Consider the following 461,373-nt stretch of genomic DNA (forward strand, 5'->3'; position numbering starts at 1 on the left):
ACAGTGTGGAGCGCAGCATCCGCCCGCTGGCCCTCACGCGCAAGAATGCTCTGTTCGCTGGCAGCGACGGCGGCGGTGAGCACTGGGCCACCGTCGCGTCGCTGGTGGAAACCTGCAAGCTCAACGGTGTCGATCCGCAGACCTGGTTCGCCGATGTGCTGACCAAACTCGCCGGCGGGCATCCGATCACCAAGCTCGATGAACTGCTGCCCTGGAGCTATGCCCGGCAGGCGGAACCCGCCGTGGCCTGAGAACACCGCTTACTTCAGGGTGGCATTGTCGAGCATGGCTTCGGCCAGCAACTTCTTCAGCCGGGCGTTCTCATCCTCGAGCGCCTTCAGACGCCGGGCCTCAGAGACCTCCAACCCGCCGTACTTGGCCTTCCAGGTGTAGAACGTCGCCTCGCTGATCCCGTGTCGGCGGCACAAGTTCGCCGTCTTCTGTCCGGCCTCCTGCTCCTTCAGGATGCCGATGATCTGCTCCTCGCTGAACCGGCTGCGTCTCATCTGTCCGTCTCCCCTCGATGACGGACTCTACCCATTCCTGGAGGAATTTTCCGGTCTCAGGTCACCCGCTCGTCGAGCTGGCGTTTCAATCCACGCCCCCGCACGAGAGGCGAACACTACAGTGTAAACTATTGGATATGCATGTGAAACGGCGACCAATGTGCGAACGAGGGTATGTGATGGACGATCGTTCGTTTCGCATCACCGGAACGGCTGGCAACTTCTTCAGAAGACTCGATTTTTCTCGAGCGCGAACCCACCTGGAATATCCATGGGGGCTTCGGGTTCGCACAGAAGCCAACGATTACAGGATGAGAGGCTCATCGAGAGCGGTGGGTGTCCGGGCACCAACATGCTCCACCTTGTGTCGGGCCGATGAACCGAGAAGGTAGAATCGCAGGCTGTCGGTCCGCGGCTCGATCAAACCGAGCAGGGATGCGCGCAACGCGGTCCATTGTGCGGGATCGACCGTGCATTCAAACACTGAGTATTGAACCCGCACGCCGTGGTTCTGGCAAGCCCTTGCCACACGGCGCAAGCGACGACGGCCGGCCGGGGTTTCCGTGGAAACGTCATAGCAGACCAGGACCAGCATCGCGTCACCGCCAGAGGAAGGGAGGATAGGCGTCTAGGTCGCCGCGCAGATGCCGGGCCAGCAGGCGGGCCTGTGCGTGCCACATCAGGCCGAAGGGCAGCAGCGCGTTGACACGGCCCAGCGGCGGCCGGCGCGACCGGCCGGCGATCCGCCATTCCGGCTCGTCGCGCCGGATCATGGCGGCGAAGGCGCCGAAATAGCAGGCGGCCGCATCGCCCTCCACCCCGCGCAGGCGGTCGACGTCGAGCGGCCGGTCAAGCTGGGTCAGGGCGCGGCTGATCGCATCTTCGGTCGACGCCAGCGCGCCGGTCGGATCGGTGTGGTCGCGGCGGTGGCGGCGCAGCACCGTCCGCTGGTTGGCCAGCTTGCCGGCCAAAACGCCGTGGGTTATCGAGGCGGCCCGCAGCGGGTCGTCCGCCGCCCGGTACTGCGCGCGACGCAGCAGGACATTGCCCGACACCGGACCCTCCACCCGCATCAGGAACCGGCCGGTATCGGAGAGGAAACCAACACTGATCCCCTTCTCGGCACAATGGCCGAGCATATGCGGGCTGGCGCCGACGCTGCCGAAGGCGACGAGGCCCTCCAGCGCGATCATCGGCACCATCGTGCGTGCGCCGTCCTCGCGCCGCACCTCGATCGCCTCGCCCTCCCTGTACAGGTAGCTGCCGGGGGTGGTGACGTAGAGCGTGTTCAACAAACGCTTCATGGAGAATCCTCCTCGGCGGCGCCCGCTGCACCGCCCGCTGCACCGCCCTCTGCACCGCCCTCTGCGGCGTCGGCGCGGAGCGTGCGGTCCAGCCAGACGGCGGCGGAACGGGCGCCCGACAGGGTCAGCAGGCAAAACGGCTCCAGCGAGCAGGATCGGCATTTGGGTCCCGGTTCCGGCGGTGGCGTGATGCGGGAGGCCAACAGCGCGTGGAGTTCGCCGGCCAGCGCCTCGGTCCGCGCGCGCAAGGCGGCGTCGAAGGCCACCTCCTGCCGCCGGGTCTCCCCGTAGAGGAGCGCGCCGCCCGGCACGTCGAGCCCCAGCATTTCCTCCAGGCACAGGCCCTGGGCGCAGAGCTGGACGCGGTCGGCGTCATGCGGCTTGGCCTTGCCGCGCTTGTACTCCACGGGGCAGGGCAGCGGCGGCAGGCCGCGCCGGTTGTGGAATTCCACCACATCGGCCCGCCCGACCAGCCCAAGCCGCAGATTGCGCAAGGGCACGCCCCGCGCGATGCGGACCCCGCGCCCCGTTTCGCCGGGTGCGTTGTCCACCCGCTCGTGCAGCACCCGGCCCTCGGCGGTCAGCGCGTTCTCCGCCCAGGCGTCCTCCAGATGGATCAGCCCGCACTGACGCGCGCAGAAGGCGAGGTGCTGGAGGGCCGACAGCGGGGCGAGTGCGGAGTCTTCGGCCTCCATGGGCCTACAGCCACTCCTCGATCGCCACCCCTTCGGGCAGGCCGTCCCGGTCGATGATGACGGTGAAGTGCTCGTCGTAATCGCGCGGGGCGGTCACCCCGTCGTTCATTGTGACGGTGACGCGCTTGAACAGTTTCTGCGCCGGGGCCTCGCCGAGGGGGGATTTGTGGCGGAAGGCGATCAGCCGGCGCGCCGCCATCTCGCCGCGTGCGGCCGAGCGGTCCTGCTCGAACATGTTGACCAGCGCGCTGGGTAGGATGTCCAGGCCGGCGTCCGAGAAGCCGGTCTGCCGCGCCAGATGCGGCGAGAGGAAGCCGTGGGCGCGGTACAGCCCGTAGGGGACGATGTGCTTGTGGCCCATGGTGCGGTTGTCGCCGCTCTGCTTGTCGGCCTCGGCCTGGGTGGTCACGGCCATGCAGGTGACCGACAGTTCCGCCGGCACGATGGGATGCAGGCTTTCCGCGAAGGTGATCTGCACCGGTCCGCGCACCTGCCCGCAGTTGACGCCCGTCGTCATCACCGCCCCGAAGGTCCGCACATCGAAGAAGGTGTCGCACATCCATTGCGTCACCTTGCGGGCGTCGCCCTCGCCCTTGGCAGCTTGCCCTTTTCCGGAAGGGTGACGCCGCCGGCCTCGTAGGCGCGGGCATGCTGGTCGTTCAGGATCGCCTTCTCGCGGACGTAGATCTCGTAGCCCGGACGGCCTTCCTGGGTCAGTTGGACGTAGTTGCGGATCTTGCGCTTCAGCGAGACGTCGGTGACCAGGCCATGGCCCGTCTCCGGGTCCAACTGAGGCATGTTGCCGGCGTCCGGATCGCCGTCCGGATCGCCGTTGCGGACGTCGAACAGATAGACGAACTCGATGCGGGACTCGTGGATGCCCATGACTGTCACTCCGGAACGGTGTTCGGTTCGCCCGCCTGGGCGGTTTTCAGATTTTCGGTCTTGAGACGCTCGGCCTTTGGAAGCCGCAGCCAATGCCGCTCGTGGTAGTAGCCGATGAAGAAAAGGCCACGGTCGTCCACGCTCAGCGAGTCCCGATAGCCGACGATCTTCTGGGTGATGGAATCCAGGCGGTTTTCGAGGAAGCGGTAGGCCCCCTGATCGTCGCGGCGCATCTTCTTCAGGTGCTGTTGGGCGAGCCTGTTCAGGAAATGGAAGATCAGCTTCGGCGTGGAGGACGCGCTGCCGATGTACTTGTCGCGGATGATGGCGCTCAGCTCCCGTCCGTGGGCCACCTCTTGGATGCGCTCCAGAACGGCGAACAGACGGCCGAGAAGGTAACCCGGCTCCGTGCGGGATTCGTCGAGGCCCACGAGATTGCTCCCCTCTTCCTGAGTGGTTCCGGCCAGCCGGGCGCGGCGCGTCAGCACCGCCTTGATCAGCGCGACGCGCGGGTGGTTCACGACATGGTCGGCGCGGATGCGGTCGAGCAGCACCGCCAGCAGGCTGGCCGGGTAGGGGCCGCCCACCAGCACCGCGCGTAGCAGGTTTGGCCAGCCCCTTGTCGTTCGGATCGGGCTTGGCGTTGTCGCCGTCGCCCCGGTGCTTGGTCTTGGTTTCCATGGCGAGCGCCCAGAGCGAGGGGTAGCGCGGCTGCCACTCCCACTGCCGGGTCAAGTCGTGCCCGCCGGTGACGAGGCATTGGCCGGTGACCGGGCCCTCCTCCTCGGCCTCCATGGCGCGTTCCCAGGCGGCGCGGATTTCCGGCGCGTCGTGGACATAGTCACCCTTGTGCTGGATGCGGAACACCAGCCAGCCCGACAGGATGCCGGGATCGGAAACACCTTCCGGCGTGGTGCCTGCCGTCCAGTTTCGGAAGAAGGCCAGCACCGCGCGCGCCCAGGGATGATCGATTCCCACCAGGACGGTTTCGTGTTCTGCTCAAAGGTGCATCCTCAGCTCTTACACCACGTTCTCCACCTCCATACGGTCGCGCGGATCGCGGGTTACCAACCCAAGGGCCGTATCGTCGTAGTAGGACAGATCCGTCAGCAGCAGGAATTGCCCGTGCTCCCCGACGGCCTTGATGATCTCAGCGCCCATCAGGCGGGCGAGCGGGCCGCGCGGGATGGTGACGGTGAAGCGTTGCAGCTTGCGGGCGATGGCGCCGGGGCGCTCGGTGGCCCGCAAGGCGTCGGCCCAGCGTTGCGCCTCCTCGGTGTAGGGGACGATCACCGCCGGCTGGGTGGCGGTGCTCAGCAGGATCGTGCAGCCGTAATCCCGCGCCAGCGCGTCGAGCAGTCTGGCAGCCCGGCATGATGTCCGGCCACCGCATAGGCAAGCAGCCAGCCGGCGGGACTGTCCTTGCCGTAACGTTCCACGGCGAGGACGGCGCCGGCCGTGGAGTGGTCGACCCGGATGTTCTCGCCGTTCAGCAGCCTTTGAAAGGCTTCGGCATATTTCCCGGCATCGTGCAGCAGGCCGAGCGTCCGCGCCCAGACGCCCGCCCAGTCGCTTTCAGGAAGCAGGACCGCCGCGAATCCCTCCGCCCTCGCGGCGACACGAAGCAGATGCTCACGCAATGACTCCCAAGGGGCCCCCGGTTTACTGGAAGTATGGGCGTGCCAAGCCATCGCGTGCCTTCCGTTATTATGAATTTATTGTGGTTTCGATTTTCTTCATTAATCCAGAAAGACACTGTTTGATAAGTGGATTTTGCCCTGACAGGCGGTCACGGAAGCGGCTGTTGCTCAATCGGAACGGAGTTCACTCATCAATCGAGCGTCGGCGGAAGCCGAGTCGCGGCCATTGCGGTCGTCCGACGGCATCCATTCGCACTTCCGCAATCGGCAGGGGGCGGTTCGAAAGCCGGTTCGGTGTCCGATCAGAGCCTCGGATCGTGGCGGCCGTTCGACGGGCAAGCCACCGGGGCTGTTCGGCTTTGGTTCCATGCAGGAGCCTTCTTCTCCGCCGTTTTGCAAACGTTTGGTTTCAAGCTCAATCGAATGGCGACATCTTACCGTGCGGCCTATCCTAATCCGCCCTACGTATGCGTGCTCTCAATAAAAGCAAGAAACTGTTGTAAAAATAGGGATCTGTGCGAGCAGGGAGGAGTGTTTCAAACCAGTAACGCGTTTTGGAATCATCTTATATACCGATAATTAGGTCTGATGGTGCATTGATCCATCCAAGACCGGTGTTCATGCCGGCTGCGTGGCGTGAGGGCCGAAAGACCATGGCGAATCCAACCTTCACTATGATCGGCACCAACAGTTTCGGCCTCTCCGACATCGGAAGCGAGGCCGCTCCGGTTCTGGCGGACCTTGATGGTGACGGCGATCTCGATCTCCTGGTCGGCAACGCGGACGGAAACACGGTCTTCTTCCGCAACAATGGAACGACGCTGTCACCGTCCTTCACGCTGGACAGCACCAATCCTTTCGGCCTCCCCAACGTCAGCCAGGGCGGCGCGCTTCCCACCGTCGTGGACATCGACGGCGACGGTGATCTCGACCTGTTCATCGGCAACCACGCCGGCAGCACCCTTTTCTACCGCAACAACGGAACGTCACCGCAGGCACCGAGCTTCTCGCTGGAAGGCACCAACCTGTTCGGCATCCAGGGCGCGGGAAGCTACGGGGCGCCGAGCTTCGCCGATCTGGACGGCGACAACGACCTCGACCTTCTGATCGGCAACAGCGCCGGCGACTTCCTCTATTTCCGCAACGACGGGACGACGCTGTCGCCGACCTTCGTGCTCGCCGGCACCAACCCCTTCGGCCTGACCCGCGATGCCGACGGCTATTCGTCACCCGTGCTGGTGGACATCGACGGGGACGGCCTCGTCGATCTCATCAGCAAGAGTTCCATCCACATCAACACCGGGACGGCGGCGGCGCCGACCTTCGCGCTGCTCGCCGGCAACCCATACGGGAGCAGGGGGCCGGGGGCGTACCCGCGGCCGGCCCTGGGCGATCTCGACGGCGACGGCGACCGCGACATGGTGGTCGGCGTCGATGACGGCACACTGGAGTATTTGCGGAATCTCGCGCCGGTCGTCGTGACGCTGGGTGATGGCGGCAACACGATCACCCTGTCGCAGATCAACACGCTGACCGGCGGCACCGGAACCGACGTGGTGTCGCTGCTGACCGTCGGGGCGACCTACATCGTCACCGGGGTCGAAACGCTGACCGGCAGCACGGCGATCGACCTGGTGTTTCTAGGCAGCGGCGGCAATACGATCGAGGTGAGCCGGGTCGAACAACTGAACGGCGGCTCGGGCACCGACGTCGTCACGCTGGGCAGCCTTGGCAACACGCTGCAGGTGAGCGGTCTCGAAACGCTGACCGGCGGCATCGGCACCGATGTGGTGCTCCTGGGCAGCCTCGGCAGCACGCTGCTGGTCGAGGGCATCGAAACGCTGACCGGCGGCATCGGCGCCGACGTGGTGACGCTGGGCGGCGGCGCCAGCACGCTGACGGTTTCGAAGCTGGAAACGCTGACCGGCACCCTGGGCACCGATGTAGTGACCTTGGCCAGCGGCGGCAACAGCACGCTGGTGGAGGGCATTGAAACGATGATCGGCGGCACCGGCACCGACATGGTGACGCTGAGCAGCGGTGGCGGCACGCTGACGGCCCGGCTGGTGGAGACCGTGATCGGCGGTTCCGGCACCGATCTCGTGACGTTCGGCAGCGGCGGCGGCACCATGACGGTCCGGTTGGTGGAGACCGTGACCGGCGCCGCCGGCGTCGACACGCTGATTTTGGGCACCGGCGGCGGCACGGTTCTGGTGAACGCGATCGAGACGCTGACCGGCGGCACCGGCGCCGACATGGTGACGCTGGGCAGCGACGGCGGCACGCTGACGGTCCGGCTGGTGGAGACCTTGACCGGCGGCTCCGCCAACGACATGGTGACGATCGGTGCCGGGGGCAGTTCGACCACGGTGATCGGGTTCGAAACGATCATCGGCGGCAGCGGCACCGACACGGTGAGGCTGGGTGACGGCGGCAACACGCTGTTCGTGTGGCGGGTGGAGACGCTGATCGGCGGCACCGGCACCGACGTGGTGAGGTCCGGCACCGCCGGCAACACGATTAAGGTGTCCGGCATCGAGTCGCTGACCGGCAGCTCCGCCACCGACAACATCACGCTGGACTCCGGCGGGAACACCATCTGGGTGAGCGGCCTCGAAACGCTGCTGGGCGCCACCGGGTCCGACATCGACGTGGTGACGCTGGCCGATGAAGGCTCCACCATATTGGTTGGCCGTCTGGAAACGCTGATCGGCGGGTCCGGAAAGGAGGTGGTGACGATCTCCGCGACCGGCGCCACCATGGAGGTGAGCGGCCTGGAGACGCTGATCGGAAACTCCGGTGTGGATAACATCGCGCTCCGCGACAGGGCGGGCAACACGCTGGCCGTGTCGCGGTTGGAGGTGCTGACGGGCTCTGCCGGTACGGACGTGGTGACCCTGAGCGGCACCACCAACAACACCGTGACGGTGAGCGGCCTCGAGACGCTGTTCGGCAGCGACGTCAGCGACATCGTGACGCTGGGCAGCGGCGGCAACACCATCGAGGTGTCGCGGGTCGAGACGCTGTTCGGCGGTTCCGGCACCGACCTGGTGACGCTGGGCAGCGGCGGCAACACCATCCTGGTCCGTCTGCTGGAGACGCTGACCGGCGGTTCCGGCGCCGACGTGGTGACGCTGGGCACCGGCAGCAACATGATGACGGTGAGCGGCGTCGAAACGCTGACCGGTGGCTCCGGCCTCGACATCGTGACGCTGGGCGACAGCGCGGGCAACACGCTCACCGTGTGGCGGATCGAGACGCTGATCGGCACGTCCGGCACCGACGTGGTGACCCTGGGCAGCGCCGGCGCCACGCTGCTGGTGGACGGTGTCGAGACGGTGACCGGCGGCCTCGGCATCGACATGGTGGAACTGGGCAGCGCCGGCAACACGCTGCTGGTGAGCGGCGTCGAGACGCTGACCGGTGGTATCGGCACCGACGTGGTGTCGCTGGGCAGCGTCGGCAACACGCTGCTGGTGAGCGGCGTCGAAACGCTGACCGGCGGAACCGGTACGGACGCGGTGACGCTGGGCAGCGACGGCAACACTCTGGCGGCGACGCTGCTGGAGACGCTGATCGGTGGAACCGGTACGGACGTGGTGACCTTCTCCCCGGCCGGTAACCAGGGAACGCTCTTCGTTTCCAATGTTGAGACCGTCTACACGCCGTTCCAAACGCTGACGCTCAACGGTACCGACACGCTGATCGTGCTGTCGGCGAGCCCGTCCACCCCGGCGCTCAGCCCGGCATCGGACAGCGGCGTGTCCGGAGACGCAGTAACGAATGTCTCACAGCCCACGCTTGTAGGGACGGCCGACGCCGGCAACGTCGTGCATCTGTACGGAAACGGTCTCGAGATCGGGACGGGGACAGCCAACGGATCCGGCACTTGGTCGGTGGTCCCCGGCACGACGCTTGCGGAAGGGGTTTGGACGCTGACCGCCAAGGTGATCGCGTCCGGCGTCGAAAGCGGGACTTCGGGGCCTCTCCTCGTGACCGTCGATACCAGCGCTTCCGCCCCGACCGGGTTGGCTTTGGCGGCTTCGTCGAACAGCGGCTCGACCGTGGACACGGTGACCAGCGTGACGGCTCCGGTGATCACCGGGACGGTGAGCGAGGCCGGCGTGGTCGTGCTGTACGAGGGCGCGACGGCCTTGGGCACGGTGACCGCTTCGGCGGCCGGGGCCTGGACGGTAACGGCGGCTTCGCTGAGCGACGGTGCCCACACGCTGAGCGCCATGGTGACCGACGCGGCGGGCAACAGCTCCACGGCCTCGACCGCGCTGACCGTGACCATCGACACCGTGGCGTCCTCACCGACTGGCTTGGCGCTTGAAGCAGGCTCGAACAGCGGGTCGACCGTGGACACGGTGACCAGCGTGACGGCTCCGGTCATTACGGGCAGCGTTGCCGAGGCCGGCGTGGTCGTGCTGTACGAGGGCGCGACGGCCTTGGGCACGGTGACCGCTTCGGCGGCCGGGGCCTGGAGCATCACCTCGGCTTCGCTGAGCGACGGTGCCCACACGCTGAGCGCCATGGTGACCGACGCGGCGGGCAACAGCTCCACGGCCTCGACCGCGCTGACGGTGACCATCGACACCGGGGCGTCCTCGCCGACCGGGCTCGCTCTGGCGGCCTCGTCGAACAGCGGGTCCACGGCGGACACGCTGACCAGCGTGACGGCTCCGATGATCACCGGGACGGTGGGCGAGGCCGGCGTGGTCGTGCTGTACGAGGGCGCAACGGCCCTGGGCACGGTGACCGCTTCGGCGGCCGGGGCCTGGAGCATCACCTCGGCTTCGCTGAGCGACGGTGCCCACACGCTGAGCGCCACCGTGACCGACGCGGCGGGCAACAGCTCCACGGCCTCGACCGCGCTGACGGTGACCATCGACACCGGGGCGTCCTCGCCGACTGGCTTGGCGCTTGAAGCAGGCTCGAACAGCGGGTCGACCGTGGACACGGTGACCAGCGTGACGGCTCCGGTGGTCACCGGGACGGTGGGCGAGGCCGGTGTGGTCGTGCTGTACGAGGGCGCAACGGCCCTGGGCACGGTGACCGCTTCGGCGGCCGGGGCCTGGAGCATCACCTCGGCTTCGCTGAGCGACGGTGCCCACACGCTGAGCGCCACCGTGACCGACGCGGCGGGCAACAGCTCCACGGCCTCGACCGCGCTGACCGTGACCATCGACACCGGGGCGTCCTCGCCGACTGGCTTGGCGCTTGAAGCAGGCTCGAACAGCGGGTCGACCGTGGACACGGTGACCAGCGTGACGGCTCCGGTCATTACGGGCAGCGTTGCCGAGGCCGGCGTTGTCGTGCTGTACGAGGGCACGACGGCCTTGGGCACGGTGACCGCTTCGGCGGCCGGGGCCTGGAGCATCACCTCGGCTTCGCTGAGCGACGGTGCCCACACGCTGAGCGCCACCGTGACCGACGCGGCGGGCAACAGCTCCGCCGCTTCGGCCGCGCTGACGGTGACCATAGACACCGGTGTTTCCTCACCGACTGGCTTGGCGCTTGAAGCAGGCTCGAACAGCGGATCGACAGCGGACACGCTGACCAGCGTGACGGCTCCGGTGATCACCGGGACGGTGGGCGAGGCCGGCGTGGTCGTGCTGTACGAGGGCGCGACGGCCTTGGGCACAGTGACCGCTTCGGCGGCCGGGGCCTGGAGCATCACCTCGGCTTCGCTGAGCGACGGTGCCCACACGCTGAGCGCCACCGTGACCGACACGGCGGGCAACAGCTCGGCCGCTTCGACCGCGCTGACGGTGACCATAGACACCGGTGTTTCCTCACCGACTGGCTTGGCGCTTGAAGCAGGCTCGAACAGCGGATCGACAGCGGACACGCTGACCAGCGTGACGGCTCCGGTCATTACGGGCAGCGTTGCCGAGGCCGGCGTGGTCGTGCTGTACGAGGGAACAACGGCCTTGGGCACGGTGACCGCTTCGGCGGCCGGGGCCTGGACGGTAACGGCGGCTTCGCTGAGCGACGGTGCCCACACGCTGAGCGCCACCGTGACCGACGCGGCGGGCAACAGCTCCACGGCCTCGACCGCGCTGACCGTGACCATCGACATCGGGGCGCCGTCTGTCGCCATCGCGCTGAGCAAGACGACCATTGGGGTGGGGGAGACGGCAACCGTCACCTTTACCTTCAGTGAGGAGCCGGTCGGCTTCTCCCTCTCGGCCGTTGCCGTACAGAACGGAACGCTGTCGGACCTATCGGTCCTACCCGGCAGCGATGGGCTGGTCTATACGGCCACCCTGACCCCAACCGCGGAAACGGTGGCTTCCGACAGCCGGATCACCATCGCCACGGGCTGGAGCGACGCCGCCGGCAACACTCCGACGGCAGTGGCGACGTCGGCCGGCTATGCCATCGACACTCGGAGTCCACCCAGCAATACGGCTCCTGTCATCGGTGGTGCCGTGGCCGGGCAAGCGGCCGACGACACCGCCAGCCGCCAGCCCTTCACCAGCTTGACCGTCTCCGATAACGAGGTCGCCCAAGCCCAGACGGTCGTGGTGACGGTCCGCGACTCTGGCGGCACGGCCGGCGACGCCACCGGCGTCTTCACCACCGGCAGTCTCACCGCCAGCGGGTTTGCCAAGTCCGCCGCCGGCATCTACACCCTGAACGCCAGCTCCGCGGCGGCGGCCCAGGCCGCCCTGCGGCTGCTCGACTTCCAGCCGGTGGCCAACCGGGCCGCTCCGGGCTCGCAGGAGATCACGGCCTTCACCGTGACGGTCACCGACGCGGACGGCGCATCGGCGACGAACACCACGACCAGCGTCAATATCCTATCGGTCAACGACGCCCCGGTGCTGGCCCAGGCACTCGGCGCCAGCAACATGGACCAGGGGCAGGCCTTTTCCTACACGGTACCGGCGGGAGCCTTCACCGACGCCGACACCGGCGACAGCCTGGCCTTCAGCGCGACCAGCGGCGACGGCTCGGCGCTGCCCGGGTGGCTCAGCTTCGATGCGGCCACCGGGCGCCTGTCCGGTACGCCGGGCAACGCCGACGTCGGCACCCGAACGGTGCGCGTCACCGCGACCGATTCCTCCGGCGCGACGGTTTCGGACCTGCTGACCATCACGGTCGCCAACGTCAACGATGCGCCCGTCGCGGCGAACGATGCGGGAAACACCGACCGGCTCACCCCGGTCGCGGTGGTTGCGGCAAGCGGCGTGCTCGCCAACGACACGGATCCCGACGTCGGCGATCGGCTGGCCGTCAGCGCGGTGAACGGCGACGTCGCCAACGTCGGCCGGGCGATCACGCTGGCCGGCGGCGGCCGGCTGACGCTGAACGCCGACGGCAGCTACAGCTTCGACCCGGCGGGCGCCTACGGCACGCTGCTGTTCGGCCAGGCCCGGCAGGAGACGGTCAGCTACACCGTCACCGACCAGGCTGGAGCGACCTCCACCGCGACGCTGACCATCACGGTCCGGGGAGTCAACACCGCTCCGGCGGTGCAGGAGGCGAAGCACGTCGCCATCGACCAGAACTCCAGCCGCGTCGGCCTGTCCATCGACAAGCCGGTCGATCCGGAAGGCGACCCGCTGACCATCACGGTCACCGGCCTGCCCACGGTCGGGACGCTCCAGCGCTACGACGGCACGGCGCTCGCCGTCGGCGACACGCTGACGCCGGACCAGCTCGCCGCGGTGATCTACACGCCGCCCTTCGGCGCCACCGGGGCTGCGGGGTCCTTCAGCTACGCCGTCTCCGACGGGACCAATCTGGTCGGCCGGGCGGTGACGATCAGCCTGACGCCGGTGCAATGGCTGAGCCTCGCCCCGTCCAGCCTGTCGATCGCCGAGGGCAACAGCGGCCTTGCCAACCTGACCTACACGATCACCCGGCGCGGCGACACCTCGGGCGCCACCACGGTCAAATGGCAGGTGGACACGACCGGCTTGACCGGCAGCCTCGCCGACGCGGCCGATTTCGGCGGTACGCTGCCCAGCGGCACCGTCGCCTTCGCCGCCGGCGAAACCAGCAAGACCATCACCGTGCCGGTCAGCGGCGACCGGCAGATCGAAGGCAACGAGCAGTTCCGGGTCCTGCTCTTCTCCCCATCGACCACGGTGGCCGATGCCAAGATCACGGTGGAGACCGCGACGGCGACCGGCACAATCCTCAACGACGACCGTGCCGCCACGATCACCGCGGTGACCGGCCCGACCGCCGGCCGCTATCTGGCGGCGCGCGGCGACACGCTGGACTTCGCCGTCGCCTTCAGCGACGCGGTCAGCGTCTCCGGCACCGGCGCGCCGCGGTTGGCGCTGACCGTCGGGACCCAGACCCGCTACGCCACCTTCCTGCGCGTGGAGTCCGGCAAGCTGGTGTTCCGCTACGCCGTCGGCGCGGACGATCTGGACAACGACGGCATCGTGGTCGCCGGGACCATCGACCTGAACGGCGGGCAGATCCTTGACAGCGCCGGCAACGCCGTCACCAACCTCGGCTTCGGAGCAGCGGCGCCGGTCACCGGCCATGTGCTGGTCAACGTCCGCGGCGGCCACGCCATCGACGGCTACATCGCCGGGGCGACGGTGTTCGCCGACGCCAACGCCAACGGCCAGCTCGACGCCGGAGAGGCGTTCGGGACCACCAACGCAGTGGGCAGTTGGTCGATCTCCGGCGGGTCCGGCCCCATCGTCATGATCGGCGGCACCGACATCTCGACCAATCTGCCCTTCACCGGCGTCTATGAGGCTCCTAGCTCGGCGTCCGTCATCACGCCGCTGACCACCATCATCATGGGCATGGCGGGGCTTGCCGGAACGGACAGCGAGATCGCCGCAGCGGCGACCGAGCTGAAGAGCAAGCTCGGCCTCGACGCCGGCCTCGATCTCCTCACCTACGACCCCATCGTCGCGGTGACCACGACCGGAGCGGGCGCCGTGGCCATCGCAACGGCGCTGAAGACGCAATCCGCCGCCGCCAGCGTCGCCAACATGATCGTCCAGGGCAGCGCCGTGCTCGCCGGGGTGGTGATCGGCACGCCGCGGGCCAGCGGCGTGATCGGGCGGGCGCTGGTGGGCGCCATCGCCGATGCGGTCAAGGCGGTGCCGGCGGGCGGCACGATCGACCTCGCCGATCCGGTGGTCATCGCCGCCATCCTGGCCGCCGCCGGGGCGCGCATCGGGGCCGTGGACAGCGTGAAGCTGACCGCGGTGACGAGCGGTGCCGCCAACGTCATCGCCGCGTCGAACGGCGCGGTGATCTCCGCCGGCAGGACCAACAGCGGCGGCGTCGACGGGCTGACCCAGATGGCCCAGGCCCAGGTGGTGGCGCAGGGCACGGCGGCGGACGAGTTGCGCAACGGCACCGCCGTGGGCGACGTGTCGGGGGCCGTCACCGCCTTCACCGGCACGAACCTCCAGCAGCAGATCAGCGCGGCCCAGGTCGCCGTGGTCATCCCGTCGCGCCTCGCCATCGCCGCGACCGACGCCGACAAGCGCGAGGGCGACGGCACCAACCCGGGGGGCACCACCGCCTTCACCTTCACGGTCACCCGCGCCGGCAGCACGAGCGGCGTTCTGACGGTGGCTTGGACGGTCGCGGCCGGCGACGGGGCGGGCGGCGCCACGCTCGACGCCGCCGATTTCGGCGGGACCCTGCCATCGGGCAGCGTCTCATTCGCCGACGGCGAGGCGACCAAGACCATCACCATCCTGGTGTCGGGCGACACGGACATCGAGCCGGACGAAACCTTCACCGTCGCTTTGTCCAACCCGTCCGTCTCGGCGACGGCGATCGAGACGGCGTCGGCGTCGGGGACCATCCGCAACGAGGACCCGGTCGACCCGGTGCTCACCCTGCCCGGCGCTCAAACGGCGGTGGCCGGAACGGCCGCGGCCATCGCCGGCCTGTCGGTGATGGACGGCGACAGCGCCACGGTGGCGGTGACCCTGACGCCCGGCAACGGCAGCCTCGGCCTCGCCGGCCCCGCCGCGGTCAGCACGGCCGGCGACGGCACCGTGACGGTCAGCGGCAGCGTGGCCGACGTCAACACGACGCTCGCCTCGCTGGTCTTCACCGGAGCCGGCGGACAGACGGCGGGCAGCATCGCGGTGATGGTGGCCGACGGCGATCCCTCGACGCCGGACGCCTCGGGCACGCTCGCAATCGCCATCCAATCGCCGCCGGCCAACGTGCTGCCGAGCAGCCCGACCCTGGTCGCCGGCCGCTCGACCGAGGTGCTGGGGCTGGAGATCACGGACGTCGACGGCGGCACGATGACCGTCGTGCTGACGCCGACCAACGGCGCCCTCACCCTGCCGCTCTACGGTTCGGCCACGACCAGCGACCTCGGCAACGGCAAGATCCGGCTCACCGGTTCGCTGGAGGACGTGAACCGCACGCTGCAGCAGCTTGAGTTCACCGCGTCGCGCAACGTCACCAGCGCGTCGATCCGCTTCGAATCCTCCGACGACCAGCCGCTGACGCCCGATGCCGACGGTCTTCTGGTCGTCGGTGTGCTGTCCTCGCCGGAGCACAGCGCGCCCGCCTCCCTGGCGGTTGTCTCCGGGGTGGCGACGGCGGTGACCGGCCTGTCGGTCAGCGATTACGACAGCCCGACTCTCCAGGTCACGCTGACCCCCACCAACGGCGCGCTGGCTCTGACGGCGCAGGGCGAGGTGACCCTGACCCAGCCCTCCGCCGGGGTCTGGCGCCTGCTCGGCACCCAGGCCGACATCACGGCCACGCTGGCCAGCCTGACCTTCACCGGAACGGCGGGCCAGACCACCGGCACGATCCGGGTGACGACCAGCGACCTCGGTACCCTGACGACCGACGCCGAGGCGACCATCGCGGTGACCATCGCCGACCCGGCGACCCTGGTCGCCCCGACGCTCACCCTGCCGCCGCCGATCACCCTCGACCAAGGCCTCGACACGGCGCTGACGGGCATCCAGGTCACCGATCCGGACAGCCCGTCGATCACGGTGACGCTGACGCCGTCCCAGGCGATCCTGGAGGCAACCGCGGCGGGGCAGGCGGGTGTGGCGACGGCGGGCGACGGAACGGTGACCATCAGCGGGTCGGTCGCCGACGTGAACGCGACCCTGGCCGCCCTGCGGATCACCGGCGGCACCGCCGCCACGGCGACGGTCGCGGTGACGGTCAGCGACGGCCTCACCACGCCGGCCACTGGCACGCTGACGTTGCCGATGGTGGACGTCACCCCGCCCGGCAGCCCGACCATCACCGCGGTGAGCACCGACTCCGCCGGCACGCTGCCGGTGACGGTCGCCAACACGAACCGCAACCGGCTGTTCGTGCACGGCACGGCGGAATCCGACAGCCGGGTCGTCCTGTCCGATGGTGGGACGGAGGTGGCGACGGTCACCGCCGATGCGCATGGCGCCTGGGTCGCCGATCTCAGCGCGACGCCGCTCTCGGACGGCAGCCACGCCTTCACCGCACGGGCGACCGACGCGGCGGGCAACACCGGTCCGGTGTCCGGCGCCCTGTCGGTCGTCATCGACACCGTCGCCCCGACGGCACCGTCGGTGGCCTTCAACGACGCGTCCATCGACCAGGCCAAGCAGAGCAGCGTCGGATTCGTCCTCTCCGGCGGGGAGAGCGGGGCGAATTACCGCTGGACGCTGTCCTCCTCGGGCGGCGGCGGTGCGCTGACGGGGACCGGAACGCTCACCGGGGCGGGCGGTACGGTCGGTGGGATCGACGTGTCCGGCCTGCTCGACGGCACCCTCTCCCTGGCGGTCACGTTGACCGACGCGGCGGGCAACGTCTCGGCGGCCGGAACCGCGATCGCGGCGAAGGCGGCTGGGGCGGTGGTGGACGGCACGCAGGTCCAGACGCTCGCGTCGCAGTCCAACGGACGGGCCGTCAGCACGGTGGTGGTCCAGGCGCCGGCCGCCAGCCGTGCGGAGGACCCCAGCAGCCCGAACGCCGGGCTGGCCGACGTGCCGCTGGTCCGGGAAACGGTGACCGACTCCACCACCGGGCAGCCGACGCTGGTGACCACGCTGCAGGTCGGCTTGCCGACCGGCGTGGGCGTGACGGCGAGCGGCCCGACGGCCCGTGAGGGGACGGCCCTGGCGCAGGCCGACCTCATCCAGGCGATCGAGGCGCGCACGACGGCGGGATCGGCGTCGCGCTCCGACCTCTCCAGCGGCGGGGTCCGCTTCCTGACCACGCTGGCGCAGCAGGCGTCCCTGCTGCTGCGCACCCTCGCCTTCAGCGCGTCCGGGACCCCGGGGGGAGCGGTCCGGGTCACTGGCGCCATGCCGGGCTCCACCATGCCGACGGCTCTGGTCATCGACACGACCGGGGCCGCGGGACCTTTGACCATCCAGCTCGACACCGTGGCCTTCGCCGCGGTCGTCGGTTCGGCGACGCTGAGCGGGGGCGAGGGCAACCAGGTGGTGTATGGCGACGCCAACAGCCAGTCGATCATCCTCGGCCCCGGCGACGATCTCCTGTCGGGCGGCGGCGGCAACGACACGGTGGCCAGCACGCTCGGCAACGACACGCTGTATGGCGACGACGGCGACGACCTGATGCACGGAGGCGACGGCGACGACCTGATGGATGGCGGGGCCGACAACGACACGATGGGGGGCGGGACGGGCAGCGACACGATGGGGGGCGGGGCCGGCAACGACATCCTGATCGGTGAAGGCGGCAACGACGCCCTGTTCGGCGGCATGGGCAACGACACCCTCTTCGGCGGCGACGGAGATGACGCGCTGTTCGGCGAGGATGGCAAGGACATCCTGTCGCTGGGAATGGGCAATGACATCGCCAGCGGTGGCGATGGGGACGACACGCTGTTCGGCGAGGATGGCAACGACACGCTGTTTGGCGGTGCCGGCGACGACATCCTGTCCCTGGGGTCGGGCAACGACCTGGCCGATGGCGGGACGGGCAACGACACTCTGTTCGGTGAAGACGGCAACGACACGCTGTTCGGCGGGGCCGGCGACGATGCGCTGGCCGGTGGGGCGGGGGATGATCTCCTGTTCCTCGACCAGGGGGCCGACACGGTGTGGGGTGGTGCCGGGGCGGACATCTTCGCCCTCGGTGGCGCGTCCGGCGGGTCGGTGGTGATGGATTTCACCGCGGGAACCGACCGGTTGGCGCTGTTTGATCCCTCGCTCGATCTCAAAAACGTGATCGCGTCGGCGAGGGTGGTGAACGGCAACACCGTGTTCGATCTGCGGCCGGGGGTGAGCGTCACCATCGTCGGGCAGACCGGCGATGCCGCCCGCTGGTTCACCTGACGGGGAGGGCGTCCGCGCCCCCCTCCTTCCGCGCCGTTGGCCACGCAAATGGCGGTGCTATCGTAGGGTATGGCTGCGCGCGTGCTGAGGCTTTATCCGGGACCGCCCGAAGAGGTGGTGCTGACCGGGCTCTGTCTGGCCGACGCGCTCCATACCCTGGGCAGCGCATCGGCGCCGTTCGTCTATGCGAGCTTCGTCGGCAGCCTCGACGGGCGCATCGCGCTGCAGGATGGCGAAGCGAGCCGCCTTCCGGTCGAGATCACCAGCGAGAACGATTTCCGCCTGTTCCTCGAATTGCAGGCCCAGGCCGATTGCCTCGTCACGCACGGCGGTTATCTGCGCGACCTCGCGGCGGGCCGGCTGGACGACGTGCTGCAGATCGGGACGCGCGCCGTGGACCGCGACCTTGCGCGGTGGCGGCAAGAGAACGGCTTGTCCGCCCAACCCGCCGTCGTGATCGCCAGCGCCAGCCTCGATTTTCCGATGCCGCAGTCGGTCATCCGGGAAAAGCAGCGCGTTCTGATCGCAACCGGTCGGCAGGCCCCGCGCGATCGGGTCGACGCGTTGCGCGCGCGTGGCTTCCCGGTGATCGTGGCTGGAGACGGTGCATCGGTGGAGGGGGGGCCTCTGGTCCGGCAACTCGGCAACCTCGGCTTCCGCAGCGTGTATCTGCTGACCGGCCCCCGCATGCTGTCCACCATGCTGCGGGACGGGATGCTGTCGCGGCTCTATCTCACCATCGCGCACCGCGTGGTGGGAGGGGAGAGCTTTCACACCATGGCGACGGGGCCACGGTTGGAGGGCGCCGGCCGTCTGCGTCTGTCCTCGCTGTACTACGACGTCACGACGCCGGATGGCGCGGGTCAATGGTTCGCCCGGTTCGAACCGCTGCGCCCGGCGTGATGCCGGTGCCCGAACTCAGCCGGTCCTTGATTGGTGGCCTTGTTGAAACGAGCGAGCGGGCAGCGGCGACATGTCTCGGCGCTGCCCGCAGGAAGGTCGGTGATGGGCATGATGAGGCACACGGCTTCGCCGTTACCACGCCATCAAAGCTGTGCGCAGGCGTAGGCGTTGATTTCGGTGCCGACGGCGATCACGCGGATTTTCGGTTTGCGCCAAGTCTTCATGATGCGCTCCCTCGGTTCCTGGTTGGATGGACAGGACCATCTGCGGTTCCAGTCCTCTTCAGAAAGCCTACCGGTCCAATCCTGGTGCGGCCATCCTACGAATGGATAGCGGAACGGAAAATACGTATGGAATTTTTGTGGTCAATGAATGCCGAATTTATTCGGCTCTGATTGGGATCGGCCGGTCATCCCCGCGGCGACCTCCGAATGCGTGCTTGAGACCGAATGCTTGATCGCCCCACCATGAGGATGCGCTTCTTCGGACAGACCAGCATGGACCCGACCCGATGACGAGGAATGGTGTTCCGGTTGCGTTGATCGCATTCTTGATCGGCTGCGGTACGGCACAGGCCGAGGATGGCTATCCCACCTACGCCCGCGTCGATTACGTTCTCGGCTGCATGCTGTCGAACGGCCAGGGGCCGGACGTCGTGCGCAAATGCTCCTGCAGCATCGACGAGATCGCCGCGCATTTCCCCTACGACAGCTACGTGGCGGTGGAGACCGCGCGGGGCATGCAGGAGGCACCCGGAGAGCGTGCCGCGCTCATGCGCGACGTCGGGTGGATCAAGGATCTGCTGAACGAGTTCCGGCAAGCCCAGGTCGCCGCCGACCTGAAATGCTTCTGACCGGCCCGGCGGCGGCGCAGGCAACCTTCACGAACCGGAATTGGCGCGGATCGGCCAGCTCTCCTGGAAAACCCGCCCGTTGGAATCCTCGGCGGTGACGTCCAGCGTTCCCTGTTCCTCCGGCACCAGGGAGAAGTGGATGCTGGGGTCCTCGCTCAACGAAATGTCCGACTGCACGTCGAGCACCGGCGCCCCGTTGTAGCGGATGGCGACGGTTTTCACATAGTGGGCCGGGATGAAGTAATAGTTGAGCTGGTCGTACTGCATGCCGGTGTAGTTGGGGTGGCTGATCAGCAGCTGCGCGGTCAGCGGCTTTCCGGCGGTGATGCTGTCGGGAAGGTTCAGCTTCATCTTGCCCATGCGGGCGACGGCGAGCTGGGCGTTCTTCAGGGCCGGGGCGGAGCACCCCCCGGACGCTTTGACGAATTGCGTGGTGCGGAGCAGCCGCCCGTCGCCGGTTTCCGCGACGGCGGTGATGTTGGTGTAGGCGTTCACCCGCAGACGGGTATCGATCGCCTGCGGGCTGTCGCCGTGGGGGAAGCGGAAGGTCGCGGCCATCGGCACGGGATTCTCATCGACGATGAGGTGGACCGCGGTCACCTGCACGCCGCTTCCCGGCGCCGTCACAATCCGGATGGGCACGACCGCCGCGTCGTTGGCCCGCTTCGGGGCCTCCAGGCTGAGGAGCGGCCCGGCATCCTCGACCGTGCGGCCCGCGAAATACATGTCGCGCAGCATGTCCCAGCGTTCCTCCTGTGGCGAGGCCGCCAGAGCGCCCACGCTGCTCAGGCACAGCCAAGCGGCGCCCGACAGCGTGGCGATGGTCCGGTGCGGTGTGGTCATGATGTCATTCCCATTCCAGTTCGGCGAAGACCGCCGTCACGTTGCGCGGGTTGTAGGACTCGAACAGGCGCCAGCGCGGCGCCTCCTCGGCGGCGACCGTTTCGACCGCCTGCTGAATCGTGCCGTGGGCGGCCTGGACCTTGCGGACACCCTCGACGACCCGGCTCAGGTAACGGCGCAGGTCCCCGGCCGCATCCGGCCAGGGGGCCGAGGGTGGGCCGTGTCCGGGAACGACGCGCGCCGCCGGTTCCGTGGCCAGAACGTCGAGGGTACGGAGCCAGCCGAGAACGGAACCGTCGATGGCCGGTGCCCGCTCCATGAACAGCAGGTCCCCGGCCCACAGCGTCTTCGTCTGCCGGTCGAGCACCGTCAGGTCGTTGTCCGTGTGGGCCACCGGCCACGCGGCGAGGTCGAGCACGCGCCCTCCCAGATCGAGTTCCAGGCGGTCGGCGACCACGAGGGTCGGCGGGATGATCCGGACCTCCGCGGCGGCGGCGGCACCGACCGCGGCGTCGAACGCCTGCCGGTAATGTTCCCCGCGCGCTGCCAGGGCCGCCTGGAGGTTGCCGTGGGCGACGAAATCGGGCCGGTCGGACAGGAAGGCTGCGTTTCCCAGAATGTGGTCCGGGTGCATGTGGGTGTTGACGACGTAGCGGATGGGCCGGTCGGTGTGGACGCGGATCGCCTCACGCAAACGATGTCCCATAACCGGCGAGCCGCCGCTGTCGATCACGGCGACGGCGTCATCCCCGACGACGAACCCGCAGTTGGCGATGTCCCCGGCGTTGGCCGCGTCGGTTTCCTCGTGGCGACCGGCGTGCACGAACACACCGGGGGCGACCTCGAACACGGGCAGGGGATCGGCCGTTGCCGGGGCCGCCGCCCCAAACAGCCAGACGGACAGCCAGACGCCGGCCAGCGCCGCGCGCGCGGACGGCCGGAGGAACGTGGCCGCAGCAGCCATCGTCCGGTCCTGCATTGTGTTCAATCGGGCAAGTATGAAACCGCGTCGACGGGGGCGGCAACCGGGCAAAGGTGTTTGTGCGGCGCACCGTCAAAGGCAAGCCGGCCGACGCTGACGGCGGGGGCGAACCATCCCGTGCGCTCCCGCAAGGCCGGCGCTACCGGCAAATGCGCTTCGAAGTCCCGGTAGGCCGACCTCCGGCGTTCGGCCAGACGCCGCACCAGAAAGCGGCCGACCCCGGCGCCGACGAGCGGCGGGGCGTCCGCCATCAGGCCCCGCGACAGCACCTGATCGAGCGCGTCCTCAATCTGGCGGAATTGGCGTTCCGTGAGATGGCCGGCGAGGCGGCGGGCCTTCGCCAGGCCGTTCGGCTCCAGGTCGTCGCCGACCATCCGCAACAGGCGCCGTGCGCTGGCTGTAATGCCGTGGTCGCGCCCGTCCGCCGTCGGGTGCTGATCGGCGCCCTCCGGCAGCGTCCCGGTCAGGCGATGGACGTCGGCCATGGTCGCGAACAACTCCGCCATCAGCGCGCGCCGGCTTCCGCCATAGGGAACGGTGCGGGCCATCGCCATGACCGGGGTGCGCACGACGCCCGTGTAGACCAACTCACCGCTGTCCAGCCGCTCGGCGTCGGAATAGCCGGCATGGAGTGGACCGCCGCCGACGAGCGGGACGATGTCGGTCGTCGTGCTTCCGACATCCAGCAGGACGCCGTCTCCGCCCGCCGCGGCCACCAATGCGGTGGCGTACCAGTTGGCGGAGGCGACCGCCTCCGCGCAGTCGGGCACGGCATCGACCGGCACCAGCCCGCGGGGGCCGGCGAAGACGCGGAGCGTCGCGGCGGGCAGGGCGGACCGCATCGTGGCGGCGATGCGGCGCACACCGTCCGCACGGTTGTCGAACAGGTCCGCCAACTCCCCGGTCATCGTCGCGGCGACCCGTTGCGGTTGGCCCCAACGGGCAACCATCGCCGCGACGGCCTGCTCCAGGCGGTCGAGCCCCAACCAGAGCGGGCAGGGCCACTGGTCGAGGTCGCGGAGCGTCCCCGTTTCGTCGAACAGCGCGGCTTTCAGATGCGCCCCACCGACGTCCAATCCAATCAACGCGCCGCCGTTCATGGCTCACCCCTCAAGCGTCAGAAGGACCGGTTCGATGCGCGTCACCGGCTGCGGCGGGACCGGCGGGTCACGCGCCAGATCCAGCACCGCGGCGGCGACGTTCAGCCCCGTCGCGCGCCACAACCCCACATAGGAGGTGGTGAGGCGCGGGTTGACCTCGATGATCGTCGGCCCGTCGGTACCGATGATGACATCGACGCCCACGCACCCGAACAGGCCGGGCAGCGCCGCCGCAACGCCCCGCGCGAGGTCCGAGAGGTCGGGGGACAGAGCCATCCCGCCGACAATCCCCCCGCTGTAGGAAAAGCGGTCGCCGGACAGCGAAACGGTCTGTCGGTTGGCAGCCAGCGGCCACGCCCGCCCGTCGCGGCAGAGCATCGACAGGCTAGCCGACGTGCCGGACTGGAAGGGCTGCACCACGAAACCGCTCCGGTCCGCCTCGGCCAGCCAGCCTCGCCAGTCGGCATGGTCGCGGATCAGCCGGGTGTCGATGCAGCCGGCCCCGTCGTCGGGCTTGACGACCCACGGACCGTTCCCCGGCGGCCCGTCCGCAGCGACGGCGCCGATCCGCCAGACCGGGGCGACGGGCAGTCCGGCCGCCGACAGAACGGCCGCCGTCGCAGCCTTGCTGGACGTGACGGCCACCACGTCGGTGCGGCTGTTGAGCAGGCGGCGTCCGCTGGCTTCGACCATGCGGCTGAAGCGCTCCAGCGCGCCGTCCGTCTCGGGAGCGATCGGCCAGACGCCGTCCGCCTGCCGGGCGAGGTTCTCCCAAAGCGACCAGGACTCGCGCGGGTCGGTGATGGTTATGCTGCGCACGGGGGATGTGAGCGGCGGAAGGCGGGCGTCGCGCGTCACCGTCACCTCTACACCCGGCACCTCCAGCAGGTTGGCCAGCAGGGCGTGGAGCATCAAGTCGCCCTCGCGGGCGAGGCTGGCGGGGATGGGGGCGTCCGGCGGCATGCCGCCGCCGGTCACGAACTCGACAACCAGGATGCGCATGCCGTCCGTCACCATGCAGCCGAGGGAGTGGGAAATGTTCCACGTCGTTCCGGTGATCGATCTGAGGGAGGGCGGCGTGGTGCACGCCCGTCGCGGCGACCGCGGCCGCTACCCGCCCCTGCGCTCGTCGCTGTGCGCCGGCAACGACCCGGTGGCGGTGGTCGGCGGCCTGCTCCGCCTGCATCCATTCCCGGTGGTCTACGCCGCCGACCTCGACGCGATCCAGGGCAGCGGCGACAACCGGCCGGCGCTGGCGCGGCTGAGGGCGGCCTTTCCGGACGTCGGATTCTGGGTCGATGCCGGGTTCCGCACCGCCGACGCGGTGCGCGGCTTCGTCGCGTCGGGGCTCGGCGACGCGGTGCTCGGCAGCGAAAGCCTGGACGGGCTGGCGCCGCTGGCCGCGCTGAAGGCCGATCCGGCTTGGGCGCGGGTGATCCTGTCGCTCGATTTCCGCGACCGCTTCGTCGGGCCGCCCGGCCTGCCGGAGCGTCCCGACCTGTGGCCGCAACGGATCATCGTCATGACCCTGGCCCGCGTCGGCTCGGGCGAGGGGCCGGACTGGAGCCGCCTCGCCGAGATCGGCCGGGCCAAGCCGCAGGCCAGACTGTTCGCCGCCGGCGGGGTGCGCGACGGCGAGGACCTCCGTGACCTTGCGGCGCGCGGCAGCGCCGGCGCCCTGGTGGCGACGGCGCTGCACGACGGCCGCATCGGCGGTGCGGAACTGGCTGCCCTGTCCCGATAAGCCAGTCACGCGGCGAAGGGGTGCTTCACCTTGTCCTTCTGGCTCATGAGATCCTGCGCGCTCGGGAAGCTGGCGACCGCGCGTTCGATGGCCTCCTTGGTGGCGCGGTAGTTGTAGTCCTGGATCTTGGCGTTGTCCTTGGCCTCCCAGTGGATGAAGACGCCGACGCAGATGAAGATGTTGTCGATCTCGTCCTGCGGGATGGTGCCTTCCGACACGCAGTCGGCGACCGCCTTGGCGACCGCGTGCTGGGCGGGACCGAACATCTGCACGGCCTGCTCCGCACCCTTGATGGTGACCTTGTTGAACAGGATGGTCGCCGGCTTGCACATCAGGTTGGGTGCGACGACGGCGAGGAGGGCGGTGAAGCCGTCCTTGTTGTTGGTCAGCGCGTTGCAGAAGGCCGTTTCCACGGCGCTGCCGCGCGGTCCCATGATCAGGTCGATGTGGGCGACCTCGTTCCCATCACCGACCAGCGATTCACCAACGAGCACGCGGTTGATCTTCGTGGACTGTCCTCCCCACATCGGCATGTCCTCTCTCCCTAGTGTTGCCGGCGTTCTTCGTGGAGCGCGTCTTTTCGAAGAACATCCGTTATGACGGGCGGCTGCGGGGATTGCATGAGCCAGAACGCAAGGAGGCAACCCACGACAATATCCGCGGTCGTTCCCGGGTTGACGCCATTGTATTTGAGGTCCCGGTCCAGTTCCGCCAAGCGCGATCGCGTTAGCGTGAATGCACGATCCGGGACTGCGTTTTCCCTCAATTCCGAAGCCCGTGCGCGTAACCATTCAGAACGCTCCCGCCCGTATTTTCGGATGACATGGCTGTCGGGCAGCGTGGCGAGGAATTCGACATAAATCATTTCCGTGGCCTGCTCGAAATCCGCCCCGGCCGCCAGCCATCGCCGCAGGTTCGGCACGCCGGTGTCGAAGACGTCCGCGAAGCCCGTCGCGTATTGCCGGGCAATGCTGTCGCGGTCCTGCGCCTCCCGCATGGCGTCGAGCAGAGTCACCCGCGCCGGGGCGTGCACGTCCGCCCCCTCCACACGGCCCAGACCGGCGGGCTCGGCCAGCGCGATGGCCTGGAAGGCCAACTCCGCGTCCTCTACGGTCAGAGTGGCGAGGACATGGCGCAACCGGTCGCGCAAGGGGGCGTCGCCGGTCGTCAGCACGGCTTGGGCCAGCGGTGCGGCCAGCAGCAGGATGCCGAGGTTGGTGTTGCAGCCGACGACCGCGCGTGTGGCGCGGACGGCGGCGTGCAGACGTTCGCCGACGCTCAACCCCGGCCGTGCGAGGATGGGCGCGGTCGCCTCGGCGCTGGCGAGAAACTGGGCGACGGTCATGCCGTGCCCTTCGGCGTGGATGTGGACGTTGCCGGGCTTCAGCGCGCGCAGTTCCAGATGGCAGGCGGCGCGGTAGGCGCCGGCCACGCCGGACGATGGATCGGGGGGGATCGGCGCCCAGTCGATCATGCGCCCACCGATCATGCGCCCACCCGCTCGACGAAGTCGGCGGCCAGGGCGTCGGCGATGTCCACCGCGCTGACCCGCTGCAAGCCCTGCCACGCCGGCATGCTGTTGACCTCCAGCACCAGCCAGCGCCCCGCGCGGTCCTGGATCAGATCGACGCCGGCATAGCTCGCGCCGACCGCCGCCGCGGCGCGGACGGCGAGCGCGGCGGGCTCGTCGTCGTTGGGCGCGGCCTCGCAGCTCGCCCCCTGATGGACGTTGGTGATCCAGCTCCGCCCATGTCGGGTCATCGCGGCGACCGCCCGACCGCCCACCACGAAGACGCGGCGGTCCCGCCACGCGCCTTCGCTCCGCGGCGGGATGAAAGGCTGGAGGTAGTAGACGCCGCCGACCGCTTCGGCGTCGGGCAGCGCGTCGGGCCCGTCCAACCGTTGCAGGCCGCGCCCCTGCGCGCCGAACAGCGGTTTCAGCACATGGTCGGGCGCATCGTCGAGGATGTACCGGGCCGGCTCGGCCTCCTGCACGGCAAGGGCCGGCGGGGTGGGCAGGCCGGCGCGGCCCAGCAGGAAGCTCGTCATGCTCTTGTCCACGCAGCGCTCGATGGCCCGCGCGTCGTTGCAGACCGGTACCCCGAGGTCGCGCAGCGCGTGGAGCACGCCGAGGCGCAGCGTCACCTGCTCGAAGCTGCCTTGGCCGACCGCGCGGACGAAGACGCCCGCCGGCAGCGTGTCCTCGAAGCCGGGGATCAGCAGTCCGGTCGCCGTGTGGCCGACGGCGATCCCGCAGCGCCGTGGCGAGACGCAGCGGCAGGATAGGCCGCGCGCCTCGATGGCCCGAACCAGCCGCGGCGTGTGCCAGTCGGGCCGTTCGGTGAGAATCAGGGCGGCGCGCTCACCGGACATCGCGGAACGAGCGCTCCACGAGGTCCGGCGCCAGGGTTCCGCCGTGGAAGCTGCGCCCGCTGTCCAGCGCGGTGACGGTCACGCGCGCCGGGCTGAACAGCATGGAATCGATGGCGTAGAAGTCGCCCTTCGCCGCCGCGAAGATCTCCGCGAAGGGGCGCCCATGGTCCCGCGAGGCGGCGGAGGGCAGGCGGCGTGCCAGATCCTCCGCCGCGTCGTCCGGGCCGGTGACGTGCAGATGGACCGTGCCGCCATAGAGGATCGCGTCGTTGGTCCGGCCCATCGCGGTGAGGAAGCCGCCGCCCGGCGGGGGTAGCGGCGCCATGCCGATGCCGTCGGCGACGCGGTCGAGCGGGAAGCCGAGGGCGTGCAGCTTGTGCAGGGCGACCTCCAGCACGCGGGCCACCACCTGGGTGGTGCCGGCGAGGCTCTGCGTCGGGGTGAGGACCAGGGTCAGCCGGTCCGCGGCGATGCCGCAGGTGGCGGCGATGTGGGCGACCAGTTCCGCGGGGGGCACCGCCGTCGCCTCCATGACGAAGACCGCCGCGTCGGCGGTGTCGCGGTAGTCCAACTCGTCGAACAGCGCCTCCTGCCGGGCCAGCGCGCGGCCGGGGCCGGAGCCCAGCGCGAAGAAGGCGCCCTTGCCGCTGCCGTGGCTGAGGCTCCAGCCGGCATACTGGCTGCCGAGGCAGGCGAGGACCGGCTGCGCGCTGTGGACGGTGACGCCGAACGGCCAGGACGGCGGGCCGGGAACCGTTCCCCAGGGCACCGGGCCGAACGCCACCCGGCCAAGGCCGCCCATGCACAGTTCGGCGATGCGCCGCCCGGCCTCCAGCCCGCCGGGATGGCTAATCCCAGCATCGACGACGCTGGCCCCGCCGACCTTCTGGACGCCGAGACGGAGCACCGGGGCATCGGCCATCAGCCGTTCGACCAACGGCGCCGACAGCGCAGCGAGGCTTGGGCGCGGATCGGACGGCGGTTTCGTGGTCATGGCTGCATCTCCATCGCGGCGGGGGTTGCCAGTTCGCGTTGCCGCCGTTCGGCATGACGCCGTGCCGCGGTGGCGCTGGGGCCTTCCCCAAACACCGTGCAGACCGGCTCGTCGGGCCCGATGGTGACCGGCCCCACTGGCCGGTCCGCGGTCCAGGCCGGCCAACGCCGGCCCGCCTCGATCCGGGTGGCGGCGTCGGCGTAGAGCACCGTCGCCGCCCGGCATCCCGACAACACCGGTAGGCGGTCGGGCAGGCGCCTGGCGCAGGCATCCAGATGGAGGCCAAGCAAGGGCGGCATCGGCGGGCGGTCGAAGACGTCCAACGTTGCACCCGGCCGCGGGTTGATCTCCAACAGATGAAGGTCCGGCCCAGTCACCAGGAAATCGGCGCTGTTCAATCCGAGCAGTTTGAACGCCGCCACGAGACGATCGATCATGGCGGGCAAGGTCCGGGTCCACCGCTCCGGACAGCGCCACGGCCCGGCGGCACCGCCGTAGCGGTAGGGGCTTGCCGCGGTCGGCGCGGTCCACTGCCGGCTCAGCCCGACGATGACCGCGCGGTCGCCGTCCGCGAGGAAGAGGACCGACAGGGCATGGCCGGCGACGCGGCGCTGGATGTACCACCCTGGCTTGGCCTCGGCTAACGATGCGGGAATAACATGTGCGCCTCCGCTGCCGCCGATCCGCTTCAGCAGATGGGAGTCGGGTGACCCATTCACGGTCAGCGCGACCGGGGGATGGGGAATGCCGAGCCGGTGCAGGGTTGCGGCGAAGCGGAACGGGTCCTTGACGCGCGCCACCACCTCGGGCCGGTTGCCCATCAGCGGCCGGTCCTCCGCGAGGTGCGCCAGCAGCGCCGGATCGTCTTCGAAACCGGCGCCGTAGACCAGCGGCAAGCCGCGCAGGTCCGCCCGCGCCAGGGCGTCCCGAAGGGTGGCGGATTCCAGGCGCAGACCTTTGGCGGGCAGGCGCAGGCAGGGCCCGGCAAGCTGTCCGGTGTCCAGATCGCCGAACAAATCGATGGCCGCCGGCCGCCGGCCGGCGCGGCGGGCAGCGGCGGCCAACGCCCGCGCCGACAGGGCCGCGACGACGATGTCCGGCCCTTCCGCCACCGATTCAGCCGGCGATCTGGCGGGCTGCGTCGTAGGCATCGCAGAAATCCAGATACACCGCCGTCTTCGCCGCGGCGAGGCGCGTCAGCAGGGCGTGCTGCACCCGGAACTTGACCGCGCCGATCGCCAGCGCGCCGACGCCGACGCCGCGCCCGCCGGGAAGCGGCGTGCCGTTGTCCTTGGGGCCGACCCCTTCGATGCCGGGCGGCGGAACCGCGTTGATGTCCGCCGCGACCAGCAGGCGGCCCGCTGCGGCGAGGTTGCGCGCCGACAGGATCTGCACGCCGGCCCGTCCGCAGCCGAACACCACCTCGGCATCGCCGAGCAGCGCCTCCCGCGCCGCGTCGTCGGGCGCGTCGGCGCAGGCGAGTTCCACCCCGAAGCGGCGGCGGAACTCGGCGGCCTTCGGCTCCACGCCGGACAGGCCGCGGTGGCTGACCAGGGTGACGCGCGCCCCGGCTAGCGCCGCGATCACGGCGGCGATTCCGCCGACCACGCCGGTTGCGCCGAACACCTTGAGATTTAGCCCCTTGATCCCGTCCGGATGGCTGCGGCGCAGGGCGCGCTCGACGACGGCGACCATGGCGCCGGCCGTCGTGAAGGCTCCCGACGGATCGACCATGACCGAGATGGTGAAGGGCGCGAACATGGCCTTGCGGGCGGCGTCCATCATGTCGAGCGCCAGGACCGCGTCGCGCCCGCCGATGAACAGCCCGGTGCGTGCCGCGTTCGCCGGGTCGCGGGAGAACATCGCGTCCTGGGTGATGCCGGTGATCTCCTCCAGCGCGACGCCGGTGTAGGGGAACAGCGGCCCCATGCCGGCGTCCGCCGCCATGTTGACATCGAAGGCGCTGACGTGCTTCAGCGGCGTCAGCATGTGCAGAACATAGGGTGCGGCCATCGCGCGCCTCCCGCTTGGCTCGGGTGTGAGGGGTCAGGAGGCCCGCAGCACCACCCGGTCGGTGGTGGATTCCAGCGTCGCGCCGTCGTTGCGGCCACGGGCCAGATGGAAGTCCAGCGCGGACCCCGCCCAGCGGCGCCGGGCTTCCGCCAGCAGGGCCTCGGCCCGCCGGGCGTCGCCGACGATGGCGAAGCCGGTCGGCCCCCAGGACGTCTGTCCGACGCCGGGAATGCCCTCGGCCTCCAGCCACGCCAGCGCGTCGGCTACCAAAGGGCTGGTGAAGCGCCCGCCTTGGACCGGGGCGAAATGGTCGCCCACCGTGCGTTGCAACTCGCCCACCGCCCGCCCGAAACGGTCGGCGTCGCCCTCGATCAGCGCCGGAAGGGCCGCCATGACGATCAGGCGGCACAAATGCCCAGCCCGCTCCGCGGGAAAGGGCGGCAGCGCCTTGAAGGCCTGCAACTCGGCGGTGCCGTGCAACCCCTGGCCGTCGCGGTGCAGGATCAGCAACACGCGCCAGGATTCTGGAAAGGGCAGGCGGGCGACGATGGGCGGCGGCGCATCGCCCGGCCCTCGGCCACCGTCCAGGATGACGCCGCCATTCTCGAAGGCGCCGATCCCGATGCCGGAACGGGCGCCACGCTCCAGCTCCGCGGCGAGGCGGCGCACCGTCGAAGGCCGGCCGTGCAAATGCGCGAGCGCGGTGCCGACCGCCAGACCGAGCTGGGTGCCGGACCCCAGCCCGACATGTTCGGGAATGGCCTCTTCCACCGTCAGTTCGGCACGGGCGGGCCAGCGGAAACGATCGCAGACCGCCTGCGCGGCCTTCAGCGCGCGCTCCGCCGACGGGCCGCTCGCGCAGAGGCGGTCGGACGGGCGTGCCCGCAGCGTCGTCGCCATCCCGTCGAGCGTCAGGCCCAGACTGCCGAAACGGCGGCCCAGACCGCCGTTCATGTCGAGAAACCCCAGATGCAACCGCGCGGGCGCCGTAACCCGCACCTCCCTGACTTCATCGACGCCGAGTGGCATGAGGACCTCACTCGCTTAAGGAAAGTTGCGTCGTTCTTTTGGTCATGATAGTCTTGCATCAAAAAAAGACCCCGATCCAATAGTATATACCTCTTCGGGGTGAGGACTGTTCGGTCGCTTCGGGGAGGAAGACATGACCGCGGTTCAGGAAACCACCTATTCCGATACAGAGATCGTTGAGCGGCTGCAGCAAATATTGCCGCGGTGGCGGTTCGAGGACGGCTGGATTCGGCGGAAGTACAAGACGAACAGTTGGAAGGGCACCCTGATGGTGATCAACGCGGTCGGCCATCTGGCCGAGGCCGCGTGGCATCACCCGGACCTCACCGCCTCCTACGCCTGGGTCGAGGTGCGGCTGAAGACCCACTCGGCCAAGGGCATCACCGACAAGGATTTCGACCTCGCCCGCAAGATCGAGGAGGTCGTCCAATGGCAGCCCGCCCGTGACGGCGGCGCGCTGGAGGGAACGCCCAAGGACGATCCGCGCTTCGCCTACATCAAGTACGACTGACGGCATGGCGAGCGACCGGCCAGTCCATCCCGCCGTCCGCCCCGTCGTCCATCGCGACGTCGTGTGCCCGTTCTGCGGCCTCGGCTGCGACGACCTGACCGTCGAGGAAGAACCGCCGTCGACGCTGACGGTGCGCTCCACCGATTGCCCGGTCGCGCGCGAGCGCTATTCCCGCATGCCGGCGGCCGAACCGCCGCGCGTCGCGGGCGTCCCGGTGCCGCTGGCGGAGGCGGTGGACGCCGCGGCGGCGGTGCTGGGCGCGGCGCAGGCGCCCCTGGTGGCCGGTCTCGGCACCGATGTCGATGGCGCGCGGGCCGCCCTGTCGCTTGCCGAACGGCTGGGGGCGGTGGTCGATCACGCGCTGTCCGACGGGTTGTACCGAAATCTGGCGGTGCTTCAGCGCACGGGCTGGATCGCGACGACCCTGGCCGAGCTGCGCAATCGCTGCGACCTGCTGCTGGTGACCGGACCGGACCCGGCGACTCTCCACCCGCGCCTCTTCGAGCGCTGGGTGACGCCCGCGCCGGCCTTCCAGGCGCCGCCGTCGCGGGAGGTGGTGTTCCTGTGCGGAGAGCCGCTGGACACCACGCGGGCTGTGCTCTCGGGTCTTCCCGTCGCGGTGCTGGCCGGTGACCCCGCGAAGATTGGGGACGCGGCGGCGGCGCTGGCGGCAGCCGTGGCCGATCCATTCCGTGCCTCGGGAGCCGCGGGCATTGCGGCCGGCGACATCGCCGCCCTGGCGGAGCGGGTGGTGACGGCGCGCTACGCGGTCGTGGCCTGGGCCGCCGCCGCCTTCGAGGGGCCGCACATCGACTTGACGGTGGAGCGGCTGGTCCACCTCGTGCGCGCGGTGAACCGGCACACCCGCTGCGCCGGCCTGCCGTTGGCCGGGCACGACAATGTGGTTGGGGTCAATCAGGTCTGCACGTGGCAATTCGGCGTGCCGCTGCGCATGTCGCTGGCCGGAGGGACACCGTTGCACGATCCCCACCGCTTCGCCTGGGCGCGCTATGCGGAGGTAGCGGACACCGTCGTCTGGGTGTCCGCCTTTCGGCCCGAGGTGCCCACCTTTCCCGCGGGGCAGACGGTCGTCGCGCTGGCCCCGCCAGGAACGGCCTTTGCCGACGAGCCGGCGGTGTTCATTCCCGTCGGCACGCCGGGCATCGACCACCCGGCCCATGTCTTCCGCAGCGACACGGTGGTCGCCCTGCGCGCGCGGGGCCTCATCGATCGTGGTTTGCCGGACGCCGCGACCGTGCTGAAGGCCATCGCCGCCGCCCTGCCTCAGGAGAGCCCGCCATGTTGATGAAGCTCGCCGGGGCGCGCCTTTACGACCCCGCCAACGGCCGTGACGGCGCGGTGGGCGACCTGTTCGTCCAGGACGGGCGGATCGTCGCCGATCCCGATCCCGGCGCCGCGCCGGACGAGGTCCATGACCTGTCCGGACGGGTCGTGATGGCCGGCGCCATCGACATCCACAGCCACATCGCCGGCGGAAAGGTCAACATCGCGCGCCTGCTGATGGCGGAGGAGCATCGCGCGGCGGAAGGGGCTTGCGGCTGCGGTGTTGGCCTCGCCACCCCGTCCACCCACGCCACCGGCTGCCGCTACGCCCAGATGGGCTACACGGCGGCCTTTGAGCCGGCGATGCTGCCGAGCAACGCCCGCCACGCCCATCTGGAGATGGCGGACATCCCCCTGATCGACACCGGCGGCTATCTGGTGCTGGGCAACGATGACCTGCTGCTGGAGCTTCTCGCCTCCGGCGCCGGGGAGCAGGCGGTGGCCGATTACGTCGGCTTCATGCTGAACGCCACGCGCAGCCTCGCCGTAAAGGCGGTGAATCCCGGCGGCATCAACGCCTTCAAATACAACCGACGGCGCCTTGACGTGGACGAGGCCGGACCCTTCCACGCCATCACGCCGCGCCGCATCCTCACCGCCCTGGCGGGGGCGGTGCAGCGGCTGGGCATCCCGCACCCGCTGCACCTGCACGGCTTCAACCTCGGTGTGCCGGGCAATGTCGAGGCGACGCTCGACAGCATCGCGGCGGTCGATGGTCTTCGGCTCCACCTCACCCACGTCCAGTTCCACGCCTATGGCGCGGAGGGCGACCGGAAATTCTCCTCCGCCGCCGTGCACGTGGCTGAGGCGGTCAACCGCCGGCCCAACATCTCGGTGGATGTCGGGCAGATCATGTTCGGCCAGACGGTGACGGCCTCGGCCGACACCATGGCCCAGATGAACAACGCCGGGCTCGCCCATCCGAAGAAATGGGTGATGATGGACATCGAATGCGACGCCGGCTGCGGCGTCGTGCCCTTCCGCTACCGCGACAAGGCCTTCGTCAACGCGCTGCAATGGGCGATCGGGCTGGAGTTGTTCCTGCTGATCGAGGACCCCTGGCGCGTCTTCCTCACCACCGACCACCCCAACGGCGCGCCCTTCACCAGCTATCCCGAGCTGATCCGCCTGCTGATGGACCGCGATTACCGCCTCGCCCGGATGGCGGAGCTGCACCCGGCGTTGCCGGAGCACACCATCCTGGGGTCGCTGACGCGCGAGTATTCGCTGGGCGAGATCGCCACCATGACCCGCGCCGCCCCGGCGCGCATCCTGGGCATGACCGACCGCGGCCATCTCGGTCCGGGGGCGGTCGCCGACATCACCGTCTACACCGACCGGCCGGACCGCCGCACCATGTTCGAAAAACCCGACCTCGTCTTCAAGGACGGCCGGCTGATCGTCCGCGACGGCGTGGTGGTGGCGTTCCTCCAGGGGCGCACGCATGTGGTCGAGCCGGCCTACGACCGGACGATCGAGTCCTGGATGGCGCGCCGCTTCGACGAGCGCATGGGCCAGCGGCTGACGCAGTTCCGCATTGCGGAGGAGGAGATCCGCGGCGGCACCGGCCTGGTCCGCCATGCGTGTCAGCCGGGGGCTTTCTGATGCGGCTCAACGGCGTCCACATCGAGGACACCTTCGCCGAGGCTTTTCCCATGCTCGGCACGCGGCTGGTGATCACCGCCGACACGCCGGACTGGGTGCAGGCGGCGGTGGTCAGCATGACGGGCTTCGCCACCTCGGTCATCGCCTGCGGCTGCGAGGCGGCGATGGAGCGCCTGTTGCCATCCGACGAGACGCCGGACTCCCGGCCCGGCACCGCGGTGCTGCTGTTCGCCATGTCCAGGGCGGAACTGGCGAAGCAGGTGGCGCGCCGCGTCGGACAATGCGTGATGACCTGCCCCGGGACGGCCTGCTACGCGGGACTGCGGGAGGGGGTGCCAATCCCGCTCGGCAACGCGCTGCGCTATTTCGGCGACGGCTGGCAGATCGCCAAGCGGGTCGGCGGCCGCCGCTATTGGCGCATCCCGGTCATGGACGGCGAATTCCTGTGCGAGGCGGCCACCGCGGCGGTCGACGGCGTCGGCGGCGGCAACTTCATCATCCTGGCGGCCGACCGCCGCGCCGGGCTGGCGGCGGCGCAGGCGGCGGTCCTGGCGATCCGCGACGTGCCGGGCGCCATCCTGCCCTTTCCCGGCGGGGTGGTCCGCTCCGGTTCCAAGATCGGCGGCAAATACAAGGGCGTGATCGCCTCCACCAACACCGCCTTCTGCCCGACGCTGCGGGCGGCGGTGCCGGCGTCGCTGGTGCCGGAGGGGGTGGAGTCCATCCTTGAACTGGTCATCGACGGGGTGAGCGAAGCGGCGGTCGCCGCCGCCATGCGCGCGGGCATCGCCGCCGTGGCGGACCTCGGCGCCGCGGGCGGCGTGGTGTCGGTCACCGCCGGCAATTACGGCGGCAAGCTCGGCCGCTACCAGTTCCGCCTGCACGAGGTGATGGCATGAGCGGCGTCGTCCTCACCACGCGCGATCCTTCCGGTCCGCCGATCGACATGACCGGCGTCCTGCCCGAACGGCTGACTGCGGGCGGGCGGGAGGCGCTGGCTGGGCTGATGCTGGTCCGTGGGCGGGGGCGTCACCGCTTGGACGCGCTGTTCACGCTGGAGGACGGCGGCCCTCCCAATACCCTGATCCTGCGGCCCGGCGGCGCGGTGCTCGACGGGGTGGGAACGGGCATGACCGCCGGGGAACTCACGGTCGAGGGGGAGTGCGGCGCCTATGCCGGCAGCGCCATGCGCGGTGGCACGCTGACCGTCGAGGGGAACTGCGGTGCCTTCGCCGCGGCCGAAATGTCCGGCGGGCGCCTGCGCGTCGCGGGCGATGCCGGCGATTTCCTTGGGGCGCCGCTGGCCGGCGGCACGCGCGGCATGAGCGGCGGCTCCGTCATCGTCATGGGCAACGCCGGGGACCGCGTCGGCGAGCGGATGCGACGGGGCCTGATCGCCGTCCACGGGCGTGTGGGGAGCCTGTGCGGCGCCCGGATGATCGCCGGGACGATCGTCGTCGGCGCTGGTTGCGGCTCCGATCCGGGGCAGGCCATGCGCCGCGGCTCCATCCTGCTGCCCCGGGCGCCGGAAGCCGTTCCGTCCGGTTTCGTCGATGGCGGCATGAACGACTGGCTGTTTCTGGACCTGATGCGGAAGGAGCTGATCGATGACGGGGCTTGGCCCAGTGGATTCCCAACCGCCGGAACCCGTGCCCGGCGCCTTATCGGCGACCGATCGGCGGGAGGGATCGGAGAGGTGCTTATCTTGTCAGAAGGGTAGCGGGCGCCCTCCTGTGATCCGTGCCGCCGCCCTTCTGACCGTTGCCGCCGCGCTCCTGTTCGGGGCACCGGCGTGGGGCGCCGATCCGCTGGTGGTCCGCATCGGCTATCTGACCCGCGCGGAGGAGCCGCGGATTCCCCAGACCTTCCTCGAACCGGTGTCGGAGGACGAGGGAGTCCAGGGCGCCCGCCTCGCCATCGCCGACAACAACACGACGGGGCGATTCCTCAACCAGCGCTTCGATCTGGTCGAGGTGACGGTGCCGGAGGACGGGCGCGTCGAGGAGGCCGTGCGCGACCTCGCCGGGCAGGGTGTGCACCTGCTCGTCGCCGACCTGAAGGAGGACGCCCTGCTCGCCGCGGTCGCGGCGCCCGAGGCGGGCGGCATGCTGATCTTCAACACCCGCGCCCCGGACGACGACCTGCGCAACGAGCGCTGCCGCGCCAACCTGCTGCATGTGACGCCCAGCCGGCGGATGCAGGCCGACGCGCTGGCGCAGTATCTCGCCGCGCGGAAATGGATGAACTGGCTGCTGGTGGTCGGGCGGACTCCGCAGGACGCCGCCTATGCCGACGCGATCCGCGCCGCCGCCAAGCGCTACCGCGCCAAGATCGTCGAGGAGAAGCGTTGGACCTTCGAGGACGCGAACCGCCGCGTCGACACCGGCCACGTCACCGTGCAATCGGAAATCCTCACCTTCACCCAGGGCACCGAGCACGACGTGCTGGTCGTCGCCGACGAGGCGGACGGGTTCGGCGAGTATCTGCTCTACCAGACGTGGCTGCCCCGCCCGGTCGTCGGCACCCATGGGCTCGTCCCGACGGCGTGGTCGCGCGTGCATGAGCAGTGGGGGGCGACGCAGATCCACAGCCGCTTCGAACGGCAGGCCGGGCGCTGGATGCGTCCGCGCGACTACACCGCCTGGATGGCCGTCCGCGCGGTGGGCGAGGCAGCGACGCGCACCAAGTCCGCCGACCCCGCGGCGCTCGCCGCCTTCGTGCGCGGCCCGGACTTCGCCCTGCCGGCCTTCAAGGGGCAGGGGCTGACCTTCCGCGACTGGGACGGGCAGCTTCGGCAACCGGTGCTGCTGGCAGGGCCGCGGGTGCTCGTCTCGGTGTCGCCGCAGCCGGGCTATCTGCACCAATTCTCGGAACTCGACACGCTCGGCGACGATCGCCCGGAAAGCCGGTGCCGCAACCGCTGAGAAGAGCCCCGGCAGGGGGCAACCATGGGAGGGAACGTGATGTCGTTAACCGGAGGAACCGCCCGGATCGGTGCGTTAGCGTTGCTGGGTTTCGCCGTCGCCCAGCCCGCGCAGGCGGACACGATCTTCGTGTCGAACGAGAAGAGCAACACCGTCTCGGTGGTGGACGGCGGCAAGCTGCAGGTGGTCGCCACGATCAAAGTCGGCCGCCGGCCGCGCGGCATCACCTTCAACGAGGACATGACGCAGATCTTCGTCTGCGTCGGCGACGACAACCGGATCGACGTCATCGACGTGGCGACCCAGAAGGTGGTCGACCGCTTGCCCTCCGGCCCCGATCCGGAGCTGTTCGTCCTGGACCCGCAGGGACACCGGCTCTACGTCGCCAACGAGGACGACAACATGGTCTCGGTGGTGGACATCGGAGCCAAGAAGATCATCGGCGAGATCCAGGTCGGGGTAGAGCCGGAGGGCATGGGCGTCAGCCCGGACGGCAAGATTCTGGTGAACACGTCCGAAACGACGAACATGGCCCATTTCATCGACACGGAGTCGCACAAGATCATCGACAACGTGCTGGTCGATGCGCGCCCGCGCGTCGCCCAATTCACCGGGGACGGGCGGTTCGTCTGGGTGTCGTCGGAGGTCGGCGGGACGGTCAGCGTCATCGACGCGGCTTCGCGCAAGCTCGTCCACAAGATCAGCTTCGCGGTCCAGGGCGTGCCGCGCGAATCCATCCAGCCGGTCGGCATCCAGCTGACCAGCGACGGGCAGCGCGCCTTCGTCGCTCTCGGCCCGGCCAACCGGGTCGCCGAGGTCGACGCCAAGACCTACGAGGTGAAGCGCTACCACCTCGTCGGTCAGCGCGTCTGGAATCTGGCGCTGTCGCCGGACGAGAAGCGCCTCTACACGACCAACGGCGTCAGCAACGACATGTCGGTGATGGACCTGGAGCGCGGCCGGGTCGTGAAGTCGATCGCGGTCGGCGGTGCGCCCTGGGGCGTAATCGTCAAGCCGTGATGGGCACGCTCCCCTCTCCCGTCCCGGGAGAGGGTGGCCGCGAAGCGGTCGGGTGAGGGTACTGGCAGGGATCAGGAACGCATTCTTGCTCGACCCTCACCCTTCCCACGCTCACGCGTGGGCCCCTTCCCTCTCCCGGGGCGGGAGAGGGGGGTGAACAGCGGTACCCCCGGCGATGGAGACGACATGGATTGTTTCGAAACGGCGCCTCCCGAGCCGCATGCCGTTCCCGGTGACGCTGCGGCGGCCCCGGTCCTGGCGGTCGAGGGGCTGAGCCACAGCTTCGGGGCGCGAACGGCGCTGGACGGCGTGTCGTTCGGCGTTCCCGCGGGGCGGTTCACCGTGCTGCTGGGGCTCAACGGCGCCGGGAAGACGACGCTCTTCTCCCTGATCACGCGAATCTACAACACCCGCCAGGGGAGCATCCGGATCTTCGGATTCGACATGCGCCGGCACCCGGCCCAGGCGCTGGCCCGCATCGGCGTGGTGTTCCAGCAGCCGACGCTCGACCCGGACCTGACCGTCATCCAGAACCTGCGCTACCACGGCGGGCTGCACGGCTTGGCGCCCGCCGACATCGAGGCGCGGGCGGGCGAGGAACTGGCCCGTATCGGCTTGGCCGAGCGCGCGGACGAGCGCGTGCGCACCCTGTCCGGCGGGCAACGGCGGCGGGTGGAGATCGCCCGCGCGCTGCTCCACCGCCCGAGCCTGCTGCTTCTGGACGAACCGACCGTCGGGCTCGACATCGAGCTGCGCCGACAGGTCCTCGACCATGTGCACGACCTCTGCCGCGAGCGGGGGCTGGCCGTGCTGTGGGCGACCCACCTGATCGACGAGGCGCGCGACGGCGACGGCGTCGTGGTCCTGCACCGCGGGCACGTTCTGGCCGCCGGGCTGGTCGAGGGGGTGTGCGCCGCCACCGGCACCGCGACCCTGGGCGACGCCTTCGCCCGGCTGACGGCGACGGGAGGGAGGGAATGAACGCGACGCTCCACTGGCGTTGCCTGCGCGCGGTCATCGTCCGCGAGGGGCTGCGCTTCGTGCACCAGCGCGAGCGGTTCTTCGCCGCCCTGGTGCGGCCGCTGGTCTGGCTGGCCATCTTCGCGGTGGGCTTCCGCGCCGTGCTCGGCCTGTCGATCATCCCGCCCTACGAGACCTACATCCTCTACGAGGATTACGTGACGCCGGGGCTGGTGGCCATGATCCAGCTGTTCAATGGAATGCAGAGTTCGCTGTCCATGGTCTACGACCGGGAGATGGGCAGCATGAAGACCCTGCTGGTCAGCCCGCTGCCGCGCTGGTACCTGCTGGTCTGCAAGCTGCTGGCCGGTGTTCTGGTATCGATCGCCCAGGTCTATGTCTTCCTCGCCATCGCTTGGTTCTGGGGCGTCCAGCCGCCGGAACTCGGCTATCTCACGGTGCTGCCGGCCCTGGTGCTGAGCGGGCTGATGCTGGGCGCGCTCGGCCTTCTGCTATCCTCCTTCATCCGGCAGCTGGAGAATTTCGCGGGCGTGATGAACTTCGTCATCTTCCCGATGTTCTTCGCCTCTTCGGCACTCTACCCGCTGTGGCGCATCCGCGAGGGCAGCCCGACGCTCGCCTGGATCGCCGGGGTCAACCCCTTCACGCAGGCTGTCGAGCTGATCCGCTTCGCTCTGTATCTGCAATTCAACGGCACGGCGTTCCTGGCCGTCGCCGCGTGCCTCGCGCTGTTCCTGGGGGCGGCGATCCTCGCCTACGATCCCGGGCGGGGCTTCTGGGCGCGCCGCGGCGGGCCGGCGGAACAGGGGTGACAAGACGGGCGGAACCGCCCCCGGCGACCTACGGTTGATGGAGCAGACGACCGTCCGGTCATCCCGCCGGGCGGGCTCAGGTGGAGGAAACGTCATGACGGGAAATTCGGACAAGACTCAGGACCAGCCGCGCGGCGAGAAGAGCGTTCTCGGCAGCGAGCAGGAATTCAAGAAGGACGAACCGCAGGACGCCGGGCGGGACGAACGGGCGAAGGAGGACATCGGCCGCATGGGCGAAGCGTCCCGCCAGAACCGCAGCACGAAAGACGCGGGTTAGCAGCGCCCGATCTTTCCCAGATTCGTCCAACATCATGCCGAAGGACAGGTCCATGAAACAACTGCACATCCTGGCCGGTGCGTCTCTGCTGGCCTTTGCGTCGGCCGCGGCGGCGGTTCCGGCGTCGGCCCAAACCACGGGCGGCGCGATGCCTCAAGGCTCCGGAAGCCAAAGCTCCAGCCCATCGACCGGCGCTCTGCCGGACAACTCCCTGGCCGGGCAGCGGCAGGGCACCGTCGGCGGCGGGGTCACTCAAGGCGGCGGACAAAGCGGCACCTCCGGCTCCACGACGCCCGATTCTTCGGCGTCCGGTGCGTCCGGCGGTTCCACGAGCGGCACCGGCGCACTGCCGGACAACTCCCTGGCCGGACAGCGGCAGGGCACCATCGGTGGCGGCTCGGTGTCGCAGGGCGGCAATACCACATCCGAACCGCCGAAGCAGGGCTCCGGACAGTAGAGCCCTGTAAGGTCAACCGTTGACGGGGTGACTCGGGACGGCGTCGCGGACCGCCGCCAGCGCGGTCGGGTCCATGGCGCCGCCCCGGTTTCCTTCAGCGCACAGGGCCGTGCGGAAACCCAGATAATCGGGCGCGAGCGGCAACAGTAACGGAACGTCCTCAAGGCTCAGCGAGCCGGCAAGACCGGTGAGCAGGCCGTAACCGCCCGCCTGTGCCAGGAAGCGCGCCAGTTCGTCCTTCGTCTTGTGACGCAGCAACCCGCCGGAGCCTTTTCCCGCGGTGTCGAGCATGGCTCCGGCGAAGCCGGCTTTTGCGATATCGGGAAGCAGAGTGCCGGGGTCGGTCCAAAGATCGGCGAACAGCACGGCGACGATGCGGGTGCCCCGCCGGGCCGCCGGCGCCAATGCCTCGACGCAGCCCGCGGGATCGCCGGACGGAAACAGGCCGATCTTCACGTAATCGACGCCGCAGGCCCAGGTTTCGGCCACGCGCCCTGCCATGGCGGCGTGGTCCATCGGCAGGTCGCCCACGGTGGCGCTCAGCGGCGCGCGGACGGGCCATTGGCGGGCCGTATCGACGGCGCGGACGATGTCGTCCAGCGGCCATGCCCCGAGTGCACCCGTTTTCGGGTCCTTCAAATCCAGAATGTCCGCACCACCCCGTGCGGCGAGCGTCAGTTCCTCCAGGGACGCGACGCTGGCGAGCAGCCGGGTCATGGTGCCTTCTCCCCGCTCGCCCGGTGTTCGGCGATGCGGTCGAGCAGCCAGCCCCACGCCTCCAGCTCCACGGGACCGGAGGTCTTGCCGATGGCGATGGACAGATAGTCGATTTCGCGGTCGATCTTCTCGGGCGGCAGGAGATGCAGGCGGCTGACCAGGATCGCCCCCTCCACCACGGCGGCCTGCGCCCGGTTGAAGCCGCGGAAGGGGCGGTGGGTGACGAGATGCAGCGGGCGACAGTCCAGGCGCGGGCGCACGCCGTCATCCTCCACCGCGGCCACCTCCACCTCCTCGTGCGCCAGCGCCCCGGCGAGCACCGCGCCGCGGATGCGCTCCGCCGGGACGGTCGGCCAGTCGCGCCGCCTCCCGGTGACGCAGCCGGCGAACACCCGGACGTCGTCGGTGAAGTTCACCACCGCGCAGCGCGTGGCGAGCAGGTTGTCGAGCGTGCGCGACGGGCGGAAGGGGGCCAGGACATAGCCGGTCTCGGTCACCGTGGCGCCCATGGGGGCGACGTGGACGTTGCCCGCCGCGTCGCAGCTGGTGATGATGGTTTCGCGGATGAAGGTCACGTCCCGCGCCCTCCGGTGCCGTCCGGCGCGTCCACCGCCACGCCCCAGCGCAATTCGTTGTCCTGGCTGTAGCGCTTGCCGAGCTGCCAAGCGATCTGAGCGCGCGCCAGTTCCGCCCCGAGATAGAAGGCGTGCCCCATGTCGGTGCGAGGGTCGATGTGCGGGAGCAGGGCGAAGGGATCGCCGGCCACATGGTGCCCATCGCGGTTGTAGAGATGGAGGCCCCGCTCCGTCACCTCGATCCGGTAGTTCGGGTCGCGGATACGGGCGGCGAGGTCGGCCACCTGCTCCGGCGTGCTGGTGAAGGGCTTGCGGTCGCGCAGGCAGAGCAGGGCGTCGCCGAAATTGCGGGGCAGGGCGCCGGCCTCCGCGGCGGCGAAGAACTGGCGACGCGCCGCGTCGAACTCGCGGATGGTCCGGCGGCAATGGGGGCTGACCTGCACCGTCAGGATGTGGTCGATGCGCAGCTCGGAGACGATCCCCATCAGCAGCGCGGTCATCCCCGGCGTGTCGGCGTCGGTCAGCTCGGTGACGTTGCCGACGCCCATCAGGATTTCCAGGTCGGGATGGCGCGCCCGGACCTCGCGGTAGCGGAGCAGGGAGTCGGTAAAGCCATGGTGGATCGGCTCCAGGATCGGGTCGGCGATGCAGCGCCGCCCTGCGCCGCGGATGGTGTCCAGCGCCCGGTCGAGCGACGGCAGATCGCCCGGCGTGGTGGGGATGACGACGGGCACCGCGTCGGTCTCGCGGGCGACCCAGGCGGTTTCCTCGGTCAGGCTGAGCAGGTAGGAGGCTCCGGCCGACGCCCCGCGCAGCAACTCCCTGGGGTCGAGGGAATCGACGCTGACCGTGTGACCGGCCGCGCGCAGCGCCGTCACCGCCTCTTCCAGATGGGGGAAGGGGTGGTCGGGCAGTCCGCCGAGGTCGATCACGTCGGCCCCGTCCGCCGCGAAGCGGGCGGCGCGCTCCAGGATGGCCGGCACGCCGAGCAGCGGCGCCTCGACGATCTCGGCGAAGATCCTGGTGCGGTAGCGGCTGAGATCGAGCGGGGCGGCCTGACGCCGGAAATGCTGGGGCAGATCATCCAACTCGTCGGGACCGCGCTCGAAGGGCACGCCGAAATGGGCGGACAGCCGGTCGAGGTCGCCGCGGAATCGCCCCGGCAGCAGGACGAGGTCGGCCCCCTCGGTCGAGGCGAGGCGGCGCAGCACGATCTCCGTCGTCGCCAGCGCCGCGACCTTGATGCCGAGATTGACCACGGTGGTCCGGAACTCCAGCGGCTCCAGCGCGGCGAGCACACGGCGCAGGCGCGGTTCGGCCAGTGCGCCGGTCAGGAACAGGATGTGCTTGGGGCGCTCAGCCATCGGCATCCTGTTGATCGACGGGCAGGGTAAGGTGGGTGCCGCACGGGTTGCCTTGGTCCAGCGCCTTGGCGAAGCGCCGGTGGTCGTCCCGCGACACGCACCAGACGGCCCCGCCGTAGCGCGCCATGCGGTCCGGCAAGGCCGGATCGACGATGCCCTCTGTTACGAACTGCGTCACGGGGGCGACGGCGTCCGGCAATGGAGCGGACTTGACGAGGACCGCGCAGGTGGCGCCGAGCGCACCGGCCAGCCAGACCGCCAGACTGTCGGACGTGACGTCCCAGCTCTCCGCCACGTCGGCGCTGTCCGCCAGGGGAAGCGGCATCCAAACGGTCGGGCTCGGCCGGCCGCGCAGGTCGGCGAGGCTGCGGGCGGGTGTCAGCCGCGGCTCCAGGTCGGCCAAGGCGGTTCCGTACTGTTCCATGGCGAGCAGGGCCATGCGGTGCGCGGCGCGGTCGCCGAAGCCGAGCGCCGACTGAGCGTCGCGGACGGCGTCGGCAAAGGGACCACCGCCGGGGACGATCACGACACGCAGGCGCCGCGCCGCGGCCAGGATCTCCAGCCAGCTTCGCAGTTCAGGGGCGCGCCACAGGCTGCCGCCCAGCTTCACGACCCACAGTGGCGCGCTGCTCATGATCCCGTTTGCGCTCCCTCGGGGCGGGTGCGCTCGATCACCACGCCGACGCCGCCGGATTCCGGAACGACGTCCAGCTTCTCCACCTGCACCCGCGCGCGGGTCACATCCGGGTTGGAGAAGCACAGGGCGAGAATCCGGTCACCGAGCGTCTCGACGAGGTTCACATGGGCGCCGTCGCGCAGAGCGCGGATGCCGTCGATCAGGAAGTCGTAGGACAGCACCTCGTCCAGGCTGTCGGTCATCGGCCGGTCGGGCCAGGGCAGCGTCAGCGAGACGTTGATCCGGACGCGCTGCGTGCGCTCCTTCTCCTGGTCCCAGACGCCGATCCGGAACTGGTCCACATAATCGCGCAGCGTGATGTCGTAGTACCGGACGCGGCTCGCCGCCGGGCGGTACGGCACATAGGAGAGCAAAGCGTCGTCGGCCAAGCGATCCTCCTCCCCGTGTCGGACGAAGGTTGGCTCCCCCGCCTCGGATGTCGTCAGGGTTCGTCACCGGTTGGACGGCGGTGCGGCCAGCAGGCGGTGACGCAGCAGCCAGTCGACGCCGCGCCGCCATGACCGCTCGTTGTCGCCGCGGATGTCCGCGTTCGCGACGGCGATGACCTCGCCGTCTCCGGTACCGTCTCCGGTACCGTCTCCGGTGCGGCGCATTATAATCTGCATGTTGAGGATCAGCGTGCTGATCTTATGGATGAAACCCGTCACCACGATGTCCGCGCCGGCCCGGCGCCCGAGGTCGCGTTCGCAGCCGTTGCACCGATAGAGCGACGCCGGCACCTCCGCGGCGACGGCGCTGTCACGAACGCCGGTCACCGCGTAACCGCCGTCCTTCAGCCCGTCGCGCAGCAGCGCCGTAACTCGCTCCAGCCGTCCGGCATGATCCGGATCAGGGGCCTCCCGGCTGGTATCGACCAGTTCCAGATCGAAGACCAGAACCTTGGCCGGAGCCTGCGCCGCCGCCGGGACCGCACCGTTCAGCAGCAGGAACAGGAGCGCCGTCGCGGCGAATTCCGTCGGCCTCATCCGAATGCGTGGATGGGCAAGGGTGCCCGATATCCGGCAGACTCTCGTCATGCGTCACCGCTCCGCTGTCCTTGCCGTCGCGTTGCTCACCCTGGCGTCTGTCCCGGCGGTGTCCGTCCCGGCGGGAGCGGCCGGGAGCGATCCGGACTGGCCCTGCGTTCAGATCCTCGTGCCGACCCTGTCGTCCGGCCAGATCTGGCCCGGCGATCCCATCGAGGGGAAGGAAGGCGACTGGCGCGACATTCCCGGCACCGAACCGGTCCTGAAGCAGCTTCTCGACCGCCGGCTCGCTCCGGAGCAGGAGCAGGCGGCGATCGACCGCTTCGCCGACCAGTTGGAGGCAAACGGCGCGGCGGCGGAGCGCAACGCCGCCCTCACCGCCCTGTTTGCCGGTGCCTTCGACGCGCTCAACCAGGAGCGCGGCCAAGCCATTTCGGCCATCAAGCGCTACGCCCACCAGCAGCGCGTCCTGCTCGACAGCATCGACGCGGCGCTCGCCCGTCTCCAGGCGCTTCCCGCCGACGCCCCCGAGGCGACGGCCCTGCGCGAGGAGATCGCGTGGCGGCGGCGCATCCTCGACGAGCGGCGGCGCAATCAGACGGCGCTGTGCGAGCAGCCGGTCCAGTTCGAACAGAAGGCCGGCCGCATCGCCCGGGACATCGCCGCCCGCCTGGACTGAGGCGAGCGGGTTCGATCAGTTCGACGCGCCGCCGGCGAAGGGTTCGATGGTCTCCAGCCCGTATCCCGCCTCCTGCCAGCGCATGGCGCCGTCGGAATACCAGTAGACGTTGCCGTACCCCCACTCCACCGCGCGCTTCGCGGCGTTCCAGGACATCCAGCAATCCGGCTCGCAGAAGAAAACCAGCCGGGCGGCCCGATCCCCGTGGCTCACGGTCGCCAGCCCGGTGCGGAAATAGCGCTCCTGCTCGACCGACAGGCTGCCGTAGCCGACGTTGGGCAGCCAGACCGCCCCCGGCAGGCTGCGGCGTGGCGGCGGCACCCACACGGCCGGCGCCGGGCGGTCCGCCGGGCGCGGCGGCGCCGGCATCACGTCGATCAGCCGCGTGTCGGGATAATGCTCGATCAGCCGCCGCAGCTCCGCCAGAGTCACGGTGGAAGCACCGGACAGGCCGGCGGGGGTCGGGGCGCGGTACTGGTCCATCCGGTAGCCCGGCGGCTCGATGGCGGCGGCGGTCTTCAGCGCGCCGTCGGGGCCGATGATCGGGACGTGGTAGCGCAGCAGAATGCGGTCGATGTCGTCCTGGCGGCGCTTGATGAAATCGTTGAGCCAGTGCTTCCATTCCGGCTCGTCGGAGCGGATGCCCATGGAGATGTTGAATTGCAGCCGGGCGACCGCCGGTTCCTTGACCAGCGGAACGACGGTCAGCGGCTCCGTCTGCTGGGCGGCGAAATAGCCGGCGATCGGTCCCCAGATCACCGCGGCGTCGGTCCGGCCGGCGGCCACGTCCTCGATGGCGTCGCGGGCCGGGTTGTTGGCGCGCGTGTCGGTGTTGAGCTGGTAGGGCTCCGTCCGGGTGATGCCGTAAAGGCGCAGCAGGTTGACCGCGGGCGTCTTTTCGACGACGCCGATGCGGGCGTCCTTCAGGGACGGGTCGCCCACGCTTTCCGCCCGGATGCCCGATCTGGTGCGGTAGACGAGGGAGTAGACGGTCCGGTAATAGGGGTTGGTGTTCTGCATCAGCTCTTCGCCGGACGCCGTTCCCATCACGAGGTCGCACTGCCGCGCGCGCAGCGTGTTGCGGACGAAGCCGATGGTCTGCGGCCACCAGTAATAGGTCACCGGCTTCTTCAGGTCCTCGCCGATGAGCCGGGCGATCTCGTTCTCGAAACCCTCCATCCTTTCGTTGGAATAGGGCAGAAGGTTGCCGTCGGCGCAGACGCGCACGGTCTCGCGCTCCGTCACCTCGACGGCGTGGGCCGGCAGGGTGACGGACAGCAGAGCCGCGGCGATGGCAACGACGGTGAGCACAAAAGGAAATGCCATGAAGGGTCTTCCTCCGCCGGATCAGCCGCCGATGCGTTGCGGACGTCCGCCGGGCAGCACGCCGTCGGCCCGCGCCTTCAGGTAGCGGTAGATGTCGTCCAGGTGATCCATGATGTTCGGGTCGAGGCCGAAGGAAGGCATCACCTTGTCGCCGGTGGCGCCCTGATTCTGGCGGCCGTTGACGACGACCTCCTTGAACTCGTCGTAGCTGAGGCGTTTGAGCGAGTCCGTGAGGCTGGGGGCGAAGGACGACCCCGACGCGTCGAAGCCGTGGCAGGTGTGGCAGGTCGCGTGGAAGCGGCGGTAGCCGTTGTAGGTTCCCTTGTCCACCTGACCGTCCTTGACGATGTAGGTCGGTGTCCCGTCGGGCGTTGTCGGCGCGTCCTGCGCCAGGGCGGCGAAACAAGCGACGGTGCCCACCGTCAGCGCACCGGTCAGCAAGCCAAGTCTGCGTTTCATGGATGTCGAGATCCTTGCCCGGAAGCCGGGTCCCAGTGAATGCCGAAGGCTCTAAAGCAAAACCCCCGGTGCGTTGCGGCACCGGGGGCAGGTCTGCCGATCACTTCTGGTCCGGGATGTGGAACACCGTCAGGACGCCGCCGAGCTGGGTGTATTCTCCCAGCGATTGGTGGGCGCCGACCGCGCCGAGGCCGGCGGTCGCCACGCCCGTCCCACCGGCGCGGTTGGGATGGACGGCCTGATGCCACTGGTTCGCCCCGGATTCCTGGGTCAGACCGGCGGCGAGACCGATGCCGGCCCAGCCGCCGACGCCGGATAGGACGGCCACATACTGCTTGCCGTTGTGGGTGTAGGTGTTGATGTTGCCGATGATGCCGGACGGGGTCTTGAACCGCCACAGCTCCTTGCCGTCCTTCATGTCGACGGCGACGATATAGCCTTCCAGCGTCCCGTAATAGGCCAGGCCGCCCTTGGTGGTCAGTGCGCCGCTCCACACCGCGAAGCGCTCCGGCCGCGACCAGACGATCTTGCCGGCCGCCGCGTCCCAGGCGATGAAGTTGCCCATGCCGCCGTGCGAGTTCGGCGTCGGGTACATGGACACGGTCGAGCCGACATAGGCCTGCCCCGCCGTGTAGGAGACGGAGAACGGCTCGTAGTCCATGCAGATGTGGTTGGTCGGGACGTAGAACAGGCCGGTGTCCGGCGAGAAGGAGGCCGGCTGCTGGTCCTTGGTGCCGAGTGCTGCCGGGCACACGGCGGCGGTGTTCTTGTCCTCGCCGTTGGCGAAGGTGCTGTATTTGTCGACGACGTTCGGCCGTCCGGTCTTCATGTCGACGTCGGTCGCCCAGTTGACCGTCGGGTCGTATTTCTGCGCGACGAGCAATTCGCCGGTCGCCCGGTCCAAAGTGTAGGCGAAGCCGTTGCGGTCGAAGTTGACCAGGACCTTGCGCTGCTGGCCGTTCATGGTGATGTCGGCCAGGATGTTCTCGTTCACGCCGTCGAAGTCCCATTCGTCGAACGGCGTCTTTTGATAGACCCACTTCGCCTCGCCGGTCTCCGGATCGCGCGCGAAGATGGTCATCGACCATTTGTTGTCGCTCTTGGCCCGGTCCTTGTCGACGGCCCGCTGCGTCGGATTCCAGGTGCCGGGGTTGCCGGTGCCGTAATAGATGAGGTTGAGCGCCGGATCGTAGGTGTACCAGCCCCAGGTGGTCCCGCCGCCGCGCTTCCATTCCTCGCCCGGCCAGGTTGAGACGCCGAGATCCTTCTGCCCGATCGGCTTGCCCATCATCATCGTCTTCGACGGGTCGATCTTCACGTCGGCGTCGGGGCCGGTCGAGAAGGCCCGCCACACCATCTTGCCGCTGTTCGTGTCGTAGGCCGTCAGATGCCCGCGCACGCCGAACTCGCCGCCGCTGATGCCGACGAAGACCTTGTCCTTGACCACCAGCGGGGCCGCCGTCAGGGTCTCGCCCTTGGTGTGGTCGCCGTTCTTGGCCTTCCAGACCTCCTTGCCGGTCTTGGCGTCGAGCGCGACCAGCGTGTTGTCCGCCTGCGCCAGGAAGACCTTTCCGTCCGCGACCGCAACGCCGCGGTTGACGGTGTCGCAGCACATCACCGGAATGACGGTCGGGTCCTGGACCGATTCATATTTCCAGATGACCCGCCCCGGATTGTTGAGGTCCAGCGCGAAGACCTTGTTGGGGAACGGTGTGTGAATGTACATCACGTCGCCGACGACGATCGGCCCGCCCTCATGGCCGCGCAAAACCCCGGTCGAGAACGACCACGCGACCTGAAGATTCTTGACGTTGTTCGTGGTGATCTGGTCGAGGGGGCTGTAACGCTGCCCGGCATAATTGCCGAGCTGGGACGCCCAGTTGTTGGGGTTCGCTTCATTCTTGAGAATACTGTCGTTCGCAGAAACCGAGCCGGCGGCGACGACAGCGACAGACGCGAGAAGCCAGCGAGACAATACCTTCATGACGATCCCTCCCGTGATGGCGCTTATTGTTTACCCAAAAACCAATGGGCTTCTTGCTTATGATTGCGGCGCTGAGCGCAAAAGGGCGTTGTCGCGCGAATGTTATCGCGCGGTGTGTTCGGTTCTGAATTCAATATTCAGAAAAGCTGACGCCAAATTGTGACTTAATGCTATATTGGGACCATCTTCTCGTCAAGGCTTGGCCGAATAGAAAACACCAAACAATCGCCTTATGCCGGATTTATCCAGGACTGACCGCAAATTGGGAGTAAGTGGATAATCCTCCAAAACATGATTTTGTAATTTATTTATTTGCAGTTTCCGAAGCGAATTTTGTGCGTAGCAGCATTTTTTGCCGCAAAGCAACGCAACTGATCGCAACCCGATCCGCTATGCCGCCTGTTGATGAAGGTGTTCCGGCCTTCGTCCGTCTTGGCGGAATTGCTGAAGGCGCCGGCCGATCGGTCTTGCGTACAGGAATGACACGTCATGTTTGAACTGGTTCTGGTGATCTGTCTGGCCATGCGGCCGGACCAATGCGCCATCGAACGTCCGCCCTCCATCGAACGGTACCCGACCGCGGTGGAATGCACGCGCAACAGCTATGTCCACGTCGTGCATTGGCTTATGGAGCATCCCAAGTGGAATGTCCGCCAGTGGCGGTGCGAGCAGCCCGGGGCCTGACGCCAGCGCAGGTTGCTTCAAAGACACAGAATGCTTCACTCAACGTTCCGTTGACCTGCGGCGCGCCGACTCCAGACTTGCGCGAAGGCTTCTTTGGACCTTACGGCCCGTTCCGCTTCATCCGCTGCACCAACGGCTTCGCAAACTCCTAACGTTTAGGCATTGGTTAACCTTCGATGCCTAATGATTCGGCGCCCTGTGGTTTGGCTCATTTCCGAGCAGCCGGAATCGCGCGATCCTGTCCTCGTCCTGGGCATGGCATGCGGCTTGCTCTCGCTGATCCACACGATGTTGGCACAGCCGTGCCGTTGCGTTTTGGAGCGCCCGATGTTTGTTACCCTGTCGATGATCTTCTGCCTGGCGTCCGACCCGACCCAGTGCCGGACCATCAATCCGATGGTTCCCGACACCGAACCCCTGACCATGTCGAGCTGCCCGATCGCCGGTCAGATCGAGAGCGCCAAGTGGATCAACGACCACCCGAAGTACGAGCTTCAGCGCATCCAATGCACGGTGGGCAAGCGGTTCAAGCAGCAGGGCGCGTGAGGGTTTGACGGGGGACGGCTCGGTGTCGTCTCACGCCAGCGCCGCGGCCCGGCGCAGGTCGGCCACGAACTCCGCCTGCGCCCGCCGCCGTTCCTCGTCTCCCGGAAGCCTCAGCAGGTAGGAGGGGTGGACGGTGACGAAGCCGCTCCACCCATCGAAGGCCATCCGACCGCGCTCGCGCAGCACCGAAACGGGCCGGCCGGTCAGCGCCAGGGCCGCGGTCGCCCCCAGCGCGACGACGAGGCGGGGGCGGACGAAGCCCAGCTCCGTCATCAGCCACCAGCGGTAATGCTTGACCTCGCCGGCGGTGGGCGACTGGTGGATGCGCCGCTTGCCGCGCTGGAGGAATTTGAAATGCTTGACGGCGTTGGTCAGGTAGAGGCCGCCGCGGTCGATGCCGGCTTCCTCCAGCGCGGCGGTCAGCAACTGGCCGGCGGGGCCGACGAAGGGGCGGCCCTCGCGATCCTCCTGGTCGCCCGGCTGCTCGCCGACGATGGCGATGGCCGCACCCTCCGGCCCTTCGCCCAGCACCGCCTGTGTCGCGCCCGGCACCAGCGGTTCGGAGCGTTGGATCAGGCGGTTCAGTTCGGCGAGGCTGTCCGGGGCCTGCCGGGCCATCGCCGCCACGGCCTTTTCGGGCATGCGGCGGCGTGGGATTGCGGCCTCCGCCTCCAGCATCGCCTGGACGCGGGCGGGGGCGGAGCGGACCATGGCCGGGATGGCCGCCGTCTCCGGCATGTTGGCCCAGTATTTCCGGGGCATCTCCGCCCGCATGGCCGTCGGGTTGACCCGCGCCGGGTTGAAGGTGCTCTCGTAATAGCGTTGCCAACCCTCGGCGAAACGGTCGTCGGCAAAGCGGTCATGGGCCAGCGCGTCCGGACGCTCGGCGGGCGGGCCGGTCATCAGGCGCTGGCGGTCCCAGTGCAGCGAGCCCTTCGGCGTCAGGATCGTCCACACCATGCTTTCGAAGCGCTCGACGAAGAAGGGGGCGACGGCCTCGACGATGTGGTGGTCGGGTTCGAACCACGCCGCGTAGCGTTCTCCGTCGTCCAGGCTGGGCAGAGGAGGGGGCAGCGCGCGGAAGCGCAGGAAGGCGTGCATCTTGTGGATGTCCCGCCGCACCGCCTTGTCGAGCCGCTCCAGCCGGTGCACCAGTGGGTCGGCGTGCTGGTCGAGCAGAGCCCGCTCCCCGTTCAGCACCCGCCAGACCAGCCGGTAGAGCAGGGCGTAGCGTTCCGGATCGCCGTGGCAGACAACGGTTTCGATCCGTTGCCCGACCGCCTGGGGCAGGAAGACCGGGGCGCCGTTCTTGGAAGCGGGCGCCGTCTCGTCGCCGAACAGCGACGGCGCGCCGACGCTCCACAGCACCGTGTCGGGCGCCGTCCGGGCGGCGGCGAGGCGGCGCACCGCCCGGCGGAATCCGTCGAGGTCCGCCCCCTCCCGCAAGGTGATCGTGTGCATCGTCAGAACAGGCTCAGCTGGCTGGACGGGTGACCAGCCGCTGGCGCAGATCCAGCCGGTCGGTCAGCCCACCCACGGGGTGGTAGTCGGCGGCGATCAGGAAGGGGCGCGCCCGCCGCAATCCGCTCGACAGCCGCCCCAGATCCTCCATGCGCAGGCGGGTGTGGCGGCGCGCCGACAGGATCTTGTCGACGGCGCGGGCGCCCAGCCCCGGCACCCGCAGCAGCATCTCGCGGTCGGCGCGGTTGACGTCGACCGGGAAGCGCTCGCGGTTCTTCAGCGCCCAGGCCAGCTTTGGGTCGATGCCGAGGTCGAGCATCCCGCCCTCGCCGCCGGAGGCGATCTCCTCCACCGTGAAGCCGTAGTAACGCAGCAGCCAGTCGGCCTGATACAGCCGGTTCTCCCGTTGCAGCGGCGGCGGCTTGACCGGCAGCACCGAACTGGCCTCCGGGATCGGGCTGAAGGCGGAGTAATAGACGCGGCGCAGCCCGTAGCGCTGGTAGAGCGTGCCGCTGGTCTCCAGGACCGAGCGGTCGGTGGCGTCGTCGGCGCCGACGATCAGCTGGGTGCTCTGGCCGGCGGGGGAGAAGCGGCGCCGTTCCTCCTTGGCCTCGACGATGCGCTCGTTGACCTGCCCCATCACCGCCTTGATGGTGCCGCCGTTCTTCTCCGGCGCGAAGGCCTTCAGGCTGTGGTCGGAGGGCAGTTCGAGGTTGATCGACAGGCGGTCCGCCCACAGCCCGGCCTGCTCGATCAGCCAGGGGCTGGCCTCGGGGATGGTCTTCAGGTGGATGTAGCCGGCGAAGCCGTGGTCGCGCCGCAGCGTCCGCGCCACCAGCATCATCTGCTCCATCGTGTGGTCCGGCGAGCGGATGATGCCGGAGGACAGGAACAGCCCCTCGATGCAGTTGCGCTTGTAGAAGCCCAGCGTCAGTTCCACCACCTCCGCCACCGTGAAGCGGGCACGGCGGACGTTGGAGGAGCGCCGGTTGATGCAATAGACGCAGTCGAACAGGCAGTGGTTGGTCAGCAGGATCTTCAGGAGCGAGACGCAGCGCCCGTCCGGCGTGTAGGCGTGGCAGATGCCGGCACCGGTGGTCGAGCCCAGCCCCTCCTTGCCGCCGCGGCGCGGCTTGGCGCCGGACGAGGCGCAGGAGGCGTCGTATTTCGCCGCATCGGCCAGAATGCCGAGCTTCTCGATCAAGGCGTCGTCCATCGTCCCATCCCACGCTGTGTGTGTTCTTAATATGTTCCCATGAGGTGACGAGGCAAGCGGCGGATGCGGTGGTGGGTGAGACAAAGTCTGACCGGCATCCCCGGGGCAATCTTGGATGGAAGCAAGGCAGGACCACATATCCTGGATGATCCCAATTCCACCGTTCTGGCTCGGCCGCCGCACTGTCCTCGCCGCCACCGTCGCGTCCTTCGGCTGTGCCCTGACGCGCCCGCTGCTTGCCACCCAACCCGCGGCCGGGGTCGCGTTCGATCCGGCCTTGCTGGACCGCGCAATCAAGCGGGCGGCTGGGCTCGATCAGATCCACGCGCTGGTCATCGGGCGGCATGGGGAAGTGGTGTCGGCGGAGGCCTTCCGAGGGCCGGCGGTGAACCGTGCCGTCAACGTCAAGTCGGTGTCCAAGACCATCGCCGCCTCGCTCGCCGGCATCGCCATCGATCGCGGCGTCCTGCGGGGCGTCGATGTGCCGTTGGCCGAGGCGGCTCCGGGGCTGGTCCCGGCGGGCGTCGATCCGCGGGTGCGCCGGATCACCATCGCCGACCTGCTGACCATGCAGGCCGGTCTGGAGCCGACTTCGGGGCCGGGCTACGGCCGCTGGATCAACAGCCGCAACTGGGTCGTCGACGCGCTGCGCCGTCCCTTCGTCACCGAGCCGGGCGCGCGGATGCTTTATTCGACCGGGAGCTACCATCTGCTGGGTGCGGCGCTGGCCAGCGCGTCGGGGCGCAGCCTGCTGGCCCTGGCGCGGGAGTGGCTGGGTGAGCCGCTGGGGATCGACGTGCCGTCCTGGACGCGCGACCCGCAGGGCTTCTATCTCGGCGGCAACAACATGGCGCTGTCGCCGCTCGACCTCTTCCGCTTCGGCGAGCTGTGGCGGCAAGGCGGGCGGTGGAACGGACAACAGGTCATCAGCGCCGCCTGGGTGCGGGATTCCTGGGTGCCGCGTACGCGCTCCCCGTTCTCCGGCGACGACTACGGGTACGGCTGGTTCCTCGCCGAGGCGAAGGGACACCGCATCGCCTACGCGCGCGGCTACGGCGGGCAGATGCTCTATCTGGTGCCCGGCCTGGGGCTGACCGTCGTCGTCACCTCCGACCCCGGCCGGCCGGCGCGGTCGGATGGCCATGTCGGCATGCTCAACGCCCTGCTGACCGACGCGATCATCCCGGCGGCGGAAATGGCCTGACCGGCTGGCGGGTCAGGCGGACAGCGTGTCACTGCGCAACCGCCGCATCACGTCCCGTCGCGGCAGCCAAGCCACCAGCACGGCCCCGACCGCCGCCATCGCGGCGACGGTCCCGAGGAAGGCGGCCAGGGGAACAGCGCCTCCGGGGAGGGGAGCGCCGTCGGCAAGGCTGGCGACCACCGCCGCCCCGCCGACCCAGCCGAGCGGCACCGCGACCGCGGCGACCGCGGCACCCAGGACGGCGAATTCCAGCACCACCGCCTGCATCATCGAACGCCGCCCGACCCCGAGGGCGTGCATGATCGCCATTTCCTGAAGGCGGCGCCGGGCGCTGCTGGCGATGGCGCCGAGAAGGACCAGGGCCGCCGCTCCGAGGGCGACGGCGGACAGGCCATCCAGCAACCCGCGCACGGTCTGGACGGTCGACCCAAGCGTGTTCAGAACCTCCGTAACGCGGACGGTGGGAGCCTGGGGGATCGCCTGCGCCACCGCCGCCTCCACCGCGGGAACCACTTCGGGCGGTGACCAGACGGCGGCGACGAGGCTGTGCGGCGGCGGTTCCGGGAAGGAGGAGAGGATAACCGGAAAATCCAGGTCGAGCCGCGTCCAGTCGATGCGCCGGAGGTTGGCGACCGTCGCGGTCACCGGGCCGCTCGCCAGGGCCAGCGTGACGCTGTCGCCCACCGCCAGCCCCAGCCGGCGGGCCACCTGCGCGTCCAGCGAGGCGAGCGGCGGACCGGCGTAGCCTTCGGGCCACCAATCCCCCGCCACGATCCGGTCGGTGGGGACGGGGCGGTCGCGCCAGGACAGGCCGCGGTCGCCGCGCACCGCCCAGCCGACGGAGCGCGGGGCATCCGCCTCGGTGACGGCAACGCCGTTGAGGCGGCTGATCCGGGCGTGAAGGAAGGGCGCCGTCTCGACCCGCCCGACGCCGGGCAGGGCGGAGAGCCGTTCGCTCAAGCGGTTGCCGTCCGGCGGTGGAACGTTCAGCACGACGACGGAGGGCGTCTGCGTCGGCAGCGTCGCCACGACATGGCCGGTCGCCGACCGTCCGACCACGCCGACCGCCACCAGCAGGGTCAGGCCGATGCCCAGCGCGACGGCCACTGGGACCGTCGGCGCGCCGGGGCGCCCGAGGTTGGCGACGGCCAGCCGGACCACCGGCCGCCGCCCGCGCGCCAGCCGGCGGGCCATCCCCGCGAGCCCGCAACCCAGCAGCGCAAACGCCGCCGCCACCAGCCCGGCGGCGAAGAGGAAGCCGGCGACCGCGAGCGGCATCCCCGTCCAGGCGGCGAGCAGACCAGCGAGCGCCAGCCCCAGAAGCGCGACGGCGCCACGGGTCCGCCACCCCAACGGCTGGGACAAGCCATCCACCGCCCCCCGCCAGATCGCGGCGGGGCTGGTTCCGGCGGCGCGGGCCAGCGGCGGCACGGCGCAGAGCAGCGCCGCCAGAAGCCCGACCGCTCCCGCCAGCAGCAAGGCCGCCGGATCGACGGCACCGCCCGTCTCCGGCATCCAGTCGAGCGGCAGCGCGTTCTCCGCCATCGCGGCCAGGGCGGCACCGGTCGTCACGCCGATCAGCAGCGCCACGCCGACCACGGCCAGCGTCTGCAGCAGGAAAGCGGTGAAGAGAAGGCGCGGCGAGCCGCCCAGCGCCTTCAGCGTCGCCAGGACCGGCAACCGCCGAGCGAGGTGCGCCGACAGCGCCCGGCCGACCCCGACTCCGCCGATCAGCAGGATGGACAGCGATCCCAGAAGGAACAGCGCGCGGGCGAGGTGCACGGTGCGGTCCACGCCCGGAATGCCGTGTGAGGCATCGACGATCCGCCATCCGGCGTCGGGGAAGCGCTCTTCCAGATCGCGCAGGACGGCGTCGGAGCGGACCGTCTCCGGCAAGACGACGCGATAGTACCAGTAGACGGGCATCCCCGGCTCCGCGAGGCCCGTCGCGTCCAGCGCCCGACGGTCGATGACGACGCGCGGGCCGAGGGAGAAGGCGCGGAACGCCCGGTCCGGCTCATGCTCCAGCACGGCGCGGACCGCGACCTCGGCGGCGCCGAGCCGCAGCCGGTCGCCGACGCCCAGCGCCAGCGCGTCGAGGAGGTCGGCGGACACCGCGGCGCCCCATTGTCCGTCCCGGTGGGCCACAGCCTCGGCCAGGGACAGGGCGCCGGACACCGTCGCCGCGCCGACCAGCGGGTAGGTTCCTTCGACCGCCTTCAGTTCGACCAGGGCGCGGGCGCCGCCGGTCACCGTTGAGGCGACGGGCCGCAATTCCGCCGTCTCGCCGACCTTGCCCATCGTGTCGAGGACGGCCCGCTGCTCCGGCGTGGCCGGGGCGTGGAACAGGCGCAGGGAGAGATCGCCGCCGACCGCCTCGCGCGCGGTGGCCCGCATCCCGTCGAGCACGCCGCCGCTGAGCGAGCCGACGGCGGCCATCATGGCGGTCCCCAGCGCCACCCCCAGGACGACGATCCAAAGTCCGGCGACGCCGCCCCGCAGGTCCCGCCAAGCCAGCCGCAACGCGATGCGCAGATGAGTCATGGCGGACATATCGTGAAGGTCCCGCCGGCCGGCAACCGGTTCCGTTGCCTACGACGTCCCTCTCCCGTCCCGGGAGAGGGAAGGGACCCGCGCGAAGCGTGGGAAGGGTGAGGGTAAAGCCGAGAATCAGCGCCCTGATCCTCGCACGACCCTCACCCGGCGCCTTCGGCGCCACCCTCTCCCGGGGCGGGAGAGGGATTGAGCGACAGATGCAGCCGCCGCCGGTGGCGGGGCGGCAGGGGATGGGCGGACTGGACCGCCGCCAGGGCGCGCAGACGCTCCGCCAGGGCGGGCGGGAAGGGTGTCACCTTGCGGGTCCGCAGATCGACGTGGATCGACAGCTGTTCCATGGTCGCGGCGACCGACCCGTCGTCGGCCCGGCGGATCTCCAGCAGGCTCAGCAGCCGCTTGTCGTCGGCGTCAAGCAGCCGCAAGGCCACCTGCAAGGGCGTTCCGACGCGCAGTTCCCGCCGGTAATGCACCGCCACATCGACGACAAACAGGCCGAACCCCTCGTCCCGCGTGTAGGTCTCGCCCAGCCCCCAATGCTCCATCAGGGTGTAGCCGACCTCGTCGAACAGGGCGACGTAGCGCACCATGTTCATGTGGCCGTAGAGGTCGATCCAGCTCTCTTCGACGGTGTGCACGTCGGACAGCAGGATGTCGGACGGCAAGATGTCCGGCGGCAGGGCGTGGTCCTGGGTCATGGGGTGCCTTGGAGGGGGGAGGTCTGGTCCGGCGGGAACACGCCGCGCAACCATTGCCGGATGGCGGAAATGACCGGGGTGTTCCAGCGGTGGACCGGAGCGATGAAGTAATAGCCGCCGATGGTGACGTTGCTGTCGACCATCTCGACCAGTTCGCCGTTGGCCAGCGGCTCGGTCACCAGCAGGTCGCTGACCAGGGCCACGCCGCGCCCCAGCCGCGCCGCCTCGATGGTCAGATGCGCTTGCCATAGACGGGGGCCGCGCAGCCGGGGGATGTCGGCGATGCCGGCCTCCTCCAGCCAGGCTTCCCACATGCCGGTGGACTGCTCGTGGATCAGCGGCAGGCCGACAAGGTCGGCGGGCGTGCGCACGTCGGGGTAGCGCGCCTTGAATTCCGGGCTGGCGATGGCGAGGATGCGCGGCCGCGCGAACATCTCCGAGCGCAGCCCGTCGGCGACGGAGCCGCCGTCCTCCAGATACATGATCTCCGCGTCGGCCTCTTCCCGGCTGAAGTCGGGGCGGGTCGAGGTCGGCTGCAGGATCACCTCCCGCCCGGTCAGCGCCTCCTCCAGCTCCGGCAGGCGGGCGAGCAGACAGCGCGACGCCAGCCCGGCGAGGCAGCAGATGTGCACCGCCTCCATCCCGCCGTTGCGCAGCTCGTTGCTGGCCTCGCCGATCAGGTCGAAGGCGCGGCGGAGCTGGGCGGCGTAGCGGATGCCCTCGCGGGTCAGGGACAGGCCGCGCCCCGACTTCGCCACCAGCTTCACCCCCACCGCCTGCTCCAGATTCTGGATGTGGCGCGACACCACCGTGTGGGAGACCGCCAGCTCGTCGGCGGCGGCCCGCACCGTGCCCTGACGGGCGAAGATGTCGAAGGCGCGAAGCGCGAGGAGGGGCGGAAGGCGGCGCGCCATGCGGACCTTTGGGCTGTGGACGGAAGCCGGGGCGAGGCTGGGAGCGATCCCGGCGGCAGTGATCTCGACAGCAGTATGAAACATTTCCGCCAGCACCGCACGCGCCCCTTCGCCGCCCGCCGCCCGCCGCTCTCCCCCCGCGCCGCCGGCCATCACACCACCGCGTCGCGACGGAAGGCGCCGATCTCGTCGGGGCTGAAGCCGAGATCCGCCAGGATGGCGTCGGTGTGCTCGCCCAGCCGCGGCGCCGGGCTTTCCGCCGGCAGGGGGGCTTCCGGCATGGTGATCGGCACGGCGGCGAAGCGCTTGCCCGAGCCTTCCGGCACCTCCACGACCATCTTGCGGTGGACCACCTGGGGATCGTTCAGCGCGTCCGGCACGCTGTTGATCGGGCTGGCCGGCACGTCGGCGTCCTCCATCGCGTCCAGCCAGGCGTCGCGCCCGCGGGTGAGGAAGACCTCGCGCAGCAGCGGCTCCAGCTCCGCATGGTTGGCGTTGCGGGCCGAACCGGTGGGGAAGCGCGGGTCGGACAGCAGATGCTCCAGCCCCATGGCGCGGCACATCCGGTCCCACTGCTCGTTGGTGTCGACGCAGATGGCGATGGGCTTGTCGGCGGTGGGGAAGGCCTGGAAGGGGGCGATCAGCGGGTGGCGGCTGCCCAGCGCCCGCGGCGTCTCCCCGGCGTTCAGGAAGCGGGCGATGGCGTTCTCCATAAGCGCCAGCTGGCAATCCAGCATCGCCACGTCGATGAAGCTGCCCTCGCCCGTGCTGGTCCGCTTCTGCAGGGCGGCGAGGATGCCGACGGCGGCGAACAGGCTGGACCCGATGTCGCCGATCGACGCGCCGACCCGGCAGGGATCGCCGCCCGGTTCGCCGGTGATGCTCATCATGCCGGACATCGCCTGGGCCACCACATCGAAGCAGGGCCGGTGGCGGTAGGGGCCGTCCTGCCCGAAGCCGGAGATCGAGGCGTAGACCAGCCGTGGATTCACCGCCTTCAGATCGTTGTAACCCAGCCCCAGCCGGTCCATCGCCCCGGCCCGGTTGTTCTCCACCAGCACGTCGCAGGTGGCGACGATCTTCTTGAAGATCTCCTTGCCCTTTTCCTCCTTCAAGTTGAGCGTCAGACTCCGCTTGTTGCGGTTGACGCTGAGGAAGTAAATGCTTTCCTCCTCGCTGAAGGGGGCAATGATGCGGGTGAAATCGCCCTTGCCGGGACGCTCGATCTTGATGACCTCCGCCCCCAGCGCGCCGAGCAGCCAGGTGCTGTAGGGGCCGGCCAACATGTGCGTGAGATCGACCACGCGCACGCCGGCCAGGGGGCCTTCGCGGCGTTGCGTATCGGTGTTGAGCATGCAAGATCCTTCGGATGGCCGGACGCCGCGCAGGCGGTCCGGGGCGGGGCCGCGCGCCCGGCTGGAAACCGGTCCGGTCCAGGGCGGCGGCGGGAATGCGACACCCAAAGGCTTGCGCCACGGCGGCCGGAAAACAATCGCTTAGTTTGGCCCAATCCGGTGCATGGAAGGCACCGTTCCGCGGATTTGCTGGGTGTGACATTGGTGCGTTCCGTGCACCGGACCGCATCGTTTTTTCTGCTTGTGACACGAACTGTGTCCGGTAGTCTTGATCTTGCCGGGAGCGGATCGGCCTGATCGAAATCTCTACCGGCCATCGGATAGTCTTCGTGATTTCCGAGACGGGCGATCTCTTTACTCTCATCGCCTGTCCAATGAAGCCGCTCGGCGCGCGTCGCGGCAGCGATGCGCGGCCTTCCACAACCAGGAAAGGACAACCCGCGCGTGATCGATCTTTCGGGAAAGGCGGCCATCGCCGGCGTTTTTGAATCGCCCCGCCGGGATGCGCCGCGCGTCCATCCCTTCGCCCTTCAGATGGAGTGCATCCTCGGCGCGCTGGACGACGCCGGGTTGACGCTGAAGGACGTGGACGGGCTGTGCGCGGCCTCCGGCGACTGGGCCGAAGGCGGCAGCACCATGGATGTGGTCGAACTGGCCGAATACATCGGGATCGCGCCGACCTACGTGAACAGCACCGATGTCGGCGGCTGCTCCTACATCCTCCAGGCCGGGCAGGCGGCGGCAGCCATCGCCACCGGGCTGGCCGAGGTGGTGGTCATCAGCTACGCCGCCTGCCCGCGCTGGTGGCCGCTGAGCAGCCCGTCCTTCGACCCCTTCGTCTTCCCCGCCGGCCCCGGCCAGTACGAGATTCCCTACGCGCCGACGCTGATTTCGACCTACGGCCTGTTCGCCCGTCGCCATATGGACCTCTACGGCACCACGCCGGAACAGCTTGCCCAGGTGGCCGTGACCTTCCGCGAGCACGCCGCGAAGAACCCCGACGCCCGGCTGCGCAAGCCGATCACGGTGGACGACGTGCTGGCCTCGCCGATGATCGCGTCGCCGCTGCACCGGCTGGATTGCTGCGTGGTGACCGACGGCGGCGGCGCCGTGGTGATGACCAGCCGGGAGCGGGCGCGCGACCTGAAGAAGCCGCCGGTCCATCTGGTCGGCTACGGCGCCGCCGTGGCGCGCACCCAGAACAGCCAGATTCCCGACGACCTGACCACCCCGGCGGCACTGTCCGGCCCGCGCGCCTTCGCCATGGCCGGGTTGACCCCCGGCGAGATCGATGTGGCGCAGATCTACGACGCCTTCACCATCACGCCGATGCTGGCGCTGGAAGATCTGGGCTTCTGCGGGCGCGGGGAGAGCGGCGCCTTCGTCGCGGACGGCAATCTGACGCTGGGCGGCAGCCTGCCGACCAACACCGACGGCGGCGGCCTGTCGTCCAACCATCCCGGCAAGCGCGGCATCTTCACCCTGATCGAGAGCGTCCGACAGCTCCGCGGCGAGGGGCCGGGCGTCCAGGTGCCCGACGCCCGCATCGCCCTGGCCCATGGGCTGGGCGGCACTTTCTGCTCCGCCGCCACCGCCATCCTTGCCCGGTAAGGTGCCCCGATGACCGCCATGACCATACCGCCTGTCCAGGACGAGACCTCCGCCCCCTTCTGGGAGGCGGCGCGCGAGGGGCGCTTCCTCATCCAGCGCTGCCCGGAGACCGGACGGTTCCAGTGGTACCCGCGCGCCCATTCCATCCACGCCCCGCACGCCCGCCCGGAGTGGGTCGAGGCGAGCGGGTGCGGTGAGCTGCTGACCTATTCGGTCGTCCATCGCGGCAACCAGCGCGGCGATCCCTACGTCTGCGCCCTGATCCGGCTGGAGGAGGGCGTCACCGTCTTCTCGCGCGTCGAGGGGGTGGATGAGCCGGATTTGCGGGCCGGTCTGCCGCTCGCCGTGGCCTTCCACCAGCTCGACGAGACCACCAGCCTTCCCGTGTTCCGCCCGCGGACTCCTGACTGAGGGTGCCTTAGAATGACCGCCATCCATCTCGACGACATCAAGCCGGGCGACCGGGCGCGCTCCTCGCGTGTCACCGTCACCGAGGCGCACATCGTCTGGTTCGCCGGCCTGACCGGCGACTTCAACCCGCTGCACATGGACGCCGAGGCCGCCAAGGCCAACGGCTTCGGGCGGACGATCGCCCACGGCATGCTGACCCACTCGCTCAGCACCGGTCTGCGCTCCGCCATCGACGACTGGGCGATCCTCGCGTTCCTGGAGACACGCCGCCGCTTCGTCGGCCCGGTCTTCGCCGGCGACACCGTGCATTACGAGGCGGAGGTGGCGGAAGTCCGCCCCAGCGCCTCCAAGCCCGACCGCGGCATCGTCCGCGTCGCCATCACCGTGAAGAACCAGCGCGGCGAGACCGTGCAGGAAGGCGAGGACGTGCTCTCCATCGCCCGCAAGGAGGCGCAGGCATGAGTTCCGCTGTCGCTCATTCCAACCGTCTCGCCGGCCGTGTCGCCTTCGTCACCGGCGGCGGCGGCGGCATCGGCCGCGCCGTCTGCGAGCGGCTGGCCGCGGAGGGCGCGGCGGTCGTCGTCGCCGACATCGGGGCGGAGGCCGCCGAGAGCGTCGCCGCCGCATTGCGCGCCGAGGGGGCTCAGGCCCACGCCACCGCGCTGAACGTCGCCGACCGGGAAAGTTGGGAGGCCGCCGTGGCCGGATTGCCCGAGGCTTTCCGGGGCGTGGACATCATGGTCAACGTCGCCGGCATCGTCCGCGATCGCTCGCTGGCCAAGATGACCGACGCGGAATGGAGCGCCGTCATCGACGTGAACCTGCGCGGCACCTGGCTGGGCTGCCAGACCGCCTTCCGGCTGGTCGGCGACCGCGGCTGGGGGCGCATCGTCAACATCGCCTCCACAGCCATCCTGGGGACCTTCGGGCAGGCCAACTACTCCGCCTCCAAGGCCGGGGTGGTCGGGCTGACCCGCACTGCCGCCCTGGAAGGGGCGCGCCGCGGCATCCTGGTCAACGCCGTCGCTCCCGGCGTCGTTGAGACCGCCATCGTCGAGGGCGTGCCTGACGCGGTGCGCTCGCAATGGCTGGAGAAGACGCCCATCGGGCGCCTGGGGAAGCCGGCGGAGATCGCCGCCGTCGTCGCCTTCCTGGCGTCCGACGACGCCGCCTACGTCACCGGACAGACCATCGTCGCCGACGGTGGGGCGACCACCGGCGACTACTGATTTCCGTTCAAGAACGACGCCGAAACGGCGATACCGCAACAACAAGACAGGGATTGGCAACATGATGGAATTCTCGCGCCGCCGCCTTCTCCAGACCGGCGGACTCGTCGGCACCGCCCTGGTGACCGGCGGGCTGGCCGGCACCGCCTTCTCGCGCATCGCGTCGGCGGCGGACGATCCGCTCTACGCCGCCGCCAAGAAGGAAGGCGCCCTGACCCTCTATTGGGGCTCCTACGAGCAGCAGACGATGGAGGCGATCCGCGACGCCTTCAAGGCCAAGTATCCGGGCATCGAGGTGAACCTGCTCCGCCAGGCCTCGCAGACCGTCTACACCCGCCTGCGCATGGAGTTGCAGAGCGGCGTCCACGAGTGCGACTCGCTGGGCACCACCAACATGCTGCACTACACCGAGCTGAAGAAGATTGGCGCGCTGGCGCCCTTCGAGCCGGTGGACGGCGTGCACATCCCGGACGCCTTCCGCAACCTCGACCCGGACAAGATGTACCATGTCGGCGCCATCAGCCTGACCAGCATCAACTTCGCGCCGGGCAAGGTGCCGTCTCCGCCGCAGAGCTGGCAGGCGCTGCTGGAGGACCAGTGGCAGGGCAAGATCACCACGGGCAGCCCGGCCTTCTCCGGCGACGTGGCGAACTGGGTGGTCGCCATCCGCCGCAAGTACGGCGACGACTTCCTGCGCGCCTTCGGCAAGCAGAAGCCGAAGGTCGGACAGTCCAACGTCGACACCGTGACCGACATCCTGGCCGGTGAGCGCGTCGTCGGCTCCGGCGCGCCCTTCAGCTACACGCTGACCCAGAAGGCCGCCGGCAACCCCATCGACGTGGTGGCGCCGTCCGACGACGCCATCCTGAACCTGGGCGTCACCGGCATCCTGGCGAAGGCCCCGCACCCGAACGCCGCCCGGCTGTTCACCAACTTCCTCTACTCCACGGAGGTGTCGATGATCCTCCAGAAGAACTACTGGCCGACGCTGCGCAAGGACGTGCCCTGGGCGGAGGGGCGGTCGCTGGACCAGTTGAAGTGGTACCGCAACACCGGTGACGACCTCGGCCCGGAGGTCGCGGAAGGCATCGCCAAGTGGAAGGAACTGGTGCGCTGAGCTTAATTCCCTCTCCCCTCTGGGGAGAGGGAAGGGGCCCACGCGAAGCGTGGGAAGGGTGAGGGTGCCGTCTAGGATCATCCACTGATCCTCGCGCGACCCTCACCCGCCCGCTTCGCGGGCACCCTCTCCCGGGACGGGAGAGGGTTTTGATGGACAATGGAGGCGGACCCTATGGGGGTCATTTCAACGGACAGCCCAGACAGCGCAGCCGCGAGGACCGCGCGCCCGGTGATGGCCCGCGTGCCACTCGCCAGGACCGTGGTCTTCGGCGCCGTCGCCCTACTTCTTTTCCTGCTGGTGGTCCTGCCCTTCGGCTGGGTTCTCAACAACAGCTTCCACGATGACCTGACCGGCGCCTGGACGCTCGGCAACTACGCGCGGATCTTCCAATCCGCGGAGCTTCTGGAACCGCTGTTCAATTCATTGGTCCTCGCTGTGGCGACCGCGGTGATCGCCGTCGGCATCGGCGTGCCGCTGGCCTGGCTGGTGTCGCGGACCGACCTGCCGTTCCGCCGCAGCATCCGCGTGCTGACGCTGACCGCCTTCGTCACCCCGTCCTTCATCGGGGCGACCGGCTGGATTCTGCTGGCCGCGCCCAACTCCGGCTGGCTGAACGCACTGTGGCGCTCGCTCGCCGGGGCGGAGGCGGGGCCGCTGCTGAACATCTACTCGATGACCGGGGCGATCTTCATCTGCGGCATCTACACCGTCCCCTACAGCTTCACCATGGTGTCGAGCGCGCTCGACGAGATGGCCGTGGAGCTTGAGGACGCCGCCGCCACGCTGGGCTCCGGCACGCTGCGCACCATGCTCAGCATCACCATCCCGCTGGTCACCCCGGCGGTGATCGCCAGCTTCATCCTGTCCTTCATCCAGGGGCTGACGCTGTTCGGCGTCCCGGCCTTCCTGCTGACGCCGACCGGCATCCCGGTGGTGACGACCAAGCTGGCCGAGTTCTACCAGCTCTTCCCGCCGGAAATCTACATGGCGGCCGCCTACTGCATGCCGCTGCTGCTGGTCACCGCCATGCTGTTCTGGATGCGCCGCCGCATCCTGGGCCGCAAGCAGTTCGTCACCATCTCCGGCAAGAGCCGGGCGGGGCGGCGGATCGCGCTGGGCGCTGCCCGCTGGCCGGCCTTCGGCGCCGCCCTGCTGCTGCCGCTGGTCTCGGTGTTCCTGCCCTACGCGGCGCTGCTGCTGGTGTCGCTGACCCGCGCCTGGGGCCAGGGCCTGTCGTGGGAGAATCTGTCCCTGCATTGGTACTGGTGGGCGCTGTTCGGCAATTCGGAAACGCACACCGCCATCGTCAACTCGCTGCTGTTCTCGACGCTCGCCGCGACGCTGTGCGTGATGCTCGGCACCGTGGTCGCCTACATCGTGGAACGGCGGTTGGTGTTCGGCGCCAGCCTGTTCGGCGCGGTCACGACCGTTCCCATCATCATCCCCGGCATCGTCATGTCGGTCGGCTTCTTCGCCGCCTACACGCGGGCGCCGCTGAATCTCTACGGCACGCCGCTGCTGCTGGTGGCGGCCTTCGCGGCGACCTTCCTGCCCATCGCCTACGCCCATGGCGGGTCGATCCTGAAGGGCATCGGGCCGGAGCTGGAGCGCGCCGCGCGCAGCCTGGGCGCTGGGGAGGGGCGGACCTTCCTGTCCATCACCATCCCGCTGATGGGCGGCGGGCTGCTGTCGGGCTGGTTCCTGGTCTTCATCCCGATCATCCGCGAGCTGTCGGTGGCCGTCTTCCTCATCACGCCCAAGACCAACGTGATGACCACGCTGATCTACAACGCCAAGGACGGCGGCAACTACGAGGCCGTCTGCGCCATGAGCGTCCTTCTCCTCCTCATCACGCTGGCGCTGGTGGCTGCCGCCGGTCCCCTGACGCGCCTGACCACCGTGCGCCGCACCTCTCGCAAATCTGGTCGTAAAACCGCCCCGGCGGAAGGAGTTCTCCCCACATGAGCGGGATCCGCATCAAGAACCTCCGCAAGTCCTTCGGCACCTACACCGCGCTGCACGGCATCGACCTCCAGGTCCCCAACGGCACGCTGCTGGCCCTGCTCGGCCCGTCGGGCTGCGGCAAGTCCACCACGCTCCAGCTCCTCGCCGGGTTCGAGGCGCCGACGGAGGGGGAGATCTGGGCCGACGATGTGCTGCTGTCCTCGGCGCGCGGGGTGCTGCCGCCGGAAAAGCGCGGCATCTCCCTGGTCTTCCAGAACTACGCGGTGTGGCCGCACAAGACCGTGGCGGAGAACGTCGCCTTCGGCCTCGCCATCCGCCGCCTGCCCAAGGCGGAGATCGCCGAGCGGCTGGACCGCACGCTGCGCACCGTCCGGCTGGAGGCGCTGCGCGACCGCTACCCGTCGGAGCTGTCGGGCGGCCAGCAGCAGCGCGTGGCCCTGGCCCGCGCCTTGGCCGTCGAGCCGCGCATCCTCCTGCTCGACGAGCCGCTGTCCAACCTCGACGCCCATCTGCGCGAGGAGATGCGGTTCGAAATCCGCCAAGTGCACGACCTGCTGGGGCTGACCACCGTCTACGTCACCCACGACCAGTCGGAGGCGCTGGTCACCGCCGACCGCATCGCCGTCATGAAGTCGGGCCATCTCCAGCAGCTCGGCTCGCCGGAGGACATCTTCGAGCGGCCGTCCAACGCTTTCGTCGCCACCTTCATCGGCGCCAACAACGAGTTGGCCGGGACCAGCGAGGGCAACGGCGCCATCCGCGTCGGCAGCCATGTGCTGACCGCCCCCGACCGCAGCGGGGCGGCGCATGGCGGGACGGTGTCGCTCTGCGTGCGCCCCTCCCAGGTCCGGCTGTTCGGCGCCGATGAGAAAGGGCTGCCCGCCGAGGGCTGCAACGTGCTGTCCGGCACGGTCCAGCGCTCCGCCTATCTGGGCGAGTACCGCGACGTGCTGGTGGATCTGGGGGGCGGGCGGACGCTGCGCGCCTTCATCCCGCCCGCGCAGAGTTTCGCGCCGGGCAGCGTGGTGACGGCGCTGCTTCCCATCGGCTCCTGCCAGATCCTCGGGCCGGCGGCCTGATCGCGGCTTAAAACTCAGAAAGTCCGAACGATGACCATCGCCACGACCGGCGAGGCCGACGCCTTGCCCGAAATCCTGACCGAGCGGCGCGGCGCCGTCCAGTGGGTGATCTTCAACCGGCCGAAGGCGCGCAACGCCATCACCCCCTGGATGGAGGACCGGCTGATCGAAATCTGCCGGGAGGTCGACGCCGACCCGGCGGTGAAGGCCCTGGTGCTGACCGGTGCGGCCGGCGACAAGCCCGCCTTCATGGCCGGCGCCGACCTGTCCTGCCTGCAGAGCGTCAAGACGCCGGAGGACTACACGATCCTGGAGGACCGCGCGGAAACCGCGGCGATGGCGCTGGAGGCGGTGCGCGTTCCCACCATCGCCGCCCTGGCCGGCGCCTGCGTGGGGGAGGGGGCTCTGCTCGCCGCCTGCTGCGACGTGCGCATCGCCACGCCGTCGGTGCGCTTCGGCTTTCCCATCGCCCGCACGGTCGGCAACTGCCTGAGCATCAAGAACCTCGCCCGGCTGGCCGCCATCCTCGGCACCGCGCGGACCAAGGAGATGATCTTCAGCGCCCGCCTGCTGACCGCCGACGAGCTGTCCGGGGCCGGCGCCCTGCGCGGCGTCGTTGCGGAGGAGGCCCTCACCGACCGCACCCAGGAACTGGCCGAGGAGCTGGCGGGCCTCGCCCCGCTGACCCTGTGGACGACCCGCGAGGCGCTGCGGCGCTGGCGGGACCATGGGCTGCCGGCGGACGGCGACGCGGACCTGCTGCGCCTCTGTTACCTTTCCGCCGACTATCAGGAGGGCATCGCGGCCTTCCTGGAGAAGCGCCGTCCGGTCTGGGTGGGGCGGTAGAGCGTCCGCGGCGGCGTCAAATCCCTCTCCCGCCCCGGGAGAGGGTGGCCCGCAGGGCCGGGTGAGGGTCCTGCGAGGATCAAGGCACGGATTCTTGACGGCACCCTCACCCTTCCCACGCTTCGCGCGGGCCCCTTCCCTCTCCCGGGACGGGAGAGGGGAGGGCCTTGCCGCCACTTGGACCCTTCACTATCCTGGCGCCGCACCACGCGCCCCTGCGGGCGTTCCGCCGCCAGGGGACCCGCCTGTCATGCCGACCACGACCGACGACCTTCAGAGCGGCGCCCCCGACGTTGCGGCGCTGGAGCGGCGGTTGCGGGCCGCGCCCGACGATCTCGCGGCGACGCAGGAGCTGGCCGGGTTGCTGCTCCGGACAGGCCGCGCGGCCGAGGCCGAGCCCCACGCCCGCAACGCGGTCCGGCTGGCGCCGGAGGACGCGCGATCCCACACGCTGATGGCGCTGGTGCTGGCTGATACCCAGCGGCCCCAGGCCGCCGAGTTCCATTACCGCCGGGCGCTGGCCCTGGCGCCGCCGGACGCCGCGACGCTGGCCAACATCGCTTGGAGCCTGACCGGGCAGGGCCGCCTGGAGGAGGCGCGGCGGACCTACCGCCGGGCCGCGGCGCTGCACCCCTCCATCGCCCTGACCTGGCACGGCTGGGCACAAACCGAGGACGCCGCCCGCGACCTGCCCGCCGCGCAACGGCTGGTGGAGCGCGCCCGGTGCCTCGACCCCCACCACCGTGGCGCCGACACCTTCGCGGCGGCCCTGCTGGCACGGCAGGGGGACGGAGAGCAGGCGCTCGCCCTCCTGGACGCCTCGGCCGTACGCCATGGCGGCCCCAACCCCGACGCGCTGCTGGAGACGGGGCGCATCCTCGACCGGCTGGGCCGCCATGACGAGGCCTTCGCCGCCTTCGCCGCCGGCAAGGCGCTGCTGCGGCAGGCCGGGCGCCGCTACGGCGAGGAGGAGGCGGTGGACCTCATCGCGCGCCTCGCCACCTTCTTCGTGGCGCCACGCCTGCGCCTGATGCCGCGGCCCGCCACACCCGCCGCCACGGCCGCCGGGCCGCAGCCGGTCTTCATCGCGGGCGCTCCGCGTTCCGGCACCACGCTGGTCGAGCAGATCCTGTCCTGCCACCCGGCCGTCGCCGCGGGGGACGAGCTGCCCGCGCTCGGCGCGGTGGTGCGGGCGCTGCCGCAAACTCTGGGCAGCCCGCTCGGCTATCCCGAGGCGCTGTCGGAGCTGTGGATGGGCGACCAGCGCGACGGGCTGGAGCGGCTGCGCGACGCCTACCTCCGCCACGCCCGCAAGCTGGTCCCGGCCAAGCCCGGCCACACGCTGTTCACGGACAAGATGCCCTTCAACGAGACGCATCTCGGCCTGATCGCCCTGATGTTCCCCACGGCGCCGGTGGTGCATGTGCTGCGCCACCCGCTGGACGTCGTGCTATCGATGATGGGCACCAACCTGACCCACGGCTTCCATTGCGCCAACGACGTCGAGACGGCGGCGCGCCACGTCCTGCTGGTGTTCGATCTGGTGGAGCATTACCGGCGGGAGATGCCGCTGCGCTACCTGCCGCTGCGTTACGAGGATTTGGTGCGGGAGCCGGAACCGGCGGTGCGGCGCTTGCTGGGTTTCCTCGGGCTGGGTTTCGACCGGCGCTGCCTGCGCTTCGAGGAGAACCGCCGCCACGCCCGCACGCCCAGCCACGCCCAGGTCGCGGAAAAGCTCTACAGCCGCTCCATCGACCGCCACCGCGCCTACAAGGCCCATCTGAAGCCGGCGATCCCGATCCTGGAGCCGGTCATTCTCGGGCTGGGCTACAGCCTGTAACCGCAGCCATGCCGAGCACGCCATCCGACAGCGACCTGTGCGAAATCCGCCGCCGTGAAGGCCGGCTGGACGAGGCCGCCGCCCATGGCCGCCGCGCCGTTGCGCTCGACCCCGGCGACGCGGCCTGTTGGTACAATCTCGGGGTGGTGCTCTACGACCGGCTGGAGGTCGCGGCGTCGATCTCCTGCGAGCGGCGCGCCGTCCGCCTCCGCCCGGACTGGCCGGGGCCGCACTTCGAGCTGGCCGAGGGGCTTCTGCTCTCCGGGCAATGGGGGGAGGGGTGGCGCGAATACGAATGGCGCTGGCGCCTTCGCGGCGTGCCGCCGCTGGTCCCGCCGTCGCTCCTGACGCGCGGCGGCTCGTCCGCCCCGCGGCCGTGGGATGGGCGCCCCTTGCCCGAGGGCATTCTGCTGCTGGTCGCCGACCAAGGCTTCGGCGACACCATCCAGTTCGCCCGCTACCTGCCGATGGCGGCGGCGCTCTGCCCGGCTCTCGTGGTGGCGTGCAGCCCGGAGATCCTGCCGGTGATCCGCGCGCTTCCCGGCGGACACCGGATCGTCACCGATTGGGAGGAGGCGCCGCCCTTCGACGCCTACGCCGCGCTGTCGGGCCTGCCGGGGCTGTTCGGCACGGGGATCGACACCGTCCCGCCGCCGCTCCCCGGCCTGCGGGCCGAGCCGGAGCGGGTGCAGCGCTGGGCGGAGCGCCTGGACGGGCTGCTGCCCCGCGGCTACCGCCGCGTCGGGCTGGTCTGGGCGGGGCGCCCGACCCACGGCAACGACCGCAACCGCTCCCTGCCTCTCGCCCAACTGGCGCCGTTCTTTGCGCTGGAGAAGACCGCGCTGGTGTCGCTCCAGAAGGGGCCGGCGCAGGCGGAGGCCGCCCGCTATTACGGGGCGGCGCCGCTGGTCGACTTGGGGCCGGAGCTGGAAAGTTTCGCCGATACCATGGCGGTGCTGGGGCAGCTCGACCATGTCGTCTGTGTGGACACGGCGGTCGCTCATCTGGCCGGGGCGATGGGGCGCCCGACCGCGGTTCTGCTGCCCCACGCGCCGGATTGGCGCTGGCTGCTCGGTCGCGGCGGCACGCCCTGGTATCCCACCGTCACGCTGCACCGGCAGCCGGCGCCCGGACAATGGGATGAGGCCATCCGCGGCGCCGTCGCCGCGGTGGCCGGGGGCAGGCTCAGGGCTTCAGGGCGGCCAACCCGTCGGTGATGCCCTTGGTGGAGAGCGGGAAGGCCACCGCCTGGGTCCCGCCATAGGGGCGAACCGTGATCTGCGCGCTCTTGGAGCGGCGCAGCGCGGTCAGCGTCGCCTCGTCCATCGGGGCGTTGGCGAGGCAGCCGTCCTGGATGCACTGCTGGTAGGTCAGCGGCAGCGGCTTGCCGTCGTCGATGGTCAGCGCCGCGCCGGCGCGCAGGTCGACGCCCAGCGGCAGGATGACGACCATCACCCCTTTGCCGTCGGGGGCGAAATAGCCCACCGAGGCCTTGAGGATGCGGGTCGCCTGCTTCGCCTCCTTGTTCTCCATCACGCGGGTCTGCGACAGGAAGCAGCGCGGCTTGCCGTCGGGGGGCGTCTCGCATTCGGTTTGCCAGTCGCCGAAGGTCTTGCCCGGCTCCACCGCCCCGGCGGGCAGGCCGCCCGCGAGGAGGAGGGGGAGCGCCGCCAGCGCCCCCGTGATGATCGCCTTGCGCATCGCCGTCATGTTCCTCACAGCTTCCACTTCAGGCCGGCGGTCGCCGACACCGTGTTCTCGCGGGCGCGGATCGCGTCCTGGACGCCGATGGTGGCGGTCAGCCGGTCGTCCAACGCCACGCCCAGCCCGGCGCCGACCACCAGGGCGTCGCGGCCCGGCTTGCTGGCGTCGGCGGCGAAGGCCACACCGCCCAGCCGGTTGGTGGTGGAGGCCGTGGCGTCGGCGAAGTCATGCTCCCATGCCAGGGCGGCGTTGGGCAGCAGGCGCCAGCCGCCGACCGTCACGCTGGTGCCGGCGCGCACGCCGAGCGAACTGCGCAGGCTGGTCCAGCCCGCCGCCTCGACGTCCAGCGCCACGCCGCCGCCGGACTCGCGGAAGGCCTCGCGGGTGATGCGGTCGAAGCGCAGGCCGGCCCGCGGCTCGATCCAGGCGCTGTCCGACCCGGCGAAGGCCATGCGGTGACCGGCGGCGATCTCGACGGAGAAATCGTGACCGTCGGCGCTGCCGCTGGCGCCCTGGCCCAGCGTGCCGAAGGCGATCCCGCGCGAGGCGTCGTAATTGGCGTAGCCGTAGCCGATGGCCCCCTCGACAAAGGGGCTGTCCGCCGTGCCGCGCAGGCTCCAGGAGCCGTAGAGCGTCGCCTGGTAGCTGTCCACGTCGGCCTTGCCCAGCCCGTCGCGCGAGGTGACGCGGTTGCGCAGGTAGCCGAGCGCCAAGCCGCCGCTCACGCCGTTCTCGTAACTGTGGTCGGCGCCCAGCAGGAAGCCGCCGATCCGCTCGGTGGTGCCGGCGGCGTTGCCGTCCGAGCCGGTCCGGCTGTAGGCCGCCAGCGGCTGGCCCCACACGCCGCCCGACCCGCCGCGCGACCCACTGGTCTCGCCGGTCTCGCCGACGGCGCGTGTGCCGTTGCCGCCACCGGCCAGCCGGACGCCTGAGGAGGACGCCGCGCCGCCGCGCAGGGCCGACAGGCGGCTCTCCACCGCGCTGCCGAACAGACGGCGGTTGGTGCGGTCGGCGGCCAGTGTGTCGGCGTGCAGCTTGCCCGAAAGCTGGTCGAGCGCCCCGGCGATGCCGCTGCCCGGCAGGCCGTAGAGGCCGCTGAACAGCGGGGCGGCCACGCCCTCCAGCCGTGCCCCGGCGGCCGGCCGCAGCGCGTCCACCGCCGCACCGGCGGCCCGCTGGTTGGGCGTGCCGCCGCGCACCGCGTAGTTGGTCGGAGTGACCACCAGCCGGACGGTGTTGGCGCCGTACAGCGTGTCGAAGCGGGTGCCGGCCGGCAGGCCCGCCGCCGGCTGGGTCACCGCGGCGAAGCTGCCGGACACGCCGCCGTCCGCCTGGACGATGGTGAAGCTCTGCCCCAGCGTGGCGGTGTAGGCGTTGGTGGCGTCGCCGCTGATGCCGCGCAGCACCGGAGCCAGGGTGCCGCCGGCGGTGAAGGACGCGGTCTCGACGCGGATCTGATCGTGATAGCCGGCGCCGTTGCCGGCGGTCGGGCCGTCGATCTCGGCGCGCAGCACGCTGGTGCCGGTCAGCGTCACGGCGGACCGGAAGGTCAGCACGCCGGGGGAGTTGCCGGGCAACAGGGTGCCGGACAGCACCGCCGGCCCGACGACCACGCCGTGCCCGCCGAACGTCGATCCGGCGCCGGTGGTCAACGATCCGGCGACGACCCCGTCCACCGTGGCCGCGGCGCCGCTGCCCAGCGTGACCGCCCCGGTGGTACCGGTGGCCGCCACGGTGATGGTGCCGTCGCCGACGGTGACCGGCGCCATGACGACGCCGGCCAGGGTGGCGGTGCCACCGGAGGTGACGGTGACCGCCCCGTTGACCGCGCCGTTGACGGCGACGGTCAGGGTGCCGCCCTGGACCGCCAGCGTGCCTCCTACGCCGCCGCCCTCGACGACGGTCATCGCGCCGCCGCGGGCGACCGTCACCGGGACGGCCACGACGCCGCCGACCGTGGCGCTGCCGCCGTCGTTCAGCGCCAGCGTGCCGCCGGCGACCACGCCGCTTTTCGCAATGTTCAGGGCCGCGCCGCCGCTGACGGACAAGCCGCCGGCGTTGGCGAGCTGGCCGGAGACGACCACCGCACCGGGACCGCTGGCGGTGAGTGCGCCGCTGCCGCCGACGGAGCCCGCCAGGGTAACGGTGCTGCCGTCCGGCGTGATGGTGCCGCCACGGCTGGTCACGGTGACGGATTGGCCGAGCGTCAGCGGCGACGCCGGACGCAGCGTGCCGCCGTCGAAGGTGACGGAGCCGCTCTGGACCGCGCCGTCGCCGTTGGTGAAGCTGGGGCGGCTGGTGTCGATCACGCCGGCCGCCGGAGGCGTGGGGGTGGGCTCGGGATTCGGGGTCGGATCGGGGTTCGGATTAGGGTTGGGGTTCGGATTAGGGTTGGGATTGGGGTTCGGCTCCGGCTCCGGCTCCGGGATCACCTTGGTGAGGGTGAGCTGAATCCGCTTGTTCGCCGTGTCCAGGGTGGCCGTCGGGGTCAGCGTCGGGTCGCTGTTGGTGACGGCGGTGAAGCCTCCGGACACGCCGCCCGCCGCCGTCAGGATGGTGTAGGTCGTGCTGTCGCCGTAGCCGCCGCCGGTGGAGGTGATGGCCAGCGCGCCGCCCATCATGGCGGTGCCGGTGACGGCCAGCTTGCTGGCGGTGCTGGAGGTCGTCCGGATCGCCAGCGTGCTGCCGCTCTGCTGCGTGTAGTTGCCGGTGATGGTCAGCGTGCCGGGCGTAGCGGCGCCGCCGGGAGTCAGGGTGGTGCCGGACGGGCTGGTCACGGTGCCGACGACCGTGCCCGTCCCGGCGAGCGTCGTCCCGCTGGCGAGCTGGAGCGCGGTGGTGAGCGAGCCGTCGACACGCAGCGTTCCGGTCTGGACGTCCGTCGTCGTGACCGAACTCGTGCCGCCCAGGGTCCACTGCGTTCCGGTGAGGGTCAGGGTGGTGGTGCCGGCTATCGGCCCGGACAGGGAGCCGCTTCCTTCCAGCACGAGATTCTGAGTCCCCATGTCGTTCAACACCCCGCCGAGGACGACGCTGGCGTCCTTCAGGATGATGGACGTGGGGGATACGGTTGCAGCGGTTCTGATCGCACTGAAGCCGGGACCGGCGACGATCGTTCCGTGGTTGATGATGGTGGATGGACCGACGATGGAAATTGCGTCGGTTGGCCCGATGATCGTGCCGTAATTGGTGATTGCGCTCGGCGCCAAGGAGCCCTGGACCTTGATTGCGGGATACTGTGTCTGGAAATACTGGTTTTCCGGCATCAAACTCTTGATCAGCGCGGTCCGGTCCGCCGAAGATCCGTTCGTGATTTCGGCAGCGTGGGCGGTTTCGATGGCCGACCAGTTGCCGATCACCGTCCCGGTGTTCTGGATGACCGATGTCGACCCGTTCGAACCGTTCAACAGAATGCCGACATAGGCATTCGTCACATGAATCAGGCCGGAGTTGATGACGGTGCCGTAATTCTGCGCGTAGATGCCGTCGGCTTGGTTGTAACCTGCCAGAAGTGAAATCCTGATGGTGCCCTGGTTGGTCAGAGTCCAACCGCCGTTCGCGTTGATCCAGACGCCGGTGCCCAGATCGTTCGGGTCCGTTCCGGTGCCGCTGTCGACCACGCCACCGGTGCTGGTGATGAGGATGTTGCTTCCGCCCGGATAGAAGGACTGGTTCGTGATGGTCGACAGCGTCTCGATCGGCGCCGCGCTCGCGGCGAGCGACACGCCGAGCGCGATGGGGGCGGCGACCATCGCCGGAAGGCGCCCGCCCGACATCAGGCTTTGGCGGATGGTGTCGAGGGAGGATGGCGACGGCGGCATGGGCGACTCACCTTGCAAGCGGGGCTTAAGCGTTACGACCAATGGTATGAACCACCCAATCATAACGAGCACCACTTTTGACCGCCAAGAAAAATTACAAAGCAAACAGAACTCTTCATGCTTGATTTTTTTCTAATGTCACAGCATGTTTCAAAGTATATTTATGGTTTTGCTCCCTGTTATTGCGGGTTTGTTGCTTCAACAACTGTATTTTTGAGAAATTCTCCTGAAGTAGAAAGTTCTCATGAAAGTTTTCACGTTTTATAAGTAACTACTTTATGGAAATTTGCATTTCGGAATGACGAAATTTGTTGCAAGCGATGTTCTTGCAGAGCCCTGAGGGGTCTTCACGGCACTATTGCCGCCAATTCCAACGCCAATGTTAATGATTGGGAGCCATCGTTCCAACGCCGGCGGCCCTTGTCGAAGGACCGCCGGGATGGCGACGCCTACGCGAGGCGGGCGTTCAGGGTGATCTCGGTTCCGGCCAGCGCCTTGGACACCGGGCAGTTCTTCTTGGCGCCCTCGGCCTGCTGCTGGAAGGTCTCGGCGTCGATGCCGGGGATCTCGGCCTCGCAGTCGAGTTCGATCTTGGTGATGGCGAAGCCCTCGCCGACCTTGTCCAGATGGACGCGGGCGGTGGTGTGGACGCGCGTCGGCGTGTGCCCGGCTTTCGACAGGCCGGCGGACAACGCCATGGAGAAGCAGCCGGCGTGGGCGGCCGCGATCAATTCCTCAGGGTTGGTGCCGGTGCCGTTCTCGAAACGCGACGGGAAGGAGTAGGCGCCTTCGAAGGCGCCGCTGCCCAGCCGCATCGTGCCCGAGCCTTGGGCAAGGTTGCCACGCCATTCCGCATCCGATTGCCGCACAGCCATGGTGATCTCCCGATCTTGTGTTTGTTCGATGAACCGCCGCTCAAGTTAGAGCCGTTCGGAGGAACGGCAATCGCCACAAGTGTTAAGCACGAGGAGCGTTTGGCACCCGAAAAGCACCCTGGGCATACGGAAAAGCAGAGGAAGGCGCAGAACAATTAAGGTTTTGTGGCGTTGTCCCCGGCACAGGGAAAGCCAGAGGTTGAATGGGGGTAAGGGGAATGAGCATGCGCCAACCGGATTGGCAGGTCGCGGCCGGAGCGCCGCCGCGGGGCGGCGATGCCCCGGCGGTCAGCGTGGGCGACATCCGGACGCTTCTGGCCGAGAGCGGTTGGCTGGCCACCGACGCTTCCAACTTGTCCGACGAGGACGATCTCTACGCCGCCGGATTGACTTCCCACGGGTCGGTGAACCTGATGCTGGCGCTGGAGGAGCGCTACGGTGTCGAGTTTCCGGAACATCTGTTGCGCCGCCGCACCTTCGAGAGCATCGCGGCGATCCGTTCCGCGGTTGCCGGTCTGCTGGACGGTGCGCCGGGCGGGATGGAGGCCGGATGAGGGCGCCCGCGCCGGACAGCTTGTCCGCAATGGCCGGCGAGGCTGCCGCCGAATCCGCGACCGAGGCCGCCGCCATCGCCGGGCGCCACGCCGACAGCGTGGACCGCGAGGCGCGCTTTCCCGCCGAAGCCTTCGCCGCCCTGAAGGAAGCGCGGCTGCTCGGCCTGTTGGTGCCGCGGGCCTTCGGCGGCGGTGGCGGCGGTCTGGCCGACGCCGCGGCGGTGGCCCACGCGCTGGCCCAGACATGCCCGTCCAGCGGGCTGATCTACGCCATGCACCAGATTCAGGTGGCCTGTCTCGTGCGCCATGGGCAGGGCAGCGACTGGCACCGCGGGCTCCTGGAGCGGTTGGCCGCGGAGCAGCTTCTTCTCGCCTCCGCGACGACCGAGGCGGGGATCGGCGGCGATGTCCGCTCCAGCGCCTGCGCGGTCGAGGACGAGACGGGCGGCGCCTTCCGGCTGGAGAAGCAGGCGACGGTCATCTCCTACGGGGCGGAGGCCGACGCGATCCTGGTGACGGCGCGCCGCAAGGCGGACTCGCCGCCCTCCGATCAGGTGATCGTGCCGGTGCTGCGCGGTCAAACGCAGTTGGAGGAGATCGGCGGCTGGGACACGCTGGGCATGCGGGGCACCCGCAGCATCGGCTACCGGCTGGTGGCGGAGGCCGAGCGGGCGCAGATCCTGCCGCTGCCTTACGCCGACATTTCCGCCCGCACCATGCTGCCGGTTACCCATATATTATGGAGCAGCGTCTGGCTGGGCATCGCGACGGACGCGGTGGCGCGGGCCGCCGCCTTCATCCGGGCGGAGGCGCGCAAGCGCCCCGGCACCCCGCCGCCGGGCGCGCGGCGGCTGGCCGAGGCGACCGCCGGGCTTCAGTCCATGCGCGGCCTGGTGCGCGGCGCGCTCGCCCGGTTCGAGGCGGCGGCGGACGATGCCGACCGTCTCACCGCCCTGGGCTTCGCGGTCGCCATGAACACGCTGAAGACCGAAGCGGCGGACATGGTGGTGCGGATCGTTGGGCAGGCGATGCTGGCCGGCGGCTTGGCCGCCTACCGCAACGACAGCCCCTACAGCCTGTGCCGCCACCTGCGCGATGCCCACTCGGCGCCGCTGATGATCAACAACGACCGGATACTGGGCAACACGGCGAACCTGCTGCTGGCGCACCGGGACAACGGCTCTCTCTTCGGCTGAGATTTTTTCGGAACGGAACGCGGCGGATGGACATGCGGGCAGAAGGCACACCGGTGGAGAATGGGCAGACGGCGTTCCGCGACGCGCTGATCGCGGCCGGGCTGCTGATCCCCACGGGGGTCGATGGGCTGTACGGCCGCAGCGGCGTCTTCGAGGACGTCGTGGAGCGCTTCAACGACCTGATCACCGCCTGGGGTGGCGGTGACGGGGCGGACGTCATGCGCTTCCCCCCGGGGGTGGCCCGCCACCAGTTCGAGCAGAGCGGCTATCTGAAGAGCTTCCCGCACCTCGCCGGCACGGTCCACGCCTTCAAGGGTGACGAGCGCGCCCACCAGTCCCTGCTGCGCCGGCTGGAAGAGGGGGAGGAGTGGACCGACTCCCAGATGGCGACCAACGTCGTCCTGACCCCGGCGGCCTGCTACCCCGTCTATCCCACCATCGCGGAGCGCGGGCCGTTGACCGCCGACGGCGCGTTGGTCGATGTCTACTCCTATTGCTTCCGCCATGAACCGTCGCTCGACCCGGCGCGCATGCAACTGTTCCGGATGCGCGAGTATGTGCGCGCCGGAACGCCGGAGCAGGTGATGGCCTTCCGGCAAAGCTGGGTGGAGCGGGGGCGGGCGCTGATGGAATCGCTGGCCCTGCCGGTGGCGGTCGATCTGGCGAACGACCCATTCTTCGGGCGGGCCGGGCGGATGCTGGCGGTCAGCCAGCGCGATCAGGGGCTGAAGTTCGAACTGCTGATCCCCATCGCGTTGGCGGAACAGCCCACCGCCTGCCTCAGCTTCAACTATCACCAGGACCATTTCGGGCTGCTGTGGGACCTGCGTACTCCGGATGGCGCGGTCGCCCATACGGCGTGCGTCGGCTTCGGGATGGAACGGGTGGCGCTGGCGCTGTTCCGCCATCACGGCTTCGACGTGAAGGCGTGGCCGGCCGCCGTGCGCGCCGTCCTCTGGGGCTGAGCAGGGAGGGGAGGCCGGGCATGGCGCATCCGCTCGACAGGCCGGACCGCGATTGGGCGGAGACCAACTGCTACACCGATCTGTGGCTCGGGCTGCTGCGGGCGCTGGGGATGGAGCCGATGGCCTCCCTGGCCTTCACCGTCGCCCAGGATTTCGAGGGCGACCAATTCACCTTCTTCAAGATACCGCCGGAGGACCTGCGCCGCCTCTATGGTTTGGAGGTGCAGGAACTCGCCCTCTACGACCGGGTGGAGACGCACGCGACGGTGCAGGTGGCACGGGGGCGCCCGGTGCTGGTGGAGGTGGACGGCTATCACCTGCCGGACACCCGCGGCACCTCCTACCGTGCGCAGCACGTCAAGACGACCATCGCGATCCTCGGCATGGATGCGGGCGCGCGGCGGCTCGACTACATCCACAACGCCGGACGCTTCACGCTGGAGGGGGAGGATTACGACGGCTTGTTCGCCCCCGCTCCCCTGTTCCCCTATGTGGAATTCGTAAAGCGCAGCGGTCCGCCCTTGGAGGGGGACGCACTGACCGACGCCTCGCGCGCCCTGCTGTCCCACCATCTGCGCCGCCGCCCGGCGGGAAACCCAATCACTGCCTTTCGCGCCGCTCTGCCGGAGCATCTGGAGACGCTGGCCGCCCGGCCCATGGACTATTTCCATCTCTACGCCTTCAACACGCTGCGGCAGGTGGGGGCGAATTTCGAGCTTCTCGGCCTGTATGCGCGCTGGATCGGCGGACCGGCGGAGGCGGCCGAGGCCTGCGCCAGCCTCTCCACCACTGCCAAGGCCTTTCAGTTCCAGTTGGCGCGCGGCGTGCACCGGCGGCGCTTCGGCGATTGTGCGGAACCGCTGGAGGCGATGGAGCGCGCCTACGACGGCGTGCTCGGCGCGCTGGTCCGTCGTTACGGGTGACGGACGATGGCGCGCCTCCACGCCGTGACCGGCCGCAGCGTGACGCCCCTGTCCGCGGGGTGGGAGCTGTGCGTGACCGAGCCGGGGGCAACGCCCGGTGGAGACTGGCTGCCCGCCCCGGTGCCCGGCACCGTCGCCCAGGCGCTGCGCGAGGCCGGGCTCTACCGGCTGGGTGAGCCGCTTCCCCTGCACGACCGCGACGTCTGGTACCGGGTGCGGCTGACCGGTGACCGGCCTTGCACCCTGCGCTTCCATGGCCTCGCCACCGTCGCGGAGGTCTGGCTGGACGGGGAGCGTATCCTGAGCAGCGCCAGCATGTTCCAGCGCCACGATGTGCCCGTCACGCTGCGCGGGACGCACGCGCTCCACATGGTCTTCCGCGCCCTGAACCCGGTGCTGAAAGCGCAGAAGGGGCGGGGCCGCTGGCCGGTGCGGCTGGCCGAGCCGGCGGGGCTGCGCGCGGTGCGGACCACGCTGCTGGGACACATGCCCGGCTGGTGCCCGCCCGTGCCGGCGGTCGGCCCCTGGCGCCCGGTGGAACTGATTACGGAAACCGGGCCGCTGCGCGTCCGCTCGGCGGACCTGCGTGCCACGCTGGAAGGGCGGGACGGCCGTCTGACCCTGGCTCTGGCGGCGGAATGGAGCGGGGCCGCTCCCCCGCCGGGCTGGTTGGAAGTGGGGGAGGCGCGGGCACCGCTCCGCTGGACCGGACCTTCGGACTTGCGCGGCGACATCCGCCTGCCGGAGGTCGAACCCTGGTGGCCGCACAGCCACGGCCGGCCGGCGCTCCACGCCGTGCGTGCCGTGGTGGGCGACGCGCGCATCGACCTGGGCCGCACCGGCTTCCGCCGCATCGAGCCCGAGCCCGGCGACGGCTTCGCCCTGCGCATCAACGGCGAGCGCGTCTTCTGCCGCGGCGCCTGCTGGAGCAGCCCCGACATCGTGGCCTTGCCCGGGACGCGGGACGCCTACGCCCCCTGGCTGGAGACGGCGCGGCAGGCCGGCATGACCATGCTGCGGGTGCCGGGCATCGCCGCCTACGAGTCCGACGCCTTCTTCGACCTGTGCGACGAGATGGGAATTCTCGTCTGGCAGGACTTCATGTTCGCCAACTTCGACTATCCGGCCGACGAGCCGTTCCTCGACGGTGCCCGGCGGGAGGCGGCGCAGTTTCTCGACCGGGTCCAGGCGTCACCGGCGCTGGCCGTGCTGTGCGGCGGCAGCGAGGCGGAGCAGCAGGCGGCCATGCTCGGCCTGCCGCGTGAGCGCTGGAGCCAGCCGCTGTTCGATACCGTCCTGCGGGACGAGGTGGAGCGAAGGCGGCCCGACGTGCCTTACGTCGCGAATTCCCCGACCGGTGGGCCGCTGCCCTTCGTCGCCGATGCCGGTGTGACCCACTATTACGGCGTCGGCGCCTATCTGCGCCCGCTGGGGGACGCGCGCCGGGCAAATGTTCGCTTTGCCTCCGAATGCCTTGCCTTCGCCAACATGCCGGCGGCCGGGGCGCTGCCCGGCGTCCCGGCGGTCCATGACCCGCGCTGGAAGGCCCGCGTCCCGCGCGACCCCGGCGCTCCGTGGGATTTCGAGGATGTGCGGGACCATTACCTGCACAGCCTGTACGGCGTCGATCCCATGCTTTTGCGCTACGAGGATCCCGACCGCTACGCGCGGCTGTCGCGCGCGGTGACGGGGGAGGTCATGGAGGCCGTCTTCGCGGAATGGCGGCGGGTCGGCTCTCCTTGCGGCGGCGGGTTGGTCTGGATGTTCCAGGACGTCTGGCCGGGAGCCGGCTGGGGCGTGGTCGACTCCACGGGCGTGCCGAAGGCGGCGTGGCACGCGCTGCGCCGTGCCTTCCGGCCCGTGCAGATCCTGCTGACCGACGAGGGGGTGAACGGGCTGGCGATCCATCTGCTGAACGAGACGGCGGAGCCGGTGGAGGCGGTGCTTTCCCTGACCGCCTTGCGGCGGGGCGAGGTGCCGGTGCTGCGGACCGAGAGGGCGGTCACCCTGCCGCCGCGCAGCGCCCAGGCGGTTCCGGCCTCCTCGTTGCTCGACCGTTTCATCGATCTGACCTGCGCCTACCGCTTCGGTCCGCCCACCCACGACGCGGTGGCGGCGGCGTTGTCCGATCCTGGCGCCGGCGCGCCGATAGCCGAGGCTTTCCACTTCCCCCAGGGCGGGCGGATGGAGCGCGCGGAGCTGGGCTTGGGCGCCCGCGTGGAGCGGACGGCGGAGGGATGGTCGCTGATCCTGTCCAGCCGGTGCCTTGCCCGCTCCGTCCACGTCGAGGACGACGGATTCCGGGCGGAGGAGGAGTGGTTCCACCTGCCGCCAGGGACCAAGCGCCGGGTCCGGCTGATTCCGCGCCACTCCACGGCGGTTGTGCCCGATGGGGAGGTCCATGCGTTGAACGGTCTGGACTCAACCCGCTACCGGGGGACGGCATGACGCCTGATCCATCGATGCCCGTTCTGTTCGAGGGCTGTTTCGGCTGGCTGCATCCGGCGGGTGGACGCCGCGGCGTCGTGCTGTGCGCCCCCTACGGCGGGGAGGCGCTGTCCACACACCGGGCATGGCGCCGTTTCGCCGAAGGCTTGGCTGAGACCGGGTTGCCGGTGCTGCGCTTCGATTATCCCGGCACCGGAAACAGCGTCGGCGGGGAGGGCGATCCGGGCCGCCTGGAGGCGTGGCTCGGCGGCATCCGCGCCGCGGCCGCCCATCTGCGGGCCGTTACCGGGGTGGAAGAGGTGGCGCTGGTCGGGTTGCGGCTGGGCGGACTGCTCGGCGCGACGGCGGCGCGCGCGGCGGGGGCGGATGCGCTGGCCCTGCTGGCGCCCTTCCCCTCGGGTCGGGCCTTCCTCCAGGAGTTGCGGGCGGTGGCGCTTCTTGCCGAAAGGCCGGCGGACGCCTCGCCCGCGGTGGGGCCGGAGGGGATCGACAGCGCCGGCTTCCGCCTGTCTCCGGAAACGGCGGAGGCCCTGCGGGCGCTCGACCTGACGCGGATGACGGAAGCGCCAGCGCGGCGCGTGCTTATCCTCAATCGCCCGGAGGGCCGCGCTTCCGCTCTGGCGGAGCGGTTCCGCGCGCTGGGAGCCGCGGTGGAGGAGGCGCCCTTTCCCGACCACGCGCGGCTGATGAGCAGCGTGCAGCACGCGGTCCTGGACTGCTCGGCCTTCGGTCGCGTGGCGGCTTGGCTGGCGCGGGACATGGCGCCCGCCGGGCCGGGCCGGGCGGTCGAAGCGCCGGCCCCCCGTCTGGAACTGGCCGGCGCGGTGGAGCGCCCGCTCCGCTTCGGTCCCGGCACCGCTCTGTTCGGCATCCTCTGCGAGCCCGCCAACGCGCTCGCGGAGCGGCCCGCCGTGCTCCTGCTCAACAGCGGCGCCACGCCGCACACCGGCACCGGGCGCATGTCGGTGCGGCTGGCCCGGCGGCTGGCGGCGCGGGGGATCGCCTCGCTGCGCATGGATCTGGGCGGGCTGGGGGACAGCGCGTCGAAGCCGGGACGTCGCGACGGGCTGATCTACTGCCGGGACATGGTGGAGGATGCGCGGGCCGGGCTGGAAGCCCTGGCGGCGGCGGGGCATGGCGCCGCGGTCGTCGTGGGATTGTGCGCCGGGGCGGCGGTGGCGCTGCGGGTGGCGCTGGCCGACCCGCGGGTGGTCGGGTTGGCGCTGGTCAATCCGGGCCGCTTCGTGCTGGGCGACGGCGTGACGCAGGAGGAGGCCATCGGCAGCGCGGTCAAGCCGGCCGCCGCCTATCTGCCCCGGCTGACCGAGCCGGCGGTGTGGCGCGCCATCCTGCGCCAGGACCGCAAGGCGTCGCGCGTCGCCCGTGCCCTGTCGGAACGCGCGGCCCGCCGCCTGCGCATCGGGGCCGGGCGGTTGCGCGCCGGGCTGATGGGGCGGGGCTACGCGCGGGACGATGTGCTCCACGCGTTTCAGACGCTGGCCGACCGCGGAGTCCGCACGCTGATGGTGTACAGCGAGGGAGACGTGACCTTGGGCGAGCTGGAAGCACAGGCCGGGGTCGACGGCGGACGCCTGCGCCGGATGGGCGGCCTGTGGATGGAGCGCCTCGCCGGGGCCGATCACAGCCTGATGGAGCGCGCCGCGCGGGAGCGCTTCGCCGGCCTTCTCGATGACCTGCTGGACCGCGTCGGCACGGGCGCGACAGATGCCTTGCGCGGGAAAGGCCCCGGCCCACCGGAAGGGACCGGGGCTCTCCGTGTCAATCACGCGACGGGAAATAGCCCAGCATGAAGATGAAGAAGAACAGCGACTGGTAAGGCTGCAGGTTGTTGAGAGGGGTCGGGCTGCTGACGCCCCCCCCCGCGATCACGGCCACGCTGCCGCCCGTGACGCCTCCATTGACCGTCCCCTGCGTGAAGAGCGCGCCGGTCAGCGAGCTTCCGGTGGGCGGCGTCGGCAGACTCGAAGCCGGGATGTAGGGCCCGTCGACGGTTATGCCGGTGTTGGGATCGAGGAACTGTCCGCCCAGCGTCGCGGGGGTGCCGGACGGGCTGTTGCTGGTGCCGACGGCCGGGTTCAGCGGCACGGTAACCGTTGCGGTGAACGGTACGGTGCCGCCCGCGCTGCCGCCCTGGAAGGATGCGGCGTGGGTGTGCGCCGGCAGGTTGGCGCCGCTGATCGTCGTGAACTGCGAGCCGCCCGAATTGCCGGGGTTGATGGTGGTGCTGGTGTAGGGGCTGATCCCCGGCCCCACCATCACGCGGCCGCGCAGATCGGGCAGGTTGAACGTCGGAGCGCCTTGCCCGCCGCCGAAGGCCCCGGCCGTGACCGCCCACAGGGCTTGGTACTGGGCGGTGTTGACGGCCTGTCCCAGACATTGCTGCGTGTTCACCGGGGCGAAATTGCCGGCGAATGGAAAGACGGTACCTAGGTAGAAGTCCATGGCGAAATCTCCGGTGGATTCGATGCGCTGGGGCGGACGGTGCGGGATGCCGCTGGCAGGAACGTGGTGGCCGGACTCAGTTCAGGATCAGTTCGAAACAGCCCCGGTCGGGGTCGCGCGGGATGACGCGCACGATGTAGAACGGCCCCATCGGTCCCATCGTCGGATGGTCGATCTGGAAATAGCCGTTCCACAGCTGGCTGGGGCCGTAGGTTTCGAACAGAGCCGAAAAGGACGTGCGCTTCGCCCAGCGCGGCGTGCATTCCGGACGTGCCGTCAGCTTCGTCAACTCGACGTCCGCGATCACGGACCCGTCCTCCGGGGCCAGAAAACGGAACGTCTGGCCGAGATGCGGGGCGAACATCTCATGAGACAGGGTGGCGATGTCGATGGTCATCTCAAAGGTCCAGGCTCAAGTTCTGAAGACACGGCTGTCGTTCCGGGCATACGAAGCCAACGCGCCGCATCCGTCCATCCGCTGTTCGACTGATCGGGGGATCGCTCCGCGATCAGTCGCGCATCGGGTAGATGCCGCTGGTGACGATCAGCATGGTCAGCGCCAGATAGGGCTGCATGTTGTTCAGCGCCGCCGGTGTGTTGACGCCGCCGCCCGCCGAAACGCTCACCGTACCCGTCAACCCGCCCATCGTGACGGTGCCGGAGGCCGAACCGATCAGCGCCGAACCGCTCGGGGCGGTGCCGGAGCTGTAGGGGCCGTCCAGGAGGATGCCGGAGCCGCTGGTGTCGTTGATCTGGAGCGCGCCGAGATAATTGTTGCCGCCCGCCGGGGTGTTGCTGGCGCCCAGGCTGGTGCTCACCGGGATGGTCGCGCCGGCGGTGACGGTCGCGATGTTGCTGCTGCCCGACGGCGTGAAGGACGCGGCGTGGGTGTGCAGCGGCAGGTTCTGGACGGTGATGCTGTTGTTCGCAGCGCCGCCGTTGTTGCCCGGGTTGATCATCAGGTTGTTCAGATAGGGGCTGGGGCCCGAGCCGATCATGACGCGGCCGCGCAGATCCGGGAGGTTGAAGTTGGTCGAGCCGTTGCCGCCGTACATCGCGCCGGTGATCGAGAACAGGGCTTGGTTCTGGCTGACCTGCATCTGTTGGCCCAGACACTGAGCGGTGAATTGCGGGGCGTAGGCGCCGGTGAACGGGATGACCAGGCCGAGGTAAACTTCCATGGCGAAACCTCCTGTGCATGAAACCGGTTGCGGCGGCCTATGGCCAGCGTCCCACTAAGGACGCGCCACGCCGACGAATGTGATAGAAAGCATACCGATATATTCTCCTGAACGGCTAGGGACTGAGCAACAGACGATACAAAAAGTTACTTTTTTCGATTGTCATCTTTGCATTATAACCCCATGGTTGCATATTCTTGTATGTGTTTGGCCGCCGCCGTTGGATCGTGAGCGATGCGTCCGCTCGGTCGCCAGCGGCGTTGGGTCGTCCTCGGTTACGGTCGCTCCGCACCGGCCCGACGCCGCGGCGGACGACTCGAACGGCACCCGCCGCCCGGATGGTCCGCAGCGGCGATTCTTGCGTCATGCCCGCATCTTCGGCTATTCAAGGCGCACGCTTGTGCTACCGGAAGGGGTGTGACCGATGGCCGTTCTGAATGGGTCGCTGCCGCTGCTCGGCGGGTTGACGGTGCGGTTTCCCCGCCCATCGGACGACGACTTCCTGATGGGCCTGTTCATGGACGCGCGCCCCTGGCTGGCCAAGGCGCATCACGACCGCGACTTCATCCGGACTCTCTACGAACAGCAGTACGGCGCGCGGCGGATGGGGCAGGAGAGCCGTTATCCGGAACATCTGGATTTCGTCGTCGAGAAGACGGGCCAGCCGGTGGGGCGGATCATCATGGATCTGGGGCGCTATGACTGGCGCGTGTCGGAGGTGGAGATCCATCGTCTGGCCCGCGGCAAGGGCATCGGCACCGATCTGCTGCGCAGCTTCCAAGGGACCGCGGCGCAAATGCGCATCCCGATCACCTTGTCGGTGGCCGAGGTGGATACGCGCGTTCATTGGTTCTATCACCGGTTGGGCTTCGATCTTCTGGCGAAGACATCGCCTTCCCTTGAGCTGATCTGGCTGCCGCCCGGTCATCCGGGAATCCAGCACTTGCCGCCGCAGATCCTGCCGGCCCAGATGCAGCAGGGCGGCGCGTCCTGACGCTGGTCCCTTGGTGACGCGATCGGGCGGTCCGCTTCCTCTGTGGCGAGTACCGGCACGGTCACGGCGTTCCGGATCTGTGACATCGGTGCGCGGTGTTATGCACGCAGATGTTTGACTTCGCCGCGCCGTGCGCTCGCCCGGGGCGAAATCGCGGCCTGAAAAGCATACCAATATATGCGTTCATTTCAGTCGTGAAATGGAGAGCGCAGGGTGGAAACAAATGCGTCAATTTATGACGCTCTACTCTCCTCGATGATGCGAATCGACGCAAATCAGGCGCCTCTTTTGCTGTCTTTATAGACGCATGCGCTGTCAACCACTGCGAAAAGGTGGTACTCTCCTGCAGGCTATTCACTTTTTGGTGACCGCTTTGGACGTAGGGTCGGGCGGTGTCGCGTATGGCGGGAGGCGGATGATGGCGCGCAAGCGTGGTTCGAACGGCAACAACGTGAACGGGCGTTCCCACAAGACGCACAAGCCGTCCTCATCGATGTTCGCGATGGCTCTCGAACCGCGCTTCATGTTCGACGCGGCGGGCGCCGTCACCGCTGCCGAGGTTCATCAGCAGCCCGATCAGCCCGTGCCGGGGGATAAGGGCGCCGGCACGGCCGCCGACCCCGACAAGCTGGCCGATTGGGCGATCAAGGAGTCGACCGTTCCGGCCGCCTCAGCCTCGTCACCCACCGAACCGGCGGCGGTGACGGCGCGGCTCGCCGAGATCCAGGGCTCGGTCCGCTCGGTGGTGTTCGTCGACACCAGCGTGTCCGACTACCAGACGCTGCTCAAGGACATCGCCCCAGACGCCAAGGTCGTCCTGCTCGACTCCCAGCAGGAGGCGCTCGGCCAAATGGCGAAGGCGCTGTCCGGGATGTCCGGCCTGGATTCCGTCCAGGTCGTCAGCCACGGCAACGAAGGCCATCTCTACATCGCCGGCCGCGCCTATTGGGCGGACGGGCTGGCGAATCGCGCGCAGGCTCTTCAGGCGATCGGCGCCGCGCTGAAGCCCGGCGGCGACATTCTTTTCTACGCCTGCAACGTCGGCGCCGGAGAGGTTGGGCAGGAGTTCGTTCAGACGATCCATCGGCTCACCGGAGCCGACGTGGCGGTGTCCAACGACGAGACCGGCAACGCCGCCGGGCAGAACTGGACGCTGGAGGTGCAGAGCGGGGCCATCGAGGCGGCGATTCCCTTCGCCCGCGCGTCCATGGAGACTTTCAGCGGCCGGTTGGGAACCGTCGTCGTCACCTCGGCGACCGGGACAGCGGCCGGATCGCTGAACGATGCAATCAAGAATGCGACCCAATCGACCATTATCGAGTTCAGCCCGACGCTGGTGTCCGGCACGGTTTCCCTGGGTGTCACGACGGCCCTCCTGACGGCGGCGGCTCAGGACTTAACGATCAATGGCGACGTGAATGGCGACGGTATTGCCGATATCACGATCTCTGGTGACGGAGATGCCAACAACACGACCACGACGGCGGACTACCGGGGCATCGCCTTCAACGCGGCAAGCAAGACGCTGACGATCAAAAATTTGGTTTTCGAACGTTTTTACACGTCAAGCGCCGTTCAAGGCGTTCTGGCGCTGCAGAACGGGTCGCTCGAAGTGGACGGCGTGACCTTCAGGAACAATTTGAGCAACGTCATCGGTACATTGAATACAGCGACATCCTTGACGATTAAAAATTCCGTTTTTCGTGAAAACACGAGCGCCGTGGCCGGCACGGCAGCTTTTTCGGTCATCAAATCGCAGGTGGCAGGAACGTTCACTGTTGAGAACAGTGTCTTTGTGGACAATAACTACGTCATGAATGCAGGCTCGGCTTCGGCTAACTATCCGGGTGGCATCATCATGCATCAGAGCATAGTGTCGGCCTTTACGACAAATATTCGCAACGTCACCATTGCCAACAACAGCTATATAAACAACGATGCTGGGGCTGCGGGTATAAAGACGGCAGCGATCGGCCTCTTTTACGACCCGGATGCAACGGGCACAGCCACGGCAAACGTTTACAACACGATCATTGCGGGAAATACGGGAAAGCTTGGTGCCACAAACTTTTCTGACCCGAACGCCATCATTTACAACAGCGCCAAAATCACCCTGAATGCGGGCAACAATTATCAGAATGCCATCACCGGCACCGCAACGTTCGTCGACTCCAGCAACGCCACCGTCAGCCTGCGCGACTATCGTCCGGCCTCGACCGCGACGACGTTCATCAACACCGGCGACAGCAGCAACGCGAACCGCTACGGCGGCAGCTACGACATCCGCGGCATTGACCGCATTCGCGACGGTGCGCTCGACCTCGGCGCCTATGAAGTGCATTGGAACGCCGGAGCACCGACGGTCGACCTGAACGGGGCCGGTGGTGGAAACGACGAGTCCGTCAGCAGCGGGAGTCCCAGTTCCGGCGTGCTCATAGCGCCCAGCGCCACCCTGGCGCAGTCCGACAGCGACACCCGCCTGCTCGGCGCCACCATCACCTTGAGCGGCATGATCGATACCGGAAAGGAAACGCTGACGCTCTCCACGGCGGATATCAGCACCGCCAGGATGTCTGGCATCGCGGTCCTCGCCAACGACGGCGCTACGATCACCCTGAGCGGTGCGGCGTCCGTGGCGAACTATCAGGCGGTGATCCGTCTGATCCAATACAAGAACTCCGCCGGCAGCTTCACCGCGGGCGCGCGCACCGCCACGGTCACCGTCAACGACGGCGAGACGACCAGCACCGCGCGGACCAGCACCATCACCCTCGGCACCGGCGCCGACACCACGCCGCCGACCGTCTCCAGCATCGCTGTGTCCGGGAGCCCGGCGGCCAACGCGTCCTCGGTCACCTACACCGTGACCTTCAGCGAAGGCGTCTCCGGCGTGGACGCTGGCGACTTCACGTTGGCGACGACCGGAACGGCCACCGGCACGATCGGGACCGTCACCCAGGTGTCGGCCGGCGTCTACACGGTTTCGGTGACCGGCGTCTCCGGCACCGGCACGCTGGGGCTGAACCTGAAGGGCACCGGCACCGGCATCAAGGACACGGCGAACAACGACATCGCCGCTGGCTTCACCGGCTCCACCCACACGGTGGACCAAGTGGCGCCAACCTTCGACGTCGCCGCCGCCACGTCCAGCATCACCAACACCGGCTTCACCCTGTCCGCCAGCCTCAACGAGGCGGGGACAATTTACTATGTCCTGGTCCCCCGCAACGCGACCGCCCCGACCGCCGCCGAAGTGGAGGGGGGCACGGCTTCCGGCGGCGCAGCGGCGCTGAAGTCCGGCAGCCTCAACGCGTCGTCGTCGCCGTTCGACGGCAGCGGATCGATCAGCGGGCTGACCGCCGGCACCGACTACGACCTCTATGTCGTGGCGAAGGACAGCGCCGGGAATCTGATGAGTGCGCCGGTCAAGGTCAACGTCTCGACGACGGGCGGATCTTCCAACGCCGCACCGGTGAACAGCGTCGTTCCTTCGGTGTCGGGCACGGCGACGGTTGGCGGCAGCCTGTCCGCGGGGACCGGCACCTGGAGCGATCCGGACGGCGACCCGCTGGGTTACACCTACCAATGGTACCGGGCCGACGACAGCAACGGCACCAACGCCGCCTCGATCAGTGGGGCGACGAGCGCCAGCTACACGCTGACCACCTCGGACGCCCACAAGTACCTGCGCGTCGTGGTGACGGCCAACGACGGCAACGGCGGCACGCAGACGGCAACCTCGGCCTACACGGGGATCGCCAACAGCGCGCCGGTGAACAGCGTGGTACCGAACGTGACCGGCACGGCGACGGTTGGAAGCAGCCTGTCCGCGGGGACCGGCACCTGGAGCGATCCGGACGGCGACGGCCGGAGCTTCACCTACCAATGGTACCGGGCCGACGACAGCAACGGCACCAACGCCGCCTCGATCAGCGGGGCGACCAGCTCCAGCTACACGCTGGTGGCGGGCGATCTGAGCAAGTACCTGCGCGTCGTGGTGACCGCCAACGACGGCAAGGGCGGCACCCAGAGCGCCACGTCGGCTTATTCGTCACAGGTGGCGGGTGCGGGCAATGGCGCACCGGTGAACAGCGTCGTTCCTTCGGTGTCGGGCACGGCGACGGTTGGCGGCAGCCTGTCCGCGGGGACCGGCACCTGGAGCGATCCGGACGGCGACCCGCTGGGTTACACCTACCAATGGTACCGGGCCGACGACAGCAACGGCACCAACGCCGCCTCGATCAGTGGGGCGACGAGCGCCAGCTACACGCTGACCTCCTCGGACGCCCACAAGTACCTGCGCGTCAAGGTGACGGCCAACGACGGCAATTCCAACACGACGACCGCCTACTCCGCCTACACGTCGATCCTCAACAGCGCGCCGGTGAACAGCGTGGCGCCGACCGTGACGGGCACGGCGACGGTGGGCAACGCGCTCAGCACGACCAACGGCAGCTGGAGCGATCCGGACGGCGACAACCGGTCCTTCACCTACCAATGGTATCGCGCCGACGACAGCAACGGGACGAACGCCGCCTCGATCAGCGGGGCGACCAGCGCCAGCTACACGCTGACCAGTTCGGACGCGCACAAGTACCTGCGCGTGGTGGTGACGGCCAACGACGGCAAGGGCGGCACCCAGACGGCGACCTCGACCTACACGTCGATCCTGAACAGCGCGCCGGTGAACAGCGCGGCGCCGAACGTGACCGGCACGGCGACGGTGGGCAACGCGCTCAGCACGGCCAACGGCACCTGGAGCGACCCGGACGGCGACGGCCGGTCCTTCACCTACCAATGGTACCGGGCCGACGACAGCAACGGCACCAACGCCGCCTCGATCAGCGGGGCGACCAGCTCCAGCTACACGCTGGCGGTTGGCGATCTGAACAAGTACTTGCGCGTGGTGGTGACGGCCAACGACGGCAAGGGCGGCACCCAGACGGCGACGTCGTTGTACTCGTCGCAGGTGACGGCGGCGGGCAACGGCGCGCCTGTGAACACGGTGGTTCCGACGGTGTCGGGCACGGCGACGGTGGGCAACGCGCTGACCCGGGTGAATGGCAGCTGGAGCGATCCGGACGGCGACTCGCTGAGCTACACCTACCAGTGGTATCGGGCGGACGACACCAACGGCACCAACGCTGCCTCGATCAGCGGGGCGACGAGCGCCAGCTACACGCTGACCAGCTCGGACGCGCACAAGTACCTGCGCGTGGCGGTGATCGCGAACGATGGCAACTCGAACACAACGACGGCCTATTCCGCCTACACGGCGATCCTGAACAGCGCGCCGGTGAACAGCGTGGCGCCGAACGTGACGGGCACGGCGACGGTGGGCAACGCGCTCAGCACGACCAACGGCACCTGGAGCGATCCGGACGGCGACGGCCGGAGCTTCACCTACCAATGGTACCGGGCCGACGACAGCAACGGCACCAACGCCGCCTCGATCAGCGGGGCGACCAGCTCCAGCTACACGCTGACCAGCTCGGACGCGCACAAGTACCTGCGCGTCGTGGTGACGGCCAACGACGGCAAGGGCGGCACGCCGACGGCGACCTCGACCTACACCGCCATCCTGAACAGCGCGCCGGTGAACAGCGTGGCGCCGACCGTGACGGGCACGGCGACGGTGGGCAACGCGCTCAGCACGACCAATGGCACCTGGAGCGATCCGGACGGCGACGGCCGGAGCTTCACCTACCAATGGTACCGGGCCGACGACAGCAACGGCACCAACGCCGCCTCGATCAGTGGGGCGACCAGCTCCAGCTACACGCTGACCAGCTCGGACGCCCACAAGTACCTGCGTGTCGTGGTGACCGCCAACGACGGCCGCGGCGGCACGCCGACGGCAACCTCGACCTACACCGCCGTCCTCAACAGCGCGCCGGTGAACAGCGCGGCTCCGAACGTGACGGGCACGGCGACGGTGGGCAACGCGCTCAGCACGACCAACGGCACCTGGAGCGATCCGGACGGCGACGGCCGGAGCTTCACCTACCAATGGTACCGGGCCGACGACAGCAACGGCACCAACGCCGCCTCGATCAGCGGGGCGACGAGCGCCAGCTACACGCTGACCTCCTCGGACGCCCACAAGTACCTGCGCGTCGTGGTGACCGCCAACGACGGCCGCGGCGGCACGCCGACGGCAACCTCGACCTACACGTCGATCCTCAACAGCGCGCCGGTGAACAGCGTGGCGCCGACCGTGACGGGCACGGCGACGGTGGGCAACGCGCTCAGCACGACCAATGGCACCTGGAGCGATCCGGACGGCGACGGCCGGAGCTTCACCTACCAGTGGTACCGCGCCGACGACAGCAACGGGACGAACGGCGCCTCGATCAGCGGAGCGACCAGCTCCAGCTACACGCTGACCAGCTCGGACGCGCACAAGTACCTGCGCGTGGTGGTGACGGCCAACGACGGCAAGGGCGGCACCCAGACGGCGACCTCGACCTACACGTCGATCCTCAACAGCGCGCCGGTGAACAGCGTGGCGCCGACCGTGACGGGCACGGCGACGGTGGGCAACGCGCTCAGCACGACCAACGGCAGTTGGAGCGACCCGGACGGCGACGGCCGGTCCTTCACCTACCAATGGTATCGCGCCGACGACAGCAACGGCACCAACGCCGCCTCGATCAGCGGAGCGACCAGCGCCAGCTACACGCTGACCTCCTCGGACGCGCACAAGTACCTGCGCGTGGTGGTGACGGCCAACGACGGCAAGGGCGGCACCCAGACGGCGACCTCGACCTACACGGCGATCCTCAACAGCGCGCCGGTGAACAGCGCGGCGCCGAACGTGACCGGCACGGCGACGGTGGGCAACGCGCTGTCGACGACCAACGGCAGCTGGAGCGACCCGGACGGCGACGGCCGGAGCTTCACCTACCAATGGTATCGCGCCGACGACAGCAACGGGACGAACGCTGCCTCGATCAGCGGGGCGACCAGCTCCAGCTACACGCTGACTACCTCGGACGCGCACAAGTACCTGCGCGTGGTGGTGACGGCCAACGACGGCAAGGGCGGCACCCAGACGGCGACCTCGACCTACACGGCGATCCTCAACAGCGCGCCGGTGCTGAGCACGGACGCGCGCAGCCTGACCGCCATCGACGAGGACGCCACCGGCAACAACGGCGACAGCGTGGCGGCCATCCTGGCCTCCGCCGGTTCGGCCACCGACGCCGATGGCAACGTGCTTGGCATCGCGATCACCGCGATCGACAGCAGCAACGGCACTTGGGAGTACAAGACCGGGGCCGGAAACTGGACCACCATAACCGGCGTCTCTGGTGCGTCGGCCCTGCTGCTCGCCAGCACCGACCGTGTGCGCTTCGTGCCGAACGCCGATTACAACGGGCCGGCCGCCAACGGCATCACCTTCAAGGCGTGGGATCAGACCACCGGCACGGCAGGCACCACGGTCGGCAACGACACCACCGCGAACGGTGAACAGGGGGCCGGCGGACAGTTCAGCGTTGCCAGCGCGACAGCGGGGATCGCCGTGACCGCGGTGAACGATGCCCCGGTGCTGACCGACACCGTCCTCACACTGCCCAGCGTCGCCCAGGCCGCAGGCGCGCCGAACGGTGCCGTCGGCGTTGCCGTGTCGTCCCTGGTGGCGTTCGGCACGAACGTATCGGATGTGGACAGCGGCGCCGTCACGGGCATCGCACTGGTCGGCGTGGACACGTCGGAAGGCGGCACCTGGTTCTACAGCACCGACGGCGGCACCACCTGGAGCGCGGTCGGCACGGTGAACGACAGCGGAAACGCGCTGCTGCTGCGCACGACGGACCGGCTCTACTACCAGCCAACGGGCGCCAACGCGGGCATTCTCAACGCGGCGATCACGTTCCGTGCCTGGGACCAGACCAGCGGCACCGCCGGGACCAAGATGGCGACCGCGGGCGGTGGCGGGGTCTCCGCCTTCTCCGCGGCGACGGACACCGCCAGCCTCTCGATCACCCCGGCTGCCCTGGGAAGCGCCCTGACCCTTGCGCCCGCGTCGGACACGGGCAACAGCAACTCGGACAACATCACCAAGGCGAGCAGCGTCACCTTCAACGGCAGTGGCGCCAACGCCAACGCCAACACGACGGTGCGGCTCTACGCCAACGGCTCGCTCGTCGCGACGACCACGGCCGACGCGTCGGGCGCCTACAGCTTCACCGGCGTCGACGTGTCCGGCCTCAGCGGTGCGGTCGACTTTACCGTCCGTCAGGTCATCGCCGGGATGGAAAGCGCCGACTCCGCTGTTCGGACCGTCACCTTCGACCGCGCGGCGCCGACCGTCGCCATCACCACGGTGAGCGGCGACAATGTGCTGAACGCGGCGGAAAGCGCCGTGACCCAGACGGTGGCCGGCACCACCACGGGTGTCGAGGACGGCCAGACGGTCACCGTGACGCTGAACGGCAAGACCTACAGCGCGACGGTGACCAACAACGCCTGGAGCCTTGCCATCCCCTCCACCGACCTGCTGGGGCTGATGGACGGCGGCACCTATGCCATCACCGCCGACCTGGCGGACGTGGCGGGCAACGCCGCGGTCCAGGCAACGCGCAGCGTCTCGGTCGACCGCACCCCGCCGATCCTCGCCATCGCCACCGTGGCGGGCGACAATGTGCTGAACGCGTCGGACAGCGCCGTGGGGCAGACGGTGTCGGGCGTCACCAACGGTGTCGAGGACGGCCAGACGGTCACGGTGACGCTGAACGGCAAGACCTACAGCACCACGGTGACCAACAACCGCTGGAGCCTGACCGTCCCGTCCACCGACCTGCTGGCCCTGACCGACGGTGCCAACTACACCGTCACCGCCAGCCTCACCGACGCGGCGGGCAACCCGAACCAGGCGACGCGCAGCGTGTCGGTGGACCGCACGCCGCCGTCGGTGGTCAGCGTCACGCCTCCCGCGGCGCGGACCTATCTCCCCGGCGAGACGGTCAGCTTCTTCGTCCAACTCAGCGAGACGGTCGTCATCAACGGCGGCAATCCGGTTCTGGAACTGGCGGTGGGCAGCGACATTCGGAACGCCTCCTACAACGCGGCGGGCAGCACCGGCACGCTGCTGCGGTTCGACTATGTCGTTCCGGTCGGCGACCGGGCGCCGCAGGGCATTTCCGTCCTCGGGCTGGCGTTGAACGGTTCGGTCGTCACGGACCTCGCCCAGGGGCCGTTGGTGACCGCGCTGGCGGGCATCGGCGACACCAGCCAGGTGCGCATCGACACCCCGATTCCGGCGAAGCCGGTCGGGACCGCGCTGAGCGGCCTGTCCGACTCCGGCGCGTCGGCGACGGACCGGCTGACCAACGTGACGAGGCCGACGCTGTCCGGCACCGCCGAGGCGAACGCCACGGTGACCGTGCTGGTGGACGGCAAGGCGGTGGGAACCACCGTGGCCGACGAGAACGGCTTCTGGGTCCATCGCCTCCAGACGCCTCTGACCGACGGGACGCACAGCATCACGACCACGGCGACCAACCGGTTCGGCATCGTCAGCGACCCGTCGGACGCGCTGTCCGTGGTGATCGACACCGCGGTGCCGGTGGCGCCCGCTCCGTCGGTGACCAGCGCCACCGTCGCCGGCGCGGCGGGAGAACGGATTTCGGGCATTGCCGCGCCGTCCCTCGCCGGGACGACGGAAGCCGGCAGCACGGTGAACCTGCTGGTCGACGGCAAGATTGCCGGAACGGCACTCGCCGACGCCAACGGTGCCTGGACCTTCCAGTTCACGGCGGCGCTGGCCGACGGCACGCACAGCCTTCAGGTGCAGGCCACCGACAAGGCCGGCAACGTCAGCAGCCTGTCGGCGGTCACCACCCTGACCATCGACACCACGCCGCCGGTTGCCCCGACCGTGGCGCTGAACACCACCGCCGGCAGCACGCCGATCGTGCAGGGGATCGCCGAGGCGAACAGCTTGGTCAGCGTGACGGTCAACGGGCAGGCGGTCGGCACGGCGCGGGCCAGCGCGGCGGGCGTTTGGCAACTGGCCCTGGCCGCCGACCTGAGCGTCGGCAGCTACGTGATCGCGGCCAAGGCGAGCGATGCGGTGGGCAACACCGGCAACGCCGGCACGACCACCTACACGGTGGCTCCGCCGCCGCCGCCGCCGGTCGTGGCGGCAGCGGCCTCCACCGGGAACACGACGACGGCGGCGTCCTCGTCCAACTCCGCGGTCGGGACGGCCGCCGGGACCGGGACGACGCAGACCGTCGGGCCGACGCTGGGCACAGCGCCGACCCTGCCCAGCCTGCAGACGAGCAGCGACGCGGGCCGCGTCATCACCAACTCGTCGATCGGCAGCGGAAACGGGAACGGAAACAGCAGCACGGACGCCGGGCGCTCGATCACCATCGGCAACCTCGGCAACTCGTCCAGCAGCGATGCCGGGCGCTCGATCACGATCTCCGCCATGGGCGGTGCCCCCTCCAGCGGCGGCACGGCGAGTTCGTCCAGCGGGGTTCTGGGGGGCGGCACCGGCGGGTCCGGTGGATCCGGGTTGAGCGGCGTCGTCAGCGGCGGCAGCGGCTTGGCCGGTGGCGGGCTGGGCAGCGGTGGTCTGGGGGGTGGCATCGGTGGCGGTTCGGGCTTGGGCGGCACCGCTTCGGGTGGAATTGGCGCTGGCTCCGGTATCGGCGGCGGTTCGTTCGGTGGAGCCCCGGCGGGCGCTGGACCGGGTGCGGGCCTCGGCGCGGGAGGACCGGCGACAGGTGGACCCGCGGCTGGGGGCACGACGACCGGCACCGGGACGGGCGATGGCGGCTTGAACGGCGGCGTTGGCGGCCCGGTCGGCACGCCCGGAACGACGTCCAGCGGCACGCCGGGCGGCGGCACGGCTCCCGGCGGCCCCGGCTCCGCTCCCGGCGGGCTCAGCGGCGCACCGGGCAACCGGCCCGGCGGCCAGTCGGGGCCCGGTTCCACGATCGAGAACGCGCCGGCCAACCGGCCCGCGGGCCAGGGTGGGCCGCAGGGTCAGCCTCAGGGGCAAGGGCAGCCGCCGGCCGGCGATGCACCGGCGGGCGGCGATACGGGCAATGCTCCGGCCGGCGCGGATGGTTCGGGGCAGGTTTCTGGACCACGCGCCGACCTCGACGGATCTCCGCTGGCTCGCCCTGCCTTCTCCCGGCAGGTGGCTCAGATCCATGGCGCCGCCGACGCCCAGAGCGCTGCGTTGCTCGCCGCGCTCACCTCCCATGTCCCTCCGGGAAGCCGGGCGGCCTAGCGTCGCCCGTGCCCCCGCAGCCTTCTTCCCCGCTTAAGCTTTTCTTTCCAAATGGATTGCCGACGAGAATGACCCGGTTCCCTTCCTCCCTCCGGCCGCGGGGCCACAAGGCCCGCGCGTCCTTCGCCCTGGTTGCCGCAGCCCTGCTCGCCAGCGGATGTTCCGTCAGCCCGAAACCTCTGAGCGATGATGAGAACGTGTCCCGCCTGCGTGAGGACATGTCGGTCATCATGGCACCGCAGGAGCCGATCAACGGCCCGGTGTCGATGCATGAGGCGATGGCGCGGGCCATCAAGTACAACCTCGACGAACGCGTGAAGCTGATGGAGATGGCGGTCGCCAACCAGCAGCTCGACCTGTCGCGGTTCGACATGCTGCCGCGCCTCGTGGCGGGGGCCGGCTACACCGGGCGCAACAACGAATCCGGGTCGGAAAGCCTCAACCTTGCCACCGGCCGTCGCACGGGTGAAAGCACCACGGCCACGGACCGGCACCGCCGGACCGCCGACCTGGGCTTCACCTGGAACATTCTCGATTTCGGTGTCAGCTACCTGCGCGCCCGTCAGAATTCCAACCTCGTCCTGATCGCCGACGAGCGCCGCCGCCGCGTCGTTCAGGGCATCCTTCAGGACGTGCGCACCTCCTATTGGCGCGCGGTCGCGGCGGAGCGGCTGCTGAAGCGGATTGAGCCGCTGGAAAAGCGCATCGAGGCGGCACGCAAGAACGCCAACGCCCTGGAGGCCCAGCGCGTCCAGGCCCCGCTGCAGACCCTGTCCTACCAGCGCGCGCTGGTCGACACGCTGCGCCAGCTCCAGACGCTGCGGCGCGAACTGGTGGCCGCCAAGTCGCAGCTCGGCGCGCTGATGGGGCTTCCGCCGGGTGAGAATTTCACCATCCAGATGCCGCCGGACGTCACCGGCAAGGACGTGCCGGCAATCACGGCGTCGGTCGAATCCCTGGAAACCTACGCGCTCCTGAACCGTCCGGAGCTGCTGGAGGAGTCCTACAACGCCCGCATCACCGCCGACGAGACGCGCCGCGCCCTGCTGAAGCTGTTGCCGGGCATCGACCTGAACGCCGGCCTGCATTTCGACAGCAACAGCTTCCTGCTGAACCAGCGCTGGGCCGATTACGGGGCGCGGGTGTCGTGGAACATCCTGTCCCTGGCCTCGGCGCCGGACACGCACGCTTTCTCCAAGGCGCAGGAGGAGCTGGTCGCCTTCCGCCGCCAAGCCCTCAGCGTTGCGGTGCTGAGCCAGGTGCGCGTGGCGGTGGTGCAGTTCCGCGAGCTGTCGCAGGAGTTTTCGCTCAACGCCGATCAGGCGTCGATCGACCGCCGCATCCGGCAGCAGTATGTCAACAGCAGCACGGTCGGCCAGCAAGGCGACATGAGCGTGATTCAGGCCGAGGTGTCGGAACTCGTCTCCGACCTGCGGCGCGATCTCGTCTACGCCGACCTGCAGAACGCCTACGCCCGCGTCATGGTGTCGGCGGGCGTCGATCCGATGCCGGAGGCCGTCCCGTCCCAGGATCTCGCGACCCTGCGTCAGGCCGTGTCCGACGGGCTGGGCGCTTGGCAGCAGAAGGCCGGCGGCACAGCGCGCCTCCAGGATCTTCTGGTTCCCGCCGCCACGACGTCGGAGAAGGCTCCAGGGGAGAAGGCCCCGGTTGAAAAGGCTGCCGAGCCGAAGGATGAACCGAAGGGCGTCCCGGTCGCCGCGCGCGGCGAGGAACCGGCGGAGCGCAAGGCCGCCGTGCCGGAGCGCGTGACGGTGGCCGAACTGCCGCAGCAACCGGCCTCCTCCATGACCGCTCCGATGACGGTGTCCTACAGCCCGCCCACCCGGGCGGAGCCGGTCAAGGTCTACTCGGTGCCGCTGAGCGCGCTGACCCCGATGGGGCGTGCCTCGGCGCGTTGATGCCGACGGGGCGGCGCAGCGGCGTCGCCCCCTTTCGGCTGTGCCGGTGCGCCGGTGCTGAAACAAATAAGCGTACAGGACCGCTCATAGATCCTGGATCGTTGCGCTTCCGGAGCAAAGGGTGCAGAAAATCTCTGCCATGATGTGCCGCTTTCGCCCCTCACGCTTCCTTGCCGCGCTGTCTATCGCGCTGCTTCCTCTGCCGCTTGCCGCCGCCGACCCGGCGCCGGCCCCCGAAGGCGGGGTGCGCGCGCTGATCGAAGCGCGGCAGCACGCCGTCCTGTCCAGCGAGATCGCCGGGCGCATCGGGCGGATCACCGTGGAGGCGGGCCAGTCCTTCAAAGCGGGACAGACGCTCGTCGCGTTCGATTGCAGCCATTATCAGGCGGCGGTCGATGCGGCCCGCGCCAACCTGCGCGCCGCCGACGTCACGGTGCGGCAGAGCCGCCGGCTGGAACAGTTGAAGTCCATCGGCGGGGCCGAGGTCGAGATGGCCGAGGTCAAGGCCGAGGCCGCCCGCGCCGATCTGCGCAAGGCGGAGATCGAGGTCCGCCGCTGCGACGTGAAGGCGCCCTTCGACGGCAAGGTGGTGGAGCAGCGGATCCGCGAGCATGAGTCGGTGCCCGCCGGCACGGCTCTGCTGGAAGTCCTCTCCGACCGCGATCTGCGGGTGGAACTGATCGTCCCGTCCTCCTGGCTGGTTTGGCTGAAACCCGGCCAGCGGTTTGAGCTGCGCATCGACGAGACGGGCGAGGTTCTGGACGGGGAGGTGGCCCTGGTCGGCGCCCGCGTCGACCCGGTCAGCCAGTCGTTGAAGGTGACGGGCAAGCTGCTGGCCGACAAGCAGGGCAACGCCCCGAACCTTGTCGCCGGCATGAGCGGAACCGCCCGCTTCGCCCCGCCGGAGGAGGCCAAAGGTGCCCGATGACGTCACATCCGTCCGGATGGAAGCGGCCAACCCGCTGAACAGCCTTCTGCTCCTCCTGAACCTGCAGCAGGAGGCCCGGCAGGCTCAGAACCCGGAAGCGCTGCGCTTCCTCATGGTGAACCAGACGCGGCGGATGATCGCCTACCAGCAGGCGGTCTTGCTGACCGTCGCGCCGTCGGGCAAGGCACGGCTGGAAGCCGTGTCCAACGTCGCTGTCCCCGAACGCGACGCTCCCTTCACCCGCTGGCTGGAGGCCGCGGCTTCGGCCATCGCCGCGGGGGCGGAGGCGCGCAACCTGCACGGCGTCGCCCCCACGGAGGTGCCGCCGCCGCTGGCCCGCGACTGGGGGCAGTGGGGACCGGCGCAGGCGCTGTGGGTGCCCTTGCCGGAGCCGGACGGCACCGTCACGGCGGTGTTGTGGCTCGCCCGTGACGACGCGTGGACGGATGGGGAGAAGGTGCTGCTCGCGCAACTCTCCGGCGGCTATGGGCACGCCTGGTGGGCGCTGACCCGGGCCGGACGCCGGTCGGGTGCGCGGGCGCGCAAGGGGGTGTGGGCGCTGGCGGTGGTGGCGGCTCTGGCGGCGGTCCTGGCCATCCCGGTGCCGCAATCGACGCTGGCCCCGGCGGAGGTGGCGCCGCGCGACCCGCTGATCGTCAGCGCGCCGCTGGAAGGCGTGATCGAACGCTTCCATGTTCAGCCGAACGAGCCGGTGACCACCGGCCAGCCGCTGTTCACCTTCGAAGCAACGGTTCTGAAAAGCCGCCTGGAGGTCGCGCGCAAGGCGCTTGCCTCTGCGGAGGCGGAGCTGCTGACCGCCTCCCAAGGGGCTTTCACCGATCCGCTGAGCAAGGCGCGCATCGCCCAGTTGAAGACCCAGGTGGAACTGCGCCGGGCGGAGATGGACTTCGCCCGCGACCTGATGGACCGCGTCACCGTGAAGGCGGAGCGGACGGGCATCGCCGTCTTCACCGACGCCAACGACTGGCTGGGCAAGCCGGTGGCGGTCGGCGAGCGCATCCTGACCCTGGCCGATCCGCAGGTTGCGGAGGTGGATGTGCATGTGCCGGTCAACGACGCGATCGTGCTCCAGGAGGGAGCCGAGGTCAGCCTCTATCTGAACGTCGACCCGCTGCGTCCGTTGCGCGCCAGGGTGTCCCACGCCAGCTATGAACCGGGGCTGACCCCGGGAGGCGTCCTGGCCTACCGCGTCCGTGCCGATCTGGCGCCGGACCAGCCGACGCCGCGCATCGGGCTGCGCGGCACCGCCAAGATCCAGGGCGAGCGGGTGCCGCTTGCCTTCTACCTGTTCCGCCGCCCGCTGGCGGCGCTGCGCCAGACCGTGGGGCTCTGAGCCATGGGCGCCGCCGCCATCGGCATGACGACGGGGCCGGCGGCGGTCACGCCGGTGGATCCGCTGGACAGCGTGCGGTTGCCGCCGCTGCGCGAGGAACTGCAACTGCTGCCGGCGCCGCCGGCGGTGGACGGGTCGCCCTGCTGGACGATCCACGATCCGGTGCGCAACCGCTATTTCCGCATCGGCCACGGCGCCTTCGAAGTCATCGCCCGCTGGCATCACGGATCGCCCCGCGCCATCGCCGCCGCGGTGGCCGCCGAAACGGTCCTGGAGCCGGAGGCGGAGGATGTCGTCGGCCTCTACAAGTTCCTGGCCGGCAGCAACCTGACCCAGGGCGCCGACGTCGATTTCCTGGCGAAGCAGACGGCGGCGCGACGCACGTCCTGGTGGATGTGGCTGCTGCACAACTACCTGTTCTTCCGCATCCCGCTGGTCCGGCCCGACGCCTTCCTGAACGCCACGGTGCGTTACGTGGCGCCCTTCTACAGCCGGGGCTGGTTGTGGACGGTGATCGGCGCGGGGGTTTTGGGTCTCATTCTGGTGATGCGCCAATGGGACAGCTTCGCCCACACCTTCCTGCACTTCTTCACGCTGGAGGGGATGGCGCTCTACGGCCTGACCCTGCTGGTGACGAAGACCCTGCACGAGCTGGGGCACGCCTACACCGCGAAACGCTTCGGCTGCCGCGTGCCGACCATGGGGGCGGCCTTCCTGGTGATGTGGCCGGTGCTCTACACCGACACCAGCGACGCGTGGCGGCTCGTCTCCCGCCGGGCCCGGCTGCACATCGCGGCGGCCGGCATGCTGACCGAACTGGCGCTGGCCGCCTTCGCCACGCTGGCCTGGAGCTTCCTGCCCGACGGGCCGTTGCGTAGCGCCGCCTTCTTCGTGGCGACGGTGAGCTGGGTGACGACCCTGACCATCAACCTCAGCCCCTTCATGCGCTTCGACGGCTATTACCTGCTGGCCGACGCGCTGGACGTGCCGAACCTGCAGGACCGCGCCTTCGCGCTCGCCCGCTGGCGGCTGCGGGAATGGCTGTTCGGGCTGGGCGACGAGGTGCCGGAGCGATTCGATCCGTGGCTGCACCGGGTGATGCTGGCCTACGCCTTCGCCACCTGGGTCTACCGGCTGGTGCTGTTCATCGGCATCGCGGTGCTGGTCTATCACGTTTTCATCAAGGTGCTGGGCATCGTGCTGTTCGCGGTGGAAGTCGGCTGGTTCATCCTTCGCCCCCTGGTCAACGAGGTGAAGGAATGGTGGGAACGGCGGGGCAGCCTGCGGCCCAACCGGAACCTCCTGATGACCCTGGGCGGCTTGGCCGCGCTGGTCTGGCTGGCCTTCGTGCCGGTCACCGGCACCATCGCCGTGCCGTCGGTGTGGCGGGCGGAGGGCTTCTCGACCCTGTTCGCCCCGGCTCCGTCGCGCATCGTCGAGGTGCTGGTCCAGCCCGGCCGGCGCGTGGCGGCGGGCGACCTGCTGTTCCGCCTGGAAGCGCCGGAACTGACGAGCAAGCTGGAGCAGTCGGAATTGCGCATCGCGCTGGCGCAGGATCGCATCGACCGCATGCTGGCCGCCCGCGACGGGTTGGATCGGGTGCGCGTGATGGAGGAGGACCTGGCCGCCGGGCTGGCCGACCGGCAGGGCCTGCTCGACGGTCTGGCACGGCTGGAAATCCGTGCGCCCATCGCCGGAACGGTGGTGGATGTGGCCGACGCGCTGCGCCCCGGGCGCTGGGTCGGACCGTCGCTGGCGCTCGGCCAGATCGTCGCCGATGGTGGCGGCGAACTGGTCGGCTATGTGGCCGAGAACGACCTCACACGCATCATGGTGGGGGCGGGCGCGGTGTTCCACGCCGACGACCCGCTGCGCCCCCGCATGGAAGCGCAGGTGACGGCGGTGAACCGGGTGAGCGTGAAGGGGCTGGACATTCCCGCCCTGGCCTCGATCCATGGTGGCCCGATCGCGGTGGAGAGCCAGACCGGACCGTCGATGGGGCGGACGAACGCCGAGGCCGCGCGTTCCAACCTGAAGCCGGTGGAGGCCGTCTATCGGGTGACCCTGGCGCCGCTGGACCGGACCCAGGCGGGGCCCGCCCACCAGATGCGCGGCGTGGCCCGCGTGGACGGCGAGGCGCGCAGTCTGGCCGACCGCTTCTGGCGCACCGCGCTGGCCGTGCTGATCCGCGAAACCGGGTTCTGACGGGAAAGAATGCCCATCAGGGCGCGATCGCCCATCGCCCGTTGGCCATCTTGCAGAAGGTCAGCCTGTAGGGTTGGACGGTCCGCCGGATGAAATTGGCCTGAACGTCCCCGCAGGGGGCACCGTCGCGCTCGTGGACCTTCTCCACGACCACATCGCCGCGCACCCCGGTCTTCGGGTTGTTCCATTCGGTGCGCCGTCCCGCCTCCATGGGGGTCAGGGCGTCGGCGAGCGCCTTGCGGAACAGGTCCCAATCCTCGTCCGTCAGATCCACCCCGCCGCGCCCACCGAGAAACAGGCCGAACTGGGCCTGCGCGGGGGTCGCGATGGCCAGCGTCGCGATCAACGCGGCAGCGTGAAGCCCAAGGGGCGCGATGGATAACAGGCGCATGCGGCGGTTCCTTATGACCGTTGACTGAATCCGGGCATTTTAGGAACGATTGAGGAAGTCCGCTCGTGAAGGCAGGTCACGAACCGTCGCCTTACCGTAACATACGTCCTCTGCAACATACGCTGTACGCAAGAGAGAAGGGCCCCACGCGCACCGGGCGCCGCTCGGCCCGGTAGGCAACCGTAACGTACTGGCCTCATGGCGGGGGGGAGGGCGAGCGTCTCAAGCCATGGGCGCGGCCTTTCAGCCCGATGGGCCGCCGCTCCGTGCACTCCGCCTGGATGGCCCAATGGAAGACGATTCGGAAAGGTGTCGCTCCCGTCTCCGTAGGACGGCCCTTCCGCTGCTCGCCACTTTGCTTCTCGCGGCCCTGCTGTTCGCCGGTCTGCCGTCTGGAAGCGCATTGGGGCAGACACCGGATGTCCACCCCCCCACGGCAGGCGGAACGGCGACCGCGCTGGAAGTGTATGCGGCACGGCTTGAGGCGGTCGCCGCCACTTATCCGCAGCTTCCCTCCATCCTGTCGGACGCCTTCGCGCGTCCCAACGGGCGGGAGGCGGCGGTGCACCCGTTGCGCCTGCTCCGCGGCCTGCTGATCCTCTTCACGGCGGGAACGGTGGCGTTGCTGCTGACCAGGCGGGTCCTGGCGGAGCCGCTTCGGAAGCTGGAGTCGGAAGGCGGGGCGCCGCTGCTGACGGGCGCGCTGCGCTTCGTGCTCGGGCTGGTTCCGGTGGGTGCCTTCGCGGTCGGGGTCCTTGTGGTCTATGCGATCGTACGCCCGCCGCATCCCGCGGCTCCGGCGGTTCTGCTGGCGGTGCTCCAGGCGGCTATGACCGTGCTTCTATGCGATCGGCTGATCCGCTTCCTCTGCGCGCCGGGGCGCACGGCGCTGCGCCTGATCCCGCTGGAGGACGCGGACGCGCGCGCCCTGCACCGCACGGGCGTGATCACCGTGACGCTGGCCGCGACGGTGCTCGGGCTGGTCGATCTTCTGCTGGCGCTGGGGGTTGCCGGAAACGCCATCGTCGCCATCGGCCTGCCGCTGAGCACCGTGCCCTTCCTTTATCTGCTCTTCCGCGTGTGGCGCGGGCGCACGGCGGTGGCGCGGGCCGTCGCCCATCCGCTGGGCATCGAGGCGAAGGACCACCCCACATTGGGGCTGTGGGCTGTGGCGGCCTCGGTCTACCTGGTCGCCTTGTGGCTGGTCGTCGCGGCGGCCGCGGTGCGGCTGGAACCGGCGACCGGGCCGCGGATGCTCGCCAGCCTTCTGGTTGCGCTGGCGGTGCCGGCCATCGCCCTGATGGCCCAGCGCCCGCTCGCGCGCTTCTACCGGGGAGAGGAGACGGCGGCGGGGAAGGCTGCGGTGGCGCGGGTGATGCGGGCGCTGTGGTCGGCCCTGTTCGTCGTCGGGGTCTTCGCCACCGCGGCCATCTGGGGGTTCCGGGTGGAGCAGGCCTCCGGAACGATCGGCATCGTCCTGCGGCTGCTGTTCAATGTAACGGTCGTGCTTCTGCTGGGTTACGTCGCTTGGACGATGGTGGTGCGGGCCATCGACCGTGCTTTGGAGGGCGCGCGGCACGATGGCGTTTCCTCACGCGGGCAGAGGCTGGCGACCTTGCTGCCGCTGCTGCGGAAGTTCCTTCAGGTCGTGCTGGTCATCATCCTGGTCATGATCGTCCTGTCCTCGCTGGGCATCGAGATCGGGCCATTGCTGGCCGGGGCGGGGGTGGTCGGCATCGCCATCGGTCTCGGCGCGCAGTCGACCATTGCCGACATCCTGGCCGGCGTCTTCTTCCTGCTCGAGGACGCCTTCCACATGGGCGACTATGTGGAGGTTGGGCAACTGCGCGGCACGGTGGAGGGCATCTCCCTGCGCTCGCTGAAGCTGCGCCACCACCGCGGCGCGGTGCACACGCTGCCCTTCGGCCAGATCAAGGCGCTGACCAACTACAGCCGCGACTGGGCACTGATGCGTCTGGAGTTCCGCGTTCCGCCGGAGACCGACATGGGGCTGGTCAAGAAGCTGGTGAAGGAGGTCGGCAAGGATCTGTCCGCCGACCCGGAAATGGGGCCGAGCTTCATCGAACCGCTGAAGTCCCAGGGCGTGCGGCGGGTGGAGGACGACGCGGCGATCATCGGCGTCAAATTCATCACCAAGCCCAACGAGCAGTTCGTCATCCGGCGCGAGGCCTATCACCGCCTGATCCGGGCCTTCCAGGCTCACGGCATCCATCTGGTCGGGCGCGGCGTGGTGGTGCGGGTGGACGATCCGGACGCCGCCAACCGGGTTATCGGATTCGCCGCCGCCCAGGCCATGAACAGTTCCCGCAAGGAGAGCGGAGCGGCGGAGTGAGGTCCGTCACGCCGCCGGTTTCACGGACAGCCACGCCGCGATGACGAAGGCGGGCAGGCGGACGAGCGCCGCGTCGTCCCGCCCGGACTCCTCCTGCCATGCCCGGTGCCGGTCCAGCGCGGTCCGCAGGGCGGCCGCTCGCCCCGCCGCGGGGACGGCGGACAGGGCGGTGTCCAGGCTGGTCAGATAGGGCGGAAACTCCGCGTTGGGACCGGCGAGGCCGCGTTCCGTCCCCTCAGGGTCGAACCACGCGTCCGCGGCGGCGGTGTCGGCGCTGGGCGGAACGACCATGCCGCCGACATAGCCGGTGGGCTGGACCACCTTCCACCCCTTGCGGCTCGGCCCCGTGGTCCAGCCGAGCGCGCGGGCGACCTCCATCGTCGCGGCACGGGTCGGCGCCTGACGGGTGATGCGGTCCATGAGGTCGGTGAGATCGGCAACGGGCATCGGTGCGCTCCTTCGATGAACCATCCGGCGATGAACCATCCGGATGGTCGTCAACGTACAACATCGGTGGCGGGCAGGGCGATGACAGCCTATCTGGGAAACGGCCCATCAGGCGAGAGGGAGCGGTGCGGAAAAGAATGGCGGCCACCATCCTGGTGATTTTGATGACGCTGGTCGTGCTGCTGGCCGGTCCGGCCTTCGTGATCGCGTCGGGAACGGCGACGCTGGGCGTGGACTGGAGCCGGGCGGACCGCAGGTCCGTCGGCCTCGCTCCCGATCCCGCCACGACGCCGGAGGCCGTGGTGCAGGTCTACGCCGCCCGCGCCCTGTCCTGGCGCGGCGCCTTCGGCACGCACCCGTGGTTCGCGGTGAAGCCGGCGGGGGCGTCGGCCTACACCGTCTATGAAGTGGTCGGCTGGCGGGTCTACCGCGGCCTGCCGGCGGTGGCGGTCAGCAACCGCGACCCGGACGGGCGCTGGTTCGGCTCCGCCCCCGCGGTGCTGGCCGAACTGCGCGGCCCCGCCGCCGAGGCCGCCATCCCCAAGATCGCCGAGGCCGCCCGGAGCTACCCCTACGCCGGGGAATACCGCATCTGGCCCGGCCCCAACAGCAACACCTTCGCCGCCTGGGTGGGGCGGGCGGTGCCGGACCTGCGGCTCGACCTGCCCTCCACGGCGCTGGGCAAGGACTATCTGGGCACCGGCCTGATCGCGCGTGCGCCCAGCGGCACCGGTTGGCAGGTCAGCCTGTTCGGCCTCGCCGGTCTGCTCCTGGCCAAGGAGGAAGGGTTCGAGGTGAACCTGCTGGGCATGACCTTCGGGGTCGATCCCTTCGATCTCGCGGTCAAAATTCCGGGCGTCGGGCGGGTGGCGCTGAACGCCCCCGCCCCGACCGCTCCGGCTGCCGACAGTCCGCCGCCGGGCTGAGCCTCAGGTCTCCTCATCGGCGGCCGACATGCCGGTGCCGGCCGGGCCGAGCGGCGGGTTGCCGCGCTTCAGGCCGAGCCGGGTCATGCAGTCCCACGCCTCCTCCGCCGTGTCGGCGATGTCGAACAGGTCGAGGTCGCCGGCGCTGACCATGCCGTGGTCGGCCAGCGCCCGGAAGTTCACCACCTCGTTCCAATAGTCGCGCCCGACGAAGACGATGGGCAGGCGGGAGGCCTTGTTGGTGTTGCGCAGGTTCAGGATCTCGAACGCCTCGTCGAAGGTGCCGAAACCGCCGGGGAAGATGGCCAGCCCGTTGGCGCGCATCGCCAGATGCATTTTCCGGATGGCGAAATAATGGAAGCGGAAGGTCAGCTCCGGCGTGCTGTAGGGGTTGGGGTGCGGCTCCTGCGGCAGGCTGATGTTGAAGCCGATGCTCGGCGCCCCGGCCTCCTGCGCGCCGCGGTTGGCGGCCTCCATCAGGCCGGGGCCGCCGCCGGTGGCGATCACGTTGTCGCGCTGCCCGTCCTCGGTGGGTGCCAGGGCGCCGCCGCGCTCCGACACGATGCGCCCGAAGGTCCGCGCCTCCTCGTACCAAGCCGCCTGCTTGGCCCGCCGCTCGGCCAGTTGCCGCTCCTCCGGCGTGCGGGCGTCGCGGAGAAGTTGCTCCGCCCGTTCGGGCGAGGGCACCCGCGCGCTGCCATAGACCACGATGGTGGACCGGATGCCCCAGGCCTTAAGCTCCGATTCCGGCTTGGCGTATTCGAGCATGAAGCGCACCCCGCGCATCGGCTCGCTCAACAGGAAATCGCGGTCCTCGAAGGCGATGCGGTAGGCGGCGGATTCGTGGTTCGGCCTGTTGTCCTTCATGCTGTGCTCCGAGTGGGGACGGGGAACGGCTTCTGGTCATGTGGGGTCGCGAGCGGCTCTTTGCCCGGACTCAAAGGGTTTGCATTCAAAGCAATTGTGCCGCAGACCGGAAGGCGGGCGGAAGGGAAACCGGTTCCGCGTCTTTCCATGAGCATTGGCCCTGCCCACATCATGATGAAGGCGCGTCTGCGCCCGACCATCAGCGTCTTATCCGCATCTGTTCGTAAGGGGTGACGTTGACCAGCATCGAGCAGCCATGGCCATCGGATGAGCGCGCCCGGCTCGACCGGCTGAAGAGCTACGGCGTGCTGGACACGCCGCCGGAACCGGCTTTCGACCGGCTGGCCCGGTTGGGCGCCCGCCATTTCCGCATGCCCATCGTCATGGTCAATCTGGTGGACGAGACGCGGCAATGGTCCAAGGCCGGCTATGGCCTGGAAACGATGGTCGTCGAGCGGCGGCTGTCCTTCTGCGCCCACACCATTCTCGACGACGCGGTGCTGGTCGTGCACGACACGCGGGAGGACGACCGCTTTGCCGACAACGAATTGGTGACCGGGCCGCCGCATTTGCGCTTCTACGCCGGCGCGCCGCTGATCGCGCCGGATGGGCTGCGGATCGGAACCTTCTCCCTGCTCGACCACCGGCCCCATCCGGAGTTCAGCGCGGAGGATGAGCGGGATCTGGAGGAGTTCGCCCGTCTCGCCATGCACGAGATGGAAACCCAGGCCGCCCACCGTGCCGCCCAGGCGGCGGAGACGCTGCTGCGGGACAAGAACGCCCTGCTGGAAAGCCTTCTGGAGAGCGTCACCGACCCGATCTTCGCCAAGGACCGGGAGCGCCGCTTCACCTTGGTCAACTCCGCGACCGCGCGCCTGTTCGGACGGACGCAGGAGGCGGTGGTGGGCCTGACCGACGAGGATCTGTTCCCGCCGGAGGAAGCCAGGCGACTTGACGACCTGTGCGGGCGGGTGGTCGTCACCGGGCGGGAGGAGACGGTCGAGGAGGAACTGCCTTTCCCCATCGAGGAGGGCAAGCGCGTCCTGATGATCAGCGTGATGCCCCTGCGCGACGCCTGGGGAACGGCCATCGGCGTCGTCGGGGTGGCCCGCGACGTCACCGCCCGCAAGCGCGCGGAGGAGGCGCTGCGGTCGAGCGAAGCGCGGTTCCGCACGCTGGTGGACAACACGCCGCTGCTCATGTGGATCAACCGCCCGGACGGCACCCCCGAATATTACAATGTCGAATTGCGCGCCTACACCGGCCAGGACGTGGAAACCATGGCCAACTGGAAGGCCATCCATCCGGACGACCGTTCCGCCTTCATCGAGCTGAGGACGCGCTCGATCGCCGCCGGAACGCCTTATCAGAGCAACATCCGGGTTCGGCGCGCCGACGGGGCGTGGCGCTGGCACCAGTGCCGCGTGGTGCCGGTGAGGGAATGGGGAGCCATCGTCTCCTGGATCGGCACCGCCGTGGACATCCACGACATCCGGCGCGCCCAGCAGGCGGCGGAGGAGGCCGACCGCTCGAAAGGCCGCTTCCTGGCGGCGGCCAGCCACGACCTGCGCCAACCCATGCAGTCGATCCTGCTGTTCGCCGGGGCGTTGGCGCCGCATGTCGCCGGCGAGGCCGGGCAGCGGGCGCTGGACCGGCTTCAGCAGGGGCTGGACACGCTGAAGGATCTCCTGGACAGCCTGCTCGACGTGTCGCGTCTCGACGCCGGGGTGGTGGCGCCACAGATCGAGGAATTCCCCGTCGCCGACCTGCTCGGCCCGCTGTCCGCCGCCTACACTCCGCTGGCCGAGGCCAAGGGGCTGGACTGGCGGGTCGTCCCCTTCACCGGCACGGTGCGCAGCGACCGGGTTCTGTTGGGACGGATGCTGCGCAATCTGGTCGACAACGCCATCCGCTACACCGACCGGGGCCGCGTCATGGTCGATTGCCGCCCCCAGGGAACGCGCCTGTGCGTGGAGGTGCACGACACCGGCCTGGGCATTCCGCCCGAACAGCGGGAGCGCATCTTCGAGGAGTTCCACCAGATCGGCAACCCGGAACGCGACCGTGACCAGGGCCTGGGCCTCGGGCTCGCGATCGTGCGCCGGCTGTCGCGGCTGCTCGACCATCCGGTGGATCTGGTGTCGCGGCCGGGGCGCGGTTCGATCTTCTCGGTCAGCGTCCCCTTGATCCGTCAGGACGCCCCGCGCCCTCCGGTGACCGCCATGCGAACGGGCCGGGCCGATGCCATGACCGCGACCGGGGACGGGCGGCTGGCGGTGGTCGTGGAGGACGACGCCATCGTTCTGTTGGGGCTGGCGGCGATGCTGGGCGAGTGGGGATTCGAGGTGCTGTCCGCCGGGAGCACCGGTGAAGCGCTGGAGCGTCTGCGCACCGGCGGGCGGCGGCCCGACGTCGTGCTGGCCGACTACCGGCTGCGCCAGGGGCGGGTCGGCACCGAGGCCATCCTGCGCATCCGCGACCTGTTCGGCGCCGACGTGCCGGGTCTCATCGTCACCGGGGAGATCGGACCGGAGCCGCAGCGCGATGCCGCCCGGCACGGTCTCGGCCTGATGCACAAGCCGGTGACCCCGCGCCTTCTCGAAGCCGCACTGGCCAGCCATCTTGGAGCCATCGGGCCGGCTTGAGCGTTGCTACCACCAGCGGTGCCGCCGGTGCCGCGCCGTGCGAGGGTTATGGAGGAGACAACAGAGTGCCATCCCTGTCGAAAGGCCTTGCCATGGTCGCCGTCGCGGCGGCGCTGGCCGGGTGCCAATTCCCTGGGTTTTCGCCGCCGCAGCAGACGGCCACCCTGCCGCCGCCGACCGTGCCGAAGCCGCCGCCCGAGGAGCGCGGGGTCTGGATCGTCGGCAGCCCGTCCATGCGGGGGGCGGTCAGCAGCGCGGCCAGCCGCTTCAACAGCACACCCGACACCCAGCCGCGCCTCGTCGCCGAGGGCACCAACAGCGGATTCCGCAGCTTCTGCGCCGGGGTCGGGCTGGAGCATCCCGACATGGTGGTCTCCGACCGCCGCATCGGGGCCGAGGAGCAGAAGCGCTGCCGGGGCAAGGGCATCACCATGATGGAGTACGAGCTTGGTCCCAAGCAATTCGTCTACGTCAAGGACGCCCACATGATGACCATCCCCGGCGTGCGCGACTTCACGGACAGCTGGGGCGTGAAGGGCAAGCCGGTGCGCGGGGCCTGATCAGCGAGCAACGCCAGCGTCGGCGGCGGCCTGCTTGCGGAAGAAATCCACCCCCATCTGGATGCTGCGCCCGATGTTGGCCGCGCGGTCCTCGAAAAAGGCGGCGGCCTCGGGCGTGCAGACCTCGGCCGTCGTCTCGCGGAACAGCTCCAGCCAGCGCTCGAAATGCGCCGGCCCGATGTCGAAGCGGACGTGGGCGGGCAGGGGGCGCCCGTCGTAGCGGTGGGTCAGCAGGGCGACCGAGGACCAGAAGTCGATCATCTTCAGAAGATGGGGCTCCCAGTCGGTGATCGCCGCGCCGAAGACCGGGCCGAGCAGGGCGTCGTCGCGGATCTTGCCGTAGAAGGTGCGGACGAGGGCTTCGATCATCGCCTCGTCGATGCCGGTCTTGGCGACGCGTTCGGCGATGGTGGCGGACTGGGGGGTGGGAACGGCGGTCTGGTCCAAGGCGGTGGGGTCCTAAAAACATGAGGCGAACAAGACCCCGCACTATACCCGTCCCGGCGGCACTCCGCCACCCGTGCAGGGCTTTAAATTCCCTCTCCCCTCCGGGGAGAGGGTTATGAACGTCATACGCGCTCTCCAGGCACTTACCGGACGATAACCACCACCAGCCGCTTCGGCCCGTGGACGCCGTAGGCCAGCGTCTGCTCGATATCCGCCGTCTTCGACGGGCCGGAGATCAGCAGGGCGTTGGTCGGCATGCCGTCGGCCCAGCGGTTCTCGGTCATCGCCTGCCAGAAGGTGTCGTACAGCGCGTCGGCGCGCAGCAGCGCCAGATGCATGTGCGGCACCAGCGACATCAACCGCGGCTCCTCCGGCGTCGGCCAGACGATCAGGCTGCCGGTGTCGGCGATGGCGCCCAACGTCGTGGTGATGCCGGCGTCGATGCCATCGAACAGCCGCTCCTTGAAGGTCTCGACCCGGTCTGCGTAGGGGATCAGCTCGGGTCCATCCGCCGTCCATTCGGCGGACAGGCGCGCTCCGGCCTTGGTCGCCGGGCCGAACAGCAGGTTGCGGGTGCCCTGCGCCTTCAGGAAAGCCTGGACGTCGGCGGGCCAGTTGGCCTCCGTCGTCTCCAGGAACTCCGTGTGCACGGCCTCCATCATGCGCTTGATGCGCTCCAGCCGCTCCGCCCCCTCCCAGCGCTTGTTGCGCAGGACGGCGAAATCGGACTCCGGCGGGGTCAGCGGATGGGCGTCGCGCCCGGCGCGCAGCTTGCCCAGGATCGCGTTTCTGGACTCAGACATCGGGGATCCCCTTCTCGCGAGCGAGGGCGTGGAGCGTGCGGTTGGCGAAGCGCGGCTTGGACCGCACGTTCGTCCACTCCTTGAGCAACGGCAGGCTGGCCGGCGCGGCGTTGCCCAGCTTGGCGAGCAGCGCCGTCGCGAACTGGTAGGCGAGCGGCGAGGCGTAGGTCATCGACCAGCCCTTCCACACCATCGCCTCCGCCTTGCTGGCGTGCGACCCGGCCCCCTTCACGCTGTCGCCGGGATGCACGGCCTCCGACCGCAGGCGGCCCATGATCTCCACGATGGGGATCTTGACCGGGCAAATCTCGACGCAGGCGTTGCACATGGTGCAGGCATGCGGCAACTCGCCCCGTTTCTCCAGCCCTTCCACCTGCGGCATCAGGATCGAGCCGATCGGGCCGGGGTAGGGCGCCTGATAGGCGTGGCCGCCGACCTTGGTGTAGACCGGGCAATGGTTCATGCAGGCGCCGCAGCGGATGCAGCGCAGCGTGTTGCGCAGTTCCTCGTCGGCGTAGATGCCCGACCGCCCGTTGTCGAGGATCACCAGATGGATCTCGTTCGGGCCGTCCTTCTCGCCCTCCTTGCGGGGGCTGGAGATCATGTTGACGTAGGTGGTGATCGGCTGGGCGGTGGCCGAGCGGGTCAGCAGGCTGATGACCGGCGGCACGTCCTCCAGCTTCTCAACGACCTTTTCCAGGCCCATGACGGCGATGTGGACGGGCGGCACGGTGGTGCTCATGCGCCCGTTGCCCTCGTTCTCCACCAGGCAGAGCGTGCCGGTCTCCGCCACCGCCATGTTGACGCCGGAGATGCCGACGTCGGCGGTCGCGAACTTCTTGCGCAGGACGCGGCGGGCGAGGTCGGTGAGCTGGGCCACGTCCTCGGTGTATTCCGCTTCCTTGATCTTCTGCTTGAACAGATGGGCGATCTGCTTGGTGTTCATGTGGATCGCCGGCATGATGATGTGCGAGGGCATCGCTTCATCAAGCTGGACGATGTATTCGCCGAGGTCGCTTTCCAGGCTTTCGATGCCGTGCTTTTCCAGGAAGGCGTTGAGGTGCATCTCCTCCGACACCATCGACTTGCCCTTGACCACCAGCTTGGCGTTCACGCGCTGCATGATGGACAGGACGATGGCGTTGGCCTCGTCGGTGGTGGAGGCCCAATGGACCTGGATGCCGTTCTTCGTGCAGTTGGCTTCCAGCTTCTCCAGCAGTTCCGGCAGCTTGGACAGGGCGCGCAGGCGGACCGAGGCGCCGAGCGTCCGCACCCCGCTCCACTCGGCGGTGTCGGCGAACTGGACGGCGCGCTTGGACATCAAACCGTCCATGGCGCGGCGGAAGTTGCCGCGGAGCTGCTGGTCCTGGAGCGCGGCGCTGGAGGCCTTGGCGAAATTGATGCTGGTCTCACCCATGGGTGCGCTCCTTCAGGAACTGGGCGATATGGACGCCGCGGACCGGCTTCTTGCCGCCTTCCAAAGCTCCGGAGATGTTCATCAGGCAGCCGCAGTCGCCTGACACCACCGCCTTGGCCCCAGTGTTCTCGATGTCCGCCACCTTGTCGCCGACCATCGCCGCGGAGATTTCCGGATGGCGCACGGCGAAGGTGCCGCCGAAGCCGCAGCATTCCTTCTCCCGCTGCAACTCCACCAGTTCGACGTTGGCGAGCTGGCGCAGCAGGGCCTTCGGCTCGTCGGTCACACCCATTTCGCGCTGGGCGTGGCAGGAGGCGTGCCACGTGATCTTCACCGGCGGCCCCTGGTCCTCGAACCTGACCTTCAGGACCTGGACGAGGAACTGGGTCAGCTCCCACACGCGGGACGCCACCTGACGGGCGCGGGCCTCGTCCGGCTCGCCCTTGAACAGGTCGGGCCAGTGCTTGCTCATCATGCCGGCGCAGGAGCCCGACGGCACGACGATGGGCCAGTCGCCGGGAAAATAGTCGAGCTGCGCGCGGGCGACCTTCAGCGCCTCCTCACGGTAGCCGGAGTTGTAGGCGGGTTGGCCGCAGCAGCTCTGCCCCTGCGGGAAGACGACGCGGACGCCCTGCCGCTTCAGCAGCTCCATGCCGGCCATGCCGGCTTCGGGGTAGAAGAGGTCGACCAGACAGGTGCCGAAAAAATAAACGCTTTCGGGCCGCTCGATGTCGGGCCGGCTTATGGTGCCGTCGTGGCTCATGGTTTTTCCTCCCTCCCGCCTTAGAACGCGGGTTCCGACGCGCGCGTGGAAGCCGTGGCGGGAGCCTTCGGCGTCGAGCAGGCATCGACCAGATAGACGATGGAACGGTACGGCAAGCCGGAGTGGTCGGACAGGCCGATCTCGCAGGTCCGGCTGTTCGAATAGCCGGCCTTGGCCCCGGCGGGGATGTCCTTGGACAGGTGGCGCAGGGCGTGGGCGTTCAGCTCCGGCGTGGTGAAACCCTTGTCGCCGGCGAAGCCGCAGCAGCCGACATCCTCCGGCACCACCACCTGGGTGGCGCAGGCGGCGGCCACCGCCTTCATCTTGGCATCCAACCCCATCCGGCGGGTGGAGCAGGTCAGGTGCAGCACCACCGGCTCCGTCTGCTTGGTGAAGGTCAGCCGATGCAACAGGTGGTCGTGGATGAACTCCACCAGATCCAGGACCTGGAGCCCGGCGTCCTTCAGATGCTTCTTCAATCGGAAGGAACAAGGGCTGGTGTCGAGAACCACCGGGGCTGTGCCGTTGGTGCTGGCCGCCCAGATGGCGCGGACCATCTCCTCCGCCTTGGCGTCGGCCTGAGCCGCCAGCCCCTTGCTCTCCAAAGGCATGCCGCAGCACAGCGAGGACAGCTGCTCCGGATAGGCGACGCGGTAGCCGGCCTTCTGGAACAGCGCTTCCACCTTCACCGGCAGCGGGGTCTTCTCCGGGTCGCTGGCGGCCGGCCCCATGCTGCGGCTGGTGCAGCTCGGCACATAGACGACGGTCGGTGCGTCGGCGGACGCCTTGGCCTGGGGCAGCGGCGTGAAGTTGGTCGGGGTGGGCAGGGCGCGCGGCAGATGCGGCAGGCGCTGGCCGGTGACGGTGCGCAGCTTCTCGAACAGCCCGTTCGCCGTGTCGTCGCCCAGCGTCCGCTTCGCCAGATCGGCCAGCCTCAGGCCGGTGCGGGCGACCGACAAGGCCCCGGCGGTGTGTTCGGCGACGTAGCGGCCCACGCCCTGGGCGACCGCCCCGCGGCGGTCGCCGCGGATCGCCTTGATGAGCAGCCCCGTCTCGATCCCCACCGGGCAGGCGGTGGAACAGAGGCCGCAGGCCGCGCAGGTGTCGATGCCCTGGTAATCGTAGGCCTCGTGCAGCGCGCCGAGCCGAGCCGCGTCGGCGCCGGTGGCCTCAAGGCGCGAGATTTCGCGCCAGCCGACGATGCGCTGCCGGGGGGACAGCGTCATCTTGTGCGATGGGCAGGTCGGCTCGCAGAAGCCGCACTCGATGCAGGTGTCCACCAGCGGGTGGGCGGGCGGCATCGCCTTCAGGTTCTTGAGATGGGCCTCCGGGTCGTCGTTCAGGATGACGCCGGGGTTCAGCAGGCCCTGCGGGTCGAGCAGCGCCTTGATCTCCTTCATCAGGCCGTAGGCCTGCGGACCCCACTCCATCTCCACGAAGGGGGCCATGTTGCGGCCCGTGCCGTGCTCCGCCTTCAGCGAGCCGTCGTACTTGCGCACCACCTGATCGCACACCGCGTCCATGAAGCGGCGGTAGCGGTCCACCTCCTCGTCGGTGTCGAAGGCCTGGGTGAAGACGAAGTGCAGGTTGCCTTCCAGCGCATGGCCGAAGATGATCGCCTCGGTGTAGCCGAATTTCAGGAACATGGACTGAAGCTCGACCGTCGCCTCGGCCAGCCGGTCGAGCGGGTAGGCCACGTCCTCGATGATGACCGTGGTGCCGACCTTGCGCATGGCGCCGACCGCCGGGAACAGGCCCTTGCGGATCTTCCAGTAGCTTTCGCCCAGCTTGGCGTCGGTGGTGAAGGTCGGCTCGAACAGGGTCTGGGTCTGGGCGATCACCGCGCTGACCGCGGCGATGTTGGCGTCCAGCGCCGCCGCGTCCTCGCCGCGGATCTCCACCAGCAGGGCGGAGGCGTCCGGCCCCAGCCCGCCGATGAAGTCCGGCATGCCCGGCTTGCCCTCGACCGAGCGCAGCGAGGCGCGGTCCATCAGTTCCACCGCCGAGACCGGCGTCGGCTTCATCAGCGCGACGGCGCGGCAGGCCTCCCCGATGTCCGGGTACATCAGCAGGGCGTTCGCCTTGTGGGCGTGTTCCGGCACCGTGTTGTAGGTGATCTCGGACAGGAAGCCGAGCGTGCCCTCCGACCCGATCATCAGGTGCTGGAGGATCTCGACGGGGTCCTCGAAATCCACCAGGGCGTTCAGGCTGTAGCCGGTGGTGTTCTTGATGCGGAACTTGTTGCGGATGCGCTCCGCCAGTTTCTCGTCGGCGCGGGTGCGGGCGGCCAGACCGGACAGGCCGGACAGCAGGGCGCCGTGGCTGACGGCGAAGGCGTCGCGGCTGGCGGCGTCGCCGGTGTCCAGCAGCGTGCCGTCGGCCAGCACCAGCCGCATGGAGGCCAGTGTGCGGTAGCTGTTCTGCGCGGTGCCGCAGCACATGCCGCTGGCGTTGTTCGCCGCGATGCCGCCGATCTTGGCGGTGGCGATGGAGGCCGGGTCCGGGCCGATCTTGCGCCCGAAGGGGGCCAGCTTGCGGTTCGCCTCCGCCCCGATGACGCCGGGCTGGAGGGTCACCGTCGCGGCACCCGGCGGGATGGTGCAGCCGCGCCAGCTGTCGCCCAGCAGGACCAGGACGGAATCGGTGACCGCCTGGCCGGACAGGCTGGTGCCGGCGGCGCGGAAGGTCACCGGGGTCTTCAGCTCCCGGCAGAGGTTGAGCAGCCGCACCACCTCGCCCTCGGCCTCGACGATGGCGACGATCTGCGGGATCAGGCGGTAGAAGCTGCCGTCGGTCCCGTAGGCCAGCGTGCGCAGCGGGTCGGTGACGAGGCGTTCGTCCGGCATGAACTCCCGGAGGGCCGCGTGCAGGCGGTCATAGGGCGCGGGCAGCATCGGTTCTCGGGGCCTCCGGATCTGGGACCGCGCGACGACTCCTCCGTGATCGCCGGTCCGGGTTGCGGGTGCTGGGGCGACGTTTGTTTCCGCCCGTCGGACGGACGGCTTGTTGTGTGCCACAGTCAGTAGGTCGGATAATAGATTTGCTGGGGATAATCGATTTGCTGGGTTGCCGCAATGGTAAAATGAATTGACCAAACGCAGCGCTGCGCTGCTGCAATGCGTAAGAAATAAGGCGCACAAAGAAAGCGGCGCCTCCCGACCGGATGGAAGGCCGAGCGGCGCCGTAGGGAAAAAAGCTCGGCAGTGGATGACGCCCCTTCTCCCCAGGGAGAGGAGAAGGGGTTCGGACGTCGACGCTTACGGGATCATCCAGGGCAGGATGTAGGCCTGGATCATGGTGATGACGCCGATGATCGCGACGAAGAACAGGCTGTGCTTCACGGTGAAGCGGAACAGTTCGGACTCGCGGCCGACCAGACCCACAGCTGCGCAGGCCACGGCGATCGACTGCGGGGAGATCATCTTGCCGGTGACGCCGCCGGTCGTGTTGGCCGCGACCATCAGCACGTCGGACACGCCCACCTGCTGCGCCGTAGTGGCCTGCAGGCCGCAGAACAGCGCGTTGCTCGACGTGTCGGACCCGGTCAGGAACACGCCCAGCCAGCCCAGGATCGGCGAGAAGAACGGGAACAGGAAGCCCGTGCCGGCCAGCAGCAGCGCCAGGGTCGAGGATAGGCCCGAGTAATTGGCGATGAAGGCGAAGGCCAGGACCATGCCGATCGAGTAGATCGGGCGCTTCAGCTCGCTGACCGTCTCGACGAAGGTCTTCACGCCATCGGCCGGGCGCATCTTCAGCATGACCATCGTGATGATCGCGGAGATCAGGATGGCCGTGCCGGTGGCCGCCAGCAGATCGAGCTTGTAGACGGCGTCGATGGGCTTCGGCGAGGCGACGATCGGGGCGGCCTTCAGCACCAGCTTGTCCAGCCCGGCGATCGGGAAGTACAGCACCGTGTCGGCGAGCGCGCCGCCCTTGGCGAACAGGGCCTTGAAGGGCTTCAGGCTCCAGATCGTGACGATCACGGTCAGGATCAGGAAGGGCGACCAAGCCTTGGCGATCTCACCGGCGCTGTAGCCGCGCTGGGCGTTGAACTCGCTCGACGCCATGGCGCCGACCGACTGCGGCACCGGACCCGACGCCAGCGGGGAGTTGGCGAAGCGGAAGATCGCCTTCGGCTTCCAGAACTTGAGGAAGACGGTGATGCTGACGAGGCTGACCAGGGCGGAGGTGATGTCCGGCAGCTCCGGCCCGATGAAGTTGGCGGTGAAGTACTGGGTGACGGCGAAGGTGCCGCCGGCGACCAGGATGGCGGGCCAGGTCTCGCGCACGCCCTTCCAGCCGTCCATGATCATGATGATCCAGAAGGGCACGAAGACGGACAGCAGCGGAAGCTGGCGGCCGGCCATGGCGCCGATCTTGAACGGGTCGAGCGAGGTGACCTGACCGGCGACGATGATCGGAATGCCCATGGCGCCGAAGGCCACCGGGGCGGTGTTGGCGATCAGGCAGAGACCGGCGGCGTAGAGCGGGTTGAACCCCAGCCCGACCAGCAGCGCCGCGGTGATGGCGACCGGCGCACCGAAGCCCGCCGCCCCTTCCAGGAAGGCGCCGAAGGAGAAGCCGACCATCAGCATCTGAAGCCGCTGGTCCTCGGTGATCGACACCACCGACGAGCGGATGATCTCGAACTGGCCGGTCTTGACCGTGATCTTGTAGAGGAACACGGCGGCCACGATGATCCAGGCGATCGGCCACAGGCCGTAGAGGAAGCCGTATCCGGCGGACGCCAGCGCCATGCCGACCGGCATCTTGTAGAACAGGATGGCGACGGCCAGCGAAATGGCGACGGTGATGGTGCCCGCGATGTGGCCCTTCATGCGCAGAACGGTCAGCGCGATGAAGAAGAAAATGATCGGCAACGCGGCCACAAGTGCCGAAAGCCAAAGGTTACCCGCGGGATCGTAGACTTGTGTCCAGGGCTGCATGTTTCCTACCTATGCCGCAGATTCTCGGTTCTGCGCTTTGGCCTGCGACCGTGAATGGAACCCGGACCCGCGCGTCTTATCCGGACGCGCGCCGCCTGTCATTCCACGGCCGTTTGACCATGGAGATCAGTTTTTTCTTGGGTTGGGCTCCGGTCAAAAATTATGACCAAAGGCTCAGAACGGATACATTGGGTCGCAATGGTTGGCAATAGGGAAAATTCAATTTACCGTCAGCGTCGCGTGAGACTTTTTCTTGTCCATGGTATTACCACTGGACCCATTCGATGGTGGAGCGGCCGGGAAACGGTGTCATGGATGCGGCAGGGCTGGACGAGCGACCACCGTGACGATATCTAACCTTCTGGATAAGGCGGGATTTCTGCGGATGCAGGGCACGGGGCAGGGCAAGGGGCAAGGCAAGGGAATGATAAAGCCGGCCAAATTGGCGGACGCCATCGCCGACCATCTGGAGGCGTTGATCCGGGAGGGCGTCCTGCGCCCGGGAGAGAAGCTGCTGCCGGAACGGGATCTGGCGCTCAAGCTGGACGTCTCGCGCCCGTCCCTGCGCGATGCCCTGGAGAAGCTGGAGGAGCGCGGGCTGCTCGTCTCCGGGCGCAACGGCACGCACATCGCGCAGTTCTTGGCGCCCATCGCCGCCCCGCTGGCGGCGCTGCTGCAATCCGATCCGGACGCGCCCTTCCATTATCTCGAGTTCCGCAGCTCCATCGAGGCGGCCGCCGCCAAGCTGGCCGCGCAGCGGGCGACCGATCTCGACCGCGAGGCGATCCGCGCTCTGGCCCAGCGCATGCGCGACGCCCATGGGAAGGACGACCCGTCGGAAGAGGCCGATGTGGATGCCCAGCTTCACCTCGCCTTCTACGAGGCGGCGCACAACACGGTGATGCTGCACATCATGGGCGCGCTGTCGGAGATGCTGCGCAACGACGTGTTCTACAACCGCGACCGGCTCTACACCCGGCCCGGCGTGCGCAACCTGCTGCTGGATCAGCATCTGGCCATCGCCGACGCGGTGCTGGCCGGCGACGCCGAGGCCGCCCATGCGGCCGCTGAGGCGCATGTGATGTTTACGCTGCACACCCTGCGCGAAATCCGCGAAGATGACACGCGGCTGGAGGCTTCGCTGCGCCGCATCGGGCGCACCGACCTGATCGAAACCGCCGAACGGGCCTGAGCTCCGTTCGGTCGTCATTCGGGAACCCAAGGGCCTTTCGCGGTTTTACAAGGCTGTAGGCCAAGGGAGGTCCAGCCGTGCCCGCCGCAACGCCACTTGCCGAAACGCTGCCGTCCATCATTCCCTATTGCGGCGCCCCGCCGGTGCCGGACGGGTTCTGGAGCGCCTGGAACGGCGACCCGGTCCTGCTGTCCGTCTTCGCCCTGGCCGCCGTGGGATATGCGGCGCTGGTTAAGCGGCATGGGGCGGCCATGGCGCCACATCAGCCCTGGTGCTTCGCCGCCGGGTGGCTGGTGCTGTTCGCCGCCTTCGTGTCGCCGCTGTGCAACCTGACCTCCGCCCTGTTCTCGGCGCGGGTGGTCCAGCATCTTTTGACCATCCAGGTGGCGGCGCCTCTGCTGGTCCTGTCCTGGCCGATGGGGGAGGTGCGCTTGCCCCGCTGGACGCGGGCCCTGGCGTCACCCCTGGCGGTACCGGAGATTGCCTGGGGTCTGTTCGGACTGTTCCTCTGGGTGTGGCACCTGCCGGGACCCTACATGGCGGCGCTGCGCTTCGACGCGGTGCTTTGGATCATGCACGCCAGCCTGCTCGTCGGCGCGGTCGCGGCGTGGCGAACGGTGCTGGCCCCGGACGGCCCGGCGATGCGGGGGAGGGGCCTGCTGTCGGCTTTCGGCACCTCGGTCCACCTCGCCATCCTGGCGGCCCTGCTGATCTTCGCCCCGCAGCCGCTGTTCGTCTATCATTTGGAGACGACGGCGCCCTGGGGCCTGTCCGCCCTGGCCGACCAGCAGCTCGGCGGACTCATCATGGGGGTGGTCGGGGCGGCGGTCTATGTGGCGCTCAACCTCTATGCCCTGGCGCGCTGGCTGATGGTGCCGGAGCGGCAGCGCTCGTAAGGAAAAACCCCGGCCCTCGCGGACCGGGGTTTTTGTTACGCATCACGGTCAGTGGACGGCCGCGCTGCGTCCGCCGCCGCTGCCCGTCAGGGCGAAGCCCAGCGGCGGGCGTTCCGGGGCCTTGAAGCCGGTGGCGCGGTCCTCCTCGACGGGAACGCCGTCCAGGGTAAGGCGGCCGTCCCGCGTCGACAGGTGCAGGGTCGAGCGTTCGTCCACCTCGCCGTCGAGAAGCCGCTCGGCGATGGGGTCCTCCACCAGATTCTGCACGGCCCGCTTCAACGGACGGGCGCCGAAGGCCGGGTCCCAGCCGAGGTCGGCGAGCCGGGCGCGGGCCGCGTCGTCGGCGGTCAGCGACAGGCCGCGCTCCGCCAGACGGTCGGCGACGCGGGCAAGCTGGATGTCCACGATGTGAGCCATCTGCTCGCGCCCCAGCCGGCGGAAGATCAGCACGTCGTCCAGCCGGTTCAGGAATTCCGGCCGGAAGGCGCGGCGCACCGCGTCCATCACCTCGACCCGGGCGCCCTCCAGGCTGTCGTCCTCGCCGAGCGCCGTCAGGGCGTCCGCCCCCAGGTTCGACGTCATGATCAGGATCGCGTGGCGGAAGTCCGCCGTGCGGCCCTGCCCGTCGGTCAGCCGCCCGTCGTCGAGCGCCTGGAGCAGCACGTTCAGCACGTCCGGATGAGCCTTCTCCACCTCGTCCAGCAGGACGACCTGATAGGGCCGGCGCCGGATCTTCTCGGCCAGCGTGCCGCCGTCGTCATAGCCGACATAGCCCGGGGGCGAGCCGATCATGCGGGCGACGGAGTGCTTCTCCATATACTCCGACATGTCGACGCGGGTCACCGCGGTCTCGTCGTCGAACAGGAAGGCGGCCAGGGCCTTGGCCAGCTCCGTCTTGCCGACGCCGGTCGGGCCGAGGAACAGGAAGGAGCCGGTGGGACGGTTCGGGTCCTTCAGCCCGGCCCGCGCCCGGCGCACCGCCTTGGACACGGCGCGCACCGCCTCCGCCTGACCGACGACGCGCTCGGCCAGCCGGTCCTCCATGCCCTTCAGCCGCTGCCGCTCGCTGTCCAGCATGCGGTCGACCGGGATGCCGGTCCAGCGGGTGACCACGGCGGCGATGTCCTTCGCCGTCACCTCCTCCCGCTCCGCGTTGGCGCGGGATTCGGCTTCGGCCAGACGCTTCTCCAGATCGGGAACAACGCCGTAGGCCAGCTCGCCGGCCTTGGCCCAGTCGCCGTCGCGCTGCGCGTGCTCCAGCTTGGTGCGGGCCTGGTCCAGCTCCTCCTTCAGGCGGCGGCCCTCGGTGCGGCGGGACTGGCCGGCGCGCCATTCCTCTTCCATGGCGGTCAGCTTCGCCTCGTCCACCGCCAGTTCGGCCTCCAGCTTGTGCAGACGTTCCTGGGACGCGGCGTCCGGCTCGGACTTCAGGGCCTCGCGCTCGATCTTCAGCTGGGCGACGCGGCGGCCGACGGCGTCCAGCGCCTCCGGCTTGCTGTCGATGGCCATGCGCAGGCGGCTGGCCGCCTCATCGACGAGGTCGATGGCCTTGTCGGGCAGGCGGCGGTCGGCGATGTAGCGGGCGGAGAGCTGCACCGCCGCGACCACCGCCGCGTCGGCGATGCGCACGCCGTGGTGCACCTCGTACTTGCCCTTGATGCCGCGCAGGATCGACACGGCGTCCTCGTCGGACGGCTCGTCGACGTTCACCGGCTGGAAGCGGCGGGCCAGCGCCGCGTCCTTCTCGATGTATTTGCGGTACTCGTCCGGCGTGGTGGCGCCGACGCAGCGCAACTCGCCGCGCGCCAGCGCGGGCTTCAGCATGTTGGCGGCGTCCATCGCGCCGTCCGTGCGGCCGGCGCCGATCAGCGAGTGCAGCTCGTCGATGAACAGGATGATGCGCCCCGCCGCCTGCTGAACCTCCGACAGGACGGCCTTCAGCCGCTCCTCGAAGTCGCCGCGGAACTTCGCGCCGGCCAGCAGGGCGGTGAGGTCGAGCGCGAGCACGCGCCGGTCCTTCAGCCCCTCCGGAACGTCGCCGGACGCCAGCCGCTGGGCCAGACCCTCCACCACGGCGGTCTTGCCCACGCCGGGCTCGCCGATCAGCACGGGGTTGTTCTTGGTGCGCCGGGCCAGGACCTGGATGGTCCGACGGATCTCGTCGTCGCGGCCGATCACCGGGTCGAGACGGCCCTGCCGGGCCTCCTCCGTCAGGTCGCGGGCGTATTTGGCGAGCGCCTCGCCCATCTGCGAATCCTCCTGCCGGTCGGCGGGACGGTTCTTGCTCAGCGACTCGACGCCTTCGACCAGCACCGCCGGATCGACACCGGCGCGGTGGAACAGCGCGCGGGTGGCGCCGCCCTGGGCGGCCAGCGATTCGAGCAGCCGTTCGGGGGAGACGAACTTGTCGCCGGCCCCGCGCGCGGTTTCGACCGCGTTCTGAAGCACGCCGGCGAGCGCCGGGGACATGAAGATCGGGTGCGGCCCTTCGCCATCCACACGGGTCTGGCGGTTGAGGGTTTCCTCGGCGGCGGTCTTCAAAAGCTCGGGGTCGCCACCGGCATCGCGGATCAGCTTGGCCGGCACGCCGTCGGCGTCCTCGACCAGGGCCTTCACGAGATGTTCGGGGATGAGCTGTTGGTGGCGTCCGGCGAGAGCCGCCAGTTGCGCAGCCTGGATGACGCCGCGCGCGCGGTCGGTGAACAGACCGAAGTCCATCAGGCACTCCGTATCGTTATGGTTCCCGCCCTTTGCGAAGGCGCGGGAAGACGGCCTGTGTGGCCCGCACCATGCGCGGCCCCGGTCGCCTCAAGGGAACAGATGGGCAGGGGTAACGCCGCGATCAAGACAGTCGCTCCGGCGGCAGGGCAAGGCTGTTCTGCGCTCACAATGTCTCACTATATGGACGATGATTTATTTATTTGACACACTACGCACACCTTCATAAAGTGGTGGAAACTGATATGCCAGATATCGGACAACAACGCGGGAGGGAGGATATGGCCGGCATCGGAGCAAATCCGCTCGATGCACAAGCGTCGCCGGAGAAGCCGCAGGCATCCGGAACCCAGACGCTGATGCGCGGCCTCGCCCTCCTGGAATGCGTGGCGGCGGGCATCGGTGACGTGAAGGGCATCGCCGCCCGGCTGGGTACGCCGCGCAGCACCACGCACCGGATGCTCAACAGCCTGACCCAGGACGGCTATCTGCACCACGTGCCCTACAAGGGCTATCTGCTCGGGCCGAAGCTGATCGCGCTCGGCATGCGCGCGCTGGAGCAGCGCCCGCTGGTCGCCATCGCCCGCCCGCACATCGAGGAGTTGGCCCGCCAGACCGGCGACACTGTCCATCTCGGCGTCGTCGAGGGTGCGGAGGTCTTTTACCTCGACAAGATTCCGAACACGCGCGGGCTGGAGATGCGGTCGCGCATCGGCCTGCGCATGCCGCTGGCCTCCACGGGGCTGGGCAAGGCGCTTCTCCTCGGCCTGCCGCGCGAGCGCTGGTCCGACCTGTACGAACACGCGCTCCGCCTGACCGCGGCGGCGCCGGAACGGCCCCCGCTGGCGCCCTGGCCGGAGTTCGAATCCCGGCTGGCCGCCTATGTGGACCGCGGCTGGTCCTTCGACCTTGAAGAAAACGAAATCGGCATCCGCTGCGTCGGCGCGCCGATCCGTGACGTCCGCAATCAGGTCGTCGCCGCCATCAGCGTGGCGAGTGCCGTGCCGTACATGCCGGACGAACGGATGGAGGAGCTTGGACCCATCGTCCGGGCGGTCGCCGACGCGATTTCAAAGGATTTGGGATGGAAACGGGACGAACGGGCGTCGGGGCATCGCTGATCGCCCTCGACTGGGGAACCTCGAGCCTGCGCGGCTTCCTTATGGGCCGCGACGGGCGGGTGCTGGACCAGCGCGCCAACGCGCACGGCATCCAGAATCTGCCGATGCCGGGCATCACCGGCTTCGAGCAGGCCTTCACCGACCTGTGCGGCGATTGGCTGGCAGCATATCCGGGCTTGCCGGTCGTGGCCGGCGGCATGGTCGGCAGCGCCCAGGGCTGGCGCGAGGCCCCCTATGTCCGCTGCCCCGCCGACACGACCACCCTGGCCTCGCAGGCCATCCCGGTGGAAAGCGCGTCGGGGTCCCGCATCCTGATCGCGCCGGGCGTCCTCTACGACCCGCCGAGCGGCCCGCCGGACATCCTGCGCGGCGAGGAGATCCAGATCGCCGGCGTGCTGGCCGACCGTCCCGACTGGGGCCGCGACGCCTGCATGGTGCTGCCGGGCACCCATTCCAAATGGGTGGAGATTGTGGGTGGGCGCATGATCCGCTTCTCCACCTACATGACCGGCGAGACCTTCGCCGTGCTGTGCAAGCATTCGATCCTCGGCCGGCTGATGCCGTCGGACGCCGCCCCGACAGAGGTCGAGTCCGATGCCGCTTTCGCCGAGGGTGTGCGGGCGGCGCAGGCCAGCGGGCCGGGTGACTTCACGCACCAGATCTTCGCCGCGCGCACGCTGGGCATCACCCGCCGCATGCCGGCGGAGATTCTGAAGGATTACCTGTCCGGCCTGCTGATCGGCCACGAGCTGATCTCCGGCCTCGGCCATATGCGCAACGAACTGCACGAGGGCCGTCCGCTGCTGCTGATCGGCGAGGGCGCGCTCTGCCGCCGCTACGTGCGCGGCCTGGAGCTGCTGGGCGTCGAGCCCACCGACCGGCTTGAGAACACCGCCCCGCGTGGGCTCTTCCAGTTTGCCGTAGCCGCCGGCCTGATCGCGCCGGCGGGGGAGTGACGACCATGTCCGATGAGTCCTTGAAGGCTCGCTTCGACGCCGCCTTTTCCGCCCTGCCGCTGGTCGCCATCCTGCGCGGCCTGACCCCCGCCGAGGCGGAGGGCGTCGCGCAGACGCTCTACGACAGCGGCTTCCGCATGATCGAGGTGCCGCTGAACTCGCCCGATCCGTTCGACAGCATCGCCGCCGTCCGCCGGTTGCTGCCGCGCGACGCGCTGGTCGGCGCCGGAACGGTCCTGGCGGTGGAGCAGGTGACCCGGCTCAAGGAGATCGGCGCCGATCTGGTCGTCATGCCGCACGCCGACACGGCGGTGATCCGCGCCGCCAAGGCCGCGGGGTTGGTCAGCCTGCCCGGAATCGCCACACCGACGGAAGCTTTCGCAGCGCTGTCAGCCGGGGCCGACGCCCTGAAGATCTTCCCGGCGGAGCTGGTCGGCCCGCGCATCATCAAGGCGATGCGCGCCATCCTGCCCGCCGGCACCCGCCTGCTGCCCGTGGGCGGCATCGCCCCGGACACCATGGCGCCGTTCCTGGAGGCCGGCGTGGCCGGCTTCGGGCTTGGATCGGCGCTCTACGCGCCGGGCCTGTCCGCCGCCGAGGTCGGCGTTCGGGCGGAGGCCTTCGTCGCCGCGTGGCGGCGCCTGAACCCGCGCTGACCGGGCCACGGCAACAACGGGTTCATTTCTTTTCTCTCCTCCTCACCACCACAAGCAATGTTCCAGGGAGAACGCTCATGAAGGGCTATCGTTTCGTCACCGGCGCCGTTGTCGGCGCGCTGACTTCCGCCACGATGATGGTCGCCGTGCAGGCCGCCGAGTACCCGACTAAGGCGATCGAGCTGATCGTTCCGTACGCGGCCGGCGGCGGCACCGATCTGGTGGCCCGCGCCTATGCGGACGCCGTGAACCGCCACCTGCCGCAGTCGGTCGGCGTGGTGAACAAGACCGGTGGCGGCGGCGCCGTCGGCCTGTCGGAGATCATGGCCGCCCGTCCGGACGGCTACCGCATCGGCATGGGCACCGTGGAGATCACCACCCTGCCGAACCTCGGCGTCGCCCGCTTCACGGCCGATGATTTCACCCCGATCGCCCGCCTGAACGCGGAGCCGAGCGCCATCACGGTCAACGCCGGCGCGCCGTGGAAGACCATCGAGGAGTTCCTGGCCTACGCCAAGGAGAATCCGGGCAAGGTCCGCATCGGCAACTCCGGCACCGGCGCCATCTGGCACCTCGCCGCCGAGGCCCTGGCGACCAAGTCCGGCCTGAAGTTCAGCCACATCCCCTATGACGGCGCCAACCCGGCGGTCACGGCACTTCTCGGCAACCACATCGAGGCCGTCAGCGTCAGCCCGGCCGAGGTGTCCAGCCACGTCGCCGCCGGCACGCTGCGCATCCTGGCCGTGATGGACGACCAGCGCTCCAAGGCGTTCCCGGACGCCCCGACGCTGAAGGAGAAGGGCATCGACGTGACGGTCGCCACCTGGCGCGGCATCGTCGTTCCGAAGAAGACCCCGGCGAACATCGTCGAGACGCTGCGCACGGCCTCCAAGAAGGCGGTCGAGGAGCAGGGCTTCCGCGACCAGCTGGCCAAGATGAACCTCAGCTACGCCTATCTCGACGGCCCGGAGTACAAGGTGGCCATGGAGAAGGATGCCGAGATGTTCAAGGTGCTGATGAAGCAGATCGGCCTGTCCAAGTAAGGCTTGCCGTTCACGCAAGCCGCATCCCCGGCGTGTCCCCGGCGGCCTTCGGGCCGCCGGGCGTCCGAAGGAGATTCATTTATGAGCAACGCTCCCGCTCCGGGCGGCAAGGTCGGCCTGCGCCCGCAGGACCGCCTTGCCACGCTGGTCATCGCCGCCCTGGTCATGGCCGTCGCGGTCGCCGCCATCATCGTCGCGGGTGATTTCCCGCCGACCATGCTGGAAACCGACGTCGGCCCCGCCCGTTTCCCGATCATCTTCGCCGTGGCCCTGCTGGTGCTGTGCGCAATCCTGGTCTTCAACACGCTGCGGGCGCCCGCCGCTCCCCCGGACGATCCGGCGGAGGTCGGGCCGAAGATCAGCTACGGCACCGTGGCCATCGGCATCGCCCTGACCGCGCTGTGCCTGTTCGCCATGGAGCATGTCGGCTACATGGTCGCGACGGTGCCTTACCTGTTCGCCCTGATGTGGCTGATGGGCCGGCGCAACCTGATCATGAACGCCGTGCTGGCCGTGGGGCTGACCATCCTGATCGACGTCGCCTTCGTCTATGCGCTGAACGTGCCGCTGCCGACCGGGAGCCTGTTCGAATGATCCCGACCGTCCCGGCCCGCCGCAACACCCCGCCAGCGGAGGTGTGAAATGTACGAACTCGATATGCTTCTCAAGGGCGCGCAGACGCTGCTCGCCCAACCGATGGCCCTGCTGCTGGCGCTTGTGGGCGTCGCGCTCGGCATCGTGATCGGTGCGCTGCCCGGCCTGACGGCGACGATGGGCGTCGCCATCCTGCTGCCCTTTACCTTCGGCATGGACCCGCTGTCGGGCCTGCTGATGATCTCCGGCGTCTTCTTCGGCGGCATCTACGGCGGGTCGGTCACGGCCATCCTGCTCAAGATTCCCGGCACCCCGGCCGCCGCGGCGACCGCCATCGACGGGTACGAACTGACCAAGAAGGGCCAGGCCGGCATCGCGCTGGGCACCGCCACCTTCTCGTCCTTCCTCGGCGGCACGGCCAGCGTCTTCGTGCTGATCTTCCTCGCCCCGGTGCTGGCGCGCTTCGCGCTGGAATTCAGCGCGTCGGAGTCCTTCGCGCTCGCCGTCTTCGGCCTGTCGATCATCGCCAGCATCTCCGGCGTCTCGGTCATCAAGGGCCTGATCTCCGGCTTCCTCGGCCTGTTGCTGGCGACCGTCGGACTCGATCCGATGGGCGGCTTCCCGCGCTACACCGGCGGCTACACCGAGCTGTTCAACGTGCCCTTCATCCCGGTGATGATCGGCCTGTTCGCCGCCGCCGAAGCCTTCAAGTCGTTGGAGGACCCGCAGGTCCGCGCCGGCATGGCCGCGGCGCTCGACCGCATCATTCCGCCCTGGCACATGTTCCGCCGCCAGCTGGGCAACATCGCGCGCTCTTCGGGCCTCGGCATCGTCATCGGCATGATCCCCGGCGCCGGCGCCGACATCGCCGCCTTCGTCGCCTACAACGAGGCCAAGCGCTTCAGCAAGACGCCGGAGAATTACGGCAAGGGCGAACTGGGCGCCGTCGCCGCCTGCGAATCCGGCGCCAACGGCTGCACCGGCGGCGCGCTGCTGACCATGCTGACATTGGGCATCCCCGGCGACGCGGTGACCGCCGTGATGCTGGGCGCCCTGACGCTCCAGGGGCTGCAGCCCGGTCCGCTGCTGTTCAAGGACCACGCCGATCTGGTCTTCACGCTGTTCGCCGGCATGCTGGTCTGCTACGTCTTCATGCTGGTGGTTGGCCTCGGCTCGCTGCGCTTCATGGGGCGCATCCTGCAGATGCCGAAGTCGGTGCTGACGCCGTTCATCCTGGCGCTGTGCATCGTCGGCACCTACGCCATCAACAACAGCATGTTCGACATCTGGATCATGCTGGCCGCCGGCGTCGTCGGCTACTTCATGCAGAAGTGGGATTTCCCGGCCTCGCCCGTCGTGCTCGCCCTGATCATGGGGCCGATGGCGGAGGCGAATTTCCGCCGCGCGCTGTCGCTGTCCAACGGCAGCTACGACTTCCTCTACACCCGCCCGATCACAGCGGTCCTGCTGACCATCGCGATCCTGACGCTGATGCTCCCGCTGCTGCGCCGCCTGTGGGCGCAACGCTCGCCCGGTGGACCGACGACGATCAACCCGGCCGCCGGGAGCAGCCGCATGGGGACCCCGGAATGACGACCGTGACGAGCGTTGGCCTGGAGGCCGTCTTCGATCCCGACCTGCGCAACGGCACCGGCGAGAATCCGGTCTGGGACGCCGAGCGGGGCCTGTGGACCTGGATCGACATCCCGGCGCGGACCATCCACCGGCTTGACCCCTCCAGCGGCGCTCACCGTCGCTGGACCCTGCCGGAGATGATCGGCAGCCTCGTGCTGCGTCCGGACGGCGGCGCGGTCTGCGCCTGCGAGACCGGCGTCTTCGACGTGGATCTGCCGGGCGAAGGCGGGGAGGCGGCGGTCACCACCCTCGCCACCCACCGCTTCCCCAAGGAGGGCATGCGCTTCAACGACGGGCGCTGCGACCGGCAGGGGCGGTTCTGGCTGTCCAGCATGGTCATGGACATCAGCAAGGGCGACGCCTCCGGCCTGTGGCACCGCTTCACCCGGGCCGACGGCCTGACCGAGACGGGGACCGGCGGCTACATCATCCCCAACGGTTCCGCCTTCAGCCCGGACGGACGCACCCTCTACGCGTCCGACAGCCACCGCGACGTGCGGATGGTCTGGGCCTGGGACTACGACACGGACACCGGCACCGCCGCCAACCGTCGTCCCTTCGTCGACATGCGGTCGATGGTCGGGCGTCCCGACGGTGCCGCGGTGGACGTCGACGGCTGCTATTGGATCTGCTGCCTGGACGAGGGCTGCATCAAGCGCTTCACCCCCGACGGCGAGTTGGACCGCCGCATCGAGGTGCCGATGCGCAAGCCGACCATGTGCGCCTTCGGCGGGCCGGACCTGCGGACGATGCTGGTCACCTCGCTCAGCCGCGGGCCGGCGGACCTCGCCGAGGACCCGCATGGCGGGCGCGTCCTGATGTTCGATCCCGGCGCCCAGGGCCTGCCGGAACCCCGCCCGGCCGATTGAGCCAAGCCAAAACGACACCAAGACACGAGAGGCAAGGAATGTTTGACGATCTGAAGGGCAAGCGCGTTCTGATCACCGGCTCCACGCAGGGCATCGGCCTCGCGGCGGTGGAAGCGTTCGCCCGCGCCGGCGCCAAGGTCGCCATGAACGGCCGCCGCGTCCCGGCGGACCTGGAGGCCACGCTGGCTCGTCTGAACGGGCTGGGCGGCGAGGTCGTCTTCCTCCCGGCCGACGTGTCGGACAGCGCGGCGTGCGGCACGCTCGTCGAAGCCTTCGTGGAGCGCTTCGGCGGCCTCGACGTGCTCATCAACAACGCGGGCGGTCTGGTCGCGCGCAAGCCGCTGCCGGAGATCGACGACGACTTCTTCGACGCGGTGACCGACCTGAACTCCCGCTCCGCGCTGATGGTGACCAAGCACGCCCTGCCGCACCTGAAGGCCGCGGCGGCGCAGAACGGCACCACCTCTTCGGTGATCTCGGTCGGTTCGGTCGCCGGCTACACCGGCGGCGGTCCGGGTGCTGGCCTGTACGGCGCGGCCAAGGCGTGGCTGCACAACATCCAGAAGAACTGGGTGGCCTTCCACACCAAGGACGGCATCCGCTTCAACATGGTCTCGCCGGGCACCTTCGACACGGCCTTCCACGCCGACAAGGACGAGGACACCAAGGCCCGCATCGGCTCCGGCTTCCCGATGGGCCGCTTCGGCCGTCCGGAGGAATGCGCCCCGACTTTCCTGTTCTTCGCGTCGCACGCCTGCAGCGGCTACATCACCGGGCAGGTTCTCGACGTCAACGGCGGCCAGTACATGCCGTAAAGGGCACATGCCGTAACGCTTGGTGGTTCCGTCCGCGTCCGCTTGGTCAGAGCGGGCGCGGCGGGATCGCGGCGGTGAAAGCCGCCGTTTTGGCGGCGATGGCCGGCAGGGTGGGGGAGGGCCCGCCATCCTCGCACCGCAGCTGGCGGGCCACCGCGTGCAGGGTGCCGTGATGGCGGCGGCAGAGGATGCCGTCGGCGTCACGGTCGTAGAGCCGGACGAACTGGACGGGAGCCGCCCCGTCCTCCGCATGGACCTCCACCTCCACCAGATGGGTGCAGAAGGAGCAGGCGGTCAGCGGGTCCGTCGAATCGAAGGCCACGCCGGCCTCCAGACAGCGCCGGGCGAAGGCCTCCAGAAGCACCGACGCGCTGTCCACCGTTTCCAGCCCGCGCAGGGCGCGCACGACGTCGCGCATATGGCCGACCTCCGGCAGGATCAGCCCGGCGGCGGAATGGCGGTCGTGGATCACCAGCTTCATCATGATGCGCAAGCCGTCTTGAACCGGGCGTCCCGGTGGTTGACCGTCCGGTGGTTTGTCGGGCCGCTCGTGGCGTAGCCGGGCCGGTTCGACCACACCCGCTGGCGGATGCGGATCTGCGTCCGGCAGTCGGCCGAGCAGTAGAGCGGGGCGGGGCCGCGGCCGGATGCGCGGGTGAACGGACGCCCACAGCAGGCGCAATGCAGCTTGGGCGTGGGAAGAGGTGGTGTCGTACGGGCGTGTGTCGGCGTCGGCATGGCTGGATTCACGAAGCATTTCCAAAGTTGGACGGACTATACGGGTGGTCTGTGACAGTTTGACGGGTGGGGGCGGGCTACCACTTTTTCGCGTCCCGCCCGCCGCTCGCGGACACGGAAACGCCATCGAGCACCGGCCGGTTCCCATGACAGGACGTGGCGTTTGGTAATGTCGGGCGATGCTTAAAATGCAGTTGTTTTTCCGGCAGAACATAATCAGAAACGGTCTCTTATGGAGCGAATGGCACCGACAAATTGTCTTTGCCGATAAAAGATCGCGTTGTAATGTCCCTTTGGCGGACGAGGGTGTTTCTGCGGACCGGTCATGCACTGGTTGTGGCCGGCGCCCCTGATCGGGGGCAGTGCCGGATCGTCCCTTTCCGCCGCAAGAGGAAGGGGCGGATATGGGAGCACCGACGAAGGCGACGATTCTCATCGTGGATGACACCGCCGACAACCTGTCGCTGCTGAGCAGCCACCTGAAATCTATTTATGCTGTCAAGACCGTGAACAACGGCGATGCCGCGTTGCGCGTCGCCTTTTCCGACCATCCGCCGGATCTGATCCTGCTCGACGTCATGATGCCGAGCATGGATGGGTACGAGGTGTGCCGCCGCCTGAAGGCCGATCCGCGGACCTGCGACGTTCCGGTGATCTTCCTCACCGCCAGAACGTCCGTCGAGGACGAGAAATTCGGGCTGGACCTGGGAGCGGTCGATTACATCAGCAAGCCGATCAGCCCCCCCATCGTCTTGGCGCGGGTGAAAAACCACTTGTCATTGAAGGCCACCGCCGATTCGCTGCGGGCGACCGTGGAGGAGGTGCGCGCCGCCCACAGCCGGTTGGAGGAAACGCAGCAACATCTGATCCAGACGGAGAAGATGGCGGCGCTGGGCCTGCTGGTGTCCGGCGTAGCGCATGAGATCAACACGCCGATCGGCGTGGCCCTGACCGCGGTGTCCCATCTCTCCGGGCTCGTCGAATCGCTGGCCTCGCAATTCCAGAGCGGAGCGATCCGCAAGTCCGACCTTGCCCGGTTTCTGGAGAACGCGCGGGAAGGGACGCTGCTCGTCACCACCAACATCGTGCGTACCGCCAATCTGATCCAGAGCTTCAAGCAGGTGGTGGTCGACCGCGCCGGCTCGGAACGGCGGGTGTTCGACCTCAAGGACTATCTGTCCGACGCGCTGTTCGGGCTGGACCCGCACCTGCGCGAGGCCGGGCACAGCCTCTCCATTTCCTGCCCCGCCGGGCTGACCATCGACAGCCATCCCGGCCCGCTGTCGGAGGTGCTGTCCATCCTGATCCGCAACGCCGTTGCCCATGCCTTTCGACCGGGCCAGAGCGGACGCGTCACCCTGGCGGTCACGCCACTGGAGGAGGATTGGGTGGAACTGCGCCTGTCCGACGACGGCAAGGGGATCGACCCGGACCACCTGTCCAAGCTGTTCGATCCTTTCTTCACCACCCGCCGAGGCATCGAATTTCCGGGGCTGGGGCTCTACATCGCCTTCAACCTCGTCCATCAGGTGCTTCAGGGGACCATCGATGTGGAAAGCCTGCCCGGCGGCGGAGCCAGCTTCGTCGTCCGCATGCCGCGGCGCGTCTCCGCCTTGGCCGAAGCGCCGGCCTGACGCCGGCGCGCAACGCCGCGCCTCGCATGGGAACCGGATGTCAGGATGCCGAAATGCGGGCGGCAACCCGCTGCAGCACTGCCGGAGGATCGACCGGCTTGGCGATGTAATCCACCGCCCCCATGGCGAAGCCGTGCTCCCGATCGGCCTCGTCGGCCCGTCCCGTCAGGAAGATCACCGGGATGTCGCGGGTTGCCGGCGCTTTCTTCAGGGCGGCGCAGACCTCGTAGCCGTCCATCTCCGGCATCACCACGTCCAGCAGGATCAAATCGGGCGCCGGGATGGAGGCGGCAATCTCCAACGCCTTGCGCCCGTTGTTGGCGACCTTCACCCTGTAGCTCTCCTTCAGCAGTCCGCTCAGCAGCTTCAGGTTGTCCGGCGTGTCGTCCACGATGAGGATCATGGCTTTCGACTCAGCGGGAGCCGATGCGGGCGATGCAATGTCCATGGGATCGTTCCGATTTGGGGAGGCGGCAAGGCCGACGGCCGGTCAGGCTTGGACAGTCGCGCTGCGCTCGGTCAACGCTGAGTCCAGAGTGGTGGCGGCCTCGTCGAAGTCGAAATTGCGGATCTGGCCGGCGATGGCCTCGAACCGGTCGGGGAAGGCGGCTTGCAGAAGGTGGGCGTTCGCCGTCAGCACCTCCTCGGCGTCCGGGTCGCTGTCGAGCAGAAGCTGGCGGAGTTGGCCGCACAGGGTGTGAAGCTCGTCCGCATCCACCGTGGCAGTCCGGGCTCCGGACGGTGCGGCGGTGCCCGTCGGTGTCAACGCCGCTTCAAGATGGGCGAGAAGAGCACCCAACGGCGGTTCCAATTCGGCCAGCCGCGCGTCGATTTCCGAGCGGGGCCCGGAGTCGCGGATGACCGCCTCCAGACCGGCGGCGGCGTCCTGGACGGGGTGGGCGCCGATGTTTCCGGCGGTGCCCTTCAGCGTGTGGGCAAGGCGCTCCGCCGCGGCGAGGTCGCCCGCGTCCAGCGCCGTGCGGATGGCGGTCGCCACCCCGCGCTGCCCGGCGGTGAACTTGCGCAGCAGGTCGAGGTAGAGGCGCTTCTTGCCGAGCACCCGCGACAGCCCGGTGGCGGTGTCCAACCCTGGAACACCGACGGGTAGGTCACCCGCATCCTCTGCAACCGGGGCCAGGAGGGAAGCGGGCGCCTCGGCGCCCAGCCCCGGCCGGGGCGTCACCCAGTCCAGCAGGGTGGCCCACAGCGCGCCGGGGTCGATGGGCTTGGCCAGATAGTCGTTCATGCCCGCATCGAGGCAACGCTCGCGGTCGGTCTGCATGGCGTTGGCGGTCATCGCGACGATGGGCAAGTCGGCGAATCCCAGACGACGGATTTCCAGGGTCGCGGCGACGCCGTCCATGACGGGCATCTGCATGTCCATCAGCACGAGGTCGTAGTGGGCCGCCTGCACCATGTCCACGGCGATGGCGCCGTTCTCCGCGACCTCCACCACCAGCCCGGCGTCGCCCAGCAACTCGCAGGCCACCTGCTGGTTCAGATCGTTGTCCTCGGCCAGCAGGATGCGGGCGCCGCGCAGGCGCGGCAGGTCGGCGGTGGACGCGGCGGCCGGCACCGGGAGGGCGTCCGCGGCCTGATCGTCGGCGCCCAGCACCCGCATGATGCCGTCGAACAGGGCGGACGGGTTGACTGGCTTGAACAGCACCTCTTCGATCGCCGTGTTCTCGGCGCCCCTCAGCACCTCCTCCCGGCCATAGGAGGTGACCATGATGTGGTGGGGGGCTTGGTCCAACTCCAGCGCGGCGAGGCCGGCGGAGGTTTCCAGCCCGTCCATGCCCGGCATCTGCCAGTCGAGCAGCACGACGCGGAAGGGACGGCCCTCGCGTGCCGCGAATCGCGCCGCCTGGATGGCCGCCGGACCGGAGTCCACAGCCTCGGCGGTAAAGGACATGGCCGCCAGCATGTCGGTCAGCACGACGCGGGCGTTCTCGTTGTCGTCCACCACCAGACAGCGCAGGCCGCGCAGGTCTGGTCGCGGCAGCAGCACGCGGCGCGGCTTGTCGCGGCCCAGCCGGGCGGTGAACCAGAAGCAGGAGCCGCGACCCGGCGCGCTGTCCACCCCGACCGAACCGCCCATCAACTCGGCCAGCCGCTTGGAGATCGCCAACCCCAGGCCGGTGCCGCCGTACTTGCGGGTGGTCGAGGCGTCGGCCTGCTGGAAGCTCTGGAAAAGCTGGCCTTTCTGCTCATTGCTCAGGCCGATTCCGGTGTCGCGCACCTCGAAGCGGACCAGCAGTTCGCTGCCAACCTCCTCCTCCAGCCGGACGATGATGGCGATTTCGCCGCGCTCGGTGAACTTGACCGCGTTGTTGGCGTAGTTGACCAGAATCTGCCCGATGCGCAGCGGATCGCCGATCAGGTCGCTGGGCACGGTCTGGGCGACGTCGAAGATCAGCTCCAGGCCCTTGGCCGCAGCCTTCTCCGCGATCAGGTCGGCCAGGGTGCCCAGCACCTTGTCCAGGTGGAAGCCGGTGCGCTCGACGCTCAGCTTTCCGGCCTCGATCTTGGAGAAATCCAGAATGTCGTTGATGATGCCCAGCAGATGCTGGCCGGACTGGCTGATCTTGAGGACGTAGTCGCGCTGGCGCGGCGTCAGGTCGGTCTTCAGCGCCAGATGCGACAGGCCGATCACCGCGTTCATCGGTGTGCGGATCTCGTGGCTCATGTTGGCCAGGAAGCTGGCCTTCGCCTGGGACGCCGCCTCCGCCCGGTCGCGGGTCAGGCGCAGTTCCTCGGCCTGGGTGCCCAACCGGACGACGGCGTTCAGGATGCTGTCCAGTTCCTGGGTGCGGGCGCCGGGAAGCCGGATGTCGCGCTCGCCCTCGCCGATGCGGCGCAGGCCGTCGGCCGCAAACAGCAGCGGCCGCACCACATGGCGGCGGATCAGCAGACCGGCGGCGATGAAGATCGCCAGCACCGCTACGAAAGCGAATTGAATGACCTGCGACACCAGACGGGTTCGCTCCTGGATCTGGCCCAGGCGGCCCGCCGTCAGTTCGGTCACGTCGACCAGCAGCCGGTCGCCGACCGTGTTCAGTTCCACAAGCGTCTGCGCCCATGTCTCGGCGAGGCGCTCCTCCTCGGCCGTCGGGGGGGTGTCGCCGGCGGGAGCGCCCTCCGACCGCCGGGCTTTCGCCGAGGAAATCCGCCGGATGACCGAATAGGCGTCCGTCACCTGCCGCTTCAGCGTGGGATCGAACTGGAAGGTCGGGTGGAAGGCCAGCGCCTGGGCGGCCAGCAGGGACTCGCGGCGGCGGCGGGGGTCCTCCGTGAAGAGGACGATCGCCCCCGACTGCTTCAGCCGCTCCAGATTCACGACGGCACGCTGACGTTCCAGGATCAGCGGCACCATGCGGTCCTGGCTGTCGGCGGCCAGCCGCTCCATCTTGCCCTGCTCCGCGACGATGCCGACGAAGAGCATGCCGATCAACGCGAGCAGAATCGCGCCGCCGGTGAGAATCGCCGGCTGCAGCCGTACGCGGGGATGCCTGCGGTCGCGGGCGGACGTCATGGCCGGTACCGGGTCAGTAGATGTCGAAGGGGAAGTAGCTGCGGTTGATCCGCTGGTAGGTGCCGTCGTTGCGCAAGGCCGTCAGGGCCCGGTCCACCGATGCCTTCAGCTCGTGCTGGCCGGGCGGGAAGACGATGTGCACGGTCCCCCCCAGCCCGTCCTCGGACATCGGGGTGCCGATGGTCTCGAATCCGTCTCCTGAGTCGGACAGCAGGAAATGCACCACGTTCAGCGTCGGACCGATGGCCATGTCGCTCTGTCCGCTGCGCATGGCTTCCCACAGGTCGTCGAGCGTGGACACGGGGATCAGATTGGATTGCAGCTTCGGATCGGCGTCGGCCAGACGGACCAGAGCCGCGTGCTGCCGCGAACCGCGGATGGCGGCGACGCGCCGGCTGCGGATCGCCTCCTCCAGGCTCAGTTCCGGCATGCCCCGGTGCCCGACCAGGCTGGTGCTCGACCGCCAGTAGGGAATCGAGAACAGGAGCCGCTGCTCCCGGTCCGGCGTGCGCAGCACGTTGCCGAATCCGATGTCGAATCGGCCCGCGGCGACGTCGTCGATGATCTGCTTGAAGGGGGCCGCGTCAAAGCTGCACACGGCGCCCAGCGAGCGACACAGTTCCCGTCCGAAATCGACGTTGAAGCCGACCAAGCCCCCTCCGGCGTCGCGGTCGCTGAAAGGCGGAGAATGGTCGATGACCACGACACGCAGGACCGGCCGGCCGGTCGGCGGAGGCGCATCAGCCTGGACCGGTTGCGGCAGCATAAGGCCGGCCAGCAGGACCGCGACGGTCAGTACGGCGTATGCGGTGGGGAAGCGCATGCGTGAGCCCATCGGCGCCTCAGTACATCCGGAAGGGCAGGAAACGGGAGCTGATGGTGTCATAGCGTCCATCCGCAAGGATCGCGCGCAGGGCCATGTTGACGCGGTCGCGCAGCTCCTCGCGCCCCAGCGGCAGGGCGATGGCGGATTCGCCGCCCAACCCGCTCTCGGTCAGCGGATCGCCCACCACCTCCAGCGCCTCCCCTTCCGCGCTGGTCAGCAGGTGGACGGTGACGGCGGTCGGAGCCAGCGCCAGATCGACCCGTCCGTCCAGAACGGCGCGCAACGCCTCCGCCTGATCGTCGTAGATCTCGATCGTGCCGCCGACGTTCTTCGCGGTCAGGTAGTCGTACTGCTTCGATCCGCGGGTAACGGAGATGCGCTTCCCCGCCAGATCCGGCGCCACGCCCAACATCCATTCGCCGGCCCGGCCGATGTAGCTGGAACTGGACCGCTTGTGACGGTCGGTGAAAAGGTACTTCTTCATCCGCTCCGGAGTCTTCAGGATGCTGGCGACCGCGAAGTCGGCGGCGTTGCGGTCGAGCAGATCCAGGACTTCCGGAAACTGCAGGGCGGTGATCTCGCAGCGGATGCCCATCGTGTCGCAAAGCGCGCGGGCGATCTCCACCTCGAACCCAGTCAACTTTCCTTGATCGTCCACCATCGCGTAGGGCGCCATCTTCCAGGTCAGCACCCGGTAGACCTCATCCGCCTGGGCGGACACCGCCGCCGAGGCGCAGAGCAGGACGGAAAGCCACAAGGTCGCGACGGTGCGGAACGGCATCAGGCGGTGCATGGACTGACTCGATAAAGCGGGAAGATGGAGTGTTGCGCTCGCCTAGCGTTTCGGCGCCGTGCACACGCAGCTCACTGATTGAATTTTATCGCTTGTTACGGACCGCAGTCCGGCTTTCATGAGACAATATCATCGCCTACGGATCGGTCAAGATGATCTGTAAACTTATAGGTTGTTTTAACCCCGGAACATATCACCGCGTCGGTGTCGAACAGATCATGTTCCTTGCCAATCTCTATTTCCGGTTTCATCCGCCATGGCGAGCATCAGGCCGCCAGGGTGTGCGACGGCGCCTCGACCTTGCCGGTGGACTCCCCGACATCCTCGGTTGCGGGGGGATGCCGGCCACGACGTTGACAAGGAAACCGTCTCATGACAGTTTCCTAGGAAACTGAGGGAGGGCATTCTGGTCGAATCGAACATCAGCCCGCTCGATGCGCATCTCGGCTATTGGCTGCGCTTCGTGTCGAATCATGTGTCCCACGCCTTTGCCGCAAAACTGGCGGGGAGGGGGGTGACCGTCGCCGAGTGGGTGGTTCTGCGCGACCTCCACGGTTGCGACGGCGCGGCACCCAGCCTGCTGGCCGACCGGTTGGGCATGACACGCGGGGCGATTTCGAAACTGGCCGACCGCCTCGCCGCCAAGGGGTTGCTCACCCGATCCGCCGACCCGGCCAATCGGCGTTGCCAGACGCTGACGCTCACCCCGGAAGGACGGGCTCTGGTGCCGGATCTGTCCGCCTTGGCCGACCTCAACGATCTCGACTTCTTCGGCCACCTGGATCCCGCCGAGCGGGGACGGATCGAGGAAACGCTGAGAGGCATCGTCCTCCGGATGGGGCTGCGCTCCATTCCCGTCGATTGACCGCACATCCGACACTGCACGGAGGGACCCATGACCGCCGGAACCACAGCCATCCTGCTGGAGTGCAGCCGGGCTTCGGAAGAGGAGCGCATCACCTTCCCCGAGGTCGTCGCGGCGCTGGCCGCCGCGGGGGTGGAGCGCTACCACACGGATCTCGTGCGGGCGGAGACGACCTACTATTTCCCGGACGGGACGACGGAGCGGGTGGAGATCCGGCCTTCCGCCGTGCCGCCGGCCATGGACTTCGCGGCCGACGGCGTGGAATCCGCCGTTCGCGCCATCCAGGCCGGAGCGATCCGCTACCGCGGTTTCTGTGAGCGGGTGCTTCGGGCCGGCTGCGCCGGTTGGACGGTGAGCATCCTGGGCCGGCGGGTCGTCTATTACGGCCGCAACGGCGACAGCCACACCGAGTGGTTCCCCGGCGCGCGCTGACGCCGCTCGGCCGTCACCGGTCCGGGGCCGTCACCACCCCAGGCGGCGGGACAACACCGGGCCGAGGTCGCCACGCCACTCCTTCAATTCGGCCTCCGCCCGCTCGACCGCGCGCTGGTCGCGGTAGCGCTTGAGCGCGCGGTTCGCGTCGCCGCGCGCCTCCATGGCGGCCAGCCGCTTCGCCACCTCCGGCTCCGACGCCACGGCCTGGCGCCAACGCTCCAGCCGCACCTCCGCCACCGCGTCCACGATGGGTTGCAGCGCCGGCATGCGGCCCAGCTTCTTCACGCCGGGCGCCAAGCGGGCGGCGGCAGCGGCGGCGGCCTCCTTGGGGATGCGGGGGAAAGCCCGCTGCACCGCCTTGGTCAGCGCGTCCTTGATGTCGTCGCCGCGCTGCTTCGCCTCGGCACCCCGGGTCAGCCGCGCGACAGCGCGCGCCTGCTTCTTGGCGTGCCAGGACAGGATGCCGTCGGCGATCTCGCGCGCATCGGCGTCGAGCCAGACGACGCTCTCCGCGCCGTCCGCGAGCAGGGCCTTCACATCCTCGGAAAGCTCCGCATCGACAGCGGAGGCCACGCTGGCGAGATGCAGCGCCTTCAGCGACCGCAGCGAGCGCGCCCGCCCGTCATCGCCGCCCAGCAGTGTGGCCTCCACCAGCGCTCCGCCATCCAGCAGGCTCTGCAGAAGGTCCAAGTCGCCGTGCGTCCAGCGGCGGGCGGCGGTCAGCCGCTCCACCCGCAGGCGCAGCAGGTCGCGCACGGCCGGACGTGGCGCGGCCGGCACACAGCGTTCCACACGCCACACGCCACCCTCGAAGCGCGCCACCGCCCATTGAACACCGTTCTCGACGGGCCGGTCGGTGGGGAAGGCGCCATCCAGATTCCAACGGTCGCTGGCCCGCAGGCAGCCCTCCGGCGGCGTCTGCCACGGCGTTCCCGGCTTGGAATAGAAGCTGGGTGTCACCGGGCTGCGCAAAATGAAGCGCCAGCCTGCAACTTCCGCGGCGAGGCCGTCGGGCATGGCGGCCGGGCGAGGCGCTTCACCCAGCTTCAATAGAGGTTCGGGGGCATCCTGGCTGGGCTGAGAGGCTTCGGACGACGGGTGTTCAGACGACATGACGGCTCCTTCCGGCGGCACTGTAGCACAGGGCGGGGCGGTGCTTTGCAACTTTAGCCGCCTCTCGACCGGCCGTTTCGAAAAGCCGTATGGAAATTTCATGAAAACAGATCCGCAATACCTGTAGTCAATTCCCGAATTTTCTTCGGAACACGATCACGATCCGGTGTTTTGATGTCCTTTGACCGAAGTCAAGGAAAGGCGTCGTGACCTGCGTTTGAGTCGATGAATGCTGTCCGTTTTTTTGAGGGTAAATCCATGCGATTATTGTCCATCAATGTCATTCTACCAGTAATTGTTGGCGGACTTGCCCTCCTGGGAATTTTCATGGCCGGCAACGCCGCGTTCGTGGCTCTTCGCGGCGTCGAAGCGGCTTCGGCCTACCGGAACGTCAATCAAGTGGCCGGCGGCTTGGTCGCCGCCGCCGGCGAGTTCGCCCTTGAGCGGGGCGCCACCAACGGTGCGTTGAACGGTGCGAGCCCGCTTTCCGCCGATCGGCTCGCCCGGTTGCGCCAGCGCCGGGACGCCGCCGACGCCGCCCTGCGCCCTGCGCTGGAGGACCTGCGTGCCATGCCCGAAATGATCCCGCACGGACTGCGCCTGGGCGCGGTGGAGGAATCGTTGGCCAGCTTCCGGGACTATCGGCGCGGGGTGGACGAGGCGTTGGCCCGCGACGCCGACGAGCGGTCGCCGGACGTGGTGTCGGGCTTCAGCGGCACGATCACCGCTCATATCGAACGGATCGGCGCCCTGCGCCTGCTGCTGGAGGCGGTCGCTCCTCCGCCGAAACCGGCGACGCTGCAACTTGTCCAGCTGCGCGGCTACGCGGCGGATATGGCCGAACACGCCGGGCGGGAGCGCGCGCTGTTCAGCGCCCTCGTCGCCGGCAGCCGGCCGGTCGCCCCCGGACAGGCCGAAGCCCTGGCGAAGTCCCGCGGGCGGCTGGAACAGGCGTGGGATGGCATCCGCGCGCTGCGCACCCGGCCGGACATCACGCCCGATCTGGCGCGGGCCATCGACGGGGTCGAGGTCGCGTACTTCCAAGCTTTCGCCGAGACCCGGCAGGCGGTGCTGAAGGGCGGTGCGGATGGCCGTTACCCGCTGACTCCCGACGACTGGATGAGCCAGGCGACGGCGGGCATCGATTCCATCCTCACGCTGGCCGGCACGGTGGGCGCGGCGATCGACGCCGCGGTCGCTGGGACCGCTGAGGAGGCGCGATCCGACCTGCTCGTCAGCCTCGCCGTCTTCACGCTCAGCCTGGTTCTGGGTTTGGGGGGCTCGCTGCTGGTGATCCGGCGGATCGTCCGGCCGCTGACGGCGATGACCGGGGCCATGCGACAACTGGCCGACGGCGATCTGGCGGTCGTCATTCCCGGCACCGGGCGCCGCGACGAGATCGGCGCCATGGCGCAGGCCGTCCAGGTCTTCCAGGAACATGCCGTCGCGCGCGAGCGGCTGGAGGCGGAGCAGCTGCGCGAGCGGAAAATCCGCGAACGCCGGGCGGCCACGCTGGAACAGCTGACCCGCGGCTTCGAAGCGAAGGTGAGCGGGCTGGTCGGCACCTTGTCATCCGCCGCGACGGACATGAAGGCGACCGCGGGGTCGATGTCCGCGGCGGCTCAGCAGACCAACCACCAATCCTTTGCCGTGGCGGCGGCGTCGGAACAGGCGTCCACGAACGTGCAGACCGTAGCGGCGGCGACCGAACAGCTCACCGCGTCCATTCAGGAGATCGGCAACCGCGCCGCCCAATCGCAGGCCATCGCGACACGGGCCGTCCAGGACACGCGGCGGACCGATGAGACGGTGAGGCTGATGGCCGGCTGCGCCCAACGCATCGGCGAGGTGGTTGGGCTGATCCAGGCGATCTCCAGCCAGACCAATCTGCTGGCGCTCAACGCCACCATCGAGGCCGCCCGCGCCGGAGACACCGGCAAGGGCTTCGCCGTCGTGGCTCACGAGGTGAAGATGCTGGCGAGCCAGACCGCCCAGGCGACCGACGACATCGCGGTCCAGATTGCCGAGATCCAGACCGTCACGCGCGACGCCGTCTCGGCGATCCGCGCCATCGGCGCCGTGATCGGCGAGGTGAACGAGATCGCCACCGCCATCGCCGCCGCTGTGGAGGAGCAGGGCGCGGCCACCCAGGAGATCACACGCAACGTCCAGCAGGCGGCCGTCGGCACGCAGGAGGTCGCCTCCAACATCGCCGGCGTGCGGCAGGCGGCCAACGACACCGGGGCGGCGGCCACCCATGTGCTGAGCGCGGCGCAGGAGCTATCGCAGCAGGCGGAGCGGCTGAGCGGCGAGGTCGATGACTTTCTCGGCGGCGTCCGCAGTGCCTGACCGCCGCAGTGCCTTGACCGCGCCGGTAGATCGGCCCGCGCTCAGTGTTGGGCGGTCTCCTCCCCGGCGCCGTCCTGGCCGAAACTGTGCAGGATGCGGGCGAAGCTGGTGGCTCCGGCGCTGCGCATGGGAACGAAGGGTTTGCCCATGCGGCGGCACAGCCCCTTCACCCGCAGGCAGGCGTCGTGGCTGACGCAATCGACGGGACAGACCACCACGTCGGCGCGTTCCACCAGCCCTTCCAGACAGCGGGTCGTCTGCTCGAACCCGCCGTCATGGTGAAGCAGACAGCCGTTGCGCGTCTCCACCGCCGCCCGCAGGTGGGGCAGGCTCTTGGTCCGCCCCCCCACATAGAGGATGGCCCGCCCGCCCAGGTCGGTCGGGGCCGCCGCGTCGTCCGCGGACCGACGGCGGGGTTGCGCGACCGGGGTGTCGAGCAGGCGACGCAGCCGCTCCACCTCGGCCTCCGCATGGCGCGCGCGCATGCGCTCACTGGCGACGCGACGGTGCAGGGCGTCCATGGTGCGCAGCAGCCGCGCGTGGCCCGGCGCCCGGCCTGACGCGGCTTTCGGGGGAGTGGACGCGTTAGCGATTGGAGGAGCGGCCCGCTGTGCGGCGAGTTGCGCTTCCAATTCCCGGATGCGGGCGTCCTTCTCGGCGACGCGTTCGGCGGCGGCGCGTTCCTGCTTCGCCAGCCGGGCGGTCATCTCGTCGCAGCGCCGGACCAGATCGCGGTTCTCGCGCAGTTGGCGGCGGTTCTCGCCCCCCATCAGGTGGGAGAGCATGTGCACGTCGGCGAAGGCGCGCACCCGCACCGCGTCGGGCATGGCGCCGTGGCTCAGCACGCCCCAGTAGGCGGCGGCCACCTCGCCCGAGGCCACCGCGGCGGTCCACAGCGTCATCCAGCCCTCTTCGGTCGTCTCGCGCGCGAATCGCTTCACCGCGGCGGCGAAGGTCTCGTCCAACCGCTTGTGCATCAGCCGGGCTTCCGGACCGTCCTCCGCCGCCTTCTCCACGAAATAGCGATGGATGTCGTAGGGGCGGGCGTCCGCCGTGGGGACCAGCTTCAGCCGTCGGCACAGCCACGCCACGTCCTCCGACGACAGGCAGGTGCCCACGATCGAGCAGTGATACTCCGTGGGAATCGTCCACAGCTTCCGGCGCTTGGCCTGTCCCAGTACGCAGGATGGCACGGTCTTCCGACAACGCTCACACATCGTCTCCGCCCCCGATCGGCTTCGGCTGTTGGGTTTCCGGTTCCGTCCGGAGCCAGGTACGGCGGTGGAGCGGAACATGCTCCACTAATAGTGCGAATCATTCGCATTTGCAAATGAAGAGCGATGCTGGTCCGGTGCATCCTGAAGCGACGCGATCCGCTGCCGGGGACGCGCCCCAGCCGCGATAACGCGCTCGACCATCAGCCGGCGCGTGGATTCGTCCGCATCTCTGCAGGCCTGTGCGTCCGTCCTCCGCCCACGTCGGAATCCTAATTCCGAATGGCCGTTTCGCATTGCCATATGACGGAACGCCGTCCCGCTCAGACGCTCGGGCCACAAGGGTTGGGCGGCGTGGTCATCACTGGAACGCGGCCACGGGTGGGGCGCGCCCGCCAAACTGACAACGCCCCAACAACGTCGCCGGCCCCCGGAAACGAGTCCTCACCGCGGCGAACCGGCCCGTCCGCCATAGTCCCCCAACGCCGCCGCCATGCGCGCAATGGCCGGGGCCCAGTCGCCGGGTGCCTCCTGGTGGAACAGACGGAGCGTCGGGTACCACGGGCTGTCGGTGCGCTTCGTCAGCCAACGCCAGCAGCCGGAGAAGCGCGACAGCACCCAGACCGGCAGCCCGAGCGCGCCCGCCAGATGGGCCACCGAGGTGTCGACGGCGATGACGAGGTCGAGACAGCGCGCGAGCGCGGCGGTGTCCGCGAAATCCGTCACCTCGTCCATGCAGTCGACGATGTCCATGCCCGCCGGCGGCTCTTGCGCCTGCGCCGCCGCTGCCCCCTTCTGCAGGCTGACGAAGACCACGCCCCGAACCGCGGTCAGCGGGGCCAGCGCTGCCAGGGTCAGGCTGCGCCGCCGGTCCACCGCGTTGGCCTTGGGGCTGTGCGGCCGCGGGTCGCCGGACCACACCAGCCCGACCTTGAGCCGCCCGTCCGCCGGCAGCCGGGCGCGCCAGCGCGCCACCGCCCGCGGATCGGCGGAAAGGTAGGGGACGGCCGCCGGAATGCTGTCGAGATCCGTGCGGAACGCCCGCGGCAGGCTGAGCAGCGGGCAGTGCAGGGCGGTCGCCGGCAGCGGGTCATGCAGGTTGTGGACGGCCCGCAGACCGGGCAGCCCTTCCATCAGCCGCCGAAGACCGCTGTGCACGGCCAGATGCACCTCGCCCCCCCGTTCGGCGACCAACGGGGCGTAGCGCGCGAATTGCAGCACGTCGCCATGCCCCTGCTCGGCGTGCAGCAGGATGCTTCGGCCTTCCAGGGGCTCGCCGGTCCACAGCCGGCCCGGCGCCTTGGGCACGGGAAGCTCGCCGACCCGCCAGCGCTCCTCGTAATGCTCCCACCCTTCCCGGAGGCGCCCCCCCGTCAGCAAAACCAGCGACAGGTTGAAGTTGGCCTGCGGGTTCCGCGGGTCCCCTTCGAGAATCCGCCGGAACCCGGCTTCCGCCTCGTCCAGGCGCCGGAGATCCAGGCAAAGGACCGACAGCACGTTGATCGCGGCGGCATGCTCGGGAGCCAGCGCCAGGGCACGGCGGCACAGCGTCTCCGCCGCCCGGTAGTCGGCCAGCGCCGCGGCCGACGCGCGGGTGACCTCGGCCAGATTGGAATAGGCGACCGGGTGGGCCGGCGACAGGGCCACGGCGCGGCGGTAATGGGCCATGGCGGCAGCCGGATCGCCACCTTCCTGCAAGGCGTTGCCCGCGTTGTTCCAGGGGTCGGGATAGCCGGGGCGGAGCGTCATGGCCCGGTGATAGGGGGTTCGGGCCTCCGCGTGGCGCCGCTGCCCGAGCAGCGCTCCGCCAAGGTTGTTGAGGGCTTCGGGGAAGTCGGGGGCGAGGGCGACCGCCCGCCGCAGAAGGCGTTCCGCCCCCGACGGATCGCCGCGCTTCAGGCGGTCGTCGGCCAAGGCGCGCCAGGCCTGCGCCGCGTCAGGCGTCCTGCGCAGCGCGCGCCGCAGCAGCGGCTCGGCCTCCTCCCGACGGCCCAGCGAACCGAGAGCCCCGGCAAGACGACCCAGCCCTTCGCCGTCGGCCGGCACCAACGCCAGCGCCCGCCGGCAAGCGGTCGCCGCGGCCTCGGGGTTGCCCTGCTCCGACGCCGCCTGGCCGATGGCGCGCCAGGCGTCGCACAGGGCGGGCGACAGGCGCGCCGCCCGTCGGGCGAGGCGCTGGCCCGCCTCCGGCTCTCCGGCCGCCATGGCCAGCTTGGCCAGGTTGACCAGCGGCTCGGCGTAGGCGGGGTCGAGGGCGACCGCCTGCCGGAACGCGATCGCCGCGGGCCCGGCGCGGTCGGCGGTGCGGAACCGCTCCCCCAGCGAGTTGCGGAAGGCCGCGCGGCGTCCCTCCACGCCGACCGCGCGGCGGAGCCACGCCTCGGCCGCCGCCCCGCCGTCCGGGACCGGATCGGCGGTGGACAGCAGCGCCAGCCCCAGCAGATGCAGCGCGTCGCCCAGCGCCGGCTCCGCGGCCAGCGCCCGCCGGTAGCCGGCCGCGGCCTTCTCCAGCCGGCCCGCGCGGTGGGCGTCGAGGGCGGCGGCCAGCCCCGTCCTTGCTGGTTCGGGCGGCGGGACGGCGGCGGGGTGGCCGGCGGGACGGCCGGCGGAGAGTTCGCCCAGCGCCGCCGCCAGCCGGGCGATCGGCGCCTCCCAGGCGCCCGGCTCGTCCTGGTGGAACAGGCGCATGGTCGGGTACCAGGGGCTGTCCTCGCGATGGCCGAGCCAGCGCCAGCAGGCGTCGAACCGCGACAGCACCCAGACCGGCACCCCCAGCCCACCCGCCAGATGGCACACGGAGGTGTCCACGGTGACGACGAGGTCGAGCTGTTCGATGAAGGCCGCGGTGTCGGCGAAATCGCGGATGCCGCCGGTCCGGTCGATCAGCGTCATGCCCGGCGGCGGCGCCTTGGCCTGGGCGCCGGCCTCGCCGATTTGCAAACTGTAGAAGGCGACGCCGGGAACAGCGGCCAGGGGGGCGAAGGCGGCGAGCGTCAGGCTGCGCCGCCGGTCCACGGAGTTGGCCTTGACGTCGTTCTTGCGCGGCTCCCCCGCCCACACCAGCCCGACCTTCAGCCGTGGCCCGCCCGCCGGTTGATCGCCCGCCAGTTGGTCGCGCCAGAACCGGCGGTCCGCCTCTTCAGGGCGCAGATAGGGGATGGCGGCGGGGATGGTCTCCAGCCGGGTGCCGAGCAGGCGGGGAAGGCTCAGCAGCGGCGCGCAGACGTCGCAGGCCGGCACCTCCTCGTCGAAGCCATGGACGGCCGCCACGCCGGGGGTGTTGGCGAGCAGCCGCTTCAGCAGGGGCTGGACGAGCAGGACGACGCGGCCGCCGCGCTCGGCGAGCAGGGTGGCGTAGCGCACGAAATGCAGCGTGTCGCCATGCCCCTGCTCGGCGACCAGCAGGATGCTCCGGCCGTTCAGCGGGCTGCCGTCCCAGGCCGGGGCATGCCGGGGGTAGGCGGAGCCCCACATCGCCCAGCGCGCCTCGTACAGCGCCCAGCCGTGGGCGAAATCGCCCTTCTGCAGCAGCGTCAGCGACAGGTTGAAGCGGGCGACCGGGCTTTTGGCATCGAGCCGCAGGGCCCGCTTGTTCCACCGGATGCTGTCACGGGCGCCGCCGACGCTGTGGAAGGCCAGCGCCGCGTTGACCAGGGATCCCGGATGGTCGGGCGCCAGGGCGAGGGCACGTTTGACGAGGGCGGCGGCGCGCGCGAAGTCGCCGGTCATTATCCAGGACAGGGATTCCTGGGAATCCGCTTCCGGCGCCATCGGGTCGAGCCGGCGGATCCGTCGCGTCGCCCGCAGGGAACCCTCGGTGTCCGCGGCGTGCATCAGGCCGAAGGCGAGGTTGCCGTGGGCGGCGGGCCCGTCCGGGTCCAGCGCCACGGCCCGGCGCAGGACGGCCAGGGCGGGGCCGGTCTGCTTGGTTTCGCACAACGCGAGGCCGTAGGCGGCCTGCATCGCGGCGTCGCCGGGGGCGCACTGGGCGGCGCGGCGCAGCAGCCGGGCCACCGCATCCGGCTGGTTGCCCTCCTGAATCAGCGCCCCCAGGTTGCGCCACCCCGTGGCGAAGGCCGGATCGGCCACCAGGGCCCGCGCGACGAGGTGCCGGGCGGGGCGGCCCGAGCCGGCCCCCTTCAGCATCAGGCCGTAGGCGGCGAGGGCCTTGGGATAGTCCGGGCGCAACCGCAGGGCACGGGTGAAGGCAATGGCGGCCTGCCGCTTGCGTCCGGCCAGCCGCATCGCCTCGGCCAGATTGTGCATGGCCTGGGCCCGGTGGGGGGCCAGAAGCATCAGACGGGCGAAACAGCGCGCCGCCATGCGGTGGCGTCCGTCGCCCAGCGCGAGGCCGCCGAGCCGGAGCCAGGCCTCCTCGTTGGCGGAGTCGATGGACAGGAGGGCGCGGAGGCGCGCTTCGGCGCCGGCCCCCGCACCGCCGCCTGCGCATCCCGCCGCCATGGCCGGTGCGGGCGTGGGAGCCGACGGGGAAGCAAGGCGGTGCGGGGGCGAAGGAATGGGCATGTCGGTCCGTCGCGTGGAAGGAGGTGTCGGCAGGCAGGCGGTCGTCCGGCTGGCGGTGCGGCGGCTATGCCGGCCGGGTCGGCCGGAAACAGCGCGACAGAAGGTCGCTCCGGTGCCGGATCAAGGCAAGACTCCAATCGTGACGGCCGAGGACCTGAGGACGAAGGGCCTCCTCCTCCAAGGACAGGACGTCGACGCCCGCCTCCGGCGGCTGGGTGAAGCGGCCGTAGTGACGGTCGAACATGTTGCCGGGGATGCGGTGGAGCCTCACCGTCGGCCGGTCGGTGAGCAGGTGCTGGAAGGTCTCCGACAGCAGGCTGGCGCACAGCATGTCCTCGACGCGGAGTGTCAGCAGGTTCGGATCGCGGCGGAAGCCGCCGATGAAGCGATGGCATTCCACGCGGACGCAGAGGGTGAGGACCAGCGTGTTGCGGATGGCGGGATACCAGTTCGGGTGCACCGGATCGGTCAAGACCACGCCGGTGCACCCGAGGCCGGCCTGCGGCGTCTGATTCAGGGCGGTGATGCGGTCGGTTCCCTCGGTCATCGATGCGTCCTCGACTGCGCGGCGACCGTGGTTCAAACCCGGATGAACTCTCGCCCACGGGCATTGCCCGCGGCCATTCGCATGATTACGGAGCGCAAGCCGCAAATCAGCCTGTAAAAAATTTATCGTTGTTTTGCAGTGTGTTATAAGATTTCCGTAATAATACGGATATTTTGATCCGGGTTATTCCCCAGTAGAAAAGGCCGTCATATGCCTTAGGGGAAGTGAGCAGAACCTTCCAGGAAGGAGATGCGGCCAACCTTCGGTGCGCCTGACCGAAACCATGGGGAAAAGGAATGGACGATCTGCTTTCGGGGGCGCTGAGCCGCCTGGATGAAGCCGCCAAGCACGTCGAGGTGGACTCCGAGGTTCTCGAGAAACTGAAATACGCCAAGGAGACTCTGAGCGTCCGCCTGTCCGTGCGCATGGACGACGGATCGCGGCGCTCCTTCCCGGCTTGGCGGTGCCGCTACGACGACACGCGCGGCCCGACCAAGGGCGGCATCCGCTTCCATCCGAGTTCCAACGTGGAGGAGGTGACCACGCTGGCCTTCTGGATGACCTTCAAGTGCGCGGTGATGAACCTGCCCTATGGCGGGGGCAAGGGCGCGGTGAAGGTCGATCCGCACAGCCTGTCCAAGTCGGAGCTGGAGCGTCTGTCGCGGGCCTATGTCCAGGCCTTCGCCGGCATGATCGGACCCGACCGCGACATCCCGGCGCCGGACGTCTACACCAACTCCATGATCATGGGGTGGATGGCCGACGAGTACAGTTCCATCGTCCGCCAGCCGAGCCCGGCGGTCATCACCGGCAAGCCGCTGCCGCTCGGTGGTTCGCTCGGGCGCGACGACGCGACCGCGCGCGGCGGCTATTACCTGATCAAGCATCTGGAAGAGGATCTGCGCCTGTCCGGATCGGCCCGCCGGGTGGTGATCCAGGGTTACGGCAACGCCGGCTTCCACATCGCCCGCCTGCTGCACGCGGACGGTTACCGCATCGTCGGCCTGTCCGATTCCCGCGGTGCCATCGTCTGCGCGGACGGGCTGGACCCGCAAGCCGTGCAGACGGCCAAGGAGCGCGGCGGCTCGGTGACCGCCTACACCGGGAACGGCGCCCGTGCGGTGACCGGCGACGAGCTGCTCGGCACCGATTGCGAGATCCTGGTCCCCGCGGCGCTGGAGGATCAGATCCACAAGGGCAACGCCGGGCTCATCAAGGCCCGCGTCGTCCTGGAACTCGCCAACGGCCCGGTCACGCCGGACGCCGACCGCATCCTGAACGAGGCCGGCGTCATCGTCCTCCCCGACATCCTGGCGAACGCCGGCGGGGTGACGGTGTCCTACTTCGAGTGGGTGCAGAACCGCCAGGGCTACTATTGGGGCCTCGACGAGATTCACGAGCGCCTTCGCGTGATCATGGAGACCGAGGGTCGCCGGGTCTGGGACATGGGCACGGCCAAGGACATCCCGATGCGCACGGCGGCCTATGCGCACGCGCTGGAACGGCTGTCGAAGGCCATCGCCGCACATGGAACGCAGCCGTTCTTCGTCGGCTGATCCCGTGCGTCGCGGGGACGGGAGCCCGCCGGGCTCCCGCCCATCGCATAGGCGAACACGCCGGGTGGACGTATAGTCCATGCCTCGTCCACCCGTGCCGTTCCGCCCGTGCAGCCGAAAGAACGCCTTGAGATGCCTTTTCCGCCCGCCAGCCGTGCGACGGGAGCGCCGACCATCCTGACCGGCCGGGACATGGTCCTGCTGTCGCTCGCCTTCCTGGCGGCCTATCTGCCCATCGACTGGCTGACCTTCATCCACCCGCGCCCGAGCCTCAACATCACGCCGTGGAACCCGCCGGCGGGGCTCTACATGGCCCTTCTGCTGTGGACCGGCGCGCGCGGCCTGCCGATGGTCTACGCCACGCTGATCCTGGCCGATCTGGTGGTGCGGGGGCATCCGGCCTCGATCTCCTCGCTGCTGCTCTCGAACCTCGCCATCGTTGCCGGGTACGGGGCCGCCGCCCATGTGCTGCGCCACCGGGTGGCGATCGGTCTGGCGTTGAACCGGGTGCGCGACGTCGGCTGGCTGGTCGGCGTCACCTTCCTGAGCGCCGCCGTCGTGGCGCCCGTCTTCGTCGGCGTGTTCGTCCTCGACGGGGCCTTGCCCGCGGCCGACCTGCCGACGCTGGCCTTCCAATACTGGCTGGGCGACGCCATCGGAATCGCCGTGGTCACGCCCTTCGTCCTCCTTCTGCATCATCCCGACAAGACGCCCGCCTGGAGCGTGCCGAAGACGCCCACCGCCGCCCAGACGGCCGCCATCGCCGCGGCCCTGCTGCTGGTCTTCCTGCCCATCGGCGACGGTCAGTTCAACCTGTTCTACGTGCTGTTCCTGCCCCTCGTCTGGGTAGCGGTGTCCCACGGCCTGCCGGGCGCGGTCCTGGCGGCCCTGGCCATCCAGAGCGGCCTGATCGCCGGGTTGCAGGCGATCGGCCTTCCCCTGGGGGCGGTGGTCTATCACCAGACGCTGATGCTGGCCCTGGCCATCACGGCCCTGTTCCTCGGCGCCCTGGTCAGCGAGCGGCGCGAGATCGAGGTCCGGCTGCGCGAACACCAGACCGAACTGGCCCATCTTTCCCGCCTCACGGTGACGGGGGAGATGGCTTCCGCCCTGGCCCACGAGCTGAATCAGCCGTTGCTGGCCGCCATCAGCTACGCGCGCGCCGCCCAGCGCCTTCTGGAAGGCGACGACACGCCGCCGCGCGCCCACGAGCTGATCGACAAGGCCGTGATCCAGGCGGAGCGCGCGGGCGAGGTCATCCGCGGGCTGCGCACGTTCCTCAGCAAGGGATCGCTTCAACTGGCGCCGGAATCGGCCACCGAGATCCTGCGCGAGACGCTGACCCTGGTGCGGGGGGACGCGGCCTACAACCGGGTCCAGCTCAAAGTGGACATGGCGGAGCCGCTGCCCCTCGTGCTGTGCGACCGTATCCAGATCGAGCAGGTTCTCCTCAACCTCGTGCACAACAGCATCGAGGCCATCGCCGCGGCTGACAGCCCGGTGCGCGAGGTCGTCCTGCGTGTCCGGGCCACGCCGCCGGACGGCCTGACCTTCGAGGTCGAGGACAGCGGCCCCGGCGTGTCGCCGGGCATGGTCGAGCATCTCTACTCGCCCTTCGCCACCACGAAGCCGGCGGGCATGGGCCTCGGCTTGCCCATCTGCCGCTCGATCGTCGAAAGCCACGGCGGCAGGCTGTGGCTCGGCCGCACCGGCGCGACCGGTGCCGTTTTCCAGGTCTTTCTGCCCGCAGCCCGTTCCGACACCCGGCCGTCCCATGACCCAGACCGATAAATCCTTCACCGCCGAACCGACCGTCTTCATCATCGACGACGACGAGGCGGTCCGCGACGCGCTTTCCGTCCTGGTCGAGGTGGCCGGCCTGACCGTGCGCACCTTCGCCAACGCATTGGAATTCCTGCACCGCTACAGCCCCGAGCAGCCGGGTTGCGTGGTGGCCGACCTCCGCATGCCCTTCATGGACGGACTGGAGCTTCAGGAGGAACTGTCCCGGCGTGGCTGCGGCCTGCCGGTCATCATCATCACCGCCCATGGCGAGGTGAGTTCCGCCGTCACCGCCTTCCGGTCCGGGGCCGTCGATTTCCTGGAAAAGCCGTTCGATGACGGCGTCTTCCTGCGCCGCATCCACGAGGCCTTGAAACGTGATGCCCACCAGCGCCGGGACCGCTCCGCCGCGGAGTCCGCCCTGGCGAAGCTGGCCCTTCTCAGTCCCCGCGAACGGGATGTCGCGGCGCTGATGGTGGAGGGCTGCGCCAACAAGGCCATCGCGATCCGCCTCGGGATCGGCGTCCGTACGGTGGAGACGCACCGGGCGAATATTCTCAGCAAACTCGACATCCGCACGGTTCCGGAACTCATGCGTCTCTGGATGCACACATCCTAATGCGCATCCAGATCACCGGACGCTCCCCCCCGGTTGACGGCCGGGGCGTCGGCTCAGCGCAGGAAATACTGCACCGGCACCACCAGCTCCATGCGGTCCTGCGCCACCTCAGGCGGCGGAGCCGGGAGCGGCGAGGCGCGCTCGACCAGGGCGATCGTCTCCTCGTCCAGCGCCTCGAAACCGGACCCCTTGTGCAGCCGCACCGACACCACCCGGCCCTGCCGGTCGATGGTGATCGTCACCTGCGGAACCCCCTGCTGGCGCCGCATCTGGGCGATGCGGGGGTAGCGCTTGTAGCGTTCCAGGTGGCCGAGCACGGCGCCATGCCACGTGGGCAGCGCGTTGCTGTTGCGCAGCATCGGCGCCGCCTGGGCCGGCGCGCCCGACGGCGGGGCGGCGGGAGCGGGGTTGGCCGGGGCTTCGGTCACCGGCTTGGGCTGGGCCTGCGGCTGCGGGCGCGGCTTCGGCGGTTCGGCCTTGGGCTTCGGCTTGGGCTCTTCCTTGGGCTTGGGCTTCGGCTTGGGCGGCGGTTCCGGCAGGGCGACCTCCGCCGGCACGGGCGGGGGCGGCTCCGGAGCGATCTCAGGCAGCGGCTCGGGTTCCGGTTCCGGCTCGATCACCGGCTCGGGCGGCATCTCCGGCTCCGGAAGCATCGATTCCAGGGTCGGCGGCGGCTCGGCGGGCGGCGTTTCCGGCATCGGCGGCAGGTCGAGCATCACCGCGGGCGGCATCGCCGGCGCCTCCTCCATCGCGACGTGCCAGGACAGCGCGCCGACCGCGACGAGGGCGTGGGCGCCCAGCACGACCAGCAGACTGCCGCCCCAGCGCGCCAGGGCGGGCGCCGTGCGCTCGCCGTCCTCCGGGAGGTCGTTGGGATCGACGGTCGCCACGCTCATTTCGCGGCCGCGCCTTCCAGCCCGACCAGGGCGATCTTCAGATAGCCGGCGGCGCGCAGCGCGTTCATCACCTCGGTCAGCGCGCCGTAGTCCACGCTGCGGTCGGCGCGCAGGAAGACGCGCGCGCCCTTGTCGCCGTTCGTTACCCCATCCAGCGCCGCCGCCAGAGCTTCCCGTGCCACCGGCGTGTCGCCCACCGACAGGCTGCTGTCGGCCTGGATGGTCAGGAACAGGGGCTTGTCGGGCCGCGGCTGCGGCTGGGCGGTGGAGGCTGGCAGGTCCACCGGCACGTCCACCGTCGCCAGCGGGGCCGCCACCATGAAGATGATGAGCAGCACGAGCATCACGTCGATGAAGGGCGTGACGTTGATGTCGTGCGACTCGGTGAGATCGTCGCCGTCGTCCAGACGCGCCGCCATGGCCTTACTCCGCCGCCTTGGACACGGCGCGCGGCAGGGCGCGGCGGTCCATGTCGCGGCTCAGCAACCGCAGCACCGCCGCGGAGGAGTCGCCGAGCTGGGCGCGGTAACCGCCGATGGAACGGGCGAAGCCGTTGTAGATGACCACCGCCGGGATGGCCGCGACGAGGCCGATGGCCGTCGCCAGCAGCGCCTCGGCGATGCCCGGCGCCACCACGGCGAGGTTGGTCGTCTGCGACTTGGCGATGCCGATGAAGCTGACCATGATGCCCCACACCGTGCCGAACAGCCCGACGAAGGGGGCCGTGGAGCCGATGCTGGCGAGGATGCCGGTGCCGCGCATCATGCGCCGCCCCTCCGCCGCCTCGATCCGCTCCAGACGGGAGGCCGCGCGCTCCTTCAGGCCGTCCTGCGAGGGGGCGTCGGCGGACTGGTGGGCCTCGGCGATCACGGCGCGCAGGAAGGCGGTGGCCGGGGTCTTCTCGAAGCCGATGCTCTCGGCCGCCTGGGTCAGCGAGCGCGCCTGCTCCAGCGCCGCCAGGGAGGCCCGCGCCTTGCGCTTGGCCTTCGACAGCTCCAGTGACTTGGCGAGGAAGATGGTCCAGGTCGCCACCGAGGCCAGCGCCAGCCCGATCATCACCGCCTGCACCACCGGGCTCGCCGCCATGAACATGCCCCAGGGGGACAGGTCGTGCGGCAGCGTCGCCGTCGCGGCGGTCATATGCTCCAGCCCGGCGGCCGCTCCAGCCGCGGCGTCCGGCGCCGCCAGCGGGGCGGCCAGCGCGTCGGCGGCGGGCGCCGTCACAGGCGCCGTCATGGGCGCTGCCGTCGAAGCCGGTGCCGTGGAAGCCGGTGCCGCGGGAGCGCCGCCGTTGGTTGCGGGGGTGCCCTGCGCCCAGCCAAGTCCGCTCGACAGGAAGGTGCCGGCGGCGGCCATCGCAGCGATGGAACGGGTGTGAAGCGCTGTGAACATTGGCGGTTCGAACTTCTTTGCGGCTGACTTCCTTCCTGTATAGTGCGAACGACTCTCATTTGCACCCATAAAGTGCTATATTGCTGCTATGCGACAAACGGGCAGCGCGCCGGTTGTTCACCGCGTGACCTGTGAACCGCAAGGGGAGATTGCGATGTCGAACGTCCGGACCGTATCGGAACATGGCAGCTTCCGGCTCGTCGAGCGCGACGGCCGCTACGCCGTGATCGAGGCGCGCGACGGTAAAATCTACGGTCTCCACGGGGAGGCGGGCGACCGTCCCAGCGCGCCGGATCGGCCGGACGCCGCCGAAGCCGTCGTCCCCCCCGGCGGCTGGAATGCCGAGGATGAGGCCCGCCGCCGCTTCGAAGAACTCACCGCCCGCGGCGAGGAACTGGCCCGCAAAATCTGGTGACCACATCGGGTGACCCGCTCGGTTCAGAACGCCTGGATCGCCTGCGACGAGACCGTCCGCCACCCCGCGTCAGCGTCCTTCAGCATGGTCTGGATGTGACCGATGTGCACTTGGCCGTAGAGGATCAGGATGTTGCGGTCCGGTTCGGCTTTGATCGCCGCCACCACCTTGTCCTCGCGCAGGGTGGTCAACGCGGGCGGCAGGGCCTCGCGCACCATGGAGCCCGACGCGGTGGTCGCCAGCATGATTCGGATGGCGGCCTGGACGCGCCGCTGCACCCACCCCGGGAGTTTGTCGTACTCGTCCCGGAGTTGCGCCAGATCAATGGTCTCCGGATCGGCGTCGTCCGGATCGTCGGGGGGCAGGGCGGCCAGCAGTTGCGACAGGGTGACGTCAACGTTGCGAGCGTCCGGTCCCGGTGGGCCGATCAGGGTGCGGTTGTCCTGAAGCACCAGCCCGTCGCCGAGCAGGCTCGCCATCATCTCGTAAGGATGCTGCTTGCTGTCCGGGTTCCAGTCCGCGCCCAGCCGGCGCAGCACGTCGGCCACCCCGGCGGGGTTGGAGGCGTCGTCGGGACGGACCTCCTCGTAGAAGACCAGCCAGCCGTCCTGGCGCCGCTGCGCGATGTGCTTGGCGATTCCGCTGTAGAAGTCGGGCTTGGCGACATGGACCATGCCCTGCATCTCCACCTGCCGCCGCCCGTCACTCATCACGACTCGCGACAGTTCCAGGGGGATGTGGTCGGCGATCACCGGCAGGGCGGCCACCGCCCCCACGGTCAGGGTGACGAGGCCGCCGGCCAGGATGCCGACCGCGATCAGGGCGGTTCGGAGCGCGCGCTTCATGCCCCGACGCTGGCACGAAACGGGGGGCGGGGGCAACCGCTCCGGACTCAAAGGCCAAACCTCAGACCTCAGACCTCAGACGCCGACCTCCACCGCGGCGTTGACGATGTAGATCATCTCGTTGCGGTCGTTCTTGTCGGCGAGGAAGATGCCGCTGGGCGCCAGCATGCCGCCGGACACCACGTTGAAGGACACCTGCCCATAGGGGAAGACGGCCCGGACGGCCTCCAGGTCCAGACGGTCGGCGTCCGCCGGAACGGCGAGATGGACGCGGACCTGCATCCGGCTGGTGTCGCCATCGACCAGCGCGCGCATGCCGGGCATGGAGTTGCGCTCGATGGCGTTGCGCACGGCGCGCACCGCGGCCTTGGTCACGTCCTGACCGTGCAGATCGGCGCCCATGCCGAGTTCGACGAACATCACCTGCTTCATGGTCGTGAATCCCTCCTCGTTCCTTGCTCGACGATTCCGCTGAGGATGCGGCAGGATCGGCGCGGCGCGGCAGTCGGTCCGGTCCTTTTTCCGAACTGCGGAAAGTGGTCAGCCGATCCGGAAGGCGAGATAGCCGTCGGTCCCGACCTGTCCGGGCATCGCGAGCAGGCCGCCGGGCGTGTGCCCGCTGAAGGTCAGGCTGAGGTCGGTGGCGCCGTTGCCGTTCAGGTCGATTCGCGCGGTGGCCCCCTGATAGCCGGTGGCGCCCGTCAGATCCTCCCAGGTCAGTTTGGAAAGGGTTTCCGTCCAGCCCCAGGCGACGGCCCATTCCGCCGGTTGCAGGTCGGTGATTGTGGACCACGTGACGCCTTCGCCCCGACCATCGACGTTGAAGGTGTCCGTGCCGGCTCCGCCAGTCAGAAAGTTGGAGCCAGAGCCGCCGTCCAGCACGTCGTCTCCGCCTCCACCCTGCGCGGCGTCGTTCCCGCCGAGCAGGTTCATGAAATCGCCCTGGTCGCTGCCGACGACCGCTTCCGCGGCGGCCGTTCCCAGGAACTGGTTTTTCAGGCCGGCGACCGGGCCGGAATAGGCGGCCATCCGCACCTCGTAGCTCATGGCGCCATCCTGAACGATGGCGCGCTGGTCCGACGCGGCGCGGGGCAGGGCGGCTGCGGCCTCCTGCCGGGTGACCGTGCGGTCGGCAAAGACCAGCCGTTCGATGCCGCGCAACCGGTCGGCGCCGCCGGCCCCGGTGACGGTCAGGTCCGCTCCGCTCCCCAACGGATCGCTGGTCACGAACGCGTTGGCGGAGGGGAAGTTGTAGAAGGCCGTGTCGGTGCCGGTTCCGCCGTCGAGAAGATCGTCGCCGCCTCCACCGGCCAGCGTGTCGTCCCCCGCGGCGCCCATCAGCGTGTCGGCAAAGGTCGAGCCGGTCAAGCGGTCGCCAGCCGATCCTCCGATGACGGTTTCGATGCGGGTTCCGTAGCCGACGAAAAACTGGTTCTGGGCGAGAATCGAGGAGGCCTGCGCCGAGAACCATCCCCAGCCGCCCGTCAGGTCGACAGTGACAGGAACGTCCGCACCCGCAGCGGACAGTGTGTCGTTGCCCCCGCCGTCCCAGAGGTAGCGTCCCGACGCCCCCGGTGTCAGGAGATACAGGTCGTCGCCCGCGCGCACGGCGGGGTTGGGGCCGTAGAGGCGCTGGATCGCGGCGACGTCATAGACGCCCAGCCCGCCGGGCCAGGCGCCGTAATAGGACATGATCGTGTTGGTCCGGTTGTCCTCGGACGGAGGCAGGAAGGGCGGGGTGCCGCTGCCGGTGCCGTTGTAGTCGCCGGGATGCTTCAGCCCGAGCGCGTGCCCGATCTCATGGATGTAGGTCCGGTAACCGGCCGATTCGGGATCGAGGTAGATGTAGGAGCCCGCCGGGTTGGGGTAGTAGGCCATGCCGGAGGCGCGGAAGACGTCCAATTGGCTCATATGGAACTGAAGGTTGGCGGTCATCGGCGCCGCCGTTTCCACGAAGGCGAGGTTGGCGACCGCGCTCCATTCCCCCATGGCCTGCAACGCCATGGCCCGCTGGCTGTCGTTGAGCGGCCGGAAGCCCGGCACGTAGCGCAGACCGGCGTCCACAACCCAGCCGTAGGTGAGGGTGTAGGGCGTGGTGGGCGCGGCGCCGTCCAACGGAGCCCCCCAGCGGCGCCCGCTGTCGAAGGCGCGGAGGAACAGCGGGTCGTCGGTGCCGCCCGTCATCCGTCCGGCCGTCGCCGGGCCTGGACCGCCGTCATAGGTTGATCGATCATCGCCGATTCCGTCTCCGTTCTCGCCAAGGCCGGGAATCTGAGACTCACTCATCTCCGCAAGCTCCGTCGGGGTGGGCCGGTGTTTCGTTAAATTCGTTCCGAATTTCAATGATGTTTGGCGAAAACGGTCGGCGTTCGTCTTTCAATCGCTCAGTACTTATGACAAGCCGTTCAGCGGCATTCAATGGATCAGACGGCACCTTCAACATTGGAGGAGGAAAATTTTTCAGCAGATTTTCAGTGTCTTGTGGACATCCCGGGAAATTCCTTCCACGCACTCGCGGAGCGGTGATGGGACCGGATTCTGCGTTGGGGACGACTGGCTGGATTTTCCGGATGACATCGAAAACAGTATCCGAAAATGAAACTTGCGGTCACCCGCCTCAGCCTAAAGATAAGATCAAAATAAAATCGTTAAAGAATATTAAGACGCAATCCTGTCACAGCATCGGCGTGGTTTCGTGGATTGACAGGATGGAAAGATTCCGCAACCGTTGCCGCAGAACAACAACGGGGGAGAAAAAGAGTGCGGTATGGCTGTGTTGCGCTCGCCATCTGTGCTGTTTCTGTTGGGGCATGCTCGTCCACGGCACAGATCGCCACCGTCCCGCCAATGCCGCAGGACATCGCGTTTGAGGACACATCGACGCCGGTCGTTCCGGAGATCGAACCGGTCTATGTTCATAAGGGCAAGGCGTCCTACTACGCCGATTTCTTTCATGGCCGGACCACGGCGTCGGGGGAGCGCTTCAGCCAGAACCGGCTGACCGCCGCGTCCCGCCGGCTTCCCTTGGGCAGCCGGGTGACGGTGACCAACGCCGACAACGGGCGCAGCGTCGAGGTCGTGATCAACGACCGTGGCCCCTACGTGAAGGGGCGGGTGATCGACCTGTCCCGCAAGGCTGCCGACGAACTGGGCATGATCGAGGACGGCGTGGTGAATGTCCGCGTCGAAGCCCGCCCCTCCGACCAGCCGAACCGCTCGCTGAGGCACCGGCTGGAGCAGATGGTCGCCGCGCTTTACCCCGACCGCAAATCCACCTCCGAGCCACCCGTGACGGTCGCCGAGCGCCCCGAATCGGATGTGGCCGACACCGATCTGGGCGCCGCCGAATAGCGGGACCGCGCCCCGCCCGACGCTTTCCGCCCGAACGCACGACACATGCAGGCTTCCGCCCAACGGGCGCGGCGCCGCGAAGGCCGCCGATGCGCCTCCGCGGTTGACGGAGCCGTGCGCACAGAAGAGGTTTCAATCCATGCTGAAGCTCGTGATCCGCGACACGCATCACGCCGCCGGCCTGTTTCTGGAGCAGGTGGACAACGTCCGCCAACTCATCGCGGAGTTGAAGGCGCTGAAGCGCGTTCCATCCGCCTCGCTCTATCTGGAAGGTCTGGCCGAGCGCTGCCTGCGGCGCGGCTGGACGGTGATCCCCGCCGATCCGCTGGTCCGTGGCTGCGCGTCGCGCACCCACATCGTCGAGGTGCATCTCGACCCCAACCAGCCCGGTGCCCCCTTCGTCGGCATCTACGAGCCGGGGGAGGACGGCACCCCCTGCCGGCGCCTGCACGATTCCCTGGAGGGGCTGGCGAGCCGCCTGCGCCTGCCGCCCGCCAACACCGGCACCATGCCTGCATCGGTGCAGCAGGCCCCCGCGCTGGCCGCATAGAGCCATCGCAGCGGTCCCGGGACTCCGGCCGCATCCCCGGCCACATCCATTGATTGGAATCATACCGCGGCATGGTGGGCGGGGGTAGCCTGCGGGCCGGCAATCCCGCCGTCCGCCACCCGCCGTCCGCCCCCATGACCGTCGAGCATCTCAGCCTCGTCTTCCTGCTGCTCCAGCAGATGTGCGTGTATCTGGTCATCGCCTATATGCTGAGCCGGACGCCGCTGTTCCTGCCGGTGATGCACCTCACCGTGCGCTGGCCGCACAAGCTGGCCTGTTACGTCATCTTCTCCATGTTCTGCGTCATGGGGACCTATTTCGGGTTGCAGATCGACGACTCCATCGCCAACACCCGCGCCATCGGGGCCGTGCTGAGCGGCATCCTGGGCGGGCCGTCGGTGGGGCTGGCGGTCGGCTTCACCGGCGGGCTGCACCGCTATTCGCTGGGCGGCATGTCGGCGGTGGCCTGCGCCGTCTCGACGGTGGCGGAGGGGCTGATCGGCGGTCTGGTGCACCGCCACTTCGTCCGCCAGGGCCGCATCGAGCCGCTGTTCGACCCGCTGCGCGTGGGCGCCGTCACCCTCGTGGCCGAGGTCGCGCAGATGCTGATCATCCTGCTGGTGGCGAAACCCTTCCCGGCGGCGGTCCATCTGGTCGAGGTGGTGGCGCTGCCGATGATCGTCGCCAACACGCTGGGGGCGGGGCTGTTCATGCGCATCCTGATGGACCGCCGCGCCCTGATCGACAAGCAGTCGAGCGCCTTCTCCGCCAAGGCGCTGAAGATCGCCGCGCGGGCCGACGGCGTGCTGCGCCGGGGCTTCAACGAAGAGAACAGCATGCGGGTCGCCCGCATCATCTACGAGGAGACGGGCGTTGGTGCGGTCGCCATCACCGACCGGGACAAGCTGCTGGCCTTCATCGGTGTCGGCGACGACCACCATCTGCCGGGCACGCCGATCACCTCGCCCCAGACCTACCAGGCGATCGCCAACAACCAGGTGCTCTACGCCGACGGCAATCTGGTCTCCTACAGATGCTCGATCCACCCGAACTGCCGGCTGGGCGCCTCGCTGGTGATCCCGCTGGTCGGGGAGGACGACCGGGTGATCGGTACCGTGAAGCTGTACGAGCCGAAGACCAAGCTGTTCTCCACCATCAACCGCACGCTGGGGGAGGGCATCGCCCGGCTGCTGTCCAGCCAGATCCTCGCCGGGCGCTACGAACAGCAGAAGGCGCTGCTCGCCCAGTCGGAGATCAAGCTGCTGCACGCGCAGGTGAACCCGCATTTCCTGTTCAACGCGCTGAACACCATCTCCGCGGTCATCCGCAACGATCCGGAGCGGGCGCGCCAGCTGGTGCAGAGCCTGTCCGTCTTCTTCCGCAAGAACCTGAAGCGCCCCAGCCAGGAGGCCACAGTGGCCGACGAGGTGGAGCATGTCAGCGCCTACCTCCAGATCGAGCTGGCGCGTTTCACCGGACGCCTGTCGGTGGAGATCGACGTGCCCGACGCGCTGCGCCACGCCCGGCTCCCCGCCTTCCTGCTCCAGCCGCTGGTCGAGAACGCCATCAAGCACGGCACCTCGCAGCTTCTCGGCCCCGGCCATGTCCGCATCGCGGCGCGGCGGGAGGGCGGCGACCTGCTGCTGGCGGTGGAGGACAACGCCGGCCTCTATGAGGAGCGTCCGGGCGGCGACGGGCTGGGCATGTCCATCGTCGACCGCCGCGTCCGCAACCGCTTCGGCGACGGCTACGGGGTGGATGTCGCCTGCGAGGCCGACGTCCTCACCCGCATCACCCTGCGCCTTCCCCTGGACATCCCTGCCGTCGCGGAGACCGCGCCATGATGACCGTCCTGATCGTGGACGACGAGCCGCTGGCCCGCGAGGAGTTGCGGCGCCTTCTGGAGGAGTTCCCCGACCTCCAGGTCGCCGGGGAATGCGCCAACGCCATCGAGGCCATCGGTGCCATCAACCGCCAGCCGCCGGACGTGGTTTTTCTCGACATCCAGATGCCGCGGGTCAGCGGGCTGGAGATGCTGAGCATGCTCGATCCGGAGCGGATGCCCCGCATCGTCTTCCTGACCGCCCACGACGAATACGCCGTCCAGGCCTTCGAGGAGCACGCCTTCGACTATCTGCTGAAGCCGGCGGATCCGGCCCGGCTGGCGAAGACGTTGCAACGGCTGCGCCGCGAAAGGGCGCCGCAGGACCTTGCCGTGCTGAAGGACGCCGCCCCGTTGCGGCTGATTCCCTGCACCGGCCACAACCGCATCTCGCTGCTGAAGCTGGACGAGGTGGAGTGCGTGGCCTCCAAGGCGAGCGGGGTGTTCGTCGTCGGCGCTGACGGCGAGGAACGCTTCACCGAGCTGACCCTGCTGACCTTGCAGGAGCGCACCCCTCTGGTGCGCTGCCACCGGCAGTATCTGGTGAACCCCGACCGCATCCGGGAAATCCGTCTGATCGACAACGGGCTGGCCGAAATCCAGACGCTGGGTGGTCAGAGCATCCCGGTCAGCCGCCGCTTCCTCGGCCCACTGAAGGAACGGCTGGGCATCGGGTGATTTTCCCTCCACCGCCGGGCGGGGTGGCTTGCGGCAATCGGGGAGACATGGCTCTCCGCTAAACGACCCCCTCCGGCACCAGAACCTTCCCGCAGAGGTCCCGCGCCTTCTCGAACCGGTCGGGGGCCGCGGAGCGGGCGAGCAGCCCCTCCCCGAAGATGAACGAGTAGAACAGATACGCCCGCGCGAAGGCGTCGTCGGGGTCCAGCCCCATGCCGGCGAACAGGTCTGACACGCAGCGCAGGCGTTCGCGGTCGACCTCCGCCACGATCTCGGACGCGCGGGGGTCGCGGCGTGCCCAATCGCGCATCGCCAGTTCGATGGCGATGCCGCGCGGGTTGCTGCTGCCGCCGTAGAGCGACAGCACGTAGCGCAGCCCCTCGGCCGGCGTGCGGCCGTCCAGCCGGGTCTGCGCCTTGATCGCCTCGATGCGGCCGGTCTTCCAGCCCTCCAGCATCGCCTCCACCAACTCCATCCGGTCGCGGAAGTGCCAGTAGAAGCTGCCCTTGGTCACCTTCAGCCGCTTGGCCAGAAGCTCGACCCGCACCTGCTCGACGCCGCCCTCCGCCAGGGCGGAGAAGGCGGCGGACAGCCAGGATTCGCGGTTCAGCGTCTTCGCTTCCATCGGTAACACTCCGGAGGCCATACGGCAGCGTATCGAGTCGCCGATGGCCTGTCCACAACCCGCCGGGTGGAAAAAGCGCCGAACCTTATACGGATTTGACCGGAGAGGGAAAGCCGCGCGCGCCTCAGCGCGCCTTTGCCGCGGTGAAGAGGTCCTTGTGGGCGTCGCGCAGCAGGTTCTTCTGCACCTTGCCCATGGCGTTGCGCGGCAGCTCGTCCATGAAGAAGACGCGCTTGGGCACCTTGAAGTTGGCGAGCTGCTCCTTGCAGACGGCGATCACCGCGGCCTCGTCCGGGGTGGCGGCGCCGGGCTTGCGCAGGACGACGGCGGTCACCGCCTCGCCGAAGTCGGGGTGCGGCACGCCGACCACCGCCGATTCCACCACGCCGTCGATGCCGTCGATGACCGTCTCGACCTCCTTCGGGTAGACGTTGAAGCCGCCGGAGATGATGAGGTCCTTGGCCCGACCGACGATGTGCACATAGCCGCGCCCGTCCACCTTGCCGACATCGCCGGTGATGAAGAAGCCGTCCGGCTTGATCTCCTGCTTCGTCTTCTCGGGCATCCGCCAGTAGCCGGAGAAGACGTTCGGCCCGGCGACCTCGATGATGCCGATCTCGTCGGTGCCGAGCGACGCGCCGGTTTCCGGATCGACCACGCGCACGGACACCTCGGGCAGCGGGAAGCCGACCGTGCCGGGGATGCGGTCGCCGTCCAGCGGGTTGGAGGTCAGCATCCCGGTCTCGGTCATGCCGTAGCGTTCCAGGATGGCGTGGCCGGTGCGGGCCGAGAAGTCCTTGTGCGTGTCGGCGAGCAGCGGGGCCGAGCCGGAAACGAACAGCCGCATGTGCGCCGTCGCCTCGCGCGTCAGGCCGGGGTGGGCGAGCAGGCGGGTGTAGAAGGTCGGCACGCCCATCATCACCGTGGCGCGTGGCAGCAGCCCCATCACCTGCTCGGCATCGAACTTCGGCAGGAACAGCATGGAGGAGCCGTTCAGCAGCACGCAGTTGGTCGCCACGAACAGGCCGTGCGTGTGGAAGATCGGCAGGGCGTGCAGCAGCACGTCGTTCGGCTGGAAGCCCCAGTATTTGTGCAGCGTCAGCGCGTTTGAGCCGAGGTTGCGGTGGCTCATCATCGCGCCCTTCGACCGCCCGGTGGTGCCGGAGGTGTAGAGGATCGCGGCGAGATCGTCGGCCTCGGCCGGGACGGTCGTGAAGTCCGTGCCCTTGCCGGCGGCCTGCTCCGGCAGGGTGCCCTCACCATGGGTGCCGAGAGTCAGCAGATGGGCGACCTTGGCCTTGTCGGCGACCTCGCGCAGCGCGTCCGCGGATTCGGGGCGGGCGACGAAGACGTGCGGCTCGGCGTCGGTCAGGAAATACTCGACCTCGGCCTTCGTGTAGGCCGGGTTCAGCGGCAGGAAGACGCCGCCCGCCCGCACGGTGGCGAGATAGAGGATGATGTTCTCGACCGACTTCTCCACCTGAACGGCGACCCGGTCGCCCTTCTTCAGGCCGAGGTCGGCGAGCAGGTTGGCGTAGCGGCCGGTCAGGGCTTCGAGATCGCCGTAGGTGACGGTGCGGGCCCTAGTTGCGGTTGGATCCGTGCCGGGCTCGGTCTCGGCGAAGGGGCGGCTGCGGTCCGCCGGAAAGCGGGAACGGAACAGCTCGAACAGATTGCCACCCACGTCGGACATCGTCATTCCCTCCATGCACCCGGTGATCCGGTGCCCAGGGTTTAGCACAGGCTCATGCCGTGGACCACATCTTTGTATACGGAAGACCGGGTTATTGTATTTCGTTTCCGCCCATGATGGACACGAACTCGGTGAAGATGTCGATCTGGATAGTCACGTGCCGCCGCATGGCGGCGTAGGCGGCCTCCGGGTCGCCGGTCAGGATCGCTTCGACCACGTCGTCATGCTCCTTGAAGCTATCCTTGACGCGGTAGGGGTGGTTGAGCTGGTAGCGGCGGTAGGGGGCCAGCCGGGCGAACAGGCCGCGCGCGATTTCCTGAAGCGGCTCGTTGTGACTGCCCGCCTGGACCGCCTCGTGGAAGGAGCGGTTGACCGCGTAGTAGGCGTCCAGCTCCCGCGCCTCCATATGCGCCTTCGAGGTGTCGTGCAGGCGTTTCAGGGCCTGCTTCTCCTCGTCCGACATGCGGCGGGCGGCAAAACGGGCGCACAGCCCCTCGATCTCCGACATCACCTCGAACATCTGCACCATGCGGTGCAGCTTCAGTGGTGCCACCACCGCCCCCTGGCGCGGCTGCTTCTCCACCAGCCCGGCGTGGACGAGCTGGAGGATCGCCTCGCGGATCGGGGTGCGGGAGATGTTGAAGCGCTGGGCGAGGCTTTCCTCGTCCAGCCGCGTTCCGGGGCGCAGGCGGCCCAGGAAGATGTCCTCCTCGATGGCGAGCCGCACCTCGTCGGCACGGGTGGCACTCTTGTCGGCGGTCTTGCTGGCGGCAATCCGGTCGCTCATCCCGAGCGTGTCCCCTTCCTCATCCGCGGCTGTCCGCCGCTCCCGTCTCTGTATACAAGAGATGGACAGCGCGTATCCAGCATGATAGTCCTTCCTCCCAACAATGAGAACCGGAGATCCGTCATGGACTCCGGGCCAATGCGGTTCTGGGGAGGATGCGCATGGATTTTGCGCTTTCGGAGGAGCAGCAGGCGTTCCGCGACACGGCGCGCGACTTCGCGCAGCAGGAAATGGCGCCGAACGCCGCGCACTGGGATGAGAACAGCGTCTTTCCCATCGACATCCTGCGGCAGGCCGCGGCGCTCGGCTTCGCCGGCATCTATGTGGGGGAGGAGTTCGGCGGCTCCGGCCTCGGGCGGCTGGACGCGGCGGTGATCTTCGAGGAGCTGTCGGCGGCCTGCCCGTCCACGGCGGCCTACATCTCCATCCACAACATGGCGTCCTGGATGATCGACCGCTTCGGCAATCCGGAGCAGCGCGCCCGCTTCCTGCCCAAGCTGACGACCATGGAGCATTTCGCCAGCTATTGCCTGACCGAGCCGGGAGCGGGGTCCGACGCCGCCTCGCTGCGCACGCGGGCGGAGCGGGACGGCGACCATTACGTGCTGAACGGCTCGAAAGCCTTCATCTCCGGCGGCGGCACGTCGGACGTCTATGTCTGCATGGTCCGCACCGGCGAGCCCGGCCCCAAGGGCATCTCCTGCATTGTCGTGGAGAAGGGCACGCCCGGCCTATCCTTCGGCAAGCAGGAGCACAAGCTGGGCTGGAAGAGCCAGCCGACCTCGGCGGTCATCTTCGAGAACTGCCGCGTCCCCGTCGCCAACCGCATCGGCGAGGAGGGGGAAGGCTTCCGCATCGCCATGAAGGGTCTGGACGGCGGTCGCCTGAACATCGCCGCCTGCTCGGTCGGCGGGGCGCGCTTCTGCCTGGAGCAGGCCGTCGCCTACACGGCGGAGCGCAAGCAGTTCGGCAAGCCGCTGAACGTCTTCCAGGCCCTGCAGTTCAAGCTGGCCGACATGGCGACGGAGCTGGACGCCGCCCGGCTGATGCTGCACCGCGCCGCCGCCAGCCTCGACGCCGGCTCGCCGGAGGCGACGGCCCATTGCGCGATGGCCAAGCGCTTCGCCACCGACACGGGGTTCCAGGTGGTGAACGAGGCGCTGCAACTCCACGGCGGCTACGGCTACATCAAGGAGTATCCGATCGAGCGGATTTTCCGCGACCTGCGGGTTCACCAGATTCTCGAAGGCACCAACGAGATCATGCGCGTCATCATCGCCCGCCATCTGACCGGCGGCTGACGGCGGCACAACAAACAGCGTCATAATAAGACGAGGGGAAACGCTATGGCGACGATCGCCTTTATCGGGCTGGGCAACATGGGGGCGCCGATGATGCGCAACCTGATGAAGGCCGGCCACACCGTCCTGGCCTTCGACCTGTCGGAGGCCGCCTGCATCGCCGCGCGCGACGCCGGCGCCACCATCGCCGCCGGCCCCGGCGCCGCGGCGGGGGAGGCCGAGGTGGTCGTGACCATGCTGCCCGCCGGAAAGCATGTGCGCGAGGTCTACACGGCGCCGGACGGCATCATCGCCAAGGCCAAGCCGGGCAGCCTGTTCATCGACAGCTCCACCGTGGACGTGGACAGCGCCCGCGCCGTCGCCGCGGCGGCAGAGGCGGCGGGCCACGCCATGGTCGACGCGCCGGTGTCCGGCGGCGTCGGCGGCGCGGAGGCGGCGACCCTGACCTTCATGGTCGGCGGCAGCGACACCGCCTTCCGCCGCGCCGAGCCGATCCTGTCGGCGATGGGCAAGGCCATCGTGCACACCGGCGGGCCGGGCAACGGCCAGGCGGCGAAGATCTGCAACAACATGATCCTTGGCATCTCGATGCTCGGCGTGTCGGAGGCTTTCGCGCTCGCCGAGAAGCTGGGGCTGGAGTCGCAGAAGCTGTTCGACGTGGCGTCGAAGTCGTCGGGCCAGTGCTGGTCGCTGACCAGCTATTGCCCGGTGCCGGGTCCGGTTCCGACCTCGCCGGCCAACCGCGACTACCAGCCGGGCTTCGCCGCGGCGCTGATGCTGAAGGACCTGAAGCTGGCGGTCGAGGCTGGGCAGAGCACCGGCAGCCCGCTGCCGCTGGGCGGCGAGGCGGCGCAGATGTACGCGCTGTTCTGCAACGCCGGCTTCGGCGGCAAGGACTTCTCCGGCATCGTCAATCTGCTGCGCGGGAAGTCGTAAGGGCGGTCACGGTGCCCCCACCCCGGCCCTCCCCCGCTTCGCCGGGGAGGGGACTTTTGCTCCCACCCTTGCGAAGCGGGGGAGGGCCGGGGTGGGGGCAGACGCCTCCCCCTCAATCCGCCTGCTGCATGACGATGGCGTCGGACGCCCGGCCGCGGAAATGGATGTTGCCGTCGCCGTCCAGGAACGCCCAGTCGCCGGTCAGGTAGTAGCGTCGGCCGTGGCGGAAGCGGGCGGCGGTGCGTCCCGGATCGTTGGCGTAGGCGTCGAACCAGAAGAGCGGCGAGGACTCCACGTCGATGGCGATCTCGCCGGCGCCGCCGACTGGCGCCTCGCGGCCCTGCGGGTCGAGGATGACCACGCGGAAACCCGGCAGGGGCCGCCCCAGCGAGGAATCGGCGGTGCGGTCGGCGTGGCCGGGGTCGTAGCGGTTCATCATGAAGATGCCGGTCTCGCGCTGCCCGTACTGGTCGAGCAGGGGGACGCTGACCACCCGGTTGGCCCAGCCGATCAGCTCCGGCGGCAGCGGTTCGCCGACCACCGACAGGATGCGCAGCGCCAGCTTGTGCGGACCGCCCTCCGGGTCGGCGCTGTGCCAAGCGCGGATCTGCGAGGGCGCGCAGGTCAGGTTGGTGACGCCGAACTTGGTCAGCATGCGGTAGCCCTGCCGCACGTCGTAGGGGCCGTCGCAGAAGATCGTCGTGCGCCCGAGCAGCAGCGGTCCGACCAGCCCGTAATAGGCGCCGTAGGCCCAGCCGGGATCGGCCATGTTCCAGTAGATGTCGTCGTCGCGCAGGTCGAGACCGATCCGCATGTACTGCTCGATCCCGGCCAGGGCCATGACGGGCAGCGAGACGCCGAGCGGCTTCGGCTCCGCCTCGGAGGTGTAGATCAGCGCGAAGGCGTCGCGGTCGGCGTAGCGGGCGATGTCGGGCAAGGGGGCCGATTCGTGAAGCGCCGACCAGAAGGGAACCGCGTCGGCGCCGGGACCGAAGGCCTCGTCGCCCTCCACCATCACCACAGGGCGGCTGTTGTCGCGCGGAATCTTGCGGCGTAGGAAACCGGTGGTGACGATCGCCCGTGCCTCGCTGTCGGCCAGACGGTAGGCGACCGCGGCGGCGGAATAGGTGGTGAAGAGCGGCATGTAGACCCCGCCGAGCCGCCAGATCGCCAGCGCGGCGATCAGCAGCTCCGCCCCCTTGGGCAGCAGCACCGCCACCCGGTCGCCGCGCCCGACGCCAAGGCCGCGCAGCACCGTGGCGAAGCGCGCCGAATCGCGGGCCAGCCGGGCGAAACTCAGCTCCGTCGTCTGGCCGGCGACGCTCTCGTGCAGCAGGGCGGCGCGGGCGCCGTCGGCGCGGGCGTGGCGGTCGCACAGCAGGTCGGCGAGCGGAATCGCGTCACCTTGATAGTCCGGGCGGAGGAAGGCGGTCGGCTGAACGGTGGCCGGGCCGGGCGCCGCCGCGCCGCCTTTTCCTCCTTCGGGGCGGTGGCGGGCGGCGGCGATGCGGCCCAGCGAATCCAGCTCCGGCCCCAGATGGTAGCGGCGGCTGCGCGGGTCCTGGTCGATGAATCGCTCCCGCGCCAGCGCGGTCAGCAGCCGGTGCGCCGTCGCCTTGGACAGGGCGGTGTCCCCCATCAGATCGGCCAGACGCGCGCCGTCGGCCCCGTGGGAGGCGACGGCGCGCAGCAGGGCCAGCGCGCGCTCCAGGCTTTGCGTGCCGCCGGACGCTCCGGCGGGGGCGGTTTCGGTGTCGGAATCGGGCCGGGTCATGATGGGGTCCATATTATGGACCTTGCGGCCGGATGTCGCTCCAAAAAACATGCATACACGGAATGTCCGTGTTGAAAACGGTGCGCGTCACAGGCTATAGTTCGGACGTTGCACAAAGGACGGTCCACAATATGGACCAGTTCGCCACTCAAACAGTCCGGCGAACGACAAAAAAGGCAGTTCCACAGCAACGGAGGAGGAAATGTCAGGCGCGCCCGTCGCATCGCCACGCGGTTACGCCCATCCGGCCGACGCCACCCGCGCGGCCTCCCCATCGGACACCATCTTCGAAGCCCGGGGCGTGTCCTTGCGCTTTGGCGGCGTGCAGGCGCTGACCGACGTCGGTTTCAGCATCCGCAAGGGGGAGCTGTTCTCCATCATCGGCCCGAACGGTGCGGGCAAGACCTCCATGGTCAACTGCATCTCCGGCCGCTACCGGCCCACCGACGGAAAGGTCTATTTCAAGGGCCAGGACATCACGGGCATGACGCCCAACCACCGCGCCTCGCTCGGCATCGGGCGCACCTTCCAGAATCTGGCGCTGTTCGGCCACATGACGGTGCTCGACAACATCATGGTCGGGCGGCACCACCTGCTGAAGAACAACTTCTTCACCGGGTCGCTTTACTGGCTAACCGGCGCCCGCAAGGAGGAGCTGGCCCACCGCCGCGAGGTCGAGGAGATCATCGACTTCCTGGAAATCCAGCATGTCCGCAAGGCGACCGCCGGCACGCTCTCCTATGGCCTGCGCAAGCGGGTGGAGCTGGCCCGCGCCATCGCGCTGAAACCCGACCTGATCCTCCTGGACGAGCCCATGGCGGGCATGAATCTGGAGGAGAAGGAGGACATGGCCCGCTACATCGTCGACCTGAACGAGGAGTTCGGCATGACGGTGGTGATGATCGAGCACGACATGGGCGTCGTGATGGACATCTCCCACCGCGTGATCGTCCTGGAGTTCGGCAAGAAGATCGCCGAGGGCACGCCGGAGGAGGTTTTGGCCGACCCGCGCGTCAAGCGCGCCTATCTCGGCGAGGACGACGAGGAGGACGAGGCCGTGGCCCCGCCGCCCAAGCAGGAGGTCGCGTGATGTCCCTTCCCGATATCAAGATCAACGACACGCTGCCGAAGCTGCTGACCCTGCACGCCCGCGAGCATGGCGGCGACGTCGCCATGCGCGAGAAGGACTTCGGCATCTGGCGCGAGTTCACCTGGGCGGACATGCACGCCCGCGTGCGCGCCTTCACGCTCGGCCTCATCAAGCTCGGCGTGGAGCGCGGCCATGTGGTGGCCCTGCTCGGCGACAACCGGCCCGACTGGGTGATGGGGGAAATCTCCGCCCACGCCATGGGCGCCATGAGCCTGGGCATCTACCGCGACGCCATGGACGAGGAGGTCGCCTACCTCATCACCTACGCCGACGTGCACGTCATCTTCGCGGAGGACGAGGAGCAGGTCGACAAGCTGCTGAACCTCGGCGAGCGCCTGCCGACGCTGAAGCACATCATCTATTCCGACCCCCGCGGCATGCGCAAATACAGCGACCCGCGCCTGATGGAGGCGTCGGAGCTGGTCAAGCTGGGCAACGCGCTGCACGCCGAGAAGCCGAACCTCTACGAGGAACTGGTCGGCGCAACGCGCGGCGACGACGTGGCGGTGCTCTGCACCACGTCGGGCACCACCTCGAACCCGAAGCTGGCGATGCTGCCGGCAGGGCGGCTGATCCGCCACGTCGCCAGCTACCTGTCGGTGGACCCCAAGGGGCCGGCGGACGAGTATGTGTCGGTGCTGCCGCTGTCCTGGATCATGGAGCAGATCTACGCCGTCGGCATGGGCATGGTGTCGCGGATGCGCGTGAACTTCGTCGAGGAAGCCGAGACGATGATGAACGACTTCCGCGAGATCGGGCCGAGCTTCGTGCTGTTCGCCCCCCGCCTGTGGGAGCAGATCGCCGCCGACGTGCGCGCCCGCATGATGGACGCCTCGCCCTTCAAGCAGAAGATGTACGACTACGGCATGAAGCTGGGGCTGGAGGCGCTCGCCAACGGCACCCGCTCCGCCGTCGCCGACCGCATTCTCTTCGCAGCGCTGCGAGACCGCCTGGGCTTCACCAACCTGAAGTCGGCGGCGACCGGCGGCGCCGCGCTCGGCCCCGACACCTTCAAGTTCTTCCAGGCGCTGGGCGTGCCGCTGCGGCAGATCTACGGACAGACCGAGACGATGGGCGCCTACACGGTGCACCGCTCGGACGACGTGGATTTCGACACGGTGGGCGTGCCCTTCGACGACGGTGTGAAGGTCAAGGTGATCGAACCCGACCAGAACGGCATCGGCGAGATCGTCGTCAGCCACCCCAACATGTTCGCCGGCTACTACCGCAACGAGGCCTCGACCACGGCGGACCTGCGCGACGGCTGGATGCACACGGGCGATGCCGGCTTCTTCGACAAGAAGGGCCATCTGGTCATCATCGACCGCATCAAGGACATCGCCACCACCAGCAACAACGACCGCTTCAGCCCGCAATACATCGAGAACAAGCTGAAATTCAGCCCCTACGTGGCCGAGGCGGTGATCCTGGGCAACAAGCGTCCCTACCTGTCGGCGATCATCTGCATACGCTTCCCCATCGTGTCGAAGTGGGCCGAGAAGAACCGCATCGCCTTCACCACCTATTCCGATCTGGCGTCCAAGCCGGAGGTCTACGAGCTGCTGCGCCAGGAGGTGGAGCGGGTGAACGGGACGCTGCCGGAGTTTCAGCGGATCACCAAGTTCCTGCTGCTCTACAAGGAACTGGACGCCGACGACGGCGAGCTGACCCGCACCCGCAAGGTGCGGCGCGGCGTGATCGCCGAGAAGTACGGCGAGATCATCGACTCCATCTACGCGGGCCAGCCGGCCATTGACGTGGACACCACCATCACCTTCCAGGACGGCACCAAGCAGCGCATCCGCACCGTGCTGAAGGTGGTCGACCTGCTGCCCACGCCGGCCAAGAAGCCGGCGCAGGCCGCGGCGTGAGGGGGGTGAGGATGACACGCTTTCATACCCCTCTCCCGTCCCGGGAAAGGGAAGGGGCCCACGCCCCCGGCGTGGGAAGGGTGAGGGTGCCAGCAACGGGCCGGCGCTCGATCCTTGGATGCACCCTCACCCGGCCCTGCGGGCCACCCTCTCCCGGGACGGGAGAGGGGATCGAGAACGAGGCCACGCCATGACCCTGTTCTTCCAGCTTCTCGTCAACGGACTGATCGTCGGCGCGCTGTACGGCGTCGTGGCGATGTCCTTCGTGCTGATCTACAAGGCCAGCCGCATCGTGAACTTCGCCCAGGGCGAGTTCCTGCTGATCGGCGCCTGGACCTGCTGGTGGCTGCTGACCTCCTGGCAGTTGCCCTTCTGGATCGGCTTCCCGATCACCCTGGCCTTCATGATGGTCTTCGGCATCGTGCTTCAGGTCGTCGTGCTGCGGCCGATGATCGGGGAGCCGATCATCTCCGTCATCATGGTCACCATCGGCCTGTCGATCTTCTTCCAGGCCCTGATGAAGTGGATGTTCGGCGTCTTCGCCAAGCCGTTCCCGACCATCTTCGCCAGCCCGACCGTGAACATCCTCGGGCTCGACGTGCAGACCGTCTATGTGATGAGCCTCGTCATCTCGATCCTGATCATGGCGGGCTTCGGCTGGTTCTTCAAATACTCGCGGATGGGTCTGGCGATGCGGGCGACCGCCTTCGACCAGCAGGTGGCGCAGTCGCTGGGCATCTCCGTCCGCCACATGTTCGCGATGAGCTGGGCCATCTCCGCCATGGTGTCGGCGGTGGCCGGCGTCACGGTCGGCGTCGTCAACGGCGTGTCCTCCGCGCTCTCCTTCTTCGGCATCAAGGTCTTCCCGGCGGTCATCCTCGGCGGGCTGGACAGCGTGGCCGGGGCGGTGCTGGGCGGCCTGATCGTCGGCGTGCTGGAGAATCTCGCGCACTACCTGGACAGCCAGTGGCTGAACTGGGGCAACATGTACGAGATCGCCCCCTTCTACGTCCTGATCGTCATCCTGATGATCAAGCCCTACGGCCTCTTCGGCACCAAGGACATCGAGCGCGTGTAAGGAGCGGCCGCAACCATGGCGAACATCAGTCTCATCCCCTGCGGCGACTTCAAGACCCGGTACGCCGCCGACACGACCATCTTCCCGACCAAGACCAGCCGCAACTTCGCGATCCTGGGCGTGGCGCTGCTGCTGCTCTGCCCGGCCTTCATGGACCGCTACTGGCTGAACCTGTGCATCCAGATCGGCTATCTCGGCATCGCGGCGCTGGGGCTGAACATCCTGGTCGGCTTCACCGGCCAGATCTCCATCGGGCACGCCGCCTTCTTCGGCTTCGGCGCCTTCTCGTCGGCGTGGCTGTCGAACAGCTTCGGCATCCCGGTGGCGCTCGCCATCCCGCTGGCCGGCGTGATGACCACCGGGGTCGGCATGCTGTTCGGCATCCCGGCGGCGCGGCTGAAGGGCCTGTACCTCGCCATCGCTACCCTGGCGGCGCAGTACATCCTCCAGGACTTCTTCTCGCGCGCCGACTGGTTCACCGGCGGCACCGCCGGCACCATCGCGGAACCGTTCACCCTGTTCGGCTACGCCTTCGACACCGACGAGAGCTTCTTCTACGTCGTGCTGGTCTATGTGGTCGTCATGTACATCCTGGCGACCAACCTGATGCGGTCGCGCGACGGGCGGGCGCTGGTGGCGGTGCGTGACCATTATCTCTCCGCGGAGATCATGGGCATCAACCTGACCAAGTACCGCACGATGTCCTTCGGCATCTCGTCCTTCTACGCCGGCATCGGCGGCGCGCTCTACGCCCACTACCTGCAGTTCGTGTCGGTGGAGGGCTTCACGATCCTCTTCTCGATCCAGTTCCTCGGCATGATCATCATCGGGGGCCTGGGCTCGATCATGGGGTCGCTGATGGGCACCGCCTTCATGGTGCTGCTGCCGGAGGTGATGCAGGCCATCACCACGGCGCTGTCCGGCACCGCCATCGACGCCGCGCTGAACCTGAGGGAGGCCATCGCCTTCCTGCGCGAAATGGCCATCGGCTTGGTCATCATCCTGTTCCTGGTCTTCGAACCGGACGGGCTGGCCCACCGCTGGAAGCAGATCAAGGCCTACTGGAAGCTCTACCCGTTCTCGCACTGACACGCTTTCCGCATCACGGCTTCTGAAAAACATAACGACTGGGAGAAAACGCACCATGACCATGAAGACCGTCCTGCTGGCGTCCGCCGCCGTCGTCCTGCTCGGCACCGGGGCCGCCAACGCCCAGAAGATCCCGGTCGGCCACCTCGCCGACCAGTCCGGCGCCACCTCGGACGTGGGCGTGCCCTTCGGCCAGGGCGTCGCCGACGCGCTCGCCTACATCAACAAGAACGGCGGCGTCGGCGGCACGACGATGGACGTCGAGACGGTGGATTACGGCTATCAGGCGCCGCGCGCCATCAGCCAGTACAAGAAATGGTCGTCGGGCAGCGGCAAGGTCGCGGCCATCCAGGGCTGGGGCACCGCCGACACCGAGGCGCTGACCGGCTTCGTCGGCAAGGACGAAATCCCTTACTATTCCGGCTCCTACTCGGGCCACCTGACCGACCCGACCGGCAAGGGCCCGCACGGCTCCAAGCCGGCCCCGTACAACTTCTTCTACGGCCCGTCCTACTCCGACGGCCTGCGCGCCATGCTGATGTGGGCGGCCGACGACTGGAAGAAGAAGGGCGGCTCGGGCAAGCCCAAGTACGTCCACATGGGCGCCAACCACCCCTACCCGAACGCACCGAAGGAAGCGGGTGAGGCGCTCGCCAAGGAGCTTGGCTTCGACGTCCTGCCGGCGGTCCAGTTCGCCCTGACGCCGGGCGACTACACCGCCCAGTGCCTGACGCTGAAGGAGGCCGGCGCCAACTACGCCTATCTCGGCAACACGGCAGGCTCGAACATCTCCGTGCTGAAGGCCTGCCAGACGGTCGGCGCGCAGGTGCAGTTCATGGGCAACGTCTGGGGCATGGACGAGAACGCCGCCAAGGCCGCCGGTTCCGCCGCCAACGGCGTGATCTTCCCGGTGCGCACCGCGGCGATCTGGGGCGGCGATGCGCCGGGCATGAAGATCGTCAAGGAGATCTCCAAGGTCTCCGACGCCGCCGGCACCGCCTACCGTCCCGTGCACTACGTGTCGGGCATCTGCTCCGCCTTTTACATGAAGGAAGCGATGGACTGGGCGAAGCAGAACGGCGGCGTGACCGGCCCGAACATCCGCAAGGGCATGTACCAGAAGAAGGATTGGGTGCCGGCGGGCCTCGAGGGCGTCTGCGTGCCGTCGACCTGGACCGAGACCGACCACCGCGGCATGGACAAGGTCAACCTGTACCGCGCCAACGTGACCGGCGACACCGGCGGTTCGGTGGACGAGCTGGTGAAGGCCGGCACGATCAAGCTGGAGAAGATCGCCACCGTCGACGTCCCGCGCAAGCCGGAGTGGCTGGGCTGGTAAGCCGGACCGCCCCCGCCGTCGCCGTGAAAGGGCGGCGGGGGCACCCGTCCCGTCTCACTGCATCAGGTGCCGCATCATGAACGCCGCCACCGCGACCGCCGCGGTCAATCCCGCCAGCGCTCCGGCGCCGGTTCCCGGCACGGCCAAGGCGCCGCTGCTGTCCGTCAACAACATCGAGGTCGTCTACAACGACGTCATCCTGGTGCTCCGCGGTCTCAGCCTGGAAGTGCCGGAAGGGGAGATCGTCGCCCTGCTGGGCGCCAACGGCGCCGGCAAATCGACGACGCTGAAGGCCATCTCCGGGCTGCTGAAGACCGAGGACGGCGAGGTCACGCGCGGCGACATTTCCTTCGCGGGCGAGCGCATCAACGGCATCGACCCCGACAAGATCGTCCGGCGCGGCATCTTCCAGGTGATGGAGGGCCGCCGCATCATCGGTGACATGACCTGCCAGGAGAATCTGCGCCTCGGCGCCTTCACCCGCCGCGACGGCGGCGTGAAGGACGACATCGAGATGGTCTATCACTACTTTCCCCGCCTGAAGGAGCGCACCGGCCTCGCCGGCTACCTGTCCGGCGGCGAGCAGCAGATGCTGGCCATCGGGCGCGCGATGATGGCGCGGCCGAAGCTGATCCTGATGGACGAGCCGTCGATGGGCCTGTCGCCGCTGATGGTGAAGGAGGTCTTCAGCATCATCCGGCAGATCAACAAGGACCTGGGCGTCACCATCCTGCTGGTGGAGCAGAACGCCCGCATGGCGCTCCAGGCCGCGACGCGCGGCTACATCATGGAGAACGGCAAGGTCGTTCTGGACGGCACCGCCGAAGAGCTGCGCAACAACGAGGACGTGAAAGAATTCTACCTCGGCGGCGGCAACGAAGAGCGCAAGAGCTTCAAGAATCTGAAGAGCTTCAAGCGCCGGAAGCGCTGGATTTGAATTTTTACCCTCTCCCGTCCCGGGAGAGGGAAGGGGCCCACGAAGTGGGAAGGGTGAGGGTCTTGCAGGAAGAAAGGTGCCGACCATTGGCGGCACCCTCACCCGGCCCTTCGGGCCACCCTCTCCCGGGGCGGGAGAGGGGAGAAGAAGAAAAACAGCCGGGAGGCATCGGTGTCCGACACTTACGATCAACTCGAAACCCGCTCCCCCGACCGCCGCGAGGCGGAACTGTTCGCGGCGCTGCCGGCGCAGATCGCCCACGCCAAGGCGAACGCACCCTACTTCACCCGCCTGCTGGCCGATGTGGACCCCGCCGCCGTCGGTGACCGCGCGTCGCTCGCCGCACTTCCGGTGACCCGCAAGTCGGACCTGATCGCGTTGCAGAGGGAGGCGCCGCCCTTCGGCGGGATGACCACCGTCGCCATCGGTCGGCTGGCCCGTGTCTTCGCCTCGCCCGGCCCGATCCACGATCCGGAGGCCCACGGCACGGACCCCTGGCGCACCGCGCGGGCGCTCCACGCCTCGGGCATCCGCAGCGGCGACCTTGTGCAGAACTGCTTCGCCTACCACCTGACCCCCGCCGGCTCGATGTTCGAGACGGGGGCGCACGCGCTGGGTTGCGCGGTCATTCCCGCCGGCGTCGGCAACACCGAGATGCAGGCCCAAGTGGCCGCCCACCTGAAGCCGCGGGCCTACATCGGCACGCCCGACTTCCTGAAGATCATCCTGGAGAAGGGCGACGAGCTGGGGCTGGACCTGTCGTCCATCGCGGTCGGGCACGTCACGGGCGGCCCCTTCCTGCCGGACGCCCGCGCCTATTACGAGGGGCGCGGCATCGCCGTCTATCAAAGCTACGGCACCGCCGACCTCGGCATCGTCGCCTTCGAGACGCCGACCCGCGCCGGGCTGGTGGTGGACGAGGGGGTGATCGTGGAGATCGTCCGCCCCGGCACCGGCGATCCCGTGCCGGTGGGCGAGGTGGGGGAGGTCGTCGTTACCACCTTCAACCAAGCCTATCCGCTGGTCCGCTTCGCCACCGGCGACCTGTCCGCCGTGCTGCCCGGCGAAAGCCCCTGCGGGCGCACCAACATGCGGCTGAAGGGCTGGATGGGCCGCGCCGACCAGACGACCAAGGTCAAGGGCATGTTCGTCCACCCGCAGCAGATCGCCGAGGTGCTGCGCCGCCACCCGCAGATCGGCAAGGCCCGCCTCGTCGTCGGGCGGGAGGACGCCAACGACACCATGACCCTGCGCTGCGAGTCGCCCGAGTCCGGCGAGGCTTTGGCCGCTTCGGTGCGTGAAACTCTGGCCGCCGTCACCAAATTGAAGGGTGTCGTGGAGTTCGCGGCCCCCGGCAGCCTGCCCAACGACGGCAAGGTCATCGAAGACGCCCGCGCCTGAGACCCGCTGATACCCGAAAACAACGATAACCGACCCGATACACACGAGGACCTTTTCGACATGAGCGTCAGCACCGACCTCCAGCTCGACCCCTTCGCGCTCGCCAGGGAGCTGTCGGGCAAGCATTTCTTCGGCGGCGAGTTCCGCCCGGCCTCCTCCGGCAAGGGCTTCCCCGTCGTCAACCCGGCGACCGGCGAGACGGTGGCCGAGGCCGCCTTCGGCGAGGCGGCGGATGTCGACGCCGCGGTGGCCGCCGCGGTGGCCGCGCAGAAGGAATGGGCCAAGCGCCCGGTGCGGGAGCGCGGCAAGCTGGTCGCCGAATGCGGGCGCGTGCTCGACGCCCACAAGGAGGAAATCGCCAAGCTGATCGCGCTGGAGACCGGCAAGGCGCTGCGCACCGAATCGCGCGTCGAGGCCGGCGTCCTGTCCGACGCCTTCGTCTTCTTCGGCGGTCTGGCGCCGGAACTGAAGGGCGAAACCATCCCCTTCAACCCGAACATGCTGACCATGACGGTGCGCGAGCCGGTGGGCGTGGTCGGCGCGATCATCCCGTGGAACGTGCCGCTGCTGCTGATGGCGCTGAAGATCGCCCCGGCGATGGTGGCGGGCAACGCCGTGGTGGTGAAGTCGGCGGAGGAGGCGCCGCTCGCCGTGCTGCGCGTCGTGCAGCTCATCAACACGGTGATCCCGGCGGGCGTGGTGAACATCCTCTCGGGCTACGGTCCGGAATGCGGCGCCCCGCTGGTGGCGCACAAGGACGTGAAGAAGGTGACCTTCACCGGCTCGGTCGAGACTGGCAAAATCGTCTACAAGACCGCCGCCGAGAAGCTGATCCCAGTGACTCTGGAGCTGGGCGGCAAGAGCCCGATGATCGTCTGCGGCGACGCCGACCTGGATCAGGCCATCGCGGGCGCCATCGCCGGCATGCGCTTCACCCGCCAGGGCCAGAGCTGCACCGCGTCGTCGCGCATCTTCGTCCATGACAGCATCCACGACGCCTTCGTGGAGACGCTGAAGGAGAAGGTGAACGCCATGAAGATGGGCGACCCGCTCGACGAGTCGACCGACATCGGCACCATCGTCTCGCCGCAGCAGCTCGACCGGGTGCAGAGCTACATCGCCATCGGTAAGGAGGGCGGGGCGACTCCGCATGTCTGCTCGGCCATGCCGTCCGACCCGAAGCTGACCAAGGGGCTGTACGTGCAGCCGCACATCTTCACCGGCGTGAAGAACAGCGACCGCATCGCACAGGAGGAGATCTTCGGCCCGGTCTGCTGCGTCATCCGCTGGACCGACTATGAAGAGGTCATCGCCCAGGCCAACGACACCGAATACGGCCTTGCCGCCACCATCTGGACCCGCGACCTGAAGGTGGCAATGGACGCGGTGCACCGGCTGGAGGCTGGGTTCGTGCAGGTGAACCAGAATCTGGTCGTGCAGCCGAACCTGTCCTATGGCGGCGTGAAGTCGTCCGGCCTCGGCAAGGAAGCCTCGCTGGAAGCGATGCTGGAGCACTTCACCCACAAGAAGACGATCATCATCAACATGAAGTGAGCGGATCCTCTTGGCCCTCCTCCAGAAGGGGGACGGGCCAAGAGGCCTTGCCACGCCCATTTCCATACGCTACCGTACGGCCCCATACGTCGCCGTATGGCGGGAACGAAGAACAGACCTCCGGGGGGAGCGCCAAAACCATGCTGTCGAACCAGTATCCGACCCTGAACTTCGACCTCGGCGAATCCGCGGACATGCTGCGCGACACTGTGCGCAGCTTCGCCGCCGATGAAATCGCACCCCGCGCCGCCGAGATCGACCGGACCAACGAGTTCCCGAACGAGCTGTGGCGGAAGTTCGGCGACCTCGGCGTGCTCGGCATCACGGCGGAGGAGGAATACGGCGGCGCCGGCATGGGCTATCTGGAGCATGTCGTGGCGATGGAGGAGATCTCCCGTGCCTCGGCCTCGGTCGGCCTCAGCTACGGCGCGCACTCCAACCTCTGCGTCAACCAGATCCGCAAGAACGGCACGGCGGAGCAGAAGACCCGCTACCTGCCCAAGCTGATTTCCGGCGAGCACATCGGCGCGCTCGCCATGTCGGAGCCGAACGCCGGGTCCGACGTGGTGTCGATGAAGCTGCGCGCTGAGAAGAAGGGAGACCGCTACGTGCTGAACGGCACGAAGATGTGGATCACCAACGGGCCGGACGCCGACACCCTGGTGGTCTACGCGAAGACCGACGTCAACGCCGGCCCGCGCGGCATCACCGCCTTCTTGATCGAGAAGTCCTTCAAGGGATTCTCCGTCGCGCAGAAGCTCGACAAGCTGGGCATGCGCGGGTCCAACACCGGCGAACTGGTGTTCGAGGACTGCGAGGTGCCGGAGGAGAACATCCTGGGCGGCGTCGGGCGCGGCGTGAACGTGTTGATGTCCGGCCTCGACTACGAGCGCGCGGTGCTGGCCGGCGGGCCGCTCGGCATCATGCAGGCCTGCATGGACGTGGTGGTTCCCTACCTGCACGACCGCAAGCAGTTCGGCCAGCCGATCGGCGAGTTCCAGCTCATGCAGGGCAAGCTGGCCGACATGTACACGATCATGAACGCCGCCAAGGCCTACGTGTACGCCGTCGCCAAAGCCTGCGACCGCGGCGAGACGGCCCGCAAGGACGCCGCCGGGGCGATCCTCTTCGCCGCCGAAAAGGCCACCTGGATGGCGCTGGAGGCCATTCAGACTCTGGGCGGCAATGGCTACATCAACGAATACCCGACGGGCCGCCTGCTGCGCGACGCCAAGCTCTACGAAATCGGCGCCGGCACCAGCGAGATCCGCCGCATGCTGATCGGGCGTGAGCTGTTCAAGGAAACGGCCTGAGGGAAACGGCATAAAGCCGGAGGGAAGGGAATGACCATGACCGATACCGTTGTGATCGCGGGCGCCGCCCGTACCCCGATGGGTGGCTTTCAAGGCGACTTGCAGGGGCTGACCGCGCCGCAGCTCGGCTCCGCCGCCATCAAGGCCGCTCTGGAGCGCGCCGGGGTGAAGCCGGAGGCGGTGGACGAGGTCTTCATGGGCAACGTTCTGCCCGCCGGTCTGGGGCAGGCACCGGCCCGTCAGGCGTCGCTCGGCGCCGGCATCCCGGAGGCTGCGGGCTGCACGACCATCTCCAAGGTCTGCGGGTCGGGTATGAAGGCGGTGATGCTCGCCACCGACCTCATCAAGGCCGGTTCGGCGGAGATCATGGTGGCCGGCGGCATGGAGAGCATGTCCAACGCCCCCTACCTGCTGGACCGCGCGCGTGGCGGCTACCGCATGGGCCACGGCCGCGTGCTCGACCACATGTTCCTCGATGGGCTGGAGGACGCCTATGACCGCGGGCGCCTGATGGGCACCTTCGCGGAGGAATGCGCCACCCACTACCAGTTCACCCGCGAGGCGCAGGACAACTACGCCATCGAGAGCCTGAACCGTGCCCGCCGCGCCACCGAGGACGGCAGCTTCGTCAAGGAGATCACCGCGGTCACCGTCAAGGGCCGCAAGGGCGACACGGTGGTGGAGAAGGACGAGCAGCCGCTGAAGGCGGACCCGGCCAAGATCCCGACGCTGAAGCCGGCCTTCGCCAAGGATGGCACGGTGACGGCGGCCAACGCCTCCTCCATTTCGGATGGCGCGGCGGCGCTGGTGCTGACCACGCGGTCGAACGCCGAAAAGCTCGGCCTGCCGATCCTGGCGGAGATCAAGGCCCACGCCAACCACGCCCAGGCCCCGGCCTGGTTCACCACGGCACCCGTGGGCGCGATCAACAAGGTGCTGGAGCGCGCCGGCTGGTCGGCCAAGGACGTGGACCTCTACGAGCTGAACGAGGCCTTCGCGGTGGTCGCCATGGCGGCGATGCGCGAACTCGACATCCCGCACGACAGGATCAACGTGCATGGCGGCGCCTGCGCGCTCGGCCATCCGATCGGCGCGTCGGGGGCGCGCATCCTCGTCACGCTGCTGGCGGCGCTGGAGAAGAACGGGCTGAAGCGCGGCGTCGCCTCGCTGTGCATCGGCGGCGGCGAGGCCACGGCGGTGGCGGTGGAGTTGGTGTAAGGGCAACCTGGCCCCCTCCCTAACCCTCCCCCGCTGCGCGGGAGAGGGAATCAAGCTCCCTCCACCGCGCAGCGGGGGAGGGTCGGGGAGGGGGCAGAAAGCGTGCGGGAGGGACAGCAATGCGGCTGACGGAAGAGCAGCGGATGGTGCGCGACATGGCGCGGGACTTCGCGGCGGAGCGGCTGGCGCCCACCGCCGCCGAGCGCGACCGCACCGGCGCCTTCCCCAAGGAGGAGCTGGCCGAGATGGGCAAGCTCGGCCTGATGGGCATGCTGGTGCCGGAGGAGTTCGACGGCGCCGGCACCGACCACATCGCCTACGCGCTCGCCATCGAGGAGATCGCGGCGGGCGACGGCGCCATTTCCACCATCATGAGCGTGCACAACTCCGTCGGCTGCATGCCGATCCTGAAGTTCGGCAGCGCCGAGCAGAAGGACCGCTTCCTGAAGCCTATGGCCCGCGGCGAGCAACTCGGCTGCTTCTGCCTGACGGAGCCCCAGGCGGGGTCCGACGCCGCCGCCATCAAGACCCGTGCCCGCCGCGACGGCAACCATTGGGTCCTCAATGGCACCAAGCAGTTCATCACCTCCGGCAAGAACGCCGATGTTGCCATCGTCTTCGCGGTCAGCGACCCCGAGGCCGGCAAGAAGGGCATCACCGCCTTCATCGTGCCGACCGACACCCCCGGCTTCCAGGTCGCGCGGGTCGAGGAGAAGCTCGGCCAGAGCTGTTCCGACACCTGCCAGATCGTCCTTGAGGATTGCCGCATCCCCGCCGACCTGATGCTGGGCGCGGAGGGCGGCGGCTACCGGGTGGCGCTCGCCAACCTGGAGGGCGGGCGCATCGGCATCGCCTCGCAGTCGGTGGGCATGGCCCGCTCCGCGCTCGACCACGCCACCCGCTACGCCCAGGAGCGGCAGAGCATGGGCGTGCCCATCGTCCAGCATCAGGCGGTGGCCTTCCGGCTGGCCGACATGGCGACGAAGGTGGAGGCCGCGCGCCAGCTCGTCCTGCACGCCGCGAGCCTCCGCGACGCCGGCGAGCCCTGCCTGAAGGAAGCGGCCATGGCGAAGCTGTTCGCCTCGGAGATCGCCGAGCGCGTCTGCTCCGACGCCATCCAGATCCATGGCGGCTACGGCTACCTGAACGATTTCCCGGTGGAGCGCATTTATAGAGACGTGCGCGTCTGCCAGATCTATGAGGGCACGAGCGACATCCAGCGGCTGGTCATCAGCCGCGCCCTGATGCAGTAGAACAAGAAGAGACGGGAGGACGACGGCCATGACCGTCCTGAAGAGCGCCCTGAACCCGCGCTCCGCCGAGTTCCAGACGAACGCCGACGCCATGTCCGCCCTGGTCGCCGACCTGCGCGAGAAGGTGGGCGCGATCAAGCAGGGCGGCGGGGCGAAAGCCCGCGACAAGCACCTGTCCCGCGGAAAGCTGCTGCCGCGCGAGCGCATCCGCCAGCTTCTCGACGTGGGATCGCCCTTCCTGGAGCTGTCGCAGATGGCCGCCTACAAGGTCTATGACGACGACATCCCGGCGGCGGGCATCATCACCGGCATCGGCAGCGTGGCCGGGCAGGAGTGCATGGTGGTCGTCAACGACGCCACCGTGAAGGGCGGCACCTACTTCCCCCTGACCGTCAAGAAGCACCTGCGCGCCCAGGAAGTGGCACAGCAGAACAACCTGCCCTGCATCTATCTGGTGGACAGCGGCGGCGCCAACCTGCCCAACCAGGACGAGGTGTTCCCCGACCGCGACCATTTCGGGCGCATCTTCTTCAACCAAGCCAACATGTCCGCCCAGGGCATCCCGCAGATCGCCGTGGTGATGGGAAGCTGCACGGCGGGCGGCGCCTATGTCCCGGCGATGTCGGACGAGGCGATCATCGTCCGCAACCAGGGCACCATCTTCCTCGGCGGCCCGCCGCTGGTGAAGGCGGCGACCGGCGAGGTGGTGTCGGCGGAGGACCTCGGCGGGGCCGACGTGCACTCCCGCACCTCCGGCGTGACCGACCATTACGCGATGAACGACGCCCACGCGCTCGCCATGGCGCGCAAGGTCGTGTCGAACCTGAACCGCAGCAAGCGCATCGACATGGACCTGCGCGAACCGCAGGAGCCGGCCTACGACCCCCGTGAACTCTACGGCGTGATCCCCAGCGACCCGCGCAAGCCCTTCGACGTGCGCGAGGTCATCGCCCGCGTCGTCGACGGCTCGGTGCTGGACGAGTTCAAGCCGCTCTACGGCACGACGCTGGTCTGCGGCTTCGCCCACATCTTCGGCTACCCGGTGGGCATCATCGCCAACAACGGCATCCTGTTCAGCGAATCCGCCCTGAAGGGCGCCCATTTCGTCGAGCTGTGCTGCCAGCGCGGGATTCCCCTGGTCTTCCTGCAGAACATCACCGGCTTCATGGTCGGAAGGAAGTACGAGGCGGGCGGCATCGCCAAGGACGGCGCGAAGCTGGTCACCGCCGTCGCCTGCGCCAAGGTGCCGAAATTCACCGTCATCATCGGCGGCAGCTATGGCGCCGGCAACTACGGCATGTGCGGGCGCGCCTACAGCCCGCGCTTCCTGTGGATGTGGCCGAACTCGCGCATCTCCGTGATGGGCGGGGAGCAGGCGGCCGGCGTGCTCGCCCAGGTCCGGCGCGACGCCATGGAGTCCCAGGGCAGGAGCTGGGCGCCGGAGGAGGAGGAGGCGTTCAAGGCTCCCATCCGCCAGCAGTACGAAGACCAGGGCCATCCCTACTACGCCTCCGCCCGGCTGTGGGACGACGGCATCATCGACCCGGCGGACACGCGCATGGTGCTCGGCCTCGGCCTGTCGGCGTCGCTGAACGCCCCGGTCGAGAAGACCACCTTCGGCGTGTTCCGGATGTGAGCGGGGGGACGACGAGCATGAGCGACATTCTGATCGACATCGCCGACAGCGGTTCCCTGGGCGGCGTGGCGACCGTCACGATGAACCGAGCGGACGTCCACAACGCCTTCAACGAGCGGGTCATCGCCGATCTGACCGACGCCTTCCTCAGCCTGGGCACGAATCCCGACGTCCGTGCCATCCTGCTGCGCGGCGCGGGCAAGAGCTTCTCCGCCGGGGCCGACCTCGGCTGGATGAAGAAGATGGCGGGCTACAGCCATGGCGAGAACGTCCAGGACGCCATGGGCCTCGCCACCATGCTGCGCACGCTGGACGAATGCCCGAAGCCGACCATCGCCGTGGTGCAGGGTCCGGCCTTCGGTGGCGGGGTGGGGCTGGTCGCCGCCTGCGACATCGCCATATCCGCCGAAACCGCCAGCTTCGCCCTGACCGAGGTGCGGCTGGGCCTGATCCCCGCGGTCATCAGCCCCTACGTCGTCGCTGCGATGGGCGAGCGCGCCTGCCGCCGCTACTTCCTGACGGCGGAGCGCTTCTCCGCCGCCGAGGCGCTGCGGCTCGGCCTGCTGCACCAGACCGTCCCGGCGACGGAGCTGGATGCGGCCGTCGAGGTGATGGTGCGCAACCTGCTGCAATGCGGCCCGGCCTCGCAGACCGCGGCCAAGGAGCTGATCCGCGCCGTGGCGCGCCGTCCGCTGGACGACGCGCTGGTCCGCGACACGGCGGAGCGCATCGCCCGCCAGCGCGCGAGCGACGAGGGAAGGGAGGGCGTCGGCGCCTTCCTGGAGAAACGCGAACCGGCGTGGCGGAGCTGACGGACCATGTTCGACAAGATTCTGATCGCAAACCGCGGCGAGATCGCCTGCCGCGTCATCCGCACCGCCCGCCGCATGGGCATCCGCACCGTCGCCGTCCATTCGGAAGCCGACGCCCGCGCCATGCATGTGGAGATGGCCGACGAGGCCGTCTGCATCGGCCCGGCGCCGGTCGGTGAGAGCTACCTGCGCGGCGACGTCATTCTTGAGGTCGCCAAGCGCACCGGCGCCCAGGCCATTCACCCCGGCTACGGCTTCCTGTCGGAGAACGCCGGCTTCGCGGCGGCCTGCGCCGAGGCCGGCGTGGTCTTCATCGGCCCGCCGATCGAGGCCATCCGCGTCATGGGCTCCAAGGCGGAATCCAAGCGCGTGATGTCCCAGGCCGACGTGCCGCTGGTCCCCGGCTACCACGGTGAGGCCCAGGATCTGGAGACGCTGAGCGCCGAGGCGGAACGCATCGGCTACCCGGTGCTGGTCAAGGCCTCGGCGGGCGGCGGCGGCAAGGGCATGCGCGTGGTCCGCGCCGCCGGCGAGTTCGCCGACGCGGTGGCCGGCGCCAAGCGCGAGGCCAAGGCTGCCTTCGGCGACGACAGCGTGCTTCTGGAGAAGTATCTGGGCCGCCCGCGCCATGTGGAGATTCAGGTCTTCTGCGACACCCACGGCAACGGCGTCTATCTGTTCGAGCGCGACTGCTCCATCCAGCGCCGCCACCAGAAGGTGATCGAGGAGGCCCCGGCCCCGGCGCTGCCCGACGACCTGCGCCGCCGCATGGGCGAGGCCGCGGTGGCCGCCGCCAAGGCGGTGAACTACGTCGGCGCCGGCACGGTGGAGTTCCTCTACGAGGACGGCGGATTCTACTTCATCGAGATGAACACCCGCCTCCAGGTCGAGCATCCGGTGACCGAGAAGATCACCGGCCAGGACCTCGTGGAGTGGCAGTTGCGCGTCGCCGCCGGCGGCACGCTGCCGCTGATGCAGGACCAGCTCACCCGCCGCGGCCACGCCTTCGAGGCGCGCCTCTACGCGGAGGACCCGCAGCGCGAGTTCCTGCCGGCCATCGGCAAGCTGGTCCGCCTGCGCCCGCCCGCCGAGAACGACCATGTCCGCGTCGACACCGGCGTCCGCGAGGGCGACGAGGTCACCATGTTCTACGACCCGATGATCGCCAAGCTGATCGTCTGGGACGAGGACCGCGACGCCGCGCTGCGCCGCCTGCGCGTGGCGCTCGCCGCCTACGAGGTGGTCGGGGTGACCACCAACGTGGCCTTCCTCGGCGCCATCGCCGGCCATCCGGCCTTCCGCGCGGTGGAGATCGACACCGGCTTCATCGAGCGGCACCGCGCCGACCTGCTGCCCCCGCCGGCCCCGGTGCCGGACCGCGGGCTGGCCATCGCGGCGCTCAGCGTGCTGCTCCGCCGCAACGCCGACGCCCGCAAGGCCCGCCGCGCCGCGTCGGACCCCTGGTCGCCCTGGCTGTCGGCCAGCGGCTGGCGCCTCAACGACGACAACCACCACGACCTGCGCCTGATGGATGGCGACACGCCGCGCGGCCTGACCCTGCATTTCCGCCCCGACGGCTACGAGATCGAGGTGGAAGGCCGCCCGGCCATCAAGGCGGAGCGGGTGACCCTGGAGGGCGAGACGCTGACCGCCACCATCGACGCGGTGCGCACCCGCGCCACCGTGGTCTGCCAGGGTCTGGACCTGACCATCCTCTCGGATGGGGCGGTGTGGCGCCTGCATCTGGACGACCCGACCGCCCGCGCCGCGGAGCAGGAGGGCGGCTCCGGCCGCCTGACCGCGCCGATGCCGGGCACCGTCGTCCGCGTGCTGGTCGAGCCGGGCCAGACGGTGGAGGCCGGCGCACCGCTGATGCTGCTGGAAGCAATGAAGATGGAGCACACCATCAAGGCCCCCGCCGCCGGCACGGTCAGCGCCGTCAACTTCGCGGCGGGAGATCAGGTGTCCGAGGGCGTGGACCTGCTGGTCCTCGACGTGGCGGAGGGATGAGCATGCGCCTGCCGAAAAGCGTCCGCATGGTGGAGGTCGGCCCGCGCGACGGCCTCCAGAACGAGAAGCAGATCGTCCCGACGGCGGTGAAGATCGGTCTGGTCGACCGGCTGACCGACGCCGGGCTGACCGCCATCGAGGCCGGCAGCTTCGTGTCGCCCAAATGGGTCCCGCAGATGGCCGACACGCCGGACGTCTTCGCCGGCATCCGGCGCAAGGAGGGGGTGCGCTACGTCGCCCTCACCCCGAACGCCAAGGGGCTGGAGGGTGCGCTCGCCGCCCGCGCCGACGAGGTGGCGGTCTTCGCCGCCGCGTCGGAGAGCTTCAGCCAAAAGAACATCAACTGCTCCATCGCCGAAAGCCTCGACCGCTTCGTTCCGGTGCTGGAACAGGCGAAGGCCCGGGGTGTGCCGGTGCGCGGCTACGTCTCCTGCGTGCTCGGCTGCCCCTACGAGGGGGAGATCGCCCCGGCGGCGGTGGCCGAGGTGGCGGGGCGGCTGCTCGGCATGGGCTGCTACGAGGTCTCGCTCGGCGACACCATCGGCACCGGCACGCCGGCCAAGGCCCAGGCGATGATATCCGCGGTGGCGGAGCGCGTGCCGATGGAGCGCATCGCCGTGCATTTCCACGACACCTACGGTCAGGCGCTTGCCAACATCCTGGCGGCGCTGGAGATGGGCGTGGCGGTGGTGGACAGTTCGGTCGCCGGGCTGGGCGGCTGCCCCTACGCCAAGGGAGCGTCGGGCAACGTGGCGAGCGAGGATGTCCTCTACATGCTGAACGGGCTGGGCATCGCGACGGGGGTGGACCTCGACCGGCTGGTGGCGGCTGGCGCTTATATCAGCGATGCCATCGGCCGTCCGACCGCCTCCAAGGTCGCCCGCGCGCGGGGATGTGCGTAAAACACGGGGAAGAGGGAAGGGAAGGGCGCCATGAGCTTCACGAACCTGCTGGTGCATGTGGACGACAGCGACCGCTGCGGGGAGCGGCTGACCGTCGCCCTGACCCTGGCGCAGAAGCATGGCGCCGCGCTGACCGGCCTGTTCGCGCAGAGCGACAGCTCCGGCGCCGGCATCGTCACGCGCAAGGCCGGCCCGGCGCTGATCCAGGCGGCGCAGCGCGCGCGTGACCTGTTCGAGGAGAAGGCCCGCGAGGCCGGCGTGACGACCCGCTGGTGGCAGCTCAGCCATGGCGAGTACGGCCATGTGATCGCCGAGACGGTAATCTGCTCGCGCTACGCGGACCTCGCTATCTTCGGCCAGCACGACCCGGAGGACAGCCGCGTCCCGGCGGACCTGATCGAGGAGGTGGTGCTGAACGCCGGGCGCCCGATCCTGGTCGTGCCGCACACTGGCAGCTATCCGCAGCTCGCCGACCGCCCGGTGATCGCCTGGAACGGCAGCCGCGAGGCCGCCCGCGCCGTCAACGACGCGCTGCCGCTGCTGAAGCAGGCGAGTTCCGTGCTCTTGCTCGCCTTCCACACCCAGCCGCGGGCGGAGGGGGGCGGCAACGTCCCGCAGGTCGACATATTGGAGCATCTGGCGAGCCATGGCGTGACGGCCACGCAGGAACGCATGACCATCGCCAGCATGACCCCCATGGACGCCGTGCTGTCGCGCGCCTCGGACCATGGCGCCGATCTTCTGGTGATGGGCGGTTTCGGCGGCTATGGCGGCTCGCTGTTTCCGCTGTTCGGGCGGGGCAGCAACACCCGCCAGATCCTGCGCCAGATGACCCTTCCCGTTCTGTTGTCGCACTGACCGACGTTGTTCGCACGAAACAAGGAAAGAAGAAGAAATGGCTGACGAGATGGCTCGCGATCCGCGCGAGGTGATGGAGTACGACGTCCTTGTCGTCGGAGCCGGCCCGTCGGGCCTGAGCGCGGCCATCCGCCTGAAACAGCTCGCCAATGAGGCCGGACAGGAGCTGTCGGTCTGCGTCGTCGAGAAGGGCTCGGAGGTCGGCGCCCACCTGCTCTCCGGCGCGGTGTTCGAGCCGCACGCGCTGGACGAGCTGATCCCCGACTGGAAGGAGAAGGGCGCCCCGCTCACCACCCCGGCCCGCGAGGACCGCTTCCTCTACCTCACCGAGACCAAGGCCCTCAAGTCGCCCTTCGCCCCGCCGCAGATGCACAATCACGGCAACTACATCATCAGCCTGGGCAACCTCGCCCGCTGGATGGCCGGGCAGGCCGAGGAGCTGGGCGTCGAGATCTACCCCGGCTTCGCCGCGGCGGAGGTGCTCTACGACGACAGCGGTGCGGTCAAGGGGGTTGCCACCGGCGACATGGGCATCGGCAAGGACGGCGAGAAGACCGCCAACTACACGCCGGGCATGGAGTTGCACGCCAAGCAGACCATCTTCGCCGAGGGCTGCCGCGGCTCGCTGACCAAGACGCTGTTCGAGCGCTTCGACCTGCGCCGCGACGCCGATCCCCAGACCTACGGCATCGGCATCAAGGAGCTGTGGGAGGTCGCGCCGGAGAAATCCCAGCCCGGCCTGATCGTCCACACCATCGGCTGGCCGATGGACCCCAAGACCTACGGCGGCTCCTGGCTCTACCACATGGAGGGCAACCTGGTGTCGGTCGGCTTCGTGGTCGGGCTCGACTACGAAAACCCGCACCTGTCGCCCTTCGAGGAGTTCCAGCGCTACAAGACCCACCCGGCGATCCGCCCGACCTTCGAGGGCGGACGGCGCATCGCCTACGGCGCGCGCGCGCTCAGCGAGGGCGGCTTCCAGTCGATTCCCAGGCTGACCTTCCCCGGCGGTCTGATCGTCGGCGACGCGGCGGGCTTCCTCAACGTGCCCAAGATCAAGGGCAACCACACCGCGATGAAGTCGGGCATGCTGGCGGCCGAAGCGGTGTTTGAGCTGCTGTCCGCCGAAGCGCCGGCGCGCGAGGCGGTGGCCTATCCGGAGAAGCTGAAGGCGTCCTGGGTGTGGTCGGAGCTGTTTGCTGTGCGCAACATCCGCCCCGGCTTCCAGAAGGGTCTGTGGGCGGGTCTGGCGAATGCGGCCTATGAGACGGCGACCAAGGGCAAGTCGCCCTGGACCTTGCACCACCGGCACGGCGACCACGAGACGCTGAAGAAGGCGTCGGAAATGCCGAAGATCGTCTATCCCAAGCCGGACGGGGTGGTGTCGTTCGATCGGTTGTCGTCGGTGTACCTGTCGAACACCAACCACGAGGAGGACCAGCCGGCGCATCTGACGCTGAAGGACGCGTCGGTGCCGATCGCGGTCAATCTGGCGCTCTACGACGCGCCGGAGACGCGCTACTGTCCGGCTGGGGTGTACGAGATCGTGCGGGCGGAGGACGGCAGCGACCCGCGCCTGCAGATCAACGCGCAGAACTGCGTGCACTGCAAGACCTGCGACATCAAGGACCCCACCCAGAACATCAACTGGGTCGTCCCGGAGGGCGGCGGCGGCCCGAACTATCCCGGCGGGATGTGAAACCCGAACAGCAGCAAAACGACATCAGGGAGAGAGCGCGATGCAGATCAACGGTCAGGCCGCCATCGTCACCGGTGGCGCCTCCGGCATGGGGGCGGAAACCGCGCGCCATCTGGCGAAGCTGGGCGCCAAGGTCACCGTGCTCGACATGAACGAGGCGGCGGTCAAGCAGGTGGCCGAGGAGATCGGCGGCCTGGGCCTGCTCTGCGACGTGTCGAGCGCGGAGTCGGCGGAGAAGGCCGTGGCCGCGGCCCGCGCGGCCCATGGCCCGGCCCGCATCGCGGTGAACTGCGCGGGCGTCGCTCCGGCGAAGCGGATCGTCGGGCGCGATGGTCCGATGGCGCTGGACGACTTCCGCAAGGTGATCGAGGTCAACCTGATCGGCACCTTCAACATGCTGCGCCTCGCCGCGGCGGACATGGGCAAGCTCGACCCGCTGGACTCGGGGGAGCGGGGGGTGATCGTCAACACCGCCTCGGTCGCCGCCTATGAGGGGCAGATCGGGCAGGCCGCCTACGCCTCGTCGAAGGGCGGCATCGTCGCCCTGACCATCTGCGCCGCCCGCGATCTGGCGCGCAGCGGCGTGCGCGTGATGACCATCGCGCCGGGCCTGATCGGCACGCCGATGCTGCTGAACATGCCGCAAGAGGTCCAGGACAGCCTCGCCGCGACGGTGCCTTTCCCGAAGCGCTTCGGCCAGCCCTCCGAATACGCCCGCCTCGTCCAGCACATCCTGGAAAACGAAATGTTGAACGGCGAGGTGATCCGGCTGGACGGCGCCATCCGCATGGCGCCGCAGTAACGTACTATCGATAGGCTGGATCGGCCTCAATCGTCCCAGATCGGCAGGGTTCCGAGCTGCGCGTTCGACAGCGCCGTCGTCAGGCTGCGCCCGTCGTCGCGCAGTTGGTCCAGCCCGACGATGACCTCCTTGTCGCCGATTCCCACGCCATGTTCCACGTCCACCACCACGGCGACCGGCTGGCCGGAGGCATCCATCAGCACCTCCTCCACTTCGCCGATCTTCTTGCCGTCCGGCCCCAGGACATCCATATCGTCCAGCTGCCCGACCGTCCGCTTGAGGGACGGCACCATGACGTTGTCGTCCTTCATCTCCCGATAGGCGTTGGCCGGGTTGGCGATGGCGGCGCTCTGCTGGGCGAGCGAGGGTTCGGCCGCGACCATGACGAGTGTGACCGCCGTTGCGGAAAGGAGCTTTCTCATCGCATTGCTCTCCTGCTGCTGACCGTGCAACAACATGGCGCCGCGAGCACGGTTCCAACCGATGCGCCGGTCCACACCGTCCGATTGCGCAGGAACCGATGCCGATGCTCCGATTCGCCACGACCGTGCTGCTGGTGGCTTTGGCCGGTTTCGGTATCCAGGCCGTGGGAGCCGAAACCGTGACGGCTGGGTCCATGAAGGAGGCCCGCAAGATGGAACGGTTCGATTTGCACGCCGACCGGACAGGCCTGGATTACCGGATCTTCCTCATCCGCCCATCCGAACCGCCGCCACCGGGCGGCTATCCGGTCATCTACCTGCTGGACGGCAACGCGACCGTGCCGATGATGGAGAAGGTCATCGGCCCAAATCCGCCGACGCCGTACAGCTCCGCGGCGATCGTCGGAATCGGTTATCCATCCGACAAACCGTTCGACATCCTACGCCGCTACCGCGACCTGACCCCACCAACCCCGCCAGAGCTCATTCCGCCGTCGCGGGACGGCGCCTCCGTCATCGAAACCGGTGGTCGCGACGATTTCCTGGCCTTCGTCGAGACGCAGGTGATCCCGGCGGTCGAATCGCGCCTGCCCATCGACCGGCAACGCCGGACCCTGTTCGGCCACTCGCTGGGCGGGCTGTTCTCCCTCTACGTCCTCTACACCCGGGAGGATCTTTTTCAGACTTACGTCGCCGCCGACCCGGCGGTCTGGTGGGGCGGGCAGGCCATTCTGAGGGAGCAGGCGGTATTCCTCGACCGCAAGGCGCGCGAGGGGGTGGCAGCCGGCACGGCGCTGCTGATCGAGACATCCGGCAGGCTGGTGGAACGCCCGTTGCCTGCAGCCGACGCCGAGCGGTTGAAGCGGTTGCGCTCCGGCCAGACGGGGAGGGAGGTCGCGGCCACCCTGGCGACGATTCCGGGTTTGCGGCTGGCCTTCCATGATTTTGCGGAGGAAAGCCACGGCTCCATGCTGCCGCTGGCCGTGGCCGACGCCCTGCGCTTCGCCTTCGGGCGAAATCCAGATTAACCGGTTGCAGACGCGACCGTCGGAAACGCGGGAAATCCTTTCGGAATCGCCATCGCTCCCCACATGTGAACGGACGTCCGCAGGGAGCGGGCGGCCAGTTTGGGGAGCGGATTTCTTGACCGTACAGTCGATCTTCATGCCCGAGGCCATCTACCGGTACATGCTCGACGTCTCTTTGCGCGAGACGGCCATCCAGGCGAAGCTGCGCGCTGAAACGGCCACGCTGACCGAGGCCCACTATCAGATCGCCCCGGAAGAAGGCCAGCTTCTGGCTTTCCTCGTCGAAATGATCGGCGCGCGCCGGACCTTGGATATCGGCACATTCACCGGATACAGCGCGCTGACGGTGGCGCAAGCCTTACCCGAGGATGGCCGCGTCGTCAGCTTGGACATCAACGAACAATGGACGTCCCAGGCCCGCGCGATCTGGTGCGAGGCTGGAGTCGCAGGCAAGATCGACCTGCGCATCGGACCCGCGCTCGACAGCCTGGACAAACTCATCGCAGAGGGCGGGAACGAGTCGTTCGATTTCGCCTTCATCGACGCCGACAAGGAAAACTACAGCGCCTATTACGAGCGATGCCTGCGCCTCCTGAGGCGCAACGGGCTGATCGTGGTGGACAACACTTTGTGGCGTGGGCGAGTCGCCGACCCCGGCGATCGCAAGCACAAGACCGAGGCCATCCGTGCCTTTAACAAGGCCCGTCTGGAGGATGAGAGGGTGGCCCTGTGCATGCTGCCCGTGGGCGACGGCGTGACCCTGCTGCGGCGGCGCTGACGGGGGATTCGCGCGGGTCGGCCCTCTGGGGCGGAAGGCAGAAGCAGGAAGCCGATGGCCGGAGTGGCCCGATCCGCCATCCCCACGCCCGAACACAACAATTCCATAAGGTGCATTATGGAAAATATGAGCCGTTTCGTGGCATCGACTGCGACCAAGCATGGACCACCGCGTTGGGCGTTCGTCAGCGGCGTCGTATCCCACTTGGCTCCGTCTGCCGAACGCCAACTGGGAGATGTTCAGGCAAGGCTGCTTCGTATGGAGAGGCTCTATGGCCAGATTTCTCACAGCAAACCGCGACCTCCATCGCCGATTAGGGCGCTGCCCGCGGTCGTCCTCGAGGACCTCTATCGGCTGTTCAACCCTGCCTCTCCAGATAACCCTTTCCGGACGCCCGCCTTGCGGTGGCGAAATTTCCTGATTTTCCTCCTGCTCCTTCATCTCGGGCTGCGGCGGAGTGAGGCCGCGCTCCTTCCTGCCGACGCGGTCAAAGACGACTTTGATTCTACGACAGGGGAAGTCCGATGCTGGCTGAACGTCGACGAGACATCATACGAGGAGGATGAGGATTCCCGGTACGACGCTCCCGGCCTCAAGACAGCCCACTCCCGGCGCCAGATCCCGGTGTCGGCCGAGGTGGTCAAGGTGTACGACACCGTGGTGCAGGAACTGTGGGTGTTCTTTGGCTGGACGGAAGCATCCGTCATGCCACGCCACTATGCCCGCGCCTAATTTGAGACGAGCCTTTCGGAGGTCTGGAACGATGGTTATGACACGTTCGTAGCAGCACTGCGCTCCCTGGAGGGATCCACCTAATGCCTCCCCTTCCCGCTTCAATATCGAGCACGGTCAATGCAGCTTTGATGAACCTGCCGCCACTGCCGACCGCGGTGCGGTACTGGGACGACTACCTGGACACACATCATACGATCCGTGATTTGGCCAAAGCGGATGTTTGGCCCTTGAACAATGATGGGAAAGCCGATTCACTTCGGTTTGATCGCATACCTGTAGAATATCGACTTTTGGCAAAGCATCTCGTTGTAGAGATTTTGCCGCGCTTTGACTGCAGAACGGCGATCAGAGTTTACAGCGCTCTGACTGCGCTAGCTAGGGCCTGTTAGCGCTTGATGTCTGTACCCGTCTGTTCGGGTAGCATTGGGTTTGCCGCGGTCCGCTACAGACCGAGGCGGTCCATGATCCGTCCATGCTGCACAGCGGTCCAGACGCCGAGAGGCCAGAAGGTGTGGAAGGGGATGACCTTCGGTTCCACAATCGGCAGGTCCGGCGTGAAGGCGGTTCCGGCGATGAGGCGGCGCGCCAGCTGTTCGGCGATGGCCGTTCCCAGCGCGACCCCCCGCCCGTTGCAGCCCAGGTAGGCGAGCGCGTCCGGCGCCGGTTCATGGATGTGGGGCCAATGGTCCTTCGTCATGGCAAGCCGGCTGTTCCAGCCGTGGGTCCAACGCAGCCCGGAGAGCTGCGGCCAGAGTGTGGCGGCGTAGTCCGTCAGATAGGCGAGCGGTTCGGGCGTGCCGATCGGCCGCATCGGGCCGCGGCCGCCCATCAGGAGCCGGCCGTGGGCGTCGATCCGGTAATAGACGGTGATGCGGCCGCTTTCGTACACCGCCGGGCGGCGGGACAAGAGTCCGCGCAGGCGATCCGTGCCGAGCGGCTCGCTCGCCGCGATGGCGCTGAACACCGGGACCACCGTCCGCCGCAGATCCGGCCAGAGATCGTCGGTGAAGCCGTTGGTGGCAATCAGGATCTTGTCGGCGTCGATGGTGCCGGTCGGCGTCTCGACCGACCAGCCGCCGCCGCTGCGGCGCTTCAGCGCCCGCGCCGTCGTGCGACCGTGGACGGTGGCGCCGGCGGCGATGGCGGCCTTGGCGAGACCACGCACATAGGCGAGCGGGTTCACATGGCCGCCGCGAGGATCGAACAGCGCACCGTGATAGGCGGGCGTTCCGGTCGCCTCGGCCGTCCGGTCGCGGTCGAGCAAGGACACCGGCATGCCGTGCGCGGCGCACTGGCGCGCGGTTTCCGCGACACCGCCGAGGGCGGCGGCGCTGCGGGCGGCGCGCAGGGTGCCCCCGCGTTGCGCCTCGCAGGCGATGCCGAGCCGCTCGATCAGGGCGAAGGTCCGGTTGGTCGTGTCGTAGGCGAAGTCGACCATCCGGCGCCCGAACTCGGGACCCCAGACCCGTTCGACGACCTCCGGATCGAACTTCAACCCCGGATTGAGCTGGCCGCCGTTGTTCCCCGACGCCCCCCAGCCCGGCTCGCCCTGCTCGATCACCACCGCGTCGACGCCGGCTTCGGCGAGGTGCAGCGCCGCGGTCAGCCCGACGATGCCGCCGCCGATGATCACGACCGACGTTCGCCGCGCCCCGTCGAGCGGCGGGGTCGGCGGCCCCGGCGGAGCGTCGACCGCGTAGACGTTGGGCGGCAGCGCCAGGGGGGCGGTTATCATGCCGGGCCTTCGGAGGGCAGGAAGATCTTGCCGGGATTCATCAGGCCGTCCGGGTCGAGCATCCGCTTGATCTTGCGCATCAGCATCAGCTCGTCGGGGTTCTTGGTGCGCGCGAGGCGCCGGCGGTAGGTGTAGCCGACGCCGTGCTCCGCCGTGATGCTGCCGCCAAGCTCCATCGCGATGTCGTCGATGATCACGTCGATCGCGTCGGAGGCGGCCTCGAAGGCGTCGGCGGTGGCGAAACGCTCGTGCGGGAACAGCACGACCACATGGATATTGCCGTCGCCGATGTGGCCGACCATCATCACGTTGGCGTCCGGATAGGCGGAGCGCAGGGCCTCCTCGACGCGCGCGACGAAGGCCGGCTGCTCGGCGACGGGCACGGAGGTGTCATGGGACATCGTCTTGCCGGCGAGCTTGAACTCGCCGGTGACGCCGTGGCGGAGCTTCCACAGCGCCTCCTCCTGGGAGAGGCTCGCTCCGATGACCGCGTCGCTGACCAGCCCGGCTTCGAAGGCGTCGCCGAGGAACCCTTCCATGTCCGCGGCGAGCGGGGCCTCCGGCTGGGAGTCTCCCACCTCCAGCAGCAGGTACCAGGGCGCCGGCTGGGCGAAGGGCATCATTGTGCCCGTCACGTGCTTGAGCACGAAGTCCATGTAGGAGGACCCGATGATCTCGAAGCTCGAGATGCGTTCGCCAAAGGACTTGCGGGCGCGCGTGAACAGGGCGAGCGCATCCTCCACCCCGGCGACCTGCATCATCGCGATGGACCGCGACCGGATGGCCGGGAACAGCTTCAGGGACGCCGCGGTCACGATCCCCAGCGTGCCTTCGGCCCCGACGAACAGCTGCTTCAGGTCGTAGCCCGCGTTGTCCTTGCGCAGCCGGCGCAGGCCGTCCAGCACCGTGCCGTCGGCGAGCACGACCTCCAGCCCGAGCACGAGCTGCCGCATGTTGCCGTAGCGCAGCACGGCGATGCCGCCGGCGTTGGTGGCGATGTTGCCGCCGATCTGGCAGCTGCCCTCCGCGCCAAGGCTCAGCGGGAACAGCAGGCCGTCGCGGGCGGCAGCGGCCTGGATGTCGGCGAGGATGCAGCCCGCCTCCACCGTGATCGTCTCCTCCGCCGCCGAGACCGCGCGAATGTGGTTCATGCGGTCGAGGCGCAGCACGATGCTGGGCTGCGGCCCGAGCGGGGTGGCGCCGCCGCACAGGCCGGTGTTGCCACCCTGCGGCACGATGGCGACGCCGGCCGCGGCGCAGGCCTTCACGACCCGGGAGACCTCCTCTGTCGTCGCCGGCTTCACCACGGCGAGCGCCTTGCCGTGATAGCGCGCGCGGTGGTCGGTGAGGAAGGCCCCGGTGTCGGCGGGGTCGGTGACGACGTACCGTTCCCCGACGATCGACGTCAGTTCGGCAAGGCAGGCATCAAGGGGCATGGCATTCGCACCGGTGGCGGCAACGGTTGGAGGAAAGGGCGGACTGGTGAAACGGTCAGGTCAGCATCCACTCGGCGTAGCGCTTCTGGACCGCCGTGTAGTTCTCGCTCCACCACTGGGAGTCGACGATCACGTTCTTGCCGTTGGTCAGATCGGGCAGATACTGGGCGGTCGGGGACGCCTTCACCTCGTCCATCGCGGCGACGCTGTTCGGCAGGTAGTAGCCGCGCGTCGCCCAGGCGACCTGGCGGTCCGGACGCAGGCAGAAGCCGATGAAGCGCATCGCCGCCTCCTTGTTCTTCGTGCCCTTGGGGACGGCGAAGTAGTCGAGCGAGTTCACCGTCTGCTCGAAGGAGAAGTCCAGGGAGGCGCCGGCCTTCTGGGCCGACTTCACGCGGTTGAAGTAGCTGTAGGAGAAGTCGCCCTCGCCCTGGACGATGGCGTTCACCTGATCCGGGGTGGTGGCCGCCCATTTCGTGACGTGCGGCTTGATGCGGTCGAGCGCGCGGAACGCCCGCTCGACGTCGAGCGGGTAGAGGTCCTTGGGCGCGACGCCGTCGGCGATGAGGGCGACCTCCAGCGTCTCCGAGGCGAGCGCGCGCATGACGCGGCGGCCAGGGAATCGCTTGATGTCGTAGAAGCCGGCGAAGTCGACCGGGTGCTTGCCGTCGGGCGACCGCTTGGTGTCCCAGACCAGACCGCCGCTGTAGAGGTAGAGCGGCATGTAATCCTCGGCCGCGGTCTGGACCAGTGGGCCGGGCTTGATGATCGACAGGTCGAGCGGCTCCCACAGCTTGTCGCGCGCGCCGGAGGTGGCGAAGGCGGCCGGCGCGTCGATGACGTCCCACTGCACGGCCTTGCTCTGCACCTGGGCCTTCACCTTGGCCATGTCGCCGTTGTCGACCAGCGTCACCGGGATCCCGGTCTCCGCGGTGAAGGGGTCGGCGAAAACCTCCCGCACCATCTTGTTGTAGTCGCCGCCCCAGGAGGTGACGGTGAGCGTCGCGTCGGCGGCGTGGGCGCGGCGGGAGAAGACCGCCGGCGCCGCGACCAAGCCGACGAGGCCGGCAGCACCGCCCTTCAGCACCCCGCGCCGCGATGTCAAGAGCGTCGACTTGGTCATAGGCACACCCCCCTTGTTGCAAACCCTGTTGCAGAGCCCCGTTGGCGGGGACGAACGCCGTTGGGCCGCCTCAGCGGGCCGGCGGCGATGGAAGCAGGCGGCCGTGCTCGGCGTTCCAGCGCGCGCGGACCACGCCGTCGCGGTGGGCGCCGGCCCGGCCCGGCTGATTGAGTTCCTGGACGATGACCGTGCTCCCGTCGGTGCAGCGCACGAAGTGCCGCACCACACCGCCGAGCAGGATGGAATCCTCGATCCGGCCGGCCACGCTTGTCGGGTCGGCCCGGTCGGACAGCTCCATGTTTTCCGGGCGCACCAGCAGGACCGCCGATTCGCCGGTGCAGACCGGGCGATCCGGCGCCGGGACCGGGAAGCGGCCGAGCGCCGTGCGCAGCATGACGGTGCCGTTCTCGGCCGCCTCGACTTCGCCGGGGATCAGGTTGGAGCTGCCGATGAACTCGGCGCTGAAGACCGTCTTCGGCTTGAAGTACAGCGCGTCGGGCGGGCCTTCCTGCTCGATGCGGCCGCCGTTCATCAGGACGATGCGGTCCGACATGGTCAGGGCCTCGTCCTGGTCGTGCGTCACGTAGAGCATGGTGATGCCGAGTTCGGCGTGCAGCCGCTTGATCTCCAACTGCATCTGCTCCCGCAGCTTCTTGTCGAGCGCGCCCAGCGGCTCGTCCATCAGGATCAGCGCAGGGTTGTAGACGATGCAGCGGGCGAGCGAGACGCGCTGCTGCTGCCCGCCGGACAGCTCGCGCGGCCGGCGGTCGGCGACGTGACCGAGCTGGATCAGGTCGAGCACGTCGGCGACCTTGCGCTTGATCTCGCTTTTCGGCAGGCCGCGCACCTGGAGCGGAAAGGCGATGTTCTCGAACACCGTCATGTGCGGCATCAGCGCGTAGTTCTGGAACACCATGCCCAAGCCGCGCCGGTTGGTCGGCAGGCCGGTCGCGTCGCGGCCGTCGATGACGATCTGGCCCGAGCTGGGCACGATCATGCCGGCGATCAGGTTCAGCAGCGTCGTCTTGCCGGACCCGCTGGGTCCCAGCAGGGTCACGAACTCTCCCTTGGCGATCGACAGGTCGATGCGCTGCAGGGCCTCGAACCGGCCATAGCGCTTGGTGATGGCGCGCAGTTCCACCATCGCGGCGGCCGGCGCGACCGCAGCGGATGCGGCGACGGAAGCAGCAGCGGGCACGGGCGCGGGGACCGCGGACGCGGGTAGGGAAATCATGATTGCGCCTCCGTCTTGCGCTGCAAGGCGATGATGCCGAGGGCGATGACCAACGACAGCACGGTGAGGAGAGTCGACACGGCGGCCAGCACCGGCGTCAGCTCCCAGCGGATGGAGCTGTACATCTTGACCGGCAGCGTCATGCTGTCGGTGCCGGTGAGGAAGTAGGCGACGACCACCTCGTCGAGCGACATGAGAAAGGCGAACAGCGCGCCCACAGCGATGGAGGGGCCGAGCTGAGGCAGCACCACGCGGAAGAAGATCGTCCGCCGCGACGCCCCCATGACCGAGGCCACCGTCTCCAGCGCCACGTCCGAATGCTGCAGCCCGGACATCACCGAGATCATGATGTAGGGCGTGGTCAGCATGACATGGGCGAGGACGACGCCGCCCGTGGTGTCGAGCAGCCCCCAGCCGGAGAACTGGAGATAGAGTCCGAGGCCGAGAACGATGACCGGCACCAGCATCGGCATCATGAAGAGGCCGCGCAGCAGGCCCCGGCCGGGCAGCGACGAGCGGGCCAGCGCGTAGGCGGCCGGCACCGCCAGCAGCAGGGCCAGCGCGGTGGTCGCCACCGCGACGAACAGGCTCTGCACCATCGATCCCCACCAGGCGGGGTCCGTGAAGAACTGCCGGTAGAGGGCGAGGGAGAACTCGCGCGGCGGGAATTCGATCTGGCCGGCGTTGCCGAAGGAGATCGGCACGACGATCAGGCTCGGGACCAGCAGGAAGACGTAGCAGACCCAGGCGGCGGCCGTGACGAGGCGCTGGGCGGCCGCGCTGGAACCGAACAGCGGGTTGTTCATGCTGCACCTCCCGGCAGGCCGCCGCCGCGCACCCGCCCCAGCATCGCCACCAGCAGGCCGGAGATGGCGAGCAGGACGACGGCCGTGGCCGAGGCCGCGGTCCAGTCGAGCGTCTGGCGCGTGTAGAAATCGACCAGGTTGGCGACCATCATGTCCTGCCGCCCGCCGAGCAGGGCTGGGGTGATGTACATGCCGATCGACAGCGTGATGTTGATGAGGACGCCGGCGATGACTCCGGGCATGCTGAGCGGAAGGATGACCTTCCAGAAGATGCGCAGCGCGCCGGCGCCCATCGTCTCCGCGGCGAGCACGAGCCGGCGGTCCAGCGCGAGCAGGCTGCCCAGGATCGACAGGATCATGAAGGGGAGCAGGAAGTTGATCATCCCAAGCACCACCCCGACGCGGTTGAACATCATCGGCAGGCTGATCTGGCCGCCGCTGAGGTAGCCGAGCAGCTGGTTGATCAGGCCCTGGTTGCCGAACACCGCGACCAGCGCGAAGCTCTTCACCAGAATGCTGGTCCAGAAGGGCAGCATCACCATGATGAGGCAGGCGGTCCGTCGCCGCGGCGGCTGGGTGGCGAGGTGCAGGGCCACCGGATAGCCGAAGAGCAGGCTGACGAGCGTGCCGGTGAGAGCGATCTCGACGGTGTTGCGCAGCACTTTCAGAAACAGGGTGCTGGTCGCCAGCTCGCCGTAGGCCCGCACCGACAGCTGGCCGTCGTAAAGGCTAGTCCACACCGTCAGGCCGAGCGGGTAGAGCAGGATGGCGAGCATCAGCAGGGTCAGGGGCGCCAGCAGCAGAATGGCCGACCAAGGGCCGAGACCGGATGTCGCGCCCGATGTGTGGGATGAACTGGTCAACGCGGCACGTCCTTCCGTTCCGGCGCGGGACCCCGGGGGCGCTTGCGGAGCGCCGCCAGCGGATGATTGCGAAAGTATGTCCGTCAAGTTTCAGGAAGGCAACGCCAATTTTCAAAATTCTGAAAACCGACGGGCCGCCGGGTTGGCTGACGGTCAGATGTCGGCGTTCACCCAGAACACGGTCGACGGCCGCGCGCTGCTGTTGGCGAAGCGGTGCGGCTTGTCGCTGGGGAAGGCGAAGCAGTCGCCCTCGTGGAGCGTGAAGGTTTCACCCTCGATCTGCAGTTCCAGCGCGCCGGACAGGATGAAGCCGATCTCCTCGCCCTTGTGGGAATAGGGCTGGGTGCCGGAATGGCATCCCGGCTGGATCACCATGAAGAAGCCGCGCAGACGCTTGCTCGCCGCGGGGGACGCGACATCCTTGCGAATGCCGTCGATGTCCAGCAGGTGCGAGCGTTCGCCGGCCCGCACGATGTAGCGGTTTTCCGCATGCTTTGACGACGACGGGTCGATGAGCCAAGCCGGCATAACGCCGAAGGCGGCGGCGACCGTGTAGACGGTCCGCACCGTCGGCGAGACCAAGCCGCGTTCCAACTGGGACAAGGTGCCGATCGAGACGCCGGTCGCCTTGGCGAGGTCGGTCAGAGTCATGCCCGCCTTGAGCCGCAGGTCGCGGATGCGCTGGCCGAGCTTCTGCGTCTCCTCGTCCGGATTCGCGCCGTTCGCCGGGGCTCCGGCGTTGTCGTCCGCGGTCTTCTTATGGGGCATGGATGGGGCGAGTCCGTGTTTCGGCGGGGGTTCGGCGCGAGGTATCGGCGGAGCCGCCGCGCCGGCGGCGGGGTCCTTGATGCTCGCGAGGATAGCAACAGCTTTCAGTCTTGTCAGTTCGTTTTTCAGAATACCAAAAATTTGCGGTGGAGCGGTCCGGGTGAATGGCCTATCATCCCCCATGACGGCCGGCCATCCGACGGCTGGACAAGCCTCCTCATGGAAAGACACTCATGCCAGCTACGATCGATTGGCACGCGCGCGCCGCCGCGCTCAGCGTGAACGGCAGCGCTTTCGTGAACGGACGCTACGTCCCGGCGCGGTCCGGTAAGACCTTCGACTGCATCAACCCGGCGACCGGCAAGGTGCTGGCCCAGGTCGTCGCCTGCGACGCCGAGGACGTCGACGGGGCGGTCGCCGCGGCGCGCCGGGCCTTCGACTCCGGCGTCTGGTCGCGCATGGCGCCGCGCGAGCGCAAGAAGCGTCTGGCCGCCTTTGCCGACCTCATCGCCGCCAGCACGGAGGAGCTTGCCCTCCTCGAGACGCTCGACATGGGCAAGCCGATCCGCGACAGCCTCGCTGTCGACCTGCCGCTGTCGGCGCAATGCATCGCCTGGTACGCCGAGGCGATCGATAAGCTCTACGACGAGATCGCGCCGACCGCCGCCACCGCAGTGTCGCTGATCCGCCGCGAACCGCTGGGCGTCGTCGCCGCGGTCGTGCCGTGGAATTTCCCGCTGCTGATGGCGGCCTGGAAGCTCGGCCCGATCCTCGCCGCCGGCAACTCGGTGATCCTGAAGCCAGCCGAGCAGTCGCCGCTCACCGCCATCAAGCTCGGCGAGCTGGCCGCGCAGGCCGGCATTCCCGATGGGGTGTTCAACGTGCTGCCCGGCTTCGGCGAGACCGCCGGCCGTGCGCTCGGCCTGCACATGGACGTCGACGCGGTCGCCTTCACCGGCTCCACCGAGGTCGGGAAATACTTCCTGCAGTATTCCGGCCAGTCGAACATGAAGCGGGTCGGCCTCGAATGCGGGGGCAAGAGCCCGAACATCATCCTGGCCGACGCGCCGGACCTTGACGCCGCCGCGACGGCCGCCGCCTGGGGCATCTTCTACAACCAGGGCGAGGTCTGCAACGCCGGCTCCCGCCTGATCGTGGAGCGCGGCGTCAAGGACGAGGTCGTCGAGAAGGTCATCGCGGTCGGCAGCGCCATCAAGGTCGGCGATCCGCTCGACCCGGCGACCGAGATGGGGGCCATGGTCGATGGCCGGCAGACCGAGCGGGTTATGGAGTACATCGCGAAGGGCCGGGATGAGGGTGCCACGCTCCGGCTCGGCGGCGGCCGCATCGCGGGGGACGGCTGCTTCGTCGAGGCGACGCTGTTCGACGACGTGACCAGCGACATGACCATCGCCCGCGAGGAGATCTTCGGCCCGGTCCTGGCGACCATCGCCGCGGCCGACGTCGACGAGGCGATCCGCATCGGCAACGACACCCCCTACGGCCTCGCCGCCGCGGTGTGGACCCGCGACATCAACACCGCCTTCAAGGCGTCCTCGGCGTTGCGCGCCGGCGTCGTCTGGGTGAACTGCTTCGACCATGGCGACATCTCCTCGCCGTTCGGCGGTTTCAAGCAGTCCGGCTTCGGGCGGGACAAGTCGCTGCACGCTCTGGAGAAATACACCGAGCTGAAGGCGACCTGGATTCATCTCGGCCAATGAGGAGGGCACCCTTGTCGGACCTGATGTTCAGCGGGCTCATCCCGGCTTTCCCGACGCCCTTGCGCGCCGACGGCACGCTCGACGAGGCGGGGCTCGAGCGGGTCGTCACCTATCAGATCGACCGCGGCGCCTCGGGTCTCGTTCCGCTCGGCGGCACCGGCGAGGCGACCTCGTTCGACCTCGCGACGAGCCGGCGAATCATGGAGATCACCGTCGCCGCCGCCGCCCGGCGCGTGCCGGTGATCGGCGGTGTCCTCGCTTCCGGCTTCGGGGGCGCGGTCGAGATCGGGCGGATGTGCCGACAGGCCGGCGCCGACGGGCTGATGGTCATTCCGCCCTATTACGCGCGCACCGACCAGGAGGGCGTGCTGCGTTACTTCCGGGCGCTTGCCCCGGAACTCGGTTTGCCGATCCTCTTCTACGACAACCCATTCCGCAGCCACATCGTCACCGCGCCGGAGACGATCGCGCGCTTGGCGGACGAGCGCCTGATCGTCGGCATGAAGGCCTCGAACACCGATCTGTACCACTTCGACCGTCTGTCGAAGCTGGTGGATGACGCGTTCTGCCTGCTCAGCGGACAGGACACCCTGTTCGTCCAGCAGGTCATCCTCGGGGCCAAGGGGGGAGTGCTGACCTCGGCCGCGCTGCTGCCCGACCATTGGGCGAAGGTCCAGGCGCTTGCCGAGGGCGGCCATGTGGCCGAAGCGCTGGCGGCCCAGGCCCGGCTCAATCCCCTGATGGACGCATTGTTCGCCGAACAGTTTCCGGAGGGGGTCCGGCGGGCCTTTGCCTTGATCGGCTTGCCGATCGGGCGGTCGCTTCCGCCGGTTGGCGGGCTCTCCGAGGGTGCCGAAGCGAGGCTCGCTGTGGCGGTCGAAGCGCTGGTCGCCGCGGGCACGCTGGCGCGCGTCGGCCCCTGAGCCGGGGACCCGTTCCATGTGTCATCGCGTTGCTACCGGGAAAGGAACGTTCGATCTCATCGTGGGCGGCGCTTTCCGTGACAGCGCCGCTCAAATGCCTCGTTGATCCGGCCGACGCTTTTCGCTGCATTTAGGAATCGAGGCCGTCAAGGAGGGCAGCGGCGGGGGAGCGAAGGAGAGGGAGCATGAGAGCGACACGACGCGCCGTTCTGCAGGGTGTTCTGGCCGGAACCGCCCTGATGACGCCGCTGCGCGTCCGGGCGCAGACCGCGGAGGCGCCGGTTAAGCGCATTCCATCGTCCGGAGAGGTCATTCCTCCCGTGGGCCTGGGCACCTGGATCACGTTCAACGTCGGCGACGATGCCGAACTGCGCGCGGAGTGCGCGGCGGTCATGCGGGCCTTCTTCGAGATGGGGGGCCGGATGATCGACTCCTCACCGATGTACGGCTCTTCCCAGGCGGTGATCGGGGATGGGCTCAGAACGTTGGGACACGCCGCTCCCCTGTTCGCGGCGGACAAGGTCTGGGTATCCTCGGGCGCGCGCGGACCGTCGCAAATCGAGGAGTCGCGCCGCTTGTGGGACGTGCCGCGCTTCGATCTGCTCCAAGTGCACAACCTGCTGTCCTGGGAGGAGCATCTCAAGACGCTGTTCGGCATGAAGGCGGCGGGTCAGCTCCGCTACGTCGGCATCACGACGTCCGAAGGGCGGCGCCACGACCTGTTCGAAGAGATCATGCGGCGACAGCCTCTCGATTTCGTGCAGCTCACCTACAACATCGTCGATCGCGAGGCGGAGGACCGCATCCTGCCTCTGGCGGCGGATCGCGGCCTGGGTGTCATCGTCAACCGCCCGTTTCAGCAGGGCGTGCTGCTGCGCCGGCTGGCGGGCCATCCCCTGCCTCCCTGGGCCGCCGACACCGGCGCTTCCAACTGGGCGCAGTTCGTCCTGAAATTCATCATTTCCCACCCCGCGGTGACCGTGGCCATCCCGGCGACCAGCCAGGTCGCGCATGTGCGCGAGAACATGGCTGCGATGGCGGGGCCGATGCCGGACACCGCAATGCGGCGGCGCATGGCGGATTATGTAAGGGGCCTCTGATGCCCGAATGGTGGAGCTATTCGACCGAAGATTTTTTGCTCTTCAGCCCCCGCACCTATTGGCGGCTGATCGAACGGCACAACGAGGCGCTCTGGCCGGCGCATGTCCTGCTGCTGCTGCTCGGCGCGGCCATTCTCCTATGGGTCATCCGGCCTCACCCCTGGTCGCATCGGGTGATCGCAGGGACCCTGTCCGTCCTGTGGGCGTGGCTGGCCTGGAGCTTCCTGTGGGAACGCTACGCTGCGATCAACTGGGTGGCACCCTATGTGGCGTCGCTCTTCGCGCTTCAGGCCATCCTGCTGGCCCTGCTTGGAAGCCGGCTTCGCTGGTCGCTTTCACGGGCCGGGCGGGCACGGGCCGGGCGGGCGCACTTGGGGCTTGCGCTGTTCCTTTATGCGCTTGCCGTTCACCCGCTCGCGGCACTCCTCGCCGGACGAACCCTGCGCGGAGCCGAGGTCTTCGGCATCACACCGGATCCGACCGCGATCGCCACCATCGGCCTGGTCATGATGGCGGACGGGCGATGGTCGTGGTTGCTGCTCGCCGTACCGATGGCTTGGTGCCTCGCCGGTTGGGCGACCTTGCACAGCATGGGCGCAGCGGAGCAGTGGGCGCTTCTCGGTGCGGCCCTGGTCGCTCTTATTCCGGTCGCACAACGGCGCATGGCCCGACCGGCGTCGAAGGATCATCCGTGACGGTGAGGGCCGGCATCCGGGTGAGCCGACGATGCCGTACAGGTCTCCGCCGAGACGTTCCGACCATCGTTCTCCGTCGAACCGGCTCGTCAAAACTGCCAGTTCGCGGGGACCCAGGCGTAGCCGCCGTCGGTCTTGAGCATCCGGCCGAGGCCCGGAAACGGGAAATGGAAACCCAGCACGGGGATGCGGTCGGCCGCCGCCCGGTCGAAGATGCGCCGGCGCGAGGCGAGCGCCGTGTCCTTGTCGCGATCGGGGCCGGGGCGCCAGGGATTGTCGACGTTGACGACCGGGTGGTAAGCGAGGTCGGCGGTCAGCAGCAGCTGGTCGTTTCCGGAATGAACGAGCAAAGTCGCCATGCCCGGCGTGTGGCCGGCGGCGACGATCGTCGTGAGACCCGGCACGATCTCGGCCCCAGCGTCATAGAGTTCGACGTCGTTCGTGACCGGTTCGAGGCTGCTCTTGATCGCGGCGGCGAAGCGCCGGCGGAAATCCTCCGGAACCGGCATGTAGGACAGATCGGGATCGTTGCGGACAAAGAAGTCCCAATCCGCCCGCGGCACGAAGACGGTAGCCCGGGGGAACGCCTTGCCGCCGCTTGCGGTCCTGAGATTGCCGATGTGATCGGGATGGGTGTGCGAGATTACGATGGCATCGATGTCCGCGGGACCGAGCCCGATCGCCGCGAGGTTCCGGAAAATCCGTCCGCCGTTCGGCCCCATCGTCGCGCCCGCGCCGGCCTCGACGAGGATGCGCCGTCCCCCGGTTTCGATCAGAAGGGTGTTCAGGTTCAGAGTCATGTGGTCGGTCGGCAGGAATGCGCGCCGCAGCACCTCCTGAAGCTCCGCTTCGGGGGCATCGCTGGCATAGACGCGGGGCGGACCGCCGATCACGCCGTCGCTCAACACCGTCGCGCCGATGTCCCCGACGCGGAACCGGTAATGGCCGGCGTTGCCGCTTGCGGGGGGGTGCGGCGCCTGCGCCGATGCGCCTCCTCGGCCGGCGACGAACAGGGTGGGGGCGCCGACGACCGCGGAAAGCATGATCGTGCGTCGGTTCAGGGTGAACGCGTTCATCGGTTTTCCTTCTGAGTTGGGCTCCCGTCTGCCGACTCGGCCGCAGCGGTCGGAGTGCGACAATCAACCGCAGATCAACCATGACACGGCGTGATTGCGCCGATAAGATCGCTAAATTTGAGCGGCTTGATTAGGTGAGCTTCGCAATGCGCCCGATCCGCCTGGACAGTTTCGACGTATTCGTGGCGATCGTGCGCTGTGGCGGCTTTCGCGCGGCGGCGCTTGAGCGGGGTGTCTCGTCATCGGCCTTGAGCCAGACGATGAACGCCCTGGAGGAGGCGCTTGGCATCCGGCTCCTCAACCGGACGACGCGGAGCGTGTCACCGACGGAAGCCGGGCAGCGTCTGCTCGATCGGCTGGCCCCGGCCTTGAGCGACATCCAGCGCGCAATAGCCGAGGTCGACGAGCTGAGGGACAGCCCATCGGGAACCCTGCGGATCAACGCGCCGGCCCCCGCCGTCGACCATCTCCTGTGTCCACTGGTCTTCGACTTCATGGACACCTATCCCGAGGTGAAGATCGAGATCATCAGCGACGCGGCGGTGATCGACATCGTGGAGCAGGGGTTCGACGCCGGCGTCCGGTTCGGCAAGCAGTTGGCGCAGGACATGATCGCGGTCCCGTTCGGGCCGTTGCTCCGATACGCGATCATCGCTTCACCGGATTACATCGACCGGTATGGGCGGCCGGAGACGCCGCATGATCTCGTCGGCCATGACTGCGTCCGGCGGCGGTTCCCCGGCGGCACCCTCGTCACCTGGCGATTCGCCTATGGAAACGAGGAGCTGGAGGTTACGCCGGCCGGACGCCTGACGGTCAGCACGGTGCACAACGAGCTTCAGGCCGCCCTGGCCGGCCGGGGCATCGCCCATGTCCTGGACGATTATGCGAAACCCCATGTTCGTGACGGGGAGTTGGTGGAGCTGTTCCCGGACTGGAGCCCCACCTTGCCGCACTGGTTTCTTTACTACCCCAACCGCCGCCTTCCCAGCGCGGCGATGCGGGCGTTTCTCGATCACATGAGAGGCTACGACTGGCAGGCCGGCGGCTGATCGGCAGGCCCGCGCCCGCCGGCCTGCACGGTTGGATGAGGGGTGGGTCTCGATGCCGCAACGGGCTTTGCACCAAGCCCTGTCTTGGGCGGAGGGCTGTCCCCACAGTTATGGTGTGGGAAACGGGGGCCGAGCGGATCGGCCCCAAGCATCATGGAGGGCAGCCTACGCCACCGGGCCGGAGAAAAGCTGCGCGCCGAAGGGCTGGCCGCTGAAGCACTCCAGGTTTCATGCACACATCGCCCTCCAGGCCGGTACCGGCGGTCTCAATGGGCCGCGCGTGGCGGATGAAGCAGGACAGCCGGTCGCCCAACTACACGACCGAACTGGCCGACGTGCCGGCGGTCCGGGCTTGATCCTCGAACAACACCCGGAATGGCTTGCCCCGTGACCCAGGCACTTCGGTGAGGACCAGCGCGAAATCCACGCCGTCCAAAGATAGCGTGTGTAGGATCTCGGTAACGCGAAACGTGAATGGCGTTCCATTTTCTTCGAACTGCACGCCGTCGCCCCTGCTCGGTGGCAAGCGGAACACCTTCTCGCTCCAGATGGGCGCCTCTCCTTCACGGATGAGGAGGCAACGGCATTGAATGCTCACAGATTTTTCTCCAACTTCGTTAGATTAAGGAAGTGGATATCCGTTAATCTCAGAACACAAGCATGTAGACAGCGATCATTGCGATAATGGCAAGCGGTAGGCTTATCCCAAGCACATACCGACCGACGTGTTTGATACTGCCTTGACGGGCTTGCGTGGCGGTCCGAGTAGGGGATGTCTTATGGTCGACCATTGCGTTTCGCCTCTTTCACATGAAGCTGTAACGGTTGAAAGCCATGCATGCCCTCTGCCGTTCTGGTGAACCGACAGGACCTGAGACAGCCTCCTCTTCGCCAACATTCACAGCCGGCAGTGGTTTCACGCTTCTCTGGATTAATGTGTGACCGAGACAAGCCTTTCTCCATGACCCGGTTTCCACTAGGGCGCTGTTAGCGCTTGATCCAATCGAGGGCGGCGGCGAGGCAAAGGACGCCCGTGAAGGAGTTGGCAGTTTTCTCGTAGCGGGTGGCAATTGCCCGCCACCCCTTGATCCTGGCCCAAGATAGCCTGCCGCACTGCCGCCAGCTTGTGGGCGGGCAGGTTGTCCATCACCACGACATCGCCCGACCTCAACGTCGGCGTCAGCACCTGCTCGACGTAAGCCACGAAGGCCGGGCCGTTCATCGCCCCGTCCAGCACCATGGGCGCGGTCATTCCGCCGAGCCGGAGGCCGCCGACGAAGGTGGTGGTCTTCCAATGCCCCTGCGGCACCGGGGCCCGGCAGCGCTCACCGCGCCGGGCGCGGCCCCACAGCCGCGCCATCTTGGTGGAAGCGCCGGTTTCGTCGATGAACACCACGCGCTCAGGATCATCGGCAGCGCCCATGCGAAATGCGCAACACACCGCCTGAAGGAGGGTGGCCTTCGGGACGCAAGCTGTCGCGTTTCGGCACCCTCAGAAAAGCAACAGCTCCGTCGAATTGGTTCTCGCAACTCGGGAGGGCGTTATGGTTGCGCTCGATCCGGCGCGAAGTGAACCTGCGGCTTGCACTTCGCGCCGAACCAAGCGCCCAAATTTGGGTGCAACGCCCCCCGACACGGCCTGAACTGGAAAATGAACCGGAGAAATCCGTGACAACTCTCCTTCGGCAACGATCCTTATGGAGACGTGACAAATTTTGCTCTATCTCATAAGAGGTATCGCCCACACCTGATCTCACCGCGGCGATGTTGATGGTCGATCGCACATGATTTCAGGCTCGGGTCTCTCCAACTCGCACATGTTCGGCCCCGCCACGGCGCGGAGGCGGTCCCGTTTCCGGTTCCTGGTCGCGGGCCTGACGGCGTCCATGGTCACCGGCGCGGTCGCTTCTCCAGTCCGGGCGGCGGACCCGGCGCATCTGGCAACCGTGACAACGGTGCGGAAGGACGCGGACGGACATCCGGCCAAGATGCTGCAATTCGGCGTCTACCGGACAGAAGCTGACGCCTGGGTTGCCTGGAAGGCGGTCGTCCGGCGCCAGCCCGATATGGTTGCCGATCTCGTTCCCCGGGTTTTCCTGCAAAGGCCCGAGATTCCCGATTCCGGTTTCGTCCTGCGGGCCGCGCCCCTGCCGGACCTCGATCCCAACTTCGTCTGCCGCCGAATCGTCGGCGGAGGCGGCAGTTGCCTCGTGGTCAAGGCCACCGCCGAACAGCCGGCGGCTGCGACGCCCGCCGCCACGTCGGAGGACAACGACCACAACGGCGTCGTCACCTACAGCCCGGACCAGAGCCGGGAGATGCAGGAGATCGAGCGGCAAGCCGCCCGCCTGTCGCGGATCGCCGCCATTGTGCCCGGCAACGAAGCGCGGGTGGACATCGGGGCGCTGAAGGCCAGCCGATGGAATCTCTGCTCCCTGACCTTCGACGACGGACCGCACCCGGCAGTGACCCCGCGCATTCTCGACATCCTGCGCAGCGAAGGGGTGCGGGCAACCTTCTTCCCCATCGGCAACGTCGCGGTCCGCCACCCGCGAATCATCAAGCGAATCGTCCAGGAAGGCCACGAGGTCGGCAACCACAGCCTGACCCACCCGAACATGCGCACTCTGACCACCGAGGCCCAACGCGCGCAGATTGCGGAAACCAACCGCATCCTGACCGAAGCGGGCGCCGACCCGGTGTTGTTCCGCCCACCCGCCGGCCGCTGGAACAGCGACACGCTGAGTGCCGTCGAGCAGGAGAAGATGAGCCCGGCGCTGTGGAACGTCGACACGCGCGACTGGTTCACCCGCGACGCTGGCAAGATCATGGCGCAGCTCGACGCCACCGGCACCATCGGCAGCGTGGTCCTGATGCACACCACCTACAACGCGACCGCGGAAGCCCTTCCCCGGGCCATCGGCCTGCTGCGCACACGCGGCTGCCGGTTCGTCACCCTGTCGGAATGGATCACCAGCCTGAACAGCCTCGCCACGCCGCGCATCGCGCAACGCTGAGGCCGGCGGACGAGGCGCGCAATCTCAGCCGCCGCCCCTTTCCCAACGCGCGGGAAAGGGGCGGTTCGGGGCGGATGCCAGATCAGGCGACGTTCTTGGCGCGACCACGGCGGGCCGGCTTGACCGGTGCGGCCGCCTTCTTGCCGAGACCGATCGACTTGGCGAAGGCTGAGCGCTGCTCCGCATAGTTCGGGGCGGTCATCGGATAATCCGCGGGCAAACCCCACTTCCGGCGGTATTCGTCCGGCGTCATTCCATAAGCCGTGCGCAGATAGCGCTTCAGCATCTTCAGCTTCTTGCCGTCCTCAAGGCAAACGATGTAGTCCGGCATCACCGACTTCTTCACCGGCACGGCAGGGCGCAGTTCAACCGCTTCCGGTTCCACAGGGCGGCTCGTGCCCGACAGACTTTGGTGGACGATCCGGATAAGGTTCGGAAGATCATTCACCGCGATCTGGTTCGAGCGGACATAAGACGCAACGATCTTACCCGTCATGGCAACCAGATCGGTGGCCGAATTCTCAGAACCGTCGGTGTCGCTGCTTTGCATGTCAGTTTCCTTCGAGAACGAATGATCCAGGACGGAGGATGGGCAAAGTGATGCGCAAAGCGCAAGCCTGTGCATCAGGCTTAACATGCAAATGTGTAATGTGTTTCATGCAGGACACGCGGACGGGCAGGCCAGTCGAGTGAAAATAGTAGACTTTGGTGATGAAATCGCCGCCCGTTCAGGCGGCTGAACGCGCGCGCTTTATCAGATCCGTGTACCAGCGGGCAGAGGCTTTCGGCGTGCGTTTCTGCGATTCGAAGTCGACGTGGACGATGCCGAAACGGTTGCCGTAACCGCTTCCCCACTCGAAATTATCCAGAAGCGACCAGACGAAGTAACCGCGCACGTCCGCTCCGCCGCGAATCGCCTCTTGCATTGAGGCGTTATAGAGCCGGAGATAGTTGATTCGGTGCTGATCGTCGATGCCGCCCGATTCGTCCGGCGAATCGCTGCCGCCGCAGCCGTTTTCCGTAATGACGATCGGCATGCGGTAACGGCGGGTGATTTCCAGCAGCTCGTCGCGAAAGGCGTCGGGGAAAACCGCCCATCCGACACCGTATGTCGGCGAATCGGGCGGCGCGTCGCCCCAGCCATAGCCCCAGGTCATGTCCGGGTTCGCGCGGGCGAAGATCGGGCCATAATGATTCAGCCCGAACCAGTCCATGGGACGGCAGATCCGCGCCATGTCGCCGGCCTTCACGTAAGGCTCGATGGCGCGGGCGACGCGCGGCGGGTAATGGCCGAGAAGCTGCGGGTCGCAGAAGGTCAGGTTCCAGTGCTCGTCCAGGAGGGCGGCGGCCTCCGCGTTCTCCGGCCGGCCGCCTTCCGGCAGCACCCTCTGCCGGTTGTGCACCGCTCCGATCGAGGCCCCTGGAACGAGGGCGCGGATCGCGTCCACCCCGGCCCCATGGGCAAGATTGACGTGATGGATGGCGCGGAGATGCTGCTCTCGGTCGGTGATGCCAGGAGCCGCCCAGGGAATGGCGTAGCCGAACAGGGTGAAGACGGAGAACTCGTTGAAGGTGATCCAGCGCTTCACCCGGTCGCCGTAGCGCCGCGCCAGCAGCGTCGTGTAGTCGGCGTACCAGCCGGCGCTGTCCCGGTTCGCCCAGCCGCCGAGATCCTGCAAGGCCTGCGGCAAATCCCAGTGATAGACGCACAGCCAGGGCTCGATTCCGGCCTTCAGCACCGTGTCGATCAGGCGGTCGTAGAAGTCCAGCCCGGCCTCGTTGACCACCCCGCGCCCCCGCGGCAACACCCTCGGCCACGCCACGGAGAAGCGATAGGCATCCACCCCCAGTCCGCGCATCAGGGCCACATCCTCGGCGTAGCGGTGGTAATGGTCACAGGCGACGTCGCCGGTGTCACCGTTGACCACCCCGCCCGCCGTGCGGCAGCGTGTGTCCCAGATGCTGGGGCCACGCCCGTCCGCCGCCGCGGCCCCCTCGATCTGATAGGCGGAGGTGGAGACGCCCCAAACAAAATCCCTCGGCAGGTCCGCCATCACCGTCTCCATTCCGCGCCGATCGTCCATACCCATACTACCTTTGGCGGAATGATCGAGAAACAGGCATAATAACGAGCGAACGGTTCGACGGAGCGGTTTCCCTTGGAACATAAGGCTGTGCGGCGAGCGAAGCCCCTTCTCACCCCCGATTTCCCCACCGGATTTCTGTGGGGAACCTCGACGTCGGCCTTTCAAGTCGAAGGGGCCGCGGCCGAGGATGGGCGGGCGCCCAGCATCTGGGACAGCTTCTGCCGCCTGAAGGGCCGGGTGGACAACGGCGACACCGGCGACGTCGCCTGTGACCATTACCACCGCTACGCCGAGGACGTGGCGCTGATGCGGGACATCGGGGTCGGCGCCTACCGTTTCTCCATCTCCTGGCCGCGGGTGCTGCCGCGGGGGCGCGGGGTGGTCAACGAGGCTGGGCTGGACTTCTACGACCGCCTGATCGACCGCCTTCTGGAGGCGGGGATCGAGCCCTGGGTCTGCCTCTACCACTGGGACCTGCCGCAGGCCTTGCAGGACCTCGGCGGCTGGGCGAACCGGGACAGCGCCGGCTGGTACGCCGACTACGCCGTCCTCTGCGCCCGCCGATACGGCGACCGGGTGAGGCGCTGGGCGACCTTCAACGAGTTCTCCGTCTTCACCCTGTTCGGCCACGCGCTCGGCTGGGGCGCCCCCAGCGTGTCCGACCGCGGGGAGCATCTGAAGGTCATCCACCACACCAACCTTGCCCATGGGGCCGGGGTGGACGTGCTGCGCGATCTGGTGCCGGGCGCCTCCATCGGGGCGGTGCACAGCTTTCAGCCCTGCCGCCCCGCCGACCCGTCGCCGGAAACCGTCGAGGCGGCGGCCCTGTTCGACGAGTTGTGGAACCTGTGCTTCCCCGACGCGCAGATTCTGGGACGCTACCCGCCGCGCATCGCCCGCGCCGTCGAACCCTACGTCCAGGCCGGCGATATGGCGCGGATCTGCCGGCCCTTGGACTGGTTCGGCATGAACCACTACGCGCCCCTCTTCGCCCAGGCCGAGCCGGATGCCGTCTGGGGTTGCGGCTTCGGCGCGCCGCCGGCGGGCATGCCGCGCACCGACATCGGCTGGCCGCTTCAGCCCAGCGCCTTCCACGAGGCGTTGATGCACGCCACTGCGCGCTACCGTCTGCCGATCTACGTGACGGAAAACGGTTACGGCACCAAGGCGCCGGAGTCCCCGGACGCGCAGGGGATCGTTATGGACCGGGAGCGGCTGGACTATCTGCAAGCCTGCATCGGTGAAATGGCAAGGGCGGTGAAAGACGGGGCCGACGTGCGCGGCTACTTCGTGTGGTCGCTGCTCGACAACTTCGAATGGGGCGGCGGCTACGGCACGCGGTTCGGCATCGTCCATGTGGACTTCGAGACCCAGAAGCGCACACCCAAGGAGTCTGCCAAATGGTACTCGGCGCTGGTCGGCGGCGCCCTGGGACGGGACTCCTGACCCGGCCATGACGGATCCGATCGCCCAGCTTCGGCAGGCCGTGGCGCTCCATCAGGCCGGACGGCTGGCAGAGGCCGAGCCGCTCTACGCCGCGGCCTTGGCCGCCCTGCCCGGCCACCCCGACGCCCTGCACCTCTATGGAGTCCTCTGCGCGCAGACGGGACGCAACGCCCGTGCGGTGGAATTGATCGGCGCAGCCATCGCGCGGAAGGCCGACTCCGGCGCCTACCACGCCAACCTCGCCCGCGCCTTGCGCGCCGAGGGGCGGTTGGCGGAAGCCGTCGGCAGCCTGCGCCGCGCCATCGCACTCCAGCCCGGCGCCGACGCCTTCTTCAGCCTCGGCAACATCCTCAAGCAAATGGGCCACACGCGGGAGGCGCTGGCATGCTTCCGCTGCGCCCTGATCCTCCGCCCCGAGACGGTGGAAACCCGGATGAACGCTGCGGCGGCCCTGGAGGCGCTTGGCCGGCGCGACGAAGCCTTGCGCCAGCTCCGCGCCGCGCTGGCCTGCGCGCCCGCCGACCCCGCCCTCCTCTTCAACCTCGCACGCACGGAGCAGGCGGCGGGACACGCCGACAATGCCGCCTGCGGCTATCGCCGCGCCCTGCGCACCACGGCCGAAGGAGAGGACTCCGCCGTCAATCTGGGCACCGCGCTGCTGGAAACCGGACGCCCCGCGGAGGCGGTGGACGCGCTGCGCCGCTGCGCCGCGCTGGCGCCCGATCGGCCCGAACGGTTGCTGGCCCTGGCGACCGCGCTGCGGCGGGCCGGCTTGGTGGACGAGTGTCTGGCGGTCTTCCAGCGCTTGAAGGCGCTGACCCCGACCGACCCCACCCCCTGGCAGCGGAGCGCGGAAGTGCAGGAAGCGGCCGGACGGCGGGACGCCTGCGTCGCCACGCTGTTGGAGGTGGCGCGCCTCAGCCGGGAGGGGCGGTTTCATTGGAAGACCGCCTATTATCATCTGGTCCGCATCGGCAACCTCCTGGTCGGCGAGGGCCGGCTGGACCGGGTGGCCGCCCTGCTCCCACCCGCGGTCGCCGCCTTCCGCGGTGTTGACGCCGAACTTCACGCCTGGGCGCTGTTCCTTCAAGGGTCCCTGGCCACCCGGCTGGGCAAGGAGGAGGAGGCGCAGGACGCGTTCCGGCGCGCGGAGCCCCACCTGCCCTTTCTCGCCCACATCCCGACCGGTGACGGCTTCGCCCGCCGGATCGAAGCGCTGCCCACCGCCGCGGAAACGGAATCGGAAGCCGCCTTCGTGCTGGAGAAACTGGCGCCACCGGGAAACGGACCGGTTGTCGTCGCCTCCTGCGACAGCGGCTATCTGGAGCGGTTCGGCCCGCTGTTCCTCGTCAGCCTGGATCGCTTTTCCCTCCCCGGTCAGGCCGCGCACCTCCACATCCTCGACCCCCGGCCGGACACAGCGGCGCGCGTCGCGGCGCTGCAGGAACGGCTGCGCCATGTCCGGCTCGGCTGGAGCCGCGAGACCTCCCCCGCCGGGCTGACGGGGCAGGAACGGACCACCTTCTACACCTTTGCCCGTTTTCTGCGCGTGCCGCGTCTGGCGCGGCTGTACCAGGCGCCGCTGCTGGTGACCGACATCGACGCCTGCCTGCTGTCCGAGCCGGCGGGCTTCCTGGCCCCGCTGTCACCGGCAAGCCCTCTGGCGCTCCAGTATTTCCCGAACAATCTGGCCCGGCTGTATGACGGCGTGGGCGGCGGGCTGGTGGTGCTTCGGCCGGATCCCGCCGTCATCGCCCTGTTCGACCGGATCCGCCGGTTCCTCGTCTCCTGGATCGCGGAGCGGCGGCTGCACTATTTCCTGGACCAGATCGCCCTGACGGCGGGAACCGACGACGCGGTCCGACGCGGCGACGGACCGTCCATCCTGTCCATCCCTGCGGAAGGCCGCCTGTTCCGCTGCGGTGACGGCCTGTTCGTGCAAATCCTGACGGAGAAGGACCGGCCCGGCTTTGCCGCGTCCGTCGCCGCTCTGCTCGACCGGCTGGAACGCACTCCGCCGACCGCCGACCCGCAATTGGACCGGAGCCTGATCCTGGAGGCCATCGGAGTCACGGGCTGACGCCCCTACTCCGCGACCGCCGCGACTCTCCGGTCCCCGCATGGCTCCTCGCGCATGCGGACGGTGTCGCCCATCCGTTCGAGCACCAGCTTACGGAGGTGGTGCGCTTCGAGGCCGGGGTGGCTGCCGATGGTGATCAGGGTGGCGTCGGGGAACTCGCTGTCGATCAGGCGGAGCATCGCCTCCTCGGTCCGCGGGTCCAGGCTGTCGGTGGCGTCTTCCAGAAAGATCCAATCCGGACGGCGGATCAGGAGGCGGGCAAAGCCCAACAATTGCTGCTCCGACACCGCCAGAACCTCGTCCCAGCTGTCGGACTCGTCCAGCCGCGGCCGCAGATGGCCGAGGCCGACCCGCTCCAACGCCTCCATCGCCGCGACGTCGCCCACCGTCTCCGCCCCCAGGGGGTAGCTGAGAGCGGCGCGCAACGTGTCGTGCGGCAGATAGGGGCGTTCGGCCATGAAGAAAACACGGGTGAGCGAAGGCAGGACGATGCTCCCACCTCCCCAAGGCCAGACCCGCGCCACCGCCCGGAACAGCCGCACCGCCGCCGCCGGGTCGCCGACGATCAGCAGGCGCTCGCCGGGGCGGATCTCCAGGTCGAAGGGCTCCACCACGCGGCGCCCGTCCGGCTCGGCGATGGACAGCCCACGGAAGCTCAGGCAGTGTTCGCCGTCGCTGCGCTCCACGGTGATGCGCTCCGTCCCCTCCCCGCCGATCTCACGGTCCAGGCGCTGCAGCGCCTCGTGCAGGCCCAGCACGCGCTCCACCGACGCCTTCCACTCCGCCGCGCGGGCGAGGTTGTCGATCGGCCAGGACAGGGCGCCCACCGTCTGCTGGAAGGCCTGCGCCGTCTGCATCAGCACGCCGAGCGAGATGGCCCCGGCGATGTAGCTGGGCGAAGCGACCAAAATCGGAAACACGGCGGACAGCACCGAATAGGCGGCGCTGAAGATCATCATGTTGGACAGCGCGTGCGTCTGGCCGTTCCAGCCCCGCTGCACCCCGCCGAACAGCACACCCAGCCGGTCGCGCTCCCCCGACTCGCCGTGCAGGAGAGCGACGTCCTGGGCGTTTTCCCGCACGCGGGCGAGACCGAAGCGGAAGGACGCCTCGTGCCCCTGCCGGCGGTTCACCGCCCTCACCAGCGGCTTTCCCATCAGCAGGGCGATGCTCGTCCCGACGGCCGCATAGACCAGCGCGATGTAGAGCAGATAACCCGGCACGTGGAAGGTGCTTCCGGCCAGCGTCACCTCCGGTGAGCCCGACAGCCGCCACAGGATGTTGGTGAAGCTGATCAGCAGAAGCGCGCAGTAGGACAGCGACAAAGCGAGATCGATCGCCGCCTCGGTCGCGATGCGGATGTCCTCGGCGATGCGCCCGTCCGGGTTGTCGTGGTCGCCGGGCAGGTAGGTTACCTGATGCTGCCGGCCGCGCGTCAGCCAGTCGCCCAGCAGTTTTTGGGTCAGCCATGTGCGCCAGCCCAGTTGCAGACGGCGCTTCACCCGCAGATGCAGGATGGTGTTGGCGATGTTGAACAGGATGATTCCGCCCGCCGCCGCGATCATCAGCATGAAGCGGTCCATGGAGCGCTGCTCCAGCGCGTCGAACAGATGCTGGCTCCACAGGTTCAGCAGGATGGGAACCACCACCTGCCCGACCGTCAGAAGCCCCAGCGCCCCGGCGAGAAGCCACACCGTCCAGTTCCGCCCGCCCGAGCGGGAGCCACCCGACCAGAAGCCACCCGACCAGAATCCACCGGCAAGATGAAGGAAACGGCGGGTGAAGCCGGACCGGTCCGGCGTCCTGGACGCGATCGACATGGCCCTTCCACCCCCTGGGCTTGAAGCAAGACCTCCTTTACCCTAACGAACAGTTTATTACCAACAGCTTGCCCCGCAGTGCACCAAAGGATTGGTGCGCCGCCACAAGGTCATAGCGTGTCACGGCGTTGCCGCGATTCCTTCCGACACCGGCAGAGCGGGCGGGTAAGCCCAGGCCGTTCGGGCGTCGATCTCCAGCTCGAAATCGGAAAAGATGGTGCGTCCGTACAACCCGTGTCCACGGTCCGGGATGTCGGTGAAGAGATGAAGCGCCATCGGCCCCGACCAGGGCGTCGCCAGCACCGCCGACAGGTCGAGCGGGCGGCGCGGCTCCTCCAGCACCATCCAGCCGCTGGAGGCAAGGACTCCCTCCTCCCGCTCCGCTTCGTCCACCGTCAGCGACGATGGGGCGGCGACCAGCTTGCAGGCGACGGGGGTGCGGCAGCGCGGATCGTCAATCACCGCCCGCACTCGCACCGCCACGACGCCCGGCACCTCGTCCAGCGGGATGTGAGCCGCCGTGACGACGCCATGCAGCGGGTGGAGCAGAACGCGCCCGCCGCGCAGCAGGCCGAACCAGGGGAAGGTCGCCTCGAACTCCCGCCCTTTGCGCATTTGCGCCAGCACCGGCTCGGTCAGCGGCCAGACCATGTGCGCTGGCGCCGGCCGCGGCGCCAGATGGGCCGCCGGGCCGTACTCCAGCCCCGGCAGCCCGCCCCACAGCCGCAGCGCCAGCATGGCCGGCTGTCCTATGGCGCGGGCCGGTGGTGCGACGGCGTATTCGTCGAGCAGACCGGCCTGAGCCAGCGACAGGCACGGCGCCTCCGTCACCACCCCGGTGGCGCCGATCCGCAGGTCCAGAAGACGATCCATCCGGGTGGAGGCGGCCGGCAGGCGCAGCGGCAGCCAGCCCGATCGCAACTCGCCGAAGGACAGCGTCCATTCCGCGATGGTTTCGCCGGTCTCCACTCCGGTCAGGGCCACGGCGAGGACCCCACTTCCCTTCGGCGCCCGGTCCAGATGCAGGTCGATTCCCGCCAGCCCACGCGCGCCCGACGGCAGGCGCTGCACGATCTCAGCCGCCCCCGCGGGGTTCCGGCCATGGCGCAGCGGCACCGGCAGCGCTCCCACCGGGCGCGGCGTGGCGAAGACCAAGCGCGGCGGGCTGAGGCGCAGGGCGTCCAGAAGCTCCACCGCCTCAGGCGGCAAACGGGCGGAGCGTCCCCACTCCTCCCGCAGGGTCGACAGGGTCTGCTGAAGCCCGGCGTTGCGGCGGTGCAACCCGTCGATCTCCCCCAAAGCCTGTGCCAACAAGCCGTGGAGCAGCGTGGACGCGTCGCCCGTCACCTGCGGTGGCGCTTCGTCCGACCCGCCGGCCTCCTCCCACCAGCCGAGCAGCCGCTCGGCGTCCTGCCGCGCCGCCTCGTCGCAGGACCACAGCGCCCGGACGGCGGCGGGTGGGATCGCCAGCGCGCGCAAGGCATCGCCCCCCTCCGGCCCGCTGTCTCCGGACAACAGCAGATAGCCGCCGTCGTGCCGGACCAGCCGCAGCAGGCGAAGGGGCACGGCGCCCGCCTCCAGCCCGGCGCAGGCGCCGACGGCGATGATCTTCGGCGCTCCGTCGTAGAGGGAAGCGAACTGGGCCGCGGGGGTGGAGAGCTTCATGATGATGACACCCTTCTCAGGCGGCCGCGGATGGCTCGGGAAGACACGAGGACAGAGGGGCGCAAGCAGCCCAATCGGGGTCGGTGTCCGGCTCCGTCGCACCCTCCCAGCGCCGCAGCTTGTCCGGCGGAACCCCCAGCCCTTGGCACAGGCGAAAAGTCCGGACGTCGAGGGGCACGACGGTCTGGTAGGCATGCTCGAAAGCGGCGCAGCCGTTGACCGCATCGGCCTGGGACGGCGCGTCCGGGGCGGCGGACGGCCCCAGAATCGCCCAGCCTGTCACGCCGAGCGCGCGCAGCCGGCCCATCAGCGGATGCACGGCACCGTGCCGCACCGTCACCACCAGATCGAAGACGGCCAGCGTGCCGACCGCCCTATCCTCCTCGACCGCGCCCAGCGGACGCAGCGGCGTTCCCAGGTAGGCGTCGCGGCGGGTCAGCGGGCGTTCGGGCAGCACCAGCGGCAGCGGATGTGGAATGACCGAGGCGAACGCCTCCGCCGTCTCCGTTGTCAGCGACAGGCCTCCGCCCAACGCCACCAGATGCGCGTCATAGCCCTTCCCGGCCAGCCAGCGGGCCATGCGGGCGGCGGTGTCCAGCCCCTCCGGGTCGGCGGGATCGGCCACCAGCGCCGCCAGTCGCCGTTTCCCCGCGGGAGGAAGCAGCGGCAGCACCGAGGGCAGCCGATGCACCGTCTGGTAGACATCCTCCGGCGTGGCGACCCCGGCGCGGTAACGGTCGATGGGTGCCGCCGCCCAGCCGCTGTTGGACGGCCGCGACCACGCCGCGGCCATCGCCTCGCGCAGCGTGGACAGGGCGGCATCGGCGCCGGCCGGCGGTTGCACTGCGCCGGGCAGCGCCAGGGTGAGGTTCAGCCGGGCTTCGGCGCAGGGCTTCCACGGCTCCCGCTCCAGCAAGGGGGTGCCGGCCGGCTGGCGCCGCACGAGGTCGAGCAGAACCGCGGTGGGCAGCATCGCCATGGCCGCATCGCCGTCCGGCAGAGGGAACGGCGCATCCGCCTGCAGCCCAACCGGTGCGCCGGACCAGGACAGCGCGCAGCCGCTTTCCGCTGCCCGCGCCGTCACCACGGCGCGCACCAGGGTCGCCTGCTCCGCCGCGCCTTCCAGGACCCACAGGGCGCCGCGCAGCAGGCCATGGCGCGTCAGCAACTCGTAAAGGCCGGAGTCCATGACCGCCAGCAGGCCGGGGCACTCCCCGTAGCCGGGCCGCTCCGGCGCGCGCAGGACGCGGCGTACGAAGTCGGTGAGCGGCACGTCCTCCTCGCCCGCCGCGGGGTCGGTGACGCAGCGGACGACGGCGCGGTCCGGCAGATGCACGGCGTAGCGTCGCCCGACCGCCGCCTCCGCCCGCAGCACGGCCTGGACCGCGAACAGCGCGGGGTGACGCTTCTGGATGTGGGTCAGGATGGGGCGGTAATCGCGCTCCGATTCGGTCAGCATGCTCTCGCCGCGGCGGCGGTAGCCGAAGCCGGTGCCCGGCACATGGACGCCGTGGAAGCCGCATTCCAGCCCTTGCAGCCAGAACTCCCAATCCTCGCTGCCCTGGCGCATCGCCTCGTCGAAGCGGGCGCCGCTGTCCAGCAGGCGGCGCGACGCCATGCTGCCCGCCTCGCTGACGTTGCGGAACAGATGCTCCAGCGGCGAATAGGCGCCGGACATGTCGCAGAATTCGAAGAAGCCGAACTTGTCGACGTCCGGATAGGCCCAACCGACCTCCGGCCCCGCCGCCCGCAGAGCGTCCAGCATGCGTTGCAGCAGATGGGGCCGGATGCGGTTGTCGGAATCGAGGAAATAGACCGCCTCCAGCGCCGGAAAGGCGTCCAGCGCGAAGGCGATCCCGCTGTTGCGCGCCGCGCTCAGCCCGGCGTTGCGCTTGCGCAGATGATAGAGCCGTCCCGGATGGGCCGCCGCGAACTCCCGGCACACCCGTTCCGTCTCCGGGAAGGGGCAGCCGTCGTTGACCACGACCACGGCATAGGCGAAGTCCGTGTCCTGGGCGAGCGCGGTGGAAAGCGCTTCGACGAGCAGGCCCGAATGCTTGTAGGTCGGCACGACGATGGCCGCGCGGACGTTCTCGGCGTCACCGGACCTTGAAGCGATGTGAGTTCCAACGGAATGCATGGGCGAACGCAGTGGTGACACGACACCGTCGATAGCACCGCTTCCGCTTGACTCCGATGTGACAATTCGGGGACGGGAGTGATCGCCCCTGCCCACCTTATGCTTAAACTTTCACAATATGGAAAAACCCAACACTGAAGGCGTCGCAGAGCTACTTGTTCGCATTCCCTAAAGACATCTGAGACGTCCTTTCCTCAGACAGATACTTCTGCGCAAAATCCTTGGATTGGCTCGCAAGCACCTTGTCAAAGGTCCCGGAGTGGAATCCCAGATCCTTTAATTTCTGCCCGGCCGCCTGCTCTTTCGACGTTGCGAAGAAACGGTCATCGCCCCCCTTGAGCGTGTAGGCTTTCATGGGCATGCCGGTACCAGCCACTTGGTCCCGGGAATCCTGCATATCCTTCAGGTCCGCGCTCAGCTTACTCAGCGCGGCCAAGCGGTCTTGGGGGCTCATTCCAGGCCGATCCATGGCTGCATACCGGCTCTCCAAAGTTGATTCCATGCGATCCGAGATGGCTTTCATGTTCTGCTGGCGCGCCGCTCCTTCGGCGGTGCCTCCTGCATCCGCGTCCTCCTTCGTGGACTGCCAGAATGCCTTCTTGCGCTCCGATTTCAGTGCGGACGACAGCGCGTCGTTGAGTTCATCCGCCGACAGCGCCCCGCTGGAAACGAGCTTGCCCAGGGAGGTCCGATCCTCCGCCGAGAGATTTGTGAACAGGTCGAGCGCATCGCCCTTGAGCGCCGACGCCAGATCGCTGATCGACCTTGTCATTCGTGGAGGCGACCGGTCCCGTCCCGTCCTTGGCGCCCGCCTTCGCAGTGGTGGGTTTCGCCTGCACGGAGGCCGCGGCGGTGGCCTGGAACAAGGATGCCGAGACGTCGGACATTCCCATGGTTTCCTCCGGTGACCCTGAACGCATGGTGTGTGATGCCGGACCATCTGAACCAATATTATAAAGAATAAATTAACAGGAAATTCTTACATTTCTAATGATTAGATTACAAACCATCAATGCTCTCAAATCTTCGCTTTCGGCGAGAAGAGCAGGCTGACGAAGTATCGCTCCATACAGCCTGCCCTCCTGTTCTTCACGCGAGATCAAGCCGCCCACTCTTCGCCACGTCGCTCAGGAAACGGTAGCTGTCCTTGGGTGTGCGAACCAACGTGTCGTAATCGACGCGGACAATGCCGAACCGCTTCGACAGGCCGAAGGCCCATTCAAAATTGTCCAGCAGGCTCCAGCACAGATAGCCCGTCACGTTGCAGCCATCGGCCAGGGCGCGGCCGACCGACGCCACATGGTCGCGCAGGAAGGCCACGCGTTCCGCATCGTGCACCCGCCCGTCCGGCGTCACCACGTCGTCATAGGCCGCACCGTTCTCCGCGACGAAGACGGCGGGGTTGCCGTAGTCGCGCTTGAACTCCATCAGCAGGTCGTAGAGCCCGTCGGGCTGGACCGGCCAGGCCATGGCGGTCCAGCGGTCGCACTGGGCGTCGCCCCACCACACGTCGAACGGATGCCCCGTCTCGTGCTTCATGGTCATGCGCGAGTAGTAGTTGATGCCCAGCAGGTCAATGGGGAAGCGGATCGCCTCCTCGTCGCCGGGCAGCACGAAATCCCTCATCCGCTCCGCCATCAAATCCGGGATTCTGCCGCGCATCAGGCCGTCCAGAGCCACCCGGTTCCACACCGCATCCCAGCGGGCCGCCGCCGCAACGTCCTCCGGCCGGTCGCTCTCGGCCCGGCAGGGCTGGAGGTTGATGACGGTGCCAAGCGTCAGGCCGGAATGCTCCACCGATATGGCGCGGAGCGCCGCCCCTTGCGCCAGATTTTGATGGTGCAGCGCGCGCAGGATACCGGTCTCGCCCAGCCTGTGGCCGGGCGCGTGCTCCCCGGTGCCGTAGCCGTGGGTGGCGACCACGTTCGGCTCGTTCAGCATCATCCAGTCCTTCACCCGGTCGGCCAGCCGGGCGGCGACAATGCGCGCGTAATCGGCGAAGGGGCCGACGATCTCCCTGCCCTGCCAGCCTCCCCCTTGAGGACCAAGTTTGTCCTCCAAGGGTTGCGGCAGGTCCCAGTGGTAGAGGCAGGCCATGGGGCGGATGCCCGCGGCCAGCAGACCGTCCACCAGCCGGTCATAAAAGTCGAGGCCCGCCGCGTTCACCGCTCCCGTCCCGCCGGGAAGAATGCGGGGCCAGGCGATGGAGAAGCGGTAGGCGTTGAAGCCCGCGTCTTTCAGCAGGGCGATGTCCTCCGCCCAGCGGTGGTAATGGTCGCAGGCGACGGCGGCGCTGCTGCCGTCCTGGATGCGCCCGGCGTCGGTGAAGGTGTCCCACACGCAGGGGCCCCGCCCGTCCTCGTGGATCGCCCCCTCGATCTGATAGGCCGCGGTGGACGCTCCCCACAGGAAGTCCTTGGGAAAAGTGAAGAGGGCCATGATGGGGACTCCCTTAAGTGATTATGCTGCAGGCGCACTGTTGCGAGCGCGAAGGCCATGTTGCGCAAGCGAAGAGAAGGCCACACTTATTCTGACCATCGGGTATAGTCTCTTCGTCTTAACAAGTGTATGCTTCACCCAAGGCGGCTGCCCTGACAAATCAGCACAGCAGCATTCCCGCCGGCGGGAGGCATCCCATGGCCGTTACCACTGCCAAAACCACCAAGATCGTCTTTTTGGGCGCCGGCAGCGCGGCCTTCGGGCTGAGCATGTACCGCGACCTCTTCACCACAAGGGAGCTGGCGGGCAGCACCCTGACGCTGGTGGACACGAATCCGGAGGCGCTCGACCGCATGACCGCGCTCGCCCGCCTTCTGAACGCCAAGGGCGATGCCGGTCTGATCATCGAACAGACCACCGACCGCCGCGCCGCCCTGCGGGGTGCCGAATTCGTCGTCAATTCCGTCGCCATCGACCGCAACCGCTTGTGGAAGCTCGATTTCGAGGTGCCGAAGAAGCACGGCATCCGCCACACGCTGGGTGAAAACGGCGGACCCGGCGGCCTGTTCTTCACGCTGCGCACCCTGCCCCTGATCTTCGACTTCGCCCGCGACATCGAGGAGCTGTGCCCGGACGCCCAATTCATCAACCTGTCCAATCCGGAAAGCCGGGTTGTCCTGGGACTCGGCAAATACAGCAAGGTCAAGACGCTCGGCCTGTGCCACGGCATCTTCCTGGCGCGGTGGTTCATCTGCCAGATCCTCGGCATGGCCGAAAAGGACGTGGAGGTCTGGGGCGCCGGGTTGAACCACTTCCAGTGGCTGATGCACATCCGCGACAAGGCGACCGGACGCGACCTCTACCCGCTGCTGCGCGAGCGGGAGAAGTCCCACGATCCGACCTTCACGCCATTGACCCGTCGCCTGTTCAACAGCTTCGGCCTGTGGCCGACCTGCAGCGACGACCATATGGGCGAGTACCTTCCCTACGGCTGGGAAGGCGGGGAGCATGGATTCGACTTCACGGAGGACGAGCGCGGGCGCGGGATCCTCAACGCGCTGATGGACGGGGTGACCACCGGGACGACCCCGGTGCCGGACGACTGGACTCAACCGTCCTGGGGCGAGCGGGCCGTCCAGGTCATCGCCGGGGTGCTGCACAACCAGAAGCGTTTCATCGAATCGGGGATCGTCTACAATCAGGGCGCCATTCCCAACCTGCCGCCCGATCTGGCGGTGGAGGTGCCGCTCCTGGCCGATGCGGCGGGCGTCCACCCGGTCTCGCTCGGCCCCCTGCCCGACCCGATCGCCAAACTGCTGCACGTCCAGGCAAGCGTGCAGCAACTCTCCGTCGAAGCCGCGGTCCACGCCTCGAAGGAGTTGGCGCTCCAGGCCCTGCTGATCGACCCGGTGGTGAACTCCACCGACGCCGCCGTAAAGATCCTGGACGAGCTGTGGGAAGCGAACCGGCCCTACATCCGCCCCTGTGTTTAGGAGCGCGCAGGGCCGGTGCGGGTCAATGGGCCGGTTCGGTATCCGACGCGGCCGGCTTGCGGCGGCCGCGCGGAGCCACCGGCTTCGCCGTTTCCGCCTTCACAGCCTTGGTGCGGGAGGGCTTCACCACCTTCGGGGTTGCCGGATCCGGCGCCGCGGCCGGAGTTTCGGCTGAGGTTTCGGCCGGGGTTTCGTTTGCAGCCGCGGGTTCGTCCTTGGCCTTGCGGACGCGGGGCTTCTTGGGCGCGACCGCCTCCTCGACGACATCGACCACAGCGTTCAGGCCGACGCCCAGCAGTTCGGTCGCCGCCGTCTTCGTCCGGCGGACCGCCTTCTTCACAGCGCCCGCGGCGGCGTCCTTGACGGCCGCGACCAAGGCGACCGGCTCCGCCGTCACGGCCGCGCGGTCCTCGGCTTCGATCTCGGCGCAGGCCTGCGCCCAATGGTCCTCTCCCCGTCCCTCCGGTCGCCCGTCGCGCTCCCAGATCTCATAGGCGCGGTGGCGGATGCGGTCCTCACGATCGCCTTGCATTCTTCCGTCTCCAAGTGGGCTTTGGTCCAAGTGGGCATTGGCCGCAGAAACATCGACGCTTGAGGAAAACGGCGTCCTGCGCCCGTGGGTTCCCGTTTTAGTGTCCGGTTTATGTGACGATAAACGCACACAAAGAAAGCGTGCCTTAGTTCATAGGAAATTCATAGGCCCATTGCTTGTCCGGCCTCGACAGACAGCGGACGGTGATAGACCATGCGTCGGCTGCGCCCAACCGGCGCCGGTGTTGTCCGGCTTGCGGTCCGCATAGAACCCTTCGCCGGGTTGAAGCGAGCCGGCCGGCCCAATTAACTTCGGGTGAAACGTCTTGGCAGGGGGCCATTTGCGGCCCAGAGCCGTCACGGAAGGCAAAGAGTTCAGCGCATGTCCCTTGATCCCTTGCTTCAAGCCAACCGTATCCTGACCGAAGCCATCAGCACCTATCTCCGATCCTCCAACGAGCTTGCGGCGGCGGCGGAGCGGGCGACGGCGGCCAGCGCCGGGCGCGACGCGACCAGCCGGCGGCTGGCGTTCCAGGAGTTGTCGGAGCGCGGGAACCAAGCGCGCTTCGCCAAGAAGCACCTGACCGACACGGTGCGCCGCCTGCGCTCCACCATCCCGCCGGCCCAGATCGAAGCCGTGGCGGCGAAGCTCGACGGACGCGAGAGCGCCGAGAGCGCGCTGACCCTGGTGCGCACGATCCTGACTGAAAAGGTCTGGTCGGCGGCCTGACCGCTCCCCCGCTTTTCGCCCGGCGGCGTTCCGGTCCGGGTGCTTCCGCTTTACGACCGGTTGGACGGCACCCCGAATGCGGGACGTCGGTTCAACCGGTGTTTGCCCTGGGCCGCCATGCCCACGTAATCCGGACGACTCGTTTGACATCGTAGGATGCAAGGGCCAGTGTCTAGCTGCTAAAGGTTATCACAAGCGCGGAGTCAGCGGCGTCGTCCCGCAGAATGGCCCGCAGAATGGATCGTAAGGGTGCAAGACGTCTCCAAGGCGATGATCGCCCGCTTGGTCGGCTTCGACACGGTTTCCCGCCGTTCCAATATGGCGTTGATCGACTGGGTTCGGGACCATCTCGCCGGGTACGGCGTGGAAAGCCGGCTTGTCCCCAGCCCGGATGGTGCCAAAGCGAACCTGTTCGCGACCATCGGCCCGATGACCGAAGGCGGCGTGGTGCTGTCCGCCCACACCGACGTGGTGCCGGTGGATGGGCAGCCCTGGGACACCGATCCCTTCACCCTGGTGGAGCGCGACGGGCGCCTCTTCGGGCGCGGCACCGCCGACATGAAGAGCTTTCCCGCTGTGGCGCTGGCCCTTCTGCCGGAGTTTCTGGAGGCCGGGCTGAAGCGGCCGCTGCATTTGGCGCTGTCCTACGACGAGGAGGTCGGCTGCATCGGCGCCCCGGCCATGATCGCCCGCATCGCCGGTGAACTGCCGCGCCCCAGCGCCGTCATCGTCGGCGAGCCGACCTCGATGGGGATCGTGCTGGCCCACAAGGGCTGCTACGTGCTGCGCACCACGGTCACCGGGCACGAGGTCCATTCGTCCCAGATCGACCGCGGGGTGAGCGCCGTGATGACCGCGGCGCGGCTCGTCACCCTCGTTGGCGACATGGCGGCGGAGAACGCCGCCGCCGCGGACCCCGCCTGCGGCTTCGACCCGCCCTTCACCACGCTGCAGGTCGGAACCATCGAAGGCGGCACGGCGGCCAACATCACCGCCCGTCACTGTTCCTTCGTCTGGGACATCCGTCCGGTGCCCGGCGACGACTGGACGCGCTACCGCGACCGGTTCGAGGCGGAATGCGAGCGGTTGCGCGCCGTCATGCGGCGGATCAGCCCGGATTGCGACATCCGCACCGAGCAGCTCGCCGGTGTGCCCGGGCTGGCGCCCGAACCGGACGGGCCGGCCGCCCAGCTCTGCCGCTCGCTGACCGGGCGCAACGACACCGGCATGGTCTCCTTCGCGGCGGAGGCCGGGCAGTTCCAGGAGGCCGGCCTGTCCACCGTGCTCTGCGGACCCGGCTCCATCGATCAGGCGCATCAGCCCAACGAATACATCGACGTCGCCCAGGTCACGGCCTGTGAGGGATTCCTCCGGGATCTCGTTTGCCGACTGGCGGCCTGAACCGCAACAGGGGTGCGGCGGAGCGTCACGCCGGACACAATACAGGCCGCACAATTCTTCGAAGCGCGATCAATGGAAGAGACCAATTGTTTGATCGACGGCACCTTGTTGCTGAATTGCCTCGGGCACTCCCAATTTCGGCCTATGCCGTTGACGGGGGAGACTTTGACGGCGTTCTTGTCGCACTGTGCCCGGGGGCGCCGATGCCACGGCGCTTCCATGGAAACGGGAGCGCCGGTGCATGGTTGATCTGAACGACCTCGAGCGCGACGCGCTGACCGAACTGGTGAACATGGGAGTCGGCCGTGCCGCGACCCATCTCAGCCGCATGGTCGCCGATCAGGTCCTGCTGTCGGTTCCCTCCATCGAGATCGTCAGCCGCAACGACGCCGCCGGCCTTCTCGCTGCGCGCGAGAAGATGAGCCTCGTCGCGGTGGAGCAGCGTTTCGACGGGTCCTTTTCCGGTCGTGCCCTGTTGATCTTTCCCGAGACCAACAGCCTGGAGCTGGCCCGCGCCGTCCTTGGCAGCGACCTGAGCCTGGAGGAGATCGTCGATCTGGAGCAGGACGCGCTCGCGGAAATCGGCAACATCATCCTCAACGGCTGCCTGGTCGTGATGGCCAACACGCTGAAGGACAATCTGGAAATCTCGCTGCCCAGCGTGCTGCGCGGCGACAGTGACCGCATTTTCCAAAGCAACGGGCCGAACCCCGACGAGCTGGTGATGTTCCTCTACATCGACTTCCTGATCCGCAGCCGGAGCATCCGCGGCTACATCGCGTTGCTCATGGGACTGTCGTCTCTGGAGTCGCTGAAGGGACTGATCCATGGATTCATCGACCGCATCGCCTCCGGAACGCCCGATGGAACCGACCGAGTTTAAGCGCATGCCCTGGCTGAACGGCCTTCTCGACGCGATGGACGCCGGCGTCGTCGTGCTGGACCGCCACGGGCGTGTCCAGTTCTGGAACCGTTGGATGGAAAGGGCGTCGGGCACCTCCGAACCCGACATCCACGGGCGGGAGCTGGTGGAAGCCTTGCCATCCCTGCGCGACACGCGGCTGCACAACGCCGTGCGCGACGTGCTGGAAACCGGGGCGCCCAGCGTCCTCTCGCACACGCTGAACCCGGTGCTGTTCCCGCTGCGCTGCCCCGACGGGCGGCGGATGGTCCACAACGTGCTGATCCGTCCCTTCGTCGCCACCAACGCCTCCTACTGCCTGATCCAGGTGACCGACGTCACCGCCGTGGTCAACCGCGAGCGGGTGCTGCGCGAACAGCGCGACGCGCGCTACCGCGCCATCGTGGACACCGCCCCCGACGCCATCGTCACCACCGACACGCGCGGCGTCGTGCAATGGGCCAACGGGGCCGCCGCCCGGCAGTTCGGCTTTCCGCCCAACGAACTGATCGGCCAGCATGTCAGCCTCTTCCTCGCCGAAGGCTCCCCCGACTGGTCCGGCCTGCTGGAGCGCGACCCGGCCGGGCGCCCGGCACCCGTGGAACTGATCGGGCGCAAACGCGACGGCACCCGCATCGATCTGGAAGTCTCGCTGGCCCGCTGGGAGTCGGAGGGGCGGAGCTTCATCACCGGCGTCCTGCGCGACATCACCGAACGCCGCCGCACCCGCGAGGAGCTGAAGGCCAACGCGCTCGCCATGCGCCAGCTGGCCGAGCAGACCAAGGCCACGCTCGACGCGCTGCCGGCGCACATTGCCGTGCTCGACCATGGCGGGCACATCATCTCGGTCAACAAGGCTTGGGCGGAAAGCGGGCCGCAGGCCGGCTTCCTCGGCGACGGATCGGCCATCGGCGACGATTACCTGGAAGCCTGCGCCGCCATCCGCAGCGGGGCCGAGCACGCCGACGCGCTGATCGAGGGACTGCGCGGGCTGCTGCGCGGCGGGTCGCCGGTGTCCATCGAGTACCCGGGCCTGTCCCACGCCGGGGCGCGCTGGTATCGCTGTCTTGCAGCACCGATGGCCGCCGGTCCCTTCGGCGGAGCGGTGCTGATGCACATCGACGTGACCGAGATCAAGTCGATGGAAGCGGCGCTGCGCAAGCTGGTCGGGCAGAAGTCCACGCTGCTGCGCGAAGTGAACCACCGGGTGAAGAACAGCCTGCAGCTCGTCTCCAGCCTGCTGACGCTCCAGACCATGAGCCTGCCGGGCGCCGCCGAGCGGGTTCATTTCCAGGACGCCCGCAGCCGCATCGACGCCATCGCGCGGGTGCACAGCCGGCTGTATCAGACCGAGCAGTTCCAGACCATCGAGTTCGGCAGCTACCTGAACGAGCTGTGCGCCGACCTGTCCCGCGCATCGGGCGGCGACACGCTGGGCTCCATCGAGGTGCGGGCCGAGCGCGTCGATCTGCCCATCGATCAGGCGGCACCACTGGGGCTGATCGCCAACGAACTGATCACCAACGCCATCAAGCACCGCGGCTCCTCGCCCGCCAACGTCCTGGTGTCGCTCGACCGGACGGACGACTTGCTGGCGCTGACCGTGACCGACCAGGGGCCCGGCCTTCCCACCGGGTTCGACATGCGCCGGTCACGCAGCCTTGGCATGCGCTTGATCACCAGCCTGACCGGTCAGGTCGGGGCGACGGTCACGCTGATGCCGGTGGAACGGGGCGCCTCCTTCCGCATCGCGCTGACCATGCCGGAAACGCGCGGCCCCATCCTGGAAGACAGCGCTGTGGAGTGGAACGGATGAAGATCCTTCTCGTCGAGGACGAGGTCCTCATCGCCATGGAGCAGAGCTTCTACCTGGAAACCGCCGGGCACGAGGTGCATGGGCCGGCTTCCACCAGCGAAAAGGCGCTGGTCCTGGCGCAGGAGATCAAGCCGGATCTGGCTCTGGTGGACATCCACCTGGCCCAGGGTTCCAGCGGCATCGACGCGGCCCGCCGGATGACCGCGATGGGCATCCCCTGCCTGTTCGTCACCTCCTACCGCGAGGAGGTGGAGCCGACGCGCGAGTATGGGGTGGGCTGTCTGCCCAAGCCCTTCTCGCAGACCTCGCTGGTTTCCGCCGTCGAAGCGGTCAGCGCCATCCTGGCCGGGCGGACCCCCACCAAGGTTCCCGACACGATGGAGCTGTTTTCCTGAATTTCGGCGGTTAGCGGAACAGGCGCGGGTCGAAGGGGACATCCAGCACCTCGATGATCCGGGCCCGTGCGCTGTCGGGGTGCAGGGGGTTGAGCAGCACGTTGTGGACGTTCGGCATGATGGCGCTCGGCACCCGCATCAAGGCCGAAGCCCGGTCCGCGAGCCACGAGTCGCCGATGGCCCGTGTGACCTCGTTGCGGGCGGTCCAGTCGGGCGGCAGCGGCGGGCAGGGCTGCGCGGCCAGGCCATCCTCTACGGCAATGCCCAGCAGCCGGTAACGGTCCGGCAGGAGGGCCGGGGACGAAACCTCAAGATGGACGAGGATTTCGATCAACGCGCCCGGCGGGGATTCGGCCAGATAGACCACCGGGCGCCCCCGGTTGTGCCATCGGGCGGGTGCGCGCAGCCCGCCGATGCCCTGGAGGTCGGCGTGGTTGCTGATGCGCCAGAGCATCACGCGAAATAGCCCTCGTCGATCTGGATCAGGGCATCCTCCACCAACCGTGCCCCGACATCGGTATCGACCAGATCCACCGCCGCCTCACCGCCGAACCGCTCCTTGGGCGTGTTCAGCCAGGACAGCGCCTTGTCGCGGTTGCCGAACACCGCCTCGGCCAGGGCCAGGATGCTTGCCGTCCGGTAAGCGCGCTCGCTTTCCTCCAGCGACAGCGCCTCGCCTTTCTGGCGGCGGTGCTCCAAGGTGCGGCGAGGAATGATCCTGCTCAGCGCCCTGGCGTCCAGCCCCGCCGCCTGCAACGCGCCGATGGCTTGGGTGCGCAGGCGGTTGCGCACGACCCGCACCACCGCCAGATCGTCGGCGGGCGGCTGGTCAAGCCCCAGGAGCGCGGCGGTCAAGGATCGCTGACGATCCGCCAAAGCCACGTCATAGCCGGGCATCGAAGCCTCCTTGCGCAAAATGCCAATAGAAATGTGGCACCTTGCGCATGACGCGTCAAGCTGGGCACGCCCCCCTCAGCACCGGCATCACCCAGCCTTTCAGAAAGGCGTCTTCCGGTGGCACCGCAATCGGCCGACCCGCCGCAAGCAGCACCTGCAACAGCGCGGTGTGCAGGGCAGTGCAACCGCCGAGGTCCAGGCGGGGCTCCTCCATGGCGCACAGCCATTCGGCCAGCGGGATCGCCTCCTCCACGGTGCAGGCGCCCTCGAAACGGGCGGTGCGGTCCTCGAAACGGATGGGCATCACACCAGCTCCCGCAGGTTGAGGGCGAGCAGAAGGCGCCCGTCGCCGAGCACCGCCGTGCCGGCGTAGCCGCGCAGCCGGGCAAGCAATCCGGTCATGGGCTTCAGAACCACGTCGGCGCGCTCCCGGAAGTCGTCCACCACCAGCGCCACCGGCTGCCCGCCGAGGTCCACCAGCAGCACCGCCTCCCCGCTCCGCTCGCGTTCGTCCTCCGGCAGGTTGAGCAGGCGGCGCAGCCGCAGCAGCGGCACCACCGCGTCCTGCACGACGACGCTCTCCGCGTGCTTCACCCGGCGGATCGCGCCGTGTGGAACGCGCTGCATGCCGGTGACCAGCGTGACCGGAAAGCCGTAGAGCGCGCCCGCCGTCTCAACCGTCACCAGCCGCGTCACCATCATGGTCAGCGGCAGGACGAGGCGGAATCGCGTCCCGACGCCGGGAGTCGAGGCGACCTCCACCCGTCCACCCGCCTGTTCCACCGCACCGCGCACGGCGTCCATTCCCACCCCGCGTCCCGACAGGTCCGATACGGTGTCCGAGGTGCTGACTCCCGGCAGGAAGATCAGGCGCAGCGCCTCGGTGTCGGACAGGGCCGCCGCCTGCTCCTCGGTCAGGGCGCCATTGCTCACCGCCTTGCGGCGCACGGCCGCCGCGTCGATGCCCGCGCCGTCGTCGGAAACCTCCACGACCACGCCGCCGGTGTCCTGGAAAGCCTGGACGCGGATCGCCGCCACGTCCGGCTTTCCGGCGGCGCGGCGGCGATCCGGCGCCTCGATGCCGTGGTCAAGCCCATTGCGGACGAGGTGCAGCAGCGGCTCGCCCAGGATGTCGAGAATGTCCTTGTCCGCCTCCGTCTCGCCGCCGGAGAGGTGCAACTCGACCGACTTGCCGAGCCGCCGCGCGGTGTCGCGGACCAGCCGGGGCAGCGGCTCGAAGACTCGTGACAGGGGCAGCAGCCGCAACCGCAGCACCGCGTCCTGGAGGTCGCCCACGATGGAGTCGATGCGGCCGTGCGCCTCCTTGATGCCCTGGGCCAGGGCGTCGGCGCTCCGCCCCTCCTGTGCCTCACGTGCGAGGTGGGGCAGGCTTCCCTTGGCGACGACCAGTTCACCGACCAGCGCCATCAGCCGGTCCATGCGCTCCGCATCCACCCGCAGCGCTCGCCGTGCCGGGGATGCCGAAGCCGCGGTCTTTGCCGGCGTCACCGCGGTCGGGCCGTCCGCCAGGGTCTCGATGCAGCGGATGAGCGCGTCCACCGGTCCCGCGGCGGCGCGGCCCAACGCCGTGGCCTCCCCACCCCGCCCTTCGGCGACGAGAATGTTGCGCACCGCCCGCAGCACCGCCGCCCGGCGGGCCGCCGTCTCCTCCCCGCTGCCGGGCAGGCCGAGGATGCGTGCCTGCGTCCGCAGCATGGCCGTGGCGAGGCTGAGTGGTGCGGCGGGGGGCGCCGGCTCGGCCGTGGCGGGCATGGTGACCGTGGCGAGGGACACCTGATCGGGAACGCCGCGGAACAGGCGGACCAGTTCGTCCTTCGAAGCGCCGCTGAGGGCGCGGAACCGCAGGGCGCAGCGGTAGGGGTCGATATCCGTCAACGGCGGCCACGCCCCGGCGGCCTCGATGCGCAGCAGTAGAAGATCCGGGATACGGCGGCACAGGTCCAGCGGATCGTCCCCGACGAAGAAGCAATCCTCCGCCGGGGCATAGGCGATGGCTGTGACCGTGCACCCGGCGATCTTCGCCCGGTCCGCCTCCGGCAGTTCGTCCACCCAGGCGAAGCCGGCGGGCGTGCCGGTGTCGGCGGCTTCCGTCGGCCCGCCAAGAGCGGCGTGCAGCCCCTCCTCATGCGCCTGCGCGCGGGTATCGGCGTCGTCTGGAAGGGATTGGCCGTGCTCCAGCCCATCGACCCAGGCCACACCGGTGTCCAGCAACTCCAGCAGCCGGTCGGCGAGAACCCCGCTCATGGCGGCCCGTCCGTCGCGCACCGCCATCAGGACGTCCTCCCCGGCATGGACCATGCGGGTGAAGGGCGCCATGTCGAACAGCGCGGTGGCGCCCTTCAGCGTGTGCAATGCGCGGAACAGATCATTGACTGCGCCCTTGTCGGCCGGATCGCGCTCCAGCCGCAGCAGCGCGGCGCCTGCCGCCTCCAGCAACTCCCGCGATTCCAGGACGAACTGCTCGAACAGAGCGCTCATGACCGTCCCTCGCCCCCGTCTTGGCGCTTATCGTCTTGGCGCTCACCCTCTTGACGCCGGCCGGTCAGCAGGCGGGCGGCGGCGGTGAGGTCGGCGGGGCGCACCGGCTTGACGAAATACCAGTTGGCCCCTGCGAGCAGCGCCTTCTCGCGGTCGCTGTCCTTGGATTCGGTGCTGATCATGATGGCCGGCACGTCCCGCAGGGCCGGGTCCTGCCGCAGGCGGCGCAGCATGGTGTAACCGTCCATCTTCTGCATGTTGATGTCGACGATCAGCACATCCGGCGTCGATGCCAGCGCGTGCTCCAGTCCGTCGATCCCGTTCACCGCCTCGTCGACCAGAAAGCCATCGGCCTCCAGGACCTGCCGGGTGTAGGCCCGGACGGTCACGGCGTCGTCCACCACGAGGACGCGGGGTTGCGGGTTCGGTCGGTCGGTCACCGGGCGGCCTCCCTAACTCTGGGGCTTCTGATAGAGGATGGCGTCGGGGAACCGGCGCGGCACGAAGAGGGACGACATCCGGCTCATGCTCTCCGAATGGCCGAGACAGATGAACCCGCAGGGCGACAGCGCGTCGTAGAACATCGACGCCGCCTCGCGCCGTCCCAGGTCGTCGAAATAGATCAGCAGATTGCGGCAGAAGATGACATCCATGCCACGGAAATTCGCCATCTGCCGCGGATCGGCGATGTTCACCAGCGAGAAATCGATGGAGTCCCGCAACTCCTCCATGATCTGCCAGCGCTGGTCGTCCAGCCGGGTGAAGTATTTGGCGACGAGATTCCGCGGCATCGCCTGGAGCGACCGCTCCTCGTAAATGCCTTCCCGTGCACGGTCCAGCACATGGGTGTCGATGTCGGAGGCGTAGAGTTCGATCTCGAAATCATCCACCCGGCTCCACCGCTCCAGCAGCGTGATGGCGATGGAATAAGGCTCCTCCCCCGTGGCGCAGCCGGCCGACCAGATGCGCACCCGGCTGCCCGGCGCGCGCCCGCGCACCACCTCGTCCAGCGCGGCGTTCACGAGGCAGTCGAGCTGGTACATCTCGCGGAAGAAATAGGTCTCGTTCACCGTCATGCGGTTGACGAGAAGCTGCAACTCCTCCCCCGATGCCTGGAAGCGCAGCAGGTTCAGATATTGGCGGACATGCTCCACGCCGACCGCCGCCATCCGCTCCGACACGCGGCGGTCGACGAAGTAGCGCTTGGCTTCGGTGAAGGACAGGCCGGTGCGTTCCCGCAGGAACCGGCAGAAGGCGTCGTAATCCGCGGCGCTCAGGCCGGCGGCGCCCTCCTTGTCCGAAGGCGGGCTCATTCAGGCTCCGGAAAACAGGCGGCGCGCCGCATCGACGGAAAAGGCGACGAAAGGATCGTCCGGGAACCGCGCAGACAACCGCTCCACGACCGGCAGGGCCGCCGGATCGCCGCACTCCATCAGCGCCTCCACCGCGGAGAGGCAGACATTGACATGCGGGTCGCGGTCGATCACCCCGGCCAGCAGGTCCAGCCGATCCGCATGGGGCAGCTTCCCGACGAGTTGGACCGCGAAGATCCGCAGATCCGAATCGGCGGCCGTCAGCAGCGGGGCGACCTCCGGCAGCACCACGGCGGCGGGCATCTGCTGAAGGCTTTCGATCACGCCGTTGCGCAGCCCGACGTCCTCGCTCGCCAAAAGGGGCACCAGCGCCGCCACGGCCTCTGCGGTTCCGGTGCGGCCCAGAGCGGTGAGGAGGGTTTCGCGGACGCTCGGCTCCTCCTCGCGCTTCAGCCTGGCGGACAGGGCGGGAACGGCGTCGGGACGCTCGCCGAGCGCGTGGGCGGCCCGGCGGCGCTGAGCCGGGTCGGCATCCTCCAGCCAAGCCAGCGGATCACCGCCCTCCCCGGCGGCCACGGGCTTCGCTCCGTCGATCTTCCGGGCCTTTACCAGGGCCATCCCGCCGCCTCCACCGTGCCTGTCATGTTCATTCCATCACCCACCGGGTCACCTGTTGGGCCACCCGGTCGGACGGCAGCACCATGTCGGCGCCGCTGCGGCGGATCAACTCCTGCGGCATGCCGAACACGACGGCGCTGGCCTCCGACTCCGCGATGGTCCGCCCGCCTTGGCGGCGCAGCTCCGTCATGGAGACCGCGCCGTCCGATCCCATCCCCGTCAGGAGAACGCCGATCAGCCGCGACGGTGCCACGACGCGCAGAGCGCTCTCGACCAGCCGGTCCACGTTGGGGTGCCAATTCCGCCGCTCGTCCGCTGGTACGGGCTGGGCGGTGAGCCGACCGCCGCGCCGGACGATCTGAAGGTCGGCACCGCCGCGCGCGATGCAAACCAGCCCCGGCTGGAGCGCGGTGGCGGCCGCGGCCTCCACCACCGTCACGGCGGAAATGGTGTCGAGGCGGCGGGCCAGCGGTCCGGTGAAGCTGGCGGGCATGTGCTGGACCACCACCACCGGCCAGGGGAAATCCCCCGGCAGAAGCGGCAGGATGTCCTCCAGCGTGCGCGGCCCGCCGGTGGACACGCCGATCAGCACCAGCCCTTCGCCCGGATCGCCGTCGCTGTCGGCCGCGGTCTGCGGTTTGGCAAGGGAAGCATCGGCCAGGAAATCCGCCCCGGCGATGCGCTCGCGCACCCGGCGCAGCCGTTCGCGCAGCCCCAGCACCCGCCGCGGCCGGGACCCGGCGGCGGCACGCACGGTGTCGACCAACTCGTCGGCGATGCCGGCGATGGCACCGATTCCCGTCGGCTTCCGCACCGCCTCCACCGCTCCCAACCGCAAGGCCTCCAGCGTCACCTCCGCCCCGTCCGCGGTCAGGGCGGACACCATCACCACCGGCTTCGGATGCTCGACCATGATGCGCTTCAGGCAGGCGAGACCGTCCATGCCGGGCATCGTGACGTCCAGGGTTACCACGTCCGGATCGAAGCCGGGCAGCCGTTCCAGCGCCTCCGCCCCGTCGGCGGCGGTTTCCACCTCGAAACCGGCGGACGAGAGGATGTCGCCGATGCGCCGCCGCATCAGTGCCGAGTCGTCAACGACCAGGACCTTCACCATGACTGACCGCCTTCCGATCAGACGGTGGCCAGCAGATCGGCGAGCTGGTCCATATCCAGCAATTCCGCCGGATCCATCAGCAGGATCATCCGCCGCTCCTCGGCACTCTCCAGCGCGCCGATGCGGCGAATCAGACGGTGCTGGGCCTGCGACACGACGGGGGCTGGCCCGATGGCACCGTCCGGAATGCGGACGATTCCCGCCATGCCGTCCACCAGAAGCCCGGCGCGCGCCGCCCCCGCGGCGATCACCACCACGCGGCCCTGTTCACCGGCACCCCCGCGCCCCTCCGGCAGACGCAACAGGCGGCGCAACGCGACCAGCGGCAGGACGGCGCCGCGCAGGGTCGTCACGCCGCTGACGAAGTCCGGCGCGTTGGGCAGCGGAGTCACGGCATCGGGCTGGCGCAACACCTCCTGCACCGCCGCGACCGGCAGGCCGTATTCCGTTCCGGCCAGCCGGAACACCACGAAGGTTTCCGCCCGCTCCGCCTCCGTCACCACAGCCGTCTCTCCTTCACGCATCCCGTCACCGCCCGACCCGGCTCCCTCTCCCACGCCATGACGGAACAGCCGCTCCGCCGACAGGACCGGGATCAGCCGCGCGCCGCCGTCCAGCCGCGCGATGCCATCCATATCCTCGAACTCCGCCTCCCGCGCCATCAGCGGCGGCACCGGGTCGATGCGTTCGCGGGGAACGCGCAGGATCTCCCTTACATCCTCCACCACCACACCGACCAGCCCCTCCGCCGTGCGCAGGACCGCCACCTTTCCACGGCCCCGAACCGCCGTGGAATCGAGCGCGGCGTCGAGCCCGAACAGCTCCCGCAGCCCGACCAGGGGGAGAAGCGCGTCGCGCAGCGTCATCATGCCCAAAAGATGGGTGCGGGCGCGGGGAACACGGGTTACCATCTCCGGGACCGGAACGACCTCCCGCACCGCCGCCACCGGCAACGAGAACTCCTGCTCCGCAACGGTGAGGACGACGAGTTGTTCCTCGTCCTGGTGCATTGCGGCAACGGTCTTCGGCTGAGGGGACGCGCTGAAATCCGCAATCCCCGCGGCCCCCCGCCCGAGGTCGGTGAACTGGCGTTCGATCAGCGGAACGGGATCGAGAATCAAGGCGCCGTCCCGTCCGTCCCCGGCCAGGATGGCGCCGGCCAGAAGATCCGCGTCGATGGACGGATCGGGCACGGTCCCGGAGTCGGCGATGCGATCCTCGTCCACAGTGGACAGGCCCGACACGCGGTCCACCAGCAGGCCGACCGGCTGGCCGTTGTGACGGACGATCAGCAGCCGCGCGGCCATCGTCTCCCCGTCGTCCGGTCCGCTCTCCTCGGCGCTGGCAAGCCCCAGCACACGGCGCAGCCCGATGACCGGCAGCACGGCGCCGCGCCGCCGGGCCAGCCCTTCCAGGCTGGGCGGCCCCAGCGGGATGGGCACCAGCGCCGGCGGGCGCAGGATCTCCAGAACCCCGTCCAGCGGCAGGGCCAGTTCCACGCCGCCGACCGAGAAAAACACGAAGGAACGCACGCCGTCGCGGCGGATGATCGCGGCCATGGGTCGTCTCCCCACCGGCCGGTCAGCCGGCCCCTTGCAGTTCATCGGCCATGGCGGCGATCTCCTCGATGGCTGAGGCCAGTTCCTCGGCGCCCTTGGCCTGCTCCCGCGCAGCCTTGGCCGCTTCGTTGGCGGAGCGGTTGGCCTGGTGTGCCGCGGTGGCGACCTGCTCCACGCCCTTCTGCGCCTCCGCCACGGCGCGCTGCACCTCACCGGCGTTCTCGACGATCTCGCGGCTGCCGGAGGTCACGGTGCGCAGATCGGCGATGGCGGCGGCGAGGCTGCCGGAGAACTCCTGATGGCGCAGGGACTGGCGCGCCGTCTCGCTCCCGATGTCCTCGATGTCGCGGCGGACGCGCCCGATCTGGTCCTGGATGGCGTGGACGATGTCCTTGACCCGCTCCACATTTTCCGAGCTGTCGCGGGCGAGGTTGCGGATGTCGTTGCTGACGACTGTGAAGCCGCGCCCGAATTCCCCGGCCCGCGCCGCCTCGATGGAGCCGCTGACCGCCAGCATCCCGGTCTGGATGGCGATGATGGAGATGGCGTCGACCACCTTGTCGATGCGCCGCCCGATTTGCTCCATGGCGCCGATCCGCTCCACCGTGCGGCGGCTGGAGGCCACCGCCTCGCCCACCCCGGCGGTCAGAGCGCCCACCATGTCCTGCGTCTCGGACAGCAACGCCTCCAGCTCGACGCAGCGCTGAAGCGCCTCCTCGGCACGGGTGTGGCTGAGCCGGGCGCTGGCCTCGATCTCGGCGATGGCGCTGCTGGACTGGTGGGTCGCGGCCCCCTGGGCCTGGGCGCCGCGGGAAATCTGGGTGATCGCCGCCATGATCTGGGCGGCGGCTCGGTTGATCTCCTCGATGGCGGCGGAAAGCTGCTCGGCGGCGGAAGCGAGATCCCCGGCGGCGCGGTGGACATCGGTGCTGCCGCCCAATTCCTCGGCCAGATCGGACAGCTGGCCGGCGGCCTGCTCGCTCTGGGCCAGGGCTTTGGCCTGCTCACCGACGGTCTTCAGCGCCTCCTCGCTCGCCGCCGCCTGCTCCTCCGCGGCCGAGGCGACGCTCTCGGCGCCGCGCTGCGCCTCCCGCCCGGCGGAATCGGCCTCCATCGCCGCCTTGATGGTTTCCTGGGCGCCGCGGGCGATGTCTCCCATGCCGTCGCGCGCCCGGTCGAGCTGAGCGGCGATCTGGCGGCCCCGCTCCACCTCGCTCTTGGACGCGTCCGCGCCGGCCACGATGCTCTCCGCGATGGCGCCCACCGCCTCCTGGATCTGCGCGACCATGCGGTTGATGTCGTTGGCGGAGCGTTCGGAGCGTTCGGCCAGGGCCTGGACCTCGTCGGCCACCACGGCGAAGCCGCGCCCGGCATCCCCGGCACGGGCGGCCTCGATGGCGGCGTTCAGCGCCAGGAGGTTGGTCTGGTCGGCCATGACCGCCACCCCTTCCACGATGGCGCCGATCTCCGCCGCCTGCCGCTCCAGGTCACGGACCAGGGCGACCGCGGCCTCCTGCCGCTCGGCGGCGCGGACCAGCCCATCGACGGAGGTGAGGATCTGGCCGCTGACGTCCTTCATCAGGGATTGCAGCGCCTGGATACGGGACAGCGAGGATTCGGCGTTGCTGCGCGCCCGCCCGATCAGGCCGGCGCTGCGGTCGATCATCCGTTGCGACTGCTGGGTGGCGCTCGCCGCCTCCTCCGCGCCGGCGGCCACCTGCTCCATCGCCTGGCGCAGTTCCTCGGCGGCGGCGGCGGCCTGGGTCACGCCGCTGGCAAGCTCGTTCGACGCGGCGGCGATGCCCTCCGCCGCCTTGCGCCGCCGGTTCCCGGCGCGGGCGCGCCGTCGCACCTCCGCCGCGCGGCGGGCCGACAGAGCGTTGTCGGGCTGGCTGGACAGTGCGGCCTCATCGGCCAGCGGAATCACGTCCTCGCCGAGGTCCGCGCTGCGGGAGGCGCTTGCCGTGTCGATCCGCTTCTTCTTGACCAATGCCATAATCCAAACCCCTTGCCCCGTGAGACCGTGCTTCTCTGTCGGTGGCTCTTGTTGATTGCGTGCGGCGCCCGCCCTCAGGCCAGCACCCGGCCGATGTAGCGCCCGATGGCCGCCTTCAGCTCCGCCGCGGACCCGGCGTCGAGCGCCAGGACGACGGTCCCCTCGACATCGTGGGGCGGCGTCCGGAAGGTGACGTGGAACAGGATGGCCTGCGCCTCCGCCGTCAGGGCGACGCCGCAGCGTTCCAGAAGGTCGTCCCCCACGCCGCGCAAGACCTGCGGCAGGGTGGTGCCGACCGCGACGCCCAGCAGATTCCCCATGGAGGACAGGCAGCTGTTCAGCACGATGTTGCCAACCTCGGCCAGCGCCTCCTCCACCAGCTCCGCCGCGTCCTCCTTGGGGACGCCGGGCGGCAGCGCGGCGGCGGCCAGCGGCAGGCCGCTGCGTTCCGGCATCAATAGGATGGCCGAACCGAGGAAGGCGCCGGATAGGCACTCGGTCACTGCGATCAGTTCCCCCGGCAGCGCCGACCGAAGCAGGCCGGACACCCGGTCGCCGGGGACGAGGCTGACCATCGGCACGGAAATCTCCACCGGCCCGCCGATCATCCGGCTGAACGCCGTGGACGCCCGGCCGACGCCGATGTTCCCCAGCTCCGTCAGCGCATCGCGTTCCAGTTCGTCCAGATCGAAGCCGTTGGGGTCAATGCCCATGGGGGTCGGGTCCATCGGCGCACGCCGGCCGGACCATGCCGGTCAACCAGCGCCCCCGCCGGCGCCTTCGCTGGACGACGGGCGGCGCGGCAGGCTGGCGGCGGCCAGGAAGCGGGCCATCTGCTCCTCCTCCAGAGGCTTGGGCATGAAGGCGGCGCCCAGCGCGCGGATGCCGGACACCACCGAATCCTGGGCGTTGGCCGTGATGATGGCGACGCGGATGTCCGGCTTCGCCTGCAGCAGGCGGGCGGCGGCCTCCAGGCCGTTGTCGCCCGGCATGTTGAAGTCGATTATGGCGATATGGATATCACTTTCGTCTAGTTTTCCATAAAGCTCAGCGCTGTTCGCCGCCTCGATGACCGTCCAATCCGGCTTGTTCCGAAGTATTATGCCGCGGACATGCATGCGGGACAGCTTGCTGTCGTCCACGACGATTACGGTCTTGCTCAACGCCTGTGCTCCGGGAGGAGAGAAAATTTGAATTGTGGAACGATTATAACCACCGCCACGCCGCGCGCCAGCATGGATTGCGGTCCGCAATCAGCGTTTTTCGACGCCGGCTCCGACGCGGCTTCCCTTGGCCGGTCGCGGTGGCTTTGCTAACAGATGATCGACCAACAGGGTCATGCACTTCGGGGTTCCGTCCGTGGAAGACTTCATCAGCGCGCTCGTGGTGTTTCTCGTCGTGGTCGATCCGATCGGGCTGGTTCCAATCTATCTCGGCCTCACCCGCGGCTTCGACAGCCGGCGCAAGCGCACGATCGCCCTGCGCGGCCCGCTGATCAGCTTCGCCATCATCGTCTTCTTCGCCTATCTGGGCGAACTGGTGCTGAACGCCTTGTCCATCGGCATGCCGGCCTTCCGCATCGCCGGCGGCGCGCTGCTGTTCTGGATCGCCTTCGAGATGCTGTTCCAACGCCGGGCCGAGCGGAAGGAGCGCACCGCCGACGACGCCCGGACGGAGGAGGAGGCCCACGACCTCGCCGTCTTCCCGCTGGCGATTCCATTGATCGCCGGGCCGGGCGCCATCACCTCCACGCTGTTGCTGATGGACCGCTACGGCGCGACGCTGGGCGGCCAGGGCATGGTGCTGGGCGCCGCCGCGGTCGCCGTGGGCAGCGTCATGGCGCTTCTGGTCGTCGCCGATCTGGTGAACAAGCTGCTTGGCCGCACGGTGATCCACACGGTCAGCCGTGTGCTGGGCATCGTCCTGGCGGCGCTGGCTGCCCAGACGATCATCGAAGGCATCACCGCCGTCTATCCGCCCCACTGATCTGCACAAAGGACATCGTCTCATGGACCGGCACACGCTCAGCAACGGGCGCCTCGGCGCCACGATCAAGGCCGACGGGGCGGAACTGTGCTCCCTGACCCTCGACGGACGGGAACTGCTCTGGCAGGCCGGTCCGGAGTGGCCGCGCCACGCGCCCGTGCTGTTCCCCATCGTCGGCCGGCTGAAGGACGACACGTTGCACCACCGCGGCCGAACCTACCGCATGACCCAGCACGGCTTCGCCCGCGACCGCCGCTTCGCCTGGGAGGAACACACCGCCACCCTCTGCCGCCTGTCGCTGTCCGACGATGCGCAGACCCGCACGCTCTATCCCTTCGCCTTCCGTTTGGAGCTGATCTTTGAGCTGGACGCGGAAGGGCTGACCATCCGCCACCGCATCACCAATCCGGGTGACGAGGCGCTGCCCGCCTCGCTCGGCGTGCATCCGGCCTTCCTCTGGCCGTTGCAGGACGGCGTTCCGAAGGAGGCGCACGAGCTTCTGTTCGAAACCGACGAGCCCGCGCCGATCCGCCGCGTCGAGGGCGGCCTGCTGTCGCCCCATCCGGAGCCGACGCCCGTCGAGGGCCGCCGCCTGCCGCTGAACGAGGGGCTGTTCACGCGGGACGCGGTGATCCTCGACCGGCCGGCCAGCCGCTCCGTCCGCTACGGCGCGCCCGGCACCCCGGCCATCACCATCTCCTGGGAGGGCTTTCGTGAACTGGGTATCTGGTCGAAGCCGGCCGGCGCGCCCTTCCTGTGCATCGAGCCCTGGCACGGCCACGCCTCCCCGGCGGACTTCGACGGGGAGTTCGCGGACAAGCCGGGGCTGCTGCATCTCGCCCCCGGAGCGACGCGGGAGCTGAGCTACCGCATCGCCGTTGGGTAAGGGTCCGGCGTTCCGTCAGCCGCGCTTGTTCAGCGGAACGAAGGCGCGGCCCGGATTGCCGGTGTAGAGCTGGCGGGGGCGCCCGATCTTCTGCTGCGGGTCCTCGATCATCTCCTGCCACTGGGAGATCCAGCCGACGGTGCGGGCCAGTGCGAACAGCACGGTGAACATGCTGGTCGGGAAACCCATCGCCTTGAGGATGATGCCGGAATAGAAGTCGACGTTGGGGTAGAGCTTCTTTTCGACGAAGTAGGGATCCTCCAGCGCGATCTTCTCCAGTTCCATGGCGATGGCGAGGTGCGGCTCGTTCTTGATGCCCATCACGTCCAGCACCTCGTAACAGGTCTGGCGCATGATCTTGGCGCGCGGGTCGTAGTTCTTGTAGACCCGGTGGCCGAAGCCCATCAGGCGGAAGGGATCGTTCTTGTCCTTGGCGCGCTTGATGAATTCGGGGATGCGCTCGACCGAGCCGATCTCCTCCAGCATCAGCAGCACGGCCTCGTTGGCGCCGCCGTGGGCCGGCCCCCACAGCGCCGCGATGCCCGAGGCGATGCAGGCGAAGGGGTTGGCGTGCGACGAGCCGGCCAGCCGCACCGTGGAGGTCGAAGCGTTCTGCTCGTGGTCGGCGTGCAGGATGAAGATCTTGTCCATGGCGCGGGCCAGGACCGGATCGACCTTCCACGGCTCACAGGGCGTGCCGAAGGTCATGTAGAGGAAGTTTTCCGCGTAGCTGAGGTCGTTGCGCGGGTACATGAAGGGCTGGCCGACCGAATACTTGTAGGCCATGGCGGCCATCGTCGGCATCTTGGCGATCAGCCGGTGCGCGGCGATCATCCGCTGCCGCGGGTCGAGGATGTCCGTCGAGTCGTGGTAGAAGGCCGACAGCGCGCCGGTCACGCCGCACATCACCGCCATGGGGTGCGCGTCGCGGCGGAACCCGCTGTAAAAGCGGCTCAACTGCTCATGCACCATGGTGTGGTAGGTGATGGTCCGCTCGAAATCCTCCTTCTGCTGCGGATTCGGCAGCTCGCCGCGCAGCAGCAGGTGGCAGACCTCCAGGTAATCGCAGTTCTCCGCCAGATCCTGGATGGCGTAGCCGCGGTGCAGAAGGACGCCTTCGTCGCCGTCGATGAAGGTGATCGCCGACTCGCAGCTCGCCGTGGAGGTAAAGCCGGGATCGAAGGTGAAATAGCCGGTTTCCGCGTAGAGCTTGCGCACGTCGATGGCGCGCGGGCCGGTTTCGCCTTCCAGCAGCGGCAGCTTGACGGTTTTTCCGGTCGTGTCGTCGGTGACCGTGATGGTTCCGACCTTCTTGACCTCGCCGCGCCAGACCGGCCGGCCCTTGCTGCTCTCCATCGGCCCCTCCTTATGCACGCGTCATCGGGCGTGACGCTGTTTCGTTGCACGTAGGAGACTGTATGAATGGGGGGTGTCGTCAATAGCACTCCCGATAGATGCCACTCCGCCGGGCATAGGCCGTCAGAAGATCCCCGCCTCCAGTCCTGCGGCCATCAGCAGCCCCAACTCTTCGCAGGAGGCGGCGAAATCGTCGCGGTACGGGCCGCGGCAGACCAGCGGTTCCTGCACCGGGCGCCAGCGCAGCCCCGTCGCGATGGAGGCGACGGCGCGGCAGGTCCCCGTTCCGTCATGGCCCGCCCGGACGAACAGCGCGTAGGGCATTCCCTGGGTGCGCTCCAGGCAGGGATAATAGCTGCGGTCGAAGAAATCCTTGAGCGCCCCGCTCATGTATCCCAGATTCTCGGTCGTGCCGAGGATCACGCCCTGCGACTCCAGCACATCCTCCGGCCCGGCCTCCAGCGGCGGCTTGACCACCACCTCCACCCCCTGCACCTCCGGCGAGCGCGCCCCGCGCAGCACGGCCTCCAGCAGCGCCCGCGTGTTGGGCGACGGGCAGTGGGCGACGACGAGGAGGCGTTTGGGCGGCATGATTCGTCCTTTCCACGGCGACTGTACCAACAACACAGGAGGACGTCCCATGAGCGAAGACGCGCGCCGCTTCGTCGTCGTCACGGGTGGCCCCGGCTCCGGGAAAAGCACCCTGATCGACGCGCTGGCCCGCGAAGGCTACGCCCACAGCGTGGAGGCGGGCCGCGCGATCATCCAGGACCAGACGGCCATCGGGGGCCCGGCGCTGCCCTGGATCGACCCGTCGGCCTTCGCGGAATTGATGCTGTGCTGGGAACTGCGCTCCCTCCGTCTCGCGCGGGAGCAGACGGGGACGGTCTTCTTCGACCGCGGCCTTCCGGACGTCATCGGCTATCTGCACCTGATGAAGCGTCCGGTTCCCGCGCATCTGGAAATGGCGGCCCGCCGCTTCCGCTATCACCGGACCGTCTTCGTCGCACCACCCTGGCCGGAGATCTTCGCGCCCGACGCAGAGCGCCGGCAGACCCCGGCCGAAGCCGCGGCGACCCACGATGCCATGGTCGCGACCTACGGCGGGCTGGGTTACGAACTGGTCGAACTGCCCAAGGCGCCGGTGGCGGAGCGGCTGCGCTTCGTCCTGGACCGGCTCGGCCAACCGGGGCCGCTCACGCCCACCCCGCTCACGCCATGAGCTGGCCGCCGTTCACCTCGATCACCTGCCCGGTGATGTAGCCGCTGAGCGCGTCGGACGCCAGGAACAGATAGGCGCCGACGCAGTCCTCCGCCGTGCCGAGCCGGCCCAGCGGAATGCGCGCCGCCGTCGCCGCCAGCTTCTCCGGCGAGGAGTAGCGCTGGTGGAAATCGGTGTCGATGGTGCCGGGCGAGACGGCGTTGACGCGGATGCGGTCCGGCGCCAGCTCCGCCGCGAGGGAGCGGGTGAAGGTCGAGACGAAGGCCTTCGACGCGCTGTAGATCGAGGAACCGGGGCTGCCCCCGGTGCGGGCGGAAATGGAGACGGTGTTGACGATGGCCCCGCCCCCCGCGGCGCGCAACGCCGGCAGGGCGCGCCGGCAGGCGACGACGACCGAGCGCAGGTTGAGGTCGATCACCTCGTCCAGGAAATCGTCGCCGATCCGCTCCAGCGGCACCCGCCCGACCATGGTGCCGGCGTTGTTGACGAGGATGTCCAGCCCGCCCAGCGCCTGCACCGCCGCGTCCACCGCCGACTCCACGGCGCGCGGGTCGCGGAAGTCGCCGGTGACGGCGTAGACCTCCGTCCCGCCCGCGGTGAGGGCGAGCGCCAATTTAGCCGCGGCATCGCTGCCGCCCGACCCGTGGAGCGCCACCCGCGCGCCCAGGCTGGCAAAGGCGGTGCCCACCGCCGCCCCGATGCCCCGGCTGCTGCCGGTCACCAGCACGCGCTTGCCGCGCAGATCCTCGCCCAACAAAGTCATGGCTCCTGTCCCTCAGCGTTCGCGGCGCACGCGGCGCACCGCATCCAGCCAGCCGTCGTAGAGGCGGACGCGCTTGCCCGGTTCCATCCGCGGCTCGAACCGGCGGTCGCAGCGCCACGCACCGGCCAGCGCCGTCTGATCGCGGTAGACCCCGGCCTTCAGCCCGGCCAGCCCGGCCGCCCCCAGCGCGGTCGTCTCGATCACCGCCGGGCGTTCCACCGGCAGGTCCAGCACATCGGCCAGGAACTGGCACAGCCAGTCGTTCGCCGCCATGCCGCCGTCCACCCGCAGCGCGTCGGAGGTCGCCGTGTGCGCGGCCGACCAGTCGGAGACCATGGCGTCGCGCAGGTCGCGGGTCTGGAAGGCCACGGCCTCCAGCGCGGCGCGGGCAATGTGGGCCGGGCCGGCGTCCAGCGTCAGGCCGAAGATGGCGGCGCGGGCCTCCGGGTCCCAGTGGGGGGCGCCCAGGCCCACGAAGGCCGGCACCAGATAGACGCCGTGGCTGTCCGGAACGCGGGTCGCCATGTCGTCGGTCTGGGAGGCGTGGGTGATGATCCCCAGCCCGTCGCGCAGCCACTTGATGGCCGCACCGGCGATGAAGATGGAGCCCTCCAGCGCGTAGGTCGTCCGCCCGTCCAGCCGGTAGGCCACCGTGGTCAGCATGTTGGAGCGCGATTCCACCGGCGCGTCGCCGGTGTTCAGCAGGGCGAAGCAGCCGGTGCCATAGGTGGACTTCACCATGCCCGGCTCGAAGCAGGCCTGGCCGAAGGTCGCCGCCTGCTGGTCGCCGGCGATGCCGGTGATCGGGATGGCGCGGCCCAGCAGGTCCGACTCCGTCGCGCCGAACTCGGCGCTGCTGTCCAGCACCTCCGGCATCATGGCGCGGGGGATGCGGAACAGGGCGAGCAGCTCGTCGTCCCAGTCCTGGCGGTGGATGTCGAAGACCATGCTGCGCGAGGCGTTGGTCGCGTCGGTGGCGTGGACCCGCCCGCCGGTCAGCCGGTGCAGCAGGAAGCTGTCGATGGTGCCGAAACACAGCTCGCCCCGCTCCGCCCGCTCCCGCGCGCCGGGGACATGATCGAGAATCCAGGCGATCTTGGTGGCGGAGAAGTAGGAGTCGATCAGCAGCCCGGTCTTGCGCCGCACCAGCGGCCCGCAGCCCTCCTCCACCAGCTTGCGGCAGAGGTCGGATGTGCGGCGGTCCTGCCAGACGATGGCGCGGTGGACCGGCTCGCCGGTGCGGCGGTCCCAGACGACGGTGGTTTCGCGCTGGTTGGTGATGCCGATGGCGGCGATGTCCGTAGCGCTCAGCCCGGCCTCGCCCACGGCGCCCCGCATCACCGCCACGGTGTCGCGCCAGATGTCCTCCGGATCGTGCTCCACCCAGCCGTCGGCGGGATAATGCTGCGCGAACTCGCGCCGGGCGATCCCGGCGGGAACGCCCCGCCGGTCGAAGACAATGGCGCGGGTGGAGGTGGTGCCCTGATCGATGGCGAGGACGTGGCCGGCTTCAGACATGGTCTTTCCTATGGTCTTTCTTCTTTCCCCTCTCCCGTCCCGGGAGAGGGAGGGACCCACGCGTCAGCGTGGGAGGGTGAGGGTACTGGCAAGGATCAGCACCTTGATCCTCGAACGCCCCTCACCCGGCCCTTCGGGCCACCCTCTCCCGGGACGGGAGAGGGATTCAAGTCATCGCATCACTGCGCCATGGCGGCCTTCTTCGGCGGCGAGGCCGGCCAGGACTTGATCAGCTGGTCGTAGTCCACCGTCTCGCCCTTCGGCTTCTCGTTGGACAGCTTGCGCTGCGGCGCGGTGGTGCCGTCCTTCTCGGCCTTGGCGAACCAGAACTCCGCCGACTCCTTCTTGTTCAGCTTCGGCCCGCATTCACCCTGCACGCCCGACCGTTCCAGACGCTCCATCACGGAATCCTGGGCCGCGGCCAGCGCGTCCATGGCCGCCTGCGGCGTCTTGGCGCCCGAGGAGGCGTCGCCGATGTTCTGCCACCAGAGCTGCGCCAGCTTCGGATAGTCGGGGATGTTCACGCCGGTCGGCGTCCACTGCACCCGCGCGGGCGAGCGGTAGAACTCGATCAGGCCGCCCAGCTTCGGCGCGCGCTCCGTGAAGCTCTTGTCCCAGATGTCGCTTTCGCGGATGAAGGTCAGGCCGACATGGCTCTTCTTCAGGCTGACGGACTTCGACACGGTGAATTGGGCGTAGAGCCACGCGGCCTTGCGGCGGTCCACCGGCGTGGACTTCAGAAGCGTCCAGGACCCAGCGTCCTGATAGCCGAGCTTCATGCCGTCCTTCCAGTAGGCGCCCTTGGGCGAGGGGGCCATGCGCCACTTCGGCGTGCCGTCGGCGTTGACCACCGGCAGCCCGTCCTTGACCATGTCGGCGGTGAAGGCGGTGTACCAGAACATCTGCTGCGCGACGTTGCCCTGCGCCGGCACCGGGCCGGATTCGCTAAAGGTCATGCCGGCGGCCTGCGGCGGCGCGTATTTCTTCAGCCAATCCACGTACTTGATGATGGAATAGACGGCGGCCGGGCCGTTGGTGTCGCCGCCGCGCTCGACCGAGGAACCGACCGGGCTGCAGCCCTCCATGCGCACGCCCCACTCGTCCACCGGCTTGCCGTTCGGAATGCCCTTGTCGCCGTTGCCGGCCATGGACAGCCACGCGTCGGTGAAGCGCCAGCCCAGCGACGGGTCCTTCTTGCCGTAATCCATGTGGCCGTAGACCTTGACGCCGTCGATCTCCTTCACGTCGTTGGTGAAGAATTCGGCGATGTCCTCATAGGCGGACCAGTTGACGGGCACGCCCAGTTCGTAGCCGTACTTGGCCTTGAACTTCTCCTTCAGGTCCGGGCGCTGGAACCAGTCGTAGCGGAACCAGTAGAGGTTGGCGAACTGCTGGTCGGGAAGCTGGTAGAGCTTGCCGTCCGGACCGGTGCCGAAGGATTTGCCGATGAAGTCGTTCACGTCCAGCGTGGGGGACGTGACGTCCTTGCCCTCCCCCTCCATCCAGTCGCTGAGCGCCACGGCCTGCTTGTAGCGGAAGTGGGTGCCGATCAGGTCGCTGTCGTTGATCCAGGCGTCGTAGATGTTCTTGCCGGACTGCATCTGCGTCTGGATCTTCTCGACCACGTCGCCTTCCTGGATCAGGTCGTGGCGCAGCTTGATCCCGGTGATCTCGCTGAAGGCCTTGGCGAGCGTCCGGGCTTCGTACTCATGGGTGGTGATGGTTTCGGAGACGACGTTGATCTCCATGCCGGCGAAGGGCTTGGCGGCGTCGATGAACCACTGCATTTCCTTCAGCTGATCCTCCTTCGACAGGGTCGAAGGCTGGAACTCGCTGTCGATCCAGCGCTTGGCCGCCTCGATGTCGGCGAAGGCCGGGGCCGATGACAGAAGAAGCGCCGCCGCGGATGCGGAGGCGAGATACAGGGCACGCATCGTTTATTCCTCCCGTTTCCATTGTTATAGGCCCGTTCCGGCCGGCAACGGCCGGCCGTCACACCCAGCGGAAGACCGCCGCGGCGTAGAGAAGCGAAAGCGCGGTCGCGTAGTGCACCTCCCCACCCACCAGCCCCAGCCAGGCGAGGTGGATGAAGGCGCTGCCGAGCAGCGTGATGAACAGCCGGTCGCCGCGCGTCGTGGTGATGCCCAGCACGCCGGGGCGCGCCACCTCCGGCCGGTTGAGCGCCAGGACGGTCAGCAGGGTCAGCAGCCCGGCGATGACGGCGAAGAAGGCGCCGGTCTGCCAGGTCCAGGCCATCCAGGCGAGGTGTTCGGTGACGGTGTCCATGGCGGCGTCCTCCCTCCCGTCAGACGCGGCCCAGGGCGAAGCCCTTGGCGATGTAGTTGCGCACGAACCAGATCACCAGCGCGCCCGGCAGGATGGTCAGCACCCCCGCCGCCGCCAGCAGCCCCCAATCCATGCCGGAGGCCGAGACGGTGCGCGTCATCGTCGCCGCGATGGGCTTGGCGTCCACCGAGGTCAGCGTGCGCGCCAGCAGCAGCTCGACCCAGCTGAACATGAAGCAGAAAAAGGCGGTGACGCCGATCCCGCTGGCCACCAGCGGCATGAAGATCTTCACGAAGAAACGTGGAAAGCTATAGCCGTCGAGATAGGCGGTCTCGTCGATCTCCCGCGGTACCCCCGACATGAATCCCTCCAGAATCCACACCGCCAGAGGCACGTTGAACAGGCAATGGGCCAGCGCCACGGCCAGCGGCGTGTCGAACAGCCCGATGGCCGAATAGAGGTTGAAGAAGGGCAGCGCGAAGACCGCCGCCGGGGCCATGCGGTTGGACAGCAGCCAGAAGAACAGGTGCTTGTCGCCCACGAAGCGGTAGCGCGAGAAGGCGTAGGCCGCCGGCAGGGCCAGCGCGATCGACAGCACCGTGTTCAGCGCCACATACTGCAGCGAGTTCAGATAGCCGGAATACCAGGACGAATCGGTGAAGATCCGCCGGTAATTCTCGAAGGTCAGGGTGTGGGGCCACAGCGTCAGGCCGCTGACGATCTCGGTGTTCGTCTTCAGGCTCATGTTCACGAGCCAGTAGATCGGCAGCATCAGGAACAGGATGTAGAGCGTGAGGACGATCCGTGCGCGCAGCATGGCCCGTTTCCTTTGCTAGTTCCGTTGCGCGTCCATGCGGGTCATGACCGTGTAGAAGACCCAGCAGACGGCCAGGATGATCAGGTTGTAGACGATCGACAGGGCCGCGGCCTTGCCCAGGTCGAACTGCCCCAGCGCCAGCTTCACGAGGTCGATCGACACGAAGGTGGTTGAATTGCCGGGGCCGCCGCCGGTCACCACGAAGGGCTCGGTGTAGATCATGAAGCTGTCCATGAAGCGCAGCAGCACGGCGATCAGCAGCACCCGGTGCATCTTCGGCAATTGGATGTTGCGGAACACCGCCCAGCGCGAGGCCCCGTCGATGCGAGCCGCCTGATAGAAGGCGTCGGGGATGGAGCGCAGCCCGGCGTAGCAGAGCAGCGCCACCAGCGAGGTCCAGTGCCAGACGTCCATCGTCACGATGGTCACCCAGGCCGACAGCGGGTCCGCCGTGTAGTTGTAGGGGATGCCCAGCCGGTTGACCGCCCAGCCCAGCAGGCCGATGTCCTCGCGGGCGAAGATCTGCCAGATGGTGCCGACGACGTTCCACGGGATCAGCAGCGGCAGCGCCAGAACCACCAGCGTCGCCGCCACCCGCCAACCATGGCGCGGCATGCTCAGCGCCACGGCGATGCCCAGCGGCACCTCGATCAGCAGGATCAGCAGCGAGAACAGCAGGTTGCGCCACAGCGCGTCGAAGAAGCGCCCGCCGAGGTCGGTGGAGGGGTCGAGAAGCTCCTGGTACCAGCCGATGCCGTTCCAGAAGAACTGGTTGTTCCCGAAGGTGTCCTGCACCGAGTAGTTGACCACCGTCATCAGCGGCAGGATGGCCGAGAAGGCGACGATCAGCAGAACCGGCAGGACGAGCAGCCAGGCTCCCTGGTTGACGGGCTTGTCCATCACGCCGCCTCCCCTTCCACGAGCGTTCCGTCCGCGTAGACATGCACCATGGCGGGGTCGAGCAGCAGCGACGCCTCGTCCCCCGCCAGCGTCAGATCCTCCGGCACCGTCGCCGCCATCGGCAGGCCCGACAGTTCCACCCGCGCGATGCGCGTGCGCCCCAGATCGTCGAGCCGGCGCACCCGCACCGGCACGCCGCCGGACCCGGCGGGGGCCAGCGTGGCGAATTCCGGCCGCACGCCGATCTCGATCCTGGCACCACTCAATGGCCCGCCGTTCAGCGCCGGATAGCCGCGGCGCAGCGCGATGACGTGCCCGCCGACCCGCGCGGCGCGGCCCGACACCTCGGCCGGCAGGACGTTCATCCCCGGCGATCCGATGAAATGGCCGACGAAGACGTGGGCGGGCCGCTCGAACAGTTCCTGCGGGCGGCCGACCTGCACGACGCGCCCGTCATGCATCACCACCACCTTGTCGGCGAAGGTCAACGCCTCCGTCTGGTCATGGGTCACGTAGATCATCGTCAGGTCGAGCGCGCGGTGCAGCGCCTTCAGCTTCGACCGCAACTCCCATTTCAGATGCGGGTCGATGACGGTCAGCGGCTCGTCGAACAGGATCGCCGCCACGTCCGGGCGGACCAGCCCGCGCCCCAGCGAGATCTTCTGCTTGGCGTCGGCGGTCAGGTTCCGCCCGCGCCGGTTCAGGTCCGCCGTCAGGTCGAGCAGCCCGGCGATCTCCCGCACCCGCGCGTCGAGCGGCGCCCCGCGCAGGCCGCGGTTGCGCAGCGGGAAAGCGAGGTTCTCATAGACTGTCATGGTGTCGTAGACGACGGGGAACTGGAAGACCTGGGCGATATTGCGCGCCTCGGTCGGCAGCGCCGTCACGTCCCTGCCGTCGAACAGCACCCGCCCCTCGCTGGGGGTCAGCAGGCCGGAGATGATGTTCAGCAGCGTGGTCTTGCCGCAGCCCGACGGCCCGAGCAGCGCGTAGGCCCCACCCTGTTCCCACACATGGGTCATCGGCTTCAGCGCGTAGTCGTCGTCGCCCTTGGGATTGGATATGTAGCTGTGGCCGAGGGATTGTAGGTCGATGCGCGCCATGCCGTCTCCGCCCTCCCCGTCACGCCGCCATGACCAGCGGCGGCGCCGCGGCCAGCCGCCCGTCATGGCCGAACACGAACAGCCGCCGCGGGTCGATGAAGCACTCGATCCGCTCGCCGGGCTCGACCTCCAGAACACCGCGGGTGACGGCGACCCAGCGGTCCGCCCCGCCATCGGTGCGCGGCAGATCGATGTGGACGAAACTCTCCGAACCGGTGATCTCGCTGACCGCCACCAGACCGCGCAGAGCCACGGCGTCGGCGTGGGGCCGCTCCAGATGCAGGTGGTCGGCGCGGAAGCCGATGGTGTAGTCGTCGTCCGGCAGCTCCGCCAGCACGCCGCGCGCCGGCCCGTGCTCGCCGGTCGCCAGAACGATCTGCAGGCCGCGCTTGTGCACCCGCATGGTGTTGAGCGGGGGGTCGGAGAAGACCCGCGCGCTGGTCAGGTTGGCCGGGCGGCGGTAGACGTCCGGGGTGCGCCCGAACTGCGCCAACCGCCCCTCCCACAGCGTCGCCGTGTTGCCGCGGAGCAGCAGCGCCTCCGCCGGCTCGGTCGTCGCGTAGACGAAGACCGCGCCGGTCGCGGCGAAGATCTTCGGCAGCTCCTCCCGCAGTTCCTCGCGCAGCTTGTAGTCCAGGTTGGCCAGCGGCTCGTCGAGCAGGACGAGCTGCGCCTCCTTGACCAGGGCGCGGGCGATGGCGGTGCGCTGCTGCTGCCCGCCGGACAGCTGCTGCGGCGCGCGCTCCAGGTAGGGCTCCAGCTTCAGCAGGCGGGCGGCCTCCCGCACCTTGCGGTCGATCTCGTCCTTCGGCCGGCGGGCGACCCGCAGGGGGGAAGCGATGTTCTCGTAGACGGTCAGGGACGGGTAGTTGATGAACTGCTGGTAGACCATGGCGACGGAGCGTTCGCGGACGTGCCGCCCCGTCACGTCCACCCCGTCCACCAGCACGCGCCCGGCGCTGGGCACGTCCAGCCCGGCCATCAGCCGCATCAGCGACGTCTTGCCCGACAGGGTCGGCCCCAGCAGAACGTTCAGCGACCCGCGTTCCAGGCTCAGCGACACGTTCTCCAGGTGAACGTGGCCGCCGACATGCCTGCTGACCTTGTCCAGAACCAAGCCCACCGGCCTTCCTCCCCAATATTCATTTTTTCTTTATTGAGATGGTTCTTGTCGCCCTGTTTCCAGCCTGTTTTCCACGCCCGCTATTCGGCAGCGTCGGATGCCCTCTCCCTCCGGCTGCGTTCCTCCGTCATGAAGGCGTCGAGCGCCTGCGCCTGGGCGGCGTCCAGACGCAGCCCCAGCTTGGTCCGGCGCCACAGAACGTCCTCGGCGGTCTCCGCCCACTCCTCCGTCATCAGGTAGCGGACCTCGGCCTCGCTCAGGGTCCCGCCGAAGTCACGGCCCAGATCCTCCGGCCGCGCGGCGCTGTCGAGAATCCGGCGGGCGCGGGTGCCGTAGGTGCGCACCAGCCGCTCCAGATGCGGCAGAGGCAGGAAGGGCGCCCGCCCGCGCAGTTCGGCGGCCAGCGCCGCGACGCCGTCCACCGGGAAATCGCCTCCCGGCAGGGTCCCGGCGCTGCTCCAATCCGACGCTCCAGGTGCGAGCTTCGGCAGGAATGGCGCCAGCTTGGCGATGGCCGCGTCGGCCAGACGGCGGTAGGTGGTGATCTTCCCGCCGAAGATGTTGAGCAGCGCCGCCTTGCCGTCGCCCGGCGCGTCGAGGGCCAGCACATAGTCGCGGGTCGCCGCCTGCGCGGTCGAGGCGCCGTCGTCGTAGAGCGGGCGGACGCCGGAATAGGTCCACACCACGTCGGCGGGCGTCACCGGCTTGGCGAAATAGTCCCCGGCGGCGGCGCAGAGATAGGCGATCTCGGCCTCCGACGCGCGGACGTCCGCCGGATCGCCCTGGTAATCGTTGTCGGTGGTGCCGATCAGGGTGAAGTCGCGCTCGTAGGGGATGGCGAAGACGATGCGCTTGTCGGCGTTCTGGAAGATGTAGCAGCGGTCGTGGTCGAACAGCTTCGGCACCACGATGTGCGAGCCCTGGACCAGACGGATGCGCGCGTCCACCATGGACCGCGCCCCCTGCCGCATCACCTCCGACACCCAGGGGCCGGCGGCGTTGACGAGCGCGCGGGCGCGGATGCTGCTGCGCCGGCCGCTGCGCGTGTCCTCCACCGTCACGGTCCACAGCCCGTCCTCGCGGACGGCGCTCAGGAAACGGGTGCGGGTGCGGATCGTCGCGCCCATGCGGGCAGCGTCCTGCGCGTTCAAGACCACCAGACGCGCGTCGTCAACCCAGCAATCCGAATATTCGAAAGCGCGACCAAAACCCGGCTTCAGCGGCTTCCCCGCCGGATCGTTGCGCAGATCGAGCCCACGCGTGCCCGGCAGTTTCTCCCGCCCGCCAAGATGGTCGTAGAGGAACAGGCCCAGCCGCAGGAACCAGGAGGGCCGCAGGCCGGGCAGATGGGGCAGGACGAAGCGCAGCGGCCAGATGATGTGCGGCGCCATGCGCCACAGCACCTCGCGCTCGCGCAGCGCCTCGCGGACCAGCCGGAACTCGTAATATTCCAGGTAGCGCAGGCCGCCGTGGATCAGCTTCGTCGAGGCCGAGGACGTGCCCGACGCCAGATCCTTCTGTTCGCACAGATAAACGGAGCAGCCCCGCCCCGCGGCATCGCGCGCGATGCCACAGCCGTTGATGCCGCCGCCGACGATGGCAAGGTCGTAGACCCCGGCCATCCATCCCTCCTCTCCGCTGTGCGCCCGCCCGTTGCGGTCTGCGCCTTTGTTTTCGTTTCAAACGGTAGCCGAGGGTTCGGCAGGCCGCAATACGAAAAAAGTGAAAGCGATACGAAAGACCATGGCGCCAACACCCCTCCCTCGTTGGGAGAGCCGGTGAACTCCCACGGCGCTGGCGGGTTATCCAGGGAACCGGAACCGGAGGATCGCGTGTTCGAGTGGATCGCAGACATGGTCGAAGGCGGCGGCTACGCCGGCATCGCGCTTCTGATGCTGCTGGAGAACGTCTTTCCGCCCATTCCATCGGAACTCATCATGCCGCTGGCCGGCTTCGTCGCGGCGCGCGGGGATCTCAGCCTGCCGCTGGTGGTTCTGGCGGGCACCATGGGTTCGGTGGCGGGAGCGCTGTTCTGGTACTACGCCGGGCGGTGGCTGGGCAGCGAGCGGCTGAAACGGTTGGCCGCCCGCCATGGCCGCTGGCTGACCGTGGCGCCCGCGCAGGTTGACGAGGCGACGGGCTGGTTCCGCCGGCACAGCGCGGCGTCGGTGCTGATCGGGCGCCTGATCCCGGCGGTGCGCACGCTGATCTCCGTTCCCGCCGGGATCGCCGGGATGGGGCTGGCCCGCTTCCTGGTCTATTCGACCGTCGGGACAGCGCTTTGGTCGCTGGTCCTGGCCGGGGCGGGTTATCTGCTGGAAGGCCAGTACGACAAGGTGTCGGGCTGGATGGACCCGATGGCCAAGCTGGTCATCGCCGCCATCGCCGCCTGGTACGCCTACCGCGTCGCCACCTTCCGTCCGCAGGAGCAGAACTGACGGGGACATCCCCGTCAGTTTTCCCGAAACCGCTCGACCTCATTCCTTCGCATCGTCCTTTGAACCGCGGGTGGGCAGATCCTTGCGCTTCGCGGAGGCCATCTCCCGCAGTTCCTTTTCGCTCATCGATTTGGCCATCTCCTTCGAGGCACCGCGCAGGCCGGATTCCGGCTGCTCCCCACGCTTGGCCGCCAGCGCCGCGCCGGCGGCCATCTGCTGCTTCTTGGATTCCGCTTTGCTCATCATATCCCTCCAGCGGTGATGTGAACGCTCCTTCCACCAACAGGATTGGAGCGGATTCCGCTCTTGCGGGCCTATACCGCAACCTTTGGTGAATCCGCGGCGTCCTGCGTTCCGCCGTGATGGCATGACCTCCATCGGAACCGAATAACCACACATGAGTGTGCGCGAATTCGTTCCATATCCGTAATGCGGCTTTCCCGGTTGTCAGAATCTCTTTTAGTTGTATCATTCGTTGACAATCCCCCTTTTGGACGTATTTTTGGCAGCATAACCCCTTTTTGGGGTGCATATGACGTTTCTGTAAAAGTTCGTCGCGAGTTTTCCCGTCGGATCATTGCAACGCCGAAGGAATTGTGGGGATTTCGATGCCCGACACCACGCCGCACCTCCCCGACAACCGCCTTCATCTGTCCAACGGTTTCGGGCCGGTCCGACTCTGGCCCGATCTTCGTCTGCATGAGGGATTCGAACGGCTTGCCGAGCGGCATCCCACCGCTCCGGCGGTGGTTACTGAGGCCGGCATCCTCGACTGTGCCGGGTTGGACGCGGCGGCCAACGCTCTGGCCCACGCGCTGCTGGCGCTCGGGCTGGTCAGGGAGGAGCCGGTCGGCGTTCTGGCGGAGCGGTCGGGCGATCTGCCGCAGGCCTTTCTGGGGATTCTCAAGGCGGGCGGCGTCTATGTGCCGATGGTCGCCGACCTGCCGCCGGAGCGGCTGGCGAACATGGCGCGGCAAGCGGGGATGCGGCTGCTGATCGCGCTGGATGGGCTGACCCCGCCGGACGCGCTGGCCGATGCCCTGTCCGTCAACGGCGGGACGGAGCGGCCGCAAGCCGTCCTGCGCCCCGAATCCCTGGACGGGGACAGCCTCGCCAAGTCCGCGGAGCGCCCGAACCGGCCCGGTCCGGTGAACGGGCTGGCGGTCATCCTCTTCACCTCCGGTTCCACCGGCCAGCCGAAGGGCGTGCTGATCCAGCACGACGCCTGTGTGAATCTGGCGCTCGGCCACACGGAAGCGCAGGGCGTCGGGCCGGGCGACCGGGTGCTGCTGTCCACCTCCCCCGGCTTCATTCTGGGCTTCCGCGAGCTGTGCCTGCCGCTGCTCTCCGGGGCCGCCTATGTCCCGGCCTCGCGTGCGCTGATCGACGATCCGGCCCGGCTGCTTGACCATATGGCCCGGCTGGGCGTGACCATCGCGCTGTTCACGCCGTCCTACCTGCGGCTTCTGCACGGGGTGGTGCCGGCGGGTCTGCGCATGATCCTGACCGCCGGGGAGCGGCCCAACCCCGACGACGCGCGGCATTACGCCCGCCATCTCGACTATTGGAACATGCATGGCGCCACTGAGGTCTGCGGCACCATCTGCATGCACAAGGTGAGTCCCCGTGGCGACGGCCCGCTGCCCAGCGGGCGACCCTTCACCAACAACGCCGTCCATTTGCTGGACCGCCACGGCAACGAGGTCCCCGACGGCGAAGTCGGGGAGATCCACGTCGTCGGGCGGGGCGTTTCGCGCGGCTACCTGAACCAGCCCGAGCTGTCGGCGGAGAATTTCGTCGAGACGCGCTTCGGGCGCGCCTACCGCACGCACGATCTGGGGCGCTGGAATGAAGACGGCGAGTTGGAGACGCTGGGCCGCGCCGACGACATGGTGAAGGTGTCCGGCCAGTCGGTGTCGCTGGGCGAGATCGAGCGGACGCTGCTGCGCCACCCGCTGGTCAGCCGCGCCGCCGCCCTTCAGCACCAGGGCCGCCTGACCGCCATTGTGGAAAGCACCGATCCGGAGGCGGCGCAGTCGGAAGACTGGCGCGCCTTCCTCGGCCGCAGCCTGCCCGCCTACATGGTGCCGGCGCGGGTCCGCGCCGTGGCGCGGATGCCGATCAGTTCCGCCGGCAAAACCGACCGCCGCGCCCTGCTGGCGCTCGCCGAAGAGGCATTGACCGCCGCGCGCGGCACGGGCGGAACGCCACCGCAAGGCGATCTGGAGCGGGCCATCGCCGCGGTGTGGGAAGAGGTGCTAGACACCCGCCCGGTGATGCGGGACGACCCGTTCTTCGCCATCGGCGGCACCAGCCTGCTCGCCATCGCGGTGGGCCAGCGCCTCCATACGCTCGGCCATCCGGTCACGGTGCCGGTGATCCTGGCCACTCAGACGGTGGAGGCGTTGGCCCGCCGCATTGCGGAACAGACGGACGAGGACACCGCCCTGCCGGACTTGACCGATGGCCCCGCCACCGCCGGACAGGAGGATTTCTGGGTCGCCGCCAAGCTCGGCCTCGCCGCCGCCGGATCGCACGTCGTGCGCGTCCTGTCGGTGCGCGGCCCGGTTCCGGAGGTGGAGCGCTGGCGCGCCGCCTGGGCCGCCCTGCTGGAGCGCCACCCGGCCCTGCGCACCGCCTTCCACGCCGACGCCGACGCCGACGGGCGGGTGCGCTGGCGCACGGTTCCCGTCACCGCCCTGCCGCCCTCCGCCGGCTTTTCCATCGACCGCTGCCACGTCCCGGAGGAGGCGCGGGAACTGATCGCCGGCTACGCCGAGACGCCCTTCGCCCTGACCGAGGCGCCGCTGGCCCGCGCCGGCCTGATGTTTATCGAATCCGGCAACGAGACGCTGTTCTGGTTCGTGCTGCATCATGCCGTGGTGGACGGCCAGTCCGCCCGCACGGTGCAGGAGGATGTCCTGGCCCTGCTGCTGGGCCACCCCCTGCCTCCGGCGCCGCACGGCATCGCGCTGGCCGCGCGGGACGAGGCGCGCCACCTCCGTTCCGACCGGGCGGCGCAGGACCGCGCCTTCTGGCAGGCCAAGCTGGACGCTCTGCCGTTGGAGGCGTTCGAGGAGCTTCCACTCGACCAACCCCGCCCCACCACGCCCGGCGGGCGCTCCGCCCCACCCCTGGCGGAGCGGCTGGACGCCGCGACCACCGCGGCCCTCACCGCCATCGCGAAGGCGCAGGGCGTCGGCCTGCACGGCCTGCTGCTGGCGATCCTGGCGGCGGAAACGCGGCGGCGGCGCGGCGAACGGGCCGACCTGATCCTGGGCACCGGCGTTTCGCTGCGCCCAGCCGGCGCGGGGGAGGCCGTTGGACATTTCGTCAATCTCGTGCCGGTCGTCCTGCCCGGCGCCCCGGCAGCGCTGGGCGGGCAGGTTCGCGCCACGCAGGACGCGCTGACCGAGGCGGTCGGACACGCCGGCCTGCCCGCCAACCTGATCCAGCGTGAATTCCGCCAGCGCCGGCCCGACGCGCTGCCGCCCGCCCGCCCCAACCTCTTTGCGGTGGCTCTGACCGCCAACCCGCCGCGGACCAGCGGCGACCCGGCCAGCGGCCTGTCGCTGTCCCCGCGCCGCCTGCCCGGCGCCCTCGCCCATCCCGCCGCCGGCCTCGACCTCGCTTTCAGCCACGAGCCGGTGACGGCGGAGGACGGCGAAGGGCTGGAACTGGCGCTGTTGTGGAACCCGGACGTCTACACGGAGACCACCGCGCGCTCCTGGCTGGCCGGCTTCGCCGCCTGGGCGCGCTGGCTGGCCGCCGACCCGGTGCGGCAGGAATCGCCGCTGCCCGCGCTGCTCCCGGAAGAGACGGCCCTTCTCGACCGCTGGGAGCACGGCGAGGAGCGCGCACGCCCGGCCCGCCGCGCCCATGAGCTGTTCGAGGAGATCGCCGCCCGCAATCCGGACCGTCCCGCCGTGGTCAGCCGCAGCGGCGTGCAGACCTATGGCGACCTGAACCGGGACGCCGACCGCGTCGCCGCCGCCCTGCGGGGCTGCGGTGTGGCGCGGCAGGAGCCGGTGGCGGTGCTGACCGGCTGCGCGCCGGACCTGCCGGCGGCGGTGCTCGGCGTCTGGAAGGCGGGGGCGGCCTATCTGCCGCTGGCCCTGGACCTGCCGCCAGAGCGCATGGCCTACATGGTCCGCGACGCCGGCGCCCGGTTGCTGATCGCGCTGGACGGCCAGTCCGTCCCGTCCGCCCTGGCCGAGGCCGTGCCGACGCTGATCCGCCCGGAGATCCTGGAAGGCTACGCCGCACCGCCGGCTGTGGCCGGGGCGCCGGACGACCTCGCCTATATCATCTACACCTCCGGCACGACCGGACATCCGAAGGGCGTGGCGGTCCGGCACGCCGGTTTCATCAACGCCGCGCTCGCGACGGGGGAGACGGTCGGCCTGCGGGCGGACGACCGCATGGCGCTGGCGGCGACGCCGGGATTCGACGCCTCGCTGTGGGAACTCGGGCTGGCGCTGCTGCACGGAATGGCTTTGGTTCCCGTGCCGCCGGACCTGCGCGACGACCCCTGGGCGCTGAAGGACGCCTACGCGGCGTTGGGCGTCACCGTGGCTTTCCACGCGCCCTCCTACCTACGGGTCAGCCAGGAGAAGCCGTTCCGCGGCCTGCGCGTCCTGCTGACCGGCGGGGAGGCGCCGAACGCCGACGACGCCCGCCACCACGCCGCCGATCTCGCCTTCTGGAACGCCTACGGCCCCACGGAGGCGAGCATCCTCGCGTCCATGGGCCGCATTCTGCCGAACAGTGGACGCGGCGGGCCGGTGCCCGCCGGGCGCCCGCTGCCCAACACCCGCGTCACGCTGCGCCGTCCGGACGGCACGCCGGTTCCGCCCGGCCTGCCGGGAGAAGTCTGGCTGGGCGGGGTGGGCCTCGCCCGCGGCTACCTCAACAACCCGGAGCTGACCGCCCGCGCCTTTGTCGAGACGGCGGAGGGCCGCTTCTACCGCACCGGCGATCTGGGCCGCTGGACAGCGGATGGACAGCTGGTCCTGTGCGGCCGCGTCGACCATCAGGTGAAGCTGCACGGCCAGCGCGTCGAGCTTGCCGAGATCGAGCAGGACCTGCTGGCCCACCCTGCCGCCGCGCAGGCCGTCGTCCTGGTGGACGCCGCCGCGGAGGGCACCAAGGCCCTGCGCGCCTTCGTCCGCGCCAAGGACGGCGCCACCCTGCCCGACGAGGAGGCGTGGCGCGCCTTCCTGGCGGACCGCCTGCCCGCCTTCATGGTGCCGGCCAATGTGACGGCGGTGGACAGCGTCCCCCTGACACCCGCGGGCAAAATCGACCGGGACGCCCTGCTCCGCCTCGCCCACGCCCATGGCGATGCCACCACGGTGGAGCGGCAGGGGCCGCGGGACGGGCTCGAACGCCGCATCGCCGCCCTGTGGGGCGGCCTGTTGGGCGAGGAGGTCGCACGCACCGACAATTTCTTCGCGCTCGGCGGCAACAGCCTGCTGGCGGTGACCATCGCGCACCGGCTGTCCCAGGACCTGGGCGTGACCGTTCCGGCGCGCGCCCTGTTCGCCGCACCGACCCTGGCCGGCTTCGCCCGCAAGGTGGCGGAGTTGCGCGATGCGGAAGCGCCCCAGGCCGACGCGGATGACTCCGACCTCGCCACCGAAGGCGAACGGGAGTTCCGGGTGGCCGAAGCGGCGGGGCTGGACACGCGCCCCTTCATCATCCCGGTGATCCGCACCGTGGAGGGGGAAGTCCCGGACCCGGCCCGCTGGTCGGACGCCTGGAGGGCGCTCGCCGAGCGGCACGAGGCGCTGCGCACGACCTTCGCTGAGGACGCCGAAGGGCGGTTGCGACGCTGCATCGCCCCCACCGTCGGCGCCACTCCGGAGCTGTGCGATCAACCCGACCGCGCCGCGGCGCTGGCCCACATCCGCACCCGCCAGGCCCAACCATTCGCCATGGCGACCGCGCCGCTGTGGCGCGCCGGGCTGGTAACGCTGGCGGACGGAGGTGCTCCGCTGTTCTGGATGGCGATGCATCATTCCATCGGCGACGGGCGCTCGGTCGGCATCCTGTTGGATGAGTTGACCGCCCTTCTAGCCGGCAACCGGTTGCCGCCCCTGTCCGCCCGCTACGCCGCCATGGCCGCCCGCGAGCGTCGTTATCTGGACAGCCCGGACCGAGCGGCGGACGAGGCCCATTGGCGGGAACACCTGTCCGCCCTGCCCGCCGAGGCGTTCGACGACTGGCCGCTCGACACGCCGCGCGCCGCCGGGGCCACACCGGGCAGCCACCGCTTCGAGCTGCGTTTGGACCCGGCCACCGCCGCCGGGTTGAAGACCGTCGCCCGTCGGCACGAGGCCAGCCTGCACGCCGTCTTCCTGACCCTGCTGGCGCGGGAGGTGCGGCGGCGCACCGGGCGCGGCGACTTCACCATCGGCACCACCGGCGACATTCGGGAAACCGCCGAGGACGCGCGGGTTGTCGGCTATGGCGTGACCATGCTGCCGCTGGCTTTCCGGCCCGCTGCCGGGCTGCCTTTCGCAGCGGAGTTGCGCGCCACCCAGGCAGCCCTGGCCAACGCGCTCCAGCACGCCCGCCTGCCCTTCGCGCGGATCTGCCACGGCTTCTGGGCGGATCGCCCGCAGCAGCGCGACCCGGCCCGCTACCCGCTGTTCGACATCGCGGTGACGGAAAACCCGCAAGCCGGCCCCGCCCCCGGCCCGCTGCGCCTCGTCCGCCCCGATGGCGACGGGCTGGCCTATGAACGCACCGACCATTCGCCGGGTCAGGACATGGTGCTGATCCACGAAGGGCTGGCCGACGGCGGGCTGCTGCTGCAATGGCACGTCAACGCCGCGCTCTACGCCAAGGACACGGCGGAGCGCTGGTTCGACGCGCTGGCCGGCTGGGCGCGCTGGCTGGGGGGCGATGCCGCCCGCGCCGAGGCGACGCCGCCCTCCCTGCTGCCGGAGGAGGAGACGACGCTCGCGGCGTGGGAGCACGGCCCGGCGGCGGAACGCCCGGCGCTGCCCTTCCACGCGCTGTTCGAGCGGCTGATCGACCGGCCCGGCACCGGCCAGGGCGGACGCCCGGCGGTCATCACCACCGACCGCGTGTTGACCTACCGCGCCGTGGAGGCCGACGCCAACGCCATCGCCCACGCCCTGCGGGAGCGCAGGGTGGAGCGGGGCACTGTGGTCGCCGTCCTGACCGGCCGCTCTCCCAACCTGCCCGCCGCGCTTCTGGGCGTGTGGAAGACGGGAGCGGTCTATCTGCCGCTCGCCGCCGATCTGCCGGCGGAACGGCTGGCCTTCATCGTCGGAGACGCCGGAGCGGCACTGCTGCTGGCGCTGGACGGAGTGGCTGTGCCCGACGCGCTGTCCGCCCTGCCGCTTCTGCGTCCGGAGGACCTTTCCGCCGATTTCCGCACGTCACAAGCCCTCCGTCCACAGGCTACGACCGGACCGGAGGACACCGCCTATATCCTCTACACCTCCGGCTCCACCGGCCGGCCCAAGGGCACGCCGGTCAGCCACGGCGCCTACGTGAACATGGTGCTGGGAGCCGTCGAGACCTTCGGCCTGACCGCCGACGACCGGACGCTGATGTTCGCCTCGCCCTCTTTCGACGTGTCGCTGTCGGACATCGGCGTGCCGCTGGCCGCCGGGGCGGCGCTCTGCGCCGTTCCCTACGAGGTGCTGAGCGCGCCGGCGCGCCTGATCGCCTTCCTGGAGGAGCAGCGGGTGACCGTCGCCGACCTCACCCCGACCTATCTGCGCCTGTTCGACGGGGCGGAACTGCCGTCGCTGCGCATCCTGGTGACCGGCGGCGAGGGGCCCCTTGCGGCGGATGTGCGCGCCTATGCCGGGCGGCTGCGCTACTACAACGCCTACGGCCCGACCGAGAACACCATCACCAGCGCCATGGGGCTGCTCGGCACGGAGGATCGGGGATTCCTGCCCGTCGGCCGACCGCTGCCCAACACGTCGGTCCACATCCGCGACGCGGCGGGCCGGCCGGTGCCGCCGGGGGCGGTGGGGGAGATCTGGCTGGGCGGCGCCAACCTCGCCCGCGGCTATCGGAACCGCCCGGAGCAGGAGGCGGTGGCCTTCATCGGGACGGGACGCGGACGGCTCTACCGCTCCGGCGACCTCGGACGCTGGCGCACCGACGGCGAGTTGGAGGTGCTGGGCCGCATCGACGATCAGGTGAAGCTGAACGGCATCCGCATCGAACTCGGCGAGATCGAACAGGCGCTGGGCGCCCACCCCGACATCGCGCAAGCCGTGGCCCTGGTGCAGGGCAAGGCCGGCGCCGCGCAGAGCCTGTGGGCGTTCGTCCGCCCCATCCCCGGCAAGCCGGTCCCGGCCGAGGAGTCCTGGCGCGGCTGGCTGGCCGAACGGCTGCCCGCCGTGATGATCCCGGCGGGGGTGATCGCGGTGGAGACGGTGCCGGTCACGGCGTCCGGCAAGGTGGACCGCGTGGCGCTGCAAGAGCTGATCGCCGGTCACACCCCGCAGGGTGCGCAGATCGCACCGCAGGGCCGGCTTGAGGAAACCCTCGCCCGCGTCTGGGCGGAGCGGCTGGGCCGCGGCCCGGTCTGGCGCGACGACAATTTCTTCGCGCTCGGCGGCCACAGCCTGCTCGCCATCGCCGTCGCCCACGCGCTGGAGACGGAGCTGGGGCGCCCGGTCTCCGCCCGCGACCTGTTCACCGAACCGACCCTGCGCGGCTTCGCCGCCCGCCTCGCCGCCGCCGCTCCCTTGGACGCGCCGTCCGACGCCGAATCCGACCGCGCGACGGAGGGCCAGCGGGAGTTCTGGGTGGCCGAGCAGGCGGGGCTGGACATTCGCGGCTTCAACATTCCCCTGACATTGGCGGTGGAGGGCGACACCCCGGCCGACGACCACTGGCGGGACGCCTGGTCCGCCCTGACCGAGCGGCACGAGGCCCTGCGCACCGGCTTCCACGAGGATGAAGGCGGCACGCTCCGCCGTGTCGTCCAGACCACGACCGCCACTCTTGAGATTGGGACGGCCTCCGACCGCGCCGCCGCTCTGGACCTCATCCGGGCCTGCCAGACGGCGCCCTTCGCCATGGCCGCTCCGCCGCTGTGGCGGGCCGGACTGGTGAGGGTGGCCGACGGCGGCGGCGACCTGTTCTGGCTGGCCCTGCACCATTCCATTGGCGACGGCCTGTCGCTCGGCCTGCTGGCGAACGACCTCGCAGCACGGCTGCGCGGGGAGTCCCTGCCCGACCGCGCGCCCGGCTTCGGCCGCTCCGCCGCGCGGGAGGAGGCCTATCTGGCCGGCGAGACTGCCCGCCAGGATGCCGAGCATTGGCACAGCCTGCTCGCCGGAATCGACCCCGCCGCTTTCGAAGAATGGCCGCTTGATAATCCCCGTCCGCCGGTGCGCAGCGCGGAGACGGCCAAGGGAAGCCATTGCCACCGCGTCCGCCTCGCCCCGGACGTGGCGGAGGCGTTGCGCGCCCTCGCCCGGCGCACCGGCGCCAGTCTGCACGCCCTGATGATGACCCTGATGGCGCGCGAGGTGCGGCGCCGCACCGGCCGGGCGGCGTTCCTGATGGGCACCGCCGCCTCCACCCGCGAAACGGCGGAGGAGGCCGGCGTCGTCGGCTACTTCATCAACATGCTGCCGGTGCCCTTCCGGGTCGACCGGGGTGAGTCGCCGGAGCAGGCGGTCAAGGCCACGCAACACCGTCTGGCGGAAGCGCTGCGCCATGGTCGTCAGCCTTTCGCACGCATCCACCAGGAGTTCCGCCGCAGCAACCCGCAGGCACAACACCCGGCCCGCTACCCGCTGTTCGATCTGGCGGTGACGGAAAATCCGGCCATGGCCGCCCCGCGGGGCGACGGGTTTCGCTTCGCGGCCATCGACGCCCTCGACGGAAACGGCATCCAGTACGAGCTGCGCCACAGCGCTCCCGCCCAGGACCTCGTCCTGGTGCATGAGGGGCAGGCGGACGGCGGGCTGGTTCTCCAGCTCTACGCCAACGCCGCCCTCTACGAGCGGGAGACCGCCCACGATTGGACCGCGGCGCTGGCCGGCTGGGCGCGGCGGCTGGCCGATCCGCAGCGGGTGCCGGGCGACGCGCTGCCTACCCTGCTGCCGGACGAGGAGACGCGGCTCGCCGCGTGGGAGCACGGCCCGGCGATGCCGCACCCGGTTCCCTGCTTCCACCACCGGTTCGCCGCGCTGGCACGCACACAGCCGGACCGGCCCGCCCTCATCACCGACGATGGAGAAACGAGCTACGCAACGATGAACGCCCGCGCCAACGCGCTGGCCCACGCGCTGCTGGCGCAAGGCTTGCGGACCGGCGACGCGGTCGGCGTCCTGACGGAACGCTCGCCCGCCCTGCCCGAAGCGGTCCTGGCGATCTGGAAGGCCGGGGCCGCCTATCTGCCGCTGACCCGCGACCTGCCGGCCGACCGGCTGGCCTTCATCGCCCGCGACGCCGCCATCCGCGTCGTCGTGGCGCTGGACGGCCACCCTCTGCCCGACGCGCTGGCGCAGGCCGGATATGCGGTTCTCCGCCCGGAATCCCTGACCGAGGAGTTCCGCACCGCCCATTCCCATGAACCGGAGGCCGGGGAGCGCAGCGGCCCCGGCGATCCCGCCTACATCATCCACACCTCGGGGTCCACCGGGGTGCCGAAGGGGGTGGTGCTGCATCATGGCGGGCTGCTGAACCTCGGCCTGTCGATGGCGCGGATGATGGGCGTCCAGCCGGACGAACGGACGCTCCTCAGCTCCTCTCCCTCCTTCGACGCCTGGATCTCCGATTCCGTGATGACCTGGGCGACCGGCGGCGCCCTCGTCCCCATCCGCCGCGCCGAGATGGACGACACCGCCGGGCTGCGCGCCAAGATGGAGAGGCTGGGCGTCACCTCCGCCACCCTGCCGCCCTCCTATCTGCGGCTGTTCGAACAGGCGGACCTCCCGACCCTGCGCATCCTGATGACAGTGGGCGAGCCGCCCAACGCCGCCGACGCCCTGCACTACGCGGCCCGGCTGCGCTACATCAACGGTTATGGCCCGACCGAGAACACCGCCGCGGCCAGCATCGGCATCCTGTCCCCGGACTCGCCGTGGATGAGCGCCGGGCGCCCGCTGCCCAACACCGCCATCCACATCCTGGACGAGGACGGGGAGCCGGTTCCCCCCGGCGCCGTCGGCCATGTCTGGCTGAGCGGAATGGGGCTGGCCATCGGCTACCTGAACCGGCCCGACCTGACCGCCGCCGCCTTCGTGGAGACGCCGAAGGGCCGCCGCTACCGCACCGGCGACCTCGGCCGTTGGCTGCCCAACGGGGAGCTTCTGGTCCTCGGCCGGTCCGACAGCCAGGTGAAGCTGCGCGGCCAGCGTGTGGAACTGGGCGAGATCGAGCACCGGCTGGAGGCCCATCCCGGCGTGCAGCAGGCGGTGGCCCTGGTGGACACGCCGCCGGGCGGCACCCAGTCGCTGTGGGCCTTCGTCAGCCTCGCCCCGGACGCCGCAGAGCCGACGCAGGCCGCCTGGGCCGCCCACACGGCGGCGGCGCTGCCCGCCTACATGGTGCCGGCGGCGGTGATCCGAGTGCCGGCGATCCCGGTGACGGTGGCCGGCAAGGTGGACCGCAAGGCCCTGCTGCAAGCGCTGGCCGAACATGCCCCATCCGACGGGGCCGCCGCCGGCGCCTACACCCCGCCGCGCAACGCGGTGGAGCAGCGGGTGGCCGAACTGTGGGCCGAGCAACTCCAGCGGCCCGTTCCGGGGCGGGAGGCCGGCTTCTTCGAGTTGGGCGGCGACAGCCTGCGGGCGATCGCCGTGGTCAACCGGCTGCGCCGTGAATTCGCCTGCAAGATCAACGACCTCTATGAAGCCCCGGTGCTGGCGGACTTCGCACTGCGCCTGCGGCCCCAGCCGGACCATCTGCACCGCGTCCTCGCGTCCGTCCGATCCCATTGGCGGGACTATCAGGCGACCCTGCCCGCCTTCGACGCCGCCCGCGACCGGGCGTTGGCCGAGCAGCAGCGAGCCTACGAGGTGCGCAACGCGGCCTACGACGCCTTCGACGGGACGGAGCGGCGCGACTATGGTGAGGTGCTGCTGACCGGCGCCACCGGCTATCTCGGCGCCTATCTGTTGCGGGAGCTTCTGTCCGATCCGACACGGCGGGTCACCGCCCTGGTCCGCGGGGGCGACGACGGGGCCGCGCGCGCCCGGCTGGGCCGCGTGCTGGCTGGCTATTTCGGGGCGGCGGGCGGGGCCGCGCTGATCGGCGATCCGCGCCTGACCGTGCGGGCCGGGGACCTGCGCCGCGACGGGCTGGGCCTCACCCCCGCCACCCACAGCGCGCTGGCGGAGGGGGTGCGGGCGGTCTTCCACTGCGCCGCCAACGTCAACCATTTCGGACATTACGCGGAGTTCCACGCCGACAACGTCGAGGCGACCCGCCGGCTCCTCGGCCTCGCCGCCGCGCGGCGCGGCGACCCGGCGGACTTCCACCTGATCTCCACCCTGTCGGTCACCGGCAAGGCGCCGGAGGACGGCTTCAAACTCTTCACCGAATACGACGCGGTGCCGGAGACGCTGGACGAGAACTACTACGTCCGCAGCAAGCAGGAGGCGGAGCGGCTGGTCACGGCGGCGCGCGGCGACCTACGCAACGCCAGCATCCACCGCGTCGGCAACGTCGTCTTCGCGGCGGAGGGCGGGCCCTTGCAGCTGAACCTGCGGGACAACGCCTTCTTCCGGCAACTGGCCGCCTTCGTGCGGCTGGGGGTGGTGCCCGACGATTCGCACGTCTGGCTGTGCCACGTCGATCGCGTGGCCCGCGCCGTGGCGTTGCTGGCCGGTGCCGCTGGCCTCGCCAACGAGACGCATCACGTGGAGAACCACCGCCGCGACACGCTGGCCGACTTCGTCACCTCGGCGGCGGGCATGGCGGGCGCTGTGAGGGCGGTCGGCTTCGACGCGTTGCTCGACCGGCTGGAGCGCGCCATCGGCGAACCCGACATGGACGGCGCGCTGGCCCAGACGCTGGAGGGCTTCGGGCTCTACGGCGGGTGTTCCCCCCAGGCGCGCGGCCGGCGGCAGGAGCTGACCTCCGAACGCACGCAGGGGCTGCTCGGCCGCATGGGCTTCGGCTGGCCGCCGGTTCCCCGCGCCGGGCAAGCCGAGATGCTGCGCGCCGCCGCGGACCTCTTCACCCGATGACCGCCTCCGGAGCCACCATGCTCACCCATGTCCACGACCTCGGCTTCCGCACCGGGGAGTTCACCGTCGAGCCGCTGGCCGACGCCGAGACGGCGCGCGTGCTGGCCATCCTGGCCGCCCGCCACGGGGCGGAGACCGACGCCGCCGCCCTCGTCCCGGACGGGCGTGAGGCCGAGCTGCGCGGCGAACTGGCGGAGGCCGCGCCCGGCCTGTCCGCCCTGGCCACGGCGATCCGCGACCGGCTGGAGACCAGCCACAGCGGCGTGCTGATCCGCCGCGCCCATCTCGGCCGCCACGATCTCGACACCCGGCGCCGCCTGCTCTACGCGCTGGCCGTCGGCATCGGCGCGCCGACCGCGACCGACCGGATCGACCGCAAGGTGGTGTGGGACATCAAGCTCCGCCCCGAACTGGTCCGCAGCGGCGCCGCCTCCACCTTCTCCGAGCACGCCGACGAGGCCGATTTCCACACCGACACCCAGTATTTCCCGACCCCTGAACGCTACATGCTGCTCTATTTCGCCCGGGCGGCGGCCTGCGGCGGCGGGCGTTCCAGCCTGCGCGACGCCCGCTGCGTCCGCGCGGCCCTGGCCGGCAGCGACGAGGGGCGCTGGGCGCTGGACCTGCTGTCGCGGACGGCGCTGCCCTTCCGCATCCCTGCCACCTTCACCCGCACCGGATCGCGGGACGCGGTGGAGGTGACCTTCGCCACCGTCTTCGGCGACCGCCCGCTCATCCGCTTCCGCACCGACACGCTGCGCCGCGGCCTCGCCGCCCGACCGGAGCACGACACGCCGGAGGTCCGCCGCGCGCTCGCCATCCTCCAGGCGGAGCTGGACAACCCGGCGCGGCGGCTGGAGACCTTCCTGGAGTCCGACAGCCTGCTGGCGATGAACAACCACGAGGCGCTCCACGGGCGCGGCGCCTTCGCCGACCCGGACCGTCACGCGTTGCGCATCCGCATCGACGACGGCGCTCCGCAGGATGGCGCCCCGCAGGATATCGGCCCGCAGGATCACGCGCGATGAACCTCCTCCGCCTGCTGGGACGGCTGGGACCGGCGCCGCTGCGCCGGCTGGTTCTCTACGCCCTGGGGTCGGCCCTCTTCTCCACGCTGGTGCTGGCATTGGTCAACCGCGGGGCGGAAGAGATCGCCGCGGAGAAGGCCGACTTCGTCAACGTCCCGCTGGCCGCCACCTTCGTCGTCAGCGTCCTCCTCTACATGCTCCTGGAAGGCCGCATGGTCGCCCACCTGTCGGCCGACGCGGAGGAGGTGGTGGACAGCCTGCGCATGCGGCTGCTCGACCAGATCCGCCGCGCCGACCTGTGGAAGCTGGAACGCTTCGGCCAGACCCCGCTGTTCGAAAGCGTGACGCAGAGCAGCCAGCTCATCTCGCAGAACTCCCAGTTCCTGGCGCTGACGGTGCGCTCGGTCCTGCTGACCGGGACGATCCTGCTCTACATCGCCACAATCTCGCCGGTCGCCTTTCTGCTGATCGGCGGGCTGCTGGGCGCCGGGACATGGTTCTACATCCGGCTGGGTCGCGCGCTGGAGGAACGGCAGCGCGCCATGATGGCTGAGGAGGCCGCCCTGTTCGAAGGCGTGTCGGACCTGTTCGACGGCTTCAAGGAACAGCGGCTGAACAGCGCCCGCAGCCGTGACCTGAACGCCGCCTTCGGCACCGTGTCCGGCCGCACCACCACGGCCCGCGGCGCGGTGCATCTGCACACCTGGCAGCAGTTCGTGTTCGGCGAATGCGCCTTCAACCTGATGCTGGGCGTGGTCGTCTTCGTCGTGCCATCCTACTCCAGCGCCATCTCGGCGGAACTGGTGAAGATCACCGCCGCCATCTTCTTCATGTCGGCCCCGGTCTTCGGGCTGATGCAGTCGCTGGCGGTGATGAGCGCCGCGGAGGCCGCCGCCGGGCGCATGATGGTCCTGGAAGGCCAGCTTTCGGAGTTGGCGGAAGCCGGGAGCGACGGCCCCGCCCTGCCGGTGCCGGTGAATTTCGCCGAAGTGCGGATGGAGGGGGTTGAGTTCGCCTTCCCCGCCCCGCCGGGCGAAGCGCCCTTCGCGGTCGGTCCCTTCGACCTGACCATCCGGCGTGGCGAGGTGATCTTCATCACCGGCGGCAACGGATCGGGAAAATCGACCTTCATCAAGCTGCTGACCGGCCTCTACCACCCGCTGCGCGGGCGGATCACGGTGGACGGGGTGCCGGTCGGGCCGCAGCGCATCGCCGCCTACCGCGAGCTGATGGCGACCGTCTTCGCCGACTTCCACCTGTTCGCCCGCCTCTACGGCCAGGACACCATCAACCCCGTGCAGGCCGCCGAGCTGATGCGCTGGATGGAGATGGAGCGGGTCACCGCTCTGGACGGCGACCGCTTCGGGCGGCGCGACCTGTCCGCCGGGCAGCGCAAGCGGCTGGGCCTCGTTGCCGCGATCCTGGAGAAGGCGCCGATCCTGATCCTCGACGAATGGGCCGCCGACCAGGACCCGCATTTCCGCTTCAAGTTCTACCGGGAGGTCGTGCCGGAGTTGAAGCGGCGCGGCCTGACCATCGTGGCGGTGACCCATGACGACCATTACTTCGACGTCGCCGACCGCCGCCTGCACATGGAGGAAGGCCGCCTGACCGAACTTGCCCATAGGACGGAGGGCGTGGCATGAGACTGGCCGCCATCGTCCTGCGCGAGCTTCCGGAGAATCTGCGCACGCTCGCCCTGATGAACGTCCTGTCGGCGATCGCGACCGCGGCGCTGCTCTGGCTGGTCGACGCCGCCGCCAAGGACGCGGCCAAGGGCATCGTCAGCCCGCGGCTTCTGGTGATGTACGCGGTCACCGTGACGCTGTTCGGGGTGACCCACAATTACGCGCTGGTCACCGCGTCCCAGGACGCCGAGCGGCTGATCCACAAGATCCGGCTGCGCCTGTTCGATCTGGTGCGCCGCGCCGACCTCGTGACCGTGGACCGCATCGGGCGGGCGTCGCTGCACGGCGTGCTGACCCAGGACACCCAGACGCTGGCCCAGACCCTGCCGCTTCTGGCGATCGGCGGGCAGCAGGCGGTGATGCTGGTCTTCCTGGCGGTCTATCTGGCCTGGCTGTCGCCGCTGGCCTGCGTGATGGCCTTCGCCTTCGCCGGGATCGCCGTGGCGGTGAAGGTCGCGCGGGTGCAGCGCCTGCGCCGCAGCATGGTGGAGGCGGCAGCGGCGGAATCGCGCGTCTTCGACGGCCTGACCGACCTGCTGCGCGGCTTCAAAGAGGTGCGGATGAACCGCCGCCGCGGCGACGGGCTGATCCGCGACCTCGCCGACGCCTCGTCCCGGGCGCGCGCGGTGAATGTGGACATGAAGGAGCGGTGGGGACGCAACTTCGCGCTCGTCGAGGCGATGTTCTACACGCTGATCGGCATGATGGTCTTCGTCGTGCCGCTGTTCACCACCGGCTATCACGCGGTGGTGGTGGCGGCGACCACGGCGGCTCTGTTCATCGTCGGGCCGGTCAGCACCGTGTCCTTCGTCACACCGCTGGTCGCCCAGACCGAGATGGCCCTGTCCAACATCGAGGCGATGGAGGAGCGGCTGCGCACCGCCGCCGGCAGCGCCCCGGACGAAGGGGCGGAGCGGCTGCCCGGCCCGCCCGCCAGCATCGCGCTCAAGGATGCCAGCTTCGCCTATCACGACGGCGAGGGCGCGCCGGTCTTCGCGATCGGGCCGCTGTCGGCGGAATTCCGGGCGGGAGAGATCACCTTCGTCACCGGCGGCAACGGCTCCGGCAAATCCACCATGCTGCGCCTGCTGACCGGGCTGATGCCGTTGAGCGGCGGCCGGCTGCTCGCCGACGGGGAGCCGGTGCCGGCGGAACGGATGCAGAGCTACCGCGATACGATCTCGGCCATCTTCTCCGACTATCACCTGTCGCGCCGCCTCTACGGCGTGGCCGACCCCGATCCGGCGCGTGTCCGCGCCCTGCTGGAGCGGCTGGAGATGCAGGACAAGGTGACGGTCGCCGACGGCGGCTTCAGCACCGTCGCCCTGTCCACCGGCCAGCGCAAGCGCCTCGCCCTCGTCGTCGCCCAGCTGGAGGACAAGCCGGTCATCGTGCTGGACGAATGGGCCGCCGACCAGGACCCGCATTTCCGCCGCGTCTTCTACGAGGAGCTGCTGCCGGAGCTGAAGGCGTTGGGCAAGATCGTGATCTGCGTGACCCACGACGAGCGCTGGTTCGGCCTCGCCGACCGCGTCTATCACATGAACGAGGGGCGCATCGAGGAAGGCCACGGCCACCCTCACCTGTTCGCACTGGAGACGGCGTGATGGCCCCGCCCCCGTCCCCCTGGCTGCAAGGTTTCCGAGCGGTCTCGGCGCCGCACCGCACCCTGGTCTGCTTCCCCTACGCCGGGGCCGGCGCCGCCATCTTCCGGGACTGGGCGTCGGACGTCGGGCCGGACACGGACCTGCTGGCCGTGCGCCTGCCGGGACGGGAGACCCGCATCGGCGAGCCGCCGCTGCACCGTGTGGAGGAGACCATACCCGCCCTCCTGGCGGCGCTGGAGCCGCTGGGCGAACGGCCGCTGATCCTGTTCGGCCACTCGATGGGCGCGGCGCTGGCCTACGCCACCGCCCGTGCGCTGACGGCGCATGGTCGCCCGCCCGCCCTGCTGGCGGTGTCGGGGCGCCGGGCGCCCCACCTTCCGTCGCGGCGGCCACCCGTCGATGGCCTGGACGATGCGGCCTTCCGCGCCCGCCTCGCCGCGCTGGGCGGCACCCCGCCCGAGGTGCTGGCCTGCGACGACCTGATGGAACTGATGCTGCCCATGCTGCGGGCCGACTTCGCCATGTCCGATGGGTTCCTCGAACCTGATCCGCCGCCGCTTCCGATGCCGATCCTGGCCTTCGCCGGGGCGGAGGACACCGAGGCCACGGTGATGGAGGTTGCCGGGTGGGAGCGGCTTGCCGGGGCGGGCTTCAGCCTGCGCACGCTTCCCGGCGGCCATTTCTTCCTGCACAAGCAGCGCGCGATGATTGTCAGGCACCTGATGGAGGAAAATTTATGAAACACCAACTAAGCGTTGAGATTCTTTTTGATGGCAAATCCTTTGACGAAGACAACCGCATTCGTTAGCCCATATGACGGTGCCGCCGGCAACCACCGGCGGCGTTTTCGGAGCGGGCCGTCCCTTCGGGGCCGACAGTCGCCGCGGGCCATCCGGTGCGCGGCGTTCATTGCTGATTTTCTCTCGACAACGTCCCTTTTTGGAGCACCACAGCATGGTCAGTGAGAAGGATACACCGGGCGGCAAGGCGAAGCCGGAAACGGCGGTCGCCCCGGTCTCCACCCCGGCTCCGGAGGCCGTGACGGCCGCCCCCGAAACCGCCCCCCACAGCGCCAACACGTCCGAAACCGCCCCGGCCGCTCCGGCCTCCTCCGAGGCGCAGGCGGCGGAGATCATCCGCAAGCATGTGCTGCTGTCCGCCGCGGCGGGCGTCATCCCGCTGAACTTCGTGGACACCGCCGCGCTTGCCGTCGTCCAGCTCCGCCTGCTCAAGGAGCTGTCGGAACTGCACGGCGTCGATTTCCGCGGCGACATCGGCCGCTCCGCGGTCGGCACGCTGTTCGCCACGGTCGCTCCGACCGCCCTGGCCGGCGGCCTGCTCGGCTCGATGGCGTTCAACATGGCCCTGCGGTCGGTGCCGGTGATTGGCACGGTGACGCGGCTGGCCACCCAGCCAGCCTTCAACAGCGCCTTCACCTACGCGCTGGGCAAGGTCTTCCAGCAGCACTTCGCCTCGGGCGGAACCTTCCTGACCTTCCAGCCGGAAAAGGTGAAGACCTATTTCCGCGAGAAGTTCGAGGAGGCCCGCCGCCGCAAGGGCACTGCGCCGGAAGCGGCGCCGGCCGCGGCCTGAACCGCGGCACCTGGACGCCGCCACGGCCCGGAGGGACGGGTGGGGATGCCTTCGCGTATCCCCACCCCCCTCCGCCGTCACCCTTCCGCCCTGCTCCCATTCCAAGGCCGGACGCGCATGCCCCTCGTTCTCGTCATGCTCTATCTCCTCGCCTGCCTGGTGTGCGCCGTCATGGGCCGCAACACCACGATCGGCTTCATCGGCCATTTCCTGCTGGCCCTTTTCCTGACTCCGCCGGTGAACTTCGTGATCCAGGCGGTGGGCCGCCCCAGCACGCGGGAACGTGAGAAGATGCTGACGACGAGACCGCGATGACCACGCTCGACCAGTCCGCCGGGGACGGCCTCGTCCGCGCCCCCCTGGGGCAGCGCGCCGCCCTCTGGCTGAAACGGCGCAGCGTGTCGATCTACGCCCTGACGCTGACCCTGATCCTGGGTTTTCTCGCCATCGCGCCGGCCGTCTTCGTCGAGGTGCCCTCCGGCCATGTCGGCGTGCTGTGGCTGCGCTTCTTCGGCGGCACGGTCACCGACCGGGTCTACAGCGAGGGCACCCACCTGATCTTCCCGTGGGACCGGGTGACGATGTACGACGTGCGCCTGCGCACCGACACCCGCACCTACGAGGCGGTGGCGGCCAACGGCATGTCGATGACGGTGAACGTGGCGCTGCGCTACCGCGTCAACCCGCCCGCCGCCGGTCTGGTCCACAAGCTGGCCGGAGACGATTACGCGGAGAAGCTGGTGCATCCGGAGATCGCCAGCCTCGTCTACGAATTCGTGTCGAAGCACAATCCGGAAAACTTTTACTCGATCAATCGGGCGGACATCCAAGGCTTCCTGCTGCGGGAGGCCCGCCAGCAGTTCCCCACCCCGCCGACCGATCTGCAATCCTTGAAGCTGCCCCCCGGCACGACGGCGGACGATTACAGCTCCGTGATGATCCGGATCGAGGACGTGCTGGTGGCCGGGGTCAGCTTCCCGCCGCTGGTTCGCCAAGCCATCGACCGCAAGATCGAGCAGCAGCAGATCATGGAGGAGTACGACTTCCGCATCGCCCGTGAGGCCAAGGAGCGCGACCGCAAGCGGATCGAGGCGGAGGGCGTGCGCGACTTCCAGGACATCGTCGCCCGAAACATCACGCCGGAATATCTGCGTCTGCGCGGCATCGAGGCGACGCGGGCCTTTGCCACGTCATCGAACGCCAAGACGATCATCATCGGCGGACGCGACGGGCTGCCGGTCATCCTGAACACCGGCGACGATGCCAAGTCGAGCACGGCGGCAGCACCCGCCGCCGCGCCGCCCCATGAAACCGCTGCGAAGGAGCAGGACGGCCTCGCCGGGCGCCTGTCCACCCTGGACGAGCCGCCAGCGGAGAACACCGCACCGGAAGCCCCCCCGGACGCCGCCGGGCGCTGAGGCCCGGCGGAACCGCCGTTCGAAAAGAGCCGGCTACTCGGCGGCCTCGGCAAGGGTCCGGGCGAAATCACGCTCCATCTCGTCCAGCAGGCGGACCACCTCCGCCGAGGCCCGCTTCATCTCGGCGGCGTGGCGTTCGGCCTCCATGCGGTTGCCGGCCTGGAGGGCGAGCAGCGTCTCGCGGCCCGACTCATGAACGGTCCGGTGCGGCGTGGCCATACCCTTGTAGGTGGGCAGGCGCATCGTCCGGGGATCGTTCACGCTGTCGTACCAGCGACCCAGGCGGCAGGAGTGATGGGTGGACAGGTCCGCCGGCAGAAGCGTGCGCTGGCCGCCCACCGCCTCCATGATCTTGTCCACGAAGGCGAGATGATCCTGCTTGGCGAGACGGACCAGTTCGCCAACCCCGTCGCGGCTCATCCGGTCAACCTCCTCGCGGCCGATCTTGCGCTCGTCGAAGCGGATGTGCAGCCGGTTGTCGTGCCGCGCCACCACCGAACCGCGCAGCGACAGCTTATAGCCGGGAAGCGACACGGTGACCTGCCCGCCGGTGGGCGCCGCCCCCTTCGTCTCGGCGTAGCAGCCGCATTCGGAGATGTCGCGGACCAGCGCCGGCGTCTGGTCCACGCTGCCGTCCAGCAGCACCGGGCGGCGGCGCGTGTGCCGCCGGTTCGCCAAATCGGAAGAGGTGCGGATGGCCCGCGCCAGCAGGGACGGCAGGGTGTCCAGCGCCTCCTGCATGCGGTTGGCGCTCTCGCCGACGGTGTAGGCCACGGTTGTGGCGCGCTGGGTCTCGCCGCCCACGTCGGTCATCCGGGTGGCGATGCCGCGGAAGATGCCGGCGACCTCGCCGATGTTGCGGGCGATCTCACGCGAGGCGGAGGACTGTTCCTCCACCGCCGCGGCGATCGAGGAGTTGATCTCCTGCATGGTGGTGATGGTGGTGGCCACCCCGTCCATGCCGGTGATCGCCTGCTCCGCCACCGCCTGGATGGCGCCGACCTTGGCGGCGATCTCGTCCGCCGCCTTGGCCGACTGTCCGGCGAGGTTCTTCACCTCGGTCGCCACCACGGCGAAGCCCTTGCCGGCCTCGCCGGCCCGCGCCGCCTCGATGGTGGCGTTGAGGGCCAGCAGGTTGGTCTGCCCGGCAATGGCGCGGATGATGTTCAGGATGCCGCCGATCTCCTGCGCCGCGGTGCTGAGCTGCGCCATGATCTGGCGGGCCTCGCCGCTCTTCTCCACCGCCTCGCCGGCGATCCGGGACGCGCCGCTGACCTGGACCGAGATCTCGCCGACCGCGGCCTGGAGCTGCTCCGCCCCCGCGGCGACCGTCTGGGCGGCGTCCAAGGCCTCCGCCGTGTCGGCCGACGTGCCGGTGATGCTGTCCTTCACGGACGCGCAGACGCTGTCCAGGTCACCGACCGTGCGGCGCAGGTCGGCGGTGTAGCTGGCGACGCTGTCCACCACGTCGTTGGCCTCGTGGTCGATGGAATCGACCATCGCGTCCACCGCCTGGAGCCGCTCGTCGATCAGGCGGTCCCAATAGACGGACAGGGCGGCGTCGAGATCCATCAGCACCGCCGACACCACGGCGCGCTGCATGGTCACGATGAAGCCGAGCCGGCTGCCGGTCAGCAGGGTTCCGCCCATGTTCTGCGCCAGGGCGGCCATGATCTCGCCCAGGATGAAGGCGTAGCCGCCGACGTACCAGCTCGGGCTCAGCCCGATGCGGTGGTGGGCGATGCCGACCGCGCGCACCGACTCCTTGTAGCTGTCGTCGAAGCGGCCCTCGAACAGACGGGTCCAGTGCGCGATCTGGGCGCGCTTGGCCCCTTCGACCTGCGCCGGGTTGGCGAACAGGCCGGCCAGTTCGGGCTGGGCCATCGTGCGGGCGTAGAAGCGGTCCAGAATCCCCGGCAGGGCTCTGGCGATGATCGGCAACGCCTGCCGCAGGCTGCCGACCGTTTCCGGTCCCAAATCGAAATAGGCGGTCTTGGTGACGTCAAGGGCGCGCAGGGAGTCCGGCATGGCGAATGTTTGTATTCTGTAATGAACGAACGCCAACCGATAACATTTCCCCTACACCAAAGGTATCCCTAAAAGGAATTCGCATGCGACATGCTGTCCCACCTCATGATTAACAGATGGTTTACTTTGCTCGATGCGCAACATGGACGCAATGAATAAGCCTTGAAATACAAACACTTTCCTCAAGACGGATGGCAGAAGTCGAAACGGCACCTTCACATTGCATGAATCCGGTGCGTCCCGAGGTTGATAAAACTATTTGTTTCAAATGCGTGGCAAAGGTTACCAATGCGCCGCCTTCCCGGTGTCTCCGGGACGACCCGACGGATTTCCAAGGAGTTTTCGGCCGATGAATCCCCTCCGCACGTTCAGCCTTGCGACGAAGCTGACCATTCTGTGCACATTCGGCCTGATTGCCCTGTCGGGCGCCCTGACCTACGCGACGATCGCCAAAGTCACCGCCAGCATCAGCAAGGACGCGGCGGAGCGGAGGGAGCAGGCCATCACCAACTTCCGCATGCTGCTCGACCAGAAAGGGGCCGAGTACCGGCTCAAGGACGGCGCGCTGTACATCGACGATTTCAAGCTGGACGGCGCGAACGACATCGTCGACACCGTCCGCAGCGTGACCGGCGGCGTGGCCACCATCTTCCGCGGCGACACCCGCGTGGCGACCAACATCCACAACCCGGACGGCAGCCGGGCCGTCGGGACGAAGCTGGCGCGCGGCCCCGTCTACAGCGCCGTCATCGACGGCAAGGAGCCCTTCCGCGGCGAGGCCGACATCCTGGGCGACGCCTATTTCACCGCCTACGACCCGATCGTCGACCAGAACGGCGAGGTCATCGGCGTCCTGTTCGTCGGCTTGAAGAAGAGCGTCGCGCTGCGCGTGCTGGACGAGGTCGTAACCAACATCATCCAGGTGGCGGCGGTCATCACCGTCGGCATGGCCCTGGTGATGCTGGTGGTGGTCCGGCGCCAGTTCCGCACGCTGGACCAGATCCGCGGCACCATGTTTCAACTGGCTGAGGAGCGGTACGAGGTGACGGTGCCCGGCCTGGACCGCCAGGACGAGATCGGCGCCATGGCCAAGACCGTCGAGGTCTTCCGCCAGAAGGGCATCGACAACCAGCGCCTGCGCGAGGCGCAGGAGCGCGAGCGCCGCGAAGCCGAGGCCGCCAAGATCGCCGCCCTGGAATCGATGGCCCGCACGGTGGAGCAGGAAACCCGCACCGCCGTGGACCGCGTCGCCGAACGGTCGGTCTCGATGGACAGCAACGCCCAGGCGATGGCCAGTTCGGCCGAGACCGTCTCCGCCAATTCGCAGAGCGTGGCGGCCGCGGCGGAACAGGCGCTGGGCAACGCCCAGGCCGTGGCGGCGGCCACCGACCAGCTCACCGCCTCCATCGCCGAGATCACCGGCCAGGTCACCTTCGCCAGCCAGATCTCCCGCCGCGCGGTGGAAAGCGGCCGCAGGACGGAGGACGTGGTGCTCTCCCTGTCCGAGGCCATCGGGCACATCGGGGAGGTCGCCACCTTCATTCAGGACATCGCCAGCCAGACCAACCTGCTGGCGCTGAACGCGACGATCGAAGCGGCCCGCGCCGGCGAGGCCGGCAAGGGCTTCGCGGTGGTGGCCCAGGAGGTGAAGAACCTCGCCACCCAGACCTCCAAATCGGCGGAGGAGATCTCACGCCAGATCACCGATCTGCAGAGCATGACCGCCGGAGCCGTCGACGCGGTGCAGGACATCGGGCGGACCATCACCGAGATCGACGGCGTCGCCAGCAGCATCGCCAGCGCCATGGACGAGCAGGGGGCAGCGACCAGCGAGATCTCCCGCAACGTCGGCCAGACCGCCGCCGCCGCTCAGGAGGTGTCGTCCCGCATCGCCCATGTGTCGGAGGAGGCGGCGGTGACCGGCAGCCGCGCCGACGAGGTGCGCCGGGTCGCGTCCGACGTGGCGGGAAGCATCGACCAGCTCCGCGAGATGCTGGTGCGTGCCGTGCGCACCGCCACGCCGGAGGTTGACCGCCGCCGCGCTCCGCGGTTCGAGGTCAACCTGTCCTGCACCATCGCCGGGGCGGTGGGATCACTGACGGGACAGCTCACCAACCTGTCGGAGGGCGGCGCCACCATCCGCGGCCTGGACAGGACGCAATTGGGCAGCCGCGGCGTGCTGACCATTCCCGGCTGTGCCGTCTCCATCCCCTTCGTGGTGCTGGGGGGCAAGGAGCAGGACCTGCATGTCCGGTTCGAGCTGACTCCGGACGTCGCCGACCGCTTCGCCGCGGACGTCCAACGTCTCACCGCGGGGCTGCACCCGCTGCCGGCGGTCGCCTGAGGCGGAGCGGATCAAGCCCGTAGCCGATCCGCCGGGCTTGACCGCGGAAGCCCTGACGCTACGGCAGTTGCGCCAGCGGACTGCCGAGCGCGCGCAGGTCGCGCGCGTGCATTTGCAGGCCGGGCAGCCATTTGGTGGCGAAGGCCCGAACATCCGGGTCGGTCCCACCCTGGGCCTGCGCGTTGAACAGGGCGATCGACACCTCATGCTCGGCGATCTGCTGCTGCAGATACTGCCGATCGAACGCGGCTCCCTGGAGCGAGGCCAACGCGTCGGCGACCGCCTGCCGGCCGGGATCGGGGGCGGTGGGCGGTGTGACGCCCTTGGCTTGGGCGAGCCGGGCCAGTTCCCGGTTGGCTTGGGTGTGGTCGGCGGCGATGCGCCGGCCGAGGTCGCGCACGGTGGCGCTGGATGCCTGCCGCTGGGCCAGCGTGCCCATCGCCACCTCGCCGAAGCCGCCGTAGGCCGCCTGGGTCAGGAAGGACTGGTCCGCCACCGTCAGCGTCGAGGAGGCGCCCGACCCGGTGCTTCCCATCTGGGACGCGGAGGCACCGGAACTTCCCATTGGCGGCGCGAGGCCCGGCTCGCTCGTACAGGCGGCGAGCGCAAGGATGGACACGGCGGCAAGGGCCGCGGTTCGCAGCATGGGCATTCCGACCTCCCGATCTACAATCTTGCGTTGGGACACACCGGTCCCCCAACAGCTTCCTGTTCTCCTTGTGCCTGGCAATGAGCGTTTTTACGGCCCCCCTGCCTACAAGGACAGGTTGACCGGTGCCATCTTTCATAGGATGGACCGCAGGGAGACGGGCGACTCTGTCCGGACGGGCGTGCCCTTGCGGCCGGGCGCCGGTCGCGGGAGGGGCCGTCGCCCCTCCCGGTCACGCAGCGCATGTCCGTGCGGACGTGTCAGCTGTTCTTCTTCAGGAAGGCGATCAGGTCCTTGCGAGCCTGCTCGTTCTTCACGCCGGCGAAGGCCATCTTGTTGCCGGGGACGGTGCCCTTCGGATCGGTCAGGTACTTGTCGAGATTGGCCTCGTCCCAGGCGAGACCGGCGCCCTTCATCGCGTCGGAATACTTGAAGCTCTCGATGGAGCCCGAGGCACGGCCAACGACGCCGTGCAGGTTCGGACCGACGCGGTTCGGGCCGCCGGCCTCGATGGTGTGGCAGGCCTTGCACTGGTTGAACACCTTCTCGCCCGCATCGGCGTCCTGCGCCGAGGCGATGCCGGGAAGGGCGGCGAACAGGCCGAAGGCCAGAACGGCAACACTACGCTTCATTGCACTATCCTCGATTTCCAATGCCCAAAAGACAGGCACGGCCACCCAAGGCCCGCAGGACGTCCTGCGTTCTTCGCATCGCCACAATCAATATTCGTCGCATCGGCGCGCGGCGTCCGCCGCTCCGTTACTTGGCCACGATCATGACGAGCGGCTCGGGAAACCAGCCGCCACCTCGGCCGGCGTTTTAATCCCCGTATGCTGGTATGCACAATGCCGGGTATGGCCGGGAGACCTCCCCTGCGACAAAATGTCCAGCTCTTTGCGAAAATTTTTCGGGATTAAAATTCACGGTCACTTCAACCGGCAATGAACCAGGGTCGTCCCGGTGGTGATGGCCTTCTCGATGTCGGTGTCGCGCAGGTCGGCGCCCGACAGATTGCAATTGGTCAGATCCGCCCCGGCCAGACGCGCTCCCCGCAGGTCGGCGCCGCGAATGTCGCTGTCAGCCATCTGGGCGCCGCACAGATTGGTCGGCCACATACGCCCGGTGGGTTGGCCGTTGGCCGCCAGCAGCTCGATGGCCCGCATCACCGCGTTGCGCATCATGGCGCGGGTCAGGTCGCAGCCCTCGAAGCTGGCCCCGGACAGTTCCGAATTCTCGAAACAGGCTTCGCGCATGCGGCAACCGGGAAACTGGGCGATCTGCAGCTTGCTGTCCCGGAAGCTCGCCCGTGTGAAATCGCAATTGCGGAAGATCGCCCCGCTCAGGTCGCAGCCATCGAAGTCGGTTCCGACGAAGGCCCCGTCCGACACATCGAACCGCTTGCCCTGCTTGCCGTTGCTGTTGATCCACCGCACATGGCCGTCCAGCCCCTCCCGGATTTCCGGCGGAAAGTCGGACTGGTTGCGGTGGTAGATGGCGCCCATCATCCGCGCCTCCGCCCAATCGGCGGTGGCCATGGCGACGTTGCGCAGCTCGGCGTCGCGCAGGTCGGCGCCCTGGAAGGTGGCCCCGGCGACAGAGGCGTTGTTCAGGATGGCGCCCTTCAGCTTCGCCATGCTGAAATCGGCGCCGCGCAGATCCGCGCCGCTGAGGTTGGCGCCGAACAGAGCGGCGTTGCTGAAATCCGCCCCCTCCAGACTGGCGCGGGTCAGGTTGGCGCCGGTCAGATCGGCGTCGGTGAAATTCGCGTTGACCAGGACGGCTTCCCGCAGCGCCGCCTCCTGGCGGGCCTTGCGCCGGTCCTTCCACAGCACGAGCTGGCCGGGGCGCAGGTCCGCCCGTTCGAACAGGGTGTTGCGCAGGCAGGCCTTGGTGAAGTTGGCGCCGCGCATGTCCGCCCCGACCAGCGAGGCTTCCCGCAGGTCTGCGGACACGAAGCTGGCACCGAACAGATCCGCTCCGTCGAAGTTGCAGCGCCGGAGAACGCTGCGCCGGAAATTCGCCCCGGTCAGGATGGCGTCCGACAGGAGCAACCCCGACAGGTCGAAGCCGGTCAGGTCCGCCGCCTTCATTTGAAGACGTAGGCCGTTCGGGCGCGCGGCCAAGTAGAGCCGGTGGGCTCTGATGGCCTGCGCCAGATCCTCCAGGTTCAGGTCCGCTCCATCGCCCGGCCCGCTTGTCGGGGCAACGCTCATCCAGGTCCCCCGCACCCTTATGGTCGACTCCACGCCCGCTCCGTGGAGATTGGCAAGCTTACGCGAAAAATTACTTGAAAAATTATTAATAACCCCGCATATCGTCACATGCCGACCGTGAGTTCGTCCCGCAGACTCCAGTCGATGCGAAGCAAAGACGGCCCAGCAGCGCGCAATTCACACTATTCCATATCGAAGCTAAGGAATAGATACGCCCTCTTTTGGGGTGCGCTCACTCCGATGGGTATAACCTGTTGGAGGTATTTGACCTTTTCTCCCTTAATTGCCTCACCCCTCCGTGCTACTCGTCCTGGTCAGCCTCGCCGGCATCCGACGCCTCCGCTCGGGTTTCGGCGGCGGGCGGGATGCGCGTCTCATCGATGCCGTCCCGGCACCGCAGCCGGCAAAACGACAAGAGGGAAAAGGGATGACCAACCCGATCAACAGGTCACCACAGGCCCGGACGGATGGGACATTGACCGCCGATGCCGCTCCCATCCGTGTCCTGGTCGTCGAGGATGAGACGATCGTCGCCATGTATTTGACCGATATGTTGGAGGAGTTGTCCTACGAGGTCTGCGGCGTCGCCGCCAACGCTGCCGACGCGCTTAAGATCGCGGAACGGGAGCGCCCCGCGCTGGCGCTGGTGGACATCGGCCTCGCCGGGCCGCAGGACGGCATCGAGACGGCGCAGGCGCTGCGCGAGCGCTTCTCCGTCGGCAGCATCTTCATGTCCGGGGCCAGCGACCCTGTCCTGCTGGAGCGCGCCCGCGCCGCCGGCTCCCACGGTTTCATCCAGAAGCCCTACGACGAGCGCCAGCTGAAGACTCTGTTGAACAACGCTGCCCCCCAGTATTAGCCCCCGCCGCCGTCCGCTTGCCGTCCCGTGGCTGCGCCGCTCAGGCACGCGGCCATTCCGGCGTTCCGCCGGGCGCGCTGCCAAACCCGCGCGAAGGGGCATCCGAGACACAGGCCAGGACTTTCTTCCAGGACTTTCTTAGGGACCATCGCGTCATGACGATGACCGACGCTCACGACCGGCTTTCCCCCCAGCTTCTCCTGCGCGCGCTGCGCCAGTTCCGCAAGGGCGACTTCTCCGTGCGCCTGCCGCTCGACCTGGACGGGCTGGACGGCGAGATCGCCGCCGCCTTCAACGACGTGGTGGAGATGAACGAAGCCCTGGTGGAGGACGTCGGCCGGGTCAGCGTCGCCATCGGCAAGGAGGGGCGCATCGGCCAGCGCGTCCGCCTGCCCACCGCCTCGGGGGGCTGGGGCGACTGCGTGGACAGCGTCAACGCCATGGTCGCCGACCTGACCCAGCCGACCCGGGAGATGGCCCGCGTCATCGGCGCGGTCGCCAAGGGCGACCTGTCGCAATCGATGCCGCTGGAGGTCGACGGGCGTCCGCTCCAGGGCGACTTCCTGCACACCGCCCGGACCGTAAACCGGATGGTCGAGCAGCTCGTCACCGTGACCGCGGAGCTGACGCGGGTGGCGCGCGAGGTCGGCATTGAGGGCAAGCTGGGAGAGCAGGCCCAGGTGAAGGACGTCGCCGGCACCTGGAAGGACCTCACCGACAACGTCAACCTGATGGCCGCCAACCTGACGGCCCAGGTCCGCAACATCGCCGACGTCACCACGGCGGTGGCGAAGGGCGACCTGTCGCGCAAGATCACCGTGGACGTGAAGGGCGAAATCCGCGAGCTGAAGGACACCATCAACACGATGGTCGACCAGCTCAACAGCTTCGCCTCGGAGGTCACCCGCGTCGCCCGCGAGGTCGGCAGCGAGGGCAAGCTGGGCGGGCAGGCCCAGGTGAAGGGCGTCGCCGGCACCTGGAAGGACCTCACCGACAACGTCAACCTGCTGACCGGCAACCTGACCAATCAGGTCCGCAACATCGCCGACGTCACCACGGCCGTCGCCAACGGCGATCTGTCGCGCAAGATCACCGTCGACGTGAAGGGCGAAATCCGCGAGCTGAAGGACACCATCAACACGATGGTCGACCAGCTCAACAGCTTCGCCTCGGAGGTCACCCGCGTGGCGCGCGAGGTCGGCACCGAGGGCAAGCTGGGCGGGCAGGCCCAGGTGAAGGGCGTTGCCGGTACCTGGAAGGACCTCACCGACAACGTCAACGCGATGGCGACCAACCTGACCAGTCAGGTCCGCAACATCGCCGAGGTCACCACGGCGGTGGCGAAGGGCGACCTGTCGCGCAAGATCACCGTCGACGTGAGGGGCGAGATCCTGGAGCTGAAGGACACCATCAACACGATGGTCGACCAGCTCAACAGCTTCGCCTCGGAAGTCACCCGCGTGGCGCGCGAGGTCGGCAGCGAAGGCAAGCTGGGCGGGCAGGCCCAGGTGAAGGGTGTGGCCGGCACCTGGAAGGACCTCACCGACAACGTCAACCTGCTGACCGGCAACCTGACCAATCAGGTCCGCAACATCGCCGACGTGACGACCGCCGTCGCCAACGGCGACCTGTCGCGCAAGATCACCGTCGACGTGAAGGGCGAAATCCTGGAGCTGAAGGACACCATCAACACGATGGTCGACCAGCTCAACAGCTTCGCCTCGGAGGTCACCCGCGTCGCCCGCGAGGTCGGCACCGAAGGCAAGCTCGGCGGTCAGGCCCAGGTGAAGGGTGTGGCCGGCACCTGGAAGGATCTCACCGACAACGTCAACATGATGGCCGCCAACCTGACCGGTCAGGTGCGCGGCATCGCCGAGGTGGTGACGGCGGTCGCCGAGGGCAACCTGAAGCGCAAGCTGACCGTGGCGGCGCGCGGCGAGATCGCGGCGCTGGCCGACACCATCAACGGCGTGATCGAGACGCTGGCCATCTTCGCCGATCAGGTCACCAACGTGGCGCGCGAGGTCGGCATCGAAGGCAAGCTGGGCGGTCAGGCCAAGGTGCCCGGCGCCACCGGCGTCTGGGGCGACCTGACCGACAACGTGAACCAGCTCGCCGCCAACCTGACCACCCAGGTCCGCGCCATCGCCGAAGTGGCGACCGCGGTGACCAAGGGCGACCTCACCCGCTCGATCGCCGTCGAGGCGTCAGGGGAGGTGGCGGCGCTCAAGGACAACATCAACGAGATGATCCGCAACCTGCGCGACACGACGCAGAAGAACGCGGAACAGGATTGGCTGAAGACCAACATCGCCAAATTCACCCGGATGCTCCAGGGCGAGCGCGATCTGGTCACCGTCACCAACATGATCCTGTCGGAGATCGCGCCGCTGGTGAACGCCCAGCACGGCGTCCTCTACGTCACCAGCCGCGACGGCGACGAGCCGGTCCTCGATCTGGTCGCCAGCTACGCCCTGAAGGAGCGCGACGGGCTGGGCACCCGCTTCACGCTGAAGCAGGGGCTGGTCGGCCAGTGCGCCCACGAGAAGAAGCCGATCCTGCTGACCAACGTGCCGAAGGACTATGTCCGCATCAGCTCCGGCCTCGGCGAGGCGGCGCCGCTGAACATCATCGTCCTGCCCGTGCTGTTCGAGAACGAGGTGAACGCCGTGCTGGAGCTGGCCTCCTTCGGCCATTTCAGCGAGACGCACCGCTCCTTCCTGGAGCAGCTGACGGAAAGCATCGGGATCGTTCTCAACACCATCGCCACAAACATGCGGACCGAGGGGCTGCTGAAGCAGTCGCAGCGCCTGACCGCCGAGTTGCAGAGCCAGCAGGAGGAGCTGAAGACCACCAACGAGCGGCTGGAGCATCAGGCCGCCTCGCTCCGCCAGTCGGAGGAGCTGCTGATGGCCCAGCAGGAAAAGCTGCGCCAGACCAACGAGGCGCTGGAGGAGAAGGCGGAGCAGCTCTCCCTCACCTCCAAATACAAGTCGCAGTTCCTGGCGAACATGAGCCACGAGCTGCGCACCCCGCTGAACAGCCTTCTGATCCTGTCCAAGCTGCTGTCCGACAACGGCGACCACAACCTGACCCCCCGGCAGGTGGAGTTCGCCCGCACCATCAACGCCGCCGGCTCCGACCTGCTGAACCTCATCAACGACATCCTCGACCTGTCGAAGATCGAATCCGGCACGGTCACGCTGGAGATCGGCGCCGTGGTGCTCGACGACCTGCGCGGCCATGTCGAGCGCACCTTCGCCCAGCTCGCCGAAGAGAAGGGGCTGCGCTTCGACATCGACATGACCCAGCCGCTGCCCGCGGCCATCCAGACCGACCAGAAGCGGCTGGAGCAGGTGCTGAACAACCTGCTGTCGAACGCCTTCAAATTCACCGAGACCGGCGGCGTCACCTTCCGCGTCGGGCTGGCCGGCGAGGGCTGGAGCGCCGCCCACCCCGTGCTGAACGCGGCGGAGGGGGTGCTCGCCTTCACCGTCGTCGACACCGGCATCGGCATCCCCGAAAACAAGCAGCGCATCATCTTCGAGGCGTTCCAGCAGGCCGACGGCACGACCAGCCGCAAGTACGGCGGCACCGGCCTCGGCCTGTCGATCAGCCGCGAGATCGCCCGCCTGCTCGGCGGCGAGATCCGCGTGCAGAGCGAGTCCGGGGCGGGCAGCGCCTTCACGCTCTACGTGCCGATGGAGTTCGACATCGCCCGTTACGGCGACCCGGCGCCGAAGCTGGCCCCCTTCCCGACGCCGACGCGGCCCATCGTGGTGCCGGGGCCGGAGGAGCGGCTGGCGCTGCCGCAGCACCACCCCGTCGCCGACGACCGCGAGCGCATCCGCCCCGGCGACCCGGTGGTCCTGATCGTCGAGGACGACGTGAAGTTCGCCTCGATCCTGGTCGATCTGGCGCGGGAGAAAGGCTTCAAGGCAATCCTCTCCCACGCCGGAAGCCCGGCCATGCCGATGGCCCGCAAATACCGTCCGGACGCGGTGATGCTGGACATCGGCCTGCCGGACATCGACGGCTGGGCGCTGCTCGACCTGCTGAAGCGCGACCCGCACACCCGCCACATCCCGGTCCACGTCATCTCCGCCAAGGAGGAACGGCGCCGCGGCCTCGCCATGGGCGCCTTCGACTACACCGAGAAGCCGGCCGACCGCGAAGCGATCTTCGCGGCCCTCGCCAAGGTCAAGGGCTTCGTGGAACGCCACCAGCGCCGGCTGCTGATCGTCGAGAAGCTGCCCAACCCGGACACCGGCGGCATCGCCGGCCTGATCGACCACGACAACGGGGGGGACGACATCGCCATCAGCACCGTCACCTCCGCCGAGGCCGCCCGCGCCCTGCTGGCGCAGGAGCGGTTCGACTGCATGGTGCTCGACCTGACGATCCCCCAGCCCAGCGATTTCGAGCTGATCGACAGCCTGCGCACCCGCGATTCCACCGCCTGGATGCCGGTCGTCGCCTATGTCAGCGACGCCATCGCGCCGGAGGACGAGGCGCGGCTGCGCCGGCTGGCCGAGACGGTGGTGCTGCGCAGCGTCCATTCCGCGGACTCTCTGCTCGACGAGACGGCGCTGTTCCTGCACCGGGCGGTGGACCGGCTGCCCGACGACAAGCGCAACGCGCTCGACCAGATCCGCCAGCGCGACCCGGTGCTGGCGGGGCGCAAGGCGCTGATCGTGGACGACGATTTCCGCAACATCTTCTCGCTCGCCAGCGTCCTGGAGGCCCACGACATGACGGTGCTGCACGCCGAGAGCGGGCCGGAGGGTCTGGAGCTGCTGAAGGCGCATCCCGACCTCGACGTGGCGCTGGTTGACATCATGATGCCGCTGATGGACGGCTACCAGACCATCCGGGAGATCCGCGCGACGGCGGCCGGGCGCGGCCTGCCGGTGATCGCCGTCACCGCCAAGGCGATGAAGGGCGACCGCGAGAAGTGCATCGAGGCGGGGGCGACCGACTATCTCGCCAAGCCGGTGGACATCGACCACCTGCTGTCGCTGCTGCGGGTCTGGGCCGGACGCCGGCAGGACGACGACGCAGGGCACAACCATGTCGGACGGGAGTGAGGAGAAGCCCATGCCCCACACCCAGATGCCCGCCAGCTTTACCGAGATCGAGGACGCCACACTGCCGCCGCCGGAGGTCCGCGTGCTCGTCGTGGACGACGATCCGCGGAACCTGCTGGCGATGCGGGAAACGTTGGCCGACCTGGACGCCACGGTGATTCTCGCCCGCTCCGGCGAGGAGGCGCTGAAGCGCGTGCTCGACCAGGATTTCGCGGCGATCCTTATGGACGTCCACATGCCGGGCATGGACGGCTACGAAACGGCGGAGCTGATCCGCAACCGCCGCAAGTCGCGTCATATCCCCATCCTGTTCCTGACCGCCATCAACAAGGACGAGATGCACATCTTCCGCGGCTATTCCGCGGGGGCGGTCGATTACATGTTCAAGCCGGTGGACCCGGTCATCCTGCGCAGCAAGGTCACCGTCTTCGTCGAGCTGTACCGCAAGACGGAGGAGGTCAAGCGCCAAGCTGCCCTGCGCGAGCGGCTGATGGCCGAGAACTACCGCGTGCGGGCGGAGAAGCTGGAGGCCGAGCAGGCGCTGCGCCGGTCGGAGGAGCGGCAGGCAATGATCGCCCGTTCCCTGCCGATCGTGCTCTACACCGCAGGGCCGGAGCGCGGCACGCCCTTCCGCTACGTCACCGAGAATGTCGAGGCGCTGTTCGGCTTCCCCGCCGATCGCTTCCTGACGGATGGCGGCTTCTGGGAATCACGCCTGCATCCGGACGACCGCGAGCGCGCCGCCGTCCAGTTCGACGCGATGCGGCAGGGCGGCGTGTCCACCGTCGAATACCGCTGGCGCGCCGCCGACGGGCAGTACCGCACGCTCCTGGAGAAGGCCATGCTGCTGCCGGGCGAGGGCGGACGGCCGCCGGAACTCTGCGGCACGGTGCTGGACGTCACCGACACGCGGGAGCTTCAGCTCCAGCTCGCCCATGTCCAGAAGATGGAGACCATCGGCCAACTGACCGGGGGCATCGCCCACGACTTCAACAACATGCTGACCGTGGTCATCGGCAGCCTGGAGCGGCTGGGCCGCATGACCTTCGACGACCCCAAGGCGGCGCGGCGGGTGGAGATGGCCCTTCAGGCGTCGCTGCGCTGCTCCGACCTGACGCGGCGGCTGCTCGCCTTCGCGCGGCGCCAGCAGCTCCATCCCGAGAGCGTGGACATGGAGGCGCTGGTCCGCAACATGGGCGAGCTGATGGAGCGCACGCTGGGCTCGGCGATCACCGTCGAGATCGACAGCGCGCCGTCTCTGTGCCCGGCGCTGGTCGACCGCACGCAGGCGGAATCGGCCCTGCTGAACCTCGTCATCAACGCGCGCGACGCCATGCCGGCGGGCGGGACGTTGACCATCGCCACCGCGATGGTGGAGGCCGAGGAAGGGGACGCGGAGCTGCGCCCCGGACGCTATGTGCGGATGACGGTGAGCGACACCGGCTGCGGCATGCCGCCGGAGGTCCTGGCCCGCGCCTTCGAGCCCTTCTTCACCACCAAGGAGATCGGCAAGGGCACCGGCCTGGGGCTGAGCATGATCCACGGATTCGTGAAGCAGTCGGGCGGGTTGATCCGGGTGGAGAGCGAGCCGGGCCGCGGCACCTCCTTCCACCTCCATCTGCCCTGCGCTCCGGCGGCCGTCCGCCAGGCGAAGACGCCGGAGGAAATCGAGGACAGCGGTCCGCTGCCCGGCCAGGGCGAGGTGATCCTGGTGGTGGACGACGACCGCGACGTGCGTCAGGTCGCCGTCCTGACCCTCCAGGATCTCGGCTACACCGTGGTCGAGGCAGAGAACGGGCCGGAGGCCCTGGCCGTGCTGGCCGGGGAACCGCGGGTGGACCTTCTGTTCACCGATGTCGTGATGCCCGGCGGCATGAACGGGCTGGAACTGGCCCAGGAGGCGCAACGCCGCTATCCGGCCCTGAAGGCGCTTTATGCCTCCGGCTACGCCCATGGTGTGGCCGGCGGGCTGAGCGGCGAGGGGCCGGGTGCCGAGTTCCTGATCAAGCCCTACCGCGACCGCGATCTCGCCCGCGCCGTCCGCAAGGCGCTGTGCGGCGCCGTGGCTGATGCCTTCCCGGAGTTGAAGAGCGCCTGACGCTTGCCATCTCTATCAGACGCCGTCTCTGAATGGTCATTGTCGCCCTTTTGCCCCAACCGTGAGCGGGGCCGCGGTGTTCAGATGACGGTCGCGTTGCAATAAAGGAGTAGCCGACGTGTCCGCTGTCCGCCTGTCCGGGATTCGCTTCGCCTCGGTCCTGTGCCTTGGCCTGTCCGTCGCCCTTCCCCTGACCTCCGCGCCCGCCACGGCGCAGGTGTTCACCCAGGGCGGTTACGGCGCGCCGACCCAGACCAACCCGCAGGGCGGCCCGCTCGGCAACGGCGGCAACAACACCACCTTCGGCATCGACAACGACCTGCTGGGCAAGTTGGGCGGGGCCGCCGTCGGGGCGCTCGCCGGGTCGCAGATCGGCAAGGGCTCGGGCAACCTGCTGGCCATCGGTGCCGGCGGCCTGCTCGGCTACTTCGCCGGCGGCTATCTGATGGAACAGCTGAGCCCCGGCAGCCGCGACGCGGCGCAGAGCGCGGAGACCCGCGCGCTCGACGCGCCGGTCGGTCAGACCATCCGCTGGAACAGCCCGGACAGCGCCAACACTGGCGGCACCATCACCCCGATCCGCGCCGGGCGCGATTCCGCCGGGCGGGAGTGCAAGGAATTCCAGCACAAGGTGACCATTGACGGCCGCCAGGAATCCGCCACCGGCACCGCCTGCCGCGGCGACGACGGCCAGTGGCGCCTCGCCGCCAACCCGTAACGCAGGTTACAACCCAGCCTTCACGCCGACGGTGTGGACGAGCACCGTCATCGTGTCGGTCGGCACCTCCACCGTCACGGGGACGACGCGCCCGCTCTCCGGCGCGCGGGCGAACCACACGGTCGCCTTGCGCTCGACCCCCTCGGCGAAGAAGCGGTCGCGGTCGCGGTCGCCCTGGAAGCCGGCCACCGGGCGGACGGTGACCGCGCAGACCTCCGCCGTTCCCGTGGCGATGCGGTAGCGCGACGACGGCAGGTCGCCCTTGCCCTGCGGCGTCATGATGATGTCGTAACGGCGGCGCCCGTCATAGACGGGGTAGTGTCCGCCGCAGCCGCCCGCCCGGCTGGCGGTCAGAATCACCGCCGCTCCGGCGCTCAATGGATCGATGCTGCCCCGGCGGCTGTCCGGCGGCACCCGCGCCGCCTTGTCGGGGCTGAGCGGCGGGTCGGCGGTCACATCCACCCCGTCGGGGCCGAAGGACAGGGTCATGATGTCCATCTTGCGGCGCAAGCGGCGCTCGCCGCGGAAGCGGTCCGGCTCGGCGGTGCCCGCCTCCAGCCGTCCGGCGGACTCGGCGTGGTAGCGGAAATTGGTGAAGAGGCCGAGCCAGGGCACCGCTTCCGCCTCCAGCGCCGCCCGGTAGCGGCTGGCGCCCCCCTCCGCCTCCTCGGTCAGCACGACGCTGCCGCGCGCCAGGGAGACGCCGCCGCCATAGGCGGCGAAGTCCAGCTCCAGCGTGGCGGCCCGGCCCGCCGCCGGCAGAAGAATCAGCAGGCCGGCGGCCAGGAGAATCCGTTTCACGGCGAACGCCTCACGTCGATGGTCCGGCCTCCGCGACGACCAGATCCTGGTACTCCGGGTGGCGTTGGATGTATTTGGCCACGAAGGGGCAGACCGGCACAACCTTCTGCCCGCTGGAGCGCGCGTCCTCCAGCGCGCCGCGCGCCAGCGCGGAGCCGATGCCCTGCCCGGCCATGCTCTCCGGCACCTCCGTGTGGGTGAAGACGATGGCCCCGTCGCGCGTCTCGTACTCCACCACCGCGGTGGCGTCGCCCACGGTCAGCTCGTAACGGTTCCTGGCCGCGTTGTTTTTCACGTCTCCGCTCATTCCCCACCCTTTCCCTTCTCGTCGAAGCCGATCACCACCCCCTCGTCGGGCCGCAGGCGAAGGATGCCGGACACCGGTTCCCCGCCGCGGTCGAGATGGGTGGACAGCCGGATATGGGCACCCTCCGGCACCGCGTCCACCATCCGCTCCACCGCCGACAGGTTCAGCAGGATGCGGAAGCGGCCGGTGCCATGGCGGCGCTCGTAGACCAGGACATCGTCCTCCGCCGACACCGGATCGTAGCGCCCGACCGACAGGGCCGGCTCCGCCCGCCGCAGCGCCAGCAGGGCGCGGTGGAGCGCCAACATGGAGGACGGGTCGGCCGCCTGCGCCGCCACGTTCACCCGGTCATGGTCGGGACCGAGCGGCAGCCAGGGTTCGCCGGTCGTGAAGCCGCCCCCCGGGCCGCCGTCCCAGGGGATCGGCGTGCGCACCGGATCGCGGCCCAGCCCCAGGCCGGGGATGTTCTTCTCCCAGGGGTCCTGCACGCGGTCGGGTGGGATGGTGCCATCGGTCATCCCGATCTCGTCGCCCTGGTAGAGCGTCGGCGTGCCGCGCAGGGTCAGCAGGAGCATGGCCGCGACCCTCGCCTGCCCCGCCCCCAGCCGGCTCGCCACGCGGGAGCGGTCATGGTTGCCGAGCACCCAGTTCGGCCAGCCGCCGGGCGGCAGGGCGGCCTCGTAGGTGCGGATCAGCGCGGCCAGCGCCTTCGCCTCCCACGGGGTGGACAGCAGATGGAAGTTGAAGGGAAGTTGGAAGCCCGTCAGGTCGGCGCCGTAATAGGCCATGAGCTGGTCGATGGGCAGATAGGCCTCGCCGATCAGCAGCCGGTCGGGGCCGTACCCGTCCGCCACCCGGCGCATGGCGGCGATGGCGTCATGAACCTCCGGCTGGTCCACGGTGTGGAGGCGGATCACCCGCTGGACCGGCGACATGCCCTCCCGCCAGCCGGGGTTCGGCGGGTTGTCGCGGAACCGCGCGTCCTTGATCAGGTGGTGGATGGCGTCGACCCGGAAGCCGTCCACCCCACGGTCGAACCAGACGCGCAACGCGTCGAGCATGGCCTCGCACAGCGCCGGGTTGCGCCAGTTGAGATCCGGCTGCTCCTTCAGATAGGCGTGGTAATAATACTGGCCGGTCGCCGCGTCCCATTCCCAGGCGCTGCCGCCGAACTCCGACAACCAATTGTTGGGAGGCCCGCCGCCGGGGGCCGGGTCGTGCCAGATGTACCAGTCCCGCTTGGGATCGCTGCGGGACGAGCGGCTGGCCTGGAACCACGGGTGCCGGTCGGAGCTGTGGTTGGGCACGAAATCCAGGATCAGCTTCATGCCCCGGCGGCACAGCTCCGCCAGCAGCCGGTCGAAATCCTCCATCGTGCCGAACAGCGGATGGATGCCCGTGTAATCCGACACGTCATAGCCGAAGTCAGCCATCGGCGACGGGTAGATCGGCGACACCCACAGCGCGTCCACCCCGAGCGTTTCGAGGTGGTCGAGCCGGGCCAGTATCCCCGGCAGGTCCCCCACCCCGTCGCCGTTCGAATCCTGGAAAGAGCGCGGGTAGACCTGATAGATCACCCCGCTCTGCCACCACGCGAAGCCGTCCGCCATGAAGCCGTCCGCCATGAGCAGGCCCTCAGCCGATCAGCAGGGACTCGGCGCCGTCGATCCAGACGGGCGTGCCGGTGATGTGCTTCGAGCGGTCGGACGCCAGGAACAGGGCCAGTTCCGCCACGTCGGCGCTGCTGCCCGGCTTGCCGCGAGTCAGCGGGATTTCGCCGTCGGGATACTCGGCGGCCTCTTCGGCCTTCTCGGTGTTGCGCGACTGGGTGTTGTCCTGGATCGCGGTGTCGATCATCCCCGGACAGATGGCGTTGACGCGGATGCGGTGCTTGGCCAGTTCCAGCGCCAGCATCTGGACCATGGCGACCTGCGCCGCCTTGGTGCAGGAATAGGCGGTGGCGCCGGCGTTGCTGAACACCCGCGTGCCGTTGATCGAGGCGGTCACCAGCACCGACCCGCCGCCCGCCTTCTTCAGATGCGGCACCGCGTGGTGCAGCGTCAGGTAGGTGCCGCGCAGGTTGATGTTGATGGTGCGGTCCCATTCCTCCGGCGTCAGCTCGTCGATCGGCGCCCAGACGCCGTTGATGCCGGCGTTGGCGAAGACGATGTCGAGCCGCCCGTATTCCTGGACCAGCCGGTCCACCGCCCGCTTCACGGCCTCGCTGTCGGCGACGTCGGCGACCAGCGGAATCGCCTTGCCGCCCGCCGCGGTGATCTCCTCCGCCGTCTTGCGGATCTCGTCCTCGGTGCGGCTGAGCACGCCGACGCTCGCCCCGGCGCTGGCGAACAGGGTGGCGGATGCCTTGCCGATGCCCGACCCCGCCCCGGTGATGAGGGCGACTTTTCCGTTCAAATCCATGATGAAACCGGCTCCGCTGCTTGTGCTGGGACAGCAGAGCCAACCGATGGCGGCCGGGCCGGTTCCCGTCTTTCTAGGCGCCCGCAGCCGGCGCGCGGCGGTTCACCAGCCAGATGCCGGCGCAGACCAGCAGCATCGCCGCGGCGAGGCTGGCGCTGATCCGCTCGCCCAGCAGCAGGGCGCCGGACAGCACACCGAACAGCGGCGTCAGGAAGGTGAAGGCCGACAGGCGGGCCGCCGGGTAGCGGGCGACCAGCCAGAACCAGGCCAGATACGAGGCGAAGGCCACCACGACGATCTGAAAGGCGAGGCAGGCCAGCGCCAGCGGGCCGGGCGCGGTCACCCCCGTCTCGCCCATCAGAAGCGAGGCCGCCGGCATCACCGCCCCGGAGACGGCGAGCTGGTAGAACAGCACCTTGGTCGAGCTGGCGCGGACCAGCTTGCTGCCCTTGATCACCAGCGTGGTGGCCGCCCACAGCACCGCCGCCGCCAGCACCATCAGGTCGCCAACAATCTCGCGATTCGTCGGCAGGCGCAGCCCGTCGGCGAAGGCGACCGCCACCCCGACGAAGGCGCAGGCCAGCCCGGCGGCCTGGACGCCGCGCATCCGCTCCCCCGGCAGCAGCAGATGCGCGCCGACCGACACCAGGAAGGGCGCGGTGTAGAGAAACAGGATGCTGCGCGACACCGTGGTGTAGGACAGTCCGGCATAGACCAGCAGGAACTCCCCGGCGAACAGCAGCCCGGCCAACAGGCCAAGCCCCAGCGTGCCGTCCCGCTCGAACAGGCGCATGCCGCGCAGCGCCGCCCAGGCCCACAGCAGCGCCAGCGCGCCCAGCGAGCGCAACCCGCCCTGGAGCACCGGCGAGAATCCGGTCATGGCGACCTTGATGGCGACCTGCTGCAGGCCCCAGAGCAGGCAGAGAAGGACCAGCGTGGCGGAGGCGGCGCCGTCCAACTCCGCGCGGCGTTCGGTCATGGCGATGGCGGTCATGATGATGGCTGCGGCGGCGCGGCGGTCCACCGCCATCCCCACCGCACGTCCTCCCGGTTTTTCTTCCTTCGACGTGCAGAATGGGACGGCGCCGGGAAGCCGGTCAACGAACGCCTGCGAAGGGCAGACCCGCGCGTGGGCGCGCTGGCCCGGACGGACTTTTGTGCAATGCGGTACGCAGGCATGCCCATAATGCGCAGCTCACCGCCGTCCCGAGGTTCATATTGAACGGGCAATCGATGGCGCCGCCGTTGCGGCGTTCACCTCTTCCACGGCAAATCAACACCGAAAAAGGAACGGACGTGATCCACAAGATCATGGACAAGATCGACCGCGTCATCGCGCAGAAGCGTGAGACCGGCGAGCTTGATGCTTGGCTTTCGAACGGCATGGCCCGCCGTTACTGCCAGGAACTGACGGTTTCACAGAGGCACTATTATCCCGCCCTGCTGCTGTATGTGGAACGGCACGCCGGGATCGGGTGAGGCGGCGGTCACTCCGCTGCCTTGACCACCGGCCCCTCCAGGTCCGACCGCCGGGCGCGCAGGGTGGCGAGCTTACCTTCCAGCTTGCGGATTTTCTTATCGAGCTTCTTCGCCCGCTTGCCGTCCTTCTTGGAGACGGTGCCGCCACGCGCGGCGATGCGGGCGTTGATCGCCGCCTTGGTCTCGTCCGGCAGGCGTTTCCAGTGCCTCACCTCCGCGCGGGTGCGGAAGCAGCCCATGCAGCGGTCCGCCGCGTCGTAGCGGCAGAGCTTCGTGCAGGGATTGCGGGTGTCGTGCGTGCTCATAGCGCCATAGGATGGGTGCGGCAGAGCCGAAGGAAAAGCCCCGGCCGCCCCAGCCTGCGGACGATTCTCAAAAAAGCAGGTCTCCGATAATCAGGGCGTCACGCGCCCGGACAGGCAGGAGGCCCGCGCCCGCTCGTCCACCGCCGCCGCCGCGGCGCCAGCCTCCCCCTCCCCGCCATAGAGCGCGGCGGGAAGCGGCCGGCCGGTGGCCTCGCCCTCCTTGCGGTGCCAGGACAGGATGCAGGAGCACACCCGCACCGCCGCCTCCGTGGAGCCGGTGTTCCGCGCGGCGAAGGGGCTGGCCTCGCAGGCCGCAAGGAACTCCCGGTTCGCGTCGGTCCGCCCGCCGTCCGGCGGGTCGCCGCTGAACAGCAGCAGCGCCGCCAGCGACGCGAAGACGAACACGAACAGCAGCGAACGCGGGTTGCGGAACACGGGCGGGCCCCTCCCTTCAAGCCGAACGGATTTGGCGCAGGAACGCGCCGGCCTGCTCGCGCAGGGCCAGCGCCTGCCGGCCGAGGTCAGCGGCGGCGGAGCGCACCTCCGACGCCATGATGCCGGTCTCGTGCGCGGAGTCCGACACGTCGCGGACGCTGTGGGTTACCTCCGAGGTGCGGTCGGCGGCGCGCTGAACGCTGCGGGCGATCGCGCCGGTGGTGGCGTTCTGGCGATCGGCGGACTCGGCGATGCGGCCGACCAGATCGTTGACCGCGATCACCGTGCGCCCGATGCCGCCGATGGCCGTCACCGCGCTGCTGGTCACCGCCTGGATCTCCGCGACCTGCTGGGCGATCTCGTCGGTCGCCTTGGCCGTCTGGTTGGCGAGACCCTTGACCTCGTTGGCGACGACGGCGAAGCCCTTGCCGGCCTCGCCCGCCCGCGCCGCCTCGATGGTCGCGTTGAGCGCCAGCAGGTTGGTCTGCGCGGCGATGCTCTGGATCAGCGTCACCACCTCCCCGATCTTGCCGGCGGCGGCGGCGAGCCCTTCGACCGTGTGGTTGGTGCGCTCCACCTCCTCCACCGCGTTGCGGACCATGCGGGAGGACTCGTCGATCCGGCGGGACACCTCGACGATGGACGCCGTCAGCTCCTCGGTGGCGCCGGCCACGGTCCGCACGTCGTCGCTGGCCTCGCCCGCCGCACCGCTGACCACGGCGGCCTGCCCGCTGCTGCTCTCGGCGATGCCATGCAGGCGCTGGGCGTTGGATTCCAGCTGGGCCGTGGTGGCGCTCAGCGTCTCGACGACGCTCAGCATCGTTCCTTCGAAGTTGCGGGCGACCGCCTCCAGCGCGTCGCGGCGGTCCCGCTCGGCGCGGGCGCGCTCCTCCGCCTGGGCGGCGTCGAGCCAGGCCACCCGCTCGGCGTTCTCCTTGAAGACGCTCAACGCCTGGGCCATGCCGCCGATCTCGTCCTTGCGGCCCAGCGCCGGGACCTCGACCGACAGGTTCCCCGTCGCCAGCCGCTCCATGGCGCCGCGCATGGCGGACAAGGGGCGGAAGATGCGCCGCGACAGCAGCAGGCTGCCGCCGGCCACCAGGAGCGTCACCACGGCGCCCAGCCCGCCGATCATCGTCTGGGTGTCGCGGATCGGGGCGAAGAACTCCGCCCTCGGCACGCCGACATAGAGCACGCCGACCACCTTGCCGGACCGGTCCTTGATCGGGTCGTAGGCGGTGTAGAAGGGAACGCCCAGGATGTCGGCCTGCCCGCGGTACGGCTCGCCCCGGACCAGCACCGAATCATAGACCGGTCCCTTGGCCAGCTTGGTGCCGACGGCGCGCCCGCCGTCCGGCTTCTGGACGTTGGTGGTGACCCGCGTGTCGCCCATGAACAGCGTGGCGGTGCCGCCGACCAGCGTCTTCACCCGGTCCACCGGCTCGAAGAAACCGTTCAGAGCCCGGTCGTCGGCATACAGCGTGCCGTCGCGAACGCTGATGTCACGCCCGTACTGGTTCAGCACGTCCCAGGCGACGCGCATGTTGGTTTCCTGCCGCTCGACCGCCATGCGCTCCGCATAGCGGCTCAGCAACGTTTCGTTGACAGCGAAGGTGGCGCCCGTCAACACGACCAGCCCACCGACACACAGCGACACCGTCTTGCCCGAAAGTGACAGCGAGCCGACCCCCGTCAGCAACCCCATGGCGAACCCCCGCGCCCAATGATGCCCGTTGAATCCAGCGTTTCGTACCCCAACGAAGCGCAGCGTCCTAAAAGCGTCAGAGGCTCTTAACAAATCGTTCTGCGCTGCACCATGCTCCACCCGCGGCAGAGCGCGGCGCGTGCATTTTAGAGCGATTCAAATATATATGAACAGCTGTTCATATAGATTGACACCGAGACTCTCCGGCGTTAGGGTCCGCCCCGTCATTGGGGAGTAGCCACCCTCCAGCGAGAGGGGCGTGCGCCAACAGACTCGGGACCATCCTGCTTCAGGACGTCCCGTGGCGCACGCGGCAGCCGGACAGCGTCCGGCCGGTTCGGCAAGACCGATGGTGCGGACGCTCCCGAAGGCCAACCGGGGGTAGCCGTGCTGTCGTGTCCGTTTGGCCGGAGCCTGTTGCCATGTTCGGTGCCACCTCCCTCGCCCTCGCCGTCAGCCTTTCCATGGACAGCTTCGCCGCGGCGTTGGGCCGTGGCGCCGTTCAGAAGCGTCCCGGCCTGTCGGAGGCGTTGCGGGTGGGCTTCGCCTTCGGCGCCTGCCAGCTCTCGATGGCTTCCATCGGCTGGGCGGTGGGTTCAGCCTTCGCCGGCTTCGTCCAGGCGATCGACCACTGGATCGCCTTCGGCCTGCTGCTGCTGATCGGCGGGTCGATGATCCGCAACGCGCTCGCCGGGGAAGGGGACGACGAGGCGGCAGCCACCCGCTCGGGCTGGCTCGCCCTGCTGACCGTCGCAGTGGCGACCAGCATCGACGCCAGCGCGGTGGGGGTGGGCCTCGCCATGGCGGACGTGAACATCGCGGTGACCGCCAGCCTGATCGGCGTCGTCACCTTCCTGATGGGCTTCGGCGGCGTCCTGCTGGGCCGGGCCGCCGGCCCGCTGCTCGGCCGCCGGGCCGAACTGATCGGCGGCCTCGGCCTGCTCGCCATCGGCACCAAGATCCTGGTCGAGCACACCCTTCTGTAACGTCCAACCCTCGGCGGTCGCTGCCCTCAGGCGGCGACGGCGTGGATGGTATGGCCGGCGGCGACGGCGGCCACCGCCTGAGCGAGCAGGCCCGGACGCTCCTGAACCCGATCGCAGACCGCGCTGAAGTCGATGGACAGCGCCTGTTGTCCGCGGTCGCTCAATTCGCCGCAACGCCGCCCGGCGTGCTCCAGGGTCGCCACGGCGGCCCGGATGACCCCGGCCCCGATCTTCAACCGGCTGGCCCGCGTGGCCTCGGCAATGCGCGGCTCGTTCTGCGCCAGCCAGTGGGCCAGCCCTTGCGCGGCCAGCGCGAACTCCCGCTCCAGCGCCGCCAGATCGCACAGAACGGCTCCCTCGGGCAAATGGAGCCGGCCGTTGGCCGAGGGGAGCGACAGCGCCGCCGCGATAATCGCGGAGGCCAGTTCCTGCCCGGAAAAGGGCGTCATCATACAAGCGTTCATCGGTTCGCTCTCCAGCAGGACCCGGCGCCCAGTTGGGGCACGGACAATGTCAGGGCACGGACAATTGCGCGCGGGCCATGCCGCCATGCAGCGTGTCAAAGCAGACCACGCACTCCGGCGAGTCGGCGATGTAGGCCAGAACATCCGCGTAAGGGCCATCGATGTGGATGAGTTCCGCCCCGCGATCCTCGGCCGGCCCCCGGCTGTGGGTGATCGTCAGCATGTCCATGCGCGGGCCACGCCCGCCGGTGGTCGCCGCCAGCACCGTAGCCCGCTGCCGGTGATCAGACTGCCGGTGTTCGGGGCGCAGGGCGACCACGACGCCGGCGGGAGCGGCATCGTCGACACCGCGGAGGGCGTTCGGGCGGCTTCCGGGACGGACGGCGGAAAGGGTCTTGACCATGGCTCACCTCAAGGGCTCGGGCTGGCGATACGGACGGACTGGCTTGGCGGAAGGGGCGGACAATCGCCCCGCCTCACTGTTGGTATACCGTATCCCAGAACAATCTTAGCTTCAAGGCCGATTTCGCGAAATTTTCATCCCGCTCCGCAGCAAGACATCCTTTGACCCCAGAGTCCGGGCGGCTTTTCCACAGGGAGGAAAAGCGCAGCCTCCGCGCTGGACAGGCGGGCGCGGGCGTGCTCAGAGGATAGGGTCGGTCACTGTCACGGGAATCGGTCCATGGACCCGGTCGCCACTTCCGTCATCCTCGTCCACGGCGCCTTCGCGGACGGCTCCGCCTGGAGCCGCGTGATCCCCCTGCTCCAGACCCAGGGGCTGGAGGCGATCGCCGTGCAGAATCCGCTGACCTCGTTGGACGAGGATGTCGCCCACGTCCAGCGCGCCATCGACCGCGCCAAGGGGCCGGTGGTGCTGGTCGGCCATTCCTGGGGCGGGGCGGTGATCACCCAGATCGGGAATCAGGACAAGGTGAAGGCGCTGGTCTATGTGGCGGCCTTCGCGCCGGGGATCGGGCAGTCGCCGAACGACACGCTGAAGCCCTTCCCGCCCTCGCCCGGCCTGTCCAGCGTGGCGATGGACCGCGCGGGCTATCTGCATTTGTCGGCGGAGAGTCTGGCGGCGAACTTCGCGCAGGATGTGCCGGCGGCGGAGGCGGCGCTGCTGGCCGCGACGCAGGGGCCGGTCCATGCCGGCTGCTTCCGCACGCGGGTGACCGCCGCGGCGTGGGAGCACAAGCCGTCCTGGTACATCGTCGCCAGCGAAGACCGGATGCTTCCCCCGGCCTTCCTGCGGGCGACCGCCGAGCGCATCGGCGCGCGGACGGTGGAGGTCGGGGCCAGCCACATCCCGCACGCCTCCCGGCCCGACGCGGTGGCGGCGGTGATCATCGAGGCGGCGGGCGCCCGCTGACAGGCACCCGACCGCTCCCAATCACGATTTCAGGGGCACGATTTCAGGGGCACGGTTTCACGGCATCATCCGGCGGCGCAGCAGCAGGCGGGCTCCGGATCGGACTCGTCGTCGTTCGCGGCGACGCAACCATGCGCCGTGCCCAGCAGACGGTGGAGATAGTCGTTCCACAGCGACCCGCAGGCCGGGGCCGGCGGCGGAACGAACGGTGTCGGCGACAGATCCAGCGGAGGCGGTTCCGCGTGCCGGTCGAAGGTCATGGGCGTCTCCTCCAAAATGCCACCCGCCGACCGGCGGGCGTTGGCGCTTGCTGCGCTCTGATGCGCGCCACGATAGCGGAAGTCAGTGTCCTGCACAGCCTGTTCGAAAGCCACCCCACCTCTGGCATAGAAGCCGTCATAGAAGAGGGATCGGCTGGTCAGGCCCATCATTGGCACCCTTAGCTGTGCCGTGACGCCGATCCCTTTCGTCTGTTGATGAGGCGCAAAGCTGCATCGACATGGACACCGATTAGGAGAGAGGCGCGTCATGGCGAATCTTCAGAACATTCTCGGCACCCTTCTGGCCACCGGCATGGGAGGGCACAGCCGCAGGAGCCCGCAGGATCTGGGCTCGATCCTGAACCGGTCAGGGATGGGTGCCGGGCCGGCGATGCACGCCCGCGGCGGCATGGGCGTCGGCCCCATGGCCGGGCTGGGGGCGCTGGCCTACCTCGCCTACCGCGCCTATCAGGAGCGTCAGCAGAACATGCCTTCCTCCGGACAAAATCCGGCCCGCTCCGGGCAGCCGGGGAGCAGCCCGTGGGGGGCGCCGCCGTCCGGCTCGGGCAACACGCCGGGCGGCATCCTCGGCGGCATTCTCGGCGGGGCCGGTGCTTCCGGCGGCGGATCGCTGGGCGAACGGCTATCCCAGGTCTTCCAGCAGCGCACCGCTCCCCCGCCGGACGCCGCCCCGTCGGGATCGGGCGAAGGCGCCTTTCCCGAACTCGCCATGGAGGACCAGCACGCCCTGCTGCTGATCCGCGCCATGATCGCCGCCGCCAACGCCGACGGCGAGATTTCCGCGGCCGAGCGCCAGCGCGTCATGTCCGCCCTGGACGAGGCCGGCGGCGGCCCGGAGGAGCGGCAGATCGTGGAGCGGGAGTTGTCCCAGCCGCAATCGCTCGACTCGCTGGTCCGCTCCGTCACCGATCCGGACATGGCGGAGCAGGTCTATCTGGCCTCGCTGATGGCGGTGGACCGCGAGCATGAGGCGGAACGCGCCTATCTCAGCTACCTCGCCACCCGCCTGAAGATCGCCCCGCAACGGGCGGAGCAGCTCAACCAAGCGGCGTGACGGTTCCAACGGCAAAGCCCCCTCCCGACACCTTGTGGGAGGGGGCTTTCCATTGAGCACTCTCTTGACCTCACGGCCACACTCGGCGCAGGGTCTTAGCCCACTCTCCGCCACCGGGGCCAACACCATGCTGCTGAATGACGCCGTCGACCGCGTGCTCCGCGATCTCGAGAGCTATGGGCGCGACAACGACGCGCGCGAGGGCGACCGCGCCCGCAAGATGCTGAATCTGGAGCGCGAGACGGCGGAGCTTCTTCACATCCTGGTGCGCAGCGGGCGCCGCCGCCGGGTGCTGGAGATCGGCACCTCCAACGGCGTCAGCACCCTGTGGCTCGCCGCAGCGTTGCAGGCCAGCGGCGCCACCGAGCCGCTGACCAGCATCGAGCGCGATCCGGGCAAGAGCGCCCAGGCCGCCACCAACCTGGAGCGCGCCGGGCTGGCCAGCCGCGTCACCCTGCTGGTCGGCGACGCGACGGAGACGGTGGCCGGGCTGGACGGCCCCTTCGACTGCGTGTTCTTCGATGCCGACCGTTGGAGCGCCCCGGAGCAGCTTCGCCTTCTGCTGCCGAGGCTGGAGCCGGATTGTCTGCTGCTGGCCGACAACGCCCTGTCCCACCCGCAGGAGATCGCCGGCTACATCGCGGCGGTCGACGCCCTGCCCGGCTTCGGCTCCACCATCTTCCCGGTGGGCAAGGGGCTGCACGTCGCCTGCCGCCCCTGACCCCACCGGTCTTCAGGCCGTCTCGCTCGCCAGCATTTCCGCGGCCAGCCGGCTGACGGCCGGGTAGTCGGTCTTGCCGGTGCCGAGCAGGGGGATCGTTTCCACCCGCAGCACGTCGCGGGGAATGGCGATCTCCGGCGCCCCCTTGGCCTTGGCTGCCGCCGCCAGCGCATCGCGGGTCGGGCCGGTGCCGGCGGTGACCAGCACGATCCGCTCGCCGCGCCGGGCGTCCGGCAGGGCGACGGCGGCGTGGGCAGCGTCCGGCGCGGCCTGGAGCGCCAACTCCTCGACCAGCCCCAGCGGGACCATCTCGCCGGCCACCTTGGCGAAGCGCTTGACGCGCCCGACGATGCGGATGAAGCCGTCGGCGTCGATGTCCACGATGTCGCCGGTGTCGTGCCAGCCGTCCTCCGTCGGCTCGACCACGCCGGGGTTGTCGGCCCGCATGTAGCCCTTCATCACGTTCGGCCCGCGCACCCGCAGCCGCCCGCCGACCGGCACGCCGGGGACCGGAAGCAGCTCCGTCTCGATGCCGGGCAGGGCCTGCCCGACCGTGCCGGGGCGGAAGCGGGCCGGCGTGTTCACCGCGATCACCGGCGAGGTCTCGGTGGTGCCGTAGCCTTCCAGCAGATGCACGCGCAGCCGTTCCGTGTAGGTACGGCGCGTCTCCTCCTGCAGGCGCTCGGCCCCGGCGAAGACCAGCCGCAGCGAGCGGAAGTCGTAGGGGTCCGCCGCCCGCGCCCAGGCGTTCAGGAAGAAGTCCGTGCCGAACAGCACCGTGGCGTTGGTCTGGTAGACCAGCTCCGGAATCAGCCGGACGTGGCGCGGGTTGGGGTAGAGCACCGTCTTCACCCCGTTCAGGATCGGCAGCAGCATCCCGCCGAGCAGCCCGAAGGAGTGGAAGACCGGCAGGCAGTTGAACACCACGTCCTGCCGCGTGAAGTCGACAACGGAGGCCACCTGCGCCATGTTGGCGAGCAGGTTGTCGTGGGTCAGCGCCACGCCCTTGGGCGGCCCCTCCGACCCCGAGGTGAAGAGGATCGCCGCCACGTCGTCCGGCTGGCCCTGCTCCGGCAGGAACCGCTCCGGCGCCACCGACGCGGCCAGGGCGCGCAGCTTGTCGCCGATGCCCAGCCCGCGCTTCACGTCCTCCAGATAGACGATGCTGTGGTCGGCGGCCAGCGCCTCGACCAGCGGGCCGAGCCGCCCCATCTCGACGAAGCGGGCCGAGGTGACGATGCGGCGCAGCCCGGCGGCGCGGCAGGCCGCCTTGATGGCCTCCGCCCCGGCGGTGAAGTTCAGCATCGCCGCGGGCCGCCCATGGGCCGCCAGCCCGAAGAACACCGCCGCGGTCGGCGAGGCGGTCGGCAGCAGCACGCCCACCGCCTCCCCCGGTTCGGTGCCACGGGCCAGGATGCGGCCCAGCACCAGGGAACGCGCGGTCAGGGCGCGGTAGGACAGAGTCGTGAAGTCGCCGTCCTGAACCGCCGCCTTGGACCAGCCGGTCTTCCGCCCGGCCTCCAGCAGGGCGAGCGCCAGCGTGTCGGGCCGCTGCCCGGCGGCGAAGACGGTTTCCGTCATGACGCGCGACAGCCAGGATTTCAGCGCCGCGCGCCGCTTCTTACCGGCCAGCCCGGTCACATCCGGGGTGGCGACCGGCGGCATGACCGTGATGGTGATGCGCGGGAACAGGCCAAGCCGCAGCCGCCCGTGCATCCGCGACAGCATGGAGCGCTGCGCGCCCTCGATGCAGACCGGCACGATGGGGCAGCCCGCCTTGTCGGCCAGCATGCCGGGACCGCCGTTGATCTTCATCAGCGAGCCGGTGACGGTGATCCGCCCCTCCGGGAAGATGCAGATCTTGTGGCCCTCGGCCAGGGTGCGGGCGAGCAGGCGCGTGCCCATCGGCTTGGTCGGGTCGATGGTCACATGGTCGGCCAGCGCCAGGAAGGGCTTGGCCCAGGCCTGCTGCGCGATGACGCTGTCCACGGCGAAGCGCATCCCCGGCAGGAAGGCGGCAAGCAGAGCACCGTCCAGGAAGGACTGGTGATTCGGCGTGACCACCGCCGCGCCCTCCAGCCGCTCCAGATGCTCCGCGCCGCGCAGCTCGACCCGGAAGGCCAGCCGGAAGAAGGCGCGGGCCAGCGCCCGCCCCATGCCCACCGCGTCGATGGCGAGCGCCAGAACGACGGCGGCCAGCATGCTCGCCCCGCCCCAGGCGGCGACGGTCAACGGCGTCACGCCCAGCGCCAGCATGGCCGCCGCGATGCCCGAGCCGACCACCATGAACAGCGCGTTGACCACGTTGGCCGCCGCGATCACCCGGGCGCGGGCCGAGGCCGCCGCGCGGTGCTGGATCAGCGCGTAGAGCGGCACGGCGAAGGCGCCGCCCGCCGCGGCGATCAGGAACAGGTCGGCCAGCAGCGGCATCGCCCAGGGCTGGGCCAGCAGCGCCAGGGCCGACAGCGGCTTCGCCGACGGCGCATCGGGCGTCAGGAAGGGCAGCGCCGCCCCGGCCACCGCCGCGACGAGGCCCGCCAGGGCGGCGCGGCGCGCGTCGGCACGCGAGGGCACCCGGTGACCCAGCCCGGCATAGACGGAGCCGATCGCCACGCCCACGGCGAAGACGGCCAGCAGCAGGGTCGCCCCCTCGCTGTCCGTTCCCAGCGTCTCCCGCGCGATGGCCGGGAACTGCGCCATGACGACCGCACCGACACCCCAGAAGACGGAGATGCCGTAGATCGCCAGCATCGACACGCGGTCCTGCGCGGTGGCGCGCAGCACGCGCAGGGTGACCGACACCGGGTTCAGCCCGACGCGCACCGTCCGGTCGGCGTTGCCCGCCCGCGGGATCAGCAGCGATGCCGCCAGCCCGCCCAGCGCCGTCGCGCCGAGCAGCCCCGGAAGCGCCAGCGGATGGGCCAGCGCCAGCGACCCGCCGGCGATGGTGCCCAGCAGGATCGCCACGAAGGTCCCCGCCTCCACCAGACCGTTGCCGGCGGTCAGCTCCTCCGGTTTCAGCAAATCGGGGAGCAGGCCGTACTTGACCGGCCCAAAGACGGTGGAATGGGCGCCCATGCCGACCAGCGCGACGATCAGCACGCCGAGGTCGGCGCGCAGGATGCCCCAGGCGGCGATCGCCATCAGGCCGATCTCCGCCACCTTCACGGCGCGGGCGATCAGCGTGCGGTCGAACCGGTCGGCCAATTGGCCGGCGGTCGCCGAGAACAGCAGGAAGGGTATGGTGAAAGCCGCCGCGGCGAGGGTCGAGATCAGCGCGCCGTCGCCCGCCGTCCCCGCCATGCCGTAGACCGCCAGCACCGCGATGGCGCCGCGCAGCACATTGTCGCCGAAGGCGCCGAGGAACTGCGTCACGAACAGCGGCAGAAAGCGCCGCGTGGCGAGAAGGCCCAGTTCGCTCATGCTTCAGGCTCCCTTTCCGGTGGACAGGCCGCGCAGCAGCGCGTCGGCGACCGTGTCGGCCAGCGTGCCGAGCGGGGCCGTCTGCCGTCCGTAAACGTGCGACTGGATGTTGAGGACGATGGCGCCGATCACCGTGTGGGCCAGCGCCTCGCGGTCGGCGTCGACGATGCTCCCTTCCGCGATGCCGTCGCCGACGATGGCGCAGACCACGTCCACCGGCGTCTCCAGCCCGTCTGGAACCAGCGGAAGCGCGTCGTGCTGCGACAGCAGGAGGAAGCGCGCGCGGTCCGGCGCCGCCTCGACCAGCCCGAAGGCCCAGGCGATGACGCGGCGCAGCCGCTGCGGCGCCGGGCCGCTCCCCGCCGCCTCGCGCAGGCTGTGCGACAAGGCGGTGTATTCGGCGGCGAACAGGGCGGCGGCAAGATCCTCCTTGCTCGCCCAATGGCGGTACAGCGCGCCCTCCGACACCCCGGCGGCGCGGGCGATGTCCTTGATGGTGGTCGCCTTCACCCCCTTCTGGGCGAACAGCGCGATGGCGGCATCCCGGACCTTGTTGCGTGCATCGACGCGGGCGTCTTTGGACATGGCGTTCCCGTTCGTGGCGTTCTTTATAAGTGAACGTTCACTCACATCCTGCACGGAACCGGTCCGCGCTGCAAGGGTGATGTGACGGCACCGCATCGCCGTGCGCTTTGCACGACGGGTGGTTTTTTGGGCAAGATCATTCGCACACACTCATGAAACACAGGGAACCAGGGACATGGTGAGGACGATCGACGGGACGGAGGCGCTGACGGCCGACATGACCGCGTGGCGGCGCGACCTGCACGCCCACCCGGAAACGGCCTTCGAGGAGGAGCGGACCAGCGATTTCGTGGCGGAGAAGTTGGCCTCCTTCGGGCTGGAGGTTCACCGCGGCCTCGCCAAGACCGGCGTGGTCGGCGTGCTGCGCAACGGCGAGGGGCCGGCGGTCGCCTTCCGCGCCGACATGGACGCCCTGCACATCCACGAGCAGACCAACCTGCCCCATGCCTCGCGCAATCCGGGGCGCATGCACGCCTGCGGGCATGACGGGCACACGGCGATGCTGCTGGGCGCGGCGCGCCACCTGTCGGCGCACCCGAACTTCCAGGGCACCATCGCCTTCGTCTTCCAGCCTGCGGAGGAAAACGAGGGCGGCGGGCGCGTGATGGTCGAGGACGGGCTGTTCGAGAAATTCCCCGTCGAGCAGGTCTACGGCATGCACAACTGGCCGGGGCTGGAAGTCGGCAAGATCGCGCTTCGCCCCGGCCCGATCATGGCCGCCTACGACATCTTCGAACTGACCCTGACCGGCAAGGGCACCCACGCCGCCATGCCGCATCTGGGCACCGACACGATCCTGGCCGGCACCCAGATCGTCAACGCCTGGCAGACCATCGCCAGCCGCAGCGTGCATCCCGTCGATTCCGCCGTGGTCAGCGTCACGCAGTTCCACGCGGGCGACACGTGGAATGTCCTTCCCGCCACCGCCGTCCTGCGGGGAACCACCCGCAGCTTCCGCAAGGAGGTGCAGGACATGGTGGAGCGGCGCATGGGCGAACTGGCCAAGGCCATCGCCGGGGGCTTCGGGATCGAGGCGGAGATGCGCTACGAGCGCCGCTACCCCTCCACGGTGAACGAGGCCGGGGCGACCGAGCTGGCCCGCCGCGCCGCCGCCGGAGTCGTCGGCGAATCGGGGCTGGACCTGGATCCGATGCCCAGCATGGGCGCCGAGGATTTCGCCTTCATGCTGCAGCAGCGGCCGGGCTGCTACGTCTGGGTCGGCGCCGGGCCGTCGGACGGCGGGCGGAACCTGCACAGCCCGCATTACGACTTCAACGACGCGGTCCTGCCCATCGGCCTCAGCTATTGGGTGCGGCTGGCCGAAACGGTGCTGCCGCGCGCGGCGTGATGGCTATTGCACCCGCCATCCCCTCTCCCGCCCCGGGAGAGGGAGGGGCCCGCCGCATCGCGGCGGGAGGGTGAGGGTGCCGGCAAGACGCAGCGCCCTGATACTCGCGTGACCCTCACCCGCCCGCTGCGCGGGCACCCTCTCCCGGGGCGGGAGAGGGATTACAGGACACCGCCATAATTCCGGCAGCTTTGTACAAACCATTCCTATCTCCCTATGGTTTGTGTATGAAACAGGAAAATTACTGCGTCCTCTCCATGGTAATTGCCCGGGTATGCAATTTGTCCCATGATCGGGCCGATTTCACCCGACAGACGTGGGACAAGGCACGGTGAAGGCGATAGAGAACAAGACCGGTGTTCCTGGAACCGGCGGCATCTGGCAGCGGCCCGACTCCCTGTGGGAGGCCACGGCCCCGCCGCCGCCGGCCCTTCCGGCGCTTGAACACGCGGTGGAGACCGACCTGCTGGTGATCGGCGGCGGCTTCACCGGCTTGTCGGCGGCCCTGCACGCCGCCGAATCGGGCAAGCGCGCCGTCGTGCTGGAGGCGTCGGAGATCGGGCGCGGCGCGTCCGGGCGCAACAACGGGCAGGTCATCCCGACCTTGACCCGCCCCGACCCCGAGGACCTCGTCGCCAAGTTCGGGCCGGAACGGGGCGAGCGCTTCGTCGCGCTGATCCGCGACAGCGCCGACACCCTGTTCGCCCTGATCCGCCGCCTGGGCATCGATTGCGCGGCCGAGCAGACCGGCTGGGTGCAGCCGGTCCATTCGCCGGGCCGCATCGCCATCGCCGAGCGGCGGGCGAAGCAATGGGGCAGCCGGGGCGCTCCGGTGGAGCTGCTCGACCGCGCCGGCATTTCGGAGCTGCTGGGCACCGACGCCTATTACGGCGGCTGGATGAACCGCAGCGGCGGCCACATCAACCCGCTGGCCTTGGCCCGCGGGCTGGCCGGCAAGGCGGTCGAGGCCGGCGCGTCGGTCTTCATCAACTCCCCCGCCCTGTCGGTGGAGCGGCGCGGCGACCGCTGGGTGGCCCGGACGCCGGGCGGCACGGTGACCGCCCATTCCCTGGTGCTGGGCACCAACGGCTACGCCGCCGCCATATTTCCGGAGATCCGCACGGAGGTCGTGCCGGTCCTGTCCTGGCAGATGGCCACCCAGCCGCTGGACGAGGCGCAGCGGCGCAGCATCCTGCCCGGCCGTCAGGCCATGTCGGACACCCACGGCGACCTGCGCTTCATGCGCTACACCGCCGACCACCGGCTGGTCAGCGGCGGCGCGCTGTTGGTCCCCATCGACGGGGCCGACCGGCTGCGGCGTATCGTCGGCCTGCGGCTGGCCTCCATGTTCCCCACCTTGCGCGGGCTGCGGTTCGACCATGTGTGGAACGGGCGGATCGCCATGACCACCGACTACACCCCGCGCGTCCACCAGCTCGGCCCCAACGCCTTCACCTGGGCGGGCTGCAACGGGCGCGGCGTCGCCTTGTCCGTCTCGCTGGGACGGGAGCTGGCTTATGCGGCGCTGGGCCGCGATCCCGCGGAACTGGCGCTGCCGCTGACCGAGCCGCGCCCCCTGCCCTTCAACGACCTGCTGCAACGCATCGGGCCGTTCAAACTCCTGCAATACCGCTGGAACGACATCCGGGAAATCTGACGATGACTGAAGACACCAAGGCTCCTGCCTTTGCACCCGCCGCTGGCGCCGCCCCGGACCACGCCACGCAGCTGCGCAACGCCTACGCGATGCGGGCCGCGTCCTACGCCCATATGTTCGATGTGCTGCGCGAGCGCTACGGCACCGAGACGGCGCTGGACATCGGGCGCGAGGCGACCCGCCGCCTGGGCGAGGCGATGGGCGTGAAGTACGCGGCGCACGGCCCCGACGACTTGGCCGGCCTGTGCCACGCCTTCCTCGACGGCATCCCCAACCGCGATTCCATGTTCGCGCCGGAGATCAAGCGCTGCGACGGCGACGCGCTGGAAATCCATTTCCACCGCTGTCCCTTGAAGGAGGCGTGGCAGGCCCAGGGCAAGTCCGACGAGGATCTGGAGCTGCTCTGCAACATGGCCGGCGCCATCGACGGCGGCCTGTTCGAGGCGGCCGGCTTCGTCTTCCGCGGCGAGACCTGGAAGCCCGGCGACGAGGGCTGTTGCCGCCTGAAGGTCCTGCCCGGCCCGAAGGCCGCCTGATCCGCCGAATAAGCCACCCAACCGTACGACGCTGCCCAACACCGGCCTCGAAGCCGGCCTTCACAAGAAAGGTTCACACGCGATGACCGCCCTGAAGACCGCCTCCCTCGCCGCCCTCATGACGGCCGCCCTGGCCGGCACTGCCCTGGCCGCCGACACCGTGAAGATCGGCTACCAGCTGCCGCTGACCGGCGAGACCGCCCAGTACGGCCAGGACTTCCGCAAGGCCGCCGAGATCGCCCTGGCCGAGTTCAACGCGTCGGGCAAGCCCTTCAAGGCGGAGATCGTCTTCGAGGACAGCCGCTCCGACGCCAAGGAAGGCACCAACATCGCCCGCAAGTTCGTGGACGACAAGGCGATCGTCGGCGTGCTGGGCGACTTCACCTCGGGTGTGTCGATGGCCTCGGCGCAGGTCTACAAGGACGCCGGGATGCCGCAGCTCTCCCAGACGGCCTCGCACCCCGACTACACCAAGATCTCCAAGTACCAGTTCCGCAACATCGCCACCCAGGCGCAGGAAGGCCCCTACAACGCCAAGTGGATGCTGTCCAAGGGCTACAAGAACATCGCCGTCATCGCCGAACAGACCGACTGGGGCCAGTCCGTCGTCTCCGGCTTCACCGACGGCGTGAAGGCCAACGGCGGCACGGTGGTCTTCTCCGAGTTCTTCAACCGCGGCCTGAAGGACTACCGTTCGCTGATCAGCAAGCTGGAGCGCGCGAAGCCGGACGCCATCTACACCGGCTTCTTCTACGAGGACGGTGCGCAGTTCCTGCGTCAGGTGCAGCAGCTCGGCATCAAGACCCCGGTCTACTCGACCTCGGCCGCCTACAGCCCGAAGTTGATCGAGCTGGCCGGCGAAGCGGCCGAGGGCGTGCACCTGACCTCCAACTTCCTGCCGACCGACCCGGCCCCGCACATCCAGCATTTCGTGACGGAGTGGAAGGCCGCCTCCAACGGCGCGGTTCCGGGCCAGTTCCCGGCCCAGGCCTATGACGCCGTGCGCATCATGCTGGCGGCGGTCGAGAAGGCCTACCCGAACCCGACCCGCGAGAAGGTGCGCGACGCCCTGGCCCAGACCAAGGACTTCGCCGGCGTGACCGGCAAGACCAGCTTCAGCGCCGACCGCGAGGCCGAGAAGGAGCTGGTGAAGGTCGAGGTCAAGGGCGGCGCCTTCGTGCCGGTCGCCGACTGATCGGCGCACATCCTTCCGACCCGATAGCCTAACGATCTCCAGCGAACGGCCCGCATGATCGACCCTTATTACCTCCAGCAGCTCGCCATCGGGCTGTCGCTGGGGATGACCTACGCGCTGATGGCGATCGGCTTCACGCTGATCTTCGGCGTGCTGAACGTCGTCAACTTCGCCCATGGCGAGGTCTACACGCTGGGCGCCTTCGCCGGGCTGGTGCTGATTTCCGCGACGGCCCCGCCGATCTTCGCGGTGATCTTCATCGCCCTGGCGATCGGCGCCATGGCCGGATTCTCGCTGGAGCGGATCGCCTTCAAACCCTTCCGCCGCTTCACCGACGAGGCGTCGCTGAAGTCGCGGGCGATGCGCGAATCCACCCTGCTCTCCTCGCTCGCCGTGTCCATCGTGGTGCGCGAGGCGCTGGAGATCGTGTTCGGGTCGCAGATGCGCTCCGTCCCGTTCGAGTATCTCATCAACACGCCGGTGCGCATCGGGCCGGTGATCCTGGTGACCGGCGACTTCATCATCTTCGGCGTGGCCGCGGCGATGCTGATCGGCCTCCAGTATCTGCTGACCCGCACCCGCATCGGTCTGTCGATCCGGGCGGTGTCCAACAACCCGCTGGGCGCCAAGTATGTCGGCATCGACACCGACCGCACCATCATCATGACCTTTGTCGTCGGCTCGATGATGGGGGCGGCGGCCGGCATCCTGACGGGGCTCTATTACGGGGCGATCTTCCCCGCCATGGGCTTCGTGCCCGGCATCAAGGCCTTCGTCGCCATGGTGATGGGCGGGCTGTCCTCGATCCCCGGTGCGGTGATCTGCGCCCTGATCCTGGGCATCTCGGAGAGCATGGCGACGACCTTCGTGTCGTCGGGCTGGTCGGACATGGTGGCCTACGGCTTCCTGATCCTGACCCTGATCTTCTTCCCCAACGGATTGTTCGGAGCGCGCCGTGAACGTGTCTGATTTGTCGGCGCCGCGGCGCGGGCAAGGCGCGCTGATTCCGCTCCTGCTCGCCCTGCTGGTCTTCGTGGGGCTGCCGGCCATGCTGGCCGGCTTCGACCGCGGTTATTTCTACCAGATCGCCAATCTGGCGCTGATCTTCATCCTGCTGTCCGCCTCCATGCATCTGGTCACCGGGGTGGCCGGGCTGCTGCATCTCGGGCACGCCGCCTTCTACGGGGTCGGCGCCTACACCGCCGCCCTGCTCTCGACCAAGTTCGGGCTGGGCTTCACCGTGACGCTGCCGCTGTCCGGTCTGGTGGCGGCGCTGATCGCCTTCCTGGTGGCGCTGCCGACCATGCGGCTGGTCAGCATTTATTTCGCGGTGGCGACGCTGGCGATCGGGCAGATGCTCTATCTGGTCATGCTGAACTGGGTGGAGTTCACCAAGGGTCCCAACGGCATCATCGTCACCAAGGGGCTTGAGCTGTTCGGCTTCAGCCTGTCGGGCCGGCTCGCCACCTACTACACGGTGGCGACGGTGGTGGCGCTGTGCGTGCTGGCGATCGGGCGGCTCAGCCACTCCTACTACGGCAACGCCCTGCGCTCGATCCGCGAGGACGACCAGTGCGCCGACGCCATGGGCGTCAGCACGGCGCGCCTGAAGATGGAGGCCTTCACCCTGTCGGCCTTCTTCGCCGGGGTGGCGGGCAGCCTGTGGGCGCACATGACCGGCTACATCTCGCCGGGCGACTTCAAGTTCTCCGAATCAATCCTGATCCTGGCGATGGTGGTGGTGGGCGGCCTGGGCAGCCTGCCCGGCGCGGTGATCGGCGCGCTTCTGCTGATCCTGCTGCCGGAGGGGCTGCGCGCCTTCGGCGACTTCCGCAACATCATGGTCGGTCTGGTGATGTTCCTGTCGATCCTGCTGCTGCCCAAGGGCCTGCTGGGCGAGGTCTCCGCGCTCCAGCTCGCGCGGCGCCAGTTGGGCGCGGCGTGGCGCAACACCGTGAAGGGCGAAGGGATCGGCTGGCGATGACCCATCTTCTCGACATCCGCAACGTCAGCCGCCGCTTCGGCGGCGTGCTGGCGGTCAACGACGTGACCGGCCATGTGGACGAGGGCGAGCTGGTCGGGCTGATCGGTCCGAACGGCGCCGGCAAGACCACCCTGTTCAACCTGATCTCCGGCTTCACGCCGCTGTCGTCGGGCACCGTCGCCTTCGACGGCAAGACCATCAGCGGGCTGAAGACCAACCAGGTGGCCCGGCTGGGCATCAGCCGCACCTTCCAGAACCTGCGCGTCTTCCCGAACATGTCGGTCTTCGACAACGTGTCGGTGGGCGCGGTGGGCGCGCTGCCGCAGGGGGCGCTGGGCGCGCTGTTCGGCTCCCTCGCCGGGGGGGGCGCCCGGTCCGCCGAGATCAGCCGCCGCACCTGGGAGGCGCTGGAGGCCGTCGGCCTGACCCATGTGGCGGGCGAACTGGCGGCCAACCTGCCCTACGGCCAGCGCAAGTATCTGGAGATCGCCCGCGCCCTGGCGATGCAGCCGCGCTTCCTGATCCTCGACGAACCCGCCGCCGGCCTGAACGACACCGAAACCCGCGCGCTGGCCGACTTCATCAAGCGCCTGCACGGCACCGGCCTGACCATCATGCTGGTGGAGCACGACATGACCCTGGTCATGAGCATCTGCCAGCGCATCCTGGTGCTCGCCTCCGGCCGCAAGATCGCCGACGGCCCGCCCGACGCCATCCGCCGCGATCCGGCGGTCCTGGAAGCCTACCTGGGGGTGGACGCATGAGCCAGCCGCACTCCAATGGCCCGATCCTCACGATCGAGAACCTGCACGTCACCATGGGGCCGCAGGAGATCCTGCACGGCATCGACCTGACCGTGGCGCAGGGCGCCATCGTCGCCGTGCTGGGCTCCAACGGCGTCGGCAAGACCACGTTGATGCGGGCGATCTCGGGCGTCTACCGGGCGAGCCGGGGCAGCATCGCCTTCCGCGGCGAGGCCATCGCCAACCTGCCCGCCCACCGCATCGTGAAGCTCGGCCTGTCGCAGGCGCCGGAGGGCCGCCAGATCTTCTCCAACATGAGCGTGCGGGAGAATCTGGTGCTCGGCGGCAGCGACGTCGGGCTCGGCGAACTCGACCGGATGCTCGACATGTTCCCGGTCCTGCGCGAGCGCCTGCGCCAGAACGCCGGGTCGCTGTCGGGCGGCGAGCAGCAGATGCTGTGCATCGCCCGCGCCCTGATGCGCCGCCCCGCCCTGCTTCTGCTCGACGAGCCGTCGCTGGGGCTCGCCCCGATGGTGGTCGCGCAGATCTTCGATCTGGTGCAGCGCATCCGGGCGGAGGGCGTGTCGATCCTGCTGGTCGAGCAGAACGCCCGCGCCGCCCTGCGGGTCGCCGACCACGCGGCGGTGATGGAGGACGGGCGCATCGTGCTGGCCGGTCCGGCCGCACAATTGCGTGACGACCCCCGCATCGCCGAAGCCTATCTCGGCGGGCACGCGCATTAACGGAGATCATAATGACCGAACCGACCGACACGCCCGCGGCCAAGCCCGCGATGGGCATGCTGGAGCGCCGCGGGATCGAGGCGGCGATCCTGAAGCCGGTCTATGAGGAGATGGCGGCCCGGCTGGGCGAGGCGGTGGCGCAGGAGATCCTGGGCGCCGCCATCACCCGCGCCGCGGTGGAGTCCGCCGCCGCCTTCGCCGCGACCGAGCCGAACGGCACCAACCTGACCAGCTTCGCCGACCTGCAGCCCCTGTGGACCAAGGACGACGCGCTGCGCCTGGAGGTGCTGCACCAGGACGAGACCCGGTTCGACTACAACGTCACCCGCTGCCGCTACGCCGAGATGTACCGGGAGATGGGGCTCGGTCACATCGGCCACCTGCTGTCCTGCAACCGCGACGCCGCCTTCTGCACGGGCTACGACCCGTCGATCAAGATGGAGCGGACGCAGACCATCATGCAGGGCGCCAGCCATTGCGATTTCCGCTACCGCGTGGACAAGCCGGAAGGCTGAACAGAGAGAACCCAAAACGACAACGGCCCGGCGTGCGGAACGCCGGGCCGTCTTTTTTTCAGGCAAGTCTACCGTTGGTCAGGCCGCCGTTCGTCAGGCCGCCGCCGTCGCCACCGGCTGAAGCCCGCGCGTCAACTGGCCGAACGCATCGCGGAACCGCCCCTGTGCGACGTCGGCCTCGGCAAAGCGGACATGAACCGCCGCCTTGTCGATGGCCCGCACCTCGAAGGCGACGGACAGGCCGAAGCGGTCGAGCCGCAGGGTGCCGCGGTCGCCCACGCCGAGGCCGCCGATCCCGCTCAGCATGGCGCCGCCGTTCGACAGGTCGGTCAGCGTGCCGGACTGGTCGCGCCCATGCACCACGACGCCGCAGGACTCATTCACCCGGTAGCGCGGGCTGCGGCGGCGGTCGGCGTCGGTCGTGGAGGTGCGGACGACGCGCACCAGCACGCGGCGCAGCTCGTCGATGCTGCTCGCCACCTCGTCCGAGCCGGCCCGCACGCCCGAGGCCTGCGAACCGGTCTGGTCGGCGTCGCTGGACACGGCGGCGATGCGCACCGACACCTCTTGCGCGGCGTTGGAGGTCTCCACCACGTTGCGGCTGATTTCCTGGGTGGCGGCGGCCTGCTCCTCCATCGCCGCGGCGATGGCGCTGGAGATCTGGTCGATCTCGCCGATGGTGTCGCCGATCTCCGCCACCGCGCCCACGGCGGTGCTGGTCACACCCTGGATTTCCGCGATCAGGCGGGTGATCTCCTCGGTCGAGCGGGCGGTCTGGTTGGCGAGGTTCTTCACCTCCTGCGCCACCACCGCGAAGCCCTTGCCGGCTTCGCCCGCGCGGGCGGCCTCGATGGTCGCGTTGAGCGCCAGCAGGTTGGTCTGGCTGGCGATGTCGGTGATCAGCTTGACCACCTCGTCGATGCGACCGACCGCCTCGGACAGCGACTGGATGGTGCCCTGGGTGCGCTGGCCGTTCTCCACGGCGCGGCGGGTGACCGCGCTGGAGTGGGCGATCTGCGCGGAGATCTCGCGGATCGAGGCCGCCAGCTCCTCCGTCGCCGCCGCCACGGTCTGGGCGTTGGCCAACGCCTCCTCCGCCGCCGCGGCGACGTTCTGCGCGTTGATGCTGACCCGCTCGGCGGAGGTCGCCATGGCGTCGGCGTCCTGGGCCATGCCGCCGGTGCGCAGGGCCACCTGCTCCACCGCGTGGCTGGCCTCGCGCTCCACCGTCTCGGCCATGGACTGGAGGGCGGTGATGCGCTCCTCCTCCGCCTGGCGCTGGCGCTCCGCACGCTCCTGGGTCGAATAGTTCAGCTTCGCCTTCACGGCGCGGATCTGCGACCGGATGCGGGCGAATTCCGCCACGCCGGAACTGGGAACGTTGGTCATCAGGTCGCCGCGGGCGATCGCGTCGAGGTGGGTTTCCACCAGCCCGAGCGGGCGGCGCACCGTGCCCATCACGCTGAGCGTGCCGATGCCGGCCACCAGCAGGCCGAACAGCATCAGCCCGGCGAAGATCCCGACGCTGTCGCTGCCCGTCAGGCTCACCCCACCGAGGGCGATGACGGTCAGCAACAGCAGGCCGTTGGTCGCCAGGATGCGCCCGCCGATGCTGGATACCAGATTGCTCAGCCAGACGCCGAAGCCGCCGCGGACGATCTGGCCGTCCAGCAATCCGTACTGCTGGCCGCGCCCGGCGCGGATCTCGGCGTAGATGCGCTCCGCCTCCGCCACCGCCTCACGGCTCGGCTTGGACCGGATGGAGATGTATTCCGTCACCACGCCCTTCTCGGTGATGGGGGTGACGTTCGCCTTGACCCAATAATGGTCGCCGCTTTTGGACCGGTTCTTGACCAGCCCCTCCCACGGCCTGCCGTCCTTGATGGTTTCCCACAGGTTGGCGAAGGCGGCCGGCGGCATGTCCGGATGGCGCACAAGATTGTGAGGCGCGCCGAGTAATTCCGTTTCTGCGAATCCGCTAATATCAACAAATGCTTTATTGACGAACGTAATCTTGCCGCGGGTGTCGGTCCGCGACACCAGCAGCATGTCGTCGGCCATTTCGATTTCGCGGTTCGTAACCGGTCCATTGTCGCGCATAAGCCAGCACCCCGTCGCGGAGAACACGCATAAAACACTACTTAAGTTTTATTTCTACTGTATTAATGTCAGAAAATCATCACCATATTGTCGCACCCTGTCCGGCTATAGTTAGGGCGTTCGGGGAGCGGTCCCTCCGCTAGGTCACTGCCGGCGTTGAGAAAATAAGCGATTTATCTTATATTTTAGACGCTTTCGAGACGCCGCCTCCCTATTGTGGATTCTACGGAGTCCGATCCGATTCAAGGTCGGTGGCGGCCATCCGATCCTCCGGGTTGCGGACCGATGACGGGGGCGGCACCATCCGCCACGCGCGCCGTTGGAACGGCCATCCCTCTCGAACCGCAACAGGACAGCCACGATGAGCGACACCGCAAAGCCCATCCGCCTTCTCGGCCTTTCCGGCAGCATCCGCCGCCACTCCCACTGCACCGCGGTGCTGAACACACTCGCCGACTCGCTGGGCAACAAGGCGGGCGGCAAGGCGGGCGGCAAGGCGGAGATGACGCTGTTCCCGCTGAACGAAATCCCGCCCTACGATCCCGACCTGGACGCGGAGAACACCCCCGCCCCGGCCACCGCTCTGCGCGATTCCATCGCCGCGGCCGACGGGCTGGTCATCATCTCCCCGGAATACAATTACGGCATGTCGGGCGTGCTGAAGAACGCGCTGGACTGGGCGTCACGCCCGGCCATGAAGTCGCCGGTGCGGGGCAAGCCGATCCTTATCATGACCGCCTCCCCCGCCTTCACCGGCGGCGTGCGCGCCCAGCATGAGATGCGCGAGACGCTATCCGGCATGATGGGTCGGGTCATCGCCCGTCCGCAGGTGGTCATCGGCACGGTTCACGAGAAGATCAAGGACGGCCGGCTGACCGATCAGGCGGCGCTGGACTTCGCGTTGGCCGCCATCGACGACCTTCTGGCGGAAATCGCCCTGCTGCGCGGGGTCAAAAGCGCTTGAGTCCCAGGCAGGGCAGGGCTGACGCGCAAAGACCGATGGGGCTGGCCGAAGTGTGCCAATATTAGTATATCAGCACACTTCACTCACGGCTCCCTGTGTCGATCATGCCCCTGACCCTCCATCTGCTGCCCCTCGCCGCCACGGTCGCCCTGCTCGTGTCGCGTCGTGTCAGCATGCTGACCGCCGGAACCGCGGGCATGGCGCTGGCCGCCGGGGTGCTCATGGCGGCCCTGATGGTGGCGCAGCCGAGCGGCGCCACCGCTCCGGATTGGCTGGCCCAACTTCCCGGCTTGCTCCCCGCCGTGGCGCTGAAAGCCGGCGAGGGAGCGTGGCTGGCGTGGCACGCCATGTCGATCATCGCGGCGGGCCTTCTGTTCCATCGCGCCTTCGAGGCACGCGCCGTCAAGGCCGAGGCGCAGGTCGAGGCGAAGACACCGGCCGAGCGCCGCCGCGCCGTCTTCGTCGCCTGCCTGCTCGCCGGTCCCTTCGCCGAATCGGTGACGGGGTTCGGCGTCGGGCTGGTCGTGGCGCTCGCCATGCTTCGCCCGCTGAACCTGCCGCCAGCCCACGCCGCGGCGCTGGGCCTGTTCAGCCAGATGCTCGCCCCCTGGGGCGCGCTGGGCGTCGGCACGCGGGTCGGGGCGGAGCTGATCGGGGTTTCCTTCACCGAGCTGGGCACGGCCAGCGCGGCCCTCATGGTGGTGGTCCTGCCCAGCCTGCTGCTGGTGTTCTGGCGGCTGATCCACGGCGCCGGGCTGACCTCCAGCCTGAGCGACCGGGCCAGGGACCTCGCCCTGATGCTGGCGCTGGCCGGGCTGCTTTGGCTGACCAACCGCTTCGTGGCCCCGGAACTGGGCGGTGGGCTGGCGACGGCGGTGCTCCTGCTGGCGGTGGAGGCGCGACGCCTGCCGCGCGACGCCGCCGGCCTGTCGCGGCTGCTGGCCCTGTTGTGGCCCTACGTGGTCCTGGTCGGCGGGCTGATGGCGACCCGGCTGGTGCCGCCGCTGTCGGGCTGGACGGCGGACCGGCTGGTGCTCGACCCCTTCGGCGGGCTGGCGCCGATGCCCCTGCTGCGCCACCCCTCGACGTGGCTGGTCGCCATCGCCCTGGTCATGCTCGCGGGCCTGCCGCGCGGGCGCGCTCTGCCGGTGGCGGTCCCCGCCCTGCGCGCGGCACTGGTGCCGATGGCGGCGACGCTGGTCTTCGTGGAGCTGGCCGCCTTCATGGCCGCCTCCGGCGGAGCGGCGGCCTTCGGGCAGGCGTGGCAGGCGGTGGCGGGCTCCGCCGCCGTGCTGGCGGTGCCGGTGCTGGGGGCGGCGACGGGCATGCTGACCGGTTCCAACACGGCGTCGAACGCCCTGATGATGCACATCCAGGTCAATCTGGCGTCGGGCAGCGGCCTGCCGCTGATCGCTGCCGCCGCCATCCAGGTGGTGGCGGGAAGCGTCTGCACGCTGCTGACGCCGGGCCGGATCGTTCTGGCCTCCAGCCTCCTGGGGCTGACCAAGGCGGAATCCGCGATCTACCGGCTGGCTCTGCCCATCGGCGTCGCCTCCACGGCGTCGCTGCTCCTCGTCGTCACCGCCTGGGTCTGGCTGGTGTAGGCATCAGTCCTGGGGTTCCGGTTCCGTCGCGCGGTCGGGGAACAGCTCCTCCACCCGCACGCCGGACTCCCGGCAGATGCGGGCCAGCCGGTCGGAGGACAGGACGTCGGTGACGAAGGTGTGGACCTGCGAGATGTGACCGATGCGCACCGGGGCGGTGCGCTCCAGCTTGCCGCGGTCGGCGACCAGGATGACGTGGCGGGCGTTCGCCATGATCGCCTGCGACACCCGCACCTCGCGGTAGTCGAAGTCGAGCAGCGCCCCGCTCTCGTCGATGGCCGAGGCGCCGATTACCGCGAAATCGGCCATGAACTGGTTGAAGAAGTCGATGGCGGCCTCCCCGACGATGCCGCCGTCCGACCGCCGCACCACGCCGCCGGCCACGATCACCTCGATGTGCGGCTCGGGGCGCAGCAGGTTGGCGACGTTGATGTTGTTGGTGATGACCACCAGCCCGCTGCGCCCCTGGAGGGCGCGGGCCACCTCCTCCGTCGTCGTGCCGATGTTGATGAAGAGGGAGGAGCTGTCGGGCACCAACTCCGCGGCGCGGCGGCCAATGGCCCGCTTCTCGTCCTGGGCGATCAGCCGCCGCGCCTCGTAGCCGAGATTCTCCACCCCCGACCCGGCGACGGCGCCGCCATGCACCCGCTGGAGCAGGCGGCGGTCGCACAGCTCGTTGAGGTCCTTGCGGATGGTCTGCGGCGTGACGTTGAATCGGGTGGCCAGATCATCGACCAGCACGCGCCCCTGCGTGCGGGCGAGCGCCAGGATGTCGGTCTGCCGGGGAGTCATGATATCCATGGCGGCATTCAAGCCGACCGCCGCTTCGCCCGCAAGTTCATTCGAAAGCGAAACGGCGCGATTTGCCCCTATGATCAGAGCCTCTGCCCGTCGGGACCGAAGAGATGCGCGGTTTCGCCCCGCAGGTTCAAGCGCAAGCGCTCGCCTGCCGCCACCGGCCGGTCGCCGTCGAGGCGGACCAGGAGTCGCTGCCCATCCTCCAGCGCGGCGTGGCAATGCGTCTCGCCGCCCAGCCGCTCCACCGCCAGGATGGTGGCGAGCAGCCCGGCCCCGCCATCGGCCAGCCCCACATGCTCCGGCCGGACGCCGAGCGTCAGGGGTGTGCCCGCTCGCGGTGCTGCGCCGTCGGCGGCGACATCCAGCGGCACGCCGCCGGGCAGCCACACCCGCACCGCCCCGTCCGTCCATCCCTCCGACACCACATCCAGGAAATTCATGGCCGGCGAGCCGATGAAGCCGGCGACGAAGCGGTTGCGCGGACGGTGGTACAGTTCCAGCGGCGTGCCGGCCTGCTCCACCCGCCCGGCGTTCAGCACGACGATGCGGTCGGCCAGCGTCATCGCTTCCACCTGATCGTGGGTCACGTAGATCATGGTGGCGCGCAGGTCCGCCTTCAGCTTGGCGATCTCCAGACGCATCTGGACGCGCAAGCCGGCGTCGAGGTTGGACAGCGGCTCGTCGAACAGGAAGATCTGCGGCTCGCGCACGATGGCCCTCCCGATGGCGACTCGCTGGCGCTGCCCGCCCGACAGGTCGCGCGGCTTGCGATCGAGCAGGTCCTCGATCTGAAGAAGACGCGCGGCGGCGCGCACCCGCTCCGCGATGGTCCCCTTGTCGGTCCGCGACAGCGTCAGGCCAAAGGCCATGTTGTCGTAGGCCGTCATGTGCGGGTAGAGCGCATAGGACTGGAAGACCATGGCGATGCCGCGCGCCGCCGGCGGCCGGTCGTTCACCCGCTGCCCGCCGATGAACAGGTCCCCGGCGCTCGGCTCCTCCAGCCCGGCGATCAGGCGCAGCAGCGTGGACTTGCCGCAGCCTGACGGCCCGACGAAGGCGACGAACTCGCCGTCCGCGACCTCAAGATCGACGCCGTGGATGACCTCGATCCGCCCGAAGCTCTTGCGCACCCCGCGCAGCGTGACGCCCGCCATCGCCCTACCCCTTCACAGCGCCGGCGGTCAGGCCGGAGACGATCCGCCGCTGGAACAGCAGCACCAGCCCGATCAGCGGCACCGTCACCACCACCGACGCCGCCATGATCCGGCCCCAGGGCAGCTCGTACTGGCTGGCCCCCGACATCAGCGCGATCGCCACCGGCACGGTGCGCGCGTCGTCGGTCAGGGTGAAGGTCAGGGCGAACAGGAACTCGTTCCAGGCGGCGATGAAGGCGAGCAGCCCGGTCGCCGCCAGCGCCGGCCCCATCAGCGGTAGGAACACCCGCGTCACGATCACGAAGGGGCCGGCGCCGTCCACCATGGCGGCCTCCTCCAGCTCCTTCGGCAGCTCGCGCATGAAGGTGGTCAGCACCCAGACGGTGAAAGGCAGCGTGAAGATCAGGTAGGACAGCACCAGCGAGCCGATCCGGTTGTAGAGGCCGAGCCAGCGCACCAGCTCGAACAGGCCCGACAGCACGGCGACCTGCGGGAACATCGACACGCCCAGCACCACGAACAGCAGCAGCCCCCGCCCGCGGAAGCGCACCCGCCCCAGCGCGTAGGCGGCCAGCACCGCCAGCCCAAGCGACAGCGCCACCACCGCCGAAGCGGCCAACAGGGAGTTCAGGATGTTCCGCCCGAAGGGCTGCTCCTTGAAGATCGCCGCGTAGTTCGCCAGCGAGGGCTGCGAGGGCCATGCCTCCACCGTGAACAGCGCGCTGCCCGCCTTCAGCGAGGTGACGATGGCCCAGGCGAAGGGAAACACCGCCCAGACGACGATTCCCAGGACCACGAGAGCAAAGGCGGTGCGTTTCAGGCCCATCCCCTCACCTCCCCGCATCGACGCGGACGCGGCCGAGCGTCACCGCCAGCACCGTCGCCACCGCCAGCACCAGAACCAGAACCGTCGCTGCGGCGGAGCCGTAGCCCACGTCCTGGAAGTCGATCAGATATTGCCGGGCGTAGACCGACATCGACATGGTCGACCGGCTGTTGCCGGTCAGCACATACATCAAGTCGAACACGCGCAGCGCGTCCAGCGTGCGGAACAGCACCGCCACCATCAGCGCCGGACGGATCAACGGCAGCGTGATGCGGAAGAACACCTTCACCGGATGCACCCCGTCCACCCGCGCCGCTTCGTAGAGGTCGCGCGGCAGCATCTGGAGGGCGGCCAGGATCAGCAGCGCCATGAAGGGCGTGGACTTCCAGACATCGACCGCGATCACCACCGGCAGCGCCAGATCGGGATCGGCGGTCCAGGCCTTCGGCTCGGCGATCAGCCCCAGTCCCATCAGGATCGCGTTCACCACGCCGTAGAGGTCGTGGAACATCCACCCCCACATCTGGGCCGACACCACGGTGGGGATCGCCCAGGGGATCAGGACGGCGGCGCGCAGCAGCCCGCGCCCCGGCAGATGCGCGTTCAGGATCAGCGCGATTCCCAGCCCCAGCACCGTCTCGATCCCCACCGACACGACGGTGAAGACCAGCGTGTTCCACACCGCCCGCCACCAGACGGGGTCGCGCACCAGCCACAGGTAATTGTCCAGCCCCACCCCCTGGAAGCCGTCCAGCGTGGCGAGCGTCGCGTCGGTGAAGGAGAAGAAGACCGTGCGGAACAAGGGCCAGCCGGCCACCCCCGCCAGCACGACCAGCATCGGCAGCAGGAACAGCCACGCCGCCCGGCGCCTCTGCCGCTCCAGGCTGGAGTGCGGAAGACCGCTCACCAGCGCCCTCCCCGGCTGATGCGGACCAGAGCCTCCTTGAGGTCCGGCAGCATCGCCTTGGCGTCCTGCCGTCCGGTCAGAACCTCGTGGACGTTGGCGTAGAACTCCGCCGACACCTGATTGTAGCGCATCCCGGTCGCCTGGGCCGGCCGGTTGACCGCGTTGGCGATGGACTCGGCCAGCGCCGCGAAGAAGGGGTTGGCGGCCAGCACCTCCGCGTCCTCGTAGAGGGCCGGGATGGTCGGGTTTGACGCGCCGTGGATGGCCCGCCGCTTCTGCTCGTCCAGGCCGGTCAGATACAGCGCCAGGTCCGCGGCTTCGTCCGCATGGGCGGAGAATTTGCTGACCGCCAGCATCTGCCCGCCCAGCGTGGACGTGTGGCGCCCGCCCGGCCCGCCCTTGGGCAGCGGCACCACAGCAACCTTGCCGCCGACCGCGCTGTCGGCCGCGTTGACCAGCGTCCAAGCGTAGGGCCAGTTGCGCATGAAGACGGCGTTGCCGGACTGGAAGACGCCGCGCGCCTCCTCCTCCATGTAATTGAGGACTCCGGGCGGGCTGATCGAGCCGACCCAGCCGCGGGCCATGGCCAGAGCCTCGGCGGCGCGTGGGTTGTCGATGGTGATGGCGCCGTCGGGGGCGACGATGGTGCCGCCGTTGCGGCTGGCGATCCATTCCAGCGCGTTGACGGTCAGCCCCTCGTAGGCGCGGCCCTGCCAGACATAACCCCACATCCGGTCGTGCCCGGCGGCGCGTTTCGCCCGCTGGATCAGGGCGGCGGTGTCCCGAAGCTCCTCCCAGGTCTGCGGCACCGGGCGCCCGTGGGCCTCCAGCAGATCCTTGCGGACATAAAGGACCCCGGCGTCGGCGAACCAGGGCATCGCGACCAGCCGGCCCTTGACCGTCGCGGCCTCGACCATCGCCGGAAGATGGCGGCGGACGGTGTCCGCCCCGGCGCGGTCCTTCAGGTCGATGAAGTAGTTGCCGAGGATGCCCGGCCAGACCACGTCGATCTGGAACACGTCGATGTCCGGCGACCCGGCGGCGAGAAGCTGCTGATAGAGCGCCAGCTGCTCGCTCGCCCCCTTGGGCGGGGAAACGAAGCGGACCTCGTTGCCGCTGCGCCGCGCCCACTCCTGGGCGCCATCGCGGCACAGGTCGAAGCTGATGCCGAGCCCGCTGCAGGCCAGCGTCACCGTCGCCCCGGCGGCGGGGAGCGCCGAGACGGCCGTCAGCATCCCCGCCAAGAGCAACGCGCACCGCCGCGCCCATCGCCGCGCCATGGAGCCCCTTCCATTCCCGGTCGATCCGGGTCCGGAAGGGAAACTGCAATGGCCGCGGTCGAGTTCCCTGACGCTTATGCCCCGGCCCGTCAGGCGGGGGTGGCGGCCTCGCGACGGCAGTGCAGCAGGCTGAACAGGCCGAAGGGCGGAACGGTCTGCAGCTCCTCCACCTTCAGGCGGGAGCCGGACATCAGCGTGTCCAGCGTGAAGTCGGGCCGCCAGCCCAGCTTCTTGGAGAAGGGCGCCATCCAGTTCTCCACCGAGCGGCGGATGCCCGGCTTGTCGGCGGCGAAGTGGTTGACGATCAGGATGTCGCCGCCGGGACGGCAGACGCGCTCCAGCTCGTTCATCGTGCCCTGCGGGTCGGGGACCACCGTCATCACATACATGGCGACGACGAGGTCGAAGCTGCCGTCGGCGAAGGCCAGCGTGCCGGCGTCCATCTCCAGCAGCCCCTCCACATTCTCCAGCCGCTCGCGGTCCACCCGGTCCTGGGCGACGCGCAGCATCTCGGAGGACAGGTCGATGCCGACCACGCGGTTGTCCTTGCGGTAGTCGGACAGGGAGATGCCCGTGCCCACGCCCACCTCCAGAACGCGCAGACCGCCCCGCCGGTTGATCCACTTCACGGCGGCGTGCCGGCCGGACGCCAGCAGGTTTCCGAAGACGGGGTCGTAGAAGCGCGCGTAGCGCCGGTAGGCGGCGCGGATGGAGTCGGCGTCCATTGGGTTTCCCTCACGATTCCTGGCGCAGGATTTTCGGCCGCGACCATAGCGGCCTTTCGCACCACAGGAAAGCCGCAGCGCGCCCTCCTTGTTCCACAGCGAGCCGCACTTCCGTCTCCGCTTCGCATGGTCATCACATGTGCGGCACGGATGTTGACACCACCATCAACATGACTCATGGTGCCCGCGCGATCACCCCAAATAAGGGATGCCCCCGTGGCCCACGAGATGAGCGGCGAGGAGCTGCGCCGCTACCGCGAACAGCGCGGCATGAACCAGCAGGCCCTGGTCGGCTGGCTGAACGAACGGCTGAACCGGCGCTACGACCGCGCCAAGATCTCCCGCTGGGAAACCGGGGCGGAGCGGATTCCGCAGATCGTCGCGGGCGCCCTGAAGACCGTGACGGAGCCGGTGGGCATCCCCGCCGCGGCGGTGCGGGCGGCCCCGGTGGTGTTCTGCGCCGCCAACCAGAAGGGCGGGGTCGCCAAGACGACCACCTGCGTCAACGTCGCGTGGCTGCTCGCCCAATCGGGGCGGCGCGTTTTGCTGATCGACTGCGACCCGCAGGCCAACGCCACCGTTCATCTGGGCGTCGACCCGCACGAGCGGGAGCTGGCCAAGGCGACCCTGACCCACGCGCTGAAGGCCAGCCGGCCGATGCGGGAATTCATGACCCCGGTCTGCGACGGGGCGTTCGACCTGCTGCCCTCCTCCATCTCGCTGGCGGCGACCGACCGGGAGCTGCTGCGCCAGCCCAACGGCACGCTGATCCTGCGCGCCAAGATCGCCCAGCTCGCCGGTCAGTACGACTTCGTGGTGCTGGACTGCCCGCCGCATCTGGGCGAGCTGACCGTCTCGGTCCTGAACGCCGCCGACCAGCTGCTGATTCCGACCCAGACGGAGATGCTGTCGATGATGGGCATCCCGCAGCTGTTCGAGACCATCGCCGGCGTACGCGAGCTGGTAAACCCGCGCCTGCAGATCCTCGGCATCCTGCCGACCATGTACAGCCCGCGCCGCCTCCAGGACGAGACGGTGATGAAGGAGCTGCGGGAGCTCGCCGCGGCGGAGCAACTCCACCTCTTCTCCCCGGTCAAGCGGGCCGCCGACTATTCCAAGAGCGTGATGGCCGGGCGCCCCGGCCTCGCCTACAACCCGAACTCCGCGGGCGCGGAGAGCTTCCGCGAGATCACGGACGCCCTGCTGGCCCTCGCCGGGGAGGATATGCGCCATGGCGCGTAAGCTCGACACCTCGAACGCCGGCCTGTTCAAGCGGGCGCTCAGCCGCACCGGCAGCGGCGGGGGCAGCAACGCCGCCCTGTTCGGGCTGTCCGGCAAGATGCGCCACCGCGAAATCCCGCTGGATCAGGTGGAGCCCAACCCCGACCAGCCGCGGCGCAACGCCCGCGCGGCCGACATCGCAGCGCTGGCCGCCTCCATCGGCGAGCGGGGATTGCTGCAGCCGATCAACGTGCGGGAGGTCGCCCCCGACCACTTCCAGATCGTGGCGGGGGAGCGGCGCTACTGGGCCTTCCGCGCGCTGGAGCGGGAGACCATCCCGGCGCTGGTCATCGACACCGACGACGTTCAGGCGCTGGCCCTGATCGAGAACGCCCAGCGCGTCGATCTGCACCCCATCGACCTTGCCCTGACGCTCGCCAAGCTGATCGGCGACAAGGGGCTGACGCAGGAGCAGGCCGCCGTCCTGATCGGCAAGTCGCAGGAGTATGTGGCCCGCCTGCTGGGCATCCTGCGCCTGCCCGCCCGCATCCTGGAGGAGGCTCCGGACCGGACCGCCGTCTCCGTCTCCCTCCTCATGGAGCTGGCCGAGCTGCCCGACGAGGCGATCCAACTCGCGCTGTGGAAGCGGGCCGGCGACGGCCTGACCGTCAAGGACGTGCGCAACGCCAAGCAGGAGCGCAGGGCGGCTCTCCCGACCACCCCGTCCGCGGCGCCCGCTTTGCGGGCTCTACGCAGCAACGTGGATAAGATCCATAGCCTGCGCGCGTCTGGCCATGCGCTGGCCGAGGACCAGCGGCGGGAGCTGCGCGACCTGCGCGACGCCATCGACGCACTGCTGCGCGAGTGAGGGCAGGGAAAAAATCACCTGAGCGGGAAAATTATTATCACAACTCCGCGCCGATAGCGGTCATTGGACAGAATTCGACTCTTGCGCGATGCTTGGCGGCGTTCCGCCATCCGTCCCCAGAAGGGTGCAGCCATGTCCGATACCGCCGTCGCCAACCCGACCGCCTCCACCGCCCAACTGCCGGCCGTCCAGGCGCCCGCGGCTCCGTCCGCGCCGCCGCCGAGCGGCGCTGCCGTCATCCAGAACGAGCAGGGCAAGGCGAACTCCCTGCTGAACACCATCGCGGACAAGCTGGACCGGCTGGTCACGCTGACAGTGGTGACCGCGATCGCCGACATCGACGTGGTCCAGGACGATCCCAATCAGGTCGGCTTCACCTGCCGTCCAAAGGCTGGCACGACCATCGAGGCGTTCCAGACCCAGGTCAATCTGGTCACCGGCGACATCGAGAACCTGATCAGCCGCGATTTCGCGACCAACACCGCCTACCACAGCCTGACCGAATTCCATCTCGCCCAGGTGACCAAGAGCAGCGACATCGTCAGCACCAACCTGAAGGCGATCCGCGATCTGGCCGTCCAGATCTCCGGCCGCACCGGCTGACCCGCCTCCTGGACGGCGGGACGTCGCCGCACCGCCGCCTCCCCGACGCCCTCCCCCAACCCAGCAAGGTGGCCGATGTCCCAGTTCGTCGATCTGGCGCGCAACCTTCTCGCGCTCGAAATCAACACCGTGCTGAAGACCGGCATCTCGGCGGAGAAGATGCCGCTGGCGGGAGACGCCCTGATCGATCTGGCGCAGGAATATTATGTTTTCCTGTGCGAGCAGTTGGACACCTTCGGCAATCGGGAGACGGCGATCCTCGCCCCCTGGGCCGGCCGGGTATCGGAAACCTTCCATTGGGGGCTGGCGCCCTTCGTCCCGCCGTCCCAGGCCGCCCAGCCCGACCGCTACGACCCGTTCTTCTTCAGCCGAGATCTGCCGGGCAACGACCCCGCGCGCGGCACCACGATGAAGGTCTTCGACGATCTGCGCGAGGTGGCGAGCTGGCTGCGCGAGATGACCGACCGCACCCTCGACGCCGCCCGGCAGCCCGGCGCCACCGCCGACGTGGTGTCCGCCGCCGCGATGATCGACCGGGACGCGCCGCCGATCCTGATGCGCATCCAGCGCAACTCCGACCAGATCAACGACGTGCTGCGGCGGCGCGGGCTGGACACCGTCAGCTATCTGCGCGGCATCGACGAGGAGGTCCGTCGCATGCCGACGCTGAAGACGGCGGACGTCGTGACCATCCGCAAGGCGTGGGACGTCGGGACCGAACTGGTGGTCATGCAGTCGACGATCCAGATCGACGGCGACGTGGTCACCCGCCTGCTGAAGGGCCGCGACAACGCCGGGAGCAGTGTCATGATCGGCGTCCACAAGGACGCGGTGGACGTCTCCTTCCGTTATTGGAGCTTCCTGATCGACGCGTTGGGGCGGTTCGCCGGGAAAGCCGTGAACACCCTGGTGGGAGACACGGGGTAGCCCGCTGCGCCGACGCTTCCTCAGCGACCTTCCGCATGGCTTCGTCTGGCGGCGCGACGCCCTGGCCGAGATGGTCGGGCGTTTGCGCCGGGGCAAGGCCGGCCTGATCCCGCGTCGCGGGCATGGCATTGCGCTCGCCCTTCAATTCTTCGCCCAGGGCGGGCGGACGATCGGCCTGCGCGTGCCGGTGGCCGCGCCATCACCCGGAAACGGCAGCGTCCTGCGCACCATCCCGGTCCGCGTCTCGATCCAGCCCGATGGCGACGTCCTGGTCGCCCTGCCCCGCGCCGAAGTCGAAAGCGGGCGGTTCGACGCCGCATCCGCGGCGCGCCTGACCGCGCAGTTGCGCCGGCTGGTGGGGCGGGTCACCACGACGAACCCGCTGTGGGGAATCGACGCCCTCCAGGCGCTGGGGGAGGCCGTCACCGCCGTCGCCGGGCTGTGCAGCGGCGCCGTCCTGCTTTGGAACGGGTTCGAACGGATGACCGCCGGCCAATGGGCGCACAGCGGCGCGACGCTCGTGCTGCTGGCCGCGCCGGCTGCTCTGGCGAAGATGCGGCCCTGGCTTCTCGGGGCGGTGGCGCCCAAGCTGTTCCCGCTGGCGCTCAAGGCCGGTGAGCGAATCCTGCGGATTTGAGCCGAATCCGATTGGTCACACCACTTGGTGCGGTGCAGTAGGGCTCTGAAAAGTCATTTCTTATTGACATCCCTGTGAAAAATCGCACCCGCTCGCATCTGCGATGTTGCAGCGCATTGGCCCGGAGCTGGACTTGTTCTATGTTATGCCTGCCGCCGCGGTTGATGGCTCCCCCATAAGGACCATCGGCACGACAGCATCCGTAACAAGAAGCAACCCCTTTGCTTCTGCGGTTCACCAGCGGGCTTGCCTCACCAGGAGCTGGCCGTTTCTATTACTGGAGCGATTGTAATGTCTCAGAAGATCGCGCTCGTCACCGGTGCCATGGGCGGTCTCGGCACCGCCATCTGCCAGGCCCTGGCCAAGGACGGTTACATCGTGGCGGCGAACTGCCTGCCGAACTTCGAACCGGCCGCCGCCTGGCTGGGCCAGCAGGAAGCCCTCGGCTTCAAGTTCTACGTGGCAGAAGGCGACGTTTCCGACTTCGAAAGCTGCAAGGCGATGGTCGCCAAGATCGAGGCCGACCTGGGTCCGGTGGACATCCTGGTGAACAACGCCGGCATCACCCGCGACAAGTTCTTCGCCAAGATGGACAAGGCCCAGTGGGATGCGGTCATCGCCACCAACCTGAGCAGCCTGTTCAACGTCACCCAGCAGGTGTCGCCGAAGATGGCCGAGCGCGGCTGGGGCCGCATCATCAACATCTCTTCGGTGAACGGCGTGAAGGGCCAGGCCGGCCAGACCAACTACTCCGCCGCCAAGGCCGGCGTGATCGGCTTCACCAAGGCGCTGGCCGCCGAGCTGGCGACCAAGGGCGTCACCGTCAACGCCATCGCGCCGGGCTACATCGGCACCGACATGGTCATGGCCATCCGTGAGGACATCCGCCAGGCCATCACCGACAGCGTTCCGATGAAGCGCCTGGGCCGTCCGGACGAGATCGGCGGCGCGGTGTCCTACCTCGCCTCGGAGATCGCCGGCTACGTCACCGGCTCGACCCTGAACATCAACGGCGGCCTGAACTACCAGTAAACCACTGGCAGCGCTAGACGCTGGCGGCAATTCGCCCAGCCGGCAAGCACACGGCCCGTTCCCGGCCTGACCGGGGACGGGCCGTGTGCCTTTCGCTCTTCGGAGCATCCCTTCAAAGTAAAACGCCCGGGATCGGGTGGACCGTTCGCGCCGCGCACCTCCCCTTTGCGTCATGGCTTCGGTAACGGCCGGTCATCTGAACAGTATACTCCCGCAGATTTCCTGTTGAATCCGTTCGGGCCTCTGTATCCGCGCCCACCAGCGAGTATGCTCCCCAGCAGCACGCAAGTTGCGTCCTGAGGCCGCACCACGCCCGTCTTCCGGAATCAACAGACGTCGAGCACCCGCACATGGGAATCTTCCATGCGGGAAGGGAGGAATCGTGCCTGAATCGCCGATCAAGCAAACTCTGCCGGGAGACGGGACTGCCCGTCACAGGTCCGGGGCCGATTACGTCTACGGGATCGACATGGTCCGCTTCGCCGCGGCTTTGCTGGTCACCGGCTTTCACCTGACTTGGCGCGACCCGGCGGTCGCCGACGTGATGTGGTCGGGCTGGGCCGGGGTGCAGGTCTTCTTCGTGGTGTCGGGCTTCGTCATCGCCAATTCGGCCAACAACGCCAGCCCGATCGCCTTCATCCGGTCGCGTCTGTTGCGCCTCTATCCGGCGGCCTGGGTCTGCTCCATCCTGTGCCTCGTCGCCCTTGTGCTGATGCCCGGTCCCGACCCGGATCTGGTGCGGCGCTTCATCGCCTCCTTCACGCTGGCGCCCGCCGGCCCCTACATCGCCTCGGCCTACTGGACGCTGCCGGTGGAGATCGCCTTCTACGCCGCGGTCTTCCTGCTGCTGTTCAGCGGGAATTTCCACCGGCTGCCCCAGTTCGCCCTGGCGCTGACCGCCGCCAGTTCGGCCTATCTCGGCGTCTACAGCCTGCACGTCTTCGGCGTCGTCAGCCTGCCGTTCCTGGAATTCGAGTACGGCATGCTGAACATGACGCTGCTGCGCCACGGCGTGTTCTTCGCGCTGGGCATCTTCCTATGGCTGTGGTCGCGCGGCAAGCTGACCCGGACGGGCACGGCCGCCGCCCTGCTGGCCCTGATCGCCGCGCCGCTGGAGATCACCGCCCGGTCGGTGGAGTTCGTGGATCGCTCGCCCGTCCCGCTGAACCTCGCCGATCTGTGGATGAACCCGCTGATGATCTGGGGCGCGTCGCTTCTCGCCATCGTCGCCTCGGTGCGCTGGCGGACGGAGATCGCCACGCTGCCGCAATCCACCCTGTCGCTGCTGCGTCTGGTCGGGCTCGCCACCTATCCGCTCTACCTGCTGCACGAGGTGGTGGGCGGTTCGGCCAAGGCGTTGGCGATGCAGGCCGGGGCTTCCTCGATGGTCGGTGCGGTGACGGGCGGCGCGCTGTCCATCGCCGTGGCCCTGCTGGTCGCCGCGGTCCTGGAACCGGCGGTGCGCGACCGGCTGCGCCGTCTGCTCGACATCCCGCAGGCCGCCTTCTCGGCCCGCCCCGCCTTCAGCACCTTCTACCGCTCCGGCGGAACCGTGTGACCAAACGCCCAACCGTTACCAAACGCTTCCACAAGAAACGATCGCCGTGAATTCCAGGGGAGAAACCTGAATGTACACCGACGCGCTTGGTGGCGATGTCCTGTGCCCCGCGTCCTCCATCGAGATCGACCGGGTCGACCGCAGCGGCTGGTACGCCATTCTCGATGGCTTCGACGACGCCAACATCTTCCAGACCTGGGATTATGGCCGCATCGCCCACGCCGGGCGGGAGTTGAGCCACCTCGTCGTGCGGCGCGACGGGCGCCCGGTGGCCGCGGTGCAGGTGCTGCTGCGCCGCGTCCCGGGCATCGGCGGCCTGGCCCTGGTCATGTGGGGGCCGATGTGGCACCCGCGCGGCCAGGGACCGGACCACGCCGCCCTGATGACCGCGCTGCACGCGCTGAAGGCGGAATACACCGACCGGCGCGGCCTGCTGCTGCGCCTGCTGCCCCATGTCTCCCAGGCGGACGGGGAGACGGTGACGGCGGCCCTGGCCTCGCTGGGAATGCAGTTCCGGGAGGAGAAAGCCCCCTACCGCACCTTCATCACCGACCTGACGCCGGACGAGCCGGGTCTGCGCTCCAATGTGTCCCACCACTGGCGCCGCGGGTTGAACAAGGCCGAGCGGATGGGGATCGAGGTCGTCGAAGGCTCCCACACCGAACTGCTGGAAACCATCGACGACATCTTCGTCGAGACGCAGCGCCGCAAGGGCTTCAAAGCCTACGACAGCCGCACCTTCACCCGCATCAACGAGGCGCTGCCGCCGCGCCAAAAGATGCGCGCCTTCCTCGCCATGCACGAGGGGCGGCCGGTGGCCGGGGTGGTCGTGTCGCTGTTCGGCACCACCGGGCAGATGCAGAACTCCGCCACGCTGGAGGCCGGGCTGCGGGTCAATGCCGCTTACCTGCTGCAATGGCGGGCGATGCTGTGGATCAAGGCGAACGGCGGGCTGCGCTACGACCTGCACGGGGTGAACGCCCAGACCAACCCCGGCGTCTATCAGTTCAAGCGCGGTCTCGCCGGCAAGCATCCGGTCGAGACGCTTCACATCGGCACCTTCGAGACGCCCGGCCCGCTGCCCAGCCGCCTGCTGGTCCAGGGCGGCGAATCGATGCGCGCCCAGGCCGACCGCTGGAAGACCCAGGCCGGCGCGATGGTGAGCCGGTTGCGCAACTGGAAACCGCGCCAAGCCGAACCCGTCCCGGCGGAGGAGATGGATGCCTCCGACGCCGCCGTTCTGGCGAAGGCCCCGACCGGCCCCGCCTGAGATTTGCCCGGCGTGAGGTTGGCCGGAAGACCGTGTTATGATCGGCCTGGAACGGAGGCCGACCCATGACCAGCACTCCCCTGATGATGCAGGAAGCCGCAGCCGCCCCGGCAGCGGTGCGGCGCCTGCTGGACTCCGATGCCGAAGCGGTGGCGGCCCTCGCCGCCCGGCTGCGGTCCGTGCCGCCGCCCTTCGCGATGACCATCGCGCGGGGCAGCAGCGATCACGCCGCCGGTTACGCCCGCTACCTGTTCGAGACGGCGCTGGGTCTGGTCACCGCCTCGGCGGCGCCGTCGGTCGTCACGGCCTACGGCGCCGATCTGCGGGTGAAGAACGCCTTCGTCCTGGCCATCTCCCAATCGGGCCAGAGCCCCGACCTGCTGCGCGTCGCGGACGCGGCGCGGGCCGGCGGTGCCCTGACGGCGGCGCTGGTCAACGCGGAGGCTTCACCGCTGGCGGAGCGGGTCGCCCACCCCCTGCCCCTGCACGCCGGGCCGGAACTGAGCGTCGCCGCGACCAAGAGCTTCGTCGCCAGCCTCGCCGCCGTCGCCCGGTTGACCGCCGTCTGGACGGATGACCGCGCGCTTCTCGATGCCCTTCCACGGCTGCCCCAAGGGCTGGAGCGGGCCGGCGCGGCGGACTGGTCGGCGGCGCTGCCGGTGCTGGAATCCGTGTCCAGCCTGCTGATCGTCGCGCGGGGCCGCAGCTATCCCATCGCCCAGGAAATGGCGCTGAAGTTCAAGGAGACCGCCGCCGCCCATGCCGAACCCTTCAGCGCGGCGGAGGTGATGCACGGCCCCATGGCGCTGGTCGAGCCGGGCTTTCCCGTGCTGGTCGTGGCGGTGCGGGACGCGACTCTGGACGGCGTGCTGGACACCGCCCGTGCGCTGAAGCGGGCCGGCGCCCATCTGCTGGTCGCATCCGCCGTGGAGCGGGCGCTCGCCCTGGCCGACACGCCTTTGCCCCTGCCACCCCCGCTGCACCCGGTGCTGGACCCCATCGCGGCAATCCAGGCCTTCTACCCCTTCATGGCCCGGCTCGCGGTGGCGCGCGGCTTCGACCCCGACCGGCCCCGCCATCTGCGCAAGGTCACCCGGACGGTTTAGGAATTACCTCGAATTCGCGGTGATCTTTTCGGCGCCATCGCCACCGTCCGTTGACGCGTCCCGACCGGCTCGCGCTAGGCTTGCCGAAACCACGGCTTGGCAGCGAAACGGGACAACAGCATGACCATCAGCATCGGCGCGGACGACCTTCTGCGGTTCGAAAGTCTGGGCGACAATTGCGAATTCGGCTTCGTCCTGCGCCGGTTGTCCTGCGAGGCGGGAAGCCTGTTCCGCTGGGCCTCCATGAAGCCCGACCAGCTTCTGACCAAACTGCGCGCCAATTTCGAGGGCATGTACCGGTTCGAGAATTTGTCGCCGCTGCGCACCGGCATGGTGCTGGATTCCGCCTATGGCATCGGCTGGCACAGCGACATGAAGTCCGACATGACCGGCGGGCGCTTGGCCTTCCGCGACGACGAGGCGACACGGCGCGCCCTGCACCGCCGGGAGACGCGCAAGATCCAGTATCTCCAGGCCAAGTTCACCGCGCGGGCGGCGCTGGGCGGGGTGATCTTCGTCGTGAAGTCGAACCCCGGCATCGCCCCCGCCACCATCGACGGGCTGTACGAGGCGCTGGCCGCCCTGGCGGGCCATGACGACTTCGCCCTGCTGGAGGTCCAGGCAACGGACGATCCCGCCCGCATCGGCCGTGTGGACTGGCAGCGGCCCGGCCTGATGCGCGGCTACGTCACCCGCTTCGCCCCCTATCATCAGGCGGACGACATCGACGCCGCGGCGTGGTTCGCCATCGTCCAGGGCGCGCTGCGCCTGTTCCCCTGCCACGACTGGGAGCAGCGCCACGCCGCCCTGCGCATCGGCACGCCGGACGCGCTGGTTCAGCTCCGCTTCCCCTTCGGCGCCGATCAGGACATGAGCAAGCCCCTCACGGGCGACCTGCGCGCCGGAACCGCCCGCCTGCTGAACGGCAACAGCTGGTGCCGCCCTTACGAGGGCCTGTTCCGTCTGCACGGCCCCGATCCGGAGCGGCCCGGCACCACGCTGCGCTGGACGGGGGTGCACGCGCCCGGCCCCTTCCATCTCGGCGCCACCCTGCGCTGCCCCCTGCGGGATTCCGTCCCGCTCCGCGTCGCGGTCGCCATCGCCGCGGAGGACGGCGCGACGCTGGCCGAGGAGCGGTTCGAGGTGCATCCCGGCCGGGCCACCGACCTCGTGCTGGACGCCCCCGCCGCGAAGGGAGCGCTGACCGTCTCGCTGACCGTGAACGCCGTGCGCCCGCTGGCCGAGGGGGAGCGCGCCGTGCTGGACCTCTCGCCGCCCGCCTTGCATCCGGAGCAGGTGCCGGCCGTCGCCCTTCCGGCGAAGGCGGCGTGAGTCGGATCATCAAAGCGGGATGGGCCGGGGTCGCCACACTGCTGGCGTTCCTGGCCGTCCCGGCGCACGGCGAAACGTCTGTCGGGCCGCGCACGCAGCCGCCCTACCCGGACTGGCTGGTCAAGCGCATGGAGACGCTGCGGCGGCAGGATCCGAAGGCGATGCTGCTCGGGGACTCCCTGATCGCCGGCTGGCCGCCCGACCTCGCCCGCCGGCTGTTCGACGCGGAGCCGATGAATTTCGGGGCCGGGGGCGACACCACGGGAAACCTGCTGTGGCGGGTGCGGCAGGCCTTCGGGCCGGGCATGGGGCTCAGGTCTGCGCTGGTCCTGATCGGAACGAACGACCTGCCGGACCGCTCCGCCGCGGAAATCGCCGGCACCATCGGGACCATCGCCGCTGATGTGAAACGGTCCGCGCCCGGCGCCTGCGTCACGCTGCTCACCCTGCTGCCGCGGCGCGACGGCAACGCCGCTTTTGCCGAGCGCATCATGGACGTGAACCGACGACTGACCGCCCTCGCCGGTCCCGGCCTGCGCGTGATTGACGCCAACACCCCGATGCGCGACGCCTGCCCGGCGGAGGGCGCCTGCCCGCTCTACAAGGACCCGGTGCATCTGACCCGCGCGGGCTATGAGCGGCTGACCGCCGTCGTCGGCAAGACCGGTTGCTAGAAAGATGTCGAAGACGGCGGGGCTTCGGGATATCTAGGGGTCATGACCAGCGACACCGCCGCCGCCGACCGTACCGGCACCGATTTCGAGATCTTCATCGTCACCGCGCCGGGGCTGGAATCCGTGCTCTGCGCGGAGGTGAAGGCCAAGGGCTTCCGCGACGCCACCGCCATCAAGGGCGGCGTCACCGTCCGCGGCGGCTGGCCGGAGGTCTGGCGGGCGAACCTGGAACTCCGTGGGGCGACCCGCGTGCTGGCCCGCGTCGCTTCCTTCCGCGCCTTCCACCTCGCCCAGCTCGACAAGCGGGCGCGCCGGGTGCCCTGGGCGGAGTTCCTGCGCCCCGACGTGCCGGTCCGCGTCGAGGCGTCCTGCAAGGGCTCGCGCATCTACCACGCCGGGGCGACCGCCCAGCGCATCGAGCGTGCCATCACCGAGGAGCTGGGCGCGCCGATCTCCGCCGAGGCGGAGGTCTCCATCAAGGCCCGCATCGACGACGACCTGTGCACCATCAGCGTCGACACGTCGGGCGAGTCCCTGCACAAGCGCGGCCACAAGGAGGAGATCCACAAGGCCCCGCTGCGCGAGACGCTGGCCGCCCTGTTCCTGCACCATTGCGGCTACGACGGGACGGAGCCGGTGGTCGACCCGATGTGCGGGTCCGGCACTTTCGTCATCGAAGCGGCGGAGATCGCCGCCGGCCTGCACCCCGGACGCACCCGCCGCTTCGCCTTCGAACAGCTCACCGCCTTCGACGAGGCGGCGTGGCAGGCGATGCGCTCCACGGGCGGCACAGGCGCCGCGCCCGCCGTCCGCTTCTACGGCAGCGACCGCGACGGCGGGGCCATCGCCATGAGCCGCGCCAACGCCGAGCGCGCGGGCGTCGCCGCTTTGACGGACTTCCAGAAGCACGCGGTCAGCGACCTGATGCCGCCGGAAGGGCCGCCGGGCCTCGTCATCGTCAACCCGCCCTACGGCGCGCGGATCGGCGAGAAGAAGCCGCTGTTCGCCCTCTACGGCGCGCTGGGGCAGACGTTGCTGTCGCGCTTTTCCGGCTGGCGGGTCGGCCTCGTCACCAACGAGGCGTCGCTGGCCCAGGCGACCGGCCTGCCCTTCCAGCCGTCCGGCCCGTCGGTGTCGCACGGCGGTCTGCGCGTGACGCTGCACAGCACCGCCGCCCTTCCCTGACCCTGCTCCAGACCCATTTGTAGCCCCATGTCCAACCGTACCGCCCCCCGCCTGCACGCCTCGGCCTGCCCGCACGATTGCCCGTCCACCTGCGCGCTGGAGGTCGAAGTGCTGGACGAGCGCCGCATCGGGCGCATCCGCGGCGCCGCCGACAACAGCTACACCGCCGGGGTGATCTGCGCGAAGGTCGCCCGCTACGCCGAGCGGGTGCACCATCCCGACCGGCTGACCCAGCCGCTGCGCCGCACCGGCTCCAAGGGCTCCGGCCAGTTCGCGCCGATCTCCTGGGACGAGGCGCTGGACATCGTCGCCGACCGCTTCCTGGAGGCCGAGCGCCGGCACGGTCCGGAGACGGTGTGGCCCTACTATTACGCGGGCACCATGGGGCTGGTGCAGCGCGACGGCATCAACCGGCTGCGGCACGCCCGGCGCTGGTCGGGCTTCTTCGCCACCATCTGCACCAACCCGGCCTGGGCCGGCTGGCTGGCCGGGGCCGGCAAGCTGGCCGGAGCCGATCCGCGCGAGATGGCGACGTCCGACCTCGTGGTGATCTGGGGCACCAACGCCGTCTCCACCCAGGTCAACGTGATGACCCACGCCGTCCGCGCCCGCAAGGAGCGCGGGGCGAAGATCGCCGTGGTCGACGTCTACCGCACCCCGACCATGGAACAGGCGGACATCCCCCTGCTGATCCGTCCGGGCAGCGACGGGGCGCTGGCCTGCGCCGTGATGCATGTGCTGTTCCGCGACGGGCTGGCCGACCGCGCCTATCTCGCCAGCCACGCCGACGACCCCGCCGGGCTGGAGGCGCATCTCGCCAGCCGGACGCCGGAATGGGCCGAGGCCATCACCGGCCTGCCGGCGGCGGAGATCGAGGCCTTCGCCCGGCTGGTCGGGCGGACGCCGCGCAGCTATTTCCGGCTGGGCTACGGCTTCACCCGCTCGCGCAACGGGGCGGTGAACATGCACGCCGCCTCGTGCATCCCGGTGGTCAGCGGTGCCTGGAAGGTCGAGGGCGGCGGGGCCTTCCACTCCAACAGCGGCATCTACGGCTGGAACAAGACGCTGATCGAGGGGCTGGACCTGCGCGACCCGACCGTGCGCATGCTCGACCAGTCGCGCATCGGCCCGATCCTGGAGGGCGATCCGGAGGCGCTGGCCGGTGGCCCGCCGGTGACGGCGCTGCTGATCCAGAACACCAACCCGGTGACCATCGCCCCCGATCAGGCGCGCGTGCGCCGCGGCTTCGCCCGCGACGACCTGTTCGTCTGCGTGCACGAGCAGTTCATGACCGAGACGGCGCGCATGGCCGACATCGTGCTGCCCGCCACCATGTTCCTGGAGCACGACGACCTCTATCAGGCGGGCGGCAACCAGCACATCCTGCTCGGGCCGAAGCTGGTCGATCCGCCCGGCGACTGCCGGCCCAACCACGCCGTCATCACGGAGCTGGCGCGGCGGCTGGGCAGCGACTCCCACCCCGGCTTCGCTATGACCGAGCGGGAGCTGATCGACGCCACGCTGCGCGCGTCCGGCCACGGCACGCTGGAGGCGCTGGAATCCCAGCGCTTCCTCGACGTGCAGCCGGACTTCGAGACGGCGCATTTCGTGAAGGGCTTCCGCTGGCCGGACGGCAAGTTCCGCCTGAAGCCGGACTGGCCGACCGTGCCCTACGCCGCCCCGTCCACCTTCGGTCCGGTCGATGCCATGCCGACCTTCCCCGATCACTGGGCGGTGACGGAGGAGGCGGACGACGAGCATCCCTTCCGGCTGGTCACCGCGCCGGCCCGCAACTTCCTGAACAGCAGCTTCACCGAGACCCCGACCTCCACGGGGCGGGAGCGCCGCCCGAGCCTGATGCTCCACCCCGAGGACGCGGCGGCGCTGGGCATCGCGGAGGGCGACCGGGTGGAAGCCACGAATGGACGCGGCGCGGTGTTCCTGCACGCCCGGCTGTTCGACGGGGTGCGGCGGGGTGTGGTGATCGCCGAATCCATCTGGCCCAACGCCGCGCACGAGGGCGGGCGCGGCATCAACAGCCTGACCGGCGCCGACCCGGTGGCGCCCTTCGGCGGCGCCGCCTTCCACGACAACCATGTGCGGGTGCGCAAGGCCGACGTCGCCGCTTGAATTTGACTCCTCCCTCTTCTCGCCGGGGCCGGTAAAGCCCAAATGCGGCCGCTGTGGCCCTGTGCAGGACGCCAATTGCCAAGACCGGGGCGCCGTGCCACGGTGCGCCGCACACGAAACCAGAGCGGGACAAGGCGGTGGCGTCGGGCGGGATGCGCGATCTTCGGTTGGACTTTTTCCGCGGGCTGGCCCTGTGGTTCATCTTCGTGGACCACATCCCGGGCAATCAGATCGCCTGGGTGACGATGCGCAACTTCGGCCTCAGCGATGCGACCGAAGTGTTCGTCTTCATTTCCGGCTACACGTCGGCGCTGGTCTATTCACGGATACTGGACAAGCACGGCTGGCGGTTCGCGGCGGCCAAGGTGCTGGACCGCTGCTGGACGCTCTACATCGCCTATCTCTTCCTGTTCATCGCCTTCACGGCGCAGGTCGCCTACACCGCGCGGGTCTTCGACAACCCGCTGTTCACCGAGGAAATGGGCATCGCCGGCTTCTTCGCCGATCCCGCGGTGTCGCTGGTGCAGGCGCTGGCGCTGAAGTTCCGCCCGGCCAACCTGGACATCCTGCCGCTCTACATCGTGCTGCTGCTGTCCCTCCCGGCGCTGCTGCCGGTGCTGCGCCGCTGGCCGGTGGGCCTGCTGGCCGGGTCGGCAACGCTCTACGCGGCGGCGCGCATCCTGGACTGGAACCTGCCGACCTACCCGGACGGCGGCGTGTGGTTCTTCAATCCCTTCGCCTGGCAGCTCCTGTTCGTGCTGGGAGCCACCATGCAGCGCCTGCCCAAGGTGGCGGCGGCGCTGACGACGCGGAGGACGGCGTTGCTGTGGCTGGCTGGGGGGTATCTGTTCGCCTCGCTGCTTCTGGTGATCTCCTGGCAGATCGCGCCGATGGCCGCGCTGATGCCGGTGTGGCTGGCGGAGATCCTTTACCCGATCAGCAAGACCGACCTCGACCTGCTGCGGCTCGCGCATTTCTGCGCGCTGGCCTACGTCGTCCTGCAGATCGCGCGGTTCGACAGCGCGTGGCTGCGCTGGCCGGCGCTGGCGCCGGTGATCCTGTGCGGGCGGCAGTCGCTTCAGGTCTTCTGCCTGGGCATCTTCCTGTCCTTTGCCGGCCAGACGGTGCTGAACCACTGGTCCGCCTCGCTTTTTGCCCAGTTTTCGGTCACACTCGTCGGCATCGCCGTGATGGTGGCCGCCGCGCGGGTGCTGACCTGGTATCAATCCGTGGGACGGCCGCCGCGCCAACCGGCATCCGCCCCGCCCGCGGCACCCGCCGCTTCACTGGCCCCTGCCGCCCCATTGGCCCCTGCCAAGGACCCGAGCGCATGAAGCGCGCGACCGTCTTGACCCTGGCCGTCCTCGCGGGACTGACCGCACCCATCGCCATCTCCGCAGGCGTCGCGCGTGCGGCGTCGGAGACGCCCTCCGATCCCTGCGCCGTCCCGGAAACCGTCTACACCATCGATGGCGCCCTGCCGCGTGCCTGGGAACGGCTGAAGCGCGGCGGCGCGCTGCCCATTCTCGTGCTGAATTCGGCAAGCGCGCGCTCCGCCACCGCTTATCCGGCGCTGCTGGAAAAGGAGCTGGCGGCCCGGCTGCCCGACCGCAAGGTCAGCGTGACCGTCCGCAACGCGCCGGGGGCGACCGTGCAGGAGATGCTGCCCGTCCTGAACCGGGAACTGGCCGCCTCCGCCGCCTCCCTGCTGGTCTGGCAGGTGGGGACGGCGGACGCCATGCGGAACATCGGGCCGGACAGCTTCGGGGAGGCGCTGGGCCACGGCATCGCGGCGGCCCAGGGGCGCGGCGCCGACGTGATCCTGATGGACATGCAGTACAGCCCGCAGACGACCCAGCTCATCACCTTCCAGCCCTATCTGGATTATGTGGAGTGGGTGTCGCAGAACAGCGACGTGGTTCATTTCCCCCGTTTCGAGATGATGCGGCATTGGTTCGAGGAGGGCCGCGTCGGCTTCGCCCCCGACTCCAACGAGGAAAAGCTGCAGGCCTATCAGTTCGTCCACCGCTGCCTCGGCCGCATCCTGGCCGACACCGTGTCCACCATGATCGACCGCGCCGGGAGACCCGCTCCGTGATCGGCGCCCAGGCCCCCCGGACCCCTGGCCGGAGGGCCGCCGTCCTCTCCACCGCCCTGCTGCTCCTCGTCCCTTTTCTCGCCGGTCCGACGGCCAAGGCCGATCCGGTGAGGGCGGCGGCCTGCGCCGTGTCCGTTCAGACCGCCGGCCTTGCCGTGCCGTTGCCGCGCAGCGCGCGGGCGCTGGCTGCCGGTGGGCCGCTGCGCATCGTCGCCATCGGTTCCTCCTCCACCGCCGGGGCGGGGGCCAGCGAACCGGAGCACAGCTACCCGGCGCGGCTGGCCGAGCATCTGGAGGCGCGCTACCCCGGCCTCGCCCTGACCGTCCTCAACAAGGGAGCCAACGGGGAAACCGGGCCCGACATGCTGAGGCGGTTCCAACGCGACGTGCTGGACGAGGCGCCCGATCTGGTGATCTGGCAGGTCGCGGCCAACACCGTCCTGCGCGGCGACGATCCCGACGCGGCGGAGGCGGTGATCCGCGGCGGCGTGCGGACGCTGAAGGATGCCGGTCTGGACGTCGTGCTGATGGACCTGCAATACGCCCCGGCCATGCTGGCGAAACCCCGGCACGAGGAGATGGAGGCTCGCATCGGCCGCGTCGCGGCGGACGAGGAGGTGGGCCTGTTCCACCGTTACGCGGTGATGCGCCAGTGGGTGGAGACACGACAGGCCGCCATGAACGATCTGGTCGGGCCGGACGGCATCCACCAGAACGACTTCGGCTATGACTGCGTGGCCCGCACGCTGGCCGCCTCGCTGCACGACGCCCTCGCCCTGCGGACCGCGGGGAGAGTGTCCGCACGTCCGTAAGGCGCCTCCCCCACCTCTCAAGCGTACGGCCCACTCCGACACGTCGCAAAAGGCACCCTCCCCGGGAACGCGGGGATTTCAGGGTGGGGCCCAGAGTTACCGCAGCCGCGCCATCACGTCCCCGTCCCGCGCACCGGCGCGAAGGGCAATCCCGCCTGGTCCAGCGCCCGCTCGATCACCTCGTCCGACGCGCCATCGAACAGTTGCAGCAGCAGGTCGTCCACCACCCACTCGTTCGTCGGGGTCAGGGCGGCGAACAGGTCGGCCATGACCTCCGCCTGGAAATCGTCACGACGGTTGTCGCTGCCCTCGTAGCCCATGCGCTTGGCCGTGGCGATCGCCACCTGAAAGGGCGGCACCAGGACCGGCGCGACCGACGCCTTCTTCAGCACCGCCCGCAGCCCCAGCGCCCCGTCGTCCCAAGCCAGCTTGCGCGCGTTCTCCGCCGGGATGCCGGCCTTCGCCCCCAACCCCGCCGCGAACAGCGCCACGTCGCCCGCGCACAGCACGCGGAACAGCAGCGCCGCGGTGAAGCGCCCGTTGGCGTGCAGCCAGCGGGCCACCGCCTCCACATCCTCTTCGCCGCGGAGCGCCGGGCGCAGCAGCCGCAGCGTCGCCGACTCGCGCCCGCGGTTGGCAAGCCGGTCCACCAGATCCTTGGACAGGCCGTGAGTGTGGGCCAGCGTGGCGCGCACCGCGTCGGAAACGAAGGCGACCAGCCGCTCCACCACGGCCAGCGGCAGGCCGGGGCGGGTCGCCGCGGCCTCGCTGACCATGCGCACCCGGCCGAAGCGGTCCAAGGCCCGATGCAGCGCCGGTTCCGCCAGTTCCGCCCCGGGGTTGCGCAGCAGGGCGGTCACCACCGCGACGTTGCCGGTCTCGACGACGGCCCCGGCCACCCGCGCCGACACGGTGTGGCGGTTGGCGACGGCCATGTGCTTGCCGGCGTCGGGGTCCGCCAGCACATCGAGCAGCAACTCATCGCTGAGGCTTCCGGCGTCGCGCAGGATCGGGAAGGCCACGCGGGCCACGTCCTTCACCAGCCGCTCGGCCAGTTCCGCGGTCAGCATGGCGTTGTTGCGGATCTGCCAGGCCACCGCCTCGCGCACCGCCACCTGGGCGTCGGCGGCGAAGCAATGCATGACCTCCAGCGCCAGCGACCGTTCGGCGTCGGTCAGCCCGCCTTTCTCCAGATCGCCGGCCAGCTTCTGCATCGTGTCGATGCGGGCCTCCGCCGACGAGGATTCGAGCAGGCGCTCGACGTCGCGGATGGACAGGGATGAGTCGGTCATGTGCGGATGCCTGCGGGTAGGAGGTGCATAAGGCGGTTCAATCAAGACCCTCAATCGAGCCCTTGCCCGGCGTAGCGGACCATATCGCCCCAGATGCGGTCGAGCCGGCGCAGCGTGCGGTAGGCGGCCTTCAGATCGGCCGCCTCCGCCTCGTTGCGGACCAGCGCCGTGGCCTGCGCCTGCTCCAGCGTGAACAGCTCATCGCGCAGCGTCCGTCCCTTGTCGGTCAGGCGCAGGCGGGCCGTGCGGCGGTCGCGCTGGCTGGCGCCGCGGTCGATGTAGCCGGCCTCGACCAGGATCTTCAGGCTGTAGGAGGCGTTGGACCCCAGATAATAGCCACGTTCCATCAGGTCGCGGACCGACGGCTCGTCGTCGCCGATCAGCATGACCATCAGCGCCTGAACCGGCCCGATGTCGTCGATCCCCTGCCGCAACAGGCCGGCCCGCACGACGTCGAGGAATCGGCGGTGCATCCGCTCGATCAGCCGGGCGAGCCCGTGATACTCGGCCAGTTCCGCCGCATCGATGGCGTCCGGTTTGGCTTCGGCCGGCTTGGATTCGGCGCCCGCCCGGCGCTGCGTGCTCATCCCTCGTCTCTCCGTCACTCGGCGGCCTGCGCCACGGCCGGGCCGCGGTAGCCGCCCGGATGGCGGCGGCGCCATTCCCACGCGCTGCCGATGATGCTGTCCAGATCGGGGAAGCGCGGGGTCCAGCCCAGTTCCCCCCGGATGCGCTCCGACGAGGCGATCAGCACCGCCGGATCGCCGGCGCGGCGTGGCCCGATCGTCACCGGGACCGTCAGGCCGGTGACCCGCTCCGTCGCCTCGATCACCTCGCGGACGCTGTAGCCCGTGCCGTTGCCCAGGTTGAAGCGGACGCTGCGCGTCTCAAGCGCCGGCAGCACCCGCAGATGCGCGTCGGCGAGGTCGCAGACATGGATGTAGTCGCGCACGCAGGTGCCGTCCGGCGTCGGGTAGTCGTCGCCGAAGATCTCGATGTGCGAGCGCCGGCCGCTGGCCGCGTCGAGCACCAGCGGGATCAGATGGGTTTCCGGGTGATGATCCTCGCCGATGATCCCGTTCGGATGCGCGCCCGCGGCGTTGAAGTAGCGCAGGCAGGCGGAGCGCAGGCCGTGGCAGCGGTCCGCCCAGTGCAGCGCGCGCTCGATGAAGAACTTGGATTCGCCGTAGGGGCTGCCGGGGTCGATGGTGGTGTCCTCGTCGATCGGCTGGCGCTCCGGCGTGCCGAACAGGTTGGCGGTCGAGGAGAAGACCATCTTGCGCACGCCGGCCGTGGTCGCCGCGCGGATCAGGTTCAGCGAGTTGACGGTGTTGCCGCGCAGATAGAGATGCGGGTCGCGCATCGACTCGCCGACCAGCGACAGGGCGGCGAAATGGAACACCGCGTCGAAGCGCCATTCGGCGAAGATGCGGGTCAGCGCGTCCATGTCGGCAAGGTCGGCCTCCACGAAAGCGGCGTCGGACGGCACGGCGGCGCGGTGGCCCTGGCGCAGGTTGTCGAGCACGACGACCCGGAAGCCGCGGTCGAGCAGTTCGGCCACGCAGTGACTGCCGACATAGCCGGCACCGCCGGTCACGAGTACGGTCTGGGGCGTGTTCATCGTAAATATTCCTTGGATTTGAGAAATATTCGTCAGTCCAGGCACCCGCCGGCATCAAAGGATCGTACATCCCCCGGTGGCAAGTGCAAGAGTTCCGCGATGCACCATGCCGCCAATTCAGACGGAAGGCCAGTTGACGAAAAAGAGACATGGGCGCCGGGAAAGGTTCGGCGCATGATCGAAAAAATGTGTTGGAACAACATTTTACAGCGCTGCAAATACCCCTTTCGATCGCTGTCGGATGGGGTAAGGGCTCAAAGTTGTCACACGCCGCAGCGCAGCGTCGGACGTAAGCGAAAATGGCGCGGGACCAGTCTTCCCGCAATGGGCGGCCTTTGTCCGGACTTCGTCTCAAAAGGAGTTCATGCGACGCGGCCGCATCTCAACATTTCGTTAACCATGAAACCCTTTGCATGACCGGCTTCATGGCCCGCCCCCAAACCTGAGAACGCGGGTCTCCGGAACGCGGCCGGAACGCGGGACGCAAGAAAAGGAATCGGCATGAGCGGTACGGATCGGACCCTGCTGACCCAAGCCTACCGGAAGATTGGACGCGGCCTGCTGCTGGCCGGCGCCCTCACCTTCTTCGTCAACATCCTGATGCTGGTGGTGCCGCTCTACACGATGCAGGTGTACGACCGCGTGATGAGCAGCCGCAGCTTGGAGACGTTGACCATGCTCGCGGTGATCTCCGTGGGCGGGCTGGTGCTGTACGGCGTTCTGGACTTCATCCGGGCGCGCGCCTTCCTGGTCTGCGGGGCGGTCATCGCGCACCGCTTCAACGTGCCGGCGCTGCAGGCGGCCATCGTGGACGCGCTGGGCGGGGGGACGCGCAACGCTGGCCAGACGATGCGCGACCTGAACGACCTGCGGAACTTCATGACCAGCAACGCCGTGGTGGTGCCGCTGGACCTGCTGTGGACGCCGATCTTCCTGGTCATCCTGTTCATCCTGCACCCGATTTACGGCTGGATCGCGGTGGGGTCGGCGCTGCTGCTGCTGACCATGAACGCGCTGACCGACGCGCTGACCCGCCGCCCCATCGCCGACGCGAACGAGGCGTCGGCCAAGGTGTTCGCCGACGTCGCCAGCACCGTCCGCCACGCCGAGGCCATCGAGGCCATGGGCATGCTGCCGCCGTTGGCCCGGCGCTGGCAGATGGCGCAGATCGGCTCCGCCTCGCTGATCGACCGCGGCGTGGTGCTGTCGCGCGGCATGGCCTCGGCCTCCCGCTCGCTGCGGCTGATCCTGCAGATCGCCACCATCTCCGCGGGCGCCGCCCTGGTCATCCGGAACGAGGCGTCACCGGGCAGCATGATCGCCACCGGCATCATCATGGCCCGCCTGCTCCAGCCCTTTGAGCATCTGGTGGAGAACTGGCGACAGTGGATCGTCGCCCAGACCGCCCACAAGCGCATCCGCGAGCTTCTGAACGGCGAGGGCGCGCGGCGCAGCACCATGCCGCTGCCCCGCCCCGACGGGCGGCTGGCCGTCGACCGCGTCAGCCATGTGCCGAAGGGTCTGCAGCGCCCGGTGCTGCGCGGCGTCTCCTTCGCGCTGGAGCCGGGGGAGGTGCTGGGGATCATCGGGCCGTCGGGGGCCGGCAAATCGACGCTCGCCCGCCTGCTCGTCGGCATCTGGGAGCCCACCGCCGGCGGCATCTATCTGGACGGCACCAGCACCTTCCTGTGGGAGCGCGAGAGCTTCGGCCAGTATGTCGGCTATGTCCCGCAGTCGGTGGCGCTGCTCGACGGCACCATCGGCGAGAACATCTCCCGCATGGCCCAGTCCGACCCGGCGGAGATCGTGCGGGCCGCCCGGCTGGCCGGCGTCCACGACATGATCGGCCGCCTGCCCTTCGGCTACGACACGCCGGTCGGCGAGAACGCCTTCGCCCTGTCCGGCGGCCAGCGGCAGCGCATCGCGCTGGCCCGCGCGCTGTTCGGCAAGCCCCGCCTGATCGTGCTGGACGAACCCAACTCCAACCTCGACCACGAGGGCGAACAGGCGCTGCTGACCGCGATCAACCACGCGCGCCGCGACGGCGCCACCATCGTGATGGTCGCCCACCGCCCTTCCATCGTGTCGGTCGCCGACAAGCTGCTCGTCCTCAAGGACGGCATGGTCGAACATTTCGGCGAACGCACCGACGTGCTGAAGATGGTCCAGCCCGGCGGCGCCGTGAAGGTGGCCCGGCTGGTCCGGACGGGAGAATCCGCATGACCGACACGACGCTTTCCCAGCCGGCGAACGCGCCGTCCCCCCTCACCCCCATCTGGTCGCCGGTCATCGACGTGACGCCGCACGAACCCACGCTGCGCGGCACCGCGCTGGCGGGGGCGCTGGCCGTCGCCGTCGGCTTCGGCGGCTTCTTCGGCTGGGCCTTCACCGCCAGCCTGGACAGCGCGGCCATCGCGCCCGGCACCATCATGGTGGAAAGCCACCGCAAGACCGTCTCCCACCTGGAGGGCGGCATCCTCAGCGAACTGCTGGTCAAGGACGGCGATCTGGTGGAGGCCGGGCAGGTCCTGCTGCGGCTCGACACCACGCAGAGCGGCGCGGTGGTCGCCCAGCTTCACGGGCAGTATTGGACCTCGCTGGCCCGGCTGGCCCGCCTGCGCGCCGAGCAGACCGACGCGAAAGCCCCGGTCTACGCCGACGAGTTGGTGGCCGCCGCCAAGACCAGCTCCGTCGCCGCCGAGGCCCTGGCCGCCGAACAGCGCCTCTTCGAATCGCGGCGCGACGCCTACCAGGGGCAGATCTCCATCCAGCGCAAGCGCATCGGCCAGCTCCGCGACGAGCTGGTGGCGCTCGACTCGCAGCGCGTCGCCGCCAACGACCGGCTGCGCTACACCCAGGAGGAGTTGCGGATCGTCGAGACGCTGCTCGCCAAGGGCTACGAACGCAAGCCGCGCATGCTGGAGCTTCAGCGCAACGTCGCCGACACCAAGGGGCGGTTGGGCGAGATCCAGGCCGACAAGTCGAAGGCCGAACAGGGCATCGCCGCGGCGGAGCTGGAGATCATCAACCTCGGCAACACCCGCCGGTCGGAGGTCGGGAACGAGCTTCAGACCATCCAGGCCACCGTCTCCGACCTGTCGGAGCGGCTGCGCAGCGCCGGGGACGTGCTGAAGCGCCAGGAGCTGGTCGCTCCTCAGGCGGGTCGGGTCACCAACCTGCGCTTCTACACGACGGGCAGCGTCATCCCGGCGGGTCAGGGCATCCTCGACATCGTCCCGCAGGACGACGGGCTGATCGTCGAGGCCCGTGTCGCCCCCGCCGACGTGCAGAACATCGATGTGGGCGGCAGCTCCATGGTGCGGCTGGTCGGCTATCGCCAGCGGCTGGTTCCGCCGGTCCAGGGGAAGGTCCTCACCCTCTCCGCCGACCAGCTGGAGGACGAACGCACCGGGCAGGCCTATTTCCTCGCCCGGATCAGCCTCGATGCCGCGGCGCTGAAGGCCCTGCCGAACGTCGACCTGCATCCCGGCATGCCGACCGAGGTGATGATCCACGGGCACACCCGCAAGGCCATCGAGTATTTCCTGAGCCCGTTGACCGACGGCATGAACCGCGCCTTCCGCGAGAACTGACCGCGGCGGCGCCGCACCGGATCAATTCGCACGCTCCCCCGTTGCCCAGCAGGCAGGAATGGGCCAACAGGCCAAATAGGGAGCGTGCGAGCATGACCACACAGTGGGACCGGAACACCCTGAAGCGCGTCGCCGACGCCATCGGCGACGTCCATCTCTACGACAAGCACCACACCGGCGAGTTCATCGCCATGCGCCTGCGCGATTCGCTGGCCGACAGCCCCGGCTATGACCGGGCGGCGGTCGACGACAAGCTGATGCAGTTGGCGCGGGTCGCGTTGGAAGCCGCGGAAGCCGGAAAAGCCTGATCAGGGTCAGGCGCAAGCTAAAAATTTTCGCCCCCCTTGGGAGCGTTGCCCATAGCCATCCGGCGGCGTTCGGCCCGACATCGGTGCGTCGCCGGAACGGCTCGGGCCACGGGTAACGCCCGCTCGGGTCGTCCGGTGGAGCGCTTTTCGAATGCCGCGCGCTCCCCAACGGACCGTACCGCTCAGCCACCGCTTTCAAATTCCGGCTTTTAAAATCGTTTGTCCGCCTCGCCGGATTTCTAAAAAGCCGGGGTTTTGAGTGCGATGCAGCATCGGCGGCATGGCCGGGATGCAATGATCAACGACATAATCCTAAGCCAAACGCATAGGACTTACGGGTCATTTCAAGGCGTTTCGTCGAATTTCGACAAAAACGCCTTCCTAGCGTCTTTAAAAGTATTGCACGCGAACAATTCCGTTTCTTTCGCTAAACATAAGCCCTCACCTTGAAGAGAGACCATAAAGACGCCAATCCGCTGCAGCGTCCAAAATTAGATGTTTAGAATTTCGAAGGGCTTTGAAGCCAAGGTGACAGGAATGACGTAATGAACGTTGATGATTATTGTGCTTTGACTCTATGAACTCAAGATTTGCCTGGGTTTGACCTTAGTTTTGTCACAGCCTCGCCGAACGGTATTTGGGTAAAGGCTTGGGGGTACCTCGCCATTTCGGGGTAGGAAATCACCCACCCCACCGAATCCCATCGTTAAGGAGTATGATTCATGGCCACCCTTCCTGGCGGCAACTATGACGACATCATCACCGGCACCAACGGCAGCGACTTCATCGACGGCGGCAACGGTGACGACATCCTGATGGGTGGCAACGGCGCCGACACGATCCTGGGCGGCGACGGGCGCGACGCCCTGTTCGGCGGGAACGGCGCCGACGTTCTGGGCGGCGGCAGCGGGGCCGACGTCCTCGACGGCGGCAACGGCAACGACACGCTGGATGGCGGGGACGGCGACGATTACCTGTCCGGCGGCAACGGCGACGACGTGCTGATCGGCGGCCGCGGCAACGACATCCTCGACGGCGGCAACGGCGACGACGTCCTGAACGGCGGCGACGGCGCCGACATTCTGAAGGGCGGCAACGGCGACGACGTCCTGACGGGCGGCGGCCACAACGATTACCTGGATGGCGGTGCGGGCAACGACATCCTGATGGGCGGCACCGGCGACGACATCCTGAAGGGTGGCGAAGGCGACGACTTCCTGTCGGGCGGTGACGGCAACGACATCCTGGACGGCGGTGCCGGCAACGACATCCTCGTCGGCGGCGCCGGCAACGACATCTTCGTCTTCTCCGGCGGCGGCGGCCAGGACGTGGTTCTCGACTTCCGCGCGGGCGAGGACGTCCTCCAGATCGAGCGCAACATCAACGGTCTGGAAATCAACGACGCCTCCGATCTGGCGGCCCGCGTCACCGACATGGGCGGCAACGCCGTCATCGATCTCGGCAACGGCGACAGCATCATGCTGAAGGGCGTTTCGGCCGACGAAGTTCACAACAACCCGAACGACTTCTTCGTCATTCACTAAAGCCGTAACCCACTCAGGTACCGGACCGGCGGCGTGCTGAATCCACGCCGCCGATGGGTCCGGCTAAGGAACGCATGACCGTGCTCGCCGTCCTGCCGGCCTCCGCCTCCATCGCGTCCGCCCAGCTCCATGCGCTCGGCGACGATTTCGTGCTCGCCTCGTGGGAGAGCGACGGACCGGAGCCCTCCGGCCGGGTCGTTCCCACCCTCGACGGCGAGGAGGTCCGGCCCCCCTACACCACCTTGTCCGTGCGGACGAGCTGGGGTGGGCAGCGGGTGCTGTCGATCCTGCGGGCGCCCCGGATCTCCGGTGCGCCCGTCCGTTTCGTGGCCCAGAGCCGCGTCGTCGCGGAGGTCCTGGCCGAACCGCAGGTTCCTGATCCCGACCCCGCTTTCCTGCTCGGCAGCCTCGACGCGCCGTCGCGGCTGCGCGTGGTCCGTTTCCTCTTCGATTTCGCGCGCTCCACCCCGGCGCTGCGCAGTGACGCCGGCTTCGCCGCGGTCTGCCGCCGCATGGTGCTGGAGCTGTCGCCCACCCCCTCCCCGCTCGTCGCCCGCGCCCTGGCGACCGACGAGCTTCTGCTCTGCGGCGGGTCGCTGTCGTCGGGCTTCGGCGAGGTGACGGGGGCGGTCATCATCACCGCGGGCGCCGTCGGCCCCTCCCCCTTCGACGTCTGCGTCGGCTCCGCTCTGGACCGGCGCGGGCGCGCCGCCATGTCGCTGCTGGTCGACAAGGCGCTGTGCGCGCCGGGCAACCTGCTGGTGGTGCTGGGCCGCAACGGGCTGGCCTGCCGCGCCTTCTCGGCCGTGGCGCCCAACCTGCCGAGCCTGACCGAGCGGCTGTCCACGCGCCGCGACACGCCGCTGGAGCTGCGCCAGTACATTCTGAACGCGCTCGCCCGGCGCGGGCGGTCGGACGCCACGGCGGCGGCGGCGGTGCGCGAGCTTCAGGTGCTCGCCCCGCTGCCCAAGCGGCAGGTCGCCGACGCCAAGCGCTCGATCGGCGCCGCCCTCGACCTCGCGGTGCCGACCGGTGACGGCGGGCTGTTCCTGGCCGGCTGGGTGCACGATCCGCACGGCCTGTCGGGCGGCCTCACCGTGCACACGCCCTTCGGCGGCGAGCGCCGGCTGGAGGTGCTGGAGCACCGCTTCCCGCGCGAGGACGTGGCCAAGCTGTTCGGCACCGCCCCGTCCACCGACCGCAGCGGCTTCGTCGCCTATCTGCCCGGCGCGCCCGAGCCCGCGGCGGCGCTTCAGGTCCATGCGGAGCTTCGCCTCGGGTCGGGCGGGTCGATCCGGCTGGTGCCGCCGCTGCGCCCGCTGTCGCCGGCCGACGCCCGCGCCGCGGTGCTCGGCAGCCTGCCGCCGCAGCACGCGACTCCGCTGGTTCTGGAAACGGTGATCGCCCCGGCCGTGGCGCCGCTCCACGCCGCCCACATGGCGAGCCGCGGCGAGCCGGAAACCGTCGGTTTCGGACGCCTTCCTGAGACACCCGCCGTCTCGGTCATCATCCCACTCTACAAGGCGCTGGAGTTCCTGCGCTTCCAGCTCTCGAGCTGCGCCACCGATCCCGGCATGGCCGGGGTGGAGCTGATCTTCGTGCTCGACAGCCCGGAGCAACGCGACGAGCTGGTGCACATGCTGCACGGCTTCCACGCGCTCTACGGCCTGCCGATGCGGGTGCTGGTGCAGCCCGCCAATTACGGCTACTCGGCGGCCAACAACGCCGGTGTCGCGGCCTCCAGCGGGCGGACCCTGCTGTTCCTGAATTCCGACGTGATCCCCGACCAGCCCGGCTGGCTGCCCGCCCTGCTCGCCGCGCTGGAGCGCGCGCCGGGCACCGGGGCGGTTGGGCCGAAGCTGCTGTTCGACGACGACAGCCTGCAGCACGCCGGCCTCTACTTCGACCGCGACGTCCGCGGGCGCTGGTACAACCATCACTTCTTCAAGGGCCTGCCGCGCGACTTCCTGCCCGCCCGGCGGGAGCGCAGCGTGCCCGGCGTGACCGGCGCCTGCCTGATGATGACCCGCGAGACCTTCGAGTCCGTGGGCGGCTTCTGCGAGGACTACGTCATCGGCGATTACGAGGACTCCGACCTCTGCCTGCGCATCCGCAAGGCGGGGCTGGACATCCGCTACGTCCCGTCGGTCGAGTTGTACCATCTGGAGCGCCGCTCGATCAGCCGGCACCAGGGCTACACCCGCGGCGTCGCCTCCGAATACAACGGCTGGCTCCACGCCCGCCGCTGGGGCGCGATGATGGAGGAACTGGCCGGCCGCGACTGGAACGCACCGCCGCCGCCGCCCGCGCTGGAGGACAGCCTGATGCGCCCCCTGTCGGCTGGCGCCCCCACGGACACCGCCCTACCCGTTGCCGTTCCGGGCAAGTCCCGCCTGTTCGGGCGCGCCAACCGGAACCGGAGCTGACCTGATGAACGAGATCCTCACCGGGCGCCGCCTCGCCGTCCTGCGCCGCAACACCGACCCGCGGCTGGAGTGGCTGTGCGCGCAGATCGCCCGCAACCGCTTCCTGCCCGTGCCGCCGCCGGACCGCGTGTTCATCGGCGACGGCGATTTCCGGGCCATCGGGGCGGAGTTCCTGCGCCACTTCGTGCGCGTCGGCGGGCTGAAGCCGAAGCACCGCGTGCTGGAGATCGGCTGCGGCATCGGGCGCATGGCCGTGCCGCTGACCCAGTATCTCGACTCCAGCTACGACGGCGTCGACATCGTCGAGGACGGCATCCGCTGGTGCGCCGAGACGATCACCCCGGCCTATCCGGAATTCCGCTTCCGGACGCTCGACGTGGCGAACGCGCTCTACAACCCCGGCGGGGCGGAAGACGCGGCGCAGACCCGCCTGCCCTTCCCCGACGGCGGGCACGACTTCGTGATCCTGACCTCGGTCATCACCCATCTGCGGACGGCGGAGACGGTGCGCTACGCCGCGGAGATCGCCCGCGTGCTGAAGCCGGGCGGGCGCTGCTTCCTCAGCCTGTTCCTGGTTGACGCCCGCGCGCGGGACGGCATCGCGAAGAAGACCGCCCGCCCGGCCTTCCTCGACGCCGCCGGGCCGGAGTTCATCGCCGACGAGGCCAACCCGAACGCCGCCGTCGCCTACAGCGAATCCTTCCTGCTCGACACCTTCGCGGAACAGGGGCTGCGCCCGGCGCGCGCGGTCCTGCGCGGCCACTGGAGCGGGCAGCGCAACGCCGAGAATTTCCAGGATCTCCTGGTTCTGGAAAAGGAGGGCGCACGATGAGCCTGCCCCGCGTCCTTGTCGTCGCGCACAACCACCCCAGCCTCCACCCCGGCGGCACGGAAATCTTCGCGCACGAGCTGTTCGGCAGCCTGAAGGCCAAGGGGGCCGAGGCCCTGTTCCTCGCCTGCACCAACGGCGTCCACCGCGACCGCAAGCCCGGCACCAACCTCCAGACGCTGGGCCGCAGCGCCGACGAGGTGGTGCTGTGGGCCGGGCATTTCGATCACTTCTTCCAGAGCCAGATCGACCTGCACGGCATCGTGCCGGACCTGTCGAACCTGCTGCGCGCCTTCCAGCCGGACATCGTGCACATCCACCACACGCTGCTGCTGGGCGTGGAGATGCTTTTCCTGATCCGCCGCGTCTGCCCGCGGGCCCGCATCGTCTACACGCTGCACGACTACTACCCGATCTGCGCCAACGACGGGCAGATGGTGACGACGGGAAGCCACGCGCTGTGCCGTATGGCCTCGCCCGACGCCTGCCACCGCTGCTTCCCCGACCGGCCCGCCGACCAGTTTGTCCTACGGGAGAAGCACATCAAGGCGATGTTCGGGCTGGTCGACCATTTCCTGGCACCCAGCGCCTTCCTGCGCGACCGCTACATCGCCTGGGGCATCGACCCGGACAGCATCTCCGTCATGGAGAACGGGCGCCCGGCGGTCCGTCCGGCGCCGCACCGGCCGCTGCCCGCGGGCGCGCCGCGCAACGCCTTCGCCTATTTCGGCAACCTGAACCCCTTCAAGGGGATCACCGTCGCGCTGGACGCCGCCGCCCGGCTGGAGAAGCAGGGACAGGACCTGACGCTCGCCGTCCATGGCGGCGCGCCGTTCCAGACCGACGCCTTCAAGGACAAGGTCGAGCAGGGCTTCAAGGGCGCCCGCGGCACCGCCGTCCGCCACGGCCCCTACCGGCGGGAAGAGATGCCCGAATTGATGGCCGCCGCCGACTGGGTGGTGATGCCGTCGATCTGGTGGGAGAACGCCCCGCTGGTCATCCGCGAAGCCTTCCAGCACCGCCGCCCGGTCATCTGCAGCGGCATCGGCGGCATGGCGGAATCGGTGACCGACGGGGTGGACGGGCTGCATTTCCGGGCGGGGGACGCCGCGGATCTGGCGCGCGTGATGACGCGCGCGATGACCGAGCCGGGCCTGTGGGACCGGCTCGTCTCCAACATGCCGGCGGTCCCGACGACCGAGGAGTCCGCCGAAAAACACGTCATTCTCTATGACGACATAATGAACGGTCCGGGGGGAACGCATGGGCAGGGTTCGATTGCGGGGAGCATCGCGGGATGAGGGAACCGATCACCAAGGCCGACATCACGGCGGCCATTCTACTTGACGACGACACGCTCGTCCTGTTCGGCGCCATCGACCGGGCGCTGCCCGCGCAGGGCGCCGTTCATCTCGACGGGTCGGTGGAGGGCCGCTACGCCGGACGCTCCTGGGCCGACGCCGAGGGCGAGCGCTGGTTCCTCGGCGGCATCCGCGTGCCGGGGCTGGCCCAGATGCGCCCGTCGCGCGTCGAACTGGCGGACGAGAAGGGGGAGCGCCTCGTCCTGCCGCGCCTGTCCAACGTCCGCACCAACCCGTCGCACCTCGTCTCGGCGCTGAAGGGCTTCCAGCCCGGCGCGCTGGCCGTGGCGCTGGATTTCGCGATCCAGCTCGCCGCCTCTTCCAAGGACGGGGCGGAGAACGAGTCCGACCGCATCGGGCGCCTGCTCTCGGGCCTCGCCCAGGAGGTGTCGCAGCCGGACGGCTTCGCCGAGGTGTTCGGGCGCTTTCGCGACGGCAGCCTGATGCTCCAGGGCTGGGCGCGCAGCTTCCGCAACGGCGCCCAGAAGATCCTGATCGAGGCGGAGGAGACCGCCGCCTACCGCGCCACCGCCGGGGCCTTCGCCCGCCCGGACCTGCCGCCAGAGGCGTCGGGCGTGATGGCGGTGCTGACCGACCAGACCCCGCTTCCCACCGCCATCCGCCGCATCCACTACCGCGCCGCCGAGGGCTGGCGCCATCTGGAGATCTTCGAGCACCGCACCATCCTGCCCGATGGCGTGGCCTCCGCCCATGTGCGCGACATGCTGGGCAACATCCAGGACGCCGAGACGCGCCAGCGGATGACGCGGATCGCCGCGTCGCGCTACGACGGTGCGGAAACGGTGTCGCGGCTCGACATCCCGGTGCGCACCGGTCTGGACATGGCGCTGCGCGTGCCGGGGGCCGGGCTGTTCGTCGCCGGCTGGCTGCTCGACCCGACGCGGCAGGTCCGCGCCGTCACGCTGAAGGGACCGGGCGTCGCCGTCCGGCTCGATGAGGGCTGGTCGCGGCTGGCCCGCCGCGACGTGACGGAGGCCTTCCAGCATGACGGCCTGTTCGCTGGGCGCATGATCCCCGGCCAGGACCAGCACGGCTTCACCGCCTTCGCCGCCGAACCGTCGGGCCTGCCCCCGGGCGCCGAGTTCCATCTGGAGCTGGAACTGGCCGACGACCGCTGCGCCTTCCTGCCGCTGAGCTGCCTGCCGCCGGCTCCGGAAGCGCTGCGCCGCATGCTGTCGCTGGTCAATCTGGACAGCCCGTCCATCGATACGCTGATCGCCCGCCATGTCGGACCGATGCTGCGCACCGCCCGCTCCCGCTCCGGCGCGCTGCCGTCGACCGGCGTGCACCCGATGGGCCGCCCGGTGAAGGCGCCGCGCGTCTCGGTGATCCTGCCGGTGACCGACGCGCGGGAGGATGTGGACCTGAACATCGCCCGCCTCGCCATCGACCCGGATTTCGCCGAGACTGAACTGCTGGTGGTCGCCGCCGCCGGCACGCACGAGCGGCTGGGCGGCGCCGTCCGTCAGGCCGCCGCCTTCTATCGCATGGCCGTCACCTTCGTGGCCGCTCCCGACGCCACCGACGCCTTCGAGGCGATGGCCGCCGCCCTGCCCCACGCCCGCGGCGAGCGGGTGCTGACGCTCTCCCCCTCCGTCCTGCCGACCGAGAAGGGCTGGCTGGCGGCGCTGGAGCGGGTGTCGCGCAAGTCCGGCGGGCCGGTGATGGTCAGCCCGACCCTGCTCTACGAGGACCATTCGATCCGCTTCGCCGGCATCATGGCGGTGGAGGGCTCGGACGGCGCCAAGACCTTCGAGCGCCGGTTCGCCGGCTACCCGCGCGACTGGCTGAAGGAGCAGGACGCGGCGACGGTGGACGCCGCCGCCCCGGAATGCGCGCTGCTGCCCAAGGACGCGCTGGTCCGGGCGCTGGCGACCATGGGCTCCTACATGGGGGCCGACCACAAGGGGCTGGATCTCTGCCTGCGCCTGCGCGCGCTGGGCGGGGCCTGCGTCTGGCTGCCCCGCGTCACGCTGGTGGCGTTGGACGAGCAGCCGCGCGACGCGCACGCCGACCGCTGGCGCCGCGCCGGCGCCATGGTGGACCGCTGGAGCTTCGAGGACATCTGGTCCGCCCGCGCCGCCGCCTGAGTCCGCACGCCCCGCAAGCCCTTTCGAGATCGGCCCGACCATGAGCAACAAGCGCGTCCTGATCATCAGCCACGGCCATCCCGCCTTCTCGCTGGGCGGCGCGGAGGTGGCCTCCTACAACCTGCACCAGGGGCTGCACGACCTGCCGGGCTGGGAGTGCCATTACTTGGCCCGCACCTCCCCGCCCGTGACACCGCACGGCAGCTCCGCCCTGATGGCGCTGCGCCAGAAGGAGCGGGAGGTCCTCTACTACGCCAACGACTACGACCATTTCCGGCTGTCGAACCGCAACCTGCCGGGGCTGGAGAAGGACTTCGTCCGCTATGTCCGCGACCTCCAGCCGGACGTGGTGAACTTCCATCATTTCCTGGGTCTGGGCATCGAGACCATCCAGGCGATCCGGCAGGCGCTGCCGCGCGTGCCGATCGTGGTGACCTTCCACGAGTATCTGTCCATCTGCCACCACCACGGCCAGATGGTGAAGACCAGCCGCAACACGCTGTGCTACCGCGCCAGCCCGGCGGACTGCGCCGGCTGCTTCCCGCACATCGGCGAGGCGCAGTTCTTCAAGCGCGAGCTGTTCCTGAAGACCTTCCTGGAGCAGGCGGACTTCTACGTCAGCCCGTCGAACTTCCTGATCGACCGCTACGTCGACTGGGGCCTGCCCCGCGAGAAGTTCCGCATGATCGAGAACGGCCTGACCGTCGAGGGCATCGCCCCGCCCCGCCCGCTGGCCCGCGGCGGCAAGCGCAACCGCTTCGCCTTCTTCGGCCAGCTCACCGAGTTCAAGGGCGCCCATGTGCTGGTCGAGGCGATCGGCCGGGTCTCGGAAAAGGCGTGGGGCGAGGACGGCGCGCTGATGATCTTCGGCGGCAACCTGGAGCGCCAGCCCGAGGCCTACCAGAAGAAGTTCAATGAGGCGGTGGAGCGTGCCGGCGACCGCGTGCGATTCTACGGCAGCTACCGCTCCGCCGAACTGCCCGGCCTGATGAAGGACGTGGACTGGGTAGTGATGCCCTCCATCTGGTGGGAAAACTCGCCGGTGGTGATCCAGGAGGCCTTCCTGCACGGCCGCCCGATCATCTCCAGCAACATCGGCGGCATGGGCGAGAAGGTCACCCACGGCGTGGACGGCCTGCATTTCCGCAACGCCAGCGTCGAGGATCTGGTGGACCGCCTGACCGAGGCGCTGACCACGCCGGATCTGTGGGACCGTCTGCGCATGCGGATCCGCCGCCCCATCGACCGCGCGGAAAGCGCCCGCCGCCACGCCGACGTGTTCGACGCGCTGATCGCGAATGCGGGCGGTGGTGCGGTGTCGATGCCCGAGCGGGCGGTGGCGCAGAAGCCGTGATGGGGATGTTCGTGCAGGACAACCGTTGCCCCCTCCTGCCCCCTCCCCCGCTGCGCGGGAGAGGGGGCAGGAGCAGAGCGGCGGCAGTTCCCTCCACCGCCAAAGGCGGGGGAGGGTTAGGGAGGGGGCAATGCACCCTGGCGCTGATCGCCTGCACCCTCCTAGCCACCCCCGCCACCGCCGCCGACCTCCGCGTCAGCGTCCCCGCGGGCGCGGCGCTGGAGACCGTCTACGACCACCGCACCCAGGCCTGCGAGGACTGGGACGTGCCGGACGCCCCGGCGCGCGCCTGGAAGGCGGCGGACGGCAGCGTCCGGCTGCTCGCCGCGCACACCCGCGCGCGGACCTTGAGCGGTCCGTCGCTGAACGAGTTGCACCACGCCTGCCGCATCGTCTTCCAGTCGGCCAAGCGCGACGACCCCGCGCGCTTCGACGACATGGGCTGGCTGACCTCGCCCTACACGCTGGACGGCACGACCGTCTACGGGCTGGTCCACAACGAGTATCACGGCCACAAGCGCCGCGACCTCTGCCCGACGGGCGACTACATGGCCTGCTGGTGGAACGCGCTGACCCTCACCGTCTCGCACGACGGCGGGCAGAGCTTCGGGCCGGCGCGCTACGTCGCCGGGGTGCCCTATCGCTTCCGTGGCGATCTGGGGAAGCGGGCCGGGCTGTTCGCGCCGAGCAACATCGTCGCGCGCGACGGCTGGTACTACGCGATGGCCTTCGCCGAGGGCATCGGCGCGCAGAAGCGCGGCGTCTGCCTGATGCGCACCCGCGACCTCGCCGATCCGGCGTCCTGGCGGGCGTGGGACGGGCGGGATTTCACCGTCCGCTTCCGCGATCCCTACACCCAGGGCGAGGCCGATCCCGAGGCGTCGGTCTGCGCGCCGCTGCCGCCCGACCGGTTGCCCTTCACCGTCACCAGCCTCGTCCGCCACACGCCGAGCGGCCTCTACGTCGCGGTGATGGCCGGGCGGCGGGCGGAGCGCAAAGGCGCGGAACCGGTGTCCGGCGTGTGGGTGTCGACCTCCGCCGACCTGATCGGCTGGTCCGCCCCCCGCCTCGCCTGGGCGGCACCGCTGCTCACCGACAAGAACTGTGCCGTGGACGAGAGCTTCTACTACCCGGCCATTCTCGATCCGGACGCCAGAAGCCGGAATTTCGAGGACACGGATGGAAACGCCTGGCTCTACCTGACCCGGCTTGCCCAGAAAAACTGCAAGCCGACCAGGGATCGCGATCTGGTCCGAATAATGATCCGGGTCGAGTCGCCCCAAGGCGGCTAAAATTCATCAAGATAAAACCCGAACCCCGCAACCCTCCACCACCCCGACCCCAGGAGAATTAAATTGGCTAACATCCTAGTCATGATTCCCTCCGGCGAAGTCTATGACCATGACTGCGTGCGGTGGTACAGCTACCAGAACATTCAGCGTAGCATCAATCATTACCACAACATCGGCGACGCCTTCGTCTACGATTCCTCGCTGAAGCTGCTGACCTTCGACCGTCTCGACGTCGTGGAGATCCGCGAGTTCAAGCAGGAGGTGGTGGACCGGGCCAACGCCGAATACGATTACGTGTTCCTGCGCGGGTCGAACTACATCCACGACCACATGACCTGGCCGGAGGGCACCGAGCAGGTGCTGTCCAAGCTGCGCATCCCGGTCATCGCCTTCGGCGTCGGCGCCCAGGCCCCGGCCACCGGCAAGCTGACGTTGTCGGACGAGAGCAAGCGCATCTGGCAGATGTTCGCCGACAAGTCCACGACGCTGGGCGTGCGCGGCACCTACACCGCCGAAGTGCTGTGGGACCTCGGCATCAAGAACGTCCGCATCGTCGGCTGCCCGACCGCCTTCCGCAACCGCGATCCGGAGCTGCGCATCGACCTGCCGTCGCTGGACAGCGTGCGCAACGTCGGCATCACCATGCGCCGCGAGGTGTCCAGCCACTATTCGCCGGACGTGAAGACCTACCTCACCCGCCATCGCGACTTCGTCAAGGACATGAGCCGCCGCTTCGACACCGTCCTGATGATGCAGGGCGAGGTCGAGGAGAAGAAGCTGCTCTGGGGCACCGACGAGCAGAAGGCCGAGGCCTGGGACGAGCTGCACAACAACAACTGGCTGAAGAACTGGTACTTCGACGAGGAGCTGGACGCGCTGTACCGCTCGCGCCTGTGGTACTCGGACGTCGTCGCCGACTATGAGAACATCGTGCGCTCGAAGGACCTCGTGCTGGGCTACCGCCTGCACGGCAACCTGATGGCGCTGTCGAACGGCACGCCGTCGGTCTATTTCAGCTACGACAGCCGCACGGCGGAGTTCGCGGAGACCTTCGCGATCCCCTGCTACGACGTCTACTCCGACAAGCCCTTCGTCCTGGAGGAATACTGGGACCAGAGCCTGTTCGAGAAGTTCAACCGCACCTTCTACCAGCGCTACCGCGACATGCGGGAGTTCCTGGACGAGAACTACATCCCGCACCGCATGCCCAGCCCGACCGCGCGCAAGACCCCGCAGCGCAAGGCGGCCTGACGGCGGTTGCCGCAAAGAGGGGCGCCGGCTCCGGAGAGTGCTCTCCGGGACCGGCGCCCCGTTCCCGTTCCTTCTTCCGCCTTACTCGCGAGTGCCCGCCATGCCCGACGTCGCCACGCCCGACACCCTCTCCTCCACCCCCGTCGCGGCGGAGCCAGCGGCGTCCGTCATCGAAGGCCGGGTGGATGCCGTCCAGGCCGGACGGATCTATGGCTGGGCCTGGGACCGCTCCTACCCCACCGACCGCTTGGCGGTGGAGTTCCGCGCCGAGATGCCGGACGGCCACAGCGTGGTGCTGGGGCGCGCGCTGGCCGATCGCCCGCGCGAGGATCTGGTCGGCGGCAACTTCGGCGACGGGCATCACGCCTTCGAGACCGACGTCGCGATTCCGGCCGGGCTCGACCCCACGCGCGTCGTCGCCGTGGTCGTGGCGCCCAGCACCGGCACCATCGCCACCTTCGCCCAGCCGAGCGCCGAGGAGAAGCTGCTGGAGCGCACGCTCGCCCCGCATCTGGTGCGCATCGGCGCCGGGCTGGACGCTGCCCGCCGCGACCATCAGCAGATCGCCGCCGGCCAGCAGGGCATCGCCCGGCTGCTGCGCGAGACGCAGGACCGCATCGCCGCCGGTCAGGCCGGAGCCGGCGCCGCGGCAGCGCAGCAGGCCGCCCTGTCGGACGCGCTCCACAGCCTTCAGGAGCGGGTGGCCGGCCTGGAGGTCTTCCTCGTCCGCATGGACACGACGCTGCGCAGTTTCGACGACGCGCTGAAGGTGAAGTCGGCCAAGTCGCACGCCCCCACCATCATCGCCGCCCTGGCCTCGGCCGTGGGGGCCTTCGCCGCAACGGTGATCGGGCTGGCGATCTTCGGATAACGGCGGCCCGCCGCCCTCCCGGCTCTTTCTCCAAAACTCCGCTTCATCATTCCCGGGCGCTTCAGCCGCCGCCGACACCGGCGGCGGCTTTGCCGTGAACGGGTGGTGGACGCGCCGCCGCTCCGCTTGCCACCCTCATGACGCGCGTCCCGCCGGGATCATGCGGGCCGCCATGCGGTGTTCAGGACGTCCCTGAAACGAACCGCATTCCGAACCGACAAGGCCGGTGGCCTTCTACCGGGAGACATGCGACATGCCCGCAGATGGTCCTTCCACCCCTCCGCCCCCCCCGCTTGGCGGCGACCTGATCACGCCCAGGGATCTCCACGCGATCACCGAAGCGCAGGAGATGGCACGGCTGACGGAGGCGCAGAAGCTTGCAAAGAAGAAGCAGGAGGAGCACAGCGCGATCCACGACGCCTTCATGCACCAGCACGTCCGCCCCGACGCCAAGGAGCGCTTCACCCACGCCGTGCGCGCCGTGCGCGCCGCAGCGGAACGCGGGGAAACCGAGATCGAGATCGTGCGCTTTCCCAGCGGCTATTGCAGCGATGGCGGCCGGGCGATCAACAAATTCGAGCCCGACTGGCCGGACAGCCTCACCGGTTTCGCGCGGGAGGTTTACGACACCTACGACCGGTATCTGCGTCCCGCCGGCTACAAGCTGCGTGCCCGGATTCTGAGCTATCCCGGCGGTATGCCGGGCGACGTCGGCGTCTTCCTGCACTGGTGATCGCCGGCATCCGAACGCACCGACGCCCGGCCAAGGAATGGCCGGGCGCGGTCGTCGCCGAAACGATGGAGAGAGAACCCGTCCTTAGGCGGTCGGGCTGGCCTTGGAGGCCGAGGAGATGGTGTTGTTGACGACGTTCTGGCTGATGCTGTCGGCGATCGACACCGCCGAGCGGCCGTTGTTGTTGTTGAAGATGTTGTCGTGCACGTCGAGCGTGATCGACCCGGCGCCCTTCAGGTGCTCCATGATGCCGCCGTTGTTGTTGAAGATCTCGTTGCCGTAGATCTTGTAGGTGACGCTGGTGCCCTGGTTCTGACCGACCGAGATGCCGACGTTGGCGTTGCCGTAGATCGTGTTGTCGTAGATCTCGGTGCTCGACTTGGCGAGGATGCCGGCGCCGCGCGGGTTGTCGTAGATCGTGTTGTCGTGGATCTTCAGCGTGCTGTTGGCCTGGCTGTGGTCGTGGTACAGCCCGTGCGAGCGGCCGTCGCCACCGCCGGCGCCGTTGTTGAAGATCGTGTTGCCGGCGATCTCGCCGCTCAGGATGCGGCCGTTCCAGCCCGAATACACGCCGTCGGTCCGCCAGCCGTTGTCGCTGATGGTGTTGTTGGTGAAGAACTGGTCGGCGTTGTCGGCGGAGTAATGCACGATGCCGTACTCGCCGTTGCCGTCGATCGTGGAACGGTCGATCCGCAGCCCGTGGGAGGTGCCGCTGATGACGACGCCCGAGCCCTGGTTGTCGACGATCTGCGAGTTGGTGACCTTCACGTTGTCGGCGCCGCCGTTGAGCAGCAGACCGGCATCGCCCGAACCCTTCATGGTCAGGCTGTCGAAGGTGATGTTGTCCTTGTTGTTCAGGCTGACGGCGTAGCTGGAACCGCTGGCCGCCTCGATCACCGGGTTGGCGCCGGTGCCGTAGGCGCCGTAGACGATCGGCTTGTCGGAGGTGCCGGAGGTCGAGGCCAGCAGGCTGTCGTGCCAGGTCTCGCCACGCTCGAACAGGACCAGCGAGCCGGCGGCGAAGTTGGTGGAGTTCACCTTGTCCAGCGACTTCCAGGCCTGGTTCGCGTCATGGCCGGAGTTGCTGTCGCTGCCGTTGGTCGCATCGACGTAGTAGATCTGCGAGGCCGGAGTGGACGGGTAGTCCGACGTGCCGGAGGTCGGCGCCGTGGGGGCGGCCGGGGCTGCCGCGGCGGTCGTCGCGAAGAACTCCTTCGGCGCGGCAACGGCCAGCGTGCCGTTCCACCACATGTTGGCCTGACCCGGGACGACGTCCTTGCCGTCGAGCGCGCCCTTGTCATAGGTGACGGAAGGATCGGTCGGGGCGACCTTGTGGCCGTTGATGGAAATGGCGTTGACCGTCAGGTTGCGGTCCTGCCCGTCGACGGCGCCGTCGTTGTCGTACTGGATCTGAACCTTGTGCGCCTGATCGGCGGTCACGTTGGCGTCGAAGGAGAAGTCCTTGGCATCGCCGCCCGCGGTGCCTTCGCCGACCACGGCGCCGTCCACCAGCAGCTTGAAATGGGGCGAGACGCCGCCCGCGGCGGTGCCGGAGGCGTTCACGACGATCTTGGCGGTGGCGGCCAGCGCCGTGGCGTCGGCCAGCGCCAGAGGCTGCGCGGTGGTCTGGAGTGCCTGGAGATGGAGAATTGAGTCCGGCGTCGCGGTGCTGTCGGCGGTCACCGGGGTGATGCTGTCGACAATAGCCTGAAACGGATCGGCACCAGAATCGCTGACAAAACCGGTCGTGTCGGCGTGGTTCTGATGATCAAGCTCAATGGCCATATGTTCCATGGTCTTTCACTCTTTCCTTTTTTACAGCGCCACGTTTGTGGCGGTGGGCGGGAATGTGCGCGGATCGCGCCGTCCCGCTTGCTGTGCGCTCAATCGTTTTCGACAGGACCGGAGCCTAGCCAGCTCCGTGTGGCCTTAAATGGTTCGATTTTAGGATAATTAGTTTTTGAAATGCGCCAAATCCGTCACAGGAATTCCCCTAACGAAAGAGGTAGTTCCACGAATTTAAGCGCTAACACGAACGGGATAACTCTTTCGGAAAATCCTTGAATTTGCAGCGAACTACAAGAATTTAGCCGCCGATTCCCGATGGCTTCTTGCGCCGCACCCAATGATTGGGCCCAGTCGTCTTGTGACATTCCTGTTGAAGAAAGCTGGGATGCCACATACCATACGCCACACGGACAGTTTGCTGAACAAACAATCCGTCTCGCTAGACAATCCAAAAATGATGAGCCGTGCCGACGGAAGCCCGGCCACCCATAAAGGGAAGGAATGAGGCATGAAGGACGTACAGCGCCCGCGCTGCGCGCGGAAGACCCCTTTTGACTCCTTCGCTTTTAAAGAACCCCGGAAAAGAAGGCTCGCCGGCGGAACGGCCCTGGCCGGCGCGCTCGGCCTTCTGCTGATCCCGAACGCGGCGCAGGCCGCCTGGGAACCGACCAAGTCGGTCGAATTCGTCGTCCCGGCGGGAACCGGCGGCGGCGCCGACCAGATGGCGCGGATGATCCAGGGCATCATTCAGAAGAACAACCTGATGGGCCAGCCCATCGTCGTCATCAACAAGTCGGGCGGCGCCGGTGCGGAAGGCTTCCTCGACGTCAAATCGTCGAACCGCAACCCGCACAAGATCATCATCACCCTGTCCAACCTGTTCACCACGCCCCTGGCGACCGGCGTTCCCTTCTCCTGGAAGGACATGACCCCGGTGGCGATGCTGGCGCTGGACAACTTCGTCCTGTGGGTGAACAGCGAGGCTCCGCAGAAATCGCCCAAGGAGTTCGTCGAGGCCGCCAAGGAGGGCGGCGCCAACCGCTTCAAGATGGGCGGCACCGGGTCCAAGCAGGAGGACCAGATCATCACCGCCGCCATCGAGCAGTCGGCGGGCGTCACCTTCACCTACGTCCCCTACAAGGGCGGCGGCGACGTGGCGGCGCAGCTCGTCGGCAACCACATCAACGCCAGCGTCAACAACCCGATCGAGGCGGTGTCGCAATGGCGGGCCGGCGCGCTGCGGCCCTTGTGTGTCTTCGACAAGGAGCGCATCCCGCTGAAGGAGCCGGTGGCCGACGGCAAGTCGTGGAACAGCATACCGACCTGCAAGGAATCCGGGCTGGACGTGGAATACACCATGCTGCGCGGCATCTTCATGGGGCCGGGCGTCACGCCGGAGCAGACCGCCTACTATGTGGACCTCTTCAAGAAGGTCCGCGAGACGGAGGAGTGGAAGGACTTCATGGCGAAGGGGGCCTTCAACGTCAGCTTCAAGACCGGCGACGAGTTCAAGACCTGGCTGACCGCGGCGGAAACCCAGCACAAGACCCTGATGGACAAGGCGGGCTTCACCAAGCAATAGCCCGTCTCGTCTCAAGCGCGGCCCCCGGGGCATCGCGTCCCGGGCGCCCTCCCCCGCCCTTCGGGTTTCTTGTGGGAGTGAGCCATGGAGCATGGAACACAGAACAGTGATCCGGTCGTCTCGAACCGGACCATGGAAATCGTCGTCGCCGGTCTGTTCGCCCTCGTCGCCCTCGTGGTGATGGCCGACAGCGTCCGCGTCGGCAACGGCTGGGGGTCCGACGGACCGAAGGCCGGTTATTTCCCCTTCTATGTCGGCCTGATCATGCTGGTCAGCAGTCTGGCCACTCTGGCCGTCAACATCTGGCGCCACAGCGGCGAACGCACCGCCTTCGTCGAGAAACACCAGCTCGCCCTGGTTCTCAAGGTGCTGGTCCCCAGCGCCGTCTTCGTGATCCTGACCGCCTTCCTGGGCATCTATCTGTCGGCGGTGCTGTTCATCGCCTTCTTCATGCATTGGGTCGGCAAGTATCCGCTCAAGACGATCCTGCCCGTCGCCATCCTCGTGCCTGCGGGCCTCTTCGTGATGTTCGAGATCTGGTTCCTGGTTCCGCTTCCCAAGGGACCGGTGGAGACGATGTTCGGGTTCTGACGAGTTCAGTTTTATCAGTCCAGTTTTTAAAAGCCGGGGCGGCCGCGGGAACGGCCGCGCACACCGAAGCAGCGGCAGGCATCCGCGACGAACCAGCCCATGCGGCGGGGACGAACCCCGTCCTGCGCGCTCAAGACGCGACGCTTCCAGACGGAACGGGCGCGGATGCCGGAAAGGGAGGGAAACTTGGAAGCGCTCGGGTCACTCATACAGGGGTTCGGCGTGCTCGCCGATCCCATGAACATCGCCTACATGTTCATCGGCATCACGCTGGGCGTCCTGATCGGCGTGCTGCCGGGGCTGGGCGGAGCGAACGGGGTGGCGATCCTGCTGCCTCTGACCTTCAGCATGTCGCCGACCTCCGCCATCATCATGCTCTCCTGCATCTACTGGGGGGCGTTGTTCGGCGGGGCCATCACCTCGGTCCTGTTCAACATACCGGGCGAGCCCTGGTCGGTGGCGACCACCTTCGACGGCCATCCGATGGCCCAGAAAGGCCACGCGGGCGAGGCGCTGACGGCGGCCTTCACCTCGTCCTTCTTCGGGGCGTTCGTCGCGGTCCTGCTCATCACCTTCCTGGCCCCGGTGATCGCCGGCTTCGCCCTGCGCTTCGGCCCGGCGGAGTTCTTCGCGGTCCAGCTTCTGACATTCTGCAGTTTCGTCGGCATGGGCAGCGAATCCCCTTTCAAGGTGCTGTGCGCCATGATGCTAGGCTTCGCGCTGGCCGCGGTCGGGCTGGACAGCGTGACCGGCGAGTTGCGCATGACCTTCGGGTCGGTGGAACTGCTGCGCGGCTTCGACTTCCTGATCGCGGTCATCGGCCTGTTCGGCATCGGCGAGATCCTCCTGACCATGGAGGAAGGGCTGGCCTTCAAGGGCAAGAGCGCGAAGATCAACGCCAAGGTCGTGTGGGAGACCTGGAAGAGCCTGCCCCGCTACTGGGTGACCGCCGTCCGCGGCTCCATCGTCGGCTGCTGGATGGGCATCACGCCCGGTGGCGCCACCCCGGCCTCCTTCATGAGCTACGGCCTTGCCAAGCGCTTCTCCAAGAACCGCCAGAATTTCGGCAACGGCGAGGTGGAGGGCGTGGTCGCTCCGGAAACCGCGGCCCACGCGGCGGGCACCAGCGCGCTGCTGCCCATGCTGACGCTGGGCATCCCCGGCTCCCCAACCGCGGCGGTGCTGCTGGGCGGCCTGCTGATCTGGGGGCTCCAGCCCGGCCCTCTGCTGTTCGTCGAGCAAAAGGAGTTCGTCTGGGGCCTGATCGCCAGCATGTATCTGGGCAACATTGCCGGCCTCATCGTGGTGCTGACCACGGTTCCGGTCTTCGCCTCGATCCTGCGCATCCCCTTCAGCATCATCGCGCCGGTCATCGTGGTGATCTGCGCGGTCGGCGCCTACACGGTGCACAACGCCTTCCTCGACATCGTCATGATGTTGGTGTTCGGCGTCGTCGGCTACGTCTTCAAGAAGCTGTCCTACCCGCTGGCCCCGCTGGTGCTGGCCCTGGTGCTGGGCGACATGGCGGAAAGCTCCTTCCGGCAGGCCATGCTGGTGTCGCAGGGCGATCTGGCGATCTTCTGGTCCAACCCGCTGGTCGGCAGCATCGTCACCCTGGCGCTGGTCATGCTGTTCTGGCCGGTGATCTCCGCACTGCTGCGCAAGCGCCAGTCCCGGCAGGACGGCGGGACCCAGGTGATCCCCGTGAAGTAGGTGATCCCGGTGAAATAGCTCCACCCACTCCCCCGCCGGCGTCCGGGACGGGACGACCGGCGGGGGGATTTCTTCTCACATCGGGGGGTTGGGGACGATGGACACGTCCGATTTCATGATCGCTCTGCTCCAGATCATCTGGATCGACATCCTGCTGAGCGGCGACAACGCGCTGGTCATCGCGCTGGCCTGCCGCTCGCTGCCGCCGAAGCAACAGAAGATCGGCGTCTTCCTCGGCACCGCCGCGGCCATCGTGCTGCGCGTGCTGTTCGCCGTCATCATCGCCTACCTGCTGGCCATCCCGTACCTGAAGATCATCGGCGGGGCGCTGCTGTTCTGGATCGCCATCAAGCTGATGCTGCCCACCGAGGAGGAGGAGCAGGCGGAGCATGCCGGCACCTCCGCCGGGCTGTGGGGGGTGGTCCGCACCATCGTGATCGCCGACGCGGTGATGAGCCTGGACAACGTCATCGCCATCGCCGCCGCGTCTCACGGCAACACGGTCCTGCTGATCCTCGGGCTGGCCATCAGCATTCCGCTGATCGTCTTCGGCAGCACGCTGATCCTGAAGGCCATCGAACGGCTGCCGGCCCTGGTCTATGCCGGCGCCGGGCTGCTCGGCTACATCGCGGCGGAGGTCATCCTCACCGACCCGAGCATCCATTCCCACGTGACGGAGAGCCTGCCGGTGCTGACCGGGACGGCGCCCTTCGTCGCGGCGCTGGGGGTGATGACGGCCGGTTACCTGATGGCCCGCAGCATCAACCGCCGCCGCGCCGTGGTGGAGACCGATCCGGCCTGAAGAGGAGTCAGCAGGAGGAGGGGCGACGGGGCTCGCGGCAGCGGTTGCCCCGGACCGCCCGGAAACGGCTCGGCAGGGCCATGGCGCGCACGTCGCTGGTGATCTCGGAGATGAGGCCCGGATCGTTCCGCAAAATCTCCGTCACCACGGCGGCCAACCCGGCCAGGGCGAACACGACGGCAAGACTCTCCAACATGGGGAACTCCGGACTCTGACACACTCATGCTGCGCTGCAGCAGAGATGGCGCAAAGTCCGTTGGAGAGCAAGGGACAAGAAACATAGCATTTCGTATACCAGACACGCAGCAGGAGCCGGACACAGGCTCCGCACCGTCAGTTCAGGGAGGAACGTCGAGATGCAAGCGAAGGATGTCATGACATCGCCGGTCATCACGGTGGCGCTGGACACCCCCGTGCCGGACATAGCGGAATTGCTTTTGACCCATCGGATCAGCGGCTTGCCGGTGGTGGACCAGGATGGTCGCGCGGTCGGCATCATCAGCGAGGGGGACCTGCTGCGCCGGGTGGAGACGGGAACCGACCGTCCGCGCGCCCGCTGGCTGGAGATGCTGGTGGGCCGCAACGTGCAGGCCGCCGACTTCCTGAAGACGCATGGGCGCTGCGCGCGCGACGTCATGTCGCGCCCGGTCCAGGCCGTCGCGCCCGACACCGAGATCGCCGAGATCGCCGACCTGATGGAGGACAAGCGGATCAAGCGCGCTCCCGTCCTGGTCGACGGGCGCCCGGTCGGCATCATCAGCCGGGCCAACCTGCTGCACGGGCTGCTCCGCAACCGGCGCAGCGGGACCGGCTTCGGCGCGTCCGGCGACGAGGCGATCCGCGCCGCGCTGCTGGAGGCGTTGGACGGACAGTCCTGGGTGGACCTCGATCGGATCAACATCGTCGTCAACGACGGGGTCGTGCAGCTCTGGGGCATGGTCGACAGCGAGGAACAGCGCCGTGCCCTGCACACCGCGGCGAGCGGCGTGAGCGGCGTGAAGCGCGTGGAGGAGCATCTCAACCGGAACCGCTTCGTCGGGTGATCCCCGCTCATCCGCCCCATCGAAGGAGCAGCCCGATGCCGCCACCCGAACTGTCCGTCCAGCCGCTGGACTCCGGAGCCACCTTCCGCAACCAGGTCTACCGAAAGCTGAAGCAGGCCATCATCCAGATGGACATCTACGACCACCCCGGCGACGTCCGGCTCGACGAACGCCAGCTCAGCGGCCTGCTGGGCGTCAGCCGGACCCCGATCCGCGAGGCCCTGACCCTGCTGGAGCAGGAAGGGCTGGTGCGGCTGGAGCCGCGGCGGGGGATCTACATCGTCCGCAAGACCAAGACCGAGATCATCGAGATGATCATCGCCTGGGCGGCGCTGGAAAGCATGGCGACCCGCCTCGCCGCCGAACGCGCCACCGAGGAGGACATCGGCACGCTGTGGGACATCTTCCGCAGCTTCGAGGAGCAAGCGCCCTCCGACAACATCCAGGAATATTCCGACGCCAACATCGAGTTCCACAAGGCGATCATCCGCCTCAGCCGGGCGCGCATCCTGGAGACGCTGACCGACAACCTGTTCATCCACATGCGGGCCATCCGCAAGCTGTCGATCCGGCAGGACAACCGGGCCGAACAGTCGATGCACGAGCACCGCGACATCATCCGGGCGCTGGAGCGGCGCGACGGCGAACTGGCGGAGCGTCTCGCGCGCGAACACACGCTGGGTCTGGCCGCCCATGTCGAACGGCACGGCGATTTCCTCGACTGGCTGCGGCTGGCCGAGGTGCGGGGCGCCGAGGGCCGGAACGCCGACGTCAAAGCCGCGCTCAAGGATGGCCTGCCGCTGATGTAGAGCGGAGGGGGGCCGTAATCGCCCCTCTCCCCTCCGGCCGAAGGAGGTGAGCGGGGCGATGGCCCCGGTGGCGGATCGCCGCGTCCTCCGGAAACTTTCCCGGACCGGGAGGGTTGGACGGGTGCGGCGGCGCGGCCGGGCGCCTGAAGATCGGAGGAGAGGGCGGATGAAGCTCGACGGGTCTTGCCACTGCGGCGCGGTACGTTTCTCGGTGGACGCCTATGCGCCGGCTCCGTACCTGCGCTGCTACTGCTCGATCTGCCGCAAGACGGCGGGCGGGGGCGGCTACGCCATCAATCTGGGAGCCAAGGCCGAAACGCTGGCCGTGACGGGGGCGGAGCACGTCTCCGTTTTTCACGCCCGCATCGACGGGCGGGAAAGCCCCGGCGAGCGGCGCTTCTGCGCGCGCTGCGGCTCCGCCTTGTGGGTGAGCGACCCGCGCTGGCCGGAGCTGGTCCACCCCTTCGCCAGCGCCATCGACACCCCCCTGCCGGAGGCGCCGGCCCACGTCCACATGATGCTGGGGTCGAAGGCCAACTGGGTCCCCGTCCAAGCCGGGCCGGGAGACGAGCACAGCGACGACTATCCGCCCGAATCGCTGGAGGAATGGCACCGGGCGCATGGGATGCTGGACGGCGGGAAACCGAACGGCGGGGCGTGATCCCCGCCGTCCGGACCGGTCAGGCCTTCAGCCGGTAGCCCGTGCGGAAGATCCACCAGACCGCCGTCAGGCAGACCGCCAGGAACAGGGCGGTCATGGCGAGGCTGATCCCCACCGGCACGTCGGCCTGTCCGTAGAAGCTCCAGCGGAAGCCGCTGACCAGATAGACCACCGGGTTGAACAGGGTGATCTTCTGCCACAGCGGCGGCAGCATGCTGATCGAATAGAAGCTGCCGCCGAGGAAGGCCAGCGGCGTGATGACCAGGATCGGCACGATCTGGAGCTTCTCCCAGCCGTCCGCCCAGACGCCCAGAATGAAGCCGAACAGGCTGAAGGTCACCGAGGTCAGCACCAGGAAGGCGACCATCCAGACCGGGTGCTGGATCGAGTAGTCGACGAACAGCCGGGCGGTCAGCAGGATCAGCACGCCGAGGACGATCGACTTGGTGGCCGCCGCCCCGACATAGCCGACCACCGTCTCGAAGGCCGAGATCGGCGCCGACAGCACCTCGTAGATCGTGCCGGAATAGCGCGGCATGTAGATGCCGAAGGAGGCGTTGGACACGCTTTCCGTCAGCACCGACATCATGACGAGGCCGGGCACCAGGAAGGCGCCGTAGGTCACCCCATCCACCGCCGTGAAGCGCCCGCCGATGGCCGCCCCGAAGACGATGAAGTAGAGCGAGGTCGAGATGACCGGCGCCGCGATGCTCTGGAACAGCGTGCGCCAGGTGCGGGCCAGCTCGAACAGGTAGATGGCCTTGACCGCATGAAGGTTGATGGGGGAGGTCATGCCCGCTCCTTCACAAGGCTGACGAAGATCTCCTCGAGGGAGCTTTCCTCGGTGTGCAGGTTGGTGAAATCGATGCCGTGGTCGCCGAGCTTGCGGAGAAGCCGGGCGATGCCCGTCTGGTCGTCCTGCGTGTCGAAGCTGTAGACCAGCTCCCGCCCGTCGCCGGACAGGGTCAGGGGGTAGCCGGCCAGTTCCGCCGGGATGGACTCCAGCGGGTTCTGGAGCTGCAGGGTCAGCAGCCGCTTGCCCAGCTTGCGCATCAGCGCAGCCTTGTCCTCGACCAGCACGATGCGGCCGTTGGAGATGACACCGATGCTGTCGGCCATCTCCTCCGCCTCCTCGATGTAGTGGGTGGTCAGGATGATGGTCACGCCGCTGTCGCGCAGGTGCCCGATCATCTCCCACATGCCGCGGCGAAGCTCCACGTCCACCCCGGCGGTCGGCTCGTCGAGGAAGAGGATGCGCGGCTCGTGCGACAGGGCCTTGGCGATCATCACGCGGCGCTTCATGCCGCCGGACAGCGCCATGACCTTGCTGTCCTTCTTGTTCCAGAGGGACAGATCCTTCAGCACCTTCTCGATGTGGGCGGGATCGGGCGGCTTGCCGAACAGCCCGCGGCTGAAGCTGACGGTGGCCCAGACGCTCTCGAACGCCTCGGTCGTCAGCTCCTGCGGGACGAGGCCGATCAGCGAGCGCGCGGCGCGCCAGTCGCGCACGATGTCGTGCCCGTCGACCGTCACGGTGCCCGCGGTGGCGTTGACGATGCCGCAGACGATGCTGATCAGCGTCGTCTTGCCGGCCCCGTTCGGCCCCAGCAGGGCGAAGATCTCGCCGCGGCGGATATCGAGATCGACCCCTTTCAGCGCCTGGAAGCCGGTGGCGTAGGTCTTTTCCAGCCCACGCACCTGAATGATCGGCTGCATGTCCCCCCTCTGCCTGTCGGTCGGCCCGTTCCGGGCGGGCGTCACCTTAACGGCGGGATGGCCCGCGGTCATCGGGCATTCGGCGCGACGCAACCATTCCGGATAAGAGGGTCCTGATTTGGGAGTCCCGATTCGGGGTGGGGGACGCCCGCCCACAAATGATTTCGGGACAACAGCCCTGCCCATCCCCATATTATGTAAAAAGCACGATAGAGGACGAGCGCTCATGCCAAAAGATGTTGTGCTCAGCGATGTCGATGTTTGGGAAAGCTCCATCACCACATGGCTGCGGGCCAATGTGGCCGAGGACCCGGCCCACGACGTCGACCATCTTCTTCGCGTCTGGCGCACCGCCAAGGCCCTGGCCGCGGCGGAAGCCGAACGGGACGGCGGGCCGCCGCCTGACATGCTCGTCGTGCTGGCCGCAGCGTTGCTCCACGACATCGTGAACGTGCCGAAGGACCATCCGGACCGCAGCCGCGCCTCCCGCCTGTCGGCGGAGCGGGCGGAGGAGGTTCTGCGCGGCATGGGCTTCCCCGACGCGCTGATCCCCGCCACCCGCCACGCCATCGAGGCGCACAGCTATTCCGCCGGCATCCCGCCGCTGACCGTGGAGGCGAAGCTGGTCCAGGACGCCGACCGGCTGGAAAGCCTGGGAGCCATCGGCATCGCCCGCTGCTTCGCCACCTCCGGCCTGATGAAGCGGGCGCTGTTCCACGGCGAGGACCCGATGGCCGAGGGCCGCCCGCTCGACGACCTGCAATACGCGCTGGACCATTTCAAGGCGAAGCTGCTGCTGCTGCCCAACACCATGCAGACCCCGGCGGGCCGGGCGCGGGCGCAGGAACGGGCGGCCTTCCTGCTGTCCTTCCAGGTCCAGCTTCTGGCGGAGATCGCCGGGGACGCCTGACCGCCCCGGCTTCGGCGCCGGAGGATGGTCCGGGGCCGGGGCCGATCCCGTCGCTCACTTGCCGCCGGTAACGTCGAGGAAGGTGCCGGTGATGAAGGACGCCTCGGCGCTTGCCAGCCATAGGATCGCCCGCGCGACCTCTTCGGGCTGACCGCCCCGTCCCATGGGGATCGAGTCCTTGACGCGATCCACCCGTCCCGGCTCGCCACCGCTCGCATGCATGTCCGTGTGGATGTGCCCGGGGCGGATGGCGTTGACGCGGATGCCGTCCCGCGCGACCTCCTTGGCGAAGCCGATGGTGAAGGTTTCGAGGGCACCCTTCGAGGCGGCATAGTCGACATATTCGTTCGGACTGCCGAGCCGGGCCGACGCCGACGAGACGTTGATCACCACGCCGCCCCGCCCGTTGTGGCGATGGGACATGCGCTTGGCCGCCTGCTGCGCGCAGAGGATCGGGCCGATCGCGTTGACCGCGAAGATGCGCTGCATCCGCTCGAAGCCGAGATCCTCGGTCCTGGACTGCCGGGCCAGCACCGCGGCGTTGTTGACCAGAACGTCGATCCGGCCGAACTCCCGGTCGATCGCGTCGAACAGCCGGGCGACCTGCGCCGGATCCGCGCTGTCGGCGCGTACGGGCAAGGCGCGGCGCCCCAGAGCCTCCACATCCGCCGCCACGGCACGGGCGGCGGATTCGTTGGCGACGAAGCTGATCGCGACATCGTAGCCCCGTGCGGCGGCAAGCCTTGCGGTCGCCGCGCCCACGCCACGACTTCCACCCGTTATCAGAATCAGCGGCGCCTGAGGGACGGTGTTCATTTGGAAGACATTTCCTGTGGTGGCGGGATGGTCATGCGGGTTCGGGCGCGGTGGAGGGCCGGCGGACCAGATGAGGCCTCAATGTCAGGACAAGCGGAACGATCAGCGCGGCGGTCGCCGCCGAGGCGAGCACGCCGATCGTCTGGGTGCTGTGATCGGCAATCGCGCCGTAGAGGATCGGCGCCAAGCCCCCGGAACCGATGACGCTCGTGTAGAAGACCGCGAAGGCCCGGCCGGTATCGCCGTCGGAAAGCTCCGGCACGGCGCCGTAGAGCACCGACGAGGTGCCGTTGAGCACGATTCCGAGCAGCGGCAGCAGGACCAGCGTCGGCGTCAGCGACGTGAGCAGGGTCGCCGCGATCAGCACGGCGGTGGCGGCCTCGGTCACCATGACGCTGCCGACGACACCCAGCCGCTCCCCGAGCCGGCTGCACGTCGCCTTTCCGAACGCACCGCCGACGAACAGAAGGGCGAGGGCCAGACCGACCGTCGCCGTGTCCCCGCCCTGCCCATGGATGAGGAAGGGCAGAAAGAGCAGATAGCCCATGCGGGTCGCCGTATCGAGCGCGCCGATCACCGTCAGGATGCCGAAGCCGCCGCGGCCCCGGCCGGAGGCCGCCCCCGTCGTGGCAGTCCTGGCAATGGGAGTCGCCGGCGCCAGCGGCACCAAGGCGACCGACAGGGCAAGCCCAAGCGCCGCCATCAGACCCAGCACCGGCTGCCAGGCGAGGAGCGGCAGCAGCACCGCGGTGAGCGCCGGCAACGCGGCCTTTCCGAGATCGCCCGAGAAGTTGTAGATGCCGAGCGGATGCCGCGATGCCGCGCCGTAGCTGGCGGTGACGAGCATCGAGCCGCAGGGGTGCTGGATGCTCGATCCGATGCCGGCCACGGCGAGGCCGACGCAAAGACCCGCGAAGCCGAACGGCGCCGCCATGATCAGCAAGCCCGTCGACGCGAGGGCGGTCGACAGGATCAGCGCCGCCCGCGGCGACAGGCCGCGCAGCGCCCGGTCGGCCGGGATCTGCAATCCTCCCATCGTTCCGTAATAGAGAGCGCGGACGATGGCCAGAGCCGCGTAGGAAAGACCGAACTCCGCCTGCCACACCGGCAGGAAGGCGTAGAGAGCGTCGGTGTACCCGTCATGCAGCGCGTGGGCGAGGCAGGCGCCAGCCAAGTTTTTCTTTTTCCGAGTCCACCGATCTCCCGATTTCATCTTTGATCGATTCCTCGAAGACGCAACAGAGCTTGCCCGGCTGGGACAATCTCAAGGGCATGGTATACGCGTGAGGTTTCATCGACTAGTATGCTTTGAATCACGGATACCGTTCCTTTTCCTCACGGATCGCCCATGCGCCGCCTTCCCCCTTTGAACGCCCTGCGCATCTTCGAGGTCGCGGCCCGGACCGGCAGCTATGCCGAAGCCGGAGCCGAACTCGGCCTCACCCATGGCGCGGTAAGCCGGCAGATCGCGGCGCTGGAAAGCTGGCTCGGGCAGAGGCTCTTCATGAAGGACGGGCGCCGCATGGTCGCGACGCCGATGGCGAGAGTCTTCGCCGCCGAGGTCGGTCTATCCTTCGATCGCCTGGCTGTCGCGGCGGAAGCGTGTGGCCGGCCCAACGCGCGCCGCATCTTGCGTGTCAGCGCCCCGACCAGCTTCGCGATGCGCTGGCTGATCCCGCGCCTCAACCGGTACCACGCCGACCATCCGCACGTCGAAGTCGCGGTCACGACGGTCTCGACCGTGCTCGAGGAGCTGCGCGGCGGCGTCGACGTGGCGATCCGGCGCGGCGTTGCCCGGGAGCATGTGTGGCCGCAGCATCGCGTCGTCCCGGTGCTGGATGATGTGGACACGCTGATCATGAGCCCGGCGCTGTTCGCGCAACGGCCGATCCTGAAGCCCGCCGACATCGAGGGGCATACGCTGCTGGCAAGCGAAACCCGTGCCGGCGATTGGGCGAACTGGCTTGAGGCGGCAGGGCTCGAACACCTTGCCGGGCATTCCCGCCAGACATTCGACCACTTTTTCGTGACCCGCCAGGCGGTGGAAGACGGGCTTGGCATTGGGATCGGTCCGTTGCCGATGCTGGAGATCGACGTTGCCAACGGAAGGCTGATGACACCGCTGCCGGACATCCGGGTGCCGAGGACGGGGTACGTCGCGCTCATTCCCCGTCGGGCCGATGCCGGAAAACTGGCCGGAAACTTGGTTGCCGGCTTCGTCGACTGGCTTGTCGGAGAGGCGCGGGGAGCGCGGTAGCGGACCCGTTCGTGGGCGGAGTTCGGAAAAGCTGCTAAATCCGTTGGACGAAACGAAAAAGGACCGCTCCGGAGGAGTCGGTCCTTTTTTCCGGCCCGGATGGGCGGGCCACCGCGTCGTGGGGCCGGATGGCCCAGGCGCCGGTCATTCGCGCATCAGCGTCGGCAGGTCGAGCGTCGAAGTGCCGGCCGCCGGGGCAAAGGTGCCGGACGACACGGCTTGGTATACGATATACAACGGAGTGGCCGAGAACCAAGCGCCGGCGAATTCCGTAACACCCTTGGCGATGGTCGTCAGAAGGCCGTCGTGGTGGGTGTGATGGGCGGAAGCGTAAGCCATGATGTGTCTCCTCTTTGCTGGTAGGGCTATTGTGCCGTGGTATACCCGATACCAGAAGCGCTATGCCCGCAGAGCAGCAAGACCGAAAAATTACAGCTTCCTCAAGCGTTTAGGGACGAAACAGTCGGCCGCGCCAACCAAAAAAATGGATACTCCGGTATGACTCCTGCCCCATGATTGCGTATGTGTTTGCTGGGGAATCGCGTATTCTCCGGTCATTACCCCTGGAGATAATCTGGAGAGCCGTCTGTGCCGGTGCATGAGTGGCCGCAGATCGTGCGCGCGTTGCGAAGGCTGCACGGCCTGACCGCCGCGCAGTTCGCCGTTATGCTGGCCACCACCGAGGAAACCGTCGCCCGCTGGGAATCCGGCGCCATCTTGCCCGACCCGCGGGAGCAAGCGCTGTTGCGCGATGTGCTGACCGGCCATTTCCGCCACCACCCCACCTTCCTCGGCCTGAAGGCGATGGTGCGGAGCATGGGCGAGAAATGCACCCTCTACACGCCCGGACTGATCGCGCAGGCGGTGTCCCCGCCGCTGGCCCGCTGGATCGAGCGGCACCGTTTCGACATCATCGGCTCCTCCCTGCTGCCGCGGATCGACGGTCAAACCGCCGAGATGATGGAGCGCTACGCCCTGCCCATGCTGGAGGGGAGCAGCGACATCCTGTCGGTCACCTACAACGACCGGGCCGTGGCCTGCCGCAACGCCGTCATCAACCGGCGGCTGAGCGTCGTGCCGGTGGACGGCGTGCGCGTCCTCGTGCTGGTCGACCGGGTGCTCTATCTGGACGACGGCCGGGACATGCCGGACCCGGATCTCCACATGCTCACCGCCGACGAGTTGGTCGACGACTGACCGCCCCTCCGAAGGTCCGGCTTGCCCCCGGCGGCGTTGTCTGCTCCATGGACGCCGATACGGAGGGGAGCCAAAGCCTTGAGCACAGGATTGATCGCGTTGCTGGACGATGTGGCCGGGTTGGCGAAAGTCGCCGCCGCCTCGCTGGACGATGCCGCCGGACAGGCGGCGCGGGCGGGGGCCAAGGCCGCCGGGGTGGTGGTGGACGACGCCGCGGTGACGCCGCGCTACATGGTCGGCTTCACCGCCGACCGTGAACTGCCGATCATCGGCAAGATCGCGCTGGGCTCGCTGAAGAACAAGCTGGTGTTCCTGCTGCCCCTGGCGCTGGCGCTCAGCCTCGTCGCGCCCTGGGCGATCACGCCGCTGCTGATGCTGGGCGGCGGCTTTCTCTGCTACGAAGGTGCGGAGAAGGTCTGGGAGGCACTGCGCCCCCACGCGGCGCATCACGACGCGGAGGGACCAGGCGCCGCGGGGCAGGACGCCGCGCAGTTCGAGCGGGAGAAGGTCAACAGCGCCATCAAGACCGACCTGATCCTGTCGGCGGAGATCATGGCCATCGTCCTGTCCACGGTCGCCGCCGAAACCTCGTCCTTCTGGATGCAGGCCGCCGTTCTCGCGATCGTCGGGGTGGGCATCACCGGCCTCGTCTACGGCGCGGTGGCGCTGATCGTGAAAGCGGACGACGTGGGCCTGTCGCTGGCGCAGAACGGGCGCCCGGCGACAAGCCTCCTAGGGCTGCGCACCCCCTCCCCCGGTGCGCCCGGCGGGGCCGACCGGGCGCTCGCCCCGGTCACCCAGGCGGTCGGGCGCGGGCTGGTCAAGGGAATGCCGGTCTTCCTGAAACTGCTCGCCCTGGTCGGCACCGCCGCCATGCTGTGGGTCGGCGGCGGCATCGTCATCCATGGGCTGGAAAGCTTCGGCCTGACCGCGATCGGGCACGCGATCCACGGTGCCGCCGTGGCGGCGGGCGAGGCCGTGCCGGCGGCGAAGGCCGCGGTGGAATGGCTGGTCGGAGCGGCGGGGGCCGGGGTGTTCGGGCTGCTGCTGGGCGCCCTGCTGATCCCCCTGGTGCACAAGGTGATCGAGCCGCTCTGGGGCATGGTGAGGGGCAAATAGAGCGTCTGGAAGCGCGAAGGGGCGGCCCTGCCCGGACCGCCCCTTGGCGTTTGCCCTTCACACGCGGCCCTGCCCCGTTTCCACAATGACAAGGACGCTCCATGGACGGGGCTTGGTGTGCCCGGACCGGCCGTGGGTCCGCCGAGAGATCGGAGCGCCATATATTAGTATATCAGCGCCCCGCCCCGAGGCAAGTCCCCCCTTGCCCTCACATCAGGCCTCACATCAGCATGTTCGGCAGGAACAGAACCAGCCCCGGCCACAGCGCCAGCACGGCGACCAGGGCGATGACCGTGCCGACGAAGGGCAGCGATTCGACGATGTACTCCTCGACCGGGCAGTCGAGCAGGCTGCACACCGTGTACATCGCCACACCCACCGGCGGCGTCATCGAGCCCAGCGTGACGATGGTCATCATCAGGATGCCGAAATGCACCGGATCGACGCCCAGCGGCGTGACGATGGGCAGGAAGATCGGCGTCAGCAGCAGGACCAGCACCGTGCTTTCCACGAACAGCCCGGCGATGAACAGGAAGATCAGGATCAGCGTGACCACCAGCAGCGGGTTGGTGGTGAGCTGGGTCATCGCCTCGGCGATGGTCTGGGGCGCCTGCTCGAAGATGATGGCGTAGCCGACCATGCCCGAGAACAGGATAATGAGCATGATCAGGCCGGTGTCCACCACCGCCTCCTGAAGCGCCTCGGCCACCGCGGCCCAGGTCAGCTCCCGGTGCAGCAGGAAACCGACGACGGCGGCGTAGACGACGGCGAAGGCGCCGACCTCCGACGGGGTGAACAGGCCGCCGCGGATGGCGAACAGCAGAGCCACCGGGAACAGCAGCGCCCATTTCGCGTCGGCCATCGCCCGCCACACGGCGCGCAGGGTCGGCCGCTCCGCCATTTCCGGACGGTAGCCGCGCCGCTTGGAAATCAGCCAGACGGTCAGCATCAGGCCGGCCATCATCAGCAGACCCGGAAGGACGCCGGCCAGGAACAGCCGCCCGATCGACACGTTGCCGACGAAGCCGTAGAGGATCAGACCCAGGCTGGGCGGGATCGTCGCGGTGATCAGCGAGCCGACCGCGATGGTCGCCGAGGTGAAGCCCTTCGAATAGCCGCGGGCGATCAGGCTGGGGCCGAGGATGCGCGCCTCCATCGCCGCGTCGGCGACCGCCGAGCCGGAGACGCCGCCCATCAGCGTGGACAGCACGATGCAGACCTGCGCCAGCCCGCCGGACATCCAGGAGACCAGCACGTTGGAGCAGTTGATCAGGCGGCTGGTGATGCCCGTCCGGTTCATCATGTGACCGGCCAGCACGAAGAAGGGCACGGCCAGCAGCGGGAAGCTCTGCGAGGCTGAGGCGACCTGCTGCACACCGATGGACATCGGAATGATGTCGTTGGTGGCGAAGAAGGAGAAGCCGGCGATGCCGATGGCGAAGGCGATGGGAAGCCCGAAGGCCATCAGTGCGAAGAAGGTGACGGCAAGAAGGGTCACGGCACGACCTCCTCGATCTCGCCAGCCTTGGGGGCTGGCGCGAAGACCGGTTTGGGGTGGCTGCGCAGCCCGCGCAGGGTGTCCAGGATCTGTCCGGTCAGCGTGATGGCGAGCAGCAGGCAGCCCACCGGCACCGCCGATGTCACGAAGGCGTAGCTGATGCCGCTGTCGCCGAACTGGCGCTCCAGGTTCAGCATGGTCAGCCGGTAGCCCATCACCGTCATGGTGACGAGGAAGGCGAGGACCAGCACGCCCAGCACGACGTCCAGCACGGCGCGGGTGGAATTGGGCAGGCGCTTGACCAGATAATCGATGCCGATGTGGGCGCGCTTGCGCAGCGCCATGTCGGCGCCGAGGAAGGCGACCCAGACGAACAGGAGCTGCGCCACGTCCACCGACCAGACCAGGGGATGGCCGAACCAGCGCATGACGCCGGCGGCGAAGACGAGCAGAACGATGGCGGCGAGGAGAAGCATCGCCAGGACGGCTTCCCCCTTGTGAAACAAGGACGACATGATGGCGGTCCCTTGATGGCCGCGGAAGGTGGCGGCGGACGGCGTTGATTTTGAGAGGTGCTTGCCCCCACCCCGGCCCTCCCCCGCTGTCGCAGGGGAGGGAGAACTGTCCCCTCCACCTCGTAGAGGGGGGTCAGGGAGGAGGCAAGGTCAGCGCAAACCGATCCCCGCGTCAGTTCTGCAGCAGCTTCTCCACTTCCTTATGGAGTTCGGCGTAGCCCAGCTTCTCGTAGACCGGCGCGGTGGCCTTGCGGAACGGGGTCACGTCGATCTCCTCGATCGTCATGCCCTTGTCCTTCATCTGCTTCTCGAAATCGGCGAGCGACGCCTGGGTGGCGCGCGACGCGCTGTCGCCGGCCTTCAGCGCCTCTTCCTTCAGGATCGTCTGCTGCTCCGCCGGCAGCTTGTCGAACCAGGCGGCGCTGGTGACGATGCCGGTGATCAGGTTGATGTGGCCGGTCTTGGTGACGTGGTTGGTCACTTCGTACAGGCGGGAACCGAAGCTGGCCGGATGCTGGGCCTCGACGCCGTCGATCACCTTCTGCTGCAAGCCGGTGTAGACCTCCGACCAGCCCATCGGGGTCGGGGTGGCGCCCATGGCGCGGATGGTCTCCATCCACACCGGAGCGCCCGGCGTGCGCATGCGGATGCCGGCGAGGTCTTCCGGCCCCTTCACCGACTTGTTGGTCAGCAGGTGCCGCTCGCCCTGCCACCAGTTGAAGGACAGCACCTGATGGCCCGACGCCTTGCGCAGCTTGTCCGACCACTGGTCGAACATCGGCGAGGTTACGACCTTGCGGATGCCGTCGTAGCCCTGGGCGAGGTACGGGCCGCCCAGAACGCCGAATTCCTTCACGAAGACCGCGAGTCGCCCGCCGTCCACGACGACCGCCACGCCAGCCCCGGCGCGGGCCTGCTCCAGGACGTCCTCGTCCTTGCCGAGCTGCGAGCCGGGGAACAGGCGGACGGCCATCTTGCCGCCGGACCGCGCCTCGACGTTTTTCTTGAACTCCTCCAGCCCCTTGTAGAGCGGGTCCTGCTGGGCCAGCGCCGTGTTGACGCTGAGCGTGTAGTCGGCGGCCAGCGCGCCGCCGGCGACGGTGGCCAGCGCAAAGCCGAGGGCGGCCACGCGCCAGCTGCGGGTGATGATGCTCATGTTTCCTCCCTTTGAGGACAACGCCTCTTGCACGGAGGCGATTGTTCGATACGCGACTGGTATGGTAGTATACAAGAATGGTGTTGTCCATGGGCTTGCGAACGGTGCAGGATGAATCCGCCGCACAGGATCGTCCGGGCGGGCACCGGCGGGACAGACAGAAAAAAGAAGGGATTGGGGGGAGCATGTTGAGGAGGATCGAGCCGGATTCGACGGAGCCCGTGGCGCGCCGCGTCTTCCGGGAACTGCGCCACGCCATCGTGACGATGCAGTTCCAGCCCGGCCAGCCGCTGTCCGAGCAGGAGGTCGCGGGGCAGTTGGGCGTCAGCCGCCAGCCGGTGCGCGAGGCCTTCATCAAGCTGAGCGAATCCGGGCTGGTGGTCATCCGCCCGCAGCGCGGCACCTTCGTCGTCAAGATCTCGGCCAAGCAGGTGATGGACGCCCGCTTCGTCCGCGAAGCGGTGGAACTGGCCGTGGCCCGCAAGGCCGGCGAGGGCTTGCCGCCCCGCGCCGTAGCGGAGCTGGAGGCCAACCTGAAGGCGCAACGGGAGGCCGCCACGAGCACCAACCCGGCGTCCTTCCTGGAGTTGGATGAAGCCTTCCACCGCACCATCGCGCTGGGTGTCGATTGCGAATACGCGTGGCGGGTGGTGGAGGAGACCAAGGCCCAGATGGACCGCGTTCGCTACCTCAGCCTGCCGCAGGCGACCCCGCTGGACCGGCTGATCGCCCAGCACGAGCAGATCGTCGAGGGCATCCGCGCCCGCTGTCCCGACGCCGCCGAGGCCGCCATGCGCGTGCATCTGCGCGAGATCCTGAATTCCCTTCCCGAACTGGCCCAGCGCTTCCCCGACCTGTTCGACAGCGAGTCCGCCCCCGCCGAACCGATCGCCGAATCCGCATGAATGCTTAATCCGCATGAGCGCTGGATGCGGCTTGCGCGGTTCGTCTTCGAAGCGCGCGGCGCGTACAACGGCTCAACACGAAAACGGGGTTCGCCCCGCCGCCCGCCAAAGCCGAATAGCCGAAAAAAACAAAGGGGCACGGCCCTGTCCGGCGCCGCGCCCCTTGTTCGTCAACCCGTCGAGCGGGAACTAGAACTGGCTCTCCGCAACCTTCTTGACCAGGAAGTCGCGGAAGACCGCGATGCGCTTGGAATGGCGCAACTCCTCCGGATAGACGAAGAAGGCGTCCACCTTCGACCCGGACTGATCCGGCAGAACCCGCAAGACATCGTTCAGGCCGGTCACCAGATAGTCGGGCAGCGAGCCGATGCCCAGCCCGCTCTCGACGGCGCGGAAGATCGCGTACAGGTTGTTGACCTGAAGGACGGTCCGGTCGCGGGCCACCGCATCGGTCACCAGATCGCGCAGCCAATGGGTGTTGGCGAAGGGCGGGCGCAATTCCTGCGGATAGGTCACCAGATCGTGGGAGGCGAGATCCGCCACCGTCTGCGGCTCACCCTTGCGGTCCAGGTAGCGGCGGTGCGCGTAGAGGTGCGAGCGGAAGGTCATCAGATGCCGCTGGATCAGGTCCGGCTGGCGTGGCGGGCTGACGCGAATCGCCACGTCAGCCTCGCGCATGCCCAGATCCAGCTCCGTGTCGGTGATCAGCAGGGTGAGCTGGATGTCCGGGTAGAGCGCCAGGAACTCCCCGATGCGCGGGGTCAGCCATGTCGAGCCGAAGGCCGCCGTGGCCGTCACCTTCAGCGGTCCCTTGGCGGCGTCCTTGCTCTCGCTCAGCATCGCCTGGGTCATCGACAGCTTCGCGAAGATGTCGCGCGCCGCGTGGTTCAGCAACTCGCCCTGCTCGGTCAGAATCAGGCCGCGGGCATGCCGGTGGAACAGCGGAACGCCGAGGCTGTCCTCCAGCGCGCTGATCTGCCGGCTGACCGCCGATTGGCTGAGGTTGAGGGCCTCGCCGGCGTGGGTGAAGCTGCCGGCCTCGGCCACAGCGTGGAACACCCGCAACTTGTCCCAGTCCATCATCCCGTCCTGCTTCCCGATGCCTTTGTCTGTTGGTCTGGGTCTGTCAGCGGGAAAATTCGCCGCGCGACCCTGTTCCAATACTGTTTATGGCAAAACGCGGCCCAGGTCTTCCATCGCGAACGTCAGAGTAAGACGCCGTGGACATTAGACGTCTAATTTTTTGCCCACCTCACTCCGCCAGATGGCTCAGCGGCAGAGCCGTGCGGTAGCGCACCTGCTTCAGGGCAAAACTGGACCGGATGTTGGCAACTCCGGAAATCCGCGTCAGGTGCTCCTTCAGAAAGCGCTCATAGCTGGCGAGGTCGGGGACCACCACGCGCAGCAGGTAATCGGCGTCGCCGGTCATCAGATAGCATTCCATCACCTCCGGCAGCGCCATCACCGCGGCCTCGAAGGCGTCGATCCGCTCCTCCACTTGGCGTTCCAGACTGACGCTGACGAAGACGTTCACCGGCAGATCGACCGCGGCGGGATCGACGAGGGCGACGTGGCGGGTGATGACGCCGGCCTCCTCCAGCGCCTTGACCCGGCGCAGGCAGGGGGACGGCGACAGGCCGACGCGCTCCGCCACTTCGTTGTTGGGCATCCGCCCGTCCTGCTGGAGCAGGGCCAGGATCTTCCGGTCGATCCGATCGAGTTTGATTTTTGGCATCCTATGCCGCCTGAGCCAGTTCAGCGCAATCAGATGCTAAACCGGCGGCGTTTCCAGCGCCACTTTGCAAACTCCTGCCGCGGCACAAATGATAGGCTTCACCGATCATCGACCGCCGTTCCGTCAAGAGAGGCACCAACATGGACGCGACCGTTCCGAACCACGCCGACCTCGCCCGCCTGCGCGAGCTGGAGCGCAAGGTTCTCTGGCTCGCGTCCTGGACGATCCACAACGCCAACCACGTCCGCCCCAACCAGGACGGGCTGAAGATCGGCGGGCATCAGGCATCCTCGGCCTCGCTGGCGACGATCATGACGGCGCTCTATTTCCAGGCGCTGCGCCCCGAGGACCGGGTGGCGGTGAAGCCGCATGCCAGCCCGATCTTCCACGCCATCCAGTATCTGCTGGGCAACCAGACGCGCGGGAATCTGGAGAATTTCCGCGGCTTCAAGGGCGCCCAGTCCTACCCTTCGCGGACCAAGGACGTGGACGACGTGGACTTCTCCACCGGCTCGGTCGGGCTGGGGGTGGCGCAGACTCTCTTCGCCTCGCTGGTCCAGGACTATGTGAAGGCCAAGGGCTGGGCGAAGGGCCTCCCCGAAGGGCGCATGGTGTCGCTGGTCGGCGACGCCGAGATGGACGAGGGCAACATCTTCGAAGCCCTTCAGGAAGGTTGGAAGCACGGGCTGCGCAACACCTGGTGGATCGTCGACTACAACCGCCAGAGCCTCGACGCGGTGATCCGCGAGGGGCTTTGGGAGCGACTGGAGAACATCTTCCGCGCCTTCGGCTGGGACGTGGTGATCCTGAAATACGGCGCCCTGATGCAGGCGGCCTTTCAGGAGGAGGGCGGCGAGCGCCTGCGCGACTGGATCGACCGCTGCCCGAACCAGCTCTACTGCGCGCTGACCTACCAGGGCGGCGCGGCGTGGCGGAAGCGGCTGCTCGACGATCTGGGCGACCAGGGGCCGGTGACCCGCCTGATCGAACGCCGCAACGACGAGGAGCTGGCCCTTCTGATGGGCAATCTCGGCGGCCACGACCTGCTCTCGCTGCTCGACGCCTTCGCCCAGGCGCGCACGCACGACCGGCCGGTCTGCTTCATCGCCTACACGATCAAGGGCGCCGGCCTTCCGCTGGCCGGGCACAAGGACAACCATTCCGGCCTGATGACCCCGGCGCAGATGGAGGCGTTCCGCGCCGCCAACGCCGTTCGTCCGGGCCACGAGTGGGACCGTTTCGAAGGGCTGAGCCTGCCGGAGGCGGAGCTGGACGCCTTCCTGAAGCGGGTGCCCTTCGCGGCCAAGGGGCGGCGCCGCCATGGCGCCGCGGCGGTTCCAGTGCCGGCGGCCCTGGCCGCGCCGGCGCAGAAGGCGCTGTCCACCCAGGCGGCCTTCGGCCTGATCCTGAACGAGCTGGGGCGCGAGAAGACGGAGCTGGCGGAGCGCATCGTGACGACCGCGCCGGACGTGACGGTGTCCACCAACCTCGGCGCCTGGGTGAACCGCCGCGGCCTGTTCGCCAAGAGCGCCCTGGCCGACCTGTTCAAGAAGGAGCGCATTCCCTCCACCTACACATGGGATTTCTCCCCCGACGGTCAGCATTTCGAGCTGGGCATCGCCGAGTCCAACCTGTTCATCCTGCTGTCGGCGCTGGGCCTGTCCCATTCCCTGTTCGGGGAGCGGTTGCTGCCCATCGGCACCGTCTATGACCCCTTCGTGATGCGGGCGGCGGACCAGATGAACTACGCCTGCTATCAGGACGCGCGGTTCCTGCTGGTGGCGACCCCGTCCGGCGTGACGCTGGCCCCGGAGGGCGGGGCGCACCAGTCCATCGCCACGCCGCTGGTCGGCATGGCCCAGGACGGGCTGGCCTGCTTCGAGCCGGCCTTCGCCGACGAGCTGGCCGTCACCATGCGCTGGGCCTTCGACTACATGCAGCGGGAGGGCGAGGGCGAGCCGGACGAGCGAAACTGGCTGCGCGACGAGACCGGCGGCTCGGTCTATCTGCGCCTGTCCTCCCGCGTGCTGGAGCAGCCGGTCCGGACCATGGACGCGGAGTTGGAGAGCGGCATCGTCCAGGGCGCCTACTGGCTGCGCCGTCCCGGCCCGAACGCCCAGGTGGTGGTCGCCTACAGCGGCGTGGTGGCGCCGGAGGCCATCGAGGCGGTGGGGATGCTCGGCGAGGACCGCCGCGACGTCGGGCTGCTGGCCGTCACCTCCGCCGACCGGCTGCACGCCGGCTGGAGCGCGGCGCAACGGGCGCGCGAACGCGGCAAGCCCCACGCGCGCTCCCACGTCGAACGGCTGCTGGAGGGGGTGCCGTCCCACTGCGCGCTGGTGACGGTGCAGGACGGGCACCCGGCGGGGCTTGGCTGGCTGGGCTCGGTCCACGGCCACCGCACGCGGGCGCTCGGGGTCGAGCATTTCGGCCAGACCGGCACCATCGCCGACCTCTACCGCCATCACGGCATCGACGCCCAGGCCATCGTCCGCGCGGCGGAGGCGCTGTCGCCCGGCCGCCCGGTCCGTTACTTGACGGCGGTGTAGGCTGGATGATCCATCAGGGCGGGGATGGGGCGGCCGGTTTGGCGGCTGCACCGCGTGGAGAGCCTTTATGCTTCCAAGCGCATCTTCACGGGCTGAGGGAAATGGCCGGCATCCATGACCGGTAAGTCGCTACCGGCCATCCCCCTCAATCTTGCCGACAGCTTGGCGGGTCTTCAACAGCAAGACGAGACTGCTGGCTGCCGAAAGCACCGAACCGCCAAGCAGAGCAAGCCGTGGCCATAGCTCTCCATGGCCAATGAACACAACCGCCACACCGCTCAGCGCCAAAAAGACACAAATTACGAAGAAAAACCAAATAGCGTTCCGCCCGGATCCGTAAACAAAATCGCGCCAAATGTCGGAAAACGTCATGCGCTCATCTGAAATTTCATTTTTTCGTACAGGGTAATATCCAATGAAAAACATAGAAATCGTTACTGCTGACATTAAAAGCAACTTAATTACAATCGATAAGTCGAACTTTAGTATCAAAACCGGCGCAGGAGAGAAAATTATAACCGTCCACAATATGACTGACTTTAATTTACTTTCTTCTTTCTCGCTCATCAGGATGCGCCCGCGCCCGAATACCCCGAATGGGTAGTATATCCGTTGTCCAGTGACGCTCGTTTTAAATACCCTCTCGACCATATTACCCATTGAGATGCCCCATCCCATCGCATTAAGGACAGTCGATGGTAGCGCAACCTTGTGTAACGGAGAAATATGAAAGAGCGACGTCCATGATTGATATTTTTATGGATACTCTTTTTCGATTCTTTAGCCAACTGGTTGAAACGCGATCAAGCCGTGGCATGGTTCGCTGTCGCTTGGCGATGGCGCCTTCAGGCGCACGGTGACGCCTCTCGCCCAGAATCACCACATATGAATCGCATCCACATCGGTCACAGCGCGAGGCGAGGTCGGGATGAGCTGGTCGATCCCCATCGGCACCGTGAAGGGCACGGTGATCCGCATCCACATCACCTTCTTCCTGTTCCTTCTGTGGATCGGCGCCGCCTACCACGCGCAGGGCGGCTGGCCGGCCGCGCTGGAGGGGGTGGTCTTCCTCTCGCTGCTGTTCCTCTGCGTGCTGCTGCACGAGTTCGGCCATGTCTTCGCCGCCCGACGCTACGGCGTCCGCACGCCGGACATCACCCTGCTGCCCATCGGCGGGGTGGCCCGCCTGGAGCGGTTGCCGGAAAAGCCGTCGCAGGAGTTGGTGGTGGCGCTGGCCGGACCGGCGGTCAATCTGGTGATCGCGGCCCTGCTCTACGCGGCACTCGGCGGCTTCGTGCCGGCAGAAGCAGCGGAGGTGCGGAACGCCGGCATCGACGTGCTGTCCCGGCTGGCCGTGGTGAACCTGTTCCTCGCCCTGTTCAACCTGATCCCGGCCTTCCCCATGGACGGCGGGCGCGTGCTGCGGGCGGTGCTGGCGAGCCGCATGGGCTATGTCCGCGGCACCCAGGTGGCGGCCTCGGTCGGGCAGGCGGTGGCCATCGGGCTGGGGCTGCTCGGTCTGTTCGGCAACCCGATGCTGCTGTTCATCGCGCTGTTCGTCTATCTGGGCGCCTCGTCGGAGGCGCACGCGGTGCAGATGCGCGAGATCACCCACGGCGTGGTCGTGTCCGACGCCATGGTCACCCGCTTCGAGACTTTGCCGCCCTCCGGCGTGCTGGAGGACGCGGTGCAATGCCTGATCCGCACGACCCAGCACGAGTTTCCTGTGGTGGACGGGGCCGGCACGCTGCGCGGCGTGCTGACCCGCGACGACCTGATCCGCGCCCTGCGCGACCGCGGCCCGGACACGCCGGTGCTGGAGGTGATGCGCCCCGACATCCCCGTGATCCACCGGCACGGCAAGCTGGAGGAGGCCCTGCGGCTGATGCAGGAGAAGAGCCTGCCCGCGGTCGGCGTCGATGACGGGAATGGGCGGCTGGTCGGGCTGGTGACTCCGGAAAATGTGGGGGAGATGATGATGGTCCAGGCCGCCAAACACGCCCTTCGCCGCTGACCGCCTCCCTCTTCCGTTGCACGGCCTCTCCCTTCGGGAACAAGCGGTGGCCAGGGTCATTGTGCTAGGACAGCGGATGCCCCCACAGCGGAAGGGAGGATGACATGGCGATGCGCTCCACGCGCCGGGCGGCGCTGGCCCTGGCCGGATTCGCCGGGATGACCGCCGCCATGGCGGGGCGGAAGGCCGGGGCGGACCAGCCCGGCGTCCACCGCGTCGCCATCCAGGTCAGCAGCAATGACCCGGCGCTGATGAACATGGCGCTGAACAACGTCAAGAACATCATCGAATATTACAAGACCATCGGCGAGACGGTGGAGGTCGAGCTGGTCACCTTCGGCCCTGGCCTGCACATGCTGCGCGCCGACCGCTCGCCCGTGAAGGATCGGCTGGCGTCGCTGAAGGGCAGCCTGCCGACCCTGACCTATTCCGCCTGCGAGAACACCCGCAACGGCATGATCCGCGTCGAGCAAGGCGAGGTCCCGATGGTGCCGGAAGCCAAGCTCGTCCCCTCCGGCGTCGTCCGCCTGATGCAGCTTCAGGAAGAGGGCTGGTCCTACCTCCGCCCATAACGGGCGCTCTACTCCGCCTCCATGTCCTTCAGCAGGGCGGCGGTCACCGCTCCCACGGTCCCGGCGCCGATGGCCTGCCCGTCGACGCGCAGCAGCGGGCGCAGGCCCAGGCTGTTGGTCAGGAAGGCTTCCCCGGCCCCCAGCAGATCGGCAACGGAAACCGGCGCCTCCCCGGCGTCGCCCCGTTCCAGGATCAGCGCGCGGCGGATGCCCGGCAGGGCGCCCTCGGCGACCGGCGGGGTCAGCAGACGCCCGTCCCGGACGATGAACAGGTTCGCCACGCTGGACTCGGCAAGGCGGCCCGCGCCGTTGAGCAAGAGCGCCTCCCCCGCGCCGCGCGCCGCCGCTTCCTGCCGGGCGAGGATGGAATCCAGATAGTTCAGCGACTTCACGCGCGACAGCGGCGAATGCTCGTTGCGCCGGGTGATCCGGGCGATGACCGCCTCCACCGGGCCGGCGGGCGGCGGAGCGGGGGCCAGCGTCATCAGCAGGGTCGGCACGGCGTCCGCCGGCGGCAGCACGCCGCGCGCTCCGGTGCCCCGCGTCAGCGTGATCCGCAGCACACCATCCGAACGGCCCTGCGCCGCGATCAGCTCGGCGCTAGCGTCGGCCAGCGCCGCCGCGTCCTGGGGGAGCGGCAGGCCGAGCAGCGCCGCGCTGCCCGTCAGCCGTGCGAGATGCCGGTCGAGATGCCGGGCGGCACCGCCGGCCACCCGGATCGTCTCGAACAGCCCGTCACCCAGCGTGAAACCACGGTCCGCCGGGTCGATCCGCGCCGCCTCCGCCGGCAGCAGGCGCCCGTTCAGCCAGACGACGTTCATGTTGACGCCTCACCGAGCGCGCGGAGCTGGGCGCGGATCTTGACCATCATTTCCTCATGCTCGTCCGCCGGGTCGGAATCGGCGACGATGCCGCCGCCGGCCTGGGCGATCACCGTATCCGGCGTGATCGACAGGGTGCGGATGACGATGCTGCTGTCCATCGCGCCATCGAAGCCGAGCCAGGCGACGGAGCCGCAATAGGCGCCACGCCGCGCCACCTCCAGCTCGTCGATGATCTGCATGGCGCGGATCTTGGGCGCCCCGGTGATCGAGCCGCCGGGCAGCGCCGCCCGCAGCAGGTCCACCGCCCCCAGGCCGGGCCGCAGCCGCGCCGTGACCACCGAGACGAGGTGATGCACGCTGGCGAAGCTCTCCAGCCCGTAGAGCGTCGGCACCCGGACGCTGCCCACCCGCGACACCCGGCCGAGGTCGTTGCGCAGCAGGTCGGTGATCATCAGGTTTTCCGCCCGGTCCTTGACGCTGGCCACCAGCTCCGCGGCGGCGGCGGCGTCCGTGGCGGGGTCGGCGTAGCGCGGGCGGGTGCCCTTGATCGGGCGCGTCTCCACCTCCCCCGCAGCGCTCAGGCGGATGAAGCGCTCCGGCGAGGCGCTGGCGATGCGCAGGCGCGGGCCGCAGTCGAGATAGGCGGCGAAGGGCGCCGGGCTGATCGCGCGCAGCCGGCGGTACAACGCGTAGGGGTCCAGCCCGTCGCGCCGCTCGGCCAGGAAGCGCTGTGTGAAGTTGGCCTGATAGATGTCGCCGGCCCGGATGTACTCCAGCACCCGCTCCACCCGCTCCAGATAGTCGTCGCGGTCCAACTCGCTCCGCCAGGGGGCCGCCGGAACGGGGCCGGGGGGGGACGCCCCGCCGGCCTCCAGCCGGGCGGCCAGGGCGCGGGCGCGGCCCTCCGCCTCCGGGCGGGCGGCGATCACCCAGGCGCGGCGCTCGGCATGGTCGAAGGCGGCCACTGCATCGTAGAGGCCGAAGGCCATCTCCGGCTGGCCGCCGGGGTTGGCGTGGCGCGCGTGGATGCGTTCCAGCCGCAGCCCCGCCTCGTAACCGATGAAGCCGACCGCCCCGCCGCAGAAAGGCGCCGGTCCTGGCGGCCCCTCGGGCCGGGCGTGGCGCGCCAACTCCTCCGCCAGCACGGCGAAGGGGTCGCCCTCCACCGGTCGGCCGTCGAGATGCGCCCGCCCGTCCAGCGACTCCAGGGTGCGGAACGGCTCGGCGGCGATGTAGCTGTAGCGGCCATGGGCGGGGTGCGGGGCGGCGCTGTCGAGCAGCATCGACCAGGGCTGTCCGGACAGGGCGCGGAAGGCCTCCGCCGGATCGGCGCATGACAAGGGGATCGCCAGCATAACGGCGGAGCTTCCTCTAAGACCAGCCTTACATGAGAATGGTGGCGCCGCCGTCCACCACCAACACATGTCCGTTGACGTAGGACGCGGCGGAAGAGGCCAGGAACACCGCGGCCCCGGCGATCTCCTCCGGGCGGCCCCAGCGGCCGATCGGGGTGCGTCCCTCGAAATAGGCGGACAGGGCCGGGTTGCCGGTGATGCCGGCGTTGGTCTCCGTCGCGAAGAAGCCCGGCGCGATGGCGTTGCTGGTCAGGCCCTTTCCGCCATACTCGGCGGCGAGCGCCCGCACCATGCCGGCCAGCCCGGCCTTGGCGGCAGCGTAGACCGCGTCGTTGGCGCGGGCGATCTGCCCGGAGATGGAGGTCACCGTGATCAGCCGCCCGAAGCCCTGGGGCAGCATCAGCCGCGCCGCCTCCCGCGCCAGGATCAGCCCGGCGGCCAGATCGACGTTGAGCAGCTCGCTGATTTCCTCGTCCGCGAAGTCGGTCAGCGGCTTGCGGTTGCGCTGCCCGACATTCTGGACCAGCACGTCCAGCCGCCCATGGTCCCGCGCGATCCGCGCGAAGGCGTCCCGCACCGCATCGCGGTCGGCCACGTCGAAGGCCAACACCGAGACGCGCCCGCCGGCCGCGGCAATGGCCTCGGCCAACGGCTCCAGCCGTGCGGCGTCGCGCCCGTTCAGCAGCACATGGGCGCCGGAGCCGGCCATGGCGCGGGCGATTTCCAGACCCAGCCCGCGCCCGGACCCGGTGACCAGCGCCACCCGGCCTTCCAGCGAGAACTGCGACAGATAGGGAAGATGCGGGGCGGTCATGGTCACCGATGCGGAGGGCGTGAACGGTTCTGCAGGTTTAGCAGATGCTCCGCCGAATGGCACCCCATCCGACATTCGGCGTCAGGCGCGGGGAAGCAGTTCCACCGTTTCCGCGATGGTCCAACCGTCCGTCCGCACCAGCCGCCCGATGCGCCCGTACAGCGAGTCGCTGGCGGACACCCGCCCCTCCGCGGCCCAGACTTCGGAGGCCGGCGCGGTCAGCAGGCCCAGCACCTCCACTGAAAAGGCAACGCCGTTGCGCGCCAGCAGGCGCCCGAAGGGCTCCGTCCCCTCCTGGAGCTGTTCGGCAAAGGCCGCGGGAAAGCCGTCGAGCGCGATGCGGATGCTCGCCAATTCCACCGGCAGCGCGTCCGGCCCGACGGTCAGCACGATGTCGCGCAGCAGCGCTGTCCCGTCCGGCTCCGTCCGCTGGCGCAGCACCCGCACGCCCACCGGCTCGCTCCACCGCTCCGACAGGACGGCGGTCATGCCGCGGTCATGGTCGAGCAGAGCCCGGTAGGGCGCCGGGACCGCGGCGGCAGGCAGCGTGGACAGCCCCCATGCCCCGCCCCCCCATCCCACCGTCAGAGCCCGCGCGCGCGCCAGGACGGAACCGGACTCGTTCACGGAGGAACAGCCGGCGGCGGAGGCGGACGAAAAGGAAGGCTTCATTCGGAATCGCGGTTCTGCGGAAGGGCTTGGCCGCTCCCGGAGAGGGAAGGGCCACGGGCCGGCATTCTAGGAACAGCGCCCCGCCAACCGCAATGCCGAAGGCGCACATCGCAGGGTCGTGCCACTCGCTTGACCCCACAATGAAAAGGGGCGCCGACCGCAGCCCTGTCCCGCGCCGGCGGCCTCTTGCGCTTCACGGACGTTGCATTAGATCACGCTGATAAAGACGCCCGTCCTGGAGGGAAGCCGCGCCATGTCCGACCTTCTGCACGTCGCCTGCCCAAGCTGCGACACCCTGAACCGCCTACCGCGCGCACGCCTGGCCCAGCCCGGCGCCGGCAAATGCGGCCGCTGCGGCCAGCCTCTGTTCCAGGGCAAACCCATCGCGCTCACCGCCGCCCGCTTCACCGCCCAGGCGGAGCGCAGCGACCTGCCGCTGCTCATCGACTTCTGGGCGGAGTGGTGCGGGCCGTGCCGGATGATGGCGCCGGTCTTCGAGCAGGCCGCCGGCCAGTTGGAACCCCATGTCCGCCTCGCCAAGGTCGACACCGAGGCTGCCCCCGATCTGGCCGCCCGCTTCGGCGTGCGCAGCATTCCGACCCTCGTCCTGGTCCACCATGGGCGAGAGGTGGCGCGCACCGCCGGGGCGATGCCGCTGCCCGCCCTGCTCGGCTGGGTGCGGCAGGTGATGGCGGCCGTTTGACGGCTACTCGGCTTCGATCAGCAGCCGGGTCAGGTCGGAGACGGAGGCGACCTCCAGCTTGTCCATGACGTTGTGGCGGTGCACCTCCACCGTCTTCAGGCTGAGGTTGATCTCCGCGGCGATGACCTTGTTCGGCTTGCCCTGCACCACCAGACCGGCGACCTGCCGCTCCCGCGGGGTCAGGCGGGCCAGCAGGGCGCGGACATGGGCCTTGCGCGCCTGCGCCTCCCACGCCCGCCGGGACGTCTCCAGCGCCTCGTGAACCCGGTCGAGGAGGAGCTGGTCGTTGAAGGGCTTCTCGATGAAGTCCACCGCCCCGGCGCGGAAGGCGCGGGCGGCCATCGGCACGTCGCCGTGGCCGGTGATGACCACCACGGCCAGGACGGAGCCGGCGCGGGCCAGCGTGTCCTGCAGCTCCAGCCCGCTCATCCCCGGCATCCGCACGTCGGTGACGAGGCAGCCGGGCCGGTCGGCGCGGACGGCGCGCAGGAACTCCTCGCCGGAACTGAAGGACTCCACCGCCACACCCAGCGAGCCGATCAGCCAGCCCAGCGAATGGCGCATCGCCGGATCGTCGTCCACCACGTAGACGGTGCGGGCCGCGTCAGCCTGCATTGACCTTCTCCTCCGCTGCGGGCAGGACGAAGCGCACGATGGTGCCCCCGCCCGGATGGTCGGTGGCCCAGAGATGGCCGCCATGGCTTTCCACGATGGTCCGGCAGATCGACAGGCCCAACCCCATGCCGCCGGGCTTGGTGGTGAAGAAGGGGTCGAACAGGCGCGCCCGCGCGTCCTCCGACAGCCCATGCCCGCGGTCGGCCACGGCGATCTCCACCCGCCCGTCCGCGTCCAGGCCGGTGCGCACGGTGACGCCGCGCCCCTCCCCCGCCCCGCCGTCCTCCCCATCATCCATGGCGTCCAGCGCGTTCTTGACCAAGTTCAGGACGACCTGCTCGATCTGCACCCGGTCGGCCAGGACCGGCGGCAGGCCGGAGGTCAGTTCGCGGATGACCGGGATGTTGCCGCTGCGCGCCCGGCCCTCGCAGAGTTGCAGCGCCGCTTCCACCGCGCCGTTGACGTCGGCCGGCTCCAACTGGGAGGCGCGCTTGCGCACGAAGTCACGGATGCGGGCGATGATCTGCCCGGCGCGGTCGGCCTGGGCGGCGATGGCGCGGGAGGCCTCGGCGAACTCCGCGGCGCTGCCCACCCCGGCCTCCAGCCGCCGCGTGCAGCCGCGGGCGTAGTTGGCGATGGCGCCCAGCGGCTGGTTCAGCTCATGCGCGATGTTGCTGGCCATTTCGCCCAGGATGGAGAGGCGGGCGACATGGTCCATCTCCTTCTGCCGTTCCCGCGCGGTGTCCTCGGCGCGGCGGCGCTCGGCCATCTCGCGGCGCAGCTCGCGGTTGGCGGCGCGCAGCTCGGCGGTGCGCACCTTGATGAGGTGCTCGACCCGCAGCGAATGGACCGCCCACCACAGCAGAGCCAGCGCCGCCAGCGCCAGCCAGTGCCAATTCTCCCGCGCGAGGTCGAGAAGGGTGACGTCGCGCAGATGCTCGTAGGGACCGATGCGCAGGCTGCGGAACAAGCCATGGACCGGCTGGTAGTCCATCGGCACCGTCCAGCCCTCGTAGCCGCCGGCCAGCGCCGCCGGATGGCCGTCGGGCATCTGGAACAGCGCGACCACCACCGCCTTTGCCAGATCCTCCGGCGTTTTGGCCAGCCGGGCGAGCGGCCAGTCGGGGTAGAGGCCGGTGGACAGGGCGCAGCCGAACCCCGGCTCCGTCCGGGCGCCGACGATCTGGAACTGTCCACGGTCGAGGTGGCCCTCCTGCGCCAGCTCCTCCAGCACGCAGGCGCGCAGCACGCCGGCGTCGACCTCGCTGTCGCGCACGGCGAAGGCGACGCGGTCCACGGGGAAACCGGAGAAGCGCAGTTCCTTCAAGTCGGCGTAGGGATCGACCCCGGCCGTCAGCAGCGCCCCCCAGGCGACCTGGAAGCCGCCGAAGGCATCGGGGTCCACCGCCATTACGGTCTTGCCCTTGAGGTCGGCGAGGCTGCGGATGTCGTTGCGCCCCGCCCGGACGATCAGAGCGGACCCCACCGCCGCCCCCGACGCGCCGGAGCGCGAGGAATGGAGCGTGGCGATGCGGGTGACGCCGTGGCGGGCCTCCAACTCCACGTAATTGCCGGTGTTGGTCAGCACGAAATCGACACTGCCAGCGGCCACCGCCGCGTCCATGCCCGGCAGGTCGAGCGGCACCATCTCCGCCCCGCGCTTCGGAAAGCGGTCCGCCAGATAGCGGACGGTCGGTTCCCAGACGGCGTTGGCATGGTCGCCGCCGCGGTAGGCCAGCACACCGACGCGGATCGGCGGCTCCTCCGCCTGGGCCGGGGCCACCGCCAGAATCGTCGCGGCGAGAATCCCGGCCAGCGCGAGCGTCAGGCGAACCGGTCGGGGCGTGAGGGGCATGGCTTCCTTCGGGCGGGGCCGGTGAACGGGAAAAGGCGCGGGGAAGGCAGCTTCCCACGCGCCGCATACACCCGTGCCCGGCCACATTCAATCCGTATGGCTCCTTATCCGTCCAGCGTGGCCGGCGCGTCCGGCTGCACGCGCGTCAGGCCCAGCAGTTTCAGCGCGTAGCGTTCATAGACCGGCTCGCCGATGCCCTTGCGCACCTTGCGCAGGAAATAGCGCTCGAAGCCGACCTTGGCGAGATGGACCCAGCGCCCGTGCGACGACCAGTTGACATTGCGCGGCGGGATCTGCGGCATGGCGACGAAGGCGACTCCGCTGTCCCCGAAATCGGCGAGGCAGAGCGCGTTCCAGGTCGCCTCCTCCGTCGGTTCCTTGCCGTCCAGGATGGTGCGGATGTTGTGGGCGGCGGCGGTCACCATGGTCTCGATCATGTAGCCGGTCTTTGGAACGCCGACCGGGACCGGCGTCTTCTCCACCGGCGGGATGGCGATGCAGACGCCGACGCCGAAGACGTTGCGGAAGGTCGGGTTGCGCTGGTGGCGGTCGGTCAGCACGAAGCCGCGCGGGTTCACCAGCCCCTCCACACCGCGCAGGGGGGCGATGCCGCGGAAGGCGGGGAGCATCATGGTCAGGCGGCTGCCCACCATGTGCCGCGCCTTGTCCTTGCCGTCCGCGTCGACCTCCGTGACGTGGACCGTGTCGGGCTCGAAGCGGTCGACGCGGGCGTTGGCGATCCATTGGATGTGCCGTTCGCGCAGCGCCGACTCCAGAAGCCCCTTGGTGTCGCCCACCCCGCCCAGCCCGAGATGACCGATGTAGGGCTCCGACGTGATGAAGGTCATCGGCACCTTGTGGCGGATCTTGCGGCGGCGCAGGTCGGCGTCGGCGATCATCGCGAACTCGTAGGCCGGACCGAAGCAGGACGCCCCCTGCACCGCCCCGACGACCAGCGGGCCGGGGTTGCGGCAGAAGTCCTCCCATCGCTGGGCCGCCGCCTCCGCGTGGTCGACGTGGCAGATCGAGACGGTGTTGGCCTGCGGTCCGAAGCCCTCGATCTCGTCGAAGGCCAGTTCGGGGCCGGTGGCGATGACGAGCTGGTCGTAGCTCAGACTGGTCCCGTCGCCAAGGTCGAGCGCGTTATCCTGCGGCCGCAGCGCGCGGCAGCCGGAATGGTTGAAGGCGATGCCCTTGCGGGCGAAGGGTTCGGCCAGCGCGACGGTGATGTCGCCGCGCTTGCGCCAGCCGACCGCCACCCAGGGGTTGGACGGCACAAACTGGAATTGGCTGCTGTTCGAGACGACGGTGATCCGGTCGCCGGACCGCGTCCGATCCTTCAGCTCATAGGCCATCGGTATGCCGCCGATGCCCGCCCCGAGTACGACGATGTGGGCCATATCCGTTTCCTCTCCATGAAGATCCGGGTCTGTTCGGCCGGTTCTCGCGCGCCGGTCCTGGGCCGCCCGGTTGTGTGGGTGTATTGGTCGAAAAGCCCCGCCTTGCCCGGCTCCCCGCCTTACTCGAAGGCCATGCCGGGGCGCAGCCCGATCCGCTTCAGCACGATCGCCAGCGGGCAGAAGCCGGTGAAGGCCGCCTGGAGCAGGTTGGCCCCGACGAGGGCGGTCAGCCACAGCCAGTTCGGGCCGTAAATCTGGGACAGGGCGAGGCTCAGCAGGATCACGATCCCGGCGAAAGCCATGACGATGCGGTCGATGCTCATGAGGCGGCCTCCTTCGAGCCGGATGGACTGCCGGCTGGTCAACGCATTTTATTCGTTGACGCTAATTTAGCAATGACTAAAATATTGAATCAGGACACCCCGAGTTCCGTTCCTCCCGTTCGAAGTGGCCCGCCATGCCCCGTTCCCTCCTCCCACGCTCGCCGGCCCGCAAGGCGCTGTTCGCCGCGGCCCTTCTGGCGGCCGTCCTTCCCCTGCCGGCGACAGCGGCCGAGCCCGGCACCCTGACCGTGCAGCCCCGCCCGGTGGAGGACCTGAAGGCCGTCTTCGCCACCGTGGAAAGCGTGCGCGAGACGCTGGCCCGCACCCGCATCGGCGGCACCATCGCCGACCTGACGGTGACGGAAGGCGACAAGGTGACCGTCGGGCAGGTCATCGCCACCGTGCGCGACCCCAAGCTGCCGCTCCAGCTCGCCGCGCTCGACGCACGCATCCAGGCGCTGACGGCGCAGCAGCATCAGGCGGAGCTGGAACTGGGCCGCGCCCGCCAGCTCCGCGCCAGCGGCACCGGCACGCAGCAGCGGCTGGACGACGCGCAGGCCGCGCTGGACGTCGCCCGCGCCCAGATCGCCGCCATGGAGGCCGAACGCTCCGTCATCGCCCAGCAACTGCGGGAGGGGGAGGTGCTGGCCCCCGCCGCCGGGCGCGTCCTCCAGGTCAAGGTGATCGCCGGCGCCGTGGTCATGCCGGGCGAGCCGGTCGCCAGCATCGCCACCGACACTTACATTCTGCGCCTGCACCTGCCGGAGCGGCACGCCCGCTTCCTGAAGGAGGGCGACCCGGTGCTGGTCGGCCAGCACGGGCTGGCTCCGGTGCCTGTCGCCGATCCCGGCGCCACGGCGCTGGCGCGCGGCGCCGTCCGGCAGGTCTATCCCGAGATGGCCGGCGGACAAGTGGTCGCCGACGCCACGGTCAGCGGCCTTGGCAACTTCTTCGTCGGCGAGAGGGTGCGGGTCTATGTCGCCACCGGCACGCGCGACGCGGTGGTGATCCCGCCGGACTGGCTGCTGCGCCGCTTCGGCACCGATTTCGTCCGGCTGGCCGACGGGACGGAGGTCCCGGTCCAGGCGGGCGGTGAGATTCCCACGGTCGGCGACCGGCCCGGCGGGCTGGAGATCCTGTCCGGCCTGAAGCCCGGCGACGTCATCGTCCGCCCGGCGGGCTCGTGACGTGAGGGGGATGCCATGAGGCTCAGCCTTTCCGGGGTGCTGACGCGGACCTTCATCCGCTCCCCCCTGACCCCGCTGCTGCTGCTCGCCTCGCTGGCGGTCGGCGCCATCGCGCTCATGTCCCTCCCGCGCGAGGAGGAGCCGCAGATCAGCGTCCCCATGGTCGACATCCTCGTCCAGGCGGACGGGCTGAAGGCCGGCGACGCGGTGGAGCTGGTCACCCGGCCGCTGGAGGAGATCGTCAAGGGCATCGACGGGGTCGAGCACACCTACAGCCAGACCATGGACGACCGCGTGGTGGTCACCGCGCGCTTCCTCGTCGGCACCCCGTCCGACGATGCCATCCTGCGCGTGCACGAGAAGGTGCGGGCCAGCATGGACCGCATCCCGCTGGGCATCCCGGAACCACTGATCGTCGGGCGCGGCATCAACGACGTCGCCATCCTGACGCTGACCCTGTCGCCGAGGGCGGAGGCCGCCGGGCGATGGACCGTCAACGCCCTGCACGGGGTGGCCGACGACCTGCTGGGCCAGCTCACCCAGATCGAGGATGTCGGGCGCAGCATCATCGTCGGCGGCCAGCCCGACCAGATCCGGGTGGAGCCCGACCCGGAACGGCTGGCGCTCTACGGCGTCACGCTGAACCAACTCGTCGACAAGGTGAAGAACGCCAACCGCTCCTTCATCGCCGGGTCGGTGCGCAGCGCGGGCGGCAGCCTGCCGGTGGTCGCCGGCCAGACGCTCCAGGGCACGGCGGACATCGGGCTGCTTCTGGTCACCACCCGCGACGGGCGGCCCGTCTATGTGAAGGACGTGGCCGACGTGGTGGCGGGGGCGCGACCCGACGAGAACAGCGCCTGGCATCTGGTGCCGGACGGCAAGGGCGGGCTGGTACGCACCCCCGCCGTCACCATCGCCATCGCCAAGCGCGCCGGGGCCAACGCCGTCACCATCGCCGACCGCGTGCTGGAGCGCGTCCAGTCCATCCAGGCGGAGGGGCTGCCGAAGGATCTCACGCTGACCGTCACCCGCAACTATGGCGAGACGGCCGACGAGAAGGTCAACGAGCTGCTGTTCCACCTGGCGCTCGCCACCGTCACCATCGTCGGGCTGATCGTCCTGGCCATCGGCTGGCGCGAGGGTCTGGTGACGCTGGTCGTCATCCCGACGACGATCCTGCTGACCCTGTTCGCGTCCTGGCTGATGGGCTACACCATCAACCGGGTCAGCCTGTTCGCCCTGATCTTCTCCATCGGCATCCTGGTCGACGACGCCATCGTCGTGGTGGAGAACATCGACCGCCACTGGTCGATGCGCGACGGGCGGAGCAAGGTCCAGGCCGCCGTCGAGGCGGTGGCGGAGGTCGGCAACCCGACCATCGTCGCCACCCTGACGGTCATCGCCGCGCTGCTGCCGATGATGTTCGTGTCCGGCCTGATGGGGCCCTACATGAGCCCGATCCCGGCCAACGCCTCCGCGGCCATGGTCTTCAGCTTCTTCGTCGCCATGGTGCTGACGCCCTGGCTGATGGTGGCGCTGCGTCCGGGGGAGTCTCCGGCAAGCGGGCACGGGGCCGGACACGGCGAGCAGGACGGCGGGCGGCTCGGGCGGCTCTACCGCGCCGCCGCGCGCCCGTTGGTCCGCAGCAAGCGCCGGGCCTGGATCTTCCTGCTGGCGGTCGGGGTGGCGACGCTCGCCTCGACGGGGCTGTTCTACACCAAGGACGTGGCGGTGAAGCTGCTGCCCTTCGACAACAAGTCGGAGCTTCAGGTGGTGCTCGACCTGCCACGCGGCGCGGCGCCGGAGGACACGGAGCGCGCCCTGCTCGCCGCAGCACAAAGGATCGCCGATCTGCCGGAACTGGCCAGCGTCCAGGCCTACGCCGGGACCGCCTCTCCCTTCAATTTCAACGGTCTGGTCCGGCATTACTACCTGCGCGACCAGCCGGAGCAAGGCGACCTTCAGGTCAACCTCGCCCCCAAGAGCGAGCGGAGCCGCAGCAGCCACGCGGTCGCGCTCGACATCCGGGCGCGGCTGTCGGGCCTGCCCCTGCCCACCGGGACCGTGCTGAAGGTGGTCGAGGTGCCGCCCGGCCCGCCCGTGCTGTCCACCCTGCTGATGGAGGTCTACGGTCCCGACGCGGAGACCCGCCGCAAGGCGGCGCTGGCGGTGGAGGACGCCTTCCGCGGCGTGGACTTCATCGTCGACGTGGAGAACAGCATCCGCCCGACCGGCGACCGGCTGCGTTTCGCGCTGGACCGCGAAAGCCTGGAGTTCCACGGCGTCGAAGAACAGGCCGTCTACGACACGCTGCGCGCGCTGACCGGCGGCGTTCCCGTCGGCTACTCGCACCGCGGGGCGGGGCGCACGCCCATCGAGATCGCCGTGCAGATGCCGCGTTCCGGCCTGTTCCTGTCCGAGCGCCTCCTCGCCACCCCGGTTCCGGGGGCGCGCGGCACGGTGGAACTGGGCGATCTGGTGACGATGATGCGGGAACCGGCCTCCCACACGCTGTTCCGCCACAACGGGCGCTTCGCGGAGATGGTCATGGCCGATCTGGCCGGTCGGTTCGAAGCGCCGGTCTACGGCATGCTGGCGGTGCAGGAACGGCTGAAGACCGTCGATTGGGCCGCCGCCGGGCTGGCCGCCGCGCCGGAGATCCGGATGCACGGCCAGCCGGACGACCAGAGCCGGCCCATTCTGCTGTGGGATGGCGAGTGGGAGATCACCTACGTCACCTTCCGCGACATGGGGGCGGCCTTCGGCGTGGCCATCCTGGGCATCTATCTGCTGGTCGTCGCCCAGTTCGGCAGCTTCAAGCTGCCGCTGGTCATCCTGGTGCCGGTGCCGCTGACGCTGATCGGCATCGTGCTGGGCCACTGGCTGTTCGGCGCGGCCTTCACCGCCACCTCGATGATCGGCTTCATCGCGCTGGCCGGGATCATCGTGCGCAACTCCATCCTGCTGGTGGACTTCATCCGCCATCTGAGGGAGCGCGGGATGCCGCTGCGCGAGGCGGTGCTGGAGGCCGGGGCCATCCGCTTCAAGCCGATCCTGCTGACCGCCGTCGCCGCGATGATCGGCGCCGCCTTCATCCTGACCGACCCGATCTTCCAGGGACTGGCGATCTCGCTGCTGTTCGGGCTGTTCAGCTCGACCCTCCTGACGGTGCTGGTGATCCCGGCGATCTACATCGTCCTGCGCGGGGAAGCCACTGACCATCGTGAACCTTCCAACGTCCAGGGATTGCCATGCTCAAGACCCTACTCTCCTTCCTCGGCCTCAACCGGAGCGCAAACGCCATGAGCGACCAGATCAAGACCGTCGACGCGGCCACCGTCATGGGCTGGCTGAAGGACGGCTCGGCGGTGATCGTCGATGTCCGCGAGCCGCATGAGCACCGCGCCGGTCACATCCCCGGCGCCACGCTGGTGCCGCTGTCACGGTTCGACCCGGCCCGCGTGCCGGACGCGACGGGCAAGCATCTGGTCTTCCATTGCCAGAGCGGGCGGCGCTGCGGCCCGGCGTCGGCCAGGATGGCGGCCGGCGGCTACAACGGGGGTATTTACCGGCTGAACGGCGGATTCGCCGCCTGGACGGCCGCGTCCGGCCCGATCGAGCGCTGAGAGGAGTGTTTCAGGGGCTGGGGTCCGCGTCGGCCACGCAGCGCGCGCCGACGCAGAACTGCCGGTACAGTTCCAGCAGGATCGGGCGCACCCGGTCCGACCCGATGCGGTAGTGGATCGAGGTGCCGTCCCGCCGGGTGGCGACCAGCCCCTCGTCCCGCAGCTTGGCAAGGTGCTGGGACAGGTTCGATTGCGACAGGCCCAGCCGCCGTGCGAGGTCGCCCACCGGCATCTCCCCGTCCAGAAGGCTGCACAGAATCATCAGCCGGTGGCGGCTGGCGATGGAGCGCAGGAAGGCTTCCGCCTCGGCAGCCCGCTCTTCCAAATCGGCGGGGTCGAGCGGCGGCTCGATGGATGGCATGGGCCACGTCCACCCTTTAAATGAGATGTCTCTAATTTATAGACTGACCCCCGCCGATCAAGCGGTTTGTGACCGGTCTTCCTGAACCGCGATTGAACGCCCCGTTCAGGCGAGGGTCAGACGCGCCTTGTCATGATCACTCCTGTTCGGGCGGGCCTCCCGCCCCTTGCGATGGAGACAGGATCATGCGCCGTTCCACCACCCTCCCCGTCCTGGCCGCCCCCGTCCGGGCCACCCCCGCCCTGGCTGCGGCCTTCGCCGCCCTTCTGCTGTCCGGCTCCGCCGATGCCGGCGAGCGGCATCGCACCGTCCAGGCCTCCTCGCCGCAGCCGGTCGCCGAGGTGCTGCGGGCCGGGGGCGGCACCGTCTCCGGAACGGTCGCCGCGGTGGGCGCGCGTTGGATGACCATCCAGGATGACGGCACCCGGACGGATGTCACGGTGCGCGGCCTCCTGCCCGAAGGCATCGAGCAGGGCGCCCCCATCACCGTCACCGGACGCGCCCGCAAGGGCGGGCTGATGGCCAGCGAGATCATCCTCGCCGATGGCTCCCTGCACCGGCCGTCCCGCGACCAGGACGACGATTGACCACGGAAAGCGTCCCGCCCCGGGATTAAAAGGCCCTCCCGAAACGAAAACGGAGCAGGAAATCGGGAAAATCCAGTCCACGGGGTGGAGACGTGACGTTCAGCCTGCGCGATCAACTGTCGAATCAACTGCGCTCCCTGCGCCGCTACGCCCTGGCGCTGGCGCGCAACCGCGACGACGCGGAGGATCTCGTGCAGGAGACGCTGGTGCGCGCCATTTCCGGCTCCCGAACCTTCCGGCCGAACGGCGACCTGCGGTCCTGGCTGTTCGGCATCCTGCACAACGTCCACGTCAACGGGGTGCGGCGGGAGCAGGTGCGGGCGCGCGGCGCCTCGGCCATCGAGGCCATGGCGTACGGGCAGATGCCGCCCAACCAGCCCGACCATGTCGAGCTGATGCGGACCATCAAGGCCTTCGCCACCCTTCCCGACGAGCAGCGCCGCGTCCTCACCCTCGTTGCCGTGGAGGGAATGAGCTACCAGGAGGCCGCCCGCCAGCTTGACATCCCGCTCGGCACGCTGATGTCGCGCCTGGCCCGCGGGCGGGAGGCGCTGCGGGTGGAGATGGGCCACCGGGAGATCGGCCAACGCGACCGCACCCAGACCGCGCTGCGGGCGGTGAGGTGAGCCATGGGCGGTGATCCCATCAGCCTCAACCAGGACACCGATCTGCATCTCTACATGGACGGCGAGATGGAGCCGGCCCGCCGCGCCGCCTTCGAGGCGCAGCTCGCCGCCAACCCGGCCCTGGCCGCCAAGCTGAACGAATACCGGCACCAGCAGGATATGCTGAAGCTCGGCCTCGACATGATGGCCGCCGTTTCGGTGCAGGAGACCGAAACGCTGGCCGGGCGCCTGCGCTGGCGTCTGGACATGGACCGCTTCACCCGGCGGGTCGCCCCGCTGGCCGCCGCGATGCTGTTGGTCATGGGGGGATGGAGCCTGACCCTGTGGGTGCAGTCGGGCGGGGCCGCCGGACCGCAGCTGGCCGGCGAGGTCGATGACGTCCCCGCCTTCGCGGACGAGGCGGCGGAGGCCCATTCCAAGGCCGTCGCGCTGAACACGCTGCAGCCGCCCCCACGCCAGATCGACGCCACGCCGGTCCCGGTTCAGACCGCCCAGGTCCCGCTGCCGGAGGGCCGCGGCATGACGGTGGCGCTTCCCGCCATCGGTCCGGAACTGACCCTGATCCGGGCCAGCATCGTGCCATGGAACCATGGCACCGCTCTCCAGTTTCTCTACAGGGAACCGGACGGCGAGTTGCTGACCCTGTTCGTCGCCTCCGGTGGTCCGGCGCAGGACGGCACCCTGCACACCGTCGTGCAGGACAGCCTGCGGCTCGTCTATTGGCGGGCCGGGCTGGTCGCCTACACCGTCACCGGCAACAAGGCCGACGGCGATCTGCTGACCGTCGCCAGGAAGATGGCGGACAGCATCCGCCGATCCTGACACTGCACCGCCCGGACCCCGCGCCTCATCCGCGGCGGGCGGTGCCCCACCAAGCCTGTGGAGCCCAACCATGAGCCTGCACACCGATCCGGACGAGCGGAACGGCCATCCGCTGGACATGGTCGAAACCTTCGTCGCCCGCGAGCATTGGGAACCGATCCTGCGCCAAGCCGCCTTCAACGGCATGGTGCTGGGCGCGGTCACCCTGTTCCTCGGGCTAGAAGCGCTGCCCGGCCTCGCGATCATCCACTTCATCACCTTCGCGTCGGGCATGGCCCAGGGCTTCCTGGCGCTGCGCCTGGAGGAGAGCGGGCAGGACGAGGCGGCCGTCGCCGTGGGGCGCCGCTCCATGGCCGCTTTCACGCTGGCCTCGGTCACGCTGCTCCTGATGCCCTTCGCGGCCTGATCCGCGCAGAAGTCACGCGCGGAACCGGCCGTTCCGTGTCATGGTCCCCGTTCCGCCGGGGACCTCCCCCCGGTTGGGGATTTCCAAGACGGGGACTGGAACAGCCGATGCGGGGCAGGCAGACACGCTCCGGGAGCCGGATGCAGATCCGTGCGCCCTATCTCGACCCGGTGCGTGTGGGGGAGGCCTCGGGGAATCTGCGCTGCCGCTGCTGCGGGCGGCCGGACGGGGTGGTCGTGCGCTGCCTGCCCGACGGGCGCTGGTACGACGGGGCGGACGAGACGTGGCGCGACGGGCGCGGGCGCCGCGTGCCCTGGCCGGAGGCCACCGAATACGCCGCCACCACCGACATCCTGGTCAGCGTCGAGGCGTTGCGCATCACCCGCTCCGCGGTCGAACGGGTCCGCCTGCTGTGCAACCGCTGCCGCCGGTTGGAGGGCGCTGTTCATGGCCGCGCCCGCGCCCGGATCAGCATCCTGCTGCGCCGGGCCATCGGCGACCTGTTCCTGGGCCGCTACGACGATCCCGCCGTCCTGACGGCGCTGGTCGACCTATACCGCAAGGACGGCTGAGCGGCGATCGCACCTCAGCCGGCCGTGTCCTCGGCCATTCCGCCGTCGAGCCGTGCCGCCAACTCCCGCCGCGCCAGCAGTTCCGGCGCCACCGACGCCGCGGGAACCGTGGCGGGCAGACGGCCATAGGCGCCGATGCCGAAGGCCCCGGCGTCGCCGACGATCCACTCCTCGGCGGGCGGGGGCGGAGGAGGCGTTTCGATCTTCCGGAACAGCGCCGCGGCCGAGGCCAGCGCGGAGGAAGCGGTGAGCGGGATCGTGGAATTCGCGCGTTCGGTCCGGCCCTGCATGGCCAGGACTTCATCATGTGCATCGGACATGGGCCTCTCCCTCACCGCGTGACGAAGGGTAACGCTGGAACTGTGGCATGGAAGTCACGCTCCGTCCAATTGCACGAACGGATGAACCGCCGCTTGGACAACAGTCCGCCCCACCGCCGGTTCATAAGCAATTAGGGGGAATACGATCCGGGGAAGCCGCGTGACCGTCCCGGCTGTTCAGACTGTGGCAGCGCAACGGGGAGTGACGGCGGACGCATGGGACGGTTCTTGCGCTGGACGGCGGGCCTGCTGCTTCTGGCCGCCATGGGCGGGGCGGCGATGGTGGGAACGGGCGCGGTGACGGTTCCGCCCCGCTACGACCCCTGGGCGCCGCTGGATATCGCGGAGGCCCCGAACCTGCTGACCCGCCTCAAGCTGTCCCGGCTGGACGGGGCGCCCCGGCAGTGCCACGCCGTCTTGGGCGACACGGGCCTGCGCTTCCGTCCGGTGACCGACCGGCAGACCGGTCCGGGGTGCGGACTGACCGACGCGGTGCGGGTCGGCCGCTCGGCGGTAGCCTTCAACAGCGGCTTCACGGTCACCTGCCCGCTCGCCGCCGCCTGGATGCTGTTCGAGACGCACACGCTCCAGCCCGCGGCACAGCGGCATTTCGGGCAGCGCGTGACGCAGGTTCGGCATCTGGGAAGCTACGCCTGCCGCAACGTCTACGGCCGGGCGGAGGGGCGCCGCAGCGAGCACGCCACCGCCAACGCCCTCGACATCGCCGGCTTCACGCTGGCCGACGGGACCACCATCGCCCTGCCCGGCGACTGGACGCCGGTCGAGGGACGGAAGGGCGCCTTCCTGCGCGAGGTGCGCGACGGCGCCTGCGAGGTTTTCCGCGCGGTGCTGGGCCCCGACTACAACGAGGCCCACCGCGACCACTTCCACCTCGACATGGGGCCGTACCGCGTCTGCCGGTGAGGTGGCCGCCCGCAGGGTCAGGCGCTGTAATAGGCCAGCACGCCGTCGGCGCGCGTCTCAATGCGCAGTTCGCCGCGCCCGACCATGTGGTTGAGGTGGGCCAGCGCCTCCCCGAAGGCGAAGCTCAGCTGGTGCGAATCCAGCGCCCGGCGGAACAGCACCGGCACCAGCTCCTTGCAACTCAGCGGCCTGGCGCGGCAGGCCTCGGCGATCTGCGCGCAGCGGTCGGCGTGGTGGGCCTCCAGCGCGCGGGTGCGGTGGTCCAGCCCGTAGAAGGGCAGCCTGTGACCGGACAGGACCAGCGCGTCCGCCGCCACCTCCTCGCGGATCGCCGCCAGGGACGACAGGTAGAGCCCGAGCGGGTCGGCCTTGGGCTGCATCGCCGAGACGCTGACGTTGGGGGAGATGCGCGCGATGACCTGATCGGCGGCGAGGAACAGCCGGTCGGCGGCGCAATAGAGCATCGCCTGCTCCGGCGAGTGGCCGCCGCCGGTCAGGATGCGCCAGTCGCGCCCGCCCAGCCGCAGGGTCTGGCCGGGGATCATCCGCTCGAAGCTGGGGGCCAGCCCGGTCGTGCGGTTCAGGTAGCTGAGGCCGCGGCCAAGCATCTGCTGGATCTCGTCGGGCGACAGGCCGCCGGTCTGGTAGAAGGCGTCCTGCGCCTCCAACGCCTGGGGGTCGCGCCCCTGCTGCAGCAGCTTGGCGTAGAAATACTCGCTCTGGGTCATGTGCAGCGGCGGGGCGAAACGCTCGTGCAGCCAGCCGGCCAGACCGACATGGTCGGGGTGGAAATGGCTGACCACCAGCCGGACGATCGGCTTGCCGCCCAGCGGGCCGCGCAGCAGCCGGTCCCAGCAGTCGCGGCTGACGTCGTCGCCCAGCCCGGTGTCGAACAGCGCCCAGCCGTCCCCCTCCTCGAAGAGGTAGAGGTTGACGTGGTCCAGCGCGTAGGGCAGCGGCAGGCGCAGCCACAGCACACCCGGCGCCACCTCCCGGACCGTTCCATTGTCCGGCGGTTCGGAAAACGGATGGCGGATGAGTTCGGCGTCGTCTTTCACCCTGATGATCCTCCTTGCGCTGCGGTGCCCCCAACCTCTTGGCTACCCGTTGGTTCGCATCCGGTCAACTATCCGTAAATAGAACATTCCGGTCATTGACGCACCCCGCGTTTCGTCCCATGTGCGCTCCCCCACGGGAGCATCAAGGGATCCGCAACGAATGCGCCGCGCACCGGTTAACCAAAGGGCATTGCCAAAGGAGAATACCCGGATGACCACCGCAACGTTCAGGATCATCCGCCACGCCGACGGGCCGGTTTTCTTTGACGACCGGACGATCACACTCGCGGAGGCGCAGATCATCGTCAACGACGCCATCGCGCGTGGCGATCTGGAGGTCGGGTCCTTCCTGCGCATCGACGACGAGGAGCTGGTGATCGAACGGGAGGTTGCGGGGTAGGCGGCCTCTCGCCCGCCCCGCCCCGTTCGAAGCCGTCAGCTCCCCGGTCAGCTCATGGCGACGAGGCTGGCGTTGCCGCCCGCCGCCGCGGTGTTGACGCTGACCGACCGCTCGTTCAGCAGCAGGTCGAGGTCGTAGCCCTCGCCCCGCCCCGCCGCCAGAGCCTCGGCGGTCGCCGCCTGCACCAGCAGGATCGGGCCGGGCAGCTCGGCGACGCGCCGGTTGACGGCGGTCACGCGCTCGCGGTCGCCCTCCACCAGAACCGCGGCGAGCGGCCCGACGTCGCGCCAATCCGCCGTGGTCCGCACCCGCGCGGCCAACGCCGGGGGCAGGCCGCGCAGCAGTTCGGCCAGTTCCGGCGGGGCGTCCACCGCGGCGCTGTTGCCCGTCGCCAGGACCACGCCGAGCTGGAGCAGCAGGCCCGTCCGCGTCTGCGGCAGCAGCAGGACGCGGCCCCGCCCGTGCAGTTCATAGAGGTTGCGCTCGCCCACCGGGCCGTTCAGCTCCGCGCCGCCGCCGATGGCGCTGCGCGCCGCATAGCCGGCGCAGCGCGACGCTTCCGCGGTGAAGCCCTTGGCGCGCAGCCACTCGCCGTAGGCCAGCCCCGACGCGCGCGCCGCGTCCGGCCCGCGGAACTCCAGCCAGCCCTTGGGGCGGCGGCTGAGCAGGCGGGAGAGGTAGAGCGGACCGCCCGCCTTGGGGCCGGTGCCCGACAGGCCGTGGCCGCCGAAGGGCTGCACGCCGACCACCGCGCCGATGGTGTTGCGGTTGACGTAGACGTTGCCCGCGCCGATCCGTTCGGTCACCCGCTCGACCGTGGCGTCGATGCGGGTGTGCAGGCCGAAGGTCAGGCCGTAGCCGGTGGCGTTGATGGAGTCGACCAGAGCGTCGAGAGCGTCGCGGTGGAAGCGGACGACGTGCAGGACCGGGCCGAAGACCTCCCGCTCAAGTTCATGGATACCGCCGATCTCGATCACGGTCGGGGCGACGAAGGTGCCTTCCGCCGTTTCGGCGGGCAGCGGCAGGAACTCCACATTGCGGCCCTTGGCGCGCATCGCCTCGATGTGGCCGGCGATGGTGGCGCGGGCCTCCTCGCTGATGACCGGGCCGACGTCGACGGCCAGCCGGTCCGGGTTGCCGATGCGCAGCTCCCGCATGGCGCCCTTCAGCATGGCGAGCGTGCGGTCGGCCACGTCCTCCTGCAGGCAGAGGATGCGCAGGGCGGAGCAGCGCTGGCCGGCGCTGTCGAAGGCGGACGCGATCACGTCGCCGACCACCTGCTCGGCCAGGGCGGAGCTGTCCACGATCATGGCGTTCTGGCCGCCGGTCTCGGCGATCAGCGGGATCGGCGCGCCGTCGGGCAGCAAGCGCCCGGCGAGCTGGCGCTGGATCAGCCGCGCCACCTCGGTGGAGCCGGTGAACATCACGCCGCGCACCGCCTCGTTCCCGACCAGGGCAGCGCCGACCTCGCCCGCACCGGGGAGAAGCTGGAGCGCCCCGGCGGGGATGCCCGCGGCGTGCAGGATGCGCACGGCTTCGGCGGCGATCAGCGGGGTTTCCTCGGCCGGCTTCGCCAGAACCGGGTTGCCGGCGGCCAGCGCCGCGGCGATCTGGCCGGAGAAGATGGCCAGCGGGAAGTTCCACGGGCTGATGCAGACCACCGGCCCCAGCGGGCGGTGGGTGGCGTTGTCGAAACGGTCGCGCGCCTGCGCCCCGTAGTAGCGCAGGAAGTCGATGGCCTCCCGCACCTCGGCGATGGCGTTGGGCAGCGACTTGCCGGCCTCGCGGACGATCAGGCCGAGCAGGGTCGGCATCCGCTCCTGCATGGCGGCGGCGGCGCGGAACAGGCTGGCGGCGCGCTCCTCCGGCGGAGTGGCGGCCCAGGCGGGCGCCGCCGCGACGGCGTGGCCGAAGGCCTCCGCCACCAGGGCCTCGCTGGCCTCGGTCACCGTGCCGACCACGTCGCGGCGGTCGGCGGGATTGCGCACCGGCTGCGCCGCCCCCGCCCGCTCACCGTCCGCCAGCAGCGGTGCGGCGGTCCAGGTCATTTCGGCGCTGGCCGACAGGGCGGCGGACAGGCGGGCCAGCTCCGTCTCGTCGGACAGGTCGATGCCGGCGGAGTTGGCCCGCTCCGGCGCGTAGAGGTTCCGCGGCAGGGCGATCAGCGCGTGCGGCGCGCCCAGCGGGGCGATGGCCCTGGCGACCGCCACCGGGTCGGCGACCAGTTCGTCGACCGGGACCGCCGGGTCGGCGATGCGGTTGACGAAGGAGCTGTTGGCCCCATTCTCCAGCAGGCGGCGGACCAGATAGGCCAGCAGCGTCTCATGCGTGCCGACCGGTGCGTAGATTCGGCAGGGCCGCTTCAGCGGGCCGACGACCTCCTTGTAGAGCGGCTCGCCCATGCCGTGCAGGCACTGGAACTCGTACTTGCCGACCTGGAAGTCGCTGCCGGCCATCTCGTAGATGGTGGCGAGGGTCTGGGCGTTGTGGGTAGCGAATTGCGGGAACACCGCCTCCGGAGCGGCCAGCAGCTTGCGGGCGCAGGCGACGTAGGAGACGTCGGTGTAGACCTTGCGCGTGTAGACCGGGAAGTCGGGCAGCCCGTCGAGCTGGGCGCGCTTGATCTCGCTGTCCCAATAGGCGCCCTTGACTAGACGGATCATCAGCCGGTGGCCGCTGCGCCGCGCCAGATCGACCAGGAAATCGATGACGTAGGGGCAGCGCTTGCCGTAGGCCTGGACGACGAAGCCGATGCCGTTCCAGCCCGCCAGATCCGGGTCGAAGCACAGCGATTCCATCAGGTCGAGCGACAGCTCCAGCCGGTCGGCCTCCTCGGCGTCGATGTTCAGGCCGATGTCGTAGCCCTTGGCGAGCAGCGCCAGCGCCTTCACGCGCGGCAGCAGCTCGTCCATCACCCGGTCGGCCTGGGCGCGGGAATAGCGCGGGTGGATCGCCGACAGCTTGATGGAGATGCCCGGCCCCTCATAGACGCCGCGCCCCGCCGACGCCTTGCCGATGGCGTGGATGGCGTTCTCGTAGTCGGCGTAGTAGCGCGCGGCGTCCTCCGCCGTCAAAGCCGCCTCGCCCAGCATGTCGTAGGAGTAGCGGAAACCCTCGGCCTCCATCGGGCGGGCGTTGGTCAGCGCCTCCTGGATGGTCTGGCCGGTGACGAACTGCTCGCCCATCATGCGCATGGCGAAATCGACGCCGCGGCGGATCAGCGGCTCGCCGCCGCGCGCGATCAGCCGCGTGAGGGCCGAGGACAGCGCCTGCTCGCCGCCCGCCGAGGTCAGCTTGCCGGTGATCAGCAGGCCCCAGGTGGCGGCGTTGACGAACATCGAGCCGCCCTTGCCGAGATGGGCCTGCCAGTCGCCGCCGGCGATCTTGTCGCGGATCAGCGCGTCGCGCGTCGCGTGGTCGGGGATGCGCAGCAGCGCCTCCGCCAGACACATCAGCGCCATGCCCTCCTGGCTGGACAGGCTGTATTCGTGGATCAGCCCCTCGACGCCGCGGCCCCGCGGCTTGGCGCGGAGCGCGGTGATCAGCTTGCGGGCGGTGGCCGCCGCCGCGGTGATGACGCCGGGGGGAAGGGCCGCCTGCTCGAACAGGAAGGGCAGGCACTCCGGCTCGGGCCGACGGTAGGCGGCGGTAATCGCGGCGCGCAGGTCGGTCGCCGGGCGGATGGGCGGGGCGAAGTCCGCGAAGGGTACCGCGCGGCCAGAGGAGGCGGACGGGGGGGTGGTCCGGGTGGCGGTCGGGTTGGTCATGCTGTTCATCGGTGTCGTCCGCTCGAATCCGCAGGCCGGGGGCGAGCCGGTCCCTGATGGTGAAAAGGGGTGTTCGTCTCAGGCCTTCGGGCCGGTTCCGCCCAGTTCGGCGGCGCCCAGTTCTGCAGCGCGGGCGGCCGCCGCGCGCAGGGTCGCGTTCAACAGAGTCTGGAGGTGGTCATCCGCCATCAGCTTGGAAAGGCCGGCCGCCGTGGTCCCGCCGGGGGAGGTCACCCCGGCCCGCAGTTCCGCCGCCGGCTGGCCGGTGGCGCCCATCAGCGCCCCCGCCCCCTCGACCGTGGCGCGGGCCAGCCGTTCCGACACGTCGGCGGGCAGCCCCACCTCCACACCGGCGCGGGTCAGGCACTCCACGAGGTAGAAGACATAGGCGGGGCCGGAACCGGACAGCGCCGTGGCGGCGTCGACCAGCGCCTCGTCGGCCAGCCACTCCAGGCTGCCGACCGCCGTCAGCAGGGCGGCGGCGCGTTCCCTTCGGTCGGCGGGACAGCCCGGTTCGGCCACCGCGACGGTGGCGCCGCGCCCGACCGCCGCCGGGAGGTTCGGCATCGCCCGAACCACGCTGCCCGCGGACGGGAACAGGCGGCGCAGGTCGGCCAGCGTCTTGCCCGCCATGATCGACAGCACCAGCGTCTGCGACGCCAGCATCGCCTGAACGCCTTCCGCGGCGCTCTCGACCATCTGCGGCTTGACCGCGACCACGAGGGTATCGACCGCGGCGCTATCCGCCGGATTCAGGCGGACACCGGTCCGCGCGGCCAGTTCGACCAAGTCCGGCGCGGGGCTGGGGTCGGCGACCGCAATGTTGGAGGCCGGCACGCCCTGCGCCAGCCAGCCGCGCAGCATGGCGCCGCCCATGCGTCCGGCACCCAGCAGAAGGATCGTGCCGCCGCCCGGCGCCGATCCGGCGCCATCCACGGCGTTGGGGCCAATATCGAAGGTCACGGTGTCTCTCACCCGGTCCAATTCGTCTTCTCAAGGCCGCCGTGTTCGCTTTGTTTTGCTTGTTCCACTGCGGCATCCGCAGACTATCGTGGAGTTCGCCGTGCCTCCATGGTTGTTTTCGCCTTCGTACCGCGATATCAACGGAACAGGGTGGCATGGAGCGTGAAAATGACGGAACTTGATCGGACCGACCGGCGCATCCTGGCGATTTTGCAGATGGACGGGCGCATTTCCGCCGTTGATCTGGCGGAGCGGGTCGGCCTGTCGCCCACGACCGCCGGCGAGCGGATGCGGCGGTTGCTGAAGGACGGCTATGTGACGGGGTTCACGGCGCGGCTCGATCCGCACCGGCTGGGTTTCGGGCTGATGGTGTTCGTCGAGGTTCTGCTCGACAAGACGACGCCCGACGTGTTCGACCGCTTCGCCCAGGCCATCCGCCACGCGCCGGAGGTTCTGGAGTGCCACATGGTGGCCGGCGGGTTCGATTATCTGGTGAAGACGCGGGTGGCCGACATGGCGGCCTACCGGCGGTTTCTCGGGGATGTGCTGCTGTCGCTGCCCGGCGTCCGGGAAACCCGCACCTACGCGGTGATGGAGGAGGTCAAGAACGACGGCCCCCTCCCCCTCTGATTCAGATGTGACGTCCGGTCACGACGCCCGGACGGGGGTCATCGGACGGCGAGGCGGAATAACGGCCCGCACCGTGGCGTGCAGCGTGGCCAAGCCCAGCACCGACAGCGCCGTCAGGAAGCCGGTCAGCAGAAGCGCCAGCACCAGAAAGACCATCGTCTCCATGTCATACCTCCTTGCAAAGCATGCAGGGAGGCTAAGCCCGGATCGGTCCCGGCGGATTGACCCGAGTCAATGGATGATCCGAAACCGGCACCATCCCCTTTTTTGCCCGCCTCACCGCTATCCCTGGCTGCGCAGCGCTGCTTTCGGTACCGCCGTCGCGGCGGGCGGCGACGGTGTTTTCTCCGCCGGTTGCAACGCCAAATCAGCGCGCCACCGGGGCGTATCGGCATCACTGTGGCGGTAATGCAACGTATTTGAGATTTATTATCCTAAAATCGTCCCATTTAAGGCCACAACGAAGCCGATAGTCTTAAGGGGTAAGCCGAATGGCTAGAGCGCTAACCGAAAGGATGGGGACGCACCGACCGCGTGCCTGCCCCGCCGGCCACCAACCGCGGTGGCATCCCCACAAGGAAGAGAGTGCAGACCATGGACGATCTGGGTATCGACCTCCACCACCAGGACCTGACCGACCACACCAACTACGCCGGCGCATTCGGCGCCGATACGTCGCACCTGACGATCAGCGAGACCGCCGTGTCCACCGCCGATCCGTTCGCGACGCCGGCCAGCCTCCTCCAGGCGCAGGCCCTCCAGGCCGCGCAGCCGCTGGCCCTTGCCGATGCCGCCGCGACCGCCGACAACGCCACGAAGATCGTCATCAACGCCGCCGGCAACCTGGCGGGCGGCGTCGCCCCGCACTTCAAGGTGATGGTGGACGGCAAGGTCATCGGCGAAGGTTCCGCCGGCACCGACGCCAAGGACTTCACCTTCAACGCCAACGTGACGGCGGATCAGGCCCACAAGATCCAGATCCAGTACGACAACGATGGCTTCGTGAACGGCCAGGACCGCAACCTGATCGTCAACAAGATCACCATCAACGGCCACGCGCTCGACGCGGCCGACCCGGCGGTGACCTACGACAAGGGCGCGCTGGATGGCAAGGACGTGGTCAAGGGGCAGTCCGGCATGTGGTGGGACGGCACGCTGGTCGTCGCCGCGCCCAAGGACTTCTTCCCCGCCGCGACCGCCGAAGCGGTGACGGGCGCCACGAAGATCGTCGTCAACGCCGCCGGCAACCTGGCGGGCGGCGTCGCCCCGCACTTCAAGGTGATGGTGGACGGCAAGGTCATCGGCGAGGGTTCCGCCGGCACCGCCGCCAAGGACTTCACCTTCAACGCGAACATCGCCGCCGGTCAGGCCCACAAGGTCCAGATCCAGTACGACAACGATGGCTTCGTGAACGGCCAGGATCGCAACCTGATCGTCAACAAGATCACCATCAACGGCCACGCGGTCAATCCGACCGACGCCTCCGTCACCTACGACAAGGGCGCGTTCGACGGCAAGGACGTGGTCAAGGGCCAGTCCGGCATGTGGTGGGACGGCACGCTGGTCGTCGCCGCGCCCAAGGAGTTCTTCCCCGCCGCGACCACGACGCCGACCACGCCCACCACCCCCACGACTCCGACCACTCCGACCACGCCGACCACCCCCACCACGCCGACGGCCCCGCCCGCCCCGTCGAACCCGGGCGGCGGCACGTCGGATTATCCGGCGACCCCGGCCTCGCAGGTCTTCTACATCGACGCCACGCACGGCAACGACAGCAACTCCGGCAACAACCCGAACCAGGCCTGGAAGTCGCTGGCCAAGGTGAACTCGACCAACTTCGCCGCCGGCTCGCTGGTCCTGTTCGAGCGTGGCGAGACCTGGACCGACAGCCTGCTGGTCTCGACCTCCGGCACCTCCGACAAGCCGATCATCTACGGCGCCTACGGCACCGGCGCCGACCCGATCATCAAGGCCAAGAGCGGCGCCAGCTACGCCGTCAGCCTGAACAACAAGGACAACATCACGTTCGACAACCTGACGATGACGGGTTCGAACGACACCGGCCTGCTGCTCAACGGCGGCGCCATGAACGTGAAGGTCACCAACTCCCAGATCATCGACAACCGCGGTTCGGGCGTGGTGATCAGCGGCACCTCCAACAACCTGCGTATCGATCATTCGACGATCGACGGCAACGGCGGCTACGGCCTCGTCCACTACTCCGCCGACAACGCCAACCAGTACTTCACCAACAACATCATCAGCGACAACGGCTGGCGGACCGATGCGGTGTATTCGGGCTGGAACGGCCGCATCCTGAGCGGCGAGATCGCCGGCAACACGATCTTCAACAACGGCAGCGGCGGCGGCGACGGCCGGTCGCACGGGCTGTACCACGACCACAGCCAGGCCAACAGCACGCTGAAGATCCACGACAACGTGATCTACTCGAACCCGCGCGGCGCCGGCATCCTCGCCAAGTCGAGCACCGAGATCTACAACAACACGATCTACGGCAACTCGAACGTCGGCATCTCCCTCGGCCAGAACCAGACCACCAACGTCACCTACAAGATCTACGGCAACGAGATCTTCAACAACAACGGCGGCATCCTGGAGCACCTGAAGGGCGCCGGGTCGATCACGCTGAGCCTGTACGACAACACCTTCTACAACAACAACGGCCGCGCGGCGATCAACATCGCCGACAGCATCAAGCAGACGGTGACCAACAACACCATCTCCTCGGCCTCCAAGGCCAACCCGATCATCTGACGATCGGGGGTTCCGACCCTTTGGCAACGTCCGCGCCCGGCCAGTCTCTGGCCGGGCGTTGGCGTGTCCGGACGGCATGTCCAGGCGGCGTGTTTGGGCAACTTTTCCGGTTTTCGTTCGCGACACAAAACGGCAATAATCGGAAGGACAGCCCGGCCGGCGGCGTCGACTTCGCCTCTATTTCTTGTGCGGTGCACAATAAGGCCAAACTCATCGGAGTGGAGAAGTCCGGACGACATCCCCATTCACCGCCTTTTCATGACGATCAGCCGTTATTTCTCCGCAATGCGCGCGGCATCCCCCACTTTCTCCAAAATCGACCAAAGTGGCAGTCGGCTTTCTCTTTGGGGCGCTGCGAAGGGGATATTTAGCTTGCACTTTATGTAGGTTTACCCGCCATCCGCCCTTTGATAGCGTCCACAGACCTAATCCGTGCCTATGCGTGCATCGGCACCGGCCGATACGACGGCCAGGGGTGTCCTAATCCGGGATGCGGACCGGACGGAAATCCTCACCGAACCGACCAGGAAAGGGACGAGACAGGGCAAGAAACGGCACTGCAAACGACGACAAGGACGGGACGGCAGGCGCCGCACAGGCGCCGGACCGACGGCCACCGGGGAAGGAACGCCGAAACCGCTTGCGCGCGCGTGCCGCGGACGCGGGGCTCAGGGCGGCACGCAAACGCCTCCATTCCCAGGGCCGCGGTGTCCGTGGTCACGGCCATCGCACGCCGTCCGCGTCGCCACGACAAGAGGGGTGGAGACCAGGTATGAATCACGTGAGCGGACCGAGGGACGGTCGGGACACTCAATCGATCAGCGTGCTTATGGCCACCTACGCCGGCGAGAAGGCGGACAACCTTCAGGCAGCGCTGGAGAGCGTCTATACGCAGACGCTTCTCCCGCGCGAGTGCGTGCTGGTGGTCGATGGACGGATCGGAGAGGAGCAGGAGAAGGTCATCGCCCGCTATCAGGCATCCAACGCCTGCCGGCTTGTGGTGGTGCGACGGCGCAACCAGGGGGGCTTGGCCCGCGCGCTGAACGATGGGCTGCAGTACTGCACGGGCTATCTGGTGGCCCGCATGGACAGCGACGACATCTGCCTGCCCCACCGCTTCGAGACGCAGGCGCGCGCCTTCGCCGAGCAGGGAGGGCTGGACGCGTCGTTCTCCTGGCACGCGGAGTTCGAACAGGACCCCGGCGCCATCACCTGCGTGAAGCGCAGCCCGGAGACACACGAAGAGATCAGCCAAGGCATGAAGTGGCACTGCGTCCTGTCGCACCCCACCATGATGGTGCGGCGGCGGGCGCTGACCGCCATCGGCGGCTACCGCTCCTGCTTCGGGAATCTGGAGGACTACGACCTGTATGTCCGCCTGCTTCAGGCCGGGGCGCGCATGGAGACGGTGCAGGAGGCGCTTCTCCTCTTCCGCACCAGCATGGCCCAGCGCGTCCGCCGCGGCGGGTTGCGCTACGCCGTCAACGAATGGGCCTTCCGGGTCTGGTGCTGGCGGTCGGGCTTCCTGACCAATTCGGAGTTCCTGGCGACGGCCTCGCTTCAGATCGGCTTCCGGCTGACGCCGCCGGGCCTGAAGAGGATGCTGTACCGCCTGGTCCGCACGCCGACCGAAGCGCAGGCCATGGCCCGGATCCACACCGCCATGATCCAGCCCAAGCGCCTCGCCCCCGATGGCGCGGACGCCCTCTGACCTTCTGCCCCCCGACCTACTGCCCTTTGACCCTTCCGCGGGAGGATTTGAATGAGCGTTGCCGACGTGATTTCCGGTGGCGGGTTGGGTCGGCGGCTCCGGTGGACGGACGCGCTGCGCAACCCGCTGGGGACCGCCTGCCATCACGCCTACGGCAGCCCGGTGCTGGCCGTCGTCTACCACGCCGTCTGCGACACGGTGCCGGATCATCTCAAGCACATCTACCGACCCCGCACGCCCAAGGAGTTCACGGAGGATCTCGACTTCCTCCTGAAGCACTTCGAGCCGACGGACCTGCCCACCGTCACCGGGTCGGCCATGGGCGGGCCGGAGATCCGCCGCCCGTCGCTGCTGGTCACCTTCGACGACGGCATGCGCGAGGTCGCCGAGGTCGCGATGCCCATCCTGCGCCGCAAGGGCATCCGGCCGGCGCTGTATCTGAACCTGAACTTCCTCGACAACAGGACGCTCTTCTACCGGCACACGGCGAGCCTTCTGGCGGAACGGTTGAGCCGACTGGCGGAAGCCGATCCCCGTCGCGCCGTCTGCGCCGCCACCCTGGCGCGGGCGGGCGTCGCCACCGCCGATCCCTCCACCGGTGTCATGAAGGTGAGCTGGCAGCAGCGCGCCGTGCTGGACGAGATCGCCACCGTGCTGGAGTTCGACACCGCCGGCTTCCTGGTGACCCAGAAGCCCTATCTGACCCGCGACGAGATCGCGGATCTGATGGCGGAGGGCGTGTCGATCGGCGCCCATGGTTTCGACCATCCCAACCACCGCCTGCTGACGCCGGAACAGCGGAAGCGGGAAGTGACGGGCAGCGTCGCCGGCATCCGGGAGCTGTTCGGCCCCGGCTGCGGCTCCTTCGCCTTCCCCTATTCGGACGAGGGTCTGCACGACTCGCTGTTCGAGGAGCTGTACGGCAATGGGGTCGACGTCACCTTCGGCACGTCCTGGCCGCGCCGGGGTGGTCCGCAGCGGCGGATTCAGCGGATCTGCTTCGAGAACGGTCCGGCCCCGGCAAAGCAGCAACTGGTCAAGCGCCTTCTGCGCGGCGGCGCCGGCAACATGAAGCGCGCGCTTGCCGGATGAACGGTCCGGCCGGATAAGCGGTCCGGCCTATGAAACGCTCCCTCACCCGTTGCGGGGGAGGGAGTTCTTCCCGTTGGCATAGGCGTTACGGGCGATGACCACGCCGCAATTCCAAAGAGAAAGCCTATTCCTCCCTTTGGAATGCCCCCTTATCGTACACTGATCGCTTAAGCGTGATCCCTTTTCATTTCCCTTTATTTGTCCGCGACGTAACACAAAATACCGCAATAGGGACAGGTTGCGGTTTCAGTCGCCGGTTCCCCCGCTTATCAGGCCCCCCGCGAGGAGATCGCTATGATCGAGCAAGCCACGCCGGCCAGCCCGAACCTGCTGGGTGGGGTTGCGGACGTCCTTCCGGCGGACGCCGCTGCGAAAACGACGGACCGCGTCGCCATCCCGGTGCTCGATCTCCAGCGGGCCGGCTGGGCCTTGCTGTGCACCGGCTGCGCGCTGGCGGCCTGGGGTCTCGCCTACGCGCTGATCCGCGTCGCCGTGTAAGACCGCGCGAGCCGTAACCATGGATTACTTGCCCCCTCCTCCCGCCATCGAGCGTCCCGCCCAGCCGCCGCTGCTCGTCAGCGAGCGCCGGAACGCCGAGAACGCGCCGGTCTTCTACGTCGATGCCACGGACGGTGACGACCGCCGGTCGGGCCGCGGCCCGAAGGAAGCGTGGAAATCGCTGGAGAAGGTGAACGGCATGGCCTTCCCGCCGGGAAGCCGCGTGCTGTTCGAGCGCGGGGAGAGCTGGCGCGGCAGCCTTCTGGCATCCTCCTCCGGCACGACCGACCGGCCGATCACCTATGGCGCCTATGGCAAGGGCGACGCGCCGGTGATCGACGCGCGGGGCGCCTCCGTCGCGGTCAGCCTCAACGGCAAGGCGCACGTCGCCTTCGACGGGCTGACCATCACCGGCGCGGCCGACACCGGCCTGCTGCTCGGCCCGCGGGCGCGCAACGTGTCGGTGACGAACGTGACGGTCGCGGGCAATGGCGGCTCCGGCATCGTCGTCCAGGGCACCTCCGAGGGACTGCGGATCGACGGGTCGGCCATCACCGGCAATGGCGCCTACGGGATCGTGCATTACGCCGCGGACAACACCGATCAGGTCATCACGCGCAACACCATCGCCGACAACGGCTGGCGCAAGGATGGCGGCGTCTATTCCGGCTGGAACGGCCGCATCCTGACCGGCGAGATCGCCCGCAACCGGGTCTTCAACAACGGCGTCAACGGCGGCGAGGGGCGCTCCCACGGCCTCTACCACGACCAGGGACAGGCCGGGAGCGCGTTGAAAATCCACAACAACCTGATCCACGACAACCCGCGCGGCGCCGGCATCCTGGCCAAGTCCAGCACCGAGATCTACCGAAACGTCATCTTCCGCAACGCCGACGCGGGCCTCTCGCTCGGCCAGAACCGCGGGATCGACGTGACGTACCGGGTCTACGACAACGAATTCTACGACAACAACGGCGGCGTCCTGCAGCACCAGAAGGGCAACGGCTCGATCACGCTGGAACTGCGCGACAACCTCTTCCACCGCAACGGCAAGCGGGCCGCCATCATCATCGCCGACAGCATCGGCAAGTCCATCACCGGCAACCGGGTCAGCAACGATGCCAAATCGGAGGCCAAATCCGAACCCCGGGCCGGCACCACCGCCAACCAACCATCGGCCAGCCAACCATCAGGAGGAACCGTGCAGGAAGCGTCCGGAATGCGGCCGGAATCCGTGCGCTGACCTCGGCCCCAGGGGCCGCGGGCGAGCCGCGGGCCGGGCAAGGGGACGGCGCGTTCGAACAAGGGGGGGCATGTGAGCACCAGCAGCAGCACCGTCGGTCAGTCGATCACCGACCGGCTGAAGAAAACCGTTTTCCGTTTCGACGCTTCCGACACGGGGGAGCTGCGCGGCTTCCAGCGCAAGATGTTCGGGGAACGGGTCTGGCAGGTGGACGAGGCCTACAACCGCTGGCTCTTCGACGAGGTGCCCGACCGGGACGCGGACGGGCCGCAGGTCTGGGTGTGCAAGCGGCAGGGTCAGATCGTCGGCCAGCAATGCGGGATTCCGTTCCGCCTGAAGGCGCGGGACCGGGAAATCCCGGCCTCCTGGGCCAACAGCCTGATGGTCCTGCCGGAATGGCGGATGCGCGGCGCCTTCACGCCCCTGGCGGAAGCGCAGCTCGACAGCCGTCCGCTGGCCATGGCCATCCACATCTCGGATTCCGCCTACAAGGCCTACAGCAAGGCCGGCTGGATCGACATCGGCGCCCTGCCCGCCTACGTCTTCCCGCTGGACACGCGGCGCTGCCTGGAGGCGTCTTCGCTCCAAGGCCGCATGCGGACCATCGGGACGATCGCCGGGCCGGCCCTGCACGGCGCGCGGATCGGCGGCCACCTGCTGAGCCGGGCGACCGGCGCACGGTTCGAGGAGATCGGGCGGTTCGACGGGCGGGCCGACGCCATCTGGCGGCGCGCCTCCCCGCATTACCCGCTGATCGCGTTGCGCGACCTGACGCATCTGCGCTGGCGCTACGACGCGATTCCCTGCGCCTCGGACTACCGGCGCTTCATCCTGACGCGCGGGGGCGAGCCGCTGGGCTACGTGGTCCTGCGCCGCGAGACCTGGCGCAAGGAGCCCTGCCTCGCCATCGTCGATTACCTGTGCGAACCGAAGTGGCTGTGGGTCCTGCTGAGCCACACGCTGCGCATCGCCGCAGCGGAGCGCGCGACCGCCCTGATCTGCCGGACGCTGAACACGCGGGCGGAGCGGACCTTCCTCGCCATGGGCATGATGAAGGTGCCCGACCGCGTGGGCTTCCCGGTGCGGGTGATGGCGCACGCCGGGCCGGACGCCGGCATCGACCGGGACGAGTTCGCCGACCGCGGCAACTGGCTGCTGACCATGGGCGACGGCGACGCCAGCTTCCTGATGCACAACACCCTGCCCGAGACCGTCGGGCTGCAACCGGAGGGAGTCGCCGTCCAGGGATGACCGGGGTGCGAAGGAGCCGTCCGGCCGCCGACGCGCCGGTCCGGCTCCTTTCGTCTATTCTGCCCGTGGTTACTCAAAAGGGGTTAATAAAGCACCTTTCGGGATGGTCATCCCGAAAGTCTCACAAGAAAGATAACCCGGTCAACTGACGGTGGTTCGGCCTTTTACGACGTTTACGGCTGCCACTTTTTCTATCACGATTGCTGGGTGCTTAGACAAAGCAGCCTAATGTATTCGGTGAGAGGAAACGCCGATCGATCAGTCTTATGAACAGCAAAAGCCAAGGCCCGATGTCAGAACCGGACCTTGGCTTCGGTTTTGTGTCGGTAGAATTGATCTGAGAAATACAGCGCGAACAACAGTGAAACCTCTACGAACAAGAGAGTCGGAAAAGGAGACGTCTTATGTCGAGCAATGAGTTTGCCGACCTGTTGGTGAGCGGGGGTTCGGTCGGCACGTCCGGCATTCCGGAAGCCCTGGCGACGCTGGAGTCGAAGATCGCGGCGGGCACCGCCAGCGTCGGCGTCATCGGCCTGGGTTACGTCGGCCTGCCTCTGGCGCGGCTGTTCGCGCGGGCCGGCTTCTCGGTGACGGGCTTCGACATCGATCCGGAAAAGGTCGCCAGCCTCAACGGCGGCACCTCCTACATCGGCACCGTGTCGACCGACGAGGTCCGCGGGATGCTGGAGGAGGGCCGCTTCACGGCCACGGCGAACTTCCAGTCGCTGGCCGACATGGACGCCATCGTCATCTGCGTGCCGACGCCGCTGACTCGCAACCGCGAGCCGGACATGAGCTGCATCGAGGTCACCACCCGGCAGATCGCCCAGGTGCTGCGCCCCGGCCAGCTGATCGTCCTCGAATCGACCACCTACCCCGGCACGACGCGCGAAGTCGTGCGCCCGATCCTGGAGAAGACCGGCCTCGTCAGCGGCACGGACTTCCTGCTGGCCTTCTCGCCCGAACGCGAGGACCCGGGCAACGAAACCTTCACCACCGCCCGCATCCCGAAGATCGTCGGCGGCGAGGACCCCAACGCCCTGCGCATCGCCTGCTCGATGTACGGCCGCGCGCTGGAGCGTGTGATCCCGGTCTCGTCGCTGGAAGCGGCCGAGGCGGTGAAGCTGACCGAGAACATCTTCCGCTGCGTCAACATCGCGCTCGTCAACGAGCTGAAGGTCGTCTACGACGCGATGGGCATCGACGTCTGGGAAGTGATCGAGGGCGCCAAGACCAAGCCCTTCGGCTACATGCCCTTCTACCCCGGCCCCGGCCTGGGCGGTCACTGCATCCCGATCGACCCCTTCTACCTGACCTGGAAGGCCCGCGAGTTCGACGTCGCCACCCGCTTCATCGAGCTGGCCGGCGAGATCAACACCCGCATGCCGCATTACGTGGTGGAGCGGCTGTCGCAGGCCATGGACTCCAAGCTCGGCCGCGCGCTGCGCGGGTCGCGCATCCTCGTTCTGGGCGTCGCCTACAAGAAGAACATCGAGGACATGCGCGAAAGCCCGGCGCTGAAGATCATCGATCTTCTGCAGGACCGCGGCTGCGAGGTCTTCTACTACGACCCGCATGTGCCGGAGCTTCCGGAGACGCGCCGTCTGGCCCGCATGGCCGGCACGCCGTCGGTCGCGCTGGAGGAGATCCGGGACGGCGCCTTCGACGCCGCGATCCTGTGCACCGACCACGACTCCTTCGATCTGAAGGCCTTCCTGGACGGGCTGCCGCTGATCGTCGACACCCGCAATGCCTTCGGCAAGGCGGGCATCGTTGACGAGAAGATCGTGAAGGGCTGACCGCCGGCCTGGACCCTCACCGACCGATCCTCAGGAGAATGGGATGGCCGCGTACACTCATGTAGACGGAGCCCTGGGGTCCGAAGCCAGCACGCGGGAGGTCGCGCTCCGCGACCTCCTCCAGGTGCTGCGCCGACGCCGGGGCACGATCATCGCCAGCGTCCTGTGCTGCACCGCGCTGGCCACCACCGGTGCCCTGCTCTATGAGCCGCGGTTCACCAGCCAGGCCGTGCTCATCATCGACCCGCGCACGACGGAGGTCACGGACATCAACGCCGTGATCTCCAACCTGCCGCGCGAGGCGGCGGCGATCCGGACCGAAATCGACATGATCACCTCGACCGCCACCGCCGCCAAGGTGGTGGACCGGCTGGGGCTGGTCCATGACCCGGAGTTCAATGGCGCCATTGAGCGGCCTTCGGCCATCGACCGCGCCATCGCCGGGATCAACGACACCGTCGGCTACGACCTGTCGCCGCTGCGCCAGCAGATCACCGGCTACCTGAATTCCGCCGGCATCGGCGTCAAGGAGCCGACGTCGCCGGAGAAGGAACGCGCGGCGGTCATCGCCGACGTGCGCCGCGGCCTGTCGGCGACCAGCGACGCGCAGTCTTACACCATCCTCGTCTCCTTCAAGGCGAAGGAAGCGGAGAAGGCGGCGCGCATCGCCAACGCCTTCGTCGACGAGTACCTGCGCGACCAGCTCCAGACCAAGAAGGACGTCAACCAGCAGGCCAACAAGTGGCTGGAGGACCGCATCAACGAGCTGCGCGCCCAGGTCGAGGTGTCGGACAAGGCGGTGCAGGATTACCGCGCGCAGCAGGGCCTCGTACTCGGCGGCACCGGCGGCGAAACCTTCCTGTCGCAGCAGCTGGCCGAGCTGAACCGCGCCCTGGTCGTCGCCCAGACGGAGCGCGGCCGGGCGGAGGCGCGGGCGCAGAATGCCCGGATCGTCGCGCGCAGCCCGACCGAGGGCAACGCGGCGGAGATCCTGGGCTCGCCGCTGATCCAGCGGCTGGGCGAAGAGGAATCGGGCATCGCGCGGCGGCTCGCCGAATACCGCACCCGCTACGGCGACCAGCATCCGGCGGTGCAGGCCTACGTCAATCAGTTGACGAACCTGCGCCAGAAGATGCGCGAGGAAGCCACCAAGATCATGGCGGTCATCAACAACGAGGTCGAGATCGCCCGCGCCCGCGAGCGCGAGCTTGAGGCCGCGTTGAAGAAGCTGACCGCCGAAACCGCGGGCGAGCTGGGCGCCAACGTCCGTCTGGCCCAGCTCCAGCGCGAGGCCGACGCCAACCGCCGCGTCTACGAAGGGCTGCTCCAGCGTCTCGTCGAAACGCGCGAGCAGGACGATCTTCAGCAGCGCGACGCCCGCGTCGTGTCCAAGGCGGAACCGCCGCTGGAGCCGTCGACGCCGGGCAAGAAGCTGTTCGTCGGCGGTGGTCTGGCCGTGGGCCTGCTGATCGGCATGTTCCTGGCCTTCCTGCGCGACCATCTGAACAAGACCTTCCGCAACGCCCAGCATGTGGAAGAGACGATCGGCGTGCCGGCCATCGGGCTGGTGCCGTCCCTGCCGCATCACAAGAACGCCAAGCCGGAAGACTACGTCCTCGACCGTCCGCGGTCGGAGTACAGCGAGGCGGTGCGCGCCATCGGCGTGTCGCTCTACGCCCGCGGCGCCCTGAACACCGGCTCCGTGGTGATGGTCACCTCCGCCGTTCCCGGCGAGGGCAAGACCACCGTCTGCCTGACCCTGGCGCGCATGCTGGCGGCGTCCGGCCGGCGGGTCCTGCTTCTGGAATGCGACCTGCGCTGCCCGCGCATCGGGAACGTGCTGGGCGACAACGCCCCGGGCGACCTGAGCGACCTCATCGTCGGCAAGGCGGAATGGCAGGACGTGGTCCAGGTGGATGGCCGCAGCGGGCTGCACTACGTCGTCGGCCGCCCGCACTGCGACCACCCGCAGGAGCTTCTGGGGTCGGAGAAGCTGGCGAGCATCATCAAGTTCGCCTCGCTCGAATACGACTGCGTCATCCTCGACACCCCGCCGATGGCGGTCGTGGCGGACGCGGGCGTGCTGACCCGGTCGGCGACGGAATGCCTGTTCGTGGTGCGCTGGGAGCAGACGCCGCGCGCCGTGGTCCAGCGGGCCATCGAGCGGCTGACCGAGCTGGGCCGCGACGTAACCAGCGTCGTGCTGAGCCGCGTGGACCTGAAGAGGCTGGCCCGCACCGACGCGTCGGAAGAGGCCTACGGCATGAACGAGGCGCGCCGCTACTACACGCGCTGACCATGACGTGACGGCGGAAACGCCCGGCGCCCCGGCGGCCGGGCGTTTCCGTACCCCAAGGGACGAGTTGGTCCCAGGGGGTTCATCGGGGGAACAGGATGAGTGCAACGCCATTTCCGCGAAACCGAGCCGCTCTGGCGGCGGCGCCCGCTGCGGACGCGCCGCCCGCCCGGCCACGGACGCCGCCGCTTCTGCGCAGCGCCGCCGATCTCACGCCCAGCCTGTTCGATCAGGTGGTGTGCGCCATCGGCCTGATCCTGCTGTGGGACGCGCTGCTGTCGGTGTTGATGTCCGCGCCCTCGCAGCGCTTCATCCTGCGCGCGGGCGGCGCACCGGAATCCTCCGGCGACACCATCAAGCAGCTCATCTTCGCCGGCCTCTACGCCACGGCCCTGCTGCGGATCGTCATGCTCCACGGCGTCCGGGCCTTCCGCTATCTCAGCATTCCCATGGCCCTCATGGTGGTGCTGGCCATTGCGTCCAGCCAATGGTCGCATGACCCGTCGCTGACCATCCGCCGCAGCGTGGCCCTGGTCGGCACGACCATCTTCGGCCTCTATGTCGGCCTGTCCTACGGCGAGGTCGCCCTGGCCCGGCTGATCCACCGCGCGGTCTTCGTACTGGCGGTGCTGAGCGCGCTTCTGGCGATCGGCCTGCCGAGCTACGGCCTGATGCCGGCGGAGCAGGGATCGCAGTGGCGCGGCGTCTTCTCCCACAAGAACGGCCTGGGCGACGCCATGGCCTTCGGCCTGACCGCCGGGCTGTTCGTCCTGCGCTCCCGCCCGGTGACCGACACCATGGCGCTGGTCTGGCGGCTGGGCACCTTCGCGATCATGGCCGGCTGTCTCGCCATGTCCGGCTCCGCCACGGCGCTGATCGTCGCCACGGCGGGCATGACCCTGGTGATGCTGGTTACCCACCGGCAGGACGCCGGATCGCTGGCGCTGGAGCTGTACGGCGGCACCATGGTCATCATGCTGGCCGCCATCTTCGCCCTGCTGAACCTGGAAAGCATCGTCGCGCTGCTCGGCCGCGACATCACGCTGACCGGACGCACGCTGATCTGGGACTTCGCCTTCCGCATGATCGAGCAGCAGCCGGTGCTGGGCTACGGCTTCAGCGCCTTCTGGTCGGGTCTGGACGCGCCGGGCGCGCTGTTCTGGCGCACCTCGGGCCGCTTCGACATCCACGCCCACAACGGCTTCATCCAGACGACGCTGGACGTCGGCCTGCTCGGCCTCGGCCTCTTCCTGGTGGCCTACGTGATCTACCTGTCGCGGATCGCCCGGATCGTCCCGGTCGACCGCAGCGGGGCGGCGCGCTGGCACATCGTCTTCGCCATGATGCTCCTGCTGGGCAACGTCGCGGAAAGCAGCCTGCTGATCCAGAACGGCCTGCTGTGGTTCCTCTTCACCGCCTTTCAGACGCGGCTGGCCAAGACGGTCCACGCCCACGCCCTGACGCCGCGTCCGGCGGCGGGACGGCGGCCCAAGCTGCAGAACGGCATCCCGGTGGCGGAGTCGCGGTCATGATGTCGAGCGGCTTCGCCTTCTTCGCGACCCGGATCGCCGTCGGCATCCTGGGCTTCGCGGCGGTCGCGGTCTTCTCGCGCATCGTCACGCCGGAGGCCTACGGCCATTACGCGCTGGTGATGGCGGCGGCGGCGGCGATCAACGCCTGCGGCTTCTCCTGGATGGGCCTGTTCGTCCTGCGCAAGTGCGGCGGCGACGCGGCCGAGCGGGACGCCTGGCTCTCCACCGTGGTCACCGCCTTCCTGGTGGTGGCCTGCGGGGTGCTCGCCGTCCTCGGCGCCGTGGTTGCCTTCTATCCGGGCATGAACGGCATCGACTACGTGCTGTATCTGCCGGTCATCGCGATCCTGATCTCCTGGTTCGACCTGTCGATCCAGATGTCGCGGGCGCGTCTGAGGGGCTCCGTCTTCGCGGCCAAGTCCTTCGCCAAGGCGCTGTTCGGGCTGGCGCTCGGCTCCGTCTTCGTGCTGATCGGCTGGAAGGAGGAGGGGCTGCTGCTCGGCACCAGCATCGGCTTCCTGCTGGTCACCGCGATCTGGCTGCGCTCCGACCTCAAGGGCATCTCGCTGCGCTGGCCGGCGCGGGAGCGGGTCGGCCTGCTGCTGACCTTCGGCGGCCCGCTGATGCTGAGCCTGATGGTCGGCTGGGCGCTCGATTTCGCCGACCGCTTCCTGATCTACTGGTTCATCGGCGAGGCGGCGGCCGGCGCCTACGCCATGGCCTTCGACCTCGCCAAGCAGCCGATCATGCTGGTGGCGTCGGCGGCCTCGCTGGTCACGCTGCCGATGGCGTCGCGCGCCTTCGACAGCGCCGGCCCGCGCGCCGCGCGCCCGATCATGGCACAGAACCTGACGATCCTGCTGCTGGTCTGCCTGCCGCTGGTGCTGATGGAAGTCATCTCCGCCCAGGGCATCGTCGGATTGCTTCTCGGCGAGGCGTACCGCGAGACCGGTGCGGCGATCATGCCGCTCGTCGCCCTGTCGGTCTTCATCAGCATCCTGCGCATCTATCACTTCGACCTGTCGCTGCACCTGACCAAGAAGACCGGCTACATTCTGAAGCTGACCATGCTGACGGCGGTGCTGAACATCGGCGCCAACCTGTTCCTGATCCCGCGCTTCGGGGTGATCGGGGCGGCCTACGGCTCGTTGGCGGCGCAGCTCGGCTGGGTGGTGGCCGCGGCCATCCTGATGCCGCGGGCCGGCGTCCTGGCGGTGCCGGTGAAGGATCTTCTGAAGGTGACCACCGCCGCCCTGCTCTTCGCCGCCGGGTTGAAGATCGCGGCGATGGAAAGCGACCTGCTGCTCGTCCAGCTCGCCCCGGCGGGCAGCCTCTATTTGCTGGCCCTGGCCGTGCTCAACCCCGCCAACCTGATGGGTCAGGTGCGGATCGCGCTGGCCCGGCTGAAACGCACCCGATCCCCGGCATGAACACCATGAACAGGCGTGAGGAAGGAACAGGCATCATGTCGAAAAAGCTGGTGGTTTGCGTGTGCACCTACCGCAGGCCGAAGGATCTTCACCGCACGCTGCTGTCGCTGGAGGGGCTGACCTTCAACCCCGACGCCCCGCTGGACGTCGAGGTGCTGGTGGTGGACAACGACCCGGCGCGCTCCGCCGAACCGCTGTGCCGCGAGATGGCGCAGGACTGGCGCTTCCCCATCCGCTACGCGGCGGAGCCGGTGCCGGGCATTCCCGCCGCCCGCAACCGCTGCCTGGACGAGACCACGGACGCCGACCTGATCGCTTTCATCGACGACGACGAGGTGGCGAGCCCCGGCTGGCTGGACTGGCTGGTGACCGCCATGGAGCGCACCGGCGCCGCCGTGGTCGCCGGCCCGGTCCTGCCGATCTACGAGAAGCGCCCGCCCGACTGGCTGACCAAGGGCCGCTTCCACGATCTGCAACGTTTGCCCACGGGCAGCGAGCCGGCCTATTGCGCCACCGGCAACGTGCTGTTCCGCCGCTCCATCCTCAAGGGCGGCGTCCGCTTCGACCCGGAGCTGAGCCTGTCCGGCGGCAGCGACGTGCTGTTCTTCGAGCAGATCCGCCGCCAGGGCCACCGCATCGTCTGGTGCGACGAGGCGACCATCGAGGAGCATGTGCCGGCCAGCCGCATGACCGCGCGCTGGATTCTGCGCCGCGCCTTCCGCCTGGGCACCTGCGTGTCGCTGACCGAGGCCAAGCTGAACGGTCAGCGCCGCACGCTGGTGAAGCGTTCCACGCTGGGTCTCGCGCACATCGCGCTGAACCTCGCCGCCCTGCCGCTGGTGCCGATGGCGCTGGCCTTCGACACGAGCTGGCCGATCCGCCGGCTGCAAAAGATCTGCGTCGGCAGCGGCTATCTCTACGGCCTGATGGGCTTCCAATATCTGGAGTACAAGCGATGAAGGACGCGAAGATGACAGGTGGTGCGGCGGAAGCCCCGCCCGTCACCGTCAGCGCGGTCATCCCGACGCGCAACCGCCCCCATCTCGTGCTGAAGGCCGTGGAGAGCGTTCGCGCCCAGACGCTCAAGGACGTCGAAATCGTCGTCGTCGTCGACGGGCCGGACCCCGCCACCGTCGCGGCCCTGGAGGCGGTGGAGGACCGCCGCCTGCGCATCGTGCAGAACCCGGCGTCGCTCGGCCCCGCGGGGGCGCGCAACGCCGGTGTGCAGGCGGCGCTCGGCGAGTGGATCGCCTTCCTGGACGACGACGATTCCTGGGCGCCGGAGAAGCTGGAGCGGCAGCTTGCCGCCGCCAAGGCGTCGGGCGCCACGCTGCCGGTGGTGTCCTGCAGCACCAGCGTCAGCATCGGCGAGCGCCGCTACGTCTGGCCGCAGCGCCGGCCGGAGCCGGGCGAGCCGATCAGCGACTACCTGATCGACCGCCGCAGCCCGCTGTCCCGCCCCGGCTATCTCGCCACCCCGACGATCATGGTGCCACGCTCGCTGGCCCTCGCCGTGCCGATGCCGGACTACCGCCATTTCGAGGATTGGGGCTGGCTGTTCCGCGCGCTCGACCAGCCGGGCGCCGAACTGGTTTTCGTGGACGAGCCGCTGTGCTTCGTGGAGATCGACGAGGGCCGCGCCTCGCTGCATTCGGTGGACGACTGGCGGCAGGCCTTCGAGTGGGCGCGCACGCACCGTCCGCTGATGACCGGCAACGCCTACGCCGCCTTCCTGATGACAAAGGTCGTCGGCATGGCCCGCCGCGAGGGGGACTGGAACGCCGTCCGCCGCCTGCTGGCCGAAGCGACGCGGGCGGGCGACCCGAAGATGCGGCATTACCTGATGTTCTTCGGGACCTGCGTGGTGCCGCCGTCCTTCCACCGCCGGGTCCGCGCGGCGACCCATTCGGACGCCGCGACGGCGTGAAGTGCGGGGGCGAAGTGTCGCCCCCCTCCCCTCTTCACATCACCACGGCCAGCAGCAGCGGCAGCGTCAGGAACGACAGCGCCGTGGACCCCAGCACCATCCCGGCGACCTCCTGCGGCGCGTTGTTGTAGCGCAGCGCCCAGAGGTAGTTGAACACCGCCACCGGCATGGTGCTTTCCAGCAGCACGACGCCGCGCATCGTGCCCTCCAGGCCCAGCACCTCCACCACCGCCAGCCCGGCGGCGAAGCCGAGCAGCAGGCGCAGCGCCGACATCGCCAACGACCGCAGCATGCCCTGCATCCGCAGGCCCGCCAGGGCCACCCCCAGCGAGAACAGCATCAGCGGCACCGCGCAGTTGCCGAGCAGCGTCGTCGTGTTGGTCACCCATTGCGGCGGCTGGAATCCGGTCATCAGGACGAAAACGGCCAGCGCCACTGCGTAGATCACCGGGGTGCGCAGCACCTGCTTGGCGTCCGTGCGCCCCGCCGCCAGGGCCGGGCCGATGGTGAACTGGAGGACGGCGAGCGTCGCGAAGAACAGCACCGCCAGCCCCATCCCGGTTTCCCCGAAGGCGAACAGGCAGACGGGAATGCCCATGTTGCCGCCGTTGGGGAAGCTGAGCGCCGGCAGATAGACGCGCAGCGGCAGGCGGCTGGCGAGCAGGATCGGCGTCGCCATCAGCCCGGCCAGCGCCATGCAGCCGACCGAGGCCACCGCCATGGTCAGCAGGTCGTCCCCTCCCAGCGTCAGGCGGGCCAGCGAGGAGAAAACCAGACAGGGGGTGGAAACGTTGATCGCGAAGGTGGTGATGAAGGCGCTGTCGTAGGGCAGCTTGGCGCGGCTCCAGCCGAAGCCGAGGGCGGCGATCAGGAACACCGGCACGACGACCGCGGCGATGCTGGACAAGGGGGCGAGCAGGTCCATGGTCAGCGCGCGGCCTGTGCTTTGGCGGCGTGGAACCAGCCCACCCCGTCCTCCGTCCGGGCGCGGGGCCGGTACTCGCAGCCGATGAAGCCGCGGTAGCCGGTGTCGGCCAGAACGTCGAACAGATAGGGATAGTGGACCTCGCCGCGGTCGGGCTCCTGCCGGTCGGGCACGCCGGCGATCTGCACATGGGCGGTGAGGTCGGCGTTGGCCCGGATGCGGGTGGCGAGATCGCCCTCGCTGATCTGGCAATGGTAGAGATCGAGCTGGAGCTTCAGGTTCGGGGCCCCGACCTCGCCGATCACCCGGCGGGCCAGCGCGGTGTGGTTCATCAGATAGCCGGGCATGTCGCGGTTGTTGATCGGCTCCACCAGCAGCGTCAACCCGGCCTCCGCGCAGGCCGCCGCCGCGTGGCGCAGATTGCCGGTGTAGGTCGCCAGCGCCGCGTCGCGTTCCTGACCCTCCGGCGGGACGCCGGCCATGCAGTGCAGCAGTTGATTCCCCAGCACCTTGGCATAGGCGATGGCGGTCGCCACGCCCTCGCGGAACTCCGCCTCGCGGCCCGGCAGACAGGCGATGCCGCGCTCCCCCGCCGCCCAGTCGCCAGGGGGCAGGTTGAACAGCGCCTGGGTCAGCCCGTGGTCGTCCAGCGCCGCCTTGATCCGCTCCGCCGGAACGTCGTAGGGGAACAAGAACTCCACCGCGTCGAAGCCGGCCGCCGCCGCGGCACCGAACCGCTCCAGGAAGGGCCGCTCGGTGAACATCATGGACAGGTTGGCGGCGAACCTCATGGCGTCCGTCCCCCGGTTCTTGTGGGCATAGTCCCCTCCCGCGTCGTCTGGGCCGCCGTGGCGGCCGGTTGGCCCGACAATGCAGCAGGCGGACGGTCCGGACAATCGCCGGCCTATGCCGCACACGCTTGTCAGGTGACCGCCCATACCGGTTGCGCAAGATTGCGGGTGACACGCACAGTGCACGGCCTTTGCCGCAGCCGGACCCGACGGATGATGAAGCGACTCGCCTCCACCGCCCTGACCCTCCTTCTGGCCGCTTTGGGGGGCGGGCTGTTCGCCTTGGCGGGGCTTCCCGCGGCGTGGCTGATGGGGGCGATGACCGCGGTGGCCGGCGGGGCGCTCGGCGGGCTGAAACTCCGCCTGCCCTCCCCGCTCGGCACCGCCGCCTTCGTTCTGCTGGGCATCTCCATGGGCGCCGGTGTGACGCCCGACACGCTGCACCAAATGGCCTCCTGGCCGCTCAGCATGGCGCTGCTCGCCGGATCGGTGATGGCCTGCCTGTACGCCTGCTCGGCGTGGCTGGAGCGGGTGCACCGCTGGGACCCGGCGACCGCGCGCTACGCCGCCGTTCCCGGCGCGCTGGGCGCGGTGCTGGTGATGGCGGCGGAGAGCCGGGCCGACCTGCCGCGGGTGGCGCTGGCGCAGAGCCTGCGCCTGTTCGTCCTGGTCGCCGCCATGCCCTGGCTGCTGGAGCTGGTGTCGTCCACGCCGGGCCTGCCGCCCCGCCCTGCCCTCTCCGACCCGGCGGACGCCCTGCCCGAACTGGCTCTTCTGGTCGGGGTCAGCGCCTTGGCGGGCCTGCTGTTCCAACGGCTGCGCGTGCCCGGCGGCGTGCTGCTCGGCGCCATGCTGGGGAGTGCGGTGCTGCATGGCAGCGGCCTTGTGGACCACCGCTTGCCGGGCTGGCTGCTCAACGCGGGCTTCGTGGTGACGGGGGCGATGATCGGGTCGCGCTTCGCCGGGGTCACGCTGGCCTCCCTGCGGGCGGCGCTGCGCCCGTCGCTGGAAAGCGTGGCGCTGGCGCTCGTCCTGTCCTCGGTCTTCGCCTGGGCGGGGGCCTGGATGCTCGGGCTTCCCTTCGGCCAGCTCTGGCTCGCCTACGCGCCGGGCGGGGTGGAGGCGATGACCATCGTGGCCTTCGTGCTCGGCCTCGACACCGCCTTCGTCGGCACGCACCACGTCGTGCGCTTCGCCGGGCTGGGCTTCCTGGCCCGCTGGTGGCAGCCCCGCCGCGGCTGAGCGGGCGCCTTACAGCCCGTCGAAAAGCAACTGCGCCGGTGGCTCGGCCTTGCGCTTTTTCTTCTTCTCCTTGGGCGCCTTCTCCGCCGCCGGTTTGTCTTCGGCTGATTGATCCTGGGCGGCTGTATCCTGAACATCCGGGTTCAGGGCCATCTCCACCCGCTCCAGAGGAGCCGGTTCGGGCACGGGGGCGGGCGATGCCACCTCGACCGGCTCAGGGGGGTGTGTCGGTTCTTCCGCAGCCGGAGTTTTGATGGGCGGCGCGTGCTCCTCCGTAGCCTCCTGGACCGGCTCGACCGCCGGTTCCTCATCCAGTTTGGCCTTCTTCTTCTTCGGGCGGGTCGGCCGCGGGTCGATGCCCACCCCGTCCTTGGCGCGGGCCTTGGCCTTGTCGCGGGCAACGGCCTCCGGCGCGTTGGGGTCGTCGTTCAGCCACTTGCCGCGCTTGATGACCTCGTTCACGCGGCCCTGGTTGACGCCGAGCTGGAACGCGATCTCCTGCTGCGTCATGTCGGTGGTGCGGTGAAGCTCCAGAATCTGTGCGGCGAGTTCCGGAGTCATCTTCTTGCCGACGACGCGGCGCGCCGGGCGGATTGACCGCTGGGCCTTGTCGCGCTCGCGCAGCTTGCCCAGGATCTCCAGGGCCTCCGTGTTGCCCGCCGTCTTCAAGGCTTCTTCGAATTCCTTGAGCGTCGTCACCCGTTCCTCCTGCCACCATCCACCCGCGGCGACGCCATCGCGCCGCCGGCTTACAAGACCGACTATACATGGAATCGCGCGGACGGTTGAGAAGGCTCTTGTGAGGATATCCACAGAATGGCACGGCCGGGGTGGACGGCGATGCGACGCTATTAGACGTCTAATCGCCGGAGACCGTCATTCGCCGGGATACTGGTTTTCCTTCAGAAAGCGCGCGAGGTGAGCGGCGTTGCGCGCGGCCATGGCCGAGGTGGAGACCACCTTGTCCGGCACCCTGTCCAGATCCTGGAAATCGGTCTTCTGCATCGCCTCTCCCACCCAATAGCAGACGGCGTTGGCGGCAAGCGTGAAGCCGACGTCGTTCAGCGCTTGGAACAACTCCGCCGAGACATGGTGGGCGCCGTCCTCGTTGCCGACCACCGCGACCAGTGCGACCTTGCCATAGGACACCATGCGGCCCTGGTCGTCCGTCTCGCCCAGGAAGGCGTCCATGCGCTCCAGCACCCGCTTGCACACGCTGGACGGTTGCCCCATCCAGATCGGCGTGCCGAGGACGAGGATATCCGCCTCCAGCACTTGGCGGCGCAGGTCCGGCCATGCGTCGCCCGGCCCCTCGTCCGAGGTGACGCCGGGCTTCACGTCATGGTCGGCGACGCGGACCGGCGCGCCCACCTCGACCCCATGGGCGGCAAGGTCCTTCTGGAGCAGGCCGATCATCGCGTCGGTCGAGGAGGGCTTTCCCGACGGCTTCAGGGTGCAGTTGAGCGCGAAGGCGTTGATCGGCATGGTGCTCTCCGGATGCGATCCGCCGCCTGACGGCGGTAACGGAAAGCAACATCCGCCCCTGGCAAACGTTGCGGCTTCCGGAACACGGCCACCGAAACCATGACCACCGAATTGCCCCGGCACAGCCCATCCGCCATCGGATAGGATGCGGTGGACAGAACCACAACGGAGGAAGAGCAATGCCGATCATGACCGTCCGACCCCTGTGCCTTGCCGCGGCGCTGGCCGGGTCCCTGGCGCTGGCCGGATGCGCCGGAAACTCGACGGGGCTCGGGCTGAACCTCGTCTCGCAGGAGCATCTCGTCGAACTCGGCCAACAGGATTGGCAGCGCCTGATCCAGTCGACCCCGGCCACCGCCAACGCCAGCTACCAGCGCCGCGCCGAGCAGATCTCGGCCCGCCTGCTGCGCGCCGCCTCGCTCGACCCCGCGGGCTGGGAGGTGCGCGTGTTCCAGGGCAAGGAGGCCAACGCCTTCGCCCTGCCCGGCCAGAAGATCGGCGTCTATGAGGGGCTGTTCCAGTACGCCAAGACCGACGCGCAGCTCGCCGCCGTCATCGGCCATGAGATCGCCCACAATCTTGAGGGCCACGCCGCCGAGCGGGTGAGCACCCAGATGGCCACCGACGCCGGCACCAGCATCCTAGGGGCCGTGGCCGGGGCGAGCGGGGTTGGCGGCAGCGAGATGATCGCCGCGGCGTTGGGCACCGGCGCGCAGTACGGCCTGCTGTTGCCCTATTCCCGCAACCAGGAGCTGGCGGCCGATCGCGCGGGGCTGCTGATGATGGCCCGCGCCGGCTATGACCCGCAGGCGGCCATCGAGCTGTGGCAGAACATGAAGCAGGCGGGGGGCGAGCAGCCCACCTTCATGTCCACCCACCCCGGCACGGCGGACCGCATCGCCGCTCTGCAAAAGCTGATGCCCGAGGCGAAGGCGGCCTACAAGCCGGGCTGACCGGAGCGGCGGGCGGTGCATGGATTGCGCCGCCCGCCGGAGGCTTGTCCCGCGAGAAAATTTTCTCGCCGGATGTTGACTCCCCTACCCTGCCCCGGAGTCAACATTCCAGCTTGACCGGGCTCGGGCGCCGCGCAAAAGTGGCCTCGGGGCAAGGCAGGGGAATGAACCATGCGCGGCGAGGACATCAAGGCGTTCCGGGAAGGCCGGACGCTGAACCAGCCGGATTTCGCGGCTTGGCTGAACGAGAAACTCGGCCGGAAATACGACAAGGCGAAGATCTCGCGCTGGGAGAACGGCAGCGAGAAGATCCCGGCCCCGGTCATTTCCCTGCTGTTGCGGGAGAAGATCGGAACGGTGACGCGGCATGGCCCGGCGCTGATCTGTGCCGCGGCCAACCGCAAGGGCGGCGTGGGCAAGACCGCCTTCACCGTCAACACCGCCACCCTGCTCGCCCGGCACTTCAAGGTGCTGCTGATCGATGCCGACCCGCAGGCCAACGCCACCATCCATCTCGGCATCAACTCCATCGAGCGCGAGCGCGAGGAGAAAACCCTCTACTACGCGCTGAAGGCATCCGTCGAGGCGCTGAAATCGCGGGGGAAAGGCTTCGACCTCGGCGACTACATCGTCACCACCGACAGCGGGCTCGACGTGATCCCCAGCGGCATGCGGCTGGGCGACGCGGAGGCGGAGCTGCAAAGCCAGTCCTCGGGCGACTGCGCGCTTCGTGAATGCCTGGATGGCGGAGCGCGGCAGAGCTACGATTTCATCTTCGTCGACACTCCGCCGCATTTCGGCATGCTGGCGCGCAACGCGCTGACCGCCGCCAACACCGTCGCCATTCCCTGCCAGACCGAGATGCTGAGCGTCGCCGGCGTGGAGTTTCTGCTGGAGAACCTGGACATGATCCGCCGCCGGGCCAACCCGGGGGTCAGCGTTCTCGGCATCCTGCCGACGATGTTCAACGCGCGGCTGACCCAGGACCAAGCGTCGCTCGACGACATTCGCAACCTGTTCGGCGCGAAGCTGCGCGTCTTCGGCCCGATCCCGCGGGCGACCGTCTACGCCCAGTCGGTGGCCGCCGGGCGCGCCGCGCTGGAGGCGGTGCCGGACGCGCCGGGCTACGAGGTCTATCAGGCCGTCGCCGACGCGCTGATTCAGGAACGTGCCCGCATGCCGGAGGTGATGGCCCATGTCGCGTAAACTGGCCCGGACGAACACCGGTGTGCTGGCCACCGCGGCGGCCGAGCGCCAAGCCCGCGAGGACGGGCAGGGCTTCAACCGCCGCGGCCCGGTCGTCGTGGAGATCGACGTCGGCCGCATCGTCACCAACCCCGACCAGCCGCGCCGCCATTTCGACGAAGCGGACATGGAAGCGCTGAAATCCTCCATCGCGCAGCATGGGCTGGCCCAGCCGGTCGGCGTGCAGCAGCTGGGCGACGGACGCTTCCAGCTCGTCTTCGGGGAGCGGCGCTTCCGCGCCGTGCGGGCGCTCGGCCATCCGACCATCTACGCCGTCACCGTCACCGGTGCGTCGGACGAGCTGGCGCTGATCGAGAACGTCGTCCGCGCCGACCTGTCCCCCTTCGAGGAGGGCGACGCCTACGCCCGGTTGATGGAGCGCCACGGCTACCGGCAGGAGGATGTCGGGCGGATCGTCGGCAAGGACCGGGTGGACATTTCCCGCGCGCTGCTCATCAGCCGCCTGCCGCAGCGCATCCGCGACGAGTACCCGCTGCACCGCCCGGCGCGCTACCGGCTGGTGGAGATCGCCCGGCTGAAAGGGGAGGGCGAACAGCTGCGCGGCTGGGACGTGCTGGTCACGGAGATGACCCGGCGCTCCGCCGACGAGGAGACCCCGGCGCCCGTGGCGGCAAAGCCCCGCAGCAACGCGGTTCCGACCGGCAGCGCCTTGCCGAAGCCGCTGGCGAAGGCGGTGTTCGGGGCGCGCCGGACCGTTGCCAGCGTCCGTGAACAGGGCTTGGCGCTGGCCGACATCGATCGGGAGACGCTCCGCGCGATCCGCGACGACATCGACGCGATCCTGAACGCCGGGAAGGGCAGGGGAGGGGAGTAAAAAAGACGGCTCCGCGAGAAAATTTTCTCGCGGAGCCGTCTTCCGGGGCGGTTCAGCGGCTTTCCGACGCCACCAGCACGGCCGGGCTCCGGGCGCTGTCCAACGATTGCAGAAGATTCGTGCGGGCCATCACCAGCAGCAGGTCCGTCTGGGTCACCACCCCCAGCAGCCCGCCGCTTGCATCCACGATGGCGACCTCGTGCGTGCCGCCGTCCGACAGTGGGCCGAGCAGGCGGAAGGCCGGGGTTTCCGGGCCGGCGGTCACCGGCGGGGCCATCACCGCCGCCACCGTCGCGGCGTCCCCGACCAGATGTTGATGCCCGACCAGACCGACCACCACGTTGCGCCGGTCGACCACCGGCAGGGTGCGGAAGGCGTGCTCGATCAGACGGGCACGGGCCACCTCCGGATGGGCCTCCGGGCTCACCGTCACCACATCATGGGCCATGATGTCGCCGCAGGTGATTCCACTGTGCATCCGCTCCATGGCGTGAAGCTCCGCCTTCTCCAGAAGCGCGCTCAGGTCGTCGCGGTTAACGTCCAGCGCCTCTCCCAGCTCGCGGATCGCCTCGTCCAGATCGTCGGCGGTCACACCGGCGCGCGTCCGGGCGGGCGGATCGGCGGTTCCATGGGTGTTGACCGGCTTGGGCGGCGCCCGGTGCGGGTAGGAATGGCCGGAGAAGCGGTGAAACGTCCAGCCCGCCATCACCAGCAGAATGGAATTGACGGCCACCGGATAGAACACGAACTGCATCCCCGACGCTGCGATCGCCGGGCCGCCGATCACCGCGGTCAGCGCGGCGGCACCGCCCGGCGGGTGCAGGCAGCGCGTCATCGACATGGTCGCGATGGCCAACGCCACCGCCACGCCGCCGGCCAGCATCGGGTCGGGGATCAGCGCCGCAACCATCACCCCGACCAGCGCCGACAGGGTGTTGCCGCCAATGATCGACCAGGGCTGAGCCAGCGGACTGGCCGGCACCGCGAACAGCAGAACCGCCGACGCCCCCATCGGCGCCACGAGGGGCGCCACCAGGGCCGGCGCGCTGGTGATGTGGGTCAGCAGGTTGTGGCAGAGCAGGCCCGTCGCGGCGAGGCCGAGCATGGCCCCGCAGCAGGCGATCAGCCGGTCCTTCAGGTTCGCACCGGGCAGAATGGGCCTGAACAGGGCAAGGCGGCGGCGGTTTTCGCGTTTCTTCAGCAGAGTAATTTTCCAGCGGCGCAGCAGGAGCCGTATCTCGCGGTGCATTCGGCCCTGTCCCTCCCATGGTTTCGGCTTGCGGCGGCAAGATAGAACCTCAAGCTAAGTTGAGGTCAAACGGAAAGTGCCGGACGACGTCATCGTTTCCGCACGGTGTCGCCGCCATCGGACAGGACATCGGGAGCAGGCGCCTTGACCAGGGGCAAGGGCGTGATTCCGTCCAGCGCCGCCTTCAGCCCCAGAACGCGCTCCATCGACGCCTTCCACTGGGCGACGGTCGCCAGATTGTCGATGGGCCAGGACAGCGCCGCGACGGCCTGTTGAAAGGCCTGCGCGGTCTGCATCATCACCCCCAGCGTGATGGTCCCCGCGACGTAGCGGGGCGCCACCACCAGGATGGGAAAGACCGCGGACAGCACCGAGTAGGACGCGCCGAAGGCCATCACCCGGGCCAGCGCGCCGGTCTGCCGCTCCCAGCCACGGCGCACCCCGCCGAACAGCAGGGCCATGCGGCCGCGCTCCACGGCCTCGCCATGCTGCCGGGCGATGATCGGGGCATTCTCCCGCACCCGCGCCAGCCCGAAGCGGAAATCGGCCTCCAGCCCCTGCCGGCGCTCCGCCGCGCGGACCAGCGGCCGGGCGACGGCGATGGCCGCGGCCGTCCCGGCGGCGGAGAAGGCGAGGGCGAGGAGGAGCAGATGGCCGGGCACCGCGAGGCTCACGCCGCCGAGCGTGACAGGAACGACTCCGGAAAGCTGCCACAGGATGCCGGCGAAGCTGACCAGCAACAGCAGGCAGTAAGTCAGCGAATGGCCCAGGTCGATGGCGAGTTCGGTGACGATGCGGACGTCCTCGGCGATGCGCCCGTCCGGGTTGTCGTGGTCGCCGGGGCGGGAGGCGAGGGCCAGCTCCCGGCCGTCCGACAGCCAGTCGCCGACCAGCCGCCGGGTCAGCCACGCCCGCCAGCCAAACTGGAGGCGCCGCTTTACCCACAGATGCGACACGGTGACGGCGATGTTGAACAGCAGGATGCCGCCGGCCACCGCGGCCATGACCGGCAAACGGTCCATCGCCCGCTGCTCCAGCGCGTCGAACAGGCGCTGGCTCCACAGGTTCAACATGACCGGGACCGACACCTGCGCCACCGTCAGGGCCAGAAGGGCCGCCGTCAGCAGCCATACCGACCAGCGGTCCCGCCCCGCCCAGTAGCCCCCGGCCAGCCTGGCGAAACGCCGGACGAAGCCGGAAGCGCCCCTCAGGGAAATCCTTCTCATCATGACCGACCAATCCCGGCCGCCCAATCGAAGCGCCAAACCGAGACGCCTGTCGCTCAGGCGTCTCGGTTCAGCCTAACACCCATCCGGCGGACGGGAACCGGAACAAGCGGCGAATCCCCCTCCTGCCGGGTCAGGCGGCCCGGACGGTGGCGATGAAGCTGCGCACCTCGCTGCGCAGACGTTCCGCCTCGACGGCCAGTTCCTCCGAGGTGCCGTGGACGCGGCTGGCGGCGTCGCCGGTTTCCGACACCGCCGTGCTGACGCCGGCGATGTTGCGCGACACCTCCTCCGTCCCCTGGGCGGCCTGGGACACGCTGCTGGCGATCTCGCGGGTCGCGGCGGCCTGCTCCTCGATGGCCGCGGCGATGGTGGTGGCGATCTCGCTCATCCGGCCGATGGTCTGGCCGATGCTGCCGATGGCCTTCTGCGCGCCGCCGGTGGTTTGCTGGATCTCCTGCACCTTCGACTGGATCTCATCGGTCGCCTTGGCGGTCTGGTTCGCCAGCGCCTTCACCTCGCCCGCCACCACGGCGAAGCCCTTGCCCGCCTCGCCGGCGCGGGCCGCCTCGATGGTGGCGTTCAGCGCCAGCAGGTTGGTTTGGGCGGCGATGCCGCTGATGATCTCCACCACCTGCCCGATCTGCTCGGCGGCGGTGACCAGGGCGCGCATCGTCTGGTCGGCGCCTTCAGCGTCGCTCACGGCCTGACCGGCGATGCGGGTGGAGATCTCCACCTGCTGGCCGATCTCGGCAATCGAGGCCGACAGTTCCTCCGTCGCGCTGGCGACGGTCTGCACGTTGGCCGACGCTTCCTCGGAGGCGGAGGCGACCAGGAGCGAGCGCTCGCTGGCGTCCGTCGCGGTGCCGGACAAGGTGCTGGCGGCGTTGTGCATGCCACCGGCGGCGCTCGCCACCGCCTCGACAATGCCCTGGACCGTCGTCTCGAAGGTATCGGCCATGCGGATCATGGTGGCGCGGCGCTGCTCGGCGGCCTGACGTTCGGCCGCCTCCTGGGCCTTGCGCATGCGTTCCATTTCCTCGGCGTTCGACTTGAAGACCTGAAGGGCGCGGGCCAGCGCCCCGATCTCGTCCTTCCGCCAGCCCTCGTCCACCTGCACCGACCGATCGCCTTCGGCCAGCCGGCCCATCGCTCTGGTGATGGCGCCGAGCGGACGGGTGATGGCCCGCGAGATCATCCAGGCCAGCAGCAGGCCCAGCGCCACGGCGGCGGCGGTCACCGCGGTTCCCTGCCGCTCGGCGGCGGTCACCGCGGTGGCGGCGCTGATCTCCAGCCCCTTCAGAACCTCGGTGGAGTTCTGGCGGATCGCCCCGATCCTCCCGTTGATCTGGGCACCGGCGCGGGTCAGCGTGTCGGCGTTGACGTGCGCCATCTCCTCGGCGATGGCGGCGATGCGCTCGATGCCGGCGGTGTAGCGCGGCAGTTTGGCGAGCACCTCGTTGCGTTTGGCGGCACCCGGGGAGTCGGCCCAGCCCTTGGCTTCGCCCTCGACATCGGCGGCCACCGCCGCCAGATCCTGGCGGATGCGGACCAGATCCTCGGGCTTCGTCTCGGTCACGAAGCGGGCGACCAGCACGCGCACCAGCAGATACTTCTCGCTGACCCCCGCGGCCTGAACGGTGCGGTCCAGGTTGCCGGTCTGCCGTTCCGCGGCGACCAGATCGCTCAGCGTCCGGCGGATGTCGGCGCCCAGCGTGTTCACGACCTCCGCGACGATGCCGTCGCGCTCGGTGCGCAGGGCGACCAGACGGTCGAAGCCGGTCAGGAAATCCCGCTCCAGCCCGCGGATCTCCTCCACCGCCTGACGGTCGGCGGAATCGCCGATGGCGGGAGCCGCCTTGTCCAGCTGCCGGCGGAACTCGCCGGCGGTGGCGCGGAATCGATTGGCCGCGCCGTCCGTGCCGACGACGAGAAATTCCGCCGCAGCCCCCAGCGCGTCGGACAACGCGGTGTCCGCCACCCCCAGCGTCACCGTGACGTCGGACTGCGCCGCGTAGCTGCGCAGCGCTTCGTCGTTGGACCGAAGACCGCTCCAGGACACCGCCCCCAACGTGACCAGCAGGGCCAGCGTGACCCCGAATCCGGTATAGACCTTGGTGGCGGTGCGCAAGTTGGCAAAGGCACGAAGGGAGGTGGTCATGATGGGATATCCTGCCTGGGGTATTTTTTGTTCGGCGTCGGTCGCCCGCACCGGATCAAATCATTCTCAAATTCCATACCAACTCCCAATCCCCGCGCAATTGCTGTTCCACCCAGCAAAATTCCCGAGCGGGCTGCGCGGTTGTTCCTTCCCAACCGTTGCAATTTGCCAACGCGCTCCCATCCGCGTCGCAAATTGCCACGCCCGCGTCTGCGGGTTGCGAATGGGAACGCCCGAACCATCCCGATGTTGAGGCCCCATGTTGAGAGAAGCGCCGCCAGAGCGCAGACTGGAATCCCGCACACGCACGGAACAACGAGAGGTCGGTCATGCCGGACAGCAAGCATTTCGCTCCGCCCGGACCCATCGGATTTGGTGGCGCTCCGCTCGGCAACATGTTCGAGGAGGTGCCGGACGACGTGGCGGAGGCCACATTGTCCGCCGCCTGGGACGCCGGCATCCGCTATTTCGACACGGCGCCGGAATACGGCCCCGGCATATCGGAGCACCGGTTCGGCCATGTTCTGCGCAATCGCCCGCGTGACGACTTCGTTCTGTCCACCAAGGTCGGGCGCCTGCTGCGCGCCGATTCCAGCAAGGGCGGCAAGCACGGCCCCTTCGTGAAGGGGCTGCCCTTCCGGGTGGACTATGATTACACCGCCGACGGGGTGCGCCGCTCCATCGAGGACAGCCTGCAACGGCTGGGCATGGCGCGCATCGACATCGCCTACATCCACGACTGCGCGGAGGACGCCCACGGCGACCGCTGGCTGGAGGTGTTCAACACCGCCATGACGGGCGCCGCCGTGGCGCTGACCAAGCTTCGCGAGGAGGGTGTGATCCGCGGCTGGGGGCTTGGCGTCAACCGGGTGGAACCCTGCGTGATGGCATTGGAGCGGGCCGACCCGGACGTCTTCCTGCTGGCCGGGCGCTACAGCCTGCTGAACCAGCCGGCGCTGGACACGCTGTTCCCGCGCTGCCAGGAACGCGGCGTCCATGTCGTGGTCGGCGGCCCCTACAACTCCGGCCTGATCGCCGGGGGCAAGACCTTCGAGTACCAGGAGGCTCCGCCGGACAAGGTGGCGGCGCGCGACCGTCTGGCCGAGATCGCCAAACGGCACGGCGTGGACCTGCGGGCGGCGGCGCTGCAATTCTGCGCGGCGCACCCGGTCGTCGCGTCGGTCATTCCGGGCACCAAGAACCCGCCGCGCGTGCACGAGAATATGGCGTTGATGAAGCAGCCGATCCCGGCGGACTTCTGGCGGGAGCTGAAACAGGCCGGCGTCCTGCCGGAGCAGGCCCCAACGCCGGCCTAGTCTTCCGTTTGGACGGCGGCGATCCAGTGGCGGAAGCTCTGCATCGCCGCCGTCTCGGGACGGGAATGCAGGCGGGTCAGCCAGTAGCGGCCCGCCGGCACCTCGATGGCGAAGGGGCGGACCAGCCGGTCGGTGGTCAGGTCATGGCCGAACAGCCGCGCCGGCAGCAGCGCCACCCCGGCCCCCATCGCGGCGGCGGCGGCGATGGTGGGGGAGGAGTCGAAGACCGGACCGCGGATGGCCGGGCAGGGCACCCCGGCCAGCGCGAACCAGCGCTGCCACTCCTCGATCCGGTAGGAGCGCAGCAGCACCTCCCGCGCGAGGTCCGCCGGGGCGGACAGCCGTTGCGCCAGCGCCGGGGCGCAGAGCGGGGTCAGCGGGGCGTCGAGCAGCGGCACCGCCTCCACCCCGTGCCAGGAGCCGTCGCCGAAGCGAATCGCGAAATCCAGCCCCTCGCCGGCCAGATCGACCCGGTTGTTGTTGGTCAGGATGCGCAGGTCGACCGCCGGGTTCGCCGCGGTGAAGGCCGGCAGGCGCGGCAGCAGCCAGCCCGTGGCGAAGGTCCCCACCACCCCGACCGTCAGCACCTCGTGGTAGCGCCCGTCGGCGAAACGGTCGAGCGTCGCGCCGATGCGCTCGAAGGCGTCCATCAGCACGGGCACCAGCGCCGCCCCTTCGTCGGTCAGGGCGAGGCCGCGCGGCAGACGGCGGAACAGGGTGACGCCCAACCGCGCCTCAAGCGTGCGGATCTGCTGGCTGACCGCCGCTTGGCTGACGCACAGTTCCAGCCCGGCGCGGGTGAAGCTGAGATGGCGGGCCGACGCCTCGAAGGCGCGCAACGCGTTGAGCGGAAGCTGTGGACGGGCCATGGACAGCTATAAGTTTTTCTTGCGGCTTGTGAAAACTATCATCGTTTGTTCGAAGGCCGGCAGCTTTTTATCGTCCGCCCATCGACACGGCATGACACGAGGACAGAATGATCGGACGGCGGGCTTTCCTGGCCGCGGCGGGCGGCGTGACGCTGCTGGCGGCGACCGGCGTGAGGGCGGAGAAACCCAGGAAATTCGGGGATAAGCGGCTGGCCGACGCCATCGCCGCGCTGGAAACCCGCAGCGGCGGGCGGCTGGGCGTGGCGGTGCTCGACACCGGCACCGGGCAGCGCTTCGGGCATCGCGCGGACGAGCGCTTTCCGATGTGCAGCACCTTCAAATTTCTTTTGGCTGGCGCCGTCCTGAAGCGGGTGGACGAGGGGCGCGAGCGGCTGGACCGGCGCATCCCGGTGACCAAGGCGGACATGGTCCCCTACGCCCCCTTCGCCGAAACACGCCTCGACGGCCCGCCCCCGACGGTGGCCGAGCTGTGCGAGGCGACGATGACGCTCAGCGACAACGTGGCGGCGAACCTGCTGCTGCCGACGGTGGGCGATCCCGCCGGGCTGACCGCCTTCCTGCGCACATTGGGCGACCAAAAGACCCGGCTGGACCGCAACGAGCCGTCGCTGAACAGCGCCATTCCCGGCGACCCGCGCGACACCACCACGCCCGCGGCGATGGTCCACAGCATGGAGCGGCTGATGTTGGGCGACGCGCTGACCCCGGCGTCGCGCGACCAGCTCATCGCCTGGATGGTCGCCAACCGGACCGGCGACAAGCGCCTGCGCGCCGGGCTGCCGAAGGGCTGGCGGGTCGGCGACAAGACCGGCACGGGCACACGCGGGACGGCCAACGACGTCGGCATCGTCTGGCCGGAGGGGAGGGCGCCCCTGCTGATCGCCAGCTACCTGACCGAGACGGCCGACGCCTTCAAGGAACGGGATGCGATCCACGCCGGCGTGGCGCGGGCGGTAGCCGACGCGCTCAAGGGCTGATCCACGCCGGACACTGTGGTCCGCCCCCTGCGGCATGTCGTCACTGGGGTTTACCCTAAGAAGTGTAGGGATGCCCCCAATGGGAGTGGGGGCAGGGGGCCGGTACCCTTCGCACCATAGGGCCGCGGTTCGTCGCGGCCGAAGGAATCAGGTGCGAAGAGGCCAGCCATGGACCGATCAAGGCGCAACTTCTGCCTCGGCGCCGGTGCCGCGACCATCGGCGCCGCGACGGTGGCCGCGATGCCCGCCGCCGCAGCCCCCGGCGCTGCGGCGCTGCGCCGGGACGGCGATCCGGCGCACCGTTGGGCGATGGTGGTGGACGTGGGCAAATGCGTGGGCTGCCAAGCCTGCACGGTCGCCTGCATCATGGAGAACGATGTCCCGGAAAGCAGCTTCCGCACCATCGTCTCCACTTATGAAGTGACCGAGCAGGGCAAGGCCGGCAGCTACATGCTGCCGCGCCTGTGCAACCATTGCGAGAACCCGCCCTGCATCCCGGTCTGTCCGACCGGCGCGACCTTCCAGCGCCGGGACGGCATCGTCGTCGTGGACAACACCGTCTGCGTCGGCTGCGCCTATTGCGTCCAGGCCTGCCCCTACGACGCGCGCTTCATCAACCACGAGACCCAGACCGCCGACAAATGCACCTTCTGCGTCCACCGCGTGGAGGCCGGGCTGCTGCCCGCCTGCGTGGAGACCTGCGTCGGCGGCGCCCGCGTCTTCGGTGACCTGAACGATCCGGACAGCGCCGTCGCCGCCTTGGTCCGCGACGAGAACCCCAAGGTGCTGAAGCCGGAGCAGGGGACCCAGCCGCGCGTCTTCTACCTCGGCCTCGATCCCCGCTTCCAGGGCAAGGTCGACGGAACGCCGACGCTCTGGCGGCCCAGCAGCCAGCCCCATGCCGAGAAGGAGCACGCGTGATGGACAACCACATCGTCGAGG

General features: G+C 69.0%; 389 protein-coding genes, 4 pseudogenes and 1 riboswitch (1 of these 394 only partly in view). Of the genes and pseudogenes, 216 read left to right on the plus strand and 177 right to left on the minus strand.

The features are described 5' to 3' along the window. Positions 1–251: transposase domain-containing protein (locus DS837_RS04375; RefSeq protein ID WP_149163617.1), on the plus strand; the 251-nt coding region annotated here is incomplete at its 5' end. A gap of 12 nt (positions 252–263) precedes the next feature. On the opposite strand, the pseudogene DS837_RS04380 reads toward DS837_RS04375, so the two are convergent. The 10 genes and pseudogenes from DS837_RS04380 to DS837_RS04420 form a co-directional block, all read right to left on the minus strand. Continuing rightward, a pseudogene (locus DS837_RS04380) lies at positions 264–506 on the minus strand (transposase); the annotation flags it as partial. 304 nt (positions 507–810) lie between these two features. Then, positions 811–1,101 carry a CRISPR-associated endonuclease Cas2 gene (cas2, locus tag DS837_RS04385; protein ID WP_149163618.1) on the minus strand — a complete coding sequence of 97 codons (291 nt, stop codon included), beginning with the start codon at positions 1,099–1,101 and terminating at the stop codon, positions 811–813. Positions 1,102–1,105: 4 nt separating this feature from the next. Then, on the minus strand, positions 1,106–1,810 hold the full coding sequence (gene cas1, locus DS837_RS04390) for a CRISPR-associated endonuclease Cas1 (protein WP_149163619.1): 705 nt from the start codon (positions 1,808–1,810) through the stop codon (positions 1,106–1,108). Beyond that, on the minus strand, positions 1,807–2,505 hold the full coding sequence (gene cas4 / locus DS837_RS04395) for a CRISPR-associated protein Cas4 (RefSeq protein WP_149163620.1): 699 nt from the start codon (positions 2,503–2,505) through the stop codon (positions 1,807–1,809). The genes cas1 and cas4 overlap by 4 nt, the downstream gene beginning before the upstream one ends. 4 nt (positions 2,506–2,509) lie before the next feature. Then, entirely contained in the window at positions 2,510–3,064 is a 555-nt protein-coding gene (cas7c, locus tag DS837_RS33255) for a type I-C CRISPR-associated protein Cas7/Csd2 (RefSeq protein WP_247889759.1), read from the minus strand. An 8-nt stretch (positions 3,065–3,072) separates the two neighbouring features. Next, positions 3,073–3,390, minus strand: a complete 318-nt coding sequence (locus DS837_RS33260) for a type I CRISPR-associated protein Cas7 (RefSeq protein ID WP_247889760.1) — start codon at positions 3,388–3,390, stop codon at positions 3,073–3,075. 5 nt (positions 3,391–3,395) lie between these two features. Beyond that, entirely contained in the window at positions 3,396–4,022 is a 627-nt protein-coding gene (locus tag DS837_RS04405) for a type I-C CRISPR-associated protein Cas8c/Csd1 (RefSeq protein WP_149163621.1), read from the minus strand. Positions 4,023–4,137: 115 nt separating this feature from the next. Continuing rightward, a pseudogene (locus DS837_RS33265) lies at positions 4,138–4,374 on the minus strand (type I-C CRISPR-associated protein Cas8c/Csd1); the annotation flags it as partial. Between the two features lie 36 nt (positions 4,375–4,410). Continuing rightward, positions 4,411–4,683 carry a hypothetical protein gene (locus tag DS837_RS04415; RefSeq protein WP_149163622.1) on the minus strand — a complete coding sequence of 91 codons (273 nt, stop codon included), beginning with the start codon at positions 4,681–4,683 and terminating at the stop codon, positions 4,411–4,413. A 20-nt stretch (positions 4,684–4,703) separates the two neighbouring features. Beyond that, positions 4,704–5,081 (minus strand): CRISPR-associated endonuclease Cas3'', encoded by a 378-nt coding sequence (locus DS837_RS04420; RefSeq protein WP_149163623.1) that lies wholly within the window; start codon positions 5,079–5,081, stop codon positions 4,704–4,706. A 602-nt stretch (positions 5,082–5,683) separates the two neighbouring features. Between DS837_RS04420 and DS837_RS04425 the strand changes: the two genes are divergently transcribed. After that, positions 5,684–18,304, plus strand: coding sequence for an Ig-like domain-containing protein (locus DS837_RS04425; RefSeq protein WP_170295742.1), 12,621 nt, complete (start codon positions 5,684–5,686; stop codon positions 18,302–18,304). 69 nt (positions 18,305–18,373) lie between these two features. Then, on the plus strand, positions 18,374–19,207 hold the full coding sequence (locus tag DS837_RS04430) for a RibD family protein (RefSeq protein WP_149163625.1): 834 nt from the start codon (positions 18,374–18,376) through the stop codon (positions 19,205–19,207). Positions 19,208–19,350: 143 nt separating this feature from the next. Here the strand turns inward: DS837_RS04430 and pqqA are convergent, their stop codons facing one another. Further along, positions 19,351–19,431 carry a pyrroloquinoline quinone precursor peptide PqqA gene (pqqA, locus tag DS837_RS33270; RefSeq protein WP_014242213.1) on the minus strand — a complete coding sequence of 27 codons (81 nt, stop codon included), beginning with the start codon at positions 19,429–19,431 and terminating at the stop codon, positions 19,351–19,353. Between the two features lie 314 nt (positions 19,432–19,745). Here pqqA and DS837_RS04440 point away from each other — a divergent pair, with 314 nt between their 5' ends. Continuing rightward, positions 19,746–20,060, plus strand: coding sequence for a hypothetical protein (locus DS837_RS04440; RefSeq protein ID WP_149163626.1), 315 nt, complete (start codon positions 19,746–19,748; stop codon positions 20,058–20,060). 27 nt (positions 20,061–20,087) lie between these two features. Here DS837_RS04440 and DS837_RS04445 read toward each other — a convergent pair whose 3' ends face one another. The 4 genes from DS837_RS04445 to DS837_RS04460 are packed head-to-tail and all read right to left on the minus strand — an operon-like array spanning position 20,088 to position 23,987. Then, positions 20,088–20,903 carry a quinoprotein dehydrogenase-associated SoxYZ-like carrier gene (locus DS837_RS04445; protein WP_149163627.1) on the minus strand — a complete coding sequence of 272 codons (816 nt, stop codon included), beginning with the start codon at positions 20,901–20,903 and terminating at the stop codon, positions 20,088–20,090. 4 nt (positions 20,904–20,907) lie between these two features. Next, positions 20,908–21,867 (minus strand): quinoprotein relay system zinc metallohydrolase 2, encoded by a 960-nt coding sequence (locus DS837_RS04450; RefSeq protein ID WP_247889762.1) that lies wholly within the window; start codon positions 21,865–21,867, stop codon positions 20,908–20,910. Between the two features lie 20 nt (positions 21,868–21,887). Next, a complete protein-coding gene (locus DS837_RS04455) occupies positions 21,888–22,985 on the minus strand; it encodes a hydantoinase/oxoprolinase family protein (RefSeq protein ID WP_149163629.1) in 1,098 nt (365 codons plus the stop codon). Positions 22,986–22,988: 3 nt separating this feature from the next. Next, positions 22,989–23,987, minus strand: coding sequence for an ATP-grasp domain-containing protein (locus tag DS837_RS04460; protein WP_149163630.1), 999 nt, complete (start codon positions 23,985–23,987; stop codon positions 22,989–22,991). On the opposite strand from DS837_RS04460, the gene DS837_RS04465 reads away from it, so the two are divergent. Next, positions 23,986–24,729 carry a HisA/HisF-related TIM barrel protein gene (locus DS837_RS04465; protein ID WP_247889763.1) on the plus strand — a complete coding sequence of 248 codons (744 nt, stop codon included), beginning with the start codon at positions 23,986–23,988 and terminating at the stop codon, positions 24,727–24,729. The genes DS837_RS04460 and DS837_RS04465 overlap by 2 nt on opposite strands. A gap of 5 nt (positions 24,730–24,734) precedes the next feature. On the opposite strand, the gene fae is transcribed toward DS837_RS04465, so the two are convergent. Genes fae through DS837_RS04500 form a run of 7 tightly spaced genes read right to left on the minus strand, consistent with a single transcriptional unit; the run spans position 24,735 to position 31,138 of the window. Then, positions 24,735–25,262: a formaldehyde-activating enzyme gene (gene fae, locus DS837_RS04470; RefSeq protein ID WP_162471583.1), complete on the minus strand. Its 528-nt coding sequence runs from the start codon at positions 25,260–25,262 to the stop codon at positions 24,735–24,737. An 11-nt stretch (positions 25,263–25,273) separates the two neighbouring features. Beyond that, positions 25,274–26,203: a triphosphoribosyl-dephospho-CoA synthase gene (locus DS837_RS04475; protein ID WP_149163631.1), complete on the minus strand. Its 930-nt coding sequence runs from the start codon at positions 26,201–26,203 to the stop codon at positions 25,274–25,276. Between the two features lie 11 nt (positions 26,204–26,214). Then, the gene (locus DS837_RS04480; RefSeq protein ID WP_149163632.1) at positions 26,215–27,102 is read right to left on the minus strand and encodes a RimK family alpha-L-glutamate ligase; all 888 of its coding nucleotides are present in this window, start codon (positions 27,100–27,102) and stop codon (positions 26,215–26,217) included. Beyond that, positions 27,092–28,096 carry a methenyltetrahydromethanopterin cyclohydrolase gene (mch, locus tag DS837_RS04485; RefSeq protein WP_149163633.1) on the minus strand — a complete coding sequence of 335 codons (1,005 nt, stop codon included), beginning with the start codon at positions 28,094–28,096 and terminating at the stop codon, positions 27,092–27,094. Before mch ends, DS837_RS04480 begins: the two co-directional genes overlap by 11 nt. After that, positions 28,093–29,247, minus strand: coding sequence for an ATP-grasp domain-containing protein (locus tag DS837_RS04490; protein ID WP_247889764.1), 1,155 nt, complete (start codon positions 29,245–29,247; stop codon positions 28,093–28,095). Before DS837_RS04490 ends, mch begins: the two co-directional genes overlap by 4 nt. Next, a complete protein-coding gene (locus DS837_RS04495; protein ID WP_149163634.1) occupies positions 29,213–30,109 on the minus strand; it encodes an NAD(P)-dependent methylenetetrahydromethanopterin dehydrogenase in 897 nt (298 codons plus the stop codon). The genes DS837_RS04490 and DS837_RS04495 overlap by 35 nt, the downstream gene beginning before the upstream one ends. A gap of 33 nt (positions 30,110–30,142) precedes the next feature. Continuing rightward, positions 30,143–31,138 (minus strand): beta-ribofuranosylaminobenzene 5'-phosphate synthase family protein, encoded by a 996-nt coding sequence (locus DS837_RS04500; RefSeq protein ID WP_149163635.1) that lies wholly within the window; start codon positions 31,136–31,138, stop codon positions 30,143–30,145. 133 nt (positions 31,139–31,271) lie between these two features. Here DS837_RS04500 and DS837_RS04505 point away from each other — a divergent pair, with 133 nt between their 5' ends. The 11 genes from DS837_RS04505 to DS837_RS04555 all read left to right on the plus strand — a co-directional run bounded on the left by DS837_RS04505 (position 31,272) and on the right by DS837_RS04555 (position 41,069). Continuing rightward, positions 31,272–31,649 (plus strand): 4a-hydroxytetrahydrobiopterin dehydratase, encoded by a 378-nt coding sequence (locus tag DS837_RS04505; RefSeq protein WP_149163636.1) that lies wholly within the window; start codon positions 31,272–31,274, stop codon positions 31,647–31,649. 4 nt (positions 31,650–31,653) lie between these two features. Further along, on the plus strand, positions 31,654–32,955 hold the full coding sequence (locus DS837_RS04510; RefSeq protein WP_149163637.1) for a formylmethanofuran dehydrogenase: 1,302 nt from the start codon (positions 31,654–31,656) through the stop codon (positions 32,953–32,955). Further along, complete coding sequence (locus DS837_RS04515; protein ID WP_149163638.1) at positions 32,949–34,598, plus strand: formylmethanofuran dehydrogenase subunit A; 1,650 nt, start codon at positions 32,949–32,951, stop codon at positions 34,596–34,598. The genes DS837_RS04510 and DS837_RS04515 overlap by 7 nt, the downstream gene beginning before the upstream one ends. Beyond that, the gene (gene fhcD, locus DS837_RS04520) at positions 34,598–35,497 is read left to right on the plus strand and encodes a formylmethanofuran--tetrahydromethanopterin N-formyltransferase (RefSeq protein ID WP_149163639.1); all 900 of its coding nucleotides are present in this window, start codon (positions 34,598–34,600) and stop codon (positions 35,495–35,497) included. The genes DS837_RS04515 and fhcD overlap by 1 nt, the downstream gene beginning before the upstream one ends. Continuing rightward, complete coding sequence (locus DS837_RS04525) at positions 35,494–36,318, plus strand: formylmethanofuran dehydrogenase subunit C (protein ID WP_149163640.1); 825 nt, start codon at positions 35,494–35,496, stop codon at positions 36,316–36,318. Before fhcD ends, DS837_RS04525 begins: the two co-directional genes overlap by 4 nt. 13 nt (positions 36,319–36,331) lie before the next feature. Continuing rightward, entirely contained in the window at positions 36,332–37,522 is a 1,191-nt protein-coding gene (locus tag DS837_RS04530; protein WP_149163641.1) for an ABC transporter substrate-binding protein, read from the plus strand. Between the two features lie 39 nt (positions 37,523–37,561). Continuing rightward, entirely contained in the window at positions 37,562–38,542 is a 981-nt protein-coding gene (locus DS837_RS04535) for a PQQ-dependent catabolism-associated beta-propeller protein (RefSeq protein WP_149163642.1), read from the plus strand. A gap of 186 nt (positions 38,543–38,728) precedes the next feature. Further along, positions 38,729–39,523, plus strand: coding sequence for an ABC transporter ATP-binding protein (locus DS837_RS04540; RefSeq protein WP_149163643.1), 795 nt, complete (start codon positions 38,729–38,731; stop codon positions 39,521–39,523). Beyond that, positions 39,520–40,335: an ABC transporter permease gene (locus DS837_RS04545; protein ID WP_149163644.1), complete on the plus strand. Its 816-nt coding sequence runs from the start codon at positions 39,520–39,522 to the stop codon at positions 40,333–40,335. The genes DS837_RS04540 and DS837_RS04545 overlap by 4 nt, the downstream gene beginning before the upstream one ends. Before the next feature lie 94 nt (positions 40,336–40,429). Beyond that, positions 40,430–40,612: a hypothetical protein gene (locus DS837_RS04550; RefSeq protein WP_149163645.1), complete on the plus strand. Its 183-nt coding sequence runs from the start codon at positions 40,430–40,432 to the stop codon at positions 40,610–40,612. Positions 40,613–40,664: 52 nt separating this feature from the next. Next, positions 40,665–41,069, plus strand: a complete 405-nt coding sequence (locus DS837_RS04555; RefSeq protein WP_149163646.1) for a hypothetical protein — start codon at positions 40,665–40,667, stop codon at positions 41,067–41,069. Positions 41,070–41,081: 12 nt separating this feature from the next. On the opposite strand, the gene DS837_RS04560 is transcribed toward DS837_RS04555, so the two are convergent. The 6 genes from DS837_RS04560 to DS837_RS04585 all read right to left on the minus strand — a co-directional run bounded on the left by DS837_RS04560 (position 41,082) and on the right by DS837_RS04585 (position 45,387). Then, positions 41,082–41,786, minus strand: coding sequence for a (5-formylfuran-3-yl)methyl phosphate synthase (locus tag DS837_RS04560; RefSeq protein WP_149163647.1), 705 nt, complete (start codon positions 41,784–41,786; stop codon positions 41,082–41,084). Then, entirely contained in the window at positions 41,783–42,361 is a 579-nt protein-coding gene (locus tag DS837_RS04565; protein WP_149163648.1) for a DUF447 domain-containing protein, read from the minus strand. The genes DS837_RS04560 and DS837_RS04565 overlap by 4 nt, the downstream gene beginning before the upstream one ends. Continuing rightward, the gene (locus tag DS837_RS04570; RefSeq protein ID WP_149163649.1) at positions 42,358–43,725 is read right to left on the minus strand and encodes a DUF6513 domain-containing protein; all 1,368 of its coding nucleotides are present in this window, start codon (positions 43,723–43,725) and stop codon (positions 42,358–42,360) included. The genes DS837_RS04565 and DS837_RS04570 overlap by 4 nt, the downstream gene beginning before the upstream one ends. Then, positions 43,718–44,359, minus strand: coding sequence for an amino acid kinase family protein (locus DS837_RS04575; protein WP_149163650.1), 642 nt, complete (start codon positions 44,357–44,359; stop codon positions 43,718–43,720). The genes DS837_RS04570 and DS837_RS04575 overlap by 8 nt, the downstream gene beginning before the upstream one ends. After that, on the minus strand, positions 44,356–44,790 hold the full coding sequence (locus DS837_RS04580; RefSeq protein ID WP_149163651.1) for a dihydroneopterin aldolase: 435 nt from the start codon (positions 44,788–44,790) through the stop codon (positions 44,356–44,358). Before DS837_RS04580 ends, DS837_RS04575 begins: the two co-directional genes overlap by 4 nt. A gap of 63 nt (positions 44,791–44,853) precedes the next feature. Next, positions 44,854–45,387 (minus strand): DUF3280 domain-containing protein, encoded by a 534-nt coding sequence (locus DS837_RS04585; protein ID WP_149163652.1) that lies wholly within the window; start codon positions 45,385–45,387, stop codon positions 44,854–44,856. A 49-nt stretch (positions 45,388–45,436) separates the two neighbouring features. On the opposite strand from DS837_RS04585, the gene DS837_RS04590 reads away from it, so the two are divergent. Next, positions 45,437–46,066 carry a hypothetical protein gene (locus DS837_RS04590; protein WP_149163653.1) on the plus strand — a complete coding sequence of 210 codons (630 nt, stop codon included), beginning with the start codon at positions 45,437–45,439 and terminating at the stop codon, positions 46,064–46,066. A 15-nt stretch (positions 46,067–46,081) separates the two neighbouring features. Here DS837_RS04590 and DS837_RS04595 read toward each other — a convergent pair whose 3' ends face one another. The 3 genes from DS837_RS04595 to DS837_RS04605 all read right to left on the minus strand — a co-directional run bounded on the left by DS837_RS04595 (position 46,082) and on the right by DS837_RS04605 (position 49,835). Then, positions 46,082–47,392, minus strand: coding sequence for a quinoprotein dehydrogenase-associated putative ABC transporter substrate-binding protein (locus DS837_RS04595; protein ID WP_247889765.1), 1,311 nt, complete (start codon positions 47,390–47,392; stop codon positions 46,082–46,084). 21 nt (positions 47,393–47,413) lie between these two features. Then, the gene (locus DS837_RS04600) at positions 47,414–47,851 is read right to left on the minus strand and encodes a c-type cytochrome (RefSeq protein ID WP_149163654.1); all 438 of its coding nucleotides are present in this window, start codon (positions 47,849–47,851) and stop codon (positions 47,414–47,416) included. 100 nt (positions 47,852–47,951) lie between these two features. Beyond that, positions 47,952–49,835, minus strand: a complete 1,884-nt coding sequence (locus DS837_RS04605) for a methanol/ethanol family PQQ-dependent dehydrogenase (protein WP_149163655.1) — start codon at positions 49,833–49,835, stop codon at positions 47,952–47,954. A 272-nt stretch (positions 49,836–50,107) separates the two neighbouring features. On the opposite strand from DS837_RS04605, the gene DS837_RS04610 reads away from it, so the two are divergent. The 3 genes from DS837_RS04610 to DS837_RS04625 all read left to right on the plus strand — a co-directional run bounded on the left by DS837_RS04610 (position 50,108) and on the right by DS837_RS04625 (position 51,065). Continuing rightward, positions 50,108–50,332 carry a hypothetical protein gene (locus tag DS837_RS04610; protein ID WP_149163656.1) on the plus strand — a complete coding sequence of 75 codons (225 nt, stop codon included), beginning with the start codon at positions 50,108–50,110 and terminating at the stop codon, positions 50,330–50,332. Beyond that, positions 50,325–50,519, plus strand: a complete 195-nt coding sequence (locus DS837_RS04615; protein ID WP_149163657.1) for a hypothetical protein — start codon at positions 50,325–50,327, stop codon at positions 50,517–50,519. Before DS837_RS04610 ends, DS837_RS04615 begins: the two co-directional genes overlap by 8 nt. A 327-nt stretch (positions 50,520–50,846) precedes the next feature. Then, entirely contained in the window at positions 50,847–51,065 is a 219-nt protein-coding gene (locus DS837_RS04625) for a hypothetical protein (protein WP_035680398.1), read from the plus strand. Positions 51,066–51,095: 30 nt separating this feature from the next. Here the strand turns inward: DS837_RS04625 and DS837_RS04630 are convergent, their stop codons facing one another. Then, positions 51,096–52,526 carry a UdgX family uracil-DNA binding protein gene (locus DS837_RS04630; RefSeq protein WP_149163659.1) on the minus strand — a complete coding sequence of 477 codons (1,431 nt, stop codon included), beginning with the start codon at positions 52,524–52,526 and terminating at the stop codon, positions 51,096–51,098. A 13-nt stretch (positions 52,527–52,539) separates the two neighbouring features. Continuing rightward, complete coding sequence (locus tag DS837_RS04635; protein ID WP_149163660.1) at positions 52,540–53,742, minus strand: putative DNA modification/repair radical SAM protein; 1,203 nt, start codon at positions 53,740–53,742, stop codon at positions 52,540–52,542. A gap of 145 nt (positions 53,743–53,887) precedes the next feature. Here DS837_RS04635 and DS837_RS04640 point away from each other — a divergent pair, with 145 nt between their 5' ends. Continuing rightward, positions 53,888–54,946 carry a serine hydrolase domain-containing protein gene (locus DS837_RS04640; protein ID WP_149163661.1) on the plus strand — a complete coding sequence of 353 codons (1,059 nt, stop codon included), beginning with the start codon at positions 53,888–53,890 and terminating at the stop codon, positions 54,944–54,946. Positions 54,947–54,958: 12 nt separating this feature from the next. On the opposite strand, the gene DS837_RS04645 is transcribed toward DS837_RS04640, so the two are convergent. The 4 genes from DS837_RS04645 to DS837_RS04660 all read right to left on the minus strand — a co-directional run bounded on the left by DS837_RS04645 (position 54,959) and on the right by DS837_RS04660 (position 60,466). Continuing rightward, positions 54,959–57,499, minus strand: coding sequence for an ABC transporter permease (locus DS837_RS04645; RefSeq protein WP_149163662.1), 2,541 nt, complete (start codon positions 57,497–57,499; stop codon positions 54,959–54,961). 143 nt (positions 57,500–57,642) lie between these two features. Further along, positions 57,643–58,197, minus strand: a complete 555-nt coding sequence (locus DS837_RS04650; protein ID WP_149163663.1) for a thioesterase family protein — start codon at positions 58,195–58,197, stop codon at positions 57,643–57,645. After that, positions 58,194–59,264 (minus strand): LysR substrate-binding domain-containing protein, encoded by a 1,071-nt coding sequence (locus DS837_RS04655; protein WP_211102083.1) that lies wholly within the window; start codon positions 59,262–59,264, stop codon positions 58,194–58,196. The genes DS837_RS04650 and DS837_RS04655 overlap by 4 nt, the downstream gene beginning before the upstream one ends. After that, positions 59,264–60,466 (minus strand): CaiB/BaiF CoA transferase family protein, encoded by a 1,203-nt coding sequence (locus tag DS837_RS04660; protein ID WP_149163664.1) that lies wholly within the window; start codon positions 60,464–60,466, stop codon positions 59,264–59,266. The genes DS837_RS04655 and DS837_RS04660 overlap by 1 nt, the downstream gene beginning before the upstream one ends. A gap of 444 nt (positions 60,467–60,910) precedes the next feature. Between DS837_RS04660 and DS837_RS04665 the strand changes: the two genes are divergently transcribed. The 10 genes from DS837_RS04665 (at position 60,911) to DS837_RS04710 (ending at position 71,784) form a co-directional block, all read left to right on the plus strand. After that, a complete protein-coding gene (locus tag DS837_RS04665) occupies positions 60,911–62,077 on the plus strand; it encodes an acetyl-CoA acetyltransferase (protein ID WP_200775580.1) in 1,167 nt (388 codons plus the stop codon). 18 nt (positions 62,078–62,095) lie between these two features. Then, entirely contained in the window at positions 62,096–62,488 is a 393-nt protein-coding gene (locus tag DS837_RS04670) for a Zn-ribbon domain-containing OB-fold protein (protein ID WP_247889766.1), read from the plus strand. Positions 62,489–62,500: 12 nt separating this feature from the next. Next, the gene (locus tag DS837_RS04675; RefSeq protein WP_149163666.1) at positions 62,501–62,950 is read left to right on the plus strand and encodes a MaoC family dehydratase; all 450 of its coding nucleotides are present in this window, start codon (positions 62,501–62,503) and stop codon (positions 62,948–62,950) included. Then, positions 62,947–63,717: a 3-oxoacyl-ACP reductase FabG gene (gene fabG / locus DS837_RS04680; RefSeq protein WP_149163667.1), complete on the plus strand. Its 771-nt coding sequence runs from the start codon at positions 62,947–62,949 to the stop codon at positions 63,715–63,717. The genes DS837_RS04675 and fabG overlap by 4 nt, the downstream gene beginning before the upstream one ends. A gap of 61 nt (positions 63,718–63,778) precedes the next feature. After that, positions 63,779–64,834, plus strand: a complete 1,056-nt coding sequence (locus tag DS837_RS04685) for an ABC transporter substrate-binding protein (RefSeq protein WP_149163668.1) — start codon at positions 63,779–63,781, stop codon at positions 64,832–64,834. Positions 64,835–65,077: 243 nt separating this feature from the next. Then, positions 65,078–66,802: an ABC transporter permease gene (locus DS837_RS04690; RefSeq protein ID WP_211102084.1), complete on the plus strand. Its 1,725-nt coding sequence runs from the start codon at positions 65,078–65,080 to the stop codon at positions 66,800–66,802. Beyond that, positions 66,799–67,881 (plus strand): ABC transporter ATP-binding protein, encoded by a 1,083-nt coding sequence (locus tag DS837_RS04695; protein ID WP_149163670.1) that lies wholly within the window; start codon positions 66,799–66,801, stop codon positions 67,879–67,881. Before DS837_RS04690 ends, DS837_RS04695 begins: the two co-directional genes overlap by 4 nt. Before the next feature lie 30 nt (positions 67,882–67,911). Beyond that, positions 67,912–68,727, plus strand: a complete 816-nt coding sequence (locus DS837_RS04700) for an enoyl-CoA hydratase (protein WP_149163671.1) — start codon at positions 67,912–67,914, stop codon at positions 68,725–68,727. A gap of 250 nt (positions 68,728–68,977) precedes the next feature. Continuing rightward, the gene (locus tag DS837_RS04705; protein WP_149163672.1) at positions 68,978–70,567 is read left to right on the plus strand and encodes a tetratricopeptide repeat-containing sulfotransferase family protein; all 1,590 of its coding nucleotides are present in this window, start codon (positions 68,978–68,980) and stop codon (positions 70,565–70,567) included. Between the two features lie 8 nt (positions 70,568–70,575). Then, positions 70,576–71,784 carry a glycosyltransferase family 9 protein gene (locus tag DS837_RS04710; protein WP_149163673.1) on the plus strand — a complete coding sequence of 403 codons (1,209 nt, stop codon included), beginning with the start codon at positions 70,576–70,578 and terminating at the stop codon, positions 71,782–71,784. On the opposite strand, the gene DS837_RS04715 is transcribed toward DS837_RS04710, so the two are convergent. The 3 genes from DS837_RS04715 to DS837_RS04725 form a co-directional block, all read right to left on the minus strand. After that, positions 71,753–72,277 (minus strand): invasion associated locus B family protein, encoded by a 525-nt coding sequence (locus DS837_RS04715; protein WP_149163674.1) that lies wholly within the window; start codon positions 72,275–72,277, stop codon positions 71,753–71,755. The two genes, DS837_RS04710 and DS837_RS04715, sit on opposite strands and share 32 nt — an antisense overlap. Before the next feature lie 5 nt (positions 72,278–72,282). Beyond that, entirely contained in the window at positions 72,283–76,092 is a 3,810-nt protein-coding gene (locus DS837_RS04720; RefSeq protein ID WP_149163675.1) for an autotransporter domain-containing protein, read from the minus strand. Between the two features lie 449 nt (positions 76,093–76,541). Continuing rightward, positions 76,542–76,967 (minus strand): OsmC family protein, encoded by a 426-nt coding sequence (locus DS837_RS04725; protein WP_149163676.1) that lies wholly within the window; start codon positions 76,965–76,967, stop codon positions 76,542–76,544. Between the two features lie 224 nt (positions 76,968–77,191). Here DS837_RS04725 and DS837_RS04730 point away from each other — a divergent pair, with 224 nt between their 5' ends. From DS837_RS04730 to DS837_RS04755, 6 genes are read left to right on the plus strand one after another with little or no spacing between them, the layout of a single operon-like run. Continuing rightward, positions 77,192–77,521, plus strand: coding sequence for an acyl carrier protein (locus DS837_RS04730; RefSeq protein ID WP_149163677.1), 330 nt, complete (start codon positions 77,192–77,194; stop codon positions 77,519–77,521). Then, the gene (locus DS837_RS04735; RefSeq protein WP_149163678.1) at positions 77,518–78,717 is read left to right on the plus strand and encodes an acyl-CoA dehydrogenase family protein; all 1,200 of its coding nucleotides are present in this window, start codon (positions 77,518–77,520) and stop codon (positions 78,715–78,717) included. Before DS837_RS04730 ends, DS837_RS04735 begins: the two co-directional genes overlap by 4 nt. Before the next feature lie 26 nt (positions 78,718–78,743). After that, positions 78,744–79,682, plus strand: a complete 939-nt coding sequence (locus tag DS837_RS04740) for an amino acid--[acyl-carrier-protein] ligase (RefSeq protein ID WP_247889767.1) — start codon at positions 78,744–78,746, stop codon at positions 79,680–79,682. A gap of 20 nt (positions 79,683–79,702) precedes the next feature. Then, entirely contained in the window at positions 79,703–80,605 is a 903-nt protein-coding gene (locus DS837_RS04745; RefSeq protein ID WP_149163679.1) for a DUF1839 family protein, read from the plus strand. 6 nt (positions 80,606–80,611) lie between these two features. Further along, positions 80,612–83,053, plus strand: coding sequence for a glycoside hydrolase family 2 protein (locus DS837_RS04750; protein ID WP_149163680.1), 2,442 nt, complete (start codon positions 80,612–80,614; stop codon positions 83,051–83,053). Next, positions 83,050–84,864: an alpha/beta fold hydrolase gene (locus DS837_RS04755; protein ID WP_247889768.1), complete on the plus strand. Its 1,815-nt coding sequence runs from the start codon at positions 83,050–83,052 to the stop codon at positions 84,862–84,864. The genes DS837_RS04750 and DS837_RS04755 overlap by 4 nt, the downstream gene beginning before the upstream one ends. On the opposite strand, the gene DS837_RS04760 is transcribed toward DS837_RS04755, so the two are convergent. The 3 genes from DS837_RS04760 to DS837_RS04770 all read right to left on the minus strand — a co-directional run bounded on the left by DS837_RS04760 (position 84,833) and on the right by DS837_RS04770 (position 86,697). Continuing rightward, positions 84,833–85,516 carry a phage tail protein gene (locus DS837_RS04760; protein ID WP_149163681.1) on the minus strand — a complete coding sequence of 228 codons (684 nt, stop codon included), beginning with the start codon at positions 85,514–85,516 and terminating at the stop codon, positions 84,833–84,835. The genes DS837_RS04755 and DS837_RS04760 overlap by 32 nt on opposite strands. Before the next feature lie 76 nt (positions 85,517–85,592). After that, positions 85,593–85,913, minus strand: coding sequence for a DUF6916 family protein (locus tag DS837_RS04765; RefSeq protein WP_149163682.1), 321 nt, complete (start codon positions 85,911–85,913; stop codon positions 85,593–85,595). 112 nt (positions 85,914–86,025) lie between these two features. Further along, on the minus strand, positions 86,026–86,697 hold the full coding sequence (locus DS837_RS04770; protein WP_149163683.1) for a phage tail protein: 672 nt from the start codon (positions 86,695–86,697) through the stop codon (positions 86,026–86,028). Between the two features lie 424 nt (positions 86,698–87,121). Here DS837_RS04770 and DS837_RS04775 point away from each other — a divergent pair, with 424 nt between their 5' ends. The 6 genes from DS837_RS04775 (at position 87,122) to DS837_RS04800 (ending at position 105,348) form a co-directional block, all read left to right on the plus strand. Continuing rightward, the gene (locus DS837_RS04775; protein WP_145706714.1) at positions 87,122–87,691 is read left to right on the plus strand and encodes a GNAT family N-acetyltransferase; all 570 of its coding nucleotides are present in this window, start codon (positions 87,122–87,124) and stop codon (positions 87,689–87,691) included. A 502-nt stretch (positions 87,692–88,193) separates the two neighbouring features. Beyond that, complete coding sequence (locus DS837_RS04780) at positions 88,194–98,942, plus strand: DUF4347 domain-containing protein (RefSeq protein ID WP_170295744.1); 10,749 nt, start codon at positions 88,194–88,196, stop codon at positions 98,940–98,942. Between the two features lie 197 nt (positions 98,943–99,139). Continuing rightward, positions 99,140–100,861 (plus strand): TolC family protein, encoded by a 1,722-nt coding sequence (locus DS837_RS04785; protein WP_247889769.1) that lies wholly within the window; start codon positions 99,140–99,142, stop codon positions 100,859–100,861. A gap of 139 nt (positions 100,862–101,000) precedes the next feature. Beyond that, positions 101,001–101,789, plus strand: a complete 789-nt coding sequence (locus DS837_RS04790) for an efflux RND transporter periplasmic adaptor subunit (RefSeq protein ID WP_247889770.1) — start codon at positions 101,001–101,003, stop codon at positions 101,787–101,789. Next, complete coding sequence (locus tag DS837_RS04795; protein ID WP_247889771.1) at positions 101,779–103,143, plus strand: efflux RND transporter periplasmic adaptor subunit; 1,365 nt, start codon at positions 101,779–101,781, stop codon at positions 103,141–103,143. Before DS837_RS04790 ends, DS837_RS04795 begins: the two co-directional genes overlap by 11 nt. A gap of 3 nt (positions 103,144–103,146) precedes the next feature. Beyond that, a complete protein-coding gene (locus DS837_RS04800) occupies positions 103,147–105,348 on the plus strand; it encodes a site-2 protease family protein (protein WP_149163686.1) in 2,202 nt (733 codons plus the stop codon). A 16-nt stretch (positions 105,349–105,364) separates the two neighbouring features. Here DS837_RS04800 and DS837_RS04805 read toward each other — a convergent pair whose 3' ends face one another. Beyond that, a complete protein-coding gene (locus tag DS837_RS04805) occupies positions 105,365–105,739 on the minus strand; it encodes an RT0821/Lpp0805 family surface protein (protein WP_149163687.1) in 375 nt (124 codons plus the stop codon). A gap of 289 nt (positions 105,740–106,028) precedes the next feature. Between DS837_RS04805 and DS837_RS04810 the strand changes: the two genes are divergently transcribed. Then, positions 106,029–108,092 (plus strand): mechanosensitive ion channel family protein, encoded by a 2,064-nt coding sequence (locus tag DS837_RS04810; RefSeq protein ID WP_170295745.1) that lies wholly within the window; start codon positions 106,029–106,031, stop codon positions 108,090–108,092. 6 nt (positions 108,093–108,098) lie between these two features. On the opposite strand, the gene DS837_RS04815 is transcribed toward DS837_RS04810, so the two are convergent. Beyond that, the gene (locus tag DS837_RS04815) at positions 108,099–108,539 is read right to left on the minus strand and encodes a hypothetical protein (RefSeq protein WP_149163689.1); all 441 of its coding nucleotides are present in this window, start codon (positions 108,537–108,539) and stop codon (positions 108,099–108,101) included. 137 nt (positions 108,540–108,676) lie between these two features. Between DS837_RS04815 and DS837_RS04820 the strand changes: the two genes are divergently transcribed. After that, a complete protein-coding gene (locus DS837_RS04820) occupies positions 108,677–109,465 on the plus strand; it encodes a DUF3750 domain-containing protein (protein ID WP_149163690.1) in 789 nt (262 codons plus the stop codon). 3 nt (positions 109,466–109,468) lie between these two features. On the opposite strand, the gene DS837_RS04825 is transcribed toward DS837_RS04820, so the two are convergent. Further along, positions 109,469–110,332: an LOG family protein gene (locus DS837_RS04825; RefSeq protein WP_149163691.1), complete on the minus strand. Its 864-nt coding sequence runs from the start codon at positions 110,330–110,332 to the stop codon at positions 109,469–109,471. Between the two features lie 230 nt (positions 110,333–110,562). On the opposite strand from DS837_RS04825, the gene DS837_RS04830 reads away from it, so the two are divergent. Beyond that, entirely contained in the window at positions 110,563–112,977 is a 2,415-nt protein-coding gene (locus DS837_RS04830; protein WP_149163692.1) for a hybrid sensor histidine kinase/response regulator, read from the plus strand. A gap of 65 nt (positions 112,978–113,042) precedes the next feature. Beyond that, positions 113,043–113,537: a substrate-binding domain-containing protein gene (locus tag DS837_RS04835; RefSeq protein ID WP_247889772.1), complete on the plus strand. Its 495-nt coding sequence runs from the start codon at positions 113,043–113,045 to the stop codon at positions 113,535–113,537. Here the strand turns inward: DS837_RS04835 and DS837_RS04840 are convergent, their stop codons facing one another. The 6 genes from DS837_RS04840 to lldP form a co-directional block, all read right to left on the minus strand. Then, a complete protein-coding gene (locus DS837_RS04840) occupies positions 113,538–113,984 on the minus strand; it encodes a group III truncated hemoglobin (RefSeq protein ID WP_149163694.1) in 447 nt (148 codons plus the stop codon). 143 nt (positions 113,985–114,127) lie between these two features. Then, positions 114,128–114,787 (minus strand): LutC/YkgG family protein, encoded by a 660-nt coding sequence (locus DS837_RS04845; RefSeq protein ID WP_149163695.1) that lies wholly within the window; start codon positions 114,785–114,787, stop codon positions 114,128–114,130. Next, positions 114,780–116,204: a LutB/LldF family L-lactate oxidation iron-sulfur protein gene (locus DS837_RS04850; protein ID WP_149163696.1), complete on the minus strand. Its 1,425-nt coding sequence runs from the start codon at positions 116,202–116,204 to the stop codon at positions 114,780–114,782. The genes DS837_RS04845 and DS837_RS04850 overlap by 8 nt, the downstream gene beginning before the upstream one ends. Next, positions 116,197–116,967: a (Fe-S)-binding protein gene (locus DS837_RS04855; RefSeq protein WP_149163697.1), complete on the minus strand. Its 771-nt coding sequence runs from the start codon at positions 116,965–116,967 to the stop codon at positions 116,197–116,199. The genes DS837_RS04850 and DS837_RS04855 overlap by 8 nt, the downstream gene beginning before the upstream one ends. A gap of 20 nt (positions 116,968–116,987) precedes the next feature. After that, the gene (locus tag DS837_RS04860; protein WP_149163698.1) at positions 116,988–119,861 is read right to left on the minus strand and encodes an FAD-binding and (Fe-S)-binding domain-containing protein; all 2,874 of its coding nucleotides are present in this window, start codon (positions 119,859–119,861) and stop codon (positions 116,988–116,990) included. Positions 119,862–120,224: 363 nt separating this feature from the next. Then, entirely contained in the window at positions 120,225–121,913 is a 1,689-nt protein-coding gene (gene lldP, locus DS837_RS04865) for an L-lactate permease (protein ID WP_149163699.1), read from the minus strand. Between the two features lie 424 nt (positions 121,914–122,337). Here lldP and DS837_RS04870 point away from each other — a divergent pair, with 424 nt between their 5' ends. Beyond that, positions 122,338–123,105 (plus strand): FCD domain-containing protein, encoded by a 768-nt coding sequence (locus DS837_RS04870; RefSeq protein ID WP_247889773.1) that lies wholly within the window; start codon positions 122,338–122,340, stop codon positions 123,103–123,105. Between the two features lie 77 nt (positions 123,106–123,182). Then, positions 123,183–124,001, plus strand: a complete 819-nt coding sequence (locus DS837_RS04875; protein WP_149163701.1) for a cytochrome c oxidase assembly protein — start codon at positions 123,183–123,185, stop codon at positions 123,999–124,001. A 48-nt stretch (positions 124,002–124,049) separates the two neighbouring features. Here DS837_RS04875 and clpB read toward each other — a convergent pair whose 3' ends face one another. After that, on the minus strand, positions 124,050–126,719 hold the full coding sequence (gene clpB, locus DS837_RS04880; RefSeq protein ID WP_149163702.1) for an ATP-dependent chaperone ClpB: 2,670 nt from the start codon (positions 126,717–126,719) through the stop codon (positions 124,050–124,052). 281 nt (positions 126,720–127,000) lie between these two features. On the opposite strand from clpB, the gene DS837_RS04885 reads away from it, so the two are divergent. The 8 genes from DS837_RS04885 (at position 127,001) to DS837_RS04920 (ending at position 134,408) form a co-directional block, all read left to right on the plus strand. Then, positions 127,001–127,840, plus strand: a complete 840-nt coding sequence (locus DS837_RS04885) for an IclR family transcriptional regulator (RefSeq protein ID WP_149163703.1) — start codon at positions 127,001–127,003, stop codon at positions 127,838–127,840. Continuing rightward, positions 127,804–128,796: a 2-dehydro-3-deoxygalactonokinase gene (locus tag DS837_RS04890; protein ID WP_149163704.1), complete on the plus strand. Its 993-nt coding sequence runs from the start codon at positions 127,804–127,806 to the stop codon at positions 128,794–128,796. The genes DS837_RS04885 and DS837_RS04890 overlap by 37 nt, the downstream gene beginning before the upstream one ends. A 5-nt stretch (positions 128,797–128,801) precedes the next feature. Further along, on the plus strand, positions 128,802–129,452 hold the full coding sequence (locus DS837_RS04895; RefSeq protein ID WP_149163705.1) for a 2-dehydro-3-deoxy-6-phosphogalactonate aldolase: 651 nt from the start codon (positions 128,802–128,804) through the stop codon (positions 129,450–129,452). A 77-nt stretch (positions 129,453–129,529) separates the two neighbouring features. Further along, the gene (locus DS837_RS04900; protein WP_145624488.1) at positions 129,530–130,495 is read left to right on the plus strand and encodes a Bug family tripartite tricarboxylate transporter substrate binding protein; all 966 of its coding nucleotides are present in this window, start codon (positions 129,530–129,532) and stop codon (positions 130,493–130,495) included. Positions 130,496–130,576: 81 nt separating this feature from the next. After that, positions 130,577–131,089, plus strand: coding sequence for a tripartite tricarboxylate transporter TctB family protein (locus tag DS837_RS04905; protein ID WP_149163706.1), 513 nt, complete (start codon positions 130,577–130,579; stop codon positions 131,087–131,089). A gap of 48 nt (positions 131,090–131,137) precedes the next feature. After that, the gene (locus DS837_RS04910) at positions 131,138–132,682 is read left to right on the plus strand and encodes a tripartite tricarboxylate transporter permease (protein WP_149163707.1); all 1,545 of its coding nucleotides are present in this window, start codon (positions 131,138–131,140) and stop codon (positions 132,680–132,682) included. Further along, positions 132,679–133,593: an SMP-30/gluconolactonase/LRE family protein gene (locus DS837_RS04915; protein WP_149163708.1), complete on the plus strand. Its 915-nt coding sequence runs from the start codon at positions 132,679–132,681 to the stop codon at positions 133,591–133,593. Before DS837_RS04910 ends, DS837_RS04915 begins: the two co-directional genes overlap by 4 nt. A 38-nt stretch (positions 133,594–133,631) precedes the next feature. Next, positions 133,632–134,408, plus strand: coding sequence for an SDR family NAD(P)-dependent oxidoreductase (locus tag DS837_RS04920; protein ID WP_149163709.1), 777 nt, complete (start codon positions 133,632–133,634; stop codon positions 134,406–134,408). 46 nt (positions 134,409–134,454) lie between these two features. Here the strand turns inward: DS837_RS04920 and DS837_RS04925 are convergent, their stop codons facing one another. Beyond that, on the minus strand, positions 134,455–134,892 hold the full coding sequence (locus tag DS837_RS04925) for a hypothetical protein (RefSeq protein WP_149163710.1): 438 nt from the start codon (positions 134,890–134,892) through the stop codon (positions 134,455–134,457). Positions 134,893–135,550: 658 nt separating this feature from the next. On the opposite strand from DS837_RS04925, the gene DS837_RS04935 reads away from it, so the two are divergent. Beyond that, positions 135,551–136,780, plus strand: a complete 1,230-nt coding sequence (locus DS837_RS04935; RefSeq protein WP_149163712.1) for a sensor histidine kinase — start codon at positions 135,551–135,553, stop codon at positions 136,778–136,780. 40 nt (positions 136,781–136,820) lie between these two features. On the opposite strand, the gene DS837_RS04940 is transcribed toward DS837_RS04935, so the two are convergent. The 4 genes from DS837_RS04940 to DS837_RS04955 form a co-directional block, all read right to left on the minus strand. Continuing rightward, the gene (locus DS837_RS04940) at positions 136,821–137,183 is read right to left on the minus strand and encodes a response regulator (protein WP_211102086.1); all 363 of its coding nucleotides are present in this window, start codon (positions 137,181–137,183) and stop codon (positions 136,821–136,823) included. Positions 137,184–137,270: 87 nt separating this feature from the next. Further along, positions 137,271–140,312 carry a hybrid sensor histidine kinase/response regulator gene (locus DS837_RS04945; RefSeq protein ID WP_149163714.1) on the minus strand — a complete coding sequence of 1,014 codons (3,042 nt, stop codon included), beginning with the start codon at positions 140,310–140,312 and terminating at the stop codon, positions 137,271–137,273. Positions 140,313–140,325: 13 nt separating this feature from the next. After that, complete coding sequence (locus tag DS837_RS04950; protein WP_149163715.1) at positions 140,326–141,135, minus strand: substrate-binding periplasmic protein; 810 nt, start codon at positions 141,133–141,135, stop codon at positions 140,326–140,328. A 19-nt stretch (positions 141,136–141,154) separates the two neighbouring features. Beyond that, on the minus strand, positions 141,155–141,931 hold the full coding sequence (locus DS837_RS04955) for a substrate-binding periplasmic protein (protein WP_149163716.1): 777 nt from the start codon (positions 141,929–141,931) through the stop codon (positions 141,155–141,157). Positions 141,932–142,445: 514 nt separating this feature from the next. Here DS837_RS04955 and DS837_RS04960 point away from each other — a divergent pair. Further along, complete coding sequence (locus DS837_RS04960; protein WP_247889774.1) at positions 142,446–142,796, plus strand: MarR family winged helix-turn-helix transcriptional regulator; 351 nt, start codon at positions 142,446–142,448, stop codon at positions 142,794–142,796. Between the two features lie 30 nt (positions 142,797–142,826). After that, positions 142,827–143,228: a DUF1398 family protein gene (locus DS837_RS04965; RefSeq protein WP_149163718.1), complete on the plus strand. Its 402-nt coding sequence runs from the start codon at positions 142,827–142,829 to the stop codon at positions 143,226–143,228. Between the two features lie 30 nt (positions 143,229–143,258). Here the strand turns inward: DS837_RS04965 and DS837_RS04970 are convergent, their stop codons facing one another. Next, positions 143,259–144,344, minus strand: coding sequence for a hypothetical protein (locus DS837_RS04970; protein ID WP_247889775.1), 1,086 nt, complete (start codon positions 144,342–144,344; stop codon positions 143,259–143,261). A gap of 327 nt (positions 144,345–144,671) precedes the next feature. Between DS837_RS04970 and DS837_RS04975 the strand changes: the two genes are divergently transcribed. Further along, the gene (locus DS837_RS04975) at positions 144,672–146,693 is read left to right on the plus strand and encodes a methyl-accepting chemotaxis protein (RefSeq protein ID WP_170295746.1); all 2,022 of its coding nucleotides are present in this window, start codon (positions 144,672–144,674) and stop codon (positions 146,691–146,693) included. A gap of 41 nt (positions 146,694–146,734) precedes the next feature. Here the strand turns inward: DS837_RS04975 and DS837_RS32550 are convergent, their stop codons facing one another. The 3 genes from DS837_RS32550 to DS837_RS04990 form a co-directional block, all read right to left on the minus strand. Next, complete coding sequence (locus DS837_RS32550) at positions 146,735–147,886, minus strand: DUF2325 domain-containing protein (protein ID WP_247889776.1); 1,152 nt, start codon at positions 147,884–147,886, stop codon at positions 146,735–146,737. A 465-nt stretch (positions 147,887–148,351) separates the two neighbouring features. Then, positions 148,352–152,431 carry a tetratricopeptide repeat protein gene (locus DS837_RS04985; protein WP_149163720.1) on the minus strand — a complete coding sequence of 1,360 codons (4,080 nt, stop codon included), beginning with the start codon at positions 152,429–152,431 and terminating at the stop codon, positions 148,352–148,354. A gap of 64 nt (positions 152,432–152,495) precedes the next feature. Continuing rightward, the gene (locus tag DS837_RS04990; protein WP_149163721.1) at positions 152,496–152,978 is read right to left on the minus strand and encodes a hypothetical protein; all 483 of its coding nucleotides are present in this window, start codon (positions 152,976–152,978) and stop codon (positions 152,496–152,498) included. A 296-nt stretch (positions 152,979–153,274) separates the two neighbouring features. Here DS837_RS04990 and DS837_RS04995 point away from each other — a divergent pair, with 296 nt between their 5' ends. The 3 genes from DS837_RS04995 to DS837_RS05005 all read left to right on the plus strand — a co-directional run bounded on the left by DS837_RS04995 (position 153,275) and on the right by DS837_RS05005 (position 156,935). Then, the gene (locus DS837_RS04995) at positions 153,275–154,534 is read left to right on the plus strand and encodes a Glu/Leu/Phe/Val family dehydrogenase (RefSeq protein ID WP_149163722.1); all 1,260 of its coding nucleotides are present in this window, start codon (positions 153,275–153,277) and stop codon (positions 154,532–154,534) included. Between the two features lie 132 nt (positions 154,535–154,666). Further along, positions 154,667–156,325: an ATP-binding protein gene (locus tag DS837_RS05000; RefSeq protein WP_247889777.1), complete on the plus strand. Its 1,659-nt coding sequence runs from the start codon at positions 154,667–154,669 to the stop codon at positions 156,323–156,325. Continuing rightward, a complete protein-coding gene (locus tag DS837_RS05005; protein ID WP_149163723.1) occupies positions 156,309–156,935 on the plus strand; it encodes a response regulator transcription factor in 627 nt (208 codons plus the stop codon). The genes DS837_RS05000 and DS837_RS05005 overlap by 17 nt, the downstream gene beginning before the upstream one ends. Before the next feature lie 53 nt (positions 156,936–156,988). On the opposite strand, the gene DS837_RS05010 is transcribed toward DS837_RS05005, so the two are convergent. From DS837_RS05010 to exbB, 3 genes are read right to left on the minus strand one after another with little or no spacing between them, the layout of a single operon-like run. Further along, positions 156,989–157,831, minus strand: a complete 843-nt coding sequence (locus DS837_RS05010) for an energy transducer TonB family protein (RefSeq protein WP_149163724.1) — start codon at positions 157,829–157,831, stop codon at positions 156,989–156,991. After that, positions 157,828–158,250 carry a TonB system transport protein ExbD gene (exbD, locus tag DS837_RS05015; protein ID WP_149163725.1) on the minus strand — a complete coding sequence of 141 codons (423 nt, stop codon included), beginning with the start codon at positions 158,248–158,250 and terminating at the stop codon, positions 157,828–157,830. Before exbD ends, DS837_RS05010 begins: the two co-directional genes overlap by 4 nt. A 4-nt stretch (positions 158,251–158,254) precedes the next feature. After that, positions 158,255–159,223: a tonB-system energizer ExbB gene (gene exbB, locus DS837_RS05020; RefSeq protein WP_247889778.1), complete on the minus strand. Its 969-nt coding sequence runs from the start codon at positions 159,221–159,223 to the stop codon at positions 158,255–158,257. A gap of 154 nt (positions 159,224–159,377) precedes the next feature. Between exbB and DS837_RS05025 the strand changes: the two genes are divergently transcribed. Then, positions 159,378–159,638, plus strand: a complete 261-nt coding sequence (locus DS837_RS05025; protein ID WP_149163726.1) for a hypothetical protein — start codon at positions 159,378–159,380, stop codon at positions 159,636–159,638. 23 nt (positions 159,639–159,661) lie between these two features. On the opposite strand, the gene DS837_RS05030 is transcribed toward DS837_RS05025, so the two are convergent. The 3 genes from DS837_RS05030 to DS837_RS33030 all read right to left on the minus strand — a co-directional run bounded on the left by DS837_RS05030 (position 159,662) and on the right by DS837_RS33030 (position 162,667). After that, on the minus strand, positions 159,662–160,483 hold the full coding sequence (locus tag DS837_RS05030) for a hypothetical protein (protein ID WP_149163727.1): 822 nt from the start codon (positions 160,481–160,483) through the stop codon (positions 159,662–159,664). A 75-nt stretch (positions 160,484–160,558) separates the two neighbouring features. Beyond that, positions 160,559–160,915: a Lin0512 family protein gene (locus DS837_RS05035; protein WP_014241764.1), complete on the minus strand. Its 357-nt coding sequence runs from the start codon at positions 160,913–160,915 to the stop codon at positions 160,559–160,561. A gap of 108 nt (positions 160,916–161,023) precedes the next feature. Next, on the minus strand, positions 161,024–162,667 hold the full coding sequence (locus DS837_RS33030; RefSeq protein WP_282187555.1) for a reprolysin-like metallopeptidase: 1,644 nt from the start codon (positions 162,665–162,667) through the stop codon (positions 161,024–161,026). Positions 162,668–163,330: 663 nt separating this feature from the next. Between DS837_RS33030 and DS837_RS05045 the strand changes: the two genes are divergently transcribed. The 4 genes from DS837_RS05045 (at position 163,331) to btsR (ending at position 166,944) form a co-directional block, all read left to right on the plus strand. Next, positions 163,331–163,834, plus strand: a complete 504-nt coding sequence (locus DS837_RS05045; RefSeq protein WP_149163729.1) for a septal ring lytic transglycosylase RlpA family protein — start codon at positions 163,331–163,333, stop codon at positions 163,832–163,834. Between the two features lie 139 nt (positions 163,835–163,973). Beyond that, complete coding sequence (locus DS837_RS05050; RefSeq protein ID WP_149163730.1) at positions 163,974–164,384, plus strand: hypothetical protein; 411 nt, start codon at positions 163,974–163,976, stop codon at positions 164,382–164,384. 134 nt (positions 164,385–164,518) lie between these two features. Then, a complete protein-coding gene (locus DS837_RS05055; RefSeq protein WP_149164018.1) occupies positions 164,519–166,228 on the plus strand; it encodes a sensor histidine kinase in 1,710 nt (569 codons plus the stop codon). Then, a complete protein-coding gene (gene btsR, locus DS837_RS05060) occupies positions 166,225–166,944 on the plus strand; it encodes a two-component system response regulator BtsR (RefSeq protein ID WP_014241759.1) in 720 nt (239 codons plus the stop codon). The genes DS837_RS05055 and btsR overlap by 4 nt, the downstream gene beginning before the upstream one ends. 58 nt (positions 166,945–167,002) lie before the next feature. Here the strand turns inward: btsR and DS837_RS05065 are convergent, their stop codons facing one another. The 3 genes from DS837_RS05065 to DS837_RS05075 form a co-directional block, all read right to left on the minus strand. After that, the gene (locus tag DS837_RS05065; RefSeq protein ID WP_149163731.1) at positions 167,003–167,569 is read right to left on the minus strand and encodes a TetR/AcrR family transcriptional regulator; all 567 of its coding nucleotides are present in this window, start codon (positions 167,567–167,569) and stop codon (positions 167,003–167,005) included. Between the two features lie 124 nt (positions 167,570–167,693). Then, a complete protein-coding gene (locus DS837_RS05070) occupies positions 167,694–169,262 on the minus strand; it encodes a malonate--CoA ligase (RefSeq protein ID WP_149163732.1) in 1,569 nt (522 codons plus the stop codon). A gap of 91 nt (positions 169,263–169,353) precedes the next feature. Next, complete coding sequence (locus DS837_RS05075) at positions 169,354–170,049, minus strand: GntR family transcriptional regulator (RefSeq protein ID WP_149163733.1); 696 nt, start codon at positions 170,047–170,049, stop codon at positions 169,354–169,356. 161 nt (positions 170,050–170,210) lie between these two features. Between DS837_RS05075 and DS837_RS05080 the strand changes: the two genes are divergently transcribed. Continuing rightward, positions 170,211–171,350, plus strand: a complete 1,140-nt coding sequence (locus DS837_RS05080) for an isobutyryl-CoA dehydrogenase (protein ID WP_149163734.1) — start codon at positions 170,211–170,213, stop codon at positions 171,348–171,350. Positions 171,351–171,395: 45 nt separating this feature from the next. Beyond that, positions 171,396–172,286, plus strand: a complete 891-nt coding sequence (gene mmsB, locus DS837_RS05085) for a 3-hydroxyisobutyrate dehydrogenase (protein WP_149163735.1) — start codon at positions 171,396–171,398, stop codon at positions 172,284–172,286. Between the two features lie 112 nt (positions 172,287–172,398). On the opposite strand, the gene DS837_RS05090 is transcribed toward mmsB, so the two are convergent. After that, entirely contained in the window at positions 172,399–174,060 is a 1,662-nt protein-coding gene (locus DS837_RS05090) for an AMP-binding protein (protein WP_149163736.1), read from the minus strand. Positions 174,061–174,262: 202 nt separating this feature from the next. Here DS837_RS05090 and DS837_RS05095 point away from each other — a divergent pair, with 202 nt between their 5' ends. The 18 genes from DS837_RS05095 to DS837_RS05180 all read left to right on the plus strand — a co-directional run bounded on the left by DS837_RS05095 (position 174,263) and on the right by DS837_RS05180 (position 196,982). Continuing rightward, a complete protein-coding gene (locus tag DS837_RS05095) occupies positions 174,263–175,150 on the plus strand; it encodes an ABC transporter ATP-binding protein (RefSeq protein ID WP_014241713.1) in 888 nt (295 codons plus the stop codon). Continuing rightward, positions 175,150–177,081 carry a long-chain fatty acid--CoA ligase gene (locus DS837_RS05100; protein WP_149163737.1) on the plus strand — a complete coding sequence of 644 codons (1,932 nt, stop codon included), beginning with the start codon at positions 175,150–175,152 and terminating at the stop codon, positions 177,079–177,081. The genes DS837_RS05095 and DS837_RS05100 overlap by 1 nt, the downstream gene beginning before the upstream one ends. Positions 177,082–177,271: 190 nt before the next feature. Continuing rightward, positions 177,272–178,159 carry a branched-chain amino acid ABC transporter permease gene (locus tag DS837_RS05105; RefSeq protein WP_149163738.1) on the plus strand — a complete coding sequence of 296 codons (888 nt, stop codon included), beginning with the start codon at positions 177,272–177,274 and terminating at the stop codon, positions 178,157–178,159. A gap of 15 nt (positions 178,160–178,174) precedes the next feature. Further along, positions 178,175–179,248 (plus strand): branched-chain amino acid ABC transporter permease, encoded by a 1,074-nt coding sequence (locus DS837_RS05110; protein WP_114861637.1) that lies wholly within the window; start codon positions 178,175–178,177, stop codon positions 179,246–179,248. A gap of 55 nt (positions 179,249–179,303) precedes the next feature. Continuing rightward, positions 179,304–180,587 carry an ABC transporter substrate-binding protein gene (locus DS837_RS05115; protein ID WP_149163739.1) on the plus strand — a complete coding sequence of 428 codons (1,284 nt, stop codon included), beginning with the start codon at positions 179,304–179,306 and terminating at the stop codon, positions 180,585–180,587. A gap of 76 nt (positions 180,588–180,663) precedes the next feature. Next, a complete protein-coding gene (locus tag DS837_RS05120; protein WP_014241708.1) occupies positions 180,664–181,524 on the plus strand; it encodes an ABC transporter ATP-binding protein in 861 nt (286 codons plus the stop codon). 171 nt (positions 181,525–181,695) lie between these two features. Continuing rightward, positions 181,696–182,925, plus strand: a complete 1,230-nt coding sequence (locus DS837_RS05125; protein ID WP_149163740.1) for a phenylacetate--CoA ligase family protein — start codon at positions 181,696–181,698, stop codon at positions 182,923–182,925. A gap of 60 nt (positions 182,926–182,985) precedes the next feature. Next, positions 182,986–184,479: an aldehyde dehydrogenase family protein gene (locus DS837_RS05130; protein WP_149163741.1), complete on the plus strand. Its 1,494-nt coding sequence runs from the start codon at positions 182,986–182,988 to the stop codon at positions 184,477–184,479. 140 nt (positions 184,480–184,619) lie between these two features. Continuing rightward, positions 184,620–185,792: an isovaleryl-CoA dehydrogenase gene (locus DS837_RS05135; RefSeq protein ID WP_149163742.1), complete on the plus strand. Its 1,173-nt coding sequence runs from the start codon at positions 184,620–184,622 to the stop codon at positions 185,790–185,792. Between the two features lie 30 nt (positions 185,793–185,822). Further along, the gene (locus DS837_RS05140; protein ID WP_211102088.1) at positions 185,823–187,010 is read left to right on the plus strand and encodes an acetyl-CoA C-acyltransferase; all 1,188 of its coding nucleotides are present in this window, start codon (positions 185,823–185,825) and stop codon (positions 187,008–187,010) included. Positions 187,011–187,129: 119 nt separating this feature from the next. Then, on the plus strand, positions 187,130–188,263 hold the full coding sequence (locus DS837_RS05145; protein WP_149163744.1) for an acyl-CoA dehydrogenase: 1,134 nt from the start codon (positions 187,130–187,132) through the stop codon (positions 188,261–188,263). A gap of 28 nt (positions 188,264–188,291) precedes the next feature. After that, entirely contained in the window at positions 188,292–189,899 is a 1,608-nt protein-coding gene (locus DS837_RS05150) for a carboxyl transferase domain-containing protein (protein WP_114862092.1), read from the plus strand. 17 nt (positions 189,900–189,916) lie between these two features. Next, complete coding sequence (locus DS837_RS05155; RefSeq protein WP_149163745.1) at positions 189,917–190,711, plus strand: enoyl-CoA hydratase/isomerase family protein; 795 nt, start codon at positions 189,917–189,919, stop codon at positions 190,709–190,711. A gap of 6 nt (positions 190,712–190,717) precedes the next feature. After that, positions 190,718–192,721 carry an acetyl-CoA carboxylase biotin carboxylase subunit gene (locus DS837_RS05160; RefSeq protein ID WP_149163746.1) on the plus strand — a complete coding sequence of 668 codons (2,004 nt, stop codon included), beginning with the start codon at positions 190,718–190,720 and terminating at the stop codon, positions 192,719–192,721. 2 nt (positions 192,722–192,723) lie between these two features. Continuing rightward, entirely contained in the window at positions 192,724–193,623 is a 900-nt protein-coding gene (locus tag DS837_RS05165; RefSeq protein ID WP_149163747.1) for a hydroxymethylglutaryl-CoA lyase, read from the plus strand. Between the two features lie 30 nt (positions 193,624–193,653). Then, complete coding sequence (locus DS837_RS05170; RefSeq protein ID WP_149163748.1) at positions 193,654–194,481, plus strand: universal stress protein; 828 nt, start codon at positions 193,654–193,656, stop codon at positions 194,479–194,481. 49 nt (positions 194,482–194,530) lie between these two features. Then, the gene (locus tag DS837_RS05175; RefSeq protein ID WP_149164019.1) at positions 194,531–196,180 is read left to right on the plus strand and encodes an electron transfer flavoprotein-ubiquinone oxidoreductase; all 1,650 of its coding nucleotides are present in this window, start codon (positions 194,531–194,533) and stop codon (positions 196,178–196,180) included. Between the two features lie 40 nt (positions 196,181–196,220). Further along, positions 196,221–196,982 (plus strand): SDR family NAD(P)-dependent oxidoreductase, encoded by a 762-nt coding sequence (locus tag DS837_RS05180; RefSeq protein ID WP_149163749.1) that lies wholly within the window; start codon positions 196,221–196,223, stop codon positions 196,980–196,982. Positions 196,983–197,008: 26 nt separating this feature from the next. Here DS837_RS05180 and DS837_RS05185 read toward each other — a convergent pair whose 3' ends face one another. Further along, entirely contained in the window at positions 197,009–197,404 is a 396-nt protein-coding gene (locus DS837_RS05185) for a PRC-barrel domain-containing protein (RefSeq protein ID WP_149163750.1), read from the minus strand. 125 nt (positions 197,405–197,529) lie between these two features. Between DS837_RS05185 and DS837_RS05190 the strand changes: the two genes are divergently transcribed. The 3 genes from DS837_RS05190 (at position 197,530) to DS837_RS05200 (ending at position 199,942) form a co-directional block, all read left to right on the plus strand. Then, positions 197,530–198,432 (plus strand): alpha/beta hydrolase, encoded by a 903-nt coding sequence (locus DS837_RS05190; protein ID WP_247889779.1) that lies wholly within the window; start codon positions 197,530–197,532, stop codon positions 198,430–198,432. 115 nt (positions 198,433–198,547) lie between these two features. Next, positions 198,548–199,210 carry a class I SAM-dependent methyltransferase gene (locus DS837_RS05195; protein ID WP_149163752.1) on the plus strand — a complete coding sequence of 221 codons (663 nt, stop codon included), beginning with the start codon at positions 198,548–198,550 and terminating at the stop codon, positions 199,208–199,210. Between the two features lie 126 nt (positions 199,211–199,336). Beyond that, entirely contained in the window at positions 199,337–199,942 is a 606-nt protein-coding gene (locus DS837_RS05200; RefSeq protein WP_149163753.1) for a hypothetical protein, read from the plus strand. A gap of 445 nt (positions 199,943–200,387) precedes the next feature. Here the strand turns inward: DS837_RS05200 and DS837_RS05205 are convergent, their stop codons facing one another. From DS837_RS05205 to DS837_RS05235, 7 genes are all read right to left on the minus strand, one after another. Continuing rightward, a complete protein-coding gene (locus tag DS837_RS05205) occupies positions 200,388–201,680 on the minus strand; it encodes an NAD(P)/FAD-dependent oxidoreductase (RefSeq protein ID WP_282187556.1) in 1,293 nt (430 codons plus the stop codon). Next, complete coding sequence (locus DS837_RS05210; protein WP_149163754.1) at positions 201,677–203,116, minus strand: FAD-binding oxidoreductase; 1,440 nt, start codon at positions 203,114–203,116, stop codon at positions 201,677–201,679. Before DS837_RS05210 ends, DS837_RS05205 begins: the two co-directional genes overlap by 4 nt. A gap of 55 nt (positions 203,117–203,171) precedes the next feature. Then, positions 203,172–204,239 (minus strand): polyamine ABC transporter substrate-binding protein, encoded by a 1,068-nt coding sequence (locus tag DS837_RS05215; RefSeq protein ID WP_149163755.1) that lies wholly within the window; start codon positions 204,237–204,239, stop codon positions 203,172–203,174. A 70-nt stretch (positions 204,240–204,309) separates the two neighbouring features. Beyond that, positions 204,310–205,473, minus strand: a complete 1,164-nt coding sequence (locus DS837_RS05220; protein ID WP_149163756.1) for an ABC transporter ATP-binding protein — start codon at positions 205,471–205,473, stop codon at positions 204,310–204,312. Continuing rightward, entirely contained in the window at positions 205,470–206,279 is an 810-nt protein-coding gene (locus tag DS837_RS05225) for an ABC transporter permease (RefSeq protein ID WP_149163757.1), read from the minus strand. The genes DS837_RS05220 and DS837_RS05225 overlap by 4 nt, the downstream gene beginning before the upstream one ends. Next, positions 206,276–207,142: an ABC transporter permease gene (locus DS837_RS05230; RefSeq protein WP_211102090.1), complete on the minus strand. Its 867-nt coding sequence runs from the start codon at positions 207,140–207,142 to the stop codon at positions 206,276–206,278. The genes DS837_RS05225 and DS837_RS05230 overlap by 4 nt, the downstream gene beginning before the upstream one ends. 153 nt (positions 207,143–207,295) lie before the next feature. Then, on the minus strand, positions 207,296–207,910 hold the full coding sequence (locus DS837_RS05235; protein WP_170295747.1) for a helix-turn-helix domain-containing protein: 615 nt from the start codon (positions 207,908–207,910) through the stop codon (positions 207,296–207,298). Positions 207,911–208,143: 233 nt separating this feature from the next. Between DS837_RS05235 and DS837_RS05240 the strand changes: the two genes are divergently transcribed. The 4 genes from DS837_RS05240 (at position 208,144) to DS837_RS05255 (ending at position 212,349) form a co-directional block, all read left to right on the plus strand. Next, the gene (locus DS837_RS05240) at positions 208,144–209,631 is read left to right on the plus strand and encodes an aldehyde dehydrogenase (protein ID WP_149163759.1); all 1,488 of its coding nucleotides are present in this window, start codon (positions 208,144–208,146) and stop codon (positions 209,629–209,631) included. An 11-nt stretch (positions 209,632–209,642) separates the two neighbouring features. Further along, positions 209,643–210,554 carry a dihydrodipicolinate synthase family protein gene (locus DS837_RS05245; protein ID WP_170295748.1) on the plus strand — a complete coding sequence of 304 codons (912 nt, stop codon included), beginning with the start codon at positions 209,643–209,645 and terminating at the stop codon, positions 210,552–210,554. A 185-nt stretch (positions 210,555–210,739) separates the two neighbouring features. Then, entirely contained in the window at positions 210,740–211,654 is a 915-nt protein-coding gene (locus DS837_RS05250) for an aldo/keto reductase (RefSeq protein WP_170295749.1), read from the plus strand. After that, positions 211,654–212,349 (plus strand): DUF6064 family protein, encoded by a 696-nt coding sequence (locus tag DS837_RS05255; RefSeq protein WP_149163761.1) that lies wholly within the window; start codon positions 211,654–211,656, stop codon positions 212,347–212,349. The genes DS837_RS05250 and DS837_RS05255 overlap by 1 nt, the downstream gene beginning before the upstream one ends. Before the next feature lie 89 nt (positions 212,350–212,438). Here DS837_RS05255 and DS837_RS05260 read toward each other — a convergent pair whose 3' ends face one another. After that, positions 212,439–213,425: an MBL fold metallo-hydrolase gene (locus DS837_RS05260; RefSeq protein WP_149163762.1), complete on the minus strand. Its 987-nt coding sequence runs from the start codon at positions 213,423–213,425 to the stop codon at positions 212,439–212,441. A 146-nt stretch (positions 213,426–213,571) separates the two neighbouring features. Here DS837_RS05260 and DS837_RS05265 point away from each other — a divergent pair, with 146 nt between their 5' ends. Further along, positions 213,572–214,477, plus strand: a complete 906-nt coding sequence (locus DS837_RS05265) for a LysR family transcriptional regulator (protein ID WP_149163763.1) — start codon at positions 213,572–213,574, stop codon at positions 214,475–214,477. A gap of 287 nt (positions 214,478–214,764) precedes the next feature. Then, positions 214,765–214,833, plus strand: coding sequence for a DUF4113 domain-containing protein (locus tag DS837_RS33275; RefSeq protein WP_425599235.1), 69 nt, complete (start codon positions 214,765–214,767; stop codon positions 214,831–214,833). 631 nt (positions 214,834–215,464) lie between these two features. Here the strand turns inward: DS837_RS33275 and DS837_RS05280 are convergent. Both DS837_RS05280 and DS837_RS05285 read right to left on the minus strand, forming a co-directional pair. Continuing rightward, positions 215,465–215,575 (minus strand): annotated as a pseudogene (locus DS837_RS05280) (IS5-like element ISMex42 family transposase); the annotation flags it as partial. A 1-nt stretch (position 215,576) separates the two neighbouring features. Next, positions 215,577–215,885 (minus strand): annotated as a pseudogene (locus DS837_RS05285) (transposase); the annotation flags it as partial. 376 nt (positions 215,886–216,261) lie between these two features. Here DS837_RS05285 and DS837_RS05290 point away from each other — a divergent pair. Further along, positions 216,262–217,494 carry a polysaccharide deacetylase family protein gene (locus DS837_RS05290; RefSeq protein WP_247889780.1) on the plus strand — a complete coding sequence of 411 codons (1,233 nt, stop codon included), beginning with the start codon at positions 216,262–216,264 and terminating at the stop codon, positions 217,492–217,494. A gap of 82 nt (positions 217,495–217,576) precedes the next feature. Here DS837_RS05290 and DS837_RS05295 read toward each other — a convergent pair whose 3' ends face one another. Both DS837_RS05295 and DS837_RS05300 read right to left on the minus strand, forming a co-directional pair. Continuing rightward, complete coding sequence (locus DS837_RS05295) at positions 217,577–218,044, minus strand: Ros/MucR family transcriptional regulator (protein WP_149163765.1); 468 nt, start codon at positions 218,042–218,044, stop codon at positions 217,577–217,579. Positions 218,045–218,222: 178 nt separating this feature from the next. Further along, complete coding sequence (locus DS837_RS05300; RefSeq protein ID WP_247889781.1) at positions 218,223–219,578, minus strand: GH1 family beta-glucosidase; 1,356 nt, start codon at positions 219,576–219,578, stop codon at positions 218,223–218,225. A gap of 75 nt (positions 219,579–219,653) precedes the next feature. On the opposite strand from DS837_RS05300, the gene DS837_RS05305 reads away from it, so the two are divergent. Together DS837_RS05305 and DS837_RS05310 are read left to right on the plus strand one after the other, a co-directional pair. Continuing rightward, positions 219,654–221,027 carry a GH1 family beta-glucosidase gene (locus DS837_RS05305; protein ID WP_247889782.1) on the plus strand — a complete coding sequence of 458 codons (1,374 nt, stop codon included), beginning with the start codon at positions 219,654–219,656 and terminating at the stop codon, positions 221,025–221,027. Between the two features lie 7 nt (positions 221,028–221,034). Further along, on the plus strand, positions 221,035–223,107 hold the full coding sequence (locus tag DS837_RS05310) for a tetratricopeptide repeat protein (protein WP_170295750.1): 2,073 nt from the start codon (positions 221,035–221,037) through the stop codon (positions 223,105–223,107). A 5-nt stretch (positions 223,108–223,112) separates the two neighbouring features. Here the strand turns inward: DS837_RS05310 and DS837_RS05315 are convergent, their stop codons facing one another. The 5 genes from DS837_RS05315 to DS837_RS05335 form a co-directional block, all read right to left on the minus strand. After that, entirely contained in the window at positions 223,113–224,927 is a 1,815-nt protein-coding gene (locus DS837_RS05315; protein WP_149163767.1) for an ABC transporter ATP-binding protein/permease, read from the minus strand. A 120-nt stretch (positions 224,928–225,047) separates the two neighbouring features. Next, the gene (locus DS837_RS05320) at positions 225,048–226,592 is read right to left on the minus strand and encodes a DUF6212 domain-containing protein (protein ID WP_149163768.1); all 1,545 of its coding nucleotides are present in this window, start codon (positions 226,590–226,592) and stop codon (positions 225,048–225,050) included. 16 nt (positions 226,593–226,608) lie between these two features. Beyond that, positions 226,609–228,663, minus strand: a complete 2,055-nt coding sequence (locus DS837_RS05325) for a glycosyltransferase family A protein (RefSeq protein ID WP_170295751.1) — start codon at positions 228,661–228,663, stop codon at positions 226,609–226,611. A 220-nt stretch (positions 228,664–228,883) separates the two neighbouring features. Next, positions 228,884–229,504, minus strand: a complete 621-nt coding sequence (locus DS837_RS05330) for a hypothetical protein (RefSeq protein WP_149163770.1) — start codon at positions 229,502–229,504, stop codon at positions 228,884–228,886. Positions 229,505–229,821: 317 nt separating this feature from the next. Continuing rightward, positions 229,822–231,171 (minus strand): GH1 family beta-glucosidase, encoded by a 1,350-nt coding sequence (locus DS837_RS05335; protein WP_149163771.1) that lies wholly within the window; start codon positions 231,169–231,171, stop codon positions 229,822–229,824. Positions 231,172–231,368: 197 nt separating this feature from the next. Here DS837_RS05335 and DS837_RS05340 point away from each other — a divergent pair, with 197 nt between their 5' ends. After that, positions 231,369–232,664: a family 4 glycosyl hydrolase gene (locus DS837_RS05340; protein ID WP_149163772.1), complete on the plus strand. Its 1,296-nt coding sequence runs from the start codon at positions 231,369–231,371 to the stop codon at positions 232,662–232,664. 22 nt (positions 232,665–232,686) lie between these two features. Here the strand turns inward: DS837_RS05340 and DS837_RS05345 are convergent, their stop codons facing one another. Then, the gene (locus DS837_RS05345; protein WP_149163773.1) at positions 232,687–233,196 is read right to left on the minus strand and encodes a DUF2934 domain-containing protein; all 510 of its coding nucleotides are present in this window, start codon (positions 233,194–233,196) and stop codon (positions 232,687–232,689) included. Between the two features lie 381 nt (positions 233,197–233,577). Here DS837_RS05345 and DS837_RS05350 point away from each other — a divergent pair, with 381 nt between their 5' ends. The 5 genes from DS837_RS05350 to DS837_RS05370 all read left to right on the plus strand — a co-directional run bounded on the left by DS837_RS05350 (position 233,578) and on the right by DS837_RS05370 (position 238,438). Further along, a complete protein-coding gene (locus tag DS837_RS05350; RefSeq protein WP_149163774.1) occupies positions 233,578–233,925 on the plus strand; it encodes a hypothetical protein in 348 nt (115 codons plus the stop codon). Between the two features lie 249 nt (positions 233,926–234,174). Further along, positions 234,175–235,326: an acetylornithine deacetylase gene (gene argE, locus DS837_RS05355; protein WP_211102096.1), complete on the plus strand. Its 1,152-nt coding sequence runs from the start codon at positions 234,175–234,177 to the stop codon at positions 235,324–235,326. 241 nt (positions 235,327–235,567) lie between these two features. Beyond that, positions 235,568–236,209 carry a chemotaxis protein CheX gene (locus DS837_RS05360; protein ID WP_149163775.1) on the plus strand — a complete coding sequence of 214 codons (642 nt, stop codon included), beginning with the start codon at positions 235,568–235,570 and terminating at the stop codon, positions 236,207–236,209. Beyond that, positions 236,190–238,043, plus strand: coding sequence for a sensor histidine kinase (locus DS837_RS05365; protein WP_149164028.1), 1,854 nt, complete (start codon positions 236,190–236,192; stop codon positions 238,041–238,043). The genes DS837_RS05360 and DS837_RS05365 overlap by 20 nt, the downstream gene beginning before the upstream one ends. Next, positions 238,040–238,438: a response regulator gene (locus DS837_RS05370; RefSeq protein ID WP_149163776.1), complete on the plus strand. Its 399-nt coding sequence runs from the start codon at positions 238,040–238,042 to the stop codon at positions 238,436–238,438. The genes DS837_RS05365 and DS837_RS05370 overlap by 4 nt, the downstream gene beginning before the upstream one ends. A gap of 10 nt (positions 238,439–238,448) precedes the next feature. On the opposite strand, the gene DS837_RS05375 is transcribed toward DS837_RS05370, so the two are convergent. From DS837_RS05375 to DS837_RS05430, 12 genes are all read right to left on the minus strand, one after another. Then, entirely contained in the window at positions 238,449–238,892 is a 444-nt protein-coding gene (locus DS837_RS05375) for an RES family NAD+ phosphorylase (protein ID WP_149163777.1), read from the minus strand. After that, positions 238,892–239,335, minus strand: coding sequence for a type II RES/Xre toxin-antitoxin system antitoxin (parS, locus tag DS837_RS05380; RefSeq protein WP_149163778.1), 444 nt, complete (start codon positions 239,333–239,335; stop codon positions 238,892–238,894). The genes DS837_RS05375 and parS overlap by 1 nt, the downstream gene beginning before the upstream one ends. Before the next feature lie 55 nt (positions 239,336–239,390). Beyond that, on the minus strand, positions 239,391–239,639 hold the full coding sequence (locus tag DS837_RS05385) for a hypothetical protein (protein ID WP_149163779.1): 249 nt from the start codon (positions 239,637–239,639) through the stop codon (positions 239,391–239,393). Beyond that, complete coding sequence (locus DS837_RS05390) at positions 239,639–241,834, minus strand: chemotaxis protein CheA (RefSeq protein WP_149163780.1); 2,196 nt, start codon at positions 241,832–241,834, stop codon at positions 239,639–239,641. The genes DS837_RS05385 and DS837_RS05390 overlap by 1 nt, the downstream gene beginning before the upstream one ends. After that, the gene (locus DS837_RS05395) at positions 241,831–242,274 is read right to left on the minus strand and encodes a response regulator (RefSeq protein ID WP_149163781.1); all 444 of its coding nucleotides are present in this window, start codon (positions 242,272–242,274) and stop codon (positions 241,831–241,833) included. Before DS837_RS05395 ends, DS837_RS05390 begins: the two co-directional genes overlap by 4 nt. Positions 242,275–242,286: 12 nt before the next feature. Next, positions 242,287–243,147, minus strand: coding sequence for a CheR family methyltransferase (locus DS837_RS05400; protein WP_149163782.1), 861 nt, complete (start codon positions 243,145–243,147; stop codon positions 242,287–242,289). Next, on the minus strand, positions 243,148–243,765 hold the full coding sequence (locus tag DS837_RS05405) for a HEAT repeat domain-containing protein (protein WP_149163783.1): 618 nt from the start codon (positions 243,763–243,765) through the stop codon (positions 243,148–243,150). Between the two features lie 28 nt (positions 243,766–243,793). Beyond that, on the minus strand, positions 243,794–244,879 hold the full coding sequence (gene cheB, locus DS837_RS05410) for a chemotaxis-specific protein-glutamate methyltransferase CheB (RefSeq protein ID WP_149163784.1): 1,086 nt from the start codon (positions 244,877–244,879) through the stop codon (positions 243,794–243,796). Positions 244,880–244,896: 17 nt separating this feature from the next. Then, a complete protein-coding gene (locus DS837_RS05415) occupies positions 244,897–246,438 on the minus strand; it encodes a chemotaxis protein CheW (RefSeq protein ID WP_149163785.1) in 1,542 nt (513 codons plus the stop codon). A 22-nt stretch (positions 246,439–246,460) separates the two neighbouring features. After that, complete coding sequence (locus DS837_RS05420; protein ID WP_149163786.1) at positions 246,461–248,434, minus strand: methyl-accepting chemotaxis protein; 1,974 nt, start codon at positions 248,432–248,434, stop codon at positions 246,461–246,463. A gap of 74 nt (positions 248,435–248,508) precedes the next feature. After that, a complete protein-coding gene (locus DS837_RS05425) occupies positions 248,509–249,147 on the minus strand; it encodes a chemotaxis protein CheC (RefSeq protein ID WP_247889783.1) in 639 nt (212 codons plus the stop codon). Positions 249,148–249,189: 42 nt separating this feature from the next. Next, the gene (locus DS837_RS05430) at positions 249,190–249,597 is read right to left on the minus strand and encodes a response regulator transcription factor (RefSeq protein WP_149163788.1); all 408 of its coding nucleotides are present in this window, start codon (positions 249,595–249,597) and stop codon (positions 249,190–249,192) included. A gap of 196 nt (positions 249,598–249,793) precedes the next feature. Between DS837_RS05430 and DS837_RS05435 the strand changes: the two genes are divergently transcribed. Further along, positions 249,794–250,420, plus strand: a complete 627-nt coding sequence (locus tag DS837_RS05435; protein WP_247889784.1) for a MarC family protein — start codon at positions 249,794–249,796, stop codon at positions 250,418–250,420. A gap of 22 nt (positions 250,421–250,442) precedes the next feature. Continuing rightward, a complete protein-coding gene (locus tag DS837_RS05440) occupies positions 250,443–251,306 on the plus strand; it encodes an aldose 1-epimerase family protein (RefSeq protein ID WP_149163790.1) in 864 nt (287 codons plus the stop codon). A 15-nt stretch (positions 251,307–251,321) separates the two neighbouring features. On the opposite strand, the gene gltA is transcribed toward DS837_RS05440, so the two are convergent. Together gltA and DS837_RS05450 are read right to left on the minus strand one after the other, a co-directional pair. After that, positions 251,322–252,662 carry a citrate synthase gene (gene gltA / locus DS837_RS05445; RefSeq protein ID WP_149163791.1) on the minus strand — a complete coding sequence of 447 codons (1,341 nt, stop codon included), beginning with the start codon at positions 252,660–252,662 and terminating at the stop codon, positions 251,322–251,324. A gap of 123 nt (positions 252,663–252,785) precedes the next feature. Continuing rightward, the gene (locus DS837_RS05450; RefSeq protein ID WP_149163792.1) at positions 252,786–253,253 is read right to left on the minus strand and encodes a flavodoxin family protein; all 468 of its coding nucleotides are present in this window, start codon (positions 253,251–253,253) and stop codon (positions 252,786–252,788) included. Positions 253,254–253,302: 49 nt separating this feature from the next. On the opposite strand from DS837_RS05450, the gene DS837_RS05455 reads away from it, so the two are divergent. Continuing rightward, positions 253,303–253,884, plus strand: a complete 582-nt coding sequence (locus DS837_RS05455) for an AAA family ATPase (protein WP_149163793.1) — start codon at positions 253,303–253,305, stop codon at positions 253,882–253,884. Here the strand turns inward: DS837_RS05455 and DS837_RS05460 are convergent. The 9 genes from DS837_RS05460 to glpD form a co-directional block, all read right to left on the minus strand. Next, entirely contained in the window at positions 253,874–254,647 is a 774-nt protein-coding gene (locus DS837_RS05460; protein WP_149163794.1) for an SDR family NAD(P)-dependent oxidoreductase, read from the minus strand. The two genes, DS837_RS05455 and DS837_RS05460, sit on opposite strands and share 11 nt — an antisense overlap. A gap of 12 nt (positions 254,648–254,659) precedes the next feature. Continuing rightward, on the minus strand, positions 254,660–256,165 hold the full coding sequence (gene glpK, locus DS837_RS05465; RefSeq protein ID WP_149163795.1) for a glycerol kinase GlpK: 1,506 nt from the start codon (positions 256,163–256,165) through the stop codon (positions 254,660–254,662). Between the two features lie 179 nt (positions 256,166–256,344). Continuing rightward, positions 256,345–258,099: an ABC transporter substrate-binding protein gene (locus DS837_RS05470; protein WP_149163796.1), complete on the minus strand. Its 1,755-nt coding sequence runs from the start codon at positions 258,097–258,099 to the stop codon at positions 256,345–256,347. Positions 258,100–258,157: 58 nt separating this feature from the next. Continuing rightward, entirely contained in the window at positions 258,158–258,451 is a 294-nt protein-coding gene (locus DS837_RS05475; RefSeq protein WP_014242528.1) for a DUF2160 domain-containing protein, read from the minus strand. 19 nt (positions 258,452–258,470) lie between these two features. Continuing rightward, complete coding sequence (locus tag DS837_RS05480) at positions 258,471–259,268, minus strand: carbohydrate ABC transporter permease (RefSeq protein WP_014242527.1); 798 nt, start codon at positions 259,266–259,268, stop codon at positions 258,471–258,473. Between the two features lie 15 nt (positions 259,269–259,283). Next, a complete protein-coding gene (locus tag DS837_RS05485; protein ID WP_059399526.1) occupies positions 259,284–260,168 on the minus strand; it encodes a carbohydrate ABC transporter permease in 885 nt (294 codons plus the stop codon). Beyond that, a complete protein-coding gene (locus tag DS837_RS05490) occupies positions 260,168–261,268 on the minus strand; it encodes an ABC transporter ATP-binding protein (RefSeq protein ID WP_149163797.1) in 1,101 nt (366 codons plus the stop codon). The genes DS837_RS05485 and DS837_RS05490 overlap by 1 nt, the downstream gene beginning before the upstream one ends. A 19-nt stretch (positions 261,269–261,287) precedes the next feature. Continuing rightward, a complete protein-coding gene (locus tag DS837_RS05495; protein WP_149163798.1) occupies positions 261,288–262,391 on the minus strand; it encodes an ABC transporter ATP-binding protein in 1,104 nt (367 codons plus the stop codon). Positions 262,392–262,471: 80 nt separating this feature from the next. After that, positions 262,472–264,013: a glycerol-3-phosphate dehydrogenase gene (glpD, locus tag DS837_RS05500; RefSeq protein ID WP_149163799.1), complete on the minus strand. Its 1,542-nt coding sequence runs from the start codon at positions 264,011–264,013 to the stop codon at positions 262,472–262,474. A gap of 210 nt (positions 264,014–264,223) precedes the next feature. Here glpD and DS837_RS05505 point away from each other — a divergent pair, with 210 nt between their 5' ends. After that, positions 264,224–264,829, plus strand: a complete 606-nt coding sequence (locus tag DS837_RS05505; protein WP_149163800.1) for a DedA family protein — start codon at positions 264,224–264,226, stop codon at positions 264,827–264,829. A 39-nt stretch (positions 264,830–264,868) separates the two neighbouring features. Here the strand turns inward: DS837_RS05505 and DS837_RS05510 are convergent, their stop codons facing one another. Further along, the gene (locus tag DS837_RS05510; protein ID WP_345772110.1) at positions 264,869–265,075 is read right to left on the minus strand and encodes a DUF3008 family protein; all 207 of its coding nucleotides are present in this window, start codon (positions 265,073–265,075) and stop codon (positions 264,869–264,871) included. 362 nt (positions 265,076–265,437) lie between these two features. On the opposite strand from DS837_RS05510, the gene DS837_RS05515 reads away from it, so the two are divergent. The 8 genes from DS837_RS05515 (at position 265,438) to DS837_RS05550 (ending at position 285,368) form a co-directional block, all read left to right on the plus strand. After that, a complete protein-coding gene (locus DS837_RS05515; RefSeq protein WP_149163801.1) occupies positions 265,438–278,034 on the plus strand; it encodes a non-ribosomal peptide synthetase in 12,597 nt (4,198 codons plus the stop codon). Then, entirely contained in the window at positions 278,031–279,062 is a 1,032-nt protein-coding gene (locus DS837_RS05520) for a TauD/TfdA family dioxygenase (RefSeq protein WP_149163802.1), read from the plus strand. Before DS837_RS05515 ends, DS837_RS05520 begins: the two co-directional genes overlap by 4 nt. Further along, entirely contained in the window at positions 279,059–280,708 is a 1,650-nt protein-coding gene (locus tag DS837_RS05525; RefSeq protein WP_149163803.1) for an ATP-binding cassette domain-containing protein, read from the plus strand. The genes DS837_RS05520 and DS837_RS05525 overlap by 4 nt, the downstream gene beginning before the upstream one ends. Continuing rightward, positions 280,705–282,357 carry a cyclic peptide export ABC transporter gene (locus tag DS837_RS05530; protein ID WP_149163804.1) on the plus strand — a complete coding sequence of 551 codons (1,653 nt, stop codon included), beginning with the start codon at positions 280,705–280,707 and terminating at the stop codon, positions 282,355–282,357. Before DS837_RS05525 ends, DS837_RS05530 begins: the two co-directional genes overlap by 4 nt. Next, positions 282,357–283,097, plus strand: a complete 741-nt coding sequence (locus DS837_RS05535; RefSeq protein WP_149163805.1) for a thioesterase II family protein — start codon at positions 282,357–282,359, stop codon at positions 283,095–283,097. Before DS837_RS05530 ends, DS837_RS05535 begins: the two co-directional genes overlap by 1 nt. Positions 283,098–283,311: 214 nt before the next feature. Further along, positions 283,312–283,950: a YcjF family protein gene (locus tag DS837_RS05540; RefSeq protein ID WP_149163806.1), complete on the plus strand. Its 639-nt coding sequence runs from the start codon at positions 283,312–283,314 to the stop codon at positions 283,948–283,950. A gap of 117 nt (positions 283,951–284,067) precedes the next feature. Next, a complete protein-coding gene (locus DS837_RS05545; protein ID WP_040136327.1) occupies positions 284,068–284,265 on the plus strand; it encodes a hypothetical protein in 198 nt (65 codons plus the stop codon). After that, entirely contained in the window at positions 284,262–285,368 is a 1,107-nt protein-coding gene (locus DS837_RS05550) for a prohibitin family protein (RefSeq protein WP_149163807.1), read from the plus strand. The genes DS837_RS05545 and DS837_RS05550 overlap by 4 nt, the downstream gene beginning before the upstream one ends. Positions 285,369–285,401: 33 nt before the next feature. On the opposite strand, the gene DS837_RS05555 is transcribed toward DS837_RS05550, so the two are convergent. Further along, positions 285,402–287,396 (minus strand): methyl-accepting chemotaxis protein, encoded by a 1,995-nt coding sequence (locus tag DS837_RS05555; RefSeq protein ID WP_149163808.1) that lies wholly within the window; start codon positions 287,394–287,396, stop codon positions 285,402–285,404. A 349-nt stretch (positions 287,397–287,745) separates the two neighbouring features. Between DS837_RS05555 and DS837_RS05560 the strand changes: the two genes are divergently transcribed. Further along, positions 287,746–289,740: a methyl-accepting chemotaxis protein gene (locus DS837_RS05560; protein WP_149163809.1), complete on the plus strand. Its 1,995-nt coding sequence runs from the start codon at positions 287,746–287,748 to the stop codon at positions 289,738–289,740. A 58-nt stretch (positions 289,741–289,798) separates the two neighbouring features. Here the strand turns inward: DS837_RS05560 and DS837_RS05565 are convergent, their stop codons facing one another. From DS837_RS05565 to DS837_RS05580, 3 genes are all read right to left on the minus strand, one after another. Next, positions 289,799–290,392 carry a DUF4142 domain-containing protein gene (locus DS837_RS05565; RefSeq protein WP_149163810.1) on the minus strand — a complete coding sequence of 198 codons (594 nt, stop codon included), beginning with the start codon at positions 290,390–290,392 and terminating at the stop codon, positions 289,799–289,801. 257 nt (positions 290,393–290,649) lie between these two features. Next, entirely contained in the window at positions 290,650–291,021 is a 372-nt protein-coding gene (locus DS837_RS05570) for a c-type cytochrome (RefSeq protein ID WP_149163811.1), read from the minus strand. A gap of 294 nt (positions 291,022–291,315) precedes the next feature. After that, a complete protein-coding gene (locus DS837_RS05580) occupies positions 291,316–292,602 on the minus strand; it encodes a pentapeptide repeat-containing protein (RefSeq protein WP_149163813.1) in 1,287 nt (428 codons plus the stop codon). 427 nt (positions 292,603–293,029) lie between these two features. Between DS837_RS05580 and DS837_RS05585 the strand changes: the two genes are divergently transcribed. The 4 genes from DS837_RS05585 to DS837_RS05600 all read left to right on the plus strand — a co-directional run bounded on the left by DS837_RS05585 (position 293,030) and on the right by DS837_RS05600 (position 301,364). Then, positions 293,030–293,461 carry a response regulator gene (locus DS837_RS05585; protein ID WP_149163814.1) on the plus strand — a complete coding sequence of 144 codons (432 nt, stop codon included), beginning with the start codon at positions 293,030–293,032 and terminating at the stop codon, positions 293,459–293,461. Between the two features lie 155 nt (positions 293,462–293,616). Beyond that, positions 293,617–298,548, plus strand: a complete 4,932-nt coding sequence (locus DS837_RS05590; protein WP_247889786.1) for a HAMP domain-containing protein — start codon at positions 293,617–293,619, stop codon at positions 298,546–298,548. Positions 298,549–298,558: 10 nt separating this feature from the next. Continuing rightward, positions 298,559–300,646: a response regulator gene (locus DS837_RS05595; RefSeq protein ID WP_282187557.1), complete on the plus strand. Its 2,088-nt coding sequence runs from the start codon at positions 298,559–298,561 to the stop codon at positions 300,644–300,646. A gap of 118 nt (positions 300,647–300,764) precedes the next feature. Beyond that, positions 300,765–301,364: an RT0821/Lpp0805 family surface protein gene (locus DS837_RS05600; RefSeq protein ID WP_149163816.1), complete on the plus strand. Its 600-nt coding sequence runs from the start codon at positions 300,765–300,767 to the stop codon at positions 301,362–301,364. 6 nt (positions 301,365–301,370) lie between these two features. Here DS837_RS05600 and DS837_RS05605 read toward each other — a convergent pair whose 3' ends face one another. From DS837_RS05605 to DS837_RS05625, 5 genes are all read right to left on the minus strand, one after another. After that, complete coding sequence (locus tag DS837_RS05605) at positions 301,371–302,165, minus strand: DUF3108 domain-containing protein (RefSeq protein WP_149163817.1); 795 nt, start codon at positions 302,163–302,165, stop codon at positions 301,371–301,373. Between the two features lie 10 nt (positions 302,166–302,175). Continuing rightward, the gene (locus tag DS837_RS05610) at positions 302,176–302,472 is read right to left on the minus strand and encodes a GNAT family N-acetyltransferase (protein WP_149163818.1); all 297 of its coding nucleotides are present in this window, start codon (positions 302,470–302,472) and stop codon (positions 302,176–302,178) included. Then, on the minus strand, positions 302,469–304,097 hold the full coding sequence (locus DS837_RS05615; protein ID WP_247889787.1) for an alpha-amylase family glycosyl hydrolase: 1,629 nt from the start codon (positions 304,095–304,097) through the stop codon (positions 302,469–302,471). The genes DS837_RS05610 and DS837_RS05615 overlap by 4 nt, the downstream gene beginning before the upstream one ends. A gap of 10 nt (positions 304,098–304,107) precedes the next feature. Continuing rightward, positions 304,108–304,893, minus strand: a complete 786-nt coding sequence (locus DS837_RS05620; protein WP_149163819.1) for an SDR family oxidoreductase — start codon at positions 304,891–304,893, stop codon at positions 304,108–304,110. 73 nt (positions 304,894–304,966) lie between these two features. After that, positions 304,967–305,923, minus strand: a complete 957-nt coding sequence (locus DS837_RS05625; protein ID WP_247889788.1) for a DMT family transporter — start codon at positions 305,921–305,923, stop codon at positions 304,967–304,969. A 266-nt stretch (positions 305,924–306,189) separates the two neighbouring features. On the opposite strand from DS837_RS05625, the gene DS837_RS05630 reads away from it, so the two are divergent. Continuing rightward, positions 306,190–306,372 carry a hypothetical protein gene (locus DS837_RS05630; protein ID WP_149163820.1) on the plus strand — a complete coding sequence of 61 codons (183 nt, stop codon included), beginning with the start codon at positions 306,190–306,192 and terminating at the stop codon, positions 306,370–306,372. 8 nt (positions 306,373–306,380) lie between these two features. On the opposite strand, the gene DS837_RS05635 is transcribed toward DS837_RS05630, so the two are convergent. From DS837_RS05635 to DS837_RS05645, 3 genes are all read right to left on the minus strand, one after another. Then, a complete protein-coding gene (locus DS837_RS05635) occupies positions 306,381–306,677 on the minus strand; it encodes a DUF1289 domain-containing protein (protein WP_149163821.1) in 297 nt (98 codons plus the stop codon). Positions 306,678–306,767: 90 nt separating this feature from the next. Next, the gene (locus tag DS837_RS05640) at positions 306,768–307,112 is read right to left on the minus strand and encodes a hypothetical protein (RefSeq protein WP_149163822.1); all 345 of its coding nucleotides are present in this window, start codon (positions 307,110–307,112) and stop codon (positions 306,768–306,770) included. Positions 307,113–307,128: 16 nt separating this feature from the next. After that, on the minus strand, positions 307,129–308,817 hold the full coding sequence (locus DS837_RS05645) for a methyl-accepting chemotaxis protein (protein WP_247889789.1): 1,689 nt from the start codon (positions 308,815–308,817) through the stop codon (positions 307,129–307,131). 217 nt (positions 308,818–309,034) lie between these two features. Beyond that, positions 309,035–309,236: riboswitch (yybP-ykoY riboswitch) on the plus strand. A 3-nt stretch (positions 309,237–309,239) separates the two neighbouring features. Between DS837_RS05645 and DS837_RS05650 the strand changes: the two genes are divergently transcribed. After that, on the plus strand, positions 309,240–309,803 hold the full coding sequence (locus DS837_RS05650) for a manganese efflux pump MntP (RefSeq protein ID WP_149163823.1): 564 nt from the start codon (positions 309,240–309,242) through the stop codon (positions 309,801–309,803). Positions 309,804–309,829: 26 nt separating this feature from the next. Here DS837_RS05650 and DS837_RS05655 read toward each other — a convergent pair whose 3' ends face one another. Continuing rightward, positions 309,830–310,267, minus strand: coding sequence for a hypothetical protein (locus DS837_RS05655; protein ID WP_170295752.1), 438 nt, complete (start codon positions 310,265–310,267; stop codon positions 309,830–309,832). Between the two features lie 49 nt (positions 310,268–310,316). After that, the gene (locus DS837_RS05660) at positions 310,317–310,670 is read right to left on the minus strand and encodes a hypothetical protein (protein ID WP_149163825.1); all 354 of its coding nucleotides are present in this window, start codon (positions 310,668–310,670) and stop codon (positions 310,317–310,319) included. A gap of 279 nt (positions 310,671–310,949) precedes the next feature. Here DS837_RS05660 and DS837_RS05665 point away from each other — a divergent pair, with 279 nt between their 5' ends. Continuing rightward, positions 310,950–311,639 (plus strand): alpha/beta fold hydrolase, encoded by a 690-nt coding sequence (locus DS837_RS05665; protein ID WP_149163826.1) that lies wholly within the window; start codon positions 310,950–310,952, stop codon positions 311,637–311,639. Positions 311,640–311,704: 65 nt separating this feature from the next. Here DS837_RS05665 and DS837_RS32580 read toward each other — a convergent pair whose 3' ends face one another. Next, complete coding sequence (locus DS837_RS32580) at positions 311,705–311,899, minus strand: hypothetical protein (protein WP_246654055.1); 195 nt, start codon at positions 311,897–311,899, stop codon at positions 311,705–311,707. Positions 311,900–312,167: 268 nt separating this feature from the next. Between DS837_RS32580 and DS837_RS05675 the strand changes: the two genes are divergently transcribed. After that, entirely contained in the window at positions 312,168–312,974 is an 807-nt protein-coding gene (locus tag DS837_RS05675) for a tellurite resistance TerB family protein (RefSeq protein WP_149163827.1), read from the plus strand. A gap of 127 nt (positions 312,975–313,101) precedes the next feature. Beyond that, positions 313,102–313,695, plus strand: coding sequence for an O-methyltransferase (locus tag DS837_RS05680; RefSeq protein WP_149163828.1), 594 nt, complete (start codon positions 313,102–313,104; stop codon positions 313,693–313,695). A gap of 12 nt (positions 313,696–313,707) precedes the next feature. On the opposite strand, the gene DS837_RS05685 is transcribed toward DS837_RS05680, so the two are convergent. Beyond that, on the minus strand, positions 313,708–317,118 hold the full coding sequence (locus DS837_RS05685; RefSeq protein ID WP_149163829.1) for an acyl-[ACP]--phospholipid O-acyltransferase: 3,411 nt from the start codon (positions 317,116–317,118) through the stop codon (positions 313,708–313,710). Between the two features lie 3 nt (positions 317,119–317,121). After that, complete coding sequence (locus DS837_RS05690) at positions 317,122–317,703, minus strand: TetR/AcrR family transcriptional regulator (protein ID WP_149163830.1); 582 nt, start codon at positions 317,701–317,703, stop codon at positions 317,122–317,124. Positions 317,704–317,878: 175 nt separating this feature from the next. On the opposite strand from DS837_RS05690, the gene DS837_RS05695 reads away from it, so the two are divergent. From DS837_RS05695 to DS837_RS05740, 9 genes are all read left to right on the plus strand, one after another. Beyond that, positions 317,879–319,051, plus strand: a complete 1,173-nt coding sequence (locus tag DS837_RS05695) for a M20 aminoacylase family protein (protein ID WP_149163831.1) — start codon at positions 317,879–317,881, stop codon at positions 319,049–319,051. Positions 319,052–319,382: 331 nt separating this feature from the next. After that, entirely contained in the window at positions 319,383–320,708 is a 1,326-nt protein-coding gene (locus tag DS837_RS05705; RefSeq protein ID WP_149163832.1) for an NAD(P)/FAD-dependent oxidoreductase, read from the plus strand. 2 nt (positions 320,709–320,710) lie between these two features. Then, entirely contained in the window at positions 320,711–321,244 is a 534-nt protein-coding gene (locus tag DS837_RS05710) for an L-2-amino-thiazoline-4-carboxylic acid hydrolase (protein ID WP_149163833.1), read from the plus strand. 82 nt (positions 321,245–321,326) lie between these two features. After that, positions 321,327–322,439, plus strand: coding sequence for an ABC transporter substrate-binding protein (locus DS837_RS05715; protein WP_149163834.1), 1,113 nt, complete (start codon positions 321,327–321,329; stop codon positions 322,437–322,439). A 54-nt stretch (positions 322,440–322,493) separates the two neighbouring features. Continuing rightward, a complete protein-coding gene (locus DS837_RS05720; RefSeq protein ID WP_040136279.1) occupies positions 322,494–323,408 on the plus strand; it encodes a branched-chain amino acid ABC transporter permease in 915 nt (304 codons plus the stop codon). Beyond that, positions 323,395–324,423, plus strand: coding sequence for a branched-chain amino acid ABC transporter permease (locus DS837_RS05725; protein WP_247889790.1), 1,029 nt, complete (start codon positions 323,395–323,397; stop codon positions 324,421–324,423). The genes DS837_RS05720 and DS837_RS05725 overlap by 14 nt, the downstream gene beginning before the upstream one ends. Beyond that, entirely contained in the window at positions 324,420–325,187 is a 768-nt protein-coding gene (locus DS837_RS05730; protein ID WP_094304648.1) for an ABC transporter ATP-binding protein, read from the plus strand. The genes DS837_RS05725 and DS837_RS05730 overlap by 4 nt, the downstream gene beginning before the upstream one ends. Further along, the gene (locus DS837_RS05735; protein WP_211102100.1) at positions 325,184–325,909 is read left to right on the plus strand and encodes an ABC transporter ATP-binding protein; all 726 of its coding nucleotides are present in this window, start codon (positions 325,184–325,186) and stop codon (positions 325,907–325,909) included. Before DS837_RS05730 ends, DS837_RS05735 begins: the two co-directional genes overlap by 4 nt. Positions 325,910–325,920: 11 nt before the next feature. Next, a complete protein-coding gene (locus tag DS837_RS05740; protein WP_149163835.1) occupies positions 325,921–326,424 on the plus strand; it encodes an L-2-amino-thiazoline-4-carboxylic acid hydrolase in 504 nt (167 codons plus the stop codon). Between the two features lie 93 nt (positions 326,425–326,517). On the opposite strand, the gene DS837_RS05745 is transcribed toward DS837_RS05740, so the two are convergent. Next, a complete protein-coding gene (locus tag DS837_RS05745; RefSeq protein WP_211102101.1) occupies positions 326,518–328,524 on the minus strand; it encodes a methyl-accepting chemotaxis protein in 2,007 nt (668 codons plus the stop codon). Between the two features lie 361 nt (positions 328,525–328,885). Here DS837_RS05745 and DS837_RS05755 point away from each other — a divergent pair, with 361 nt between their 5' ends. After that, positions 328,886–329,488: an NADPH-dependent FMN reductase gene (locus tag DS837_RS05755; RefSeq protein ID WP_149163836.1), complete on the plus strand. Its 603-nt coding sequence runs from the start codon at positions 328,886–328,888 to the stop codon at positions 329,486–329,488. A 104-nt stretch (positions 329,489–329,592) separates the two neighbouring features. Next, on the plus strand, positions 329,593–331,092 hold the full coding sequence (locus DS837_RS05760) for an L-lactate permease (protein WP_149163837.1): 1,500 nt from the start codon (positions 329,593–329,595) through the stop codon (positions 331,090–331,092). A gap of 3 nt (positions 331,093–331,095) precedes the next feature. Here the strand turns inward: DS837_RS05760 and DS837_RS05765 are convergent, their stop codons facing one another. The 6 genes from DS837_RS05765 to DS837_RS05790 all read right to left on the minus strand — a co-directional run bounded on the left by DS837_RS05765 (position 331,096) and on the right by DS837_RS05790 (position 336,782). Next, a complete protein-coding gene (locus DS837_RS05765; RefSeq protein WP_149163838.1) occupies positions 331,096–331,893 on the minus strand; it encodes a DeoR/GlpR family DNA-binding transcription regulator in 798 nt (265 codons plus the stop codon). Positions 331,894–331,967: 74 nt separating this feature from the next. After that, positions 331,968–333,044 (minus strand): ABC transporter ATP-binding protein, encoded by a 1,077-nt coding sequence (locus DS837_RS05770; RefSeq protein WP_149163839.1) that lies wholly within the window; start codon positions 333,042–333,044, stop codon positions 331,968–331,970. A 4-nt stretch (positions 333,045–333,048) separates the two neighbouring features. Next, complete coding sequence (locus DS837_RS05775; protein ID WP_149163840.1) at positions 333,049–333,870, minus strand: carbohydrate ABC transporter permease; 822 nt, start codon at positions 333,868–333,870, stop codon at positions 333,049–333,051. Between the two features lie 4 nt (positions 333,871–333,874). After that, positions 333,875–334,777, minus strand: coding sequence for a carbohydrate ABC transporter permease (locus DS837_RS05780; protein ID WP_425599234.1), 903 nt, complete (start codon positions 334,775–334,777; stop codon positions 333,875–333,877). Next, positions 334,774–336,012, minus strand: coding sequence for an ABC transporter substrate-binding protein (locus tag DS837_RS05785; RefSeq protein ID WP_247889791.1), 1,239 nt, complete (start codon positions 336,010–336,012; stop codon positions 334,774–334,776). The genes DS837_RS05780 and DS837_RS05785 overlap by 4 nt, the downstream gene beginning before the upstream one ends. Positions 336,013–336,146: 134 nt before the next feature. After that, complete coding sequence (locus DS837_RS05790; protein ID WP_149163842.1) at positions 336,147–336,782, minus strand: class I SAM-dependent methyltransferase; 636 nt, start codon at positions 336,780–336,782, stop codon at positions 336,147–336,149. A gap of 216 nt (positions 336,783–336,998) precedes the next feature. Here DS837_RS05790 and DS837_RS05795 point away from each other — a divergent pair, with 216 nt between their 5' ends. The 16 genes from DS837_RS05795 (at position 336,999) to DS837_RS05875 (ending at position 354,235) form a co-directional block, all read left to right on the plus strand. Next, the gene (locus DS837_RS05795) at positions 336,999–338,024 is read left to right on the plus strand and encodes an AAA family ATPase (RefSeq protein ID WP_149163843.1); all 1,026 of its coding nucleotides are present in this window, start codon (positions 336,999–337,001) and stop codon (positions 338,022–338,024) included. Next, the gene (locus DS837_RS05800; RefSeq protein WP_149163844.1) at positions 338,014–338,871 is read left to right on the plus strand and encodes a ParB/RepB/Spo0J family partition protein; all 858 of its coding nucleotides are present in this window, start codon (positions 338,014–338,016) and stop codon (positions 338,869–338,871) included. Before DS837_RS05795 ends, DS837_RS05800 begins: the two co-directional genes overlap by 11 nt. A gap of 132 nt (positions 338,872–339,003) precedes the next feature. Beyond that, on the plus strand, positions 339,004–339,474 hold the full coding sequence (locus DS837_RS05805) for a hypothetical protein (protein ID WP_149163845.1): 471 nt from the start codon (positions 339,004–339,006) through the stop codon (positions 339,472–339,474). A 75-nt stretch (positions 339,475–339,549) separates the two neighbouring features. Further along, complete coding sequence (locus DS837_RS05810; RefSeq protein ID WP_149163846.1) at positions 339,550–340,401, plus strand: hypothetical protein; 852 nt, start codon at positions 339,550–339,552, stop codon at positions 340,399–340,401. Positions 340,402–340,471: 70 nt separating this feature from the next. Further along, the gene (locus DS837_RS05815) at positions 340,472–341,038 is read left to right on the plus strand and encodes a hypothetical protein (protein WP_149163847.1); all 567 of its coding nucleotides are present in this window, start codon (positions 340,472–340,474) and stop codon (positions 341,036–341,038) included. Between the two features lie 291 nt (positions 341,039–341,329). After that, positions 341,330–342,070, plus strand: coding sequence for a beta-ketoacyl-ACP reductase (gene phbB / locus DS837_RS05820; protein WP_149163848.1), 741 nt, complete (start codon positions 341,330–341,332; stop codon positions 342,068–342,070). A 382-nt stretch (positions 342,071–342,452) separates the two neighbouring features. Continuing rightward, entirely contained in the window at positions 342,453–343,628 is a 1,176-nt protein-coding gene (locus DS837_RS05830) for an acyltransferase family protein (RefSeq protein ID WP_149163850.1), read from the plus strand. Between the two features lie 70 nt (positions 343,629–343,698). Then, positions 343,699–344,898: a lipid II:glycine glycyltransferase FemX gene (locus DS837_RS05835; RefSeq protein WP_149163851.1), complete on the plus strand. Its 1,200-nt coding sequence runs from the start codon at positions 343,699–343,701 to the stop codon at positions 344,896–344,898. Positions 344,899–344,963: 65 nt separating this feature from the next. Next, entirely contained in the window at positions 344,964–346,004 is a 1,041-nt protein-coding gene (locus DS837_RS05840) for an SIS domain-containing protein (protein ID WP_149163852.1), read from the plus strand. Positions 346,005–346,124: 120 nt separating this feature from the next. After that, a complete protein-coding gene (locus DS837_RS05845; RefSeq protein WP_149163853.1) occupies positions 346,125–347,336 on the plus strand; it encodes a hypothetical protein in 1,212 nt (403 codons plus the stop codon). Beyond that, a complete protein-coding gene (locus DS837_RS05850) occupies positions 347,333–348,010 on the plus strand; it encodes a GDSL-type esterase/lipase family protein (RefSeq protein WP_149163854.1) in 678 nt (225 codons plus the stop codon). The genes DS837_RS05845 and DS837_RS05850 overlap by 4 nt, the downstream gene beginning before the upstream one ends. A gap of 42 nt (positions 348,011–348,052) precedes the next feature. Next, positions 348,053–349,195 carry a THUMP domain-containing class I SAM-dependent RNA methyltransferase gene (locus DS837_RS05855; protein WP_149163855.1) on the plus strand — a complete coding sequence of 381 codons (1,143 nt, stop codon included), beginning with the start codon at positions 348,053–348,055 and terminating at the stop codon, positions 349,193–349,195. A gap of 27 nt (positions 349,196–349,222) precedes the next feature. Beyond that, entirely contained in the window at positions 349,223–351,325 is a 2,103-nt protein-coding gene (locus DS837_RS05860) for a molybdopterin-containing oxidoreductase family protein (protein WP_149163856.1), read from the plus strand. A gap of 152 nt (positions 351,326–351,477) precedes the next feature. Continuing rightward, entirely contained in the window at positions 351,478–352,659 is a 1,182-nt protein-coding gene (locus tag DS837_RS05865) for an OpgC family protein (RefSeq protein WP_170295753.1), read from the plus strand. Continuing rightward, positions 352,656–353,423, plus strand: coding sequence for an SGNH/GDSL hydrolase family protein (locus DS837_RS05870; protein WP_149163858.1), 768 nt, complete (start codon positions 352,656–352,658; stop codon positions 353,421–353,423). The genes DS837_RS05865 and DS837_RS05870 overlap by 4 nt, the downstream gene beginning before the upstream one ends. Next, complete coding sequence (locus tag DS837_RS05875; RefSeq protein ID WP_149163859.1) at positions 353,420–354,235, plus strand: SGNH/GDSL hydrolase family protein; 816 nt, start codon at positions 353,420–353,422, stop codon at positions 354,233–354,235. The genes DS837_RS05870 and DS837_RS05875 overlap by 4 nt, the downstream gene beginning before the upstream one ends. Before the next feature lie 113 nt (positions 354,236–354,348). On the opposite strand, the gene DS837_RS05880 is transcribed toward DS837_RS05875, so the two are convergent. The 3 genes from DS837_RS05880 to galE are packed head-to-tail and all read right to left on the minus strand — an operon-like array spanning position 354,349 to position 357,148. Continuing rightward, positions 354,349–355,527 carry a DUF2336 domain-containing protein gene (locus DS837_RS05880; protein WP_149163860.1) on the minus strand — a complete coding sequence of 393 codons (1,179 nt, stop codon included), beginning with the start codon at positions 355,525–355,527 and terminating at the stop codon, positions 354,349–354,351. A gap of 50 nt (positions 355,528–355,577) precedes the next feature. Further along, positions 355,578–356,114, minus strand: coding sequence for a MarR family winged helix-turn-helix transcriptional regulator (locus tag DS837_RS05885; RefSeq protein WP_149163861.1), 537 nt, complete (start codon positions 356,112–356,114; stop codon positions 355,578–355,580). Between the two features lie 14 nt (positions 356,115–356,128). Beyond that, positions 356,129–357,148 (minus strand): UDP-glucose 4-epimerase GalE, encoded by a 1,020-nt coding sequence (galE, locus tag DS837_RS05890; RefSeq protein WP_149163862.1) that lies wholly within the window; start codon positions 357,146–357,148, stop codon positions 356,129–356,131. Between the two features lie 501 nt (positions 357,149–357,649). On the opposite strand from galE, the gene DS837_RS05900 reads away from it, so the two are divergent. The 13 genes from DS837_RS05900 (at position 357,650) to DS837_RS05960 (ending at position 374,821) form a co-directional block, all read left to right on the plus strand. Beyond that, the gene (locus DS837_RS05900) at positions 357,650–359,371 is read left to right on the plus strand and encodes a type I secretion system permease/ATPase (RefSeq protein WP_149163864.1); all 1,722 of its coding nucleotides are present in this window, start codon (positions 357,650–357,652) and stop codon (positions 359,369–359,371) included. Then, positions 359,368–360,741, plus strand: a complete 1,374-nt coding sequence (locus DS837_RS05905; protein WP_149163865.1) for an HlyD family type I secretion periplasmic adaptor subunit — start codon at positions 359,368–359,370, stop codon at positions 360,739–360,741. Before DS837_RS05900 ends, DS837_RS05905 begins: the two co-directional genes overlap by 4 nt. A 92-nt stretch (positions 360,742–360,833) precedes the next feature. Then, entirely contained in the window at positions 360,834–361,049 is a 216-nt protein-coding gene (locus DS837_RS05910; protein WP_149163866.1) for a hypothetical protein, read from the plus strand. Positions 361,050–361,771: 722 nt separating this feature from the next. Then, positions 361,772–362,593 carry a calcium-binding protein gene (locus DS837_RS05915; protein WP_149163867.1) on the plus strand — a complete coding sequence of 274 codons (822 nt, stop codon included), beginning with the start codon at positions 361,772–361,774 and terminating at the stop codon, positions 362,591–362,593. Positions 362,594–362,667: 74 nt separating this feature from the next. After that, positions 362,668–365,019 (plus strand): glycosyltransferase family 2 protein, encoded by a 2,352-nt coding sequence (locus DS837_RS05920; RefSeq protein ID WP_149163868.1) that lies wholly within the window; start codon positions 362,668–362,670, stop codon positions 365,017–365,019. 4 nt (positions 365,020–365,023) lie between these two features. After that, a complete protein-coding gene (locus tag DS837_RS05925; RefSeq protein WP_149163869.1) occupies positions 365,024–365,851 on the plus strand; it encodes a class I SAM-dependent methyltransferase in 828 nt (275 codons plus the stop codon). Further along, complete coding sequence (locus DS837_RS05930; protein WP_149163870.1) at positions 365,848–367,149, plus strand: glycosyltransferase family 4 protein; 1,302 nt, start codon at positions 365,848–365,850, stop codon at positions 367,147–367,149. The genes DS837_RS05925 and DS837_RS05930 overlap by 4 nt, the downstream gene beginning before the upstream one ends. Beyond that, complete coding sequence (locus DS837_RS05935) at positions 367,146–369,320, plus strand: hypothetical protein (RefSeq protein WP_149163871.1); 2,175 nt, start codon at positions 367,146–367,148, stop codon at positions 369,318–369,320. The genes DS837_RS05930 and DS837_RS05935 overlap by 4 nt, the downstream gene beginning before the upstream one ends. 40 nt (positions 369,321–369,360) lie before the next feature. Then, the gene (locus DS837_RS05940) at positions 369,361–370,674 is read left to right on the plus strand and encodes a glycosyltransferase family 4 protein (protein WP_149163872.1); all 1,314 of its coding nucleotides are present in this window, start codon (positions 369,361–369,363) and stop codon (positions 370,672–370,674) included. Further along, on the plus strand, positions 370,674–371,966 hold the full coding sequence (locus DS837_RS05945; protein WP_211102103.1) for a hypothetical protein: 1,293 nt from the start codon (positions 370,674–370,676) through the stop codon (positions 371,964–371,966). The genes DS837_RS05940 and DS837_RS05945 overlap by 1 nt, the downstream gene beginning before the upstream one ends. Positions 371,967–372,029: 63 nt before the next feature. Then, positions 372,030–373,217, plus strand: coding sequence for a polysaccharide pyruvyl transferase family protein (locus tag DS837_RS05950; protein WP_149163873.1), 1,188 nt, complete (start codon positions 372,030–372,032; stop codon positions 373,215–373,217). Positions 373,218–373,317: 100 nt separating this feature from the next. Further along, positions 373,318–374,088: a hypothetical protein gene (locus tag DS837_RS05955; protein WP_149163874.1), complete on the plus strand. Its 771-nt coding sequence runs from the start codon at positions 373,318–373,320 to the stop codon at positions 374,086–374,088. Between the two features lie 253 nt (positions 374,089–374,341). Continuing rightward, positions 374,342–374,821: a hypothetical protein gene (locus DS837_RS05960; RefSeq protein WP_149163875.1), complete on the plus strand. Its 480-nt coding sequence runs from the start codon at positions 374,342–374,344 to the stop codon at positions 374,819–374,821. 84 nt (positions 374,822–374,905) lie between these two features. Here the strand turns inward: DS837_RS05960 and DS837_RS05965 are convergent, their stop codons facing one another. Next, complete coding sequence (locus DS837_RS05965) at positions 374,906–376,615, minus strand: right-handed parallel beta-helix repeat-containing protein (protein ID WP_149163876.1); 1,710 nt, start codon at positions 376,613–376,615, stop codon at positions 374,906–374,908. 502 nt (positions 376,616–377,117) lie between these two features. Between DS837_RS05965 and DS837_RS05970 the strand changes: the two genes are divergently transcribed. The 4 genes from DS837_RS05970 (at position 377,118) to DS837_RS05990 (ending at position 381,297) form a co-directional block, all read left to right on the plus strand. Continuing rightward, the gene (locus DS837_RS05970; protein ID WP_149163877.1) at positions 377,118–378,191 is read left to right on the plus strand and encodes a Bug family tripartite tricarboxylate transporter substrate binding protein; all 1,074 of its coding nucleotides are present in this window, start codon (positions 377,118–377,120) and stop codon (positions 378,189–378,191) included. A gap of 84 nt (positions 378,192–378,275) precedes the next feature. After that, on the plus strand, positions 378,276–378,782 hold the full coding sequence (locus DS837_RS05975; RefSeq protein WP_149163878.1) for a tripartite tricarboxylate transporter TctB family protein: 507 nt from the start codon (positions 378,276–378,278) through the stop codon (positions 378,780–378,782). 222 nt (positions 378,783–379,004) lie between these two features. After that, positions 379,005–380,495, plus strand: coding sequence for a tripartite tricarboxylate transporter permease (locus tag DS837_RS05985; protein WP_247889792.1), 1,491 nt, complete (start codon positions 379,005–379,007; stop codon positions 380,493–380,495). Between the two features lie 97 nt (positions 380,496–380,592). Further along, positions 380,593–381,297 carry a TerC family protein gene (locus tag DS837_RS05990; RefSeq protein ID WP_149163880.1) on the plus strand — a complete coding sequence of 235 codons (705 nt, stop codon included), beginning with the start codon at positions 380,593–380,595 and terminating at the stop codon, positions 381,295–381,297. Between the two features lie 7 nt (positions 381,298–381,304). On the opposite strand, the gene DS837_RS05995 is transcribed toward DS837_RS05990, so the two are convergent. Beyond that, the gene (locus DS837_RS05995) at positions 381,305–381,493 is read right to left on the minus strand and encodes a hypothetical protein (protein WP_149163881.1); all 189 of its coding nucleotides are present in this window, start codon (positions 381,491–381,493) and stop codon (positions 381,305–381,307) included. Positions 381,494–381,653: 160 nt separating this feature from the next. Here DS837_RS05995 and DS837_RS06000 point away from each other — a divergent pair, with 160 nt between their 5' ends. The 3 genes from DS837_RS06000 (at position 381,654) to DS837_RS06010 (ending at position 383,810) form a co-directional block, all read left to right on the plus strand. Continuing rightward, positions 381,654–382,340, plus strand: a complete 687-nt coding sequence (locus tag DS837_RS06000; RefSeq protein ID WP_149163882.1) for a CBS domain-containing protein — start codon at positions 381,654–381,656, stop codon at positions 382,338–382,340. Positions 382,341–382,375: 35 nt separating this feature from the next. Then, positions 382,376–383,149: a GntR family transcriptional regulator gene (locus tag DS837_RS06005; protein WP_149163883.1), complete on the plus strand. Its 774-nt coding sequence runs from the start codon at positions 382,376–382,378 to the stop codon at positions 383,147–383,149. Positions 383,150–383,315: 166 nt separating this feature from the next. Then, the gene (locus DS837_RS06010; protein ID WP_149163884.1) at positions 383,316–383,810 is read left to right on the plus strand and encodes a GFA family protein; all 495 of its coding nucleotides are present in this window, start codon (positions 383,316–383,318) and stop codon (positions 383,808–383,810) included. Between the two features lie 19 nt (positions 383,811–383,829). On the opposite strand, the gene DS837_RS06015 is transcribed toward DS837_RS06010, so the two are convergent. Both DS837_RS06015 and DS837_RS06020 read right to left on the minus strand, forming a co-directional pair. Further along, entirely contained in the window at positions 383,830–384,603 is a 774-nt protein-coding gene (locus DS837_RS06015; RefSeq protein ID WP_211102105.1) for an ABC transporter permease, read from the minus strand. Further along, positions 384,600–385,526 carry an ABC transporter ATP-binding protein gene (locus tag DS837_RS06020; protein WP_149163885.1) on the minus strand — a complete coding sequence of 309 codons (927 nt, stop codon included), beginning with the start codon at positions 385,524–385,526 and terminating at the stop codon, positions 384,600–384,602. The genes DS837_RS06015 and DS837_RS06020 overlap by 4 nt, the downstream gene beginning before the upstream one ends. A gap of 226 nt (positions 385,527–385,752) precedes the next feature. Between DS837_RS06020 and DS837_RS06025 the strand changes: the two genes are divergently transcribed. Next, positions 385,753–386,436, plus strand: coding sequence for an HD domain-containing protein (locus tag DS837_RS06025; RefSeq protein WP_149163886.1), 684 nt, complete (start codon positions 385,753–385,755; stop codon positions 386,434–386,436). A 54-nt stretch (positions 386,437–386,490) separates the two neighbouring features. On the opposite strand, the gene DS837_RS06030 is transcribed toward DS837_RS06025, so the two are convergent. Then, positions 386,491–387,252 (minus strand): SDR family oxidoreductase, encoded by a 762-nt coding sequence (locus DS837_RS06030; RefSeq protein ID WP_149163887.1) that lies wholly within the window; start codon positions 387,250–387,252, stop codon positions 386,491–386,493. A gap of 31 nt (positions 387,253–387,283) precedes the next feature. Further along, on the minus strand, positions 387,284–388,426 hold the full coding sequence (locus DS837_RS06035) for an MFS transporter (RefSeq protein ID WP_247889794.1): 1,143 nt from the start codon (positions 388,424–388,426) through the stop codon (positions 387,284–387,286). 174 nt (positions 388,427–388,600) lie between these two features. Here DS837_RS06035 and DS837_RS06040 point away from each other — a divergent pair, with 174 nt between their 5' ends. Next, positions 388,601–389,509, plus strand: a complete 909-nt coding sequence (locus DS837_RS06040) for a LysR substrate-binding domain-containing protein (protein ID WP_149163889.1) — start codon at positions 388,601–388,603, stop codon at positions 389,507–389,509. 144 nt (positions 389,510–389,653) lie between these two features. Here DS837_RS06040 and DS837_RS06045 read toward each other — a convergent pair whose 3' ends face one another. Continuing rightward, positions 389,654–389,848 (minus strand): hypothetical protein, encoded by a 195-nt coding sequence (locus DS837_RS06045; protein ID WP_149163890.1) that lies wholly within the window; start codon positions 389,846–389,848, stop codon positions 389,654–389,656. Between the two features lie 249 nt (positions 389,849–390,097). Here DS837_RS06045 and DS837_RS06050 point away from each other — a divergent pair, with 249 nt between their 5' ends. Together DS837_RS06050 and DS837_RS06055 are read left to right on the plus strand one after the other, a co-directional pair. Next, entirely contained in the window at positions 390,098–390,706 is a 609-nt protein-coding gene (locus DS837_RS06050) for a helix-turn-helix domain-containing protein (RefSeq protein ID WP_149163891.1), read from the plus strand. Positions 390,707–390,784: 78 nt separating this feature from the next. Beyond that, positions 390,785–391,825 carry a DUF808 domain-containing protein gene (locus tag DS837_RS06055; protein ID WP_149163892.1) on the plus strand — a complete coding sequence of 347 codons (1,041 nt, stop codon included), beginning with the start codon at positions 390,785–390,787 and terminating at the stop codon, positions 391,823–391,825. Positions 391,826–392,045: 220 nt separating this feature from the next. Here the strand turns inward: DS837_RS06055 and DS837_RS06060 are convergent, their stop codons facing one another. From DS837_RS06060 to DS837_RS06070, 3 genes are all read right to left on the minus strand, one after another. Next, a complete protein-coding gene (locus tag DS837_RS06060; RefSeq protein WP_149163893.1) occupies positions 392,046–393,323 on the minus strand; it encodes a TRAP transporter large permease in 1,278 nt (425 codons plus the stop codon). Next, positions 393,320–393,838: a TRAP transporter small permease gene (locus DS837_RS06065; protein WP_149163894.1), complete on the minus strand. Its 519-nt coding sequence runs from the start codon at positions 393,836–393,838 to the stop codon at positions 393,320–393,322. The genes DS837_RS06060 and DS837_RS06065 overlap by 4 nt, the downstream gene beginning before the upstream one ends. A gap of 172 nt (positions 393,839–394,010) precedes the next feature. Beyond that, entirely contained in the window at positions 394,011–394,994 is a 984-nt protein-coding gene (locus tag DS837_RS06070) for a C4-dicarboxylate TRAP transporter substrate-binding protein (protein ID WP_149163895.1), read from the minus strand. 185 nt (positions 394,995–395,179) lie between these two features. Here DS837_RS06070 and DS837_RS06075 point away from each other — a divergent pair, with 185 nt between their 5' ends. Continuing rightward, positions 395,180–395,899: a GntR family transcriptional regulator gene (locus DS837_RS06075; RefSeq protein ID WP_149163896.1), complete on the plus strand. Its 720-nt coding sequence runs from the start codon at positions 395,180–395,182 to the stop codon at positions 395,897–395,899. A 189-nt stretch (positions 395,900–396,088) separates the two neighbouring features. Here DS837_RS06075 and DS837_RS06080 read toward each other — a convergent pair whose 3' ends face one another. Beyond that, a complete protein-coding gene (locus DS837_RS06080; RefSeq protein ID WP_170295761.1) occupies positions 396,089–396,979 on the minus strand; it encodes a LysR family transcriptional regulator in 891 nt (296 codons plus the stop codon). Between the two features lie 172 nt (positions 396,980–397,151). Next, on the minus strand, positions 397,152–397,634 hold the full coding sequence (locus DS837_RS06085; RefSeq protein WP_149163898.1) for an Lrp/AsnC family transcriptional regulator: 483 nt from the start codon (positions 397,632–397,634) through the stop codon (positions 397,152–397,154). 140 nt (positions 397,635–397,774) lie between these two features. Here DS837_RS06085 and DS837_RS06090 point away from each other — a divergent pair, with 140 nt between their 5' ends. Next, a complete protein-coding gene (locus tag DS837_RS06090) occupies positions 397,775–400,183 on the plus strand; it encodes a transketolase (protein WP_149163899.1) in 2,409 nt (802 codons plus the stop codon). A gap of 129 nt (positions 400,184–400,312) precedes the next feature. Here DS837_RS06090 and DS837_RS06095 read toward each other — a convergent pair whose 3' ends face one another. Next, positions 400,313–400,750: a hypothetical protein gene (locus DS837_RS06095; RefSeq protein ID WP_149163900.1), complete on the minus strand. Its 438-nt coding sequence runs from the start codon at positions 400,748–400,750 to the stop codon at positions 400,313–400,315. Positions 400,751–401,111: 361 nt separating this feature from the next. On the opposite strand from DS837_RS06095, the gene DS837_RS06100 reads away from it, so the two are divergent. Next, positions 401,112–402,197: a site-2 protease family protein gene (locus tag DS837_RS06100; protein WP_149163901.1), complete on the plus strand. Its 1,086-nt coding sequence runs from the start codon at positions 401,112–401,114 to the stop codon at positions 402,195–402,197. Between the two features lie 104 nt (positions 402,198–402,301). Next, complete coding sequence (locus DS837_RS06105; protein WP_211102107.1) at positions 402,302–402,769, plus strand: DsrE family protein; 468 nt, start codon at positions 402,302–402,304, stop codon at positions 402,767–402,769. Between the two features lie 8 nt (positions 402,770–402,777). Here the strand turns inward: DS837_RS06105 and DS837_RS06110 are convergent, their stop codons facing one another. The 4 genes from DS837_RS06110 to DS837_RS06125 all read right to left on the minus strand — a co-directional run bounded on the left by DS837_RS06110 (position 402,778) and on the right by DS837_RS06125 (position 406,434). After that, positions 402,778–403,590 (minus strand): aminotransferase class IV, encoded by an 813-nt coding sequence (locus DS837_RS06110; RefSeq protein ID WP_149163902.1) that lies wholly within the window; start codon positions 403,588–403,590, stop codon positions 402,778–402,780. Next, positions 403,587–404,948 (minus strand): aminodeoxychorismate synthase component I, encoded by a 1,362-nt coding sequence (gene pabB, locus DS837_RS06115; RefSeq protein WP_149163903.1) that lies wholly within the window; start codon positions 404,946–404,948, stop codon positions 403,587–403,589. Before pabB ends, DS837_RS06110 begins: the two co-directional genes overlap by 4 nt. A gap of 28 nt (positions 404,949–404,976) precedes the next feature. Beyond that, complete coding sequence (locus DS837_RS06120; protein WP_149163904.1) at positions 404,977–405,762, minus strand: SDR family oxidoreductase; 786 nt, start codon at positions 405,760–405,762, stop codon at positions 404,977–404,979. A gap of 81 nt (positions 405,763–405,843) precedes the next feature. Continuing rightward, complete coding sequence (locus DS837_RS06125) at positions 405,844–406,434, minus strand: hypothetical protein (RefSeq protein ID WP_149163905.1); 591 nt, start codon at positions 406,432–406,434, stop codon at positions 405,844–405,846. A 253-nt stretch (positions 406,435–406,687) separates the two neighbouring features. Here DS837_RS06125 and trxC point away from each other — a divergent pair, with 253 nt between their 5' ends. After that, on the plus strand, positions 406,688–407,137 hold the full coding sequence (trxC, locus tag DS837_RS06130; protein ID WP_149163906.1) for a thioredoxin TrxC: 450 nt from the start codon (positions 406,688–406,690) through the stop codon (positions 407,135–407,137). Positions 407,138–407,140: 3 nt separating this feature from the next. Here the strand turns inward: trxC and DS837_RS06135 are convergent, their stop codons facing one another. From DS837_RS06135 to DS837_RS06150, 4 genes are all read right to left on the minus strand, one after another. Beyond that, positions 407,141–407,752: a response regulator transcription factor gene (locus DS837_RS06135; protein WP_149163907.1), complete on the minus strand. Its 612-nt coding sequence runs from the start codon at positions 407,750–407,752 to the stop codon at positions 407,141–407,143. Further along, on the minus strand, positions 407,742–409,607 hold the full coding sequence (locus DS837_RS06140) for a sensor histidine kinase (RefSeq protein WP_149163908.1): 1,866 nt from the start codon (positions 409,605–409,607) through the stop codon (positions 407,742–407,744). Before DS837_RS06140 ends, DS837_RS06135 begins: the two co-directional genes overlap by 11 nt. Before the next feature lie 104 nt (positions 409,608–409,711). Then, positions 409,712–411,007, minus strand: a complete 1,296-nt coding sequence (locus DS837_RS06145) for an NAD(P)/FAD-dependent oxidoreductase (protein ID WP_149163909.1) — start codon at positions 411,005–411,007, stop codon at positions 409,712–409,714. 119 nt (positions 411,008–411,126) lie between these two features. After that, a complete protein-coding gene (locus tag DS837_RS06150) occupies positions 411,127–411,330 on the minus strand; it encodes a YgaP family membrane protein (RefSeq protein WP_149163910.1) in 204 nt (67 codons plus the stop codon). A gap of 134 nt (positions 411,331–411,464) precedes the next feature. On the opposite strand from DS837_RS06150, the gene DS837_RS06155 reads away from it, so the two are divergent. Genes DS837_RS06155 through DS837_RS06165 form a run of 3 tightly spaced genes read left to right on the plus strand, consistent with a single transcriptional unit; the run spans position 411,465 to position 416,143 of the window. Continuing rightward, entirely contained in the window at positions 411,465–412,517 is a 1,053-nt protein-coding gene (locus tag DS837_RS06155) for an efflux RND transporter periplasmic adaptor subunit (RefSeq protein WP_149163911.1), read from the plus strand. Between the two features lie 15 nt (positions 412,518–412,532). After that, positions 412,533–415,823, plus strand: coding sequence for an efflux RND transporter permease subunit (locus DS837_RS06160; protein ID WP_149163912.1), 3,291 nt, complete (start codon positions 412,533–412,535; stop codon positions 415,821–415,823). Beyond that, complete coding sequence (locus tag DS837_RS06165; RefSeq protein ID WP_247889795.1) at positions 415,820–416,143, plus strand: rhodanese-like domain-containing protein; 324 nt, start codon at positions 415,820–415,822, stop codon at positions 416,141–416,143. Before DS837_RS06160 ends, DS837_RS06165 begins: the two co-directional genes overlap by 4 nt. A 10-nt stretch (positions 416,144–416,153) precedes the next feature. Here the strand turns inward: DS837_RS06165 and DS837_RS06170 are convergent, their stop codons facing one another. Further along, positions 416,154–416,504, minus strand: a complete 351-nt coding sequence (locus DS837_RS06170; protein WP_149163914.1) for an ArsR/SmtB family transcription factor — start codon at positions 416,502–416,504, stop codon at positions 416,154–416,156. 185 nt (positions 416,505–416,689) lie between these two features. Between DS837_RS06170 and DS837_RS06175 the strand changes: the two genes are divergently transcribed. The 5 genes from DS837_RS06175 to DS837_RS06195 all read left to right on the plus strand — a co-directional run bounded on the left by DS837_RS06175 (position 416,690) and on the right by DS837_RS06195 (position 419,517). Then, positions 416,690–417,091, plus strand: a complete 402-nt coding sequence (locus DS837_RS06175; protein ID WP_149163915.1) for a hypothetical protein — start codon at positions 416,690–416,692, stop codon at positions 417,089–417,091. 92 nt (positions 417,092–417,183) lie between these two features. Continuing rightward, positions 417,184–417,717 carry a sigma-70 family RNA polymerase sigma factor gene (locus tag DS837_RS06180; protein WP_149163916.1) on the plus strand — a complete coding sequence of 178 codons (534 nt, stop codon included), beginning with the start codon at positions 417,184–417,186 and terminating at the stop codon, positions 417,715–417,717. A gap of 3 nt (positions 417,718–417,720) precedes the next feature. Further along, entirely contained in the window at positions 417,721–418,539 is an 819-nt protein-coding gene (locus DS837_RS06185) for an anti-sigma factor family protein (RefSeq protein ID WP_149163917.1), read from the plus strand. Positions 418,540–418,609: 70 nt separating this feature from the next. Next, positions 418,610–418,945 (plus strand): hypothetical protein, encoded by a 336-nt coding sequence (locus DS837_RS06190; protein WP_149163918.1) that lies wholly within the window; start codon positions 418,610–418,612, stop codon positions 418,943–418,945. A 140-nt stretch (positions 418,946–419,085) separates the two neighbouring features. Next, a complete protein-coding gene (locus DS837_RS06195; protein WP_149163919.1) occupies positions 419,086–419,517 on the plus strand; it encodes a hypothetical protein in 432 nt (143 codons plus the stop codon). A gap of 14 nt (positions 419,518–419,531) precedes the next feature. Here the strand turns inward: DS837_RS06195 and DS837_RS06200 are convergent, their stop codons facing one another. Continuing rightward, positions 419,532–419,837 (minus strand): hypothetical protein, encoded by a 306-nt coding sequence (locus tag DS837_RS06200; RefSeq protein ID WP_014242022.1) that lies wholly within the window; start codon positions 419,835–419,837, stop codon positions 419,532–419,534. A 216-nt stretch (positions 419,838–420,053) separates the two neighbouring features. On the opposite strand from DS837_RS06200, the gene DS837_RS06205 reads away from it, so the two are divergent. Continuing rightward, positions 420,054–420,761: an extensin-like domain-containing protein gene (locus DS837_RS06205; RefSeq protein WP_149163920.1), complete on the plus strand. Its 708-nt coding sequence runs from the start codon at positions 420,054–420,056 to the stop codon at positions 420,759–420,761. A gap of 17 nt (positions 420,762–420,778) precedes the next feature. Here the strand turns inward: DS837_RS06205 and DS837_RS06210 are convergent, their stop codons facing one another. Continuing rightward, entirely contained in the window at positions 420,779–421,819 is a 1,041-nt protein-coding gene (locus DS837_RS06210; protein ID WP_149163921.1) for an MBL fold metallo-hydrolase, read from the minus strand. Positions 421,820–422,030: 211 nt separating this feature from the next. Between DS837_RS06210 and DS837_RS06215 the strand changes: the two genes are divergently transcribed. Beyond that, a complete protein-coding gene (locus tag DS837_RS06215; RefSeq protein WP_149163922.1) occupies positions 422,031–422,219 on the plus strand; it encodes a hypothetical protein in 189 nt (62 codons plus the stop codon). A 47-nt stretch (positions 422,220–422,266) separates the two neighbouring features. On the opposite strand, the gene putA is transcribed toward DS837_RS06215, so the two are convergent. Further along, positions 422,267–425,995, minus strand: coding sequence for a trifunctional transcriptional regulator/proline dehydrogenase/L-glutamate gamma-semialdehyde dehydrogenase (putA, locus tag DS837_RS06220; RefSeq protein ID WP_149163923.1), 3,729 nt, complete (start codon positions 425,993–425,995; stop codon positions 422,267–422,269). 69 nt (positions 425,996–426,064) lie between these two features. Beyond that, on the minus strand, positions 426,065–426,949 hold the full coding sequence (proC, locus tag DS837_RS06225; RefSeq protein ID WP_247889796.1) for a pyrroline-5-carboxylate reductase: 885 nt from the start codon (positions 426,947–426,949) through the stop codon (positions 426,065–426,067). Positions 426,950–427,117: 168 nt separating this feature from the next. Here proC and DS837_RS06230 point away from each other — a divergent pair, with 168 nt between their 5' ends. After that, positions 427,118–427,579, plus strand: coding sequence for an Lrp/AsnC ligand binding domain-containing protein (locus DS837_RS06230; protein ID WP_014242014.1), 462 nt, complete (start codon positions 427,118–427,120; stop codon positions 427,577–427,579). Positions 427,580–427,597: 18 nt separating this feature from the next. Here the strand turns inward: DS837_RS06230 and DS837_RS31965 are convergent, their stop codons facing one another. Further along, positions 427,598–427,744, minus strand: coding sequence for a hypothetical protein (locus DS837_RS31965; protein ID WP_170295754.1), 147 nt, complete (start codon positions 427,742–427,744; stop codon positions 427,598–427,600). A 429-nt stretch (positions 427,745–428,173) separates the two neighbouring features. On the opposite strand from DS837_RS31965, the gene DS837_RS06235 reads away from it, so the two are divergent. From DS837_RS06235 to DS837_RS06290, 12 genes are all read left to right on the plus strand, one after another. Next, a complete protein-coding gene (locus DS837_RS06235) occupies positions 428,174–430,357 on the plus strand; it encodes a carbohydrate-binding domain-containing protein (RefSeq protein ID WP_149163924.1) in 2,184 nt (727 codons plus the stop codon). An 829-nt stretch (positions 430,358–431,186) separates the two neighbouring features. After that, positions 431,187–432,068: a glycosyltransferase gene (locus DS837_RS06240; RefSeq protein ID WP_145624764.1), complete on the plus strand. Its 882-nt coding sequence runs from the start codon at positions 431,187–431,189 to the stop codon at positions 432,066–432,068. Positions 432,069–432,119: 51 nt separating this feature from the next. Further along, positions 432,120–433,160, plus strand: coding sequence for a polysaccharide deacetylase family protein (locus tag DS837_RS06245; protein ID WP_149163925.1), 1,041 nt, complete (start codon positions 432,120–432,122; stop codon positions 433,158–433,160). Between the two features lie 294 nt (positions 433,161–433,454). Further along, positions 433,455–433,658: a hypothetical protein gene (locus DS837_RS06250; protein WP_149163926.1), complete on the plus strand. Its 204-nt coding sequence runs from the start codon at positions 433,455–433,457 to the stop codon at positions 433,656–433,658. Between the two features lie 19 nt (positions 433,659–433,677). Beyond that, on the plus strand, positions 433,678–434,901 hold the full coding sequence (locus DS837_RS06255; protein ID WP_149163927.1) for a right-handed parallel beta-helix repeat-containing protein: 1,224 nt from the start codon (positions 433,678–433,680) through the stop codon (positions 434,899–434,901). A gap of 72 nt (positions 434,902–434,973) precedes the next feature. Then, complete coding sequence (locus DS837_RS06260; RefSeq protein ID WP_149163928.1) at positions 434,974–436,152, plus strand: GNAT family N-acetyltransferase; 1,179 nt, start codon at positions 434,974–434,976, stop codon at positions 436,150–436,152. Between the two features lie 404 nt (positions 436,153–436,556). Next, complete coding sequence (locus tag DS837_RS06265) at positions 436,557–437,951, plus strand: nucleotide sugar dehydrogenase (RefSeq protein ID WP_149163929.1); 1,395 nt, start codon at positions 436,557–436,559, stop codon at positions 437,949–437,951. Between the two features lie 43 nt (positions 437,952–437,994). Continuing rightward, positions 437,995–440,247, plus strand: a complete 2,253-nt coding sequence (locus DS837_RS06270; RefSeq protein ID WP_149163930.1) for a GumC family protein — start codon at positions 437,995–437,997, stop codon at positions 440,245–440,247. 98 nt (positions 440,248–440,345) lie between these two features. Further along, entirely contained in the window at positions 440,346–441,779 is a 1,434-nt protein-coding gene (locus DS837_RS06275) for an O-antigen ligase family protein (protein ID WP_149163931.1), read from the plus strand. After that, positions 441,776–443,209, plus strand: a complete 1,434-nt coding sequence (locus DS837_RS06280; protein WP_149163932.1) for a lipopolysaccharide biosynthesis protein — start codon at positions 441,776–441,778, stop codon at positions 443,207–443,209. The genes DS837_RS06275 and DS837_RS06280 overlap by 4 nt, the downstream gene beginning before the upstream one ends. Positions 443,210–443,244: 35 nt before the next feature. After that, the gene (locus DS837_RS06285) at positions 443,245–444,168 is read left to right on the plus strand and encodes a glycosyltransferase family 2 protein (protein WP_149163933.1); all 924 of its coding nucleotides are present in this window, start codon (positions 443,245–443,247) and stop codon (positions 444,166–444,168) included. Beyond that, positions 444,165–445,136 (plus strand): glycosyltransferase family 2 protein, encoded by a 972-nt coding sequence (locus DS837_RS06290; protein ID WP_149163934.1) that lies wholly within the window; start codon positions 444,165–444,167, stop codon positions 445,134–445,136. The genes DS837_RS06285 and DS837_RS06290 overlap by 4 nt, the downstream gene beginning before the upstream one ends. A gap of 34 nt (positions 445,137–445,170) precedes the next feature. Here DS837_RS06290 and DS837_RS06295 read toward each other — a convergent pair whose 3' ends face one another. Further along, positions 445,171–446,061: an AEC family transporter gene (locus tag DS837_RS06295; RefSeq protein ID WP_149163935.1), complete on the minus strand. Its 891-nt coding sequence runs from the start codon at positions 446,059–446,061 to the stop codon at positions 445,171–445,173. A 2-nt stretch (positions 446,062–446,063) separates the two neighbouring features. Further along, complete coding sequence (otnI, locus tag DS837_RS06300) at positions 446,064–446,852, minus strand: 2-oxo-tetronate isomerase (protein WP_149163936.1); 789 nt, start codon at positions 446,850–446,852, stop codon at positions 446,064–446,066. Positions 446,853–447,065: 213 nt separating this feature from the next. Between otnI and DS837_RS06305 the strand changes: the two genes are divergently transcribed. Then, on the plus strand, positions 447,066–448,094 hold the full coding sequence (locus DS837_RS06305; protein WP_149163937.1) for an AbrB family transcriptional regulator: 1,029 nt from the start codon (positions 447,066–447,068) through the stop codon (positions 448,092–448,094). Positions 448,095–448,103: 9 nt separating this feature from the next. On the opposite strand, the gene DS837_RS06310 is transcribed toward DS837_RS06305, so the two are convergent. Both DS837_RS06310 and DS837_RS06315 read right to left on the minus strand, forming a co-directional pair. Then, a complete protein-coding gene (locus tag DS837_RS06310) occupies positions 448,104–448,793 on the minus strand; it encodes a sigma factor-like helix-turn-helix DNA-binding protein (protein ID WP_149163938.1) in 690 nt (229 codons plus the stop codon). Between the two features lie 177 nt (positions 448,794–448,970). Next, a complete protein-coding gene (locus tag DS837_RS06315; RefSeq protein WP_149163939.1) occupies positions 448,971–449,579 on the minus strand; it encodes a flavodoxin family protein in 609 nt (202 codons plus the stop codon). Between the two features lie 188 nt (positions 449,580–449,767). Between DS837_RS06315 and DS837_RS06320 the strand changes: the two genes are divergently transcribed. The 3 genes from DS837_RS06320 to DS837_RS06330 all read left to right on the plus strand — a co-directional run bounded on the left by DS837_RS06320 (position 449,768) and on the right by DS837_RS06330 (position 452,612). Beyond that, the gene (locus tag DS837_RS06320) at positions 449,768–450,532 is read left to right on the plus strand and encodes a M48 family metallopeptidase (RefSeq protein WP_247889797.1); all 765 of its coding nucleotides are present in this window, start codon (positions 449,768–449,770) and stop codon (positions 450,530–450,532) included. 171 nt (positions 450,533–450,703) lie between these two features. Then, positions 450,704–451,738 (plus strand): AAA family ATPase, encoded by a 1,035-nt coding sequence (locus DS837_RS06325; protein WP_149163941.1) that lies wholly within the window; start codon positions 450,704–450,706, stop codon positions 451,736–451,738. Next, complete coding sequence (locus tag DS837_RS06330; RefSeq protein WP_149163942.1) at positions 451,728–452,612, plus strand: ParB/RepB/Spo0J family partition protein; 885 nt, start codon at positions 451,728–451,730, stop codon at positions 452,610–452,612. Before DS837_RS06325 ends, DS837_RS06330 begins: the two co-directional genes overlap by 11 nt. Before the next feature lie 52 nt (positions 452,613–452,664). On the opposite strand, the gene DS837_RS06335 is transcribed toward DS837_RS06330, so the two are convergent. The 3 genes from DS837_RS06335 to DS837_RS06345 form a co-directional block, all read right to left on the minus strand. Further along, a complete protein-coding gene (locus tag DS837_RS06335; protein ID WP_149163943.1) occupies positions 452,665–453,861 on the minus strand; it encodes an HPP family protein in 1,197 nt (398 codons plus the stop codon). 89 nt (positions 453,862–453,950) lie between these two features. Continuing rightward, positions 453,951–455,090 carry an SbmA/BacA-like family transporter gene (locus tag DS837_RS06340; protein WP_149163944.1) on the minus strand — a complete coding sequence of 380 codons (1,140 nt, stop codon included), beginning with the start codon at positions 455,088–455,090 and terminating at the stop codon, positions 453,951–453,953. A gap of 130 nt (positions 455,091–455,220) precedes the next feature. Next, the gene (locus DS837_RS06345) at positions 455,221–457,248 is read right to left on the minus strand and encodes a methyl-accepting chemotaxis protein (RefSeq protein ID WP_149163945.1); all 2,028 of its coding nucleotides are present in this window, start codon (positions 457,246–457,248) and stop codon (positions 455,221–455,223) included. 329 nt (positions 457,249–457,577) lie between these two features. Here DS837_RS06345 and DS837_RS06350 point away from each other — a divergent pair, with 329 nt between their 5' ends. Next, complete coding sequence (locus DS837_RS06350) at positions 457,578–458,564, plus strand: aldo/keto reductase (protein ID WP_149163946.1); 987 nt, start codon at positions 457,578–457,580, stop codon at positions 458,562–458,564. On the opposite strand, the gene DS837_RS06355 is transcribed toward DS837_RS06350, so the two are convergent. Continuing rightward, positions 458,561–459,433 (minus strand): LysR family transcriptional regulator, encoded by an 873-nt coding sequence (locus tag DS837_RS06355; RefSeq protein ID WP_149163947.1) that lies wholly within the window; start codon positions 459,431–459,433, stop codon positions 458,561–458,563. The genes DS837_RS06350 and DS837_RS06355 overlap by 4 nt on opposite strands. A gap of 107 nt (positions 459,434–459,540) precedes the next feature. Here DS837_RS06355 and bla point away from each other — a divergent pair, with 107 nt between their 5' ends. The 3 genes from bla to nrfD form a co-directional block, all read left to right on the plus strand. Beyond that, positions 459,541–460,431, plus strand: a complete 891-nt coding sequence (bla, locus tag DS837_RS06360; protein WP_149163948.1) for a class A beta-lactamase — start codon at positions 459,541–459,543, stop codon at positions 460,429–460,431. Between the two features lie 168 nt (positions 460,432–460,599). After that, positions 460,600–461,352: a sulfate reduction electron transfer complex DsrMKJOP subunit DsrO gene (gene dsrO / locus DS837_RS06365; RefSeq protein WP_149163949.1), complete on the plus strand. Its 753-nt coding sequence runs from the start codon at positions 460,600–460,602 to the stop codon at positions 461,350–461,352. Further along, positions 461,352–461,373, plus strand: the 5' end (the start) of a protein-coding gene (gene nrfD, locus DS837_RS06370; protein WP_149163950.1) for an NrfD/PsrC family molybdoenzyme membrane anchor subunit. Its footprint extends 1,112 nt past the window's final position; only the first 22 of its 1,134 coding nucleotides appear in the window; it begins with the start codon at positions 461,352–461,354; its stop codon lies off the right edge, out of view. Before dsrO ends, nrfD begins: the two co-directional genes overlap by 1 nt.

The organism is Azospirillum brasilense (genome assembly GCF_008365405.1).
GTDB lineage: Bacteria > Pseudomonadota > Alphaproteobacteria > Azospirillales > Azospirillaceae > Azospirillum > Azospirillum brasilense_D.

Bases quoted from the DNA above. Each gene is read 5' to 3' on its own strand.
- DS837_RS04755 (WP_247889768.1), top strand. From the start codon at position 83,050: ATGACGCCTGATCCATCGATGCCCGTTCTGTTCGAGGGCTGTTTCGGC.
- DS837_RS06295 (WP_149163935.1), bottom strand. From the start codon at position 446,061: ATGGACCTGCTCGCCCCCTTGTCCAGCATCGCCGCGGTCGTCGTGCCG.
- DS837_RS04425 (WP_170295742.1), top strand. From the start codon at position 5,684: ATGGCGAATCCAACCTTCACTATGATCGGCACCAACAGTTTCGGCCTC.
- DS837_RS05520 (WP_149163802.1), top strand. From the start codon at position 278,031: ATGACCGCCTCCGGAGCCACCATGCTCACCCATGTCCACGACCTCGGC.
- DS837_RS05350 (WP_149163774.1), top strand. From the start codon at position 233,578: ATGTCCCTTGATCCCTTGCTTCAAGCCAACCGTATCCTGACCGAAGCC.
- DS837_RS06090 (WP_149163899.1), top strand. From the start codon at position 397,775: ATGGACGCGACCGTTCCGAACCACGCCGACCTCGCCCGCCTGCGCGAG.
- DS837_RS05150 (WP_114862092.1), top strand. From the start codon at position 188,292: ATGACCGTCCTGAAGAGCGCCCTGAACCCGCGCTCCGCCGAGTTCCAG.
- DS837_RS04760 (WP_149163681.1), bottom strand. From the start codon at position 85,516: ATGGACTTCTACCTAGGTACCGTCTTTCCATTCGCCGGCAATTTCGCC.
- DS837_RS05425 (WP_247889783.1), bottom strand. From the start codon at position 249,147: ATGGGCATTGACCCCAACGGCTTCGATCTGGACGAACTGGAACGCGAT.
- DS837_RS06125 (WP_149163905.1), bottom strand. From the start codon at position 406,434: ATGAAGCCTTCCTTTTCGTCCGCCTCCGCCGCCGGCTGTTCCTCCGTG.
- DS837_RS05815 (WP_149163847.1), top strand. From the start codon at position 340,472: ATGGTCGGGCGTTTGCGCCGGGGCAAGGCCGGCCTGATCCCGCGTCGC.
- DS837_RS05810 (WP_149163846.1), top strand. From the start codon at position 339,550: ATGTCCCAGTTCGTCGATCTGGCGCGCAACCTTCTCGCGCTCGAAATC.
- DS837_RS04730 (WP_149163677.1), top strand. From the start codon at position 77,192: ATGCGCCAACCGGATTGGCAGGTCGCGGCCGGAGCGCCGCCGCGGGGC.
- DS837_RS05800 (WP_149163844.1), top strand. From the start codon at position 338,014: ATGGCGCGTAAGCTCGACACCTCGAACGCCGGCCTGTTCAAGCGGGCG.
- DS837_RS05635 (WP_149163821.1), bottom strand. From the start codon at position 306,677: ATGAGCACGCACGACACCCGCAATCCCTGCACGAAGCTCTGCCGCTAC.
- DS837_RS06200 (WP_014242022.1), bottom strand. From the start codon at position 419,837: ATGTCCGATGCACATGATGAAGTCCTGGCCATGCAGGGCCGGACCGAA.
- DS837_RS04855 (WP_149163697.1), bottom strand. From the start codon at position 116,967: ATGAGCCACGACGGCACCATAAGCCGGCCCGACATCGAGCGGCCCGAA.
- DS837_RS06340 (WP_149163944.1), bottom strand. From the start codon at position 455,090: ATGATGAGAAGGATTTCCCTGAGGGGCGCTTCCGGCTTCGTCCGGCGT.
- DS837_RS04810 (WP_170295745.1), top strand. From the start codon at position 106,029: ATGGAAGACGATTCGGAAAGGTGTCGCTCCCGTCTCCGTAGGACGGCC.
- DS837_RS04925 (WP_149163710.1), bottom strand. From the start codon at position 134,892: ATGATGAAGCTGGTGATCCACGACCGCCATTCCGCCGCCGGGCTGATC.
- DS837_RS04635 (WP_149163660.1), bottom strand. From the start codon at position 53,742: ATGGACGACGCCTTGATCGAGAAGCTCGGCATTCTGGCCGATGCGGCG.
- cas7c (WP_247889759.1), bottom strand. From the start codon at position 3,064: ATGTGCGACACCTTCTTCGATGTGCGGACCTTCGGGGCGGTGATGACG.
- DS837_RS04445 (WP_149163627.1), bottom strand. From the start codon at position 20,903: ATGACCACACCGCACCGGACCATCGCCACGCTGTCGGGCGCCGCTTGG.
- gltA (WP_149163791.1), bottom strand. From the start codon at position 252,662: ATGGAGAGCAGCAAGGGCCGGCCGGTCTGGCGCGGCGAGGTCAAGAAG.
- DS837_RS04560 (WP_149163647.1), bottom strand. From the start codon at position 41,786: ATGACCCGGCTGCTCGCCAGCGTCGCGTCCCTGGAGGAACTGACGCTC.
- DS837_RS06085 (WP_149163898.1), bottom strand. From the start codon at position 397,634: ATGCCAAAAATCAAACTCGATCGGATCGACCGGAAGATCCTGGCCCTG.
- DS837_RS04990 (WP_149163721.1), bottom strand. From the start codon at position 152,978: ATGACCGAGGGAACCGACCGCATCACCGCCCTGAATCAGACGCCGCAG.
- DS837_RS04495 (WP_149163634.1), bottom strand. From the start codon at position 30,109: ATGGCCGCACCCTATGTTCTGCACATGCTGACGCCGCTGAAGCACGTC.
- DS837_RS06315 (WP_149163939.1), bottom strand. From the start codon at position 449,579: ATGCCGATCAACGCCTTCGCGCTCAACTGCACCCTGAAGCCGTCGGGA.
- DS837_RS05930 (WP_149163870.1), top strand. From the start codon at position 365,848: ATGAGCCTGCCCCGCGTCCTTGTCGTCGCGCACAACCACCCCAGCCTC.
- DS837_RS05775 (WP_149163840.1), bottom strand. From the start codon at position 333,870: ATGGGCCTGAAACGCACCGCCTTTGCTCTCGTGGTCCTGGGAATCGTC.
- DS837_RS05940 (WP_149163872.1), top strand. From the start codon at position 369,361: ATGAGCAACAAGCGCGTCCTGATCATCAGCCACGGCCATCCCGCCTTC.
- DS837_RS05680 (WP_149163828.1), top strand. From the start codon at position 313,102: ATGCTGCTGAATGACGCCGTCGACCGCGTGCTCCGCGATCTCGAGAGC.
- trxC (WP_149163906.1), top strand. From the start codon at position 406,688: ATGTCCGACCTTCTGCACGTCGCCTGCCCAAGCTGCGACACCCTGAAC.
- DS837_RS04815 (WP_149163689.1), bottom strand. From the start codon at position 108,539: ATGCCCGTTGCCGATCTCACCGACCTCATGGACCGCATCACCCGTCAG.
- DS837_RS05860 (WP_149163856.1), top strand. From the start codon at position 349,223: ATGTCCAACCGTACCGCCCCCCGCCTGCACGCCTCGGCCTGCCCGCAC.
- DS837_RS05715 (WP_149163834.1), top strand. From the start codon at position 321,327: ATGACCGCCCTGAAGACCGCCTCCCTCGCCGCCCTCATGACGGCCGCC.
- DS837_RS31965 (WP_170295754.1), bottom strand. From the start codon at position 427,744: ATGGAGACGATGGTCTTTCTGGTGCTGGCGCTTCTGCTGACCGGCTTC.
- DS837_RS06145 (WP_149163909.1), bottom strand. From the start codon at position 411,007: ATGGCCCACATCGTCGTACTCGGGGCGGGCATCGGCGGCATACCGATG.
- DS837_RS05960 (WP_149163875.1), top strand. From the start codon at position 374,342: ATGCCCGCAGATGGTCCTTCCACCCCTCCGCCCCCCCCGCTTGGCGGC.
- DS837_RS04535 (WP_149163642.1), top strand. From the start codon at position 37,562: ATGTCGTTAACCGGAGGAACCGCCCGGATCGGTGCGTTAGCGTTGCTG.
- DS837_RS05480 (WP_014242527.1), bottom strand. From the start codon at position 259,268: ATGCTGCGCGCACGGATCGTCCTCACGCTCTACATCCTGTTCCTGATG.
- DS837_RS05610 (WP_149163818.1), bottom strand. From the start codon at position 302,472: ATGAGCGGAGACGTGAAAAACAACGCGGCCAGGAACCGTTACGAGCTG.
- DS837_RS05400 (WP_149163782.1), bottom strand. From the start codon at position 243,147: ATGAGCCCGCCTTCGGACAAGGAGGGCGCCGCCGGCCTGAGCGCCGCG.
- DS837_RS05220 (WP_149163756.1), bottom strand. From the start codon at position 205,473: ATGATTTCCCTACCCGCGTCCGCGGTCCCCGCGCCCGTGCCCGCTGCT.
- DS837_RS04945 (WP_149163714.1), bottom strand. From the start codon at position 140,312: ATGACGTCCGCCCGCGACCGCAGGCATCCCCGCGTACGGCTGCAGCCG.
- DS837_RS06165 (WP_247889795.1), top strand. From the start codon at position 415,820: ATGAGCGACCAGATCAAGACCGTCGACGCGGCCACCGTCATGGGCTGG.
- DS837_RS04420 (WP_149163623.1), bottom strand. From the start codon at position 5,081: ATGGCTTGGCACGCCCATACTTCCAGTAAACCGGGGGCCCCTTGGGAG.
- DS837_RS05365 (WP_149164028.1), top strand. From the start codon at position 236,190: ATGGAACCGACCGAGTTTAAGCGCATGCCCTGGCTGAACGGCCTTCTC.
- DS837_RS06040 (WP_149163889.1), top strand. From the start codon at position 388,601: ATGCGCCGCCTTCCCCCTTTGAACGCCCTGCGCATCTTCGAGGTCGCG.
- DS837_RS05645 (WP_247889789.1), bottom strand. From the start codon at position 308,817: ATGGGGTTGCTGACGGGGGTCGGCTCGCTGTCACTTTCGGGCAAGACG.
- DS837_RS05320 (WP_149163768.1), bottom strand. From the start codon at position 226,592: ATGAAGCTCTCCACCCCCGCGGCCCAGTTCGCTTCCCTCTACGACGGA.
- DS837_RS04685 (WP_149163668.1), top strand. From the start codon at position 63,779: ATGATGGAATTCTCGCGCCGCCGCCTTCTCCAGACCGGCGGACTCGTC.
- DS837_RS04540 (WP_149163643.1), top strand. From the start codon at position 38,729: ATGGATTGTTTCGAAACGGCGCCTCCCGAGCCGCATGCCGTTCCCGGT.
- DS837_RS04695 (WP_149163670.1), top strand. From the start codon at position 66,799: ATGAGCGGGATCCGCATCAAGAACCTCCGCAAGTCCTTCGGCACCTAC.
- DS837_RS05255 (WP_149163761.1), top strand. From the start codon at position 211,654: ATGCCCGAATGGTGGAGCTATTCGACCGAAGATTTTTTGCTCTTCAGC.
- DS837_RS05450 (WP_149163792.1), bottom strand. From the start codon at position 253,253: ATGCCGCCCAAACGCCTCCTCGTCGTCGCCCACTGCCCGTCGCCCAAC.
- lldP (WP_149163699.1), bottom strand. From the start codon at position 121,913: ATGCAGCCCTGGACACAAGTCTACGATCCCGCGGGTAACCTTTGGCTT.
- DS837_RS05770 (WP_149163839.1), bottom strand. From the start codon at position 333,044: ATGGCGGGCGTCACGCTGCGCGGGGTGCGCAAGAGCTTCGGGCGGATC.
- DS837_RS04740 (WP_247889767.1), top strand. From the start codon at position 78,744: ATGGACATGCGGGCAGAAGGCACACCGGTGGAGAATGGGCAGACGGCG.
- DS837_RS05685 (WP_149163829.1), bottom strand. From the start codon at position 317,118: ATGAGCGAACTGGGCCTTCTCGCCACGCGGCGCTTTCTGCCGCTGTTC.
- DS837_RS05845 (WP_149163853.1), top strand. From the start codon at position 346,125: ATGACCATCAGCATCGGCGCGGACGACCTTCTGCGGTTCGAAAGTCTG.
- DS837_RS05260 (WP_149163762.1), bottom strand. From the start codon at position 213,425: ATGAACGCGTTCACCCTGAACCGACGCACGATCATGCTTTCCGCGGTC.
- DS837_RS06110 (WP_149163902.1), bottom strand. From the start codon at position 403,590: ATGAACGTCGTCTGGCTGAACGGGCGCCTGCTGCCGGCGGAGGCGGCG.
- DS837_RS06100 (WP_149163901.1), top strand. From the start codon at position 401,112: ATGAGCTGGTCGATCCCCATCGGCACCGTGAAGGGCACGGTGATCCGC.
- putA (WP_149163923.1), bottom strand. From the start codon at position 425,995: ATGAACAGCATGACCAACCCGACCGCCACCCGGACCACCCCCCCGTCC.
- DS837_RS05240 (WP_149163759.1), top strand. From the start codon at position 208,144: ATGCCAGCTACGATCGATTGGCACGCGCGCGCCGCCGCGCTCAGCGTG.
- DS837_RS05160 (WP_149163746.1), top strand. From the start codon at position 190,718: ATGTTCGACAAGATTCTGATCGCAAACCGCGGCGAGATCGCCTGCCGC.
- DS837_RS06270 (WP_149163930.1), top strand. From the start codon at position 437,995: ATGGCCGCGTACACTCATGTAGACGGAGCCCTGGGGTCCGAAGCCAGC.
- DS837_RS05515 (WP_149163801.1), top strand. From the start codon at position 265,438: ATGCCCGACACCACGCCGCACCTCCCCGACAACCGCCTTCATCTGTCC.
- DS837_RS05340 (WP_149163772.1), top strand. From the start codon at position 231,369: ATGGCCGTTACCACTGCCAAAACCACCAAGATCGTCTTTTTGGGCGCC.
- DS837_RS04820 (WP_149163690.1), top strand. From the start codon at position 108,677: ATGGCGGCCACCATCCTGGTGATTTTGATGACGCTGGTCGTGCTGCTG.
- DS837_RS05920 (WP_149163868.1), top strand. From the start codon at position 362,668: ATGACCGTGCTCGCCGTCCTGCCGGCCTCCGCCTCCATCGCGTCCGCC.
- DS837_RS04720 (WP_149163675.1), bottom strand. From the start codon at position 76,092: ATGCCGCCGTCGCCATCCTCCCTCGACACCATCCGCCAAAGCCTGATG.
- glpD (WP_149163799.1), bottom strand. From the start codon at position 264,013: ATGGCCGGGGTCTACGACCTTGCCATCGTCGGCGGCGGCATCAACGGC.
- DS837_RS05375 (WP_149163777.1), bottom strand. From the start codon at position 238,892: ATGCTCTGGCGCATCAGCAACCACGCCGACCTCCAGGGCATCGGCGGG.
- DS837_RS05590 (WP_247889786.1), top strand. From the start codon at position 293,617: ATGACGATGACCGACGCTCACGACCGGCTTTCCCCCCAGCTTCTCCTG.
- DS837_RS04640 (WP_149163661.1), top strand. From the start codon at position 53,888: ATGATCCCAATTCCACCGTTCTGGCTCGGCCGCCGCACTGTCCTCGCC.
- DS837_RS05805 (WP_149163845.1), top strand. From the start codon at position 339,004: ATGTCCGATACCGCCGTCGCCAACCCGACCGCCTCCACCGCCCAACTG.
- fabG (WP_149163667.1), top strand. From the start codon at position 62,947: ATGAGTTCCGCTGTCGCTCATTCCAACCGTCTCGCCGGCCGTGTCGCC.
- DS837_RS05180 (WP_149163749.1), top strand. From the start codon at position 196,221: ATGCAGATCAACGGTCAGGCCGCCATCGTCACCGGTGGCGCCTCCGGC.
- DS837_RS05710 (WP_149163833.1), top strand. From the start codon at position 320,711: ATGACTGAAGACACCAAGGCTCCTGCCTTTGCACCCGCCGCTGGCGCC.
- DS837_RS06190 (WP_149163918.1), top strand. From the start codon at position 418,610: ATGAGCCTGCACACCGATCCGGACGAGCGGAACGGCCATCCGCTGGAC.
- DS837_RS06335 (WP_149163943.1), bottom strand. From the start codon at position 453,861: ATGCACCGCGAGATACGGCTCCTGCTGCGCCGCTGGAAAATTACTCTG.
- DS837_RS04890 (WP_149163704.1), top strand. From the start codon at position 127,804: ATGGAAACGGGACGAACGGGCGTCGGGGCATCGCTGATCGCCCTCGAC.
- DS837_RS05120 (WP_014241708.1), top strand. From the start codon at position 180,664: ATGAACGCCGCCACCGCGACCGCCGCGGTCAATCCCGCCAGCGCTCCG.
- DS837_RS05525 (WP_149163803.1), top strand. From the start codon at position 279,059: ATGAACCTCCTCCGCCTGCTGGGACGGCTGGGACCGGCGCCGCTGCGC.
- DS837_RS04595 (WP_247889765.1), bottom strand. From the start codon at position 47,392: ATGGCATTTCCTTTTGTGCTCACCGTCGTTGCCATCGCCGCGGCTCTG.
- DS837_RS05135 (WP_149163742.1), top strand. From the start codon at position 184,620: ATGCTGTCGAACCAGTATCCGACCCTGAACTTCGACCTCGGCGAATCC.
- DS837_RS05690 (WP_149163830.1), bottom strand. From the start codon at position 317,703: ATGTCCAAAGACGCCCGCGTCGATGCACGCAACAAGGTCCGGGATGCC.
- DS837_RS05165 (WP_149163747.1), top strand. From the start codon at position 192,724: ATGCGCCTGCCGAAAAGCGTCCGCATGGTGGAGGTCGGCCCGCGCGAC.
- DS837_RS04430 (WP_149163625.1), top strand. From the start codon at position 18,374: ATGGCTGCGCGCGTGCTGAGGCTTTATCCGGGACCGCCCGAAGAGGTG.
- DS837_RS04975 (WP_170295746.1), top strand. From the start codon at position 144,672: ATGGCCGGCAACGCCGCGTTCGTGGCTCTTCGCGGCGTCGAAGCGGCT.
- DS837_RS06000 (WP_149163882.1), top strand. From the start codon at position 381,654: ATGCAAGCGAAGGATGTCATGACATCGCCGGTCATCACGGTGGCGCTG.
- btsR (WP_014241759.1), top strand. From the start codon at position 166,225: ATGATGACCGTCCTGATCGTGGACGACGAGCCGCTGGCCCGCGAGGAG.
- DS837_RS05315 (WP_149163767.1), bottom strand. From the start codon at position 224,927: ATGTCGATCGCGTCCAGGACGCCGGACCGGTCCGGCTTCACCCGCCGT.
- DS837_RS05490 (WP_149163797.1), bottom strand. From the start codon at position 261,268: ATGGCGCGCATCGACCTACAATCCCTCGGCCACAGCTACATATCCAAT.
- DS837_RS05655 (WP_170295752.1), bottom strand. From the start codon at position 310,267: ATGAACGCTTGTATGATGACGCCCTTTTCCGGGCAGGAACTGGCCTCC.
- DS837_RS32580 (WP_246654055.1), bottom strand. From the start codon at position 311,899: ATGACCTTCGACCGGCACGCGGAACCGCCTCCGCTGGATCTGTCGCCG.
- DS837_RS04765 (WP_149163682.1), bottom strand. From the start codon at position 85,913: ATGACCATCGACATCGCCACCCTGTCTCATGAGATGTTCGCCCCGCAT.
- DS837_RS06185 (WP_149163917.1), top strand. From the start codon at position 417,721: ATGGGCGGTGATCCCATCAGCCTCAACCAGGACACCGATCTGCATCTC.
- DS837_RS05865 (WP_170295753.1), top strand. From the start codon at position 351,478: ATGCGCGATCTTCGGTTGGACTTTTTCCGCGGGCTGGCCCTGTGGTTC.
- DS837_RS04670 (WP_247889766.1), top strand. From the start codon at position 62,096: ATGACCATACCGCCTGTCCAGGACGAGACCTCCGCCCCCTTCTGGGAG.
- DS837_RS05030 (WP_149163727.1), bottom strand. From the start codon at position 160,483: ATGAAGCGCGCGCTCCGAACCGCCCTGATCGCGGTCGGCATCCTGGCC.
- clpB (WP_149163702.1), bottom strand. From the start codon at position 126,719: ATGGACTTCGGTCTGTTCACCGACCGCGCGCGCGGCGTCATCCAGGCT.
- DS837_RS04545 (WP_149163644.1), top strand. From the start codon at position 39,520: ATGAACGCGACGCTCCACTGGCGTTGCCTGCGCGCGGTCATCGTCCGC.
- galE (WP_149163862.1), bottom strand. From the start codon at position 357,148: ATGAACACGCCCCAGACCGTACTCGTGACCGGCGGTGCCGGCTATGTC.
- DS837_RS04490 (WP_247889764.1), bottom strand. From the start codon at position 29,247: ATGCCTACGACGCAGCCCGCCAGATCGCCGGCTGAATCGGTGGCGGAA.
- DS837_RS04460 (WP_149163630.1), bottom strand. From the start codon at position 23,987: ATGCGCATCCTGGTTGTCGAGTTCGTGACCGGCGGCGGCATGCCGCCG.
- DS837_RS05900 (WP_149163864.1), top strand. From the start codon at position 357,650: ATGAGCGGTACGGATCGGACCCTGCTGACCCAAGCCTACCGGAAGATT.
- DS837_RS06285 (WP_149163933.1), top strand. From the start codon at position 443,245: ATGTCGAAAAAGCTGGTGGTTTGCGTGTGCACCTACCGCAGGCCGAAG.
- cas2 (WP_149163618.1), bottom strand. From the start codon at position 1,101: ATGCTGGTCCTGGTCTGCTATGACGTTTCCACGGAAACCCCGGCCGGC.
- DS837_RS04585 (WP_149163652.1), bottom strand. From the start codon at position 45,387: ATGAGGCCGACGGAATTCGCCGCGACGGCGCTCCTGTTCCTGCTGCTG.
- DS837_RS04645 (WP_149163662.1), bottom strand. From the start codon at position 57,499: ATGTCCGCCATGACTCATCTGCGCATCGCGTTGCGGCTGGCTTGGCGG.
- DS837_RS04940 (WP_211102086.1), bottom strand. From the start codon at position 137,183: ATGATCCTCATCGTGGACGACACGCCGGACAACCTGAAGCTGCTGAGC.
- DS837_RS04935 (WP_149163712.1), top strand. From the start codon at position 135,551: ATGGGAGCACCGACGAAGGCGACGATTCTCATCGTGGATGACACCGCC.
- dsrO (WP_149163949.1), top strand. From the start codon at position 460,600: ATGGACCGATCAAGGCGCAACTTCTGCCTCGGCGCCGGTGCCGCGACC.
- DS837_RS05405 (WP_149163783.1), bottom strand. From the start codon at position 243,765: ATGGCCCTGGTAAAGGCCCGGAAGATCGACGGAGCGAAGCCCGTGGCC.
- DS837_RS06070 (WP_149163895.1), bottom strand. From the start codon at position 394,994: ATGAGCATCATCACCCGCAGCTGGCGCGTGGCCGCCCTCGGCTTTGCG.
- DS837_RS04555 (WP_149163646.1), top strand. From the start codon at position 40,665: ATGAAACAACTGCACATCCTGGCCGGTGCGTCTCTGCTGGCCTTTGCG.
- DS837_RS06065 (WP_149163894.1), bottom strand. From the start codon at position 393,838: ATGTCGTCCTTGTTTCACAAGGGGGAAGCCGTCCTGGCGATGCTTCTC.
- DS837_RS05175 (WP_149164019.1), top strand. From the start codon at position 194,531: ATGGCTCGCGATCCGCGCGAGGTGATGGAGTACGACGTCCTTGTCGTC.
- DS837_RS05965 (WP_149163876.1), bottom strand. From the start codon at position 376,615: ATGGAACATATGGCCATTGAGCTTGATCATCAGAACCACGCCGACACG.
- DS837_RS05720 (WP_040136279.1), top strand. From the start codon at position 322,494: ATGATCGACCCTTATTACCTCCAGCAGCTCGCCATCGGGCTGTCGCTG.
- parS (WP_149163778.1), bottom strand. From the start codon at position 239,335: ATGCCCGGCTATGACGTGGCTTTGGCGGATCGTCAGCGATCCTTGACC.
- DS837_RS06140 (WP_149163908.1), bottom strand. From the start codon at position 409,607: ATGCCCCTCACGCCCCGACCGGTTCGCCTGACGCTCGCGCTGGCCGGG.
- DS837_RS04825 (WP_149163691.1), bottom strand. From the start codon at position 110,332: ATGAAGGACAACAGGCCGAACCACGAATCCGCCGCCTACCGCATCGCC.
- DS837_RS06135 (WP_149163907.1), bottom strand. From the start codon at position 407,752: ATGCAGGCTGACGCGGCCCGCACCGTCTACGTGGTGGACGACGATCCG.
- DS837_RS05420 (WP_149163786.1), bottom strand. From the start codon at position 248,434: ATGGCATTGGTCAAGAAGAAGCGGATCGACACGGCAAGCGCCTCCCGC.
- DS837_RS06275 (WP_149163931.1), top strand. From the start codon at position 440,346: ATGAGTGCAACGCCATTTCCGCGAAACCGAGCCGCTCTGGCGGCGGCG.
- DS837_RS05010 (WP_149163724.1), bottom strand. From the start codon at position 157,831: ATGAGCGTGGCGACCGTCGATCCCAACGACCTCCCGGAGGACGGCGAG.
- DS837_RS06290 (WP_149163934.1), top strand. From the start codon at position 444,165: ATGAAGGACGCGAAGATGACAGGTGGTGCGGCGGAAGCCCCGCCCGTC.
- DS837_RS04910 (WP_149163707.1), top strand. From the start codon at position 131,138: ATGTACGAACTCGATATGCTTCTCAAGGGCGCGCAGACGCTGCTCGCC.
- DS837_RS05785 (WP_247889791.1), bottom strand. From the start codon at position 336,012: ATGCTGACGGCCGTCTCGGCGCTCCCCGCCGCCGGGGCGACGGTGACG.
- DS837_RS05790 (WP_149163842.1), bottom strand. From the start codon at position 336,782: ATGGACGCCGACTCCATCCGCGCCGCCTACCGGCGCTACGCGCGCTTC.
- bla (WP_149163948.1), top strand. From the start codon at position 459,541: ATGATCGGACGGCGGGCTTTCCTGGCCGCGGCGGGCGGCGTGACGCTG.
- DS837_RS05235 (WP_170295747.1), bottom strand. From the start codon at position 207,910: ATGCCCCATAAGAAGACCGCGGACGACAACGCCGGAGCCCCGGCGAAC.
- DS837_RS05735 (WP_211102100.1), top strand. From the start codon at position 325,184: ATGAGCCAGCCGCACTCCAATGGCCCGATCCTCACGATCGAGAACCTG.
- DS837_RS05905 (WP_149163865.1), top strand. From the start codon at position 359,368: ATGACCGACACGACGCTTTCCCAGCCGGCGAACGCGCCGTCCCCCCTC.
- DS837_RS06150 (WP_149163910.1), bottom strand. From the start codon at position 411,330: ATGAGCATCGACCGCATCGTCATGGCTTTCGCCGGGATCGTGATCCTG.
- DS837_RS04750 (WP_149163680.1), top strand. From the start codon at position 80,612: ATGGCGCGCCTCCACGCCGTGACCGGCCGCAGCGTGACGCCCCTGTCC.
- DS837_RS05945 (WP_211102103.1), top strand. From the start codon at position 370,674: ATGGGGATGTTCGTGCAGGACAACCGTTGCCCCCTCCTGCCCCCTCCC.
- DS837_RS05730 (WP_094304648.1), top strand. From the start codon at position 324,420: ATGACCCATCTTCTCGACATCCGCAACGTCAGCCGCCGCTTCGGCGGC.
- DS837_RS05595 (WP_282187557.1), top strand. From the start codon at position 298,559: ATGCCCCACACCCAGATGCCCGCCAGCTTTACCGAGATCGAGGACGCC.
- DS837_RS04455 (WP_149163629.1), bottom strand. From the start codon at position 22,985: ATGAACGGCGGCGCGTTGATTGGATTGGACGTCGGTGGGGCGCATCTG.
- DS837_RS05130 (WP_149163741.1), top strand. From the start codon at position 182,986: ATGAGCGTCAGCACCGACCTCCAGCTCGACCCCTTCGCGCTCGCCAGG.
- DS837_RS06030 (WP_149163887.1), bottom strand. From the start codon at position 387,252: ATGAACACCGTCCCTCAGGCGCCGCTGATTCTGATAACGGGTGGAAGT.
- DS837_RS04775 (WP_145706714.1), top strand. From the start codon at position 87,122: ATGGCCGTTCTGAATGGGTCGCTGCCGCTGCTCGGCGGGTTGACGGTG.
- DS837_RS33030 (WP_282187555.1), bottom strand. From the start codon at position 162,667: ATGACGGGCGGCACCGACGACCCGCTGTTCCTCCGCGCCTTCGACAGC.
- DS837_RS05295 (WP_149163765.1), bottom strand. From the start codon at position 218,044: ATGCAAAGCAGCGACACCGACGGTTCTGAGAATTCGGCCACCGATCTG.
- DS837_RS06080 (WP_170295761.1), bottom strand. From the start codon at position 396,979: ATGGACTGGGACAAGTTGCGGGTGTTCCACGCTGTGGCCGAGGCCGGC.
- DS837_RS05110 (WP_114861637.1), top strand. From the start codon at position 178,175: ATGGCGAACATCAGTCTCATCCCCTGCGGCGACTTCAAGACCCGGTAC.
- DS837_RS05695 (WP_149163831.1), top strand. From the start codon at position 317,879: ATGGTGAGGACGATCGACGGGACGGAGGCGCTGACGGCCGACATGACC.
- DS837_RS05745 (WP_211102101.1), bottom strand. From the start codon at position 328,524: ATGCGCGACAATGGACCGGTTACGAACCGCGAAATCGAAATGGCCGAC.
- DS837_RS04985 (WP_149163720.1), bottom strand. From the start codon at position 152,431: ATGCCCATTCCTTCGCCCCCGCACCGCCTTGCTTCCCCGTCGGCTCCC.
- DS837_RS05885 (WP_149163861.1), bottom strand. From the start codon at position 356,114: ATGAGCACGCAGCGCCGGGCGGGCGCCGAATCCAAGCCGGCCGAAGCC.
- phbB (WP_149163848.1), top strand. From the start codon at position 341,330: ATGTCTCAGAAGATCGCGCTCGTCACCGGTGCCATGGGCGGTCTCGGC.
- DS837_RS05025 (WP_149163726.1), top strand. From the start codon at position 159,378: ATGTCGAACGTCCGGACCGTATCGGAACATGGCAGCTTCCGGCTCGTC.
- DS837_RS06355 (WP_149163947.1), bottom strand. From the start codon at position 459,433: ATGGCCCGTCCACAGCTTCCGCTCAACGCGTTGCGCGCCTTCGAGGCG.
- DS837_RS05545 (WP_040136327.1), top strand. From the start codon at position 284,068: ATGCCCCTCGTTCTCGTCATGCTCTATCTCCTCGCCTGCCTGGTGTGC.
- DS837_RS05185 (WP_149163750.1), bottom strand. From the start codon at position 197,404: ATGAGAAAGCTCCTTTCCGCAACGGCGGTCACACTCGTCATGGTCGCG.
- DS837_RS05005 (WP_149163723.1), top strand. From the start codon at position 156,309: ATGACCCAGACCGATAAATCCTTCACCGCCGAACCGACCGTCTTCATC.
- DS837_RS04955 (WP_149163716.1), bottom strand. From the start codon at position 141,931: ATGCACCGCCTGATGCCGTTCCGCACCGTCGCGACCTTGTGGCTTTCC.
- DS837_RS06105 (WP_211102107.1), top strand. From the start codon at position 402,302: ATGGCGATGCGCTCCACGCGCCGGGCGGCGCTGGCCCTGGCCGGATTC.
- DS837_RS06245 (WP_149163925.1), top strand. From the start codon at position 432,120: ATGAGCGTTGCCGACGTGATTTCCGGTGGCGGGTTGGGTCGGCGGCTC.
- DS837_RS04805 (WP_149163687.1), bottom strand. From the start codon at position 105,739: ATGCGCCTGTTATCCATCGCGCCCCTTGGGCTTCACGCTGCCGCGTTG.
- DS837_RS05755 (WP_149163836.1), top strand. From the start codon at position 328,886: ATGAGCGACACCGCAAAGCCCATCCGCCTTCTCGGCCTTTCCGGCAGC.
- DS837_RS04570 (WP_149163649.1), bottom strand. From the start codon at position 43,725: ATGGCTGAGCGCCCCAAGCACATCCTGTTCCTGACCGGCGCACTGGCC.
- DS837_RS06175 (WP_149163915.1), top strand. From the start codon at position 416,690: ATGCGCCGTTCCACCACCCTCCCCGTCCTGGCCGCCCCCGTCCGGGCC.
- DS837_RS05740 (WP_149163835.1), top strand. From the start codon at position 325,921: ATGACCGAACCGACCGACACGCCCGCGGCCAAGCCCGCGATGGGCATG.
- fae (WP_162471583.1), bottom strand. From the start codon at position 25,262: ATGCCGATGTGGGGAGGACAGTCCACGAAGATCAACCGCGTGCTCGTT.
- DS837_RS06280 (WP_149163932.1), top strand. From the start codon at position 441,776: ATGATGTCGAGCGGCTTCGCCTTCTTCGCGACCCGGATCGCCGTCGGC.
- DS837_RS04615 (WP_149163657.1), top strand. From the start codon at position 50,325: ATGTTTGAACTGGTTCTGGTGATCTGTCTGGCCATGCGGCCGGACCAA.
- DS837_RS06320 (WP_247889797.1), top strand. From the start codon at position 449,768: ATGACCGTCCGACCCCTGTGCCTTGCCGCGGCGCTGGCCGGGTCCCTG.
- DS837_RS04500 (WP_149163635.1), bottom strand. From the start codon at position 31,138: ATGCCACTCGGCGTCGATGAAGTCAGGGAGGTGCGGGTTACGGCGCCC.
- DS837_RS04575 (WP_149163650.1), bottom strand. From the start codon at position 44,359: ATGAGCAGCGCGCCACTGTGGGTCGTGAAGCTGGGCGGCAGCCTGTGG.
- DS837_RS04625 (WP_035680398.1), top strand. From the start codon at position 50,847: ATGTTTGTTACCCTGTCGATGATCTTCTGCCTGGCGTCCGACCCGACC.
- DS837_RS06350 (WP_149163946.1), top strand. From the start codon at position 457,578: ATGCCGGACAGCAAGCATTTCGCTCCGCCCGGACCCATCGGATTTGGT.
- DS837_RS05455 (WP_149163793.1), top strand. From the start codon at position 253,303: ATGAGCGAAGACGCGCGCCGCTTCGTCGTCGTCACGGGTGGCCCCGGC.
- DS837_RS04725 (WP_149163676.1), bottom strand. From the start codon at position 76,967: ATGGCTGTGCGGCAATCGGATGCGGAATGGCGTGGCAACCTTGCCCAA.
- cas1 (WP_149163619.1), bottom strand. From the start codon at position 1,810: ATGAAGCGTTTGTTGAACACGCTCTACGTCACCACCCCCGGCAGCTAC.
- cas4 (WP_149163620.1), bottom strand. From the start codon at position 2,505: ATGGAGGCCGAAGACTCCGCACTCGCCCCGCTGTCGGCCCTCCAGCAC.
- DS837_RS05170 (WP_149163748.1), top strand. From the start codon at position 193,654: ATGAGCTTCACGAACCTGCTGGTGCATGTGGACGACAGCGACCGCTGC.
- DS837_RS04710 (WP_149163673.1), top strand. From the start codon at position 70,576: ATGCCGAGCACGCCATCCGACAGCGACCTGTGCGAAATCCGCCGCCGT.
- cheB (WP_149163784.1), bottom strand. From the start codon at position 244,879: ATGGTGAAGGTCCTGGTCGTTGACGACTCGGCACTGATGCGGCGGCGC.
- DS837_RS04450 (WP_247889762.1), bottom strand. From the start codon at position 21,867: ATGGCTGCTGCGGCCACGTTCCTCCGGCCGTCCGCGCGCGCGGCGCTG.
- DS837_RS04850 (WP_149163696.1), bottom strand. From the start codon at position 116,204: ATGGGTGAGACCAGCATCAATTTCGCCAAGGCCTCCAGCGCCGCGCTC.
- DS837_RS04770 (WP_149163683.1), bottom strand. From the start codon at position 86,697: ATGGAAGTTTACCTCGGCCTGGTCATCCCGTTCACCGGCGCCTACGCC.
- DS837_RS06215 (WP_149163922.1), top strand. From the start codon at position 422,031: ATGACCACCGCAACGTTCAGGATCATCCGCCACGCCGACGGGCCGGTT.
- DS837_RS06020 (WP_149163885.1), bottom strand. From the start codon at position 385,526: ATGCAGCCGATCATTCAGGTGCGTGGGCTGGAAAAGACCTACGCCACC.
- pqqA (WP_014242213.1), bottom strand. From the start codon at position 19,431: ATGAAGACTTGGCGCAAACCGAAAATCCGCGTGATCGCCGTCGGCACC.
- DS837_RS04660 (WP_149163664.1), bottom strand. From the start codon at position 60,466: ATGCTCAACACCGATACGCAACGCCGCGAAGGCCCCCTGGCCGGCGTG.
- DS837_RS05570 (WP_149163811.1), bottom strand. From the start codon at position 291,021: ATGAAGCGTAGTGTTGCCGTTCTGGCCTTCGGCCTGTTCGCCGCCCTT.
- DS837_RS05070 (WP_149163732.1), bottom strand. From the start codon at position 169,262: ATGTCCGACGTGGGTGGCAATCTGTTCGAGCTGTTCCGTTCCCGCTTT.
- DS837_RS05290 (WP_247889780.1), top strand. From the start codon at position 216,262: ATGATTTCAGGCTCGGGTCTCTCCAACTCGCACATGTTCGGCCCCGCC.
- DS837_RS05665 (WP_149163826.1), top strand. From the start codon at position 310,950: ATGGACCCGGTCGCCACTTCCGTCATCCTCGTCCACGGCGCCTTCGCG.
- DS837_RS05370 (WP_149163776.1), top strand. From the start codon at position 238,040: ATGAAGATCCTTCTCGTCGAGGACGAGGTCCTCATCGCCATGGAGCAG.
- DS837_RS05760 (WP_149163837.1), top strand. From the start codon at position 329,593: ATGCCCCTGACCCTCCATCTGCTGCCCCTCGCCGCCACGGTCGCCCTG.
- DS837_RS05915 (WP_149163867.1), top strand. From the start codon at position 361,772: ATGGCCACCCTTCCTGGCGGCAACTATGACGACATCATCACCGGCACC.
- DS837_RS05090 (WP_149163736.1), bottom strand. From the start codon at position 174,060: ATGACCCGGCCCGATTCCGACACCGAAACCGCCCCCGCCGGAGCGTCC.
- DS837_RS04950 (WP_149163715.1), bottom strand. From the start codon at position 141,135: ATGCGCTTCCCCACCGCATACGCCGTACTGACCGTCGCGGTCCTGCTG.
- DS837_RS05345 (WP_149163773.1), bottom strand. From the start codon at position 233,196: ATGCAAGGCGATCGTGAGGACCGCATCCGCCACCGCGCCTATGAGATC.
- DS837_RS04920 (WP_149163709.1), top strand. From the start codon at position 133,632: ATGTTTGACGATCTGAAGGGCAAGCGCGTTCTGATCACCGGCTCCACG.
- DS837_RS05265 (WP_149163763.1), top strand. From the start codon at position 213,572: ATGCGCCCGATCCGCCTGGACAGTTTCGACGTATTCGTGGCGATCGTG.
- DS837_RS04600 (WP_149163654.1), bottom strand. From the start codon at position 47,851: ATGAAACGCAGACTTGGCTTGCTGACCGGTGCGCTGACGGTGGGCACC.
- DS837_RS05225 (WP_149163757.1), bottom strand. From the start codon at position 206,279: ATGAACAACCCGCTGTTCGGTTCCAGCGCGGCCGCCCAGCGCCTCGTC.
- DS837_RS04510 (WP_149163637.1), top strand. From the start codon at position 31,654: ATGGCGAGCGACCGGCCAGTCCATCCCGCCGTCCGCCCCGTCGTCCAT.
- DS837_RS05560 (WP_149163809.1), top strand. From the start codon at position 287,746: ATGAATCCCCTCCGCACGTTCAGCCTTGCGACGAAGCTGACCATTCTG.
- DS837_RS05095 (WP_014241713.1), top strand. From the start codon at position 174,263: ATGTCAGGCGCGCCCGTCGCATCGCCACGCGGTTACGCCCATCCGGCC.
- DS837_RS05145 (WP_149163744.1), top strand. From the start codon at position 187,130: ATGCGGCTGACGGAAGAGCAGCGGATGGTGCGCGACATGGCGCGGGAC.
- mmsB (WP_149163735.1), top strand. From the start codon at position 171,396: ATGGCGACGATCGCCTTTATCGGGCTGGGCAACATGGGGGCGCCGATG.
- DS837_RS06010 (WP_149163884.1), top strand. From the start codon at position 383,316: ATGAAGCTCGACGGGTCTTGCCACTGCGGCGCGGTACGTTTCTCGGTG.
- DS837_RS04675 (WP_149163666.1), top strand. From the start codon at position 62,501: ATGACCGCCATCCATCTCGACGACATCAAGCCGGGCGACCGGGCGCGC.
- DS837_RS05475 (WP_014242528.1), bottom strand. From the start codon at position 258,451: ATGGACACCGTCACCGAACACCTCGCCTGGATGGCCTGGACCTGGCAG.
- DS837_RS04605 (WP_149163655.1), bottom strand. From the start codon at position 49,835: ATGAAGGTATTGTCTCGCTGGCTTCTCGCGTCTGTCGCTGTCGTCGCC.
- DS837_RS04860 (WP_149163698.1), bottom strand. From the start codon at position 119,861: ATGCTGCCCGCGCCCTATGACCGCCTGCACGCGGCCCTCCGGGAGTTC.
- DS837_RS05530 (WP_149163804.1), top strand. From the start codon at position 280,705: ATGAGACTGGCCGCCATCGTCCTGCGCGAGCTTCCGGAGAATCTGCGC.
- DS837_RS05935 (WP_149163871.1), top strand. From the start codon at position 367,146: ATGAGGGAACCGATCACCAAGGCCGACATCACGGCGGCCATTCTACTT.
- DS837_RS06265 (WP_149163929.1), top strand. From the start codon at position 436,557: ATGTCGAGCAATGAGTTTGCCGACCTGTTGGTGAGCGGGGGTTCGGTC.
- DS837_RS06235 (WP_149163924.1), top strand. From the start codon at position 428,174: ATGGACGATCTGGGTATCGACCTCCACCACCAGGACCTGACCGACCAC.
- DS837_RS05925 (WP_149163869.1), top strand. From the start codon at position 365,024: ATGAACGAGATCCTCACCGGGCGCCGCCTCGCCGTCCTGCGCCGCAAC.
- DS837_RS04715 (WP_149163674.1), bottom strand. From the start codon at position 72,277: ATGACGGCGATGCGCAAGGCGATCATCACGGGGGCGCTGGCGGCGCTC.
- DS837_RS04895 (WP_149163705.1), top strand. From the start codon at position 128,802: ATGTCCGATGAGTCCTTGAAGGCTCGCTTCGACGCCGCCTTTTCCGCC.
- DS837_RS05540 (WP_149163806.1), top strand. From the start codon at position 283,312: ATGGTCAGTGAGAAGGATACACCGGGCGGCAAGGCGAAGCCGGAAACG.
- DS837_RS05910 (WP_149163866.1), top strand. From the start codon at position 360,834: ATGACCACACAGTGGGACCGGAACACCCTGAAGCGCGTCGCCGACGCC.
- DS837_RS04475 (WP_149163631.1), bottom strand. From the start codon at position 26,203: ATGATCGACTGGGCGCCGATCCCCCCCGATCCATCGTCCGGCGTGGCC.
- DS837_RS05035 (WP_014241764.1), bottom strand. From the start codon at position 160,915: ATGAAGCAGGTGATGTTCGTCGAACTCGGCATGGGCGCCGATCTGCAC.
- DS837_RS04735 (WP_149163678.1), top strand. From the start codon at position 77,518: ATGAGGGCGCCCGCGCCGGACAGCTTGTCCGCAATGGCCGGCGAGGCT.
- DS837_RS04870 (WP_247889773.1), top strand. From the start codon at position 122,338: ATGATAAAGCCGGCCAAATTGGCGGACGCCATCGCCGACCATCTGGAG.
- DS837_RS06075 (WP_149163896.1), top strand. From the start codon at position 395,180: ATGTTGAGGAGGATCGAGCCGGATTCGACGGAGCCCGTGGCGCGCCGC.
- DS837_RS05470 (WP_149163796.1), bottom strand. From the start codon at position 258,099: ATGCGTGCCCTGTATCTCGCCTCCGCATCCGCGGCGGCGCTTCTTCTG.
- DS837_RS05650 (WP_149163823.1), top strand. From the start codon at position 309,240: ATGTTCGGTGCCACCTCCCTCGCCCTCGCCGTCAGCCTTTCCATGGAC.
- DS837_RS06240 (WP_145624764.1), top strand. From the start codon at position 431,187: ATGGCCACCTACGCCGGCGAGAAGGCGGACAACCTTCAGGCAGCGCTG.
- DS837_RS04915 (WP_149163708.1), top strand. From the start codon at position 132,679: ATGACGACCGTGACGAGCGTTGGCCTGGAGGCCGTCTTCGATCCCGAC.
- DS837_RS04650 (WP_149163663.1), bottom strand. From the start codon at position 58,197: ATGACCCAGGACCACGCCCTGCCGCCGGACATCTTGCCGTCCGACATC.
- fhcD (WP_149163639.1), top strand. From the start codon at position 34,598: ATGCGGCTCAACGGCGTCCACATCGAGGACACCTTCGCCGAGGCTTTT.
- DS837_RS05440 (WP_149163790.1), top strand. From the start codon at position 250,443: ATGGACCGGCACACGCTCAGCAACGGGCGCCTCGGCGCCACGATCAAG.
- DS837_RS05625 (WP_247889788.1), bottom strand. From the start codon at position 305,923: ATGGCGGTGGACCGCCGCGCCGCCGCAGCCATCATCATGACCGCCATC.
- DS837_RS05210 (WP_149163754.1), bottom strand. From the start codon at position 203,116: ATGCCCCTTGATGCCTGCCTTGCCGAACTGACGTCGATCGTCGGGGAA.
- DS837_RS04745 (WP_149163679.1), top strand. From the start codon at position 79,703: ATGGCGCATCCGCTCGACAGGCCGGACCGCGATTGGGCGGAGACCAAC.
- DS837_RS05000 (WP_247889777.1), top strand. From the start codon at position 154,667: ATGCCTTTTCCGCCCGCCAGCCGTGCGACGGGAGCGCCGACCATCCTG.
- DS837_RS06345 (WP_149163945.1), bottom strand. From the start codon at position 457,248: ATGACCACCTCCCTTCGTGCCTTTGCCAACTTGCGCACCGCCACCAAG.
- DS837_RS05250 (WP_170295749.1), top strand. From the start codon at position 210,740: ATGAGAGCGACACGACGCGCCGTTCTGCAGGGTGTTCTGGCCGGAACC.
- DS837_RS06120 (WP_149163904.1), bottom strand. From the start codon at position 405,762: ATGACCGCCCCGCATCTTCCCTATCTGTCGCAGTTCTCGCTGGAAGGC.
- DS837_RS05535 (WP_149163805.1), top strand. From the start codon at position 282,357: ATGGCCCCGCCCCCGTCCCCCTGGCTGCAAGGTTTCCGAGCGGTCTCG.
- DS837_RS06230 (WP_014242014.1), top strand. From the start codon at position 427,118: ATGACGGAACTTGATCGGACCGACCGGCGCATCCTGGCGATTTTGCAG.
- DS837_RS06205 (WP_149163920.1), top strand. From the start codon at position 420,054: ATGGGACGGTTCTTGCGCTGGACGGCGGGCCTGCTGCTTCTGGCCGCC.
- DS837_RS06045 (WP_149163890.1), bottom strand. From the start codon at position 389,848: ATGGCTTACGCTTCCGCCCATCACACCCACCACGACGGCCTTCTGACG.
- DS837_RS05360 (WP_149163775.1), top strand. From the start codon at position 235,568: ATGGTTGATCTGAACGACCTCGAGCGCGACGCGCTGACCGAACTGGTG.
- DS837_RS05620 (WP_149163819.1), bottom strand. From the start codon at position 304,893: ATGGATTTGAACGGAAAAGTCGCCCTCATCACCGGGGCGGGGTCGGGC.
- DS837_RS05415 (WP_149163785.1), bottom strand. From the start codon at position 246,438: ATGGCCGCGATCATCCGCCGCGACGGCGTGCGTTCCTTCGTGTTTTTC.
- DS837_RS05870 (WP_149163858.1), top strand. From the start codon at position 352,656: ATGAAGCGCGCGACCGTCTTGACCCTGGCCGTCCTCGCGGGACTGACC.
- DS837_RS05550 (WP_149163807.1), top strand. From the start codon at position 284,262: ATGACCACGCTCGACCAGTCCGCCGGGGACGGCCTCGTCCGCGCCCCC.
- DS837_RS33260 (WP_247889760.1), bottom strand. From the start codon at position 3,390: ATGGGCATCCACGAGTCCCGCATCGAGTTCGTCTATCTGTTCGACGTC.
- exbD (WP_149163725.1), bottom strand. From the start codon at position 158,250: ATGGCGGCGCGTCTGGACGACGGCGACGATCTCACCGAGTCGCACGAC.
- DS837_RS05300 (WP_247889781.1), bottom strand. From the start codon at position 219,578: ATGGACGATCGGCGCGGAATGGAGACGGTGATGGCGGACCTGCCGAGG.
- pabB (WP_149163903.1), bottom strand. From the start codon at position 404,948: ATGCTGGCGATCCCCTTGTCATGCGCCGATCCGGCGGAGGCCTTCCGC.
- DS837_RS06255 (WP_149163927.1), top strand. From the start codon at position 433,678: ATGGATTACTTGCCCCCTCCTCCCGCCATCGAGCGTCCCGCCCAGCCG.
- DS837_RS04845 (WP_149163695.1), bottom strand. From the start codon at position 114,787: ATGTCTGAGTCCAGAAACGCGATCCTGGGCAAGCTGCGCGCCGGGCGC.
- DS837_RS05330 (WP_149163770.1), bottom strand. From the start codon at position 229,504: ATGACAAGGTCGATCAGCGATCTGGCGTCGGCGCTCAAGGGCGATGCG.
- DS837_RS04515 (WP_149163638.1), top strand. From the start codon at position 32,949: ATGTTGATGAAGCTCGCCGGGGCGCGCCTTTACGACCCCGCCAACGGC.
- DS837_RS04965 (WP_149163718.1), top strand. From the start codon at position 142,827: ATGACCGCCGGAACCACAGCCATCCTGCTGGAGTGCAGCCGGGCTTCG.
- DS837_RS05460 (WP_149163794.1), bottom strand. From the start codon at position 254,647: ATGACTTTGTTGGGCGAGGATCTGCGCGGCAAGCGCGTGCTGGTGACC.
- DS837_RS05990 (WP_149163880.1), top strand. From the start codon at position 380,593: ATGGACACGTCCGATTTCATGATCGCTCTGCTCCAGATCATCTGGATC.
- DS837_RS05765 (WP_149163838.1), bottom strand. From the start codon at position 331,893: ATGGATATCATGACTCCCCGGCAGACCGACATCCTGGCGCTCGCCCGC.
- DS837_RS05155 (WP_149163745.1), top strand. From the start codon at position 189,917: ATGAGCGACATTCTGATCGACATCGCCGACAGCGGTTCCCTGGGCGGC.
- DS837_RS05205 (WP_282187556.1), bottom strand. From the start codon at position 201,680: ATGATAACCGCCCCCCTGGCGCTGCCGCCCAACGTCTACGCGGTCGAC.
- DS837_RS05485 (WP_059399526.1), bottom strand. From the start codon at position 260,168: ATGGACAAGCCCGTCAACCAGGGAGCCTGGCTGCTCGTCCTGCCGGTT.
- DS837_RS04480 (WP_149163632.1), bottom strand. From the start codon at position 27,102: ATGTCCGGTGAGCGCGCCGCCCTGATTCTCACCGAACGGCCCGACTGG.
- DS837_RS06325 (WP_149163941.1), top strand. From the start codon at position 450,704: ATGCGCGGCGAGGACATCAAGGCGTTCCGGGAAGGCCGGACGCTGAAC.
- DS837_RS04800 (WP_149163686.1), top strand. From the start codon at position 103,147: ATGGGCGCCGCCGCCATCGGCATGACGACGGGGCCGGCGGCGGTCACG.
- DS837_RS04970 (WP_247889775.1), bottom strand. From the start codon at position 144,344: ATGTCGTCTGAACACCCGTCGTCCGAAGCCTCTCAGCCCAGCCAGGAT.
- DS837_RS04995 (WP_149163722.1), top strand. From the start codon at position 153,275: ATGGACGATCTGCTTTCGGGGGCGCTGAGCCGCCTGGATGAAGCCGCC.
- DS837_RS06160 (WP_149163912.1), top strand. From the start codon at position 412,533: ATGAGGCTCAGCCTTTCCGGGGTGCTGACGCGGACCTTCATCCGCTCC.
- DS837_RS05855 (WP_149163855.1), top strand. From the start codon at position 348,053: ATGACCAGCGACACCGCCGCCGCCGACCGTACCGGCACCGATTTCGAG.
- DS837_RS05970 (WP_149163877.1), top strand. From the start codon at position 377,118: ATGAAGGACGTACAGCGCCCGCGCTGCGCGCGGAAGACCCCTTTTGAC.
- DS837_RS06305 (WP_149163937.1), top strand. From the start codon at position 447,066: ATGATGAAGCGACTCGCCTCCACCGCCCTGACCCTCCTTCTGGCCGCT.
- DS837_RS05200 (WP_149163753.1), top strand. From the start codon at position 199,337: ATGAGCCGTTTCGTGGCATCGACTGCGACCAAGCATGGACCACCGCGT.
- DS837_RS05055 (WP_149164018.1), top strand. From the start codon at position 164,519: ATGACCGTCGAGCATCTCAGCCTCGTCTTCCTGCTGCTCCAGCAGATG.
- DS837_RS05045 (WP_149163729.1), top strand. From the start codon at position 163,331: ATGCCGCAGGACATCGCGTTTGAGGACACATCGACGCCGGTCGTTCCG.
- DS837_RS06005 (WP_149163883.1), top strand. From the start codon at position 382,376: ATGCCGCCACCCGAACTGTCCGTCCAGCCGCTGGACTCCGGAGCCACC.
- DS837_RS04705 (WP_149163672.1), top strand. From the start codon at position 68,978: ATGCCGACCACGACCGACGACCTTCAGAGCGGCGCCCCCGACGTTGCG.
- DS837_RS05955 (WP_149163874.1), top strand. From the start codon at position 373,318: ATGCCCGACGTCGCCACGCCCGACACCCTCTCCTCCACCCCCGTCGCG.
- DS837_RS05585 (WP_149163814.1), top strand. From the start codon at position 293,030: ATGACCAACCCGATCAACAGGTCACCACAGGCCCGGACGGATGGGACA.
- DS837_RS05565 (WP_149163810.1), bottom strand. From the start codon at position 290,392: ATGCCCATGCTGCGAACCGCGGCCCTTGCCGCCGTGTCCATCCTTGCG.
- DS837_RS06170 (WP_149163914.1), bottom strand. From the start codon at position 416,504: ATGCCATCCATCGAGCCGCCGCTCGACCCCGCCGATTTGGAAGAGCGG.
- DS837_RS04465 (WP_247889763.1), top strand. From the start codon at position 23,986: ATGCCGTCCGTCACCATGCAGCCGAGGGAGTGGGAAATGTTCCACGTC.
- DS837_RS05310 (WP_170295750.1), top strand. From the start codon at position 221,035: ATGACGGATCCGATCGCCCAGCTTCGGCAGGCCGTGGCGCTCCATCAG.
- exbB (WP_247889778.1), bottom strand. From the start codon at position 159,223: ATGTTCACAGCGCTTCACACCCGTTCCATCGCTGCGATGGCCGCCGCC.
- DS837_RS05390 (WP_149163780.1), bottom strand. From the start codon at position 241,834: ATGAGCGCTCTGTTCGAGCAGTTCGTCCTGGAATCGCGGGAGTTGCTG.
- DS837_RS04790 (WP_247889770.1), top strand. From the start codon at position 101,001: ATGATGTGCCGCTTTCGCCCCTCACGCTTCCTTGCCGCGCTGTCTATC.
- DS837_RS05995 (WP_149163881.1), bottom strand. From the start codon at position 381,493: ATGTTGGAGAGTCTTGCCGTCGTGTTCGCCCTGGCCGGGTTGGCCGCC.
- DS837_RS06195 (WP_149163919.1), top strand. From the start codon at position 419,086: ATGCAGATCCGTGCGCCCTATCTCGACCCGGTGCGTGTGGGGGAGGCC.
- DS837_RS04505 (WP_149163636.1), top strand. From the start codon at position 31,272: ATGACCGCGGTTCAGGAAACCACCTATTCCGATACAGAGATCGTTGAG.
- DS837_RS05580 (WP_149163813.1), bottom strand. From the start codon at position 292,602: ATGAGCGTTGCCCCGACAAGCGGGCCGGGCGATGGAGCGGACCTGAAC.
- DS837_RS04900 (WP_145624488.1), top strand. From the start codon at position 129,530: ATGAAGGGCTATCGTTTCGTCACCGGCGCCGTTGTCGGCGCGCTGACT.
- DS837_RS06025 (WP_149163886.1), top strand. From the start codon at position 385,753: ATGCCAAAAGATGTTGTGCTCAGCGATGTCGATGTTTGGGAAAGCTCC.
- DS837_RS04905 (WP_149163706.1), top strand. From the start codon at position 130,577: ATGAGCAACGCTCCCGCTCCGGGCGGCAAGGTCGGCCTGCGCCCGCAG.
- DS837_RS05975 (WP_149163878.1), top strand. From the start codon at position 378,276: ATGGAGCATGGAACACAGAACAGTGATCCGGTCGTCTCGAACCGGACC.
- DS837_RS05660 (WP_149163825.1), bottom strand. From the start codon at position 310,670: ATGGTCAAGACCCTTTCCGCCGTCCGTCCCGGAAGCCGCCCGAACGCC.
- otnI (WP_149163936.1), bottom strand. From the start codon at position 446,852: ATGAGGTTCGCCGCCAACCTGTCCATGATGTTCACCGAGCGGCCCTTC.
- DS837_RS06015 (WP_211102105.1), bottom strand. From the start codon at position 384,603: ATGACCTCCCCCATCAACCTTCATGCGGTCAAGGCCATCTACCTGTTC.
- DS837_RS05115 (WP_149163739.1), top strand. From the start codon at position 179,304: ATGACCATGAAGACCGTCCTGCTGGCGTCCGCCGCCGTCGTCCTGCTC.
- DS837_RS04525 (WP_149163640.1), top strand. From the start codon at position 35,494: ATGAGCGGCGTCGTCCTCACCACGCGCGATCCTTCCGGTCCGCCGATC.
- DS837_RS05675 (WP_149163827.1), top strand. From the start codon at position 312,168: ATGGCGAATCTTCAGAACATTCTCGGCACCCTTCTGGCCACCGGCATG.
- DS837_RS06155 (WP_149163911.1), top strand. From the start codon at position 411,465: ATGCCCCGTTCCCTCCTCCCACGCTCGCCGGCCCGCAAGGCGCTGTTC.
- DS837_RS04630 (WP_149163659.1), bottom strand. From the start codon at position 52,526: ATGCACACGATCACCTTGCGGGAGGGGGCGGACCTCGACGGATTCCGC.
- DS837_RS04780 (WP_170295744.1), top strand. From the start codon at position 88,194: ATGGCTCTCGAACCGCGCTTCATGTTCGACGCGGCGGGCGCCGTCACC.
- DS837_RS05555 (WP_149163808.1), bottom strand. From the start codon at position 287,396: ATGCCGGACTCCCTGCGCGCCCTTGACGTCACCAAGACCGCCTATTTC.
- DS837_RS05615 (WP_247889787.1), bottom strand. From the start codon at position 304,097: ATGGCGGACGGCTTCATGGCGGACGGCTTCGCGTGGTGGCAGAGCGGG.
- DS837_RS05140 (WP_211102088.1), top strand. From the start codon at position 185,823: ATGACCATGACCGATACCGTTGTGATCGCGGGCGCCGCCCGTACCCCG.
- DS837_RS05835 (WP_149163851.1), top strand. From the start codon at position 343,699: ATGTACACCGACGCGCTTGGTGGCGATGTCCTGTGCCCCGCGTCCTCC.
- DS837_RS06250 (WP_149163926.1), top strand. From the start codon at position 433,455: ATGATCGAGCAAGCCACGCCGGCCAGCCCGAACCTGCTGGGTGGGGTT.
- DS837_RS05215 (WP_149163755.1), bottom strand. From the start codon at position 204,239: ATGACCAAGTCGACGCTCTTGACATCGCGGCGCGGGGTGCTGAAGGGC.
- DS837_RS04655 (WP_211102083.1), bottom strand. From the start codon at position 59,264: ATGGCCGGCGGCGCGGGGGGAGAGCGGCGGGCGGCGGGCGGCGAAGGG.
- DS837_RS05100 (WP_149163737.1), top strand. From the start codon at position 175,150: ATGTCCCTTCCCGATATCAAGATCAACGACACGCTGCCGAAGCTGCTG.
- DS837_RS05050 (WP_149163730.1), top strand. From the start codon at position 163,974: ATGCTGAAGCTCGTGATCCGCGACACGCATCACGCCGCCGGCCTGTTT.
- DS837_RS05840 (WP_149163852.1), top strand. From the start codon at position 344,964: ATGACCAGCACTCCCCTGATGATGCAGGAAGCCGCAGCCGCCCCGGCA.
- DS837_RS06095 (WP_149163900.1), bottom strand. From the start codon at position 400,750: ATGAGCGAGAAAGAAGAAAGTAAATTAAAGTCAGTCATATTGTGGACG.
- DS837_RS05510 (WP_345772110.1), bottom strand. From the start codon at position 265,075: ATGATGAGCAAAGCGGAATCCAAGAAGCAGCAGATGGCCGCCGGCGCG.
- DS837_RS04885 (WP_149163703.1), top strand. From the start codon at position 127,001: ATGGCCGGCATCGGAGCAAATCCGCTCGATGCACAAGCGTCGCCGGAG.
- DS837_RS05080 (WP_149163734.1), top strand. From the start codon at position 170,211: ATGGATTTTGCGCTTTCGGAGGAGCAGCAGGCGTTCCGCGACACGGCG.
- glpK (WP_149163795.1), bottom strand. From the start codon at position 256,165: ATGTCTGAAGCCGGCCACGTCCTCGCCATCGATCAGGGCACCACCTCC.
- DS837_RS04700 (WP_149163671.1), top strand. From the start codon at position 67,912: ATGACCATCGCCACGACCGGCGAGGCCGACGCCTTGCCCGAAATCCTG.
- DS837_RS04550 (WP_149163645.1), top strand. From the start codon at position 40,430: ATGACGGGAAATTCGGACAAGACTCAGGACCAGCCGCGCGGCGAGAAG.
- DS837_RS05075 (WP_149163733.1), bottom strand. From the start codon at position 170,049: ATGAGCGACCGGATTGCCGCCAGCAAGACCGCCGACAAGAGTGCCACC.
- mch (WP_149163633.1), bottom strand. From the start codon at position 28,096: ATGACCACGAAACCGCCGTCCGATCCGCGCCCAAGCCTCGCTGCGCTG.
- DS837_RS04590 (WP_149163653.1), top strand. From the start codon at position 45,437: ATGCGTCACCGCTCCGCTGTCCTTGCCGTCGCGTTGCTCACCCTGGCG.
- DS837_RS05105 (WP_149163738.1), top strand. From the start codon at position 177,272: ATGACCCTGTTCTTCCAGCTTCTCGTCAACGGACTGATCGTCGGCGCG.
- DS837_RS05335 (WP_149163771.1), bottom strand. From the start codon at position 231,171: ATGGCCCTCTTCACTTTTCCCAAGGACTTCCTGTGGGGAGCGTCCACC.
- DS837_RS05065 (WP_149163731.1), bottom strand. From the start codon at position 167,569: ATGGAAGCGAAGACGCTGAACCGCGAATCCTGGCTGTCCGCCGCCTTC.
- DS837_RS05385 (WP_149163779.1), bottom strand. From the start codon at position 239,639: ATGCCCATCCGTTTCGAGGACCGCACCGCCCGTTTCGAGGGCGCCTGC.
- DS837_RS05880 (WP_149163860.1), bottom strand. From the start codon at position 355,527: ATGACCGACTCATCCCTGTCCATCCGCGACGTCGAGCGCCTGCTCGAA.
- DS837_RS06330 (WP_149163942.1), top strand. From the start codon at position 451,728: ATGTCGCGTAAACTGGCCCGGACGAACACCGGTGTGCTGGCCACCGCG.